Genomic DNA, 461,373 nt, shown 5'->3' on the forward strand with positions numbered 1-461,373 from the left:
TTCTCTGTTTAAAGATACATAAGAATAATTTTCGAGAGCTTCTTCAGCTACTTCAAACGAGGATTCAGCTTTACGTTTTTTCAAGTTGATTAATTCATTAGGAGGTAACGGTGTATATAGAGCGGGATTTTCATGACTGATCATGACTTCTCCTCGATCCACTAGTCCTCCTAATACTTCATAAATTTTAGATCTTGGCACTCCGGAATTTAACGAAATAGCATACCCTGAAAGAGGAGATTTTTCTAGTAAAGCTAAATATGCTTTTGCCTCATATTCAGTAAAATTTACATCTTTCAAAATTTTTATTATATCTAGTGTCATGATTGGTCCTCCTTGATAATACCCGGATAAAGTCAATAATTTTAAACTAAGTATACCATTAGTACCCTTGACAGTTTGGGTTAAAAATTATAATTTAATTCTAGTTGCTACAAAAGTAGCTACTATATAGTTTTTAATCCTACTTGGAGGTGTAATAATGGATACAATGATAGCGAAACAACAAGAAAGCTTAAAAATAAGAAAGGTTAGAGGCGGAAATGGTTTATACATAAGTGCTTCCGTAATAGCCGTCCTTTTATGGAGTACATCGTTTGTTGGAACAAAAATAGCCTATACCTCTTTTCCACCCCTTACATTAGGAGCGGCTCGTTTTGTTATAGCTGCTGTTATTTTAGGACTTATTCTCTTAATCAGGAAAGATAAAACAAAGCCTTCATTCAAAGATATGGGGTTAATGTCTATGAGTGGTGTACTAGGCACTACCCTTTATTTTTCTCTGGAGAACATAGGAGTTGAACTAACAACAGCATCTAATGCCGCTATTATTGTAGCGTCGTATCCTGCTATAACGGTTTTGATGGAATTTCTTTTTTTTAGAAAAAAGACATCATGGGTAAAGGCCCTAGGAATTGGAGTAGCGATGATAGGTGTATATCAAATATCCTATAGTCCTGAAACTCAGACAGATGATAAGCAATTAATTGGTAATATTATATTAATTGTAGCAGGTTTTATTTTTGCTCTCTATAACTTCACAACTCGTAAAGTTGTCAAAAAATATTCCATGATTACTATCTCTTTTTATCAAACTTTGGCGGGAGCTATTACGTTTATTCCATTAGCCTTTATAGAGAAGTCAAGCTGGCAAACACCAGATATACGATCATTTCTAACCTTATTGTACCTAGGCGTTTTCTGCTCGGTTATCGCTTTTTTATTATATAATTTTGGATTACGCAAATTATCTTCTAGTTCTGCGATGACGCTGATGAATCTTGTTCCTATTTTTGGTGTGTTATTTTCTGTTCTACTCCTTCATGAAGTGGTAGGCATAAACCAATTTATTGGTGGAATCATTGTACTTTTGGGTGTAGTTTTGAGCATGAGGGAAACGAGGAAAAAGTATGTTTTAGAAAAGAAGTAAAAAGTATAAACCTAAAAAAAGTCCTCAGTCAAAGTAGGGCTTTTTATTTTCAATAAAAAAGTACACAAAAACTGGTATTACGTATCTTCTGATTAAAAATAAATAGATACTATTTATAAACTGGCCCCCAATCGTTAGACACAGCCTGATGATTGGGGGCCAGTATTTAATCTTTATCTTTTAATTTAAGTTCTCTACTTCAGAATCCCAATTTTGATCTATACGGTTAAAGTAAGCTTGTTCAAGAATTTGCATGTAATCGCCCTCGGTAATTAAACGGACGTTACTTGATGTTGAGTTATTTTGCATGGCCAACCTTACAATGCTGGGAAAATCTTCTTTCTTTATACCCTCTAAATCTTTCAATTTAGGAATATTTAATGATTCTGTTAATTCTATAATTCCTTGAATTAATTTTTCAACAGCTATTTCATCTGAATCTGAGTCCTTGGCAAAGCTCATATACCTTGCTAATGTCGCATGTAGTTGCTTGTTCTCCATAGAATTGAACCTTAATACATATGGTAAAAATACTGCATTGGCAACTCCATGCGGGGTATCATAAAGTCCTCCAAGCGCTTCTGCTAAGCAGTGTACCGAGGCAACATCTGCAGATCCAAAACAAAGGCCTGCTAAGAGACTTCCTTCCAGCATATCTTGACGAGCCGCTTCATTTTTGCCATCGCGGAAAACGATAGGCAATGCCGAAACAATGGTTCTCATTGCTTGAGCTCCGAGCGCTTGTGAAATAGGATTTGTTACTTTACACGTATAACCTTCAATCGCATGAACGAGTGCATCAATGCCCGTAGCGGCAGTAACAAAAGGGGGAAGACTGAATGTTAGTTCAGGATCAAGAATCGCCAAGACAGGTCTTAACAAACTATGTTTGAGTGTCATCTTTCGGTGTGTAGATGCTTCCGTAATAACAGCAGAACGAGTAACTTCTGATCCCGTGCCTGAAGTAGTTGGAATACAAATAACTGGTGCAATGTTTGAATACAGGAGTCGGCCGTCTGCATAGTCAGATGGTTCCCCGCCGTTTGGACCGCACAGTGCAATAGCTTTTCCAGTATCCATTGCACTTCCACCACCAATGGCAACAACTGCATCTGCACCAAAGTCACGAAATAATTTAGCACCTTCCAAGCAATTCTTATCTCGAGGATTTTGTTCAATGGAGTCGAATAACAATACTCGATATCCAGAAGCCTCCAGGGCCGTTATAATTGGTGAAACTAGTCCTGTACGGACCACACCTGGATCACTCACAATTAAAATGGATGAACCAATATTTAGGGATTTTAGCATTTCTGGCAATTCTTTAGCTTTTCCCATCCCTACCTCAATTTGAGTAGAACACAAATAGTTATAGGATTTCATTTATACCCCTCCCATTATCTAAAATCAAATACATATCTTAATTAAATTTTAACCTTCTCTACCTCTACAATTAGTAGATTCAACTGTTAGGCTGCGGGTAACTTATATTTATGGTAGTTTAGACAATACACATACAGAATAGTAATGTAGTAGAGAACATAAATAAACTATATGTATATCCAACAAACTTCTTATCATATATAATACAAGCCCCGCCTCAATCATTACAGATGAATATTTAGATTGTTACTATCTAAAAAACCGATTAGTAACCTCTATAATATGTAATAATATATCGAAAGGGATTAGTAGCCTATTTATGCAAACTAATCTTGGTGTTTAATAACAATAAATTCAAAGGAAATTTTCTTTAATTGTACCTTTACATTCCTTTTGAATTGGTTATTATATTTTTTGAAACATATATAAGCGCAGGTGGAAAGTAAAAAGAGAAAGTTCGGCTACGTAGATACAAATTAAAAATTAATTATCCAGTATTACTTCTCTAGTTATATCTAAAAAGGCGCTCAACGCTGGAGATACCCATTTGTCTTTATGCCAGACCAGCTGAGTTACGATTGGAAACTCTGGACCTTTCCATCTTAATACACTCATACTCCCTTCCTCTATTTCCTTCTCCACTGCTAGCTTAGGTAGTGCTGCTATTCCAATTCCAGCCATTACACATTTTTTGATGGCTTCTATATCACCAAGTTCAAGATCATATAACGGTTGAACGGCTGCATCAACAAGTGACGCTTCAAATATATTTCGATAATCGCATTTCTCAGTAAAAAGCAGCGACTGACTATTCAGGTCCGCGGGTCTTACTTCAGATTTATCGGCTAAAGGATGATTCGGCGGACTTACTATAACAATAGGTTCCGCGACAAGCTGCTCGGCAATCAGCTTATCCGAGTTAATGCGAGTCATAGATATTAAAACAGCATCTATGAGACCTTGAGCAAGTAAATCCTCAAAATCATTTTCAGAAATTCCAGGTCGAAAAATCAGTTTCACTTTAGGAAAACGAGCTTGAAATAGTTTCAGCAAAGCTGGTAAGCGATAGGTGCATTGGGTTTCTGAAGCACATATTGTTAACGTCCCGCTGGGCTCTTCACTCCCACCTACAGTCTCCTTTGCCTCTTCGGTTAAATCAAGCACCTTGTCCGTATATAGCTTAAAGCGCTTTCCAGCGTCAGTTAAGATAACTCGCTTCCCTAACCGGTCAAAAAGTTGGACAGCAAGTTCTTCCTCAAGAGATTTGATCTGAGCTGTTACACTTGATTGAGCATAGTGAAGGATTTCAGCTGTTCTAGTAAAGTTTAGTTCTCGAGCAGCAACTTGAAAAATTTTTAACTGTTTGAGTTCCATAGTTTTCTCTCCTAAATCATTTTCACCAATAATAATATTATTCTAAATATATCATTTCACTCGTGCTGCTTGTAAGCGTAATGTCTCTCACTACTCGCTTCTCAGAGGAACGTTTGCATATCAAGAATGTATGATGCAAAGCTGCTTATTCCGGAAAAAGAGCCCTGGACAGTGAACAGAACTGATTCAAGGGTTATTCTGCTTGATTGGTTCCTTTAAAAATGATTATAGTAACTAAGATTGAACGCGATATACAGAGTGAAAACAGAAAAGACCTACCTCTTTTCAGTAAAAAGGTAGGTTTTTCTGTTTCACGACTTTATCCAATGATATCTTATGGCAGCTTGAGTAGGTTGCTCAAATTATAAAAACATATTCAATTCTGAAAAGCAAAAAACAGGATCTATTTTTCTCTAATCTAAGATGATTCCTTCTGATAAACCCTATTACGTTATTCCGATGTAATAGAAGAAGGATTTTTACTTTTTAAGATAGAATAGTTCCTTAAAGAATCATAAAGGAGTTGATTTCATGTCTAAACAAATAAAGGATAGAAAAGAAATAAAACTTTTGGATTCTCAAATTTATTTATGTGATGAAATTAAAAAGTTGTTGAAGAAAAAAGAAAAAAGAAGTCTAGCCTTTGAACAAGAGTATACAGAACATGATATATTACACATTGCTTTAAACAGATTAATGAGTGAGTTAATCTCTAGACATTAAAAATGTCACCTATCATGTTTGATATTATTCGAAATAGATAAGTTTAATATAAAAATAGACAGAATATTTCATCAATACCTTTACTTTGTAAACGCTTTCTCTTATACTAAGTATAGGTTGGATGGCATGAGTGGCTGTCATAGTATTTAGCGTAGGCGGGGCTGATACGAGGGTACAGGACATAGAAGAGATGTCCTTTTTTGTTTGGGCAATATTTCTTAGAAACTAGGAAATATTATAAAATGCTTTCAAACGTTTTTTTACTTAGTATGCCCTATCCAGTCTGGAAATTGAAAAAGACCACCTCTTCCCAGTCAAAAGAGGTAGCTTTTTTAAAATTGAATTAACAGTAGTCGTTAGATAATGCTTTATTAAGTTGCTTAATTTAATAAACTGTATTCGTAGACAACATATTCACCGCTTTTTCTAACAGTAAAATATCTTCTTCAACCATTCTTTTCACATCGTCGAGATCAAGTTGAATATATTCTTCTTTTAAACGTTCTAATTCCCTGACAAACAGGGTTCCCGTATAGTACCTATAATTTGTCACTAATATTTATCCCCTTTGTGTGCTCTTAATATATGTAATTCCCCTTTACTTAGATTAACAACCAATTAAAGCAGGATTTATAAAAAAATAATCCTTCCCTGATGTAGGCAAAGGATTTTTAACTTTATTAGAATAGGGAGAATACGTTATTAGTGTGGCCAGATTTATAATTTCATATATACAAAGTTTAAAAATGTTATAATCACTCTAATTCTCTCTTACCTGAGATTCATAGTTTATTTAGTGAATACTAAAGTACTTCGTATATTATTACAGTTTTATCATTTGCACTTACGGGCGGCAAATAAATGATATATGAAATCGTGATTTTTGTACAATACAAGCACTAGCTTTTTTAATTTCATGATAGTCGGTAAGCTTAGCTTTTTATGGTGAAGAAGTAAGCTTATTTGTTCCATTCCGAAGCTACTATACCCATAAAATATGTATCTACGTACTTCCCATCCACATAGGCATGATTTCTTAATTTCCCTTCGGTAACAAAACCGATTTTTTCATACAATGCAATTGCCTGTTCGTTTATTCCTCTTGTAGTTAAATAGATTTTGTTTAAGCGGAGCTGTTTAAACCCTAGATCAATCATTTGCTCCATGGCTATTCGGCCGTACCCGTGACCTCTAGATTCTGAAGATAAAAGAATTCCTATACTAGCTCTTCCATGTGCGTAATCTATATCCTTCAGAAAAACCCATCCAACTAATTCTTTTTCATCGCTTTTAATTCCTAAAATTAAATCGTTGTTCATTCTTTTCTTTTCTACTTCTTGTACTACCTCTTCATAAGTTAAAGGTGTCCTGCCTATCATTCGTATTGCTCGTTCATCGTTTAACCATTTATGTAAGTATTGAATGTGAGTTGTTTCAAATGGCGTAAGGTGTATTTTTTTTGTACTCATTTATTTATCTACTCCTTTTTACGTATATTCAATTTTTATCCTTAATTAGAGTTAATTCATTAGTTTGAGATATTAAATCAATTATCTTATTTCCTTTTTCATAGTAAGTGGAGGCCCCTTCTTGGCTCCTCTCCTTCCACCCTTTTGATTTAATTACTAATTTATATCCTGACGGGATGCCGTTTTCTTCAGAAGCTTTAGACCAATCATAGATATCTACACGTTCTTTTTCTTTTACTAACTTTGCATTTTTAGGGACAGGAAATCCAGAAAATTTAGCGGATGGGATATAGGCAAAGAATGTAACAAAATAGAAAATTACTGCTCCCATTAGTAGAATTCCAGCAATGGTGACCGTCACGATTTTTTTCAACATATTGCCTTTCTTTCAATGACATTTTTAAAACGCGGTAAGTATTATAACCTGTAACAGCATTAAACTTTCTGTTCGAAATAATTATTAGTTTGGCGCCTGTTATTTTAAATTTAAGCACCTTTTTGTACATTCGTCTTATATAGCTGTTTCAACCAGAAATAAAGAATACATTCGCTGATTACAAAGATAAGAAAACTTATAAGCGTAGTTGCTAAAAACTCAAAGATGTTAAGAATAGACATAGCGTGTCCCCACCACCAATATCTAAAATCCGTTCCGAATAAAACGAAATAAATAAAAAGAGAAATTGCCTGAACTTCCCCTACTGATCTATCGGATTTTATAATGAGTATCCTTCCGATAAAGAAACTAATTATAAAAGATAGAATAATAAATACGAAATAAAGAGAACTAGCCAATAAGGCTTCCTGTGGTGAATACATTGTAATCTTCTTTTATATTGATTATTTTACCATTAATTATAATTAAAGGAAGTTATTTTATAAGGGTTTGTATTTTAGGAAATGTGGACATAAAAAAATCCTTTCCTATGTAGGCAAAGGATTCTTTTTTTATTGGAAATACTAAGGTATTTTAGTTATTATTGAAGCTTCAACACTTGCACTTAGTGACGATAAATAGAATGTTTTGGACAAGTTATGTAAATGATGAAAGCAATTATAAAGTGCGTTTGTTGTGTTAATCGTATGGTGAAAAGCAAAGCTAACATAACAAACATTCTAGACACTTATTAGTTTATCGTTCTACTTTGCTTTTAAATCAAATTTATCTTCTTTACCATTCCATTTTATTGTTACATGAAAAGGAGCGCTGCTGCTTTGAGTCGCACATCCGCTGCAGCTCCCATTTAAATTAATTTTTCCTCCTGTCTCGTCATCCGTACCTGATAATTTGCTTGTTTCCCCTTCCACGACATAAGAAACTTTTCCTAATTTCTCTTTGTCTTTTCCTTTATATATAATACTGCCTTGTCCGTTTTCAGTGTTCTCTCCTTTATTTAAAAGATACAAAGCTTTCCACTGATCCCCTTCCCCTTCAAAACGCACGCTTTCTTCCTTACTCCCACAGCTACTCAATACTAATAAAAGAATAGACATGAATCCTAAAAACAACAAATTTCTTTTCAATTTTGAATCCTCCTACACGGTAAAAAAGCAGCCATATATCCTATTGGGTAAATTTTTATTACTATCTGGCCTTTTTTTAAGTAATTTAAAGTGAGTTATTTTTCAATATGTTCTCCTGTTATCGGAATAAAACCATTTTTAAATAAAGCGTACCATTCTTCTAGTTCTTTACTCTTTAAAACATTTAATTTATTTAAAATGTCCTTCGAAAATTCTAATGCACCGCTTCCATTAGCTGTAATTAGACAGCCATCACTAACAGATTGTTTTTCTATATAATTTTCATCCCCTCGATAATTAGGTGCTCCTTCTTTCAAATAAGGTAATGAATTACCTGTATGTTTATTCTGATCAAGAAACCCATAGTTCCCTAAAAAGGTCGTTGCATCACAAATCGCTGCAACCGGAATGTTATGTTCAAAACAAAAGCTCACCAGTTTCTTTACCTGATGATTTTTCTCTTCTCTCCATCCCGTTCCCCCAGGCATAATTAACATCGCAAAGTCCAGTTTAAAAGGAAAGTCTTTTAGGCTGTAATCTGGAAGAACGGTCAATCCTCCCATTGAAGTTTTAGGGTGTTTGTCGATTGCCATTGTCTGAACCTGAAATCCTGTTCCCTGTTTATTTAACTCAGCTGTCACATAACTAGCTTCCCAATCAGCAAAACCATCTGTAATAAAGACCATCACTTTTTTCATACATACACCACCCCTAATTCTTGATTAGAAATATAACTAAGCACATGATCAATCACCTATTTTAATTTACCACTTTATATATATAGTGTAAAATAAAACCAATATCAAACTATTACGTTTAAAAACATCTATCTATAATTGAACAATGTTTCCATCTAAATCATGGTTTCTCTTCTTCTATTAAAGGGAATTAAACCCTAAAAGTGAACCTTAAAAGGAGACCATCATGGTTACAATTGAATCAATCATAATAGGTATTGTTTTTATCCTCATTCAACTATACGCATTAACGATTGTCGAACGTTCTCCAATCGGAGAGCAAAAGCTGCTCTCATTATCAGGCGGTGTAGCTATTGCCTACGTATTTATTTATATCTTACCGACGCTTCATAAGAAACAAGAAGAGTTTGGAGGATCGCTAGCCCTTGATACTGAACTATATTTTCTTGGTCTTCTCGGCTTACTCGTCTATTTTTCGGTGTATTCATTTGCTCAGACAAAAGCAGCCACACACCTAACGGAACTGACCGTGTACATGGTACAGGCTAGTTTTTTTATGGTTTATTCTTTTATCATTTCTTATGTCGTATTTTCAACCGATGTTAAGCGAGTTGAATCAGTATTCTACGGACTGGCTATCAGCCTTCATTTTATCGGGTGGTCCTATCATTTAGGAAAAAAACATAATCGCTTACACAAAAGCAGAGGCCGCTATATGCTTGCCGGGGCAACTTTTCTTGGGTGCATCATGGGCGTCTTCGGACCCTCATCCGGCTTGCTTATCGAGTCGATGATTGCTTTTAGTTCAGGTGCAATGTTATTTAACGTGATCAGTAAAGAACTCCCTTTTGAAAAACACGCGCACTTGCCAACCTTTTTAATCTCATCTCTTGTCTACGCCGCTACAATGATTTCGTTAAAAGCTTTTTTCAAGTGGTAGTTGCGAGGTGTTGGGACAAAATAAAAAGAGCAGCCATAAAGGCTGCTCTTTTAAAGTATGGTTTTTATTACTAGATACACTGCAGCAATCGATGCAAGAACGATAAGTACATTCAAAATGCGATGTTGAGTAGCTAAGTGGCCTCGCTTCATTTCTGCACGAGTCAATGGTTTATTTTCATCGTGATTTCCACTCACTCTGTTACATCTCCTATCCTGTTTAGTTATTGGTTCTGCCAATTTAAGCAATAAGCTGATCTTTGTCAGCTGCTTCTTCCTTTTTTATCTTCCCTCTACATAAGATATAGAAAACACTAAACATAACAATCGACCAAATAAGATTAGCTCCTGGCTCAGTGTTAGCTACCTTAAACAAACTCGGTATAGATCCGAAAACAGAATCGTCCGTTGTAAGGAATAGAGCGAGAAACATGTTGTTGGCTGCGTGTGCGCCAATGGTAATTTCTAAGCTTTTTGTTTTAATCGCGATATATGTAAGAGCAAAACCAGCTACAATATAATCTAGTCCCACCAATATAATGGATTTATTCATTTCAGGATTAGCAAAATGACCTATTGAAAACATTAGTCCAACAATAATAGCAAGTAAAATTGGACGCTTCACTTTCTTACTCACCCATTGAAGAAGAAGCCCTCTAAAAAACAGCTCCTCTGTTGTTGTTTGAATAGGTACTAACAAAAATGTAATAAGTATTAATAGTACATACTCTTTCAGACTTACATGGTTCCATGAATAATCCGAATGGTTAAACACGACATCAATTAATTGTGAAACGATTAGCAACAGGCTAAAAGCTCCAAAAGACCATATTACTTTCTTCCAATTCACACGTTTGTTAGCAGTGATTAATGATTTCATTTTTCGTTTGTGAATAAAACGAATCCCGATCCATAAACCAAAAATCCAGCATATGTACATAATATGAGACAACAGAAAATCAAGATTAGCATTGATTCCTACAGCTACCCCACTATCAAAATCAAAATATGATTTTCCACTTTCATCATCTGCAACCATTATCATTTCAGCAATAATATAAATAATTGATCCTAACAGCATAAACACAGAAGCAAGGATTGTTGTACTTACATAACGCTTCCAGCTATTTTTTCCTTCTTCCACATTTAAATAGTTTTTCATTTTCTTCTTACTCCCTCAGCCTTCTCTTCTCAATTACATAGTTCTTCTCTACTTAGTTGTTGTCTAGGCAATGTAAAAATCTATTAGGACCCGAAGTCCTGCAATCATTTTAACTACCGCCTGCTTTTTACCTTTGAAGATAAGGAAAGAGACTGACAATATGAAGAAATCACAACTCTACCCATTACCTCTTTATATAAAATTTAGCGTCTTAAAAGCCGTTAAAAAACAGCTTCTTCTAAAAGAAGACTCGACACCAAGTTATCGTTAACCTTTATATCTTGCTCATACGTGCCCGCATACACATAATTTTGAAGAAAATACTTGCTACTCAAGAATATATATCCTAGAACAACTAAAATAAATATTTTTTTCAACATCGTCCTCACCTTTTTATCCAAAGTTTTCCCCTCACGGATGCTCCCACAACCGCTAAGGGCTTATCTATAAACAGCTTTTCATTTTTTAAAATTAGCTACCATTCTATCTAACTAACATCGCAAAACGTATATAAGTTACAAATATATTACATTATTATTACAAATGTAACAATTACATTATAACTAAGAAAAAGAGGATAATCAATATGAAGTGTTTAGTAACGCAAATAAAATTGCTAGATTAATATAATGCATCTAAATAAATCAAAACATTGTGCAAAAGTGCACACGTTTTCTGGCAGAAATATTTAAATATTAAATAAGAGTGTTTTTAACTCTTTTCATCTCATTATGGAATGATCTTATAGTATAATTTTGGATTTTAATTGAATTTTTAGTTTTATATTCTATAATAGTGAAGGTAAACTAAAGAGGCTGGTGAAAAAGGTAGGTTTAATATGGTTGAACAAGTTAGTGGTGTAAAGTACTACTGCCATAGTCAAGAAGTTTAGACCGTAACAAAAAAGCATAGAAAACAACTATGCTATAGCACTTTAGAACAAGGTGGAAATAAAATGATTTTTATACCTATATTATCTTTAATAATTGGTTTGTATCTGTTAGTTTCAGGAATTTTTATAATTATAAGGGATAAAAATATAAAAGGAAAAACTAAAAAAGCTTTAGTTTTTTTAGCAGTAGCATCAGATATAGCAACCGATCCAGTGTCAACTTCAGGATTCCGGATTATGCTTGGTGCTGTTTTATTAATAGCTGGATTCATTTTATTATAAGAAATAAACATTAATAATTCATTGTATTTAAAAAGGTTCCATCCATTTAGAGATAGGAACCCTTTTTATGATCAAATATACAGCCTTGATACTGATTTAGCTTAATCATTATTTACGGCTATAACCATTTTTTAATTATTTTGGATCTAATGGTGGCACACGAAATAGCTGCTTTAAAAAATCATCGAACGTATCTGCTATTTTAATATACTCCCATTCTGTAGTGTCGTACGTTGAAGTTGAGAAGTTTTCTGCGATATACATAACAGCAGGATTTTGTGATCTATTGCGATAATCCAACACGACCCAATAGTGAAAATCTGTCCATAATACCACAAATTCACCGGTGAGGCTTACTTCTTTTAATAGTTCTTTAGAAGACAAGATGCTTATATCTTCCTTTTCAAAATGTATAGGATCAATATCGCTAATCCTTGCTCTTCCTCCATAAGGAATACTTTCGGTATCTCCATCAGGTAACATAAAGTATGGATAGTTAAGTCCTCCACCATTTCTTATTTTCATTAAATCCAATAATGAACTAGGTAACTTAACACCTAAAATAGCTTCAGCTTGCTTTATGATTTCATCATTTATCGGATAATCTATACGCTTATATTCACTATCGTCGCTCCAAAAACTATCTCCTCGATAAAATTCTTTTTTCAAAACTTCACCTTCTTCCAATTTAAGTATTAAGTAATTGTTTTAATTCCTTTTTTAAGCTTTTATAATGCCAATGAATATGATCAAGTTCTATCTCTATTTCAATTAATTGTTTGATTAGCTTTTCTTGATTTAGTGAAGAACGAAGGGTTTCTCTAATTAATCGATCAATTTTATTACTGCTTTCGTAAATGTCGTTTAAATCAACTGCTAATTCCACATACTCTTTTTTTTGAATCAAATAAGGAAAACTTCTTTATTAGTTCATCTACAATGGTCGGCTTCACTTTAACCGCTCCCTTTTAACCCTTATGTATTTTAGATATTTCCATCCTCTATAAAAAATTATTAAAACTGGTTAGAGCAGTTTATTAGAATAGTTCAGTTCCATAAATTTCTTCATTTGTGATATTATTGACTCATTTTACCATACAGCGTGTACCTTTTCTTCTAATTTATTTGTTTGGAGAAAGATATTTCAAATACAGATCTTAATAAAATAGCACCTTGGATATTTTAAATTCAAATTACCCATAATATCGTTACATGTCTTTTGCGTAAAAGGAGCGAAGTAACGATGGAACTGAAAAGAATAGTAGGCCTCACCTTTTTATCAAGCGTTATCTTATTCTCGGGACCTTTATCATTGGTCAATGCATCGGTAAATGATTCTAAAATGACTGTAAAACATTCAGTGAAAGAAGAGCTGCCCAATATAAAAATTTTGGCCACTGGAGGTACGATTGCAGGTTCTTCTGAAAGCAGCACAGACACAACTGGATATGAATCAGGAGCTCTTAACATTAAAACAATTATCAAAGCTGTTCCTCAGTTGAAAAAAATAGCGAATGTAAGCGGAGAACAGGTCGTAAATATCGGAAGTCAAAATATAGATAACAGCATTTTGTTAAAGTTAGCGAAGCGAATTAATACACTATTAGCTTCTAAGGATGTTGATGGAATTGTCGTGACACACGGATCTGATACGATGGAGGAAACGGCTTATTTTCTAAATTTAGTAGTAAAGAGTGACAAACCTGTGGTTGTGGTTGGTTCAATGAGACCAGCTACCGCTATAAGTGCAGATGGACCGCTAAACTTGTATAATGCAGTGAAAATTGCTTCTACAAAAGACGCACGAAATACCGGTGTTTTAGTAGCGCTCAACGATCGAATTAGTGCAGCTCGTTATATAACAAAAACACATACAACGGCAGTAGATACGTTTAAATCCCCTGAACAAGGATATGTAGGAGAAATAGCTGGAGATAAGGTAATATTTTATAACAAACCAACTCGCAAGCATACAACACAATCAGTATTCGATGTATCAAAATTAGATAAGCTTCCTCAAGTAGACATCATATATGGGTATCAAAACGATTCTAGGGACTTTTATGACACAGCCGTAAAAGCTGGGGCAAAAGGAATAGTCGTTGCAGGAGCAGGAAATGGGTTGCTATCGGATGCTGCCCTAACAGGTGCTAGAGATGCGGTAAAAAAAGGCGTAGTTATTGTGAGGTCTAGCCGGGTAGGAAGCGGAATTGTGACACATGAAGAATCAGATGCTAAAGATACGTTTGTTACATCCGATTCGCTAAATCCACAAAAAGCCCGTATTCTTTTAATGCTTGCCTTAACGAGAACGAAGGATCCTCAAAAGATTCAAGAATATTTTAATGAGTATTAAATCAAAAATATCTTTCATCCTCTGTTTTGACTAATTTTTTAAAAACAATCGTTAACGACAGCTTATAAGAAGGACATAAAGAGGTTGAGACATCACTAACATACTTTTGCCTCACCCTCTTTTAAAAATGAAAGAAACTATCAGCAGGTTCCTTATTCATTTCCCCAGTTCTTGCTTTCCATAATTAAATGATTTGAGGTGCCGTCTAGTACACGCCACACCAAAGTCTTGCCTTCTATATCCTTTAACTCGATAATGCCCTCTAGCTTATTGGTATTCACATGGACACGTCTCTCATCTATTCTTTGCGCACTTTTTAATCTTGTTCCAAATGTTGCAGGACTTTCTTCCGTTAGCTTTACAATGACATTTATCATACGTTTGTCAGAGACATAGTTTTTGCTGTTCTCGTAGTTCTTATCAGCAGGCTTAATAGCCTGTTCTAACCCAGTTTCGTATTGGCGCCAATCAACAATTAAAAAAATCGCAAATACTAAAGACACTGTGAGTAACAAGCCGTACGCAACATATCGTTTCATTTATTTTTGCTCCTTTCTGATAGTGGCTGATAGGTAAAGCGAAGAACATCCCTGTTAAGGAGATAGGTTGTATCAGAAAATAGTATCGTACCACTTTAAGAAATATTCCTTTTTCAAGAAAAAATAAAAGAAGTTATATTTTTTATAGGTCTTCCCTGCTCAAATTGCGTGAACCAAGAGAGATTTGTATACGGCTCGTTTTTAGCTGCCACTATTACTTCGCCATAAACTAAATTAAAAAAGGTTCCACTCATCAACGTTCAATGAGTGAAACCTTTTTGGATTATCTCAGGCTAGCTGTTCCATTGCTTTTTTGTAGGGGAGCTTATGATAACAAACAGTTACTTTATTACTGAAATACTGCCGTTATGAGTGGCTAGTTTAATGATATTCTTTCCTTTTCCAATAACAGCATTACTATCATATTTATTTAGAATATCGACTTTTCCATTGTCCACGGAAACATTAAATTGAACGTTACTTGGTTCTTTTTTCGTCGTAATCTTAATCTTTCCATTGTTCGTTTTAAAGTCAATATCTCGATCAAGTTCTTTTGTTTCTAAAGCGATACTTCCGTTATGGGTTTCCCCTTTTAAACTACCTTGCACGTTACTCAGCGTTATTTTTCCATTATTCCCTTTTGCTTGAACCGTTTTTGCTGCAGCATTTTTTATGCTTGTAAGTCCATTGTGTACGCTGGTGTTCAGGTTTTGTGAATCAATGTCCTCTAATTCTACACGTCCATTGTTTGCGCCAATGGAAACATCCGCTGCGCGTAATTTTTTAACAGACACATACCCATTGTTGCTGGAAATCCCCAATGAATTATACTGTTTTTCAGGTAAATAAACGTTGATGGATAGCGGTTTTAATACACTAACAATATCAAAATTTACCCAGCTGCGCTGCTGTTCATTATAGGAGATGAAAAGCGTTGAATTTTTAACGTCAGCAGTGAAGTCTCTTTTTATATTAGGAGATGTTTCGCCTTTTAATGTTACTTTGACATTATCGCCTTTGATAGGGTACACGTGAACACGAGTATTATCCGTATCAATGTTTACTTTTGATACTTGATTGCTGTTAATAACTTTTTCTTTTGAAATAGGTTCAGGATCAATCGCACGATAAGTAAGGAGACTTCCTATAATCCCAACAAGGATGAGAATACCTGCAAGAATGGAGAGTTTCTTTTTATTCAGCACGTTTTAAACCGCCTTTCACCAGTGATACATTGTATTTTAGATAACGTACAAAGCCTTTTATAGCTAGCTTCGTTACAACTAACATACCTAACATAATAAAATATCCAATTCCGCAAAATGCTAAAGACATGAATAAATTAAAGAGAAAAAAGCCGCTCGAATGTACAATAGCCTCACCGAGAACTAGAATAGGAGATAGCAAGAAACATAGACCTATGGCCCAAGCTGACAAAATGAAGCCAGCTAATGCGACGGCGGGCCCAAGCACAATCACTACATTAAAAAAAGCTAAACCAATTACGGCCCAAGTGGCTCTCAAAATATTTTGAGTTGTTGCCTTAGCTGTTGCTTGCTCAACGTGATAATCTGCCAGCAATTCTTTGGCTATTTGATTCGGAGAACCTAGCGACGTTACAATTTCTTCTTCTGTTTTTCCTTCTTCTAAGCCAATGGAAAAATGTTCTTCATAATCTTGTAGAATATCTGCACGTTCTTTTGAAGACAATGGTTTTAAGGATTCATTTAATTGCTGTAAAAATTTACTCTTCGACATTGTTCACACCTTCTTTAATTAATTGATTAACACCTCTTGAAAACTCGTTCCATTCATCGATAAGTTCGTATAAATAATCCCTTCCTTTAGCTGTAAGCTGATAATACTTCCTTGAGGGACCTTCTGTAGATTCCTTTAAGTACGTTGTAAAATATTCTTCTTTTGTTAATCGGCGCAGAAGAGGATATACCGACCCTTCTGATATTTCAATTTGATCGGAGATTTTTTGAACTAATTCATATCCATAGCGGTCTTTCTTATCAAGTAACACAAGGACACAAAGTTCTAAAACTCCTTTTTTAAATTGCACGTTCACTGTTCTTCACCCTTTTCTTTTCACAGCCCACTACTGTTTATTGTATAGTACTGATTCATAATGATTTCCTAATAATTACAATATATCACCAGCTATTGTTTATTGCAAGGTACTGTTTAATAATTTTTAACCATTTTTACAATCGTAAGGTATTTTTTATAAAGCAAGGTTCAACCTTCTTTTTCTAATTAGCTTATATACGGAATTATTTTTAACGCGGCCAAAAGAAAAAGCAGCCTATGACTATAGACTACACAGCAGCGATCAAGCCAGGCTATTTTTCTTTTGCTTGTTTGATAAATAAAAAGAAAACCGTTATTAAGATAAAATAGTTTAGCGGGTTTTTGAAAACGTCTCCGCCTAAAGCCAATTGTAATAAGATCCATAAAGCGAATATCACTAGTATGGCTGGTATTATAAGTTTGTTCATACATCACTCATCCTTCGTCTAAGAGTAATAAAGCAATCGTGGCTCTCAATATTTTTTTATACTGTAAAATCAAATCCATAAATAGCTTTGAAAGTATACTGATTGAATATTTATAAGAATATCACCTTTAAGATAAAATTTAACAATTGTTACTATAATTGATAGAAATGCCTTAAATACATTTGATTTTTTTGTAATAAATTAAAGAAAAAAGAAACCGTTATTTTACATTTTCAAACAATAAAAAACAGCCAATTTTATGGCTGTTTTAAAGTAGAGTGCTATCAAAAATTTCATTTTCTAGGTGGTGCAAATCTTTCATTATTCATGAATTTTCCATCCATTTAAGGCTTTAGCCGTATCGGCGGTAAAATGATCAATGATTTCACTTTTCCCGCTGTCCATAGCAGTAATGGCTGCCATATCTTCATCACTTAACGTGAAATCCCAGACGTTAAAGTTTTCAGCGATACGTTCTTTACGAACAGATTTTGGAATGGTAACGACACCACGTTGAATATGCCAGCGCAAAATAACGTGTGCCACTGTTTTTCCATATTTCGCTCCAATACCGGAAAGTAATTCATTTTGGAAGATATTATTTTGACCTTCTGCAAATGGTCCCCATGATTGTATTTGCACACCGTATTCTTCCATCACTTTCTTTGCAGCTTTCTGTTGAAAAAAAGGATGATTCTCCACTTGATTTACAGCTGGCACAACTTCATTATTTAAGATTAAATCAACTAAACGATCCTGATAAAAGTTGGATACACCGATAGCACGAATTTTCCCTTCTTTATAAAGCTCTTCCATTGCACGCCAAGAACCATAATAATCATTAAACGGCTGGTGAATTAAGTACAAATCAAGATAGTCAAGCCCTAGTTTGTCCAAAGAAACATGAAAGGCTTTTTTAGCACTTTCATAACCTTGATCCTGAACCCAAAGCTTTGTTGTGATAAAAAGCTCTTCTCTTGGAATACCACTTTTTTTGATAGCTGCACCAACCGCCTCTTCATTCATATAGGCCGCCGCTGTATCAATTAGACGATACCCTGCTTCAAGCGCGTTGGATACTGCTTGTTCACATTGAGCTGCATCAGGAACTTGAAATACACCGAAGCCTAAGATTGGCATTTCGACACCATTGTTTAAAGTAACTTTTTGCATATAAAACTCCTCCTGTTTTACATCGTAAGTTTCGTTAATCTTGCACAAATATTATCCTAATACCTTCGTGTAACACGAGGTCAAGAACTTTACATAAATTAAGTTAAATCTTTCAATGATGAATTAAAGCGTATACGGTGAAAGAAGTGGATAAACTATACCTTCAGCTTTATGTTCAGCTGGGTATTTGTTTAGATTACTTTGATGGTACTAACAAATTTATTGACTTGAACCATAATCATCTTCTTGCCTTCGTGTTACACGAATGTGATAGATTTTAAACAGTAATAAAGAAAAAATGTTTATGGGAGTGGCCAAAATGTATACGGTGAAAGATGTGGCTAAGCTGCTTGACATAACGGAACATACCGTTCGTTTCTACACGGATAAAGGATTAGTTCCGAGCGTACAGCGTGATAAAAACAATATTCGTCTTTTTGATCAAGAGTCCATTAATTGGCTGACAGGTGTTAAATATTTAAAACAATGTGGGATGACAGTGGAAGACATTAAAACCTACGTAGATTTGTGTTTAGAAGGTGGAAGTACCATTCATGAGCGCTATCAAATCATTTTAAAACAAAAAGAGATCGCTAAAGCTCAATTAGAGGAAGCTAAAAGAACTGTAAAATATATGGACGAAAAAGCAAATCATTATCTTGATATTATTAACGGTTTATCGCCAGATGACACTAACCCTGGCGAATGGGAGTTAATACATGCTAATAAAACATTCAAAGGATCTTAACATCACCTCTATATCAGCAGTAAAAAGACTTATCTAGCATACCGTATAGACAAGTCTTTTTACTGTCCTCGGTTTTCAACTTTAACTCTCTTTAAAATATCCTGGGCGATTACAGCCGCTTTACTCCATTTGTTTGAGCTAGACCGATGCCCTGTCAGTTTAGAGTGTGTGCAAATTCTTCCTGCAGTTCTTTTAAAAACGCATCAGCCGCAGCTGAAAGAACATGATGCTTTTTCCACACAATATTTAAACCTGATTCAAGTCTTGGCTGTAAGGGTCTGAAACAAAGATTACTAGCAGTAGACGTATTGACTATTTTATCAAGTGTTATTGCATATCCGACGCCTTCTTCAACCATAATGGCCGCATTATATGCAAGATTGTATGTAGTGACGATGTTTAATTTATGAAAGTCTTCGCCAAACCAATCCGCAAATTCATTTTTGGAAAACGTCTGTTTCATGGCCTGTCGTGAACAAATCAGTGGAACGTTTAATAAATCCCCAGCTTGAATGCTTTCTTTGAGGGCAAGAGGACTGTCTTTTCTCATCACAGCGCCCCAAACATCTTTGGCAGGCATATTAAGATAATTGTATTTTGAAATATCGGCTGGCTGAATTAAAATACCGAAATCAAGCAATCCCTTGTCAAGCCGTTCCGTTATATCTTCTTCGTTTCCGCTGTAGAGGTGATATCGTATATTAGGATAACGTACCTGTACATCTTTTGCTACTCGTGCAATGTGTTTCATTGCTTCAGTTTCCCCGCCGCCTATATAGACATCACCACCTATTGTTTCTTCCATCGAACTAAATTCTGCCTCTAATTTATCCACCATATTAACGATTTCCTCTGCCCTGTTTCGCAGAAGCATTCCTTCATCTGTCAGAAAGACACTGTGACTGCTGCGAATAAATATTTTTTTACCTAACTCTTGTTCAAGGTCTTTTAATTGTCTAGACAAAGTTGGCTGTGTCACATGCAAAACATCAGCAGCTCTCGTGATGTTTCCTTCTCTTGCAACCGCAAGAAAATAGCGCAAAACTCGAATTTCCATATCCCCCTCCTCCTTTCATAAGCTTTAGTATATACACTCCAGAAATGCTTATCAAACATATCATGATATAAGATATAAGTATTTTTTATATTCAAAAGAAGCCGGTAGAATAAATACCAACGAAGTTCATGTCACACAAGCAACACCTTAAATGATTCAAAGTGGAAAGGAGCTTAAAATGAAAAAATTCTTATGTCTGTCTTCTATCTTAGTAACAAGTCTTGGCCTCGCTGCTTGTAGCAACAATAATTCATCTGCAGCGGAAAGAGATCATAATACAAGTAATCCTTTAAACCAAGCACCAGAACAGCCAAAAGAAGATCGCATTTCAGATACAAGAATCAAATTAACGTTTAACGATAAAGAAGTCTTGATTAGGATGTACGATAACCCAGCAAGTATGGCTTTTCTAGCCCAACTGCCTTTAACCATAGCTTTTGAAGATTATATAGGTAAAGAAAAAATTAGTATTTTGCAAAAAAGATTATCAGCAGATGATGTACAAGCTGGAGATCTATCAAAAAAAGGCGACTTTGCTTATTACGCTCCTTGGGGCAATGTAGCTATTTTTTATAAAGGTTTTGAGGATGCCACAAATGACCTTATCATACTAGGTCAGATTGAGTCTGGAAAAGAAAACGTTGAAAATATTCATGGTGATTTTACAGTTACCATTAAAAAAGTGACTAAGTAAAAACATGACAATTGCTCTTTAAAATGCCCGCTTTGAAGCAGCTAGAACATAACGCTTTTTAGAAAGAAGGAAATTGATTTTATGTCTAAACAAAATAAGCTACTTATATTTGTCTTAACCTTAGGAGCTTTCGGGATTATAAATACCGAAATGGGGGTTATAGGGATACTGCCCTACATTGCGGATCACTTTCATATCAGTGTATCAAAGGCCGGATGGCTGGTGAGTCTCTTTGCGCTTACTGTATCAATATCTGGTCCAACGATGCCGTTATTCTTTTCAGGAGTCAACCGTAAGAAAGCAATGTTACTTGTACTTGGTATTTTCGTTTTAGGTAACATTATCTCTATATTCACCACTAACTTTGCTATTGCCATAATTGCGCGTGTGATTCCAGCTATCTTTCATCCAATTTATTTTTCAGCAGCTTTTACAATGGCAGCGAACTCCGTTAGCAAGGAAGACGCTCCAAAAGCTGTTTCCAAAGTCTTTATTGGCGTATCTGCAGGCATGGTACTTGGTGTACCAATCGCAAGTTTTCTTGCAAGCACAGTTTCGTTTCAACTATCAATGACGTTTTTTGCTGTTATTAATGCTATTGTATTTATTGCTACGTGGGCATTCTTCCCTTCTATGCCTGTTACAGAAAGACTTTCATACGGAGCGCAGCTAAGCGTATTAAAAAAACCTATTACTTGGCTTTCTATTATTGCCGTCCTTTTACTGAATTCAGCAGTATTTGGGGTTTACAGTTATCTTGCTGAGTATCTTAAAAGCGTTACGAACATCTCTGGACAATTAATTAGTTTCATGTTGATTCTATTCGGTGGGGCAAATATTCTCGGAAATATTATCGCAGGGAAGTTACTTACGAAAAATGCCATTAAAACTGTAGTCGTTTTCCCTTTCGCATTGGGAGTCGTTTACATCATTTTATTTTTCACCGGACAGTTTACTTGGCCTATGGCTATCCTGACTTTAGTTTGGGGAATATTTGCTGGTATAGGAACGAATATTAATCAATATTGGATTTCCTCCGCAGCTCCAGAAGCACCTGATTTTGCGAATGGATTATTTTTATCATCCGTTAACTTAGGAACAACAATTGGTACAGCTGTGGGTGGACTATTTATATCAGGAATGGGTACACAATATGTTGTACTAGTGGGGATCTTGTCATTAGTATTGAGTGTACTATTTATTTTACCAAGAAGCTACATGCAGCGTCCGGTAAGTCAACTTTCAAAATAAGACATCAATGCAACTTTTCTTGGGGGTCCCTATGTAGGGTCCCTTTGTTTTCTTTTATTACATGATGAGAGTGCTTACTAATCTGCCTATAAATTAACGTGATTAATTGCACCGTAAAAATTATTGGTCATTATAAAGTTATAAATACGATTAATGACTTCTTGATAGGCATCTGGTTCCTAATTGGCAGTATTTTATTCTTCTATGATTCCTTAAAAAATATAGGGGTTTGGTTATTTATTCTTTGGAGCGTGCAATTGCTCATTTGTTCAACGATTAAATTAGCGCATGATTTTTACTTACGAAAATATTTAAAGGCAGGTTATCGTAATAAATAATCTTCTTTGTGAAAAATTTTTCTTGTGAATTCTATATATCAAAAGGGGGTGTAGGCTAACGCCTACACCCCCTTTTGATTTCACTTTTAAATCAAATATATCACTCTAGGTCTAACCCTTTTTCATTCAATTTATGAGAAGTCACAGCAATTACAAACTTTCCATCATCCAAATCTTTTTTATGAGAAGTTAGCTCCTCTGTGGGAATACCTAAATTTGTTGCACGGTCTTCTTCATTTGAGTAGTTTTGGACCACAAAAAATTTCTTTAATTTATCTAAAAAAGAATCCGGCTGGGCCCCTCCAGTCATATCTTCATGAGTGACTTCATCTTGGTCAACAGCAGATAGCTTATCCACGTTTACATTCGTTCTATAAGCTAGATTGCCCGCTGCGGTCTCTTGATTAGTTAGAACTGTAATTTCATTATCCTCATACCCTATCATTCTTAATTTCTCAATTCTAGTTAATGTTTCTTCCGGCGACTCATATACACCTATAATACTTTTACTCATAAAGCCTTCCTCCTTTATTAAGATCTTTTCTCCTTACTTTTTATGTACCCGCTATTCTACCCTTCTTAACAATAGACCTGTAGTTAAAAGAGTGAATAAAATGATTTTCCCTTTTTAAGGAATTCGATTAAATAAATGCTAGCTTGCTTAAGGCAAAACGTTTATCTAAAAAAGATTACCTCCCCTCATACTGGGTATATATTCATTAAAAGATAATAAAAGGGAGATGAAAAAAGATGAAACATGTAAAGGCTCTTATTATAAAGTTTGTAATGAGCGCTGTGGTCTTAGGTACAGTATTTACAGGCATTTATAATTACGATTTTAGTGACAGCATACTAGTCGGTTTAGTCCTCACAGTTGTCGCTTATACCCTTGGTGATTTGTTAGTATACCGCAATGCTGCTGATGACTCAGACTACAAAAAAAGAAACATTGTTGCTACAATTTCTGATCTTATTTTATCTTTTTTAGTCATCTGGATAATGGGAGCATCCTTTTTTGGAAATATCATAACTGTTATTCAGGCTTCTATAGTGTCAGCTATTGTTATAGCCGTCGGTGAATGGTTCTTCCATAAGTATCTAGATAAACACGTTCTTAACACTGATAACTATAAACATACCGATGCGACATATAATAAATAACTTATTAACAAGAAGAGCAAACCTCAAAAATAGACAGATTAGTAAAGAGAGCCGTATATATAAATAAACGGCTCTTTTGTAATTCTGAGAGATGCAATTATGGTAGAGAATTCATATATTATATTAAGAAAAAGCCCACTCCCTTTCAGTTGAAAGAGATGGGCTCTTCTTAACGTTGGATGTATATGTTTACATCAACTCAAGAAAGGAATAACCTTAAAAAAATTTACTAGGAGATCAATTCGCTTCTGCCTTACTTATTGGTCGGATAATCTTATATTCTGGTTTCCACATAGCTTTTTCTATTAATTTTTCTACATCCTGTTCTTGAAATTTAGATACACCATCTTTAATAGCAGCTTTTGCTACAGCTAAAGCCACTGTTTTGGATACATTTTGGAGATCTTTAATATGGGGAAGTAACATATCACCTTTGGTTTGGGTTTCGGCCATATGGGCGACTGCATTTGCAGCTTCAGCGAACATCGTCTCTGTAAATTTTTCAGCTTTTACAGCAATTGCACCTAGACCAAGACCAGGAAATACAAATGCGTTATTGGCTTGACCAATTTCATATGTTGTTCCTTTATACTCCACTGAATCAAATGGACTTCCTGTTGCAATTAGTGCTTTGCCATCTGTCCAATTTATAATGTCTTTTGGAATAGCTTCAGCTAACTTAGTAGGATTAGATAGAGGCATAATCACAGGTCTTTCTACATGGCGAGCCATTTCTCTAATAATTTCTTCCTTAAATGCCCCTGTTACCCCCGATGTTCCAATTAGGATAGTAGGTTTTACTTGTTTGATTACTTCTAACAAAGGTACTTTATTTTCCTTATCTTTTTTCCAATTCTTTATTTCTTCTAACTTACGAGCATAGGGTTGCTGAAATGAAGCTAAATCATTTATCTCCTCCGTTAACAGTCCTCTATAATCATAGGCCCAAAACCTATCATATGCTTCCTCTTCCGAAAGACCTTCAAGAACCATGGCACTGTGGATTCGATCAGCGTTTCCAATACCTGCAGAACCTGGTCCAAAGACAACAATACGATGATCTTTTAGGGAGGTCTTTGTAATTTTTAAAGCAGTCAATACAGCACCTAATGTAATCACACCCGTACCTTGGATATCATCGTTAAATGTTAAAAGATAATCCCCATACTCTTCTATAATGCGTCTGGCATTTTTATTCCCTAAGTCCTCCCAATGTAACAATGCTTTTGGGAACTTATTTATTATTTTATTTACAAATTGATCGATAAATTGATTGTAAGCTTCGCCTGTCACACGCTCATGGCGATTACCTAAATAAAGCGGATCTTTAAGTAACTCTTTATTATTGGTTCCTACGTCTAACACAATGGGAAGAACACGGCTCGGATCAATACCAGCAGCAGCTGTATATACTGCTAATTTACCCACTGCAATGTTAATGCCGCCTACTCCCCAGTCACCTATCCCAAGAATACTTTCAGAGTCTGTAACCACGATTAAATCAATATCCTCTGAGCTTAATTCTACATTTCCTATCGCTATGTCCATTTTATCCGCTTCATCAATAGACAAATACAGACCATCAGGACGGTGATATTGATGGCTATATTCTTGAATAGCTTCTCCGACGGTTGGTGTGTAAATAATCGGTAGCATTTCACTTAAATGATCTTTTAATAATCGATAAAACAATACCACATTTCGATTATGCAGATCGTTTAATAAATTATTTTTTTGCAGATCATTTGATGCATTCTTAAACTGTTGATAAGCACGTTGTACCTGTTCTTCTAATGTCAGTACGGTGGGCGGTAATAATCCATCTAAATTGAGTTCTTCTCTTTCTATTTTTGTAAATGCAGACCCTTTGTTTAGATAAGGTCTCGATAAAATATTTTTCCCTTTTAATGGTGTTTGAACGAAACTCTTTTGTACTTCAGCAGAAGATCTCATATATTATCCCCTTTCCGTTCTTAAAAGAATGTAAAAAAAACAATATTTTTCTTATACCATAGATATCATTATGGTTAACCAAGATGTTTTCTTGTTACATACAATACTTTTAAACGAAGAAGCTCTTCCTTAAACATATAATTAAGGCGGCACTTTAGTTGGTGTTCAGATAGATCAAGTGGAAAGAAGCTTTATATGTTATGTCCTCGGGAGGCTAACATAGTTAACTAAAGAAAAATTAGTTTTACGTACGATAGTGCTCTCCAGCAATCTAAAGCTTCAGTGGTTAAAAATCTTTCTCTCGTATCATAATAATTTCGAGGTGAAAGATATGTATAAACTGTTATCGCATACGGATTTAGATGGAGTTGGATGCGGAGTTTTAGCAAAGTTAGCTTTTGGAGACAGAATAAAAATTCGTTATAACTCTATTGCATCGCTTAACCGTGAAGTAGAATGGTTTTTAGAAAATGAAGAAAGAAATACACATTTATTTATTACGGATTTATCAGTAAACGAAGAGAATGAAAAAAGACTTGAAGAGTTTTATCAAACAGGAGGAAAAGTCCAGCTGCTTGATCATCATAAAACAGCTCTTCATTTCAACGAATATGAATGGGGACACGTTGTCGTGGAAGATAACGAAGGAAACTTAGCCTCAGGAACGTCCTTATTTTATGAATACCTTATAGAAAATGAACTTATACAGACTTCCAATGCGGTTGATGAATTTGTAGAACTAGTAAGGCAGTATGATACTTGGGAATGGGAAAAGAACAACAACCAAGAGGCACACAGGCTAAATGCTCTCTTCTTTTTAATATCTATTGACGAGTTTGAAGAAAAAATGGTTAATAGACTTCAAAACAGTGACCACTTCTTTTTTGACGAGTTTGAACAGAAGATATTAGATATGGAAGAAGATAAAGTAGAGCGTTATATTCGTCGAAAAAGACGAGAATTGGTGCAAACCTCTATAGGTGACTATTTAGCAGGAATCGTGTACGCTGAATCGTATCATTCAGAACTTGGAAACGAATTAGGAAAAGAATATCCTCACCTTGATTACATTGCCATGTTAAATATGGGAGGAAAAAGAATTAGTCTTCGGACCATTCATGATCATGTGGATGTATCAGAAGTTGCTGGTCACTATGGAGGCGGAGGTCACGCAAAAGCTGCTGGATGTTCGTTAACTAATGAGGCTTATAACCAGTTTGTAACAGATACATTTCATCTGGATCCTGTGCGAGAGGATGCAAGAAGAAACCGATATAATTTGAAAGAATCTTCATCTGGTTCTCTCTACGAAACTCAAAATGATGATATGTTCCTTGTTTCTCTTCAGAATGAAGATGAATGGATAATTGAAAATAGCAAAGGGCTATCGATTCATACATTTAAAAGCTTTAAGGAAGCAGAAATCTTTTTAAAAAGGAATTATGCCGCTTGGTTAGTAAGAGATGATATCTTTGTAAAGTACTTAATAAGGTATATAAAAAAACTAAAGCACGGAGAATAAGCGCCGAAACATATTTTGATTCATCTAATGAATGAAAGACGCAGAAAAGCTATTAAACGAAAATGAAGTAGCTTTCCCCCCTAGCTCCGCCTGAACGTTTAGAAGCAGGTTTGGATGATATTCTATGCAGAGCACGTTTTCAAGATCCAGAAGTCGCAGCCGCTATCTCCATGGAGATAGCCGCTGGTATAGTTTTATAGCTAATTAATTGGCTCGTCTATTCGGAAAGATATTACAGCGATGTTTGGTCAAATTGACATGCAAAAAGCACAGATTACAAACAATGAGCTTTCTATAAATACAAAAAATATTTCTTAGCAAATAGGGACATTACGATAACTAACTTTATCTATGATATACATATTATTTAATTGATTTAATCCCATATTCTAGGTCGATCAACCTCCATGATTCTCAAATACTGTAAGAGTTGTCCAGCGTGTACGGATTCATGATAGCCTATCCGCATCAACATATCCCCTAAAGAACGAATATAACCAACATCTGAACGGTCTATTTGAATGTTAGTTAAATCTTCTTCAGAAAAAGTAGTAATCATGTCTAAAAATTGTTGGTGGTATGATGCTGCAAACTCCAATTCATCCTTTATAGATTGTAATGGTCTTTTTTCAAAAGGAGAATCAAATTCCTTTAAGCTGCCCAAATTTTTGATAGCTAGATGATAATAGTATTCTGACTCCAAGACATGACGAACCATTTCTACGCATGTCATAGCTTCTTTATCTGGCTTCCAATCGAGTTTATCATCAGGAATTGCTTGCCAAACTTTTATACTTCTTCTTCTAATCTCTTTTATATTTAATACTATTGTGTCTGTTCCATTCATTTCCATCCCTCCTCTTATCATTATTTTACATGATTTCTCCAAAACAAAGAGGTGAATTTTCAACTAAACTTATTTCAAATATTCATTGTTCTTATGCTGAGTATAATAACTTTCATACTTTAGGAATCGTATATTCAATTCTTTTTATGTAAAAAACTCCATAAACGCTCAGTAACAAGCTGTAAACCATTGGTCAACGCAGCAGATGTGAGTACTAATCACTATACATGTCCCCATTTAACAAATAAAAAAAGCTAGCATAAAGCTAACTTTTTTAAGTTAGAGATAAAGGCAGGCTAATAATTAGCAACCGCCAAATCCTCCCCAACAAGCACAGCCAATAATGATTAATAAGATAAACAGCACGATAATTAAAGCAAAACCACTGCCACCGCCGTAACCGCAGCCGCCGCCATAACCATAGCCACAACCTCCGCCATAACCGCCAAAGAACATAAACTTCACCTCCTTCTCGTTCATATATTTAGCATATGATGAAAAACGAAATTTGCTCCACGAAGTGGATAGACTACGTTTTATACCACTATAAATAAAAAATAATAACCTTTTAGTTTCTTTTACATACAATGAAGCATCCTCAGATCCCATATATGAGTTTTACTCCCTCTGCAATAGATTGTTTGAATTCCGCCCAATCAGTTCTATTGCATATAAAAGCAACCCCGCACAACCTAGAATAAAAAAGTCTTTCTCAAATTAGAGAAAGACTTTTTTATTGTTATTAATAGCCAAATCCGCCGCCGTAACAGCTGCATCCAATAATGACAAGAAGAATAAACAGGACAACTAATAAAGCAAAACCAGAACCAGCTCCACCATAACTAGACATACAAACACCTCTTTTCGTTGTATTTAACTAAAGGAAAAAGCTTTAAATATACATGGGTTAAGGTATTATATGTAGACATAGCTCATATCGGTTGGATTTTGGTCTAAAATAGGCTACTTTGTTTAGCGACAGCTAAATAACATCATAAATTTCACATAGTAAAAACCCTTCATTGTTAAAATGAAGGGGCTTTTTTGGCTATTAGCACCAAGGCCGAGTTCTAGGAGGACAGCTTGGAGCACAAAAATGTTGATGCGTTTCCTGATATACAACGGATTCTGTATGCGGGAATGAGTGCATATATTTATAATTTTTTGATAAACATTTGTGGTATGGCTAGGATGCACCACTGGCACAAACACACCTTGACCAGTAAAAGATGTGTTTTGTTTAACTGGGTCATACTGAGCAGGCATGGTTTGAGGAGGCAATTGACCACAAGGTTTAGATTGCGGATAACCGCAGTTACCTTGCTGAGGATACATAGCCCCTTGATAATCACCGTAATTAGAGTGCTGATAAGGATAGTTGTTTCTCATATTAAAAATCTTCTCCTTGCTGTTAGTAGACTCCTATTACTGTATCTGAAACAACCATAGAAGGTTTTGGGAAATACCTAAAAAAGACCCTAACTATTTAAGGTCTTCTTTACTAAGAGAAAAAGAAATGTGTATCCTTAGTTAGCTATGATATTAAGAAATAGAAGGTTTTTTATGTCCATTATTCCTCAAGATTCACATCCATCGCTGCGTTATCAATATTATTTAAAATGGTTTTGTTTTTATCGTCTAATTCATTGCGTAAAAGTGAATTACGCGTCGCTTCGTATAAATCGTAACTTCTTTCATCAACTGGAGAATTATGATCTTCACATATCATTTTTTCTGATTCTTTGGATTGATCTGCCATATCAGTCACCTCCTTTGTATATTATGTGAGTTGATTAAGAAAAAATAAGAACTTTATCTGCTTATTGTTGAGTAAAGTTTAGATTTATATCAACGGTTAGCTGCTTCTGTGCATTGTGTTTACATATGACCTAGTATTAGGTGGATACAACCGTTTCTTGAGCATGCTTTTGGATGATTTCTGGAACTTCCAGCAATGAATTAACGGTTATCAATTTACCTTTTGGCGCAATATCAATTTTAACTTGGTTGTAGCTCCATTCCAGTTCAGAAGGTACGTGAATCGCATGTATTCCAACTTCTACTGCCGGTCTTATATCGGTTTTTAATGAATTGCCAATCATCCAAGTCTTTTTTGGATCGTACTTAATTTGGTTTAGTATTTCTTTTAATGCAGGTGTATCTTTTTGTTCAGAAATGAACACTTTTTTTTCAAAGTATTTAGCTAGCTCTAGCTGAACAATTTTTCTACTTTGATTTTCCTCGTCTCCACCTGTGTGTAAATAGAGATTATGTCCTTGTTCTTTAAGCTTATCTAATACTTCATACATATTTGGCAAAGGCTCTATCGGTACTTCAAATACACTTTGACCAATTTTCTTGACTCTTTCGACTCTATCTTCATGGATATCTTGATGATTTTGTTCACTAAAAAATAAATAAGTAGCTACTAATGATTCTGGAAAACGAGAAGAGTGAAGGCCATACTTTTCTATACTTTTTAAATCTATCTCTAACTGCTTTTGTTTTATTTCTTCCTTAGTCAGATTCTCAAACCATTCCTGCAATTGAGCCACAAAAGCATTTATGGTGTCTCTAAAATATTTATTACAGTGAACAAGCGTATCGTCTAAATTAAAAATTAAGGTTTGCTTCTGCATTTCGTTAAATCCTTTCTACAATCGATGTACAGACAGTATATATGAAAAAACACTAACCACTTTTATTACCTATCCACACCTAAAACCAAGGTGAATTTCCCAATAGGTTAGGGACAAGCAATTGATTACTATACTGAAATGAGTATATTTAGTGGAAAGATCCTTCTAGCATATAAAATAGAAGGATCTTTTTATAAGATAAAAAGCTGCAGGATATTCCTGCTAATAAATATAACGTTCAAAATGTTTTCTATTCATGTTTGTTTTGAACGTAGAGGTACTCAGTCCTGAACGATTTATTAGCGGTTGGCTGCCTTCGCCTTCTTTAGGTATATTCATTTCAAGACCTTGTATAGTGAAAGGATCATACATATACGTTGTTCGTTCAGTTTCTGTGTGCGACATTAACTTCACCTCTATTAATAGTCCTCATTTTTTAAACCAGGTTAACTCGTTTACAGCAGGTTCTCTAATGAAAATATCTACGTTTCGTAGGTCTTTTCGCTAAAAAAGATCCGCCGTTTTCTACTTTTTTTATTAAGTTGTAATTTCTTGTGGCTCTTCACCTTCAAGGTCAGTAAAAAAATTTTCTAAGGTTTCACTCGGGTCAAGAGCACGCCCATCTTCTTCGACAATACGGTTAAGCGTAGGATCATTGTTGCTATCTTTATTTTTATAGTTGTTATAATCAACTCTTTCTGCAATTCCTGAATTATCAACGCCTTTAAAGTCTTTCTTTGGCATAAAAACACCTCCTAGCCCTATTGTTTGAAAATTTGAAGATAAAATAAGTGGAAGGTTAAGTTATATTTTTATTTCCCGAGAATTAATCAGATACTTGTTGCAAAGAGACATGTACAACATGCTTAATTGTTTTACGAACTGGGGAAACTAAAACGTCAAAACTTAATTTACTGAGGAGGAATATAAGTGGAAGGAAATCCAAGCACAAGACATTTTCAGGATGATTTAAAGCAGTATCAAATGCCAGATTCAGTACAGCAACAAAAATCTGGAACTTATCGAGTCGGATTTGAATCAAACACTGGAATTGAAAAAGTACAGAATCAGCAAGAAGGAAGAGAAAATAAATAAGCTTGATCACTTTATACTTTTACATGACGAGGAGGGCATCCCATGGATCAACAAAAAATGTTAGCAAATGAATTAAGTAACATGCTTACAGAAAATAAGCTGCCGATTACAATTGAAGAAGATATCCATGAAATCTGCAGAGGTTTACAATCAGGTGAAATCAGCGTGAATGAGTTGAAAGAAAAAGACCCTTTTGTTGTAAATGCAGTTCAAGAAGCAATGGATAGAATAACTAAACACAATTCTTAAAATAGCTATAAAAAGTAATCATTTTTATTAAGCCAAAGACTAACTCTTTACAGAGTTAGTCCTTTGTCATTCAAATATTATACCCATGAACGTGAAAAAAGAATGACAAACGAGTTGTCATTCTCTCTCCTACACATGGCAAGCGTTTAGTTTTTAGTCACAAGGAAATGAAACATCTAATCCCACTTTTTACAGTGTCGGTTGTTTCTAAAAATTAGTATGTCATCCTAACAAGGAAATATACATCCATTATTTACCACGAATACATTTCTTCCACAATAGGAAACTTAAGAAAAACAAGGAGGTGACACAACATGGCAAACAACAACAGCAGCAACAACAATGAATTATTAGTATACGGTGCTGAACAAGCAATCGATCAAATGAAATATGAAATCGCTAGCGAATTTGGTGTAAACCTTGGTGCTGATACAACTGCACGTGCAAACGGATCAGTAGGTGGCGAAATCACAAAACGTCTTGTACAAATGGCTGAGCAACAACTTGGCGGCGGACGTTTCTAAGACAACTTTATAATTGATGGCTGAAGGAAGAATGGGTCCCCATTCTTCCTTTTTGTACGAATAAAAAAGGAAGGAGAGAGTATATGCAGCAACATCAATTAGCTAAAGAAAAGGCGGGTTTTACTGAGAAACCAGCAGCTTCTGCAACAAATGCACAAAAGGTAAAACAAGAAATCCAAAGAGACGTAAGTGAAGGACAAGGTGCAATGACTTCTCGAGAAGCAGGCGCAATGCGCGATTGAAAATCAATTTGAGCGGTTTTTAATCCTCGATTCTTTGTACACAAACTTAAAAAAGCACCTCGATTAACTAAGGTACTTTTTTAAGTTTGCTCTATTTCGACGTGGGAGCTGCTTTGACTTCGGTTGTGTTTCATCGGGTACATGCTGTTGAAAAACAAAGGCAAACAGTGTGATCCCCAATATATAAAAGTCGAGCCTGTCTTGTCCAACTGAAAAATAATTAGTTTGTATTTTGTCCCCCGCCATTCAGCCCTTCTTTTATGTACGCGTTAACCTGACTATTTGAAAGCAATCCAATATGTCCAATGCCATAAAGTTGAATATTTCTTGCTCCTTGCAGCCTAGAGAGACTATTAACAACAATTTGATCATTTATGCTGTAGATCGACGTATAAAGAATTTTTTGATTGAGATCTGTACCTGGGAGTGCTGTCGAAGAAACTAAACCATTCGCCCCTCCTAACGTCACGACATTTTCAATCTTATTCCCTCCCCCTAGATATTTAATATAGTACAGCGTGTTTGCTCCCCCCATACTATGAGCAACAATATCTACCTTCTTAGCACCCGTCTCTTTCAACACTTGATCAATGTATCGAGCAAGCTGAGGTCCATTATTCAAATTGTTGCCTGTCTTATCTATAAAATCAATAGCATAAAGATCATTGCGATCCCACCCTTGAGCGATTAGATAGTTTTTGATAGCAATAAAGTTATAGGACGCACCGCTGATTCCATGAACAAGAACAACCGGATTGTGGTTTGCTTGGGCCTTAGCATTCGAAGGCTGAATTCCTAATGCAGATACAACCAGGGATAAAGCAAAAATTAATGCGACAAACGTTTTCTTCATTTCTTTTCTCCTCCTCAAAATGTGTAAGTAACAACCTCTATAGATTATATATAAAAATCCTAATATGGTAAACTTATACTTATAAGGTATTTAAAGTTATATTCATTTGTTATCTGTGGTATTTTTTTATAGTAGCTTATATGATAATGAGCATCACCTACTTCTATTACGTTAGATCCTTTTTATAATTAAAAAAATCCCCCCGGAAATAATTTTGATAGACCGTACGAAAAACAGGCTTATAGTTTGTTTTCTTTTCTTGATTACTGTCCGTTTTATGTTAACTAAAATACTACATACAACCTAAACACAAAAGAACTACTGCTCCTGAACAGTAGCTCCTTCTCTTTATACGTAATATTTTAAAACACCTTCAGTAGCATGCTCGGAGGATGAAACATTATTTATTAAGAACGTTTTTCTAATCATCTAACCTTTTACGGTCATCTGCTTGAGGAGGCTGTTCCATCCAGTGATTATCAATCATATCTTTCCCAATACGGCTATAAATCCACAAGCTATCCAAGGCCGCCTTTTCATAGTGTGCTGAAATATCAGCTCTCATACTTGCAATGAGAGCTGCGTTATAATAAGTAACTGCTACACCAAAAAGGAAACCTGTTTGAAGAAGCATAAGCCGATCTGAAAAAGGAGAAATATTGGAATTTGTAACCTCTGTTTCGCATGATTGAGGTAGATGAAGGTTGTCTTTGGTTAATAAGGATGAAAACACATCAATGTGTTTGTTTTTTACTTGCAGGCTTTTTTCTAATAATGCTCGTACGTTTTGATTTTTTGAAACCCGTGAAAAGCCAAGGATCATCGCTTTCGCAATAAATGTTTTGTGTAAATTAAAATAAGCATGTCCACTTTCTATTGTATTTATCGGTCTCTGTTTACCGAACACATCTGTTACATAGTGGTAGTGTTTAATCATTTCCACCTTGTTCGGTGTTATGTAAGTAGGTGGTTGCTGATAAAGTTGTTTTGAAATAAGAAGATCCTTAGTTTTTTTATAAATCTCCATCGCATTAAGGTTGCACTGATAATAAAAATCAACAATGTCTGGACGTAAGGAAGTCGTAAAAGATAAACTCATTTCATTATGTCCGTGTGTGCTCATCATATAAAGGGATTTAAGACACAAAACGTCCGTAAATAGAGGAGGAGCTTCTAAGTTTACGTCTTCTTCTGTAAATCCTTTAGGAATAGGAAACTTCTCTTTCTTAAATAATGCTTTTAAAGTATCTATGTGTTTAAGTGAATAGTGAAGAGCTGTTTGAAAAAGGCTATGTATCTCAGGATCTTGGATCGTGTGAAGCATATATTTATTTACACATATAGATAATGTTTCACGGATATAGTGTGTCCATAAATTTGCCATTTCAGCAGATGTTAATCGATTCTTTTTTTGCAATTTTCTGTTCCTCCGTATCAAAGCCATTTTTTCTTAGCTTCCCCTCCTTTTAAGCTTTCATACAAGTTAGCTTTCATACTAATATTTCCTCTAAAAAAGAAAAAGCTGCTCAAATGAGCAACTTTTTAAAAACACATACTTAAGGAAAAATATTGAATAAATCAAGATTAATTAATTATTTTTTTGTTTATATTCTGCATCAAAAGAGTTTTCACCGGCATGAACAGACAGCAAGGTATCAGCATAGCCAACTAGCCTGTTGACCAGCTCATCTGCAATTGCATAAACAAGAGGGTGGATTTCTGTTCTAAATAGTGCTGGATCATCTAAGATGACTGTAGTGTTAATAAGCACATCTCTATTTCCATAAAGGTTATAATGAATCATTGCTTTTCCTGCAGCTCCACCTGTTCTTGGATCTTCATAACCTGGAAGAAATACGTACCATTCTTCTGCTGTAGCAGACCGGAAATTTTTCGTAAAGGTCATTCCGTTGATCACTTTTTCAATCTGCGTTTTTTGCTCCAAATGAGCTGCATCTACAATTTTCTTCTTCATAACGCACTCCTCATCACATTAGCGAAATTCTTCGTCAGCAGGCGTAGCCTCTACAGCGATTTGATAAGCATCTAAAATGGAGTCACGTTCCTCAGGATCAGTCAATCCAACAAGATATTGTTCACCCTTTTCATCTTCAACGCGCATCAACAGCGCTTCCCCGTTCGATTGCAGCAAAGCATAAGTCTGATTTCTCATATCAAATAAAGCCTCAACTGCGTATTGTTTTTCAATACCTTTTTCATCTTCAATGGTTATAAGATCTCTTTCCCTACTGCTCACTTTTCGTTCACCTCCACTAAAAATCTTCCCGGTTACTTTACCCGTTCTTCTCTGCTTCTATAATCGTACAAAATGAAATTCAATAGCGAAGGCGAATAGGGAGTTTAGTTATGGATATATCTAAAAAAATAGTTATTTATTCGTCTATTGGAGAATGAAACTTTAAGAAATGATTAAAAAAATGTTTTTACAATATCGTGTTGTGAATGACATTCATGGCAGTACCAATTAATTTCTAAAGCATCTTCTGTGAGGGTATGTATAGTTTCTTTTCTGCACTTTTTACAGTATTCTTTTTTCTGACGTGTCTTTGACAATATAACCCCTTCCTCTCTTGCATTTTTAATTTTATGCTTCGTATAAAAATAACCATTGATACGGTACCTAAAGAGGATTGCAATAGCAATTGCAATCCTCTTCTCACATGGCAACTTTTAGATAACAAGGAAATGAAACATCTAATCCCACTTTTTACAGTGTCGGTTGTTTCTAAAAATTAGTATGTCACCCTGATCAAGAAATAAACATCCATAATTTACCATGTATATACTTCTTGGCCCCTAGGAAACTTAAGAAAAACAAGGAGGTGACACAACATGGCAAACAACAAAAGCAGCAACAACAATGAATTATTAGTATACGGTGCTGAACAAGCAATCGATCAAATGAAATATGAAATCGCTAGCGAATTTGGTGTAAACCTTGGTGCTGATACAACTGCACGTGCAAACGGATCAGTAGGTGGCGAAATCACAAAGCGTCTTGTGCAATTAGCTGAGCAACAACTTGGCGGCGGACGCTTCTAAGACAACTTTATAATTGATGGCTGAAGGAAGAGTGGGTATCCACTCTTCCTTTTATTATGGACATTTTCTATTTATCGTCATAAGCAGAAAGCCACATAAAGCATGACAAAACAAAAAACTGCCAAAGAAGGCAGCTCTCTGTATAACAAGGGTATTGTGACTATGCCCTTATAGGCAGCTTGAATAGTATACGTAAAATAGTGGATTGTATTCACTGATAAAATTCTTTTTTTATATCTAGAAGAATAATGAAACATGATATGGAGACGTTAAGTGTGTGCATAGTAAGAAAGGTGGCACATTATTATGAATATGTTAAGGAGGATAACAATGGGTATTTTAAGTGGAAATCCTACAGATGAACCGATGCATTATGGTGAAGTATTTGGAACATGGTCGTTTCTTTCTGCTTCAAAAGGATTAGTAGCTGGTTATCAAACGTTTCTAAATCATGTAGGAGACAAGGATCTATATAAGTTGGTACAAGAAACGATTGAACAATGTCAGCAGGAAATGAAAGGTGTAGAAAAGCTATTAAAAGAAAATGGAGTGGCTTTACCTCCAACTCCGCCTGAACGTCCAGAAGCTTGTTTAGATGATATTCCAGTAGGTGCACGTGTTCAAGATCCCGAAGTTGCTGCGGCTATTTCACTGGATATAGCTGCTGGTCTAGTTGCTTGTAGTCAACTGATTGGCCAATCTATTCGTGAAGATATCGCAGCAATGTTTGGTCAAATTCACATGCAAAAAGTAGCTCTTGGTGGAAAGTTTTTGCGACTTAACAAAGAAAAAGGCTGGTTAGTTCCACCACCTCTTCACAAGTCAAAAAACACGGATTGTTGATAATGAAATTACTATAAAACGTGAAGATTTCACTTTAAGTGAACCATACCACATGCTACGAAACATTGCTTGGAAATCCTCATTTAAGGTGTATTTTTCTTTTTAGTACATGAGTTATTGATAACTTGAGCAAACTACTCAAGATGCAATAGAGAATTATCAACACAACATCTATATTTCAACGACTAGGAAAACTACTGCACAGGAGCAGTAGTTTTTTCCGTTTTTATGTTGTATAGAATATAAAAACATAGTGAACATAATGCTAGATCATGAACAAACGAGTCAAGACGCTATGAAGCATCTAACTACTTCTTTATTAACATAATACCAATTTTCAAAAATAACATGTAAAGAAGCTCTCTATGGAAAAATAAAGAGCTTTTTCTCGTCAACGAATTCTCCATTTTGATAAAGATTAAGTGTATATCAATGGATTGCATAAAATAAGTAAACAAGACCATATTAAATATGAATGATAGGTATAAAAGTTTATTTTCTTCCAATCATAGGAGATTGTATATGAATAATTATAAAAATGATAATACTGCAAGACGCTATATTGCTCATGTTAGTATATTTGGAACGACTCAAATTCATTTAAGAAACCCTTATATTGTTGCTTGGTGGTCAGCAGCTTTTCCTGGGTTTGGACACTTGCTACTGTCTAAATACCTTCGCGGCTTTGTGTTATTTATATGGGAGGTCGTCATAAACCTTAAATCTCATGTAAATTTAGCAATGATTTATTCTTTTCAAGGAAACATTGATATGGCCAAAGACGTGCTTAATACAAGATGGCTTCTCATTTATATTCCCGTTTATATTTTTGCTATATGGGATAGTTACCGAACAACCGTTGATTTAAATAAAATATACGTGTTAGCTGAAAGAGAAAATCATCGGTTCAACTCCTTTAGTATAGGAGCCATGGAAATAAACTATTTAGATAAAAGGAATCCCATTTTGTCGGTTGCCTGGTCCTTTTTGATGCCAGGTCTAGGACAACTCTATATTCATCGGATCATTGGTGCTTTCTTTGTTATCATTTGGGCAGTCATTTTCTTTTATTATTCTCACCTGCTTGAAGGGATTTCTCTGCTATTTTTAGGAGAAATAAAACAGGCTACTTCCGTTTTAAATAAAGAATGGTTGTTATTTTTCCCTTCTCTATATGGTTTTGCTACTTTTGATTCCTATATGAATACTGTTGAGAATAATAAACTTGTGGAAAGAGAGCAAAAAAATTTCTTCGAGAAAACGTATCAACATCCAAGCTTTTGTATTGCGAAAGGAAAAAAGGTGGAGTGAAAACATGCAGGTCTTTTCTACATTTGAATACTCCAGTTACATAGAATTAGCTGTTTCAGAGCTAGAAAAAAAAGGGATAAAGAAAGAAGATATATTTATTGTCCCCCTTAATAATCGAACGGAAGATCGCCGGTTTTTTGATAGCCTTCATCGAGCAGATGGAGTTTCTCTTATTGATTTAGGAATGGCTCTAGCCACAGCCTTTTCAGTCATTGGTGCAAGCATTGGGTTTAAACTAAGCTGGGGCCCCATCTACTGGGGAATAATTAGTGCTTTTATCGGATTTATCTTAGGACTAGGAATTAAACTATTTATGTTTAAAGTAATCAGGAAAAATCAACGACTTTTACGCGGCAAACATTCGGAAGTCATACTCATTGTTGATTGTCATACGGTGGACGCCGGAGTGGTTGAACAAACTTTGTGGAAAAACCTTGCCTTAGGTGTTTCAAAAGTCAGATCTGATGGCTTATAAAAATAAGGGATCACCGTCCACTATAATATGGAGATACAGAATGAATGATATCACTATTTAGGGTTAGAGATAACTTCCTTAACGCATTGAGGGAGTTTTTCTGTTTTTAAGCTGTATACTCTTTAATTAGCATAATGTCATTTATTAGAACCAAAAAAGCTTTTAAAAAGAGCTTTTTTGGTTCTAATAAATGTTAAATGCCTTTCTACCATCCTTTTTGATTTTTTAATGTGGTAATATGAGCAATATGATGCTTTCCATGCCAAGCGTAAGTGGCTATTAATTGCTCAATCGTCACTTCCCCGTTTTCAGGATGGTGGATCATTTTCTTCAAATCTTTTTCATTAAGTGAGTTTAACACTTTATGAAGCCGCTTATGTAAAGCTGAAAAAAGTTGGAGCGAAATTTCTATGGGCAACTCATTATCAGGAAGATCCGACCAAGCCACTTCATCATATGCTTTAATAGTAGGCTCATACTCTGTTAAACCTAATTTAAAACGAGTATAAGCATTCATATGGGAGTCAGCTAAATGATGGACAACTTGACTTAATTTCCAGCCGCCTTCTCGGTAAGGCGTGGCTAATTGTTCTTTTGTCAGACCTTCTACAGCATCAGCTAATTGCTTTGGTGCATCTCCAATGTCATGAATCCACCCTTGAATATCTTCTTTCTGAATATTTTCTTTCACGGTAAATTTCCCAATAGGATATTGATTAAACATATTTTTTCCTCTCTTTCTATTTTTATTAATATCTATTATAGCAATTTTAAGTGTATATAAATTAAAAAATTCAGAATTATCTCTAAGTAAGCAACTACAATTTTAAATATAGTGTGTACTTTCAGTTACCATGATGGACCTTCTCTGCAGTACAATGATCTGCCTTTGCTATAATTCATGATAATTATCTCCCTAAATTAGGCCGCTTTTAATTAAAACAATAAACATATGGATAAACTTGCCGTAAAATTAAGTTGAGGTGAGTAAATTGAGCAGTGATTATAAAAGCTATTTCTACAAAAAGTTCTTTTTAATATATTTTATTACCGTTTCCTTATTTATTATCGTTGATATTATAGAATCAAGAAGAATTACACTTTTTTCTTTTGGAGACAGCTGGAATTTCATTTTGTATCAAATTGGTTTTTGGTTAATTTCTATTGGCTTTTTTAGTGCATTCATTGCAAACTTATTATGGAAAATGAAAAAAGATAAGTAATCAATAGGAATCAAAAACCGAAAATATATGGTAATATTAAACATATAATCGCTATAAAGGATGAAGAATTATGATTAGAAAATATTCGAGCATAGGCTCTATACTATTTTTAATATTAGCCTGTTGTTTCTGGTTCTTTAGTGGTAACCTATTTTCCATGAATGGTTTCTGGGGAGGAAATATCTTATTAGGACTGTTTGGACTTTCCCTTATATTAGCTATTATTGGAAAAGGGATATTGAGAGTCTTAAGTTTAGTTGGGTTATTAGGAATAGCTATTGTTGTTTTTCTATTTGCTATTGGTTTGAATGGTGGATAATTCTAAAAAATATTATGCATATGTTATTCGCTTCTAGTTAAAACCATACCAGTTATTGGTACTAAAAAGGAATCTTCAATTGAATACCCCTTTTTTGCTGTTTATTCATTAACTCAGGATATAGTCCAGACAAATCGAGTTATTATCATACTGCTTATAGAAACTAAAAAGCTTGGAACCACCGTGGTTCTAAGCTTTTTAATCATTGTCTATATCGTCTTGCTTAAAAGAATTGGACAATCGAAAAAATAATGAAAGAAAGACATATCGCCAAAATCATTTTTTCTGACGAAAGATTTTTAAAAATAACGCCCAAGCACATTATTAATCACACTGCATCTGTCATTATATATAAATTGGATGGAGTAATTTTATTTTCTAAAATTAAGTATGGATGGCACTTCATTAAAGCCAGTTTAAGAACTTCTGGCACTCTCTCTTCATCATACGCGCATACTAAATATAATCCGCCTTTGTTTACTAATTTGTCTGCTTCATTTTCAAACTCTTCTAAAATAGGTATAATTCCTTCTTGCTGTCCCCACTCTACATGAGCCCATATTTGAAAAGACGTATTGTTTTTATAGAAAGGCTCTAAATGTTTAGAAAGATGTTCAAAAATTATGGCAGGCTGAAAACTTCCACTTGAACAGTAATAATCAAAATTATTAATGGTATGTATATATGTTAATTGGTCTTTAGTTAAAATTCCCTCTAATCTTTTAAAAATCAGCGGAATTAGTCTTTCACTTTCTATAACTAAAGTATGTCTCTCCTGTTCAATCCCTGACACAATATAAGACACAAGGTTATCTAAGTAACTTCTCATATCGTCAATATTATAGTAAATATGAACGCTTTCATTATTCTGTATCAATTGAGCAAACTGATTTTTCAAGTGTGTACGCTCCCTTATATAAAATCAACCTAAATGTTAAGACTCTTAAACTAGTAAATTGTCTATTCGTTAGAACAATTCTACGCTTTGCATTCTTGTCTGTCAAAACTAGATGTTTTCCCCTTTGTTTTAGGGTGTACGGCTGTTTTTTAGAATAGTGTACCTATGTTGTAAGTGAGATAACGTTTGCGCAGTTATTCTGGCGATTTGACTAAAGAATACTATACCCTTCTCAAATACGATTAAAACTTAATAAGAAAGAATGAAAGAATTAAGTTCATTTATCCTTTTATTCGATAAATTCTCATGTAACATTACTTTCTATTTGTAAATAAAGGCAGCAGTCATCTATTTTTTAGTTTGATAGCCTATGGACAACTAGTTAACCTAAAGTCTCTTTCCGGTACACACCAAAAAAAGAACCCTTGGCGCACAAGGGGTTTGCGATAGGAGATTATTCTTGTGATGCAGTTCTTTATACATCATTGACTTAACAATATTTCGTTCCGATAGGAATGAAGAACTCCTATATAAAAAGCAAACCTTTTATACACCCTTTAAAGCACATCAAAAGTAGTATTTACATTTGAAACCATGTTAAGATCTAGTAGTCATTTATACTGAGATACGTATAAATGAACCCTTACAAAAAAGCAGCCTCGCTTGCCAATGCCGAGGCAGCTTTTTCTTATTTTTCAAGGACTTTTGTCTTAAAAATGGACGTCTGTCCTGCGAACAAATACTTAGAAATCACATATTATAATATATCTTCTAAGTGAAGGAGGTATGCTATTATGGAAAACTTAGTTAGCTATATTAAAGATTTAGGCTTTCCAATTGCCCTATCTTTTTACTTACTTGTTCGCATTGAAAGCAAATTAGATCGAATTACAGAGCTGCTTCAAGTTCTTATTGAAAAAAAGACAAGCAATAAGCAGACTGCTATTTATACCCAAAGCGAACTCGTGCCTTCGTTTTCAAGATGCAGCACGTTCACTTCTGTTCCTTTATCATACCCATGCTCTCCACCTAGAAGAACAACCAGCGCATTTGCTGCAGCTAATGACGAAATAGCGCCTGACTTGTCCATTCCAACTGGCGTTACAACAAGCCTTCCGCCTTCGTCTGTAATTTCTCCTCGCACCATTCTCGTAAATGCATTAGGCTCTTTAAAACGTCCGTTTAACACCGCTTTTGTTTTATGTAAATGGGGCGCCGTTGAATGCAAAAAGCTGCGAACAATCGGACGAACAAACAGTTCGAACCCGACATAGCAAGCAGAAGGATTTCCCGATAGTCCAAACAGCAGCTGCCCGTTTCGTTCTGCGACTGTTGTGACGCTTCCCGGCCGCATCGCAATTTTGTTAAACAGCATATTGGCGCCAAGCTTTTCATAAATAGCCGGCAAATAATCATAGTCCCCAACGGATACCCCACCGGTTGTCAGCAAAATATCCACTTCTTCGAGCGCTTTTTCTACTGCTTCATAGCAGCGGTCAAAATCATCTTCAAGCTTCCCTAAATATTTCGGAATTCCCCCGCTTCTTACGATTTGCGCGAGTGCCATATAGGAGTTGCTGTTGCGGATTTTTCCTGGTTCTAACGGCTCGTTCACATCAAGCAGTTCGCTTCCTGTTGTTAAAACCCCAACAACCGGCTGCTTCACAACAGCGACATCCGCATAGCCAAACGTAGCTAAAAAAGCGGTGACGCCTGGATTAATGCGCGTCCCTTTTGAAACAAGCACGTCTCCTTTTTTCGTTTCTTCTCCTTTTAATGCAATGTGTTCCCACTTTGAAGCAGGTCGGCTTAACGCCATATACGTTTTACCTTCTTTTTCATACGACTTCGTTACTTCAAGCATCACAACCGCATCACACGAATGAGGCACCTGCGCTCCTGTCATAATGCGCACCGCTTGAAACGGCTTTACTTCTTCTTCATAAACAGAGCCGGCGCCGATTTCACCTACTACTTCGAACTCGACAGGATGTTCACTTGAGACTTCTACGCAGTCTTGCGCTCGAACCGCAAAGCCGTCATAAAGCGATTTATTAAAATGAGGAACGTTTTGGTCGGCGATAATATCTTCTCCTAAATATCGTCCATAGCTTTCGGTGATCGATACGCGTTCGATGCTGCCTTTTCTTTTATATGTCATAACTTTTTCAATTGCTTCAGGAATTGAAATAGGTGTTCTGCTTTCTAACATACATTCTTCACTTCCTTTATGTCTGTTCACTTTTTGCGCTATGGTGTAAAATCATAGCATATCTCACTATTTCTATCATACAACAAAATTTACTGAAAAAGGATGAAAACACCGATGTCTTCTTTTACACATTTTAATGACCAAGGCCGTGCCAATATGGTCGATATTAGCGAAAAATCTATCACTCGCCGCGTCGCAACGGCTCGTTCAAGCATACTCGTTAACAAAGAAATTCACGAAGCCATTGTAGAACATAAGATCGGAAAAGGCGACGTCCTTGCTGTTGCACAAGTAGCGGGAATCATGGCAGCAAAACGCACGTCTGACATTATTCCGATGTGTCACCCTCTTCTATTAAAAGGCGTAAACCTTTCATTTGACTGGGATACAAGCAATGATCAATATCGTTTATTAATAGAAGCAACGGTAAAAACGGAAGGCTCAACGGGTGTTGAAATGGAAGCTTTAACCGCTGCTTCTGCCTGCGCATTAACTGTCTATGATATGTGCAAAGCCATTGATAAAGGCATGATTATCGGCGAAACGTATCTGCTTGAAAAATCAGGCGGCAAAAACGGTGACTACAAGCGCACAGAATCGTAAAGGAGGTACATAATGAGCGTACATGAACATAAATCTAAAGCAACGCACCCCGTTCGCTGCAAAATCATTACGGTATCCGATACACGTACAAAAGAAACCGATAAAAGCGGCGCGCTGATGATCCAACTTCTGAAAGAACACGACATGCAGGTCGCTTCCTATGAAATTGTAAAAGACGACCAAACGTCGATTCAACAAGCGATACTTGCCGGATGCAGTGATGAGGACATTGACGTTGTTCTCACAAACGGCGGGACTGGCATTACAAAACGAGACGTCACGATTGAAGCCGTTCAAGCGCTGATTCATAAAGAAATCGTTGGGTTTGGCGAGCTGTTTCGCATGCTGAGCTACACCGAAGACATTGGCAGCGCGGCGATTATGAGCCGGGCAATTGCCGGGACGATTAACGAAAAAGCCGTTTTTTCTACACCAGGATCAAGCGGTGCTGTTCGTCTAGCTATGACCAAGCTGATTTTGCCCGAACTTCGCCACGTTGTGTGGGAATTAAACCGCCAGCGCTGACAAAATGCCTATGCACACGCATAGGCATTTTCATTAATCATAGTCTTTATGTACCCACTCATCTTCTGGAATACCTAAATCTTCTCCAGAAAAACGCTCTTCTTTAAACGGATCTCCTCTAAGATGAAAGCCGTTTTGCTCCCAAAAGCCAGGATGATTTTCATCAATGACTTCAAAGCCTCGAAGCCATTTAACACTTTTCCAAAAGTACAAATGCGGAACAACCAATCGCAGCGGATATCCGTGCTTAGCTGTAAGCGGCTCTCCGTTAAAGGAATGAGCGAGAAGAATATCGTCTCTCAGTAAATCTTTTACTTCAATGTTTGACGTATAGTCATTATCTCCGTGCAGCATGATGTATTTACTTTTCAACTCCACGCCAACTGCTTTTAAAAAGTCTGTAAACAGCACGCCCGTAAATTCATTATCAAGCCTTGTCCATCTCGTTACGCAGTGAATATCACATTTCACTGTCGTTTGCGGCATGTCCAATATATCTTGATACGAAAGCGTCACTTCTTTGTCTACCAATCCAAATACCCGAAGCGTCCACTCCTCTAAGTTATACTCCGGCACGTCGCCTTCATGTAAAATGGGAAAGCGCTCCGTTACTACCTGACCCGGAGGCACTCGTCCTTCATACTTTGGATCAATTTCTGGTGTTTTCATTCGTTTAATACGGTCTGCTTTGTTCAAATTATCACCTCGTTGTTTTTTGTACATAAAAAGCCCTTCCTTAAACTCGGTTATGATCAATATCTTTTTCTTTTAGCACATAACCTTTTTTATTCATCAGTTGAATATATTCATCTAAATGTCCTTTTTTCACCATATAGTGAAGTGCATCATCTGAATCCGTAGTCTCTGCTACATCTTGACTTCCCACTTCTAATTTGAATAAGGCTTTTGCTGTTTGAATCGGACGGTAGTCTCCAAACACTCTTTCCCAATTTAATAGCAGCAGCGCGCCGAAGATTATTATACATCCTCCAGTCGTTACGGTTAGTACAAATCGTTTTGACACACCTTTCTCTCCTTTACTTTCTTTTTCTTCTATTTAATACAACAGATTGCCTTAAACTTGTTTTACGCCAAGTACTAGATACACAGCAGCACCTAAAGCAATTGAAATACAAGATGTGCTAATCGCAAGTGAAGATGGGGACAGCTTGTTTTCTAAAAAATAGTGTGAAGCATAATTGCCGATAATCACAGCGGCTGACATCACACTTACTAATAAAACAGGCGTCAATGCAGCTTGTCCCAGTGATTGAAATCGGTAAGAAATGGATTTTTCAATTAAATAAAAGTTATAGATAACCGATACACCATACCCTCCGTACGTCGCGACAACCGGTCCAATTTCTTTAAAGCTTGAAACCAATAGTACGTTTAATACTATCTTCATAACAATTCCTAAGCCCAAGCCTAAAATTAACTTCTTTTGCTGATTAATTCCTTGAAGAATTGCGGCTGTTACTGTAAAAAGAGCAAATAAAATGGCAGCAGGCGCGTACCATTGTAAAACAACTCCACCGATTTCAGGACTGTTTTTTGCTCCAAAAATCATCATATATACCGGCTTGCCTAATAAACAAAGCCCCACGGTAGCAGGAAGAGTAAAAAATAACAGCAGCTGCAGCGTTTTTGTAATTTTCCCTTTTACTTCCCGTAAATTTCCTTGCACAAAAGAAGACGTAATGCCCGGAATCAGCGACATGCTGAAGGCAGTCGCTAAAGATACTGGCACCATCACCAAAATCTGGGCTAATCCAATAACGGAGTTGATCGTTTCGGCTTTAGCTTGTCCATATCCTATTGATTGAAAAAGCATGTTAATCGTAAACGTATCAATATTTTGATAGATAGGAATAGCTAAACCAACTAATACAAACGGAACGGCATACGTTACAAGCTCTTTGAACATTGAAGAGAACGAAACGGATTTATTATTCTTTCCGCTGTTCACTTCTTTCATAATCAACCGCTTGCGTTTCAAATAAACCGCTCCAAGAATCCCAATTCCCCCTACGCCTCCAATAAACGCTCCAAACGTACCGATTCCAACAGCTTTTGTCATTGTGCTATGAAAAAGGTGAATAACAGCGTATGCTCCTACTAAAATGAACAACACTCGCACTATTTGTTCAATAATCGTACTTAGCGCGGACGGTCCCATAGACTGGTTACCTTGAAAGTAGCCTCGTAATAGACTCATAGGCGGGATAATAATTAAAGCAAAGCTTACCATTCGGATGACGTACACTACGTCTTTTTGACTATTTCCTGAGGAATCTTTTCCGTTAATGACTAGTTCAGCGAGCCACGGTGCCATCGTATAGAGGACTAAGAAACCTATTATGCCCGTTATCGTTATTAATAGAAGTCCTGCTTTTAACAGATCTTGTCCCGCACGGTAGTTTCCAAGACCGTTATATTTCGATACATACTTCGAAACAGCAAGCGGAAGACCCATTGTCGACAAGCTTAGCATCAAGGTATATGGACCGTATGCATACTTATAAAGCGCGTAACCTGACGTTCCCACTAAGGCTGTGAAAGGAATAATATAAATAAAGCCTAAAATTTTTGTTAACAAAGAAGACGCCGTTAATAAAAGCGTACCTCTCATCAAATTTTTTTCCATACATCAAAACTCCAGAAATAAATATTGTATTTTTAACAAATACTTGATTTATTGTATCATACTTACAATTTTTATCTAGTTTTTTATAAAACATTAGAACCCTCTCTATATTACGTTTTTTACCTAATAAAGGAACAGAAACCAACCTTTTCACCTATGATAAATGAATCGTTTTTTGCTTTTTACTTTAACTGACGTTTACATTCTAAAAGACGTGTTAAATTATATATATCAGTTACCAACTAAACTAAGACTCCTTGACTATTCTGGCCTACCTGTTCTTTTAGGTAGACTGAGGTTGCTAAATCGTTATATATAGGAGGAAAAAATCATGAAAATGAAACAACGACTATCAAAAGCGGCGGCGGCTGCAACGATTACAGGAATTGCTGCGTTTGGATTTGCCCCTGTCGCTCAGCTTGATACACCAGCACACGCAGCTACATCTCAAGAAACAAGCAGTCAAAGTCAAACAGCTGTAAAAAACATTAATGAAATTTACAATGCCGCAGTAAAAGGTGAAGTGCCACGCTTAACGGCAGACTTCAAAATTGGCAAAACACTGCGTCAAGACGTTCGCGATCAGTTCGGCCCACCGCCTGAAGGTTCATCAAACAACTTTGACTACTATCATGCGGAAATGGGTCACCCTGGATATGCATTTGGCTATGACCAAAATAATGTCATTAACGAAATCCGCTATTTTGGTACAAATGTAGAGCGTCAAACAAATTTAGGGTCCATCACGCAAGCTAACTTAAAGAAAGAATTAGGTCAGCCAAACTTTACAAGCAAAGTAAAAGGTGATGGTACTACTCAAACGAGATACACGTATCACGCCGGCGCCTATGATCTTGAATTTATTTTTGATGATGCAAAAACATTAAATCACGTAAATTTAGTTGCAAAACCTTAAGAAATAGAAAAAGTAGCAGACAGCCTGCTACTTTTTTTCGTGAAATAAAACCAGTGCTGAATCGGCTACGTGTTCATACCCAATATCCATGTAAATTTTGTTAGACGTAGGGTTTGTCATATCTGTGTATAGACTTGTTGTTTGAAACCCTTCATCTAGCATAAGCTGAGAAAGCGCGGATACACAGCTTGAGGCATAGCCTTTTTTACGTTCTTTTTGAGGTGTGTACACAAAGTTAATTGTAATGTTATGAGTCGTTGGACGCGTAGCATTGGCAATCGACACATACTTCCCGTTCACTTCCCATAAAAATAACCATCCTGCTTTAATAAAAGCTTCTCCTGTTTTGACAGCTTGTTCTTTTGATACAGGCTCTCCAATGACGCCCATAAACTCCCAAATCCATTCTGTCACGAGCGAAAGATGCTCCAACCTTGCTTTTACCAGCATTCCTTCAGCATCCGCAGCTTTTTTTACTTTGTCTAACCGGTAAATGCGCTGATCCATTTTCAAAGAAGCTTCTTGATTTTTTAAATCTGCTAGTTTTTGAGAAAGATATAAAACCGTTTGTCTTTCTCCAACTAAGCCCGGTATGTCGATTTCTTGTAACAGCTCTGCCGCTTCGCTTAGTTCACCTTCCGTTAGCTTCTGTATTTGAGACAGTATGATTTGCTTAGGATGCGTTTGCAGTAACACAAGCACAGCACGGCTATCTTTAAAAATAACGCCCATAAAATTTGGTTTGCTGTTTTCATTTAAGCCGTGTAAAATGCCAAGCGCTAAGTTATGAAGAACTTCATTTTTTGATAAAAGCAGCTCTACTTGGTTTTTAAATTCCTGTACTTCTCTATATCTATGTAACTGGATCATTTTCTTTCTACCTCCGCAAATGCTCTTACCGGAAACGTTCCGGCTCCTTTTATTTTAGGAGGCACAGCGTAAAATAAAAAGGACTCGGTTAGTTGATCTAAGTGACATAAGTGTTCAGCAATCACAATATCCGCCCCTAACAGCAGCGTATGAGCTGGTCTTGCTTTTCCTTTTGTGTCGTCAATATTCATCGAATCAATTCCGACAAGAGCGGGCTGTTGAGACACTAAATAAGCTGCTGCGCTTTCCGTTAAGTATGGATGGTTTTCTAAATAATCGTCTGTATTCCAGTAGCGATCCCATCCCGTATGAATTAATACCGCTTTGCCTTTTACGTCTATATGTTGAAAATGAGATTCATCAATAGCCGTTAAAGTCGGGTCAACCGAAATGACTATTCCTTCCAGTCCGGCTGTTTTATCAATAGCCGTTTGAGCTAAATCATTTCCGTCTTTGTATCTATGAAACGGCACGTCAATATACGTACCGGTATTCGTGATCATTTCAATTTTACCGATTTGAAATTCAGTCCCTGGTTCATAAAGCTTCTTAGACGCTTCTCGGCTCAAATAATCGCAAATGATTGGTGCCGGCAAGCCTTTATGTGTGATAACTCCGTCTTCAATGATGTGGCTTAGATCAATATACGTTCTTTTTTTCATACTCCCACCCACTTTTTCAATATTCAGTAAAAATATTCTAACACAAAAAACCTCTTCCTAGTTTCCTAGAAAGAGCTTTTTTTAGAGAACATTATTAACTTGATAAACATACATCGTACGTATGCTTTGTATAAACAAATCCTTCAAAAATAAGACGGGCTGTACGCACTACTTTGATTCCATTAACCTGTCTATCTTTTAGATCCACACTGGTTTCCATAATTCCCATTGGGTGAGCAAGCCGAACGGTATCGCCTTTTAATTGAACCATTTCTGACAGAAGCGTGCCTTTTGTATAAATCGCCGCCGTTGTACAAATTGCTCCTGTAATCGCAAGCGTTTGATGCGGTTTTTGCATCGACATCATGCGAATTAATACGTCCATTTGAGAAGCAGCTTTTTCTCTGCCAGTCCCGTCGCGATGGTCCATAGGAGGAGCAATAATCGTCATTTTTGGAACCGCTGGTGATAGTTTAGTTGCTTTGTTTTGAGGTGCAAGCCCCGCTTTTTCCGCTGCAATGGAACGAATTTCTTCAAATAGCTTCAGCTGTTTGTCCGTGTATTCATGCGGAAGTTCTGTTCCCTTTAGGCCAATATCCGCTGCTTTAACAAATACAAGCGGATTTCCTACATCAACAATTGATGCTTTTATTGTCCCGATGGATGTTTGCAGAAGATCAATAGCGTTCCCGGTCGGAAGCAGTTTTCCAGTAACGGCTCCTTCTCCGTTTTCAAACGAAAGATAAATGGGTGAACCCGTACCTGGCACTCCAGGAATCATACACGATCCTTCTGTTTTCACTTTTCCGTTTTCTACTTCTACTTCCGCTACGATTACTTTTTTCGTATTCGTATTATAAATCCGCACTTTGGTCACCGGTTCCACAGGTTGTACAATTCCTTGTTCGATGGCATAAGGTCCGACCGCTGAAGAGATATTGCCGCAGTTTCCCTTAAAATCAACGAGGGATTCGCTGATGCTGACCTGTGCAAACGTGTAATCTACGTCAGCTTTCTCTAAATCTGATTTTTTTATAATCGCAATTTTACTCGTCAGCGAATTGGCTCCGCCTAACCCGTCAATTTGACGTTGATCCGGACTTCCCATTATATCTAGCAAAAACGGTTCCCAATCAGATTTGTTCACAGGCATTTCTTCATGATTGATAAAAACCCCTTTACTCGTTCCACCTCTCATAACCGTTACAGGAATGCGCGTCATATTAATCACCTTTCTCCCCTACTAACAAACGCCGAGGCGTTCATCAAACCATTTTATTTTTTTACTATGTAGAACCGGTTCATTTGCCATTTATCGTATAATAGAGGTCGTCATAAGTAAAATACATAAAATTTATTGTCTTTTTAAAAATTTTTTTATAATCTAAATACAAGGGGGAATTGGGATGGATCAAAAAGATTGGATATTAATTAAAACGCTTCACGAAGAAAAGAACATTACGCGAACGGCTGAAAGGCTCTACGTATCGCAGCCTTCTTTAAGCTACCGCCTTAAAAATCTTGAAGAAGAATTTGGCGTGTCGCTTTTCTTCAAAACGAAAAAAGGAATTGAGTTTACATCTGAAGGTGAGCATCTTGTTCGCTATGCGGAAAATATGTGGAAGCAGCTGCAGGAAACAAAAGACAGCATGCGTAATATGAGCGAAACCGTTACGGGAACGCTTCGCTTAGGTGTATCGAGTAACTTTGCACAGCATAAGCTTCCTAAAATTTTAAAACAGTTCTCTCTTCACTACCCAAATGTACAGTTCAGCGTCAATACCGGCTGGAGTACGCAAGTTATGAATCTATTAGACTCTTCGCGTGTGCACGTTGGTATTTTACGAGGCAATTATCCGTGGAACGGAGAAAAATCACTGCTGACGAAAGAACGGCTCTGCTTAATTTCGAAAAAAGAGATTGCGATCGATGACTTGCCGAACCTGCCTTATATTAATTATAAAACCGATACGTCGCTAAAAGATCTCATTCAAGACTGGTGGCATGACAAGTTTTCAGAGCCTCCGTTTGTGGCAATGGAAGTTGACCGGCAAGAAACGGCCAAAGAAATGGTCAAAAATGATTTAGGCTTTGCAATTTTACCTGAAATTTGCCTTCACTCCAGCGACAACTTATATACATACGGACTTTCATACCGAGATGAATCACCTTTGCTTCGAAACACGTGGCTCATGTATGATCCTTCTTACTTGAATCTATCGGTCGTGAAAGCATTTATTGACTTTTTAAAGCTAAGTGAAAAATAAAGCAAAAGCTAAAAAGTTTGCGTCTTGGAAGAATCTCTCTTTTAGGCCAAGCTTTTTTCTAGACTACCATTATAAAAATTTTTTATGAACTTTCTAAAAAAACCTATATTTCCTTTATTTTTAAAAATGTACTAACATGAAAACAAGAAACATCAGCGGGAGTAAAGAGCGGCTTTAAAAATTCTTAATAATCAAACTACGACTCATACATGGGGATGAGAGATGTTAGTCACGTTTTTTTACTCTAAAAGAAAACGCTTTCAGAGAAAAGAGGGAAAATAAAGGAGGTTGTTTGAATGCTAGCACTACTAGGTTTTACAATGATTATTGTCTTTACGTATCTCATTATGTCAAAAAGGATGTCTCCTATCGTAGCTTTAATGGTCATTCCACTTCTTTTTGCGGTGATTGGAGGGTTTGGTAAAGGCGTCGGAGACATGATGCTAGAAGGGTTAAAACAAGTAGCTCCGTCAGCTGCGATGCTGCTGTTCGCCATCTTATATTTCGGGGTTATGATTGATGCCGGACTGTTTGATCCACTAATTAAGCAGCTGTTAAAAATCGTAAAAGGCGATCCGCTTAAAATCGTCATCGGAACGGCTCTTTTATCGCTTTTAGTTGCACTAGACGGAGACGGTACAACCACTTATATGATTACGGTTTCTGCTCTTCTTCCCCTTTATAAACGCCTGAATATGAGTCCGTTAGTGTTAACGACAGTTGCGATGCTTTCTCTTAGTATCATGAGCAGCATGACGCCTTGGGGAGGCCCGGCTACTCGTGCGATTGTCGCCCTTCACCTCGATGCATCAGAGTTCTTTATTCCACTTCTTCCAACGTTAATTGGCGGAGCTTTGTGGGTAATCTTTACAGGCTATATCCTTGGGAAAAAAGAGCGAAGACGACTTGGTGCTATTGACATCGAGCAGTTTGAATTAAAAAGCTCGCTTGCTTTTGCTGAAGACGCGTCCTTAACTTCTCAAGAAGATATTACACAGCCTAAAAAAATCTGGATTAACTTAGCTTTAACCATTGCACTCATGGTCGTGTTAGTTTCTGGCATTTGGTCTGTTTCCGTTTTATTTATGATTGGTTTTGCGCTTGCTCTTATGATTAACTATCCAAAACTCGAGGATCAAAAAGAACGTTTAATGGCTCATGCAGGCAACGCGTTAACCGTTGCAGCGCTTGTTTTTGCAGCTGGTATTTTTACAGGAATACTATCCGGCACTAAAATGGTTGACGAAATGGCCAGCCTGTTAATTCATTTAGTCCCTGATTCACTCGGTTCGTTTTTACCGACAATCGTCGCTTTAACAAGCATGCCGTTTACATTTGTGATGAGTAACGATGCCTATTACTTTGGTGTTTTACCTATCTTCGCTGAAACTGCAGCTTCTTACGGAATTGATCCAATGGAAATTGCGCGAGCTTCAGTACTCGGACAACCTGTTCATCTGTTAAGTCCGCTCGTTGCGTCTACTTTCTTACTTGTAGGTATGGTAGGTGTTGATCTTGGTGAACATCAGCGCTTTGCATTTAAATGGGCCGTTTTAACGTCTCTTGTTCTGATTGTCCTTGCTATTATCACAGGCGCACTTACACTATTTTAATAGGAATAAAAGCTGTTATGGCTTTTTATTAATAAATTGATAAATGATAGGTGGAGGTACTTCTAAAATGTATGTAATCACGTGTTATGTAGGAAAAGGTGAAATGAGAATGTACGAGTTTGACAGTAAAGAAGAAGCGCTCTCTCAGCTAAAAAAGCTGAAAGGCTGCAGTATTCTTTCAGAAGTTGTTTACTTTAATGATTCGTCGGTTATTCCGATAGCTATTTAATTACGCAGCACTCAGCCCTATAGGTACAAACTTGATAAGCTTCCTTTCGCTCAAAAGGAAGCTTCTTTTTTTATGTTTTTTGCAAACTCCTACCAAGAAGGTTATAAAGCAGCTGCCAACCCCCTTTCCTCTCATGGACGTCTTGTTACGTTTGGCTCGTTTTGTTTTCTTGCTTCAATCATATCAATAATTCGATTGGTATGTGGAGTTAACACTGCGCATTTCTGATAGAAGGCTCCGTCTACAACAAGCAGCTCTTCATCCATTCCGCAAAACTTACAGCGCAGCTCTTGTGGTCCTGCGTAAGAGGTGTGATAAACACTATCGTTAAAGATGGTATAAAAAGTATTTCGTTGCTGCGCATCGTAAAAGCCATATTCTTTATTACTGTCATCACGATAATTAACTCCATAGTTCCGTTCAAATTCTTCTTGAGTAAATCCATCCTGCAAAAGTTCATTTTGTACTAGTTCCCTTAAACAATCCTCTATTTCCTCACCGTTAAATGAACAATCATGCACGTAAACTTCTGTTTCTTCGCTACTGTTCTCTTTTACCATCATTTCGCTGCCGCAAATCTTACAGGGGTGTTTAAGACGCTGTTGATCAAAATAAGAGAGAGTTTGGACCTTTTCAACTACTATTTCATCGCTCACCTTTTTAAACTTGATCATCACATTTTCTGTTTGACTGACGTTTTCGTTATATAACATCACTTCGTATTCATCTATATTCTTTCCGTTTTCTGTTCGACTCCAATATTCAACTACTTCATATGAAGAAATAGTAAAAAACTCTTTAAAATTCACCACTAGCATGCATCCTTCCAAAAAAGTTTACGTTCTCTGTGTACTAAGCACGCTCTATACTACCATTTTTTCAAAGACTCGCACCACTAAACGAACTTGTTTTAGATTCGCATATCCTTTCTTTATCCGGCATACATAACACTAACCCTTTTATAAGGAGGATTTCATGAATACGTATATAATCATCAGCATTGGCATTGTTGCCAGCGCATTTTTATTTCGGAAATATCGAAAGCAAGTCGTTGAAATATATACAATCAGTGAATTTATTCACGCTAAAAACGGCGCGGTCGCTACAAGCTCCACGTGGTTTGACAAGTTTTTTAAAGAACCTTACGCTACCGGACCAAACTATGAAAAAACAGAGGATGACGTTAGCGAGGATGGAGATGGCGGAGAATAACTAAAACAAAAAAAGATTGAGACATGACTACATCACTTTAATTTAAAGACGAACAAATTGGGCAAATGATCTATTATGGCTTGCTTATTAGACCGCTGTTTATTTCCGTGCAAGACTTTCGACTTTCGCTTTCCGCGGGCGGCCGCTGAGCCTCCTCGTCGCATAGGCTCCTGCGGGGTCTCACCTGTTCCGCTTCTCCCCCAGGAGTCTCCGTCTTGTCCTCCAATCAACAGCTAGAAGCAACTAAGTAGATTAAATCTACGCTCATCCTACCAATAAAAAAATCCGAACGTTGAAGATTCTCCATCAAGAATCTTCAACGTTCGGATCTTCCTTCAGCTAAAACACTTTTGTCCCAGTCTCTTTCTTATTAATCGTCGCTTCCTAAAATACCGAAAAAGCGCAGCAAGTTGATGAATAGATTAATAAAATCTAAATACAAAGACAATGCCAAAATCGGAACAAGCTCTTCAGTGATTTCACCGTGCTTCATTTTATTAAAATCATACAGCACATATAGTGAGAAAACAATGGTACCAATCACTGAAAATGCCATCAGTCCAGGCGTTGTTAATGGACTAAACAGCGAGAAAATGCTGATGCACACTAATGCTAACAGCGCCACTAATAAAAAGCTGCCTAAAAACCCTAGATCTTTTTTTGTTTTTGCGCCAATTACACCCATCACCGTAAAAATAACGAACGTACTTCCAAACGCATAAAGAACGACTTGCGCTCCCGCTACTGAGGCATAGTGGCTAACAATCGGAAACAGCGTGATGCCTGATATAAACGAAAACGCATATGTAAAACCGTATCCTACGCTTTTTTTCTTTCGTAACATAAATGCCGCAACCAGCATCACAAGTTCAGCAATCGCTAACGGAATAAAATAAGCCGGCGGCACATATTGACCTGCGTATAAGCCAACTGTTGAAATAAATAACGAAAAAATAAATGTTACTAATACTTTTTGAAACAGAGACCGCTGCTCTACTCCAATCACTTCTTGCATGTGTAAAACCTTCTTTCTAAAATCTGCTATATTTTATATAATACCTACCTTTTTAAGAAAAATAAAGATAATACTAAGGTCTTTTTTCTTATTTCTATAGAAAGCAAGCATAGACGCTGCCGTCTATGCTTCCTTGTCACCTCTTTATTTCGGCAACAGAATACCGTCAATAACTCCGTACTCCTTTGCCTCTTCAGCACTCATAAAATAATCTCGTTCCGTATCGTTTGCCACTTTTTCAACCGGCTGTCCCGTTCGTGTTGATATGATTTCATTAATATGCTGCTTCAATTTTAAAATCCGCCGGGCGCTAATTTCAATTTCAGTTGCCTGCCCTCTGGCTCCTCCTAGCGGCTGATGAATCATAATTTCGCTATTCGGCAGTGCATAGCGCTTTCCTTTGGCTCCTGCTAGGAGAAGCAGTGCGCCAAAAGAAGCAGCCATGCCCGTGCAAATCGTTTGAACATCCGGTTCGATATACTGCATCGTATCATAAATCGCAAACCCTGCTGAAGTTGAACCTCCAGGGCTGTTAATGTAAAGCGAAATATCTTTTTTAGGATCATCTGCCGCAAGAAATAAGAGCTGTGCGACCACGCTGTTGGCAATATGATCATTGATTTCATCACCAATTAAAATAATTCGGTCTTTTAACAGCCTCGAATAAATATCATACGAACGTTCACCGCGGTTACTTTGTTCAATTACATATGGAATCGTGCTCATATATATCCTCCTTATCACACGTAATACGGCTATGCAGCCATGCAGAGAGTGCACGTCGGAGTATACGTTGGTTTTTGAATGACACTTTTTAAGGAAGGCAAAGCCTGAATCAAAGGTGCTGGATCCTGCGCTTCTAGCGTCTTATAAAAAAGCTCTGACAGCTCTTTTCGTTCTTTTTCATTCCAAAAAGAATCTGTGGAAAATGGCTCCCCGTCTTTTTCTAACCGCTGCTTGGCACGATGCAAATTGCTTTTTACCGCTGTTTCTGACGTTTGTAAAATCGAAGCGATTTCTTTCAGCTGATAGCGGAATCCTTCTTTTAAGAAAAAGATTACCGCTTGCTTCGGCGTAAATTGGCTAATCAGCAGCTCGACCGAGTGTCCCTTACTATCAAACGTATGCTTTTCAGCTTGTTGTTCCAAAGCTTTTTCTTCGACTATTCCTTCACGCTTTCTTTTTCGCAGCAGGTCAATCCAGTGATGATACGCAATTTTTTTCAGCAGCGCAGAAGACAGATTATGCTCTTCACTTTTATATCGCTGAGCCTTTAAAAACGTTTCTTGGGCAATATCGTCTCCATCCCACACATTCTGCGCTAAAAAGCGACAGTACTGCTGCAATTTTGGGTAATGCTCGTTCCAGCAGGCATCGTCAAAGCTTTCTGTTTGTGTTTCGATTTTTTTTGAATGTGACATGATTTTCACTCCTTTTGCACTCTCTATTTACTAAACGATTAAAGGAAGTTCAAAAGATACGGGGGATCAAACTTTTTTACACATTATACGCTTAAGCAGCCATTTTTTTGTATTATAATGAAGATACTTTTATCTGAGGAGTCTAAAATAATATGCGAAGAAGACGATTATATGGCAAGAAGAAAACGAACAAACTTCACTATAAAGACTTAACCTGTGAACACCCTCAGCCTGTTTTGCCTATGAGCTATACAAGTGAAGCTCCTTTTTACTATTATGACGCGTCAGACGACGAAAGACAAAACGACTTTGAAATATATTCAGAGATTTGTATCATGAATCAAGAACATTTTTTCATTAGAGGCTGTGTTGAAATTCCTGTTCTTAATGAAGAAGAATTTTTCACTTGGAACATATGGGTTTCTTTAAGTGAAGAAAATTTCCGCCGAATGATAGATTTATGGGAAAGTGACAAAAGAGAAAATGAACCGCCTTATTTCGGCTGGTTTTCAGTTTCAATTCCAGGCTATCCGGAAACGTTAAATTTAAAAACAAAAGTGCATACAAGATCTGTTGGAACACGGCCGCTCATTGAATTAGAGCCGACCGATCACCCTTTAACCGTCGAGCAGCGGGAAGGGATAACGCTAGAGCGAATCAAAGACATACAAAAACAATTGACTTCGTATTAAAAAACCGAGACAGCCCCAGACTGTCTTGGTTTTTTACCTTTATGGCATGCGCTTTGCTCCGTGGTATTTAGGCGCCCAGTAGCTGTCTACTTTATAGTTTGTAATTTTCACGCCCTCAGATGTAGATACGTGAACGACGTAATCATTTCCAATATAGATAGATGGAATAAGCGAGCTTCCTTCAAAAAAGACGAGATCTCCTGGCTTCAAGTCAGATTTTGAAATGGTTTCTCCTGTTTCCCACTGCTGACTCGCATAGCGCGGAATGTCTTTTCCAGCTGCTTCTTTGTAAATGTATTGAACAAAACCAGCCGTATCAAAGCCTGTAGAAGGACTTGTCCCACCTTGTGCGTAAGGTACTTCTCCTACATATTTAAGAGATTCCGTCACAAATGGATTGTCTTTTGACAGTGATAAGTCATCGTAGCGTCTTGCTCCTGCGTACTTAGACGTCCAGTAGCTGCTTGTCAGGTAATCCACCGTCACATTTTCGCTGCGCTTGGCATGAATAAACTGATTGCCGCCTGCGTAGATGCCGACGTGTGAAATCCCTTCACGATACGTATCTTTAAAAAAGATAACGTCTCCTGGCTTTAAATCTGCGCGAGCAACTTCTTCTCCAACTTGCCACTGCTGATCGGTTGATCTCGGAAGGTACACGTCCGATGCGTGTTGAAATACATATGCAACAAATGCAGAACAGTCAAAGCCGTCCGTTGGCGACTCGCCTCCGAATACATATGGTGTACCGAGATGTTTTAATGCTTCTGCAATGACTTCATTATCTTTTGCAATTTCCGGTGCTCCTGTAATGCGCTTTGCTTTGGCGAAATGTGATGACCAATACGCGCTACTTGAAATGTTTTTCACCACAACTTTTCCATCTGAAGAAGATGCATAAATCATTTCATCGTCTCCGATATAAATAGCGGCTACGTTCACTTCACCGTTTTCATCCGTGTCAAAAAACAATACATCGCCTGCCTGCAGCTCGTTTTTATCGATATCTGTTCCAAGCTCTGACTGTTCTTTCACGGAACGAGGAAGCGTTGTATCAAGCGCTTGCTTAAACACATATTGAACGAAGCCAGAGCTGTCAAACCCTTCGCTTAGCGTCTCTCCTCCAGACGTGTAATCCGCTCCTTCATACGTTTTTGCTTTGTCAGCAATCACGTTTTCATCTGTTGCAGCCTGTACTTGCACAGCTTTTTCTGCAGGAAAAGCGCCTTCATAAAAAGTGGCAAGACTAAGTCCTAACGCTGTGACCATAAGAGGTTTCATTACTTTCATGTTTGTTCTCCTTTGTTTTTTATTTCATCCAAGAAGTTTTATATGTAAATGGTTCTCCTGTTAAAGTATGGTGCAGATGGATAGGAATTGGCTAGTACCTTTTGACTTAAATATGCTTCCCTTCCAAAGTCCTGTAAAAAATCCAGAAAAAAACTCGGCGCATATTACGCCGAGTTTTTTTATTTCATGCCCACCTGGATATTTGCTGCTTTTTGTTTTTGACGTAAATTTGCAATCCACTTGTAATAAAGTGTAATCAAAAGAACAAAAATCCCAAGCGCAAAGTACAGTTTTGAATACCCTAAAGCACCTGCTGCAATTCCTAATACAAATGAACCAACCGCAATACCGCTATCATAAAACGTAAAGAATGTAGCAGTTGCATATGCGCTTCGGTGAGCAGGCGCCGCTTGAATCGCAAGCGTTTGGAAGCTAGGAAGCAGCGTTCCGTAGCCTAGTCCTACTAACGCACCTGAAAACAGCAGCATCCAAGAAGAATGTGTAAAGCTTAAGCTAAATAGACCAATCGCAAAGACAATACATGATGGAATAATCACAATGTTTGGGCCAGATTTATCAAATAATCTTCCTGTAAACGGTCGTGAAATCAGCATCGCAGCTGCGAACACGACAAAGAAAAAGCTTGCTGTTTTAATCAATCCAAGCGACTGTGCGTACACAGAAATAAAAGAAATAATACTTGCATACGAAAAAGAAACGAGTATACCTACAGATGAAATCGGCATGGATTTCTTTTCAAACAAATCGCTCAGTGAAAATGATTTCTTTACTGACGGAGCAGCGTTTTCTTGAAGATTTTTGACCATCATTCCGCACAGCCAGCCAACGAGCATAATCACGCCAAATACAAGGAAAATAATGTTGTATGCCATGTACTGATGAAGCGTTAGTGCTAAAAACGGCCCTGCAACAACGGCTAAGTTCATTGACATTCCGAAGTAGCCAAGTCCTTCTCCTCGTCGCTTAGCGGGAACTAAATCCGCTGCAATCGCTCCGGTGACGGTTGTCGCTAAGCTGAATGAAATTCCTTGGAAGAAACGCAGTAATAAAAGCACGTTAAAATGGTGGATAAGCATATACAAGAAGGAAGAAAGCGCAAAAATGAGGGTACTAAATACAAGCGTTTTTTTCTTTCCAATGTTTTCAATGACTTTCCCTGAAAATGGTCTAACAATAATCGCAGATAATAAAAAGATGGTAATAACAAGCCCTGCCTGCGTACTCGTGCCGTCTAAGGCGTCTAATACATAAATCGGCAGCAGCGTCAGCAATGCATAAAACACGACAAAAATAAAAAAGTTGGTAATCGCAATGCTGATAAAGCTTTTAGTCCAGATTGGCTCCTGCTGGTTCGTCATTCATTTCACCCTTTTCTGTAGATTTACAAATTTTCTTTAATAACGAGATAAGCTGATCTTGTTCGCTGTCGGATAAAGCAATCAGCAAATTTTCCTCTAAACGTTCAATTTCTTGCTGAATTTCCGGAAGCTTTTTCTTCGCTTGAGGAGATAAATAAACGATGCGCTCTCGTTTATCACTGCCTGCTTTTCGAACGATCCATCCGCTTTTTTCAAGCCTTGTTAACGTGCGGGTAACCGTTGGCGCTTCGACATTTAAATACTGCCAAATCTCTGTTTGCGTCATTGAGCCGAATCGCTTTAAACAAAATAAAATTGAATACTGTGAACTGTATAGCCCGTACGCCTTTAACACTTCATTTACTTCTTTAATAGACAATCTCGACTTTTGATGAAGTTCATGAAACACCAAGTTATTCACTTTTCCCACCTCACCTTTCTATTTTATTTACCTAGGTAACTAATTGTTCTTTTATTAGTATATGTGCTGCTACTTGATGTGTAAAGGCGTCTAAAAAGAGCGAAAACCAGCTTTTTTCTCTCATTTTCTACTAATGATTTACGCTTTCACTTCTGTTTTCTTATTCTTTCGTATCACGAAACTTTTTGTATATATTTACATGCACCTGCAAACTCTGTTAAAGAAGACGAAACAATATGCGGGAGGCTGGTATATGTTTTCACTGCGCGGCGATGCTCATAAAGTCTACCTTAAACTGAAAAAAGCGGCTCATCAAAACCAAAACGCAGAAGAAATTGATGAATTAGCGGAAATGGAAGAAATTCGGCAGCTTTACCTTACTCTCGGCAGCGCTACTTTGCGAAAAGTGTATTACCGAATGATCAAAGAAAAAAATGGCTCCGGCGTCATCCCTATCCTTGTTTCTGCCTTGCCTTGGCTCTTTTTTTTATTTTCCCAGCGGCTGCAGCAATTTTTATTTAAAGACGGCAGCTGGTTTTGGATTTTTTTTGTGGTGCTGTATGTTTTTATTCTCATTCCAAGCGTGTTCCTTCATTTCCGTGAACAATCGTGGGCTTCTGTTCATATTGAAATTATTCAAGACATTTTAAAAGACCGTGAAAAAGAGCCGAACCCCCTTTAAGGTCCGGCTGTTTTTTACCTATTATGAAATAGCTTGTCTGCTTTCTACGTCTCGACCTAACTTTCTTTTGATACGCTGCAGCGCGTTGTCAATTGACTTGACGTGCGTATTTAATTCTTTCGAAATTTCAGCGTATGAATGGCCGTCCATGTACAGCGTCAATGCTTTTCTTTCCAATTCACTTAGTGTTTCCGCAATTTTTAACTCGCGGTCTTCCACTTTTTCTTGATGAATCAGCACCGCTTCCGGGTTAGCAATTTGATCGCCAGGAATCATATCCATCAGCGTATAGTTTGATTCTTCATCATACAGAGGCTTGTCCAATGAAATGTACGAATTTAACGGACCGTGTTTTTGACGAGTAGCCGTTTTAATTGCCGTAATGATTTGTCTTGTGATACATAACTCCGCAAACCCTTTAAAAGATGTTAGCTTGTCTTCGTTAAAGTCGCGAATTGCTTTGTACAGTCCAATCATTCCTTCTTGGACGATATCTTCTTTTTCAGCACCAATCAAAAAGTATTTTCTTGCTTTACCCCTCACAAGATTTTGATACTTGTTGATTAAATACTCTAATGATTTTTCGTCTCCACTATGAACCATTTCAACCAAAACATGATCTTCTAACATAGCATAATTTTGAACTTTTTCAATTACGATGCCTACGCTCACTCATATCCCCCCGTTACACTTAGTTGAGTTTTGATGTGTTCTAAACTGATGCATGATCTACTTGTTACGACGCTACTGCAATACGGTCCAGAAACGTAAAAAGCGTACAGAGTAAACTGTCGCTTTCCTCTCTCACTTTATGCTCCCCTGCATCTTTCTATAATCTATTATAAAGAAGTATAACCGATAAAAATCAAAAAGGTTGTCGAAATATGAAAGTGTTTGCAAAAAAAATCAATTTTTATAGAAAATTCACACAAATCACTTTATTATTTCATATAGTGACGGCAATCTGTAAAAAAAGCAATAAAAAAATACTTCCATATGAAATAAACTTACTCAAGCAGAGTAAGTCGAAGTTGCAGATGATACTGCGCATATAGGATTAGTTGCCTTCCGGCTTATCAGCATTTTTTGTTCCCTTGCTTTTATAAGGCTTTGCATTTTTCTTCTTTTTTGCACTCGCCTGCCAGCGGTTCCACCCTTTTTTGCCGGTGCCTCGCCCCGTGCCGCCTTTACCTTTTGCTTTACTCATACGTATTCCTCCGTTACCTGCGTGTTTGCTACAATAAAAAAAGACCCCGTCCAAAGTCGGAGTCTTTTTTGGATTGCATAAAATTATGCTTTTACAACGTTAGCAGCTTGTGCACCGCGTTGACCTTGCTCGATGTCGAAAGTCACTTTTTGACCTTCATCTAAAGATTTGAATCCGTCGCCTTGAATTGCGCTGAAATGTACGAATACATCTTCTCCGCCTTCAATTTCGATGAAACCGAAACCTTTTTCTGCATTAAACCATTTTACTGTACCTTCAGTCATACTATTTCCTCCAGTGGTGGAATTACTCCACGCATATATTACTACCCTTGCTCAATCGTACTATTTCCAGATAAAAATTTCTATTGAAGAATATTTCTCTTCTTTCAATTTCATACCGAACAAAAATAATTAACCTTAGTGTAACATATCAATTTAGAAATAGCAAGTTTCTGTTCTAAGACAGACTTTATACTAATTACGTATCTGCTAAAAGCCTACGGGCAGCTTTGAGGATACCAACATATCTGGATTGTGATGCGGCATAAGGTTTTTTCATTCAGCAATATGTATCATCTCCACAAAAATAAATATTTTATATCCTGCTTTCTAAGAACTATGCCACTTATAAATGGACATGCACATTTTTTATCAATTTACTTTCTACTCTCTTTCCACCCACGCAATAAAATAACCATTAATTACAAAAAAAAGATAATAATAGTATATAATGATACGTGATTTATAGCTAAGGAGGAACAACATGATTCGTGAACGATCACTTTTGATAAAAGGACTCACCTTTTTACTAGCTGTTTTTATTTTAAACATCCCTTTTCCTAACTCAACGCCGCTCAGTCATTCTGTCTTTTCTTTTTTAGGTCTTCCCATCTATGGAGATGAAGAAACAATGACGGGAATTCAATACGCTAGCAATGCATGGGGAATTATACTTTTACTTGGTCTTTTTGCCCTTTACAAAAGTTTAAATCGTCATCGTTTAAAACTAACGATTTTAGCTGCGTTTATTGTCATATCGGGTCCTGGTCATATGGTTGAAGCGATGCAAAAAACCGTATTACCAGGTATGTATGTCGTTTCTTACGATGCAGAAAACAGCATTTGTACATTTGAGAGAAATAAAGAAGAAACCGTATTAACGGGCACCTGTGACCTTTCATTTGAAAATCACAGCTCAAAACCCGTTACGTTTGAAGTAGCACTGGATGAGCGCTCCTATTTTAAAGAAGATACCCCTTTTTTACTTATGATGAATAAGCCTAGGCTTCATACTGTTACGTTGGAACCAAAGACGTACCAAACTGTCGAAATCACTTCCTCTGTCAAAGCAGCAGACTTTCCTTCTAAAATCTCTATGAGTGAAGTAAACGGTTTTCATGTAAACATTTATCAAAACGGGAAAAAGCGTTATTTATAAGCATAGAAAAAGCCCTTATAGGGCTTTTGAAATGAGTGAATTACCAGCCAAAGCCTCCGCCATAGCAGCTGCAGCCGATGATCACTAATAAAATAAATAATACAACTAATAAAGCAAAACCAGATCCATGACCATATCCAGCGTTTCCAGACATACGAACACTTCCTTTTCTTTAGTTACTCTTTCCTCAAGAAAAACGCCGTTTGCATTTCGCTTGAGTTGGATTATCTTATGCCTGAACACGCCGTTTTGACTCTGGTTTTTTCTTTTTTCTTTTTCCTTCTTGCCATGCACCTCATTATTAAAAGAAGAAAACAGCCTAAGAAAAGCGCTGACTTCGGTTCTTCTCCTCTGTCCAAAAGAGATTAAGGCATAACGAAATGAATCCAATCTAAAGACGAACAAATGAGATACATGAGCTGAAACTTACGTTCACCATACCAATAAAAAAATCCGAACGCGTTACATTCATCGTTCGGATCTTCTCCTTAAACTAAAATGCTTTATAGCCTCTCTTACAAAATCATTTATTTCACTAGCTTACGTCTTTCAGAAGACCGTACTTCCGCACGCTTTCCGATACCTAGTACATAGTAGCTCAGTACGACAATAGCTAAAAAGATAATGCCGACAATCAGCGATATGCGCGTTTCATCATTAAACCACATGCCTACAAGCACCATAAGTAAAAACGCAATGGTTACGTAGTTCGTCACAGGAGCAAAAGGCATTTTAAATGGATGTTGATCCATCGCCGCTCCTTTTGCTTTTCGAAAACGAATTTGACTGATGAGAATCACAAACCACGGAATCATACCTGGAAGCACGCTCGCACTGTACACGTACACAAAAACGTTTGGCGGTGCAATATAATTTAAGACAACGCCCGCCGCTAAGCCAATCATCACCGCAACGGTACTATAAATAGGCACACCGTTTCGAGAAACCTTTGTAAAAAAGGCTGGAGCCTGACCGTTTATACCTAGCGTGTAAAGCATACGTCCTGCACTGAAAATCCCGCTGTTGCATCCAGACATTGCTGCTGTGATGACAACAAAGTTAATAATGCCCGCCGCTGCTGTAATTCCTACTTTAGCAAACGTAGAAACAAACGGACTGCCGAGTGAATCCAGCTCGTTCCACGGATACACCGTTACAATCACAAAGATGGCGCCGATATAAAAAATTAAAATACGCCAAATTAAGCTTTGAATTGCACTTGTTAACGTTTTTTTAGGATCTTTTGCTTCTCCTGCTGTAATTCCAATAAGCTCTACTCCTTGATAGGCAGCAATAACAAGCGACAGGGCAAAGAAAAAGCCTGACCATCCGCCTGTAAAGAAACCGCCGTTTGCCCACAAATTCGACAGCCCAAGCGCTTCGCCGCCGTTTCCAAGACCGAAGAAAATAAGGCCAAGACCAGCAATAATCATGAGAACAATCGTAACAATTTTAATCATTGCAAACCAAAACTCAAACTCTCCAAATGATTTCACTGAAATTAAATTGGCCCCACCGAGAATGAGCATGGCGACAATTCCGGGAACCCACGCCGGTAAATGAGGGAACCAGTACTGCATATAAGCTCCGACTGCAATAATTTCTGCCATGCCGACAATCACCCATTGAAACCAGTTGCTCCAAGCCGTGATATAGCCAGCTAACGGGTGAATATATTTATGACCAAATGTCGCAAACGAACCCGTACTTGGCTCTAAATAGAGCATCTCACCCATTGCACGCATAATAAAGAAAATAAAAACGCCGCAAATAGCATACGCAAGCAGGACGGATGGCCCCGTCCATTTAATGGTGCTTGCTGAACCCATGAATAACCCTACCCCAATGGTTCCTCCAAGAGCAATCATTTGGATATGACGAGATTCAAGCCCTCTTTTTAACTCTTTGTTTGCCAATTTACTTCCTCCTAGCCCTCGTGATGATTTTCTCTTCTATTAAGAAATTCTTTTATTTCCCTGTCCTGATAGGGAACTATCATCTTTTTTCTTTTTCATAAAGAAGTACGAACATACCACAAATACAGCAATCAGCAGCGTGAGATAAAACTGAGTGCGAAGTGAATCAATAAATGCCATCGCAATAAAGATGCTTGTGATCGCCGCAATCGTTCCATACGTTAAATAAGGAAACAGCCACATTCTGATTTTTAATGCTTCCGGCTTTTCTTTTTCGTATTGCTTTCTCATGCGAAGCTGTGAAAAAGCAATAACAAGGTACACAAGAAGCGCTACGCCTCCCGATGCGTTTACTAAAAATAAAAAGATTTTATCAGGTGAAAGATAGTTAAAACCAACGCTGATGTAAGAAATCACGGTACATCCTACAATGGCATTAAACGGAATGCCTTTTTTATTCACTTTTAAAAACATGCGCGGCGCGTCTCCTTTTTGCGCCATTGAGTACAGCATACGAGAACTCGTGTATAGACCTGAATTTAAGCAAGAAAGAACGGCAGTCAGTACGATAAAGTTCATAATTTGAGCCGCTGCCGGAACGTTTACCAGCTCTAATATCGAAACGAACGGACTTTTCATCAAGCTTGAAGAATCCCACGGAAGAATGGTCACTAAAATTAAAATCGACCCAAGATAAAAAATTAAAATACGATAAATAACGGTATTTGTTGCGATGGTGATCGCTCGCTCAGGCTGAGCCGATTCTCCAGCGGCTGTTGCAACAATTTCTGTCCCCATAAAAGAAAACATGACAATCGCCACTCCTAAAAAGACGGAGCTGATTCCATTTGGAAGAAATCCTCCTCTATGAAGAAGGTTCGACGCTCCCGGAGACTCTACTCCCGGTATTAAACCGAGGATGATCGCTCCTCCTAAAAGTAAAAACAGTACTAAACTAACTACTTTAATAAGCGAAAACCAGTATTCAAATTCACCAAATGATTTAACAGAGTATAAGTTCGTTAAAGTTAGTAAAAACGTCAGGATCAGACTCACGCCCCAAGACGGTAAAGACGGAAACCAATATTGAATAATCGTTGAACCCGCAATCGCTTCAACTGCAATAACAATTACCCAGAAAAACCAGTACAGCCAGCCGATTGTGTAGCCAGCCCACGGTCCAAGCGCTTCTCTAGCATATGTAGCGAACGAGCCGCTTGAAGGATTAGCCGTAGACATTTCCCCCAGCATTCGCATAACTAAAATCACCAGCAAACCGGCAAACGCGTACGAAAAAATGGAACCAGGACCCGCTGCGTTAATGAGCGATCCGCTTCCAATGAACAAACCGGCACCAATGATTCCCCCTAAAGAAATCATGGTTATGTGTCGAATTTTTAATTCTTTTTTTAACTCAGGCGGTTGATGACTCATGTTAAAATCCTCCTTATAGGAACCGTCATTTAAAGAATTACACGTTCTTCGCATCGCGCGTTAAATATGTAAGCCCTTACAATAATGTGAACAAATAACTGCCGTTTTCCTACCCTCCTTTTATCTGTACATTCAAATGAAGCCTTCACTTAACGAAAAAGATAGCTTCATTCGACAAAAATTACTTTTCGAATTATATGATAATTTATATTGAACAGCTTTGTCTATTGTTTTTTTGAAAGGAAGATCATTTTAATTTACTAACGATAAACTCTTTCCCCTATCGTAATTCTTTACTTCAAAACATCTTTTCTTATATTTTACCAACACTCCTTTCTTTTCGTTTTGTTCAAAATTACTATAAAAGCCATAGATTCATTGGTTCTTTAAACAAAAGTGTTTATTTTTAATTTTTTTGAACATTTTTGTTAAAAAACTATGTACAAAACGAGAATAAGATGATTATAATACAGGTATAGGGTGTTGGAATATTAATTATGTTGCAAATTTTCTAAAAAAGGGGTAATGAAAATGAACACAATGAATATCAACGAAATCAAACAATACAAACACGAGCCTTTCACAGACTTTACGATTGCAGAAAACAAAGATGCATTTGAATCTGCATTAGAACTTGTACAATCAGAACTTGGCAAGGACTATCCTCTTGTAATTGGCGGAGAATTAATTACAACAGAAGATCAAATTCAGTCCATTAACCCAGCAAATAAAGCAGAAATTATCGGCCGCGTGTCAAAAGCAGATCAAGACTTGGCTGAAAAAGCAATGCAAGCAGCACTTTCTACCTTTAATACGTGGAAAAAAGAAGCGCCGGAAGCACGAGCAGATATTCTTTTCCGCGCAGCAGACATCATTCGCCGCCGCAAGCATGAATTTTCAGCTTACCTTGTGAAAGAAGCAGGAAAACCATGGAAAGAAGCAGATGCTGATACAGCAGAAGCAATTGACTTCCTTGAATACTACGCTCGCCAAATGGTGCAGCTAAAAGACGGTGCGCCTGTTGAGAGCCGCGAAGGTGAAGAAAATAAATTTAACTACATTCCGCTTGGTGTCGGGGTTATTATTTCACCGTTTAACTTCCCGTTAGCGATCATGGCAGGAACAGCTGCAGCAGCAATCGTAGCAGGAAATACAGTTCTATTAAAACCAGCTAACAACACACCGGTTATCGCAGCAAAATTTGTAGAAGTAATGAAAGAAGCTGGCCTTCCAGACGGCGTACTGAACTACGTGCCGGGAAGCGGAAGCGAAATTGGCGACTATTTAGTAGATCATCCAAAAACACGCTTCGTTTCATTTACAGGTTCGCGTGAAGTAGGCTGCCGCATCTATGAACGCGCAGCAAAAGTACAGCCTGGTCAAATCTGGCTAAAACGCGTTATTGCTGAAATGGGCGGTAAAGACACGGTCGTTGTAGATAAAGATGCTGATTTAGATTTAGCTGCTTCTTCTATTGTGTATTCAGCATTTGGCTTCTCTGGACAAAAGTGTTCAGCAGGCTCTCGTGCAGTTGTTCACCAAGACGTATACGATATCGTTCTTGAAAAAGCAGTTGCGCTGACAAAAACATTAACAATGGGCAGTCCTGAAGATGTGAACACGTATATGGGACCTGTTATTGATCAGGCTTCTTTCAACAAAATTACAAAGTACATTGAAATCGGTAAAGAAGAAGGCCGTTTAATGACGGGCGGAGAAGCAGATGATTCAAAAGGCTACTTCATTCAGCCTACGATCATTGCAGATGTAGATGAAAAAGCACGCTTAATGCAAGAAGAAATCTTCGGCCCAGTCGTAGCATTCTGCAAAGCGCGCGACTTCGATCATATGATGGAAATTGCGAACAACACAGACTACGGCTTAACAGGTGCCCTTCTTTCAAATACGCCTGAGCACATCGAACGTGCAAAAGAAGAGTTCCACGTCGGAAACCTTTACTTCAACCGCGGTTGTACAGGTGCCATCGTTGGGTACCAGCCGTTTGGCGGATTTAATATGTCAGGAACAGATTCAAAAGCTGGCGGTCCTGATTACTTGATTCTGCACTTGCAAGCAAAAACAACAAGCACAACGCTTTAATACTCAGTAGAGCAGCCCTAGGCTGCTCTATCTTAAAACAACAAGGTATTTTTTCTATAGGGGGAGATATTTATGTTAGCAGAGGTATCTAAAAATGTGTTTCTTCACGCTTCCCAAAATAAAGCGCTAAACAAAGCGGCGAAAAAATGGGGTCTTCGCTTTGGTGCAGCTCAAGTGGTAGCTGGCGACACAATTGAACATGCGATTAAAAAAGTACGGGAATTGAATGAAAAAGGACTTGTTTGTACGCTTGATCATTTAGGGGAATTTGTTTCAAGCAGAGAAGAAGCTATCGAAGCAACTCAATATAATGTCAGAACGCTGGAAGCTATGGGGCAAGCCGGTGTAACGTGCAACTTATCTGTCAAAATGACGCAGCTTGGTTTGGATATTGACCGCAGTTTTTGCGTTGAGAACATGCGCCGCATTCTTGAAACGGCGAAAAAATACGATAACTTCGTCCGAATCGACATGGAAGACTACGCCCACTGTCAAATGACGCTAGATATTTTACGAGAGCTTCGCGAGACGTTTGATAATGTTGGAACGGTTATTCAAGCTTACCTGTTCCGCGCTGAACAAGACGTAAAAGAGCTAAAAGGCATTCCTCTTCGATTGGTAAAAGGCGCGTATCAAGAATCACCAACCGTGGCGTTTCAAGATAAAGCCCAAATTGACGAGAACTATATGCGAATTATTGAAGAGCACTTGCTGAGCGGAACATACACGGCTATTGCATCTCACGACCACCATATTATTGCAAAAGTAAAAGAGTTCGCTCACAAAAACAACATCCCGCGCACGCAGTTTGAATTTCAAATGCTGTACGGATTCCGCACAGACATGCAGCTTAGCCTTGCAAAAGAAGGCTATACAATGCGCGTATACGTTCCGTTTGGCAACGACTGGTTTGGCTACTTTATGCGCCGCTTAGCCGAAAGACCGCAAAACGTCGCATTTGCTTTAAAAGGATTCTTTTCTAAATAAGCAATCTATTCAGTAAGTATCATAATGAAAACGCTATCATTTCTTTGTACCCTTTGTAGATGCTTCTGCAAAGGGATTTTTTTATCCTATTTCTCTTCCCTTTCAGCATGTATTAAGTTAAAATATAAATACGAACAAATGTTCTTTTTATTACAAACGAAAAGGAGAGTACATATGAATCCTCTATCAAAATTAGCACTGCCTCCTAAGCTAGAACCTTATCGAAAAGAAATCGAAAAAACATGTAAGCCTTATGTCCACATCAATACGGTCATAAACAGTCCAAAATTATATGAAAGCAAGTTTGGCGGCAGCCCCTACCTTCCTCTAGAAGCGAATCATCCTCTTGATTCTCAGGGCAAGCCGATGCTGCTGATGGCACAAATCAATTTTTCTGAAGTTCCTTCCTATAAAAATATGCCCATTCAAGGCATGCTTCAATTTTTCATTTGCGGAGCTGATAATGAAAACGCCGGCGATATGTACGGACTTGACTTTGATCACCCTACGTCTCAAAAAGACTTTCGCGTCGTTTTTTACGAAGATGTAACAACCGACGAAAACAAGTTAACAACCGATTTTACGTATCTTGAAGACATTGACCGGGGTATGTTCCCTATTCCTCAAGAAGTAGGCTTACAGTTTGAAATAAAAAGCGAACCTGTGTCTCCTACTGACTATCAATATAACGATATAGAATCAGATTTATTTGACGATGAAGAAATTGAAGAAATCTACTGGGATGAGCTTACGGGCGAGTATCATAAAATGGGCGGATACGCTTTTTTCACTCAAAGCGATCCTCGAGACTACGATGAAGCGCTGCGTGCATACAACGTTCTGCTTCTTCAATTCGCCATGGACGACGAAGCGGATATTATGTTTGGTGATGCGGGAGTGGCCAATTTCTTCATTAAAGAAGAAGATCTTCGCAACCATAACTTTAGAGATGTTTTGTACAACTGGGACTGCTGTTAAAAAAAACGCCCTCTTAGAAAAGTATCTAGGAGGGCGTTTTTTCACATTATTATTACTACTCAGCCTGTTTTTCCGGTTCTTGCAGCATTCAGCGTTTCTTTAAACTGCTGTAGCGCTTTTACATCTGCAAATGCGCTTATAGGAATAACATATCCGCTCATTGCACTAACAAGGATAAAGATATGTTCATCTGTTTCTTTAATTTGAGTGATGCTTGACCAAGGAGTCTTCACTTCTCCTTTTGAGCTTTTCTCTACCAAGCCATCTTCCGTAACCATCATAGTATGCTTACCCGTCAGAGTGCTGTTACCTTCTTCATTCATCACCTTTATAATGTTCTTTTTAATACTGCCGTAAAAATACTTCGGATAAAATAAAAACCAAAGCACCGCAAGCAGCGCAAACGCTACGAACATGCCAAGTAAAAATTCTCCTTCAACCCACGAAACAAGCAAAGGAATAAGAAGAAAAATAAGCGACATCCATCGCTGAACTCTCAGCACTTTTTGTACTCTTTCCGAATGTTGAGCGTGATACATGTTAAAAGCTACGTAATCATCTTTTGTTAACGTATAATGATATTCCATATTAATCTCCAATTCTCCTAAATAACAACAAAAAAAATATACCTCATTTGGTGTTATATGTATATAACACAATAAGTTTTTCTTATAAAAAGCATCATCTTTTTGTCATTTATTTACACGTACACATCACGTAAACTTAACTAGTACTCTACTATTTAAGGAGGAATGTTTATGACTTTTACACTGACGCATATTGATCATATTCAGCTAGCTGCACCCCCGAATTCAGAAAGCGAAGCACGACACTTTTTCGGAACCGTTCTTGGCTTAACAGAAGTCAAAAAGCCGGAAAGTCTAAAAAAGCGCGGCGGCGTGTGGTTTGAATTTGGTTCTTATCAGCTGCATATTGGTGTTGAACCTACCTTTTCACCCGCAAAAAAAGCGCATCCAGGCTTTCACGTTAAAAATCTACCTGCGTTCAAAGATCATCTGACTAGCTTCGGTATTTCTTTTATAGAAGACAAAAACATTACCGGTGTCGAAAGAATTTATGTGACTGATCCTTTTGGCAACCGAATGGAGTTCTTAGAGAAAGTGAATCTCCCTTTTTCCAACTGAATGTTCGGCAAAACAAGAGCTCTTATTTAAGAGCTCTTGTTTTCTTTTGGTCCTTCTTTTTGCTTTTCTTTCCACAGCATGTACAGCAACACCCCTAGCACACAAAATGCCACGCCAAACATTGTTAAAGGAAATAAAAATGTATTAATAAAATGATGATAAACCCATGAGTCGTTCATCTAACCAGCTCCAACACGCACCGTTTTTTTACAGTATGCCCTAATATAAACTTTTTTATGTGGCGTTAAATATCATGGTTTCTATCATATTTCTATTTCTTTTTAATAGAGTAAATAGTAGATACATAACATTCTCCTCTTAGAGTTCTCATCCGCTGATTTCAAAATTTTATTAGAGGAGGTTTACTCTATGAAAAACAAGTTCACTGAAAAGCCTAAAAAGCTTTTTTGGATCCTTTCTTATAAATCATTAATTATCGCTATACTATTTGTTCTCTTAACATCTGCCGCTATTTTTACCGTCACGTATTCAACTCTTCAGCATACGCTGCGCTCAAACGTTGTCTATCAAGCACTATCAAATTATAAAGCCCAAAGCTTGTTCTACTTCATGCGTACGGAAAACCATCATTTCTCTCATGCCTTTGAAGAAGACTTCTCCCCGCCTCCTCTCTCTTCTGTCGCCCTGCAGCTTGCGACGAATATTCGCGTGGCAGATACAAGAAGTCTATTTGGATCAGAACTGCCCGGATTTTCTATTTTTGATTCTCATATTCTATTAGCCGGTGAAGGAACGGATTATACCACGATTCCTCATGAATCGGCTCCTCCGCTCGAAAGCATTTCAGGCGAGCGTGATTTGGATCCTGCTGAAAGCAAAACGTACGAAGAAAGCAAAAAACAGTCTCAAACACAGGCCAAGCAAAGTACGGGAGACAAAAAAGTTGTGTACATCTACCACACGCACAGCTGGGAATCTTATTTCCCTTTACTTGGTATGCAAGGTGAAGCGAACGAAAATAAAGCCGTTGATAACAAAACCAACATCACGCTCGTTGGTCAAATGCTAGGAATGGAATTAAAAGCAGACGGAATCGGTTCGGAAGTAGATACAACTAATATGACGCAAAAGCTGAATGAAAAAGGCTGGGGTACAGGACGAGCCTATGCGATGTCTCGCAGCGTGGTGGAAACGGCTCTTCAGCAAAACAAAGACGTCGATTATTTAATTGATATTCATCGGGATTCACTGCGCCAAGAAAAAACAACGGCCGCTATCAACGGAAAATCGTACGCTAAAATGATGATTGTATTAGGTGAAGCAAACCCGAAATTTGATGAAAACGTTAAAATGGCCAAAGCGATTCATGAAAAGCTAGAGGAAAAATATCCAGGCCTTAGCCGCGGAGTATTAAGCAAAAAGAAAACAAGCGGCAATAACGGGTTATATAATCAAGACTTATCCGACCGCTCCATTTTAATTGAAGTAGGCGGCGTCGATAACAATATGGAAGAACTTACAAACACTGTCAAAGCCTTTTCAGATGTGTTCAGCGAGTATTACTGGCAAGCTGAAAAAGTGAATGCGCAGTAAATAAAAACTAGCTACCCCAGGTAGCTAGTTTTTGTTTTTATGAGAGTCACGCTTCTCCTCTTCTTCACACGCCAAGCACACAAGCTTCCCTTCAACAACCACACCGTTTAAAAAGCCCTCTAAACAGTACACATTTTTTTGACATACTGTGCAGATTCCAACGTACTCTTTCACGAATTTCTCACTCCTTCCATCCGATTAAAAACCAAAAAAAAAAAAGCTCTATTAAAGAGCTTCTTTCCGTACATATGATTTTCCTTCAATTCAACAAATGGCTCATTTCCTCAGGAGAAAGCGGCTTATCGAATAGATACCCTTGACCGATATGACAGCCTTGTTCCGTCACAAACTGCAGCTGTTCTTCGTTTTCGATTCCTTCTGCAGTTAGATCAAAGTTAAGTTGCTTTCCCATTTGAATAATCGTTTCCACCAGCACTTTTCCGACTTCGTCTAATTCGTCAATAAATGATTTATCAATTTTTAACGTATTAATCGGCAAGTGTTTCAGATAGCTAAGAGAAGAATAGCACGTTCCGAAATCATCCATCGCCACTTTTATCCCTAGACTCCGCAGGCGGTTTAACACTTTTTTTGATTCTTGACTGTTTTGAATAATGCTTTCAGTGATTTCAAGTTCCAGAAAGTGCGGCTCAAGGCCCGTTTTTTTCAAAATTTGTTCCATCTCCGCTACGAATCGTGAGGACTTCAGCTGAATAGGTGATACGTTCACTCCTATTTTACTCGCTTTTGAATTCAGCTCCGTCCATGCTTTCATCTGCTTACACGCTTCTTCTAACACCCACTTGCCAACTGGCACAATTAGACCCACTTCTTCTAAAATAGGCAAAAATTCATTTGGATAGACGGTACCAAATTTTGCACTATCCCAGCGGATAAGCGCTTCCGCCCCTATCACACCAGACGTCTTTAAATCGATTAACGGCTGATAAACGAACTGAAACTCATGTCTTTCTAGCGCATACTTTAACTCATTTTCCATGCTGATTGTTTTAATTATTCGTTCATTAGATGAAGACGAACTCATTTCATATGTGTTTCGTCCATTCCGTTTTGCTACATACATCGCAATATCTGCTTGCTTGATCAGCCGGTCGATTAGTTCATCTGCGTCTTTTGGAATAATATGCTGCTGACATTCCTTTGAAAATAGGCTGATGCCAACGCTTGTAGAGGTTAGCACTTTATCTCCGTCTATATAAAAAGGAAGCGACATTTCTTTTACAATCTGCTCGGTCATTTCTTCAATTTCCTCAACATTTTTTAGTGAATGCAGCACTAAAATGAACTCATCTCCCCCGTGCCGCGAGATAAAATCAGAGGAAGGAATACATTTTCTTAATCTTTCTGCTACGCGTCTCAGCAGCACGTCGCCGTGATGATGGCCAAGCGTATCATTTATTGATTTAAAGCGGTCTAAATCCAAAAATAAAATGGCCAGCAGTTCAGGAGATTCTCGATCTAAAAGTAATTTTTTCAGCTGCTTGTTTAGCCAGTAGCGATTAGGCAAATTGGTTAAAGGATCATAATAAGCCATTTGCTTAATTTTTTCTTCATATGCTTTTCGTTTTGTAATATCATTGCGAATCGATACGTACTGATACGGTTTGCCTCGTTCATCTAAAAAAGGAACAATGGTTGTATCCACCCAGTAGTACGAACCGTCTTTTGCCTTATTTTTTATTTCTCCGTGCCATACCTTACCGGATCTAATCGTGCTCCATAACTCTTTAAAAAACAAGCTTGAATGATGTTTCGAATTAATAATACGATGATCCTGACCGAGAAGCTCATGTCTTTCGTACTTAGAAATTTCACAGAATTTATCGTTCACGTGATTGATGAATCCGCGACTATCCGTAATCGCTACAATCGATGATTCATTTAACGCAAGTTGAATATCATTTAGTTTTTTCAGCGCTTCTTTAAATTTATATTCAAAATGCCTGTTTTCCATAGCCTATACACCTTTATCAAAATTTTAACGATAAAACAAAACCCATGACGAAATGATAGAGAGGAATCGTGAATAATGAATACAATTTAATCAGCAACGGACAACGAATTAATCTGTCCGATTACCTTACATTATTAAAATAGCAAGCGTAGGATCGCTGTTTTTCCTCTTTTCACCTTCACAAACTTCTTACGCGTAGTTTGTAAAAGAATTGATAGCTCGTTTCGTTTATCCATGTCTGTTATCACAACTTTTATATGGTAACATTAAAATGATTTTTATAGAAATGAAAGTGTACTTTCTTCACTTAATTGACATACCTTTTCGTGAATAGATTGGATAAATGAGTTAGTATGGATTGCTTGAGACACCGCTGTTGATTTCCGTGCAAGACTTCGCTTTCCGCGGGCGGCCGGTGAGCCTCCTCGTCGCTTCCGCTCCTGCGGGGTCTCACCTGTTCCGCTTTTCCCGCAGGAGTCGTTGCCTTTTCCTCCAATCAACAGCTAGAAGCAATTACATACAGTAAACCTACGTTCACCCTAACAATAAAAAAATCCGAACGATTCATCGTTCGGATCTTCCTTCGATTTAAATACTTTTGTCTCAGCTTCTTTTTCCACTTTCTTCTCATGAGCTCGTACGTGTCAGCCACGGAAGAATAAGATGTTGAAAGGTTTTGTTGTATACAACAATTCGGTTAAGATAATAAGGATCGTTGTCTTTTGTAATAAGATGCGGCGCTAGGATAGCTGCCTGGTGAAATCCAGCATCTTTCACAATCTTAGCTACGTCATCATTTGTGTTGCCGTATGGATACGCAAAGTAAACCGGGTCTATTCCTAAATGGTTCTTAATCGTTTCTTTGCTTTGTCGTAAATCACGGGCAAACGCGCTGTATTTAGCAGGCGTCAGAAATAAAGGCTTGTCTTCTTCCAAGCGGTGCATGTCATATGTATGAGAACCGATTGTCGCAAGGCCGCTGTCTTTCATTTCTTTTAGCTGACTCCACGAAGCCATGTTTAAATTTTGAAAATCCGTTGCCCCCACTTGTCCTGCGATTACATATAGCGTAAACGGAATGTTTTCCTTTTTTAAAATGGGAAACGCGTTTTGATAAACAGTACGGTCAATATCATCAAATGAAATCCATACGCAGCGTTTTGGAAACGTGCCTTTTTGCTGATACGTTTCAATATCTTTTGGCGTAATAAACGTAGCGTCAAGTTCCTTCAGCTTTTTCAACTGATGTTCGAAATCATTGCTGTAAACGCTGTACTCTGTCAGTTCATCAGATTTTGTAACTGAGCTGACAATTCGGTTAAACCAATTATGCTTGCGCACGCGATGATAATTTAAGCCTAAGCATCCGTTCGTCTCAAGCGCTGGCTCCACGGTCGTTGTGGCTTTCGCCTTGTCTTCCCAGTTCACTACTTTAAAGAAAACAAAGCCAACTACCGCTGCCGCTATCAAAAGAAAGAATATATATTTCTTCATGCGTGCTTCCTCTCCTCAGTATGCTTTAAAGGATTAACATCAAACTCAATGTAATGCGCACGCTGAAGTTCTTGAATTTGATCCTTGGTTAAAAGCTCAAGGCTCTCTAAATCCTTGATGCTCGTATACGCCGGCTCTTTTCGTCGGTTTAAGCTTCCAAATCTCTTTTTGTTGTAGAATCTCCATAAAAACAGAGCCAGGAAAAAGAAGCAAAAAATAGCGAGTCCAATCACTAAAAACGTTCGAATTTCGCCGTTCGTCGTTTTGAACGCAATTTTTAATACCCCGCTGTAACGGTCATTTACGCCGATAACAGCTGAAAGGAAAAACCAAAGAACAATGGCACAATACAGCCAAAAAACAGATGAAATAATGATACTTATCACTAATCGAGCAAGAGGCTGTTTGGCTTGAATCATGATTTGCTCTTCGTTAAGCCGCGGTCTGGACTGCTCCATGTAGCATAGCCTCCTTTCACTCTAGATCTGATAGCGCGAGGAAATGCACTTATTACCACAACCGTATTCACAATCCAGTAAAGCGCTGGGTACCATGCAGCCCATACGTAATACTGCTTCACGTTGTCGTATTTCGAATCAATTTTCAGCGCAATAAATAGCTGAATTAAGCTCATAAACACAAGGGAAAATGACGTAAACGTAAACCAAAACAGCATGTCTTGAGGACTGCTCGCGGTAACAAGCAGCATTAGAGTCACAAACAGCCATGCGAATGACCAAAAAGTACTGATCCACTGCTCTAGGTATACAATCCAAATTCTGCGCTGCTTCCATTTTAATAACACTTTCCAGTGACGAAGCATTACCTCTTGTCCGCCTTGAGCCCAGCGTACTCGCTGCTTCCAAATTCCTTTTAAGGTTTCGGGCACAAGCATCCAGCACAATGCCCGGGGTTCATAGCGGATATCCCAAAAGCGCTGCTGCAGCTTCCAGCTCACGGCGATATCTTCCGTAATCATGTCGCGATCCCACAGCCCGACGTCCACAAGTGCTTTCTTTCGAAAAGCCACCACTACGCCTGAGACCGTCATTACTTTTCCTAAAATTCGCTGTGTTCGTTTAATAGAACCGATAATAGAAGAATACTCAACTAGCTGAATGCGACTCAGCAGTGTATTACGGTTTCGAATGCGCGGATTTCCGGTAACGGCTCCCAGCCGTTCCCCTTTATGAAGAAAATGATGGATTAGATAATACGGAGCGTCTTGATCTAAAATAGCGTCGGAATCTAAGCAGATTAAAAACTCAGCTTTAGATGCGTGTGCACCTAAATGTAACGCGTTGGCTTTTCCTTTATTCTCATAAAGCTGAATCACACGAACTTCAGGGTGATTTCTGCTGATTTCCTTTAAAATATCAGCTGTTCCATCCGTGCTTCCATCGTTAATAAGGATGATTTCTTTAGACGGATAATCTAACGCCAAAAGGTGCTTAAGCGTTTCTTCAATCGTCTCTTCTTCATTATAGCAAGGCACTAAAAAGCTCACTAACGGCCAATCAACTGCTGAAAAATCAACTTTAGGATCTCGGTCACGATAGCGTATGTAAATAAGCGTGCCTGCAATCCAAAATAAAGACATAATAAATGGATACCAGAAAACAAAGCTCGCAAGCTTTTCAAATCCAGGTATTAATACGTGTTGCATATTCATTTTTCTGACTCCTTCACACCAATTAAAATTGCATAGAGTGACAATTTTATCACTAAATTGGTTAAATAGAACATAGTAATTTTAACCATCTAAAAAAAAGACTTTTAAACTACTTTTATTCCTATATTATACAACCCTTATATGTAAGTAAGAAGCATCAATAAAGGATGGGCAAGTTACCTACTTAAAGAAGTGACATATAGTATCACTGTAGATTTCTTTCATCACGAAAAAGTGTGATGGTTGCAGCAAGTATAGTAAAGAAATCCTTTCCCTGAGGAGGAATAACAAAGAGGAATAACAAATATGAACGAACAAATTCAAAAACTGCTCAATAACTTAATTCAACTTGAACACGTCTCTTCGACTTTATACCTAGCTATGTCTAACTATATGAATCGATTAAACTATAAAGGAATGGGCAGCTGGCTGCGTCTGCAGTCTGAAGAAGAACGCACCCATATGCTAAAACTCATCGACTACTTAGTTGACCGCGGCGGAACGGTGGAATTAAACTCTTTGCCTGCTCAGCCAAGTGAGTTTGGGACACCGTTAGAAACGTTTTAAAAAGTACTGGAGCATGAGAAATTCGTCACGAATTCTTATCGTCAAGCGTTTCAGTTTATCAGCCAAGCAAACGACCCTCAAACTTTAGTCATCGTGCAGGACTTTTTACGAGAACAAGTCGACGAAGAAGCTCAAGCCCAAACGATTGTAGACCGCTTAAAAATCGCCCAAAATAACCCTGCAGCTATTTTTATACTCGATCAAGAACTAGGACAGCGAAAAGCTGCGCCGGCGGGCGGAGCACCAGCGGGTGGAGCAGCTGCGCAAGGTTAAAAGCGTAAAAGAGTGTAGAACAATGTGCAGAACCAATAACACGACGCCCGTTTCCTTGTTTCGAGTTGGTATTCATCACGGCTATTATGGCTATCCGCCCAATGTGTATAACGCCATTCAAAGACTTATGAATCAATATATGCATCAGTTTCACTATCATCGTCCTCAATACGTTCACGTCTACTACGTGCACCCTTCTCTTATTCATTACTACCTTCACTAAGTTAAGGAGAATAGGAATTTTGCTTCTTGAAGAAATTCACCGTTTCTCCACCCTAATTAAGGAATTCCAATCAAAAATATGGATATTTATGCTAATATAGATTTTTTTAATCAAATAAAGAAACAATTATTAGCGGGGTGTCATATGGATAATCAATACGTTGCAGAATGGGGAACACTGGCTTTAACTAATGCCGGATTAGCGCAAGGTAAAAATCGGACGGGTCTGAACTGGTTCTTATTATCTCTTGCTTTAGGACCGCTGGCTACCTTCATCTTACTGCTGGTTGAAAAACGATAAAAATTGGTTCAAAGCTCATTGCTTTGAGCTTTTTTCTTTATTGTTCAACTATAACTGCTCTCCCAAAAAAGTGAAAAAGCACCGCTTGAAATTTTTTTCTAGACTTAATATGCATAAATCTATTCATCATTCAGCATAAATCCGGCTGCATTTTGTTAATAAAAAACCTACTCTTTAGAAAAGGGAGGAAGCTTCTTTTTAAACCTTTGTTTCCGATAATAAAATCAAAAGAAAGAAAAACGCTTTTATTCTATGCTTTTCTAATTAACAGATTAACTATTTTCTTCAGATGATGATTATTTACACGGGACAGCTGTGCATCTACTGAATGAGGTCAAACTTCCTGTATTTCTCAATCTGTAGGATGAATAAATACTCATTTGCTTCATTTGACAAAGAAATAAATGCTGTGTAATTTAAGTAACATACCCCATCTAAAATGTTTTTAGAAAGGATTAAGTAGCAAGATGCGTACAAAAAAAGAAGAGTGTATAATTGACGAAATGGGAAGAGTATCCCTTCCTTCTTTATTTATGCAACTAACAGAACTCGAGACGAACGACAAAGTTTTTTTACGGAGCTGTGATGATTGGATTATTATCGATCATCATGATGAAAATGTCCCCGTTCCTTCTCATATCTTCATTCGAACAATTGACCATATAGGTAGAATAGTCATTCCAAGATCCCTGCGAGATGACTATGAACTTAAGCCCTTTGATTATGTAGAACTATACGTGGTAGAACAGCAAATTGTTATGAAAAAAAGAGACGAAAAATCGATAGCGCTTTCACGAAAACCTGCGGCGTCTCCTCCTTATTATGCAACATTAACTGGACGGCAGATTCAGCTCACCTCTGAACTTTTAGCGTCAGTCGAATTGGATGCAAATATGGAGGTCCAATTTTTTATTAACAAAGAAAATAACATTGTGATTCAAAAATATGAAATGAGTTTTGGTAAGAAAACGACTTTAACATTTACGGCTCAATCTCGAAAAATTGATGACCGTTTTCGACTTACTATTCCTAAAAAGCTGCGAGATGATTTCTCCATCCACTCAGGTACGATGTTAAAAATAAAGACAGGTAATAAGCAGCTAATTTTAGAAAAAGTGGAGAACGAAAAAGAGATTAACAGCGTATTATCTCAGCAAATAGACGCAGCAATTGTTGAAAAATTATCGAAATAAGAACGACGCCAAAACAAATGGTTCCCTTCGACTTCAAAGCAAAAGCTAAGAGTTACGCATAGAGTGACCCTTTCTATACCCAACTCTTAGCTTTTAGACTTATCTTCCATAAACGCGTACAAGCCGGTTACTCCACATGATAGCACTATCTCCAAAATAAAACATCATTTCCACATCTATCAAAATCATTGTAAATAATTTGAATATATGATTATAATGAGGTACTTTGCATAGAGGAGGCTGATTTAGTTGAAAATCTCAACAGGAGCTGAATTTTACGATAATGACGAGGCGTTTTTGGCCTATACAAAACGCCGGCAGCAAAAAAAAAATGCCAACGATACGATTGAAAAACCCGCTATTTTACAGCTTCTAGGTGATGTTACAGATGCAAACGTTTTAGATTTAGGGTGCGGAAACGCTGGATTTGGCGCGGAGCTTCTGGAACAAGGATGTTTCTCTTATACCGGAGTAGACGGCTCGATCAATATGATAAACGCGGCTCAGCAACAGCTTTTAAACTATCCAAATGCAAGAGTGCTCCATGAATCGATGGAGCATTATACTCCACCACGCACCGAATACGATTTGGTTACTGCAAGATTGTCTCTCCACTACATGGAAGACTTAGCCTCCATTTTCACTAAAGTGAATCAAGCACTCAAACCTGAAGGAAGATTTATTTTTTCCGTTGAACACCCAGTCATTACTTCCACTTTGCAGCCTTCCGCTCTGCGCACAAACTGGACGGTGGATAACTACTTCTCAATGGGATTCCGTCAGCAGCACTGGATGGGCGGATACGTTCAAAAGTATCATCGCACGCTTGAAGAGTACTTTTCTTTGATGCAGCAAAGCGGCTTTACGGTCACAAACTTAAAGGAAGCGTGCCCTCAACAAGAACACTTTGACAATGTTGAAACTTACGAGCGTCGAATGCGTATTCCTTTGTTTTTACTAATGAGCGGCGTGAAAAACAGATAATCGAAAGAAATTGAGACATGACGAAACCAACAGCTAGATGCTGCTACATACATGAAACCTACCCATTACAAAAAAATCCGAACGAGTTGGATTCTCCACCAAGAATCTTCATCGTTCGGATTTTCCTTTAACTAAAATACTCCTTGTCCCAGCCGCTTTCGTAACTTTTTTGTATAAAACCACTTTTGCTCGTTCTTACATTATGTTATTTATTCACGCTCACGTTATAAAATACAGGTCCTAAGTTAAAGTCATAGCCTTTTACATTTGTAGATACCGCGTTAATGTTGACTTTATGACCAATTAACGTAAACGGAAGCTCCTCCCATACGTATTTCTGCGTAGCATCAATAGCTGGTCGTGCATCTTTTACAGAAGCAGCCGCTTTGATTTTATCTAAGTATTTTGTTGATTTTTCAACCGGTGCTCCTCCTGACGTCCAAAATCCTTGAAAAATGGTTGAACGCGCCGCCCAGTCTACGGGGTAAATATCCCATGCTTTAGGGTCATTTACTTTATCTGTAAACGTTGCCCAGTCATACACTTCTAGCTTTACTTTCACACCGATTTTTTCAAGCTCTTGCTGCACGATAACAGCCGTATTGTACTGATCTTGATAATCGCGTGAAGTTAAAAGACGCAGTTCCTGCCCGCTGTGTATCCAACTTTTTTTAAATAGCTTCTTGCTTTCTTTTCATCATGCTGATTGTACTCTTCTTTTCCTGCTTCACTGTAATAGTTCGGAAACTTTTTATTGACAATCGATGAAGTCAGTTCATAATAATCGGAATCGCCGTATGAACTTGATAAAATATCTTTTGCATTAATCGCAGCATTTACGGCTTTTCTAGCATTTAAATCGCTAAAGAACCCTTCTTGTGTATTATAAAATAAACCAATGAATCCGCCTGGAGCCAGCTTGTTCTTAACGTTTTGCGTACTTTCAATTTGAGCCGCATTGTCGCTTGAAACACCTAAGGCAATGTCAAACTGTCCAGCTGTAATGCCTGAAATTCTAGTAGATTCATCGCTTAAAAAGCTAATTTTAATTTCATCTACGTGAGGTGTCTTTTTAATTTTTCGTCCTTTTGAAGAATAATCTTTAAACCTCTCTAGCGTGATATATTGATTCTTTTTCCATTCCTTCACTTTAAATGGTCCTGTACCAACGAACTCAGTAGCTCCTTCAGCAGGTGCTTTTTCGATGATTTCTTTTGGAAAAATAGCGGCTGCTGGAATTGGATCTGCTAGTAGTGCCAGTGTATTCACATTTGGTGTTTTCAAATGAAGCTCAACCGTATAGTCTCCTGTTTTCTTAACCTGGGCACCAACAAAGTTTGTTTTACCAAGTGAAGATAGCTTGATCCAACGGTTAATCGAAGCTTCTACATCGTCCGCCGTCATTTCTTTGCCGTTATGAAACTTTACCCCTTTTCGCAGCTGAAACGTGTAGACTTTTTTATCTTCGCTTATGTCAATCTTTTCTGCTAAATCAGGCTCTACATTACCTTTGCTATCAAAAATAACGAGTCCTTCGTAAATATTTCGCGCCGCATCTTTAACCGAAGAATTCCCTGTAATTTGAGGATCTAAAGTCGTTGGCTCGCTTTGAAACGCAATGTTTAGCGTACCTCCGTCTTTTTGAGCGGCACTGGTGCTTTTATTCCCTGAGGTCGCTTGATTATTGCTGCAACCTGCGACAAATAAAGTAATCACAATAAATAATAACCATTTTACCTTAACCTGTTTCAACGTCATTTCCCCAATGTTTAAAATTGCTTTTTAAAACCCACTATTTTTGTAAGGTTAGTATGAATATTAACCATCCTACCACCTTTCCATTTGTTTGTGAAATTAGAAAAATTAAACTATTTCTTTGCAATTACTGATTTAATTTATCTTGTTTCAAACCCTAATTCCTAGTATGTTTATAGGTAAAGTTAATTTCTTTAAAGGAGGATATGATGAATTCTACCGGCCGTCTTCATACCAAAAAACATATTTCGAGGATTGAACACTATAAGCAAGCTTTATCTCTTCTATCGTGGGACGCAAAAACATCCGCTCCTCTTAATAGCCAAAAACAGCATGCAACCATTCAAGGTACGCTTTCAAAAGAGCTTTACCTACTGCAAACAGATCCAACCTTTGCAAAAGAATTGCGGCATCTTCAAGAACAAAATCTAAATCAACTACAGCAAAAACAAGTACAGCACTATTGGAACATCTATCAAAAACTTTCCGCTGTACCACTAGAGGATTATTATCAATTTTCCGTTTTAAAAGCTTCTACTCATGCTCTTTGGTCACAGGCTAGAGAGCAAAATGAATTTAAGCTCGTCGAAGACAACCTGCAGCAGCTGATTCATATGCATAAAAGATTTGCGGAGTACCGTAATCCTCACCTCGCTCCTTACGAACAGCTTTTAGAAGAATATGAGCCCGACGTTTCTAGTGAAACCATCGATTCGCTTTTTCAACAAATTAAAGATGCTATTCTTCCTTTGCTGACAAAAATTAAACGCTCTTCGGTTACACATAATACATCATTTCTCAACAAGCCTTTTTCAATAGAAAATCAGCAGAAGCTCGGAAAACACCTTCTCACTGCTATTGGCTATAACTTTAAGTCTGGCCAAATCGGCACCACATCCCACCCGTTCAGTGCAGGCATTCACCCTCAAGACGCACGGCTTGCAGTAAGATACGACGAACACAATGTAAAACTGGCAGCTTTTATGTTTTTACATGAAGGCGGACATTCTATCTATAACCAGCAAATTAGCTCCGACTTGCTTGACACAGGGTTAGGCGCATACACTTCTATGGGACTGCATGAATCTCAATCTCTTTTTTGGGAACGTATCATTGGAAAACACGAAGGCTTCTGGAGAAATCACGCTCACTTATTCAAAGAGTTAGAACCTGCGATCTACGGTGATATTTCGTTTGAAACTCTTTACTTTGCCTTAAATGAAGTCACACCTTCTCTCATTCGTTTGCAAGCAGATGACCTTACCTATCTGCTGCATATTATCATTCGCTACGAGCTAGAAAGAGATTTATTCGCTGACAAGCTTCGCGTTTCGGATCTTCCTTCCGCATGGAATGCAAAATATGAAGCGTACTTAGGAATCAAACCGGAAACAGACCGTGACGGGGTGTTACAGGACGGCCACTGGTACGGAGGAGCGTTTGGCTACTTCCCTTCCTACAATCTAGGCTTCATTTATGCAGCTCAGCTAAGAGAAGCCGTAATCAAAGACAATCCTGACTTTGATGAAATCATTTCGAGTCAAAACCTATCACTTATAGCAGACTGGCAAAAACAGCATATCCACCAGTATGGAAAACTAAAAACGCCAAGAGAGATCTTAACTAACCTTTCTATAGGTAGAATTGATGCTCAGCCGTTAATTAATTATTTTAAAAAAAGTATGAAGGGTTATATAAACTTTAACTCTTTCTAGATAAATGTTTAAAAGAAGCTATCGCTGCTAAGCCAAAAGCTTGACTTAGCGACAGCTTCTTTTATGGTTAATAAACCGTATTCCTTTTAAGGTCATACTAATCTTTCCATCCAAACCACAACAGCAAATATCTGCTATGTTTTTGGTGTTTTTGCAGTTCGATTGCTTCGTACGCCAAGGAGTTTATCTTAGTTAATTATCTAACTTTCTATCAAAAACAAAAGTAGTCATCGCAACATCTTCTTCAATATTAATGTCTGAAAAAACTCTTACAATTTTTGCATGAACAAGTTTTTCAAACTTATCTCGTATCTCGGAGCAATCATAAATTTTTTTCACTAGTTCTGTACGTGCCTCATGAACCATCCTTTTGCCTTCAGGAGAAGTTATCATAAATTTTTCTACATTCGTAAGATTGCCTTTCATTTCACTGACAGCCCATGTATCTATAAAACGAGTAGTGATTTCTCTAGGTCCGTTCCCAACCTGCTCTTTACGGATTTCGCGCACCAAATTACTAAATTCATGCTCTCTATTTCTACTCATGCTCAAATTCTCCTTTCATTATCTTCTAATCTTTTTTTTGTTAACATTAAATAACTAATTGTTAAAGCGATAATTCCTAACGATAAAAATAAACTTCCAATTTGATAATTGTTATTCACAATGATAAATCGTATTGTGGTGGTAATTCCAATATATAAAAGATAGCTTAACGGGAAATGGCAGCTTTCCTTAAAGTAAGTCATAATCATTGAAACAAAAGCAAAGTATAAAAAGAAAACCAGTACTTTCCCAAGAATTTTATGAACGTTATTATTTCCCGTTAAGGCATCATTCATAATATAAAAAAGCTCTCTTAATAAAAAATAAACAAGTATAAACCCAAGAACAATCAGCGAGATATTTAAAATAAATTGATATGTCGTAATTAGATACTTCCTTTTTTTACATAAAAATAGTTTGAACATCTTTGTATCCCTTCCTTTTATCTAACTTCCTTACATTGATTCTATTTATGTTCGTAAAGCGTCCAAAACTTGGTAGCCTGTCTGAGAATCTGCTGCTTTTTTAGTTGTCGCCAGTACCTCCACTCCTCCACAAAAAAACCCATCATAAAGAAATTTGTGCATAGTTGTACAAATTTCCTTATGATGGGTTAACGACTCAGCATTTTTCAATACTTGTTATCCAGCCCGCCATATATTTACATATCATCAAGTCACCAAAGATAAAAAAACATATGTAATGAATTTCTATCAATAAGCTTCTTTTCACTTAATTATAACGCAACACATCAAAACTTCAAATAAAGATTTACTTGGCGTTTGCGCTGATATAGCGTTTAATTACTTCATAAACGTAATCTTGACAAGCGGCTGCTGTGTTTGGATTATATTTTCCATTGTTTACTTTGTTATTAGATAGCACTCTGATACCTAAGAATGGAACGTCATAGCTTCCTGCAATTTGTGCTGCCGCTGCGCCTTCTATTTCTTCTACAGACGTCCCATACTTAGTGTGGAACCACTTAATTCGATCCACTTCGTTATTCCACGTGTCCGCTGATCCTATCGTTCCTTCAACTACTTTACCTTTTTTGTATGTATCTTTTACTGCATTTGCAGCCGCAAGTAACTTCTTATCTCCTTCATAATAGCGAGCTTTTTCAGCATCAGGATCTTCTCCAGCGCTTCCTTCAGAAGCCATTAAATCCATCGGCTTCCAAGCAGTAGGATCCATTCCTTCGCCTTCTTTTTTATCTTCTGTTTTTAAAGAGCCTATGTTTGTTGTTCTCTTCCCTAATACAATATCAAATACGTTCAGGTTTTCATCATGTCCGCCCGATGTTCCTTGGTTGATAACCGCTTTAGGATGGTATTTTTCTATAGCTATCGCTGTAGCGGCTGCCGTGTTTTCCATTCCTTTTCCCGTTTTAACAACAATGACCGGATAATTATCGACAGTTCCCTTGTAAAAAACAAAATTCCCTGACTTTTCTTCTTTTACATTTTCTAATTTTTCAGCGAATTTCTGCGCTTCTATCGGCATCGGCCCTTGAACAATGATAGGCTTCTGGTTTTGTTTATCTCCGGCTTCTTTTTTTGAAGCTGAGTTACACCCGGCAAGTACAGATAGCAGTAAAACCATACCAATAGTAAGTAAAGTCCCTGTTTTTAACATCTTGTTTTTCATAAATCGTTATTTTCACTCCATTTCGTTTTGCTGTTTCATACACTCGATGATTGGACAAAAGAAAAAAACCTAGAACATTTTTGATAGTCTAAGGGTTTTAGAGTCAAAGTATAAGAAATTAAGCACGGCGTAACGCTTATGTATTGATAAACCGAACATTTTTATACTTTAACTCGTAGTCCAGTTCTTTGAATGGGAATCAGATAGAGACACTCAGACCATATTTCTAAGTATATACGAGTAATATTTTTCACCTTCTAAATGTATCAAATACAAAATGGTTATTCAGCATTAAAACGAATATTCAATCTAGAAAATCGTTAAAACGTTCGTTTTTATAGCCGGACATCACTAAATCTTTTATAAACCTCTGTCTCAAAACAAAAAAAGCGTCTCAAAATCGGAACTTTGAGACACTTTTTCTACTTACTAAACATTTATCCTCTAACTTCACTTAACGTTAATTGGCAGCGGTGCATGAGGAGCTACAAGCTTTTGTTCACGCATTTCTTCCCAGAAGGCTGCCGGAATTACTGTGTTTAATGCTGCTTTGTCTTCAGCAATACGCTCTGGACGACTAGCGCCGGGGATAACAGCAGCAACTGCTGGATTAGCGAGTGAAAATTGGACAGCAGCAGCCTTAATGCTGATCTGATGACGATCTGCAATAGCTTTGATTTTTTCTACTTTTGCCATAATGTCTGAAGATGCTTTTTGATATTCAAAGTGCGTACCTCCAGCAAGAACGCCTGAGCTGTATGGTCCGCCGACAACAATGTCCATATTATGCTTTACGGCTTCGGGCATCACTCGCTGCAGCGCACGTTCATGATCTAATAACGTGTAACGGCCAGCTAGCAACGAGACCTCCGGCTTTGCTTCGTCCAGCTCCAGCATGATTTCGATTGGTTCTACTCGGTTTACTCCAAGTCCCCATCCTTTAATAACTCCTTCTTCACGCAAGCGTGTAAGCACACGAAATGCGCCCGTTCGAGCAGACTCAAATTGTCCTACCCACTCATCTCCATAAAAATCTTGCGCGACATCATGAATATACACAAAGTCCAAGCGATCTGTTTTCAAACGGTTTAAACTTTGCTCGATCGAACGAAGAGTTGCATCTGCGCTGTAGTCATTGATAATTTTATTTTTACGGCCAAATTCAAAAAGCCCGCCTTTTTCTCCCATATCACGTAAAGATGTGTCTTCTAGTTCATCTGAAATAACGCGACCTACTTTCGTACTTAGCACATACTCATCGCGATTTCTTTTTGACAGGGCTTCACCAAGGCGCATCTCGGCTAAGCCAGCTCCGTAAAGAGGAGCTGCGTCAAAGTAACGGATGCCGCTTTCCCAAGCAGCATCGACTGTCGCGATGGCCTCTTCTTCTGGAATATTACGATACATATTGCCCAGTGGTGCCGTTCCAAAACCTAGTTTTCCTTGCAGTATCTCTCTCATATTCATAAAACCTCCTGAAATTTTTATAACTCTATTTTAGAAATTGATCAGTATGAAGGTAAACTCAACGACTGATCTATTCATTAAATGTCATATTATCTCCTGACAAAATTTATTATGAAGCATATACACAATAAAAAAAAGTACGCACTTCAAAGTAATATGGGAACTAAAAAGTAACCTACTAAGGAGTAAATGAGCTCTTCAGACTCTCCTTTTATTTATGTACTTTCTACTTCTTACTCATGCATACAAACATTTTGCATACAATAAGCAGAAGGCTACTTTATAAATGAGGTGAGACTCTTGAGAGATGAATACTTCAAAAAAATTGAAGATAAGCTCGATAAGCTTGATGAAATGGACGATTCCACAATGAAAGAAGAACAAAAAGATGAGTATTTTCAAAGTTTGCTAGATGATATGGATGATTTGTTAAAAGACATGCGCCAGCGAGAAAAAGACTCGAATCATCTTGTCAGCGAACATATGAAAACGGTTAATGACATATTTGATAACGCAATCAAAAATTTAAAAAAAGACCGAAGCTAGCGTTATAACACTTCTACTTCATTTAAATATACTGATTTTTCTGTTTTTCAAATATAAAAATATAGTATTTCATATATAAAAATGGTATTTTCAGTATACGCATACAGTAGGAGTGAAAAGAGGAATGAAAAACAGTCACTTTAAAGAACGAGTAAAAACGAAAGAAGAGCTTCGCCGTATAGTCGGCGCGCCTAACAAATTGGCGCATCAAAAAATAATTCCTTATTTAGATCGACACTGCCGGGAATTTATTAAACATTCCCCTTTTGTCATCATCGCTACAGCTGATTATAAAGGAATTTGCGACAGTTCTCCGCGGGGTGATCACCCTGGTTTTGTACAAGTCGTCGATGAGAAAAAGCTGTTGATTCCAGAGAGGCGCGGCAATCAGAAAGTAGATTCATTGGAAAATATTTTATCTAATCCTCAAATAGGGCTGCTTTTTTTGATTCCAGGCATAGAAGAAACGCTGCGGATTAACGGCAAAGCTTGCATTGTAAAAGAAAAAGCGCTGCTTGAAACAATGGCGGTTCACAATAAAGCTCCGCTGCTCGCTATTGGCGTCGAAGTACAAGAATGCTTTCTCCACTGCAGCAAAGCATTCAAGCGATCAAAGCTGTGGAATCCAGAATCTTGGGAAAGAGTCGAAACGCTTCCTTCCGCAGCTAAAATAGTCGCAGAACACGCAGGCTTTTCCACTCTAGAAAGCCGCAACAATCCCAAAGAAAGCAAAACCCAGCACCTCTATGAAAAAAAGCCGCTATAATGCGGCTTTTGTCATTTTACCATCAGAAACAGTATACCTCCGGCAATGATCAGAACTGGTAACAAGCAAGAAGCGCGCCTTTTTTTGAACTTTCTATGTATTCATGATCACCATAGGCGCGGCCTGCTCTAAAATCGACTTTCACCTGAGATTCTTCTTTTTTATGTTCTTTTTTCATTCACTTTGCCTCCTAGCGGCAGTTGAGCGTCAATTTGCTTAATATGATGCTCTAAATGAGCAATATAATCTTTAGCCAACCACTCAAGCGAAACGAACTTTCCACCTTCTAATTCAAATTGATACATATACTTTTCTGTCGGTATATGGGAAAGAACGGAAGCAATTTGCTTATTTAAACTGCGCCATAGGGCAACTATTTCTGCCATGGACGTAGCTTGATAGTGCTGCAGTTCTACCCATTCATCTTGTTTGTAAGGCGTCAGAGCTAAAGGTGTTTTTTCATGCTGCACGTTGATAAACCGCTGCAAATTGTGAATAGCTGAATCGCATAAGTGACCCGCAATTTCTTTTGGTGACCAATTCTTAGGAGCAGGACGGTTTGACGCCGCTGCTTCAGAGAGTACTTCAAGCTTTTTAGGAAGCTTTACCACCCATTCATTTAACTGAACAATCGTCGTTTCCATGTTCATTTCTCCTTTAAGCACGTTTTTTCAAAAACCTTCCCCATATAATATTCATCGACTGATTTTCCATCTACAACGAGCGAACATATTTTTTTCCCTTCTGTTTTAAAACCCATCTTTTTATACAGCGAAATGGCCGGTTCATTGTGTGTCATAACCGTTAGCTCCACTCGTTTGATGCCGCTCTGCGCTGCCCATTTCTCCATTTCTTCAAACAACGCAGTGCCGATGCCTCGGTTTCCATAAGATTGAAGCACGCCAACAGCTAAGTATACGCTGTGTTTTTTTCGGTTAACGCTTCCGCCAATCACAGATAAATGTCCGACAAGCTGTCCGTCTTGTTCCGCCACTAAAATGGTCGAGTTCGGCATCTTTAAAAAAGTTATAATCATTTTTTTCTGCTGTTCAAGCGTAGTCGCACGCTCATTTTCCTCGTACAGCATATATGCTGTTTCTCGATCAAGCTCTTTATTTAACGCTAAAAAAGCGGCTGCATCGGAAGCTAAAATTTCTCGAATCACGTTTACCCCTGCTTTCGTCAATAGTAGTTAACTAGAAAAGAACGTTAATAAACGGATGATATCCTTACACACGTGCTGAACGTTTTCCAAGAAACGCAGTGATGATAAAACATATACTAAAAGCGACGGCTGAAACGAAAAAGCCAAGCATCCATCCTAAAGCTCGCATAAACGTATCTTCATTGGGATACAGAGGCTTAACGCTTAGCCACTGGATCACCATGATCAATGCCAATATTAAATAAAAGCTGCTTCCTGTTAAAGACATTTTAAGACGGTTTTTAAATGACCCTGTCCATGCTGTACTAAGAGCGCGCCACGTGAGAATACTTACAATCGTCGCTAAAAACATAAGAACAAGATGTAAATAAGGGATATCTGTAAACATAAGAAGATAGAGTAAAAATATCGTAGTACCAAAATATAAAGCATTAATGCCAAACAAATAGCCTCCACTCAGCCAGTGATTTTGAAACCACTTTTTCTTGCTGAGACGTTCTGCCATTCCCCTGGGCACCCACAACGTACGCGAAAAAATAATCATCACCAGCACAAGTACAGTGCCGGCTAAAAAGAATATTAACACCTTTTCATCAGCCTTTCTATTCAAAATAAATATGGTTAATTATACTATTACTAACAAAATTAAACTATTGTTTTCTTTACTAATAAAGAGGCTGAGACAAAAGTATTTTAGGGTAGGAAAATCTGAACGATGCATTGAGATTCTTGGTAGAGAATTAAATTCGTTCGGATTTGTTATGGATAGGCTGAATGTAAGTTTCATGTATGTAGCTGCTTCTAGCTGTTGATTGGAGGGCAAAGCGAAGACTCCTGCGAGAAAAGTGGAACAGGTGAGACCCCGCAGAAGCGTAAGCGACGAGGAGGCTCACCTGCCGCCCGCGGAAAGCGAAGTCTTGCACGGAAATCAACAGCGGTGTCACAAGTAATTCATACGAGCTCATTTATCCTATTTGTTCGTCTTTCAATGGAATTAATTTAGATATGTCTTAATCTCTATTTACATTCTTCCTCCGGTAAACGGATTGATTTCCCCTGTTAAATCACGTCCTGCTTTCTTTTCTTCGTGTGCGATGCGCTTGCCAATCGCAATTTTATTCCAAATTATTGGCACCCAAATACAGGCTCCGAACAAAGTCATCCAAAAAAGTTCTCCCATTTCTTCCACCCTTTCATTTTCTGTTTTTATTTTGAAAACAATAAGAAAAGCGTATACGCTTTTTACTCTTGATTTGAATCCTTAATACCGTATGAAAAGAAATAAACCAGGATTGATAAAGCCATTCCGTAAGCAGTCCAAGCCGCTAGTAAAATGGCGTACTGATGATTGATAAAAAAGACTCCGCTTGAAATCAGCAGCAGTATAAAACTAATCCATTTTATTTTTTTCATTACTCTATCTCCTTTACTTAACCTTTTACAGTAAGTTTATTATTGTCTACTTGTTATTACGGACAAACTGTATAAAAGTTCCATATTTTTTTAACAACCGAAAAAGAATTTGATAAAACACTCAACTATCGATTATCATATACCTTAAAGTAAGCTTTACGATTCACAAGTGGGAGTGAACAATCTTGTCTTATAGCATGAAAGAAATGAATAAAAAAACCGGGCTTTCCGCACCAACTTTACGCTACTATGAAAAAGAAGGAATCCTTCCTTTTATAGAACGTGATGAAAACGGAAAGCGCCTCTATAATGATACAAATGTTGAATGGATCCGTTTTATCTTAGCTCTTCGCTCAACGGGCATGCCGCTTGCAGAAATCAAGCGCTATGTAGAGCTCTATAAACAAGGCGAAAGCACAATTAAAGAACGAAAAAACATGATGCTTCATCATAAAGAAGCGGTAGAAGAAGAAATGGCCAAAACGTTTAAATACCTTGAACAAATTAACTATAAGCTCGCTTTGTACGACTCGCTAGAAGCAAAAATAATGCAAAAAGAAATTAAAATTTAAACGCAAAAGTCCGCAGGAGCACCTGCGGACTTTTTATCAATATAGTGAATTCACAGTATTTAATAGCTCTTCTGACCATATCCAATCGCTGATTTCAACTGCATCTGTTACGTGATGCAATTTGCTAGCTCCGATAATGCTTGATGTTACAGCGGGCTGATTTAGCACCCACGCAAGAGCAAACTGAGACAAACTGACTTTATTTTTTTCTGCTAACTTGCGATACTGCTCCACCAGCTGAAAGTTTCGGTCTGTAAAGTAGTTTCGCAGCAGCTTTTCACCATGCGCAGCACGGCTTTCTGGCGGCACGTCATTTGATGTTTTATATTTTCCTGAAAGCATGCCGCGCGCTAACGGACTGTATACCATGACGCCTACACCTTCAGATTGACTAAACGGCAGCAGCTCTTGTTCAATTTCACGAGAGAGAAGATTGTACTGAGGCTGAACTGAAATGAATTTTTCAAGATTCATTTTGTCACTAATATGATAAGACTTTGCGATTTGCCACGCCGCGTAATTGGAACAGCCAATATAACGAACTTTGCCTTGGCGAACTAAATCATCTAGCGCGCGAAGCGTTTCTTCCATAGGTGTATTCGAATCAAAAAGATGAACTTGATAAAGATCAATGTAGTCCGTCTGCAGTCGTCGCAGCTGGTTGTCCACTTCTCTCATAATATGTGTGCGTGAAAGGCCTTTATCATTTTTGCCTTTTCCTACGGCAATTCCGACTTTTGTCGCAAGCACCACATCATCTCTTTTTCCTTTTAACGCACGTCCAATTATTTCTTCAGATTCCCCTGTGCCGTATCTAAACTCTTCATCCTGCCCTTTTCCGTAATAATTGGCTGTATCAATGAAGTTAATGCCATTTTCAATGGCGCTATGTAGAATAGCTGCCGACGCTTTTTCGTCAATCCATCGTCCGAACGCCATGGTACCTAGACATAAATTTGACACTTCCAGACCTGTTTCTCCAAGCTTTCGATATTGCATCGATACCCTCTCCTTTTTATTGCTGTCTTTAACCTCTCTTATCATACACCTTAACGTCCACTTTAAGACAAGCCTTAAGCGTGCGTGCATATATAAAAAACTGCTAGAAACAGCAGTGCTTCTAGCAGTTTTCCGGTTCATTTTTCGCTTGTTTTTTTGCAATTCGCTTCTTCAGTAGACATAATATGGTAAGATAAATCATAGCTTACTCGTTATCGAAACTACATTAAGCTGCCGCTGTTAAAATAACGGCGATTCCATTAAAACAAGCATGAATGATCATACTTGGAAGCAACGACTTTGTTTTTTCGTACACCCAGGCAAACACGAGACCTGATAAAAAGTTAACGGGCAAGGTATTGTACATTGGAATATGCACCAGCATAAAGATAAACGAACTTCCCATTAATCCAAACATAATTCCTCCTTTACGTTTCAGCCATGTATAAAAAAATCCTCGGTAGATTATCTCTTCATAAAAAGGTGAGATTACAGCGGCTGAAACAAAAGCAAGTATAAATGAAAACAGCGACAGGTCCTGCTGTAAACTGTTTGTTTTTTTATTTTCATATGTCATACCAAACCATTCCATGAGCACAACAATTGCTACACTTCCTAAGATCAGCACCAAAAGCCAAAAAAGAATGAGCGGCCAGTAACGCTTTGAAAACGATTGAAAACCAATTTTTCTATCATCAGCCTGAACCATCAGCCAATACAGAGCTGATAAAAACACAGCTGCCATGACAAATCCAGTAGCTGTTCCAGCATAGAGCTCACTTTTAAATAGCGACTGTAATGCTTGCTGTAATGCTCCTTCAATGAAAACAGGCACAGCAATAAACGTGACCACCAGCATTATTACGAATGATTTTATTGTCCATAATCCTTGATTTTTTTGTTTCAATTTACTTCGCCTCCCTTTTACCTATATTCAGTGTAAAAGGTGACGTAGCGTTACCTGCAAGCATTTTTTTGGAGGGGTTAAAAATGATTAATTTTTCTACGGGGCAAGCCGCTAAAAAATTAGGCCTCACGGTGCGTACGCTGCGTTACTACGATCAAATCGGCTTGATTCATCCCTCGTCAAAAGATGAAAATGGAAAGCGGCTTTACTCAGAAACAGACTTAGTCACACTAGAAAAAATTACTCTTTTAAAAAACTTAGCCGTTCCTTTGCGAGATATTGAACTTATTCTTCATCAAGTGAGTATTGATAAACTTCTAGCGATTCATCAACAAAAACTTCAGCAAAAAGCTTCAGAAATTCAACGAGCTTTAGAACATACTCACACTCTCCGCAACAGTATAAAAATAGAAGGTAAATTAAACTGGAAGCAGCTCCTTCCTTTAGTTCACAATCAGTCTACTACTAAAAGCAGCTGGACTGATCTGCTTTCGCTTTCAATAGAAGAAAGTGAGATTCTGCAGCATAATTTGCCTAAAATGGAGAATGCGAGTGCCGATAAATGGATTAACATCATAAAACGAGTTCAGCTTTGCTTAAAGCACCAGCGTGCACCTCAATCTGAAGATGGACAGCTGGTTGCAGCTGATATACTTCTTTTATCCAGTGAACTGTTTGGTCATCATACGGCTTTAGAAAAAGCCTTTTGGGATGTTCGCAAATCTCCTGAGGCATCAAGTTCACTTAATCTCTACCCTATTGACAGCGAAGTCCTTCAATTTATTGAAGATGCGATTATTTTTTACGAACAACATATAAAGGAATGAAAGTATTGAAAAAAGAAAAGCTGTTTGCTAATTCTTCTTATAAAAAATTATTTATTTCAAGCACTGCGGCAAGCTTCGGAGATTTATTTGATATGTTTGCGGTGATGACGCTTTTTACATACGTGTGGCACGCAAATTCCTTATGGATTACGCTTATTCCTGTCGCGTACGCTTTGCCTAGCATCCTGCTAAGTCAAGCAGCAGGAAATTTAGCGGACCGCTACGATAAAGTACAGCTGATGTTTCTGTCTGAACTAGTCCGTCTTCTGTTCACATGTCTGTTATTTTTCACAAAGGAACCGCTTTTGGCACTAGGGGTACTGACCCTGCGCTCTATGAGTTCTGTTATGAAAGTGCCCGCACAGCTGGCTTACGTTCGAGAAGTGGTCAAAGAAGACCAGCTGCTGCAGGCCTCTACCTTACAAAACATTATGTTTCAAATTGCCAAAGTTGTAGGGCCGTTTCTCGGAGCCGCCGCACTGAAGTTCACAACGCCCAAAGCATGTATTTTAGCTAACGCCGCAGCTTGTATAATTTCTATTGGGGTGCTGTTTTCACTTAAAAAGTCAGGTAACAAAACACAAAGGCAAGCTGCTCGTGCTCATCAGTCAAAAGAATCGCTTTCAAACGGCTGGAAAATCGTTTTTCAGCACTCAATCCTTTTACGCGTCGTTATTTTGTTTCACCTTTCGTATTTTGTAGTCATGCTTGTTGACGCTCAAATTAGCATCTTCCTTCGAGATGTGCTGCCTCACCATCCGGAAATGCTCGGCTGGCTGCTTTCTGGAATCGGGCTGGGAGCGCTAGCAACAGGAGTGTATCTTAATAGAAAAAAACAGGTTCACCATCCATTTAGACTTTTATCACTGGGACTGCTTCTATTTGGAGGGGCTTTATTTTTCATTAGCTGCTTTAATCCAGCCGTTATGTCACGCTATTTCATTTTGATTGCTGCACCTATTGGAGGGGCCGGAGTCGGGCTTAATTTACTGCTGTTTAACTATATCGTTCAAACGTACAGCGACAAGAAACACCTCGGAAAGGTGTACGGATTCATTAACACCTTAACGAGTGCCGTTTTACTTACTGCTCCTCTTCTTGGAGGCATGGTCGTAAAGCTTGCAGGTGCTCAGACGACTTTTTTAACGGCGGCAATCATCATCGTAAGCGTTGGATTTGTGAGTATGCTGATGCCGCTGCGTGATAAACGGGAAAGAAACGTTCAGATTGACGCATAAAAACAGCTTGAGGTTATACCTCAAGCTGTTTTTTATAGACTCCTGTTCATCAACCAGCGGCTACATAAATCAAAGCAGCTAATACGTTCGGTACTGCAATACCTCCAAATCGTTTTGCATCTTCAACTCGGCTCACCTTGCGCGTCTTTTTGGCTGAAAAGAATGTGCCTGTACTTCCTAGCACGATACTGTCAATAAGGTATGCCGAAGCTAAAACCAGTGATACTGCTCCCATCGTGCCTGACACAAAATAGAGATAGCTCCACTTCCCTGTAAAAGCAGCAAGAGCAAGAACAATCCCGACCATCACGATACCTGCTATAAATCCTTTCTTAATCATTGCATCCCTCTCCCCTTCCTACTTCTTAATTTTTACCATATACTTCTTTTTTTGTATAACACCTTACATTTCATTCTACTACACTCACATTCTATGGTAAAATTAGTAAGAGAGGTGGTACATATGAAAAAACGTCAAGGAATCACGCTGCTTTTATTTATACTCGGAGCAGCCTCTATTTCTTTTGGGATGGCTTTAAAAAATATCTTTCCTTATTCCCCTGCAGCTGGCTGGATTCTAGGGACACTGCTTTTGCTAGGAAACTCATTTTATACGAGAAGATACTTACATAGAAGGTCAATTAAGAAGTAAATATCCGCCCCGAGCCGTATATACAAACCTTCATTCGGTTATGGTAAAATAGATAAGCAAAAACTGGATGTAAGGAGATTTTGAGTTTGAAAACAGGATTAATATCTGGCATTATATCTTTAATTATTGTGATTATCATTTCTATTACAGCAGGCAACTGGCAGTATATTTACTATATTTCAGGCCCTCTTGGCATATTACTTACGGCAATTGCACTCGTAACCTTACTGGACGCATTTCGTTTTGAAACGAGAGGGCCTTACTTTACCCCTGTCCGGCAGCGAGAGGATACAGAATGGATGAAACGCTTTATTATTGCAGCTGTTCCTCATTTAGTTGCTTCATGTATTTGTATCTTATTTTTATAGAAACCAAAAAGCCAATGAATGATCTTCATTGGCTTTTCTTATTTATTATATTAAATACCGCGCGACATACCGTAATAATCAATACGGTAATCCACAGCTCCTTCTGCAAATACATTTACAGCTGATTTGGAATCTTTTTTCGGGAATACCCGGGAAGTGAAGACAATTTTGCCGCCGTTTATATAAATTTCGACGATGCTTTTGTCGACAAATACGCGAACATCGACTTCGTTTGACGCTGTCCATTTTTCAGAGCGAACCACACCATATTCCGTTGCATATTGATGGTGGAACGAAGAGCGGTCGAGTCGCACTTCTTGCTTTTCTGTATCAAACACGAGGCGAAGCTCTTCTTCTTTACTATTAAACAGCTCTAAACCAAACTGTTTGGCCGCTATCTCGCGGAACGTCATATTGATTTCATATGCATTGTTTGTTGCTTCATCAATGATCACTTCTTCATTTTTTAGCGTTCCTCTAAAATGAACCGCTTGATCTCGAAGCTTATTTAACTCTTCTACAGGCTTTTGAACAAGTTCATTTCCTTCAAGCGCAAGCTCACGAGGAAGCGTTAAGGCATGGGCCCATCCGTATTCGTCTGACGGGTAGTCAACGTCCGGGTTTCCAATCCATGCAAACAGCAAGCGACGTCCGCTTTCATCTTGGAACGTTTGCGGTGCATAAAAGTCAAACCCTTTATCAATTTCACGGTAATACTCCATTTCAAACGTTAAACTTTCCACATCGAATGTTCCCACCGCGTAAATCACATTATAAATATTATGAAAATCGTGGCCATCCGCTTTGATTCCTTGCGGTGAAAAGACAAACACATCTTTTCCGTCCAGTTTAAAGTAATCCGGGCACTCCCACATATAGCCAAAGTCAGGAAGCGATGTTTTAACTTCGCCTTTAAATGACCACTGAAGCGCATCGCTTGATTCATACACAATTAACGCGCCCGTTTCGTTTTCACGCTGAGCGCCTAGCAGCATATAATATGTATCATTTTCTTTCCATACTTTCGGATCACGCACATGTCCTGTATACCCATCAGGAACGCCTCGTACCGCTGGATTATGCGTGTATTTTTCCACACTTCCATCCCTGTTTAGCATCGCGATACATTGATTAGCTGAACGTGAGCCGTCTTCGTATTTTACATTCCCCGTATAAAACAGCAGCCCTTGACCATCTTTTTCAATCGCGCCGCCTGAGTATGCGCCGTGCGATTCATATTCTTCCGTTGGCGTTAACGCAACCGGAAGGCGTTCCCACGTTACTAAATCCGTAGATTTCACATGAGCCCAGTGCTTCATTCCATGCATCGCACCGTACGGATACCACTGATAAAACACGTGATATTCACCGTTTAATTGAATCAATCCGTTCGGATCATTCATCAGCCCGTACTGTGGATGAATATGATAAATCGGCTGCCAGCTGTCTTTGATTGCTTTCTCTTTTAATTCTTCTAACTCTCCAGAGTTTGCTTCTAAAATTGTTCTGTACTTTGATTCAGCCATCTCTTCAATCCCTCCAGCATCTAAAAAAAAGAGAACGTATTCTCCTTGCACTCTATGATATAAAATTTCAAGTGAAAATGCTACCAAAGAACGAATGTTGTCGTTTTCTTGTGTCGGATTTTATAGATAAGTTTTTTTCTGTTTTTATAGCAGAAAAGAAGGTTTTTCTGTCAGGTGGTTGAATACTATATACAATCAAATTTCACCAGCCTGTACGAGCGTCCGACGGCACTTGCAGATTTTTTTAGCGAATCATTTGCGTTTTGCAGGAAGTATTCAACAAAATGGTAAACCCTTCATATTACATATTATAAAAGGAGGAAATGTCATGACAAAAGAAAACGTAAAAGAAACAGTAGGTAAAGAAACAAAAGTTGGAAGCAAAGAGTTATTAGTCGGCACGTTAGTAGGCAGCGTAGTGGGTGTAACAACAGCTTTACTAGTAGCGCCAAAGTCAGGAAAAGAGCTGCGTGCTTCTATTCAAGACGGAGCGAATCAAGCACTTGCTAAAACAGGTCAAGTGAAAGAAACGGTATATGCAAAAGGCCAAGACCTCAAACAGCGCACGGCTCGTCTTTCACAAAAAGTCTCCGAACAGTCTTCGCAAGTTGTCAACAAAGTGAAATCTCTGCGCACTGCTAAAGAACAGCCGCTTGCAGAAACGGCTGCAGCAGAAGAGCTTGAAACGACAGAAATCGTTCAAGATCCTGTTCTTGAAGCTGAAGCGGTGCAAGAAGAATTAAATACAATTACGCAAGAAGTAAGTGACTTAGAACAATCTGTCGATGAAACAAGACGTTAATAACAAGCTGTAGAGATATCTCTACAGCTTTTATGCATATTCGCTATCCTTCCTTCCACCCTTCAAAAAAGTAGCCTTCGTACGGACACGGCTCTGATTCCGGCAGTTCTTCATAACGCTGTCCGCTGTAATACTTCGCCAGCACAATCTTAGGCTTAAAAGCTGCTACCCCTTCACTGTCTTCTTTTTCCGCTCCGCTTTCTCTCATCAAACAAAAAATATCCCTTCCCGCAAACTCTCCGTACCCTTGATAGCACGACTCATAATAAACTTTACCAGGTGTTACCAAATAACACTCCCGCTGCCACGACGGCTGCTTACTGTAGACACTCGCAATACTTATTCCACTCACTGCACACTTCCAGCTGCAAATTCCAACCATACAACGCCTCCAACGACTTGATAGTCTATTCATCTACAACTTTTGATGAAATCAAACATCCTTTGAAATGTACAGAATTTTATCCTCGACCAAAAACCTATACTACCAGATATCCTGTCCCCTTGACTTCACCCCAAAAGGTTCACCCATGCGGAAGTTGGCAGCCCGCAAGGGAGGGCAACTTCCGCATAGGTCTAGCACTTTATACTTGGCTTCCCTTTAGCCAAGTATAAAGTGCTACATCGATAAAAATATAAAAAAGGTCTGATAAATCGACCATTTCTGGTGATTATCAGACCTCAAGTTTTTCTGCATTTGAGCGGCTTATTTGCTGTTCAAGCGATTTAGCCAGCTGTACGATTTCGTGATCTACATATTTTGTTTTGATTTCTTCGATTTCCATTAATGTTTTAGAAAAGCTTTCTGCGTTATTTCCCTGTCTGTGCTGCACATCTTTAAAGAAATCAAGCAGTGCCTCGTTAGACTGCGTTGGACGGCTAAAATCAATCGTGTACATTTTGTACCCCAGTGTTAAATTTGTTGTAGTTGTCATAATTATTTCCCCCATTCTTCCTATAGTGATATATCTTCTACTCTTTACCCTTTAATTCCTTCTTTTTAACCTAAATTAATTATTTTTTTCAAAAAAACTTCCCATTATAAGAAAAAACACCCTTATAACAAGGATGTTAGAGTATTCTTCCCTTCGGTACAATTCCAGATGCAAAGTCATCTTTGAACTTAAAGCTAGCAGAATTGTTTTCCGTTAGAAAATGTATTTCCCATTTAAAGACCGGATATTCGGGCTTGTACATTTCTACTTTCTGATCGGGATTTTCTTCTAATCTTGCAATTACTCGTTTGAACCCTTCATATGCAATCCACCAATCGCTTCCGGTTTCATCGGTAATAAAACAAATAGAGCCGTCAATTAAATGAAGATTTTGCTTGATATCATCAGCATTTGTAAAATACGCATTTCCAAACGCGTTCAGACAATGATCGCAATAACCTGCTTTGCCTCCGTCTTTATAAATCCAGTGCGCGATTGGCTCACTGCAGTCTTTACACGTATTCGTCACTTCTTGAAGAAATGTTTTTCCGCTCCACTGTTCTTTTTCATTTTCAAAAACGGTCCATACTAAATAGCTTTCCGTTTGTTCTGAAATAAAAAGGCGAAACGGCTCGTCTCGATGCCAAAAATGAATATTTTGTTCATCTGATTCTTCAAAGTCAATGACAAAATTATCTCGTTCCAATATATGTCGAATAACATTGGTTAAAAAGGTAACATCCATATAAGGACCTCCCGTACTAGGCGTGACTTCTAGTAAAAATAGCATTTATGAGTTAAAACATATCACGCGTGCTGAAATAACGTCAACGATTACCTCTTGCTTTCTCCGAAAACTGGAAAAGAAATGGTCAAACGCGTTATAATGGTAGTCATGTTGAAACGGAAAGGAGATTTTATGAAGTTTACCGTTCAATCAACTGCACTTTTTCTTCTCTTTTTTATTTGTTTAAGCGGCTGTTCTGATAATGCCGAGCAGTCAAAAAAGCCGGCCGGCTATTTAGTTCAAGGGCGCATTTTAGAAGTGAAACAAGATGAAATTCTTATTGCAAACGTCATTCCGCGAGATACCGCGCTTGACTATACAACAAAAGAAATACTTGGTTCTAGCGATGTACAGCCTATTTATGTAAAAATTCCGGATAATCAAACATACAAAAAAGGACAGCTCGTTAAAGCTTGGCTTAAAAAAGACAAAAGCGTTCAGTATTCCGTTCCGGCAAAAGGCGAAGCTGTTGAAGTCCACATTTTAAAACAGCCTTAGAAAAGCTCCTGTTACGGGAGCTTTCTTCGTGTCAGCTGACGTCCGGTCCGATTCATTTTATGCTGTTCAAAATCCCATTTTTCTAAAAAGCGCTTTGCTGATATATAACCAGATTCATATAAAAATTCGATTTCTTCTTCCTTTAAGGCAAAATCCGTTGCCGTAATCACCCCGGTTGGAATTTGCACCGTTCGTTCTTTTGTCTCCGCGTTCAAATACCGCAAATCGTGAGCTTGAAGCATCGTTGTAAACATACTTTTAAATAAATGGACCGGCGTCGGAATAACAGCGGCTGTATCAATTTCTTCTTTTACAAATCGAAAACCAAATGTCGGGAAACGCGGATGCTCCGTATCAAACAGCCAAATCGGAAAATTGCTTAAAAGCGCTCCATCGACAATGTATGACCTCTTGAACCCTTTGGATTTCCAGATGACGGGACGAAAGAAAAAAGGAATGGACGCACTCATCATCACGGCTTGTGAAATCTTCATATCGCTTGGCTGCATTCCGTAGCGAGGCAAGTCGTCAGGCAGCACAAGCATCTGTCCGTTCGAAATGTCTGAGGCAATAATTTTCAGCTTATCTGCCGGCAAATCCGCAAACGTTTCAATTCCTTTTTCACGCAGCAAACCGTACACCCATTTTTCCAAATAATCATTTTTATAAAAACCTAAATGAATCATTAATTCAATTAAGTTCCCAATCAGAGGAATTCGGTTAATGATCGTTTTCCCGCGAAACTTGACATAGTCCATGTTTTGAAGCTCCTTGCGAATTTCACCACTTTTATAGCCGCTCGCCAAAAGAGCCGCAATTAACGAGCCTGCTGACGTACCTGCTAGACGCTGCCATTCTACGTTGCTTTCTTCCATCGCTTCAATCGCACCCGTGAATGCAATTCCTCGAACGCCTCCCCCTTCAAATACAGCATCTGCTTTCACATCTTTCCCCTCCCCTGCAACTTTCTAGTTTTTATATACCCTTTTTTATATTCAGGTTTTCGCTACTCCATACCTTTTATTTTCCCAACAAAAAAAGACTGTTTCATTTATCGAAACAGTCTTTTCTTTACAGTCGCTTTATTACCATTCGATAGTAATTCATTGTCAGCCAGTAGAAAAGAAAATAAATAATCCCGTATACTGCATCCGCTATTAAAACAGGAACTATCAGACTTTCACCGATTAAGTTTGTAATGACCTTCAGCGCAAATAGACTGTGCAAGATGGCAATTACTAAAGGCAAACCAAACGTAAACAGCTGCTGCTTTCGCACGGCGCTCCTCATTTGAGACACTGAAAACCCAAGCTTACGCAGTACTTCAAATCTTTTGCGCTCTTGTTCAGCTTCTGAGATTTGCTTAAAATAAATAATACTGCCCGTTGCCATCAAAAAGACGAGCCCTAAAAATCCTCCAATAAAAATAAACAATCCTTTACTCATTAAGCCTGCCTGAAACACATCATAGTATGAAGTACGGCTTTCTCCAGCCACTTTTGCGATTTGATGATAGTTCTTAGTAAGTTCATTTTGTTTGTTTTCATCATCCGTATTAAACACGTACACCGCTTGCTTTTGTCCAGCCTTTGAAAGTTTGATAAACGTGTCGTGATTGACTACAAACTGATAGCCGGCACTTTCAGAGTCAAGAATAAGTGAAGGTTCTGATTTAACGACTTTTAAAGCAAGCTGTTCTGATTTGTTCAGCTGCACAACTGCCGTTTTACCTGTACTAGGCTTAAACACTTTTCCTTTTGCCATCGAATCAAAAACAACGGTTTCGTTTGCACTTAACGAAGGAACCGAAACGCCGTTTTTCCGCACTTCTTCTTCATCTAAAAAACTGATTCGCTCACCATCCCCGTAATAACCAGATGTAATAAATCGAAAATCCGATAAATCAGCAGAGTGCTTCACGATATGATAGACATACTGATTTGATTGGATATCTAGCGCATCCAGTACATCCATAAATTCTTGCGCTGCTTTTTTGCTGTGCAGCGTATAGTCATAAGGCTGCATGCTTCTGGCGTCGGCTTTTGTGTTATAGTACGAGGAATACGTCACACCAACTGCTACAAGTGTAGTAGCCGACAAGATCGTAATTAGGGTTAACACTCGTGCATTTGCTTTAATTCGATACATCATAGTAGAAACACTTAGCATATTTGCAAACGAATAATATCCGCTTGCATGCTCTCGGTAAAGTCCCATCAGCCACTCAATTGTGGCTTTAAAAAGTAAAAATGTACCGAAAATGACCGAGAACAGTACAACGGCTACAATTAGAAAAAACTTAGGCGTCACAATGTTTCCTGATGAAAGGTAGTACCCGTAGCCAACGAGTAAGATACCAAGTCCTCCCACTACAATTGATCGCTTTGAATTCATTTTATTTACGCGTTCACTTTTGCTTTCTGCTTGAAACAGATCTAATAGCGTATAGCGGTACATAATAAAATAGCCTTGAAACGATATAAAAATGGTAACAATTAAAAACACTACGGCTGTTTGTAAAACCGCTTGAAGAGAAAATGTGAGCGTAATAGAAAGCGACAGTCCCATAAGCTTTAGTAAAAACAGCACAAACAGCCTTGAAAACACGGTACCTAGTAAAATACCGACCACCAGAGAAGAAATCCCCAGCAGCATATTCTCATAGAAAATCATTTTTCCAATCGTACGTTTTTCAATGCCGACTAAATGATACAGCCCGAGTTCTCTCTTCCGCTGCCTGATAAAAAATGAATTTGTGTACCAAATAAATACGACAATAAAGGTAAGCAGAACGTAATTTGAAGCATTAAAAATGCCCTGCAGCCTCAGCTCTTCTCCAATAACCTTTGAAATCGATTGGTCGTACTGAAGCGTAGCAAACACATAGTACACAATAATGCTAAAAATCATTGAAAAGAAATAAAGGCTGTACCGGCTAATATTTTTGCGCATATTCTTTTTAACAAGATCAAATACGGTCATAGCCTTCACCGCCTAATGCGCCTTGAATGTTCATAATTCGTTTAAAAAATGCTTGTCTCGTTTGTTCGCCTTTAAACAGCTCCGTATAAATTTGTCCGTCTTTAATAAACAGCACGCGGCTGCAGTAGCTTGAAGCCAGCGGATCATGCGTCACCATAATAATCGTGGCACGGTCTTCTTGATTTAGTTGCGACAGCTTTTCAAGCAGGCTTGAAGCAGCTTTGGAATCAAGAGCTCCGGTAGGTTCATCGGCGAAAATAACGGCTGGATTCGTAATCATTGCTCTCGCTGCTGCAACGCGCTGTTTTTGTCCGCCAGAAATCTCATACGGGTACTTATCCGCCAGCTCATAGATGCCTAGTCGCATTGCGGTGTCTTTAAGCTTCGCTTCCATCTCTTTCTTAGACATTTTTGTAACCGTAAGCGGCAGAAGAATATTTTCTTTTACCGTTAACGTATCCAATAAATTATAATCTTGAAAAATAAACCCTAAATGATTGCGTCTGAAAGCAGACAGCTTCTTATCTTTCATGAGCGCCACGTTTTCCCCTTGAATCCATACCTCGCCATCGGTTGGACGGTCAATCGTTGAAAGAATGTTCATCAGCGTCGTTTTTCCCGCTCCAGATGGTCCCATAATACCGAGAAACTCTCCTTCTTCGATTGTAAAATCAATTCCTTTTAGCGCTTCGTATACATTTCCTCTTGATCCAAACGTTTTGGTTACATTTTTTCCTTCAAGAACAATGCTCACTTTTCCTCCTCCTTTCGTTCTTTTGTAGGCCACACGCTTTTCACTCGCTGCGGCAGCTCATTTTTTGTTATAATGTCATATTTCCGAACTTCATTACCTCGAATGAAAAGGTCAATAACCGTTCCTTCTTTTAACTGTTTAATCGTTGTAAATGTTTGAAACATTGTTTGTCCTTTTTCGTTTATCACTGAAATTGTATATTGAACTCGTCCATACTCATCCACTTTTTTTGCTTCTTTTGGGATAATCCCGTATTGATGCTCCGTTGCGGCTTTTTGATAAATCTTTATTCCTCCTATAGCTGCTCCTACAACAAAAAGCAGAGCTAAGAGGCTAACCCACTTTCTCTTCATGTACGTTCCCTCCTTGTGTATAGCTCTATCTTACTTTGAAACAAGGAAAGATTCGTTTGAAGCAGATGACAATCTCAGCGTGCAATCTTACATTTTTGAAAGGTTATCAAAAGAATTCGGTTTGTAGAAGGTCAGAATCACCGTGGTTCCTTCGTGTAAAAGTGAATTCACCTCTATTTGATGGCCAAGAGCATCTGTAATTTTTTTTGAAAAATACAGTCCTAGCCCTGTAGCTCCCTTCGTTTTTCTTCCCGCATTTCCTGTGAATCCTTTTTCAAAAACCCGGGGAAGATCTTGAGTTGGAATCCCTTTCCCTTGATCAGCGATAAATAACTTTACGTACTTTGGCGTTTCTTCACTAAAAAAAGAAAGCTTTCCTTCTAGAGGGCTATATTTAATGGAGTTAGACAGCACTTGCCTCACAACAAACTGCATCCACTTTGGATCAGTGTGCACCAGTATGTCTAGATTTTTTTCATCAATATGCAGTTTCTTTTCAATACACCACTTTGAGAAGTACGCAACGTTTGGAAAAACAAGTTCACTTAGCGACACTGCCTGCACCTGATAATCTTTTTCTAAGTACTGCAGGCGTGCAGAATATAAATTCTGATCTACTAATCCGTCAATTTTCATCCACTCATCTTCAATATCCTTTAGCCAAGGCCATTTATAAAGCTCTGTACGATGAGCATTAATAAGCAGCTTCATCGCAGTAAGCGGCGTCTTGATCTCATGAACCCAAGTCGTTACATATTCCTGCTGCTCTCGCTGCTGTACGTGAAGAGCATGAGTTTGTCTGCGATACACACGATCTATATGCTGCAGCAGACTCAGCATATCTTCATCTGCTTTCGTTCTAACGTATGAATGCATTTCTTGTAAATCGTACGCATCATGATCATGCCGCAGCATTAAGCTTAACTTTTTTAGAAATCTTCTTTCTTTTATTCCTCTCCATAAAAGAAACAGAATCAGCAGACACAGCGTTAAAAGATTCAAATACCAAAACGAAGTGGACGATACCTTAATATCATACTCAAGCAGCAGCAGAGCATCGATTACACTCAGCCATATAAGAACAAATAAAATCCAGCTTAGCCTTTCTCTTAAAAAACTTTTCCACATCTTAATTCACCAAATATCCTTGGCCTTTTTTGGTCACAATTTTATCATTCAGCCCGATGTCTTCCAGCTTGGTGCGAATGCGTGTGATGTTGACAGAAAGCGTATTGTCACTTACAAATTTCTCATCTTCCCATAACCTTCGCATAAGCTCTTCTCGCGATACAATCTTGCCTCGTTCTTCCAAAAGAAGCCGTAAAATAAAAAATTCATTTTTCGTTAAATGAATTTCTTGATCGTTGTAATGCAAACTTCCTTTTTTTAAGTCTAGCACCGCGCCGTTCCAATCGATAACGTCTGAAATCGTGTCTCCATATGAATACGTTCTGCGCAGAAGCGCCTGCACTTTAGCAACAAGAACATCCAAGTTAAACGGCTTTTGAATATAGTCATCTGCCCCAACATTCATTGCCATAACAATATCCATTGGATGTTCACGAGAGGAAAGAAAGACGATAGGAGTTTTTGAAACTGTACGTATTTGCTGACACCAGTAAAACCCGTCATATACAGGCAAATTCACGTCTAAAATAACAAGCTCTGGGCTTTCTGCAATAAATACTTCCATTACCTTTTGAAAGTCTTCTACTCCAGCCACTTCAAATGACCACTGTTCAAATTTCTCTTTTACTAATTCATATATTTTATCATCGTCTTCTACAATTAAAATTTTCATACATTCACCTCTGTATTGTCCTATATATTATGTATAACCCACTGTTGAATACTCTCTTAAAAGCTCACCTAATTCATTAGCATGACAGCAATTTTCTTAAAAATAAACCATTTATTTCTGTAAAACGAAGAGTGAACGAGTATTATCGTAGTGTAAACTTGTATATGTTACAAGTTTCTCTGTTCAAATACTACAAAATAATGACAATATCGTTAATAAGTAATCTTTAAACTCCATTAAATGCTCATTTTTTGTTACTATAGTATATAAGATGAAAACTTAAACTAATTTGACATGTGGATATGTAAAAAGGAGCTAGTTATCGATGAGTGTACCCAACAAATTACGCGACAACGCAATGGTGATGTTAAAAGAGACAAGCCGAACATTTTTTATTCCAATTAGCCACTTGCCGGCAGAATTGCAGGATGCAGTAGGATCTGCTTACTTATGTATGAGGGCAATTGATGAAATTGAAGATCACCCTGAGCTAGAAGCCGGTGTAAAAAGCCGCTTGCTTTACGCCATTAGTGACCTGTTAAAAAAGTCTTTTAACGAAGACGAGTACATGGCATTAGTAGGTCCTTATCAAGCTGATTTACCTGACGTAACGCTTCAGCTCGGCAACTGGATTGCGCTTTGTCCGACTGGAGTTGCAGATCAAGTATTAGATGCAACTTCTATTATGGCCAAAGGAATGGCCGATTGGGTAGAAAAAGACTGGCATATTGAAAATGAAGCGGATTTAGATGACTATACGTTCTACGTAGCTGGTCTAGTAGGCGTGATGCTTAATGACATTTGGAAATGGTATGACGGCACGGAAACAGACAAAGAATTAGCCATTGCGTTTGGACGCGGCTTGCAGTCTGTTAATATCCTGCGTAATACCTCGGAAGATTCAGAGCGCGGAGTCAGCTTCTTTCCTAACAATTGGAGCAGAGAAGATATGTTTGCCTACGCTCGCCGCAATCTTTCACTAGGAAAGAAATATTTAGAAGATGTCAAATCGCTTCCGATCCTTCATTTCTGTAAAATTCCGTTAGCGCTTGCTGATGGAACATTAAACGCCTTGATGAAAGGAAAAGAAAAAATGACGCGTGACGATGTAAATAAAACGGTAAATGAAGTTGTGGATATGTAAAAACAAAAACACGGAGCCCCTGGGTTCCGTGCTTTTTATATTTCTACCTGAAGACTTTCATATAAAGCGACGAGTTCTCCTTGAATAATAGGGTAGTGTTTCAGGGTCGGAACACTTGAAAGCTTTGGCGCTCGTTTTTGCTCAGCTGCTGCAGCTAGCTGAGCAAATGTTTCTTGAAGCTCTCGTTTTTCCGTTTCTGAAAGCTCATATCCTTCAAACGACGCAAGAAGCATATAACCTAACTGCTGTGTAGCGACAACTGCAGGCCACAACCCTTCCAGCTTGACGGCCGTTTTAGAATATTCTCCAATCACATTATCGTACAGCGCCCGAAGATTAACGAGTTCTCCTTGAAGCTTATTTCTTTCTCGTTTAATTCTTTCTTCATCTTGTTCGGTGCTTAGCATTTCTAAAAACTGTCCTTCTTTTCGTATCACATCTCCGAGCAAATATGGCAAACGAAGTGAAGAAGCTCGTTTGAAAATTAATACCGTGCCGACCACTCCAATAATAGAACCAATGACAATATCAATCACTCGAGCAGACGTAAAGTAGCTAATCGCTTTATCAGGATGACCGCTTTCAGCAATTAAAAGAGCATTCGGTGTGATAAAGAGCGTGCCGAGCGCGTAGTTTTTGACAATTACAATTTCAATCGTCGACTGAAGCACAAAGACAATGAGCGCAATGACGATTCCCGTTGGTTCAAGCATTAGAATCCCGGTTCCAATTAAAATACCTAAAATGGTTCCGACAGAGCGCTGAATACCTCGCTGAACCGTTGCACGAACGGTTGCTCCAAGCATCACTCCTGCGCACGTAAGCGGAATCCAGTAAGACCTTGGAATATTTGTCGTGTAGGCAACCGCTGCGGCAACAATCATAATAATTCCGTAGCGCAAAGCGTTTTTAAGCACATACGAACGTTTGTGAAAAGCAGCTTTTAACCGTGTTTTTACGCTGCCTTGTGAAAACTGAATATACTCCGTTTCTTTTAATTCTTTCATTTGAAGAACGTCATTTACATCCAATAGCAATGTACGCAGCTCTTCTTTGATGGACAGCTCTTCAATTTCTTCTCGAACGTCTCGAATTTTTTTATGTTTTTTTAACGTGGCCATTTCGGATGCGAACGTTTCAATCACTGCCTGTGCTTTTTTAGAAACAGCTGGATTAAAATCGTTCGCAGCGGCCATCACAAAGATAAACAGCCCTTCGGCTTTTTGATTTAATAAAAACAGACGATGCGCAAACGATGATTTTTTTCGATTAATTTTCGCTTGTTTCATCGCTGTTTCCGCTGCCCGAAGCTCGACAACCGTTTTATGCTGCTCGGCGTGAAACGATTCCGTACCAAGAGACCCGACAAACGAAGCTAGCTGCCTGTACGCTTTCGCCACAGCGGCAGTTTCAGGTCCGCGCGGGTTAATAAGCCAGCCGCTCATGCTAATGCACCAAGATAGTGTCCCTCCTAAAAAAACGAGTCCTGCGTGCAAAAAAACAGCCTGCAAATTCGGCGCTGGAATGCTCGTACTCACAGCAAATGAAAGGACAAAAAACATGGCAGAAGGTCCTGGAATTTTTAAGGCTCCGAAAACATAAACCGATACAGCTCCAATAACACCAAATAAAATAGTTTTCATCCAAGCTACGTCAGCAAATAATGAGCCGAGTGTAAAACAGAGCGTAACGCCAAGCAAAGCTAAAAATAACTTAACGGCACGCTGCGCGTAAGGCTCATCTTTTGTATATAGATATGTAAAGCCGCCAATGCTTGCAATGAGTCCGTACTGCAAATGATCAAACAAAATTCCTATCAAAATCGGCAGGCTTGAAGACAAACCTGAGCTGATTCCTCTTACCCACGGAGAAGAAGCGTGGTTAAAGCGAAAAGCAGCTTTGATTCCCGGCGCTTTTGGAGAAGCCTCAATTTTATGATGAATTTCCGTATGATTATATGTTGGTGACTTTTTGTCATCACTCACCTTGACCTCCTCCTTTCTCTCCATATATCTTTCCTGTTCTTAAAGCGTGATAAACCTAAAAAACGGCTGTTCCTATCCGTATTGTGTTTAGGAACAGCCGTTTTTATCCTTATAAGCAGCCTATACTAAAACAAAAAGCAGATGAAACGAATGTCTCATCTGCTTTTTACTAACAGCTCTACTGCTTCTTTTACTAAGTTTTCGGTATTCTCGCCTTTTTCAATGCTTTCTCTTACGCATTGTTCAAGATTGGTGCTGACAATAACACCCATTGTGCGATCAATTGCGCTTCTAGCTGCTGAGAGCTGTGTCACAATGTCACGGCAGTCTTTTCCTTGTTCCATCATATTTAAGACGCCTTTTAACTGACCTTCAATTCGTTTTAAACGATTTTTAACTTGCTTATCATATTCCATCATACTACTACCTCCGCTCGTGCATGATTGCGTTTCTTGCTTTTAAGCTGTACGCATGAAGTAAATGTATACACAACTTTATACCTGTTAGGGTATGATGTCAAGTAAAGGAAGTTTAACATAAATGTTAATACTTGTTTACACTGTATTTATTGTCCTGTAATCTAAACTTAGCAATCTGAGAGTATAGTTAAGCTGTAAAAACGACTTATACTGGAGGTTTGAAATGGCTACATACGGGAAAAAATTAATGGCAAGTCTATTCATTATCATGGCATGTGTTTTAGGGTTTATGGGACATGCAGCTTTTTTAGCTCCTGAAAAAACGGCAGCTGAAGTAAACTACGATGCAACGCTTTATTTTCCGTTAGACCGATATCCTGAAACGGGTGATCATATTCGTGACGCGATTGCCGCTGGGCACTCTTCCGTTTGCACAGTTGATCGCGACGGTGCTGAAGCTAACCGGGAAGAATCGCTGAAAGGATATCCGACAAAAACAGGCTATGACCGTGATGAATGGCCAATGGCTATGTGCGAAGAAGGCGGAGCAGGAGCTGACATTCGCTATATTTCACCTTCTGATAACCGCGGAGCCGGCTCATGGGTTGGAAATCAGTTAGAACAGTATCCAGATGGTACACGCGTACAATTTATCGTTCAATAATAGCAGAACAAGCTTTACTTTGAAGAGGTGAAATCATGAAAACAAAATGGAAAGAACAAGAGCTAACCATGTCTTATCATCAGTTTACGCTGTTTCAAAAAGGACAGCCAAAGCCCCATCACGACTGGAGTGATGAAGATATTCAAAAAGGATATGTCGCAGATGATAAAGCTATTTCATTTGAAGCCGTATCGAACACAAAAGCCATTATTGAAGTGTGGGTAAACGAAACTCCAGACGTATCACAGGCTGAAAAGACCACTCGCCTTCCTTTTCACGTCGAAAGCGATGGGATTGAAATCAAAAGCGTCCTATCTGAAACCTTAAGCTATGATATTCCAAACGGGTATTATTACGTCACATGCCTGACCATTCCTCTTCAAGAAAAAACAAACTCAGGCCTTTATTTGGTGAAGTATTTGCTGCATTTTGAAAGTCAATAAAAGAAGGCAGCCTACTGGCTGCCTTCTTTTATTGACTTTGGTATTCATAAGTTTCTTTATTTGATATAAACGGGCTGATTTCACCAAGCGAGAACAGGTGCAGCTCATGCATCGCTCTTGTACATGCTGTATAAAATAAATTTCGCTCGTATTCATCTTGGTAACATTCACTCGATGCATTGTAAATGATGACGGCATCAAATTCAATTCCTTTTGCTAAGTAAGCTGGCAGAACAAGCATGCCTTTTTCAAATGAACTTGTTTCTTTTGTCAGCAGCCTTGCAGACATCGCTTCAGGCAGTGCTTGGAATGCCTGACGACTTTCCTCAGCTGTTTTGGCAATAACAGCAATCGTTTTATAGTTTTGCTGCTTCAATTCATTAATTTTGTGTATAATTGCCTCATGCAGCTTTTGCACGTCGCCTGTAGCCGATACGGTCGGTTTCGCTCCGTCTCGATTAAACGGCTCGATTAAATGACCGTTTGCTACCATATCCCTTGAAAATTCGACAATTTGACGTGTTGATCGGTAGCTTCTCGTAAGAGTCAGCGTTTCTGCTTCTTTCTCTTCGTACAGTTCGCTTGAAAGAATGGTCGGTGCGTTCAAGGCGTGCGCATAGATCGCTTGATTCAAGTCTCCAAGCAGCGTCATTCTGGCATGCGGAAACAGCTCTTTTAAAAACGCCAGCTGAAACGGTGAATAGTCCTGTGCTTCATCAATAAACAAATAGCGAATGACAGGGTTGGTTTTACGCCCTTCAATTTGATCTTTTATATATAAGTAAGGCGTTACGTCTTCATAAGACAGCTTCATGTTCATGACTCTTTGCACCGTGTTTTTAGCAGTGTCTTCCCATCCCTCTACGTGGGAAAAAAGGTGATTTCTTTCAAACAGCTGCATATAGATACGGCGAATGTCGATAAATTTAAGCTGTTTGATGGCTTGCTTAATAAATTTCATTTTTTTAGCTACAACCGCTTTGGCTAAATACGCTTGTTCCCGGTCAAAGTCGTCAAATGAACTTTCCGTGTAGCCTTCCTTTTTCTGCAGGTGCTGATAGGCCTCTACATAATCTTCTTTTTCTAAAAGCTGAATTTCTTCTTGAACCCAATCTTTTTTGCGCTCAAGCTTTTCAAGCTGATTAATGAGTTTAAGCGCCCATTCCGCAACGAGCTGCATCCTGTTAGGAATGGAAATTCCCTTATCAAGCGAATAGAAATAAGACAGCAGACGCCGAGCAGATAACACGATTTCGCCGCGAAACTTAATGTTTTTAAAAATGATGTCTTTAGTAGACAGTTCTTCAATATACGCATCTACCTGCTTTTTAAATTCACAGCTTGCCTTGTAGCGAATTTCCTGCATTTTTTGCTTTTTTGCCGCAGCATCTTTTTCCGTTAGCAAATATTCGATTTGCACGAACAAGTCCTCCACTTCAAACTCGTTTCCTAACCGGCCATCGGCATATTGCTGAAACGTTGTTTGTTTCATATTGTCTTCTCCAAGCTCCGGAAGAACGGTTGAGACGTAGCTGTTAAAAAGCGGATTTGGTGAAAACAGCATCATGTTTTCTGCAGTCAGCTGCTTTCGGTGATGATAGAGAAGATAAGCCACGCGCTGAAGAGCTGCAGACGTTTTACCGCTCCCTGCTACCCCTTGAACGATCAGCACTTTATTTTTTTCATTTCGAATAATTTGGTTTTGTTCTTTTTGAATAGTCGCTACAATACTTTTCATTTGACTGCTTGCATTGTGTCCGAGCACTTCTTGAAGCAGCTCGTCTCGAATGGTAATTCCTGTATCAAACATGCTTTTAATTACGCTATTTTCGATAATAAACTGACGCTTTAGCTTCATCTCGCCTTTAATCGCTTCACCTGGCGTTTCGTATTGCGCTTTTCCCGGTGAATAATCATAATAAAGACTCGAAATAGGTGCACGCCAATCATAAATTAAAAACTCTTCATCTTTTTGATCCATTAAAGAGCCCACGCCCACATAAATAGCTTCCGCTTCTTTTTCGCCATTTTCTATAAAATCAAAACGTCCAAAATAAGGGGATTGCGTTAGTTTTTTTAATGTTTTTAATTGATCATACGCTTGTCTATGGGTAATTTCACGTTCAGCTAAAAGTTCTGCCTGCTGCTTAATACTCGTAAATGTCTCAATCACATCATCCGGCTCATCCATATTAACCGTGACATCGTCCCAAAACGTGCTTCGCAAATCGACAATTTCGCCTTTTACGTTTCCTACGCTTTTGCCTATTTTTTCAGCTTTTTGGCTGATTTCTTCTACTACCCAATCAACTCGCTGCTGTTCTTCTGTTAAATTTTTGTCTTTCACTTATCCACACCCCTTACACACGTTACCCGATAACAGAACTTGTTACCGGGTAAAAGCGATCGTTGTTTATTTTTTTCAGAGTCTACATACTTCCCTACTGAATTCGTAAATCCCTGCTATGTAACCATATTATGTCTTAATTTCCACCGTTAGTATACTGAAAAATAATGAACTCCACAACAAAAAGGGCTGAGAAAATCTCAAGCCCCTTATCTTTATAAGTCGTTCCTCTACTTATTAGCTATTACTGTTTCCAAAAAGTTAGCAGATGAATGATGGCTGACACCACTTCTACCCCTTGAAACGCCAGTAAACCTGCTGCTGCCGCTGTAAACAATCCGACTACCGCTTCTTTAAAAATGAATGGCATTGATACCAGCTCCTTTGCTTATTTAAAATAAGTAGATTTGTTATCATTCTACTCCTTTTTTCAGAATTTTCAATACCTTTTTATCAACAAAGCAAAATAAAAACGCTTTCACTTTATAAAAATAAAGTGAAAGCGTTTTTTAAGCTTCCTTTTCTAATGCGTTCAGCGCAAGTGAATATTCTAATCCTTTTCCTTTTTGCACAACGTGCTGCACTTTGCCCATGTTGCACGCATCTTGCGCACTAACAGTCATGCCGTTTGTTAACTTTAGCTGCACAGGTTCTTCCGCAATTCGTACATCGCATGCTAAAGCTAACTCATATCCTCCGCCAAACGTAAAGTTTGTAAGAAGCGCAATCGTTTGTTTGGAGCTGCATGAAATACGCTGAAAAATCGCTCGAGCTGCTACTGCATGAATCGGCTGATAAAGCCTTCCTGTTTCTTCACGTAGGAAAGAAGTTGTTCTATGATCTCCGTTCATCTTATAGTACTCTCCCATAAATACAATAGATCCAACCGACGCATCGTGCTGCAGCTCATTCATCGTTTCTTGCACCTCATACATGACTTCACTGTTCAAACGATTAAGCATTGACTGATTCATTCGTACAACCGCCACATGATTTCTTTTTTCTACTTTGATAAATCTTTTCATCATTCCTCCGCCCTTTCCCCTGTCGTCCTTTATAAATAAAGCGCTTTCAAAATATTTCGCTTTTTAATAGAAAAGTTATTTTCATAGTTTCATCATACAACAAACTCATAATTATTTCCATTACTTTTTTAATTTTCCGTCAATAATTCCATGAATCATTTCCATGTTTTTATCAAATAAGACGTGCTATAGTATAAACAGCACAAATGCAGCTGAACTCACTGATAAAAGGAGTAATCACTATGAAATACGACTTAACAAAATGGGAGCCTCACGGCTATTCTTGCCCTGTGGAAGCAGCCGTTGATGTAGTCGGCGGCAAATGGAAAAGCGTCATTTTGTATCAATTATCGAAGGAACGCCGCCGCTTTAATGAACTGCGCAGACTCATTCCTGGTGTGACGCAGCGAATGCTCACACTGCAGCTTCGCGAACTCGAGCGCGACGGAATTATCCACCGCGAAGTCTATAAACAAGTTCCGCCTAAAGTAGAATATTATTTGACATCCTTTGGAGAAACGCTCATCCCTATTATCGAGCTGATGTTTAAATGGGGATATGATCATACCGATAAAATTGCTGAAGCGAGAATTCAAGCAGAAAAAGAGTAAGGAATGAGAAACGATATGAATAAAAGAAAAAAATTCCCTTTAATCTCCCCTTTTCTTTCGCTCAATTTAGTAAATACTGAAGTCGTCAGTCATGGCCGTCGTCACGAGTTACTAAGTGAAGACCAAGATTTGTTAGACTGGCTTCATATAATGTGTGAAGAGATCCCTTCTCTTGATAAAACAATATTGACTATGTCCCAAAGTGAATTAACGGAAGTGTTACATCTTATATATGATTTTCGATTGTGTTTAAGAAACAACTTTGAATCAATAGCAGATGGAAATGCCATTGATTCAAAGTGGATATTATCTTTAGAAAGAAATATTGAAAAAGCTCCTTATGTTTTTAAAGTTCATGCACAGCAATTAGTACAAATCCCAATCGGGAGCATCGTAAATAAACTCTTTTCCTTACTATCATTAGATGCTTTGCAGTTAATCAGTGAAGGCCAACTAAACAAAATAAGAAGATGTAGCAACCCTGACTGTGTATTGTTATTTATTGATACAACTGGAAGACGTAAATGGTGCTCGATGAAAATCTGCGGGAACAGGCAAAAAGCGGCGCGTTTTCAAGATAAAAAGGATAGGGGTGAAATAAAGCTTGAATTCTAATCATGAATTCAAGCTTTTTTTACCTCACAAAAACTAACCATTAAAATCATTATTGACAGGTTAATTTACAAAGAGGTAAAATGATTGAAAAATAAAGGAGGTTTTATATAAAGATGAATAGTTCACCTAAAGCGTCGGCAAAGGAAGACATTTCATACACGCAATCATATTTTTCTAAAATGATAACAACCGCGAGAAGCCCTTTAAAAATTGACGTAAAAGATGCAGTTACAGGCTTAGTCGGTGGAACGGTTAGTATTTTACTTCTAGCTATACTGACTCAGCTTACATCAAGCCCTTGGCTTATGGCCCCTTTTGGAGCCAGCTGTGTATTAGCATTTGGCCTTTGGAACGCTCCTCTATCGCAGCCCAGAAATATTATTGGAGGGCATTTAGTAGCGACTTTGGTGGGGTTAACCATCTATCATTTATTCGGTAATAACCCTTACACTTTAGGAACAGGAGTCGGCCTAGCCATTTTCTTTATGATGCTTACAAAAACAACTCACCCACCCGCAGGAGCAGACCCCATTGTTGTGATCTTAGGCGCTTCTTCTTGGAATTATATTATCAATCCCGTTTTAATAGGATCGATTGTAATTGTAATCGTTGCCCTTCTTATAAATAACGTACGAAGTAACAGGTCGTATCCTACCTACTGGATATAAGAAATTTGCTGATAAGAATTTAAAAGTTTATAAGAATAGTCTCTAGAGTGAATCTACATAAAAAAAGACTTCCCACAGGTCAGTGAAATTGACTTGTGGGAAGTCTTTTTTATACGTTTTTCCGAATTAATAATTCTTTTAATCCGTATACAAATGTACTTTCAATCGGCTTTAACTCAAATGCCGGGCTCCAGTCCATCTGCGGATAGCGGTCAATCAGCTCGGCCAGCATAATTTTTGCTTCTATTCGAGCAAGCGGTGCTCCTAAGCAAAAATGAATGCCTCTTCCAAATGCCATATGCACATTTGGCTTTCGATCGATTTTAAATACATCCGGGTCTTCAAAATACTCCGCGTCTCGGTGCGCAGATCCCATCCATGGAACGACGTGTTCCCCTGCTTTTAGTTTCTGACCTGCAAGAATCACATCTTCTTTTACGATTCGGTGAAGAGCCTGAACGGGTGAACGATAGCGAAGAACTTCTTCAATCGCAGAAGGCAAAAGTTCTTTCTCACGTTTGAGTCGTTCAAAAGAAGCTTTATCTTCCATTAAACAATAAATCGTATTTGAAATTAAATTTGTGGTTGTTTCGTTTCCTGCAATCAGCAGCAAAATAGAAAAACCGACGATCTCTTCATCCGTTAGCTGTTTCCCTTCTTCTTTTGCCTGAAGAAGCACGGAGATAATATCATCTCCTGGACGCGTGCGTTTTTCTTCAATGATTCGATAAAAGTAAGTTTCTAGCTCATCATTTGCTTTCATTTTCTCTTGCTGCAATTTTTCGAGCGTTTCACGTTCGTTATTAGAAGGACCGGCTACGATAATATCCGACCAATCTTTAAACTGACGCTGATCTTCTATGGGCACGCCTAAGATATCGGCAATTACCATAACCGGAAGCGGATAGGACAGATGCTCGACTATATCAATATCTTCAAGATGCTCCACTTCTTGTAATAATTCATTTGTAATACGCGCAATTTTAGGCTCCCATGCTTTCATTGCTTTAGGCGTAAAAGCTTTATTAACAAGCGATCTCATTTCAGCATGCTTAGGCGGATCAATATTAATTAGGCTCGTTCCTAGAGCAGTTTGTCTTTGGTTTTGTGGAGGTCTTCGATCAGAAGAAAAAATATTCTTTTGTTCTAGCACTTCTTTGACTCCGTCATAGTGAAAAACATCCCATACCTGCCTTTCTTCATCCCATTGCACAGGCGCGCTGTTTCTCATCTCTTCATACCACGAAAAAGGATTAAAGCGCTCTTCTTTTGTTTGAATCGTATTCACTTGACGGACAATTCCGTTTTCTCTTTCGGTTTTCATGTTAAAACCTCCCCGTATCGTTCAAATAGAATGACTGTGTAGTCATCTATGACCAAATAGTACCATATATAAGAATTTTCTTAAAAATGATAGCTGTATATTTTAGTAAAAATGAATCGATAGAAGGATATTTTTTACAAAAAAGGGTAGGCGCATAGCGCCTACCTTTTTAAGAATAATGTTCTTCTGGTTTTTGTAATCGGTTGTCTAACGCGTACGCGCCGCTTCCTGCTAGAATCATATGAAGCGAAACGACAAAAAGGGCAACCTCAAGCTCATAGCCGCCTGTAAAACCAGCACCGCTTTTCGCTGTAAAAATAGCGCCAATCATCACAATCGCAAACAAGACACCGATTAAACGCGTTTGAAATCCAAGAATCATAGCGGCTCCCCCTACGAATTCAATAACCGCAACCGCATAAGCGAAAAACGCAGGAATGCCCATGCTGTGGAAAAAACCGACCGTATTATCAATACCGCTTTGGAATTTGCCAAGGCCATGAATAAAAAACGTTAGCCCTAACATAAGACGAAGTAAAAACGTTCCAAGCTGATAGCTTTTCATTTCTTTTCCTCCTTTTTTACTTTTGTCTGCACATGTAACAATTTTAGTTACAACTGTGAACAAATTCAAGGGGTTAGAACAGAAAAACAAGATATCAGCAAATTTCTTTATCTCATTTTAAACGTTTCTTTTGGAAGTAAGGCAATACTCCCTGCTCAGTCGCGCTGAAGATACGATAGAAATGCAAAAATATGATCCTGAATAATGAGTTCTGCCGTAGGAGAATGGCTCTTTAATGATAGGTGTTCAGAATATCGAAATCGGTTAAATTTATTTACATCAACATGGTGAACGGCCTGCACATGAAAACCTTCTATGATGGCTTTTATTTGGGCAAAAGGCGGTACAGCAAGAGATTCGGGCTTAATTTTCTCCAGACACTCTCTGCTTATGGCATGAGGAACAGCCGTCATGGAGCTCATTAATAAATCTTTTCTTCCTATTGTCTCGTTCAATACGTACTTCCACCCCTGCACCACATGCGTGAGCTTTTCTTCATCTTCACATACGTTTAAAGCTACATCAACGCCGCTCGCTACCGCTGAAGCAAACGGATACAACTCTTGAGCTGAAAGAACAAAATCCCCGTCTATAAAGAGAAGTATATCTCCCGTTGCTGCAAGGGCCCCCGCAGCTCTTCCGCAATCATGCCCTAACCGCTCATCGTAGACGAGGGTTTTGACACCCTGTTCTTTGGCATACGCCTCCGACTGATCAGTGGAACCGTTAATCACGACAATGATTTCTAACGGCTCAAGTTTTCTTGCTTCTGCAATCACTTGTTTGATTGTTTGTTCTTCGTTGCAAACCGGAACAATAACAGACAGCTGTTTGCCTCCATAAAAAGATGATAGTTTCCCCCAGCCGTGCTCAACAACTGGAATGGGCTGCGCAAGCATATCCACTCTCCTTTTACGATTTGACGCAAGCGTATAGTATGTTTGAAGAAGCTGCTGGTAGGATTGAATTCGTTCTCTGCTGCGCAGCGGGCGATCGAAAGGACGAAAGCTTCCCTTTCCCTGGGTTTCAATCGTAATATGCGAGCTTACACGATACTGCGTTAACAATGTCACAAATAAAGAAAGAGGCGGCATCTCCCAGTAGTTCTTCAATACACTTAACAGCACCCCGTAAGGCGCTTTTAAATAAGCGTTGGCACGATGAGGCTTTCCAAGCGCATGATGCAAGACCGCACTCCACGTCATTTCGCTGCGGTTAAAAGCATTTATCTTTGTTTTTTCCCACTTGTTTAGCACCACATCGCTATGTCCAAATAACAACGGCTGCACAAAACGTTCAATCTCAGAAGCAGAAAGAATAATATCTCCGTCTACAAATAAGACGGCATCTCCTTTGGCGGCTTTGGCTCCTTCCATTCTTGCTTCATGGGGAGAAAGGCGTTTTTCCACTACTTTTACCATGCACCCTTCTTCTTTTGCTATTTTTACTGAAGCATCGGTACAGCCATTTGCGATTACAATAATCTCAAGCACATTCACTTTCTTAATTTGTTTAAGCACGGTCTTTAGCGTGTCTTCTTCATTGTAAACAGGCAGCACGACAGAAAGAGTTTTCATTAATATCACCCCTAAAAAAAGAACCACTGAATAACTCAGCGGCTTCATTCATTTAAAACACCTCTTGTATCTACAACTTTTTTTGCATTTTTTACGATTGACCAATCCACCTGACTATGGTCAGTTAATACCAGTACAACGTCGCTTTTTTCGATTTCCTCTTTTGTAAGCGGGACAGAAAAGTACGTTTGCTTATTAAACACGGCAGAGTCAATATACGGGTCATGATATGTTAATTCATACCCTTTTTCTAAAAGACCTTCACACACGGTCAGCGCCGGCGATTCACGTATGTCATTTACGTCTTTTTTATACGCAACGCCTACCACGAACACGCGCTTTTCGTTTGCGTCAAGCTGCTTTTCAACTCGCCTAATCACTTTATTTGGCATTTCTTCATTAATATGATGAGCCGCTTCAATAAGTTCGCTCGTTAGCCCATTTTGCTTTAGTTTCCATAAGAAATAAAGCGGATCAACAGGTATGCAGTGCCCCCCTATTCCGGGACCTGGATAATAAGGAGTAAACCCAAACGGCTTGGTAGATGCCGCTTGTAAGACCTCATAAAAATCTATTCCTAATTCCCCACACAGTTCGTTTGTTTCATTCACCAACGAAATATTGACCAGGCGCTGAATGTTTTCAAACAGCTTGCACATTTCCGCTACTTTCGGAGAAGAAACAGGTACAACCTGCTGGAAAATGCTTTCGTAAAATATCTGTATATGATGAAGGCATTCTTTGCTGTAGCCGCTAATCACTTTTGGAATATACTCAATGTCGTACGACTTGTTTGCTGGATCGACTCGCTCTGGAGAATATGCTAAATAAAAATCAACTCCTGCTTGCAAATCAGACTCCTTTAAAATAGGTAAAACGACTTCTTCAAGCGTGCCTGGATAGGTAGAGCTTTCATAAATAATTGTTTGTCCTTTTACCATATGTTCTTTCAAAAACGTAGATGCGCTAATAACGGGTCCTAAGTCCGGATTATGATTCTCTGTAATAGGTGTTGGCACGGTCACCACTACATAATCGCATGCTTGAAATGCGGAAATACCTTTTTTTAATTCATATGCTTGAAAGTTTTTCTCACTTTGAATCACATCATTACGTACATCTGGAATATAGCTTTTCCCTTGTTTTAGCGCTTCAATTTTCCGAACGTCAATATCAAGCCCAATCACGGTGTAGTTTTTTTCAGCAAACAAAAGAGCAAGCGGGAGTCCCACATACCCTAGACCAATAACGGCAACTTTTTTATTCATTGTTTAACACCTCAAACAAAAGATCATGTCTTCGTATGTCCGGAAGAAATTCGCCTCTTTCACTAGTTTGGCTAATATAGTACGCCATGGCCTCTACATAATCTCCTAGAATTCTCTGAGTGGATGCTGCTAGACCTTTGACTTTCATATGCTCTTTTCGAATCCGGTTCGTTCGCGCCACATCCACAAAATGAACAGGCTGAATCATAAAGCCGTACATGATACTTTTTAATTGAAATAAAGGTGGAATAATAAGAGATTCGTAGCCTACTTTCTCCATTACATCCCGTTTAATTGCATGCGGAATCGCCGTCGTTGTATTAATGGTTAAATCCGGACGTTTGCAAACAATATTAAGAAAATATTTCGCCGCACTTACAGAGTGGATGGGATGCACTTCGTCAAGCAGACACTCTAAATTATTAAGCGCTACATCAACTCCTTGGTCAGCCGCTTCTAAATATGGACGTAAATGTTCCGCGGAAATAACAATATCTCCATCTACGAACAAGCAAACTTCACCGCTGCTGTACATCGCACCAATTGCTCGAGGTACATTGTGTCCAAGGCGCTGCTTGTAATGAAGAACAGTAGCTCCGGCTTCGATCGCTCGTTTGACCGTTACTTCATCGGCTCCGTTGGCAACCACGATGATCTCTTCCACTCCGGCTTTTTTTACTTCTTTAATCACGTTTGCAATCGTCTCTTTTTCTTCACCTGCCGGAATAACAGCACTGTACTTCACTCCTGTTTTCCGTTTTACATTCGGTGTATAAGCGGAAACAACTTCTCGGTTTCGATCACCATCTGTGAGCCCGCCTCTTATTCCTTTTTCTTCGATAAGATGAGCTAACGCTTTAATATGATCTCCAATAATATAGTTAGTGGAAATAGGGAAAGGAGAATTGGTAGGAATGGTTTTGTGGGTGGTTCTAATCTTATTGGTATAAATAACGTCTGAAGAACACGGTGCAACGATTGACATTCCTTTTAAAAGAGCAATCGTATGAGCAAGAGGCGGGTGAGCTAAGTTCTCGTATCCAATTTTAGCTGCTGATGTTTTCTTGATAGCATGGGGAATAGCTGTTAATGCTTGAATGGATAAATCTTCACGCTGCAAGCATAAGTTCAGCATGTATTTCGCAACGGAAACCGGATGCGGACGCACCTTCCGCTTCATAATCCACGAAAGGTTGTTCAACGCTATATCATGACCGGTTTCTATAGCCTTCGTATATTTCATCAGCTCCTCATGAGGAACCGCTATATCTCCGTCCAAAAAAAGCAAAATATCTCCTTTTGCTTTTTTAGCCCCAATGGCCCTTCCAATATTAATACCAAGAGCTTCTTCATAATAAACAACGCGGCAGCCTGCACCCTCGGCAATTTCCTTTGTTGTATCACTGGATCCATTTACGACGACAATAATCTCAAACGGCTTCATTTTTTGAACTTCTTTAATGACAGGTAACAAAGAATCAGCTTCGTTACAGGCTGGAATAATCACTGATACTTTCAATCTCACTCAACTCCGCTGAAAATTCGAACATACGTAATCGATACTAGTGGAATGGTTACATCTGCAGGCTCGCCATATGAGCTTGATGTACGTACAACAGCCGCTGCTTCCGTAACAGCAAGCAGTGTTCCATTAATAACGTCAATAGCTGTGATGATTTGCACAAATGAACCTACATTTTCTCGTAATGCATCTTGAAACATATTTTTTCCTCCTTTCGTTTAAGCGCTTTGAATAGTCACAATGCTTGTAAATGGCAGCAATACCATTGACGTTGGAGACTCTACTAATTCCAAATAATCATCTCCTACAAATGTCACAACACCTTCTAGTGGACCAGCGGTTGTTTCAATCACAACTTCTTTCCCGATATACTGCTCGGCAATTTCTTTAAAAGGTGATTCTTGAGATTCTTTAATAATACTGATCACATATTCTCTAAACGTGTCAGAATAAACAACGTCTTCTACTGCTTTTTTTGTGTTTTCCTGAATAAATTCAGCAAATCGATTTGAAAACAAAAGGTGTTTTATCTTTTCTACATAGCGACGGTAACAACAAAAAAACATAAATTTTGTTCCTCCTTTTTATACTGTTATCCCTTCAAATTACCTACAACAATTGACGTAACCTGAGAGATTACTTTATCAATATATACAAGCTGTATCATAAAGGTGACAGAACTTTTGTCATATTTCCATACAAATACGCACTTGACTAGTCCATTTTGTATAGGGTAATCCCCTACCTACCTCCTACCTACTGAAACCAATACAAAAAAGGCAAAGCCCTTAGGCTTTGCCTTTTTGTATCTATTAAATGATAAATCAGTTAGCTGCAATACGCTTTGCTCCTATATAGCGATCTTTCCAATAGCTTGAATTTTTATCGCTAATCGTAACGCCTTTAGAAGACGATGCGTTAATAAATTTTCCGTCTCCAAGATAAATGCCTGCATGAGAAGGGCCTTCTTTGTACGTTTCAAAGAACACAAGATCTCCTACCTGCGGTTCACTTACATTTTCACCTGCTTTATAGATATCTTCAACCGTTCTGGGAATATCAACGCCTACACTTTCTTTATATACATACTGAAGATATCCGCTGCAGTCAAATCCTGAAGGTGTAGTGCCGCCCCATTTGTACGGCGTGCCCATTAAAGATTTTGCTTTGCTGATTACTTTATCCGTATTCACTTCTGATTCGCCTTCTACAACGCCGCCTTTACCTAATGCATTGTATGTATTCTCTCCAACAACTCCATCTGCTTCTAGGTTATGTTTCTCTTGAAAAGCCATAACCGCTTTTTTTGTTTCATAATTAAAATAACGCGATACTTCGCCTTTTAAAAATCCTTTATCTTTTAACACCGTTTTAACTTGTTCAACATCATCATTTGTCATCCCTTGTTTTAAAACCGTGTCGCCAAACGCAGCATGTCCCATTGCCGGACTTGCAAATAAAGCTCCTCCTACAAGAAGCGCCGATAGCATTTTTTTCATTTCGTTTCCTCCCCGAATCATGTTTTAAGCACCGTACAACCATACCATCTGCGGATAACAATTCAATTAATAGAAGATAACAATTTGATAACAATCTTCTTAAACAGCCTCAACTCTTGGATGTAAAACGCCGAAATATAAGAAGAAGAGAAAAACAACTATTCTAGCAAATAAAGGTGATAAACATGAATTGGTTTAAACGAAACAAAGCGCACGCCGAAGCAGCGGCTGTCGAATCCATCACTGTAAAGCTTCATGTATCGGACCCGATGATAAAAAAGCAGATTAACATGATTTCCTTAACAGCAGAGGATCTCAAAAGGATTTCTAGATTTCAAGTTCACGTGCTGAACGCCATCGAGGAGATCGTGAATGATTTTTACAAAGCTATTGGAGAACAGGCCCATTTGGTTGAGATTATCGAAAAGCATAGCAGCGTCCATGCATTAAAACAAACGTTAAAACAGCATATCTTAGAAATGTTTGATGGACAAATAGATGATGCTTTTGTGGTAAAACGTCAAAAAATTTCCAAGATGCACGTTAAAATTGGACTTGAGCCAAACTGGTATTTGTGCGCATTTCAAAATTTATTTACGTCGCTTCTTTCAATATGTGAACGTACGATGGAATCAAAAGAAGAATGTCTGGCTTTTATTGCAAGTATGACAAAGCTTATTAGTCTAGAGCAGCAAATTGTGTTAAAAGCCTATGAGCTTGAATATGACGAGCAGCGCGCTGGACTTCAGACTCAAAAAGAGAAGATTCAGCTAGAAATCTCTCGTACATCATCTATCCTTTCTTCGTTATCTGAAGAAACGAAGACGTTTATGAATCAAATGCACAGTCAATCCTCTGACGTCGTTTCTTATGCAAACAAAAGCTCTGAACTAGCAGAAGTCATTGAGAAGGAATCCGTTACGAGTCAAGCAAAATTAAAAGAAGAACAAAACATGCTTGGAAGCATACAAAAAAATACGTCGCTCATTCAAAACAAAATGAAAACGCTCGAACATACATCACAGCAAATTCATCAAATTGTTTCGATTGTTACTTCTATTGCTGAGCAAACAAATTTATTAGCATTAAACGCTTCAATTGAGTCTGCTCGGACAGGCGAGCATGGAAAAGGGTTTGCAGTGGTGGCACAGGAAGTACGGAAGCTTGCAGAAGAAACGAAGAAATCTATTTCCAATATTTCAACTTTTATCGGAGACATTCAAAAACAAATCGAAAGCGTCTCGGCGTTAGGTGGAGAAGTCGCTACATTAACAAAAGATACGGCTGACAATATGAACAACATTACTTCTTTTTTCACAAATGTTCTTAGCATAACAACCGAGAACAAACAGCAAACCGTTCTAACAAAAAAAGAGCTTGAAAAAATAGCCGGCGTAATGAAGCAGCTGTCTCTCCGAATTGAGAAGATGGCCCATTCCTCAGAAGAACTTGAACGGTTAACTGAAAAAAGTTGATATGCAAAAAAGCCTTCTCAGCTTGCACAAGAAGGCTTTTTTATTTTTTCAAGCTAGAGGGCTCTTGAGAAGAACGTTCGATAAACTGGACAAAATCCTCTCCGTATATGCTTCGAATCAGAGCCGTCAGCTCAACAAAGTCAGGCAGCTCTCCGTAAACATCTCGCAGCGGCATCGCTCCTTGAAACAAAGGATTTTCAAGAGGATTATAATCCTCTAGCGTTTTTAAAAACATCTTTTTTCCTTCTTCTGTGAGCTGTACGTATGTATTCCGCTTATCTTTCTCATTTTTAGAAAGGGTAAGGTAGCCCCGCAGGTGCAATTTTTTTGCAAAGTTAAAAGCTGTGGATAAATGCATGACGCCTAGTTTTGAAATGTCGGTCATCGACGCAATTTCCAGCTGATATGCAATCCCCAAAATGTGATGCTCATTAATGCTCAAATCGTACGGCTTAACCCACTGCTCCCAATCCTTTTCAGTAGACTTCCAAAGAGCTTTGCTTACCTGCATCACAAGCTGATTAAACAGCATAGCATCTTTAATCGTATCTTGATTTAACGTGCGTTTCACCTCTTCACTTCCTCTCTAGAAATGCAACCGTTCACATCATTTTCCCCTAAGACTTTATAAACAAAAAGAATGAAAATATATACAAAATATTATACATGATTGCTTATATATTTCAACTTATTTTGCATAAAAATAAATTTTAACGTTTCTTTATGTAAAAAAACAGGCGTGAACGTTCAGCGTTCACGCCTGTTTTTTAATGAATATACCGTTTACCAACCAGAAGGTTTGAAATAACGTCTGTCGGAATTTCAAACTCAATGTTTCCCATATATCCTGGGGCGACTTTATATTTATCAAATACAATTCTAAGCTTGTGATCTTTTGTAATATAGAAGCTTTGATTCTCAGCAATCTCTTTAAAAGGATCCATATCTTCTTCAGTCAGCCAGTAGATTTTGCCCTCTTCATGCTTCATTTGATCTTTCATTTGCTGTTTAATATTTTCACTAATGACCTTTATATAGCTTTTATCTTTGAACAAACTTGGAAGCGTAACGAGCACTTCGTGTTTTTTATCAATCGTGTCGTACTGATTGACGCTCGACGTTGAAGCTCTCGATTCTTCCACATATCGATGAACCACAAGCAAATCATCGGTATCCGTCATAATATCATAGCCGCTGCTGACAGCCACGTTTCCTTTCTCTCCTTTTTGTAATGTTTTCATCTCTTTTTTAAACTGTTCATACAGCTGCTCATTTTCTTTTATATACTTTTCATTCAAGCTTGTTTGAAGACCTTTGTTTTCCAAGCCTGAAATCGATGGTGTTTTCACGTCAATACGAGAATGCTTTTCTTCTTGCTTTAGTTCATCAAATGTGATCACTTCTACTACTTTTCCAAGCACAGGAATTTTTGCCATTGCATTTGCCGCATCTGGACTCACATTCACCGTTGTGATAAAAATCACCGCTGCTGCCGCAATCGCGCTCGGCCAAATATAGGATTTCTTTTTACGGTGATGTGAAGAAAGTGCCTGTGCCACAACATCATCTAATTCGTCTGGAATAGGAATGTCATGATACTGCTTCTTTAACTTTTCTATTTTTTCGTTCATTGTTCTAAGTCCTCCTCCGTCATCGTAATCCGCAACAGGTTCAACCCTCTGTATAGCCTTGTCTTTACCGTGTTTACATTTTCCTCAATAATTTCCGCAATTTCGTCCATTTTTAAATCTTCGAAAAACCTCAGAATAATAATGGTTTTATATTTAACCGGCAGTTGATCCATTGCTTGCTTTAAATCGATATCTTTATACTGATCTTCACGTCCGCTGCTCAAGTACTCAAGTGCTTCATCATCCATAAACGTTAGACGTTTATGCTTACGCAGGAAATCGATTGCTGTTCGTACAACAATTTTATAAAGCCAGCTTTTAATCGATTGAATATCCTTGATACTGTCCATTGAAATGAGTGCTTTTTTAATCGATTCTTGCACAATATCAAGCGCATCTTCTTGATTTTTTACATAGCTAAAAGCAAGCCGGTAAAAATCCGCTTTATGCTCGGTTACGCACGCTACGAGCACCTGATGTGCATCATGTTTTTTCATCGTCTTTCATACCCTTCTATTTTCTCTTGCTGAAGTACATCTATAAGGTAGACGGAATGAGTAGAAAAATAGTTTGGTTTTTTTAAAAAAAAGTAAAACTAAATAATGGTCTCATGCGTCTATTAGGTAGATATATACAAAAAGGGGAATATTACTACATGAAAACCATGGGCTACAAACGTATTTTGACACTGCTTGGATGCTGTATTTTGTTTCTTGGTACAGCAGGGTATATCGTCAAAGCAAACAGTACAGAGAAAAAAACGGCAAGTACTCAAACAGATCAAACCTATCCAAACGTTGAAATTCAAACGCTAGTTAAGGACCTTACCGACGGAGGCTATGCCATTAGCTACCCTTCCTTTGGTAAAAAAGAAATCGATCAATCCATTCAAGCTTACGTAACAGATCAAGTGGCACACTATGAAAAAAAGCTGAAGAAGCAGTCAAAAAAGAAAAAATCTGAATTAACGATTACATATAAAATCGTCCATTACAGCAAGCAAACGCTAAGCGTTGTCTTTGATGAATATGAATCTGTAAATGGAGAGAAAGGAACGTCTTCTCTCAAAACCTTTACCTTTGACCTGCCTGCTCAAAAACAAATGACGTTAAAGAATTTATTTAAAGAAAATGCAAACTATTTAGATCGCCTTTCGGCTATTTCATATGCTGAATTAAAAAAACAAATGAAAACAGCTGATTTTGACCCGGACCTTCAAAAAGGAACTCGGGCAGCTAATCAAAATTTCAGTCAGTTTGCGCTGCTTGAAAACAGTATTGTGATCTATTTTAAGCCTTATCAGCTAGGTGCTGAACAAACGAAAACCAAAACAATCGCTATCCAAAAAGATTTATTTAAAGACATGCTGAGCGATGCTTACAAAGACGAAGCAGCAAATAAAAATAAAGTCAAAGAAACGCCTCCAAAACATATCGTTAACGAAATGCCGCAGCAAGGAGCGCCTATTGATCCAACTAAAAAAGTCGTTGCGATGACCTTTGATGATGGACCTAACCCTTCATCTACCAATGTGATTTTAGATGGATTAAAAGAAGTGAACGGGCACGCTACCTTTTTTGTGTTAGGAAGCCGCGTTCAATATTATCCTGAAACAATCGAACGTATGGTCAAGGAAGGAAACGAAGTGGGAAATCACTCTTGGGATCATCCTCAGCTCACACGTTTGAACGAAGCGCAGGTCAAACACCAAATAGGCGATACCCAAGCGCTCATTAAACAAGTGAGCGGCTATGAACCACTGCATGTACGCCCTCCTTATGGAGCCGTCAACGCAAATGTAAGACGTTATATCGGAAATGTTGGCGTGACTCTATGGGATATCGATCCCGAAGACTGGAAATATAGAAACGTTCCTCACTCCGTTCAAGCAGTTATGAGCCAAGTCGGAGACGGAAAAGTTATTTTAATGCATGATATTTACCAAACAAGTGCCGAAGCAGCGGTTGAAATTATGAAGCAGCTTCATGCACAAGGGTATCAGCTTGTTACGATTTCACAGCTAGAACAAGTAAAAAAAGAGCGAGAGCAGCTGCATTTGCAGTAGCGGATAGCGGACGAACGCGCTGCAGCCATTAGGATGGCTGCAGCGCGTTTGTTTTTTTATGCGATGTTTAATAAATGCTATACAGAGCAGCGTAAACGGAATCACTACGTGAAAAGGGATAAAAAGCAACACCGGCATAATCGTTAGCCCTTCTTTTAAATGCTCTTGAAAATTACTTGCAATTGTCAAAGAAAAAAATAAAATCACCGTGCCCACAGGATATGTCAGCGCAGAAGGTCGTTTCACCTTAAACAGTGTGGAAAGTCCAACAATCACAGCGTAAAAAAAGACGCTGATTTTAACAAATCCTACGATTACTAATGCAATCATAAAAAACACGTCTAGCCGTTCTAGCTATTACTTCAAGTCCTTTGTGCACCGTATAAATAATTAACAGCAGCAGCATCACATTCATTACAAATAAAGGACTGTCGCTTGTTCCTCTGACGACGAACCTTCTGTTTCCTTTTTATTGTCTTTGCTTTTTTTATTTTTAAATAAAGAAGGCACGATTAAAAACACCTTTCTTTTCTTTTTTTTAGCTTTTTCCAAATAAATGCTTTGTATGTAATTTTTAATAGAGCAATCAAAGCGTAAGACAAAAAAAATAACAAAAACTAGCGGTAGAATGTTTTTAAGAAAAAAACAAAAATGGAGAGTGAGACGTATGAAAATCGTTTGGATATCAGCTTTGCTGTTAGGATGCTTAATGGGATTTTCTATCGGAGTGGATATGATGCAAGGATTTAGTTTTTCCATGGCCTTGCAAAATGCCTACAGTCCGTTTCGTGTTATGGAGTTCGCTGAACTATTTGTCCTTTTTTTCCTTTTGTTCTGTTTTGTAGCTGAAGTGTTTTATCGTTCATTTAAAGTGAAAAAAGCAAAACAGCGACAAAAATAAAACTCCGTAAAAAACACATATTTCTCCTTTTTACCACCTATTCTCCTTCTCATTTAAATGTTATAATTTTCATAATTGGAAAAACTTTTACACGCCTTTCTACATAGAAAGCTGTACGCTTAAACTACAAAATAAACATTGACTTTGAACTAAAAGGTGAAGAAATGATGAAAAAAAAATTAGCCGTTATTAGTACAGCTTGCTTACTTATTCTTGCAAGTGATCCCATCCCTTCTAATGCTACTCCTGATTCCCCGGATTCCTCTTCCGACGTTTTGGACCAGTCAACAGACGTGGATACAACTGAAGATGTAAAAGCTATTTTTGACTCTCTCTATCAAGAAGGCTATTCGCTTGGAGAAGAAGATGGATACGCAGAGAAAAAATTTGAACAGTTTGATCAAACAACAGGACTGGACAAATCTTCTGAAGAATTCACGTGGTTTATGATGGGGTATACGGTAGGATATAAAAAAGGACAGCAGCAAAAAGAGGAAGAACTTAAGACTGGACAAGAAAATGAAATGGCTGCCGGTGAAGAGGAAGGCTATCAGCAAGGCGTCCTTGATTACAAACATGCTACTATTCAATCAGAAATCGACCCTTTCCCTTCTAAGTCATCCGACTGGAATAAAGGGTATGTTCAAGGCTACAAAAAAGCTATTTCTTTAATGGACTTATCTGTTAAAGCAAAAAAAGAAGGCTATGACCAAGGTCTTGAAAATGATTCAATGAGTGTTCCGAGCATGTATGATGATGAGGATGTCACACGTCAGGCTTTTACAGAAGGCTTTGAAACCGCTCAAGCCGAAGTGCTGAAGCAGCAAAAAAAGCAGTTTGAAAAGCAGGGCTACGTACAAGGCTATCACGGCCTTTCACTTGAAGTGCCTGCAGAAGCAGAAGGAGAATTGCAAACAGCTTTTGAACAAGGATACGAAAAAGGACAGAAACAAAAACAAAAAGACGTAAAAGCACAGGGGTACGACTCAGCTTTCACTTATCAGACCTATAGAGCGCCTAAAAATCTTCAGGACAAGCCCGAACTAGAAAAATGGTACAAAGCAGGCTTTTATTCGAATAAAGACGTGAAACCTTTGCAGCAAAAAGCTTATAAAGACGGCTGGAAGTTTGGAAAAGAAATGAGCGTTCCAAAAAAATACCAGCAAAATAAAGCTGCCGTGGCGATGTATAAAAAATATTTTGAACAAGGCCAAAAAAAGCAGGATAAAACAGTAAGTCATATCCTGCTCGGCAGCGGTATTGTTCTTACACTGGTTGCCCTTATCACGCTATGGAGACTTCGCCGTCGTAAAAATGAAGAGACAACACTGGATAGCTAAAAACGAGTACATAAAAACCCGGAAAATCGTGATTTTCCGGGTTTTTATGTTAAATAATCATTCGTTTATTTTCCGCAAGCTGAACTTCTTGCTCTTGTTTTGACTGATTTTGTTTTCGAATTTTCAAATAATAATAAACATAGCAGCCTATAAAGAAAATACCTCCGCAGTATAACGCCATTCGCTGCTCGGGATCAAACGCAAGACTGATCATAACGATACAGTTCGTAATAAGCGCTACGATAGGAAGAACCGGATAAAGAGGTGTTCTAAATTTGAGATCTTCCACTTTTCCACCTTTAGCCACGTAAGCACGACGAAACGCAAGCAGTGAAGCTGTAATCGCAATCCAGCCAATTTGAGCGCCGAGTCCAGCGAGTGAAATCAGCCACACAAAAACGGTTTTAGCTGCCACTACGCTTGAAAGCAGAGAAAAACATGAAATCACAAGCGTAATTAATAGTGCATTAAATGGAACTCCTCTTTTGTTAACTTTTCCAAGCGCAGGACTTGCCATTCCTTCTCTTGAAAGAGAATAAAGCATACGTGTAGCCGCGTAAAATCCAGAGTTTGCGACTGAAAGAAGAGCTGTTAAAATGATAAAATTCATAATATCCGCCGCGTAAGGTACACCTACACTGTCTAACACAACAACAAACGGGCTTTCTACGACGCCTGCTTTTTCACGAGGAATCATGCTTGCTAGGACAAACACGGATAAGACGAAAAAGAAAAGCGTACGCCAAACCGTTTGCTTGATCGCTTTTGGAATTGTTTTTTCCGGATTTTCACTTTCTCCTGCCGCAATTCCAATCAATTCTGTTCCTTGAAACGAAAAGTTCACCGTAATCATTGTAATCAGCAAAGCCGTTACGCCATTTGGAAACAGCCCTTCGGCAAAGAAGTTTGATAGAAGCGGTGCTTCCTGTCCGCTTTTCATATCAATGAGTCCAAACATTGCCGCTCCACCTACAACAATAAACATAATGATGGCGAAAATTTTAACGCTTGAAAACCAAAATTCTGTTTCACCAAATGCTTTAGCTGAAAGTGCATTTAGTGAAAAAATTAACGCTCCAAAAATGGCGCACCATAACCAAACGGGCGAGTCTGGGAACCATCTTTGCATTAATTGTCCGGCAGCTAAGAACTCAAGTGCCACCGTTACTGCCCATCCTAGCCAGTACAGCCATCCAATCGCAAAACCGGTTGCAGGGCCGATAAATTTAGTGGAGTATGTTTGAAACGATCCTGCAACTGGCATAGCAACGGATAATTCTCCAAGACACAGCATCGTTAGATACATAATGATCCCTCCTACTAAGTAGGAAATCATTGCTCCCATCGGACCTGCTTCATTGATGGTATAACCTGAACCAAGGAAAAAACCGGTACCAATACATCCTCCTAGTGATATCATAAAAAGATGCCTTGTTTTCATCGTTCTTTTTAATTCTCCTGGCTGTCCCTGTGGAATATTCATCCCATTTCCTCCCTTTGCTGCATAAAAATGAAATCGCTTTCATTTTTTTAGGTTTATTTTGTTTTTATAGCCGCTTACTGGGTAGCTCTTCATGGCTGAAGTCCATTAGTGCCGGATGTTTTTCAAATGGCGCCAGCCCCGTAGCGAGGATGGCAGCCGATTAACCCTGCATGACCGTTTATTGGATCATAATAGATTTTCTTCTACACGATACCTGTAAGTAGCTCTTTCTTATAAAAGCTTATCGCCAAACAATGAACTCATTAACGCAACCGCTACTTCTGCAGTTTTGTTATGCTGATCTAAAATGGGGTTCACTTCTACAAATTCAGCAGATGTCACCATGTCTGCTTCCGCTAGCATTTCCATTGCTAAATGACTTTCTCGGTAGCTGATGCCGCCTTTTACAGGTGTACCTACGCCTGGTGCATCATCCGGATCTAAGCCGTCTAAGTCCAGCGACAGGTGCACGCCGTCTGTACCGCTTAAATAATCAATCGTTTCTTTCATCACTTGCGTCATACCTAAACGATCAATTTCATGCATGGTATACACTTTAATTCCTTTTTCTTTAATTAACTCTTTTTCACCATCATCCAATGAGCGTGCACCGATAATAACTAGATTTTCAGGTTTAATTTTTGGGGTATACCCTCCAATATTTAAAAGTACAGGATGTCCAATACCCAAGCTCACCGCTAACGGCATGCCGTGAATGTTGCCTGATGGAGATGTTTCAGCTGTGTTTAAATCACCATGAGCATCATACCAAATAACGCCTAAATTTTCTGAACCTTTCGCGACTCCTGCAAGCGTTCCAATCGCAATGCTGTGGTCTCCGCCTAATATTAACGGAAAGCGGTCTTGCTCTCTCACTTCTTCAACTCTTGCAGCAAGCTGTTCATTTCCGCTGGCTACAGCCGCTAAGTTTTTCAAATTCGTATTTTTATCTACGTCTGCCCGCTCTTTAATTTCTACTTTAATATCCCCTTCATCGTGTACGGTATAGCCAAGAGCTTCTAAGCGTGTATTCATACCTGCATAGCGAATCGCGCTCGGCCCCATGTCTACACCCCTTCTTGTTTGTCCGTAATCCATGGGTACACCGATAATTGAAATGTCTTTTTTCATTTTCTATACCTCCGTTGCATTTTATTTTGTGTGAAGTAAACATAGGTGTTTATTTAACTATGTATTTTTTTCATTGATACAGCCCCTCATCTATTTCTTATGCAAAAATGATGCCAACTTTGTTTGTAGCATTCTATCAGTCTTTTTATCACGGGTTTTCTTACATGCGCCAAAAAAACTGTCGATTTCTACATTTTTTTGACAAAACGTGCAAACTTTTTTGTCGTTTCGTTTAAAATCGCCAATTTTATTTGCTTTCATAAAAAAGAGATTGCGACATAACAAAATCCATTCAATCTAAAGATGAACAACTGTTGATTTCAGTGCAAGGCTTCGCTTTCCGCGGGAGTCTTCGCCTTGCTCTCTAATCAACAGCTAGAAGCAACTACATAGACGAAAACTATGGTCACCATAGCAATAAAAAAATCCAAACGAGTTGGATTCTCCATCAAGAATCTCAATTCATCGTTCGGATTTTCTTTCACCTAAAATACTTTTGTCCCAGTCTCTTTTTTAATTTGTAATAACGTCTCCGTCTTCATCATCGCCGGCATCGTCTTCACCAGGATCTTTTTCTAATGAGACCACTTTCTTTTCTTCGTCCCATTTCACTTTGTAGCCAAGGGATTTTGCTACTTTGATAACTGATAAATAAGAGTGATGGTTTGGTTTATATAGCTTTAAATCACTCGAATCAATGACGCCTAAGCCTAACAGTAGGCGATCGGACTGAACGTAAGGCTTTCCATCAATCAGCTTCACTTGCTTATCAGTAAATGGATAAACGGCACCGTTGACTTCAACTGTAAACTCTCCTTTTTTCTCTTCTTTAATTGGTTTTGGCTGTTTGGATACATATTTAATTGCGTCTACTCCTAATACCGTGCCTTGGCGCGTATTATCAGCGCCTCCGTACATTTTCCCTGTTTCATAGTCATAGATAACCGCTTGAACGTTTCCAATATGCTCAGGCTTTTCTTCAAGCGCATGTCCTTTAGCCATCATTTCAAGAATTGTATCTTGGCTAAAGCCAGGTTCCCATCTTACGGTTGGATAGCCGCCTGAATAAATACGAGGTGTTAAGATCGCTTTTTGAATCGGCATCTTATGGTCAATAACATTCATAATCGTTTCTGCTACAGACGCAATAATGGTTGGGCCTCCCGGTGAACCAATTGCCATGAACGGCTTTCCGTCTTTTAACAGCATCGTTGGAGACATACTGCTTCGAGGACGTTTTTTAGGCTCAACCTGATTCACGCCTCCCGGAGTGGCATCAAAATCCGTCATTTCATTGTTGAGCATAAATCCGTAGTCAGGAACCATAATTCCTGAACCAAAAACTTGTTCAATGGTAGTCGTGTAAGAAACCATGTTTCCCCATTTGTCTACAACAGAGAAATGAGTCGTTTGGCCGATTGGATTTTCTTCCTTTACTGTTGCTTTATTTGGATTTTCTTTTCCTTCATATTTCCAAGGGTCTCCTTCTTTGACATTAGGCGTTGCTTTGTTTGGATTAATTAATTTACGACGTTCTTTAATATAATCTTCATCTAACAGTCCTTTTTTCGGCACTTCGTAAAAGTCTTCATCTGCCATATACGCCGCGCGGTCCGCGAAAGCTAAGTGCATAGCTTCCGTTAAATGCTGCAAATACTGAGGCGTATTGGAACCCATTTTTTCCACATCATAACCTTCCATTAGCTTTAAAATCTGCTGCACGGTTAATCCGCCGGAGCTAGGAGGAGCCGCACTAACCACATCGTAGCCTCGGTAAGTTGTTTTGACCGGCTCACGTTCTTTTACAACGTAATTTTTCAAATCATCCATAGTCATGCTTCCATCGCGTTTTTGAACTTCTTTAACAAGCGCTTTTCCAATTTCTCCTTTATAAAGAGCGTCTGATCCTTCTTTTTGAATAAGCTTTAATGTTTTAGCAAGATCCGGCTGAACAAGCTTATCTCCTTCTTTTAACGGCTTGCCATTCGGCACGAATACACTACCGGCCGTTTGGTATCTTTCAAGCTTGTCCACATTTTCATCAATGTACTGAGCCATCGACCAATTTACTTTGATTCCTTGTTCTGCTTGAGTAATAGCTGGTTTAATAACATCTGATAAGTCCATTGTTCCATAACCTTTAAGGGCTGTTTCTACTCCTTTTAGCGTACCAGGAACTCCAACTGCTTTTCCTGTTATGTGACGCTTACTGAAAGGGATGACTTTTCCTTTTGAATCTAAAAACAGCTTAGGCGTGACATCAGCTGGTGCCATTTCACGGCTGTCTAGCATCGTAATTTTATCTTTCTTTTTTTCATAAATCATCATAAAGCCGCCGCCGCCGATACCTGACATCATCGGTTCCACAACGTTTAGAGATAATTGAATGGCAGCTGCCGCATCCACAGCGTTTCCGCCTTCAGCTAAAACTTTCCTTCCCGCTTCAGCAGCCAGCGGGTGAGATGCCGCTACAATTCCTTGTGTAGCACCTCGTTTCATTGAATGGTCGACACCCGGAACTTCAGCAGCAGCTGGTGTGACAACTAAACTTAAACTAAATAATGCAATAACCAACATCTTCATAACCTTCATCTGGGTCTCCTCCTTCAAATACATTATTTTACATCGTCTAAAACGATGGATTTCACAAAGAATAAATTGGTTTATTATGATATTTTTTACATATGTGTATAAATAAAAAGCAAAGTAAATCAGACCTTTGCTTTTTTAGTTAGTCGCATATTTAACTTTTCTCTCTATCCATCTACAATTATCTATATTTTCTAACAATTTATCCATAGGCTGATAGTTTCTTACTATTTTTGGAATTATGTAGACTGAACGCTCTAATAATGTAGAAAATCTAGCAGTTAAGAAGTCGTTGGACTTACATGCACTTCTTAAAATTTCTATAAATATTCTTATTGTTATATAAAAAGCAATTCTTTATGAAAATCAGCATATGTTTCCTGAAAACCAAAAATAAAACAGGACTTTTGATTCACCGTCCTGTTTGCAGCATGTTTTCGACTTTTTTAATATCCGCGTGAGTAGGATTGATTTCCCGGGCATAGGCGATTTGTTCTTTCGCTTTTTCCATTTCTTTTAATTGAATATAGGTTTTGGCGAGTTCGAGCGGCAGCATAATCCCTTCAAAACCAAGATCTTGCGCCCGCTGCAAATAAGACAGCGATTTTTCGTAATTCCCTCCAAACATAAGCGGAGTTTCCCGGTATTTTATTCCTCGAACGAAGTGCGCCAAGCTTGAAGATGGATTTAATGTTAATGCCTGATGAAGAGCTCGGTCCATTTCTAAATTCAATACCATTTTTTCAAAAATAATTGATTCTTCGATTTGCTTTGCTAAACAAACTGCTAAGTAACAGTACAAATCAGATGCTTGAGGTTTTTTCTTCATTTCTTGTTGAATTTCGCGTTTGATCTCTTTCCACTTACCCTCTTCTAGCTGATTCATGACGTATTCTACATGTATTCCCACCACTTTGCCCTCCTTTTCCTCTTTATCATAAAGGATTTCTGCACAAATGAAAAAAGTAAGTGTTCTTCATTTTTCTCAAAAGATCGTTACCGTTAAAAAATAGGCAAATTTCTTAATCACTTAACCCAATTAGTACATAGGATATAGAGAATTTTATTAAAGGAGGTTACACATATGGGCGCAAAAGGCGGTTTTGGTTTTTCATTTATCGTTGTTTTATTTATTTTATTAGTAATCGTAGGGTGTTCTTGCTACTATTAATTTCTAAAGAGGATGAACATCATTCATCCTCTTACGACAAAAAAACCATGCTTTCGCATGGCTACATACCGATTAGATAAATGAGTAGAGGAACTCATTGTTCGGCAATATTGAAGAAATTTTTGGTTTTCACTTCCGCCTAGTATGCCCTTCTTGAAAGGGGCTATGCGCAAATAAAGAACTAACATTTAAAAGCGAAAGCCAGACGCACCTACAATAACAAGTAAAACAAATAACACAACGATTAACGCAAAACTTTGTTTTCCCACGTATCATCCCTCACTTCCTGTTATCTGCTTTTAATGTATGCAACAGCTTGGCAAAATGTTTAGGACAGGGGTGCGGATTTTTATGAGAAAAACCTTCAAATTTCGCTAAAAAAGTGAATCATATTTTTGTTTCTTTCGTTATATATAGTAAGAGATTTTTCACTATAAAAAAGGGGGACCTTTAATGCGCCGACATTCCAAATTGCCCATTGTTCTTGTCTTTGCCTTCTTTTTATTCATCGCAACTGTTTTGTGCGTAACCTCTTATATGTCTTGAATATATAAATAACATAAAAAACCGCCTCCTTGGAGGCGATTTTTCTTACCCTAGCATAATATCTTCGTTTGGATATCGTACAGCTTCTCTCTTCTGTTTTGATAATGAAAATGCAAGCGTTAATGGCCCCACTTTTCCTAAAAACATGATAAAGATAATAATCACGCGTCCAAAGTACGAAAGTTCAGGAGTGGCTCCCATCGATAAACCTACTGTTCCAAACGCAGAAACAACTTCAAACATAATTTTTACAAACGGCAGGTTTTCCGAAATATTTAACAGGAAAATGGCCCCAAACACAAACATAATTGAAATCATCGTGATGGCTAGTGCCTTAAACACGTGAAGGGGAAGGAGCCTTCTCTTTAGGAGCACAATATCTTCCCTGCTTCGTAAAAATGCCCATACTGAAAAAATAATTACCACAAACGTTGTTAGTTTGATACCGCCTCCCGTTGACGCACTTCCTGCACCAATAAACATTAATAAAACCATTAAAAACACCGTTGCGTCATGCAGGTGAGCTAAATCAATCGTATTAAATCCAGCGGTTCTTGTCGTTACTGCTTGAAAATAAGACGCCCATGCTTTGTCCCCTAATGATAAATTTCCAAGCGTATGTGAATTGCCGTACTCTAAGAAAAAAATAAAAAGCATTGCAGTCACGTTAATCGCAAACGTGCTGATAATCATAATTTTTGAATGCAGCGTTAGTTTTTTGTACGATTTTTTCACCCACATATCAGCAAGGACGGTAAACCCTAACCCGCCAATAATGAACAGAAAAGAAATTGTTATGTTAATAATAGGGTCTCCTACATACTGAACTAAGTTATCAGACAGCAGTCCAAACCCTGCGTTATTAAAAGCAGAAATCGAATGAAACAAGCTAAAGAACAATCCCTTAGACCATCCGAATTCCGGAACCCAGCGTATTGCTAAGAAGATAAGTGCAACAAACTCAATTAAAAATGAAAAGATAAACAGCCTTTTAACTAGCAGGACAACTCCGCCGGCGCTCGTCTGATTTAAGGCCTGCTGAACGAGCATACGCTCTTTAAATCCAATTTTTTTACCTAGCATCATAAAAATCAATACGGCAAATGACATAATGCCAAGACCGCCTATTTGAATTAACAGCATAATGATCGTTTGACCGATGACGGTAAAACGTGTACCTGTATCTACGACGGCTAAGCCGGTCACTGTCATAGCGGAAGTAGATGTAAAAAGGGCATCTACCCACCGGATTGGCTCAGTAGTAGAAAAAGGCATCATCAATAGAAAAGCACCAATAATAATTCCTCCTCCAAAAATAGAGACAAGCAGCTGCGGAGGGGTGAGTTTAATGATTTGTTTTTTCATGAGTTAAACTCCTTCTTCTTCAAAACGGTTCAAATCGCGATTATGTCCGATAACAATCAGCATATCTCCTTGTTCAATTATTTCATGTGCGGTAGGCGAAATAACCATTTCCCCGTCTTTTCGCTGAAAGCCGATAATATTGCAGCCGTACTTGGCACGAATGTTTAAATCAAACAGCGTTTTATTATGAAGTTTCTTAGAGGCGACAATCTCGACAATACTATAATCCTTTGACAGTTCAATGTAATCAATGATTTTTTCTGACACCACGTGATGAGCAATACGCTTAGCGATATCGCGCTCTGGATGAATAACTTTGTCCGCTCCTATTTTTTCGAGCACTTTTTGATGATACATATTCACTGCTTTTACCCATACTTGCTTAACGCCCATATCTTTTAAAAGCATGGTTGCGAGTACGCTTGCTTCGATATCATCTCCAAACGAAATAAGCGCATGATCAACATTGCGGATACCTAGCCCCTTTAAGCTAGCTTCATCAATCGCGTTTGCTTGCACAACATATGTAGCTGAGTTGCTAAATTTATTTACTACCTCCTGATTGCGGTCAATAGCGAGCACATCCACATCCAGATTAGCAAACTCTTCAACCAAACTGCCTCCAAAACGACCTAATCCCAATACAGCAAACTGTTTTTTCATAATGTATTTATTCCTTTCTTCAACTGCTGTGTGTTCTCTTAGCTTATACTTTTTCTAAAAAATTACATCCTTTTCTTAAAAAAAGCGCAAAAAAACACAGGAAGGCTCCTGTGTTTTTCCACACTCTTCCCCCTCAAAACGCTTGCGAAGTTAGCTGTCGGGTTCGGGTTTTAAGAGTAACCCTACCTTTTTAAGGATTCACCCCGGAGCACAATATGTGCGTAAATAATGGGTCCTCCGCTCCGTAATGGATTAAGCGATTTTTATTCAAATGTCTATGATCTATTTTTTAGAATAATCGATTCGATTCATGATGCGTTTCACTTCACGAAAGCTATCTTACTCCTGTGGATTTTGTCTGTCAAGATATTTTCAGGGAAGATCTCACTTGCCCTGCAAGCTGCAAAAATCATATAAATCTAGACTGACAATCATTTTGTGAAATTGATCAAATAAATTAATAACAGCCAAAAGCTCTAACAGCTGCGTATCACTGTAAAATTTCTTTAATTGATTCATATCAGCATCCGTCAACTCCCTTGGACGCACCCGGTATACATCAATAAATCGAAACAGTAAGCGATCTTTTTCTTCCAGCTCTTTTTCTCTTAACACTTTTTGATTAAGCGTCTCATCGCCTACATATGACATGCTCATACACGTCTCACAGCCGTTAACACCTGCTAGATAAAGCCTAATTTTTTCCTTAGTCTCTTTTTCTACTATATCGCTGTTCCAAAGCGTGTCGTAAAGCTCATCATACAATCTTTTTACATGCGGAATTAAATTCAATGCTTTTTCAAAATTTGTTCCCTCTTCGTTTGCTAACAAAACTCTTGCCATTTTTTACTCACTCCTTTTTAATTATTATAGTAAGAAAAATGGAAATTTTAGATTACATATAAAACATCTTATCTACTATTACTAATCAAATGAAACGTTAATGAGAAAGAAGGTTTTCAATTGAAAATTGACGAAATTGATTTATCGATTTTGCAGGCGCTGCAGCAAAACAGCCGCCTTTCCTTACGAGAGCTAGGAAAACAAATTAACCTGTCTCCTCCTTCGGTGGCAGAGCGAGTAAGGCAGCTAGAGAGCTTTGGCGTTATAAAAGGATATACGATCGATATTGATTATGAAAAGCTGCATTTGCCCGTGTCGTGTTTTATTGAAGTAACCATGAAAAACGGAGAGCACGAGCGTTTTAAACGATTTATTTCTCAGTATCCCTACGCTTTATTCTGTGAACGCATCGCCGGGCAAGCCTGCTTTATTACAAAGCTTCAGCTTCCTCACCTGCACGTACTCGAACAATTTATTAACGAAATTACACCTTATGCCAAAACGATTTCACACATCGCCCTTTCTCACGTGGAGATGGCTCCTGCATTATTGAGTCATTTAAAAGATGAAAAGTGATTGAAACCTAACGAAAGCGGTCCAATCTAAAAGCGAACAATGGGATCAATAAGCTCGTATGAATCACTTTTGACACCGCTGTTGATTTCCGTGCCAGGCTTCGCTTTCCGCAGGAGTCTTCGCCTTGCCCTCCAATCAACAGCTAGAACCAAATAAATAGATTAAACATACGTTCACCATACTAACGAAAAAATCCGAACGATTCATCGTTCGGATCTTCTTTCCATTAAACTACTTTTGTCCCAGCCTCTTTTATTCGTCCAACAGCATAAAAAATAACCCTCCAAAGCTGGAGGGTATAAATTTTCCGAATAATGAAAGTTTTACTACTTCATTTTATCAGGTGCCGACATTTCTGTCTACTTAAAAAGGTAAAAGAGCTCTCTATTAATAGAAAGCTCTTTTACCTGCTTGTTTTTTGAAAACAATCAATCTATATAAAAGGGAACTACCTAAGGTTGAAAGTCACGTGAAACCTTGGCAGTTGATCCTGGATATACCGGTTGATATGATTCAAAACAAGTTCTTTCATCATTTCTTCTTTGACTTCTGATTCCGTTTTTTTATCTTTTTGTTTTAAAATAAGAATATAATAGACTTTACCCATTTTAATGGGCTCACTACTCTCTCCGATGTGCTGTTTTTTTAAAACATCTATAAAAGAGGGAGATAAACTTGAAAGCTTTAGATTATCAGCATTCTCTATTTTGCTCACTGTCTGGACATCAGCATATTTTTTTTGAACGTCCTGAAGCGATGTTCCCTTTTGCAGTTCAGCCGCAGCGGCAGCGGCATCATGTAAAGTGGAAAAAGCCAGCTGCGTAAAAGATACGCGCGTTAGATCGTTTTCAATACGTTTATAGTAAGCAGTTAGTTCATCAGACGTAATTTGTTTACGAAAATATTCTTCTAATTTAAACTGATTCGTTAGCTGGTTGGTTACATCACTGGAACGAATATTTAACACTTCATAACCTTGTTTTCTTGTATCCTCGTCATATGAGCGTTTAATTTGCTTCCACATATCCTCGACTTGTTTTTGTACTTTATCGCTTGTCTTTAGATGCGAAATTAAGATTTTTCGCATAACAAACTGCCGCAATAACTCTTTGCGGTAGCTCGTATCATTTAGCGGAGCATCTGGATTTAAGAACCCTTCAACGGCTAAAAAACGGTTGAATTCAGCTCCTGTCACCTTGCCTCCCTCATACGCTGCCAGTTCTTTGGTAGAAGATAGCTGACTAATTTCTACAGAAGGAAACATCGTGTTTGAATGCTTCCCTTCGCAGCCGGTTAAAAATCCTAACGCTGTTAATACTGCTAGCAGCAGCTTTAACGGTGTTGAACTCATCCATTGTTATCCTGCTGCTCTGAAAGCTTCAGAGAAATAGTTTGTTTTTTTCCATTTCGATACACTTCTAATTTTACCATGTCTCCTACTTTACGTTTTGTGTATAGATATTGACGTAAATCACTGGATGTTTTGACTTCATTTCCATCGATGGCAACAATCACGTCTTTTGATTGTAAACCTGCATCAGAAGCAGAAGAGAATGGTTCAACCGTCGTTACGACAACTCCTTCAGACGTATCGCTGGTTAGGCCTAGCTGGTTTTGTTTTGTTGCAGCTGAAAGCTGACCTACATCTTGAAGACCTACCCCCATATATGGACGCGTTATTTTTCCGTTTTTCATCAGCTGTTCAATCGTCGGCTGCACTTCATCACTTGGAAGAGCAAAGCCTATGCCTTCTACATTGTCTTCTGAAATTTTCATACTGTTGATACCGACTACTTCACCGGAAGAATTGATCAAGGCACCGCCGCTGTTTCCTGGATTAATCGCCGCATCCGTTTGAATTGCATCTACGTTCCAATTTTCTGAAATAGGGACAGAGCGTTTTGCTGCGCTCACGATACCTTGTGTGACCGTACGAGAAAATTGTTCACCAAGAGGATTTCCGATTGCAAGCACCGTTTCACCCGCTACTAAATCCGATGATTTCCCGAACTTCGCCACTTGTTCAACATTTTTGTCAGACATCTCAAGCACCGCTAAATCCGTTAGCGCATCAGCTCCGACAATCTTAGCTTTTTCTTTTTGTCCGTTTGAAAGTGATACTTCTACTTCGCTTGCGCCGTCAATAACGTGGTTATTGGTCACAACATATGCTTTTCCATTTTCTTTTTTGAAAATAACACCGGAACCCGTTCCTGCTTCTTGCGTTTGGGTATCTCCAGAAAATGGATTTGTTTGCTGTTGAATATTGTTCACGCCTACAACAGCAGCTGATACTTTATTTACAACTGAAACAAGATCTGACTGATTCACGGTTGTGCTTACTGTTCGAGGCGTGGTGCTCGTTGTTGTTGCGGTTTGAGTCTGCGTTGTTTGATTCGCTGTTTGCGTATCAGCTGAATCTATTAACCCCAGCTGCGGAGCACCGTATAGCACAATTCCTCCCCCTAGCACTGCTCCGGCGATAGAAGATGCAATCACTGGAAATAAGCGTCTTCTTGGAGGCTGTGATGATGACGCAGGCTGATACTGATCATAGCGCTGCTGGCGGTTTTCATATTCTTCTTTTCGTTCTTGCTCTCTTTCATAATCACGTGGATCCATGAAAAACACTCCTTTTAACGTAGCAAATTTTATGTTATCTATACTATAAAATAAAAGTTTGGGATAAGTATCAAAACAATGTGTGAAATTGTGAAAAATTTCTTTATAACAGTAAACACGTAGTATAATAGCGGGTACATAGACCTTTAAAGAAACGCGCATATATGGCGTAATATGCTTTATTTACCTTAATTTTCATATATTCAGAGGAAGGTGTCAAATTTGAGCTTTACACTATATTTAGTAGAGGATGAACAAAATTTAAACGAAGTTTTAACCCTTTACCTTCAAAAAGAAGGCTGGGACGTTCGCTCATTTTTTAACGGCACGGACGCCAAAGAAATGATTGCAACTCCTCCGCATCTGTGGATTTTAGATATTATGCTGCCTGACATTGACGGGTATCAGCTCATTCGCGAAATCAAGCAGCAAACGCCACATGTGCCTGTTATTTTCATCTCAGCCCGCGATGCCGATATTGACCGGGTTCTTGGGCTTGAAATGGGCAGCGACGACTATTTATCAAAGCCTTTTTTGCCTCGTGAACTAGTTATTCGAGCAAACAAACTGCTAAACCGCGTATATGGTTCCAATCAAAAGAAAACCGATACCATTACGCTGACTCCTTATGAAATCGATTTACATACCCGTACGGTCAGTGAAAATGGAAAGCACATTGATTTAACGTCTAAAGAATTTGATTTTCTTGTCACTATCTCAAAAGACCTTGGACAGGCTTTTTCACGGGAGCAGCTGCTGAATCTCATTTGGGGAGAAGATTATTTCGGCACAGACCGAGTGGTGGATGATTTAGTAAGGCGCGTGCGTAAAAAAATGCCGCAAGCACGAATTGAAACGATTTACGGATACGGATACCGGATGATGAAAGCATGAAAAACAAGTCGCTTGCATTTCAAATTTGGCTCGTCATCTCCGGTATTTTACTGCTTATTTCAATTTTGCTCGCTATTTTATTCCCAACGACGCTCAGGCAGTTCTTCACGAATGAAATTTATACCACTATTGAAAATGAACAGCATATTTTAAAAGAATACGGCTTGCCAAGCCGCTCAGGTGAATACTACTTTAGCAATGAAGACAGTGAACCAACACTTGGCAATCGAACCGTGGATCATATTTTATTGCCTGAACATGCGGATATCTCTTATTTTTCATCACGGGTGTTGCCTCAAGACTTTTTGAGAAAAGCACAGGAAGATGCAATCAGTCAGCGAAAAATCGTCGCTCGCTATGAAAAAGATCTCGGCAACCGGACGCTTTTTTATGTAATTCGAAAAGTAAGCGTAAACGGACAGCCTGCTTTTTTGCTTTCATTTTCGTGGGATACGTATCGCAACGCGCTCACTTCTACTCTGTTTAAACAGCTGCTTTTTGTAATTTCCATTGTATTTCTATTCAGCTGGCTTCCATCTATTTGGCTATCAAGATATTTAAGCAAGCCGCTTGTATCGCTTGAAAAAGATGTAAAAAAAATTGCTGAACAAAATTGGCATGAGCCCGTTACAGTCAACCGTTCCGATGAAATTGGCAAGCTAGGCGCCTCGATCGAGCAAATGCGCAAAAGGCTCGTATCTAAAGATGAAGCACAGCAAACGCTGCTTCAAAATATTTCACATGATTTAAAAACACCGGTTATGGTTATTCAAAGCTACGCTCAGTCGATTCAAGACGGCATTTATCCAAAAGGTGATTTATCTCAAACGGTAAAAGTTATTGAAGATGAATCTAAAAATCTTGAGAAAAAAATCCGCGATTTGCTTTACTTAACCAAGCTTGACTATATGTCCACTCATCAGCTTGCACAAGATGACTTTGATTTTACTGCACTTCTTCATGAAGTAGTGGATCGCTTGCGGTGGAGGCGCCCTGAAATACAGTGGGAATTTGACGACGCAAACGCAACAATTAAAGGAGACAAAGAGCTATGGACAAAAGTTCTTGAAAATGTACTCGACAATCAGCTGCGCTATGCCGAGACGAAGGTTTCACTTTCACTTGCTAAACACCAAACGAACGTTCAATGTACAATCAGCAACGATGGTCCGCCGATTGATCAAAGCGTGCTTCAACACTTGTTTGAACCGTTTAAAAAAGGAGCAAACGGTGAATTCGGTATTGGCTTAAGCATTGTAAAGCGTATTGTTACGATGCACGATGGAGCAATTACGGCTGAAAATACAGACACCGGAGTAACGTTTTCACTTACTATTCCTATATAAACTAAAAAAGCAAGGGAGTCGAATCCCTTGCTTTTTTATGAAAAAAATGATGTATAGGCATAAAGAGCCGGTGAACCGCCTGAGTGGACGAACACCACATTTTCATCCTTATTAAAATAACCTTTTCGAATTAAATCAATTAGACCAGCCATTGCTTTTCCTGTATACACAGGATCCAATAAAATCCCTTCCGTACTGGCCACAAGTTTGACTGCTTCCACCATCTCTTCTGTCGGAACAGCATACCCTGGACCTACGTATTCATCCATACACACAATCTCTTCTTTTTTAAAAGGCGTTTTACTATGTAAATGATCATAAAGTTCACTCGTCAGCTTAGCAACTTTTACTTCTTGCTCTTCTTTAGCACGACTGACATTCATTCCAATAACAGATACGTCACTTTGAAGACCTTGAAAGCCTGCCACTAATCCTGCGTGCATGCCTCCGCTGCCGCTTGTGCAAACCACATGGCTAAGCTTTATTTGCTGCTCATAGCTTTGCATAAGCAGCTCTTGTGCACAGGCAGCGTATCCGGTTGCACCGATAACATTCGAACCTCCTACTGGAATTAAATAAGGCTTATGACCTTTTTCAATTAGCTCTCGCTCTACTGTTTTCATTTCCGCTGTTAAATCAGAACCTTCAGCGACAAACCGCATGTCATGAGCGCCTAATAAATGATAAAGAAAATAGTTTCCTGTCGGCTGATCGCTTGCTTTATTTTCCCCTTCTTCCAGTACGAGCACGCATTTCATTTGCTCTTTTACAGCCGCAGCGAGCGTCAAACGACAGTGATTGGATTGTATCGCACCGCACGTTACAAGCACGTCTGCTCCTTGCGCCTTTGCATCAGCTACTAAATATTCAAGCTTGCGCGTCTTATTTCCGCCCCCTGTCAGTCCAAGCATATCATCGCGCTTCATATAAATTGAAGGTCCATTTAACTGCTGAGATAAAACCGATAGCTTTTCTAAAGGTGTAGGGGAATCCGTATATTTTCTTCTAGAAAATTGAGTTAAGTTCATGCTCTCATCCTCTCTTTCATATTTGTTCTATTTTACCATATAGAAGCTTTTGAAGAGCTTTTTACGAAAAGGCTTTCTATAACTTGTATACATAAGAACAAGTAGTCAACATACATTAAACCATATAAACAGTTTGAAGGAGTGTTTTCAATGAGTGAAAAAGCAGTACTTTGCAGCGTCTCACGAGTAGTCAAATCACAGCACATTTTTCCAAATGACCTAAACAATCACCACACCCTTTTTGGGGGGAAAATTGTCGCTGACATGGACATGACGGCTTCTCTTTCAGCAGCTAAACATTCCCGAAAGTCGTGTGTTACGGCTTCCATTGATCACGTTGACTTTATCGAACCCGTCACCGAAGAAGATTTTATTTCATATGAAGCATTCGTTGTTGTTACAGGAAAAAGCTCTATGATTATTTTTGTTAAAGTGATTGCCGAAAATTTGTTAACGGGCATTAAGCGTATTGCAGCTACTTCTTTTCTTACCTTTGTTGCATTAGAAAACGGGAAACCTGCCCCCGTTCCTCAAGTTATTGCTCAAACTGAAGAAGAAAAAAGTCTTCAAAAAGTAGCTCTTGAACGAAAAGAGTCCAAAAAAACGCAGGTTGAGCACAGCAAAGCGATTGCGAGCATTTTATCTAAATCTTTGCGCAGCAGTAATTAAGCTCTTCATCTAAAAAGCAGCTGTCTGCTTTTTAGACGAAGTTTTTTTAGTTTTCACATTGTTATTTAATGTAATATGCGATATATTGGTTTTATGAAAAATAACATTCAACCTCTCAAACGACTTTCTTTAAGAGAAGAAGTCTATCAAACACTTAAACATAATATTGTCATGCTTGAATTTCAGCCGGAACAAAAGCTTCAGGATAAAGAACTGGCTGAGCAATTTGGAGTTAGCCGCACTCCTGTTCGAGAAGCATTAAAAAGACTTGAAGATGAAGGCCTTGTCCAAACGACACCTGGCTCTTCTACAAAAGTGGCTCCATTAAACCTTGAGGAGGCAAAACAATCTTTTATTGTCGTCGCAGCTCTTCATGCACTTGCTGCTAAGCTGGCTTGTACTTCGTTACAAGAAGAAGATACGGGCGAACTAATCAAACACAATCAATATCTAGAACATGCAATCAAAACAAGAAATGTCCTTAAAGCGATTGAAGCGGATGAAGCATTTCATTCCGTCTTTTTAAAACGGGCGAACAATATAGAGCTAGAGCGTGTTGTAAAACAAACAAGCGCCAAAATTCAGCGTTTAGAAATAGCTCGCTTTTCTTCTCTTTCTAGTCTTGCTTCCGTTGATCAGCACAAAGAAATCATAAACGCTTGTCGTCAAAAAGATGCCGCACTGACAACGCAGCTTGTCGAAACGAACTGGCTGACGCTAGGTGAAGCGCTGACAAGTGAGGAGGAATCCAAGTGAAGCCTCTTTTATTAGGCATTGCTGCATCATTCTTTTTTGCTTTTACATTCGTTTTAAATCGAGCGATGGATTTATCCGGAGGCAGCTGGGCGTGGAGCGCGTCGCTGCGCTATTTTTTTATGGTACCTCTTTTGCTTGTGCTCGTTTATTTTTGGGGTGGTATTAAACCTGTGGTGGCAGAAATAAAAGCCCAGCCGCAAAAATGGCTGCTTTGGAGCACGGTTGGATTTGGCTTATTTTACGCTCCTCTTTGTTTTGCTTCAGCCTACGGTCCCGGCTGGCTTATTGCAGGAACTTGGCAAATCACAATTTTATCGGGGTCTCTCCTAGCTCCTTTGTTTTACAAAGAAGGAAAGAAGCGAGGAGGCATTCCTTTCAAGCAGCTAGGTTTTTCGTTTATTATTTTAATAGGAGTTGTGCTCATGCAGCTTGAGCATGCGACTGAACTGTCGGCCGCTACTGCCTTGCTTTGTACCATTCCCATTTTGATTGCCTCTTTTGCGTACCCGCTTGGCAACCGTAAAATGATGGAGGTGTCGTCACTTAATACGTTTCAGCGCGTGCTTGGAATGACGCTTTCAAGCCTGCCGTTTTGGATTATTCTTTCTGTCTATGCCTACGTGACCGATGGACTACCAAAAACAACCCAGATTTATCAAAGCAGTTTAGTTGCTTTACTTTCAGGAGTATGTGCAACAGTTTTATTTTTTGCAGCAACCGACCTTGTAAAAAAAGATTCTCAAAAGTTAGGTGCAGTTGAAGCTACACAATCGATGGAAGTTTTATTTGCACTGCTAGGAGAGGTCTTCCTTCTATCAAGTCCTTTGCCATCGATTCTTTCTTGGGTTGGAATGGGAGTTATCATAGCAGGCATGGTGCTTCACAGCTACCAAACGAGTCATAAAAAAGCTATACCGCAAAAAGAATTGACCTACTAATCAATAACAAAAAAGAGCGTCTCAGTCGGCGCTCTTTTTGTTTATACAACAGATCTTCTTTCTAAATTGAAGACATTCACCTGCTCAGCATCAAAGCGGCTTAGCAACGAATCTACCCCGTACTCAAGTGCAAAAGCACGTTCATTTTCTGAAATCGGAACGGCCTGCAGGAACGCTACTTTTTTATCAGATAGTTCAATCGTTGAAAAATTATCCCATAAAAACGGCGGAATCAGCAAAATGTGCTGCATATGAAAGCTGTCATCAAGGACTGCAATAACGTCTTTATAAATAGCTCCTGGGAAGATGGACACATGAGATTTCATCATATGGAAAATACAGTTTGCTAAAATAGCAGAATAAATACCGAATTCCTCATGACAAGCCCCAACGATTTCAATTCGAAGCGGGATCCCTCCAACTGTATAGCCTGTCGGACATTGATGTCCACCGAGCGTTGCATACGCGGTTACGTCTTGACGCGGATGGTTTTCACACGCCACAACGTGAATACCATGCTTTTTTCTTTCATCTGAATAATCTTCAATTCGATCCTTTTGACCAAATACATCTATTGCTTTATGTATAATTAATTCTTCATCTTTTGTAAAATTACTCATAAAAAACCTCCTTGCTTGCGACCTTAAAAAGCTCCCTACTGTACAGCATATACTACTGTACTCGCTTACGATATAGTTTTTAGAAAATGTGATAGAAATGTTATCGTTTCGTAACATACTATGAAATTGTACCAAGAAGCAAACAAGAAACCTTAACCAATTTTTTTCTTTTCCCATAAAAAATAGAGCCTGCACCATGGCAGCCTCTATTTTTTATGACATTATTATGAAATAATTTGTAATTCTTTTGGGTACTTCGTTAACGTTTCGTATCCATCTTTTGTAATGATTACATCATCTTCGATACGCACGCCTCCGAGTCCTGGAATATAGATACCCGGTTCAATTGTATATACCATGCCTTCTTGAAGCACATCATCATTGTTGCGGCTCATTGAAGGAAACTCATGCACGCTGATGCCAAGACCATGACCAAGACGATGCAAGAAATACTCTCCATACCCTGCTTCTGTAATAATATTGCGTGCTACCATGTCCAAGTCGCCAATGCGAGTGCCGGGCTTGGAAGCTTCAAGAGCTGCCTGCTCGGCGCGCTGTACCGTTTCATAGATTTCTTTTTGCTTATCATTAATGGACTTGTAAGCGACTGTACGCGTAATATCTGAACAGTATCCGTCTAGCACTACACCTAAATCGAACAGAACCATATCTCCTGGCTTTAACGTGCGAAGACCTGGGTTCCCGTGCGCTTCTCCCGTTTTTTCACCAAATAAAACCATCGTTGAAAACGACATCTCACGAATTCCTTTTCGCTTTAGCTCGTATTCAATTTTAGCCAGAACATCCATTTCCGTAACGCCTTCTTTTAAAGCAGCTACGCCTACTTCTACACCAAAATCAGCTAAGGCAGCTGCCTTTTGCAGAATCTCAACTTCACGCTCATCTTTAATTAAACGCAGCTGATTTAACTTCTCTTCTGCTCCGACTAGCTCAGCGTTTGGATATAGGCTAAGCAGTTCTTCGGCTCTCGCATACAGCAGCTGCTCTTTCTCTACAGCAACCTTTTTCACATCTATTACGTTTCGTTTATGTAAAGCTTCTTTAATAAGTTCCCAAGGGTTTTGATGGTCTTCATATCCAATCACATCAAACTTCCAGCCGGCTTCTTTTGCTTGTCCCACTTCCATTGATGGACAAACAAGCATCGGCTCCGCTTCGGTAAACACAAATAAGCCAAGCAAACGCTCATGCGGATCCGTGTGAAATCCAGTTAAATAAAATACATTTTCGGTTGACGAAATAAAGGCCGTTTCTACATTCTTTTCTTCTAGCCACGATACGACTTTTTGTAAACGTGCTTCCATTTAAAAAACCCCTTTCATTGTACAATATTACTATTATAACATAGTTATTTAGCAATATTGTACAATGAATAGAGGTTAAGACAAAGCCGCGTGAAGAGTAGTAAGCTGCTCTTTAATCGCTTTTCGCTGAATACTTACTTTCATCAGCCAGCCATTTTCTCCGTATCTATAAATAAATTCGTACGTACCTTTAGGAAAATATTCTTTTACCAGCATGTCTCGGTTTTCAACAAATCCGGGATCGCCAATAAAATAGGTACCTTCTTCAAGCGGAAGCTCATGAACTTTTTTTTCTAGCTGCTTCTCTTCGTCTTCGTCATCATCTATCACAATGTGCAGACCGCCTTCATCACGCACAACATCAAATTCACCGTTTTGTTCAAGCTCAAGCACCGGCACCACCTGTCCATTTACCGTTAACAGCTGCTTCGTTCCTTCAAGGACCTGGGACCAGTGATCATCGTATAAAGTAGAAGAATAAAAAATATAGCCCTGAGATTTATATAATAAAAGCAGTTGTTCAAAATGATTTTTTACTTGTTCTTTATCAAACAGAATAACAAAATGCTTTCGATAGAAAAAACTTGTAAAAGGCAGAATAGACGATTGATTAAGCTCTTTAATTATTTCAGCACTATCTTTACCTGAAATAATAGCTCCGGTCAATTCCCCCGCGCCATAAGGTTTCCAATGACTTAACGCCGCTTCTGGAATCAGCACAAGGTTCGAAGATGACACATATATACTCATTCGCTTCACTCCTTTTTTCTACATTTAGACCTATATTTGATTCTCCACAAACAGAGACTTTCCTCTTATTCCATTCTTAAAAGACAGAACTTTTTCCCTAACTATGATAGATTATAACAAATATCCTCGAAAAAAATAACCTTTATTTCCTCTTTCTTCTATTTGTACACTTCTCTTATTTTAGCTGTCTTCACAGATTTACTAGTGAACGTACTTGCTAATCTAATTCCTTAGTGTTAATTTTATTATGTCGTTTTATAATTTTTTGCATAATTGATTTCAAACAAAAAAGTATTAATATTTTTGAATGCGATGGTGAGACATTTGGAAGAACGTACAGAACGTAAACAACATAAAAGAAAAAAGCAAAGAAAAAAGAAACGCTTTAGAAAGCTACTTCTTTTCTTTCTCATTCTTGTAATCGCCGCTGGTGCGTATGTGTATTATCAATACCAACAAGGGTTAGCAGAAGCAGACGGAGCTTTTGGGAAAGATGGACAATTTGATTTTAATGGTGCAAGTGCCAATTTAGATAGCATGAATGTGCTGCTTCTTGGAATTGACTCTCGAGGTGAAGAACATTCGCGTGCCGATACAATCATGATTGCTCATTATGACAAAGACAGCAATCAGCCTAAAATTGTTTCTTTGATGCGTGATTCATATGTGGATATTCCCGGACATGGCAAAAACAAATTAAATTCAGCCTATGCATTTGGCGGTCCCGAATTAATGCGTAAGACAATTAAAGAAAATTTCGGCATAGATGTAAACTATTATGCCGTTGTTGATTTTAAAGGTTTTTCTAAAGTTGCCGATACGATTGCCCCTGAGGGAATTACGGTTACCGTGCCGCACGAAATGTCATCAGGAATTGGCATGACGCTAAAACCTGGAAAACAAACTCTTCACGGAGATAAATTACTAGGATACGTGCGATTCCGACATGATAGCCAAAGTGATTTCGGGCGCGTGAAGCGTCAACAAGAAGTGATCGGTAAATTAATGGATGAAGCTCTTCAAGTAAAGACGCTGGCGAAAGCTCCTAAGCTATGGGGAGTCATTGATCCATATGTGGATACAAATATTCCGCCAAAAACATTTATTGTGATAGGAAAAGATTTTTTAGTTGGAAATCAGCCAGATTTAAAATCTCTTCGTTTACCGGTTGAAGGTTCCTATTCAAACGAACGAATATCCGGTATTGGTGCTGTTTTAAGCATCGACCTTGAAGAAAACAAACAAGCGTTACAATCATTTTTAAATTAGGAAAAGGTGTCCATTAGCGGACACCTTTTTTATACTATTCAAAAAAACTTCTGTTTTTCCTCCCTATCCTTCAAAAAATTTTCAGCTTCGACAAAAAATGAAGCCATTTTCCTAGAAACAGCCGTTTCTTTGGAGTTCTATTTTTGCTGTTACATGCGTATATGAAAGGAGAAGGACTTCTTTTTATATTTTTTAGCCAAGGAGATGAAATGATGAAATTATATGGTTTTCAAGCTGAAGAAGAGCGTTCCTTTCTTCATTCTACCTATAAAGTAAACCCATTACTTTCTCATACTGGAGATGTCAAAATCAGCTTTTTATCTTTTCAAGAAAATGATTATACCCCTCGTCAAGAAGCTACGATTCCACAGCTTCTTTTAGTCGTTCACGGGGAAGGCTGGGTAGCTGGCGATAACGAACTGAAAATTTATATCAAACAAGGTGAATCAGCATTTTGGAGAGCCGGGGAATCTTTTGAAGTCGGGAGTCTAACGGCTATGACAGGACTACTAATTGAAGGATTAGATATCGCTCCTCAAAAGCTGCTTACTTCTTTCTCACGAACAAACGCAAATTAAAAAGCCGCTGTGACGCGGCTTTTTTTATTATCTTAGTAATCGAGCGTAGCTTTCTGCACTATCTTGAATAACTTTGTCACTCAGATCACCGCCTGCTCCTTGAAATAAAAATGGAGTTTGAAACTTCATACCTGTTAAATTTGCCATAGCTTGAAAAGGAAGAAGCAGATGATTCATTGGGTAACGGTTGTATCCCCCTTCTTGATAAGCTTCTGCAGGGCCCCCTGTCGAAGTAGCTACGACAAACTCTTTTCCCTGAAGTTTAGTACCTTTGCTTCCATAAGCCCAGCCGTATGTTAAGACAACATCTTGCCACTCTTTTAAGAGTGCTGGTGAGCTGTACCAGTAAAATGGAAATTGAAAAACAATACGATCGAATTGAACAGCTAACTCCTGCTCTTTTTCTACATCAATTTTGAAATCGGGATAGTTTGCGTATAAATCATGAACGTACACATTCTCTTCTTTTTTTACTCGCTCTGCCCACGCTTTATTAATACGAGAAGATGCTAAGCTTGGATGCGCTAAAATAACCAGTGTTTTCATTTTGATACTCTCCTTCTGATATTTGTGCTTGCTTTATTCTTTTCTATTTTTATGCTTGCCTCTAACGGCTTGTTCTTTCATTCTTTCCTTTTCCTTCAGAAAATCTGAGTTAGTTTACACTTATAAACTACCAGTATTATCATTCTGCTTCAATAAAATTGACTTTGTTTTTATCACCTTTAATTTTTTTATGTACCCAAAACGGCAGATAAAGGACAAGAAAGCTAAGAATCATGATTCCTTCAATCCATACTAAATACCAAGGATGAGGTCCAAGAACATCCAGTAAGGAAGCGTGCTCTGGCTTTTTCATCATATATAAATAATTCGCCCCGAGTAAACGATTCATAGCATAGATAAAACCTCCGTACAGATTAACAGATACTACGCTTACCCATAAAGAACGAAACGTCGGCTCATATCTGCAGACAGCAATTAGCATACAGCAAGCAAGTACCACACCGCCATGCGATACATAAAACTGCACATAGCGAAACTGGGCATACGCATAGCCGCCAAGGTCCGGGGTAATCATCGCTTGAACAGAGCTGCTGATTCCTGCGAAGTACACAAAATAAAAAAGAAGCCTGCTTTTGGTTATCAGTATAACAGCAGCCAGCAGCACGACTATATCGCTGAGCTGAAGAGGCAAGGAAGTTTCAGCGGACCACTGATGGCAGCTGATTTCCAAAGCCTGGTAGGCTGTTTCTGAAGCAATTAGAATCAGTGAAAGCAAAATGAACACAAACATCTTTTTTCGCAGCTGCTTTCGACACAAAAAAATAAATGCTCCTATGATCACGATAATAGCTAAAGTTACAAGATGTTCAACTGAAAAAAGCTGAAAGGAATGTTGTACAGGATGACACGTAAAAAATGAATTCATAAAAGCGCCTCCCTTCCATCAGAAAACAAATTCGGTACCTTTAGCTTGTTCATAAGGCCTCATTTTCATTAATGCTTCTCCCGCATTAAAAAGAGATTGAGACATAACGAAATCACGCCAATCTAAAGACGGACGAATGGAGTAAATAATCAAGTATGGATCACTTCTTGCACCGCAGTTGATTTCCATGCAAGGCTTCGCTTTCCGCGGGAGTCTTCGCGTTGCCCTCCAATCAACTGCTAGAAGCAACTAAAATAAAAAGATCCGAACGATTCATCGTTCGGATCTTCTTTCAACTAACATACTGTTGTCCTAGCTTTTTTCTTCGTTTTTACTCCTTAATTAATCCTTTTTTCACTAAGAATTGATGAGCAACTTCTTCAGCCGTTTTTCCTTTCGCATTTACTTGATAGTTCATTTCACGCATTTCGTCATCACTGATTTTACCGCCCAGTTGATTTAAGATTTTTTTCAGTTCAGGGTGCTCTTTTAGCGTATCTTCACGAAGCACAGGCGCTCCTTGATACGGAGGGAAGAGCTGCTGATCGTCTTTTAAGACTTTCAAACCAAACTGTTTGATTTCAGGGTCCGTTGCGTAAGCATCAAGCATGTTAATATCGCCTTTTTCTACAGCGCGATAGCGAAGCTTCGGCTCCATCGTTTTAATATTCGGGAAGGTAAGGCCATATTCTTTTTGAATGCCTACATAGCCGTCTTCACGATCTTTAAACTCAAGCGTAAATCCTGCTTTTACTTTATTTGTTGCATTTGCCAAATCTGAAATAGTGGTTAGATTATTTTCTTTGGCAAATTCCTTTGCTACGGTCAATGTGTACGTATTATTAAACTTCATTGGATCTAAATAGACAAGGCCGAATTTCTTCTGAAATCCTTCTTTTGCCTGCTTGTACACCTCTGTTTCATCTTTGCTGTCCGGCTGTTCCTTTAAATGCGTCACAATAGCTGTACCCGTATATTCAGGGTACAAATCAATTTCCTTGTTACGCAGAGCCTCAAATACAAATACCGTTTTCCCAAGCGACGAACGAAGATTTACTTTCATATCAGTTTGATCTTCAATTAATTCTTTGTACATATTAATTAAAATATCTTGTTCTGCACCAATTTTCCCTCCGATAACAAGGTCTGGTTTTGTTGCGCTCATCGCTGCAAACGGAGAAACAAGAATGAGTATTAATACGATGATCATAATAAACGAGCGTTTTTTGGACCCTTTTTTAGCTGAGTGTTCAATCGTTCGCAGAATTCCATCAAAAATAAGCGCTAATAATGCTGCTGGAATGGCTCCTAATAAAATCAAACTATTATCACTTCGGTCAATACCAAGCAAAATTAAGCTTCCGAGTCCGCCCGCTCCGATAAGAGCCACGATTGTCGCTGTACCAATAATGAGTACCATTGCTGTACGAATTCCGGCCATAATGACAGGAAGTGCTAGAGGAAGTTCTACTTTGATTAATCGTCTCCACGAGTTCATCCCCATGGCTTTGGATGCTTCAATTAAAGATGGGTCCACTTCTTTAATTCCGGTATATGTATTTCGTACAATAGGAAGAAGCGAATATAAAAACAGTGCAATAACCGCGGGAAAGGTTCCAATTCCGACAAGAGGAATCAGTAATCCTAATAAAGCGAGTGAAGGAATGGTTTGCAGTACGGCTGTTAAGCCAATGATCGGTTCAGCAATGCGGTCATGCCTCGTTAAGTACAGTCCGAGCGGCACTGAAATTAATACGGCGATAACAAGAGCCAGTACGGAAATTTGAATGTGTTCAAGAAGAGCTTGAAACAGTGCATCTCCTCGTTGATCTAATAATGTGCTTAATGCATTCATTACAGCGTTCCTCCTTCTTTCGTTTTATCAGAAAGAAACGCTAATAGGTTTTTGCGCGTTACAACGCCAATGCGTTTGCTCCCTTTTTTCACGGCTATTGCTTCATGGTCGTAAAGGGCGTCCATTGCCTGCTGAACAGTGGCGGTTGAAGCTAGCTCTTCAGTAGGTTCTACGTCTGGCTGTTCACTTTCTTTGACAAACATATCCAATGTCTCAAATAAAGCATTGCCTTGATTTCCAATAAATGTTTTTACAAATTCATTTTTAGGCTTTTGAATGAATTCCTCCGGGGTTCCAACTTGAACAATTTCCCCATCTTTCATCAGGCAGATACGATCTCCAAGCGTCATCGCTTCGCTCATATCATGCGTAACAAACACAAATGTTTTTTTGATTTTTTCTTTTAAGCTAATAATATCTTGCTGAAGCTGTTCGCGGCTTAACGGATCGAGGGCACTAAAGGGTTCGTCCATTAAAATAACGGGGGGATCGGCTGCGAGGGCACGTGCTACACCTACACGTTGCTGCTGGCCACCTGAGAGCTCAGACGGCTTTCGATTTCTATATTGCTTTGGGTCTAGTCCTACCAAGGTAAGCAGTTCATCAATGCGCGTTTTGATTTTGTTTTTCTTCCAATGCTTCATCTCGGGTACAATGGCTATATTTTCAGCAATGGTCATATGAGGAAAAAGAGCAATCTGCTGCAGGACATAGCCAATGTTCCAGCGTAACTTATGTATGTTGTGGGCCGATACGAGCTTATCTTTTATGTATAGTTCTCCTTCGGTAATATCATGAAGACGGTTAATCATTTTTAAGGTGGTTGTCTTCCCACACCCACTCGGACCAATTAAAACGAAAAACTCCCCTTCTTTAATTTCTAGATTAATATTTTTCACGGCGGTCGTACCGTCTGGATATTGCTTTGACACATTCTTAAACGTAATCAAATTATCGTTCACACTCCCTGTTGAAATTTAACCCCTAGTTTCGTGTACCCAATACTTAGAGGCAATAAACATTCTTTTAAGAATATTTCTAAATATGATTCATAAGACATAGTGGAAAAGATACACATGTTTTCTCACAGCCTCCTGATAAGGCTATCAAATTGTCAAAGTTTTCACAAGGCGGGGAAGAATAATTCGGAAAAGAATTTTAAAGTCAACACAAATAAAAAAACCTTCTTTCAACAAGAAAGAAGGTTTTTTTAGTATGCTAGCGACAGGGATCGAACCTGCGACCTCTTGCTTACCATGCAAGTGCTCTACCTACTGAGCTACACCAGCGTCTTGGAAAATTATATCACGTTTAAATTTATTTAGGAAGCGCTTTTTTAAATTTTTTTATTGGTATATTCTCTAATTTGCGTCTTCTGAAATTTGCACTTTCTACAAAGTTCCATATTTTATGTTAGAACTTCTTACATAAATTGTGTGAATTTTCTTTTTTTATATTACCCTTAGTAAAAGAGCTTACAAAAGAAGGGAAGAAAATAGATGGAACAACAACCAACCATGACCAAATCAAAAACGGCAACTCCCTACCCAAGAGACTGCACGTTCAGCCTGGAAGATTGGACGACGCTCGCCAAGTATTGGTACCCGGTCGCACGCTGCAGTGATGTAACAGAGAAACCAACGTCCGTAAAACTACTAGATGTAAATCTAGTTCTATACCGCACGACAAACAAAGTAGTAGCGGCTCGTGATTTATGCGTTCACCGAGGCACCCCGCTTAGCATGGGCTGGGTCGAAGATGATGAAATTGTCTGTCCTTACCACGGCTTCCGCTATGCAACGGACGGCGCATGCACGTCGATTCCAGCTCACCCTGATGCCAACATTTCTCCCCGCCTGTGTATGGCCGTCTATCCAGTTATTGAACGATTTGGATTAGTATGGACTTCCCTGACAGGAGAACAAGATAACCTGCCTTACTTCGATGCTTGGGAGGACCCTGATTTTCAGCAAATTGTTTGTCCGAGCTTTGATATCATGGGTTCGGCCGGTCGTCAAATGGAAGGCTTTTTAGACGTAGCTCATTTTGCTTGGGTGCACACGGACACATTTGGTGATCGAAACAACGCCTTTGTGCCTAAATATAAAGTAAGCGATACAGACTATGGGCTTCATGTAGAATATACCAGCACCGTGAGCAATTATTCCAAAGAACAGCAGCATTTAAATCCACCTGATTTTAAATGGCTTCGCGTCTTTGATGTTTATCCGCCGTTTACAGCTACGCTAAAAGTATACTTCCCAGAAGGCGCAGAGCTGTGGATTATGAATGCAGTCTCTCCTATTTCAGCCCGCGAAACACGTTTATTCGCACCAATCGCTCGAAACTTTGACAAAGATTCGAGCGTTGAAGGTGTGTATGACTTTAACCTTCGCGTCTTTGACGAAGACCGTGAAATGGTTGAAAACCAAAAACCTGAAGACTTGCCTTTAGACCTGCAGATGGAAGCGCATATTATGGCTGATCAAACGTCCATCGGCTACCGGAAATTATTAAAGAAAATGGGCTTAAGCTTTAGATATACAAGCTAAAAGAAATCCCCGCTGTCTCAGCGGGGATTTCTTTTTTATTTAGCAAACTGCTCGCGTCCTGCTTTTTCCTTTATCACTTCATCTTCACTTGCCGGCGTGGCGCGTTTCATAAACAATGAAAGAATTAAGGCAACCACCACTAGTACTACTGAGACGGCAAACGCATCGTTAATTCCTTGTACCATTGCCTGCATCCCAATCTGTTCTTTCATTTGAGCTGCCCCGGCTGCCGTTGCATTCGCTGCTCCTGCTCCGCTCATTGCATCTTGAGCGAGCTCTTTTGCATGCGTAGCTGTACGGTTTGACATCACCGTTACTAAAAGAGCCGAACCAATAGCTCCCGATACTTGTTGAAGCGTGTTATTCATCGCAGTACCATGCGGATTAAAGCGCTGCGGCAGCTGATTTAACCCGTTTGTCATAACCGGCATCATCACCATAGACATTCCGAACATGCGAAGCGTGTAAAGCGTAATAAGCGTTGTATACGTCGTATCAAGCTCTAAGTTACTGAAGAAATACGTCGTAACGGCTGTAATCGTTAGACCCGTTACAGCCAGTGCACGCGCTCCGAATTTATCAAATAATTTTCCGGTAATCGGTGACATCACACCCATTAGCAGCGCACCCGGAAGCATTAGTAATCCTGAATGAAGCGGAGAAATGCCTCGTACCGTTTGAACATAAATTGGCATTAGCAGCATGGCTGAGAATAATGCCATTGTGATCACCATTGAAATCGTTGATGATAAAGCAAACATTGGATATTTAAAAATGCGGAATTCAAGCATAGGTGTTTTCAGCTTGAACTGACGCGTAATAAATAAAATCAGTGCCACAGCTCCTACGATAATGGTGCCGTATACTTCCACAGAATCCCAGCCTTTATCCCCTGCTGAGCTAAACCCGTATAGAAGTCCTCCAAATCCAATCGTAGATAACACAAGTGATAGGAAATCCAAATTGATTTCCACTTTTTCTTTTTTGTCTTTTAATAGGAAGAAAGAGCCTATTAATACAATTGCCGCGATTGGCGTAACAAGGTGGAACAGCATTCTCCACTCATAGTGTTCAATTAGCCACCCTGATAATGTAGGACCAATTGCCGGAGCAAAAATCATAACTAAACCGAAAATCCCCATCGCAGCTCCGCGTTTTTCTAATGGAAAACTTGTGAGCAATACGTTCATTAAAAGCGGCATCATAATGGCTGCGCCTGATGCTTGAATAATACGAGCGGTTAACAAGACCGAAAATACGGGCGAAGCGCCGGCAAGTATTGTTCCTGCTGTAAATAAAGTCATAGCCGTTAAAAATAAGCCTCTGACAGAATAGCGCTGAATTAAAAAAGCGGTAGTTGGAATCATAATACCATTCACTAACATATAACCAGTAGAAAGCCACTGGACAGTTGACGTTGTCACATCTAAGTCTTTCATAATAGATGGCAGCGCCACGTTTAATAACGTTTCATTCAACAATGAGATAAAAGCGCCTATTAACAAAATAGCAATTATGCCATAAGGCGGCTTTTCCATTTGATTTATCGATTGACTCATTATTGTACCTCCTTATACTTCAAGTTCATTTTTTTAGACACATGTTCTACATAGAGTATATTATACTGTGAGTTCAATTTATGCAAGCGAAAAATCTTGCGTTCATGTCCTTTATTTTACCGACTTTTTTACTCCTATAACCCTTTTATATCAATATATTGTCGTGATATCGTCCATTTTTTTAAAAAAGAACATTTGTGTAAACGCTTTAAATCATGTATCATAAAGTTGGACCATGAGTCTAATTTTATATTTAGGTGATAATAATGAATAACCGAAAACAGCAAGTTGTAAAAAATGCACACCATCTCTTCGTTGAAAAAGGATTTCAAGCTACGTCTATTCAAGACATCATTGATTATAGCGGCATTTCAAAAGGAACATTCTACAACTATTTTTCTTCAAAAAATGAATTATTAATCGCTGTTTTTACCTGGCTTCATACAACAATTGAACAAGAGCGAAACCAGCTGCTGGTTGGTAAAAGCCTGACCGATGTAGATGTATTTGTTAAACAGATTGATGCACAGATGAAAAACCATCATAAACATAAATTTTTTACATTACTTGAAGAAGTATTTGTTTCCAATGATCCTGATTTAAAAGCATGCATAAAAAAAACCCAGTTTATTGAAGTGAACTGGGTTTACAAGCGGTTCATTGATTTATTTGGACAAGAAAAGAAACCGTACCTGCTAGATTGTGCAATTATGTTTCTTGGCATGCTTCATCGCAACTTTCACTATAATTTTATGGTTAACGGCACAAATACTGACCCGCATGAGATCATAAGCTACAGTGTCAAGCGTCTGCTTCCTCTTGTAGACGAAGTAGCAAATGCAGGAGACATTTTGCTCGATCCGCAAACGATTAAAGAATGGCTTCCATCTTGCCCGAATACTAAAAATCAAATAGAACAGGACATTTCTGCAGCACTTATCGATTTAAAAAAACAAGTTCACAAACAATTTACTGATGAATTCGAACATCAAAAATGCACAGAGCTTATTAGTTTTATTGAAGAAGAGCTGTTTAAACAATCAAATCCCCGCAAGTTTGTTGTGGATAGTGCCCTTCAATCATTAAAGCAGCTGTCTGTTAACAACAGTAAAACGCCCCTAGAGGAACTGCAAACGATGATTGATCAGTATGTGAGTGAACTTCATTAAAAAGCGTTTAAGACGTAACTAAATCATTTCAATCTAAAGTCGAACAAATTGAATAAAGGAGTTAGTATAGGTTACTTGTTACACCGCTGTTGATTTCCGTGCAAGGCTTCGCTTTCCGCGGCCGGCCGGTGAGCCTCTTTTCCCGCAGGAGCCTTCGCCTTGCCCTTCGATATAACAAAAAAATGAACGATTAATATTTTTTAATTAATCGTTCGTTTATAATTCTAACTAAAATATTTTTATCCCAGCCTCTTTTTTATTTTCCTCCAGTAAACGAGATTCCTTTAATAAAATATTTATTAAAAAACGCATAAATGAGTAAAATGGGAAGTGTAAAAACCATGGAAGCTGCCATAATATAGTTCCAATAACTGATATACTGACCTTTAAATGTGTTAAGCCCTAAAGTTAATGTAAACATATTTTCATCAGACATCACAATTAAAGGCTTCATAAAATCATTCCAAAATCCCATAAATACAAAAATCGTTTGTGCTGCTAGGGCAGGTTTTGCAAGTGGAAGGACTATTTTAAAGAATGTTCCAAACTTTGATAACCCATCCAACTCCGCTGCTTCTTCAAGCTCTTTTGGGAAATTAATAAAAAATTGACGCATCATAAATATAAATGTCGCATTCACCATTCCGGGTACAATCATTCCCTGATAGGTATTTAACCAGCCTAATTCTTTCAAAATTAAAAAATTAGGGATCATGGTTACTTGTCCAGGAATCATAAGCACAGCTAAAATAATAATAAACAAACTTTTCTTTCCCGGGAAACTGAGGCGTGCAAGGGCATAACCAGCCATTGAGTTAAATAGCAAATTCAGAGCTGTTCCTACTACAGCAATAAATAAGCTATTAAACATCCAGCGAGGGAACAGCTTTTGTTCCACAAAGATTTGTTTATAGTTGTCTAGCGTAAAATGTTTCGGAATAAAGTTCACCGTACCTGACACAATTTCTTCAAGCGTTTTAAAAGAAGCTGACAGCGCCCAAATAAATGGAATTAGCGTAATCAGTGCGTATATGCTTAAGATAGCATATAAAATAAGGACTCCCGTTTTTTTCTTCATCTTTTTCTTCCCCCCTTAGTACATACTTTCTTCTTTTGAAAACTTTCGCTGAAGAACCGTTGCCACCAAAATCACGAGCGCCAGCATAAAGGCTAGTGCTGCAGCATATCCCATGGTTCCTAAATTTTTAAATGCATATTGATAAATAAGAAGAACAACAGTCAGAGTCGAGTTATTAGGTCCCCCTGAACCTCCTGAAAAAATAAACGATTGATCAAACAGCTGAAACGTACCAATTAGTCCCATGATTACCACGAACGATGTAACCGGACGCAGATTCGGAACTGTAATATGCCAAAATCGTTGAAACACATTAGCACCATCCAACTGAGCTGCTTCATACAGCGAATCTGGTACATCCTGCAAAGCTGCCAAATAAATAACCATAAAAAATGGAGCTGTTGCCCAGATGTTCATAATCATAATGGCAATCAAAGCGACCTGCGGATCTCCAAGCCAATTATAAGTCGGAAGGCCAACAAACTTTAAAAACTCGTTCACAATTCCATTTTGATTGTACATCCACATAAAAATAAGCGTTAATACAGCCGATGATGTAAGCGTAGGTAAAAAATAAATAATACGAAATACTTTTTCTGCTTTCAGCCCTGCATTTAATGTGGCAGCCAGTATAAGTGCCAATGCGGTTTGTACCGGTACAACAATTACTACATACTTCACCGTATTCCACAGAGCAATTTTAGCTTTGTCATCTTCAAGAACCTTCATATAGTTCTCAAGCCCTCGAAAATGGAACTCAGTCCCTCCCAACAATTGAACTTTATGTAAAGATAAAAAGATGGCATAAAAAATAGGTGCAATCACAAACAGCAACAGTACAAACAGTGTAGGTGTCATAAAAGCATACCCTTGCCCTACATCACGAGGTTTGTACGTTCGTATTTTTCCGTTTTTCATTTCCTCCACTCCCCCGCCAAGCCTTATTCATAAATACTAATCTCTTGATTTGCCTGCTTTTGTGCTTTTTTCAAAGCTGTTTCTAAATCACTTTGTCCTAAAAAGGCGCTTAAAAACTGGTTATTAAAGTTATTCATAATAATAGGCAAATACGGACCATCTTGCCAGACAGTAGCATAAGCAGCTCCTTTTACCAACGGACCGCGTTTTTCATCTTCAGCAAAACCAAGCTTATCCGCTACGGATTTTCTTGTTGGCAATGCGTACCCCTTACTTGTCCAAGTTTCCATTCCTTCTTTACCAGTTAAGTACTGAATGAGCTCCCAAGACGCTTTTTTCTTTTTCGAGTCAGCATTCATTACATACGCGACCGTAAATGCCATCGTATTTTTATGACCGTTTATTGTCGGAACCTCCGCTGTACCGTAATCAAGTTTTGGAAAGGACTCTTGTAGAAACGGAATCATCCAATTCCCTTCAATTACCATAGCCACTTTTTGTTGTGCAAACATGTCCGTACCTGAGTTTGCGCCTACATCAGAGGGTTGTACAGACGTTTTATCTTTTAAATGCTGATCGATGAGCGGCTGAAGAGCGTCAACGACTTCTTTCGTAGCAAAATTTGCCTTATTGTTCTTTAACACGTCTCCTCCGTTTGCCTGCGCCATATAAAAGATACGTGCTAATTCCGGCGTGACACCAAACGCTTGAATCCCTTTCTTTTTAAATACTTTTGAAACTTCTTCAAACTCACCCCATGTTTTTGGTACTTCTACTCCCGCTTCTTTAAATAGCTTTTTGTTGTAAAATAAGCCTAACGTGGAGTAATCCTTTGGAAAACCATATGTCTCTCCATTTTTTTGAAACGCTTTCAATAATGGTTTCTCAAAATCTTGAACATCAAAATCAGACTTTACATAAGAATTCAAAGGTTCTAAAACTCCTGTATTAATAAGACCAGGCGCTTCAAGTGCATCAAGATAAAAAACATCTGGACCGTTTCCACCTATTAAACGCGTTTTTAGAATATCCATGTATTGATCAGTGATTACTTCATGCTTCACATGAATCGATGGATGGAGCTTTTCAAAATCTTGAATAGTTTGATTAAGCAGCTTCGTCTCTGTTGGGTTGCCTCCCCAGCCGGCTAATACAATTTCGACTTGACCATCTTTCCCGGAAACTTCTTGTACATTTGAACATCCAGTTAAAGCTGCTCCGGCTACTGCCAGAAGCAAACTTAAAGCGAGTACCCACTTCTTCATTAGCTGTCTCCTTTCATTTCATTGACCTGCAGCTTATTAATAGACGCTTAATAAGCCCCAGTCGAATTAACATTAACCTACATAATTTCTTACTTTACATTGAGATAGAAGCTCGTATTTTGTCGTATTTTCTTTCACGTAAATGATAGTTTCGCTTTCTTCTTTTTTAACCGTTAATGACAGTTTTCCACTGCCAATCACAAGGTTTTCTACAGAGAGTTCATTCATATCGTCTATGAGCACAGGATTTATCTGTATCGTCCCTGCTGTGCTATCAGGAAACAGTCTCAGCATCGCCTGTACGAAAGCTAAAGGCGTACCGGCTGCCCAAGCTTGAGGTGAGCAGGCAACAGGATATTTAACAGGTTTGTCAAGTTTACTTGAATAGCCGCAGAATAATTCAGGAAGACGGTCGTACTCAAAATGTTCTGCTGCATCAACAAGCCCTTTTATAACTTTATTGGCTTCTGTTTGCTTGTTCGCTTTACTCAAACCGAGAACAATTAAACTATTATCGTGCGGCCAAATGCTCCCGTCATGGTAACTCATCGGATTATAGCCTGCTTCTCCTTCTGCCATTGTGCGGATACCGTATCCCGAAAACATAGAGTCCGATATTAGCCTTTCGCTTACTTTGTGCAATTTCTCCTCATCCATTATCTCTGCTAAAAGCGCATGACCTGGATTTGACGTAATCGTTCCTACTTGGCTCTTATGTTCATCCAGTGCAATTGCGTAGAATGATACGTCATCCATCCAAAAGGCTTCATTAAACTTTTTATGCAGCTGCCTTGCTTCTTTACGTAAATTATTTGCTTCATCTGTTTTGTTTAGCTGATCATATAAAGAAGCAATACCCATTTTTGCTTGATATACATATCCTTGTACTTCCACTAAAGCAATGGGAGTTTTTGCATATTCACCGGTGCGATGGACAACAGAATCTCCTGAGTCTTTCCAGCCTTGGTTAGCAATTCCTTTACTTGACTCTTGATGATATTCAAGAAATAAATCGCCGTCTCGATCCCCATAATCGTTGATCCATGTCAAAGCTCTATCAATAGTCATGTGCATTTCTTGTACAAACTCCAAGTCTCCCGTCCATTTTACATATTCCGTTAATAAAATTAAAAACAATGGCGTCGCGTCAACCGTTCCATAGTACGGCGTAAAAGGAATTTGATTTGTGTTGGCAAGTTCTCCGTAACGTATTTCGTGCATAATTTTACCCGGCTGCTCATCACGCCATGGATCATTTGCTGTTCCTTGATACGCCGCCATCGTACGCAGCGTTCCTTTTGCCACTTCCGGATTAAAAGCAAGCATTTGAAGCGCTGCAATTAGACTATCCCTTCCAAATGGCACACCAAACCAAGGCAATCCTGCTACAGGAAAAGCACCGAATCCTACATCCGTTAACAGTACGCGCAGGTCGTTAAGCCCTCTTGTAATAAGACGCTGCATTGTCGGATGATCAGTTGTCACTTTTGTAGAAGATTTTTCCCACTTTTTATATGACTGCGTTAGTAAACTAAGCGCTTCATCAGCTGATAAAATATTTTCATTAATGTTTTCACCCATTTGCGGCTGAACCACTAATGTAATTTCTTCTTCTTCTTGATGATTGAGTTCAAAAGAAAATGTAACCTCTCCTTGCTCATCCATATATGAAGCTTCTTTATCCCAGAGAATCCGTGTCGCCCGCTTGATATCATCTGCTCCTTTGTATGTATATGTTAGGCTGCTTTCTCCTTTTATTTCCCCCGTTCTTTTTCCGACATTTCCAGTTTGAAAACCTCTTACGATGAACATATCGTTAAAATCGACATCTGCTTGGATACTTAATGTAAAAGCAATTTTTTTAGGAAAATAGCTTTTTAACTTTATTTTTTCATAGAAAACTCCTCCATATATAAAGCGCTTTCTCTCTATTTCTATAGACTCTCGCCATAGTACAAGCTCTCCTTCTTTTTCCATATGCGGATTAGTAAGAAGAATTGTAGCTAATAGGTTCTCCTCTGCACTTGAGGACAATAACACAGGATCTGCATCATTAATCTTCAAACGAAATTTGCTCAAAAAACGCGTATCTTTCATATATAGCCCTAAACCATACTGATGGTTTTCATTGATATTTCCTGCTGGATCAGTCAGTAAAAATAGGTCATTTTCTTTAATAACACGGTAATCCATTTCCATCCCCCTAAGTTTTACCGAAACGTTTTGGAAAAAGCGCACAATATCCGAAACGTTTCGGTTTTGCATTATATAAAAACCACTAATTGTGGTTTTTATCTGTTGATTCTCGAATAATTAGCTTTGTATCAAGATATCGCTTCATATTTGTTTCTTTTCCTTCTAACATTTCAATTAATAAATCTGCAGCTTCATAGCCAATCTGATATACTTCCTGTCCTACTGTCGTCAAATTTGGAGACGAATAAGAGGCAAGGACAATGTTATCGTATCCGACAATCGACATCTCTTTAGGTACATGAAGGCCAAGTTCTTTGCATGCTTTTAGTGCTCCAAGTGCCATTAAATCACTTGCACAAAAAATAGCCGTGACCTCTTTATGTCGATTTATAAGCTCCCGAACAGCTTTCTCTGCTTTCTTTTCTTCAAAATTCCCGCTTACAACCCACTCAGAACGAAACGACAAACCGCATTCTTTGAGCGCTTCTCTGTATCCGTTGAGACGTTCCTGGCTGACAAATGCGTCTTCATGTCCGTTAATCATCCCAATATGCTTATGGCCAAGACTCGCTAAGTGTTCAACTGCTTTTTTAGCTCCCAAGGCATTATCAGTGGTGACATAGCCCACTGAATTAGAATGAACTGGAATATCAACTAAAACACAGGGAATATCACTTTCTACTACTTCTTTTAAATAGGGATCTTCTTTTTTAATACCTTGAATAATTGCCCCATCCACCCTTCGCTCTCGACAAAGCTGGGTATACGTTTTTTCTCGTTGCATCATCGTGTTTGTATTAAATAAAATCAAATCATACCCTAAAGTAGATGCTCGCTCATTTACACCGCACAGCACTTCAAATGTAAAATTATCTTTTACGCTCTCTCTGCTGATGCCTGAAACTAGTAGTCCAATAGTCTTTGACTTTTGCATAACCAGTCCTCGAGCTAACGTATTAGGGCTGTAGTTCAGCTCTCTTGCTACGGCTGCAATCTTTTGCCTTGTTTTTTCATTTACATCTGAATAACCATTTAAAGCCCGAGACACCGTTGTTACAGATACGCCAGCAACTCGCGCTATATCTTTAATCGTTGTCACTCAAAATTCCTCCAAAACGTTTCGGATAGCTTTAAATAGATTGTAACGCTTTCATTCATTAAATTCAATACTTTTTTAATAATCAGTTTACTTTTATCTATCTCTAAAACTTTTGCGTATAAAAAAAGCAGCCCTAAGGCTGCTCTTTATTCACAAAGTGGAAATTCAAGTGAAAAACACGTTTCTTTTCCTTTTACGCTAGACACACTCACTTTTCCCTTCATATAATGAATAATGCTGAAAGATACCATCGTTCCAAGCCCCGTACCTTTTTCTTTTGTTGTAAAATACGGTTCGCCTAGCCGGTTGATTTGTTCTTGCGTCATGCCGCAGCCTGTATCGATAATATCCACAATAACAGCTCCGCCTTCTTTTGTTACTTTAACGGTTAACGTGCCTCCATTTTGCATGGCTTCAATACTATTTTTAAATAAATTGATTAGGCACTGCTGAAGCTTTCTTCTTTCTCCCATTACGAAGAACTTCACTTCTTCATCAAATGTAAAATCAATAGCGACTCCATTCATATTGGCAAGAGGCGTCATAATATGGGTGACATGATGAATCTCTTCTGAAATATTCATTTTTTCATTTCGTTCCGGAGCAGAATTGGCAAACAGCAAGTAATCATCAATGATTTCTTTTGCACGATCTAGTTCATTAATCGCAATGGAAATGTAGCGTTTTTTAGCAGGTTCTTTTTCATCTTCTTGCAGCATTTGCATAAATCCTCTGCTTGCCGTTAGAGGATTTCGCACCTCATGAGAGATGCTGGCAGCTAAATGACTGACAATTTCTAGTTTCTCTGCTTTCATCAGGCGCTGCAGCACTAGTAAATTTGCCCGTATCGCTTCCCACAGTATGGTAATGACAAACATGCCTGCTACATCTAAAATCGCGAATTGAACCCACACGCTAATAGGAATGCTTGTTACGTGCAAGACAAAAATAGATACAAGCATAGCTAATAAAGAACCGATTACACTAAGACAGGTGCTCACGATAATTCTATTTTTTAATGAGAAATGTAAAAAGTATTTTGTTATGAAAAATAAAGGAATGGATAAAATCGGAAGAGCAATTAGTGTTGATAAAAACCCTACATCGTACCCGCCAATTAGCAAGCGCAGCAGTAAAATAAAGACAAAAAGCAAGCTTCCTAGCGGCCAGCCTCCATATAGCGTTCCTAAAATATAAGGAATTCTTCGTAAATCCATTCGATAATCATCGGGGACATAAGCTCCGTTAACCGGAAACAAAAGGCAAAAGATAATAGCTAAAATCGGAAATACCGCGATATAACGATCTTTCCACCAATGAATTTTTTTAGCATACTTGATTAAATAAAACATCTGCACTAAAAACAGCGCCAATAAAATAAATAAAAAATTAATTAACAAATCTTTCGTGACAAAACTCATGTATTCACCGGTCTTTCAAATGAGATAAAAATAAACTCTTTTATTGCATTTACATTTGTAACACAAATTAGAGCGTAATCATAGACAAATAAACGTATTCTATTTACTTTTTTATAACTTCCTATGACTGTATCGTCCGTTCCCCAAAATAGTGAAGGCAAAGAAAACCTTTTCAACTCCACTAAAAATATTCAGAATTTTATTTACATATGAGCTACAATGCTCTATAATCAGATCAATGTACTTGGTTTTGAGAGTAGGAGGAAGAAACATGGAACTATCAATTACCTTAATGGGATTATTCGTCGGAACCCTAGTAGGCTTAACGGGAGTTGGAGGCGCCGCTTTATTAACACCTTTACTGATTGTACTCGGCATTAACCCTTCCATTGCCGTAGGAACAGATCTTGTCTACAATTCTATCACAAAATTATTCGGAGTCGCTCAGCACTATAAACAGCGAACCATTAACTTTAAATTAGCAAAATATTTAGCCTTCGGAAGTATTCCGAGCGCTGTTTTTGCCATTGTCACACTTCATGCATTTCCATCTTTTCACGAGCATCAAGAAACGATTATTAAGCACGCTCTTGGATATGTCATGACACTGGTTGCCATTTCAATTATCTTTCGCGTCTTTTTTGATAAATTCATTCGCCCAAATCGTTTTCAAGAAATGGACTTAAATCAGAAAAAAGGATTAACAATCGGAATTGGTGTAGTCTTTGGATTCATTGTCGGACTAACATCGATTGGTTCGGGCTCATTATTTGCGATTGCGATGCTGTACTTATTTAAGCTAAAAACATCTGAGCTAGTTGGAACTGATATTGCACATGCGTTTCTTCTCGTTACGGTGGCTGGTATTTTAAATGCAAGCTTCGGAAGCGTGGATTACATGTTGACTGCTAACCTATTAACTGGATCTATTCCAGGTGTGTTAATCGGAAGCCGTTTATCAACGAAAGTGCCTTCAAGACCGCTTCAAGCCATTATGGCAACCATCATTCTAATTAGCGGAATTAAATTAATTTAACAAATAAAAGCACATGCCTTTGCATGTGCTTTTTATTAGTTTTTTTAAAGATCTATATTAAAAATAATAATGTTTTAAACTACTCCCTTCCCTTCTTATACACTTCAACTAATATTTTTATTGAATTTTAGTCAAAGAGACCAATGACACCTCAAACAACCTTACGTTAAAATGTTAAAAAACATAACATCTATTGTGCTATCTAAAAAATTGTACGACGAAGGGAGAACACATGACACAAACAGCGGCAAAAAGTAAGCAAAAACCTTTTTATAAAGGTCTTTTCTTTCAAATTATGATGGCGATTGTACTTGGCATAGCCGTAGGATATCTGTGGCCAAGCTTCGGGAATGCTGTGAAACCGATTGGAGACGGTTTTATTAAGCTTATCAAAATGCTGATTGCTCCTCTTATTTTTGGAGTAGTCGTTGTTGGAATTGCCAAGGTTGGAAACATTAAAACAGTTGGGCGTATCGGCGGAAAAACCATTCTTTATTTCGAAATTGTCACAACATTCGCCCTATTAATCGGTCTCTTAGTAGCAAACGTAATGAATCCCGGCACCGGTATGAATGTTGATCCTTCAAGCTTAAGCACAAGCGAAGTGGACGCGAAAACTAACGGCTCCGAACTTCCGAGTGAAGGTGATTTTTTTCTTAATATGATTCCAGACAGTGCAGTTGGTGCTTTTTCAAGCAACTCCATGCTTCAAGTGCTTTTAATTTCTTGTTTGTTTGGCATCGCGCTTGTCCATATAAGTGGAAAAACAGCAGAGACACTTTTAAATGTATTGGAGAAAGTAAATGATGTATTGTTTAAAATTATGGGATACATTATGAAACTAACGGCTCTTGCCACGTTTAGTGCCATGGCATTTGCAGTTAGTCAGTACGGTCTTGGAACACTTGCTGCATTCGGAAAGCTGTTTATCGCTATGACAATTGCTTGTCTAGCATTTGTTCTTGTTTTAGCTGTTATTTTACGAATCTATTTAAAATTAAGTTTGTGGAAAGTCATTCTATATATACGAGAAGAAATTATGCTGGCATTTGCTACGGGTTCCACTGAAGCCGTTATGCCGCAGCTCATGGATAAATTCGAACAAGCAGGATGCAACAAAGCAGTCGTCGGCCTTGTTGTACCTACGGGCTATTCGTTTAATCTAGACGGTGCTTCTATTTACTTGTCTCTTGCCCTCGTCTTTTTAGCACAAGCAACGGGCGTGGATTTGAGCCTCACTGATCAGCTTTTAATGCTTGGTGTTCTTCTTCTTACGTCTAAAGGAATGGCTGGTATTCCAGGATCAGCTTTTGTTGCTCTCTCTGCTACCGCAGCAGCAACCGGATCCATTCCGGTAGCAGCCGTTGCTCTGATGCTCGCTCCTGATCGCTTTATGGGTAATTACCGGACTACAGTTAATATTATTGGTTATGCGGTAGCTGCTTTTATTATCGCACGATGGGAAAATTTATTAGATCTACAAAAAGCAAATGATGTGCTGGACGGAAAAATTGCGTATCAGCCCAAAAATGCTGAGATTTCTCTCCCAGAGAGTATTCCAGCAGCCAATGAAAAAGCATTTTAACAAAAAAATTTCCTGGCCGAGACAAGTCTATTTTGCTTGTTTTTCGGGCAGGAATTTAATTGTTACATGAAAGGCCTTTTGCTGAAACTTATTTTCTTCGAGTATTTTATATACCATTTGTTTAATCGTTTCTTGCGTTTTGGCATCAGCTGAAACGGAAGGCTCCATATACACATCCAGCTCTACTCTGTCTTTTGAGTAAAGGGAAGAATTCACGCCCCTTGATTCATAGCCCGCTTCAGTTAAACCGCTGCTGATTTTATGCCAAATATCCAGTTTGTCCATTTGTTTAATAACAGGCTTTGCTTCTTCGTACACTTGTGCTTGCTGAGTCTTGAAAACTTCTTCTTTTTTAGTAAAAACTGCATACCCTGAACCTACTACTAAAAACGTCATAATAGCAAATGCTCGCATCCTTTTCATTCTCTCACCTCATTTAGAGATATAGATTATAAATATGCGAATAATTGCTGCGGTATGACGGCTTGTATCTCTACTTCTTTTCCAATATACTCAGCAGTCGTTTAGAACCAGCTTCTACTTCTTCTATCATACTGGCAAAAAGCTCTTGCACCGTTGGAATATTATCAATCAGTCCAACGACTTGGCCTGCCCATCCATAGCCTTCATCGATTTTATTTTCATAAATATACCGGCAGTTTGCCCCTCCGCTAATGACGTCTTTTAACTCTTCGTATCTCTCTCCTTGCTGCTCACGCTCGATAATGTCAAGAGTGTAGTGGGACTTCAATACGCGTCCAGGTGCCCCGAACGAACGTTTAATGACCACAGTATCGGTTTCTTTCGCTTCTACAATAGCTTGTTTATACGCATCATGGGCATCTACACATTCTTTTGTCGCGATAAAACGTGTTCCCATTTCTATCCCTTCAGCGCCTAATGATAACGCTGCCAATAATCCTTGTCCGTTTCCAATCCCTCCGCTTGCCAAAACCGGAATTGACACAGCCGCAGCTACTCGAGGAATTAATACCATTGTGCCCAGATCCTCACGTCCGATATGTCCTCCTGCTTCTTGCCCCACTGCCATGACAGCATCTGCTCCTAGCTTCTCGGCTTTTTGAGCTTGACGCACGTTGGCTACCAGTATGAGCGTTTTAATTCCCGTTCCTTTTAATCTCTCAAAAATAGGTGCGGGATTTGCTCCTGTTATGGAAACAACCGGCACGCCTTCTTCTACTGCTACGTCGAGAAGTTCTTTATAAGAACCTTCTGTTTGACCTCCCACAGCAAAATTAACGCCAAAAGGACGCTCAGTTAAAGAACGTACTTTCTTAATTTCAGCTCGTAGTTTCTCAGGTGTTCGGAGCGTCATAGCTGTGATTTGTCCAAGCCCGCCTGCATTTGAGACAGCAGCGGCAAGTTCTGCGTACGCTAAATACGCAAGACCTCCTTGTACAATTGGATATTGAATCCCTAATAAATCTGTTACCCGTGTTTTCATCTATGTATCCCTCTCCTTTTATTTTTGTATTTATGAATACTTATTCATAATCATAACAAGAAAATAACGGATTTCCTACGAAAAAATTCCAAAATTTCTGTTTGCTTCAACTTTTGATAGGGTACACATTTTGTAATGATTATTAACTGAAGATTAAGGAGGAAGACAGGTATGACAAAAAAGCACCCTGTAAATGAAAAAAGCAAGCAAGAACAGCTCGAGCAGTTTAAAACAGATGATCGAAACCAAGCGCTCACAACCAATCAAGGGTTAAAGCTTTCCGAAGATGAATTTTCTTTAAAAGCGGGTGAACGTGGTCCAACCCTTATGGAAGACTTTCATTTCCGTGAAAAAATGACGCATTTTGACCACGAACGCATTCCTGAACGCATCGTTCATGCACGAGGCTTCGCTGCTCACGGAGAATTTGAACTGTATGACTCTCTCAGTGAATATACAAAAGCTAAATTTTTACAGAATCCGTCTGTAAAAACACCTGTATTTGTCCGTTTTTCTACTGTAGCAGGTTCTAAAGGTTCAGCTGAAACGGTGCGCGACGCCCGTGGTTTTGCAACAAAATTCTATACAGAAGAAGGAAACTATGACTTAGTTGGAAATAACATTCCCGTGTTCTTTATCCAAGATGCGATTAAATTTCCGGATTTAATTCACGCTGTTAAGCCTGAGCCACACAACGAAATGCCGCAGGCGGCTTCAGCACATGATACGTTTTGGGATTTTGTCGCCAATAACCAAGAGTCTGCTCACATGGTCATGTGGTCAATGTCAGACCGTGCAATTCCACGCAGTTTGCGTATGATGGAGGGCTTCGGCGTACATACTTTTCGCTTAGTTAATGCAGAAGGAAAAGCTCATTTTGTCAAATTCCACTGGAAGCCTGTGCTCGGAACGCATTCCCTCGTTTGGGACGAGGCTCAAACCATTTCTGGGAAAGACCCGGATTTTCATCGTCGCGATTTATGGGAATCGATTGAAAACGGAGACTATCCTGAATATGAGCTAGGCATTCAAATCATAGATGAGGAAGATGAATTTAAATTCGACTTTGACATTCTCGATCCAACTAAGCTTTGGCCTGAAGAAGACATTCCCGTCAAACTAGTTGGAAAAATGACCTTAAATCGAAATGTGGACAACGTATTTGCCGAAACGGAACAAGTCGCATTCCATCCGGGGCATGTGGTACCGGGAATTGATTTTTCTAACGATCCTCTCTTACAAGGAAGATTGTTTTCATACACAGATACCCAGCTTATTCGTCTTGGCGGTCCGAATTTTCACGAACTTCCAATCAACCGTCCAGTATGCCCGTTTCATAACAACCAACGAGACGGTTACGGACGTCAAACGATTAACAAAGGACCTGTCAGCTATCACAGAAACTCTCTTGCAGCCAACACGCCGGCTCCTGTACCTGAATCAGAAGGCGGTTATGCTCACTATCAAGAAAAAGTGGAAGGAAGAAAAGTTCGAAGCCGCAGCGAAAGTTTTAAAGACCACTTTTCACAGGCAACGCTATTTTGGAATAGCATGAGCGCCCCTGAAAAAGAGCATATTATCAGTGCTTTTAGCTTTGAACTTGGAAAAGTAAAAAGCAAGTCTGTTCAACAGCAGGTCGTTGATATGTTTGCCAACGTCAGTACAGTGCTAGCTAAACAAGTAGCACAAGCGATTGGTGCAACGCCTCCATCTGGAGAAGACGCGCCAGTGACCAAGTCATCTCCGGCTCTTAGTCAGGAGCAAACGATTAAAAAGCCGAATACGCGTAAAGTAGCTGTCATTGTAGCTAATGACTTTAGCAGTGACCTATCACAAGTGTTAAACAGTTTAAAACAACAGGGCATTCAGCCTGAAATTGTAAGCACAACCCTCCAAAACGTAAAAGGAACAGACGGGTCAGAGCTTGAAGTACAGCACACCTTCTTAACAAGTGACTCTGTCTTATTCGATGCGGTTTATGTTGTCGGAAGTTCGTCAGCTGATGAGAAGTTTCGTAAAGAAGCACTGACGTTTGCTCAAGAAGCATTCAAGCATTTTAAACCAATTGGCGCGACGGATGAAGGTGTTAAGTGGCTGCAAGCTGCTGGATTAGATAGTAGTCCCGGCGTCGTAACTGGAGAAACTACACGCTTTACAGATGAATTTATTGAAGCTATTTCAGCTCACCGCCACTGGAATCGTCACGTTATATAAATTACAAAAAAGATAGGGACCTACCCTATCTTTTTTATATGAAACCGCAGTAATTGAAGAAAAGCTTCTCTTTTGCTTATACTAGATAATGCATCTTAGATTTTCAGGAGGCAGAAGGAAGACATGCTCACAAACAAATCATCTTACTTTTTACAATTAACGAAACGATTCAAAAAAGCTGCAACGGCAAATTCAGTTATTCTTGGAATTTTGTTAGCTATTGTGGGAGGTTTTCTTGATGCTTATACGTATATAAGCAGAAACGGAGTATTCGCAAATGCACAAAGTGGAAATATCGTCTTATTAGGTGTAAAGGCAGCGCAAGGTCAATGGACAGAAGCTTTTCTTCATATTCCCCCTATTGTAGCCTTTATCCTAGGCGTTGCTGTAACCGAAACATTTAAGCAACCGCGATTTGTATCTGTACTCCCTGATACTTCTCGTATCGTATTGCTTTTAGAAATTGTCGTACTCATTATCGTTGGTTTTTTACCGTCTAGTGTTCCTAATATGTTGGTTACAGTAACAATTTCATTTGTTGCTGCTCTTCAAGTTTCTTCATTTAGAACTTTGATAAAATGGTCATATAATACAACCATGACAACCGGAAACCTTCGTACTGCTTCTCAAGCAGCATACTATGCTATATTCAAACGCGATGAAAACGCTGCTTATCAGTGCCTTCGTTTTACCGCCATTATCCTCTCTTTTTTGAGCGGCGCATTGTTAGGTTCTATTTCTACTTTCACCCTAGGGACAAAAGCAGTTTGGCTAGCTTCTGCTATTCTTTTTCTCGCTTTTGTCATTTTAAATTCAGAATCTCAAAAAAGCCTTTGAAATCATTGATTTCAAAGGCTTTTTTTATTAAACTGATTTTCTAAATGCCATAACGTGCAAATCTTTTACCGGATAAAAGTCGTTATCAGGAAAGCGAACGTAACCTCTTTTAGTGTACAGCTTAATGGCATGTTCCATTGAATGATCTGTATGTAAACCTAAATAAGAACACCCTAGCTCCCGAGATTTTTTTTCACACGCTTCAAGAAGCGCATTGGCGACTCCTTTTCGGCGATGAGACGGAGCAACTGCCAGCAGACGAATTTCAGCCCATGGAAATGGTTTTAACAATCCTCCATATACATCCGTATTTGGGGGATAAAACAAAACGCTTCCTGCCATTTCTCCATCGATTTCAGCTACAATGCACTCAAATTTCTTTTCTTCACTCAGGGTATGTAAAATTCCCTTTCGATATCTTTTCCAGTGTGCTTCTGATTTTACAGCTGCATATTGCTCATAAGCAGCAAGCGTCACTGTTTCAATAGATGATGTTTCTTCTTCTCTAGCTTTTCGAACGATCAATTTTTTCTCCTCCATTTACCTTCTTCGTTAATTCTTATTGTCTATGGTGAACCATGTTTATGCAACACATTTGCATCTTAAAACAGCTTCCTTTGCATATATTTAATCCGTTCATTATGGTTTCTAAAGCGGTCTTTGTGCTGAAACTCTGCTTGTCTTCATATACATATAAAGAGATTCATAGACAAGGATGAGACAGCATGTATAAAAAATGGATTGCAATTGGAATTGGCAGTGTGTTTGTTAGTATCGGAATTAACGTTTTTATTCTTCCGCTTCAGCTTGTAACAGGAGGCATTACGGGAATTAGCTTAATCATTAATTATTTACTTGGCTATAAAGTAGGTGGGATGATTTTTTGCTTAAACTTGCCGATTTACCTTCTCGCCTTGGGTTTTAACCGCTCTTATTTTTTAAATGCTATCTATGGCATGGTTCTCTCAGCCGTTATGATTGATTTGCTGTTTCCGCTTCACGGGATTTTTCACCTTCCCATTATCTTAAGCGCTTGCCTTGGAGGTGTTTTTAACGGAATCGGAACCGGCATCATGCTCCGGCAGCACGCAAGTCAAGGCGGGGTCGACTTATTTTCTCTGATACTTGCGAAATGGTTATCTTTAAACCCCGGCATCATCATTTTAGTGATTGACGCATCTATTATTATTTCAGGTATTTTACTGCTTCAAAACGATACAGCTATTTATTCATTATTCATTGTTGTATGCTCTGGTATAGTGACCAGTTTAATTACGTCATTCAAACGCATCATCGTCTATGTATAAGGAAAAAGCCTCGAGACATGCGTCTCGAGGCTTTTCTTTATTTGTCATTTAAGAATTCTTGCAGCGCTTCTTTATTTTTATCTAAATCAATATCAAGCACCATCCCAACACCGCTATACGTTTTGTTTTCAAATGATCCGTCTAACGGCAGTCGCAGGCTTTGAACATCTTTCATGTTTCCTGTTACCACATCTTTAGCCAGGAGCATCATGCTTTTTGTATCTAAATTTGTATCGATGTAAGGATCCATTACGCCGAGAAGCTTCGGTATTTTAAACACGCTGTTTAGGCTTGCTGCTTCATCTTTAAGCTTTAAAACGACTTCTTGCTGGCGCTGAACGCGTCCAAAATCACTCATGTTATCATGGCGAAAACGTACGTAGCCAAGCAGTTGTTCACCGTGTAAAACTTGGGTACCTTTGTGAAGCGTCATACCAATTCCCGAAGACATATCGTGAGGCACGGTTACTTTAATGCCATCAGGTGCAATCGTATCTACAATTTTTGAAAACCCTTCGAAGTCCACAACTGCATAATAGTTAATATCGATATCAAAATTTTGTTTGATCGTTTGACGCAGCAGCTCAGGACCTCCGAACGCGTAAGCAGCATTCAGCTTTTGCTTGCCGTGTCCTGGAATATCCACGTACATATCCCTCATAAGGGAAACAATTTTCGGATGTTTGCTTTTAGAATCGTAGTGAGCAATTAAAATAGAGTCTGTACGAGAATGCTTTTCCCCGCGCGAGTCACTTCCTAACAGCAGCATATTTACTTCTCCGTTATTTGGGAGACTGCCTTGAAACTGTTCAAATGTCGTGCCGTCATCCGCAAATTTACCATCGCTTGCCATCGATAGCCCTTGCTTATATTGGAAATAGCTGTATATGCCTCCAACGATAATAAAAAGAAACAACAAAGCAAAGAACACTCTGCCCCATCGAACTCTTCTTCTTCTTTTGCGTCTTGTTCGCTCCACGTTTCTGTCACCAGCTTTCTTTTTCAATGAAGTTCTCATAAAACAAGCAAGTAGCTAAGCTTTTAAAAAGCTCCTCTACTTGCTTGTTTGGATTGTATGGTGTGAAAGCTTACATTACTTTTCTGTTTCTTGGTCTTTTCCATACATGTATTTTGATGGATCGACCGCTTTAAAGTCATCTAATTTATTAAATCGTAATAAATCACCGTATAACACTTTATCAGAAAGTTCTAGCTCTCTTCCAACTTTCTTTTTATAAGCTTTCGCTTCGTCTGTTGCTGTGATTCTTTCTCCTGTGTTTGTATCGTAATACTTGCCGTCAATTGACGTGTATTTCGGAGAAACATAATCACCGTTTCTAAATGCTACTACCTGATCGTGGTCTTTTGATAATAAATCTGTACCGAATTGAACATACTCTTTACTATCAATTCCCACTAAGTGAAGAAGCGTAGGCACTACGTCAATTTCACCGCCGTACGTGTGGTTCACTCCACCTTTTACACCTGGTACGTGAAGGAAGAACGGTACGCGTTGAAGCTGAGCGTTTTTATATGGCGTAATTTTCTCGCCAAGAACTTTTTCCATTGCTTTGTTATGATTTTCAGAAATACCGTAGTGGTCGCCGTAAATCATAATAACTGAGTTGTCATATAAGCCTGAAGCTTTTAGCTCTGTAAAGAATTCTTGCAATGATTCATCCAAATAACGAGCCGTTTGGAAATAACGGTCTACCGTTCCATCTCCTGTGTTTGCCGGCTCAATGCTAGCATCGCCTTTATCAAGGACAAATGGGAAATGGTTTGTTAATGTAATCATATGCGCATAGAACGGCTGCTTCAATGACTGTAGCATTGGCATAGATTCTTTGAAGAATGGCTTATCTTTTAATCCATAGTTTACTTTGTTATCACCAGTCATATTGTAATAACTTGCGTCAAAGAATTTATCCACACCGAACTGCTTATAAATTTCATTACGGTTCCAGAACGTTTTATAGTCTCCGTGTAAAACGGCACTTGTATAGCCGCCCTCTTGATCTAAGATCGCTGGTGCTGCTTGGTACGTGTTGCGGCCTTTTAAGCTAAATGCTGATCCTTGAGGCAAGCCGTATAATGACGTATCCATCATAAGCTCTGCATCAGCTGTTTTACCTTGTCCTGTTTGATGGAAGAAGTTATCAAAATACATAAATTCATTTCCATTTGCTAATGAATTTAAAAACGGCGTTACTTCTTGCCCGTTTAACTTATAGTTAATCAGGAATGACTGAAATGATTCTAGATGAATTTTAATAATATTTTTCCCTTTTGCTTTACCGGCATACTCAATATTTGGAGCTGCATAGTGACTTGTACTGAAGTTTTTCACTGTTGTTAAGTCATCACTGCTTGCAAATGCTCGCTGCTTTGAGTTTTTAAACGTTTGAACTGCATCATACACCGTGTAGTTGTATGCTCCTAAATATTTCACTAGGTAGTTGCGATCAAATGTTCTTGTTAATAATTCAGGGCGATCTTTTTCAGCATAGTGCAAGTTAATTGCAAAAGCGATAGCTCCTGCCGCTAGTACCATGAACGTATAGCGGAATTTAAGACGTGCTTTTGGCCATTCGATTTTTCTAACAAACAATAGCGCAATCAGTAAAATGATATCTACAAAGTAAAAAATATCGTGAGCTTTTACTAAATCAGCGATACTGCCTCCCATATGACCCACATTGCTTGTTTGCGTTAAAGTAGGCAATGTCACAAAGTCATTGAAGAATCGATAATATAAAATATTGCTGTACAAAATGACCGTCATGATTGTACTAAGAATAAGCGTCCAAACGATGGATCTTTTTCCTTTTGCAAACAATGCTAACCCTAAGAAGATCAGGGTTGAACTAATTGGATTAATAAACAATAACGTTTTTTGCATTGAGTCACTTATATCTAAGTTGAACTCCACTTTGTAAGACATGTAAGACTTGATCCACATGAATAAAACCGCTATAAAAAAGTAAAACAACGGCTTTGAAAATAGTTTTTTCATTTTCAAATTCCTTTCACTAAAAAGTAGAGATTTCATGTTCAGCTAATCTCAGGAAAGTCCCCTACATCAAATCGTAACGGTTACGTCCTGCAAAAGATTACCTGAAAATGATTCAATTTGTCAAACAATATCATCTTCATCTCTTTTTTTAGTCATCTACAAAATTTACAAATTAACTTGTAATCTCTTATTTTTTATCGTGATGTTAATATTACACAATTGTTAATTTGTAAATTTTGTTCTCCCTATATTGCATACATATTAATTTACCACATTTCTGCTCTGCAATAAAAGTATTTTTATATTTATTACGCATAATATTTCACTTACTTAATGAAAAGGTACTATTGTACTGGACGGTATTCTTCGCTTACTGTTAGGACTAGTAAAAATAGACTTATCTATGCTTAGTCTTTCTCTTTATAAACAGCTACGCGGTCTCCTTGTGCAAAAGGCTGTGAAATAACAAGAAACTCAATCTCCTCGCTCGAACGATTCATCATTTGATGAAGAATGAATGGAAGTACTTCTACTCCTTCATGTGCTTTTACATCATAAATGATTCCGTCTACTTCTAGAGCAGCTGTTCCTTTTAATACAAAGAAAAATTGCTGTGCTCTCGTGTGATAATGCCTTACCTCTTTCGTATGAGGGGGCATGCGCTCATGAATAATACTTACGTCTTTATTTTTCACTAGGTGCCACCCATCGCATTTTCCTCCCCACACATAGTGTTCTGCGTTTTGCTTACTGACTTTCATGACTAGCTCCCCTTTTTCTAATAAATGAGCACCTGCAGATTAAATAGAAATTCTATGTGATCTTTTTAATCTTGCTATTGGAAATACTTTTTTGAGATGAAGGTTTTGGCTTCAAAGTAAAAAGCATTCCTAAAAAGATCAAAACAATGCCTGCAAGCTGAAAAAACGTCGGGCGAAATCCCGTGAATGCTGTATCTAATAAAATAGCAACGGCTGGATCTAAAAATACCAGAACTGAAATTACCTGAGTTTTTAAGTAGCGCAGGCTGTCGAAAAACAAATAATACACTAAACCAGTATGTACAAAGCCTGTTACTAAAATCGCTGTCCAATTGGCCGTTGTGAGGAGATGAAAATCATTAAAGTGAACAAACGGCAATAATAAAAAAATTCCTAAAAAAGTCTGAAGAAATGTAACAGCGTAAGCACTCGTATGAATAATTCCTTTGCCAAGCAGCGTCGTGCATGCATAAAACAAAGCGGCTAAAAGCGCCCACAGTATTCCTGACGACATGAAGCCATCAATCGTAAGTTCCTTCACCCCAATAATCAGAATTGTTCCCACAAAACAAATAAAAATAGACATAACGCCAAGAACCGTTAATTTCTCCTTAAAGATAAAGCTTCCCAGAAGCAATACTAAGACGGGCGCAAGATGATAAACAGAAATAGCTACCGTAACGGACATCATTTCAAATGCTTTAAATAGAAATACCCAGTTAAACACAAGAAATATTCCGCACAGTAAAATCTGCTTTATTTCTTTGGCATTCCATTTTTCTCTTTTATATTCACCCGTTACAAACCAGCACATTCCGAGAAAAAGCGTTGCACAAATACAGCGAACAAATACTAAATCAAAAGAAGGCAGTCCAGTTTGTGTGGAGAAAAAGCCAATTGAACCAAAAATACTCATTGAAACCATCATTTTTACCATTGGGCCTGCTTTCATTTTTCCACCTCATTTTCAGAAAACTATTATTATTCAAACATAAAGAAGCCCATTTGTAAATTAATGGTTCAAAAGCGCTATTCCACGAAGAAGCAAAAAGCGCAAAGACACGGGGGCAGCCCCATCGTCTTTGCGCTTTTCTGTCTTTCTTTTAATCTTCAACCGGGAACCAGCCTGGCGTGTTGATAACGGCTTGCCACAGTGGATCAGGAATGACAAGCTTTTCCTGATCTTTTTTGCTTAATGTTGTCACAATTTCATTTTCGCGGCCTTCTTTGACTTTTTGAACCCAGTCTGGATCCATAATTAATTCACGGCCAATCGCAAGCAGTGGAATACCCGTTTCAAGAGCTGCTGCTGCTTCGTCTGCTGTATGAATAGAACCTACGCCCATCACAGGCACGCGGCTTCCTACGCGCTCTTGAATAATCTCAATACGTGAACGAGTATCTTCCACGCCTCGGCGAGGTTTTGACCAGAATTCCATTAGCGATACGTGAAGGTAATCAAGGTCTTTTTCTGCTAGTGCATCAACTAACTTCAACGTATCAGCCATTGTGATTCCAGGCGTTTCAGGCTCTTCTGGAGAGAAGCGATAGCCTACTAAAAATGGCTCTTTTGCATGTTTAGAAACGGCTTGCTTTACTTCGTCTACGATTGCCAGTGGGAATGTTAAACGTTTTTCTACGCTGCCACCCCATTTATCTTCGCGGCGATTAGAATGCGGAGAAAAGAACTGCTGAATTAAATAGTTATTTGCTCCGTGGATTTCAACTCCGTCAAATCCTGCTTCAATAGCACGGCGCGTCATCTCACCAAAATCATGAATAATGTCTTCGATTTCTTCATTTGTTAACTCTCGCGGCACCGGTGCTCCTTCTTGTTCTGCAGCAACAGCACTTGCGCTAACAACCTCTCCATTTGGAACAAGCTCAGGCGGACACATGCGGCCTCCGTGGAAAATTTGAAGAACTGCTTTTGCTCCTTGATCTTTAATTGCTGTTGCTAAACGGCGCAGGCTAGGAATCATTTCATCGCTGTCTGCAGCAAACTCTCCGTGAAATCCTTTGCCGTTCGGCGTTCCGTATGTACATGCTGTAATGACCATGCTAACACCGTTTGAACGTCGTACATAATAGTCTACTTCTGCATTTGATACTGTTCCATCTTCATTTGATGAAAAATTTGTCATAGGTGCAAGAATAACGCGGTTATCTAATTTGATGCCATTTGAAAAAGTAAATGGCTGTAAAAGCGGCTCATACTTTTTATTTGTCATTTTATTTCCCTCCAAAAATGATACGGTCAAAAATATTGGCATATTATAGGTAGAAACTGTTTTCTTTCCTACTAATATGTGTCATTTAAAACTGTAACTTTAAAATATACTGTTATTTTAAGCTGTACAGTTTTGCCTGTCAAAGAATAAGACTTTCTCATATAAAAAAGCACTCATACACTGAGTGCCTTTTTATCATTGCGAAAGAGGTTCTTGATTATACATAAATGCTTTTACTTTTACATATTGAGCTTCTAACTCTTGAAGTGTCAGTTCGTATAGATGCCGATTTCCTTTTTTGTAAATACCAAAATTCAATAGCGCATTAATAAACCAATTTTTCTTATGTTCCGTTTCAGGCTGTGTGTGTTGTTTCACCATTTCCACCACCTAAGTTTATCTCATATTAATTTTGCAAAGCATTCGCTTTTACATAAATAATTTTACTTCCGTACGATGAAAAAACAGTGAAATAGAAAGCTTTTTTATTTTAAATTCCCGCAGCCGGACCCGCCATTTTTTTGCGTCTTTTTACTCCTGCTAATATTTTTCCAATATAATAAATAACAATAATAAAAACCGACATAATAGCAAAATAAGTACCGATTACAACAAAAGGATTCGGACTTTCAAAACCGCCTTCTTTTCCTTTCATCCCTCTTTCCAAACCTCCGCCATCGTGATCAAAGTTCGGACGTTCGTGACCAGCAGATGCCATCGCAGAAGATTTGTTCTCGCTAAATGAATGGCGATCAAAATCCGGCTTCCCACCGCCTTTTTGCGGCATATCTGAGGAACTTAAATTCAGCACTCTCGTTACTCCTCCAAGCTTTCCAAGAAAACCCGTCTCATTTATTTCGTATATGCCAACGACTAACAGTGCAACGGTTGCGAGCTTAGCTGCTATGTTCAAGCTTTTCTTTGACTTTTGGAATTTCGCCATATTTTTACATACATTTATAACCCATTGCCAATGAAGACCTATGTGAGCGGCTACTAAAATTAACACTAAAAATGATCCTGAAATATGCGAAACCTTAAACCACTGTTCATTACCAATATTAATATTCGGAAATACTACTCTTGAAATAAAAATACCGCTGATCATAATAAATGACATCGTAATCAACAGCATGATATTTAAAAAATAACCGAACTTTGTTCTGCGCGGAAGCTTGCGGTCAAATAATTTAACCGTAACTCTCTTTACCCACTGCCAGTTTAGCAGCACGTGGGTAAAAAACGCGAGGGCAATCGCTAGCCCCGCAATTTCATGAAACGTTAACCCTCCCAATACTTGTTTGTTAAAAAATAAAACAAACGTAACGGCCATTAAAAGATCCAGTCCAAACCGGACATACATCATCTTTTTCACTCTATTCATTCTCCTCACCTATGTATTTGTCAAAACAACCTCTTTTTCATATTTCTTAATGTAAGCAGAGTTGGTGAAAATTAGGTGAAACGACTGATTTTTTTACCAAAATAACCAGTCCTGAGTTCTAAAAAAACCAAAGTTCCATCATTTTATTTTTAAAGAAATAGCTGTTGACAAAGAAAAAAGAAGCACGTATAGTAATGGTTATTCATCAAGAACTTTCAGATTTTAATCAAAAACACAGCGATTGGGAGTAGTAGAAGCTTATTATTCGGTCAAGAGAGCTACGGGTTGGTGCAACGTAGTCCAATAATACTTTGAACTCGCCCAGGAGTGGTAATTCAGAAAGAATGCAGAAGTATTCTCTAAGTTTTAACGTCTAACCTTCGTTATCAGGTTTTAAGCAGGGTTCTTTAAGAGCCAACAAGAGTGGTACCGCGGTCAGCTAAAGCTTATCGTCTCTTCTCTCATTTGATAATGAGGTAGGAGACGATAAGCTTTTTTTATTTTATAAAAAAGTGGAGGGAAAAGTCATGAAGAAGGACAACCAAGGTTTGCAGCGAACAATGACTTCACGTCACATTATGATGATGGCGCTAGGTGGAGCAATTGGCGCTGGTTTATTTAAAGGAAGCAGCTCAGCTATTGATATGGCAGGACCATCAGTTATCATTGCTTATTTAATTGGCGGAATTATTTTACTATTCATTATGCAAGGTCTTGCTGAAATGGCGGTTCGAAACAGTGACGCACGAACGTTTCGTGATTTAGTTCAGTCGATTTTAGGAAGCTATCCCGCTTATTTTTTAGACTGGATTTACTGGAAAATGTGGGTGTTAAACATTGCAGCTGAAGCCGTTGTAGCAGCTATTTTTATTCAGTACTGGCTTCCTGATTATCCAATTTGGATGCTTGCTTTAGGCGTATCCGTTATTGTCACAGTTATTAACTTGCTTTCGGTTAAAGCATTTGCTGAAACGGAATACTGGTTAGCCTTAATTAAAATTACGGTCATTGTGATCTTTATCATCGCTGGACTTCTGTTACTATTTGTATCATTTGGTCACCATACCGCAGCGGGTTTTTCGAAATTAAGTGATCACGGCGGTTTCTTCCCTAAAGGACCAACTGGGTTAATTACAGCGATGCTAGTTGTCATCTACTCTTACGGTGGAACTGAAATCATCGGGGTGACGCTAGCTGAAACAAAAAACCCTGAAAAAGTAGTACCAAAAGCCGTGCGCAGCACATTAACGCGCATCATTGCTTTTTATCTGTTCCCGTTTTTTATCATCGTGAGCTTGATCCCTTGGAATGAAGTGAACGGCGTTTCTCAAAGTCCTTTTGTGATGGTATTTAACATGATTGGAATTCCCGGAGCAGATCATATTATGAATGCCGTGATCTTGTTAGCCGTTATTTCTTCAATGAACTCAGGACTTTACGGTTCATCACGTATTTTATATACGCAAGCAGTAGACGGTCGAGTGCCGAAGATATTTTCGAAACTTTCTGTTAACAAAGTTCCTGTCTATGCGATCTTAATGTGTACATCATCCCTTTATGTGGGCGTGTTGATTTCCTTATTTGCAGGAAGTAAAACATTTGATTATTTGATGGGATCCTTAGGATATACCGTGTTGTTTATTTGGTTGATTATTGCGATCGCACACTTAAAGTCCCGCAAAGTTCAGCCAGAAGCATCGAGCAGCTACTCTGTTAAATGGTTTCCTTATACGACGTGGGCTGCCCTAATTGCACTAAGCGCTATTTTAATTGGTGTTATCTGCACAACCTCCGTTGTTATTACGACTATTACACTGGCTATCTATTTATTTATTACAGCTACGTATATCTTTAAAGGCCGCTTTTATCGATCATCAGCAGTCAAGCACGCTAAATAAAAAAACGCCTCCTTTGAGTCATCAGAGGCGGCGTTTTTTTATTTAAAATGTTAAGTACCAATAGCCAAGTGCAAAGCCGATATAGTTACCAATAATATACCCAAGCGTTCCTACTACCAGGATAGGACCAACCAAACTTCCCCATCCTTTAGCAATCGCCATTGCACTTGCTGTCGTAGGTCCCCCTACCGTTGCATTGCTCGCCAGTAAAATATGTTCTAAATCAATTTTAAATACTTTTCCTAAAAGCAGCCCCACAATTAAATTACTCATTCCCACAATGAGCACAAATAGAATCAAAAGCGGTGCTTTTCCAACAATTAATGGAATGGACGCCGGCACTCCAATGACAACAAAGAAAATATAAATGAAGTACGTGCCGATTTCTTGGCTTCCGCTAATGTTTTTAAAATAAGAAGGAAACAGATAAATGACAAGAAACGTAAGTGTGGAAAGCAATAAATATTTTTCGCTCAAAATAGTATGTAATAACGTTTGAACTACCGAAACATTTGGACCAGTTGGAATGATTGTTCCAAACCATTCGGCTAATTTAAACGATGCAACCACTAGAAAAAATGATGTACCAATTGAAGCCGCCACGTCTTTTAACGAAATTTCTTTTTTCGCCCAATATTTTTCTGCAAGCGTATGACGATCATTTTCTCCATATTGCCTAGCCTCTACTTCTTGAATATGAGGCGTCTTAAAATGTTTCCTAAAAAACTTCATAGAAGGAACAAACATATACACGGCAAACAGCAAAGCCATGACCATATTATCAGCAACCACCGTCGCCGAAACCATTTGACTTGATGGTTCAAATTTGGCCGTAACGGTAGCAAAGTTAACCCCTCCACCTACATAAGAAGCGCCGATAGCAGCTGCAATTTTTGCTAGTTCAGGAATATAATCTTTTAATAACAAGAAGCCTACCGTGCTCCCTATGACCGTTCCTACTGCACAGATTAAGAAAATAAAAAGCAGTTTCCGGCTTTCTTGAAATAATTCTTTCATATTGACTTGAAATAACAATAATGGAATGGCAAGCGGTACTAGATACGCCCAAACCGCATCATAAACCGGCGACTCTGTTGGAATGATTTTTAAATTTGATAGGATAAGCGCTCCTGCTAGCGCAATAATAGCTCCTGACAGAAAAGAGGCCCACTTATACTTTTGTTCGAGAAAAATACTAACAGAAGCCCAAATTGCTAAAATTCCCCATAGTGCCCACGTATCATCAGCTTGAATAATAGTAAAAATCACAAGCTACTCCTTTCTTTCCCTTTGTAAGAAATAGAATTTTCAGAAAATATACCTTTAAATTTTATCAATATATGCCAAATTCCGTCAATCTATAAAAAAGAATCGAGGACATAATAGTTTAGTTAAAGTGAAACACGAACTATCTATCAAAAAGGATGAATAGTTCGTGTTTTTTTATGATTATAGTGAACGTAGGTTTCATGTAGGTAGCTACTTCTAGCTGTTGATTATAGGACAAGGCGAAGACTCCTGCGGGGAAAGCGAAGCCTTGCACGGAAATCAACAGCGATGTCACAAGCAGTTCAGCTCATGTATCCCGATTGTTAGTCTTTAGATTAGATTCATTTTGTGATGTCCCAGCCTCACTTTTTATTTACGAACAAGTACTGGAATCTGCTGCTGAATCTGTTGCAAAGGAGCGCTTGTTTTCTCTGTTAACGAACGCAAGATTCCTCCTTCGATCATACAGTTAATCACAATTGCAAGCTCTCCTGCCTGCTTCTCTTGAAATCCGCTCTCTATCATTTTTTCTCTAAAAAGTTTTTCCCAATCTTGAAACGCTGCGTAGCAGACTTCGCGCAGCGGTTCATTAATAAGAGCCGTTTCTCCAGCCAGCAGTCCAACAGGCATACCAGCAATACTTTCTTCGTGTTCAAATTGCTTGGACAATTCTTCAATAAAATACTGAATAGCCTGCGCTGCATCAGAAGATTTATTTAGACTTTCTTTAATTTGAACTTGTACGTATTTATTCGTATATTGAACAGCGTGAATCGCCAGTTCTTCTTTCCCTTTTGGAAAATAATAATAAAGAGACCCTTTTGGCGACCCACTCTCTTTAATAATTTGATTTAATCCTGTTGCATGATAGCCTTGCAGCTGAAAAAGCCGCGATGCTGTTTCTAAAATCTTATCGCGTGCATTTGCTTTCTTCACAAAACGATGCCTCCCCTATATAATAAGTGGTTTCTATAACACTACTTATCATATAAGGAAATGAAATTTTTGTCAAAATAAAGTGAATATTTTACCATTTATTTTTTCTTCCTTTCATTTCTTATGACCTAATAATTGTTTTTCTTACTTCTTCCGCTAACGGTTGAAGAGGCGTAATAATACGGTCGCTTACCTCCTCCGCTGCTTCTACCATTGAGAGCTGTGCCACTGAAACAACAGTGTTATGCTCTTTTATTAGCTCATGTAAGACATGTTTTACCTTCTGTTTATACTTCTTTAGGTTTCCAGTCATTACTAGTTCAAAAGCACCTTCTATCACAACAGGGCGAACCTTTATCTTTACATTTTGATAAAATGCAAATTCGTCTAGGCGCTTCATTGTTCCTTCTACGGTCTCCGGATTTGTAAACACGATAAGCTGCGGTTCTTCTATTTCACATATTCGGCGAAAATAAGGCTCATCGATTTTAATAATTGGAACATCGCTTGTAAATGCTTCTGGTAAAAGAGCAATGTAATTCGTACACGTAAGTAAAATGGCATCCGCTGAAAATTCTTCCATCCACTTTAACTGCTTTTCTACTTTTGCAGCTGCTGACTCCGCTGCAAACTTAGGGTCGGTTGTTACCCGATGTACAAGTCCAGGGTCTACGAAATGCATACAGTTCGCAAACGGCAGCGCTTTTTCTATATAAGAGATGTTCGAATGATGAGCGTGCAGGCAAGCAATTTTCTTCATCTTTTTCCTCCTGTATGATGGTCTTTGAAATACTGAATTAAAAATTCCTGGAACTTTTTCGCAACAGGAGTTAAATATTTATCCTTGTTCCACGCAATCCCAATTACCCTTGAAGCTGTGTCTTCTTTGAGCTTTATTTTTTTAATGCCTCGCAAGTCCACTCCCTTTATTTCAGGAAGCAAGGCAATCCCTAAATGAGCCGCTACAAAACCAATCACCGTCAAAAATTCTTCTCCTTCAAACGTAATATTTGGGACAATCTCGGCTTCGTCAAACAGCTGATCAAAAATTGTTCGGCTTCCGTATCCTTTTTTTAACGCGATAAACGATTCATGAGCCAACTCTGAAATCGAAAGCACTTGTTTTGAGGCAAAAGAATGCGTATCAGGGACATACGCGTACAGCTCGTCTTTCCATAAATATTCCCACTGAATTCCTGCCCTAGATTCCGTTACGGAAGACATACAAAAATCAATTTCCCCCGTTTGAAGCTGATCGAGCATGATGTTCGTGGCGTTCTCAAAAATTTGAAATTGAACGTTCGGATACTCTTGTAAAAAAGCATGAACTAGTTTTGGGACCGACGAAGCGCCTAATGATTTTAAAAAAGCAAACGAAATACTGCCGCGGTGAGGGTGGATTAAATCTGAAAGCTCACGTTTAGCTTCTTCCATTTCGTTTAATACTTTAGCCGTTCGTTCATAAAAAAGCCGGCCGTATCGATTTAAAATGACTTGTCTTCCTTTTCGTTCAAATAGCGGCACGCCAAGCTCTGATTCTAATTTAGAAATTGAGCGGCTGAGCGTAGGCTGCGCGATTGATAATTTTTCTGCGGCCTTTGTGAAATGTTCCGTTTGAGCTACAACATTAAAATATTCGAGCTGCTGCCATTCCATTTTTTCACATCCTTTACTCATTACATAATACTATCAATTTCATATAAATTATACATTGGACGTCATAAAAAATTCATGTTTAAATGAAGAACGTAGCACTTGCTAAAAATGTTATGTGTCTGCATAGAATAAGTGTTGAAAGAAGGAATTAGTTTATGGATGTTTCAATTGTTTTAACAATGTTAGCCGTCGGACTGATCTTAGGATTTGTCGGAGCAGGCGGATCAGGTTTTATTATTTCAATTTTAACGCTGCTGTACGGCGTATCTGTTCACGTTGCACTTGCAACGGCTCTTACCGCAATGATTTTCTCTTCTTTATCTGGCGCAGTCAGTCATTACCGCGAAGGTAACGTATCTTTAAAATCCGGTATCTCTGTTGGTATCCTCGGTGCATTAGGCGCTTGGATTGGGTCTAACCTTTCATCCTTTATCCCAGAAGGCGAGCTAAAATGGCTAACAGCCGGTATGCTTTTATTATCTGGCGTTTTACTTTGGCTGCGAATGTTTTTATTTTCCCGTCAGCAAAAAGAACGTACGATTCCAACAGGAGCTAAATTTGTCGTCTACTCTTTACTGATCGGCTTAATCACAGGCGCTCTGTCAGGAATGTTTGGAATTGGATCAACTCCATTTATCCAGCTTGGCCTTATGATGGTGTTAGGCTTGTCTATTCGTCAGTCGGCCGGAACGACAATGCTCGTTATTATTCCGATTGCCATCGGCGGAGGAATGGGCTATTATCAGCAGGGCTTTTTAGATATTCCGCTGTTGATCCAAGTAGTAGTCGGCACAATGGTCGGTTCATATATTGGAGCAAAGTTTACAAATCGCGTACCTGCTCCCGTATTAAAAACGTCCCTTGTAGCGCTGCCTATTTTCTCTAGCTTCCTCCTTGTTATATAAGAAAAAAGCTTGAACTCTTGTTCAAGCTTTTTTTATGTCCATCTGATAAACAAACTGCTTTCCTTGGCTTCCAAAAATATGCCGGCCTGTATCGACAAAGCCGCTTCTTTTGTACAGATGCTGCGCGGCTGTGTTTTTATAGTTCACGCCTAGCACCACTTCATTTTTAGTCGGAAAGTGATGGTTGATAAAAGAAGGAAGAAGTTTCAATGACTTTTTGCCAACTCCCTTTCCTTGATAATCAGGATGAATGGAATACGACCGTATTAAAAGCGCGCCGGAGCTCTCGGTATATTCTTTAACGGCTTCCCCTGCGTCGAGCACGAAAAAGCCGGCTACTTTGTTTTCTGCCAAAATCAAAACGGGCGTTCTGTCCTTTTCCTGCTCACAATTAGCTAAGGCTTCAGCGGGAAGTGCCGTATAAATAAGCTGCTCTTCAGGCAGCGTATAGCTATGTATAGACGAGTCGTACGCTTCACTATAACACGCTAGCGTTACGTTTTTTGTATTCTTCATTTTCTGCTGTACTCCTTTTCTTTTTTCATAGTATATCACTCACAAAAAAAAGCCGCATAAAGCGGCTTTTCCTTTATCTAGCGTCGGATACAACGGTAAAGCGTTCGTTTACATGCTCTCCTCGCTCAATTTCATCAATGACAGCAATAGCATAATCAGCATAGCTGACATGGCTGTTTCCTTCTGAGTTTAAAATAACATGATCTTTTCCTGTTTTATAAGCATCCGTTCGTTTTCCTGAAGGATTAAAAAATGCTGCTGGGCTAATAAACGTCCAATTAATATCGCTTGTACTTTCTAAGTCTTTTAAATTTTGAGCTTGGTTGTCAGCTGTCGCTTTATACTCTTTTGGAAAATCAGGCGTATCTGCTAAACGCGTCGTCTTCTCTTCATCGACAAACAAACTGCCTGCTCCTCCTACAACAAGAAGACGAACGTCCGGAGCTTGTTTAAATACATGAATTAACGACTGCCCCGCTTCTACATGCAGATGTTCTTTTCCTTCAGGAGCTCCAAACGCATTCACTACTGCGTCGAAACTTTCAATATCGTTTGCCGTAATATCAAAGATATCTTTTTCCAATGTACGAACATCCTTTTCTTCTACTTTGCCCGCATCACGTACAATTGCTGTTACGTCATGCCCGCGATTTAAAGCCTCTTTCACGATAAAACTTCCTGCTTTTCCTGTAGCGCCTACCACTCCAATTTTCATTTTATAACCTCCAGTAAAATTCTCTATATTTAGGTAATAGCCTTTTTTTGCTTTGCTAAAACACGGCGAAACAGTTTAAGCAAGATAGAGAACAAATAAAGAGACTGGAGCAAAAGTATTCTAGTTGAAGGAAGATCCGAACGTAGGTTTTATATATGTAGGTACTTCTAGCGGTTGATTGGAGGGCAAGGCAAAGACTCCTGCGGGAAAAGCGGAACAGGTGAGACCCCGCAGGAGCGCAAGCGGCGAGGAGGCTCACCGGCCGCCCGCGGAAAGCTAAGCCTTGCATGGAAATCAACTGCGGTGTACTAAACGATCCATACTGGCCCCTTTATCCATTTGTTCGACTTTAGATTAATTTAGTTATGTCTTAATCTCTTTGACAAAAAATAAATAAGTACTTATTCAATTTCAATAAATAACACATGAGCCATAGAATGAATCGATTTAATCAATTCTACTTTATTCCCTTTCTTTTTTGCTTTTCCTTTTATTTCAACAAAATAGAGCAGTTCACCTTGATGATGATCTCGGTGAATTTCATAGGATGAAATCATAATATTTTCCCTTTCAATCTTATCAAGAAGCTCATAAATATCCTCTTGATTCGCTGCACGAAACTTAATTAAAATGGAATGCGTAGAAAGAGATGTAAACATTACGTTCAATATTTCTAAGCCAATCAGCACCAGTATAGTTGCACTAATGCCGACTGTATACATACCCGCCCCAATGGTTAAACCAATTCCCGACGTTGCCCATACGCCTGCGGCTGTTGTGAGCCCTCTAATATGCTGCTTTTGAATAATAATCATACCTGCTCCTAAAAAACCAATACCGCTTACTACTTGTGCGGCAACCCGGCTCGGATCAAGGGCCATATGATCTTGATGAAGCACATCCGAAAAGCCGTATTTCGAAATTAGCATAATTAGCGTGCTACCGACAGCAACTAAAAAATGAGTGCGAAAGCCCGCCTCTTTTGCTCTAAATTCTCTTTCTAATCCAACCAAAGCTCCTAACAGACCCGATAGAGCTAGACGACTAATAAAAGCTGCGGTCATTTTTCCCCCTCCTTTCTCTTCATCTTCATTTTTTCACAAACGCACCTATTAACTATTTCTATTTTTGTTATAATTTACTATAACTAATTTTTGAAGTGGAGGCTAATCAAATTGGATAAAATCATCAATTATTACAGCAGATTCGATGAGTGGGGAAGATTAGAACGCGAGCCTATTGAGTTTCAAGTAAACTGGCATTTTATCAAAAAGCACCTTCCTCCCAGCGGACATATTTTAGATAACGGTGCCGGACCGGGAAGATATGCTTTGAAACTAGCGGAAAGCGGCTACGAATTAACTTTAACTGACTTGACGCCGCAATTAGTTGAGAAAGCCAAAGAAAAAGCTTTAGAACGGCAGGTATATGATGCATTTCATGATTTTCACGTGGCGGATGCCAGGAATCTTCAATGTTGTTTCGATGAACAATTTCATGCGGCATTAATGCTTGGACCAATGTATCATTTGCAGAAGAAACAAGATCGTATTCAAGCAGTTCGAGAGCTGTATCGAGTCACAAAACCAGGCGGAACTGTCTTTATTTCGTTTATGCCGCGCGTCCAGCACGTCATTTCTTCTTTAACATCCCCGGAGCGTTTAAAACCAAACAACACGGCAAAAGCGCTGCATGATTTTTATGAATCAGGCTGCTTTGATCATGCCGAAGAAGGCCGGTTTACTCATGCTTATTACGCTAATATTGAGGATATTATTCCTTTTTTAAAAAAGCATGGATTTCAATACATCGAGCTGATTGCCTCTAACGTTGCTTCGTCCGTTAATTCTGAGGAATGGACTTATTGGAAAGAAAAGTCCCCTGAAGAAATGGACAGCATCGTTCAACTGCTTATTCAACAAGCATCAAGTTCTTATCACCTTGGACTTTCTTCTCATTTACTCTATATCGGACGGAAATACTAATAATTACCTCTATTTATCATAGGATAAATAGAGGTGATTATTGATGAATCGTTTATTCAAATGGAGTACAAGAATTTTGTTGCCTTTCATGTGCTGCTTTTTGATTCTCCCTCCCTCTTATGCAAGCGGTGACTATTACTCCTCTTATGCCGAACTGCAGCAGCACGAAATTCTTCACCAAGACTACGATATTCGCTACGAGCAGCGCTTTAGCTACCTATCCATTATGGCCATTCACGGCGGAGGAATTGAACCGGGTACATCAGAAGTCGCCAAAGAACTCGCCGATCATTTTTCCGCTTCTTACTATTTATTCGAAGGCATCAAATCAACTAACAACGGAGTTCTGCACATAACCTCAGAAAACTTTGACGAACCCACTGCTAGAGGAATGACTCAGCAAAGCATGTCCGTTTTGACGATTCACGGCTACAGCGGCAGTCAGCCTATCGTATATGTAGGCGGAAAAAATCAGCTTTATAAAGAGCTGGTAAAGCAATCGCTGCGCAAACACGGCTTTACAGTCCGTGACGCCCCTTCTGATATAGCCGGAACAAGCGAGCAAAATATTGTAAACGATAATCTGCTAAAAGCCGGAGTACAGCTTGAACTCACAGCCGAACTAAGAAAATCATTTTTCGTAAACCACGACTGGTCGAGAAATAACCGCATGAATGTAACGCCGCTTTTTCATGCATTTGTATCTTCCTTACAAGAAGCATCTTCTTCCTATCAAACTTTCCTTTACCTACAGATTCACTAATTTTCACAAACTCTCGATTTTTAGACAAAAAACCGGCGCAGTCTTTGTAATCAAACGCGCTGGTTCTTATCTATTTCTCTCGCTAAAATAGACCGTTTAAAGTCTTTTTGTTTAAAGAACTCTTTAATTTCACTTCTTATTGGACGAACCAAGCTTTAAACAGCGAATCTATGCCCGTTTTTATCTCTTCGTCAGACAGTCCAGCAAATCCAAGCAATACATAGGGCGTGTTGTTGTCACCGGCACTATGATAATAAATAGACGTTGGATAAATCGTTACCCCTTGCTTGGCAGCTGCTTCTATTAGTTTCTGCTCACTCATTCCATTTTTCACCTCAAGAAGAATATGCAAGCCTGAATGTTCTCCAATAACATCTACACGATCTCCCATAATAGTAGTCAAGCAATCTAGCAGCAGCGCTTGTTTTTTACGGTACGTTGTTCTCATTTTATTCAAGTGACGTTCCCAGTGCCCTTCTTTCATAAACAGCAAAAGCGTATGCTGATGAAGCCTTGAAACAGGCTGTTTAAAAAGTCCACAGTGCTTCACATAGCTTGTACGAAGCCGGTGTGGCAGCACGGCATAACTTATTCGAAGAGAAGGCATTAACGATTTTGAAAACGTACCCGTATAAATAACGCGATCGTCTTGATCTAATCCTTGAAGGGCCGGAATCGGTTTTCCTTTATAGCGAAATTCTCCGTCATAGTCATCTTCTATAATATAGCTGTTCGTTTCTGCCGCCCACTCTAGTAGTTCAAGTCTTCTTGCTATCGGCATGACCATCCCAATAGGAAATTGATGAGACGGCGTAATGTACACCGCATCCGCTCCGCTTTCTTTCAGTTCCTTCACTTTCAAGCCAGAATTATCGAGAGAAATAGGGATAACTGACATGCCTTGTTCTTGAAAAACGTGCCTCGTTCGGTGAAAACCCGGATTTTCAAACCCAATTATTTTTTCTTTCCCCAACGTGGCAGAAAGCAGCCACATAAGATACTGCGTACCTGCACCTATCACAATTTGCTCCGCCGTGCAGCGCACTCCTCTTGAATGATAAAGATACGCTGCAATTTCTTGGCGAAGAAGCAGTTCGCCCTGTGGATGTCCGCTGTAAAAAAGCTGGCTTTCATCATGATAAATAGTTTGGACCGTTAGCTTTTTCCACGTATTATACGGAAATTTTTCTACGTCTACCTTTCCATGGCTAAAGTCAATGACAGTTGATTTCCGTTCTTCTTGCGGTAAAGAGACATAGGCGGGAGGCAGTTCTTGAAGCACAACTTCATTTTTTATCTCTTTTACAAATGCCCCTTTCCTGGCTATTATCTCGATATAGCCCTCTGCTTCTAACTGTACATAAGCTGCTTCAACCGTATTTTGGCTAATGCTTAAATGAAGAGCTAGCTTTCGTTTAGAAGGCAGTTTTTCAAGAGGCGGAATGGTACCTTTTTGAATTTGTTTCTTTATGTAGATATAAAGCTGCATGTATAAGGGATCTGCTTTTCTTTTATCAAGCAAAGGCATTAACTCTAACATAGTGTTCTTTCCTTTCTAACTGATACTATTAAATTCGCTGTTTCTGACACTTACTCTCAGTTCAGGTTCTTCATATACTGGACTATATCTTATAAATCAAGGAGATGACGCAATGACTATCACTTATAAAACCAACGTCTCAATCCGTGCGGAACAAGCTGCTGAAGTATTTGTACATTCCGGTATTAAACGTCCTGCACAAGACCTTGATCGAATTCAAAGAATGCTTGATCATGCTTCTCTTACTATCACCGCTTGGAACGACAGCGAACTCATTGGCATAGCCAGAGCGTTAACAGATTTTAGCTATTGCTGCTATTTATCGGATTTAGCTGTTGTAAAAGATTATCAAAATCAAGGAATCGGTACACAGCTAATCAAACACGTTCAATCAGAAATCGGCGAAGAAATCGCGCTGATTTTACTTTCCGCTCCTTCTGCTATGAACTACTATCCAAAAGTCGGCTTTCATCAAATTGATAACGGATTTAAAATTGATAGAATTCGGTAGACGCGAAGAAAGGAGCTTCTCCTTTCTTTTTATCCAAACGCCTGAGTTGCTATAGCAAAAAGATTGCCCTGTCTAGCAGGTAGGGGATTGACACCATACGCCATAACAGGAGGCTCATTTTGAAGCTGAAATCCGTGATTTTCCATAAGTTTCTTTAACGTTTCCTCATGAGAAGACAGGTCAATTCTCAGCTTTTCTTTGTAATTCTTCGCTAGTTCATCAATGACTAGCATTGCTGCTTCAGCGTTTGGAGCAACTACAGGACCAATCACGATATTGCTTGGGGTACGAACCGCTAAACCATAACCCGTCATTTTATTTTGTTCGTTTTGTAAGACAACTGCTTTTTCAGCTTGCTGAATTCTATTTTTTAAAAATAGCTTTCTATTATCTCCAAATGCTGCTTCATCAAGCTTTACAACCTCTTTGAAGTCCCTTCTCGTTAAGGATCGTGTATAAACCCCTGAAGCTTTAAATGCTCTTGGTATGTATTCACTGCTTATATATTTACTTACATAGTCCACGGTTTTAAACCCTGCTTTTTTATATAAGTGCTCACCTTCTTTTGTCGCAATTAAGTAGGCATTCACCTCAGGGGAAAGAGTTTGCAAACAGTGCTTCATGAGCTGCCCGGCTAACCCTTGTTTTCGGTAATCTTTTCTCACAATTACCATTCCTATAAAAGCTGACTGATTTTTATACAAAATTACTGCTACGCTTGATACAATGTTACCTTTCTCATTTCTATGACCAAATACGTCTCCAGATGAAAAAATCGTATGTAAATCCGCTTCGCTATAATCCCATTTTTCCAACTTAGATAGCACTAGCAAATCCTTTATGTCTTTTTCACTAAATCTTTCTATCATTTCTGCCTATTTCCTCCCAACTTTTCGATGCACTGTACGGCGTTAAAAAGCGTAAAACTAACATACTTATCCACTTTCAATTACCACTTAATCATTAACGAATTCTCTAACTAAATAGTACAGAATAAATAGAATATTTTCTACATTATTCATACGTACCAATGATCCCTTAAAACAAACTAATCATTCGCACATAAACTAATGAAAAAAGACCTCTTTCCAAGAAAGAGGTCTTTTCTTTTATTTCACTAGCTTTTGCTCAGCTGCAGCTGAACCTTGACTTCGTTTGTGGAATCCTTTTGCATAGTACGCGATAATAAGACCGATAAACCATAATGGTCCGATGACAACTGCAATTCTAGTATCCGGATTATATGCCATGAGAACCACCACCAGCGCTAGGAACGCAAGTGACACATAAGATGTTAACGGAAATAAAGGCATTTTATATTTCAGCTTTGCCTCTTCACCTGTTTTTAACGTTTTGCGATACTTAATTTGAGAAAGCAAAATAATTCCCCATGTCCAAATCGCACCGAATGTTGCAATGCTTGTTACCCACGTAAATACTTTGGCAGGCACAATGTAGTTTAACGCTACTCCCACTAATAAAGCACCCGCTGATGCTAAAACAGCTTTTCCCGGTACGCCGCCTTTTGTAAGCTGGCCGTATCCTTTTGGTGCTTCTCCGTGCTCTGCTAAGTTAAACAGCATACGGCCTGTACTAAAAATACCGCTGTTACAAGAAGAAAGAGCTGCTGTTAGCACGACAAAGTTAATAATACCAGCCGCCGCTGGAATGCCGATTTTTTCAAATGTTAATACAAAAGGGCTTCCCTGTGAACCGATTTCTTGCCACGGATAAATCGACATAATGACAAATAATGCACCAACGTAGAAAATAAGAATACGCCAAAAGACAGAATCAATCGCTCTTGCTAGAGATTTTTCCGGATTTTTCACTTCTCCCGCGGTAACGCCGATCATTTCAATTCCTAAATATGCAAACATGACCATTTGCAGCGACAGCAAAATGCCTTTAAATCCGTTCGGGAACAGTCCGCCGTTGTCCCACAAGTTTTTGACACCAGTCGCAACGCCGCCGTTGCCGATTCCAAACACAATCATTAATAATCCAACGGCAATCATTAATACAATCGCTAAAATTTTAATAAGTGCAAACCAAAATTCCAGTTCACCATATGCCTTAACAGCTAAGAAGTTAACCGTTGTCATGATAACAAGCGCCGATAACGCCCAAATCCAGTTTGGTACATCCGGATACCAATACCCCATATAAATACCAACGGCTGTAATTTCAGCCATACATGTTACAACCCATAAAAACCAGTAGTTCCAACCTGTTAAATAACCGGCAAGCGGCCCTAAGTAGTCGCGTGCGTACTTACTGAATGAACCTGCAACAGGTTTTTGAATCGCCATTTCTCCAAGTGCTCTCATAATAAAAAACATAATCATTCCGCTAAATCCGTACGCCAATAATATTCCCGGTCCTGCTAATTTAATAGCAGATGCAGATCCAAGAAACAGTCCTACCCCTATGGCTGCTCCTAAGGACATCAGCGTCACATGTCTTTCTTCTAACCCGCGTTTCAATTCTTTCCCCTGAGTTTTCCCCTGCATAAACGTCTCCCCTTTTTCCAATCTGTCAAAACGAGATGAACACAGCCTTTTTTGTTAGCGCTTTCATATAAGTTTGTGCTAAAAGACAGCTAGGCTGTATATTTGTATTCTATCACCTTTCTCTCACTTTTCTTTTGTCGAAAAATAAAAAAATTATCTTATCATTTTGTTTAAACGCACAATTAGACATAGGCCCTGCTATTTTAATATGTATTTATTATTGCACTTAAGCAATAGTATTTTAAAAAAATAGAAAAACGCCGACTCAACTCCGTCAGCGCATCGTTCATTTTATGCTTTTTTATAAAAACTAGCATTTATCTCGCGGGTTCAAAAGTTTTACAGCCAGGTTCTTCCGTTTCAGAAACATGGTGACTACTTTCAGGACTCACAACGTAAATGGACTCTGCACTGCATTTATTTCCGGATTTCCAATACATGCACTCATTCACTTCACATAATACACCTTGGGCCACTGTTATCCCTCCTTTGCTTGTCTTATCTATTTACTACCCGAAATATAACGATTCTAACATTTTCACGCAAAAAAACCGCTTGTTTATCAAGCGGATCTTTTTATTGCGTGTGTTCAACATACTGTTTTTTAGCTAAATATAACTCACGGCTCAGCGTGATCCGCCGTTCTCTCAAGTGCCTTAATTTAGTCTGAAATTGTTCGTTAGTTGGCTCTTTTTGAATCAAGCGATACGTAAAAGAAATATCTTCATTTAACTGTTTAAAATCTTCCCATATCTCTTGAACTAGGGCGGATTGTTTTTCTTCAAATGAACGATTTTGCTGCGTTTTTAGCGCAGCTAAAGTTTCCTGCTGCCACGTTTCGTCTTTTATTTCTTTGGCTAATAAGTATAGATCTAAATAATCATCAGTGCTTAACGCTGTTTGTCTACTGTTCAATGTCCTCACCTTTTCTATACGAAATGTTTCTTCCTAAGAAGAGGATTTCATCATAGAAAAAGATTCCTCTTCTTATCTGTCAGAGCTAGGCTATGCTGGAATTAGCACCATTCAATAATTGTGGTTGCTGAGGCTTCAAAGGGCCAGTCCCTCCACCTCTCTAGATAAGAATATTTCGTTTTTAAATTATTTCTGGCTATTCTAATATGTTTTATAGGTTACGTCAATAGCTTTTCAATAAAAAGAAAAAAGAAGTAAAATATGGTATGATTTCATAAAGGATGGTGAGCACATGAAACGATATATGTTATCTGCTTTTTTGGGAAGCTTGCTGCTGCTTCTTACTATTGCTTTTTCATCTACTTTCCATATTGCAATTGTCAAAACAACGGGAAGCATCGGAGGAATTATTTTAGCTGCGGCAGCTTTAGTTATGAACGCGCTTGAAGATCCCCCTTCCTCAGATAATACAGGTGGAGGAGCCGTTGAAGTACTAGATAAAGGAGCCGTTTGGGCTACTTATTTACTTTTACTTTCACTGCCAAACCTCATCGCGTGTATAACATCTTATGTTTTATGGACTCGCTGATATTCACCAACGTTACGGACGTTTTACCACCTGTAAGGTCATTGATATTTGTTTATCTACAAATCCAAGGTCACGATACACATGCTGTGCAAAATTCCCAGCATGAACGCTGAGTCTGATTTCAGGGTATCCTTTGATAGACAATTCATCAATTGCTTTTTGTATTAACGGCTTGGCTAAACCTTGCCCGCGGTATTCCGGTACAACATATAATTCGTAGATAAAGCCAATTTCTTCTTTTGAAAAGAAGTCGGTAGATGGGCCGATAAGAACCCAGCCTGCGAGTTTATTTTCTTGTCTTGAAACTAAATAATAACAGCCTTTTTCAAAGGCACTACCAACTAGTTCATTTACGCGTTCAGCTGACGGATGAAACTGCTTCATTGTTCCTTCAAACAGCGCATCAGCAGATTTCGTCCGAATTTCCTGTAATTCTTCTTCAGTAGCTTTTGCAATCATTATCGATCTCTCCTTTCGTGTTCGTTTTCTACATGCGAGGATAAATTCCTGCAAAATAAAAGTCTTCGCCTAGGCGAAGACTTTTATTTAAATTCAAAATGCTCTTGATGATTACCTTGTTCGTCCGTCCAGTTGATCATGATGTCTAAGCTTGCCGCTTTTCCAGGAACAGCAAAATTCGCATAGCGAAAACGCTGACCGCTTTTGCTTAAGTTAGACCTTTCAATAGGAGAAAACAAGCTGTATTTCGCCTTATTTTTTCCTTCGTGCCGAAAAGCTTGGACCTGCACGCGCTCTACGTCTTTCCCAATGTTTTCAACGGTTAATCCATATGTATGATAGACGTTATTTTTCCACTTTAGCTGATTATCTCCCGTCATGCTCGCTTTTGTCAGTTCAACGGACCATTGTTCAGATGATTTCTTCATTGGAAGCTTCTCAATCGAAAGAGCGCTGACATGAATGGCTGCAAAAGCAAGCCAGACAAAACAAAAAGTGCTGACTGTATAAAATAGTCTTTTCATAGATTTTGATCTCCTTAGAAATTTTAGTAGTAGCATTTCCTGTTCACTTAAAAATTATGATAAACGCTTTAACAAAAAAAAGCCTCTCCATTTAGGAGAAGCTTCTTAAATTAATGCATAAGCAAATCTTTTTGTTTGTCTAATGAGTGTTTTGTATATAAATCTCTTTCAATCGCATATTTAGGACGCTGTTTCACTTCGTTAAAAATCTTGCCAATGTATTCTCCGACAAGACCCATTCCCATTAGCTGCAGGCCGCCTACAAGCCAAATGGATAAAATAAGAGACGTCCAGCCGATTTGCGTATGATCTAAATATTTTTGAATCAGCGCATAAATACCAAACGCAATACTAAAGAGAAAAGAAGCTCCTCCAAGCAGCGTCAATAAGCGTATCGGCGCTACGCTAAAAGATGTAATCCCATCGAATGCAAAAGCAAGCATTTTCTTTAACGGATATTTTGATTCGCCCGCCGTCCGTTCTTTTCGGTCATATGTGACTTCCGTGGAGCGAAATCCTACTAATGGTACAAGGCCTCGTAAAAAGACGTTTCCTTCTTTATATTTCATGAGTTCGCCTAGAGCACGTTTGCTCATGAGACGAAAATCAGCGTGATTTTGAACGAGCTGAATTCCTAGCTTATTCATAAAACGGTAAAACCCTACTGCCGTGGTTCGTTTAAAAAATGTATCGGTTTCTCTGCTGTCTCGAACACCATATACAACTTCATACCCGAGCCAATATTTCTCCACAAAGGTACGAATGACGCTGATATCATCTTGCAAATCTGCGTCAATGGAAATGACGCAATCAGATTGCTTATGGGCTGCTTCTAGTCCTGCGAGCAAAGCATTTTGATGTCCTACATTTCGCGCTAGCTTTAACCCTTTTACAAATAAATTGCTGCAGCTTTCTTTTTCAATAAGCGACCACGTGCTGTCTTTGCTTCCATCGTCGACAAATAAAATGGTGCTTTCACTCGATACAAGACGTTCATTTATCAGTTCTTTTATTACAGTAGTTAATTGAAAAGATGTCTCTGTGAATACTTCTTCTTCGTTGTAACATGGAACAACAATCGTTAAAATAGGTCTGTTCATGTTATTGCCCCCTTACTTTGCTTCATATACATACACTTTCCAAGCGGACTGTTTATCGTTAAATGCTTTTAAAAAGTGCAAACCGTCACTTTCAGCATTTTCGATTGGAACAGCTGAAAAGATATAGCGACCGCCCATTTTCTTAAATTGGCTGATATTAAGCTGCAAATGACGGATTTTTTTCGTTGAGTCTTTTCGGTAATCATATTTTTTCCCTAGCTCGCTAACAAACACATAGCAGCGGTTGCCCCAGTGATCATAGTAGCTTTCTAACTTTTTATTTTTATCAAGCTCTTTGGCAATGATTTTGCGAAACTCATGTTTATAAGTTAACGGATAGAAGTTGTTATACGTATCTAGCGTATAAAAGCCGTTATACTGAGCAATTGATGGATGAAGCCCAATGCTTGCTACCCGATAAGATGATTTAGGTTTCCCTATATATCTGCTGATTTCATCGAATTGATGGACAGCATAAAATTCTTTGACTGACGGCTCGTGATTGTAGCGATAATAAAGCTCAGGGTTCGCTATAAATAACACAAGCAGCTGTAAAACCAAACACACCCACACAAACTTTTTCCACGCTTTGCCCCGCTTCCATAAAACATAGCCGCCAACGGCAAACATCAAATAAATAATGAGCGGGCGTAAAAAATGAAATCTAGCAAAGTTAAACGTATTTAAAAGCTGAAATTTTTCTTTTAGCGGCTCCCATCCTTTATAAAACCAAAACGCATACCAAATCGACAGTAGTAGATTAAGAACAAATAACTGCAAAAACGTTTTTTCAAGCTTTCCTTTCTGACTGCGAGCGACAATCCACAGTACAATAAAAGAAAGCGGTAAAATGACAAAGGTATGAAGCGTCATTACATGTGTATGCCCAAGCGTATAGTTCTTCAAAGTAAGGCGAATGGAATGTCCGAAACTTAGAGTAGAGCTTAAAAATTCATTTCGACTCGTCGGGGCCTCCGGAAACAAAAGAGAATCAACAAGCCGGTATTCAATGAGCAGAAAGACAGCGGTCATCGCTGCAATACTGCTTAAAAAAGGCATATTCCACGCTCGTTTTTTCACTGCATCTCTTAGCCATAGCAGCCCCATCGCTGCTAAAAAGAAGAAAAACCCTAGCACAAAGCTCGCGTAAAACGGAAGCAATAAAAGAGTAAGCCATTCCTTCCACGTTCCTTCGCGGTTTCGAATGGTTAAAAACGCCCACAGCGCCAGCGGCTGTCCTAATGTACTCAGCATCCCCGAAGGCCAAAAAGGAGTAAGTGCAAAAGCAAGTGATACAAGCACTCGAATCGCATAAGCATCCTTGCTTTTGATAAAATGCTTTTTTAATAATAAGTACATTCCAATTAAAGCAAATACGCGCGTGATCGTTTGACTCAGGCTGTATGCAAGCATGGTCGGGAATAAACCATACAGCCACTGAATACCGCTAAATTCTGTTCCAAACGTATTCCTCGGCAATCCGTTAATAATTTGAGGTAATACGGCATGACTGGAGCCAAACAGCTCTCCGCTTCGATGCAGAACTTTATACCACGTAATATTTGAGTCTAAATTATCGTGCACGCGTATATGTGAATTTTCCCCAAGCAAAAACATAGGGGATACATACGCAAGCAGCAAAAGGAAAGCGATAATAAGCAATGTTTTTTCTTTATTCATAGCTGTTTCTTTCTTCATCTGTTAACACCTATTTCCATTTCATAATTACTAGAAGCTACTCGTGTATGACGGCTGCTTCTTTTTTTGCATTAAATACAAAGTATTTTTGACCCGTATAATTTAAAAGCGTATACAGACCTGTTCCAATCAATATACCGACGTCTTTTTTGAACGGACGCACAGCAGCAGGAAGTTGGTGCAATAACCAGCTGGAAAACTGCAGTCCAATATAGTAAGATAAACCGTAGCAAACGCCAATAACCAAAATAAAACGCAGTATGCTTTTAGATAAATGAACTCCGCTTTTAAACGTAAATATTCGATTTAATACGTAGCTAACGACTGCCCCCGTTGCGTTGCCCACAAACGTTGCTGCCCAGTAATGATGAAAGATATGAAGCAGCACATACATAATGGAGAGACCTACTCCTGTATTGACCAGCCCTACTACTAAAAAACGTACAAAAGATCCTTTCATACAAACTCCTTTTGATTTTGATACTTTCATGAAAATTACATATTATTACTTTAAATACAGTTTCAGTGTAGCAACTCCACTTAAAAATCTAATGAAAATAACATTAAAAACAGATGAAAAAAAGTTAAAAGAATCAATAAAAATCAGGATTCTTTTAGCTATTTAGTAGAGCCTTCAATGATTAATTTTTGGTCGCTTTGATTGTCAAACGCATCCACTGCCGCTACTTCTATTTGATACGCAGTATGAGGCTGCAAACCTGATAACGGGAGACTTAGAACATCCGGAACAGGATCGCTGTAATATTGAGAAAATGCATTATATGTTTTGACCACTTCTCCAGTTTCTTTATTTTTGACGGTAATGCGATAAGAATGAACCATCAGATTATCCACCGCTTGCGTAAACTGGATATAAAGCTGATTCGATGAAGCTTTTTCTTGTATAACAGAAATAGTAGAGCTTGGAAGAAAAATCGGTTTTACTAAATCTCGTTCATTCGTGTAGTGAAATTTTTTTGAATCTGCAGGTATGTCAATTTTCCACGCTTCTCCTGTCCACTTATTTGCGTGAAAATCTCGCCTTTTAACTACTACTTTTCGATTATAAACCTCTACAAGAAGACCTTGACTCACATCTCGGTATCCAGGAGGAAGTTCACCTTGTAAATATCCAGCACCAGGCCATATATACCGAACAGAAGACGTTGCAAGAGATGTAAAATCTCTTTGAAAAATAGTACGAGGATCGTCCAACGGATGGTGGGTATGACCAGAAAATGTAATGACTTGCGGATAAGCTTTTAACGTATTGTAAAGAAGCTGTTCATTCACTTCTATCCCCCATCTGTTTTTCCCGTACAGTGTATTGTTAATAGGCTGATGAATAAAGACAAAAATCGGTTTTTTAGGATCGTCTCGCTTTGCTATCTTCAGCTGTTCTCCAAGCCAGTTAATTTGTTTGATTGAATAATCACCGGCGGTCAGACGGCTTTCTGTTCCAAGCATGATAAAATGATACCCTTTTATCACTTGATGAAAATAAAGAGCTTTCATTTTGGTTCTAGATAAAAAACGCTGCTGCGCTTGCTGATTAGTTACGCTGTCCCGGTATTCATGATTACCAATTGTAAAAAGAGATACGGCCTGCGGCTGTTTATTTTGATTATAAATAGAAAAAAAGCGGTCGTATTCTTTTAACGCGCCGGTATCAGCCAAATCTCCTACTACTACAAATGCATCTTGTTTCGGTGCCTGCTCATTTAATTGCGTTAATGCATGTTGAAAAGTACGCAAATCAAGCGTTCCTGTTTCCTTAATATGAACATCACTGATCACAGGAAAAACTAGCTTTGGTTCGATGTATCCGCTTCGTCCGCTCTTCTCTTCGGCTCGTACGTTTAAGGTAATACCACATATAAGAACACTTATTAATACTAAAGCGAGCCAGTCTTTTTTCAGCGTTTCCATAAAACCGCCGAGCATGATGCTTCCTCCTTTCTTCACTGCTGCGTCTCAGTCATTTTCTCTACGTGTATGAGCTTTTATTTTATGTAATTTCAAAATATCTAATCGTATAGTTTCAATATTTCTTTTCGTGTTTGCACACACTATGTTCACAATCAATTCATTACACTTTTCCTAGTCATAGTGGTATGATTTTCGTATATTACAGACTAATTGCTGAAAATGTAGGAGTGAATATTTTGAAAACGGTCGCTGTTATTGGAGGAGGAATTACGGGCTTAACCACTCTGTACTATTTGCAGAAACTAAAACGAGAACGTAATCTCCCGCTTAAATTATTATTACTAGAGAAACATGCCCATTTAGGAGGGAAAATCAATACGCGTGAAGCTGGGGAATTTATCATGGAAACAGGGGCGGATTCTATTGTAGCTCGAAAAGAAAATGTTATGCCCCTGCTAGAAGAGCTGTACTTAACAAACGATTTAGTCTATAACGAAACGGGCAAATCGTTTATTTACTCTGCTAATGAGCTGCTTCCAATTCCTGAAGATACCATGTTCGGTATTCCAACAAGCGTAGAATCTCTTTTTAAAAGCGAGCTGATTTCTTCAAAAGCTAAAATTACAGCTTTAAAAGACTTAATTACTAAAAATACAACGTTTACGAAAGACAGCTCAATTGGACTCTTTTTAAAACATTTTTTAGGAGAAGAGCTAGTAGAAAAGCAAATTGCACCTATTTTATCGGGCGTCTACTCTGGCGATTTAGACAAACTCACGATTTCTTCGACTCTCCCGTATCTGCTCGACTATAAAAACACGTACGGCAGCATCATCAAAGGAATGGGAACCAATGAAAAAAAATTTAAAACGGCAGGAAATAAAAAATTCATTTCGTTTAAACAAGGTTTATCAACGATTATTCACCGCTTAGAAGAAGAGCTTTCTGATGTAACGATCTTAAAAGATACGCCAACCACCAGCATAAAACGGAACGGTGAACGTTACCAAATCAGTACGCCGGGGCAAGCCCATTCAGCGGATTACGTGGTGTTAGCTACACCGCACACGGCTGCTCAGCACCTGTTGAACGATCCCGAATTAAACGAAGACTTTGAGCAGTTAAAAGATTCTTCTCTGATTAGCGTGTACATCGGCTATGACGTTCCAGACGAATACCTTCCCGCTGAAGGCACCGGGTTTATTGCCTCTCAATCAAGCAACTTAATCACCAATGCCTGCACATGGACGAGCAAAAAATGGGCTCACACCTCTAAGCGAGGGAATTTGTTAGTTCGCTTATTTTATAAAAGCACGAGTCACTACTTTGACAGCCTGCGGCCGATGTCAAAAACAGAGCTGCTAGCAGTGGCACAAAAGGACATTGAAAACAGCTTAGGGATCAAAGAGAAGCCCATTGAAAGCGACGTAACCAATTGGGATAAATTGATGCCTACCTATCACCTTAAACACGGTGAACTCGTACGCAGCTTGACTCAAAAATTGCATGACAAGCACCCCGCTATTACATTAGCCGGCTGTTCTTACTATGGAGTAGGCATTGCAGCGTGTATAACAAACGGTAAACAAACGGCTGAAGCTATCTCTCAACAGTTGACTTAAAAAAGGTTTAAAAACAATAAAAGGCCTGAAAATAATATATTATTTTCAGGCCTTTTATTACCTTTTCGTTAGCATATAAAGCTACTTTCCTTACTATTAACAACTCTTTTATCGCTTTTCTTTTTGCAAAGCAGCAGTAGCAAACAATACAAGATAGCGCTCGTCTGAAGTTAATCTAAGCCAATGTTTCACTTTATATCTCACAGGTTTCCGCTCCCTTCCTTCAAGGTTTTATATGAAAAGACTTTATATAAAGGTTCAATAACGATAAGAAATGATGCTTGATATGTATTTTATTCCCACGCCCGCTTATTTACAAACTTTTTTAAACGTAAGACTCTTCGTTTATTTCCCTGAAAATAACACCGTTTTCGCCATTATCATCTTACTATTTGAGAAAAACGTGTACATTTCTTTCCTATTTTGACGAACATTGCGATAAATAAAAGCTGCCAATTACGGCAGCTTTTATTTTAAAGGACTAATCTAATTATATTGCCTGATGGATCTTTTGTGATGAAATCTTGGTTTTCTTTAGACACAGCTGCTCCAATTTCACGAAGCTGATTTATTGCCTGCTCCCTTGCTTCTTCAACTGGAAAAACAAGTGTAAATGACTCTAAACCAACGCTGCTTTCAAGAGGACTAGGCGCTCCAATTCCATTCCAAACGTTTAGTCCGATGTGATGATGATAGCGCCCAGTTGAAATAAATAATGCTTGATTATGGTAATTGCTCACAACCTCAAAACCTAATCCATTTCGATAAAAGTTTTCCGTTTGTCCTAATTCAGAAACGTGAAGATGAATATGTCCCATTAAGGTAGCTGAAGGTAATCCTGTCCATGGTTTACCGTTTCCTTCAGCTAATATCGCTTCTGCATCTAAAGGTTTTGTAGCCATTACTACTTCACTGTCATTCCATTCCCATGTACTTGACGGACGATCTCGATAAATCTCTATGCCGTTTCCATCTGGATCTGCCAAGTACAGCGCTTCGCTCACTAGATGATCAGACGCCCCTTGAAGCGGATAACCGCTATTTAACAAATGCTGCAGTATACTTCCTAAATCAGAACGAGTCGGCAACAATAGAGCAAAATGATATAAGCCTGTTGTACGAGGCTGTTTTGCTGTAACGTTTTCCGGCTGTTCAATCGATAACAGCGCGGTGCGTCCATCAGCTGTTAACAGAGCTTTGTTCTCTTTTCTCCCTAAAAGTTTAAACCCGATTATTTGCTGATAAAAAGCAAGTGAGCGCTCTAAATTTTCTACTTTTAAATTTACTTTCCCAACAAATACATGAGGTGCACGGTGAAAATTCATGATTATTTCTCCTTTTGAATATATCATTTTTTAATCAACTTACTTTATGTAACTTATTATATTTTTATAACTTTATTTCGTCAAGTTATTTATTTTACTATCATAACTTAAAGCTTATATCACTGCACAACCAATTGAATAAGCCCGGCTCCTCATAACATAGTATGAACAGTCGGGCTTATTTATAATTATGTATAAACTATCAAAACAGTTCTCTGCTTTTGCGTTTGATATTTCCATTAACAAAATACTGTATTCTCTCTTTCTGCTCATTTGTCGGCTTTTTATACGTTTCACATTCAAACTGAAAACATGCTTTTTCTAAATCGACTTCATTTCCTACAATTTCTCCAATCGCACTCAATTGGTTTAAATCTCGCCAAAGTTCCTCAGGAGTTTCAGGGTCAAAATGAGATGAGAGATAATACTGCGCATCATATTTTTTAAGCTCTCTCTGAATCCGCTCAAAGTCTTCTTTATCATAACTCCAGTCACCGCTATAAAAATCTGGACATAGACAATCACCTAAAAACAGGACTTTTTCTTGGGGTATGTAGACAATAGACGAGTCCTGCGCGTGTACTCCTCCAATATGCTGAATACAACAAGTGATTCCACCTAGGTCAACTTCCATATGATGATGAAACGTTACGTCTGGCTCCTGTAAAATTAACGCCTCTCGACTCGGCATTTCTTTCTTGATCATATCCCGGCAAAATTCAATTTCCTCCCCCTCCTGGACGCGTTTATCCAAGGAATCATCGTCCCATCGCAGTGTCTTTAAATAGGCCAGCTTTTTCTTTGTTAAATGATGGCTGATTGTATACTTATTCATTGCTTGAATGCCAAATGTATGATCCCAGTGCCAATGCGTAATAGCTACTCCTTTGATTGGAGGGACGCCCATTTTTTCCACTTCTTCTAAAAATGATGATGCATGCGCAGGAGAATTCCCGGCATCTACGATGAAACTATACTTCTCCCCGCAGATAAGCCCGAGCACCGGCCGATCCGTTTCTTCAGAATGAGGAAAGTAATAAACGTAATCCGTTAGTTTTTTCAGCATATTTACACCCGCTTTATATAGTTTAATAAAAGTCTCTTCACCAAATGGTAAATATGGTAAATAATGATAAATAAACTGTATCATACTCGGTGCTGCTTGCCTATCCAATTAGCTGATATTGGACTTTTCTTGAAGAGCCGTGACTTTTTCTAGCTCTGCTGCTTTGTACTTTAAGAAGATCATCACACTAATCATCACAATCATTCCTCCCACTAACTGAGAAACAGTTGTCATTTCTCCAAGCAAGAAATAAGCGAGAATGATGGCACCAATTGGCTCGCCCAAAATAGCCATTGAAATCGTTGTAGCATCTACGTACTTTAACAGCCAGTTAAATAAGGCATGACCAAAAATGTTAGGAATAAGTGCTAAAAGCAAAAAGATCCACCAATCTTTTATGTCATATTGAATCAGCGATACGTTTGTACAAATACAAATATTGTAGACAAATAGAACCAGGCCACCGATTAAAAAAACGGCGAAGCTATAGATGATTGAAGGCATTTTCCTGCATAATTCTTGCCCCGCCAGCATATGAACAGAAACAGCTACTGTACCTAAGACAGAAAGTAAGTCTCCGTAAAGAGCGGTTTTGGATACTCCGATATCTCCCGATGCGATAATCACTGAGCCGCTAACAGCAATTAAAATGCTGATGATTCCTACTTTGCTTGTTTTTTCTTTAAATAAAAAATAAGCTCCTATCACTACGAAAACCGGCTCAAGCGCAGTCAAAATCATAGCGCTAGCAACTGTTGTATGTGAAAAAGACTCCATCCAAAACAGAAAGTGAAGCCCTAAAAACACGCCTGATACAGCTAGCATTAGCCATTCTTTTAACGTGCTGTTTTTAAAAAGAATTTTCATTTCCCTCCATGGTAAAAACGGTAAAAATAAAAGGACCGTAAACAGCAGTCTATACATTCCTAAAATAGAAGCAGGCGCCTCCGACCATTTAATTAAAATAGAAGAAAAAGAAACGGCTACTACACCGATTAAAAGAAAGACAGGAGGCGGTAAAGGAAGAGTTGATTTATTCATGCCATTACTCCTTTTAGAATCTCTTTTTTCATATTTACTACGGGAATATCCACTCCGTCTCTATGTACGATTTCTTTTTCCTCTATGTAAAAGCCGATTGATTCATACAAAGCTATATTACGAGAAACACTCATTCGCACCTTGCATGATAAACTTTCCTTGCCACACTCTTTGGCGTATGTTTCTAACCATTGAATAAGCTGTTTAGCCATTCCTTTTCCTTGAAAAGTAGGAATAACAGACAGGCGGTAAAAATATAAGCTCGTTTCTTCTAGCGTAAAACGCGCCATCGCTACCGGCTTATTTTCGACGTATAAAATGACAGCTTCTTTTCCGTGCTTTAACGATTGCATAATAGATTCTATCGTTTCATCAAGAGCACTGGACGGTGGGACAGAATCGCGATAGACGGAGAAGGCTTGCAGCATAAGATCGTGAACTATAGCAGCGTCCTCTGGCTGTGCTAAACAGTACTTCATAAATTTTACCCTCTTTCTATAAAAATTAAGTATATCGAATTATTATACAACACCACCTATTTTTTTCCTACATCTTTTATTGATTTTTATTAGGAGAAATAACCTCTTTTTATGCTTTTATGCCTTCTTAACTTTACTCCATTAATCTATTAATTCATTAGCACACACTCTTGAGAACTTTTTGTCGAAATGGTTAAAATTCTGTTGGGAGGGAATCATCATGACATTTTCTTGGCTTATACCTTACATAGCCGTGTCACTTATCATTGTCTTAATACCAGGACAAGACATGATTTTTGTAATGACACAAAGTATTGCTTCAGGCGTCAAAGCAGGCATCAAAACCGTATTGGGATCTATTACGGGAACCTTTGTACATACTCTTTTAGCCGCAGTGGGGCTATCTATTATCTTTCAAAAATCAGTTATAGCCTTTACGATTCTAAAGGTTGTAGGGGTTCTGTACCTGCTGTTTTTAGCATACCAATCGTTTCGCGAAAAAAGCGGTCCATTGGAATTAACAGAAAACGTTCAGCAGCACCATCACTTTAGAAAAGGATTTGTTAGCAACTTAACCAATCCAAAAGTAGCTATTTTCTTCATCACGTTCTTACCGCAGTTTGTTAATTCGTCTCTTGGACATGTAAGTTTGCAGATGATTTTGTTTGGTATCATCTTTATCGCCGAAACGCTCATCATCTTTTCACTTATTGCGCTATTTGCTTCTGGCCTTGGGAAAAAAGTCAAAAAAAGCCGTATCTTTCAGCACACATTAAAATATGTAAAAGGAACGGTTTTTGGCGTACTTGGCCTAAAACTTTTATTTTCTAGCAACAATTAAGTAAAACAAAATAAAATTTCTTTCATCCCTGCTGTTATCGCCTTTTCATACCCGCTTCATTTGTCATATCACCCTATTTTTCCATGTGAGGTTAGTTGACAAAAGACCAAAATTATTATTTTATATATATATAAGGTTCAGATTTAGCAACAAGATTCGACAAGGATAATGAAGAAAAACAGCGGGGAAATAGGGAGATCTATCTAAATAGAGGGAAAATTCTATAAATTCACGTTTTTTATTATTATTCTACTATAATTCATGAAGAGGTGAAACTATGCAAGAAGTAGTTCAAGGTTTTGTTAGTTCAATCAACGAATTTCTTTGGTCCTACTTACTGATTGCGATGCTGATTGCATTTGGTTTGTTTTTTACATTCAGGTCAAAGTTTTTACAAATTCGGTTATTAAGAGAAATGATTCGTGTATTAAAAGAAGGTGCGGATAGCTCTTCTAAAGACGGAATTTCGCCATTCCAAGCATTTTGTATTAGTATGGCAGCCCGCGTTGGTACTGGGAACATTACAGGTATTGCGATTGCGATCGCTTTAGGGGGACCTGGTGCTGTATTTTGGATGTGGGTGCTTGCCGTTATCGGTTCAGCTTCAGCATTTATCGAAAGTACATTAGCACAAATATACAAAGTAAAAGACAAAGACGGCGGCTTCCGAGGCGGACCGGCTTACTATATGGAAAAAGGTTTAAAGAAGCGCTGGATGGGCGGACTGTTTGCTGTCTTAATCACTTTATCATTCGGCTTAATTTTTAATGCTGTACAATCGAACACGATTACTCTTGCTTTTGAAAATGCGTTCGGAACAAATCGTTTAGTGTTAGGAATTATTATGACAGTGGCTTTCGCTGCCATTATTTTTGGTGGAGTTAAGCGTATTGCAAAAATGTCAGAATATATTGTGGTAGTACTGGCTGTTGCCTACATTGGCGTAGCACTCTTTATTATTATTATGAACATTCAAGAGATGCCTTCTCTTATTGCGTTAATCGTAAAAAATGCATTTGGTTTCGAGCAAATTGCCGGAGGTTCTCTTGGAGCAGCTCTTATGCAAGGAATTAAACGCGGATTATTCTCAAACGAAGCGGGTATGGGTAGCGCGCCAAACGCTGCAGCTGCTGCAACAACAAGCCACCCGGTAAAACAGGGATTGATTCAAGCCTTTGGTGTATTAACGGATACGCTTATTATTTGTAGCAGTACTGCCTTTATCATTTTACTTTCAGGTGCTTACACAAATAAAAATTTAAGCGGTATTGAGTTAACACAGGCTGCTTTAAGCACTCACATTGGTTCTTGGGCAGCAGGTGCTCTTGCGATTATGATTTTCCTATTTGCTTTTAGTACATTAATTGGTAACTACTACTATGGAGAAACAAATATTGAGTTCTTGAACACAAATAAAGCTTGGCTGATGACTTATCGTGTTGCTGTACTTGCAATGATTGTGTTCGGTTCTATTTCTCAAATTCAGCTTGTATGGGATTTAGCAGATCTGTTTATGGGCTTTATGGTAGTAGTCAACTTAATCGCAATTCTCCTGCTGTCAAAAGTTTCCTTTGCCGCACTCAAAGATTATCTTGCCCAAAAGAAAGCTGGAAAAGACCCTGTCTTCTATCAAGACAGCATTTCTGGACTTGATAATATTGATGCGTGGGATCATTCAAAAGATAAATCCAGCTCGAAAAAAGCGATCTAACAAAAAAAGCCGTGAATATTCACGGCTTTTTTTATTGTGCATATTTACTTCTTTTTCTTTCTTCTAGTGAAGCAGTCTAAGACTAACCAAATACCTATAGTATAAATAAATCACGCTGTACGGAATCCAGTAGGAAAAAAATGTCCAGCCGAGATTCCACCCGTTTCCGTATATAACTCTTTCCATATGCACATACGTTCCTTCTAAAAATGTTGTAAACAGCGCAATAAGAAAAATAAAAAAATAAGGTTTTCCGATTCGCTGGATTAAAAAAATCATATAGCTGGCCAATACAGGATAGACGCCTAAATTAAAAGGCAGCGCCTCTAATGCTTCATTTTCTAAAGAAGTGCGGAGTTCCCAAAAGCCATAATAACTCCCTAATTCATTGACAATGATTGCTAAAATGCAAAAAGCAGTTCCTACTAAAGGCATTAAACGACGATTTTTAGGATGTAAATAAAGTGTGCCAAAAATCCAAGGTAAAACAAACGCCAGCGCTATATTGATAAGCAAGAATATCCGACCTTTTTCTTTCTAGTATGCCACACCGTTTCTTTTTCTAATCATCTCTTTATCTTGAACGCAGCAAGCGTAAAAGCACCTTATCTCTCATCATTAAAACAGAGTGCTTACTTTATGATTACTGTGGTTCGTCCCTTGCTTCTTCCATTTATTTTAATGAAACAAATTCAGCGTCTTTTTTCTGGTAATAGTTTTGAACTAAACGCCCTGATAAAGCGGCTAATACCTGCTGGAATAACATCCCTAGTACGACGGGTACAGCAACGGGAGCTGGAAAATAAGATACCGCTAATACGGCTCCGGCGCTAATATTTCTCATGCCCCCGCAAAACGTAAGCGTCACAACTTTTGCTCGGTCCCACCTTAGCCATTTACCAATCATCCAGCTAAAGAAATAACCAGCTGAACTCATTAAAAAGACGATCACGATGATAAACAGCAGTTTTTTATCGATATGTTTTAAATAAGGGGCAATCACTCCCCCGTTTACCATGACCATCACACTTAACCCTATTTTTGAAACAGGTGCCAGCTTTGGTCCTAATGTCTGCTTAATTGTTCCTTTTGTATATTGATTTAAGCACATGCCTAACAGAGATGGAAGGACAATCATAAAACATAAATCTTTGACTAGCTTTAGCGCTTCCAAATGCACGGTGTCTCCAACCACCAATAAAAGCGTATAAGGAACGATAAGCGGCGCTAAAAGAGTATCAATTAAAATAATGGACAGCGCAAGAGGAATGCTTCCTTTGTAAATAGAGACCCATATAAAACTAGTCACTCCGGTTGGAATAATCGCTGCTAGTAAAAGGCCCGTGCTTGTAAATACATCATGCGGAAAAATCACCTGGCCAACGCTCCAAGCCCACGCTGGCATAAAAATATGTAAAACAAACAGGGCCATAACGATTGGAAATGGACGGTGTATGGTGGCGTTTAACTGCTGAAAATTTGAGTTTAAACTTCCAGCAAACGTCATTAATGCAAAAAGCCATGGAATTAAAAAGGTATACTGACTCAGTGACGAACCGATAAGCACTCCTATGAGTAAGCTGACCGGCGTAATAAAGGGCATCAATTTTTCTAGCATTCTATTTAATTGACTTAACAAAGCTTCTCCCTCCAACGAACGTTTTAAATAAATAATAAGATAAATTAATGTTTATAATATCACCTATTTATTATACAACTTATTTTCAGACTATTGTCTGTCTCTTTTACTAAAAAGAGATATATTCATAATTATCACTTAAATAGATTTACGGGTATTTTTATGCTATTTTAATAGGGAAGAAGCTTTTAAAAAGCATGAATTTAGGGTACAGTACACTCTACATAGAAATGCTTTAATTGACGGATATAAATGAACTGTAGCACAGTTTTGGTAACTAGGAGGATTGTATGGATTTTTTGAAGTCTCTGTCATCTTTAGATGATTGGAAAAAAATCGTGATTGCGATTGGGATCTTTCTGATCTTTTTAATTCTTCGCAAGCTGTTCACGACTTATTTGTTTAAGTTTATTATTGGTTTTGTCAAAAATAAAAAAATCAATTTAATTACGAGCGTTTTAGAAGCTTTTGAAAAGCCGCTGCGCTGGATTTTTGTGATTATTGGTTTCAAGCTTGCTCTTCCCTATCTTCCCTTTGATGTTTTAACAGCCGACACGGAAAGACATTTAGTTCGTTCAGCTTCTGTTGGCCTTGCAGGATGGGGCTTGTATAATTTAGCTGCTTCTACCAATTTATTTTTTGCAACGTTTGCCAAAAGCTTTGATATCCAAGTGGATCGAATCATTATTCCTTTTATTGAAAAGTTCATCCGCATCGTTGTTGTTATGCTTTCTATATCCATCATCGCAGAAGAATGGGGTTTTAACGTAAACGGCTTTGTAGCGGGTCTTGGGTTAGGTGGTCTTGCTTTTGCCCTAGCCGCAAAAGACACCGTTAGTAATTTATTCGGCGGAATTGTGATTATTACCGAAAAGCCTTTTACTATTGGAGATTGGATTAAAACACCGAGTGTTGAAGGCGTTGTAGAAGATATTACGTTTCGAAGCACCAAAGTTCGAACGTTCGCTCAAGCAGTCGTAACGGTTCCAAATGCTACTCTTTCTAATGAGCCTATTATCAACTGGGCTAAGATGGGAAAACGTCAAATTGCCTTTCATTTAAACTTGAATTATAATACACCAAAAGAAAAGTTAGAAACCGTAGTGACAAGAATTAAAAAGATGCTGACGGAGCACGAAGAAATTCACAATGAAACGATTCTTGTAAATTTTGACGGTTTCTATGAATCTAGTCTAAATATCTATCTGTATTTCTTTACAAATACAACCGTTTTTGCTGATTATTTAGATGTAAAAGAAAATATAAACTTCGAAATTATGGACATTCTTGAAGAAGAAGGCGTAGAATTTGCTTTCCCTACGCGCACACTCATCGTTGAGCAGGACGGAAAGCTTTCTGGCAATCCAAAAGAATTTCTAGAAAGTGCTCGAAGCTAAAAAAGCTGACTACTAAGTCAGCTTTTTTTCCTTTCTTTTTTAGTTTGAAATGAACATTTGAGTCCAGTAATGGCCGTAGCTTCCACCTTTAGCGTAACCTACTCCGATTTCGGTAAATTGACTCGATAGTATGTTTTTACGGTGACCTTCGCTATTCATCCATGCGTTAACCACTTCTTTTGGAGTTGCTTGTCCAGCAGCGATATTTTCACCTGCTGTACTGTATGTAATACCAAAGTTTTTCATCATGTCGAACGGACTTCCATATGTAGGCGATGTATGACTAAAATAATTTTTATCAATCATATCCTGCGATTTATAGCGAGCAACGCGAGCTACTTCCCAATTAGACTTTAAAGGCTTAAGTCCTACTTTAGCACGTTCTTGATTCACTAGCTGAACCACTTGCTCTTCGTATGAACTTCCTGCTTTATCGGTTGGAATAGTAATTTTCTGTCCCGGATAGATCGAATTAGGATTTTTAATAGCAGCATTCGCTTCAATCAGCTCGGAAACGCCAACCTGATATTTTACTGCTATTTTCCACATCGTATCTCCCGATTGAACGGTATGTACGGTTGCTGCTTGCGCAGTGTTATTAAGACCAAAAGCTAGAGTGACAGACAACAGTGTTACTAATAAAAGTTTTGATAGAGTTTTCATACTTTTATTAAAGCAAATTGATTTCAAGATTCATAGCGGTAATATTATCCCTTAGTTCCATCATATGACTTTATCATCTTCTCAGCACGCTTTTTTCATAAGAAAGGCGCACTGCTCTTTTGCAATGCGCCTTTTTGTTACGAAGATAAAGCCTGTGACTGGTTCATGTCCGACACATTAACCGCTTCATCCGTGCTTTGATGCACCTGACGTTTTTTGATCACATCAATATATTGAATGTGATGGCCTTCCATTTTCGTAACGGTAAAGTCATACTGATCAAAGCTAAGGCTTTCTCCTTGCTTGACGTCATATTTTTCCGTCAAGACCCAGCCTCCAATTGTATCAACATCCGTATCATCAATTGTTGTGCCAAGCAGCTCGTTAAGCTCACTTACTAATAACTTTCCATCTACAATATAATGATCGGGTTTGACTTTCTGAATTAATGGAAGTTCATCCGCATCAAATTCATCACGAATTTCACCGACAATTTCCTCTAAAATATCCTCTACTGTTACAATCCCTGCTGTTCCACCGTATTCATCAATTAAAATAGCCATATGGATGCGTTCACGCTGCATCTTAAGCAATAAATCATGAATAGGAATCGATTCAATTACTTCAATAACAGGACGGATATACTGTTTTAAATCTATTTTTTCCTTGCTGTTGTTCATGACAATCTCGGTTAAAATCTCTTTCATATTGACCATTCCAATAATATGATCTTTATCTCCATCGATGACCGGATAGCGGGTAAACCGCTCTTCTTGGACCATCTCAAGGATGTATTCGACTGTATCTTCCTGGTCAATCGAAACGACTTCCGTACGCGGCACCATAATCTCCTTGGCAACGCGATCATCAAAGTCAAAAATTTTACTTACATATTTAAACTCCGATTGATTGATTTCACCGCTTTTATAGCTTTCTGATAACAAGATGCGAAGCTCTTCTTCACTGTGTGCAAGCTCATTTTCTGAAGCAGGCTTTAGACCAAATAACCCTGTTATTAAACGAGAAGAACTGTTTAATAGCCAAATGAAAGGATAGGTTACTTTATAAAAGAGTATAAGCGGACGAACAAATAATAAAGTGACTTTCTCTGCTTTTTGAATTGCAAATGTTTTCGGAGCAAGCTCTCCGACCACAACGTTTATAAATGTAACAACCGCAAAAGAAATCGCAACAGATAGTACTTTTGTTAAAGCTCCGCTTATCCCTAGTTGATCAAGTAATGGTGAGAGGAGATGCGAAAGTGTAGGCTCTCCTAACCAACCAATTCCCAGCGCAGTAATCGTAATACCAAGCTGACACGCAGATAAGTATTCATCTAAATTTGAAATAACTTGCTTCGCAGCTTTTGCATTGCTGCTCCCTTCTGCTATAAGCTGATCCACTTTGGAACTCCTCACGCGAATAATCGCAAACTCGGTAGCAACGAAAAAAGCAGTTAATGCAATCAGTACCGCTAGTAAAATCAAGTTAAATATGTCCAATCAAGTTCCTTAGCTCGTTTAAAAACGAGTAAGGACTCACCTCCTAAAAAATAAAAAATTTGGATAAAGAACTCTATCCCTGTACTGATCACTTGGAAAAGTGCATATAAGGAGGAATCACATGATAAATGTATAAACATTTTTATATGGAGCAAAACTGCCAGTCTTTCTTCCTTATCTCACGTTTCACTCGTTAGTGTAGCAGGTCATTCTTTATTCAGCTGTTCTAGATGTGAAGCAATGGCTCACATCGCTTCATTTCATGATGTTGCTTCAGCGCTGATTCTCTCTTCCATTCATTTATAAAAAATTTAGTAGTTTACAATCTTTATAAAGTTAAAGTCTGTTAACGTCTTAAAAGAGCGATTATGTGATAAAGAGCGATATGCGTGAAGCAAATGTAGGTTTATATAATACTGTATTGTACGCTTTGACACTGGTGCATATAATGCTACTTCGCCAACGTGGTACACTGCCCCATCCAATCACCTCTATTTCCGTATATCTAAAAAGAATAAGGAATAATTATCCTATTTCTTTTTAAACTTATTGACTTTATTTTAAATGTTAAAAACTTTGCAGTCAAACGTTTTAGTTAGTCTCCTGCCCTTGCTATTTACTGGTGCGGCGATTTTTAGCAGGTAAATAAAAGCTTGCTGCTACACAAAAAAAACCAAGGACAAAACAGATAATGGGGAGTTTCACATCTATCGCTTCAGCATAATAAGTGAGACTCCTTCCGTGAATAGGGACAAGATTCATTTCAAAAATCAAAGTCAAAACAGCTGTCACTTTGAGTGCAATACCCACAATGAAGAGACAAACTCTCAAGCCTACACTCATATGCGAAAACATCCCTTCTATCCATTAGCGAATGGATGATGTACTACACCATATGATACATCCCTACACTTTATCACTAAATGCTAAAAAAGCGCTATGTCCATGCATAGACGCTTATAAATTTGCGACCACTTGTCCAATGGAATCATAGATAACCAAATCAAACAAATAATCGTAATGCGTAGGTTCTTTATTAATCATCACCATGTTTGTACGATTGTACCGGCTCACAAGCAGCGGAATCTGATTAATCGGTGCTACTTCAAGCGATGAACCAAGCACGATGAATAAATCAGATGACAGCGCTGCTGTAACTGCTTCATCGAACTGATGAATGGCATCTCCAAAGAGAACAACATTTGGCTTTAAAAGGCGCTCACACGCTGTACATTGTGGGAGAGCCGACTGATTTAAATACGCTAAGCCATACTCTTCTTTACAGCTTGGACAATGAGCTCTCTTAATGGATCCATGAATCTCAAAAACGTTCGTGCTTCCTGCATCTTGGTGCAAGCCATCAATATTTTGCGTAATCACATGCACGGTTTTGGCTTCTTGTAGTTCAGCAATAAAGCGATGGCCCGTATTTGCTTTATACTGATGCAGCATTTTAATATGAAAAATCTCTTTAAACAGCGGCCAAAACTCATGAGGATACTGTTCATAGAAGTCAGCAGCTACTATGTCCACAAAGCTTTTGTTTTGGCGATATAAGCCATTTTGAGAGCGAAAGTCCGGTATGCCTGACTCTGTGCTCATTCCTGCTCCCGTAAAAAAACAAATGTGTTTAGCATCATCAATGAGCTGTTTTAATTCTTTGTACTGTTTTGACATTGCATTTCTCTCCTATTTAACAATTAGCACAGGAATCGTTACTTGCTGTGCAATTTTAGAACTCACGCTTCCAAGCAGCATGCCTTTTACAGGATTTAACCCTCTGCTTCCTATTACTACAAGGTCAAATGAATTTTGATTAGCAAATTGAATCACTGTTTTAGCCGCGTCTCCATGCATAAACGTAATCTCATACTCCACGTTTCCTTGCTTTAAAATTTCATCTGTTGTATGTATCCGACTTTCCCGTTCCTCGTCGCGGCTAAGTGATTTTAATCTTGAATCACCCTCTACTGCATAAATAACTTGAATAAAACTGTTTTCCGTCAGCTGAGCCAGCTGAACGGCTTTTTCTGTTGCTTTAGCTGCATGCTCTGAGCCATCTGAGGCAAGTAAAATTCGTTTAAACATCACGCTTCCTCTCCTCTTTTGTAAAATGGTCTTCTCTCTTTACTATATCACTCGCTGTTCAAATGTAATCATTTTTTTAATTATTTCTATAATTTTTAAAATTATTTGTCTACTTTTATGATAAACTGAAAGAAAACGTATACAGAGGGGATGGAACAATGTTTGGTTTTGAATTAATTTGCACTTTTTGCAAAGGGCTCGGAAAGCTAGCCGTTATTCCTGGTATCGGTTACATGAAAACATGCAAACACTGCGAAGGGACAGGGATGCAATCAAAAAAAGACGAAACTCCTTCAATATAAGAAGTTTCGCCTCAGCAACACTGTGATTAGATTGAAAGCTCTTTAGACAAACGGTACATATCAGCATTGATATGGTGAGGTTCACCTAAAATTTCCATAATATCATAATCTACAATTTCATTTTTACGGATACCGATTGCACGGCCGCCTTTACCTTCTAGCAGAAGCTCGACTGCACGACCGCCGAAACGGCTTCCTAGCACCCGATCTTGAGCAGTTGGGGAACCACCGCGCTGAATGTGTCCTAATACTGTTACACGCGTTTCAATACCTGCAGCTTCATGAAGCTGCTTCGCCACTTCATTACCATTGGCTACACCTTCAGCTACTACAATAATGCTGTGCTTTTTACCGCGCTCTTGGCCTTTTCTCAAACGATCTACCATTTCTTGGAACTCATCTTTTGCTTCTGGGATAAGGATTGTTTCCGCACCGCCAGCAAGACCTGACCAAAGAGCAATGTCTCCTGCATTACGACCCATAACCTCAATAATAAACGTACGTTCATGAGAAGTCGCCGTGTCACGGATTTTATCAATTGCATCGATAACCGTATGAAGAGCCGTATCAAATCCTAATGTAAAATCTGTTCCTGGAATGTCGTTATCAATTGTTCCTGGGATACCGATACAAGGGAAACCAAGCTCTGTTAGTTTTACAGCTCCCATATATGATCCGTCTCCACCAATAACTACTAAGCCTTCAATACCGTGCTTCTTAAGGTTTTCAATACCTTTTAAACGCCCTTCTTCTGTTTTGAATTCTGGACATCTTGCAGAATAAAGCATAGTTCCACCGCGTTGAATGATGTCACCAACATCTCCAACTTCTAGCTTTTTAATATTTCCTTCTATTAACCCTTGATATCCTTGATAGATACCGTAAACTTCCATACCTTCATGAATTGCTTTACGCACAACAGCACGAACCGCAGGATTCATACCTGGAGAATCTCCGCCGCTTGTTAATACACCTATTCTTTTCATTACTTTCACCTCATCAAAGTCACATACATGACTACTATATTATAGTTCTACATTTTACCCGAGTTCGAACTTTTTGTGTAGTAATTCACAACATATTTCTTTGTTAAATTTTAAATGTACATACTTTTTCATATCTTTTAGTTATTTACCGTCAAATATTCAAAGTTTTTCTAGCAATATTGCACATCTAAAGAACCCTTTTAGTTACAGCTTTTATAAGACTATATTCACCTTTATATTTCATTTTTTTCATATATGTAATGAAATTGTAACGTAGAACACTGTCGAAAGATGATATGATGAATTTACTCAAATCAGGAAAAATTTTCAGGGGGTACTAGTTTTATGAAAAAAGTAATAGCAGCTCTTACGCTTGCTGGCGTTATTGTTTCTACTAGCCCGATTGTCAGCCAAGCGGCTCTAGGCGACCAAACGCTTCGCCAAGGCATGAATCATCAAGATGTTAAACAACTACAACAAACGTTGAAAAATAAAGGTTATTTTAAAGGGAATACGACTACATACTTTGGGACTGTTACAACTTCTGCTGTAAAATCATTTCAGCGCAAAAATGGACTAGCAGCAGATGGTATTGTTGGAAAAGGAACGTATGCTAAACTAGGCGTTTCAGCAAAGGGTAAATCTTCTTCTAGCTCAGCGCGCTATAACCCTAACGCAGTGATTAACAAAGGAAAACAGTATATGGGCGTTCGATATCGCTGGGGTGGAACAACGCCAAGCGGCTTTGACTGCAGCGGTTTTATTGGCTATGCGTTCAAACATGGCGGCGGGGTTCAACTTCCTCGAACAGTAGCTCAAATTTATCAAAAAGGAACGCGCGTCTCAAGTCCAAAAGCTGGAGATATTGTGTTCTTTCAAACCTATACAAAAGGGCCTTCTCATGCAGGAATTTATTTAGGAAATAACCAGTTTCTTCACTGCTCTTCATCTAAAGGTGTGAGCATCTCTTCTCTGAAAGAGAGCTATTGGAGCAAACGCTATTTAGGTGCTAAAAGAATGTAGTTTCTATAAAAGGGCAAGCTGTGCGATTTTGATGCGGCTTGCTCTTTTTCTGCATGTAAAAGATTTGGTATAGTAGAAGCAGCACATTACATTGCAAAACCAAGCTTGTAGATGAATACTGTAAAGGAAGTTGAATAAATGCACACCCTTTTAATTGACATGGATTCTGTCATTTGTGATCTTATGACGGATTGGCATAACCAATATAACAAAGATTATTGCGACAGCTTATCGGTTGAAAAGTTAAAATGCTGGGAATCAGAAAAGTATGTAAAGCCGGAATGCGGCACAAAAATTTATGACTACCTCGATCAGCCGGGGCTTTTTTTACATTTAAAACCTCTGCCTCATGCTGTTGAGGTTCTTAAACGACTTTATGAAAGGTTTGCCATTTTAATTGTCACAAGCAGCCGTACCTATGCTTATACAGAAAAAGAGCAGTGGGTTGAAAAACACCTTCCGTTTATCGGAAAATACAATATCGTGTTTACACACCAAAAAGATAAAATATACGGAGACTTGCTATTTGATGATGCACCGCATAATTTGAAGGCTTTTCAAGCTACAGGTCGCCATGCTGTTGCCATGAGCTACCCGTATAACGAAGAAGTAAAGGTCCCTCGCGTGGACGATTGGCTTCAGTTTGAACAGTACGTAAATACTTATTTCAACGAATGTTGAGCTTAAAAAAACACGTGGACTTTGTCATCAGAGAATGAATGCAGTGCGTTTGTTAGCACAGCTATAAGCATAAAAAAACCGCCCAAAAGGCGGTTTTTGACGGATAGCCCCCTAAGGGCTATCCTCTTTTTATTTAAAAAAGATATAGTTTTTTAGTACTTATCAGCTGATGAGAAAAAGTCCATAATGGCATGGATAATTTCAACGGACTGAAAAGAGAACAATGATATGGCTGTTAATGAAAAGAAACCAATCATGGCCATACGTACAAGTAACATAGACTAATCGCCTCCCTGTTTTGAACTAAATGAACGCACCCAAAACAATTCGCTATCTGTCTTTGTTTGTACGACGTTTTCGCCAAGCAAAGGCAGCTCATTCACTGCGTGTAACAATAACAATGAATCTTCATCTTTATCTTAAAGACTAAGCGTATAGTTAGTATATCAAATGAAACTTTTTCTTCAAGGCTGTACTAGCGGTAAAAAAGGAAATAGTATGAAACGATGCGTTTTATCTTTATTTCATACAATTCAGTACCCTAATATTTATTATATTAAACATTTTAAGAAAATTACTACTATTATATCTTTTTTATAAAAAAATATTGAGACATAGCTACATGCAGTAAACCTGCGTTCACCATCACAATGAAAAAATCCGAACGATTCATCGTTCGGATCCTCTTTCAACTGAAATACTTTTGTTCCGGCCTTCCCCATTTTATCGACACGTACTGTAATACTCATTGACAATGTCTAAAATGGTTGGGTATTCTTCCACCCATGTAAAATTTGTTTTTTCATTTTCTTTTTTTACTGTTTCTTGTTCTGCACCTATCTTTTCCATTGTTCAATCTCTCCCTTTAACTGTTATATAACATTTATATTAAATTAACTTTGTTTTATAACAATTTTCAAAAAAAAGTTGGACAATGACGTATGAAAAAAAGTTATTGTGCCGATAAAATTTTTACATAATACGTACGAGTCCTCGGTCCATCAAACTCACAAAAATAAATTCCTTGCCACGTTCCTAGCAGCAGCTGCCCATCGTGAACGATTATATGCTGAGAGGAGCCGACCGTGCTCGCTTTGAGGTGCGCCGCCGTATTTCCTTCCATATGAAGATCTAACTTATGTTCCCAAGGATATACTTCATCGAAGCGTCGGATCATATCGGTTTTTACATCCGGATCCGCATTTTCATTAATTGTTATACCAGCGGTTGTATGAGGACAGTAAACAACTACAGCCCCTTCTTTTAACCCTTCTGTTCTTAGTACTGCCTGCATCTGACTCGTAACGTCAATCATTTCGTCACGCTTATTCGTTTTTAACGTAAATGAATGTAGCATATCATCACCTCTTTTCTTTACCATAACATATCTTTTCTATTCTTCCACATTTTTCGCATAACTCGTTTTTACATCGTAAACACTAAACTCATTAATACAACAGGCGGTGAGTTTATTTATGCTCGATTCAAAATTTCAGCCCAATGCAGACTACACCGTTCAAACGTTTCTAGATTTGGTGGGTCAAAATACAGATGTTGGTTCCAAAAAATTATGGCTGTCTCCCACAAAATATATATGTATTATTTATCTCCAAGGATTAGTCGACGGAGAAAAACTTGATAATCTTACTCAGCATGTTGTTGAGACAAAAGCAAAAAGTGAAACGCAAACACTCGATGACATCGATTCGTTTATTTCTGTCATTAAAGACAAAGAAGTTTATACATACAAGCAAGCGATCTCGTGTTTTTTTAAAGGTCAGCCCCTGCTGTTTATTAGCGAAAGCACCACGGCATACTCATTAAATATGTCTATGACCAAACAGCGCTCTTTAAGTGAACCTACAACAGAAAAAGTAGTGCGTGGCCCTAAAATTGCTCTTATTGAAAACTTAGATGAAAACCTTGGTCTTTTAAGGCAGCGTTCTACCGAAGAAGAAATGGTTATTGAAGACATTTATATTGGAAATACAAAGGAACATCGAACAAGTATCGTTTTTCATAATAAACACTGTCAAACTCACATCGTGAATCAAGTCCGAGAGAAATTATTAGACATTCCTTTAGATAACATTCAAGACTCAGGAATGATTGAAGAATTTTTAGAAGAAGCACCTTACTCACCGTTCCCTCAAGTACAAAATACAGAAAGACCGGATCGTGTTCTCGCTGCGGTGAATGAAGGGCGAGTAGCCATTTTAGTAGATGGCTCTCCTTTTGCTCTTTTAGTGCCTACAACTTTCGATATGATTATGAAATCACCCGATGATTATTACGAAAGATGGATAGCCGGTTCATTGCTAAGATTACTAAGGTACTTGTCTATTTTTATTACCCTATTCTTTTCAGCTATTTATATTTCACTCGTTTCGTTTAACCAAGGCCTGCTTCCGACTGAGCTAGCTATTACGATTGCGGCCACACGAGAAAACGTTCCTTTTTCTCCTTTTATCGAAGCAGTGGTCATGGAAGTGACGCTTGAATTATTGCGCGAAGCCGGGCTGCGTCTCCCTACTCCTGTTGGACAAACAGTTGGACTTGTAGGCGGGGTTGTGATTGGTCAAGCAGCGGTGGAAGCCCATATCGTTAGCTCCGTTATGATTATTGTTGTATCTGTATCGGCAATTGCGTCCTTTACCGTTCCTCAGTACGGAATTGGCCTTTCGTTTCGAATTTTGCGTTTCGTATCTATGATGATTGCAGCAATCTTTGGGTTATATGGCGTTACCATGTTTTTTCTTGTTCTCGTCATTCATCTAACCAAGCTCGAAAGTTTTGGTATGGCTTACTTCAAACCGTTTTTTGCGTTAAATAAAAAAGCCTGGAAAGACTCTTATATTCGTCTGCCAAACAAAAGTCTAAAACAGTCTAAAAATAAATCGGAATAAAACTGACACAAGGAGGACCATATGGAACAATCACAGTCACAATCAAGCAAGCTTCTTTCAGACTTTTATGCCATTTCAATTATTTCTTCAACCATGCTGGGCGTCGGTTTATTAACACTGCCAAGCAGCATTACAAACCAGACAAATAATGCAGATGGATGGATTGTACTTATTATGGACGGCCTTTTGTTTATTGGAATTGTTCTTTTTTTAGTCTGGATGGTTAAGTATTTTACGATTAGCTGTATGTTTGATTTCTCGCAAGAAGTAACCGGCAAGCTGATTGGAAATATATTCAACTTTGCTATAGTCGTTTATTTCACATCTGTAGCAAGTTTTGAAGTAAGAGCTATGGCAGAAATGATTCATTTTTATTTACTGGAAACGATGCCCATTGAGTTAATTATCCTTTCGTTTATTTTGACAGGCGTCTATTTAATCACTGGCGGCATTGATTCTATCGGAAAAGTAATGGCGCTATGTTTCCCTGTAACGGTCATTATTCTTCTTATCTTATATCTTCTTAGTATTGGAATGGTCGATTTAAAAAACTTGCAGCCTGTGTTAGCTGATGGCTTCAGTCCGCTTCTTTCTGCTTTTACAACCGTCTCTGTCTCCTTTTTAGGGATTGAAACGATTGTATTTCTTCCAAAGCATATGAAAAACAAAAATCATTTACGAAAAGTTTCTATCATCGGATTTTCCATTCCTTTACTTTTATATATTATCACTTACGTATTAGTTGTCGGCGCGTTATCCGTCCCGGAAGTAAAAACAACCGTGTGGCCTACCATTGAATTTGTTCAGACGCATGAAGTAAAAGGAATTTTCTTTGAGAGGCTTGAATTATTTTTACTTATTGTCTGGCTTCTTCAGTTTTTTTTAACCTTTGTAATGTATTTCTTTTTAGCTGTTTCAGGATTTAAAAAGATTTTCAAAAACCGATCAACTACTAATATTATCTTTCTTGTGCCCGTTCTATTTATGAGCTCTTTAGCGCCCAAAACAGCAAGCGACGTGTCGAATTATTCAACTGTTCTAGGCTGGGCATTTTTAGTGACATTTTTAGTTATCCCTCTTTTTTTCAGCATGTTAATGAAAATAAAAAAGGTTGTGTTCAAATGACGAAAAAATGTCTTCCTGTCATAATGGCCATTTTTTTATTGTGCGGCTGCACAAATCATCGAAACATTGAACAACTTGCTCTTGTTATAGGAGTGGCAATGGATATTACATCGAAAATCGAACCAAAAACAGGAAAAAACCAGCTTGTGCTGACTCATCAAACGTTAACCGAAACGGAATCCGGAAATATGTCTTCTTCCATTCCATACAAAAACATTACAACAGCTGGTCCTACAATTCATGAAATTACGCGAAATATTTCGCTGAAATCTGATCCTATATACAGCCAGCATCAGCGAGCACTTTTAATAGGAGAAAAAGCGAGCAAGACCATCCCTCTTGATGCGCTTATCAATCAGTTTGTCCGTGACAATGAAATACGGCGCAGCAGCCTTGCGTTTGTTACAAAAGGCGATGCTAAAAACGTTTTAACGATTCAAGGAATGTCTGTACCGCCTGTAAACTTAATTTACGAGCTTGTTTACAATAAATTCAAAACGAATAAAATTCTAAATCCCCTAACAATGGGAGAGCTATCGGCTAAGTTAAAAACCGATCAAAGCTTTTTAATACAGCGGCTTTCTAAAATAAAAAATAGCGTTGAAATAGACGGCGCGGCAATCATAAAAGATAAAAAAGCAAAATTCACCTTAACTCAGCACCAAGTGGAGGGTTTAACGTGGTTAACGGGGAATATTAAAGGCGGAATTATTTATGGCAAACACAGATCATACCCATTTTCCTATGAAATTGGAGATGTTCAGCAAGATGTGAAGGCCCGCATTGATTCAAATCACTCCGTTCATTTTGACATCAACGTTCAAACAAGCGGCAGGCTATCAGAAGATTGGGAGACTTCAAAACAGGCTCTTGCCGCCTCTAATGTAAAGAACACCGAAAAAAAAATAGAAAAAATCATTCGAAAAGACGCAGAAAAAACACTCCGCTTATTGCAAAACAACTACAAAGCTGATGTGATTGACCTGCATGATTACGTGCGAATTCATCATCCTCATTTTTGGAAAAAACATCAGCATGAATGGGATGAAATTTTTAGCCAGTCGACCATCGACTATCATGTTCAGGTTCAAATTAAAGATTTTGGGACACAGGGCAGAGATTAGCTCTTATTACTCAACGCCAGCTTCAGTGAGCTCTTTTTTCTTTAGTTCCATAATCGTGAACTTATCGGTATAGTTTTTGCTGACGAACAGCTGGCGTTCATTGTCGTTATTAAAATAAAATTTTTTATTATCTTGATATTGAAAATTCACTTTCTTCTTTTTCATCTGTTTAATAAACGTTAAGTAGTCATTTGAATGAATGAGATACCTTTTAGGCTTATCGGATATTTGAACAACATCTTCACCCGAAGATTTTAATTTTACAATACTCCATGCAATGGGGAGAGGATTACCTTCTTGAAAGATCGTTTTGTGAAAAATGAGCACAAAGAAAGCAGCTGTAATAATTGAAATAAGAAAAAGCTGTTTTTTCACCGTATATCATCCTTTCTTCACGTCTTTACTACGTTAAGTAATACGACAGGCGTATGAAAAAACCTGTTCATCCGCAAAGGTTGTGTAAAGAAATAATGCAAAATCAACAAAATATAACAGTTTGGTTACCTTTTGATTAAATAACATTACTTCTTTACAAATTTAGCTAATCACGTGATAGACTAAACTCAACATATTAAGTCAGGACTAAACTAAATGAGGTGTTGCGTATGACTACAATGCGGCTTCAATCATACTTAACAACAATGTTTCCAAATGTTCAAATGAAAAGACCTCTTTTTTATAACGCGCCCGCAGGTATTCGCTTTACCCTTACCAATCAAAAAGGCGTATGGGAACGAGAATACATGAAAAATGTGTACGCACGCGCTTATGAAATTTTTGAGACACTCCATGAAAAAAATGATGAGCTGTTACTTGTTTTCAAAGCGAATGCTGCACAGGATGATTTACTTTTAAAAAAGAAAAAAGAAACAGCTATTAAAAAATTCATTCGCTCTCGCCTGAAGAAACAAGAAGTTCAATCCGTAGCATTATTAAATAACGCTGAGTATATTATTGCCTGTAAAACAAATGATGTGAAAGAAAAGCTTCTTTTGCAATCAATTGCCAACCGCGATCTTCATATTCATCCGGCTATTGAAGAAGAGTGTTATATTGTGAATTTGAATAAAGAAACCATCTTCCACCTATACGACGAGCGCGGACTGGACATTGTATCGAACAATCAGTCTTCTCTTCAACTTCTTCAGCAAAAGTTTCACGACTGGATTCTAGATATTGATGCAGCTTGCTCTAAAAAAGTACAATAAAAAAAGCAATCATTCAGTAAAGGAATGATTGCTTTTTTATTAGGCTTGATGGACAGGAGACGCTTTTTTTAAAAACAGCCAGTTGATAAGAAAGAATAAGAAGCTTACGATAACCATTGTTCCGAATGTAAGTAACAGCGACCCGTTCGAAAGGCTTTTTATAAAATGAATAACCGGTTCTTTTGTCACTGGAATCGTAAACAGTAAAATTAAAACAGCACCGGTGATCATCCCTCCTGTTTGCCCGAATTTGTAAACGATACTGCCGAGCAAACACGATGCTGCTGTAATAAAAAAGATAAATACAGCGTCCGTTAAAAAGTGAACAGCGACAGTAGGGTCATGAAAGATAAAATCGCTCGCATAATAAAGCTGAACATTCATTAAATTGAAACTATTAATCACCTTTATTGAAATGCTCATGATGACAACATTGATAAGGGACATTACAATTGCAAATAAAGCAAAAACACAGGTCATCGTTAAAAGATATGCTTTACGAGTAGCTCCTAACTTTAAGCAAAAGGAGAAACTTTTTCGAATGATAATAAAACTTACAATACCTGAAAAGATGTACTGCGGCATACTTGTTACTAATAGAAGATGCTCATTCACCTGACTGAACACTAAAATATCTACTACAATAAAAGCTAACAGAATCGTCCAAAAGCGAATCATTAAATACTTTAGTTCAACGTAGAGCGAATAACTAATGGCGGCAAACTGTCCTTTCATTATGCTACACCTCCACGATTTGCTGTAAGATAAATCATAATATCCTGTATGTGAACAGCTTCTACATGAAATGAACTGTCGACAAGCTCTTCAGCATAAATATCTTCATTAAAGAGCACTATTTTTTTCTCTCCTCCGAATACTTGTTCATGGATTACTTGCTTTCCTTTTTCATATTCTTCAATTTGACTTTTAGGTCCTTTCACACTTACGCAGCGCTGCTGCAAATTTTCTGCCGTATCCTGAAGAATCAGCTTTCCTTTTTGCATAATGAGTACTTCTTCAAATAAATTACTTACCTCATCAATTAAATGCGTTGAAATAATGAACGTGCGTGGATACTCTTCATATTCATCCAATAAAAGCTCATAAAAACGCGCTCGCATCGCAGCATCAAGTCCAATATAAGGTTCATCAAAGATTGTGATGCTCGTTCGAGAAGATAGCCCAACAATAATTCCTAATGCTGATTCCATACCTTTAGATAATGCTTTCACTTTCATATTACAATCTAAATCGAACTCTTCCATAAGCCTCTCAGCAGCTTCTTCACTCCAGTAAGGATAAAAAAGTGACGCAATTTTTAGCACGTCTTTGACTTTTAATGTTTTTTTGAAATTTCCGCTTTCGTTAATTAAGCAGATGTTTTGCAAAACAGAGCGGTTTTCAAATGGAGATTGATTTCCCACTTTTACCTCTCCTGTCGTAACTGGAATATGTCCTGCTACAATTTGCATCAGAGTCGTTTTGCCGGCTCCGTTTCTACCTAGCAACCCGTATATTTTATTTTGTGCTAGCGTAAGTGAAATGTCTTTTAACACTTGTTTAGACCCATAGCATTTATTTAACAACTGCGCTTCTATATTCATTTTATTTCCCCCTTGTCTAACAGCTCTTTTAGCTCGTTTACCGTAATCCCCAAATGCTGTGCTTCTTTTTTCAGGGGAACGATAAAACGGTTATAAAATTCTTCTTTTCTTTGTGTAAGCAATACTTCTTTGGCGCCCGCACATACAAACATCCCTATCCCTCTCTTTTTATACAATATTCCGTGGTCAACTAGCTGATTAATTCCTTTAGCTGCCGTTGCAGGGTTAATGCGATACATTTTGGCAAATTCATTCGTAGACGGTACTCTTTCTTCTTCTGGAAAAGCATCATTCAAAATATTCTCTTCGATGGTTTCTTTGATTTGTTGGAAAATTGGTCGCTGATGATCTAGTGATTGTTTCATTTTGACTACCTCACTTAAGTGGTTCATTACTTATGTAACTAACTATATAACTGACTGGTTATTTTTTCAAGCGTTATTTCCAAAAAAAAGAAAAAGAGTCCGTCAGTTAGTTACTGACGGACTTTTTCATTTGACTGTTTAACCACTTGACCGTTCTTTTTACTAGCTCATCCTGCTGCTCTTTAGTGGAAATACTGGCTTTGTTGTCGCCTTTTTGTTTCCCGTACATTCCAAACTGTGCGTGATTAGCTCCTTTTACTTGGACCAGCTCCGTATTTTTTGAAAGTAAATGCTTGGTTTCTTTAATTTTTCCAGGTGCCGATAAACCATCTTTCTCACCGGTTAAAGACAAAATAGGATAAGTGGAAGTTGAAAAATTATTTTTATTCATCGGATACGATGCTAAAAGAACTAAGCCTTTTATTGAATCTTGATGATCATACGCATAAGAGGCTGCACTCACTCCTCCAAGGGAATGCCCTCCGATAAACCATGCGGAAATCTTCGGGTAGCTCTTCACAATATCCGTTGCTTTGTTTTGACTAAAAAAACTCATATTAAACGGAGAATCTACAACAGCAACAAGATATCCTTCATTTGCAATTTGCTGAGCATAATAGCCATATGCTAACGGCTCTACTTTAGCACCTTGATAAATAATATAGCCGGCTTTTATCTCTTTGTTCGTTTGAGGTTTGAATACGTAATAATCGTCTTTCTTCACTACTTTTTTCTCATCTACTAGTGAGTGAAGCTGCTTTGAAGGTTCATAATCAAAACCTGACCATATGACAAAAAAAGCCACGGTTACTGCAACAAGAACAGCAAGACCGACTCCTAATGTTTTTAACGTTTTTTTCATGTCACTCCCTCTTTCTGTTTTTTTACTATGTACTCTTTTTATATCTTTTAGACATTTTACATGTTTGTTTTAAAGATATACAAGAAAAAAGAGAGGTTCGATATGCCCAAAGCAGGACGCAGCAGAAGTGACATAAACCATTCCATATACTCGAAACAAAGAGAGAAAATTTAAAAGGCTGCTGCATGTAATAACGGGACAGCCTCATTAGCAGACAACCTTCACTAATGAATATCTCGTTTTTTAAACCTCCCTCCTCTAACTTCAGCAATAGCTGCTACAGCAAAAAAAGCAGATGGATCTATCTCATCGATAATCGCTTTTAGCTTTGCTTCTTCAAGCCTGGTAATAACACAAAAAATTACTTTTTTATCATCTCCCGTATACGCCCCTTCCCCATTTAAATACGTGACGCCTCTCCCTAAACGAGCAAGAATTGCTTCGCCAATTTGTTCATATTGTTCACTGATAATCCAAGCTGACTTAGACTCATCTAACCCTTGAATCACAATATCAATCGTTTTAAAAGCAATGAAGTAAGCCATTAAAGAATACATAGCGCGATCCCAGCCAAATACAAAACCGGCACTTCCCAAAATAAATAAATTAAAAAACATAATCGTCTCACCTACAGAGAAAGGCGTACGCTTATTAAATAAAATAGCTAATATCTCGGTGCCGTCTAGCGAACCTCCGTACCGAATAACAATTCCTACTCCCACACCGAGAACAATTCCGCCAAACACAGTGGCTAAAAGAGGATCACCTGTTAAGACCGGTAAGTCGTGAAAAATAGAGGTAGCAATGGATAGAATGATAACACCTAAAAGCGTAGATAGCGCAAATGTTTTTCCAATTTGCTTGTAGCCAATAAAAAAGAATGGAAGATTTAATACGAAGATATAAAAGCCGATTTGAACATCGGTTAAGTGGGATAAAATAATAGATATACCTACAATTCCACCGTCAATAACCTCATTAGGGACAAGAAAAAATTCTAGCCCGACGGCCATTAAAAGGGCTCCCACTAAAATAAACAGCATGCGCTTTACAATCATTTTAGCTGATAGCGAACGATGAACAACCTTTTTTATTTCATGATCCGTTTGCAGCACATAACTTCCCCTCCTTTTATGATAGAGACATCAACTACTAACCAAACCCTCTCTTTTAATATTATCACAAAATTCAAACTATTTACCTGCTCTTTTACAAAATTTCATCTAATGAAATAAATTATGCATATATTGGATAAAATTGTAGATGATAACAAGTGAATAAATACCCGATCATGTTCAAAAGTGAATGCATGCCCACCACTTTTCATACGGGACTAACAGGACAAACTTAGATTAAAAGGAGAGTAAAACGTTATGAACCGTGTAAAGATTATTGCTGCTTCTTTACTCGCAGTTTTATTGCTAGCTTTTTCAGATAATTTCACTTCTGCAGCTGTGCAGGAGGCGATGATACGAGTTGTGCATGCGTCACCTGATGCACCTGAAGTAGATATATATGTGGACAATCAAAGCATCGTAGTCGGCGCATCGTTTAAAGATGTGACAGATTACCTTAAAGTACCTGCTGGGTCTCATAAAATAGAGGTATACGCCATAGGTACAAAAGGAAAAGAAAAACCTGTCATTTCCACTAATGTAACCGTCGAAGCAAACAAGGCCTATACTCTTGCTGCTATTAACCAAGTTGCACACTTAGAATTAAAAGTAGCTCAAGATGATATGAACGTAGCTAAAGGAAAGAGTAAAATTCGAATTGCTCACTTTTCTCCAGATGCTCCCGCTGTTAATGTAGGTATTAATCACGGCCCTACTTTGTTTAAAGACACTGCCTTTAAACAAATGACAAATTATTCTGAAGTAGATGCCGGAACCTATGATTTAACCATCGCAACTAGTCAAGACAATAAAAAAGTACTGGACATTCCAAACCTTAATTTAGAAGCTAACACGGTCTACACAGTGCTCGCTATTAACAAAGCCGACAGTCTTGAAACGCTTTTATTAAAAGATAATACGGCTATGCCTTTCGAAATGCCAAAAACAGGTATGGGCGGTGCTTCACAGGATAATTATAATTCAATTGTGCCAGTTCTTACTTTATTAGGAATTGGAGCGGTCGCTATATTTGTTGTTCGTCGTCACAGAGGATACGAAAGCGAATGAAATGGATAGGAGGGGTTTTCACCTTTTCTTTTATACTATTCATGAGCAGCTGGTTTGCCCAACCAGCAATTGCAAACGGCTCGACGGATTTTGTTGTGAAGATGGCTGAAACAAAATCGGCTCAATCCTTGAAATCTTCAGGAAACGCTTCTACGCCTCTTCCATCTCAGCTTATTATTCCGAAGCTTCATATTAAGGCTTTCATAAAAGGAATGGGCCTTACTAACCAAGGTGAAATGAGCGTTCCTGATAATGGTCATGATGTAGCTTGGTTTAAGCTTGGCGCAAGACCCGGAGAGGAAGGAAATGCGGTCATTGCAGGACATGTTGATGATCAAAAAGGACCCGCTATCTTCTATCATCTCGACAAGCTCACAAAAGGAGATGAAATTTTTGTAACCGATCAGCAAGGGGATCAGCTGACCTTTGTTGTTACCAATAAAGCTTCTTATCCCCGAGATTCTGCTCCTATCAGAGAGATTTTCGGTCCAACTTTTCAACACCAGCTTAATTTAATCACCTGTACGGGAACGTTTAATCATAAACAGAAAACTCATGAGCGAAGGCTCGTTATTTATACAAGCCTTCGCCCGGAAAAAACAGCCGATGTTTCTCACTAAACATCGGCGTTTATTACTTTTAATTACATACTGGTTCGTTTTATTTAAATATTTACACAGCCTTAATATGAACACAACATCTCACTAGTAAACTAATGCATGACCCCTCAATAAAAAGGAGTTTTGATATGAGACGAAAATGGTGGTTTGTAAGCTCACTCACTCTTTGTTTATGCGGCATTTTTATGTTTATACATACGCAGGCAGCTTCTATTCAAGCAGAAAAAGTAGCCATTATTGCTCATCGAGGCGCATCAGGGTATGAGCCAGAGCATACGATGCAATCTTATCTCGCGGCCGTCCAGCAAAAAGCGGATTACATTGAACTTGATCTTCACATGTCTAAAGATCAGCAGCTTGTAGCAATTCATGACTACAAAGTTGACCGAACGACAAATGGAACAGGATATGTAAAACAATATACAGTGAAGCAGCTTCAGCGTTTGAACGCAGGAAAAGGTAATAAAAAAGCCGTCATTCCAACTTTAGAAGAAATATTCCGTACGTTTGGCAATCGAACAAACTATTATATTGAAACAAAATCTCCTCATGAATATCCAGGTATGGAAAAGGAATTGTTGACGTTGATGGCTAAGTACAACATTCATACCAATCACGTCATTGTACAATCATTTAGTCCTGAAAGCTTAAAAACCGTCCATCGATACCGACCTACTATGAAACTAATTCAACTGATTCGTTCTAAGCAAACCAATATGTTAACAGATCAGCAGTTCAGACAAATCAAAACGTACGCGAACGGCATCGGTCCGAACGCAAACACGCTGACAAAACCATATGTACAAAAAGCTCGCTCGTACGATTTAGACGTTCATCCTTATACAGTAAATGACGAAAAACAAATGAGAACGCTTATCGAGTGGGGCGTAACCGGTATGTTTACTAATTACCCGGATCGTCTTTATAACGTGCTTCATAATAAATAAACACTTGCCGCGGCAAGTGTTTATTCTTTATACATCTCTTCTATTCGCTCTCCACAAGTACAGGCTAATTAATGCTATGGCATAAAGCAAAGCCCAGCCAAACACCAAAAATTTGTTTAATCCTTCGTTAATAAATTGAATGATTGCAGATACGGGTGGCAATACATACAGCAGCAGTCCGCCTCCTTGATACGGAAATGAGACGCCTGCCGCGGCAAGCGTAACGATTAAAATAAATAGAGGTCCAAACCATGATAAGCTGCCTTCTCTTACAACATCTCTTGTAAAAACAAGACCTATGCTCATACCAAGCAAACTAAACGTCCAGTGAATAATAAACCCAAACACCATTTGCTTAGTGGATATATCCACTTCAAACATATCAAGCAGCACGGGATAAGCAATAGAAACCGCTGATAAAAACGTAAACAGCAGCATACAGGTAATAAGCTTGCTCATAAAGTACTTGTTCTTTTTCCCTACATGAAGTTTTGTAATAACTTCTTGACTGGAATCTTCTGCGTGAAACAGCGACATCGTAAACCAAGTGGTTAGAAAGAAGAGGAAAAGTGCCGTATTAAAAAAGCTATCAAGCACCGGGTTCGGTCTATATGTATAGTTCATACACAGCGAAATAATATAAAGTGCAAGCGGCGGAATATATCGATACGATTTAATGTATGTAATAAAATGATAGCGAATCAATGCACCCATCTTAAATTTCTTCCCTTTCCATATGATATAGCTTTACAACTTCAGCTTGAACAGCAAGCAATTCTGCAAGAAACTCATTTACATATTTTTTATCTATATAAAAAGTCCAGTAGTTTCCGTGCTGTTCAATTTTTGTGCACTTTTCTTTTAATAAACGAAGCGGCTTATTGAGAATGACATTTGCCTCAATAACCGTTAAATGCTCAATGAGTTGAACGCGCTCATTTTTTAAAATGCGCTGTGAGCCAATGGTGATAACACGATCGGCTACAGCATGAATGAGCCTTTCTTCATGACACGTAAATACAATGGTCATCCCTCGTTCTTTGAGCTTTGTAAAAATCCGTTCTACTTCTAGCTGAGCACGAGCATCTAATCCTGATAGAGGTTCATCAAGCAATAGCAGCTTAGAAGAACTCAGCAGTGCTTGCATCATGTTGACTTTTTGCTTCATTCCTTTTGAAAAAGAAATGATTTCTTCATGTCTAAACTCTACCATTTCGAAAGTTTCGAGCAGTTCTTCAATTCTAGAGCTGCGCTTTTTCTTAGATAATCCTTGAATTCGCCCCATGTGCTGCAGATAACCTGCTAGCGTAAAACGCAGCTCCTGAGGAAATTGTTCCACCACAAATCCAGGCGTACCGGTTTCTTTATGAAGGTGAATTGTCCCTTTAGTCGGTTTAGATAATCCGCCAATTAGCTTTAAAAACGTACTTTTTCCCGCACCGTTTTTTCCAACAATCGCGACAGTCTCTCCTTTATAAAGGGTCGTGTGAATGTTTTCTAATACGGTATGTTTTTTGTATACTTTTGCAACATTTTTTAATTCAATCAGTTTTTCCATCTGCTGCCTCGCCTCTCCATAATCCTATATGTTAAATCATAGCATATTTATGGGAAATGTGCTTCCATCTCTATACGTTTCAGCTAAATTTTTCCCGCACAAAAAAGCCTTTGATATGATCAAAGGCTTTTCATACACAATACCATATGCTCTTCATCGATAAATTCACCATCTACTTGAAGAGCTCTTTTTTCATACGCATAAGAAGTAAAACCGAGGCTTTTGTATAGGACTTTTGCTCCTTCATTTTTAGCAGCGACGGCCAGGTAGATTTGCAAAACATTTGTTTTTGAAAAAGCTTGTTCAACAGCGGTTTTTAACAGCTTCTTTCCAAGACCTTTCCCCCTTGCTTCAGGGGCTACGTACATCCCCCAAATATCTCCTTTATGCTGAACTTTTAAAGGCTTTTGCTGCTGAAACCCTACGATCCCCACAAGCTGTTTTTCTATAAAAGCTCCTACTACAAATTCTGATTGACTGCTTGGAAAATAATTTCGGATGTCAGCAATTTCTTTTTCATATTCTTCTTCATAACTTAAAATAAAACTTTCGGGATGATCTTTTAAAGCACGAAGACGGAGTTCAAAGTACGCGTCAGCGTCTTCTTTTACCAACAATCGTATATTCATTTTTTCACCTTAGTTTCTTATGTTTTAATTAGCTATTAAGGGTTGTACACGCTAAATACTTCATTCCACCGATACAGCTCATAATAATTTTCCGGCAGGTCTAAGCCTGAAATAAGTACCTTATGATTTTTCGTGTCTTTTACGCATGTTAAAAGATTTGCTTGTTTTCGATTTGTACGAATCCACATCGTTTGATTCGTTGCTTTATGATAAACAGGCGCATAATCTCCTAAGCCTTTTTGTGGAAATGTGAACTGACTTTGCTTATTGGTCTTTACGTTCATGCTATACAAAAAAGGCAGTGGCCTCTTTTTTTCATCATTCGACCACCCTGCTTCGGGCACACGTGAAATGATGATGTTATCTTTTTCTGTCCAAGTAAAATCCCAATCTGCGAAGCCTTTTGGAGTAAACACATGTTCTTTAAAAACCGGCATCTCTTTTAAAGTGAACTTTTTATTTTCAGTGGCAAACCTTCCTTCCCCATTAATAAATGCCAGTACTGACTCTTCATTACTCCACTTAAACCAATTGGGTACATTAAGCATATCTCCCACTACTTGAAAAGCTTTCCCTTCTTTTGTAATGATGCACAGCTTATTTGCATCTGCAGACATCGAAGCCGTTGGAATAGCAATAAAACTAATCCATTGACCGTTAGGAGACCATTTGAAGCTGCTTGTTGTATAGGCAAAAAATGAATCATTTTCTGCTGGCAGCGTCGTAAAAGCCTCCACTTTTTTTACGTCTAACCCTGCATATTTGCTCACTGTATATAGCTTTACCGGTCCCCATCCGGTCGGCGCCAGCGCAGCAGCTGACGTAATTAAAAATCGATCTCCTTCTGGAAACCATGAAAACTGATCAACTCCTACGGCTACACGCTTCTTTTCATGCGTTTTAACGTTGTAATATACTAAGATTCCATTCGAAATATACGCAAGTTCCTCAGCAACCGGTGACCATTGATAATGAGTCACATCATGTTCAACAAGTAACGGCTTTCCTTTTAACGGTGCAATCATTAAAGAATCATTTTCTGCATAAGCAACTATGTCTCCATGTGATGACCATTGAGGCATAGAGGCATGACGGGCATAGGATAACTGCCTTTCGGTACCGTTATCATATACCCATAGGTTTCCTTGCCGTATAAAACTGACTTTCACTGTATTGGCAGCATTTATTTGCATAGGGAACAACATAAGAAAAAGCAGACATAACGCTATTTTTTTCACCATGTTCACTCCTGTCTTTTTTTATAGCGTTACACAAATCTCCTCATCTCATCACATTTTTGAAAAAATAAAAGAGGTTAAGACATAACGAAATGAATTTAATCGAAAGACGAACAAATGGGATACATGAGCTGAACCTCTTGTGACACCGCAGTTGATTTCCGTGCAAGACTTCGTCTAGCCCTCCAATCAACTGCTAGAAGCAACGAAATAGATGAAATCTCCGTTCACCATAACAAAAAAAACAAACCACTAATCAAATATTTTGATTAATGGTTTGTTTTTCACTTCGGCTAAACTACTTTTGTCCCAGCCTCTTTTAAAAAAATAAAAAAGCGCAGCGAATAGCTGCGCTTTTTGTATATTATGATTTTGACTTAGATTTTGGTGATGGCTTTGTTTTAGCTTGTGCTGTATTATTAGCCGCATCTTTTTCTTTTAATAAACTCATACGTTTTTTCAAGTAGTAACCTTGTCCAATTCCGAATAAGTTACCAATTACCCAATATAATGCAAGAGCAGATGGAAGTGAAATTCCCGCTACTAAGATGAAGATTGGCATAATGTTCATCATCATTTTCATTGGAGGTTGAATTTCATCCGTCATACTTACACGAATTTGTAAGAATGTCGTAATCGCTGCAACTACCGGTAAAATGAAGTAAGGATCTGGCTTTCCTAAACTTACCCATAAGAATGAATGCTGCGCAATTTCATGCGTTCGTGCAATGGCATTATAAAATGCGATAATAATAGGCATTTGAATAAAGATTGGCAAACATCCGCCAACCGGATTAATTTTATGCGTTTGGTAAAGCTGCATCATTTCTTTTTGCTGCTTTTGCTGTGTTTCAGGATCTTTTTTACCAGCATATTTCTTTTGAATCTTTTCCATCTCTGGACGAAGTGCTTGCATAGCCATCGTGCTCTTTTGCTGTTTTAAAATAAGTGGCAATAGAACTAAACGAATGATAACCGTCGCAATAATAATAGACAGACCATAGCTTCCGCCTGCCCACTCAGCAATTTTCGTTAATGCCATAGATAAAGGGTAAACAAAATAATGATCCCAGAATCCGCCGCTTGTAGCCGTGACCGGTGTTTTTGTACTGCTACAGCCGGCTAGAGCTAAAAGAAGCGCTCCCATTAAACCAAGCAATAATAATTTTTTATTTCTTTTCATATTCTTTCCTCCTAATAATGACTAAATGTATGAAGTGTTTTTCAGAAGGAAAGGATCTTCTTCATCATTATTCTTCTCTTTAACTGGTGTTTTTCTATACACATGTATAAATACATTTCGTCTTTTCCATATTGTTAATACTGAAGGGTCAATCCCTGCATTCACATGGTCGGTGACAGGTTCCGCATGAAAAGCCGTAAACCTAGCTTCACGAAGCATATAATAACAAAGGATGTATAAAACGAAAGCAGATAAATACGGCGCATATAGAAAAAGATCGTGATAAAATTCCATGTGCCAGCTCTCTTTCTGACTATAATAGTACAATCCAATATATGTAGTGTAGCATTTACGTTCCTGTTACACAACATCAACTTATCTCTTTGACTGTTCTACGTATTACTTTTTAAAAAGTTTCATATTTACGACACAAAATTTGCTCACCATAAAATATGATGAGCAAATCTAATACCATTCTTTATTCTCGTATGCTTACCGCTGCTTCTCAGTCTTCTTTTAGTTTCATGAACCACGTAACGCCGAATGCTACACCTACAGAAATAATCATGCCGATTATATAGTGAATTAAATTGCTCATACCAAGCGGTGCAGCAATGGCCATCATTGGAATACCTGTGAGTCCGTAGGCATTGGCTACTACGTGCATAAGTACAACATAGCCTCCTCCGGCTGCTCCGCCTATAGCCGCCGCAATAAATGGCTTGCGAAGTCTTAAGTTGACGCCGAAAATAATCGGTTCTGTAATTCCTAAGAAGGAAGAAATAGCCGCTGGAATCGCAATTTTTTTCGTTTTGGCATTTTTCGTCTTAAAGTAAACAGCCAGCCCTGCTCCTCCTTGCGCCACATTCGCGCAGGCCCAAATAGGAAGTAAGAAGTTAACGCCAATCTTCGGATTAGCAAGCAGTCCTGCTTCAATAGCATGAAAACTGTGCTGCAAGCCTGTTAATACAATGGTGGAATATAAGCCACCAAACAAAATTCCTGCAAACACTCCGGCTACATCGTATAGAGACTGAAGGCTGATCGAAATTAAATCTCCAATATAGCGACCGAAAGGACCAATAAACACAAGTGACACAAATCCTGTAATAATAACAGTTAAAAAAGGCGTAACAAGTAAATCAACCGAATTCGGCACAATTTTCCGGAGTCCCTTTTCAATTTTGCTCATGACGTAGATAGCCAATAAAATCGGAACGACCGTACCTTGATAGCCAATCAGCGGAATACTTAAGCCAAACAAATCCATATATTCTGGCTTAGCATCTGCTAATGTCCACGGATTTAATAACATCGGATGCGTTAAGATCCCGCCGATAACCGCTCCCAGATAAGGATTTGAACCAAATTCTTTTGCAGCTGAAAACCCGATTAAAATCGGTAAAATGATAAATGCTGCGCCTGAGAACATATCCAACAACACAAACAACGCGCTATCTTTTGAGACCCAGTGGAACGCTTTCATCATCCCGAGCAGTCCCATTAGCAAACCACTGGCTACAATGGCTGGAATAATCGGAACAAAAATATTGGAAAGCATGCGGGCAAAACGGGCAAATGGGTTCATTTTCTTTTTCATTTCTTCTTGATGATCCGCTGGGGCAGCAGCCTCGTCAGCACCTAATTCTTTCACAAAAGCAGCGTGGATTTTATTAACGAGACCGGTTCCAAAAATGATTTGAAACTGTCCTGAATTTGAAAAAGCCCCTTTTACATCTTCTATTTCATCTAAACCTTTTTGATCGATTTTGCTTTCATCTCGAATAACTAGGCGCAAACGCGTAGCACAGTGCTGCGCACTAGCAATATTTTCTTTTCCTCCTAAAAGCGGAACAAGTTTTTTAGCAATTTCTTTTACGTCCATCTTACTTCCTCCTTTTTGTATGTCATAAAAAAAGCAAGACCTAAAACACGCTTATAAAAGACACACTTGTCCTTCATGCGCATTCTAGGTCTTGCCTGCTTTACCAGTCACAATCCCGATTATTCAATTAATACGCTTTCATTGTACTCAAAGCAACAATATTCGTCAATGTTTTTTTTTCTATATTCTTTGCTCTATTCGGCAAATGTGAAGCGTAATGTATCCTAGCTCCGCTTCTGGAAAATTAATTTCGTACTCATCTTTGACAAATTGCTTTATCGTTTCAGCACACTGATACGATTTTTTATATTTGACTTTTAATACGTCGAGCATCTCTTCATCCATTTCATGAAAAGGTTCATTTTGCGCTAAACGGTTTAACGCAAAGCGCAAGTGAGTCAGCAGCCGCTGATAGGACATGCTGTTTTCATCAATCTCCGTATTCAGCTCTTTTTTTATAATCGTAACCATTTCATTAATAATCGTTGTATTCATCATGAGCTGCTGCATTCCCGGTGAATTCAGTTTCGCCGTATGAATATGAAGCGCAATATATCCCGCTTCGTCAACCGGCATCGTGATATCTAATCTCTTTTTGATATGCTGAAGAGCCCATACTCCTATTGCATACTCAGGCTGATAGAGAGATTTAATTTCATTAAGCAATTTATTTTGGATGGAAATACCGCGGGCTATCCTTTCAACAGCAAAAGATAAATGATCGCTCAAAGCAATATGCACATGATGACTTAACGTAGCAGAAAGCTGCTGCTCAGCATAAGAAATGATTTCTTCCGCCACTTGAATATGCTCTTCAGGAAGGTTTTTTAATAGTTCCTGAAACTTTTCCTGTTCTTCTTTCATGACAAAGACTTTCTCCACTTTTGCAGCATTAATAAGATCATTTTTACCTTTTTGAAAAGCAATACCGGGACCCATCGCAATTTTTTCAACTCCGCCTTCCTTAAAGACAACGGCGTTGTTATTTAACACTTTTAAAATCTTCAAATGCGCTCTCCTTTCTTAAAGGAAAAGGCCTTGCTTATTACTTCATCGTTACTTTTGCACAAGCCGTTTCGCCTTTTTGAACCGTCCCTTGAGCCAAAATTTCGAAACTTTCACTTGCATCACTGTTTGTAATAACGATTGGTGTGATAATGCTTTTCGCTTTTTCTTGAATAAGCGCTAAATCAAATGTGATAAGAGGTGTTCCTACACTTACTTTGTCACCTTGTGCCACGTGAGCTTCGAATCCTTCGCCTTCCATTGCCACTGTTTCAAGGCCGATATGTATTAATACTTCCGTACCGGCTTCTGTTTTTAAGCCTACCGCGTGTTTTGTATGGAAAAGCTGAACGACTTCCCCAGCAACAGGTGAAACAACTTGTCCTTCTGAAGGTTCGATTGCAAAACCGTCTCCCATCATCTTCTGTGAGAACACTGGATCTGGCACTTCGCTTATTGGCAGGATATTACCTGAAAGCGGAGCTAGAACGGTTGTTTCTTTTGATTTTGTCTTATTACCAAATAATTTTTTAAACATCTCAATCACCCTTTTTTAGATTGTACTTGTAGCATACCCCAATGATTCTGCAGAAAAACTTCCCCTATCCCGATGTTACGTTAACATGGTCATTATTTAACCATGCTTTTTTTGTCTTGTAAATAAAAATGTATAATCGTTTTTATAAGAAGTACGTTCTCTACGCTGCATTTTATGTAACCCTTTACATATTTTCCGAAGGCGGGATATTGAATTTTAAACCTAAAAAAAGCCCTTTTAAAGGGCTTTTGACATTAGAACGTTGATGCAACTTCTTTTGCTTTTTCAGATGCTTTTGCTAGAATATTGTCTGCTTCTGCTGGTGTGTAAGCCATGCCTTCTGCAACAACCAGTTGGAAATCTTGAACACCAATAAAGCTCATCACTGTACGTAAATAGCTTTGAGTAAATTCTAGCTCTGCCGCAGGGCCTTCTGAATACACTCCTCCACGAGCTTCTAGTAATACTACTTTTTTATCTGAAGCTAATCCTACTGGACCATTTTCAGTATATTTAAACGTTTTTCCTGCAATTAAAATGTTATCAATATATGCTTTCATTAGTGGAGGGAAGCTTAAGTTCCACATTGGAGCTGAGAAAATAACTTTGTCAGCTTGTAAAAACTGCTCTACTAATTCACCCATACGCGTTACTTTTTCTAATTCAACGGTTGATAATTCTTCACCAGCTCCAGCTTTTCCCCATGCCGCTAAAACATCTCCATCAATGAATGGAACTGTTTCTTTATACAGATCAAGCGTTGTCACTGTATCAGTCGGGTTTGCTGTTTTATACTCATCTAAGAAAACCTGTGCTAAACGAGTTGAAAATGATGCTTCATCAACCTGCGGATTTACTTTTACATATAATACATTTGCCATAAATGTCATCTCCTAAAAAGTGTCTATTATCATTAGTTCGAGATATTTCTAAACAAATTATCTTTAATTCGAGATTTATTATATAACGCCATTTTTTATGCGTCAACCTTTTCGCACAAAAAAACTCCGCAAGCGGAGTTTTATACACATTGAAATTCTCGAATTTGATTTACATCTACCCCAGCATACACCCAGAAAGATCCTGTCCAGCGATATCCTGCAACTGAGCGTCTGCCTACAAAGGTTGGGTAAAACCAGTAAGGTCGACCATTTCTCGGCCATATATAGGTATATCGGTATAAGCATCCTGAAATAGCGCCTGGATCAACAGCATAAAGCGATGGACCTCCTGAACCTAGCTTTGGTGTAGGTGTAAAAGCTGGCGGTGGACTTGAAGGCGGCTGCGCTCCTCCCTGCGGGGGAAACCCTTGGCCCCCTCCTCCAGGTGGTGGCGGTGGAAATCCTTGGCCTCCTCCTCCAGGTGGCGGTGGCGGAAATCCTTGGCCTCCTCCAGGTGGAAACGATGGAAACCCTTGACCTCCTCCAGGTGGAAAAAATTTTGAAAACGTGGATCGTATTGATATGGATACATACGCACTCCCCCTTTATAATGCTTGCTACGTTACAATATGCATCATAATGAAGATAGGTGAATGTCTACTTTTACCTTCTATAGACTAATTGTACGTGTCAAACTTGATGAGCTCAAAGGGGAGCCTTACCGGAGGAAATAATAAATCCAACACGGAAACTACTTGCGTGTTGGATCTGCTTGCGGGAAATATTTTTCAATAAAATTATACAGCCAAAATACGGTAATCAAAATAGGAGCTATTAGAAAAGGATGTTGAACCCACATTTTTACCAGTACCTTTTCAAATGACGGAATCGATTTTAACACTTGAAATAACGAGCTTCCGCTAAAAATAACGCTCGTTCCTATCAATAAAAAAGATAGCCAGTTAAATTGATCCATCCACATGCTCATAGAGATATAAAAACTAACACCTGTTCCTATGCCCCCCATTATTCCGCTTAAAATACTTTTTACCGAAAAAGGAATCCCTACAAACCATCCGGCTCCTAGTCCTGCACACCCTGCTAAAATGCTAGAAAAAAGCAGCGGCTGCTCAAGCCAGAGACATGCATTCACTCCAACCACTAAGGTGACATGTATTCCTACGTGAAGGGAAATTCTTTTGCCAACAGGCTCTGAAACATAATGATAGTAGCGCCCGCTATAAAAAATTGTCCACCATAATAATAAAAATGCTATCACACTTGCCCCTATAATCATAAACACACCTCTCTACGTTATGATTCTATTAATCTCTATCTATTATTTTCCTAATATCCTGTGTCTCTTATTCGTTAATCTATCCGTATACCTTCTATACATTCGTTCATCAGCAAGAAAGTAGAATATAACTGTATTCTTGTCTCAATTGTTTACTCGTGGGAGTGCTAAGAAGTTGAATGTCTGCATGTAGAAAAAGATAGTGTAGAACACTTTCTCTTATCTTTACTATTATTCATATGTATAGCTTGCTAGATTTAGTCCTCGCAGTTTAGAATTTTTCAGTCGTTCATATGAAACTATTTGCCCTTTCTTTCGTTATATATATACACGTTTCTTTATCTTTTCACGTGCAAAAAAAGATAAATTCCTATAATATGTTTTCATATTAACCTTTAAGGAGATAAAGAAGATGAATTGAATAAATCCCTGCAAATAGAGTTTTTAGAAAAAAAGAAATTGTTATCATTTCTCCTATTTATGTTATAGAATAATTCATGTATAATAAAAGGCTGTATGGTAACGCAGCTTGCGACATATCTTTTCTTACTTTTAGCAAGTCTATATTCAAAGCAAAAACTGCAAAGTGGGGTTAGTGCGACTCTTCATTAATCGACTTTGCATTAAAAACCAGCATTTTTCTTTTATCATAAAGAAAGAATGAGATTTAATAGTGACAGGTGAATAATATGGGTGAAAATCAAAGAAATGTTAGTAGATTTGACTGGAACTTGGCTTTCCTAATCTTCCTATTGTTTTGCGTAAGCGTTGTGGCAATCCATAGTGCTGAAAAAATTGGGCAGTATGATAAGAACTTCGTAGCGCAACAAGTTGTGTTTTATATAATCGGAATGGTGATTATAGGGTTTATCATGCGTTTTGACTCCGATCAGCTTCAAAAGCTAACGTGGGTTTTTTATGGATTTGGGAACTTTTTATTACTTCTTTTACTAGTGGCTCCGTCAAGCATTGCCAGAGAAATTAACGGGGCAAAAAGTTGGTTCACACTTCCCGGCTTTTCGTTACAGCCATCAGAGTTTATGAAAGTGTTTTTGATTATCACACTGAGTACGGTCATTGTTAAACACAATGAAAAATATCGTATCCGGACAGTAAGAGAAGACTTTTTACTGCTTGGTAAACTGGGTGCTGTACTTGCTTTACCTTTATTATTAATTATGCAGCAGCCTGACTTAGGTACCGCTCTTGTGTTCTTAGCAATCACGGTCGGACTTGTATTTGTTTCAGGCGTAAGCTGGAAAATCATCGCGCCTGCATTTTTAGCTATTACGGCGGTTGGTTCTGTCATTTTGGGACTTGTTGTTTATGCACCTAACCTATTAGAAAAGTATCTAGGGGTTAAGCAATACCAATTTGGACGTATTTATTCTTGGCTTGATCCTGAGTCATATAGTTCGGGAGAGGGCTATCATTTAAAGAAATCGTTAGATGCAATTGGATCAGGAATGGTAAACGGTAAAGGAATCGGAAATGGAGTTGTCTATTTGCCAGAGGGACAGACCGACTTTATTTTTGCGGTTATTGGAGAAGAGTTTGGCTTTATAGGCGCCAGCATTGTTATTAGTCTTTTCTTCGTACTCGTTTATTACTTGATCAAGCTAGGCCTTGAAACAAAAAATGAATTCAATTCTTACTTATGTGTAGGCGTTATTTCAATGCTTACGTTCCACGTATTTCAAAATATCGGTATGACCATTCAAGTCTTGCCTATTACCGGAATTCCACTTCCTTTTATTTCATATGGAGGTAGTTCACTGATGGGGAACATGTTTGCAATGGGTCTGATGTTTGGAATCTCATGGCATCATAAACGCTATATGTTTGGAAATGATTAAAGAGAGACGATGGTCTCTCTTTTTTCTTTTATCTCCCTATTAAGCATGCTACAATGAAGAAAACGTTTCCAAATCCTGTTTTAAAAGGAGCGGATATGCATGCTTGATTACCAATATCGGCGCAAAGCCTATGCTATTTTGTTAAAACAGACATCCGTACCTTCATCTACAACTTCTTTTTCCACCTGGCTCATACAGCTACTAAAACGAAACAAGTAAAAAAGGTGTGCTACTGCACACCTTTTATTTGTTCGACAGCGACGTTATGCCAATTTGCCTTACGATTTTTTTACTGTCTTCATTTAATCCTTTTACAATAACCTTTTTATTCAATCGCTCATATTTATCGATAATTTTTGAGATGCCGATCACGGCCGATTGATCCCATATATGAGAAGAACTAAAATCAATAATGATGGTATCCGGGTCTGTTTCATACTGAAATTCATCCATGAAGAAGCTGATGGTGGCAAAAAATAATTGCCCTGAAACCCTGTATTGCTTCATATTGCCTTGTGTTTGTGAAGTTGTTTTGATTTTAGCCATCTTCCAGCCAAATACAATCGTACTTAAAACAATACCTACCATTACTCCTAATGCTAAGTTATGTGTAAACAATACGATAACCACCGTAACAACCATTACAATGGCATCCGATAGTGGGTACTTCGTTAAGTCTTTAAGGGACTGCCAATCAAATGTACCGGCAGCTACCATAAACATAACGCCTACAAGAGCAGCCATTGGAATCTGTTTAACAACATCGCCAAGCACCATAATTAAGAACAATAAAAAGACTCCGGCCACTAAGGTAGATAGCCTTCCACGTCCCCCTGATTTTACATTAATCATAGATTGTCCAATCATGGCACAGCCAGCCATTCCTCCAAAGAAACCTGTTACAATATTAGCGATGCCTTGACCGCGCGCTTCTTTATTTTTATTCGAAGGCGTATCTGTAATTTCGTCCAGCACCGTTGCCGTTAGCATAGATTCAAGTAGGCCTACAATCGCTAAAGGAAGCGAATAAGGTAAAATGATAAGCAGTGTCTCCACTGATAAATCAACCTTTGGAAAGTGAAGAACCGGAAGCGAACGCGTAATATTCCCCATATCTCCTACCGTTTTTAAATCTAAATGAAAGACAATCGCTACAATCGTCATCAAGACAATGGCAACAAGCGGAGATGGTATTGCTTTGGTCATGAGCGGAAACAAATAGACGATGAGCAGCGTTCCGGCTACCATTGCGTACATCATCCAATTTGCTCCTTGAAAATGGGGAAGCTGTGCTGTAAAAATTAAAATACCTAGCGCATTTACAAATCCAATCATAACTGTTTGAGGAAGAAATGATAAAAACCTTCCTACTTTCAAAACACCAAGTAAAATTTGAATAATTCCGGTTAAAACAGTAGCTGCAAATAAATACTCAATGCCGTGATCTTTGACTAAGTCAATCATCAATAAAGACATTGCTCCTGTTGCAGCTGAAATCATAGCTGGTCTTCCGCCTGTAAAAGCAATCACAATTGCCATACAAAAAGATGCATACAGGCCAACCATGGGATCGACACCGGCGATAATGGAAAAAGCAAGGGCTTCTGGAATAAGCGCAAGAGCAACTGTCATCCCAGACAAAATATCTGCTCGAACGTTTGAAAACCACTGCTGTTTAATACTTGCCATCATGATGGTTGATCACCTCTTATGAATTTTTTATACGATTTTCGACTTTCACGAAAATCAAAGCCGTTTTTAACGTATCAAATCGTACCATACAATTTCCCGTTTGGAAACAATTAATTTTCACAAATAAAAAGGCGAGAAGCAATCAAGCTTCTCGCCTTTTTATTTGTTACGCCGCAGCATTTCGCTGCCATTCAGCAAATAAACGAAATGAAATTATGTTCATTCATTAATTGCTGCTTCAAGCGCAACAACAATCATATCGTTAAACGTCGTTTGACGCTCTTCTGACGTTGTTTCTTCACCAGTGAAAATGTGATCACTTACTGTTAAAACCGATAAAGCATTACGGCCGTATTTAGCGGCTAGGGTATACAAAGCCGTTGTTTCCATTTCAACTGCCAATACGCCGTGAGCTGCCAATTTTTCTAGCTGGCCGTCTTCATTGTAAAATTGATCAGATGTAAATACACTTCCTACTTTTAACTGAAGGCCTTTTTCAACACCTGCATCGTAAGCGCGCTTTAATAAATCAAAGTTAGCTGTCGGTGCATAGTCAATAGGACCAAATTTAACGCGGTTCATTTGTGAATCACTTGACGAAGACATGGCTAAAATAACGTCACGTACTTTTACATCTTTTTGAATTGCTCCGCATGTACCAACGCGAATTAGGTTTTGAACACCATATTCATTCATTAGTTCATTTACATAAATAGCAATTGATGGTACACCCATTCCTGTTCCTTGAACAGAAACGCGCTTTCCTTTATATGTTCCTGTGAATCCAAGCATACCGCGCACTTCGTTATAGCAAGTTACATCTTCTAAAAACGTTTCTGCAATGTATTTTGCACGAAGTGGATCACCTGGAAGTAAAATCGTTTCTGCAATATCACCTTGTTTTGCCCCAATATGTACGCTCATTTCGTACCTCCTATATGTAAAAAATCTTACGCTTTCACTATACCATATTGTATCCCTTGCTTGTCTATTTACTTCTAACATTATGCGTCAAAAATAAAAAGGCATACAGCCCAAAAAATGGCGTAGTATGTCTTTTTATATAAGGGTACGCTAATAGCGCAAGGGATTTACTAACGTTAGCTGAGGTGATATGTATGGGAAAAAAACATCGCAATCGAATTAATTCGCCTAAAAAGAATAATCATATTCCAAAAGAAGCAATTATAGCAGAACATGAAGCCCATGGGGATGAATATTCAGCAACAAACCGAAAAAATGGCCCTGGCCATCATACTCGTGATTACTAAGGGTCAACATATAAATAAAAAGCGGCCAGATAGGTCGCTTTATCTTATGTTTAGCGTACGTGCAGGCGGTTCACTTTTTGCCAGCCGTCTGTCCATAGCTTGTAGTAATACTTTCCTCGAGTACCTTCGTCAATTAACAAAATATCGCCTGTGCTGATAAACCTCGCATCACAATCTTTTGGCAAATTATCAGCAATATTAAACATTTGAAATACTTGTGTTGCTGCGTCTTGATGATCGAATGCTGTAATCGTTAGACGATGGACAGGCTTATATCCGCGCTTTTCGCCTTTTTCTTCTGTTTGCATAATGGTTACATCATATTCTGTGCTAATATTAAATTGTTTTTTTATTGTGGTCCACACACTCAACATTCTTCCCTCCACCCAAAAGCAAGTATTTACTCTTTTACGTCATGTATTCTTATATAATTAGTGATAAAATCCGAAAATCCTTTATCGAATTAAAACGTTTTTTGTCGAAATTACTAGTTTTTTCTTATTAAATATGTACATAAAATATTTGTTTCCCATTTTATCATTAGTTGTTTTTGAATGGATGAATCAATAGGCCTACTTAAACAAAATGAAATATTAACGAAAAAAATGTAACCATTGCTCCTATTTTTGGTTATATAGGCGTTTAGAAAGGAGATAGACTCCTAAGGACCAAGCAAGTCCTAAACAATATCCTGCTAGTATATCCGTTAAAAAGTGGACACCTAAATACAAACGGCTAAATCCAATTAATAAAATAACAATAGCTATTACGCATGCAGCTGCCGTTTTAACAGCCCTGCTTCTTGTATACATCCATATTAACAAAAGTACTCCGCTGTAAAACGCCATTGAGTTCATGGCATGTCCGCTCGGAAAACTATAGTGAGAGGCGGGAACGACTTGACTCCAATCAGGTCTTGGTCTTGCAAAAATCTCCTTCAATCCCCAATTTAAAGCGCGAACTCCCCAAAAAACGAGCGTGATATATAAAGCGAGCAACCCTTTTCGTTTATAAAGAAGAAATACTATAATTGCAAACCATATTGGCGCAGTGACATACCAAGATCCTACGGTTGTTATAAATATGATGATGGGTGTTAACGTGTCCGTCCTCCATCCTTCAATGGTATGAAGTACATTAAAGTCAAGCTGTTTCACCCAAGGTGTATTAAACGTAAATAAAATGAGTAAAAAGAAAGCTAAAAGCGATACAATAAATAGAGAATATTTTGTAGTGCGATTTACCATTTTTTTTTCCTCCAACCTATTAAAAGAAAAAGCATGTAGCGTTCTACATGCTTTACTTATTCACACGTTTTGGCTGAATATAGTCTTCCGGCTTAGGAGCTTGATGAACGACAAATTCAGCCGAAAATTCCTCTTTTGCATTTATTTTTTTCGTTTGCTTTGATTGCGGCATATACCTCTCTCCTTTCTTTTTACTGTCTTTAATATACGAAAAATAAAGGAGAGCTATGCACGTTAGCTATAGCGTGAAATAATATTGGTTAATATATTTTTTAACTGAGGAATTTCTTTTTCAGAAACATGAACATGAACGAGCGACTCATCTGCATCCAGCATTTCAGATAGAAAGCCGCCAAACCCTCTGGCACGTCGATCTACTTCTATAAATAAATCGTAGTCATGTAAGCCGCTCGGCTGTACGATGATTTCAATTTCATCTACTTTCCCAGCGTACAATCCACCGCTTGGAACAAATTCAAATTCTTGAACAAAAGGAAGTCTTTTTCTCATCCGGCGAGGGGCTTCTTCGCACTCGACTTGGCGCAAGCGAAAGCCAAGCTGTTCCATAGCTTCAATTGCGCTTGTTACCATAAGGTTAGGAAGCACTTTTACATGATCAATATCTGACGGATCAACGGCATCTTTAATATCGAGGCTCGTCGCCACCCAAACCCGGGTTCTCCCTAATGTAACAGGCGTATCATCAGGCAGCTGAAAGGTAAAAGGAATAGATTTCGTTTCAGATGGTTGAATCGTGAACGGGTCGTTAATCTTAAACGTATTGAGCTCAATATCCTGCTTGTATTTTTTATCGTCTCTTTCTTTTACATAAGTTGTGAATAGACGCAGATAGATGCTGTCAATTTTCTGCTCAACATTGCCTCCGTACACTTCAACAATCCCTTCAATCTTTTCACCAGCACGAAATTCATCATTGACAAGCTTAGCGTCCACTCGCGCTGCACCAATTCCAATGCGGGCTAACGCTTTATTAAATAGCGCCATACTTTCCCCTCCCTAAGTTCTTACTATTTATATAGTCATAAATATCTTTTTGTAAACTTTTAATGCTTTCATACGATTCATCTGCTCTCAGCATTTTTTGAATGATGATCTTAATAGGTGTCGACAAATTTAGCTCTTGTTCCCAGCTTCTTTCTTGTTTTTCCGTCGGCTCATAACCAGAGTATAATAAAAATAAAAGAAAATGACCAAGTGCATAGATATCGCTTGCAGCGGATGTTTGTCTCATAAACTGCTGTTCTTCTATAAGGGTGCTTGTTTCTTCATGGTCCCCTAAAAATCTAGCAAGACCAAAGTCAATAACATAGATGGTTCCGTTAACATCAATAATATTTGGAATACGAAGATCACGGTGAATGATTCCTTGCTCATGAATAGCAGAAACTACGTCTAGAATATTAAGTAAAATGTCAAGCGCTTGTTCTTCCGTATACACGCACTTCTCTTCAAAAATTAAACCTTCAAACGTTTTCCCTTGAATCAATTCCATCACTAAGAAACAACCTTCATCTGTTTCGATAGCTTCATACAGTGAAGGAATTTGAGGATGATTTAATTGAGACAGCAGTTTCGCTTCATAATGATAAGACTTCAGCCCCTGAGACGTGCGCTGCTTTGTTTTACGGAGCTGTTTTACTACTACCTCTTTTTGTTGCACAATATCGTTAGCAACATATGTTATACCATAGCTTCCCATTCCCAGTACATCTATGATTTCATAGCGCCCGCAAATGACTTTTCCTTTTTTAAAAGGGCGGTCAACTAACCAGCGATGAAGGTGTTTGAACATTCGATTTTTCATCATAAATCAACTTGAGAAAAAGCTTGAGAAGAAGCTTCCACTTTTACGTTTGCGCTTGTAGTGGTGGTGGCCATATTTTGAATGACTGTGGCTGTCATAATATTTGCTTCGTTTATAATCGCTACTGCTGCTATGGTGACGAGGACGTCTGTAATGCTGATCACTGCTGCTGTAGTGACGAGGACGTCGATAGTGTCGATCGCTGCTGCTGTAGCGTCGATGTTTAGATCCAGTTAATGATTCAAAAATTTTTCTGAACATAAAGAAAACCTCTTTTCTTAACATTTGTTACCCTTTATACGTACGAAATGTTATAAAGGTTTCAAAAAGTCCCTTACCCTTTTTTTATATAGTTAAACGTTTCAAAGGAGGCTTAACATGACTTCTACTGACACAAATTCTCTCATTAAATTGGAGGATGTTCTTCGCCTGCAGCAGATGATGCAGCTCAAACCTCCTGCTACCCTCCCGCTGTCTTTTATCGGAGAAGACGTAAAATTGATTCAAGAGATTCGAAAAAAAGTAAAAAAAGCTAATCAAAACAATGTTACACGTACCCAAGCTTATTTAGACTATTATCAAAAACACCCCGAAATTCACTGGGCTTTTTTAGCACACTTGGTTTCACGGAACGGCGGCTATTACATGACAGATCTCTCCACTACCTTAATAAAATCCCTGCTTTCTCCAGAAAAACAGCACGCGTACTTCTTGTTTTTAGAACATTCCAATTCCGCCATTTTTCATGATGCTTACGCTCAGCTGTTACTCTATGAAAAAAGCAAAGAGCAAAACAGCAATCTGTTTCATTTACTACCCGCTTTTCACATATCTTTTTTTATGAAAACTGTTTGGAATGACTTTTGGCAGCATAGAAACAAAACGCTCTTATCAATAGCCCTGATTGTGAACGAACAGTATCATATCGAAAAAAATGTTCTCTTTAAAAAAGAGTTTCAGCGGGATGTTCTTCACTCTTGGCAGTTTCACACTCAAAACTTTCTCGGTATGACTCAAATCGTCTTTCCCTATTATTCAGGTAATAACATTGATTTATGTGGAACAAAAGTGTATCATTTCGAGTCTGTCTTAAAACGGATTGAAGTGGGAAAAACTTTATACGTTCTTCTTTTTTATTCAAACTTGCATGATTCTATCTATACATTTAGCCTTAAACACCCCCACACAGGGTCTCGAAGCGATTATAATACGGATATATTTACAAAGAATCGAACTCATTCCAAAAAGCTGTATAGCCCGACTTTAAATATGAGCTGGGGAGACCGCGTACACCTTTTTTTAAGAAAAGATGAGTGGTTTGAAGACGAAAGCATATTTTCTCTCCTTGAGTCTATTCCCGCTTCTTCAGTTAAAAAAATTCCCATTCAGCATCATATAAAAGTGCAATCCGCTATTAAAGCTGCTAACCCTTTTTCATAGCCGCTGTCTCATAAACAAAACGACGAGTTTCCCCGTCGTTACAGATGTATCTATCTTTTTATTCTTCATCTTGCTCATCAATAATACATTTATCAATGAGATAATCAAAAGTTATATCCGCTAATTCGCCTAGCTCTTCTTCAGCGGGAACATAGCCTCGCTTGACTAGTTCATTGTAAAAGAACTCCGCAATTTCTTCCGTATCAATGACCACTTCGATTTCTTTCACAATATCACTCCTTATCCCGTTTGAACGGATTAGCGTACCTTATTTTTCTTAAAAATAGGTTCACTCCATCTTCTGCTTGAAGTTTTACCTTATACACATTTATGAACAATTCAGCAATAGTATGTCTAAAATTTCAGCAGTTTAAATAGAAAGGTAATTATCCCCATTCTTTTTTCATTACCATCGCCGTATACACAATAAAAGATAGCTAAGAGAGATGTGATGATCTATCTCGGCTATCTTTTATTTATTAGGCATCTACCTGCTATTTTCCTTGTTCGGATTTTGCTATCTTTTTTAAATGTTTCAGCACTAAGTTCATGACTTCAGCGTATTCTTCATCTTCAAAAAGCTCATACAAAAATTTATAATCATTGTACACATCTAAAAGACCGTTTATAATCTCATGCTTTTCTTTAGTTAACCTCACTTCTTCTTTTTCAGAACCGTTTTGTTTTTTCATCTTTGGTAGCAACTCCGTCTTTTTAATTTCTTTACCTAAATACAACATATCAACACTTTGAGCATAATTTTCTGTTTCCTCATGAGGAGTTACGAGAATGAGTTCTTCTTCACTAGCCTCAAGCCATTCTCCATCTGTTACACGTGACAATTCATAGACAATATCTTCCCATGAATCCTCTTTATAACGCCATATTTCTGTTCGAATACCAATGATTTTAAATAACTCTTTTCCATAATTAAAAACCTGGACGATATCGCCGAAGAAAAATTTATATTCAAGCTCTACTCTTTCCTGTACTAATATTTGACCTTCATATTCTTCTAGAAGCTCAATTGTATCTTCTAAAAAAAGACCTTCACTATGGTTGATTTCGTATACAAAAATCCCATCCATTACTTTTATATCGGTAATAGTGCCAACGGTCCCGTATATTGTTACAACGACTGTTTCACCAATTCCGTATTTAGGTTTTTTCTTCCCTGCCATCGTCGCACCTCCTTAGTAAACATACACCTACTGAAAAGTTACAATATTATATGCAGTAACTAAAAAAGGGGAAGTATAACATCTTTAGAACCAAGCCTTTATTATCTATTGCCCTCTATCATTTTTACCCCTGCTTATTGCATGAGCTAAAGAAAATAAAAAAGCAGGCTGATGGATATCCATCAGCCTGCTTTTTTATTTCTCACGCATTATTTTGATAAAGCTCCCATGCTTCATCAAATACGGTCATACTTGATAAATAATGTCCGTTGAGCTCTAAATAAGAACTCAGTTCGTCATAATCTGTTGAAGATTTCGGGAAGCTGTGATCATCATAAGCACTTCGCGCAAACTCTCCCATTCGATCATGTTTTTTATTTGATCGGAATTTCATTATATAGTGATAAAAGGATTTCATCGTACTCCCCCTCCAGCGGTATGTGTATCTTTTCTATCATTTTTTCAAGAAATCTACAACTTTCTTCTGTGATATGTAGATGTCGAACACTGCAATATAAGTGGTTTACCGGACAAAAAATATTAAATTCATGTTACAGTTGCAAAACAAATTTCACTATTAGCGTAACGAATAAATATTGTTATATCAATATTTTTCTTTTTTCAAAAAGATATTTGTAACAAAAACACATCGTTTTTATAACAAAAGCGTTGATTCGACAGGTTTCTCAAGCCTTTATGTAATTGCAAAAAAGAAGAATTCATGTTTTAATTCCGTAGTGAAAGGTTATTCTAACAATAATCGCCATTTAAATAAATCTTGTTGGTGGGAGGTTTACATCAGCATATGTTGAGGAAAAATAATACTATGAATACTCGAAATGCTTACTTTGATAATGCTAAATTTGTATTAATTTTTTTAGTTGTATTTGGACACATGATTTCTCCGTACCGAACAGATAGCAGCGGAATGCTGTCCATTTATCACTTTATCTTTATTTTCCATATGCCTGTCTTTATTTTACTAGCAGGTTATTTCTCAAAAAATTTTCATAAAAAAGGCTATTACAAAAAAATATTTACAAAGGTGGCTCTTCCTTACTTAGCTTTCCAAACTATCTATACCCTTTATTATAGTGTGCTTTATACAGATGAAACGTACACGCTTCAATATTTGGTTCCTAGATGGGCAATGTGGTTTCTACTGAGCTTAATTTTTTGGAAATTAATGCTTCCTTTCTTTGCGAAATTCCCGATGTGGATTAGCTTAACTGTCTCTATTTCGCTTGGACTTGCAATGGGCTTCATTGATATTGACGGATTTGATAAAATTCTAAGCATTAGCCGAATGTTTGTCTTCTTCCCGTTTTTCCTTTTAGGCTACTATTTGTCACAGCGACAAGAGCCTTTTACAAATCTTTTGACAGCGCGAAATCGAATCATTGCATCCATCGTATTACTAGTGACATTAATCGGAAGCTATTCTTTCTTAGACGACACGGCTTACACAGATATGCTGTATGGAACGAACACGTACGACAATGTGGCCGAATTTTTAATGCGCGTTTCTCACTATGGAATTGCTTTTCTTGTATCTTTTGCCTTTATGGCTTTAATTCCAACGCGCGGTTTTGCTTTAACAAGCATTGGACAGCGATCCCTATACGTGTATTTATTGCACGGCTTCATTCTAAAATGGTTCTTTACAACTGACTTCTCAAAAAGTCTAGAGCCAACATCATGGGGTATTATCGTCTTAATCGCCCTGTCCATTTTAGTAACGATGCTTCTCGGCAGCCGTATTGTCGATTGGTTCATCACCGGTACCAAGCTCATTGTTCAGTTTGTTACACCTAAAAAAGCCATTCAGAAATTTTCACTAGCATTCAAACGTACGTTTTCATAAAAGTCATACTCCTAAAGGAGTATGACTTTTTTCATTTTCTTCGAAAGAAACCAAGTAAATAATTTCATTTTGCTGAATTTTATGTTAACGTTTTAATATCTAAAGGAAGGGAGTTTTTCAAGATGGAATTAGCATATTATGCTGGAGAGTTTAGAGATATTAATGAGGCTGTTATTCCAATTGATGAACGCGGTCACCAGTTCGGAGACGGCGTTTATGAATTTATTCGCGTATACAAAGGAGTTCCGTTTTCGATTGAACGTCACTTAGACCGCTTAGAAAGAAGTGCAAAGGCAATCTTTATCGAACTGCCGGTTTCAAGACAAGAGCTAAAGGACATCATTCACCAAGCAATGGAAAAATCAACGTTAAAAGACGCTGATATTTATATTCAAGTTACGCGCGGGATTGCTCCTCGAAATCATTTATTTCCCGATGTACCTGCACAATTAGCACTCACAATACGCCACCCTCGCCAAACACCTGAAGAAGCCTATGAAAAAGGCATTTCTACGCTTCTTTTGGAAGACGAGCGATGGGCTAATTGCTATATCAAATCATTGAACTTACTTCCTAACCTTCTGGCCAAACAAGCTGCGGCTTCTAAAGGATGTAAAGAAGCTATTTTAGTAAAAGACGGATACATAACCGAAGGGTCGAGCAGCAATGTATTTGCGATAAAAGACAACGTCTTGTTTACGACTCCTGCCACAAGAAAAATTCTATCCGGTATTACGCGCGCTAACGTACTCGAATGTGCGCAGGAACAAGCCATTCAAATTCGAGAACAAAATATGACTCCTTCCTTTTTAAAAGACGCTGATGAAGTTTTTATTACGAGCACATCTGTTGGTCTCTTGCCCGTTTCAAAAATAGACGAAGTCGAACTTCCAACTTTCCGTCCTGTTACAGTGGCTTTAAAACACGCCTACAGCCTGCGCACTGCTGGAACAAAGGCTTATCAATAAGCAAAGCCGCCCCTTACAAAATAAGGGGCGGCTTTTTAGAATTTAAAGTAGTTGCGCTTTAATAATCTTGGCACTTTCAATAGCTCATCATACCGAATGGATTCATCAAGTTTTTTTGTATCGACAAGAAGCAGCTGTGTTTCCACTTCTTCTATGATCTCTTCTTCTTGATATGACATCCCGCAACCTGAACAGCTGATACATGGCATATGAGTAATTTCAATACTTCTCGTTCCGTCTGGCAATTCCCAGTATGCGGTATTGGTTGTTTCTACCGCTTTTTCTTCTTCGCACCATGCGCATTGAACAGTCATATTACAGGACCTCCTTAAGATGATGGGGCATCGTCGCTTTTACCGTCTTTTTTCAATTGAGCTTTAAACTTTTTATCTTTTAATTCATCTCTTTTTTCACGTTTGTCTTTTAGGCTTTCGTGAGCACTGTCACTTTCATATGTTTTACGTCTTTTTACTCTCCCTAACCCTTCCGGTACAAGGTTGAATTGAGCATCATTCATAAGACCCGAGATGCCGATGGAAGAATCTTTAGTATCCGATGCTGGATAAACAGCTCGAAAATAATCATCTGCACGCCCAGGCACATAGCTTTCTGGCTCCGGATACGTCGTAATCACTCCTTCAAAGTTTCGCAGAACAACTTTACTTGCGCTTTGACTAATAATATAGTTTGGCTGAACCGCAATCTTTCCTCCTCCTCCTGGCGCATCAATAACAAACGTTGGAACAGCATAGCCAGACGTATGACCTCGCAGCCCTTCCATAATTTCAAGCCCTTTGGAAACAGGTGCACGGAAATGCCCAATTCCTTCTGATAAATCACATTGATAAATATAGTAAGGACGAACGCGTATTTTCACTAAGTCGTGCATAAGCTTTTTCATGATAGCTACGCTGTCATTAATCCCAGCTAAAATAACGGCTTGATTGCCAACTGGAACGCCTGCATCGACAAGCATTTCACATGCCTTTTTTGTCTCTTCCGTAATTTCAATGGATGTATTAAAGTGAGTATTTAACCATACTGGATGATATTTTCTTAAAATGGCACATAAATTTTCCGTTATTCGCTGCGGAAACACAACGGGTGCTCTTGTTCCAATTCGAATAATTTCCACATGGGGAATAGCTCGTAAATTCTTCAAAATATATTCTAAAATGTTGTCATTAATCAGCAAGCCATCACCGCCTGAAATGAGTACATCTCGTACTTCGGGTGTTTTGGCGATATAAGCAATCGCAGCATCTAACTGCTTTTTTGGAACGCCCATTCCGATTTGTCCTGAAAACCTTCTTCGAGTACAGTATCTGCAGTACATGGAGCATTGATTGGTAACTAAGAACAAAACGCGATCAGGATAGCGATGAGTCAACCCTGGCACGGGAGAATCTTCGTCTTCATCTAGGGGATCTTCTAGATCGTATTTTGTTTTATGAAGTTCTTCGCCAACCGGAACAGACTGCATACGGACGGGGCAGCGAGGATCATCTGGATTCATTAAAGATGCATAGTAAGGCGTAATATTGAGCGGAATTGTTTTGGTTGAAATGCGTACTCCTTCTTCTTCTTCAGGAGTTAAGTTAATAACCTTTTTTAAATCATCTAACGTTCGAATTGTGTTTGTTAATTGCCAAATCCAGTCATTCCATTTTTCTTCAGGAACATCTTTCCATAACTCAATATCTTTCCAATGTCGGGACGGCTTATATAAATCATATAACATACAATCGCTCCTTTATGAAGATTTACTATTGTTATATGTTACAGCCCATAAATTGGTTAATTTTTTCTCACCCTTTACTTTTTGACAGATCCTTCACCCATACGTTCATATCTTCTAACGATTTATAAATGTAGCAATTATTCGTTAATCGTCCCGTATAGATATACCCAAGCTGATGAAAAGCGGCATTCATTCCAAATGAAAGCGCTCTCGCTATTGTGTATGCACAAAAAATATGCCGCTGTTTTAGCTCCGCCTCTAGTGCGCTTAATAAATGCTTCATGAATCCATACTTTCGGTAAGCAGGGAGAGTCGCACAATCCGTTAGTTCAGCATTATGATAAACATAGTCAATTTCAGCAGAAGCAGCGCTAACGATATCGTTCTTGTCAACTATGATATAAAACAAACTATCTTCTTGAAGCAAACTAGAGAGATACTCTTCTTCGTAAAGGGGAGTAGGATACACTGTGAAGATTTGACGATAGAGCTGAGAAAGTTGTTTAGCGTCAGATGAAATGGCTCGGCGCATGATCAGTTGATTTGATAAAGGAGAATAATCAGATGTCGGCAAATTCAAAACATCTTGAAGCAGCTCTGTTTCTTTTAACGTCTCCCCGCTGTCTCGGCGGGATTGAGACGTATAGTAGCATAAAAGATACGCGTCGCTTCCGTTAAAATAGTAGGGAACAGTTGCTTCTAAAGAAAATCCCAAGCTCATCCAGTCCAACAGATGTTCAGCACGTGCTTTTATAATCCACTTTTCGTACGTTGCCTTATCAACTTCTTTATATATATAGCTGTAAATATCGTTCATATTTCCCCGGTAATCATCTATTCTCAGACGCTTGTTACATTCATCTAAAAAAAGAGTCATAGCAAAGGTTGGTTGACAAATATTTTCTTGTTTCGCCATTTGTTTGTATCCTCTCCCTTTTTAGCTTAGTCCGCAATACTGCACCAGTCTGCTACCGTGAGAGCAATAATTTCTGCTGCGTCAAGCATCGTTTGAATACAAATATACTCATTCGGAAAGTGGGCCACTTCTGTTACTCCCGGTCCAAAAACAACTGTTGGAATATCCCCTACTTGTGACAGTATCCCTCCGTCCGTCCCCCAAGGAGATGCTTCAATGATCGGCTGTTTCTGTTTCACTTGATAAAAAGAGGACGAAAGAGAGGTCATAAGCGGATGCTCCAATTCAATTTCACCGGGAAGCCAGTGGGCCCCAAACCATTCCAGGTCGACAGGATGCTCAGCAAACCACTCATCACACTGAGGCAAAAGTTCAAGCCAGGCTTTCATTTCTGCTCTGACATTTTTCATTTTTTCATGCGGAGCAACTCCTATCCTGCCTTCTAATATTACTTGATCAGCGACTGAAGAAGGCCACGTTCCTCCTTGTATATTTCCGATATTAATCGGCACGGGAATGGGAATTTTATTATAGAGCGGATCTGTAATTCGACTGTTTCTCTCTTTTTCAAGACCCTCAATATGTTTAAGCACAACAGCCGCTTTTTCAATCGCACTCACGCCTTCATACCGAGTCCCTCCATGTGCTGCTACTCCATGCACGGTCACTCGAAACCACATGGAGCCTTGCTGCTTAGGAAAGATCTTCATGTTGGTTGGTTCCGGAATAATGGCACCATCTGCTTTATACCCTCTAAGTACGCAGGAAAGTGTTCCTGCACCTCCGCTTTCCTCTTCTACTACGCTTTGAAAAATAACATCTCCTTTTAGTGAAATATCTAGCTCTTTCAACGCTTGAATAGCTAAAAGTAACGACACATTTCCTCCTTTCATATCCGTTGCTCCGCGCCCATATAAGTTTCCATCTTTTACAACAGCCGTATAAGGGTCTTCCGTCCACTGTGAAAGATCTCCGGGTGGCACTACATCAATGTGCCCATTCAAAATGATGGATTTCCCTCCGCCTTTCCCTTTTAACACGCCTACCACATTCGGACTGTCTCGAAAAGTAGAACGGTTGGAGGCAAAAGCTTCATGGCTACGAAGTATTTTTTCGTCCGGTTCCCATATATCAATATCTAACTGCAACTGTCGAAGGCGTTCAATGACAATTGCCTGCGCATGCTTTTCAGAACCTTGTACGCTTGCTTCTTCTACGAAACGCTTGAGTAAACGCACTGCACTTTGACGATGCTCTGTCATCCAGTTATGAATAGATTGCTGTATGTTCATGTAATGGTCCTCCTTATGGTATCGTAATCAATTGATCACTCAGGCGAACTGTCGCTTCTGTTGAACTCAAAATATCCTCTACGGTATAAGGAGACATTAACTCTGTTAGAAGAAGCGCATCTTTTTCCACTTTAAAAACCGCCCGATCTGTAATAACTAATCCCACGCAGCCCGAAGCAGTCAGAGGTAAAGAGCACGTCTTAACCAGCTTCGGTTCTCCTGTCTTGCTCGTATGATTCATTAGCACAATGACTTTTTTCGCTTTTTGAGCTAATTCCATCGCTCCTCCCATCCCAGGAACTCGCTTACCTGGCACAATCCAATTAGCTAAATCCCCTTTTTCACTCACTTCTAACGCACCAAGAATGGTCATATCGACGTACCCTTTTCGAATCATCGCGAAGGCTGTAGCACTGTCACAGTATGAAGCCCCTTGAACGGTAGTTGTTGGATAGCCTGCTGCATTGCAGACATTCTCATCTTCTTCACCTAAAGGAGGCGAAGATCCTAACCCTAAAATTCCGTTTTCAGCATGAAACATCACATGAACAGTACTTGGTACATAATTAGGAATAAGAGAAGGAATGCCAATCCCTAAATTAACAATCATGCCGTTTTTGATTTCAGCCGCAGCACGTTTTGCAATACGATGACGCATATCTATTCCCAAACCCATTTCCAATTCACTCCTTTTGAAGGAACAATATAATCCACAAATACACCTGACGTCATCACGTTCTCTGGGTCAATGTCGCCAAGAGGAACAATTTCATCCACTTCAGCGATAGTTATACGACCTGCCATTGCCATTAACGGATTAGTGTTTCGAGCGCTTTTATCATAAAGCAAGTTGCCGAATGGATCGGCTTTTTTTGCATACACAAAAGCAACGTCGGCTGTGAGCGGCTTTTCCACTAAAAATGTCTTGCCGTCTACTTCTACTTTTTCTTTTCCAAATTGAATAATGTCATTTTCTATTCCTACATCAACCAGTATTCCTCCAAGTCCAACTCCTCCCGCTCGAATACGTTCAGCAAGCGTTCCTTGAGGAGAAAACTCAACTTTTAGCTTTTCTTCTGTCATGAGCGTCCCAGCCACTGGGTTCGACCCAATATGAGAAGCGATCAGCTTTTGAATTTTTCCTTGGCTTACCAATTTTCCGGCGCCAATATGAGGAAAGCCTGAATCATTACATATCAATGTAAAATTTGATTTTCCGCTTTCAATCAGACCGTCAATGAGAGAAGGCGGGCTGCCTACTCCTCCAAACCCTCCTATCATTAGCGTAGCAGCATGATCGACATATCCAATCGCTTGTTCCACAGTTGTAATCTTTTGAAATGAGTTTTCGACCTTTGTCACTTATTTCACCTCATTTCTCTGTTTTTCATTTTGTACTTCATGCAATGTTTTTGAAAGCAGATCGACCGTTTCATCAAGCTGACGATGAGTAATTGTAAATGGTGGGGCAATAATAATGCCGTCTCCTTCGACTCCGTCTGTTCCTGCTTGTGAAGGGTAAAGAAGAAGACCATTTTTTTGGGCTTTACTTATTAGGCGTGCCGTCATATTTTCCGAGGATGAAAAAGGCTCCTTCGTTTTTGGATTTTGCACAAGCTCAAGACCAATTAGTAAGCCTTTGCCACGTATATCACCAATGATAGGATAAAGAAGCTGAAGCTTCTTCAATTTTTCTATTAAGTAGTCTCCTTTCAGCGCTGCTTCTTGAACAAGATCATGCTTTTCAATATAGGTTAAAACAGCTAGCCCTACAGCCGATGACAGCGGATTAGCGCTTAGCGTATGTCCGCTCATAATTAATTTGGATCCGTTCATAATAGGTTCAATCGTTTTGCTGCTAGCCAACGTAACGGCTATTGGTGTATATCCTGCTCCCACTCCTTTTCCAAGCGTCATGATGTCTGGTTTAACTCCCCAGTGCTCATACGCAAACATCACGCCTGTACGCCCAACCCCAGTCATGACTTCATCCGCAATCCATAACACATCATATTTATCACAAATTTCTCTTATCACTTCATAATAACCGGGAGGAGGTGTAAGCGCTGCTCCGGCTGCTCCTACAATGGGCTCTGTAATAAAACCAGCAATATGTTCAGGGCCAGTTCGTTTGATAACTGTTTCCAATTCGTGTGCACAAGCAAGATTACAGGATGGATAGGTTTGATGAAACGGACATCGATAGCAATAAGGAGGTGAAACCGAAGGATAATCTTCAAGCAAAGATGAGAAGCGTTTTCGTCTTCCAACGTGCCCTGACATAGACAGAGCTCCTATTGTAATACCGTGATAGCTCATCCACCGTGACAAAACCTTTGTTTTGGTTAGCTTTCCTTGCTCTTGAAAATGCTGAATTGCCGTTTTCATAGCCGTTTCAGTCGCTTCTGTCCCGCTGTTAACAAAAAAACTCCACTGGAAATGATTGCTGCTTAATTCACATAGTTTCTTAGCTAAGGCTTCTGTTGGGTCACTTGTAAACTGCGACCGATATACAAACGCAACTTTCTGTGCCTGATCGGTCATCGCATCAATAATTTCTTTTACGCCGTGTCCGATACTTGCTGTAACTGCCCCCGACGAAGCATCTATGTACCTTTTTCCATCTTGGTCGTACAAATAAATTCCTTTTCCATATGAAATAACTGGGTAGTCATCGTCGAGCAGCGGCTTTATTACATGAGTTTTATTCATTTCCGCACTCTCCTTTCAAACATACACTCTTATTAAACTGTATGCTGAAACGAAGAGTTTCTTGCCAATAAAAAAAGCCCTAGCATATAGCTAGAGCTTTTGCGCTTATTAAGCTGATTGCGTTACAGATTTATCGATACGCTTTGCTTCTGACTCAGCCACAATAACGGCACACGCAGCGTCTCCTGTAATATTTACAGATGTACGAAGCATATCAAGCAAGCGATCAATTCCAATAATCAATCCGATACCTGCTACAGGCAGTCCAACCGAACTCAGTACCATTGCTAGCATAATGAGACCAACTCCCGGCACACCTGCTGTACCAATACTAGCAAGCACCGCTGTCAATACAACCGTCACAAGAGCACCTAGCGACAGGTCAACGCCGTATACTTGTGCAATAAAAATAGTCGCTACACCTTGCATAATTGCCGTTCCATCCATGTTAATGGTAGCACCTAACGGCTGAACAAAACTGCTGATGGACTCCGGGACACGAAGATTTTTTTGAGCCACATTCATTGAAATCGGAAGCGTTGCATTACTGCTTGATGTACTGAATCCAACTGTCATCGCAGGAGCAAAACCTTTAAAAAATTCAATAGGGTTACGTCTGGCCATAAGCGCGACTGATCCCCCATATGTTACGATCGAATGGATAAACAGCGCGAGCACGACTACAATCATGTACAGCCCCATCGCTTTAATTGCCTCCCAGCCTTGACTTCCAACCGCGGTTGCAAGAAGCCCAAATGTTCCGTAAGGAGCAAACTTCATCACTAGATTTACAAGATACATCATCAACTCATTGCCTTGCTCGAGTAAATTGTAAAGCCCTTTTGTTTTACTTCCAAGCATCGTAATACCAAAACCGATAAAGATAGAGAAAACGATAAGTTGAAGCATATTCCCTTCAGCCATCGCTTGAATTGGGTTGACTGGAATCATATTTAAGAATGTCTCTCCAACCGGCGGTGCTTTTTCGGCTTCAAAAGAAGCGTTTTTTGTATCAAAAGATCCAAACGTACCCGGTTTAATTGCATACGCTAAAATTAAACCAATAATAATAGCAATGGTTGTTGTAACTAGGAAGTAGGAAACTGTTTTAGCCCCGATTCTTCCTAGTTTTTTAGGATCTCCTAAACCTGCTACGCCTAACGTGATAGAGAAAAACACAATTGGTACAACAAGCATTTTAATTAAGCTTAAGAAGATTTGGCCAAGCGGTGTAAACAAGTACTTGTCCAGCGGATCAAAAGCACTTGGAGCAAAAGCATTAATCAACACTCCTACAACAGCACCAGCAATTAGCGCGATAATGATCTTTGTCGATAGCTTCATAGATTTACCTCCCGTAAATAAATTATATTAGAATGATTCTAACTACCATACTTATTTTACCATGCATTGAGAACGGTAACACTCGAAATATACAATATATTAAAAATTTTCAGATTAATAGTTTAGGAATATTTTTATCTATACAAAAAACCATGAGAATATCATGGTTTCATAGACCTGTTATTCCCTCACTGAATGCTTACGGAGTTAGCTGCCGGATTCGGGTACGTGAGTTACCCTACTTGATTCATTCAAGATTCACCCCAAGTACATTACGCACAAATATGGGTCCCCCGTTCTCTTATAAAACAAAAGAGATTAAGCAAATAATTTTCTTTAATGTTTTTTCATGATAATAATTGTTACTTTAATTAAAATTCATTTTATATGTTTCTGTCAATTTTTTATTCAAAAATAATGCATAATTTTATCATAAAAAGTTGAGAATTGTTATATTTTAAAATATTTACATCATATTTCAATAAACCACAAATACTTATTTAACAAGACTTAAAATCTAATGGATAAAAAATTAATTCAAAAAAATAGTTTGTAAAGTGAACTTTCTTCTCATTAATCCCCATTCATAAATTCGCATAATTATTCTAACATCCGTGTACTTTACTTCTTTCATAAATATTTTACTCATCAAAAAGTAACTCTTTTCAACTGTTGATTTTATCCTTGTATTGCTTGATATAACCCCCTTAAAATTTCACTGAATTTATTGATGGAAAGAAATGGACATTATCAATTCGCCTTATTCTATTTAATTCTGCTCACGATAGAAGTATGGATTCCGTAATATCTTTTAAAAAAGGAGCGGGTAATTATCATATAAAACTATCGGAGTTGGAGCGGTACAAGTTCTTTACTTTTTACGTATTCGCCCTCGTTATTTAACACATAAAAAAAAAGAGGCCGTGACGGCCTCTTTTTTTTTATACAGTAACAGGTTCAGAACTTGCTTTGCGATTCTTTAATTTTTCAACAATGTCACGCGCTACCCACACACCGCACGCACTTGCCTGCGCGAGCCCTCGCGTAATACCAGCTCCGTCTCCTCCCACGTATAAACCGGAAATTTCAGTTTCAAACTTATCGTTTAGCTTCGGACGGGCGGAGTAAAATTTCGCTTCCACACCGTAAAATAGCGTATGTTCAGATGCTAACCCAGGCGTTACATGATCCAGTGCTTCTGTCATTTCAATTAAGCTTTTCATCGTATTGTAAGGAAGCACTAAGCCCAAGTCACCAGGTACAGCTTCTTTTAACGTTGGTTCTAAAAAGCCTTCTTTAATTCGAGTCGCTGTTGAACGACGGCCCTTTAAAATATCTCCATACTTTTGAACAACTAAGCCCCCGTTTGACAGCATATTAGCTAATCTTGATACTTCGTGCGCATATTCGTTCGGCTGATCAAATGGATCCGAAAATTTATGAGAAACAAGCAGCGCAAAGTTCGTATTTTGACTTCCAAGCTTCGGATCTTTGTATGCGTGTCCATTTGCTAACATAATACCTGAATGATTCTCTACTACCACATGTCCTGAAGGATTGCTGCAGAACGTTCTGACTCTTGTACCTACAGACGTATTGTAAATGAATTTCCCTTCGTACAAGTGCTTGTTGATTTCTTCCATAACAACGTTGGATGTTTCTACTCGAACGCCGATGTCCACTTGATTGTTAATCATTTTTAAACGACGTTTTTTTAGTAAGTCACTCATCCACTTCGAGCCGTCTCGACCTGGTGAAACAACCACTTTATCAGCCGTAATTCTTTCACCATTCTTCAATTCGATACCGCGCACGATATGCTGACCATCTTCTTTTTCTGTTATTAAATCGGCTACTTCCATTTTATACTGCATATCAATTTTTTCTTTTAAGTATTCATAAATGCTTTTTAAAATTTCTAAATTTTGCTCTGTTCCTAAATGACGCACCTGGGCACGCAATAGCTTTAATCCTGCTGCGTATCCGCGTTTTTCAATTTCACGAACTTTATCAGTTAACGGATCCGTAATCGTATCGGTTGCTCCGTGTTTTAAATTAATTTCATCCACATATTTAATTAAATCTACCACCTGTGATTCAGACAGATAATCCGTCATCCAGCCTCCAAATTCACTTGTGATATTAAATTTCCCGTCTGAATATGCGCCGGCTCCACCGAAACCATTTGTGATAGAACAAGCAGGCAAACAGCCAGCAAACTCTTTTTTGCCAACCGCAGGCGGACATTTTTCAATTTTTTTCTGAAGAATCGGACAATTACGTCGATAGATATCGTGTCCTTTATCGATTAATAAAATAGTTGCTTCCGGTAATTTTAACGTTAACTCATAGCAAGTAAAAATCCCAGCGGGTCCTGCCCCTACCACAATAACATCATAATTTGAGTTCATTGTACATTCTCCCATCATCTTTTTTCTTTGGGTAAAAGATAAAAGTTATTGACCGAATTTTCTTTTTTTATTATCATTCGGTTATTTTCTAGCCATTTGATAATATATCAAAAACAAATCCTTTAGTCAACAATATACACGAACATTAAAATAAAAAAAATAAAAAACATTCGTTTTTATTCCAAGTAAATAAAAACCAGTGAACGAATAGCAAGCGCTATGAAATGTTCACTGGTTCTTTAATGTACGGAAGAGCAATTTCTACTTTTGTTCCTACTCCTACTTTACTCGCAAATGAAATATGCCCTTGATGCTGTTCGATTATTCGGTAGCTAATCATTAACCCTAGCCCCGTTCCTGTTTGTTTAGTGGAATAAAACGGTTCACCTAGCCGGGCTAAAGATTGCTCATCAATTCCACAGCCTTCATCCTCGATAATGACCATGCCGTATTCATTTCTTTTCTCAACGGTGACTTTAACTGTCCCTTTGCTCATTGACTCAAGCGCATTTTGAATTAAATTAATAAAAACTTGTTTAAGCGCATTTTCTTCACAAAAGATTGTAATCTCATCACTAATCTCATTAATAATACGACAGTTTTTATAATTGGCGTGTGTATCTAATAGTAATGTCACATGACGTATGATTTGATTGAGACTTTTGGGGTGGTATGAATTTTCAATTTTAGGCTTGGCCAGCGTTAAAAATTCTTGAATAATGGATTCGACGCGATTCAATTCTTCAAGCATAATATCATTGTATTCTTCGTTGTACTGTTTCGATGCTTTTAACAGCTGAATAAACCCTTTAATCGCCGTCATTGGATTACGAATTTCATGTGCTACTCCTGCCGCTAACTTGCTCACCATTGTAAGCTTTTCAGATTTGCTTGCCATTTCATCATATTTTTTTCGATCCGTTACGTCGCGAATAATATACTGAATGGCATCCTGTCCTTCAAACTTAATCTTGGTTGCCGAAGATTCAATAATGACGACTCCTTTTTTAGTCAATAGTTTCACATCAACACGCGGCCTCACAGACATTCCATTCATCAGCTGAACCATTCGTTCTTTTACGATTTCTAAATGTTCGGGGTGAATAAAATGAAGCCAAGGACGCCCGATATACTCTTCTTTTTTCTCCCCGCCAAGAAGTTTAACACCAGCGGGATTCAAATATTGAATTCTGCCTTCTCTTGTTACAATAAATGCATCTTGGCTTTGCTGGACAAACTGTTTATATTGCTTCATTTTTCGAATGACTTCCTCTTGCTTTTCAATACTTGAGGAAAACTCTTTCCATTGAACAACTAAGAGCGGAATATCCCCTTCCGTGCGCTGAATATGGATGTGCATCGGAAACTGCTGATCTACTTTTTTCTTAAGTAAAACAACTTCTTCCTCTTGCTTTCTTAACGGTTCCACTTCATGCTTTTCAATAAAAAAGCGATTTGGCTCTTCAAATACATTACAGGAAAGAAGTCGTTCCTCCGTCGTTTTAAAAAGGTGGCAGCACGCTTCATTTAAAATTTGAATATCTCCATCCATATTCATTACGAGCATTGGTGTAAATGACATTGAAAATAGCTGTTGAAATACTTTTTCCTTTTCCATATATTCACCTTCGCTTATTGAGTTACTAGCTATAGTATAATATGGTAAATGTTGATTTGGCAAAATTTTTTTATTATTTAAACAATTTATATATAAGTTTGTCCTTTTCCATCTGTTATAAAAAGCTCGCACGCGCGAGCAAATGAGATCTAATCAGCAAAAACAGGTGCAGCCAATGATGATTAATAAAATAAATAGCACAACAATTAATGCAAATGACTGGCCCGTTCCGCAATGATGATAACCGCCAATTGGATAGCTAATTGGATAGTGGCAAGTATCATATAGGTGGTGATAGCCTCCGTGATGGCATGGATCGTAACAATCGTAGTTATACATAGCAATCTCTCCTCTTGTTTTTTTATTCATTTCGTACACTGTACTTTATATGCGTTAGTTGATTGTCCTGTATGTGCATTCGCCCATTTTTTACTTTCTCTTACGCCATATTCGCCTTTTGGGCTGCAGCGTATACGAAAACAACAAAAGTAAAATACTTCCCATCACCAGTAACGTAGTAAAATCTTTCATAAACTCAATAATGAACCCTATATACGGGAGGTGGTATGCGTAGCTTCCAATCACTTTATAAGAAGCAGGCAAAGAATCTCTTTGAGCTGTAACCAGTACATCAAGCTCTTGATTATGGGCCAGTACAAGTTCATTCTTTGAAGAAGATAATTCGTCTCTAAAGACAACTATATCTCCGCGATGCAGATGGTGATAATCCGTTTCTTGAACGGTTACGGTGAAACCAAATAGGCTTGGAACTGTACTAACAAATAAAAATGTAAAGCATATAGCATAAAGAACAAGTACATATCGAAACGCAGAAAACATACATTTATTGATCATAGGTAATCAGCTCAATTCGCTCGGTTACTTTATTTAGCGAGGGGGTAATGTGAATAAATGAAGTAGAGCGCTCTGTAAATTGAATTAAAAGTAGCAGCAGTAAAAAACTTAACATAATTAACCGTAGCATCCGAGCATAAAAATCGCGCATGCTCTCACTCCTTTTTTCTATACTAATTTCGGTCGTACAATAAGCCTTCAGTCAATAATTTGATTCAGTATATGCACATAGAGGGCGTTTGGCTCATTGTTTCTTCTTGGAGGCCTTGGGAGTGATCAGTGATCGGCATAAATTATGAGTTTTAGCATATGTTTGGTTACGTATGGAAATGTTTTTATACTCCGACAATAAGGGAGCTGAACATATGGATAATTATTCCTTTGATCAATATATTAAAAAAGCAATGAAATACGATTTTCTAGCTACCTACTATAAGTATAGTGATCCATCTAAGCATATTCATTATTATCAAAAGCATTTGTACTATATCCAGCAGGCCATCTTAACTTCTTCTGAAAATACGAATTTGCGCGTAAATCCGCCGCAAATTCGTATACTTCACGCTTCTCCAGATTCTCCATCTGTAGATATTTATATTAACAACAAACGAGTGATTCGCAATTTAACTTATAAACAAGAAACAGATTATATTGAATTACAAGAACCTGGAAGATATACAATTTCTATTTATCCCGCTGGAGAAACGGGAAGACCTGTTTTAACGGAATCATTTACATTTGAAGGAAACCAAAATTACACGGTAGCGGCGGTAGATGAGCTAAATAAGCTTGATTTATTATTTATCTATGACAATACGGATGTACCAAGTGGAGAAACAAAGCTTCGTTTTGTGCATCTTTCTCCTGATGCTCCTGCTGTGGATATTGCAGCTAGAGGCGGAGACGTCATTTTTTCTGGAGTGCAGTTTAAAGAAGTCACAAAATATTTGCCTTTATCCCCCATGCATGTTCAACTTAGTGTGCGCATAGCGGGAACCAAAAATGTAGTACTCGAAATCCCGGCACTGAACCTTCGTCCGAATCGAACATATACGGTATATGCCGTCGGATTTGCTAAGAACCGTCCTGTATTAGAAGCGCTGATTTCCCAAGATCGTTAACAAAAAAAACCTTCCAAATTGGAAGGTTTTTTTTATTCACTGCGCGAAATTAAACGTACGCGAATATCATCATTTTTTAAATCAAACTTTTGTACTTTTACAGCAAAATCACTCTCTAACTTCATCTGCTGTAACGCTACGTATACTGATTCATTCTTTGGATCAATCGTTACCCATTCTGGTAGCGCAAAGTTATTATTCACGTATCGAAGCACTGTGCGGACAGGAAGCTGCAGCTTTCCAACAGAAAGTGACTGCTGTTCAAGCACAATATCTCCATTTTTTTGTACGATTGGATCAAATGTCATTCGAATATTAATATCATCGCCGAATACTTGAATCGTACCATCTACTCTTACTACATCGGTAAGAGTAATTTTGTAGTTAAGCGGCTGATTCTTAAACTCTTTTTTTAAATATTTATCAATCAGTACATTTAAGTCCGCTTTTTTAGCCAAAATAGTTAGTTCTGCGTCTCCTTCTACTTTTTCAGAGGGAGTTGGATTGGCCTTGTCAACCGGTTGAAAAATAAACGCAATAATAAGGATAGCCCCTAGAACATTAATCCCTAATAACGCGATAAATAGGGTTTTCCACTTCTTCATATAACAATCTCCTTACTCGTTCCCACTCTCTTTCGTGTTTTTCTCTTTTTCATCAGATGTAACTTCTTCTGCTGTTTCCTTTTTCTGGTCTCCAACGAGAGGATCTTCTTCCTCCATTGATTTACTAATGCGCTCAGCCATTAGTTTGTACCCTTTTTTATTAGGGTGAAACTCGTCTTTCCCTAATAAATTTACGTCAGAATCATAAAAAATATCATCAATTTTTACATAACTTACATTATCATATTGAGAAGAAATTTTCTCGCTTGCCGCATTCCATTCATTAATAACGACATTAATTTCTTTCACATCACTTAACGATTTAAAGAATGGATTATAAAAACCAATTAAATAAATATGAGCATTAGGATTAAGCTTACGTATACGTGAAAACACGTCATTTAGACGTTTTTCATATTTTGACTGCTGTGATTCAAACGTCTTAATTGAGATATTGTAAAAATAATCTCTTACCACTTTCATCACGTCATTGCCGCCAATCGTCAAGAAAACGATGTCTGCTCTTGATACTTCAGCTGCTACTCCCGGCTGATTTAACCTCGCTAATAGCTGATCCGTCCGGTTTCCTCTTTTACCTAAATTCTCTGTTCGTACATTTTGCACTTCATTTTGTTTAGAAAGGTATTTAGTTAAGTATGGTACATAACCGCCTTTTTTAGACTCATCTCCTACTCCTTCTGTTAATGAGTCGCCAATGGCTACAATATCTAAATCTACAGGAAAAAAGCCTTTCGGAATATGCTTTTTAGGTGTTAAATCCACTTCTTTCTGAACGGCTTCTTCTTTATTGTCCGTTGGCAAAAAAGTCGTCGTCGAACAGCTCGCTAACACCACCGCACTCATACTGCTTATCACTATACTTTTCCATTTTCTCATCATAACACCTACTAACTATGCTGTATTCTCGCTGTCACAAGCAATACTGCTTACCGCTCTGAATAACTATATCTTTATATCTTATCATACTATGTCAAGTTGATATTTTACTACGTTTCTTATATATAGTATATGTAAAAAAAAGGATAAGCATGTTTCTTTCATAAAAATATCCGCTAACACATCACTATAAAGATAGCTGTGTTTTGCGGATAGATTTGACGGATTTATAGCTCTTACTGAAGAGTTTTGATATCTTTTAACATATCTTCATAAGGAGGATCAGTCACTCCTTGATAAGATTTTTGAACGACTCCATCTTTGTCAATTAGAAAAAAATCCGTACCGTGAATAACCTGCGGATTTTCTTGCGGCTTTTTCACAATCGTTTTAAATTGGTCCAGCGCAAACTTTTCAATTTCCGCTTGTTTATAACCCGTTAAGAAATCCCAATTCGAAAAATCAGCGCCAAATTTAGTCGCATAGTCCTTCATTTTCAGGGGAGTATCCACTTCAGGGTCTACGCTAAATGAAACAAAGCGAACGTCCAGCCCTTCATCCTTGGCCATTTTTTGTAATTTAGCCATATGAGCCGTCATTGGGGGACATACGGTTTCGCAGCTTGTGAAGATAAAGTTAGCTACCCAAACGTTCCCTTTCAGCTGACTTAGCCCTACTTTCTTTTGATCTTGGTTAACATAAGAAAAAGAGTCCATCTTCCAATTAAGCGGATTTTCTATTTTGGAACCACAGGCTGTTAACATCATACAACTAATGAGCAGTAAAAAAAACAATTTATAAGACCAGCTTTTCATATGTTCCTCCTGCACGGTTAAAGTTTAGTCATAGCTAGGTAAAATCAAGGTAAACGTTGAACCTTTTCCTGGTATGCTTTCCACTTCAATTCTTCCATTCATTTGTTCGACCAGTTGATAAGACACCATCAGACCAATCCCTGTTCCTTTTTCTTTTAAAGAATAAAACGCTGTTCCCAGCCGGTTCACTTGTTCACTGGTCATGCCTATACCAGTATCTTCAATTTGAATATGTACATGCCCTTCTCGCTTGTAAAGCCCTACTCGAAGCGTTCCTCCATTTCTCATGGCTTCAATTCCATTTTTCATAATATTAAGCAGAACTTGATTCAATTCGTTTCGGCTGCCGCGAACATACATCTCTTCTTTTGCGTCTAATTCTATGAGTATATTGTTTGTTAACAAAGCATAAGAAGATAATAAGTCTACTAAGCTTGTAACACACTCTAAGCAGTTAATAAAACGATGCTGATGAACATCCGGCTTGGCTAAAGATAAATAGTCATGAATAATCGCTTCCGCTCTGTCCATTTCGTTAATCATAAGATGAATGTAACTTAATTCAGTGTTTGAAAGCTTTGTGTTATCTTGAAACAGCTGTAAAAACCCTTTTACCACCGTCATAGGATTTCGAATTTCATGGGCTACAGAAGCAGCTAATTGACCAATTGCATTCATTTTCTCTGCTCGCTGCAATTCCTTTTGCATCCTCGTTTTTTCCATAATAACTTCTAATTCATCAATCGCTTTAGCAATTCCATCTTTTGAATGACTGAAATTCGTTTCTACGTTCAGCTGTTCTTTTGTTGCTGACACTTGTTGAAAAAGCTGCTGAAGCCGCTCGGTCATTTCATTAAATCTTGTGTGTACATTCCCTAACTCAGAATCATTTTCATGTGTCAGCTTCACATCAAACTTCCCTTGACTTACTGCTTGAATTCCTTCTATTAATTCCCCTAGGGGCGACATTAATCGCCTTAGTCCCCAGTCTTGAATAACAATAATGAAGGTAAACAAAATCGTAAACGCAACGATCAAAGCCACAATTAAACGTTTTTGGTAGATATAGATAGCGCTCGCATCTATATCTACACCAAGCATAGCCACGACTTTTCCAGAGCTGTTTGTAATAGGCGATAAAACGGTGATCCACGTCCCGAATTCGTCTTTGTATGTAGATGTTATGATATTCTTCTTTTCTTGTTCTGCTTGCTTAAATGATTTGTAAAATTCTTCTCCTCCATAATAAATCATGGACGGCTCTAGTGATTGCTTAATTTTCTTATTCGCTGTTACGATAATCTTATTTCCATGCGACTTGAATTTTTCGGTCGTCATAATATATCCCTGCAAGTACGACGGATGCAATTCATAAATCTTTCTAAACTGCTTTTCTAGCTCGTCTTTTTCAGGAATCGTCCCGTTCCTTGAATCCACTGCTGCTATTACGTCTTGTTTAGATAAAGACTCCCTCCATAAATCAGCCATAATTAACGCGTGCTGCGTTAGTGTCTCTTTTGCCATCTTTTTTTGAACTTGATAGCTAATGGCTAAAGAAATGACTCCAAGGGCAACTACAATTAAAGTAGAAAATAAAACCGTTTTGTTAAACACACTCAAATTTCGAATATATTTTTTCATCGGTATACTCCGGATTCAAAAGAATAGTAACCAGCACAGCATTCGCTGGTAGAAAGTTGATTCTATTATATCACACGTTCGTCCACTTCTCTTTCCCCTTTTTCCAAAAAAGAGAAAGCCAAAAAAGTGACTTGCAAAAAGCAACCCACTTTATTCAGCAAAATACATAAAACCAATTGCACCAATACCTGTATGCGTCGAGATAATAGGCGTCGTATCTTCAATCGAAAATTGCGTATAGCCCCTTGCCTTCACAATTGATTCTTTTAACTTAGAGGCGAGTCCAAATCCATCTGCATGTACAAGCCCTACTCCTTTAATACTTTTTCCTTCTGTATGCTCTTCGAACTGTTTCGTTAAAAACTTAACAATTTGAGAATGGCTGCGCACTTTAGCAACAGGAGTATATACTCCGTCAGCTAGAGAAGCAATCGGCTTAATATTTAAAAGAGAACCGATCAATCCTTTTCCTCGTCCAATACGTCCACCTTTAACCAAATTTTCAAGCGTATCAACTACGACAAAAAGATTCGTATTTTGACGCACCTCTTCCAAGCGTGTGATAATTTCTTCTACTGTATGCCCATCTTCAATCATTTTCACCGCTTCAAAGACTTGAAACGAAAGAGCTTTTGTAATGTACATAGAATCAACAACGGTGATGTTTCCTTCTACCATTTGAGCCGCGCTTTCAGCTGCTCGAACAGTTCCGCTCATTCCCCCAGTCATATGAATCGAAATGACGTCATACCCTTCACTAACTAATCGTTCATATACTTCAACAAAAGAACCAATAGCTGGCTGAGAGCTTTTTGGTAATTCTTTTGAATTTTTCATTTTTTCAATAAAATCTGTCGGCGTTAATTCCACGCGATCTAAATACGTTTCATTATCAATGTTAATACATAAAGGTATCATCTCAATACCGTACTTTTCAGCTTCTTCCAACGTTAAATCAATTGTTGAATCCGTTACCACTTTAATTTTCGCCATGTGTTCACCCCTATAAGATGCATTGCAGACTAGTATAACATGAACACTTACAACAATATAGTTATAATAGAATGCAAGTTTTGCTAATTCGTAAAACGCATGTTCAACCTTTTATATCAACAAAAAAAAGTTGACTCTGCTGAAATATTCAGAAAAGTCAACTTTTACGTTTATGCATTATGTTTTAATACATGAGACTTAAAGAGCTGTTCGTAATCTTTCCATTTCAACACGCGTTTTAAATATTCTTGAAACGAGTAGGTTTGCTTCGGAACTGATTCGTTCGTGATTTGTCTAATAAATAAATCAAGTTTTGCAGATAACATGAACCGAAACGTGCTATTTTCCTCTAAAACTGGAATTTCAGTAATTTTTACTTTTTGACCACTGACATGTTTAAATTCAAGGCTTTTTAATAGCAAGGCGATCAACCCTCTTTTTACCCGTTTATTTTATTATAATGCTTAAGGCACTTTCTGTCTTGATAAAATAAAAAGAAAACACAAATATTCTTTAAAATAAAAATGCTTCATCAACTTATTCGACAGTTGATGAAGCATTCCTTTTTAAAATGACCTTCTATTTAAATAAATAAGTGAAACAAGTTGCTTTCTTTATTAATTTCTGTGTAAGGGAATCCTTTTTTATCCATACGATTAATCAGTGGATAATAATCTTCTTTATGCTTGAGCTCGATTCCAACAAGTGCTGGTCCGCTGTCTTTGTTATTCTTTTTCGTATACTCAAAGCGCGAAATATCGTCTGTCGGTCCAAGCACTTCGTCTAGAAATTCACGAAGAGCTCCTGCGCGCTGAGGGAAATTAACGATAAAATAATGCTGTAATCCTTCATAAATCATCGAACGTTCTTTGATTTCTTGCATACGTCCAATGTCATTGTTTCCTCCGCTGATGACGCAAACAACCGTTTTTCCTTTAATTTGCTCACGGTATGAGTCAAGAGCAGCAATCGAAAGAGCTCCTGCTGGTTCTGCTACAATCGCATTTTCATTGTATAGAGATAAAATGGTTGTGCAAACCTTGCCTTCAGGAACAACTACAATATCGTCCACAAGCTCTTTACTGATGTCATACGGAAGCGTTCCGACTGTTTTAACAGCTGCTCCGTCTACAAATGGATCGATTGCCGGTAGCGTCACTACATTTCCATTTGCTAAAGATGTCTGCATGCCAGGCGCGCCTGCTGGTTCTACCCCAATTACAGCTGTTTGAGGCGAGATGCTTTTTACGTATGTGCCGACACCGGAAATTAATCCGCCCCCGCCGATACCCGCAAATACGTAGTCAATTTCATCTTCACAGTCATTGAACATTTCAACGGCTACTGTACCCTGCCCTGCAATAACGTCTACATCATTAAATGGGTGAATAAATGTACGATGTTCCTCTTCACTGCATGCAATAGCTTGTTCATAAGAATCATCAAACGTATCTCCGATTAGTACGACCTTTACGTTATCTTTGCCTAAAAATTTCACTTGATTAATTTTTTGGCGCGGCGTTGTGCTCGGCATAAAGATTTTACCATCGATATTTAAATGACGGCACGCATATGCTACACCTTGTGCGTGGTTTCCTGCACTTGCACAGGCAATTCCATTTTGTAATTCTTCTGGGGATAACTTTTTGATTCGATTGTACGCACCGCGAATTTTAAATGAGCGCACCACCTGTAAATCCTCACGTTTTAAATAGATATTACATTCATATCGTTCAGACAAAACGTCATTACGCTGTAGTGGTGTATGCACAACAACATCTTTAATCAATTGATTTGCAATCATGATGTCCTCTAAATGTACGTGTTTTGTTCGATTATCTACTTGTTGTTTCATAACCAACTTCCTTCCTCTTCTACCATTATTAATTTGTACATTATATCACAAAAAATTTAGAAAAATCATTATTTTTCATTAATAATAACTAAAAAAACTTTTCCAACTATTTTACTGTCCACATACTTTACATATGTTTAGCAAAAGCTAAATAGACTTACAAAATTGCCCATATTTTCTACATGCAGCTGATGCGATAACAGGTATAAATTAAGAAAGGTTGTGGAATAAATGGAGTTTTCGCTTCAAAGTCATGAAAGTGCCGTTCCGTGCGAAATAGTTGCAGATGAAGAAAACGGTAGATACATGCTTCGCAAAGCAGATACGAGCGGAGAAGTTTTTAATACACCAAGCGAGCTGATTCAATGGATTGAAGCTAACTGGAGCACTGAACAGTTTGTGAGCCCAGCGGCTTTTCACGAAATGATGAAGCAATTAAAATCAATATAAAAAGAGATTGAAACATAACGAAATCAATCTAAAGACGAACAAATGGAATACATGAAACCTAGGTTCATCATCACAAAGAAAAGATCCGAACGATTCATAGTTCGGATCTTTCATCAACTAAAATACTTTTATCCCAGACTCGCATTTTTTTATTAAGTAAGAGAAATTAGCTTCGCTCGTATACCGTAAAATAATACGTGTAGGGATTTTTTTCATCTTTAATTCCTTGCTGCTTCGAAATAACTTTCCATTCGCTCAAATCAATCGCAGGAAAATGTGTATCTCCTTCAAAGGATTCTTTAATATGCGTAATATAAAGTCTGTTTGCAACGTCTAATGTTTGCTCATACAGAGTAGCTCCGCCAATCACGAAGAGCTCGTCTTCTTTTTCAGCATCTAATGCTTCTAATTCCTCAACTGAATGAATAACGGTTGCTCCTTCTTGTTGATAATCTTTTTGACGCGTAAGAACCACATTTTCGCGATTAGGGAGCGGTCGTCCAATTGATTCAAATGTTTTTCTTCCCATTACAATGGTATGACTCGTTGTGATGCGCTTGAAATACTTTAAATCTTCCGGAAGGCGCCATGGCAAATCATTTTCTTTACCGATCAGCCTGTTTTGATCCATTGCGACAATGAGGGAAATCATACGCTCACAGCTCCTTTGATGTGAGGATGCGCATTATAGTCTACTAGCTCAAAGTCTTCAAATTTAAAGTCAAAAATTGATTTTACGTCTGGATTGATTTTCATTTTTGGCAAAGCATGAGGCTCACGCGTTAACTGCAGGTTTACTTGTTCAATGTGATTGCTGTAAATATGCGCATCGCCAAACGTATGAACAAAATCACCTGGCTCTAAATCACACACTTGTGCCACCATCATTGTAAGCAGCGCATATGAAGCAATATTAAACGGTACGCCTAGGAAAATATCAGCTGAGCGCTGATACAATTGACAAGACAATTTGCCGTCCGCTACATAAAACTGAAATAAGCAGTGACACGGCGGTAAAGCCATATTGTCTACATCAGACACATTCCAGGCGCTTACCATTAAGCGGCGAGAATCAGGGTTGTTTTTAATCTGATTGATAACATTTGTAATTTGATCAATTTTTTCTCCGTCCGGCGTTGGCCATGAACGCCACTGATGGCCATACACAGGGCCAAGCTCCCCGTTTTCATCCGCCCATTCATTCCAAATGCGCACGCCGTTATCTTGTAAATACTTAACGTTCGTATCTCCTTGTAAAAACCAAAGCAGTTCATGAATAATTGATTTCAAATGAAGTTTTTTTGTCGTTAATACCGGGAAACCTTCTTGTAAATTAAAACGCATTTGATAGCCAAATGTGCTAATTGTACCTGTTCCTGTCCGATCTTCTTTTTTTGTTCCATTTGCTAACACATGCTCGCAAAGTTCAAGATATTGTTTCACTTCCGACACTTCCTTTATTAAAAAGTCCTTTTCTATTGTATAAGTGTTCACGAGCTAAGTAAACAACTAAATCTCAGCTCATGTAGAAAAGTTTTTTATCATTTAGATACACGATTTCCCCGAAAAAAACGAGGATGAGACCTAACAAAATCAATTAAATGATCGCGTATGAATCGCTTATGACACCGCGGTTGATCTCCGTGCAAGGCTGGCGGCCGATGAGCCTCCTCGTCGCTTGCGCTCCTGCGGAGTCTCACCGATTCCGCTTTTCCCGCAGGAGTCTTCGCCTTGCCCTCCAATCAACCGCTAGAAGCAACTAAATAGATGAAATCTACGTTTACTATCACCATAAAAAAATCCGAACGAATTTCATTCTCTCTCAAGAATTTCGATTCATCGTTCGGATCTTCCTTCGGCTAAACTACTTTTTTAATAGCTTAGTCTTTGTTAATTAAATACAATTGTGCGGTTTTCATGCACTAAAATGCGGTCTTCTAAATGCCATTTTACAGCACGTGCGAGCACCGTACGTTCAATTAAGCGGCCTTTTTTCTTTAAGTCATCCGCATCATCACGGTGGTTCACGCGTTCAATATCCTGTTCAATAATTGGTCCTTCATCCAAGTCGTCCGTTACATAGTGAGACGTAGCACCAATTAATTTTACACCTCGCTGATATGCGCGTTCATAGGGGCGTGCTCCGATGAATGCCGGTAAGAATGAATGGTGAATATTAATGATACGATATGGATTTTCAGCCACAAAAGTCGGCGTTAAAATTTGCATATAACGCGCCAAGATAATTACGTCAATATTATAATCTTTTAATACCTGCAGCTGTTTGGCTTCTGCTTCTTGGCGAATGTCTTTTGTCGCCGGTATATGCTTAAACGGTATACCGAATGATTCAACCACTTCGCGCGCATCTTCGTGATTGCTCACAACGACAGCGATGTCTGTCATCAAATCTCCGCTTTCCCATGCCCACAGCAGCTCTAGTAGACAATGAGGCTCCTTTGACACAAAAATAGCTGTTTTTTTCAAATTATGAGCATATGTAAACTGCCAGTTCATTGAAAACGTATCGGCAATTTTTTTGAAGCTTTCTTCTAGCTTTACTTCTTTAGCTAATAAATCCTCACATTCAAATTCGAAACGGATAAAAAACATACCCCCTTCATGGTTCGTTGAATGTTGACTTGATTCTACAATATTTGCACCGTGCTCATGTAAAAACGTAGACACAGCGGCTACAATACCCGGTTTGTCCGGACAGCTAATTAGCAGCCGACCGCGATTTTTATATTTCTCTTTATATGAAGTTAAATGTTTTTGAATATGCGATTTCATGTAATTCCCTCTCTTTTTTTAAATATACAGACAATTGTACCATTATCCTTGCAGCGATGCGACATTGAAATAAGGCTTTGACAAAAGAAAGCCGAAACGTTTGCTTCAGCTTGTGTACTTGTTGTTCTAACATCTACTCCCATCAAATCGTTCATTCACTCACCTTTACGTTCTACACATACCTAAAATGAGTGTTTCCTAAAGTGCTGTAGCTCATCCAATTCTCTTGCTGCTTTTGAATTAAACATAAAAAAGCCGCTAGCACAACACCAGCGGCTTTTCCTTATTATTGCACAGCTTTTTCACTAACTTCATGCAAGGCATTTCGTACCTTTCCATATTCGCTTGCGTGAGGACGATCTCCGTCATCTTCGTATCCGTAATCAAACATTCGATTTCGATTTAACGTTAATTTCGTAATGGTTGGACGTAATAAATCAAACAATTCAAATCGTTTTTTCAAATGTGGAAATGATGCTTGATAATGTAAAATTTCTGCTCGTACACTTTTCCAAAATTCCGCTTCTTCTACGCCTTCATGCTCTTCTAAAATAGTCGCTAAATAGCGGAAGTGACAAACAAATAACCCTGTTAAAATAAACTGCGTCAGTCCTTCCGGCTCTTCGCTGCGCAACACTTCTTTCAGTTCAAAAGATAGCTGCTGCAGTTCTTCAAACGGCTGATCGCTAATATTCACGTCGTCTACAAAATCTTTCATAATAATTCGAACGGGCTTGTTGTTTTTAAGCACCAGTACCGTGTTTTGACCGTGCGGGGAAAATACAGTACCGTATTGATATAAGTAATGAAGAAGCGGCGGCAATACAGCGCTGGTTAACGCATCAATCCACTCGACAGGAGTTAAACCCGACTTTTCTATATAAGATGAAACTAAAGCTTTCCCTTTACTGTCAACATGTAAAAGCGCAGCTAGCGTAATCGCATGCTCTCCTTCTTCTAACTCTTGATAGATGCTTTCACGCCAAACGACTCCCAGCATTTCTAAATACTGATAAGGCGCGTTTTTAATAGAAGCAAACGTGGGCTGAGTTACGTTTAACGTAGCCACTTCACCTAAAAGTCCTACTCTGCACGTATCTTTTAAAAACGCATCGCGATCTCGTATGCCTTTAATATGCTGAGTTACTTGAGGAGCAATTACCGTCCGCTCACTTGGAAGGCCTCTGTACACAAGCGTATTCAATATACTCATGGGAAGCTTCACATGATATTTATCTCGATTTGTTGTATTCACAAATGTACGAATCGACTGCTGAGGAAAATATTGATCTTCACCTTCTCCTAACGGAACAATTAAATCATTTGCAATGTATTCAGCGAATAAAGGAACAATCACGTTCATCCACTGCCATTCATGGACGGGAATATAGTAATAGTCCGCTGCTAAAAGGTCTTGGCTTGTTAATTCTTTTTCAAATTCAGCTAGCGTCTTACCGCTTAACTCCTGCTCCATGACATCATCGAAGCCGAGGGTATCTAATGAATGAAACGAAGCAATTTGCTTCGCAACAGCAATCCATGAAAGCTTAATTTTTTGTTTTTGCTCAGGTGCAAACCGCAGATAATCATCATAGCCAAATCCGATGCGCCCTTTGTTGTATGTAATCCAAGGATGTCCCGTCATTTCACCTTCTAGCTCCGCATAATCCATACCTGCTAATTCATCAGCTGATTTTCGATTTTGCAAATGCACGTCTGCTATTAATGTATGAAAATATTCTTTTGCTAAGTGACCTGCGGTTGAGCTAGACATTCCTTTGTCTTCAGATAAGCTAATTAACAGCTGCAAGGCCTCCGAAAATGTAGGGGTTGACGCTTTAGATGTCAGCTTAATACTTTCTGGCAGTACAGAAAAACTGTCAAACAATCGCTGTTTCGCTTGATATGTATACGTAACGCCCCCGTGGTCTTCCCATCGATACGTGGCAAGCGCACCCTGCTTTTGCAGCTGTTTTGGCTCAATAATATTTTCATACATGAATTCCTGCAGCATTTTAGCTAAAAGCTGGCGATTTGCTTTTTCCCATGATTGCTTATTAAATACGGAAAGATTCGTTTCTTTGATTTTCATCCTTCATTCTCCTTTACTTGTCTTAGAATAGGGATTGTTTTATTACGCAGCGGCATTACAGCGCTAGCAGCTAGCAAAGCAGCACCACCAGCTGCTAACGGAAGCGCTAAATTTACTTTGCTGATTTCTAGTGCTAAAAGCGGGGCAATCAGCAGGGCAATATTTTGAACAGCAATAAGCCAGCTGTAATAGTAAGCAGCTCCTTCTTTGCTTTTTTGAAATAAATAGATATCAAGTATAACCATGCTGAGATAAAACCCGGCTCCATATAAAATTCGACTTATAATAAATATGCTGAGATGATCGGCATATGCTTGCAAACATAGCAGTAAAGCACTAGCACCCGTTACGCCATAAAAAAGCGGTATAACTTTGCCATTAAATAGCTTTGTAGGTACCGTAAGCTTTAAGACGATCGCCATAATGCTCGGCATTACATATAACAAAGCGCTGCCTTGACTGTTCATGTCATATGTGTCACTTGTAAACAATGTAAAATAAGGGCGAATGACATTGTGTCCAAGGTGAAAAAAGAAAATAGCCAGCAAATAGAAAAAAATAGGCTCGTTTATACTTTGAATGTATGCTGGTGTTTTTTCTTTTTTTAAAGATGAAGCTTTTCTTGTTATGAGCCATACGGCCAGTACCATATCAGCTAAAGCAAAGTACTGATATACTTTAAGCGGCATTTCCCATGCAATAATCGTACTTCCAAACAAGCTAGCGACAATAATAGCCGTATGAACAATAAATACATAGGTTGTTGCAGCACTTGCCTTTTTCTGTCCATTTTTCATGCCGCCTACTAAATATGGGTACAAAAGATATAAACTGCTTTGAAACACAAGTAATACTAACGAAATGGCTAAAAATCCATAAAAAGTAGAAACTTCGCTCAGAATGACTTTAATTAAGGCTGTCATTAGAAGTGACGCTACGATTATATGTTGTACTTTCCACTTCTTAAGCAGCATTCCCCATAAAGGAGTCATAACAATGACCACAATTCGGCAGCAAATAATAAAAAAAGACGTCATTGCGACTCCATCTACATGGAAAGCATTTGTAAAATACTGCGGATAAAATGGTGATAATAACACTTCCGACGTCATGGTCATAAACAAACAGATAAAAACAAAGCGCGGAGAAATCATTTCTTAAAATCCAAACTTTTGGAAAACAGTATTTTTATATATTTTGTACACGTTTTCACCTGCAATTTGATTAATCAAAACAGCATTGCGATAAGCGCCTAAACCTAAGTCTGGTGCTCCAACCCCGTGTGTATGAAGCTCTCCGTTTTGAACAAATAGCGGGGCGCCTTTTTTCTTCATCTCAACTTGATAGAGTTCGTTGATTTTCAGCTGTCCTTTTTCATCAAACAGCAAATGTTCTTTTAAACCTTCCATAAAAGCAGGCTCTTTTGCATGATAGCCCGTGGCCATAATGACAATTTCACTTTCTTCTTTTTCAAACGAGTCCTGCTCGTATTGGTGAAGAGTAAGAAGATGTGTATCGTTTGTCTTTTCAACGCCTGCAAGTTCCGTAAGCGCTCGCATCGTTAGCGGCACTTCTTTTCCTCCAATTGTTCGTTCGTAAATCAAATCATAAATATCACCGATCGTTTCAAAGCTTATTCCTTTGTATAAAAGAGCTTGATTTCGTAAAACGCTCTCTTTTTTCTCTTGGGGCAATCTGTAAAAATAGTGAGTATAATCCGGCGAAAAATGTTCAAGGCCAAGCTTTGAATATTCCATCGGATAAAACCCTTTTGAGCGCGTATACCAATTCAGCTTATAGTCAAACTGAGGCTGCTGTTGAAGTAAATCATAGACAATTTCAGCTGCGCTTTGACCTGAGCCAATTACGGTAATACTTTTAGCCTTCAGCGTTTGTTCACGATTCATTTTGTACTGAGCGGAGTGATAGAACGTATCGCTGGCTACTGATTGAAAGTCTCTTGGCACTACGGGCTGTGTACCTACTCCGGTTACAAGATGATAGCTGTAATAGGTATGAAGCTTTCCTTCTTTTTCAATCGTTACTTCATAAAAAGGTTTAGCGTCTTCATGCATTTTTACTTCTTTTACTGTGCTGTTAAATTCAAGCCCACTCAGCTGGCTCGCTACCCAGCGGCAATAATGATTGTATTCATTTCTCGGAATGTGAAACTTCTCAAAGAAATAAAACTGATACAAGCGCTCATGCTCATGCAGATAATTTAAGAACGTGTACGGACTCTTCGGATCCACCATCGTGACCACGTCTGCCATAAACGGAACTTGAAGAGTTGTCCCTTCTAAAAGCATTCCTGGATGCCAATTAAACTCCTTTTTTTGTTCAAAACATTTATATGTACAATCTGTTTTATCAATTAAAGCTGCTAATCCTAAATTAAATGGACCAACTCCTACTCCAATTACGTCTAAAATGTCCCGTTGTTCCATTCACTCCACCTTCTTTCAAATACTGTTCTTTCACATTTCAGCAGTACGCCTGTTTTATCAGGCAGCGACACTACTTTCATAAATTGAAACCCGCATTTTTTAAATACTGCAATCATCTTTTTATTTCGTATATCTGGTTCCGCTATTACTTTAGCAGTATCTGCTACCTGGAACTTGTGCTTTAGTAAACTAAGAAGGAGCGGATAAATATGGCCTTTTCCTAAAAAAGCAGGTTCTCCAATTAATAAATGAATCCCTTGATCTCCTTTTTCATAAGGGTAATAGTTACTGATAATATCGCCGTCAACCGTATAAGATTCCCAATAGCTCATAGGTACACCGTCAATTTCTCCAATTAGCAGTTTTTGATGGGAATCAGCTAGAAATGTTTTTAAATGCTGTTCATACGCCTGTTTTGAAATATTTAAATTCCAATACGGAATAACATGCGGTTCATGCATCCACTTGTACAGCCGTTCGAAATCTTTTGCAAAAGAAACAGAGCGAAAGGTGATGCTCTGCTCCTTTTGCTGAATCATAAATGGATACTGCTTTTGTAATGCCGATTTCATAACCGTACACCTGAAGATTCGTACAGAGGATTTTCAACATTTACATAAACAGACTGCGTTTCAAGAGAGCCTACCAGCTCATCCATATCATGAACGCGCGTTAAAAAATTAGCTTTGCAAGGAAGCACTTTCTCTTCTAACATCGATGAAACAAGCCCCGTATGATCTTTTTCTTTGTACATCTCTATCTCTTGTCGCAGGATCAATAGCAGATCTGACTCTTGAACAAGGCCAGCTGCACCAAAAGCGTTAACTAATCCTAAAATATGATTAAAAAATACGTAATAACGAAATCTTTCTTCTGCTACAGCGTCATCACATACCGTATCGCTTTCTCCGTTTAAGGAAGGAAGCAGCTTGCGAAGCTCTTGTTCCTTTGATTTCATAAAGTAATAGCCTTGGTTGTCACGGTAGTAAAACACCGATGGATATCCGTTTTCATCAAGTTTAATAACGGAATTTTGCTGATGAGCTTCCAGCGCAATTCCTTTTTGAGTGTAAAGCCACATCATAGGATGAAATGAGACATCTAAATAGCGTTTAAACCAGTGCTTGCTTATGTCTTCATTTGTGCTATTTTCACTTGCAGCAATGTAATTAATAATATTTTCAATTTGAGAAGCTTTCCCAAACACATGATCTTGACACAAACTTGCTAAGAGTGTTGTACGGTCCCCATGCTCACCTTGAAAAGGATTGCTTCGAATCATGACTTCAAACCCAAGCTCTTTTTTTCCAAGCGTGATGTAAGCAGGGTCTTCAATCACTTGAAAAGCCGGATAGTTTTCTTGAAGCTCCGCCTGCAATCCTTCTTGCAATAAACGGCTAACTTCTACCCCTCTGCTTAATTCTTTGCGTTTATTCACTCTCAGTGAATTCGTAATCTTCACCGGAATAGAAAATTTGTACATCACATCTGCATCTTCACTGTATACGGTTCTAACAGACGAAGTCGGATAAAACGGGTGACCGTGTGGCCCTAGATAAGCAAGCCTGCCTTTTTGAATCCATTCACACACTTCTTCTTTTCCTAAAAGATAACGAGCTTGCAGCGGATGCATAGGTATAAGTGAATAATCGTCCGCTTGGCAATGCGACTGTATGAATTCTTCAGAAACCTTGTTATCTTTTTTCAGCTGCTCTTTAATAAGCTGTGAAGCGGTTTGACTCCCGGCAGACTGTTCTGCAACAAGAGATTTATGTGCTTTAAAATAATGAAGCTGAAATTTGCCGTTAACTTCAGGCCCAAACACCTCTTCTTCTTCAGGTAATATCCCTTGACGGCTTTTAGGTGTAGGATGCAGCTGGTGGCCAATAAGCAATGACTGCTCAGATTCTAAGAACGTTTTGTCCCATTTATAGCACGTTTCTAACTCTTTCTGTCTTTTTTCAATGAACAATTTCATATTTTCATAGCTTAATAGCACACGTACAATTAGCTCATTTACCTGTAGTAAATGATCTGTTACTTCTTTTAAAAGAAAGGCCAAAAGAGTGACGACATCTAACTCCTTGAGCTCCTCTTTCTGAATGCGATAATAAAAGACCGGAAAGAACAAGTGACGTCCGGTAGCTGAACGGTACTTTACTGGAAAGTAAAGAGTTACCGGCTGTTTTTCTAGCCTAAGAACGAGCGTTTCTTCGCTTTTTATTTCTGTAATGGACTGCCATACTCCCTTACCTGTTTCTCGAATATAGCAATTAATAATATTTTGCATCGTAATAAAATTAGCCGATAACTGAGCGTTCACGTAATCGCTCCTCCTTTTTCTCCAACTCTTTTCCTAAAGCCACGACTTCCTCCAACTGAGTGGCAACAGTATCAACTGTAATCATGGGATTTAACATCGTTAGCTTTAAATAAGCTTGCTCTTTATGCTTTGTTTTTGCCATGATAAACGTGCCTTTTTCATATAAGTGCTGCTGAATAAGCTGATTCAATTCATTTTCATAATGCTGCTGTTTTTGACAATCAACATATAAAGTATCTGGCACATAGCGAAATACAACCGCGTTCATATAAGGATCATTTAACACCGTAATATTCCTTTGCTTTCGCAAATGTTCAGCTGTCTGCTTAGCCGTTTCAATCGTTTGGTCAACCATCTTTCCATACTCATTTGTACCTACTGCACGGAAAGTCAGCCATAGCTTCAAGGCGTCAAATCGTTTGGTCGTTTGAATGCTGCGATCTACCAAATGTACGTGCTCATCTTCTTCAGGATTTAAATAATCTGCATGAAGCTGAATGTGTTTAAACATAGCTGAATTCTTCAGTAAAAATGCCCCGCAGCTCACCGGCTGGTAAAACCACTTATGAAAATCCATCGTAATAGAATCTGCTCGTTCAAGAGCTTTTAAGCGTTCACGATATTTATGTGAAAATAGCAGCGCTCCTCCATAAGCGGCATCGGCATGAAGCCAAAGCCCTTCTTTTTTAGCTAGCTCACTTATTTCAAAAAGAGGGTCTACGCTTCCAAAATCTGTCGTGCCTGCCGTTGCTACAACAGCAAAAGGAAGGTTTCCCTGGGCTTTGACTTCCCGTATCGCTTCTTCTAAATTTTCTATATCCATCTCGTGCCTTTCATTGCACTTTACACTCACCACTGCATTCATGCCCAATCCAAGCTGAGCTGCAGATTGCCGCACCGTAAAGTGGGCTTTTTCGGAGCAGAAAATCCGCAGTTTTTTAGCTTGGAGCGGTAAACCTTCTTCACTAACATCAATTGAAAATGCAGCATGACAATATTCATTACGAGCAAGCAGAAGTCCCATATAATTCGACTGAGTCCCTCCGCTTGTAAAAACGCCCGAAGAAGAGCTTGGATAACCAATTTGTTTTGTTAACTCATCAATCACTTGATCTTCTATATACGTGGCAGCCGGACTTTGATCCCACGAGTCCATAGATTGATTCAAAGCAGAAATCATCACTTCCGCAGCAAGGGCCGGTATAATCGGAGGACAATGCAAGTGTGCCATTGCCCCGGGATGCGAAATATGAAGCGAATGATCCAGCACTACGGCTTGTACGTCATCAAACAGATCTTCTAGCGGCTGTTCGTGTTCGCTAAAATAGACCGAACGATTGACTAAGTTCGATAGTTCGTCAACGTCTATATGAGTATAAGGGGATTTTAGTTCATGGTAGTGACGTTTAATCATCTCTGTCATTCCGCCTATCATCGCTTCATAATTCTCGAGGCTTTCTTTGGATGATGATAAAAACCACTTTTCAAACGGCGCCATTTTATTTATTCACCCACTTCTCTTCTGCTGCTTTTATCGCTTCTTCAAATCTTGTTAACACTTCATCGGTTTGTTGTTTCGTTAAAATTAATGGAGGAAGCAGACGAATAACAGCACCATGTCTTCCACCCACTTCTAAAATGACGCCTCTGTCGAAACATTCTTTTTGAATCAGCTTAGCTAACTCACCGTTTGCAGGATGACTGCCGATTTTATTAGCCGGCTTTGTTGCGTCTATGATTTCAACGCCTAGCATCAAACCTCTTCCGCGTACATCACCAATTGAGAATACTTGCTTTTGAATATGTTTTAGCTGATTCTGAATATAAGCTCCTAATTCATGAGCATGTGCAGGTAAGTTTTCTTGTTTTATAAATTGCAAAGTAGCTCGTCCTGTAGCCATCGCAAGCTGATTTCCTCTAAATGTACCGATGTGTGCACCTGCTTCCCATTGATCAAGCTTTTTATCATATAGAACAACGGATAAAGGAAGGCTTCCTCCAATTGCTTTAGATAGTACTAATACATCCGGTTCGATATCAGCGTGTTCGAATGCATACAGCTTTCCTGTTCGTCCAATTCCAGTTTGAACTTCATCTACAATAAGCGGAATGTTTCGTTCTTTTGTGATTCTGCGAAGCTCTTTTAACCATGGAATCGGCGCCGGAACAGAGCCTCCTTCTCCTTGTACAATTTCTACTACAACACCCGCCGGAGTAACAATTCCGCTTTCAGGATCATCCAGCATATTTTCAATGTATGTACTAATGTAAGTGTGACCTTCAGCACCTACGCCAAACGGGCAGCGGTATTCATATGGATAAGGTAGAAAATGTGTATCGGGCACTAGCGCATGAATGTGCTTTTTGGGACTCGTTGTACCGCTAATGCTTAACGTTCCGTGCGTGGAGCCGTGATATCCCCCTTGAAAAGATAAAATCGTGCGGTTGCCTGTTGCTGTTTTTACAAGCTTCAAAGCCGCTTCAATTGCGTCTCCTCCAGTTGGACCGCAAAACTGTATTTTCGCTTTGTTTGCAAATCCTTCTGGTAAACTAGCAAATACTTCATCGATAAAAGCTTCTTTCACAGGCGTTGTTAAATCTAATGTATGTAAAGGAATAGATTTTGCTAAAACGTCTTGTATTGCTTCATGGACTACGTAATGGTTATGACCAAGAGCAAGTGTGCCGGCTCCTGCTAAACAATCAATATACTCTTTTCCATCCATATCCGTGATCACGGCGCCTTTTGCTTGTTTAATTGCAATAGGAAGGCGTCTAGGATAAGACCTTGCATTGGATTCACGTTCATTTTGCATAGCAAGCAGCATTTCGTTTGATGTAAGTTGTTTCGTTGACGTTGACATATCATATCCTCCTGTTTGTTCAATTGATAATGATTTTCATTAACAATTACAACAATAAATGATAATGATTATCACTGTCAATGATTATTCTGAAAATATGAAATTATTCCTATTTCACTCTAAAGTCGGGAAAACGCAGCCTTTCTCTTATGTATCAAGGATTCAAAGGGTTTTATGATGTTTTCCATTTAGGGAAAACTATGTAATAAGTCCCTTTCTATTTCCAAATAAAAAAGTGCTACAATTCCTTGTAGCACTTCTGTTACTTTTGCTTATTCATCGTTTCTTTTGCAGCTTTTACACTCCTTGGGTCAAGCGGTTTCGTATATTGACAATTCACTCGAACCCCTGAACCAATACGAATTTCTTTCACGGGAGTAACGGATAAGAACGCTTGAAGATTTTCAGGTTTCAGCCCTTTTGTCCCGATTAAAATAATATCTTTATCTTTTATTCTTCTTAACAGTTTTTTAATATGAGGAATACCGTTTAGCGCACTTTTATCCGCTCCTGAAGTCATGACACGCTGAATTTGCTTATAGCTTACAAGCGTTTCAAGTGCCTTTTCTTGATCACTGATTTCATCAAATGCTAAGTGGAACGTTACATTCATTTCTCCTGCCGCATCCAGCAGTCGCTTTAAAGCTTGCTCATTAATAATTTTGTCTTCTGTTAAACAGCCTATTTCAATTCCGTCAATGCCAATTTCTCTTGCATAGTGAATATCTTCAATCATTGTTTGCAAATCATCTTCATCATACTGAAAAGATTGATTATGTGGACGAATCATCACAAATATTGGGATATGTATCGTTTCTTTCACTTTTTTCATCAAACCGTAGCTTGGGGTTAAGCCGCCTTCACCGATTCCAGTTACAAGGCTTATACGATCGGCACCATGTTCCTGGGCAACTTTAGCATCATGTAAGGTTGCAGCTGTGACTTCTAATATCATTCTAAAAACACCCTTTCCCCTTTAATATAGAGCTTTTGCCTTCTTTTCCCTGTATTTATACTTAAAAAACTCTACCAAACTCTCTTATGTAAGAAAACACCCAAAAGATGTGATTAATATTTTCAAAAAATTGAATGTCATGGAAAAAGAGTAAGAACTATTCTTTTTCTCATGACGTTTCAATTAATAAAATTCTATATTTATACTAAAGATTCAAAAATACATCCCTTTTATCTAGGGTAAAGGGTTTATTAAAAAGAGCGTGGATTTGTTTGTTGCATGAACATCCAATCATTTAAAGAATGAGGCTGCTGATGACCAACGGGTGCTGAGAAATCGCGGCATCCGCAATCATGCATCGGCATTTGACCCATTCCTCCGTGCATTGGCGGCATTCCTCCTTGCATCGGCATTTGGCCCATTCCTCCTTGCATCGGCATTTGGCCCATTCCTCCGTGCATTGGCGGCATTCCTCCTTGCATCGGCATTTGGCCCATTCCTCCGTGCATTGGCGGCATTCCTCCTTGCATCGGCATTTGGCCCATTCCTCCGTGCATTGACGGCATTCCTCCTTGCATCGGCATTTGGCCCATTCCTCCGTGCATTGGCGGCATTCCTCCTTGCATCGGCATTTGACCCATTCCTCCATGCATCGGCATTCCGTCTTGCATCGGCATTTGACCCATTCCTCCATGCATCGGCATTCCATCTTTCATCGGCATTTGACCCATTCCTCCATGCATTGGCGGCATTCCTCCGTGCATCGGCATTTGACCCATTTCTTCATGCGCTGGCGGTAGCTCTCCGTACATTGGCATTTGATTCATTCCTCCATGCATCGACGGCATTGCATCTTTCATCGGCGGCATTTCTCCGTGTATTGGCATTTGATTTGCGCCTTCTTGCATCGGCATTGCCTGCATTTCTTTTGCAGAAGGCATCGGCGGCATTTTAGCAGGTTTAGGTGCTGCTTGCATATATGGATTGGATATCGGTTGTCCGGTTTGTTTCATTCCATACGAATTTCTCATTTTTAAGGGCTCCTTCCCATTCTCTTACTCTGTTTACGTTATTCTTTTTACCATCAATCTGAAATTCGTCCATAAGAAAATAGGCCTTCTACACATTCAAAATTGTAGAACGTATAAGAAAAAAGCTATAATCGAGGCAAATTGCAGATAGAAAGGTGGCACATGATGAATAAAACGATTATCGTATGGATTCGAAAAGATTTCCGGCTAGTTGATAACCCAGCTCTATTTCACGCAGCTAAAGAAGGAATGGTTGTACCTGTTTATATCCATGACGACTATGAAGAAAGCTCAATGGGAAGTGCAAGTAAATGGTGGCTTCACCATGCGCTGAATGACTTTAAAACCTCGATCAAAAAAATAGAAGGAACGCTGATTGTACAAAAAGGAAACCATAAAGATGTGTTACAAAAATTACTCCATGAAACGAATGCACAAGATATTTATTGGAATAGCCGCTATGAACCACATGCGCTAAAAAGAGATAAAGAGCTTCAAGCTTTTTTTTCAGAGCAACAAATAAATATTCGCACATTTGAGGGGTTTCTCCTTCATGAACCTTGGAAAATCACAAAAGAAAATGGGGATCCTTATAAAGTGTTTACAGCTTACTATAAAGCTTCTCAAAAACATTCAGTATCTTCTGCTGTAAAAAAAGTTACTTCCATACAGGCCTCCTCTAAACCGGTTGAATCTCTTTCAGTCTCAGATCTCGATTTGCTTCCAAGCATACCGTGGGATGAAACGATTAAGTCGACGTGGGAAGCTACGGAAAAAGGCGCTATTGATGTCTTCAAAACGTTTTTAAAGAATAAGCTGCTTCATTATGAAAAAGGACGAGATTTTCCTGCTGAAGCATTAAATTCATTTCTATCTCCTTATTTGGCTACAGGACAGCTTTCAGCTCGAGTCCTTTATCATTATTTGAGAACTAAAGCTGAAAAAGTAGGTTCTGATGCTTTTGAACAGCAAGCTGAAATGTTTATTCGTCAACTTATATGGAGAGATTTTGCTTATCAGCTGCTTTATCATTTCCCGCACACTACAACTGAACCGCTTAATGAAAAATTCAAGCAATTTCAGTGGGCTGACGGCAATGAAGAGCTTCAAGCTTGGAAAAATGGAAAAACCGGCTATCCCCTTGTCGATGCCGGAATGCGGGAGCTGTGGGAAACAGGTTTTATGCACAATCGAGTTCGAATGGTAGCTGCTTCCTTTTTAGTAAAGCACCTTTTAATTCATTGGAAACACGGAGCAAATTGGTTTTTTGATACCTTAGTAGACGCAGATTTAGCTAATAATACAATGGGGTGGCAGTGGGTTGCAGGCTCGGGAGCAGACGCCGCGCCATATTTTCGTATTTTTAATCCAATTACTCAATCAGAAAAATTTGATAAAGAAGGAGAATATATTAAAAAGTGGCTTCCAGAGCTTAAAGATATTCCTTCTTCTTATATTCATAAACCTTGGGAGGCCCCAGCAGACGTATTAGAAAAAGCAAACGTTACACTTAATAAAACATATCCGGCTCCAATTGTCGATCATAAAGCAGCTAGAGAGCGAGCGCTGGAGCATTATCAGCACATCAAATAAGAGGTAAATCAAGCCTCTTATTTGATGTGCTGAATTTTTTAAATGTGTAAAAAATTCCATTTCTTATCTATTTACAACTAAAAACATGTATTTGAAATCTCTTTATAGGGTTTTCAAGCCCAATTCCCCTCTCTATAGCACATTTGATTTTTCATATTTTTTCCTATAATTTGAATATATAATAATGATTATATATGCTTGGGAACTCTCTCATTGCATAGATCTGATTGGAGTGATTCGATGCCCGTTTGTCCTTCTTGTAACTATAAGGAAGATTATAATTTTTGCAGAATGTGCGGCACTCAAGTTCGGCACACCTTCGCCAACCAAGAAGATCAGCCTTTTTATCCATTAAAAGATCGAATCATTACGGATGACAATGAACCAAAGCATCAGGCTATTTTATCTCATACCCATGATTTAGTATGTGCTATTACTGAAGATGGCATTTATGAATACGCTTCTCCTTCTTACGCTAAAACGTTAGGCGTTTATCCTGATGAGCTTATTGGACAACATGTGCTTATCAATGCGTATCCCGAAGACAAACACATAATCTCGACTACTTTAGCTAACATGAGCAAAACAAAAGATGCCTCCACATTTGAATACCGAAAGTTTCACGTGAACGGCACCATCGTTTTATTAGAATGTAAAGGCGCTCCAATTATTACATCCACTGGAGAAATCGAAGGGTTTGTATTTGTCTCACGAGACGTAACAGAAAAAAGACAAGCAGAGAAAAAGATCCGAAATTCAGAAAAACTTTCTGTCATTGGTCACCTTGCTGCAAGTATCGCACACGAGGTTAGAAATCCTTTGACAACCATTAAAGGGTTTGTACAACTGTTCAGTGAGACACAGCAGCCGAAAAAAACAATGATTTATCGAGATCTCATTCAGCATGAACTTTCACAAATTGAACATATCATCACAGAGTTTATGAGTTTAGCTAAACAAGAGTACGTATATACAGACAACCTTGTTATTACCGACTTGTTAGATGAGGTATTAAAGCAATTTGAACCGGTTACTGGAGTCAAAAACATCCGCATCTTTCGTCACTATCCAAAAGAACATCCTCTGCTCGTTAGTGGGCAAAAAACACAGCTAACCCAAGTATTTATTCATATTATACAAAACGCTATTGATTCGATGGAAAGCGGCGGCAAGCTGGCGGTATCGATTGAAAAATCAGCTAGAGAAACGCTGTGCATTGTGATAAAAGACAATGGATGTGGAATTGATTCAAAGCGTATCCCTCATATAGGAGAGCCTTTTTATACAACAAAAGAACGAGGAATAGGCCTGGGACTAACAATTTGCAACAAAATTATTAATGAACATAATGGTTTTTTTCATGTATCCAGTGAAAAAAATGACGGCACAAGTATTACCATTACCCTTCCTATGAAAACGACTGAACTTTACGTAGTGGAAGCCTAAAAGAGAGGTTGAGACATAACTAAATCACTTCCATTTAAAGACGAGCAAATTAGATAAATGCTCTAGTATAAATGGCCTTTTACACCGCTGTTGATATCCTTACAAGGCTTCGCTTTCCGCGGGCGGCCGATAAGCCTCCTCGTCGCTAGGCTCCTGCCGGGTCTCTTCTAGGCCGCTTTTCCCGCAGGAGTCTTCGCCTTGCCCTCCAATCAACCGCTAGAAGCAACTAAACAGATGAGACCTACGTTCACCATTCCAATAAAAAACGAACCACCAATCAAACATTTTGATCAATAGTTCGTCATTCACCTTGGCTAACATACTTTTGTCCCAGCCTCTTCTTCCTTTAAAACAGCTGGGTGTACAGCTGATACTTATAAAGCATATAAAAACTTCCTATCACTGCCAGGTAAAAGATGAGAGTCTCTGCTCCGCTACCTGTTTCATATGTTAAAGGAGGCTTAAACTTCTTCTTGCTAAGAGGAGAGAAAAAAGGTACCCCTCGTTTAGAAAAGAAATCTCCAAGAATATGAAAAGCGTATCCATAGGCTATTCCTAATGTAAAATCGTTGTTATACATCGTATGTAAATAAAAAATAAGTCCGCTTGCAAGAATAGAATGCGTAATACCTCGGTGACCAAAAATAGATTTAATGACTTTTGCGAGACCAAGAGATCTTCTACCAATATATGAATTTGGTTCATCAATATCAGGAAGCAGCGCTCCAATCGCAATGCCTACAACATAAGGAAATGTAAACGAAGCGTCTCCTGTTATAGCCACACCGGCACCGGCAGCAATCGATGTTGCAATATGTGTGTGATATCTCAAATATGCCACCTTCTTTCTTTTTCAACTTAAGGCAAGCACCGTGACCAAAATCATACATATGTTCGCCCAAAGTTAACTATAAGTGAAGGTGGTAAAAATGTCAAAATAATCTATGGTTACGTAAACTGCAGACCGACTAACCCGATAAGCATCACAAGAAAACTAATAAGAGTACCCTTTCCATTTTTCTTTGCTCTTCCATCTTTTTTGACAATTGAATAAATCCACGTACTCGAATACACAGCGAATCCAAGAAAACCAAATAACGTGATATATGTAAACATGCCGAAACTCCTTTGCTTGTCATTACTATTAACTATACGAGATTTTATAAAAAAAACAAAGTAGTATGACAGCTTGTTTAATATCTCTTTCTTTTTCTTATACTAGGAAGAGGAGGGATGGCTATGCAACAGAAGCAGCTGGAAGATATATTCGACTTTTATGGGTTAAGTGAGGTTTATCGCGGCAATTTTGAGGATGTTGAACACCACTGGTTATTTAAAGACGTGGAGGCAACTATACTTGAAGATTTTTTTAACTCTCACGATTGCGAAGATCTCGAATGCTGTACTCTAGAAGAATTTTGTTTTTTATTCATGAATTTCCAATCCGTACATGCACAAATTCCCCACGTGTACTATTACTAAAAAAGTGATTTCGCAGGAAAGCGAAATCACTTTTTGTTAAAAGCCTAAAGAAATATATTTCACTTCTAAATATTCTTCAATTCCGTAATGTCCGCCTTCACGTCCAAGTCCACTTTCTTTAAAGCCGCCAAACGGCGCTTGGGGTGTAGAAGGTAGTCCATCATTTAGCCCTACAATACCATATTCTAAAGCTTCAGCAATACGAATAGCTTCTGAAATATTTTCAGTGAACACATAGGCTGCTAATCCGTAAGGCGAGTTATTTGCACGGCGAATAACTTCTTCTTCTGTTTGATACGTCGCAATTGGAGCAATTGGCCCGAATGTTTCCTCGTACATACAAAGCATATCATCCGTTGCACCATCTACAACCGTAGGTTCAACAAACAGTCCGCTTCCCTCTTCGCGTACAGCCCCTCCAGTTAAGACGTTTCCACCTTTTGCTACAACATCATCTAAGTGGCGCTTTACTTTTTCTAACGCTTTTTCATCGATTAGAGGTCCGATATCCGTACCTTCTTCTAAGCCGTTTCCGACTTTCAGCTGACTAACAGCCGCTGCAAACTGCTCTGCGAACGGTTTAGCAATAGACTCGTGCACGTAGATGCGGTTTGTACATACGCATGTTTGACCAGCGTTGCGGAATTTAGAAGCAATTGCATTTGTTACTGCTTTATCTAAATCAGCATTTGCTGTTACGATAAACGGAGCGTGTCCGCCTAATTCTAAAGACACTTTTTTAACCGTATCAGCTGCTCCGCGCATTAACAGTTTACCTACTTCTGTAGAACCCGTAAACGATAGTTTACGTACACGTCCATCTTGAAGCCACGCTTCTCCAATCGCTTTTGCATCTCCCGTAACTACATTAATTACGCCTTTTGGAATACCTGCTTCTTCTGCCAGTTCTGCTAGACGAAGAGCCGTCAATGGCGTCTGTTCTGCCGGCTTAATAACCGCTGTACATCCAGCTGCTAAAGCTGGCGCTACTTTACGTGTAATCATTGCTGCCGGGAAGTTCCACGGCGTAATAGCTGCCATAACTCCCACTGGCTGCTTGTGAGCAAATAGACGTTTATTAGGAGAAGAAGCTGGAATTGTTTCTCCGTAAATTCGTTTTCCTTCTTCTGCGTACCATGACACGAATCCGTTGGCGTAGCCAATTTCACCTTTTGCTTCTTTAAGAGGCTTACCTTGCTCGACTGTCATTATTTCAGCCAGTTCATCCGTGTGTTCTTCAATCAGCTGATGCCATTTAAATAATAGTTTGCCGCGCTCTTCTGCTGTTTTTTTAGACCATGTTTGAAACGCTTCATAGGCAGCATCTGCTGCTAGCTTCGCTTCTTTTTCTCCGCCTTTTGCAACGGCAGCTACTACTTCATTTGTCGCTGGATTTACCACTTCGTATGTATCATTTGTTGAAACAAATTCTCCGTTAATATATAAGTTTGCTTGCTTCATATTTCTTCACTCCCTGCTTAAATTTATCTACTCACTGTTCGGTGCTGTCCGACACGTATTTTCGGATTTTACGACTCGCTTGTGATTGGCTAATACCAAGCTGTTCGGCTACTTTGTAAGATGACCTATGCTGTTCAAACGCCTTGATGACCATTTCTTTTTCCACATGTTCAATCATTTCAGGAAGCGTATGAACAGGTGGATCGATAGCAAACTCTTTTGCAAACGGCAAGTCTTTAAGCGTAATCATTTCTTCTCCTGTAACAACCAGGCGCTCAATGATATTTTCCACTTCGCGAACGTTTCCTTTCCATTCCTGACCTAAAAATGCATCTAACGCCTTTGGTGATAAGCGTACATTACGTTCGTATACCGTATTAAAATGATGAAGAAATTGATAGACAAGAGGCAGAATATCTTCTTTTCGCTCTCGTAAAGGTGGAATCGTAATTGGCACTACGTTCAGTCGATAGTACAAATCACGTCTAAACTTTCCTTCTTCCACCATTTGCTCCAGATTTTGATTCGTAGCAGCAATAATTCGTACATCTATTGATACTGCTTTTGTTGAACCCACGGGACGAATTGTACGGTCTTGCAGTACATGGAGCAACTTACTTTGTGCTGAAAGAGAAAGTTCACCAATCTCATCTAGAAAAAGCGTGCCTTCGTTCGAAAGCTCAATGATACCTTTTTTCCCTTCTCGAAATGCTCCAGTGAACGTACCGCCTTCATAGCCAAATAGCTCTGATTCAATAAGCTGTTCAGGAAGCGCTGCACAATTAAGCTCATGATACGGCTGCTGTTTTCTTGTACTAAGCTGGTGAAGCAGTTTTGCTACTCTGCTTTTTCCTACCCCTGTTTCTCCAAGTAAAAGAACGGTTGTATTTACAGAAGCAACTCGTTGAATGGTTGAAAAAACCTTTTTCATCGCTTCGCTTTTTGTCACAATGCCTTCTAAGTCTACGGATTCATTTAACTCTTTTTTATAGTTTTCAAGCTGTTCTTCCATCTCTTCTACTTTTCGTTTTAATTCCATTAAGTCTGTGAGATCTCGAGAATAGCTAATAACACTTTTCAATTGCCCCTCATTGGTAAATACCGGCCTTGTCCGCACATGAAGATATCGGCCTGAGTTTGTTTTTTGAACCAATTCAATTGCTTGATTAGATTCAATCACCTTTAACGTGGCCGAAGGATAAAAGATCCCCATTTCCTGAAGTTCTTTTACGTGCTTTCCAATAAAATCTTCCACTTTCAAAGCATAATTTTTTTCACACTCTGAATTTACAACTAATACATACCCATTTGCATCAGTTACAAAGATTTCATCAAATGATGACTCAAATATATCGTAAAGTTCGTCGTTAATTTGCTGAATATGCTTTTTATGAATGGTCATTTGAATCACCTTTTCGTCAAAAAATAATTATTATTTTATTTTATCAGAAAATGAAACATCTATAAATAGAGTGTCCAAACATACCCATTCTTTGTAATTCATGAAGAATGAGTGAAGAGCTCTCTCTTCACTCATATCTCAATTTCTCTTACACTTCAACAGTCTGCTGTACGCTTGCTTCTAGTGCTGCTTCAAAAATAGCTAAGCCTTCTTCTAGCTGCTCATCCGTAATAACAATCGGCATTAAGATACGAAGAACGTTTCCAAATACTCCTGCGCTAAGCAGTAATAATCCACGTTTGTTTGCTTCTTTTACGATACGCTGTGTAAGCTCTTTGTCCGCTTCTTTTGTTTCACGGTCTTTCACAAGCTCAATCGCAGACATCGCTCCTAATCCGCGAATATCACCGATACAGTCATATTTTTCTGCTAGTTTTTCAAATCGTGATGTTACCACTTTTCCAAGGTACTCACCGCGTTCGTTTAGCTTTTCTTCTTCAATGATATCAAGTACAGCTAAGGCTGCTTCACATCCAAGAGGACTTCCACAATACGTTCCGCCAAGCTCACCAGGATTAGATTCATCCATGATTTCAGCACGGCCAATGACACCGCTGATTGGTACGCCAGCTCCTAGTGATTTTGATACCGTAATTAAATCAGGCTCAACGTCAAAATGTTCAATACCGAAGTAGCGGCCTGTACGTGCAAATCCTGCTTGAATTTCATCTGATACAAATAAAATTCCGTGCTCTTTACATAATTGATACACTTCTTGCACAAAACGTTTACCTGGAACAATGAAACCACCTTCACCTTGAATCGGCTCCATTACAACAGCTGCAATCGTTTCCGGTGCTACTTCTGTATTTAAGAAGTTTTTGAATTCTGTAATCATGAAATCTTCGTATGCTTCAACTGATAACCCTTGTGGACGACGATACTCATAAGGATATGGAGCTTTGTAAACTTCAGGAGCAAACGGTCCAAATTCATATTTATATGGTTTTACTTTACTTGTCATTGTCATTGTCATTAATGTACGACCATGGAAACCGCGGTTAAAGGAAATAATTCCTTGACGCTTTGTATATTTACGAGCAATTTTCACTGCGTTTTCTACAGCTTCTGCTCCGCTATTTAAAAGTAATACTTTCTTGTCAAATTCACCAGGTGCAATTGCTGCCAATCTTTCTGCAAGCTCTACATATGACTCATACATCATTACATTAAATCCTGTGTGAATAAAACGGTCTACTTGTTTGTGAAGCGCTTCTTTTACTTTTGGATGACTGTGTCCTACATTGATTGTGCCAATTGCGCCTACGAAATCTATAAACGTATTGCCATCGACATCTTTAACGATCGCCCCTTCAGCCGTATCAGCAAATGTCGGAATGCCATAACTTACACCTTTCGGAATGGCACGGTGTCTTCTATCTAATAATTGCTTTGCATTTTCTCCCGGTAAATTTGTTTCTACTTTGCTAAAAGTTTGACTCATTTTTTATCTTCCTCTCATATTAAATAATTCTTCAATTAGTTTATATGCAAAAAACGTGCCAACTTTTAAAAAGCTGAAAAATAAGCATTTTTAGATAATTCTAACGATAATTTACCCGTCAGTGAGTCTATATAAACTTATCGATGAGTCAAAAAAGACTTTTTTCTCCTACAAAGTACAGGAATTTTATATTGCCATAAAAGGAACAAAGCTTTTATAATAAATGTATAAATATAGTAATGTTGTGTTTAACCTCTTTATAAGGGAGTGAAAAATATGCTAGAGGGCTGGTTTTTATGGGTTATTTTATTTTGGGTTGTCTTTTTAATGAGCATGTTTGCTATCGGCGGATTTTTTATGTTCAGGAAATTTTTAAAGCGCTTACCAAAAGAAGACGGCATGTCTGAGCTTGATTGGCAAGATCACTATCTTTCCAAAACCGTCCACCTTTGGTCAGCGGATCAAAAGCAGCTATTAAACGTTCTTGTTGAACCAGTACCTGAACTATTTCGCGATGTAGCCAAACAAAAAATCGCGGGAAAAATTGGGGAACTCGCAATTGAGGAACAAGCAGCCTCTATAACGGAAGACTTAATCGTACGTGGATACATTTTAGCTACGCCTAAACGTGATCATAAATTTTTATTAAAAACATTAAAAAAGCAAAAAATAGATGCCGTCCCCTATCAGCATTTATTTTAAATCAAAAAAGGTGGCTGCGTAGCCACCTTTTTTAGTTTAATATCGTTGTATTAGCAAGACGATCATTATGCAGCTTTCGTTCGAGCTTTTTGTACGATGTGTACATAGCAATGCGCCAAGGTACAATCATACCAAATGCTAAGATCCAGAACATACCGCCAAGCTGGCCAACATCAATTGAAGAACTTAAATATATTTTCATTGCAATTCGAATAATAAGCAAACCAATAATAATGAATGCAAAAGCTTTTGAACGCTTCAAGTAAATATGATCGTCACGAATTTCAAATTTAGACGTTTTAATTAACAGGATTGAGAAAATCATGCCTGCTATTAACGCCTCAAGCAGTTCTGCACCCGTTACTCGAAACATTGGAAAGATAAACATTAACGCTCCCGTACTCATAAAAAAAGGCGGAAGTATAATTTTTTTTGCATTCGTTGGTTTATCAGCAGCTTTCATTCGAACAACTAATATGAAAGAAGCCATAAAAATTGCGACAAGTGTTGAAGCAATAACCAATGAAATCCTTCCTTTACTATAGTTTAGTGTTTACTTATATTATAATCCAAAAAACATCAGAAGTAAAAGTGCAACAAAAAAACAGAAGAGGATCTCTTCTGTTTTTATTTAGTAGAGGTGATATTTGCTTTTGCTTTTTGCTTTTGTTTTTGCTTTTTCATTGCTTTTAGTAAGAACCCGCCTTTAAATTTACGCGGCTCGTATGAAATAATGAAAGCACGAGGCTCATATTCTTCAATGAATGCTAATAGCTCTTCTTCTCTACTTCTTTTTGTTAAAATGTCTAATCTATAGCGTGCACTGTCTCTTCCTTCTCCTTGGTAAACAGTAACACCAAAACCTTCCTGTCGAAGGCGGTTAATCAACTCTTCATTTTTGGTCATAAGGTTAACTAAGAATGTTGTATATCCGATAGCAAGTCTAGATTCGATATAACTTCCAAGGATAATTCCCACTCCAAACCCAACTGCATATACAACCATAGCAAGCGTGCTTTGATCTCCTGAAAATACCAGGGATAAGCCGAATACATAAATTAACGCTTCAACAAATCCAAAAACCGAGGCATACATACTCATACCTTTGACTAAAAAAATTGTGCGCAGCGTCAAGATCGGTACATAGATCAGTTGCAAAAGCAAGATTAACAAAATATCTTTCAATTTATACACCTCTTTTTAACAATTAAAAATATGACGATTTTATTGTATCACTCCGTATTTATAGAAGATATAGTAAAAATAAATTTTTTCTATATATTTTTTCACATCATATTTGTGCTTATTTCCTAAGAGCGAAAGTAACTATTTTGTCTTTTAAAAAATAAAAAGAATCTGCCAATTCCCAGATTCTTTTTGTATCACTTTCCCTTTTCAGAAGCCCGTAAACCCTCCGAATACGCTCGTTGTATAAATAATAATTTTTGTCATCCAGTCAAAATACAAAATAAATCCCATTCCAATCATTGCGTATCCGCCAACTTTCATCATGGAATTCATATGTTTTTTTAACCAGTTCATTTTCCCAATAAAAAACGTCATAATAAAAAATGGAATAGAAAATCCAAGTGAATAAGTTATCATGTACAAAAGACCGGAGCCTGGGTTTGTCGCTGCAAGCGCCATAACCGATACTAAAATAGGGCCCGTACACGGAGTCCAGCCGGCAGCAAAAGCCATACCAATAAAAGAAGAACCTAAGAGTCCAGCCGGCTTATTTGCGAATTTAAGCTTGTGTTCCTGCATAAGAATTCGAGGCTTAAAAATCCCTAGTACAACTAGACCAAAGAAAATAATAAGAATAGCGCCAATCTGCCGAATTAAATCCTTATAGTTAAAAAACCACTGACCAATAAAAGAAGTGGCAAAGCCAATCATAATGAAAATAACAGAAAACCCCAATAGAAAAAAAGCTGTGTGAATAAAAGCTTTGCGCTGATGTGACTTAGCGCCTTCCTTTAGCTCGCTAACTGACACTCCCGTTATGTACGATAAAAAAGCTGGGTACAAAGGCAAACAGCAGGGTGAAATAAACGATAAAAACCCCGCGCCAAATGCCAAAAACAAATTTAAATCTCCCACATTTTCCACTTCCCTTTTTTTGTTCTTTTTGTTCTTTTTCGTTACCATTTTGTAACCAAATTGTCTTATCTCACTTCTTTCAAATAGTACCATTATCTTGTATAATTAGGTAAACGACTTGTTAGAAGGGATACATAGCATTGGCCAAAAAAGATATTCTATTAGCGATTGAAAAGAAACGAGAAGAACTCATCCGCATAGTCCGAGTAAGTGGATTAAACTCTCCACCTGCTATTAAACATAGTCAAGAATTAGATCATTTATTAAACGTTTACAATGAATTCCCTACTCAAACAACAGAAACAACCTCTTCATGAAGGTTGTTTCTTTTTTCACCTTCACTCTATCAATTCTGTATAAATCTCTTTTACTCCTGTTTCTTTGCTGAAATTCTCTTCTTTTTCACTGTGCTGAAGCTGATACATATTATAGTACAAACCGCATTTGTTTAGCAGTTCAGCGTGCGTTCCTTTTTCGACGATTTTTCCTTTATGCAATACTAAAATACAGTCGGCGTGTTGAATGGTCGATAAGCGATGAGCAATCGCAATCGTTGTGCGGCCTTTTCCCATATCTCTTAACACCTCTTGAATCGCTTCTTCCGTTTCTGTATCAATGTGCGCTGTTGCTTCATCAAGAATAAGGATTTTAGGGTTTCGAATCACCGTTCTTGCAAATGCTAAGAGCTGGCGCTGACCGCTTGATAAAGTCGAACCTCTTTCCACTAGCACTTCATTATACTTATTAGGAAGTGCTTCGATAAATGCGTGAGCTTGCACAAATTTCGCCGCTGCTTTTACTTGCTCATCAGAAAAATGGTCTTCATGCAGCGTAATATTTCGCTTTACAGTATCGGCAAATAAAAAGGCATCTTGCAGCACCAGCCCTACCTCATCTCGAAGCTGTTTATTTGAAAAAGACGATAGCGGTTTATTATCGATCAAAATGTCTCCTTTTTGCTGCTCATAAAAACGCATTAATAAATTAATGATGGAGCTTTTCCCGCTTCCAGTATGGCCTACTAAAGCCACTGTTTCTCCTTCGTTTACCGTAAATGATATATCAGAAAGCACATCTCGAACACCATCATAGGAAAACGTTACGTTTCTGAATTCTACCGTTCCTTTTTGTACCCCCTGCTTTTGTTCTCCTGTCATGACTGGATTTTTTTCTTTTTCATCCATCAAGTCAAATACCCGAGAGGCTGATACCATCGCTTGCTGATACATAGAAAGACGCTGCATCATTTCATTAACAGGTTCAAAAAAACGATCCAAGTAGTTGATAAACGCGTAAAGAACACCAATTTTAACAGGGCTGTCAGCTACGGAAATACCAAAATAACTGAGTACAAGAACAACGGCTAAAATGTAAAGTATTTCGACTGCCGGCCTCAGCAGCAAACCATCTAACTTAATATTGCGCATACCCGCTTTATAATGCTCATCATTAATTTCTTCAAATTCCGAGCGCAGCCGCTTTTCTTGACGAAATAACTGAATAATAGACATGCCTTGCAAAGACTCATGAAGCTTGGCATTTAATTGACTTAGCTTTTCTCGGAGCTGTCCATAGTAAATAGCGCTGTAATGCTGATAAAGCTTCATAATTCCCCAAATGAACGGGAGAAGAACTAAACAATAAAAAGCCAGCTTCACATCTAGCATAAACATGGCTATAAAAATACCGATCAAAAATACCCCATTTTGAATAAAAACCGCGATGACTTCCACAAACATTTCTTTCATGGCTTCCGTGTCATTTGTAATTCGAGATACCAGGCTTCCCGTTGGCGTGTTGTCAAAAAAGCGAAGAGCCAGGCGATGAACATGAGAAAAAACGTCAATTCGAATCTGCTGAATAATTTGAAGCGCAATTTTTTGAAACTGCAGAAGCTGAAAGTATTGAACAACAATTTTTAAAAGCTGTAAAAGCAAATAACTGCTCGCAAGCCACACAAGAGGCTGAAGAGGCAAGTACTTAGGAGTTAAATAATCGTCAATAAAAATTTTAATCAAAATGGGCCCTAATAAATCCGCAGCCGTAGCAATTAATAATAGTGTGAACGCTAAAAAAAATGATTTTTTATGCGGAATTGTATAGCGAAACAGACGTTTATGTACCGAAGAATGCTCAATTTTCATTTTTCGTCTCTCCTTCTTCTACCGCACGTTCAAGCTGCTGTCTATCGTACATATCCTGGTACCATCCGCTCACGCTAAGCAGTTCCTCATGAGTTCCTCGCTGAATAATTTTCCCTTTATCAAGTACAAGAATCAGGTCTGCATGAGTAACCGAGCTCAGTCGATGCGCTGTAATAATCGTTGTTCGATTTTGACGTTTCTGCTTCAGCGCTTGTAAAATACCCGCTTCCGTTTTTCCATCTACCGCTGATAGCGAGTCGTCTAAAATTAAAAGCTCAGGATCTAATAGAAGAGCTCTTGCAATCGAGATACGCTGTTTTTGTCCACCCGATAACGAAACGCCTTTTTCACCTACTATTGTTTGATAGCCATCTGTAAAATCGAGGATGTCTCTATGTACATTGGCAACTTTAGCCGATTCTTTAATTTCTTGATTGCTTGCTTCTCTTTTTCCAAACGCGATATTATCAGCAACTGTTGTTGAAAACAAAAAGTGATCTTGAGGAACATATCCAATGCTTTTGTACAATGAATCAAAAGCATAGTCTTTAATGTCTTTTCCTCCCCATAAAACAGCTCCGTCGCTTACATCAAATTCACGAAGCAGCAGCTTTAAAAGCGTGGTTTTCCCAGCACCCGTCTTTCCGACAATACCTAACGTTTGACCGCGAGAAAGTGTAAAATAAATTTCGTTTAACGTATATTCGTCTTCTTTAACATACGAAAACCTATGAATAACAGCTTCAATATTTCCTGTTGGCATTTCAACACTAGGATGCGCTGCTTCTTCAATCGAATTTTCTTCTTTTAATAAAGAAAATACCCTGTCATATGATGCTCTTCCTCGTTCCACAATGTTAAATAGCCAGCCAAACGCGAGCATCGGCCAAATAAGAAGGCCCAAATAAGTTGTAAAGGTAACAAGCTGCCCCAGTGTTAACTCTTCATTAATAACCATCTTGCTGCCAAAAATAAGAGCAAGTAAAAAAGAAAGTGCTACAATAATCGAAATGGTCGGATCAAACAATGCATCTACTCGGGCTACTTTCATGTTCTTTTGGACAACATCTGCAGACTTAATGCGAAATTCTTCGACATCAGCTGCTTCTTCCCCAAACGTCTTAATGACTTTAATTCCGCTAATGCTTTCTTGAACCTTATCATTTAAAGTAGAAAATGCTGCTTGTGCGTGATGAAACCGCGCATGAAGCAATGTACCATAGTAACTTGTTAAAACGGCCATAAGCGGCATAGGAATAAGGCAAATAAGCGTTAATTTCCAGCTGATTGTAAGGGCCATTGTGCATAGAACAAGCCCTCCTGTGACAATCGAATCCACAAGCGTCAGAACGCCCGAACCCGCAGTTTGTTGAATAGCTTGAATATCGTTTGTTGCATGGGCCATCAAATCCCCAATTCGCCGCCGCTGATAAAAGGCCTGATTCATCTTGGTAAAATGAGTGTAGAGGGTATTTCTCAGCTGCTTGGCTAGTTTAACAGATGAACCAAATATCATAATACGCCATATGTACCTTGTGAAATAGGCCACAACAGCAGCTCCTAGCAAAATGCTAACCATCTGCATTAAGCGCTTTCCATTCAGCGTCCCTTCTTTAATGCCATCTACCGTTAAACCAATAATTTTAGGCGGGAGAAGTTCTAATGCTGCCACAATAATGAGCAGCGCTATCCCCGTTATGTAAGACTTTTTTTCCTATTTGAAAAACCACCATAGCTCTCGAAAAATTTTCATCGTATCCTCCTAGCCCCACAACCATTTTCTTATATCTATCATAAAACAAAAGACACCCTTCTGAATAGAGAGTGTCTGTCCAATTAACCATTATTTAATTTGGCCGTTCATTGCTTTCATCATTTGGTTAATTTTTTTCTGCGATGGTTTCATGCCCATTTGCATCATCATCATTTTTAACATTTGTTCATTAATTGGTGGATTTTTCTTCAGATAGCTCATCATATATTTACGAGCAATGAAAAATCCTAGCGCTATCCCAACAATTAATGCTAGAACACCAACTAGAATATACATTCCCATGGTATTACTTCCTCCTTCGTGTTGTCTAACTTACAGTGTACTAGACCATACGCTATTATACAATATTTCCGTTCCAATTTCCTTAAATAATTACACAAATTTTCTTGTTTTCACAGGCCTCAGCCAGCCGTATTCATCCGTTCCATAATTCACTGCTAAAAAACAAGGATCTAGCTTGCGTAATACTTCAAAAAAAGCTGTCTCAGCATCAACATTGCCATCTCCTTCAATTGTTATACAGCGATTCGTTAATTTTATAGATGCTCGACTTTTTTTATGAGGATATTCCAGCACAAACGTCTCTTGATGAGTAAAAAAATGAGGATAATGAGAAAACGCCTGAAGTAATTCTCGTTGAATAAATGAAATGGGCAGTTGCCGAGTAATGTAATGAACTTGTTTTTGTAAGTGCGTTTCCTTCAAGTGACGTTTCATTCTATATTCAATCAGCAGCTGATAAATGAGCTTTTCTCTTCGAAAATAGGATGATGCAACTTCTTCCTCCATTAAATATACTTCATACGTTCTCACGATTCATCCTCCCTTTCGGCTCGTTCTTTTTTGTACCATTATACCGAATGGTGTACGCAATGCTTGTCTATCGATGAAAAAATTCCTTTGTTTTTTTGTCGAAAAAAAGAGCAGACCACAGGAGTCTGCTCTTTCTTATGAAAAAGAATTATGCATTAAGCAAGCTTTTCACTTTTGCTACTACATTTTCAACTGTAAAACCAAATTCTTTCATGATTGTTTCACCAGGAGCAGATGCACCGAAGTGATTAATACCAAGAACTTGTCCTTCGTCTCCAACATAGCGTTCCCAGCCAAGTGTAGAAGCCATTTCAATACCTAAACGTTTTTTCACTGATTTAGGGATAACACTTTCTTTGTACTCAGCAGATTGCTCTTCGAAACGATCCCATGCAGGCATACTTACTACAGATACGTCAATGCCTTCTGCAGCTAATGCTTTTTGTGCTTCTACTGCTAGGCTTACTTCAGAGCCTGTTGCAAGTATTAATGCATCCGCTTGGTCTTTACCAGCTTTAGATACAACGTACGCACCTTTAGACACGCCTTCGTATGCATTTTCTTTTGTACCTTCAAGCGTTGGCAAGTTTTGACGAGTCAATACAAGCGCCGTTGGGCGGTCAGTTGACTCTAATGCTAGGCGCCATGCAGCAGCTGTTTCATTTGCATCTGCAGGACGAACCACTGAAAGACCTGGCATTGCACGAAGTGATGGCAATTGTTCAATTGGCTCATGTGTTGGGCCGTCTTCTCCAACTGCGATACTGTCATGTGTGAATACATATGTTACAGGAAGCTTCATTAAAGCTGCTAAGCGAATTGCTGGGCGAAGATAATCAGAGAATACAAAGAATGTTCCTCCGAATACTTTTACACCGCCGTGTAGAGCCATACCGTTTAATGCAGCTCCCATTGCAAATTCACGTACACCGAACCAGATATTACGTCCGCTGTAATCAGCTGCAGTGAAGTCTTCTGAACCTTTAATCATTGTTTTATTTGAGCCAGCTAAGTCAGCTGAACCGCCGAAGAATTGAGGTACAGCTTGTGCTACTGCGTTTAATACTTCTCCCGAAGAAGCACGGCTAGCTAGGCTTGAACCCGTTTCGTATGCTGGAAGCGTTTCTTCCCAGCCTTCCGGTAACTTTCCTTCTACTGCTAGTTCAAATTGACGACCTAGTTCAGGATATTTTTCTTTATACTGTGCAAATACATCGTTCCATTCGTTTTCTTTCTTTTGGCCATCTTCAGCAATTGTAGCTTTGAAGTGAGCATACACTTCTTCTGGCACATAGAAATCTTCTTCAAATGTCCATGCATAAGCTTCTTTTGTTAATTTTGTTTCATCGGAACCTAATGGAGAACCGTGCACGCCAGAAGTACCCGCGTGGTTTGGAGAACCAAATCCGATTGTTGTTTTTACTTCAATTAGCGTTGGGCGTGTTAAATCGCCTTTTGCTTCTTCAATTGCGTTTGCAATCGCTGTCAAGTCATTGCCGTCTTCAACGCGGATTACTTGCCATCCGTAAGCTTTGAAACGATCTTCTACGTTCTCAGAGAACGAGCGATCTAAATCTCCGTCTAAAGAAATATCATTTGAATCGTATAAAACAACTAAACGTCCTAATTTTAAGTGTGCCGCTAATGAAGCTGCTTCAGCAGATACACCTTCCATTAAGTCTCCGTCACCACAAATACCATACGTAAAGTGGTCTACAATTTCTAAACCTTCTTTGTTGTATGTTTCAGCTAAATGACGTTCTGCCATTGCTTTACCAACAGCCATTGCAATACCTTGTCCTAGTGGGCCAGTTGTTGCATCAACACCTGCTGTATGACCGAACTCTGGATGACCTGGTGTTTTACTTCCCCATTGACGGAAGTTTTTAAGGTCTTCAATTGATAAGTCATATCCAGCTAAATGAAGCAAGCTGTATAATAGTGCCGATCCGTGTCCTGCTGATAATACAAAGCGGTCACGGTTGAACCAGTTTGGATTCTTTGGATTGATGTTCATAAATTTTGTCCACAATGTATATGCCATTGGAGCAGCTCCCATTGGCATACCTGGGTGACCTGAATTTGCTTTTTCAATCGCATCGATTGATAAAGTACGAATTGTTGCAATCGAAAGATCTTCAATACGTTGTGTCATACTCTTCATTCCTTTCAAAACTATGTACATATGTTATCATACTAATGATTTGCTTATTTGTACAATACTTGAACCAAAAAAATTTCCACTTTTACAGTTTTTGTGTGCCTTATTAAAAATATACAAAAAACTAGAGGGAACTCTCCCTCTAGTTTTACTAGAACGTCTTAGTGAAGACGCTTCTTTTTACTCTCTTTTAACTTCTTAGGCGTAACATCTTTACCTTCTTCGTCCACAACTTTAATCGTATGAAGGTGATTTGTCATAGATTGTCGGAAAACTTTTAAATATTCCTGACGTAGCTCTTGCTGTTCTTTCGCTTCAGATTCTGTCAGCCCTTCAGCCTTTGCCTTTTTTGAAAGAGCATTAATACGAGCAAGTTTATCTTTTGATAGCATATAAAACCTATCTCCTTATAATCAATAATTAAAATTACCGAACCGTTCCGGCAACATGTAGTCATCTTACTAAATCTCTTTCGTTTTATCAAGAGATTGAGTACTGTCTTGGTACTCTTGATAGCGACGATGTACCGTCGCTTTTGAAATATTATAACCAAAACCTTTTAGCGTAACTGAAATTTCAGCAAAGGTTAAGCCGTTATGACGAAGGCGGACAATTTCTTCAATCGGCGCTTCTTTTTTTTCTCTTCCCGAGTTAACTCCTTGATTTTTTAAATTTTGCTGCGGACGATAACCGTTTTCTACGGCTCTTTTCATTCCTCTTTTAATTTTAGCATTATGTAATTTCCGCTGATGCTCTTCCACTAAGCTAATAATATCTAACACCATTGAGTCAGATTCTGAAAGCTGAAGCTGGCCTTGATGACTAATCGTATAGATTGTAGCATTTTCTTTATGAAAAGCATGAAGCAGCGCAATTCGGGCGTTTCCTCTGCCTAATCGTGTTTCGTCTTGAATGAGCAGCACAGATATTTTCTCTTCTTTCATTGTATGAAGAACATCCAAAATACCCTCTCTGTCTACATCATATCCGCTTGCTTTTTCCATCACGACTTTTTTCACCTTTAGATGGTGAAGATCAGCAAGCTTTTTTAATTCTTCTTGCTGGCGCTGTAAAGATGTTTCTTGGGTTTTTTTATCCGTACTGACACGGCAATAAATAATGGCATCCACTTTTATCACGACCTTTTCGGCTTCTAACAATATTCAGGAACGGCCGTTACACACTACTGTTCAATTGCCACTTGATTATGTAACTCTTTTTTTAAAACAGGAATATATAATTTATCTCCAGGAGATAAAGACTGGGCAGTGTCTGAGTTTAAATCATTGACGTCTTCAACCCATTTGACAAATTCATTGGTGGTCAAATGATGGTGATTATGATACTTGTTGGACAAGTCCCAAAGCGTATCTCCTTTTGTAATAGTAACCGTTGAATATTTGTCTAAATCTACTTTATCCGTTCCTAAAACCAGCGTCAATACATATGTAAGTGCAGCGATAACTGCAAAAAAAATAGCGTAATGTTTCATAGAATGTAAGAATTGTTGCATATTATGATCCCCCTATCAGAATATATGTTCTTATTTTAGTGAGAACATTTGTTTCTGTCAATGGAATTCTTCGAACTTATGTTTGTATATTGACACATCACGTGGTATAATTCACCTAAAGAATAGCTAAAATCGAGGTGAAAAATATGAAGCTATCAAAACGTCAACAAGACATACTAGATTTTATTAAGCACGAGGTAAAATTAAAAGGTTATCCGCCTTCTGTTCGCGAGATTGGGGAAGCGGTAGGATTAGCCTCTAGCTCCACTGTACACGGGCATTTAGCTCGTTTAGAAAGCAAAGGGTTAATTCGCAGAGATCCAACAAAACCGAGAGCAATCGAAGTTCTTCAACTAGACGAAGTAAACATCCCTAAAAGCAATGTCATTAATGTTCCTGTTATTGGTAAAGTAACAGCGGGTCTTCCTATAACAGCCGTTGAAAATGTGGAAGAATATTTCCCTCTTCCAGATAAATTCGTTTCTCCAGATGATCATGTATTTATGCTTGAAATTATGGGAGAAAGTATGATTGAAGCAGGTATTCTAGATGGCGATATGGTAATCGTACGTCAGCAGCAAACAGCTAATAATGGAGATATTGTGGTCGCTATGACCGAAGACAACGAAGCAACGGTAAAACGCTTCTTTAAAGAAGAAAATTTCGTTCGTTTACAGCCTGAAAATTCAACGATGGCGCCTATTATTCTTCGCCACGTAACGATTTTAGGAAAAGTAACTGGTGTATATCGCACGATTCACTAATCAGACACTGTATGTAAAACCAACTAATCATGATGTTAGTTGGTTTTTTTACGTTTGTTTTCTAAAAAAATTGGCATATTATAAATGATACGTTGAATCATCGCAGGCAGGTAGAACGGTTTTTATAAAGCTTGTTTTATCCTTTACTTTCTATCTGCATTTCCTCGACTCTTACAAGGAAATACAACCAACTATAAAAGGATGTAGTTTATGACCAATACACCAAGGAAAACAGAACCATTTCAAACCATTGTACCTACCAAAGCAATGAACATGTTTCTTTTTCCTTTTTCCTTTGACCGAAAAAATAAAGAGCAGCTTGTTCATGTACTGGAAGCAAATTTGTTCGAGTTTTTTTCCATTCAAAACAAACATTTAGAAAAAGAATACTACGGAGAACAATATTACGTATCTCATGATAGCCTGGATCAATATTTTCTTCCTTACATTGAATGCATTCTATTCCCTGACTCGCGCGAAAAAGAAGGGTTGCTTAGATTTTCAAAAAAAATAGACCATACCATTACTTTACACACTTCCTCCACCACCGTGTCTAGCAACGTGCTGTCTGTGGATGTTTTTTTATGTCCTTTTGAAATTGGCGTCATGACCATTCGCACTGAGATGAGCCATAATCATTACACCTATGATGATATTTTAGAGTTCATGAATCATTTTCGTGTATTAGAACCGAAGCTTGCTGAAGAGCATGGATCCACCATTACCTATGAACATCATCGCTATAGCAAAGTGCAAGATTATATTTTTTCACAGCTCGCGCCATTTTTGAACGAACACATCAAGAAAGAAGCCACACGTGAACAGCACGTTGGGAGCCTTCCTTATTTTATCGATGAACGGATGTTTGTGTTAAGTTATGTAACGGTAAATCAAGAGCAAGAGATTAATTCCACAACTTTATTTCGTACTGGACAGCTAAATAGCTATACGCCTGGCGGGAAAGCGTTTATTTCTGCACACAATCATGAGTATATTAAAACGTATAATACTAAACACGTGTACTCCAGATGGGCTCCTGAAACCTATTACGTCATAACAGACCATGTGTTTTCGTGTATTTCTAAATCGACAGACTCTAAAACGGATCAGCTTTTGATGAATCATCTATTTGGCCAGCATTACTATAATTTATTTTTACATTTTTTCTATAAAATCGTGTTGCTAAAACTATCTTATGAATATTCTCAGCTCACGTTTCATAAAAATTCAGAGGGCATTGAACGACTAATCCGCTCTATTACCGTGTTTTCAGGTAAATATTTGTTTTTAGAAATTAGCTCTCGCACAGAAGGTCAAGAGTTTTCTGAGCTCTTTAAAAAAATCTTTCATATCAATTCTCTTTATCAAGAAGTCAAAGAAACCCTTGGTACTTTGTACCAAAATCAAGAGAAAATCGCAGCCAAGCGTCACAATTACTTATTATTAATTTTAACGATTTACACGGTTCTTTCCGGTATTTACGGAATGAATTTAGTTATTAGCAAACTAAAGGGAAACATCCATTGGGATAGTATGAAGCAGTTTTCTATCTTTGAATATATCGCTTTAATAGTAGCTCTATCAGGAATTCTGATCAGCATTAGTCTCGGAGTGAGTTCCCTATGGAATTTATTAAAAGATCGGTTTAAAACATAAAAGCTGTTCGCATACGTATGGATGCAAACAGCTTTTTAAATTATATGTCCGATATCGAAATCCCTAAAGACACGGGAGATTTTCGTATTATCGACCGAAAAGTAGCGGATGTATTCAAAAAAATGACTGAACGCAATCGTTTTGTACGAGGAATGATGTCTTGGATTGGCTTCAGGCAAACATATGTAGAATATGAGCGCGATGAACGCTTTGCTGGTGAAACAAAATATCCTTTAAAAAAGATGATCAAGTTTGCTTCAGATGGAATTATTGGGTTTTCAACGAAGTTTTTGCGTTTAGTAATGATTATTGGCTGGTTATCGGTTTTTGTATCACTTTTAGTTTTAAGTTATTCGATTGTTGTTTGGCTGATAGGTAAAAACATTCAGCCTGGCTGGACTTCTATTATGGTAGCTATCACCTTCTTTAGCGGTATTCAGCTACTTGGCTTAGGACTAGTCGGACAATACATCGCAAGAATTTACGATGAAAGTAAAAATAGACCTATTTACGTTGTACGTGAAACCATTAACTTCTCGAAAGCTTCAACAGATTCTCCAAACGCACGTGAAAAAGTATATAGCTAAAAAAACAAGGAAGAAAACAGCTGTTTTCTTCCTTGTTTTTATTCTTTTTGAAGCTGTAAATCACTTGGCACCCAGTCCGGAATTCCATCATCTTCATCAAATTCAATAATGACATCCGTTACTCCTTTTTCCTGTAAAATACGATTTTCCAGACGATCTTTAATATCATCAGCTTCTGCCACTGTTAAAGCAGGATCAATTTCTACTTTTAATTCAACGTGAAGCTCTTCTCCTTCTTTCATCACCATTAACGTTTGAATATCACGCACTTGTACATCTTGCATGACAATCGCGCCAATTTTCATTTCCATTTCTTTATCCGCTTCGCCAAGCGCTCCAGCAGCATTATCTAAAAAGACTCGTCCTACTACAAAAAACATCATAAGACCAATTAAAATAGAAGCAATTCCTTCAGCTTGATGAAAAGGCGTAAATCGCGAAATAAAAACGGCGATTAAAGCCAATACGCCTCCTCCAGTAGCTACCAGATCTTCCATAAAAACAAGTTTAGTTGCTGGCTTGGCTTTCTTTAAATGAACAAAGCTTTGCGCAAAAACATTTGTTTCTGCAGGGTTTATCCCCACATCGTGCAAAATTTCTTTCATTGCCTTAAATAGAACAAACATTTCAAGTAACACCGAGATGCCAAGTACTGCAATATTTAAAATAAAGCCTGAAGACTTCGTCGGATGAAGAATGTGGTGATATCCTTCTTTAATCGTTTCAAACGCCATAATTCCTACTACAAGAACCGCTCCTAATAGAACAAGATTAACCAATCGGCCAAATCCGTTTGGAAATCGTTTGGTCGGGGCTTTTTTACTTAATGCCGAACCTATAAAAACAAAAAACTGATTTGCTGCATCCCCTAAGCTGTGCATCGTTTCAGCAAACATCGCTACATTCCCTGTTAAAGCGAAAGCAATCCCTTTAATAATGGAAATAATAGTATTCACTATAGCGGCCATCATGGCCGATTTATTTCCTTTTCGCAATAACTTAATTAATTCACTCATACAATCCCTCCGTTTGCGCCTTTATGAGATTCGATTACGGTTAGTGTATGTGAATTTAAAAATTAAAAACCTCCAACATACAAGTTGGAGGTTTTTAGTCATGTTTCATTATTTTTTAAAACGGTACGGTACAGTTGTAACGATTACGTTTTTACGGTAAAGCAAATGTGCTTTTAACAGCAGACTGGACTGATTGTGAAGGATATTTTGCCAGCTTTTTTTCGTAATGAATTGTGGAATAACGACCGTAATAGCCATATTGTTTTCCCGTGCTTTTTCCTCGGCCATATCAATGAATCGAAACAGCGGCCGCACTAAGCTGCGGTATTGAGAATGAAACGTAACAATACGAATATCAGGCTGCCACTTCTCCCACTTCTCTTCCATTCTCTTTTCGCTTTCTCGATCAAAGGCCACATGCACTGCAATAACGGTATCGCCAATCGTTCTTGCATAATTTAATGAATTTTCTACTACCTTTGTCATTCCTGCTACAGGAACAATGACCACACTTCCTTCAAGCTTTCCAATCTTTTCTCCTTGCTTAATGCGAAGCTGCTCTCCTACCGCTTCATAATGCGTATGAATGCGATGAAAAATATAGACAATAACCGGTAAGAAAATGAGCACGGACCATACTTGTGAAAACTTCGTTGTAAACAAAATGATTAGCACAGTTAAGGTAATAAGCGCACCAATTAAGTTAATGGTTAGCTTTCCTTGCCAGCCGGCCGGCTTTTCTCTAAGCCATTTGACAATCATGCCTGTTTGAGAAAGCGTGAATGGAATGAACACTCCAACTGCATAAAGAGGGATTAATTGTTCAGTCGCTCCTTTAAAAGCTACAATTAAGACAATAGAAGCAATTCCAAGGGTCACAATTCCATTTGAATAGCCTAGTCGATCGCCACGAATTTGAAACATTCTTGGCATGTATTTATCAGACGATAAGTTGACAGCCAGCAAAGGGAAAGCTGAAAAGCCCGTATTCGCTGCTAGCACTAGAATTAGAGCTGTTGTGCCTTGAATAAAATAATAAAATCCATTTCGTCCAAACACACTCGATGCAATTTGTGATACAACCGTTTCATCTGCTTTTGGAGAAATGCCAAGCCAATAAGCTAAAAACGTGATGCCCGAAAATAAAACGGCTAAAATACCGCCCATCAGCATTAATGTATGAACAGCATTTTTTGCACCTGGCTCTTTAAAGTTAGGCACTGCATTTGAAATAGCTTCTACACCTGTCAATGCCGAACAGCCAGACGAAAAAGCTTTTAATAATAAAAACAAACTAATACCTGGCACTACTGTACCGAGAGATGGATGAAGCTCAGGTGAAACTTGGCCTGTCGCTATTTTAAACAAGCCTACCGCTATTAACAAAATAAGAGCAATAACAAATAAATAAACCGGATAAGCTAATACAGAAGCGGATTCTGTTACACCACGTAAATTTAAAACGGTAATAAAAATCACCAGCAAACACGCAATTACTACATTGTAATGATGCAGCGTTGGAAAAGCCGAAGTTAAAGCATCGGTTCCTGCTGAAACACTCACGGCAACTGTTAAAATATAATCTACTAACAGTGACCCCCCAGCGATAAGCCCAGGATTTTCTCCTAAATTGGTTTTCGAAACAATATAAGCTCCTCCGCCTTGCGGATACGCATAAATAATTTGACGATATGAAAGAATTAAAGCCGTCAGGAGTACCAATACCCCAATCGCAATTGGAATCGAATACCAATAGGCAAGGACGCCGACTGTTGCAAGTACAATCAAAATTTGTTCTGTTCCATAAGCCACTGAAGATAAGGCATCTGAAGATAATATAGCCAGTGCTTTAAGCTTACTAAGCTTTTGATCGCCTAACTCTTTTGTTTTAAGCGGCTTTCCAATCAATAATCTTTTGAGAACTGAATAGTTCACGCAATTTCCCTCCGATGATTGCCTAGCTACTATTTACTATTCATTGCTAAGCTCCGTTACAAGTTCACGAACAAGTGATATCATTCCTAAAAAATACCTTTTTATGTTAAAAAAGCGCACAAAAAAAACACTAAGGGTTCTCAGCGTTTTTACACAGCTTAAACCTCCTCTCCAAAACGCTTATGGGGTTAGCTGTCGGATTCGGGCTATGAGAGTAGCCCTACCTTTAAAAAAAGGATTCACCCCAAGTGACAATGCACAAATTTGGGTCCCCCACTTCTGACGAATTAAGCGATAACAGGTCAATATAATTTTCGGTTAAAGGGTATGATCGATAACATGTTTCTTTCATAACTATCCTTTGTTCTTAGATAATATACTCCCGTACAAATGGTTTGTAAAGCATTATTTTACGTAAACCATAAAATAGTACTTAAGGCGCTTTTAACAGAAAAACAAAAGGCCTTCTGCTCGCTTACAGAAGACCTTTTTGCTTTAACTTTTTGCTTTTAAAACGGCTGCTAGCTTGTTTTTCGTTTGAGGACCATAAATGCCATCTACATCATAAGGAAGATACACAAGCTGAAAACGTCTTACTGCATCTTTCGTTTGAACTCCATATATTCCGTCTACTGACCCTACTTTAAAATTAACTGCGTTTAATGCTCTTTGAAGCTGTTTCACGGCTTCTCCAGAATCACCTTGCTTTAAAATTCCATTGGGAAGTGGATATTGTTCAGCAGGTGGTGTTGGAGATGGGTTTGGTGAAGTCCCTGAAGGAATAACAATTGTTTTTCCAACCTGTAGTGTTAAAGGATCAGAAAGCCCTGTATTCGCTTCTTGAAGCGCTTGTACTGTTATATTGTACTTCTGTGCAATACTGTACAGCGTATCTCCTTGCTTGATCGTATACGTTTTTGTACCTGGTTCAGAAGGTGATGGATTTGGTGTTGGATTTGGGTTTGGAACTGCACGACGGGGTAAATTCAAATAGACGGCAATTCCTTTTGCATACGATTCACCCATGCTTTTTAAAAAAGCTTCGTTTTGGAGAAGTGCTGCATCGGTGCGGTTATCAATAAAAGCTATTTCAGTTAGTACTGCGGGCATATTTGTTAAGCGAAGCACCGCATAATTGGCTGACTTTCGACCGCGATTCGGATGATTATACGATAGCAGCGTTGGCTGTACTTGGCCGTGGACAATTGATTGAAACGTTTTACTGGCATTGCTAGCGCTTCTGTAAACATAATCTTCGTACCCTGTTCCTCCACCGGCATTTACGTGAATAGACATAAATGCATCTGCTCCCCACGAATTAGCTTGAGAAGCGCGCTGAGATAACGATAAAAAAGTATCTGTGGTACGAGTGGTTTTAATCGTAAAGTCACTGTAGGTGCTATTTAAATAGCTTATTAAATATTGTTGAATTTTTAAAACTAAGTTTTTTTCATACAGTCCATTCGCTCCAACTGCTCCTGCATCTGCCCCACCATGTCCTGCATCAAGATAGATTTTTTTCATATTACTTGTCCCTCCTTATTGTTAACATATGCACGGGGGCAAAAAGTGCTACGTATACTAGCCTAGCAGGTGAAAAATCACTAAAAAAAAGACCCGTTGCCTAATGGCAACGGGTTATTCTGCTTTATAGACAGAATACTGAATAAGGATAGCTCTCAAGGAGTGAAAGCTATATGCAGAGTGTTGATTCGTTGATTCGTTGATTAAATGATAATAATTATCATTTTCATTTAAAGTATACACTACAAGGAAAGTTTTGTCTATTCTATTATCGTCATAAGCCTATTTAAAAAGCAGAACACCTACAACAATGAGAATAATCCAAATTGGAATGCTTATTAAAATTCCTATGACCAAACCTTTAAAGAAATTTCCTTCTTTCATTTTCCTTACATTCCTCTCCAACAGTATTTTCTATCGATACTGTGCCTGGCTGAAAATTCTCTGAAGTTATACTGAAATACAGTGCAGAGTGAACACATAAACAATCTCTCTATCTGTTATACACTACTTTTACATATAGATTCAATGAGACAAAAAGATTATCCTTTTTAATTCATATAACCAAATTCTTTCCTGTATATAACAAAACAATAAAAAGCCTCCCGTAAATTATACGACAGGCACCTATACTTGTTTTATGAACAGCTTAGTTCGATATTTAATATACGCATGCAGAATATTATTCATTTTGAAAAACAAAAAAGTCCGAGAGAACGTATAAACGATCTCTCGGACTTTTAGGAATTAATATTGGCTCATGTATTGGTCACGTTCCCAAGGATGAACTTGTGTACGGAACATATCCCATTCGATTTCTTTCGCTTCAACGAAGTGCTCTGCTAAGTGTTCACCTAATGCAGAAACCATAACTTCGTTTGATTGGAAGCTATCTAAAGCTTGAGCTAATGTTGCAGGTAAATCTACGATACCTTCTTCAATACGCTCTTCTTTTGTCATTACATAGATATTACGATCGATAGGTTTTGGAGCTTCAAGGTTGTTCTTGATTCCATCTAAACCAGCTTTTAATAGAACAGCCATTGCTAAATATGGGTTAGCAGCTGGGTCTACGCTACGTACCTCAACACGAGTTCCTACGCCGCGAGAAGCTGGAATACGGATTAATGGGCTACGGTTGCGAGCAGACCATGCAACATAACAAGGAGCCTCATATCCAGGCACTAGGCGCTTATAAGAGTTTACAGTAGGATTTGTTACTGCTGTAAAGCTATGTGCGTGCTTGATGATACCTGCGATAAATTGACGAGCAGTATCACTTAGCTCTAGATTACCGTTTTCATCATAAAATGCGTTTTGACCATCTTTAAATAATGAAACGTTACAGTGCATACCTGAACCATTCACACCAAATAATGGTTTTGGCATAAATGTAGCATGTAAGCCATGTTTACGTGCAATTGTTTTTACAACAAGTTTGAACGTTTGGATATCATCACAAGCTTTTAATGCAGCAGCATATTTGAAGTCAATCTCGTGTTGTCCAGGAGCTACCTCATGGTGAGATGCTTCAATTTCAAAGCCCATTTCTTCAAGCTCTAATACGATGTCACGACGGCAGTTTTCACCAAGGTCAGTTGGCGCTAAGTCGAAGTAGCCACCTTTATCATTTAATTCTAATGTAGGTTCGCCTTTTTCGTCTAATTTGAATAAGAAGAACTCTGGCTCAGGTCCAAGGTTAAAATCAGTAAATCCTAACTCTTCCATCTCTTTTAACACACGTTTTAAGTTATTACGTGGATCGCCATCAAACGGAGTTCTATCTGCATTGTAGATGTCACAAATAAAACGTGCTACTTTACCTTTTTCAGATGTCCAAGGGAAAATAACAAATGTATCAATATCCGGGAATAGGTACATATCTGATTCTTCAATACGCACAAACCCTTCAATAGAAGAACCGTCAAACATCATTTTGTTGTCTAACGCTTTTTCTAATTGACTTACTGGAATTTCAACGTTTTTAATTGTTCCTAAAATGTCAGTGAACTGAAGACGAATATACTTTACATTCTCTTCTTGAACTTTGCGGAAAATATCTTCTTTTGTGTACTTTGCCATCGTGTGATCCTCCCCTAAATCTCTATATAATATTTATAATCTATACCCCTCATATACGAACGGCATAAATATTGATAACTTTATTAATGAAAGAACCTGGACATATCTCCTTGATTTAAAGTTGCTCGATTAAAACGGCCTGCTTGCATAAGTTCTGCACGAAGCATTTTTCGCAATTCATCGTCCGTTAATTCTGGCTTTGCTGTTGCTGCCACAACTTTTTCTTCTTGCTTATGCCCTTTTTGCTCCTTTTGAAGATGAAACAGCTGTTTTACACCTGCTAAGTTTACACCTTGTTCAATAAGATCACGGATTTCAAGCAGCTTATCAACATCGTTAAATGAGAATAATCGTCGATTTCCCTCTGTTCTTACTGGTGCAACTAATTCATGTTCTTCATAGTAGCGAATTTGGCGAGCCGACAACTCAGTTAACTGCATCACAATTCCAATTGGGAAAAGTGGCGTATTTCTTCGAATGTTGTCACTCATTTCAGTTCCTCCTTTGGATTAACTATTTACATTGTATGCTATGTTAGTTCACCTGTCAACCGAATGTTAGTAATTCTAACATAAATTTTTCTGAACATTTCTTCTATACAAATAAATAGCACTTCGTTTATTTTTATAAGCCTATCTTTTCTTTCTTAGCGGGGAGAAAAATAGTCTTTCTATCTTATATTTTATAAAAGTTCTTTCGTCAGCATTTGATCTACTGCCATACATATTGCTACTTTTACGTGAGCATACGTTAACCCACCCTGCACGTAAGCGACATATGGAGGCCTGATAGGCCCATCTGCCGTCAGCTCGAGGCTTGCTCCTTGTATAAACGTTCCTGCTGCCATAATCACATCATCTTCGTACCCTGGCATATAAGCAGGATAGGCTGTTACGTGTGAATTAATTGGCGAAGCGAATTGAATAGCCTGACAAAAAGAAACCATTTTATCGCGGTCATCGAACTGCACGGATTGAATTAAATCCGTTCGTTCACTGTTCCACTTCGGTTCACTTTGCATCCCTAGTTCTTCAAACATAGCGGATGAGAAAACCGCTCCTTTTAATGCTTGACCGACTACGTGCGGCGCCAAGAAGAATCCTTGATACATTTCTTGTAAGCTATAAAGCGTCGCTCCAGCTTCTGCACCGATTCCAGGAGTTGTCATTCGGTATGAACAAGCCTCCACTAAATCTTTGCGTCCTGCAATATAACCGCCGATTTTAGCAAGGCCTCCACCGGGGTTCTTAATAAGCGACCCTGCCATCAAATCTGCTCCTACATGCGTTGGCTCGATTGTTTCTACAAATTCACCGTAGCAGTTATCAACAAATACTGTAACGTCAGGCTTAATACTCTTTACAAAAGAAATCATTTCTTTTATTTGCGCGACTGTAAAAGAAGGACGAATGCCGTAACCTTTTGAGCGCTGAATGCCTATCATCTTTGTGTGCTCATGAATAGACGCTTTCACTTCCTCAAAATCCACTTGACCTTGCGCTGTTAAATCTACTGATTTATAGCTAATATTATATTCTTTTAAAGAGCCTACGCCGCTTCCTCGTATACCAACAATTTCTTCAAGGGTGTCATAAGGCTTTCCGGTTATATATAATAGTTCATCTCCAGGACGCAGTACACCAAACAGCGATATGCCGATTGCGTGCGTACCTGAAATAATTTGCGGACGCACCAGGCAAGCTTCTGTTCCAAAAACGTCCGCGTATACGTTCTCCAACGTATCGCGGCCTAGATCGTCATATCCATACCCCGTTGTCGGATTAAAATGTGAATCACTCACTCGATTTTGCTGAAAGCTTTGCAGCACCCGAAATTGATTTGCTTCAATGCGCTCGTCAATTTTCTCATGCACGGGCTTAATTTGTTTTTCTACTTTTGCAGCAAGTTCTCGAATGCGTGCCCCGTTTTTTAACTGATCAAACATCATTTCTTTGTTCCTCAACTTTCTTCAAGCGTTTGTAGCTTTTTGTAAAGGGGATGCTCTTTTGCAATATACCCTTTGCACTGATACTTCTCAGTTTCTTCATTGAATTTTAACGACTCAACAATAGAGACCGTTTTGAGTTCAGCGAGCATTTTCCCTTCATAAGCCGGCAGCAGCACATGAAAAAACGCCATTTCTTTTTTCATTTCTTCTTGAATTCTTTCCCCAAGCTTCACTAAATCAGCGGCTTTAAAAGCGCTCATTGATAACGATGTCGAAGCGGATGGGACAAATAGTTCATGCTGCATATCTTCTTTATTGTAAACTGTCAGCATCGGAATGTCCGTTACGTTCAGCTCTTCTAGTAAGCGATGCACTGTTTTTTCGTGGTTGTTGTAATCTGGATTAGATGAATCTACCACGTGCAGAACAAGGTCAGCTTCGGTTACTTCTTCAAGTGTTGAACGGAACGCGGCTACTAACGTTGTTGGAAGATCTTGAATAAATCCAACCGTATCCGTTAACAGAGCCGTTAATCCTGACGGAAGCGTATACTGTCTAGTCGTTGGATCAAGAGTTGCAAACAGCTGATTTTCTTCAAAAATACCAGCTTCTGTTAAACGGTTAAAGATCGTCGATTTACCAGCGTTCGTATAGCCCACAATTGCAATTTGATAGACATGATTACGCTTACGTCTTTCTCGATAACGTTCGCGGTGACTTACCACTGTCTTTAACTGACGCTTAATTTCATCAATTTTACGGCGAATATGTCTACGGTCGCTTTCAAGTTTCGTTTCACCAGGACCTCTTGTTCCAATTCCGCCTCCAAGACGCGACAAAGCGGTACCTTGTCCTACTAACCTAGGTAGCAGATAATTTAATTGAGCAAGTTCCACCTGCATTTTTCCTTCTCGCGTTTGAGCACGCTGTGCGAAGATATCCAAAATCAGCTGCGTGCGGTCAATAATACGCGCAGATAACCCTGCTGACAAATTGCGGATTTGACTCGGTGACAATTCATCATTAAATACAATTAAATCAGGCTCTAACTCTTCTTCAAGAGCTACAAGTTCTTCTACTTTCCCTTTTCCAATATAAGTAGCTGGATGAATGCGATCGCGCTTTTGCGTTAACCTTACCAGCACTTCGCCTTTTGCAGTCTCAGTTAAAGAAGCTAGCTCATCCATTGAATATTCAAAACGTTCGTCATCGTCATGAAGCTGACATCCGACTAAAATTACGCGTTCAAGTTCAGTATTCATTTCTGCTGTCAAAGATTTTTCCTTCCCTTACTATTAAATTGACAAATCATTCATATCATATCAAAAAAATGTCCATTTCTCCATCTTTGCAAAAGAGACAGAATACATTGTCTTTTACTAGTTTAACACCCTTTTTAAAATCTATAAAACGATGATTAAAAAAACATTGAAATATCACGAAATTCTGTATACAATTTGAGTTGGTTTACTTATCGAAATTTGAATCAGGCTGCCTGATTTTAAAATAATAGTCGCTACTTGGTGAAAACAGAATAAAGGGGATAGCATCATGACTTGGGACGTACTTAGCATTATTGGAACGATTGCATTTGCAATCAGCGGAGCTTTCATTGCCATGGAAGAGGAATATGATATTTTAGGCGTTTACATACTCGGAATCGTAACGGCTTTTGGCGGAGGAGCCATTCGAAACCTGCTTATCGGTGTACCGGTGTCTGCCCTTTGGGAACAAGGACTCTTTTTTCAGATTGCTTTATTATCTATCACTGCCACTTTTTTATTTCCAAACAATATCTTAAAACATTGGAAGCGATGGGGAAACTTTTCGGATGCCATTGGCCTTGCAGCATTCGCGATTCAAGGAGCACTTTATGCCACTCATATGAACCATCCGCTTAGCGCGGTTATTGTAGCTGCGGTCTTAACAGGAAGCGGTGGGGGGATTATCCGAGATTTATTAGCACGCCGAAAGCCTACTGTTCTTAAAGATGAAATTTATGCGGTATGGGCGATTATCGCAGGATTTAGCGTGGGGCTGCATATTACAAATACGCCTGTAGAACTTTATACGTTATTTATCTTACTTGTAGGTCTTCGGATGTGTTCATATATTTACAAATGGCGCCTGCCGATCAAAACGATTCGACAGCCAAATATGTAGAAAAAAGCCTTTCATGACGAAAGGCTTTTTTTTACAGCTGAATATCGCTTGACGTTAAAGTTAGAAGCTCGTTGCGCTCATAGCTTTCTTCTTCTAAAAGCCTCATGGATTGAGTGCGTATGGAACGTTCGATAATGTTTCGCACATATCTACCGTTACTAAAATCCCTAGGCGTCTGATTGTACTTCACGTCCATGAAATGATCTTTTAGCTTTTTATAGGCCTCTGTACTAAACTGATACTGTCTGTCATTCATCATGTGACCGGCAATGTCCATCAGTTCATTGACATCATAATCCGGAAAATCAAAAATAAACGGAAACCTAGAGCGCAGTCCTGGATTAAGACTTAAGAAATTTTCCATTTCTCTTGGATAACCAGCTAAAATCAATACAAACTTATCATTTGAATCTTCCATATGTTTGACCAATGTATCAATCGCTTCTTTTCCAAAATCTTTTTCTCCCCCTCTTGCAAGAGAATAAGCCTCATCAATAAATAAAATACCTCCAAGCGCTTTTTTTACAAGATCTCTCGTTTTCTGAGCCGTATGACCAATGTATTCTCCAACTAAATCTGCCCGCTCTGCTTCAATTAAATGTCCTTTGGACAAGATGTTCATATTCAAAAATAATTTACCTAGGAGGCGGGCTACCGTCGTTTTCCCTGTTCCTGGATTTCCTTTAAACATCATATGCAGCGCCTGCTTTCCCGCTTTTAAGCCCTGTTCCTCTCTTTTTTTGTTAATATATAACCACGCATATATTTCTTTTATCATTTTTTTCAATTCTTCCATTCCAACCAGTCCGCTCATTTCTCGTTCAATTTCCCGAAGCGGCTCATGATTTATCACAGCTTTTTTGGCAGGACGCGGAATTGATGTCGTATACGATTTTTCCTTTTTTGTTTCATTATTTAAAATGATATTAATTTGCCCATTATTTTTAAGAGTTATCGGCTGCTCCACCATGTTCACCTCTCGTTTCATCCCACTTCTCTGTATCGCATAGCTGCATGCGATGAACGATACGAAGACAATGATCTCTTATTACCGAAGAAATAATCGTCTATTATAAGGTTTATGTTCGATGAGTAAAAACAATGTTAAGAAACTTTTTTAAGCCTTTATTTGCATAAAAAAAGCATCCGAATATGCGGATGCTTCTCATTAATCTCTATTCAAGTTCTACTGTAATATTTTTATTTGGTACAAATGTCGAAATAGCATGTTTATAAATCAGCTGCTGTTTTCCTTCAGATTCAATTAACACAGTAAAGTTATCAAATCCTTTAATTAGTCCTCTTAATTGAAAACCATTTAAAAGAAATACCGTCACATAAATATTTTCTTTACGTAATTGATTTAAAAATTGGTCTTGAATATTAACTGATTGTTTCATTATTCGGCCTCCTCGTTTCTCTATCTGTTTACTTAATTCGCTTCTTTCTTCAGCTTTCCTGCAATATATGTAAAAATTTCAGCAAACTTTTCGGGAAAATTGTCAACTTCCATCTCTATCCATTTTACAGGCATTTTATTTCGAAACCACGTTAACTGACGCTTTGCATATCTGCGTGAATTTTGTTTCAACTGTTCAACGGCTTCTTCGAGCGTACAGCGTCCTTCAAAATAAGCATACAGCTCTTTATAGCCGATAGCTTGAATTGATTGTACATCATGCAGACCACTTTCGTACAATGATTTGACTTCATCAAGCAGTCCAGCCTGCATCATCATATCGACTCGGTGATTAATTCTCTCATATAATACGTCTCTATCCATTGTAAGTCCAATAATGCTTACGTCATATAATAACTCTTGCGACTGTTCTTTTGTATAGTCACTGAATTTTTTGCCGGTTACTTCATAAACTTCAAGCGCTCTGATTACACGGCGATGGTTATTTTTATGGATAGCAGCTGCACTGTCTGGGTCAATTTCTTTTAGCTTTTCATACAGGGGATCAATGCCATGAGCTTTAATAAATACTTCCATTCGTTCACGAACTTTTTCATCACTAGGAGTTTCTGTGAACTGATAATCATAAATAACGGATTGAATATAAAGACCCGTCCCTCCAACAATCATCGGCATTTTTCCTCTAGCATGAATATCATCGATTTGTTTTCTTACAATCTCTTGAAATTCTGCCACAGAAAACGATTCATCTGGCTCCTTAATATCGATCAGGTAATGGGGAATACCCTGCATCTCTTCTTCTGACACCTTTGCTGTTCCGATATCCATCCCTTTATAAATTTGCATGGAATCACCTGAAATAATTTCTCCGTCTAACTGTTTGGCAAGTTCAATGCTCAATTTTGTTTTACCAACCGCAGTTGGTCCAATAATGACAATAAGTTTGGGTTTCTCTCCCGTCATAACAACACTACTTTCATCTATAGGCATTCACATCATTCCATTTTATCCAAATGGCCATGATTTATTCAACAAAACGGCTAGCTGCAGCTAGCCGCATTTGCCTACATCACTCGCTTAAACATTTTTTCCATTTCATACGTCGAATGATGAATAATAATTGGTCGTCCGTGCGGACACGTAAATGGATCTGTTGTTTTTCTCAACGTTTCAAGTAAAGCAAAAATCTCATCGTTTCGCAAATGATGATTCGCTTTAATCGATCCTTTACAGCTCATCATAATAGCCGCTTCTTCTCGTAACTTTTCGATATTGACTCGTTTCATCGTAAAGATTTGCTGAATCATTTCTTCAATGGTTTCCTGTTCCTCTCCTTTTGGAAACCACTGCGGATGCGAACGAACTATATAGGAGTTTTGTCCAAACGGTTCTAAAAAGACTCCTACTTCAGCAAGCATGTCTTTGTATTCTTCTAAAATCAAGGCTTCATTTCCCGAGAACTCTAGCGTAAGCGGCATAAGCAGTTCTTGAACTTCTGAATCTACTTCTCCAAGCTTTCGCTTAAAATATTCGTACTTAATTCTCTCCTGCGCCGCGTGCTGATCAATAATAAATAATCCTTTTTCATTTTGTGCCAAAATATACGTTCCGTGCATTTGGCCAATTGGGTACATCGCAGGAACACGCGGTTCTGGCCGCTCTTTGGCTGAATGGCTCGGTTCTGGAATAGGAGCGTTTTCTTCCACCGATTCTTCATAGTGTTCTATTTCTCGAAACGTTGGTTCGAGTTCTTCATCTTGACGTATGACCTCTTTTTTAACAGGCGGCATGATCTCGTCTACACGAGCGGGAGCCTCCTTAAGGCTAGGCTCGCGAACCATGTCAGACGGCTGATAGCCAGACGGTTTAGACCGATGATCAAATGTAAAGGTCTGCTGCTCAGTTGGCTGAACAGCTGATTTTGACTTAGTTGGTACTACAGCATCCGGAATTAACTGCTGCTTTTTAAAAGCAGCTTTCACTCCTTGTTCAATAAGTTCAAACAGCTCCGCTTCCTTACTTAAGCGCACTTCTAGTTTCGCTGGATGAACATTCACGTCCACTAACAAAGGGTCCATTGTAATGGTTAAAAACACGATTGGAAAACGGCCGATAGGTAAAAGGGTATGATAGCCCTGCTGTACCGCTTTTAACAGCCCGTAGTTTTTAACAAACCGACCGTTAATAATGGTCGACATGTAGTTACGAGAAGCTCTTGTAATTTCAGGAAGAGCGACGTAACCACTCACTTCATAATCAAGAGACTGAACGTTAATCGGAATCATTTTTCTGGCCACTGCCATTCCATAAATAGCTGCAAGCACTTGACGCACATCTCCGCTTCCGTTCGTATACAGAAGCTGTCTTCCTTGATGCATCAGCCGAATTGAAACTTCAGGATGAGACATCGCAAGGCGATTGACTACGTCCGTTACGTTACCAAGCTCCGTGTTTACCGTCTTCATATATTTTAAACGTGCAGGTGTGTTGAAAAATAAGTTTTCAATAACAAGTTCGGTACCTTTTCGACTTGACGTTAATTCGTGATGAACGATTTCTCCGCCTCTAAGTTTAAGATGAGTGCCGGCTTCTTCTCCCGTACTCGTTTTGAGTTCAAGCATTGAAACCGAAGCAATACTTGGCAAAGCTTCACCGCGAAATCCTAACGTTCGAATTCGAAATAAATCTTGCTCTGTTTTGATTTTACTTGTCGCATGTCTTTTAAAAGCGGTCAAGCAGTCTTCAGAAGCAATGCCGTCTCCATTATCCAATATACGAATTTTTGAAAGCCCAGCTTCTTCTAGCTCAATTTCAATAACTGTACTGTTTGCATCAATAGCATTTTCGACTAGTTCTTTCACCACCGAAGCAGGTCGTTCAACAACCTCTCCGGCAGCAATTTTATTTGAAAGTTCGTCTGAAAGCTGCACAATTTTACCCACAGACTCACTCCTCTCAATCTATTTTTTCTTTAATGATTTTTGCAGTTCATACATCGCATTCATTGCGTCTAAAGGCGTCATTTCTAAAATATCCAGCTCTTTTAAACGATCTATAATTGCTTTTTCCCGTTTCGAAAGCGCAGGCTTTTCTTTTTTCTCTTCTATTTCAAAGAACGAAAGCTGATTGGCTTCATCTGCTTTTTTATTATCTGCACGTTCTTCTTGAACCAAAGAAGCACCTTCTTGTGGAACTTGTTGTGTCATCTCTTCTCTTTTTGGAGCCTGATGTACAGGTTCACGCTCAGAAGATTGTTCTAAATCGTGTAAGATGACGCGAGCTCGCTCTAGAAGCGGATCTGGAAGTTCCGCTAGTTCCGCTACGTGAATACCATAACTTTTATCTGCGGCACCATCTTTGATTTTGTGTAAAAAGACGACTTTCCCATTTTTTTCAACCGCGCTTACATGAACATTTTTAAGCGCAGGAAGCGACTCATCGAGTACGGTTAATTCATGATAATGAGTAGAAAATAGTGTCTTACAGCCAATATGTTCATGAACGTATTCAATAATTGCTTGAGCAAGAGCCATTCCGTCATACGTAGACGTGCCGCGTCCAATTTCATCTAACAGAATTAAACTCGACTGAGTGGCATTTGTCACTGCATTTTTCGTTTCTAGCATCTCGACCATAAACGTACTTTGACCTGAAATTAAGTCATCGGCTGCTCCGATACGTGTAAACACTTGATCAAAAATCGGCAGAACCGCTTCGTCTGCTGGCACAAAACAGCCAATTTGAGCTAATATCGCCGTTAAAGCGACCTGACGCATGTACGTACTTTTACCAGACATATTGGGTCCTGTAATCAGTAAAATTGAACTATCATCCGTCATTTGACAGTCGTTTGGCACATATTCCTGCGAGTTCATTACTTTTTCTACCACTGGATGGCGTCCATTTTGAATCGAAATATCTTCACTTGAAAAAATAGGCTTCGTGTAATGACGTTCTTCACTGATTTTTGCAAAGCACTGCAGTACGTCAAGCTCACTTACTTTTTTAGCGAGTTCTTGCAGCCTTGGAATATATGCTTTTACTTCTTCACGAATTTGTAAAAACAATTCATATTCCAGCTCTACAATTTTCTCTTCCGCTTCTAAAATCAGCGCTTCTTTTTCTTTCAGCTCAGGGGTAATAAAACGTTCTGCATTGGTTAACGTCTGTTTTCGTTCATACATTCCTTCAGGCAAAAGATGGAGATTTGCCCGCGTTACTTCTATATAATAGCCGAACACGCGATTATAACCAATTTTCAGTGAGCGAATCCCTGTTTTCTCACGCTCTTGCTGTTCAAGTGACGCAATCCACGTTTTTCCGTTTCGGCTTGCATCTCGGTATTGATCAAGCTGTTCATGATAGCCGTCATTAATAATGTCTCCTTCTTTAATTGACAAAGGAGGGTGCTCTTTTAATCCTCTTTCAAGAAGATTAGCTAATCGCTCACAAGGATCAATGTCTTCAACAAGCTTGGTGGCATAAGGGTGATTCAAACGATTCACAACCTCTTGGATATGAGGCACATTTTGCAATGATTTTTTTAATTGAATTAAATCACGAGCATTTACATTACCAAAAGCTACTCGACCAGCTAAGCGTTCTAAATCATATACGTCTTTTAGCAACTCCCGCAGTTCTTCTCGTTCAAAAAACTGTTTCATTAAGACATCTACCATATTCAAACGATTATCAATATCCGCTTGTTTTAAAAGCGGACGGTCAATCCAATTTTTTAATAAACGGCCGCCCATTGCCGTAACAGTCTGGTCTAATAACCATAGAAGCGAGCCTTTCTTTCCTTTTGAACGAATCGTTTCGGTTAACTCTAAGTTTCGCTTAGAGAACAAATCAATTTTCATATATTCATTGATTTGATAAAACTGCACGGGCTGTAAGTGTTCAAGCGAACGCTTCTGCGTGCGAGTTAAATACTGAAGAATACGCGCAAACGTTGTAATAAGCTTTTGCTGCTGAAGCGACTCTACTAAATAATCTAGTCCTTCTACTTGCTCTGTACTATTCTCATAAGAAATGGTAATCGTCATGCGCTCTTTTAGTGTTTGTAATAAGTCAGCAGGAAACTCAGAGCTTACAACGACTTCTTTTGCTTCTTTTGCATAAATCTCTGAGACTATATCGTGAAACGAACTAACAAGCGTTACGCTGTTTTCTCCTGTAGACAAATCAGAAAGAGCAAGACCAAACGTTTGATCCTCGAACCCAGTAACAGAACAAATATAGTTATTTTCCTTTTCATGCAGTCCGCGTTCGTTCATCAGTGTTCCGGGTGAAATCACCTGTACCACTTCTCGCTTTACAACACCTTTTGCATGCTTAGGGTCTTCTACTTGCTCACAAATAGCTACTTTAAATCCCTTTTCAATTAAACGCTCGATATACGTAGGAGCAGAGTGATACGGAACCCCGCACATCGGAATTCTCTCTTGTCCTCCTCCGTCTCGACTTGTTAATGTTATTTCAAGTTCTTGAGAAGCTGTCGTAGCATCTTCAAAGAACATTTCATAAAAATCACCTAATCTAAAAAATAAAAAGGCATCTTGATACTCTGCCTTAATTCTCAAATATTGCTGTATCATTGGCGTATACGCTGCCATACTATTCCTCCATACCACATCTAGTTGTGCGTTTTTGCTACACGTATTATAACATAAGTCTTTCTTAAACTTAATTTATTCAAATAGAACAATTTTCAATTTCTTTTCATAAAACAAATAAAAAAGCTTCGGACGAAGGAAGAAGCTTGTCCGAAGCTTTTCATTATTTACTGCTGTTCAAATGACTATGCTTACGTCCGTATAAGAAGTAAACCACTAGCCCTAGTACAAGCCAAATTACGAAACTAATCCATGTTAACTTTGGAAGCTGAAGTGCTAAGTATAAACAGAACACAAAAGCTAAAATTGGAATCACCGGCACGAACGGTACGCGGAAACCAGTCGATTCTGAAGTTTGTTTTGATTTACGTAAATATAAAATTCCAATTGATACGGTCATGAAAGCAAAAAGAGTACCGATGTTTGTTAACTCTGCTAATCTTCCTAATGGTACTAAACCAGAGAAGATGGATACTAGTAAACATGTAATCCACGTATTTACTACTGGCGTTTGTTTTTTCTCACTAATTTTTGAAAAAGGCTTTGGCAATAGACCATCTCGACTGATCGCATAAAATAAACGAGTTTGTCCATACATCATAACGAGTAATACCGTTGTAATACCAACAATTGCGCCTAATGAAATAAATCCTGCTACCCAGTCTTGGTTAATGTAGCTTAAAGCAAATGCTACAGGGTTTTTAACATTTAATTCTGTATAAGGTACGATTCCTGTTAAGATAAGCGATACGACGATATAAAGGACTGTACAAATCGCGAGAGATGCGATAATTCCGATTGGCATATCCCGCTGAGGCTTGCGTACTTCCTCGGCCGCTGTTGCTACAGCATCAAACCCAATGTAGGCGAAGAATACAGTTGCTGCTCCTGTCGCTACTCCCGAGAAACCAAACGGCATAAACGGCGTCCAGTTTTCTGGTTTAACATAGCTAACTCCTACCCCGATAAACAGAAGTACAACAGCAAGTTTAATAATAACCATGATAGCATTAAAACGTGAAGATTTTTTTACTCCTTGCGTTAAAAGTAATGTGATTAAAAACACGATCATAATTGCTGGAATATCAATATACGTGCCGTTTGCAGGATTGTATGCACTTGTTAAAGCTTTGGGAAAATGTATGCCAAACCCTGCTAATAATCCTTGGAAATACCCGGACCATCCGCTGGCTACAGCAGAAGAAGCAAGACCGTATTCCAAGATAAGATCCCACCCTAAAATCCAAGCGATTAATTCACCAAATGTTGCATAACTGTAAGTGTATGCACTTCCTGAAACTGGAACTGTTGAGGCAAACTCTGCATAACAAAGAGCTGCAAACACACACGCAAGTCCTGACATAATGAAAGATATAACTAAAGCTGGACCGGCATGTTCAGCGGCGGCTACACCCGTTAATACAAAAATTCCGGTTCCGATAATGGCTCCAATTCCTAACATTGTTAAATCGAAAGCGCCTAAATCCTTTTTTAATTTAACACCTTTAGAATTGGTTTCACTAATTAACGTTTGAATTGATTTTTTTCGAAATAAGCTCATAGTAAACCCCCAAAAAATACTTATCTGATATAACTAAATTTTCTGAAAATTAATGCATTATTTTCTTTAGATTTACTATACACTGCGCATTCGACAAAAAGCAATATATTTTTTTGTTTTTATAAGAATTTTCTTAAAATAGTAAAAATAAAAAAACTAGGAAGAACTTCTTCCTAGTTACTCATCGTCCCCTAATATAAAATCAGGATCCAAATCTTCAAATTCATCATCATCTACGTCTAAATCAAACTCATCTTCATCATCGCAGCCTTTCGGATTTACTGCAACACAAACCTTGGTTTCGCCAATCACTTCTGCCAATAATTCTCTCTCTACTTGAACAATCGTTTTATTGCCATTTGGTGAAATTGTGCACTCTAGGCAATTTGGCTGCTGCAGCACGCGAACAATTACTTCATAATCGTCTCCAATCGAATCTTCATCTTTATAGCGCAGCTTAATATTATCTTTGTATGATACGGTTTCCGTCCAAACTTCGGTTTTTGTATTATTATTGTACGAATACCAGATGTTAATATCATATCTGCCGTCAACTTCTACATTGCTGCCGCTTTTTTTTGCTTTGTACTCATGGTTAATCACCCAGCACCCCAAGATGCTTGTTGGTCGATTTTTCGGTGCAAGCGTATGAGACGATTGTGTAAACTTGCGACCTTTACCTACGACTGCTTTTGTAATAATTTCTCTATAGTGTTGTGACATGTGAGCATACCCTCCTCAAACTATCTTCATTTCATCCTATGCAGGCTCATTCACTTGTTTGCACATTATTTTTAAGAAACTAGGTTTAAGGCATAAAAAACCTATGTTCCATTGTATGCAAGGATATAGAAAAACGTGACAATTATTAGAGAGAAAATCTGCCCAATTTTATGCCACGGGATGCACAAAAAAATGCCTCAGCAAATTGCTGAGGCATTTTTTCTTTATGAGCAGCTAGATCCAGGGCTGTTTCGCACCTGTGAACCTGTTTCACCGCGCAGTAAATCACCATCTGTTGACACAATAATTTCATCCGTTACTGTGTTTGAAATAGTGTTAGCAACAAGTTGAAGCAAATCATTCACGTTTATTTGAGACTCTTGAAACTGCTGAATAATCGGCAGTTCATCGAGCTCTTCCTGTAAGCGATCGATTTTTGCCTCCACTTGTTTTAACGCTTCTGTTTTACCATAATGTTGGAAATTAACAGCTTGTTTTTGCAAACTTTTAATGCTTGCAATGGTTTCACGCACTTTTTGATTTTCGTTAAGCTGAGCTTCGGCACGCTTGAAGAAATCTACTTCTTCCGTTTCAGCAATCATTTTTGCCAGCTCTTGAGCACGTTTAATTACGTCACTCTTGTTATACTGCGCCATATTACTTCACCTCTGCTGTTTCTTCTACCATTTCCCCGTTTAATGTCCATGTTTTGGCTTTTGTAACTTTTACTTTTACAAGTTGACCAATCACTGACTTAGGTGCTTTGAAGTTTACAAGCTTACTTTTTTCAGTGTAGCCTGCCAGTACTTCAGGGTTATTTTTACTTTCACCTTCTACTAATACTTCGACAACTTTACCTTCATATTCCTTCAATTTCTTTGCAGAAATTTCATTTACAAGAGCATTTAAGCGCTGAAGACGCTCTTTTTTCACTTCCATTGGTACATTGTCTTGCATCTTAGCAGCCGGAGTACCTTCACGAGGTGAGTAAATAAACGTGTACGCACTATCAAATTCAACCTCACGATATAGTGACATTGTTTCTTCAAACTGCTCATCCGTTTCATTTGGGAAACCAACAATAATATCAGTTGTTAATGATGCCGTTGGAATGGCTTCTTTAATTTTACGAACAAGCTCTAAATAATGTTCACGAGAATATTTTCGTGCCATAATTTTTAAGATGTCGCTGCTTCCTGATTGCACAGGTAAGTGAATGTGGTCGACAAGATTTCCGCCTTTAGCTAGAACTTCAATTAAACGGTCATCAAAGTCTCGAGGGTGACTTGTTGTAAAACGAATACGGGCAACATCAATTTTACGGATTTCATCCATTAAATCCCCTAAGCCGTACGTCATGTCTTCAAAATCTTTTCCGTATGCATTAACGTTTTGGCCTAAAAGCGTAATTTCTTTATAGCCTTGAGCAGCTAAATGACGTACTTCTTGGATAATGTCTTCTGGACGGCGGCTTCGTTCTTTTCCTCGCGTATACGGAACGATACAGTACGTACAGAACTTGTCACAGCCGTACATGATGTTAACCCATGCTTTAACGCTGCCTTTACGTGCTCTTGGAAGGTTTTCAATAACATCCCCTTCTTTAGACCATACTTCAATTACCATTTCTTTTGCTAAGTATGCTTCATTTAGAATGTGAGGCAAACGGTGAATGTTGTGTGTACCAAAAATCATATCCACGTGCTGATGTTTTTGTAAAATTTTATTTACAACTGACTCTTCTTGAGACATACATCCGCAGACGCCGATTAATAGCTCAGGGCGCTCGCGCTTCAAGGCCTTCAAGTGTCCTAATTCACCAAACACTTTATTTTCTGCATTTTCACGGATTGCACACGTATTCAATAAAATAACATGAGCATCTTCAACAGAGTCAGTTGGCTCGTAGCCAAGGCCTAGAAAAATACCAGCCATTACTTCTGTATCGTGCTCATTCATTTGACAGCCGTACGTACGGATATAAAACTTGCGTCCCTGTCCCATTCCATGAAACTGTTCATCGATTGCAAAATCATTGTGATAGGAAACTTCTTCTTTTCCTCGTTTTTTCGCATCTTTTAAAGAAGGTGGCATGTATACTGTTTGAAAATATTTACTGTAATCCTTTTCGGATTTTTTGTCCGCTGGATTAACTTGGTTGCTTTCTAAACGTTGTTTTTCATTCATAAAAAAATCTCCTTTCGCCATGACAATTGTCACGTTGCACCTGTAAATCGCAAAAAAATGTGAGAGCCTTATGCTTATGCATAAAACTCATCACATTAACATAGTATATAACTTTCAAGTAGCGAACACAATCATATACCTATTTTCTATATCTGTTTCGTTAAAATTTCGTTCGACTTTCGAAATATTTATTAAATCACAAAAAGAGATTGATACATAACTAAATTAACCTATTTTAGAGACGAACAAATGGGATAAAAGAGCTCATAGAAATTCGCTTATTACACCGCTGTTGATTTCTGTGCAAAACTTCGCTTTCGGCGAGCGGCCGATGAGCCTCCTCGTCGCTTCCGCTCCCGCGGGTTCTCACCTATTTCGCTTTTCCCGTAGGAGCCTTCTCCTAGCTCCCCAATTAACAGCTAGAAGCCACTCCCTACATGAAACCTACGTTCGCTATCACTATGAAAAAATCCGAACGAGTTGGATTCTCCATCAAGAATCTCAGTTCAACGTTCGGATTTTCCCTCTACTAAACTGCTTTTATTGCAGCCTCTTTTACATAAATTCAGCTACTAGCTCATCAAATTTTTCCTCAGTCATGCCTAAGTCTGCTTTTGACAGCGGCTCTTCACTATAACCGTGAACAAGCTGCTGATACGACGGCTGATGCGCATTTTGATAAATAAGCCCTGTTACTAAGCCGTTATGCTCCATTAACGTCTGCATAGCTTGCATACGATTGTTTGCATCATAACCTTCAATTGTGCTAAGACTAGTTAGGTTTTCTTTAAACCAATCATACGTGTTCACTTTGTTATACGTTACGCACGGGCTAAATACGTTAATTAAAGAAAAACCTTTATGCTGGATGCCTTGTTCAATTAAGCTTGTTAACTCTTTTAAATTCGTTGAAAAGCTTTGAGCCACAAACGTTGCTCCAGAAGTTAACGCAAGCTCCATAACAGATAAAGACGACTCGATTGATCCTTCAGGCGTACTTTTTGTCTTGAATCCTACTTCACTACGAGGAGATGTTTGTCCTTTTGTTAAACCATAGATTTGGTTATCCATTACGATATACGTCACATCGATGTTTCTGCGAATCGCATGTACCGTGTGTCCCATACCGATAGCAAACCCATCTCCATCGCCGCCAGATGCGATAACGGTTAAGTCACGATTAGCCATTTTCACACCTTGAGCGATTGGAAGCGCACGTCCGTGAATACCGTGAAAACCATATGAATTAATATAACCAGAGATACGTCCAGAACATCCAATACCTGAAATAACAGCAAGCTCATGAGGTTCTAAACCTACGTTAGCAGATGCGCGTTGAATGGCTGCTTGTACGGAGAAATCTCCACACCCCGGACACCAGTTAGGTTTTACACTGTTACGAAAATCTTTAAACGTTGCCATTTAACACAAACATCTCCTTACTTTTTGCGTATACTTCTTGCGGAAGAAATGGATTTCCATCATACTTCAATACGCTTTGAATTTTATCATGACTTGCAATATTCATTTTTAAAATATTAGCAAGCTGTCCAGTAGCATTGTTTTCAACGACGACTACTTTTTTAGCTCCTTGCACGTAAGGAAGCAGTTCGTCAGCTGGGAAAGGATGAATTAAACGAATGTGAGCGTGATTTACTTTTATACCGTCCTGTTCCAAACGTTCCATTGCCTCTTCAATGACTCCACGCGTCGAATTAAATCCAACAAATAAAATATCAGACTCTTTTTCATGAGAGTGAACATGAATTGGCGTATTAAAACGAATTCCTTTTGTTTTACGAAGACGCTTATTCATTTGATCATCGCGGTTCACCGGAGATTCAGATGGCTTTCCTGTCTCATCATGTTCTACTCCCGTCACGTGATGAATGCCATGCTTCATTCCAGGAATGACGCGTGGTGATACGCCGTCTTCTGTTACGCGGTAGCGCTTGTAGTATTGTTTTTCTTCTAGCTCTTCTAGCTCTCCTTGCTGAAGCTTACCGCGGCGGATTTCAACGCGGTTATAGTCAAGCGGTTCTACTGATTGCTTCCCAAGTGAAAGCTGTAAATCCGTTAGCATAATAACTGGACACTGATATTCTTCTGCTAAGTTAAACGCTTCAATCGTATCGTAGAATGCTTCTTCAACCGTACTTGGCGCCATGACGATCTTCGGAATTTCACCGTGCGTACCGTAAATCATGGCCATTAAATCCGACTGTTCTTGCTTAGTTGGAAGCCCTGTACTTGGACCGCCGCGCTGCGTATCTATAATAACAACAGGCTGCTCAGTGATTCCCGCTAATCCAATCGACTCCATCATTAATGATAGACCAGGTCCAGCTGATGCTGTCAGCGCACGTACGCCTGCATAGTTAGCTCCGATAGCCATCGTACATGCTGCGATTTCATCTTCTGTTTGAATAACGGTTCCACCAAATTGAGGAAGCTTTTTAATTAAGTATTCCATGATTTCTGAAGCAGGGGTAATTGGATATGCTGGCATAAAACGAGCCCCACCGGCTAAAGCACCTAGCGCAATCGCATCGTTTCCAATCATAAACATACGTTTTTTACCATCCGCTGGATCTAGTTTCATTGTTTCTAATTGTTCGCCTAGCTGTTCACGAATGTAATCTGCACCTTTTTTAATAGCTTCCATGTTTTTTTGTACAACTTTCTGGCCCTTTTTACCGAAGATTTCAAGCACTACTTCTTCAAATACTTCTGTGTCAATATGAAGCACAGCACTTGAAGCGCCAACAGCAACCATGTTCTTCATTAGCGACGTTCCTAATTCCGTTGCAATTTCCGTAAACGGAACAGCATATAGCGTAGCAGTTGTACATGTTTCGGGCAGACTTGGGTTGAATTTCGCATCTGCAATTACAACGCCACCTATGCGCAGCTCATGGACGTTTACATCGATTGTTTCCTGATCGAACGCAACTAAAATATCCAAATCATCTGACACAGATCGAACCTGAGTTGTACTCACTCGAATCTTATTATTTGTATGTCCACCTTTGATACGAGAAGAAAAATGACGATAGCCGTATAAGTAATAACCTAATCGATTTAAAGCGGTTGAAAAGATTTCTCCCGTACTTTCGATTCCCTCACCCTGCTGTCCGCCAACTTTCCATGAAAGTTGCTGTACCATAAATCAACGCCACTCCTTTAATTGCTCATAATATAGAAATCTATTTTATTGATAAAAACTGAAAAAAGTAAATTAGCAAACGATTTCATTTGCTTCTGCATTTCACCAACCAAAATCATCTGCAAAACTCCCACAGCACCTTGCCGCTGTGCAGGATACATTTCTGCTTGAGCAGCTCCGTAATCCGTTTTCAATTTTATTCCGATTGCCAGAAAAATGCAACCCTTTCCATTGAATTCTCAATCGTTTTAATTATATTTATATTTAATGAATAAGATGAAGTTTTTTAATGATCTTTCCTGCCTTCACATGAGGCATTAGTATATAAATAACTTGTATAAAAAAGAGCTTTTCCAAGAAGAAAAAGCTCTTTTTTTATTAGCTGCATACACGATCAGCAAAGTTTTGAAACAGAAAACGTTTTACCTGATCCTCAGTGTAATGCTTAAGGAGTTCTTCGATTAAATTTGTATACTGTTCATATCTTCCGAGACGATGAACCGTTTTGTCAATGCCGTCAAAGTCAGAGCCAAAACCAACGGAGTATTCGCCTCCTCTTTCACACATGTAATCAAGATGGCGGATCACATCCGCTATTTGCGCTTTGGCAGAACTCGTTAAAAATTCAGGCACAAACGTAATGCCAATCACGCCGTTTCGCTTTATTAAAGCATGAATTTGATCGTCTCTTAAATTCCGGGGATGAGAACACAATACGTGTGAATTGGAATGAGTAGCCACTACATATTGCGCTAGCTCAATCACATCCCAAAAACCTCTTACCGATAAATGAGAGACATCCGTCCACACTTTATATTCATTGTTCAATTCAACAACTTCTCTTCCAAAAGAAGATAATCCCGCGCCGCGAGGTTCTAAAATACCGTCACACACAGCATTGCTGTAATTCCATGTCAAACCTACTGAACGTACACCCAGTGAAAAAAGTGTCTTTAAGCGAACTAAACTTGTATCAATGGCATCGCAGCCTTCAAGCGTCAGCATTGCTCCTATTTCACCTTTTTTCAAGCTATCTATATCGCGTTTTGAACGAACCCATTTCACACCGGGAAGCGATAAAATATGACTCTGAAACAGCTGGATCATTTCTAACGCAACATCAAAGCGCTGAGCTGCCGGAACCGCTTCTGGAATATAAATAGCGAATAGCTGAACTTTCCCTTTTGCTTTTTTTATTCCTTCTAACGTCACATGCAGCGCTGAATCATATGTAAAAGATAAACGTTTATTTAGCCAGAGTTTCATCAATACATCACAATGAGCATCAAATATCACAACCCACACCCCTTTAACTCTATACAAAAAGGACCTGTTTGGCTTCTATGCTTTACAGGTCCGTGGTTTTTATAATTATCGCGGCTCTACAATTAATTTAATGGCTGTTCGCTCTTCTCCATCAATTTGAATATCTGTAAAAGCTGGGATGCAGATTAAATCAACCCCACTTGGTGCAACGAACCCTCTTGCGATTGCTACAGCTTTTACTGCTTGATTAAGCGCCCCGGCCCCAATGGCTTGAATTTCTGCTGCGCCGCGTTCGCGCAGTACACCTGCTAAGGCACCAGCAACTGAATTTGGATTAGACTTTGCTGAAACTTTTAATATTTCCATATCTAGCTCCTCCTTATTCTTTACAATGTATGATGAGAGATCATTAGACCAATGACTTAATTGATTTCAATGTTACTATATTCACGATATGTCAAACGTATTCCTGCTTGTTTTTCCTAAATATTCAAAAACTTATATTTCTACACCTTTCTTTTTTCTTTTTACGTTTTTGACAAAATAAAAAAGCCAACGTATCGTCTTTCGACACATTGACTTTTTCCCTTTATTCAAAAAATGGATGGTCTTCGTTAATTAAAATTCGCTCTGTTTTTGTTGCTTTCCCCGTCTTTTGATCAATATCAATAACGATTCCACTAAGCTGCGTTCTTCCTTCTTTTGGCACTTCAAATCGAACAGGAAGAGACGTTAAAAAACGCTTAATAACAGCTTCGCGCTCCATCCCTAAAATGCCGTCATAAGGTCCCGTCATTCCTACGTCAGAGATGTAGGCTGTTCCTTTTGGCAATATACGATTGTCAGCTGTTTGAACATGCGTATGAGTGCCGACAACAGCGCTGACACGACCGTCCACATACCAGCTAATCGCTTGCTTTTCACTTGTTGTTTCAGCATGAAAATCAATAAAAATAAGCGGAGTGCGCTGACGTGCTTCTTCAATCAGTTCATCTGCTTTATGAAATGGACAATCAAGCGGAGCCATAAACGTGCGCCCTTGTAAATTAATCACGGCTACCTCAAGCTGATTGTACGTAAAATACGTAATTCCCTTGCCCGGTGTACCTTCAGGAAAATTAGCTGGACGAACAAGATTTTTTGCATCGTCAATAAAATCAAAAATTTCGCGTTTGTCCCACGCGTGGTTACCAAGGGTAATAATGTTAGCCCCTGCTTGTAAGAACTGACGATAAATCTTTTCAGTAATGCCTTTGCCCGAAGCTGCATTTTCTCCATTCACAATTGTAAGTCCCGGAGAGTATTTTCTTTTTAATCTTGGTAAATATTCTTCAACCATTTCACGGCCTGGAGAACCAACTACGTCTCCAATAAATAAAATTCTCATGTAAAAGCTCCTATACTTCATTCTTAATCTGCATCTTCATCTCTACGAAAAAAAATAAAGTGGCGAAACGCCACTTCATTTTTATTTTGCATACTCTACTGCTCTTGTTTCACGAATAACGGTTACTTTGATGTGGCCAGGATAATCCAGCTCATCTTCAATTCGTTTTCGGATATCTCGAGCAAGTCGATGCGCTTCTAAATCACCAATCGTATCTGGTTTCACCATAATACGAACTTCACGCCCTGCTTGAATCGCAAATGATTTTTCAACGCCTTCATAAGACTCTGAAATTTCTTCTAACTTTTCAAGACGACGAATGTAGTTTTCTAACGTCTCACTACGAGCACCTGGTCTTGCAGCAGATAATGCATCCGCTGCTGCAACTAGTACAGCAATGATTGATGTTGGTTCTGTATCTCCATGGTGAGAAGCAATCGCGTTAATAACAACCGGATGTTCTTTATACTTTGTAGCTAATTCAACACCGATTTCTACGTGACTTCCTTCTACCTCATGATCAATTGCTTTACCAATATCATGTAACAATCCTGCTCGTTTGGCTAACGTTTCATCTTCACCTAATTCAGCAGCCATAAGTCCTGATAAATGCGCTACTTCCATTGAATGTTTCAGCACATTTTGACCATAGCTTGTTCTGAATTTTAAGCGACCAAGAATTTTCATCAAGTCTGGGTGCAACCCGTGAACACCGACTTCAAACGTCGTTTGTTCACCAACTTCACGAATATATTCGTCCACTTCACGGCGAGATTTTTCAACCATTTCTTCAATACGCGCGGGATGGATACGACCATCTTGAACGAGTTTATCAAGTGCAATTCTTGCTGTCTCACGACGAATTGGGTCAAATCCTGATAAAATAACTGCTTCTGGCGTATCATCAATAATAAGATCAATTCCTGTCAAAGTTTCAAGCGTACGGATGTTTCGACCTTCTCGACCAATAATTCGGCCTTTCATTTCGTCATTTGGCAAGTTAACAACTGAGACAGTCGTTTCAGCAACATGATCTGCTGCGCAACGTTGAATAGCAAGTGAAAGAATTTCTTTCGCCTTTTTATCGGCGTCTTCTTTTGCACGGTTTTCTGTTTCTTTTACCATTATTGCAATGTCGTGGGAAAGTTCATTCTCAACACGATCTAAAATAATCGCTCTTGCATCTTCTCTTGTTAAGCTTGAAATGCGCTCTAGCTCTGTTTGCTGTGCACGTACTACTTCTTCAACTTTGCTTTCCATCTCTTCAATATGCTGTTGTTTAACAGTAAGAGAATCATCTTTCTTTTCAAGTAACGCTTCACGTTTATCAAGTGATTCGTCTTTACGATCAAGATTTTCCTCTTTTTGCATTAATCGATTTTCTTGTTTTTGAAGTTCTGCTCGACGATCACGAATATCTTGTTCTGCCTCTGTACGAAGCTGATGGATTTCATCCTTCGCTTCTAGTAAAGCTTCTTTTTTCAAAGCTTCCGCCTCGCGGGTTCCTTCATCGATAATTTGTTCTGCACTAGACTTTGCTCCCGCAATTTTAGCTTCAGCAATCGATTTACAAACAAAAAAGCCAACAACTGCACCGACGATTAGGCCAAGCAAAGCGAAGATGATTGTATTAGTATCCATCATTTCACCTCCCCTTGCTATAAACTTGTAAGTTTTAAATTTCATGTCGGCATGTACATCGTATTCACCTTTCAATATACACACAAAGGCTTTTAAACGCTAAAATGTTTTAAAAAGGGAAAATATACATCTTAATTGTAAATCTGTGCATTTTTATTGTCAAGCCTGCCTCTACAGTATATATTGAAATTTCGTATGTTACTTTTCTAGCATTAACAATTTTTACAAAAAAAAGACCCCTTCTTTGAAATAGAGGAGTCTTTTTTTATCTCGCAGCAAATTAAATATTTAAATCGCCTTGATCGTCATCCTCAGGAGCTGGCTCTCCATCTTGGTCTAAACCATGATGTTCACGCACTTGTCCCGCAATTTCCTGACGAATATCAGTATTTTCTTTTAAGAATTGTTTTGCATTTTCACGACCTTGACCTAGACGCTCGTCATTATATGAATACCATGATCCACTTTTTTGAACAATATCTAGTTCAGAAGCGATATCCAAAATTTCACCCTCTTTTGAAATACCTTCTCCGTACATAATATCTACTTCAGCAGCACGGAAAGGCGGAGCTACTTTGTTTTTCACAACTTTAATTCTTGTTTTGTTACCTACAATATCGTTTCCTTGCTTTAACTGCTCTGCACGACGTACTTCTAGACGCACTGAAGAATAGAATTTAAGCGCACGTCCACCAGGAGTTGTTTCAGGGTTACCAAACATAACGCCGACTTTTTCACGAATTTGGTTAATAAAGATAGCGATTGTTTTAGACTTGTTGATAGCTCCAGATAGTTTACGCAATGCTTGAGACATTAAACGAGCTTGTAGACCCACGTGAGAGTCTCCCATTTCTCCTTCAATTTCCGCTTTTGGCACTAATGCTGCTACTGAGTCAACAACGATAATATCTACGGCACCGCTTCGAACTAAAGCTTCAGCGATTTCTAACGCTTGTTCTCCCGTATCAGGCTGAGATAATAATAGCTCATCAATATTCACACCTAATTTTTGAGCATATACAGGATCTAACGCGTGCTCCGCATCGATAAATGCAGCCTGTCCGCCCTGCTGTTGAACTTCTGCAATCGCATGAAGAGCAACTGTTGTTTTACCTGAGCTTTCTGGACCGTATACTTCAACTACACGTCCACGTGGATATCCACCTACACCTAAAGCTATATCTAACGCTAATGAACCACTTGGAATTGTAGAAATTCTTTTTTCCGTTTGTTCACCTAATTTCATAATTGAACCTTTACCAAATTGCTTTTCAATTTGTTTTAAAGCCATATCAAGGGCTGCTTGACGATCGTTCACTCAATTTCCTCCTCTATCTCTTTGAAATCATCTATAAACTGCAAACTTACTACGATGTAGTAGCAATGTCGAATTAACAACTTTCTATAACTTACTATACTAGTTTTCGAGTCGTTTGACAAGCAAAAAGCGAATAAATGTTCGTTTATTATTTTATAAAAAAAAGGCTGTTTTGGAAAAACCAAACAGCCTTTTTTCTTTATTTCTTTATCATCTTTAATACGTAATGACAGCCATAATTAACCGTTCGTGAACGAATCCCCTGGCGGCTTCCAGATAGCTGCAGGCTGTAAACTTGAGGAGCTTGATCTTTATAGGCTACCCCTATATATACTGTTCCTACAGGATGTCCTTCTTGTTTGGAGGGCCCAGCTACACCTGTAAACCCGATGCCAATATCCGTTTTGTATAACTGTTGAATACGCTGAGCCATTTCAGCCGCGCACTGCTCGCTAACGGCTCCGTACTGATTCAGCGTGTGTTCGCTCACTCCGAGAATATTTTGCTTGATTTCATAATGATAGGCGACCAGGCTGCCTTTTACAGCTTCTCCAGAACCTGAAACAGTTGTTAAACGTTCGCTGAATAAACCGCCGGTTAAACTTTCGGCTGAAGCAATCGTTAATCCTTGTGCCGTTAATTCTTTTACCAATTCATTATGTAAAGAAGTTGCTTCGTATCCATATAAATACTCGCCTACGCGCTCTGAAATGGTTTTTTCCACTTCGTCTAACATGCGCTGTGCTTCAGCAGCATTAGCGTGCTTAGCAGTTAAGCGAAGCGTCACTTCTCCATCTCCTGCTAGCGGCGCAATCGTCGGGTTGGTTTGCGCATCAAGCAAATCTTCAATTTCCGTCTCAAGCTGTGATTCTCCTATTCCGAAAAAGCGAAGAACGCGTGATTCAATACTTTCTTTTAATTCAAGCTTTTGAGCTAAAAATTCTTGGCCATACGATTCATACATTGGATAAAGCTCTTTTGGTGGCCCGGGAAATAGCATATAGTGTTTTCCCTCTACCGTAAGCCCCATACCTGGAGCCATTCCGTAATCGTTAGGGAGCACTGCCGAACCTTCTAGCACAATTGCCTGTTTTTTATTGTTAGGTGTCATGACACGATTTGACTGTTTGAAATAGGCTTCAATGCTTTCAAGTGCTTCTGCATTTGTTGTCAGCTCTACTCCTAACACACTCGCAATTGTTTCTTTTGTTAAATCATCTTTTGTAGGACCAAGCCCGCCTGTGAAAATAATTAACTCTGCACGCGTTTGAGCTGTAGCAATCACTTCTTTTAAGCGCTGTGCATTATCTCCTACTACCGTATGATAGTAAACATTAATTCCAAGTTCGGCTAATTTTTTCGATAAATACTGAGCGTTTGTATTGGCAATTTGTCCAAGCAGCAGCTCAGAGCCGACTCCAATAATTTCAGCGTTCATCATATCATCTCCATCTTACTTATTTTGAGTTAACAAAAGCCTGTTTGTTTTTAGCAAAGTAGTCCCAGCCTGAAATAACCGTAAAAATCACTGAGATCCAAAGCATTACGCTAGCAAATGGAATGGAAACCCATTCAAAAGGCAAGTTATACAACAGAATAGCTGAAATAGCTAAAATTTGAGTCCATGTTTTAATTTTACCTAACATATTTGCTGCTACAACTTCCCCTTCCCCTGCTAGTACAAGTCTTAAACCAGTGATAGCAAATTCACGGCTAATAATGATGATACCAGCCCATCCTGCACCTGCAATTAAATCTAAGTCAACAATAGCTACAAGCGCAGCTGAAACCAATAGCTTGTCTGCTAGTGGATCTAAAAATTTGCCCAAGTTCGTGACTAAGTCGTACTTTCGGGCATAGTATCCGTCTATCCAGTCTGTTGTAGATGCAATAATAAATAATGCTGCCCCTAATAGGTGAGCGATCGGAATCTCTTTTCCTGCTGCCTCCACTGTGCCAAATGGTAGCGGCACCATCATAAAAATGAGGAATACGGGAATTAGGAAAATCCGCGAAATGGTAATCTTGTTTGGTAAATTCACTTCTTCTGCCTCCAATTACTGTTACAAACTGAAAGCGTGCAAACGAAATTGTTTGCACGGCTTTGGTTTTATTATAGCGTGAATGAGTGATTAATTCACATATTATCTTTATTTACACCCTGATCACTTTTTAAAACAGGGTGTTTACTGTGCTTCTGCCGGCTGATATTGAATCGTTACAACTTGTCGAACTTGCTTGGATGAATCAAACGGCAAGTCAACCGCTTTTCCATTTACTTTTAACTCTACTCCAGGTGAATAACCGATGTTGACACGAGCTTCAGTTTCTTTCGTCAAATCAAATTCTTTTGTTTCACCTTTTTTTAGAATGGAGCTAAAGAAAGCATTTCCTTTTCCATTTTTCACATCTAACCAAGTATCTGCTTGAGTGGATGTTACTTCTAGATTAAATGCATCTGTACCGGAAAGAGCATACGTAGCACTTCTGCCTGTTTTTTGAACTTCCTTGTATTCTTGTTTACCGCTGTCTTTCTTTTCTTTTTCAGCTTTTTCTTTCTCAGCTTTTTCTTTTGCGGCTTTTTCTTTTTCAGCTTTTTCTTTTTCTTGTTCTTTCTTATCAGCAGCACTTTGTTCATCTTCTGACTTGCTATTGTCATTTTTTGCAGTAGTTTCATTCGTTTCTTCCTGCGTGTTAGACTGCTGAACTTCGCTGTTTGGAGCTTCTTGGTTAGCCTGCTCCTTGTTTTTATCCGAGACGATATTTTGAGCGATTACCCAAATAATAATCCCAACAACTACAACTCCCGCCACCACTAGAACAGTTGGAAGGTAGTCATATGCTTTTGAAACTCCTTTTGTATGCTGAGGAATTTCTTTGCGGCTGCGAACGCGCGAAAGCTGCTGCGGCATGTCTTCTGTTTGAGTTGAAGGAATGTCTGATTTGTATTCTTCAAAAATAGCATCTGTGTCCAACCCAATTGCTTCGCAGTATTGCTTAATAAACGCTCGTACGTAAAATTTCCCCGGCATAACCTCATAATTGCCTTCTTCAATGCCAAGTAAATAGCGTTTTTGAATTTTCGTTAGTTTTTGTAAATCCTCTAACGACAATCCTTTGTTTTCTCGTTCTTGTCTTAACCTTTGTCCTAACTCTGTCAATGCTAACACCTACCAATTATGCTAAAAATCAAACATCGATAATCCACCGTCTTGAAACATTTGAGGACCTTCCATTATTTCATATGTAATTTTCTCATTGGGGTCGTTTCTTATTTCAATAATGTAGGCAAAATCATCTAACGAATACTCGGTATTTTGTACAAATACATCCGGATGCTCCACAATTTTTGTCGCGGGTACATTCATTACTTCTCGAACAAGCTGCCAGTGCTTTTCATTCGCTCGTTTTGTCGATACAATCCCGTCAATAATAAAAATATTATCAGCGTTGTATTCGTCAGCAATAAGCTGACTGCGAATCGTTTGTTTTAAGAGTGTAGAAGACACAAAAAGCCACCTTTTGTTCGCACATACGCTAGCTGCTACAATGGATTCGGTTTTGCCTACTCGCGGCATACCTCGAATGCCGATAAGCTTATGACCGTCTTGTTTAAACAGTTCCGCCATAAAATCTACGAGCAAACCTAATTCATCTCTTACGAAACGGAACGTCTTTTTATCATCTGCGTCCCGCTGAATATAGCGACCGTGACGCACTGCTAACTTATCACGCAATTTAGGCGGTCTCATTTTTGTCACAATGATATTATCCATTGTTTTCAAAATAGATTCAAGCCTGTCTATTTGCTCATGTGAATCACAGCGCAGCAATAATCCACGGCGAATATCATCCACTCCGTTAATTGTGACAATATTAATTGACAACATTCCAAGAAGCGATGAAATATCACCTAAAAGACCCGGACGATTTTTTTGTATTTGATATTCTAAATACCACTCAATTTTCTCCATCAAACCCCTCCCATTTCTTGGCTGGCCTTCGAGAGGTGCCCCCTTTTTTTCACCTAGTTTAACTATAAATGATTTCCATTATATTATAAACCCTAAAGACAAGTAGTTCTACATTTGTTATGTATGTAAGCGCTTATTTATTTGTACTATTTATTTCTAAGAAAAAAGGAGCTTTCACATGCGGTGAATTAGCTCCTTTTTAAAAACGATAACTTATTTTACTGATCCGTTATTTTGAACTAATTTCACCATGCTGCTCGCAATTGCATGCTGCTCTTCTTTAGAAGCAACGCTCCAAAGGTCTGCTAAAATTCGCTCTTGATCATTTTTTGCATCAACTTGGTTTGCTAAATATCCACCAATTTGATAAGCAAGATCATGAATAACTTCTTCTTGCATTCCTTCGTTTTGCGCATGATGTAAACGGTCGCCTAAAAAATCTTTCCAGCTATCCCAGTTTTCTAATACTGACATGAGTAGCCCTCCTTAAGGTTTATTCATATCATAGTTTGTACCGTGTTTTTGATTTTATGCACACTTTATATGTACCAACCGCCATTAACCGATAATATTTGTCCCGTTATGTAGGAAGCTCGTGAAGATATTAAGTATGAAACCGCATCTGCCACTTCTTTTGGATATCCTATTCTTCCTAAAGGGATCTCTTCAGCCAGCTCTTTGACCTCTTCTTTTGAATAGCTGGCCATCATATCCGTTTCAATCGCTCCGGGCGCAACTCCATTTACTCGAATCCCACTTAGTGCAACCTCTTTTGCCAAAGCTTTTACAAACGTATTTTGTGCACCTTTTACCATTGAATAAAGGACTTCAAATGAAGCTCCTGTAAGTCCCCAAATGGAAGAAATCATGATGATTTGTCCGCTTTTAGCACTAATCATTTTAGGTAATAAAGCTTTGGTAATAACAAAGGGAGCCGTGATGTGAAGATAGATCATTTCTTCGGTTTCTTTTGCCGGAGTATCTGTCATTAACCCGCTAACGCTTCGTCCGCTGTTATGAATAATAACTTCTACCGGAACAATAATTTCCTCTAAAAACTTCTCCACTCCCTCTTTACATGATAAATCCGCTTGTACCGTAAACACGGTTTTTACCTTTTCAGCAAGCTCATGTGCAAGCGCCTCTATTCTGTCTCTTCGTTGATGGTAATGCAAAATAAGCGAATATCCATCCTCAGCCAATTGCTTAGCAATCGCTGTGCCAATTCCTCCGCTTGCACCTGTCACAAGGGCAAATTTCTCCATAACCTTCTCTCCTTTACATGCAAAAAAGCTGATGAACATCAGCTTTTTTGGCAACAATCATCTTTATTTAGGTACTACTTCACAAACCGTAAAGTTCTTTTCATCAATAATCTCGTTTAGCACATCTTTTATTTCGTTCACCTTCAGTTTTTCCAGCGTTTCAACAATATCAAATAAATTCATATCATTAAATGCATAGCGTGTAAACTGATTAGCGATAAACTCAGGTGAGTTTAATGAACGTAAAAATCCGCCGATTTTCTTTTTACGGATACGTTCAAGTTCTTCTTCTGTTAGTGATTTTGTTTTCATTTCAAGTAAAATTTGTTTAACTCGATCATACAGCTGCTCGGGTTGGTCCGTATCTCCCCCAATAAGAGCAAAACCAAATCCTCTTTCCTCCGTATAATCATAAGCAAATGTTTCATCAATGAGCCCGTCTGCATATAACTCCTCATAGTACGAAGAGCTTTTGCCAAATGCGTAATCTAAGATAATATTCATTGCTAACTCATATTTAAGCATTTCTCCACCTGAACGCTGCGGATTTTTCGCTTTTAGACCCACCATACATTTAGAAGATTGCACCGGCATTTTTAGTACTTGTTTTTCTTGATCCACCGTTTCAGGCTCTTCGTCAAAGTGACGCTGTATGTCAGATATTTCTTTATAATCTTTTTTCTGCTGATTGTCTCGAACTTGCTTCATGACCTTTTCCGCATTAACAGGGCCTACAATGAACAACAGCATGTTGCTTGGATGGTAGAACGTTTCATAGCATGTATACAGCAAATCTTTATTAATATGTGAAATCGATTCGATCGTGCCGGCAATATCAATTTTAACAGGGTGGTTTTTGTACATATTTTGAATGGTACCAAAATACAAGCGCCAGTCCGGATTGTCGTCATACATTGTAATTTCTTGACCGATAATGCCTTTTTCTTTTTCGACCGTTTTTTCTGAGAAGTACGGCTCTTGTACAAAGTCCACTAATGTTTCAAGGTTTTCCTCAAAATTTGACGTACAGCTGAATAAGTAAGCTGTGCGGGTAAAAGAAGTAAATGCATTGGCCGAAGCACCTTGTTTACTAAACTGCTGAAAGACATCCCCGTCTTCTTTTTCAAATAATTTATGCTCTAAAAAGTGTGCAATTCCGTCCGGAACTTTTGTCATTTCATTTTCATTTAGTGGTACGAATTGATTGTCAATCGATCCGTAGTTCGTTGTAAAGGTAGCAAACGTTTTGTTAAACTCCGGCTTTGGCAAAATATATACCTGCAGCCCGTTATCCATTTTTTCATGATACAGCTGTTCCTGAAGCTGCGAAAATTCAATTTTCTCCATTTTCTTCACCGCCCGTTCCTGTTAAGAAATAAATTGTATCCATTTCAATTTTCTCAGCCACTTTAATAATTTCCTGCTTAGATACCGCATCAATATGCTTTAAGTATTCGTCAATTGAAATGTCTTTGCCTGTTAATTCATTATGATACATAACCTCTACTAGTCCTCGTGGAGTATCCACCGTTTCAAGCAGCTGATTGTGAATGACGGCTTTTGTTTGAGCGATTTCGCCGTCTGTGAACGACCCTTGCTTCATCTCCTGCATTTGTTCTTTAATAATGGTCACGGCTTGGTCGTAATTTTTAGCATCAATACCCGACATGACCATCAGTAATCCCTTATGACTTTCTACCCTTGAAGCGGCATAATAGGCTAAGCTTGCTTTTTCACGCACATTGATAAATAGCTTAGAATGTGAGAAACCTCCGAATATACCGTTAAATACTTGCAGAGCAAAATACTGTCTATCTCCATACACAACATTTGTGCGGTAGCCAATATTTAATTTCCCTTGTTTTACTTCTTGTTTTTCCACTACTTCATTTACTTTTGAGATATCTTTAGACGTAATAGAATCTTCAATGTCTTTTTGCTCGCGCTTTGGTAACGTAAATGTTTCTTTTACTGTTTGTAAAACCTCTTCGACTTGCAAATCTCCAATAGCATAAAGGTGAATGGCATCTTCTTTTAACACCTGCTGATAATAGGCGTACAAACTTTCACCTGTAATTTCTTCCACGTCGTCAATTTGACCGTTTACATGTAAAGAGTAAGGTTCTTCCTTACACATTTCTTCGACTAATCTTAAATTAGCATAGCGCATTTTATCATCAAATACGGCTTGAATTCTCTGACGAAGCGAACGCTTTTCTTTTGTCATAATATCCTTTAAAAAAGAGTCCCCTTCAACTGCTGGCTTTAATAAAATATCGCCAAGAAGCGCTAACGCTTTTTGCAAAAGCGGAGTTGAATCTTTCAAATATTTTTCATTCGCTATATCAATGCGAATCGTAATATCGTGGTTATCACCTTTTTTTGTTAAGTCTACTTGTAAAGTAGCACCATAAAGCTCATCTAAATATGTACGAAGCTTTGTCGTAGACGGCAGCGACTCGGTAGCGCTTTGAAGCACATAAGGTAAAAGGGCACGCATTGTCACCGTTTTCTTATCTAAAGGGGCATTTAGTTTTAAAATGAACGTGTTTGTTTTGTACTTAGCTGTTTGAATGGTGTGAACAGTCAATCCTTCTAGTTCATGTTTTTGTTCAGTCAATAATTTCATGTATAAACCTCCTTTTAAATTTTGATGTATTAACTAGACAATACTTCTATTTTGAATCTTTAACGCTAATTTTAGTCTTATAACCACTATATCGAATTCAAGGAAACATTTTCAAGTAACTTGCCGCGCGCTTCCTCATTTCTTTTCATATTCTTTCTCCCAATGAAAAAAAGGCGGAGAAAAGAATATGATTCCTTTGTCTCCACCTTCTATATTTATCCAACTTTAGTCATTGTTAGACCTCGTATAGAGGATTTATTAGCGGCGGCCTTTTTCATAAGGAACGCCTAGCGCTTTAGGAGCCTCAGCACGTCCTACAAAACCAGTAAGTGCTAAGATTGTTAATACGTACGGTGCAATGGTTAAAAGGACGGATGGGATATCTTGAATAACCGGAATCTGAGCTCCCGTGATACTCAAAGACTGGGCTAACCCGAAAAACACGGCTGCGCCTAAAGCACCAATAGGATGCCATTTTCCAAAAATCATAGCTGCAATAGCAAGGAACCCTTGTCCAGCAATCGTTCCCGCTGCAAAGTTTGTAGCGATAGATGTAGCATACACCGCGCCGCCGATTCCAGCTAACATTCCGGAAATCATAACTCCAACGTAACGCATTCTCACAACCTTGATCCCCATCGTGTCTGCTGCCATTGGGTGTTCACCAACTGAACGAAGACGAAGACCAAACGGCGTTTTATAAATGATGTACCATACAGCAAAAGCTAACGCAATTGCAATATAGGACGTAATAGGAACATTCGAAAACAGAATTTTACCGATTACTGGAATGTCTGATAGACCTGGAATACTTACTTTATCGATACGGAATTGGATAAAATCTGTTTGTCCTTTCCCAAAAATCTTTTTGATTAAAAAGATTGAAAGACCCGCAGCTAGAAAATTCAGCGCTACACCACTTACAGTTTGATCTGCTTTTAATGTAATACTTGCAACAGCATGAATCAGCGAAAACACAGCGCAAACAACAGCCGCAATTACTATCGCTACCCACGGGGCCCAAGCACCTAATGAATCCTGAAGTAAAAGGGTTGAAACAATACCTGTAAACGCGCCAAACATCATCAGCCCTTCTAATCCGATGTTCACGACCCCGGAACGTTCACTAAATATCCCTCCGAGCGCGGTAAAGATAAGCGGTGCAGCTGAATAAAGCGCCGCTGGAATAATAATGGCTAACACCTCTAAGAAGTTCATTTTGCTCCCCCCTTGCCTGCACGGCCAAGCACCCAGCGAATTAAATAACTAGATGCAACAAAAAAGATAATAAGCGCAATGACAATTTGAATTAATTCAGACGGTACGCCTGTCATAAAGTTCATTTGAGGAGCCGCAGTTTGCAATCCTCCGAAAAAGAATGAAGCTAATAAAATTCCAATTGCGCTGTTAGCCCCTAAAAGAGCTACGGCGATACCGTCAAATCCCGTACCCGTAAACGCAGTGAATGTGCCCATATACTGAAATGTTCCAAGCCCTTCCATTGCCCCGGCAAGCCCGGCAAAAGCGCCTGAAATCGCCATGGATAACACAATGTTTCGGCCTACATTCATTCCTGCATACTGTGAAGCATGTTGATTAAAACCAACAGCTCTTAGCTCGAAGCCCTTAGCTGTTTTATTCAAAATAAACCACATTACGATGGCTGCAGCGATGGTAATAAGAATGCCGTAATGAAGGCGGGAGTTATCGGTTAACTGTGCTAAAAAGCTTGATGCTAAAGATGCCGATTCCTTAATATCATACGATTTTTCATTACCCGCATATAAATACGTACGGATTAAGCTGCTCGTTGTATAAAGGGCAATATAGTTCATCATAATGGAAACAATTACTTCATGAACATGAAATTTTGCTTTTAAAAATCCTGGAATAAACGCCCAAACTGCTCCAGCTGCAGCTGCTGCTAATACAGCTAAAGGAATATGAATGACTGCTGGTAAATCAAACGCATACCCAACCCATACTGAAGCCAACCAGCCAACTAAAAGCTGTCCTTCTACTCCAATGTTAAAGAGACCGGTTTTATAAGCAAACGCAACCGCGATACCAGCCAGAGCAAGAGGAGTCATGGCACGAATCGTTTCTCCAATGGCTTTTGGCGTTCCAAACATCCCGTCAAAAAGAGATTGATAGCCAAGCATTGGATCATAGCCGCCTAGTAACATAATAACCGCTCCGGCAATGAGTCCTAATATGGCCGATACAACAGGGATCAAAATCATCATTACACGTTCATTTTTCACAAGTTTATTCATGCTGTTCCACCCGCTTTCTCACGCGTACCGCCTGCCATTAATAAGCCTAACTCTTGTTCATTCGTTTCTTTTGGATCTACAATGTCGACTATTTTCCCTTCATAAATAACCGCAATGCGATCGCTTAAATTTATTACTTCATCCAGTTCTAGCGAAACAAGCAGCACTGCTCGTCCTTTATCTCGTTCTTCGATCAGTTTCTTATGAATAAATTCAATGGCCCCTACGTCCAGCCCCCTCGTTGGCTGAGCTGCAATTAATAGCTCCGGACTGCGGTCTACTTCACGGGCAATAATGGCTTTTTGCTGATTCCCCCCCGATAGCGATCGCGCTTGTGTATATTCACTAGGCGTTCGCACATCATATTCTGCAATTAGTTCTTTTGCCTTTTTATACATCTCTTTATAATTTAAAATACCTGATTTAGACATCGGCTTTTGATAATACGTTTGAAGGCCAATATTTTCACCTATTGTATAATCTAATACCAGTCCGTGCTTATGACGATCCTGCGGAATATGTCCTATTCCTGACTCCGTAATTTTACGAGTGGATAACGTAGACAATTCTTGATTTTTTAATGTGATCGAGCCCGACTTTATTTTTCTCAGACCCGTAATTGCTTCAATCAGCTCTGTTTGACCATTCCCATCTACACCCGCGATGCCTACAATTTCGCCTGCCCGAACGCTTAGATCAAGTGAACTTACAGCCTCTACTCCTCGGCTGTCTTCTACTACTAATTCTTTTATTGTTAACACAGCTTCTTTTGGAGTCGCTGTTTTCTTTTCAGTTTTAAAATGCACTTCTCTTCCTACCATTAAAGCAGCAAGTTCATCAGGGTTGGTCTCTTGCACATTTACCGTGCCAACCCCGACACCTTTTCGAATAATTGTACAGCGGTCACATACTGACATAATTTCTTTTAATTTATGCGTAATTAAAATAATCGACTTTCCTTCTTGAATTAATTTTTTCATAATTTGAATTAATTCCGTAATTTCCTGAGGTGTTAAGGCGGCAGTAGGTTCATCAAAAATAAGAATGTCGGCTCCTCTGTAAAGCGTCTTTAAAATTTCCACTCGCTGCTGCATGCCAACTGAGATATCTTGAATCTTCGCATATGGATCTACCGATAATCCATATTGATTTGAAAGCTCTTGAATATCTTGAGCTGCTTTTTTAATATTGATTTTCCCCGTGCGCGTCGGTTCGTTTCCAAGAATAATATTTTCTGTTACTGTAAAGTTTTGAACGAGCATAAAATGCTGATGAACCATCCCAATCCCTAAGTCATTCGCTACGTTAGGGTCCGTGATTTTGACTTCTTGGCCGTTTACACGAATCTGCCCTTTTTCAGGCTGATAAAGTCCAAATAAAACGTTCATCAGCGTTGACTTACCTGCACCATTTTCTCCTAACAAAGCATGAATTTCTCCCTTTTTCACTTGGAGTGTAATATTGTCATTAGCGACAATACCGGGAAACTCTTTGCGAATATCTAGCATTTCAATAACATATTCCACTGCTTTCACTCCCTATTCCTGCCTGCTACAGGATTCTGTCTTCCGTTTTTTGGCTATGAAAAAGGCTAGTTTTCACTAGCCTTTTATACTCATATAATCATTGCTTAACAGACGTCAACTTATTTTTTAAGCGTTTTTTCAAACTCTTTAAATTCTTTATCCGTTTGAGGCACCGTAATGTCACCGTCTAGAATTTTTTGCTTATACTCATCAACTGCTTTTAACGCATCTTTGCTTACATTATCTTGTGATGGAGCAATTCCTACTCCGTCTTCTTTTAAGCCAAACACAACTTCTTTACCACCTGGGAATTTGTCGTCCATTGCTTTTTTGGCAACATCTTCTACAGCCAAGTCAACGCGTTTAACCATCGAAGTTAACGTTACGTTTTCAGGCATACCTTCTTCATGCTGATCGCGGTCAACTCCAATTACCCAAACCTTTTTGTCTTTCCCGCCTTTTGAACGGTTTTTAGCTTCTGTAAATACGCCGTTTCCAGTACCGCCAGCCGCTTGATAAATAATATCAGCGCCTTTGCTGTAAATGGTAGAAGCAATAGCTGAACCTTTTTCTGGAGAGTTAAAACTTTCTGCGTATTGAGAGATAACTTCAGCATCTGGGTTTACAGATTTAACACCTGCTTTAAATCCGTTTTCAAACTTCTTGATTAATGGAGATTCAACGCCTCCGATAAAGCCGATTTTGTTCGTTTTCGTTTGTTTAGCTGCCACTACACCTACTAAGAAAGAGCCTTGCTCTTCTTTAAATAGAATGCTTGCCACGTTATCTAAGTTCTCTGACTTTAGCGTATCGTCTACTAATGCAAAGTTAGCATCTGGATACTGCTTTGCTGCTTTTTTAATATCTTCCTTTAATAAAAAGCCAATTCCATACGTCAAGTTGTAGCCACTCTCAGCAAATTTAGAAAGATTGCTCTCGTATTCAGATGCTTTTGTAGACTGCAAATACTTATATCCAGTCCCTTCATCAAGTCCGTTATCTTTCCCAAACTTTGTCAGACCTTCCCAAGCAGATTGGTTAAACGATTTATCATCTACCCCGCCCGTATCTGTTACCATTCCCACTTTAAAATCCGCCGCTTTTTTATCTCCGCCGCTCTTACCTGCGTCGTCTGAGCCACACGCGCTTAAAAGTGTTCCTGCCGCTAATACTAGTGATAATGCAAGTCCCGTTTTACGTTTTAACATGTTTTAACCCCCTGAATAGTTTTAAAAGTATAAAGCCAATTTTCTATTTCGTCCTTGTGACCTACATTTGACACCTCCTTAAAAGGACAATGTTAAACAGTTATAAATTTTCTGACATTTAACCACAAAAAAACTAGACGCGTTTACGCAATACTTGGAAACTAAATTGATCTGCTTTAAAATAATTGATGGAATATAAAATGGGTTCATCATGCTGGTCATAATGCATTTGTTTCAGCACAAGCAAAGCGGTTTCTGGTTCGCATTGTAAAATAGGAGAAACTTTTTCATGATAGCCTAGAGGCTCAATGTTTGCCACTGCGTATGAAATATGTTTTCCTGCTTGTTTTTCAAGAATTTCTAGCAAAGACTCTTGTTTATATTCAAAATTTTCAGGCAATATTTTTTGAGGAACCTTGTCCATGCAATATACAACCGGCTCTCCGTTTGCCGTTCTCACCCGTTCAACAAATAAAATCTGTTCGTCTTCCCCGCAAGCAAAACGTGTTAAATCATTTTCAGACAACTCTTGTATTTGAGAAGATAAGAAGATTGTTCCAGCCTTCATACCGGCTTGTTCAATCATATGTGTTATACTATTTAATTGCTCAATCCCTGACAAAAAAGTAGGCTTCGTGTTGACAAATGTTCCCACGCCGTGTCTGCGAACAATAATATTCTCTTCTTCTAATATGCGAAGTGCCTCACGTAACGTTGCGCGGCTAACCCCTAGCTGCTTTGATAAATCAAACTCTGAAGGGAGTCTTTCCTTTTCTTTAAAAATTCCTTTTTCTATATTTTGTTTAATTTTATCAATCACTTGTAAATACAAGTGCCGATTATCCGCACGTATAGACATCATTCTTCCCCCATATTAAAAAGTCATCAGACCTCTGATGTTCGACTACTTAATCGAAAATAATATATCATTTTTCGACAGATAAATAAATAGGTTATATTAATTTTTTATTAAAATTATTATTATTTTTTTAAAAAAATGAATTTTTGTTATTTTTCAATGTCAGCATACCTAACAACCTGCTTTTCTTCTAATATTAGATAAAAACCAAACATTTTAGTCATTAAATTTTTTAATATTCGTTTTTATTTCATTTATTTAGCATGACATATTTTTGTATGATACTATTCTTACCGTCTCTTATTCCATAAAAAAAGAGGTTGAGACATAACGAAATGAATTCAAACTAAAGACGAACAAATGGGATAATGAGCTGAACAGCTTTTGACACTGCAGTTGATTTCCGTGTAAAACTCCGGTTTCCGCCGGCGGGTGATGAGCCTCCTCGTCGCTTGCGCTTTTCCCGCAGGAGTCTTCGCCCTGCCCTTCAATCAACTGCTAGAAGGAACGAAACAGATGAAACCTACGTTTATCATAACAAAAAAAACGAACCACTAATCAAACATATTGATTAATGGTTCGTTTTTCACTTCAGCTAAAATACTTTTGTCCCAGCCTCATCTTTTCTAGTAACATTATTAAGATCCAACATCCTCATTTTGCTGAGAAATCAGCACGGAACGCGGCTTACTTCCTTCATAAGGCCCCACCACTCCACGCTCTTCCATTGCATCGATCAAGCGTGCAGCCCGGTTATAGCCAATTCGAAAGCGTCGCTGCAGCATAGAAACAGAAGCTGTTTGCATTTCTGCTACAAGCTGTACCGCTTCGTCATATAGCTCATCTGCAAAATCATCAACTTGTTCAGGAGCATCGGTTGGAATCATTTCTTCTTGATACTGCGCTTTTTGCTGTGCAATTACAAAATCAACAATTTCTTCTACTTCTTCATCTGATAAAAAGGCACCTTGCACACGCACAGGTTTTGAAGCTCCAACAGGCATGAACAGCATATCTCCTCTTCCTAGAAGCTTCTCAGCTCCTCCCATATCTAAGATCGTACGAGAGTCAGTTTGTGAAGATACACTAAAAGCGATTCGGGAAGGAATGTTTGCTTTAATAACCCCAGTAATAACATCTACTGATGGTCGCTGTGTAGCAATAATCAAATGAATGCCGGCAGCACGAGCCATTTGAGCAAGACGTGTGATCGAATCTTCGACGTCAGATGAAGCAACCATCATCAAGTCAGCCAACTCATCGACAATCACCACAATATAAGGAAGAGTCGGCTGTTTTGCATCGGCGTCTCCATCATCATTCATACGTTTTACTAAATCGTTATATCCTTCAATGTTTCTCGTTCCGCTGTGTGAAAACAACTCATAACGTCGCTCCATCTCACTTACAACTTTCTTTAAGGCTTGAGAAGCTTTTTTCGGATCCGTTACAACAGGAGCCAATAAATGCGGAATACCATTGTACATATTGAGCTCAACCATTTTAGGGTCAATCATCATTAATTTTACTTCATGAGGCTTTGTCCTCATTAAAATACTAATAATAATACCGTTGATACACACACTTTTTCCGCTTCCTGTTGCGCCTGCTACAAGCATATGAGGCATTTTATTAAGCTCTGCTAGCACAGCTTCGCCTGAAATATCTCTTCCTAAACCAACTAATAGCTTTTTATCCGGTCGGTTATTTTCAGTTGCTTCAAGTACTTCTCTAAGTGAAACCATCGCTACTTCTTCGTTCGGCACTTCAATTCCTACCGCTGATTTCCCGGGAATTGGAGCTTCAATCCGAATATCTTTGGCAGCTAATGCAAGTGCTAGATCATCACTTAAATTGACAATCTTACTTACTTTTACTCCTACATCAGGATATACTTCATATTTTGTAACAGCTGGTCCAAGGTGAACTTTTGCCACTTTTGCTTTTACGCCGAAACTTTGAAACGTTTTTTCAAGTTTTTCGGCATTTTTATAAATGTTTTTATGCTCTTTTGCCTGGTTGCTTTTCTTTGGCATCGTTAATAGCTTGATAGGAGGAAGCTCATACTCTTTATTTTCCGTTTCAGTAAATGTAATCATAGGAGCTTTTTTTTCTTCCTGTTCCTTTTGCGGCTTTGGCTGTTGCGGTGCAGCAGCTACAGGTTTCGATTCCATAACCGGCGGCGCTGGAGCTATAGGAGCAGCAGGAGATTGACTAGACTCTTCCTCTCCGTAGTCAAAGTGTTCAATAATTGGAGGCGAAGGTGCTTCTACTTCTATGTCCATGCTTTCTTCAGGTTCTTGCACAGCTTTTTCTTGTCGTCTCTTTTTTGTTGTTTTAGGAGCTTTTTTCTTCTTATGTTTCCACGTCTGAATATCTTGCCAGCCTTCTTTTAACTCCGTTGTTAAAAAATTCACTAGAGGTGACAAAAGTTTTAATACCGTTTCGTGAAGCGAACGTCCGGTAATAAGCAGTACCCCAATCACAATAAGCAAGGCAGCGATAAGTTCTGTTCCTAAGCTATCAAATAGATAGTAGAACATGGCAAACATAATAGCTCCTATCATCCCTCCGCCTAAATCACTGTGATTCGACTGGCCCGTTGCTTCGAGCATATACAAATCCCACGTGTTCATAATGACAGACGGATCTGTAAACGTTCCGTTTTTTGATAAATTTTCAAATAACGTAACATGACTAAACAGTAAAATAGATAAAATAATGAGATATGTACCGATAAGCTGCCGCGTCACTAAAGGAGGCATTTCTCTTTTCCAAATAATATAAACAGATAGAATAGCCATTCCGATTAAACACAGCATATACCATTCGCCCATAAATAAGCGGACCACTAGTACAAGGGCCTGTCCTACAGCACCCAGTCCTGCCATGGCAATTAACGTTAATGCTAATAAAAATAAGCCAATAAGCTCAAAGCGCAATATGCGTTTCCATTCATCCTTTTTTATTTGACCTCTTCGTTTTTTCTTTGCCATTTTTCCACTCCAATCAACGTCCAACACTCTATGTTGATTTTGTTTCTTTTATCAGTTGAATAAAAAAGCAGCCAATACAGCGGCTGCCTTCTTCGTCATATTCATTATACCATATTCACCATAATTATACTGAAATCCTTACGACAAAATTTGACCAGGATAATAATTTTCATTCAAATAATCTTGAGGATTCGTGCTTAAAATCCTCACAATTTGCTGTTGCTTTTGTTCATTTTCTTCAACAATAACCGGGATTCCATTATGGTTAATAAGCTTTGGCTGAGATTGTTCTTGATGATAAGACTGCTGAAAGATCAGTTCTTGCGGCATCATTGTATACAAAATCATTGCAGCAGCTGCTCCTCATTCTGACGTCCTTGCTCAATCAGTTCATTCAATTTTTTGATCGCTTGAGCAACTCCGCCTACTTCATTAATTAACCCGTATGAAACAGCATCTCCGCCAACTACATTTGTCCCGATATCACGCGTTAAGTTCCCTTTTGAAAACATAAGTTCTTTAAACTTTTCTTCTGAAATATGAGAGTGTTCTCTCACAAAGTTAATCACGCGCTCTTGCATTTTATCTAAGTATTCAAATGTTTGCGGTACACCAATAACAAGACCCGTTAAGCGAATAGGATGAATGGTCATGGTCGCTGTACCGGCAATATACGAATAATCAGTTGAAACCGCAATTGGAACACCGATTGAATGTCCGCCTCCTAACACAATAGACACAGAAGGCTTGGATAACGAAGCGATCATTTCAGCAATTGCAAGACCCGCTTCTACATCTCCACCTACTGTATTTAAGATAATAAGCAATCCTTCAATTTTTGGATTTTGTTCGATCGCCACAATTTGCGGGATGACATGCTCATATTTTGTCGTTTTGTTTTGAGGAGGCAGCTGCATGTGCCCTTCGATTTGTCCTACAATCGTTAAACAGTGAATATTAGAATCCTGAGGAAGCTGAGCCACGTTGGTCTGTCCTAGTTGTTGAATTTTATCTAATATTCCGCCCTTGCTTTCTTCATTTTTATTAGGCTGCTGAGGCGCTTCATCAGAATGTAATCTTTCGTTATTTTCAAACATATTCTAGCTCCTTTCAATTATTGATAGTAGTAGTATGAACTTCTCATAGTTATTACATCCGCATCAGCTGCAAATAAAAAGCCTTCCCAGCGGGAAGGCTTCACATTAGATTTCCATGATAATCGGTAAAATCATCGGTTTACGACGGGTTTTTTCATATAAAAATTGATTTAAACTTTCTCTCATTTTTAATTTTAATGAAGACCACTCGATCACTTTGTCTTCCATACACTTTTCTAAAATTTGCTGAACAATCTTCGTTGCTTCTTCTAAAAGCTTTTCTGATTCTCTTACATAGACGAATCCGCGGGAGATGATTTCTGGCCCCGCTACTACCGTTTTTTGGCGTTTATTAATCGTAACTACCACCGTTAAGATTCCGTCCTGTGACAGCAGCCTGCGATCTCTCAGAACGATATTTCCAATATCACCGACGCCTAGTCCATCAATGAGCGTATTTCCCGCTTGAATAGAACCGCTAGGGTACATGCGAGCATCTTTAAATTCAACTCGCTCACCTTTTTCAAGCAAACAAATATGATCTTCTGATATTCCTAATTGACCGGCCAGCTTTGCATAAGCTTTTTGTTTTCGATACTCTCCATTCACAGGCATGACATATTTCGGCTTTGTTAAGTTAATCATAAATTTTAATTCTTCTTGACTGCCGTGTCCAGAAGCCTGCACTTTCCTCTGAGCAAACACTACGCTTGCTCCTAAACGAAAGATGACGTCAATTGTTTTTGAAAAGGTCGTTTCGTGCCCCGCCACAGGTGTAGCAGCCAGCAGGACCGTATCATCTTGTTTGATTTGAATAAATTTATGGGACTGTTTAGCCATTCGAGTAAGACCTAAAATCGGCTCTCCGTGATGACCTGTTGTTAAAATAACCGTTTCATGTTCTGGAAGATCTTTTAGCTTTTGTACAGGAACAATTAAATCCTCAGGCAGCTGCAAATGTCCAAGTTCTGCTGCAATATCAATGATTTTCAGCATACTTTTTTCCATAACGATCAGGTTACGGCCGTGCTGATATGCGGCATGAATGATTTGCTGAATACGGTGCAGATTGGAACTGTATGCAGCAACAATGATTCGACCTTTGCTTTTATAAAAAGCGTCGGTAATATTTTGTCCAATGACGGCTTCAGAAACTGTATAGCCTGGCTTATCCGCATTTGTACTGTCTGAAAGCAAACACAGGACGCCTTGTTCCCCAATGGCAGCCATTTTTCCAATATCAGCGCTTTGAATGCTGACTGAATTTTGATCAAATTTAAAATCACCTGTATATACAATCGCCCCTTGATTTGTTTGTAAACAAATACCGACTGAATCTTGGATGCTGTGCTGCGTTCTAAAAAATGAAATATCCACTCCTTCAAACGATAAAACCGTTGACGAAGTGATAGGATGTAAAGCTTCATATTTTTTAATTCCATATTCTTTTAACTTTTCTTTGATAAGTGCTAGCGTTAATTCTGTACCATATACAGGCACATCCAATTTTTGAAGTATAAAGGGAATAGCGCCAATTTGTTCTTCGTGTCCATGAGTAACAAATATGCCTTTTACGTTCTGCTGATTTTCTACTAAATATGTAATGTCCGGAATGACAATATCAATTCCTAACATTTCCCCTCCCGGAAACTTTGATCCTGCATCTAACACATATATGTTTTCATTGATTTCCACCACATACATGTTTTTTCCAAGTTCTCCGACTCCACCCAAGGCTGAAATTTTAATATTTTCTGTCTTTTCTAGTACCATAAGCTCCTCCTACTTACTTTCACCCGTACAATTTCATTTGCTTACATTATAACTGAAGTAAGAATTGGAATACAAGAAATTTCATTCGTCTATTTCCGTCATCTGCTCTTCTATTATCTTATAAGAAAAAAACGTCCCTTCATCGACTCGTATATACGGTCAATGAAGAGACGTTTAAAAAACATACTTATAGCTTATAGCGTATTTAATGTGCTGACTAACGTTTGGCGTTCTTCTTCTGTTAACGGAACTAAAGGTAATCGTACCGATCCTACGTCTAATCCTTTTAGCTGTAAAGCCGTTTTAACAGGCGTTGGACTTGGAGCTGCAAAAAGAGATTTCATAACAGGTACAATACGCTGATGAATTTTTGCTGCTTCCTTCGGATTTCCTGACTCATAAAGCTTAACCATCTCTTGCATTTCATTCCCAATAATGTGAGAGGCAACAGAAATAATACCAGTTCCTCCAATTGCTAATACCGGTAGTGTTAAGCCATCATCACCGCTGTATAAAGCAAAATCATCGCTTGTTTGTGCGATAATAGCTGTCATTGCGTCAAGATCTCCACTTGCATCTTTTAACGCTACAACATTTGGCAGTTCAGCTAGGCGTACAATTGTATCAACAGACATATTGATCACGGATCGCCCTGGAATATTGTATAACATGACAGGCAGCTCTGTACTTTCAGCAATTGTTTTAAAGTGCTGATATAAGCCTTCCTGATTCGGCTTGTTGTAATAAGGTGCTACAATCATAATCGCATCTACGCCGATTTCTTCTGCCTTTTTCGTTAATTCAATTGATGCATACGTATTGTTGCTTCCTGTACCAGCCACAACAGGTACACGGCCATCTACTACCTTTACTGAGTGGCGGAACAGCGCCAGCTTTTCTTCTGTTGAAAGCGTAGGAGATTCACCCGTTGTTCCTGCAATAACCAACGCATCCGAACCGTTGCTGATTAAATAGTTAATAAGCTGCGTTGTTTTTTCAAAATCAATATTTCCTTTATGATCAAAAGGCGTTACCATCGCTGTTGCGACTTTCCCAAAATCAATCATGTTTTCACTCCTTGAAATTGCATTATCCCTATTCATGTAATGAACCGTTAGCTTATAGCTAACGGAACATGTAGTTTATCTCTTTTGCGGTGCTTTTGACAAGTCAAAGGCACCATGAAGAGCATTAACGGCTTTCTTTAAATCCTCTTCTTTTACAAGCACCCAAATCGTCGTATGGCTGTCAGCAGATTGTAAAATCTGAATACCTTCGCTAGAAAGGGCTGTAACAATTTTAGATGTAACACCAGGCACCCCTGCAATTCCTGCTCCAACCGTTGACACTTTGGCACAGTTGCGAATAACAGCCGGCTCATACCCCAGCGCATGAAGCACATCAATCGCTTTGTCAGTTGCTTCATCTGTTACCGTATATACAACACCCTTCGGTGAAATATTGATAAAATCTACGCTGATTTTTTCTTGTGCCATTGCTTTGAATACTTCTGCTTGCGTATCATAATGGCCTTCTTTACTAAAAACTTTAATTTGAGTGACGTTGGATACGTGCGCGATGCCTGTTACAAGGCGTTCTTGCACATCGCTTCCACGCTGCTGTGCTTCACCTTGAGATGTAACGAGCGTACCTGCTGAATCAGCATAAGTGGAACGGACGCGCATCGGTACTTTTGCCTGCATGGCAATCTCTACGGCACGTGGGTGAACTACTTTTGCACCTTGATAAGCCATATTGCATATTTCGTTATATGTGACAACGGATAGCGGCCTTGCATCTTCTACAATACGCGGGTCCGCTGTCATCACACCTTCTACATCTGTGAAAATGTCAATGTAATCAGCCATAAGGGCTGCACCTAAAGCTGAAGCAGATGTATCGCTGCCTCCGCGTCCAAGCGTTGTTGTATCACCTTCAGTAGTTGCCCCTTGAAAGCCTGTTACAACAACGACATCATATTCTTCTAATTCTTTTAACAAACGGTCGCATTTCATTTCCAGTATCTTGGCATTGGTAAAATCATCATTCGTCACAAACCCGGCCTGTGCACCGTTTAATGCTGTAGCTTTAATACCATTTTCGTTTAATAAATTCGTAAATACAACCGATGAAATTAACTCTCCGCATGCCATAAGCATATCAAGCTCACGTTTGTTAAGTGACGCTTTATTTCCATCAACAAGTGAAAGCAAAGTATCTGTTGCATACGGCTCACCTTTTCGTCCCATTGCCGATACGACAACGACTACTTTGTAACCCTCACTTAATACATTATTTAAATGATAGATTGCTCTCGCTCTTCCTTCTTCGTTACGAACGGAAGTTCCTCCAAATTTTTGGACGATTATTTTCATACTTACACCTCATCATGTTCCGAGACACTCTGGTTGCGCTTATTTTACTAAGCTAAGCTTAATAAGTGATTCTGCAATTTGTACAGAATTCCAAGCTGCACCTTTTAACAAGTTATCAGAAACGATCCACATATGGAAACCGTTATCGCGATCTAAATCTTTACGAATACGGCCGACAAACACATCTCGTTTACCTACACAATCTGCTGGCATTGGATATACTTGATTTTCTGGATCATCTTGCAATACGATACCAGGTGCATCAGCCAATAAATTTTTCACATCAGCTACCGTTACACCGTCTTTTTCAATTTCAATGTACACTGACTCTGAATGACCTGTTACAACCGGTAGACGAACACAAGTAGCAGCTACTGGCAATTCAGGCATGCTCATAATTTTCTTCGTTTCATTAATCATTTTCATTTCTTCAAATGTAAAACCGTTATCTTGAAATTTATCAATTTGCGGAATGGCATTAAAAGCAATTTGATAATGTTTTTTATCTCCACCAACCGGTAAAATTTCCGGTGTAAACTCTTTTTCTTCTAAAATAGCTTTAGCTTGTTCTTTTAATTCATTAATTGCAGCAGCTCCTGCTCCAGAAACGGCTTGATACGTTGATACTAGCACTTTAGATAAGCCGTATGTTTCGCGCAATGGCTGTAATGCTGCAACCATTTGAATTGTAGAGCAGTTTGGATTAGCAATAATTCCGTTATGTGCGTGTAATGCGTCTTCATTCACTTCCGGCACAACTAACGGGACATTTTCATCCATTCGATAAGCGCTTGTGTTGTCTACAACGATTGCTCCGCGTTTTACTGCCTCTGGTGCAAGTGCTTTTGAAATGCTCCCGCCTGCACTGAATAAAGCAATGTCTACGCCTTCAAAGCTATCCGGAGTTGCTTCTTGCACAACAACTTCTTCTCCGTTAAACAACACTTTTTTACCAGCTGAACGAGCTGAAGATAATAACGTTAATTTACCAACTGGAAAATTACGCTCCTGTAGGGTTTTAATCATTTGTTGTCCTACTGCACCTGTTGCTCCTACTACTGCTACATGTAATTCTCTTGTCATTTTAATACCGCCTCCAACAATTTTCAACTACTCAACATTTATCTGCATATACTGACTATTTTAACATATTATTATGCTTCATTGCGTCAAAGAAGAGAAGATTTTTAAAATCTTCTCTTCTTTGAGATTGAGAGTTCTCTTACAGCCGCAGTATTGAATAGATTCATGCAACAGCAAGAGGCATATATGTCCTATGACTCTTGACCGTCGCGGAACCTTTCGACAATAACAGGCTGAATCTGTTTATCTTCAAGCGCTGCGTACACCGTGTCTGATAACATCGTCATACGCGCTACCATTGAATTTGGCTTAAGCACCGGGTCATCTTGACCAAATGGAATAAAATAAATATTTTTAGTCGCCATTAGCCTCATTAAGTTTACACCATTTAGCCCTAGTGCGTCATTAGTCGAAATTCCCAGTACCACCGGCTTATTATTACGAAGCGTTGCTTTAGCTGCCATGAGTACCGGAGATTCAGTCATTGCATTTGCAAACTTACTCATCGTATTCCCAGTGATCGGGGCAACCACCATACAATCAAGCGGAATTTTTGGTCCTAAAGGCTCTGCTTTTACAATTGTATTGATGACGGCGTGACCTGTTAATTCCTCAATTTTCTTCACCCAGTCTTCTCCATCTCCAAAACGAGTATTTGTGGATTGTACAGTGTAAGAAACAACCGGTAACACTTCTGCTCCCAAATTAACAAGCTTTTCAATTTCCGGCATAACCGCATCATACGTACAGTGAGATCCGGTTAAGCCAAACCCTATTCTTTTACCTTTTAATGACATTATTTTTTCTCCTCTCTCGCATCCGCAGCGTCTTTTAATAAATTCACTAATACATTAGCGACAATCTGACCTGCTGTTTTTGGAGCCACAATTCCTGGAAGACCAGGTGCTAAAATAGCTTTAATTCCCCGTTTTTCTGCATAGCGGAAATCGGTTCCTCCAGGCTTTGAAGCTAAATCAATAATGAGCGCATGGGTCGGGACATTAGATAATGTCTTAGCCGTTAAGATGGGGTATGGAATGGTGTTAATACATATATCACTATCAGCAATTTCTTTATCGAGTTCAGAAAGATAGAAAGGTTGCAAACCCATTTCAGCAATACGTGCTAAATGTTCAGATTTTCTAGCTCCTACTTTTACATTGGCACCCAGTGCAGCAAAGGACCTCGCCACGCTCATTCCTACTCTTCCTAAACCTAGGACAGAAATATTTGAACCGTGAATAGTAAAATCTGTATGTTGAATAACAAGCATGATGGTACCTTCAACAGTAGGAATAGAGTTATAAATTGCTACATCATCACGCTCAAATAGCTGAACGAGTTTACGGTTTGTCGTTTTGACTAATTCGTTTAAATACCCATTGCTAATACCAGAATAAATAATGCAGTGCTCAGGCGTTTTTTTAAGTATTTCTTCAGTCAACACTACTTTTTCATTTGAAAAAATAGTATCTACTTGCCCTTCGTGATTTGTTCCAGGCACTGGAAGGATGATGGCGTCAACATCTGAAAAATCCAGCTCCTCTATCTGATATTTCGTCGCACCTGTAAAACCATGATCTAGCTGATCAAAACCAATAAGAGAGGTTTTTGCATCTAATTGAATTAATTTTCGAATGACTTCAAGCTGCCTAGCATCACCGCCAATTACAGCTATGTGCAAATCCGTTAACATGTTTCATTTTCACCTTCTTTAACATTAAATAGATGTATCTTTCGCTTAAACCATCGAGATGTAAAGTGCTATCATTACGCCCTAGAATGCCTATTGCTTTTCTCCAACATACTATGTAAACACACAGGAATCGGTGAATCTTTATCGCTGAAAATAAAAGAAACGAGATGCAGTAAGCATCTCGTTTCTTATTTTGTTGACTCATTGTTTATGTCTTCTAGCTGATGGACATTTACAATCACCATATCTGTACCAATTTTCTCGATATTCCCCCACGGCACTCGCACTTCATCTCCTTGCTTTCGAAACCCAAACCACTTCACAGATGGAATAATAAGCGCATTAATTTGTCCCGTATGTTCATTAATTTCAAGATCTGTTTGCCCTAAAATACCCAAACGCTCTGCTCGCTTAACATCTACAATTTCTTTTCCACTCAGTTCGCTTAATCTCATAAAATCCCTCCTTTCATCTAATTTATTGAACAACCATACAAAAAATTACAAAAAAATAAGGCTGGCTCAATTATTTTAGCCAGCCTTACTGTTACTGTTTAATTTCCTTTAAAACCTTTAGGTAAATCTCCACTCGGGCTTATTAATGAAAGAGCAAATTCATCTTTGAAAATATCTCGCGCAAGACCATTTACACTATCTTTAGTCACGGCATTAACAAGGTCTAAAATCTCATCTAATGAGCGGTGATAGCCTAGCATTAACTCATTTTTTCCGTTTCTGCTCATACGGCTATTTGTACTTTCGAGACTCAGCATTAAGTTTCCTTTCAGCTGCTCTTTGCTGTTAGAAAGTTCTTTATCCGTAATACCTTTGTCTTTCAGATCATAAAGCGTTTCTTGAACCGTATCATATAATACGTCAAGCTGATGGCTTCCCGTCCCCCCATAAATCGTGACAAGACCGCTGTCTCGATAAGAAGAATGATAAGAGAAAACAGAATAAGCCAAGCCGCGCTGTTCGCGGACTTCTTGGAACAAACGACTGCTCATACTTCCGCCAAGCACGTTATTTAATACAATTAAGCTATATACATCTTCTCCGCCGATTGGCAAACCTTTAAAGCCAAGGCAAAGATGAGCTTGCTCTGTTTCCTTTTTGCGCGCAATATGATTTGTATGGAACTCTGGCTGAACATATTGATGAGCGGAATGACTTGACGTATATGTACCAAAATAGTTTTCCACCTGTTGAATAAAACTTTCATCAATGTTTCCAGCTACTGAAATAACAATGTTTTCGGGAATATACATTTGCTCCATATACTGACGAAGCGAATCACCGTTAAATGTTTTTAACGTATCTTCCGTTCCTAAAATTGGATAGCCTAATGGATGATTGCCATATACGGCTTTTCCTAATAAATCATGTACAATATCATCAGGTGTATCTTCATACATTTTAATTTCTTCATATACAACATTTTTTTCACGAGCTAATTCCTCTTCATCAAATGAAGAATTAAAGAACATATCCGCCAGCACATCTAGCGCTTGATCTGCGTGTTCGTCTAATACTTTTGCATAGTAGCACGTGTATTCTTTAGAAGTGAATGCATTTACTTGTCCCCCAATGCGGTCGAAGCTTTCTGCAATTTCACGAGCAGATCTTGTTTTTGTTCCTTTAAAAAACATATGTTCAAGAAAATGTGATACACCATTAATTTCAGGGTGTTCACTTCGAGAACCCGTTCCGATCCACACCCCAATGGCCACAGATCGAACAGTTGGGATATTTTCCAATACAATTCTTACACCATTTTTGCACGTATATCGTTTTATCAAGCTAGTGCCTCCCTTTTGCTTATCTCACTTACTTCTTAGTAGAAGAAGGTATTTTCATCATTCGTTCTTCATCTAGCATTGTTGACACATCGCTAACTTTCAGGCCTTTGCGTTCAATATCGGTTAACAATTGGTCAAGTGATTCGGCCGTTGATTCAGTCGGGTGCATCAGTACAATAGCCCCTGGGTGAATCTTTTTCATTACTCGATTAATTAACACTTCTGAACTTGGCTTTTGCCAATCGATTGTATCAACCGTCCACATGATGGTACTCATTTTTAACTGAGAAGCAAGCGTTACTACTTCGGGGCGAAAACTGCCGCTCGGCGGAGCAAACCATTTTACTTTTTGTCCCGTAGTAGATGTAATAATATCATTCGTTTTTTTAAGCTGCTGATTGATTTGACTAGCCGATAAAGTGGCCATATCAGGATGAGAATAAGAGTGGTTTCCTACTTCATGACCTGCGTCTACAATCATTTTTGCCATATCTGGATTATTTTTAACCCATTTTCCTTCTAAAAAGAAAGTTGCTTTAGCATGGTGCTTTTTTAGCACTTCTAACATTTTAGGCAAATACTCGTTCCCCCATGCTACGTTCACTGTAAACGATACCATAGGCTTTTCATCGTGTCCACGGTAGATAGGTTCCTGCGGTAAATCACTCAAGTGAACCTTTGGTCTAACCTGTTTGTACACTAGTTTTTTTTCATCAAATTTACCCGCAGGTTTCATATTTTTATAAGAAGCAGCAAGATCAACTTTTATGCCGTTATAGCCAGGAACCCGTTTCCAAACGGGATCGATTCGTGCATCCGCTGCTGGCTTTTCATAATCTTTTGCTTTTTCTTCAATCTTTTGATATAACGCATCATGCTGAGCTGATACAAGTTGTACATCGGATTTAAGTGCTTCTATATATGCTTCAGCAAAAGGATTATAAATAGATTTATATGTAATTGCCAGTAAAAATAGAAATGCTGTAAATTGCACAATGGTTCTCTTCACTTATCCTTCCCCCTTTACCATTTAAAATATGTATAAAGAGGACAAGGTAGAACAAACATCTACAAACGATAAAATCGCCCTAAACATGGATTTTCTTCATGTATGGACGATTTCACAATATCTATATAGTAGTAAAAGAAGATTATTTTGTTTCTTTTGCTTTTTCTTCTTTTTCTTTTTGTTCTTTTAAAATTGCTTTACGAGATAAGTTAACGCGGCCTTGTTTATCAATTTCCATAACCTTAACTAAAATCTCGTCGCCAATCGATACAACGTCTTCCACTTTTCCAATACGCTCTTCTGCAAGCTCTGAAATGTGAACAAGCCCATCTTTTCCGCTGAAGATTTCTACAAATGCACCGAATTTTTCAATTCGTTTTACTTTTCCTAAGTACATTTGGCCGACTTCAACTTCGCGTACAAGATCTTCAATAATTTTCTTCGCTTTTTCATTCATCGGCTGATCAATAGAAGAAATGAAGATTGTACCATCTTGTTCGATATCAATTTTAACGCCTGTTTCTTCGATGATTTTATTGATTTGCTTGCCGCTTGGTCCAATAACATCACGAATTTTATCAGGGTTAATAGCCATTGTAAGGATCTTAGGCGCATATTGAGAAAGCTCTTGACGAGGCGTAGCAATCGTTGACATCATATGATTTAAGATCTGCATACGGCCTTTTTTTGCTTGTTGAAGGGCTTCATCCAATATTTCACGAGATAACCCGTCAATTTTAATATCCATTTGAAGCGCAGTTACGCCATTTTCCGTACCTGCTACTTTAAAGTCCATATCTCCTAGGTGATCTTCCATTCCTTGAATGTCCGTTAGAATCGAGTAGTGTTCACCTGATTTGATCAGACCCATGGCAATCCCTGCTACAGGTGCTTTAATTGGAACCCCAGCATCCATCATTGCAAGCGTACTTGCACAAATACTTGCTTGTGAAGTAGAACCGTTTGACTCTAATACTTCAGATACAAGACGAATTGTATAAGGGAAATCTTTTTCATTTGGAATAACCGGCTCAAGTGCACGTTCACCTAGCGCACCATGTCCAATTTCACGACGACCCGGTCCGCGCATCGGTCTAGTTTCACCAACACTAAATGAAGGGAAGTTATAGTGATGCATGAAGCGTTTAGATTCTTCTACACTTAAACCATCTAAAATTTGCACATCGCCAAGTGCACCTAATGTACAGATGCTAAGCGCTTGAGTTTGTCCACGCGTAAATAATCCAGATCCGTGTGTACGAGGAAGCAAGTTTGTTTCAGAAGAAAGTGGACGAATTTCATCAATACTACGGCCATCAGGACGCACTTTTTCTTCTGTGATCAAGCGACGCACTTCACTTTTAACAAGCTTCGATAAAATTTCATTCACTTGATTTAGTACTTCTTCTTCTACATCTTGCTCTTCAAATTTTGCAGCTACTGCGCTTTTCACTTCTTTAATCGCATTTTCGCGCGCGTGCTTTTCTTGAACTTGAACGGCACGGTTCATGTCACCTTCTGCAATTTCACGAACTTGACGCTCAAGGTCAGCATCAACAGTATAAAGCTCAACTTCTACTTTTTCTTTGCCTACTGCTGCTACAATTTCTTCTTGGAACGCAATTAATTTTTTAATTTGCTCATGTCCAAACATAATTGCTTCTAACATTACTTCTTCCGGTACTTCATCAGCGCCTGCTTCAACCATGTTGATCGCGTCTTTTGTACCAGCAACCGTCAGATGAATATCGCTTTTTTCAAGCTCATCTACCGTTGGGTTTACAACAAATTCATTGTCTACACGGCCTACGATTACGCCTGCAATAGGACCTTCAAATGGAATATCAGATACTGATAATGCTAATGAAGAACCGAACATTGCCGCGATTTCTGAAGAACAGTTTTGATCTACGCTCATTACAACGCTGACAACTTGAACTTCATTTCGGAAACCATCTGCGAATAAAGGACGAATCGGACGGTCGATTAAACGGCTAGCCAAGATTGCTTTTTCACTTGGTCTGCCTTCACGCTTAATGAATCCACCTGGGATTTTACCGACTGCATATAAACGCTCTTCATAGTTTACTGTTAACGGGAAGAAATCTACATTTTTAGGCTCTTTTGAAGCCGTTGCTGTACTTAATACAACTGTGTCTCCATAGCGGATTAATGCTGCGCCATTTGCTTGTTTTGCCAACTGGCCAACTTCAACTTCTAGCTTTCGTCCAGCTAGATCTACGGAGAACACTCGTTTTTCTTGTTCCATATCGACGAGTACCCCTCTCTACATATAAAATATGTATGTAATCAAATGTGATAGTTTTATTATAAACGAAATATCCAAAAACAATAGCTTTTTTCACATTATGTAGCATCTTTAATGTTTCTTAAATGTACATACTAAAAAAGCGGGAATGCTCCCGCTTTCTTCTTATTATCGACGTAAACCAAGTTTGTTGATTAACTCACGATAACGAGTAACGTCTTTGTTACGTAGGTAGTTAAGTAAGTTACGACGTCGACCTACCATTTTTAAAAGACCACGACGTGAATGGTGATCCTTTTTATGAGTACGTAAGTGACCGTTTAGATTGTTAATTTGCTCTGTTAGGACAGCGATTTGAACTTCTGGAGAACCAGTGTCGTTCGCATGAGTTTTGTACTCACTAATGATTTCATTTTTACGCTCTTGTGTGATAGCCATCCTATTCACCTCCTTATTATTAAACCCCAGTTACCGAGCAAAACGTTGGTGAATCGTAATGCCAAGCAATGGTTGTTTTACATACAAGTGTTATGTTACTACTTATTAGAACAAAAAGCAAGTCGTAGCCACTATTTATATATATTTTTTTATTTCTTATGCTTTTGAATTCCTTCAAAATAAGCAAGGGCTTCTTCCTTGTCCTTTGAGATCTGACCGACAAGCTCTTCGATGCCGCTAAACTTTTTTTCTGAACGAATCATTCGGTGCCATTTCACCGTTACGTGCTGACCGTAGATTTGCTCGTCAAATGATAATAAGTGGACTTCGATTGTTGGCTTTTCTAAATTATCGTGAAAAGTCGGCTTGTAGCCCACGTTGCATACTCCTGCATACCACTTGCCGTGGAGCTGAAGCTCAACAGCATACACGCCGATGCGCGGAAGTAAATACTCATCGTCTAAAGCGATGTTAGCAGTCGGAAAACCTATTTGTCTGCCTCGCTTTTCTCCATGAGTTACTGTACCTGACACTTCATAATAGCGCCCAAGCAGCTCTTTTACTCGATGCATGTCTCCATTTGCTAAATTTTCGCGAATAAGCGTTGAACTAATTTTTTCTTCGCCATTTGTTAACTTATCAATTGTTGTTTGAGTGAATTTTGATCGAGAATGAAATGGTAGTATTTCCATTGTTCCTTTACCTAACTTTCCATACGTATAGTCAAATCCAGCTACCACATGCTGCACATTCAGGCCAATAATATACTGATCAACAAACTCTTGAGGCAATAGTGCTGCAAACTGTTTATCAAAATGAACGATATATAAAAAGTCAATTCCCATTTCCTCAATGAGTTTCTTTTTTTCTTGAAGTGGTGTGATCATATCAATGTGCTGCACATTACGCCCAAGCACCACAGAAGGGTGAGGAGTAAACGTCATAACAGCACTAGCTATGCCTTTTTCATCCGCTAACTGTTTTGCTGAATTTATCACTTGCTGATGCCCTAAATGCACACCATCAAAATAACCAAGCGCTAACACTGATTGTTGAACAGCTTCTCGTTGAAAGTGGTGTGGATGTCGAATTTCAATCGTTTCCAAAACACAGTTCACCTTTTCTCTAACCGGTCTAGTCGATTGCCAACACTTTAACCGGCTTCATTAAATGTTTTTTTGTTGGGTGCTGAGCATAAATTGCTAAGCACTTGCCTGCAGAATTTATCATTAAAAAGAATGGTTCTTTTTTTAACTCTTCATCTTCCGTACACGGCAATACCGCGCCATTTTTCACTTTCTCTGCTAATGTATCACTAATTTGAAGTTTCGGCAAATGATTAAGAGCTTCTTCGATCGAATGCAGTTTCTCAGTGATCGTTTCTTCTTCTACCGCCCGTTCAATATCTTCGAATGTCACACAATCTTCCAGTGAAAACTGCCCGGAACCTGTTCGCTGCAAATAAGACATATGAGATGGATAGCCAAGAGCTTCTCCAATCATCACAGCAAGCGTTCGCACATATGTACCTTTGCTGCACGTTACGCGGAATTTGAAGGAAATCTGTTCTCCCTCAAATGTAGAGCGATCATCCAGCAGTTCAAAGCTATAGATATGAATAGTTCTAACAGGGCGCTCTACCTCGATTCCTTGCCTTGCATATTCATATAGTTTTTTACCTTTGACCTTTACCGCTGAATACATTGGAGGGACTTGCTGAAGTTCTCCTGTCATCGAAGACAGCACTTCTTCGATTTGAGCACGTGAAAAAGAATCCTCTACTTTCTTTTCTTCTACAACCTCTCCGGAAGAATCTTCTGTTGTTGTAGAAAATCCGAGTGTAACTTCTCCTTCATAGGTTTTAGTAGCTCCTGTTAGATATTCTACAATCTTGGTAGCTCTACCGATACAAATAGGCAATACCCCTGTAACGTCTGGGTCTAATGTGCCTGTATGCCCTACTTTTTTAGTGCGAAGCAGCTTTCGGACTTTAAACACACAGTCGTGCGAAGTCAGCCCAGCTGGTTTATGTAAAACTAAAACACCGTCCACTCATTCTTCATCTCCTTTTCATTTAAAAAAGGGTGTCTCAGAAGCAAAAACCACTTTTGAGACACCCTTTTTTGTTTCTACATTCACTGATCTTATTCGTTCTCTTGATGGTCATCGCTTTCTTTTTTAATTTCATGAAGCAATGATTCAATTCGATTACCATAATCAATTGATTCATCAAACTCAAACGTAATTTCAGGTGTTTTACGTAAGCGAATGCGCTGACCGATTTCTGAGCGGATAAATCCTTTTGCTTTCGCAAGGCCTTTTAACGTATTCTCACGCTGTTCAGCATCTCCTAAAACAGAGATATACACTTTCGCTTGCTGTAAATCGCCTGATACTTGAACATCTGTTACAGTCACAAAACCGATGCGCGGATCCTTGATTTTACGATTTAAAATCTCGCCCATCTCTTTTTTCATTTGTTCTCCGACTCTAGTTGCTCTTATGTTCATCTGTGTCACCCCTTTTATAACCAATCAAAAGTTGTAATGGTACGTTCAATCTCTGGAAAAGAATCAATCAAGCTTAGCGCTTTTTGCAGTTCTTGTTCCGTTGTGACACGGCTAGATGAGACTGCGACAATGCTAATTTTTGTTCGTTGCCACACATCTTGAAAATCAGTTTCTGAAACTGATACGTTAAACCGCTGCTTCAAGCGCATCAAGATGCGCTGAAGCACGGCACGTTTTTCTTTAAGAGAAGCAGCATCGTAAATTAAGCATTCACACTCCACTAGTCCAATCATTTAGGATCAATTTGCTCCATTACATATGCTTCAATAATATCTCCTTCTTTAATATCATTGAAGTTTTTAATTGTAATACCACACTCATATCCTTGAGCGACTTCTTTTGCATCGTCTTTAAAGCGTTTTAGCACATCTACTTCACCTTCAAAGATAACAATTCCGTCACGGATTAAACGAATTCCACTGTTACGTGTAATTTTACCGTCTGTTACGTAACTTCCTGCGATTGTACCAACTTTTGATACTTTGAATGTTTGACGTACTTCCACTTGACCGATGATTTTTTCAGCAAACTCAGGATCAAGCATTCCTTTCATCGCAGATTCAATTTCTTCAATTACTTTATAAATAATGCGGTGAAGACGAATATCTACGTTTTCTACGTCAGCTGTACGTTTTGCTCCAGCATCCGGACGCACGTTAAAGCCGATAACGATTGCGTTAGAAGCAGTTGCAAGAATGATATCAGATTCTGTAATCGCACCTACACCCGTATGGATAATACGAACATTTACACCCTCTACATCAATCTTTTGAAGAGCAGCAGCCAATGCTTCTACAGAACCTTGTACGTCTGCTTTTACGATAAGATTTAAGTCTTTCATTTCACCTTGTTTAATTTTTTCAAATAAATCATCTAAGCTTACGCGAGATTTTTCACCACGCTGTTGTTCAAGCTGCTTTTGAGCACGAGCTTCTCCGATTTGACGAGCTGTTTTCTCATCTTCAAACACTAAGAAACGATCTCCAGCTAACGGAACTTCGTTTAAGCCAGTAATCTCAACCGGAGTAGATGGTCCTACTTCCTTCACTCGGCGGCCGATATCATTTACCATTGCGCGAACGCGGCCAAACGTATTTCCGACTACGATTGGATCACCTACGCGTAGTGTACCAGTTTGAACAAGAAGCGTTGCTACAGACCCACGGCCTTTATCTAGCTGTGCTTCTACAACTGTACCTGCTGCACGACGGTTAGGATTTGCTTTTAACTCTTCTACTTCACTTACAAGTAAAATCATTTCAAGCAATTGATCGATCCCTTCACCTGAAATGGCTGAAAGCTTACAGAAGATTGTTTCTCCGCCCCACTCTTCAGCTACAAGGCCGTGCTCCATTAGTTCTTGCATAACGCGATCTGGATTTGCTGCTTCTTTATCCATTTTGTTAACCGCAACAATAATTGGCACTTCTGCCGCTTTTGCATGGTTAATCGCTTCAATTGTTTGAGGCATTACACCATCGTCTGCTGCAACAACAAGGATTGTAATATCCGTTACTTGCGCACCGCGAGCACGCATCGTTGTAAATGCAGCATGTCCTGGTGTATCAAGGAATGTAATTTTCTTTTCGTCAACCACAACTTGATAAGCACCGATATGCTGCGTGATACCGCCTGCTTCTGCAGCCGTTACTTTTGTGTTACGGATAGAGTCAAGAAGCGTCGTTTTACCGTGGTCAACGTGACCCATGATTGTAACAACTGGAGGACGCACTTGAAGGTCTTTTTCGTCATCAATGATTTCTAATGATTCAAAAGCAGTGTCATCTACTACTACTTCTTCTTCAACTTCTACACCGTATTCTCCGGCAATTAGTTCGATAGAATCTTTATCTAACTCTTGGTTAATTGTTGCCATTACACCAAGCATAAATAGTTTTTTAATAATTTCAGAAGGCTCTTTGCCTAATTCTTTTGCTAACTCAGAAACCGTTAAGCTTCCGACAAACGTTACTTTTTCCGGTAACTCTTTTGCAGCTGCTGGAGCTGGTCTACCTTTTGGTGCCTGTGACTTTTGTGCCTGTGGCTTTTTGTTACCTTTATTGTTTCCTTTGTTAGCTGTTGATTTTGTATTTTTATTCAATACTTTCACCCCCATAAAATTAACCGAGCATCGTTGCTAGCTTTTTAGCAAATCCCTCGTCCATCACGGCTACTACAACTCGAGCATCTTTACCAATCGCTTGACCTAGCGTATAGCGATCGGGAACGATTTTAACCGAAACGTTGTAGTAAGAACATTTATCCGTTACTTTTTTCTTTGTGTTTTCAGACGCATCGCTTGCTAAAAGTACTAACTTTGCTTTTTGTTTCCGAACTTCTCTAACCACAAGTTCTTCTCCAGAAATCAATTTGCGTGCACGGTTTGCAAGCCCTAAAAAGGAGATCCATTGTTCATTCATTAGCGTGACTGTTTCTCCTTTTCTACAAGCGCTAGCAACTCTTCATAAACCGCTTCATCTATTGACGCGCCTAAATGTGTCGAAAGCACATTTTTCTTTTTTGCCAATAAAATTGCTTCTTTATCCTTGCTTACATAAGCTCCGCGCCCGGACTTTTTACCCGTTACATCAACTGAAACGTCGCCTTCTTTTGAGCGTACAACGCGTACTAGCTCTTTTTTAGGCTTCATTTCTCCAGTGGCCACACATTTTCGCATCGGGACTTTTTTACGATTGTTCACCTTGGCTCACCTCTTATTCCATATCTTCATCTGAATCAAATGCATGTTGACTTACTAGCATATCGTCGCTGTTTTTTACAACCATACCTTCTTGTTCAGCTTCTGATTGACTTTTAATATCAATTTTCCAGCCTGTCAGCTTAGCAGCTAGACGTGCATTTTGTCCACGTTTACCAATTGCAAGTGACAGCTGATAGTCAGGAACGATAACAGTTGTTGCTTTTTCATTTTCATCTACAATCACATCTACTACCTTAGATGGACTTAAAGCATTGGCAACAAATTCAACTGGGTCATTTGACCAGCGAACGATATCAATTTTTTCACCTTTTAGTTCATTTACAACAGCCTGTACGCGCTGACCTTTTGGCCCAACACAAGAACCGACCGGATCTACTTCAGCATACTCAGAATGAACAGAGATTTTTGAACGGTCTCCAGCTTCGCGAGCTACTGATTTTAATTCAACTGTACCGTCATAGATTTCCGGTACTTCTTTTTCGAAAAGACGTTTTAAAAGACCTGGGTGCGTACGTGAAACATAGATTTGTGGGCCTTTTGTTGTTTTTTCTACTTTCGTAATATACACTTTAATACGATCATGAGGTTTATACTGTTCATTTGGCATTTGCTCGCTTTGAGGAAGCAATGCTTCAATTTTGCCAAGGCTCACATAAATGAAGCGAGAATCTTGACGCTGAACAATACCTGTCATAATATCTTCTTCGCGATCGCTGAACTCTGAATAGATAACGCCTCGTTCCGCCTCACGAACACGCTGTGTAACAACTTGTTTTGCTGTTTGAGCCGCGATGCGCCCAAAGTCTTTTGGCGTTACTTCGATTTCAACCACATCGTCTAGCTGGAAGTTAGGGTTGATTGTTTGTGCTTCTTCAACCGAAATTTCCAGGCGTGGATCATATACTTCATCAACCACATCTTTGCGAGCAAACACGCGCATTGAACCTCTTTCTAAATTTAAATCAACGCGTACGTTTTGCGCTTGGTTAAAGTTGCGTTTGTAAGCAGAAATTAGCGCTGCTTCAATTGCTTCAATAATTACATCTTTGCTAATGCCTTTCTCTTTTTCAAGAATGACTAAGGCATCAAATAACTCACTGCTCATCGTTGGATAATCCCCCTTTAATATTGGCCCCTACACATTAAAATACAATCGCTAATCGAGCAAAAGCGACTTTGTCATATGGTAAAACCACTGTTTTTGTGCGTGTTTTGATACGAATAGATAATGTGACAGTTTCTCCGTCAAATGATTGTAATTCGCCTTCAAATTCTTTTGCACCTTCAATTGGTTCATATGTTTTTATGTATACATGCTTACCAATTGCACGTTCAAAATCTTTATCTTTTTTTAATGGGCGTTCCGCACCAGGCGATGATACTTCTAAAAAATAGTTATGAGGGATTGGATCTACTGCATCCATTTTCTCACTCAATTTTTCACTTACTGCTCCGCAGTCTTCGATATCCACGCCGTTATCAGAGTCGATAAACACACGTAAAAACCAATCTTTTCCTTCTTTTACGTATTCAATTTCAACAAGCTCTAAATTCATTTCCTCTAAGATAGGGGAAACCATTTCTTCCACTGTTTGTTTTACATTTTTACTCATTCTAATCCTCCCTTCGAGACATTGCATGGTATGTTTAGGTTACGCGTTTTTTATGTCTCTTATATCAAAAAAGAGTGGTTTATTTGCTATTTTTATTTTGCACTCTATAAGAGGTCTAACCTACTAGAGTGGAAATGTTGTCATTTGTGTTGCAGGATTTTAAACGTCACATAATAAATCAATCATGGTGATTGAAAATCTACAGAAAAAACGAATCATGCTAGAAGCCGATTCGTTCTCCATACTACTTACTATGTCAGTAAGTTCATATCAATAAGAAAGAGCGGGTTTCCCCACTCTTTCTCGTCCGTATCCTTAGCATTTCCACAATTACTATATCATAACCGCTTATTTTATGCAAATGTTAGAAAAGAGAAAGCTGGTTCTGATCAGGTAATGATTCAAGGCATCCATGGTTGTCTAGATACTCTAAAATCGTCTTCGATACTTTGCCTCGCTGCTGCAAGTCTTCTTTCGATAAAAACTCTCCTGTTTCACGAGCTTTTACAATATTCAGCGCTGCATTTGTACCCAGACCGGGAATGGCATTAAACGGTGGCACTAAAGACGTGCCGTCAATTAAAAATTCATCTGCGCTTGATTTATATAAATCTACTTTTTTAAACGAATAGCCTCGTTCGCACATTTCTAAAGAAAGCTCAAGCACCGTTAATAAGTTTTTCTCTTTAGGAGATGCATCTAAACCTTTAGCGTTGATTTCTTCCATCTTCGCTCGAATGGCAGTTGAGCCTTTAATCATCGTATCAATATCAAAGTCATCTGCACGAACCGTAAAGTACGCTGCGTAATAAAGAAGCGCGTGATGCACTTTAAAGTAAGCAATACGCACGGCCATCAATACATAAGCAGCGGCATGGGCTTTAGGGAACATGTACTTGATCTTTTTACAGGAATCAATATACCAGTCCGGTACACCATTTTTGATCATTTCTTCTTCAAATTCAGGTGTTAGCCCTTTCCCTTTACGCACAGACTCCATAATTTTAAAGGCAAGTGACGGTTCAAGACCTTGATAAATTAAATAAACCATAATATCATCACGACAGCCGATTACTTCACTTAAGTTGCAAATATCATTGCGAATTAGCTCCTGCGCATTACCAAGCCATACGTCCGTCCCGTGAGACAGTCCCGAGATTTGAACAAGCTCTGAAAACGTCGTTGGCTTCGTATCTTCTAACATTTGACGCACAAAGCGCGTTCCAAATTCAGGTATGCCAAGCGTTCCTGTTTTACACATAATTTGCTCTTCTGTTACGCCAAGTGATTCCGTTCCGCTAAAAATTTTCATCACTTCAGGATCATCCGTCGGAATCGTTTTTGGATCAATTCCACTTAAATCTTGAAGCATGCGAATCACGGTCGGATCATCGTGTCCGAGTATATCAAGTTTTAATAAATTATCATGAATCGAATGGAAGTCAAAATGAGTTGTTCTCCATTCGGAATTACGGTCGTCAGCTGGAAACTGGATCGGTGAAAAATCGAAAATATCCATATAGTCCGGTACAACGATAATCCCCCCTGGGTGCTGACCCGTTGTACGTTTTACGCCCGTACATCCTGCTACTAAACGATCCACTTCTGCGTTTCGTAAATGTAAATCACGGTCACCGGCATAGCCTTTGACATAGCCATAAGCTGTTTTTTCGGCTACTGTACCGATTGTTCCCGCGCGGTATACATTATCTTGTCCAAACAGTACTTTTGTATAGTTATGAGCTCGCGGCTGATACTCTCCGGAGAAGTTCAAATCGATATCAGGAACTTTATCTCCTTTGAATCCTAAGAACGTTTCAAACGGAATATCGTGTCCGTCTTTAATAAATGGTACGCCACAATCTTCACAGCTTTTATCCGGCAAGTCGAATCCAGAACCAACGGAACCGTCATTAAAAAACTCAGATTTCTTACATTTTGGACAAACATAATGCGGCGGCAGTGGGTTTACTTCTGTAATTTCCGTCATCGTCGCAACGAATGAAGACCCTACGGAACCACGTGAACCAACTAAGTAACCATCATTCAAGGATTTTTTAACGAGTTTATGCGAGATCAAGTAAATAACGGCAAACCCGTGGCCGATAATACTTTTCAACTCTTTCTCTAGGCGAGCTTCTACTACTTCAGGCAGCTCTTCACCGTAGATGCTGCGTGCCATCGCATAGCTCATTTCACGCATTTCTTCGTCTGCACCTTCAATTTTTGGTGTATATAAATCATCTTTAATTGGTTTAATATCGTCAATCATATCCGCTATTTTTTGCGTATTATGAACAACAATTTCTTTCGCTTTGTCCCCGTCTAAAAATGAAAAACAATTCAGCATCTCATCCGTTGATCTAAAATGAACATCCGGCAGCTGATGACGATTTAGCGGGTTAGCTCCGCCTTGTGATCCAATTAAAATTTTTCGGTAAATTTTGTCTTCCGGATTGAGATAGTGAACATTTCCTGTTGCTACAACCGGCTTTCCAATCTTTTCACCAAGCTTCACAATATTACTGATAATGTCTTTTAAGGCTTTCTCGTCTCGCACTAAATCTAGTTCAATTAAGTGCTTGTAGTTGTCAGGAGGCTGCACTTCGATGTAATCATAAAATTCAGCTGCTCCTTCTACTTCATCAATTCCTTTTTGCATCATGCCTTCGAATACTTCGCCTCGGTCACATGCGGTTCCAATCAAGATGCCTTCTCGATATTTGTCGAGCAGAGATCTTGGAATTCGCGGAACTCGATAAAAGTAATTTAAATGAGAAATCGAAACGAGTTTAAATAGATTTTTTAAACCTACGTCGTTTTGTGCTAAAAGCGTCGCATGATAAGGACGGGCCCGCTGATATGCATTCCCTTCTCCCATATAATCATTTAAGCGATCGTGCATCGTAATTTCGCGTTCAAATGCATCTTTCAGCATTTTATTTAACAAATAGCCGGTTGTTTCCGCATCATAAATCGCGCGGTGATGCTGCACAAGTTCAATATCAAACTTTTTCGCAAGAGTATTTAAACGATGGTTTTTCATATGCGGATACAAAAATCTTCCGAGTTCAAGCGTATCAATAACGCCGTTAGCTGCTTTTTCTAATCCGATTTTTTGCAGTCCCATATTTAAAAATCCCATATCAAAGCTTGCATTATGAGCGACTAAAATGCTGTCGCCCATCCACTCGTGAAAATCCCGAAGTACTTCTGAGATTTCAGGCGCATTTTGGACCATATCATCTGTAATACCCGTCAGCTCAATTGTTGTTGCAGACAGAGGATGATGAGGATTTGCAAACCGTTCAAATCGATCGATGATTTCGCCTTCTTTCATCTTCACGGCAGCAAGTTCAATAATGGTATCGTACACGGCTGACAAACCGGTTGTTTCGACGTCAAATACGACGTAAGTTGCTTCTGTCAAATCCACATGCTGCGGATTATAGGCAATCGGCACGCCGTCGTCTACTAAATTGACTTCCACTCCGTACAGTATTTTAATGCCGTTCTTTTTCCCGGCTCCATACGCTTCAGGAAACGACTGTGCAACCGCGTGATCAGTTATCGCTACAGCCGGATGTCCCCATTTTTTGGCTTGTCCGACTAAAGCTCCAACAGATGAAACGGCATCCATTTGACTCATCGGCGTATGCAAGTGAAGTTCCACACGCTTTTCATCTTCAGGCGCTGTATCCTGTCTAGCGGGACCGGCAATCTCGTTAACATCATTTCCAATCATAACTAGATCACGGACAAATGTATCATTTTGTACACTTCCGCGAACCTTTACCCACATTCCTTTTTTAATAGCTTGAAGTAAAGGAATATCTTCTTTGTCACGCGAAAACATTTTAACCATAATAGAGTTTGTATAATCTGTCACTTTAAAAATAAGAAGCGTACGTCCGCTTCGTAATTCTCTAGTTTCTGCATCAAATACGTATCCTTCAACGGCAATTCGCTTTTCTTCATCCACAATGGAATCCAGGCGAACCGTCTCGTCTTTAATCGTATATCCAATTGTAAGCGGACCTTTTGGTAGGTCTGGTCCATCACTTTTTTCATTTTCTTTATTTTGCATTTCTGTGATGGCTTGTAATACTTTTTCTGTATCTTCTTGTTTTCGTTGCTCTACAAACTGCTGAAATGCTTCTTCTGAATGTACAACTTCCGTCATTAGCTGAAGGTTCGGAAACCCATAGGACGCATACTGATCAGCAATTAACTGACTATACTTTTTACGTAAAGCCGTTCCTTCTGCATCATGGCGTGCGTTCACAATCAATTTGGCACCGTTCAATCTCGGCATTTGATCTTGTAAAAGCGACTGTAAAAGGGGAGATATGCCCTGCATTTCTCCAATACAATGCTTCCAATATGACTGTACATGCTCTTCCGTACATTCTTTATTAACGGTTTGAATAGAAAAAGAAACACTCGCAATATGAGAAAAAGCTGAAGACATGCGAGCATGGAATAACTCATAAATCTCAAAAGGTAATAACCCTTCTAAAGAAAAATGGAAATGCCATCTTTTTTGTTCTTTCTGAATGACGAGCTTTTCAATCGCTGCGTTTTCAAAGTAAGGAACAATTTGATCACTCGTCAGCTCTAACTGCTGCAGCAGCAACTTAAAACGCTCTTTTTTTCCTAGCGTTTGTGCTTCCAAGTTTTCTGCCTCCTTTTATAAATGAGTGCAATCTATTTTAACATAAATGACTTCTATTCTGTCATATGTTCTGTTTATAAACATAAAAACAGCAGGGATACAAATCCCCGCTGCTTCATTACTTCGCTAGCAGTTCTTTCACTGTTGAAACTAGATTGTCAACTGACACTTCTAATGACTCCCCAGTTTTGCGTACTTTTACTTCTACAATCCCTTCAGATGCACGTTTACCAACTGTTACTCGAACAGGAAGACCAATTAAATCTGAATCTGCAAATTTTACTCCTGCACGCTCTTGGCGGTCATCTAACAGCACTTCAAAGCGATTATCTAATAACTCATTATATAATTTCTCACCTAGTTCACGCTGTTCATCATTTTTCACGTTAACTGGAATAACGTGCACTTGATAAGGCGTAACAGCTTCTGGCCATAGAAGACCGTTCTCATCATTAAATTGTTCTGCAATCGCAGCTACCGTACGAGAAACACCAATACCATAACAGCCCATAATCATTGGCTGGTTGCGTCCGTTCTCATCTAGATACGTTGCTCCCATCGCTTCACTGTAGCGAGTTCCTAGCTTAAAGACGTGTCCGACTTCAATACCTTTAGCGAACTTAATAACGCCTTGTCCATCCGGTGACTGATCCCCTTCTTGGATGAAGCGGAAATCTTCGTAAGTTGCATTAAAGTTACGTTCATTCACATTTGTGTAGTGATAACCTTCTTCATTTGCTCCGCATACACCGTTAGCAATTGCTTTTACAGCATGATCAGCTACCACTTCTACTGAATCACTTACTCCAATCGGTCCTACTGAACCAACTGCGCATTTTAATACTTCTTTTGTTTCTTCTGGAGTTGCCAGTTCAACAACGGAAGCTTCAAAATAGTTTTTCACTTTAATATCGTTTACTTCGTGATCCCCGCGAACAAGTACAAGCACAAAACGATCATCTACTTTAAATAAAAGGGACTTGATACAAGAAGTCGCTTCAACATTTAAGAAAGCAGCTACGTCTTCAATGCTATGCTGATTTGGTGTTTCTACCTTTGTTAATTCTTTTTCAGCTTCACCTGATTTTTCATACGTATTTACAACCGGTGCCATTTCAACATTTGCTGCATAAGAAGATGTATCTGAATAAGCAATTGTATCTTCCCCGATTTCAGAAAGAACCATAAATTCATGCGTATCTTTTCCGCCCATTGCACCTGAATCAGCGATAACCGCACGGAAATTTAATCCGCAGCGCTCAAAGATGCGGCTATAGGCAGCAAACATTTTATCATATACTTCATCTAAACTTTCTTGAGAAGCATGAAACGAATATGCATCTTTCATAATAAATTCACGACCGCGTAATAAGCCAAAGCGTGGACGTTTTTCATCGCGGAACTTCGTTTGAATTTGATATAAATTTAGCGGTAAACGTTTGTATGACTTCACTTCGTCACGAAGCAAGCTTGTAATAACTTCCTCGTGTGTTGCTCCCAAAGCAAATTCACGGCCGTGACGATCTTTCATACGCATTAACTCAGGTCCGTATGAATACCAGCGGCCAGACTCTTGCCACAATTCAGCTTGTTGTAAAGCAGGCATTAATAATTCGACAGAACCTGCACGGTCCATCTCTTCACGAACAATTTGTTCAACTTTTTGCAATACGCGCTTACCAAGCGGTAAAAAGCTGTACACGCCGCTTGCATTTTGGCGCATATAACCTGCGCGCAATAGAAGCTGATGGCTTTTTATATCCGCATCAGCTGGCACTTCTCTTAATGTAGGAATCAATGTAGAACTTTGTCTCATAACCTCGCACCTCTTTGCTTACTTCTCTATCTTATTTTTTTAAGGCGGACCATGCCGCAATTTTCATATAATCAGCGAGGGAATATCCCTCGCTGAGCGTATGTCTTATAAAAAGAACTTTTGAATATCGTTCCACGTTACAACGAGCATCAGCAGCATTAATAAAGCAAAACCGATAAAATGCACAATGCCTTCTTTTTGACGATCAATTGGCTTACCGCGAATTCCTTCTACAGCGAAGAACAATAGTCGTCCTCCATCTAAAGCAGGAAGTGGAAGCAAATTGACAATCCCTAAGTTAATACTTAAAACGGCGGCCCATTTCATTAGATAATAAATGCCTGACTGTGCTACTTGATCGGTTGCTGCGTAAATACCTACAGGACCAGAAAGCATATCCAGTTTGAACTGCCCTGTCACAAGCTTCCCTAGACCCGTTAAGATTTCTTTCATCCACGTATATGTTTCAGTAGCTCCGTGCGTGATCGAACCAATGAATGACTTTTCAACCGGTGCATATACGCCAATTAATCCAATTGTCTGTTCCCCAACTTTGCGACTTTCAGGTGTAATCGGAATATCTAGCGTTTTGCCGCCGCGCTGAACCGTGAATGTAATTTGCTGTTCAGGATGCTTTTGAATTACTTTTACGACATCATCCCACGTTGAAACACTTTGTCCATCAATTGCTTGAACTTTATCTCCTTGTTTGAGTCCCGCATCAACGGCTACTCCATCTGATGTTAATTTGCCCATCACGGGTTTGTCAACAACATATCCTTGAGAAATCCCAAGAACGATAAAAATAACAAAGGCTAATATAAAGTTCATTAGCGGACCAGCGAAAATGGCTAGCGCACGCTGACCAAGAGTTTTGGAAGCAAACTGACGGCTGTAAGGTGCAATTTGAATTTCTTCTCCATCCATAACGAAGTAAGATTCTTCTGCTACCTCGAATTTTTGCAGACGTTCATCTTCACCTTCTTCATAACCTGAAATAAATAGATTATGCTCTAAGTCTGCTTGCTCTACCTCAATAACTTTTGCATTTGGATGCTGTTCCTTGTTATTAATAATGACTTTATTTACTTTGCCTTCCTTATCAAACATGAGGCCCACCATTTGACCAGGCTTTACTTCGATCATTTCTGGGTCTTCTCCAGCCATTCGAACAAATCCACCTAGAGGCAGCAAGCGAATGGTATAAACTGTTTCATCTCGTTTAAATGAAAAGATTTTGGGACCAAACCCAATGGCAAACTCACGGCATAAGATGCCTGCACGCTTTGCAAAAACTAAATGACCAAGCTCATGAAAGAATACAAGAGCTCCAAAAATGACGACAAACGCAATGACTGTGTTCAATGGGTATTACCCCCTTCATGTAATAGAGTCAAACCTCCACCCACCAGAAATAAGCGAGTGGCTTCTCTCGCACGCACATTATCGAGAGATGGCGGATCTAACAAACTCTCTTGCTTCTAAATCTACTTCTTTAATAGTAGATAAACAAGGTTTCTGTATTACAGTATGTTCATTCATTGCTTTTTCAATCACATCTTCAATTTGTAAAAATGTAATGTGACCATCTAAAAAGGCTTGAACAGCTTCTTCATTAGCTGCATTTAAAACAGTCGGAAGTGTTCCACCCGCTTTGCCAGCCTCAAATGCAAAAGCTAAACAGCGAAAACGCTCTTCATCCATTTTAGCGAAGTGAAGCTGGCCAATATCCGCCAAACTTAAACGCTTGGTGTTAGGCAAAGACATGCGCTTTGGATACGTTAACGCGTATTGAATTGGCACGCGCATATCAGGCGTTCCAAGCTGAGCAATAACGCTTGTATCCGAATACTCTACCATAGAATGAATGATGCTTTCCTTATGTAACAATACATCAATTTTCTCATAGGGAAGATCAAAAAGCCAATGTGCTTCAATCACTTCTAATCCCTTATTCATCATCGTTGCCGAATCAATTGTAATTTTAGCTCCCATCGACCAGTTTGGATGATTTAACGCATCTTCAACCGTTACTCCCTGTAGTTCTGCTCTCGTCTTATCTCGAAAGCTCCCTCCAGAAGCCGTTAAAATTAAACGGTCTATTGCTTTTTGATCTTGCCCTTGCAAACTTTGAAAAATAGCTGAGTGCTCACTGTCTACCGGTAAAATATCAGCGCCATATTCTTTGGCTGCTTCCATAACAAGGTGACCAGCGGTAACAAGTGTCTCCTTATTTGCAATAGCAATCGTTTTTCTCATTTTGATTGCTTCTAGCGTAGGAGTCAACCCTACACTTCCAAGAACAGCATTTACTAAAACTTCTGTGGATGGATGAGTTGCCACTTCCACAAGCCCTTCTTCTCCATAAACAAATCGAATAGAAGGGAATTCTGCTTGCAGTGACAGACAATCTTCTTTCTTCATCACAGAAACAAGGGCTGGCTTACACCGCTGAATAATCTTTCTTGCTTCATTAATATTTCGACCTACAGAGATTGCTGAGAGCTCAAAATGCTCCGGATGCGCTCGAACAATATCAACGGTTTGAGTACCAATTGAACCTGTAGCTCCTAACAAGGAAATTTTCTTCAAGTATATTCACTCCTATTAAAACAAAGACATCTTTTTTATAGAGATAATAAAAAAGCTAAAATTGGCATGATGAACATTAAACTGTCAAAACGGTCTAAAATCCCACCATGACCCGGTAAAATCTTTCCTGAATCTTTTACGCCATAGTGACGTTTGAACGCTGATTGTACAAGATCACCCATCTGTCCAAATAACGATACGATAATACCAATTACAAGTAGTTCGATCATAGTTTGATCAATATTTGCTAACAGCTTAAATACAATAGCTACTATAATAGCGCATACGACGCCACCAACAAAACCTTCAATTGTTTTATTGGGACTGATTTCCGGCCATAGCTTTCGTTTCCCCATTGCTCGTCCAATAAAATAAGCTCCGGAATCCGTCGCCCAAATAATAAGAAAAGCAAAGAACAAATAAGCTAACCCGAACTCTTGACGAACCTCGATAAAATAATGAAAGCCAAAGCCAACATATACTGTCGTTAACAAAATAAACCCAACGTCATCGAAGGTAAATTTATTTTTAACTATAACCGTGTACATTAATAAAAGAAGGACAGCAGCAAGCGCTACTTCTATCTTATGTTCACTTAAGAATTGAAATGCAACATCTCTTCCATTTGGTAGTAAAAACACCCAGGTTAGCAATAAACTAATGATACTTGGAAAAGACATTGCTTTCAAATGTTTCATTTTTAAAAGCTCAATTACACCAACTGTTCCGATTACATACATGATAAGGGTAAAAGGTAACCCTCCAATTAAAACAATCGGCACAAATACCGCAAGTGCTACAATCGCGGTGATAATGCGCTGTTTCATCTTGTTTTCCACACCTTCTTATACACCACCAAAGCGACGACCGCGCTTTTGAAACGCCTCGACTGCTTCGATTAAATGATTTTCTTTAAAATCTGGCCATAATACTTCTGTAAACCAAAACTCTGTGTAAGCTAGCTGCCAAAGCATAAAATTACTTAAGCGAAGCTCACCGCTTGTACGAATAAGCAAATCCGGATCTGGAAGGCTTTTGCTCATTAAATAGGAAGAAAATAAATTTTCTGAAATAGAAGAGGAAGCTACTTTTCCCTGTTCTACATCTTCTACCAATGACTGAATAGCGCCCATGATTTCGTGACGGCTACCGTAATTGAGCGCGAAGTTTAAAATCAGCCCTGTGTTATGCTTTGTTTTTTCAATTGCGTTATCCACGGCTCGAATCGTATGGGCAGGGAGCTCACTTTTATCCCCCATAATACGAACTTGCACATTTTTTTCAATTAGCTCAGGCAGAAAGGTTGTTAAAAATTCCTCTGGCAGTTTCATTAAAAACTCGACTTCAGTTTTGGGGCGCTTCCAATTTTCAGTGGAAAATGCATATAAAGTTAATACTTTAACACCTAATTCATTGGCCAATCTGGTCACATGACGCACTACCTTCATTCCTTCATGATGGCCCATCATGCGAGGAAGAGCTCGTTTTTGCGCCCAACGACCGTTCCCATCCATAATAATTGCAATATGTTCAGGAACAGGGTGCTGTTTCACTTGATCTTTTCGTTCTGACAAAGACAGTGTATTTAAATCTTGACTTTTCTTCCATGCTTGAAATTTTCTTAACATGCAAAGGTCCCCCGTTGTACGCTCTCACATAAACGTGTGGCTTATGTGAGTTTTTTCTTACTACACATTATTAACAAAAAAACCCCCTGTAAACAATAGAGGGTCTTTTACAATATATTTTACCTTGAAATGACTTAAACTGCCATAATTTCTTCTTCTTTATCTTTCGCCACTTTATCCACTTTTACGATATGGTCATCTGTTAGTTTTTGAATGTCATCACTGTAGCCGCGTAAATCGTCTTCAGTAATTTCACCTTTTTTCTCTAACTTTTTGAAATCATCGTTTGCATCACGGCGTACGTTACGAACCGCAACTTTTGCTTCTTCAGCGTATTTTTTCACCATTTTCACTAACTCACGACGACGTTCTTCCGTTAAAGCAGGAATCGATAAACGGATAATAGTTCCATCGCTTGTAGGTGTTAACCCTAAGTCAGATTTTAAAATAGCTTTTTCAACTTCACCAATTTGTGATTTGTCATAAGGCTGAATAACAAGCATACGAGCTTCAGGCACGCTTACTTGCGCCAATTGGTTAATTGGTGTTGGTGCACCGTAGTATTCTACCGTTACGCGGTCAAGAAGTGACGCGCTTGCACGTCCAGCACGAATTGATGCTAGTTCGCGGCTAAATGATTGAATTGCTTTTTCCATTCTTTCTTTTGCGTTTTGCAACACTTGTTTTGGCATGTTTATTTCCCCTTTACAATTGTTCCAATGTTTTCGCCTGTAACGGCACGTTTAATATTGCCTTCTTCCGTAATTGAAAAAACAATTAGCGGAATATCATTGTCCATACATAATGAAGAAGCTGTAGAATCCATAACAGCTAGTCCATCTTTTAAAACATCAATATACGTTAATGTTTCGTATTTTACAGCATCAGGTACAAGCTTAGGATCTGCATTATAAACGCCATCTACGTTGTTTTTAGCCATTAAGATCACGTCAGCTTCGATTTCAGCTGCACGCAAAGCTGCTGTTGTATCTGTAGAGAAATAAGGGTTTCCTGTACCCGCGGCGAAAATAACAACGCGTTTTTTCTCAAGATGACGAACAGCTTTTCTTCTAATATAAGGCTCTGCTACTTGTCTCATCTCGATAGAAGTCTGAACTCGTGTTTGCACACCAATGTTCTCTAAGCTATCTTGAAGAGCCAAAGAGTTCATTACTGTTGCTAGCATTCCCATATAATCAGCAGCGGCACGATCCATACCCATTTCACTGCCAATTTTACCACGCCAAATGTTTCCACCACCAACGACTACAGCAATTTCCACACCTAATTCATAAACGGCTTTTACTTGTTCAGCAACAGATTTGATGATGGATGGGTTAATACCAAAACCCTCTTCACCAGCTAATGCTTCTCCACTTAACTTTAATACGATACGATTATATTTTGCTTGACTCATGCTTACCTCCATCGTTAACGGTGAGATCTCTTTTGTAAAAAAGGGAACACACAGTGTTCCCTATACGGTCAAACCCTTACTTTTTAACTTGGTTCATTACTTCTTCAGCGAAGTTGTCTTGACGCTTCTCAATACCTTCTCCTACTTCAAAACGAACGAAGCTTTCAACAGTAGCGCCTTTGCTCTCAACGAACTGACGTACTTTTTGATCAGGATTTTTAACAAATGTTTGATCTAGTAAGCAAATATCTTCGAAGAATTTGCCAAGGCGACCTTCAACCATTTTTGCAACGATTTTTTCTGGTTTGCCTTCGTTTAATGCTTGTTGAGTTAATACTTCGCGCTCACGCTCAGTTTCTTCAGCAGAAACTTGGTCACGAGAGATGTATTTAGGGTTGATTGCAGCGATGTGCATAGCAACGTCTTTTGCAACAGCTTCTTCAGTTGTACCAGATAATACTGTTAACACACCGATACGTCCGCCAGCATGTAGGTAAGCACCGAATGCATCAGCATCAGTTTTTGTTGCTACAGCGAAACGACGTAGAGATAATTTTTCTCCGATTGTAGCGATTGCAGAGTTGATGTGTTCTTCAACAGTTGCACCGTTTTCCATTTTTTGAGTAGCAGCTTCAGCAGCGTCAGCTGGTTTGTTAGCTAAGATGTGAGCAGCTAATTCTTTTGTTAATTTTTGGAAACCTTCGTTTTTCGCAACGAAATCAGTTTCAGAGTTAACTTCTAGGATAACAGCTTCGTTACCTTGAGTTTCGATGTAAGTTAGACCTTCAGCAGCAATACGGTCTGATTTTTTAGCAGCTTTTGCAATACCTTTTTCACGTAAGAAATCGATTGCTTGCTCCATATCACCGTTAGTTTCAGTTAACGCTTTTTTACAATCCATCATACCAGCGCCAGTTTTTTCACGTAGTTCTTTTACCATTTGAGCAGTAATTGCCATAATGTGTAGCCTCCTTGTTTGGGTATGTAATTAATGTATATAAATGGGTTAAATCTTTTCAAAAAAAGGTGATAAAAGGCTATTCCCTCTTATCACCTTTCACGGAATTAAGCAGTAGTTGTTTCAGTTTCAACTGCTGTTTCTTCACCTTGTTTAGCTTCTAGAATAGCATCAGCAACTTTAGAAGTTAAAAGTTTAACAGCACGAATTGCATCATCGTTTGCAGGGATTACATAATCAATTTCGTCTGGATCACAGTTAGTGTCTACGATACCAACGATTGGAATGTGTAATTTTTTAGCTTCCGCTACTGCAATACGCTCTTTACGAGGGTCAATGATGAATAATGCATCTGGAAGTTGTTTCATATCTTTAATGCCGCCTAAGAATTTTTCAAGACGCTCTAACTCTTTTTTAAGTTGAACTACTTCTTTCTTAGGTAGTACTTCGAAAGTACCGTCTTCTTGCATTTTTTCGATATCTTTTAAACGTTTGATACGTTTTTGGATAGTTGAGAAGTTAGTTAATGTACCACCTAACCAACGTTGGTTAACAAAGTACATACCAGCGCGAGCTGCTTCTTCTTTAACAGAATCTTGAGCTTGTTTTTTCGTACCTACGAATAAAACAGTACCGCCGTCTGCAGCTAATTCTTTAACGAATTTGTACGCTTCTTCTACTTTCTTAACTGTTTTTTGAAGATCGATAATGTAGATGCCGTTACGCTCAGTGAAGATATATTTCTTCATCTTTGGGTTCCAACGGCGAGTTTGGTGACCGAAATGTACACCAGCTTCTAGTAATTGTTTCATTGAAATTACTGACATGTGTTTTTCCTCCTAATGGTTTTAAGTCTCCTCCGCTCATTTCATCTTCAGCCGAAACTACAAAAAGTAGCACCATCAACCGAATCAACAAGCGTGTGTAATAACACCAAAAACAAATATAGCACACTCCTTTTTCACAAGCAAGCGTTTCATTAAGTTTATTGATGAAATTTCAATAATAATTCAATTTCAGTTTTCCCTCTGTGTAAATGTTTTGCAATTTCTTCGATTGTTAAACCTTTTCTTTTTAAATAAACGGAAAATTCTTTTATCTCTTCACTTGACAAATCTTGAATTTGGTCTGTAGTTAATTCGTCAAAAGATGTGTGTATATGCTTCTGATTTTCTTCTATAGAAAAAAGTTCATGTAGCGACTGGGAAGGCTCACTTTTTAGATCCACCCTTTGAACAGGCACGTCTTCTTCATCTACCAAAGGTGATTTTACGCTGCTTTTTTCCACTTCCGAAGAAAGTGAAGTGGAACGCTCTCGAAGCTGCCTTAAAAACTGCTCGTTTTGTTCCTGAAATTCAGCTAGATATGAACTCATCGCAGCTTCCATTTTATTTATATTTTGCTGGTGCAAGCGTTCAATCCTTTTCACTTTGGTCACTTGCATATATAAAAGAATAATGCAAAACAGTGATAGACCATGAATTAAAAAACTAACTGCGAGTAAAAACCCCATCTTTTTACCTCTTTGTTAAATTATTTTGCTTAAACTCGTACGCATTTTAAACAGCGCTTTCGAATGAATTTGAGAAATACGTGAAGCAGATAGCCCTAACAGCTGTGCGATTTCTGTGAAAGTCAACTCTTCTTTATAGAATAATGAAACAACGAGCTGCTCTTTTTCATTTAGCTGCTCGATAACTTCAGCAAGCTCTTGATATCGTTCGTCGTTAATTAGCTCCTCTTCAGGAGAGAGCGTTTTTTCATCTTTAATCGTATATTTTTGCTCTCCATCTTCATACTCTTTCGGCTGTTCTTCCATTGACAACACGTTAGCTAAGAAGCCTTCGTTCATCGTATGAACGACATCTGCTTCTGTCATGCCTACTTCTTTTGCAACCTCACTTGGTGCAACTCTGCGCAAGTATCTTTGTTCAAGTGCTTCTGTTGCTTGCTCAATCCTTTTCGTCTTTTCCCTTGCGCTTCTTGATAACCAATCTTCTTTACGAAGCCCGTCTATTATCGCCCCTCGAATTCGAAAAGACGCATATGTATCAAACTTTAAGTCTCTACCGTAATCAAACTTTTCCAAAGCATCGTAAAGGCCGATTAACCCTAAACTACGAAGCTCTTCTTTATGAATATTCTTTGGCAGCCCCACGCTGATCCGCTGAACGTGATAGTTAACAAGCGGCATGTACTTTTTAACAAGCATGTTTCCTGCATGTGAGTCTCTCGTCTCTATCCATTCCTGCCAAATTTTATGTTCTTCAACTTCTTGTATACTTTTCAAGGGTCTTTCAACTCCTTTTTATAGCGCTATTAAACGGTCAGAGCGCGCTTTATATCGTTTTTATCCCTTCGTTAATCGTACGAACCTTTAAAATAGCCGTTTGAGGATCAAATTCAATTGTGCGTCCGTTGTGTCCTCCTGTAGCTTTTGCTGCAATTTCTACATTGTTTCTATGCAGCTCTCTCTCTACTGCTTGAACATTTCGAAGGCCAATTCGCATGACATCATTTCTTGGTTCAAATTGAAACATCTGCGCGCCTCCTGCTATTTTTGCTTTTAACAATTTTCTATGTGCGCCTTGTTTAATCAACATATTTATCAAATCAAAAATGGCTGTATCTGCATATTTAGCTCTATTAAAAGGACATTTAGCCCCGCTTGAATCCGGAAGCATCACATGAGCGAGCCCAGCTACTGAGTGAATAGAGTCATAAACGACAACTCCTACACATGATCCTAATCCCGCTGTTCGAAGCACTGCGGGTGCATGTGTAACATTCATCTCGGCAATTCCTACCTTAATCACTTGTTTATCATCTCTCATGATTCTTCAACTCCTAGAACCTTCAGCGTGATATCCATTATTCGTTTGGCTCACTGGAGGTGGTCTTCTAAAGAGAGCACTTTAGGTAAATTTAGAAGAACAATTAAACGGCTATCTATTTTAACGACTCCGTTTAAGTATTCTACAGCTGTTCCTTCAACTGTTTCAGGCACTGAAGCAATCGTTTTTTCATCAATATCCACTACATCATTTGCTGCATCGACAATCAAACCTGCTTCTACATCATTAAGACGAACCATAATAATACGTGTCAGCTCATGGTTAAGCTGTTCTTGCAAGTTAAAGCGAGTGCGCAAATCAATAATCGGTGTAATAACACCGCGAAGATTAATAACACCTTTTACATATTTTTTTACTCCAGGAACACGTGTTATGTGCTGAATCTTTTCAATCGACTGCACTTCTTCTACTGAGATTCCGTACTCCTCGTCTCCCAATTGAAACACAATAATTTTCATGCCTTTCTCCCTTTCTTTTTACAGCATTTGTTATTTAATCAAAGCGTTGCAATCAATGATAAGTGCTACTTGTCCATCGCCTAAAATCGTGGCTCCTGAAATAGCAAACACATCCGGCAGATAATGACCTAAAGATTTTAAAACAATTTCCTGCTGACCGATAAAAGAATCAACAATTAACCCGGCGGTCTTTTCTCCTTTTTTCACGATGACTACTGAATAATGATCGCCTAGTACTGAGTTAGGCACAGTGAATAGTTCTTTTAAATCAATAAGAGGAATAATAGCTCCTCGAAAGTCAATAACCTTTTGACCGTGTACATGCATGACCTCTTTCGGCTGAACAATAGCTGTTTCAATAATCGAAGAAAGCGGCAAGGCATAGCGCTCTTCACTCATTTGCACGAGTAAAGCAGAAATGATAGACAGAGTGAGCGGCAGTTGAATAGAAAAACGCGAACCGTATCCTTCGTTAGAATCGATCGTTACAGAACCCCCTAGCGATTCAATCGTGTTTTTCACGACATCTAAACCTACTCCTCGTCCGGAAACATCTGAAATTTGCTCAGCCGTCGAAAAGCCCGAAGCGAAAATGAGCTCGTACACTTGTTTATCCGTCAGCGTTTCAGCTGTTTTCCCATCAATAATTTCTCGATCTAACGCTTTTTGCAGTATCTTTTCACGATTGATGCCCGCCCCGTCATCTTCTAAATCAATAAAGACATGATTTCCGCTATGATAAGCTTTAAGGCGAATCGTTCCCTTTTCATTCTTTCCGTTCTCTAAGCGTGCTTGAGGCATTTCAATTCCGTGGTCAACGGCATTTCTTAATAAGTGAACAAGCGGATCTCCAATTTCATCAATGACGGTCCGGTCCAGCTCTGTATCAGCTCCGACAATTTGAAGTTCAATTTGTTTCCCTAAATCTTTTGAAAGCTGTCTCACCATACGGGGAAAACGATTAAAAACGGTTTCTACAGGCACCATACGCATATTTAAAATAATCGTTTGCAAATCTCCAGAAATACGAGACATCCGCTCTACCGTTTCGTCTAATTCGCTATTATTCAATTCTTTTGATATTTGTTCTAACCTGCCTCTATCAATAACTAGTTCTTCAAACAAGTTCATGAGACTGTCCAAACGGTCAATATTAACTCGAATCGTCTTGTTATTTGAGGGCTGTCTTTTCTCTTCAACAGGCGATTTAGAAGGTGCTGACACAGTAACTTCCTGTATCGCTGCTGCTACTTCTGGTGAAACAAGCTCCTCCATTTCTGTCTCCTTTTTTACGGGGACCGCAGCAATTTTCACACTTTCTACTTCAGAGACTTCCATGAGGCTCGCCTGCAGCTTTTCTTGTGATTCGTTTGTTACTAATATAACGATAAAAGACGATTCAAATTTTTCTTGTTCGATATCTTGAACAGTTGGCGCTGACTTAATAACGTCTCCTGCTTGCTCTAACACATCAAATACCATATAAGCGCGTGCAGCTTTTAATAAGCAGGTGCGTTCAAGCTGTACGGTTATTTCAAACGCGTTAAACCCTTGGTCTCCTGTTTGGCTGAGCAGCGTTTGTACTAATTCATCGTACTCAATCGAAGAAGCTGCATGCTGTGCTACGGGTTCCTCTGCTACAATACGCTGCAGCTTTTGAACAAGCAATTTGACATCAAGCTGACCATCGCCGCCTTCAGAAATAGATTGAACCATTATTTCTAGCGCATCGACTGATTCAAACAAAGCATCAAGCACTTCCGTATGAACGTCGAGTTGGTGATTTCGAACAGCATCTAACACGTTTTCCATTTTGTGAGTTAATTGTGCTAAATCATCAAATCCCATTGTTGCAGACATACCTTTTAACGTATGAGCAGACCGGAAAATTTCGTTTACATAGCCAAGATCATCGGTATTTTTTTCAAAACGTATTAGCTGGTCATTAACGTTTTGAAGATGTTCCCTGCTTTCTTCAATAAACACTTCTAGATATTGATTCATATCCATCGTAACTTTCCCTCCTATTTCTGTGCGTAGCGAGAAATAAAGCTTCCAACGTTTCGCAGCGGTTCAATATAATCAACAAGTTTTGTAGAAACGGCTGATTTGGGCATCCCATAAATGACAGCTGTTTCTTCCGATTCAGCCAATATAAGCGCGTCTTTATTTTTCTTTAAATCAATAACCCCTTCCGTTCCATCCGCCCCCATTCCTGTCAACACAATGGCAAGCGTTTGATAACCTGAAATTTTACTAATCGACTGAAACAAACGATCCACTGAGGGGCGATGTCCCTTTACAGGTGAAGAAGTATCTAAACAAATGCTGAGCTGTCCTTTTTTCTCTACAACCGTCATATGAAAACCTCCAGGCGCAATATACGCACATCCTGAGCGAACGATTTCATTGTCTTTTGCTTCTTTTACTTCAATATCAGACAGCTGATTTAATCTAGCTGCTAATGATTTTGTGAAATTTGGCGGCATATGCTGCACAATAAAAATAGGTGCGTTTATGTCTTTTGAAACAGTTGATAATACTTCTTGCAGTGCACGCGGTCCTCCAGTAGAAGTGCCAATACAAATCATTTTGTTCACTTTCGTCCCCATCGGGAGGTTATATACACTGCTGTTTTGCGCGTGCTGATGACTGCTTGAAGATATGTTGGCTTTACTAGCAAGCAATAGTTTAGAGATAAGCTCATCTTTCACTTTATGTAATTCCAGCGAAATAGCTCCCGAAGGTTTAGCAACAAAATCAACTGCGCCGTACTGCATAGCGGTCAGCGTATTTTCAGCACCTTCTATTGTTGTACTCGATAACATGACAACAGGAAGGGGCTTCACGCGCATGAGCTGTTTTAACATATCTAAGCCATTCATTTTGGGCATTTCAATATCAAGTGTCACAATGTCTGGCGACAGCTCGAGCGCTTTTTTTAACCCTTCTTCACCATTACGTGCGGTACCCACAACGTGAAAACGACTGTCACATGCTAAAAAATCGCCGATTAGCTTTCGCATAAATGCAGAATCATCTACAATAAGCACCTTTATTTCATTCACTCTAATTTCCTACCTTTCAAGAAAAAATCGTTTGAGGCGCCGAATAAACATTCCTTGTGTGTTAGTGGCTGTCCTATCGTCTTGTGGAACAAGAATATTTACCATATCCACCAGTGATGTACTAGCTTTAGATTTTGGGTCTTGAAGCAAAAAAGGGATTTGACGATTAACTGCCTTTTGGACAGCTTGATCATCTGGGACAATACCTAATAGAGAAATAGATACGTTCAAAAACTGCTGAACAGCTCTATTAAATCGTTCATACGTCTGATTTCCATCTTTTTCGGAAAGCGTTTTATTGATAATAAGACGAACCGGTGCTGATACAGAATAGGAAGCTGCTAGCTTAATAGCAGCGTAGGCATCTGTTATAGATGTAGGTTCTGGTGTTGTGACCACGATCATTTCATCTACAGCTTTTAAAAACTTAAGCACACTCTCTGACATGCCCGCTCCCATATCAAAAATCATATAATCATATTGATTTGTTAACGAATTCAATTCTTGTATTAAATGAGCAAGATCTGATGGAGACCATTCAAATACAGAGGAAATTCCTGTTCCACCAGCCACATAAGCTAAATCTTGAGGACCTTTTTTAATAATTTGCTGGATGGAAAGCTTTTTTTCTAGCAAATCAACCATCGTATATGAAGCAGTTTGACCAATCAAAATATCAATATTTCCCATCCCTATATCCATGTCAAAAAGAAGAACTCTTTGCTTTTGCTTCGTTAGTGCAAGAGATAAGTTTAATGATAGGTTCGACTTTCCAACTCCTCCTTTTCCGCTTAAGACGGCTAGTGTTTTACAATTCCTTAAAGAGTTTTGATGCTTCTTTAACACTTTTTCTCTTAAAACTGCTGCTTGATCATTCATCTTTCCAATCTCCAAACACATCGTCAATAAACTCTTTTATTTTAAATGCCGAAACATCTTCTGGTACATCCTGCCCGTTTGTTGTAAAAGCAGCTCGCTTGCCGTAATGATATAACATATTTAAAAGCGAGCCTTTGTGGGTTGTTTCATCTTGCTTCGTAAAAATCAAGTGATCAACAGGCAGACTAGCAAAACGTTCATATACAGCTTTCATATCTGATACTTTTGACGTTAGTGCTAAAACAAGAAACGTTTGCAAATCTTCTTGAAACGTAATAATTTTCTTTAAATCATTTACATATTGCTGTTCCAAAAAGTTACGGCCTGCTGTGTCAATAAAAATCACATCGTATGCTTCCGTTTCTAGCAAAGCTTTTTTAAAATCTGCTCCGTTATAACAAATCGTTAAAGGAGCATTCAAGATCGAAGCGTACGTCTTGAGCTGCTCAATCGCTGAAATTCTATACGTGTCAGTTGTAATAAATGCTATTTTTTGATTGTGTTCCAGGACACACTTTGCGGCCAATTTAGCAAGAGTTGTTGTTTTACCGACACCTGTTGGTCCTACTACACTTACATATTTTTTGAAAGGGCCGCTCCATTCACTTGCTTTAAACTGATTGACAAACCAGCTCTTCGTCCACTCCATAAGTTGGTTTGAGTGAGGGCGATGTAAGTAGTAGTACTCTAGCACAGGAGCCTCTATGCTTTTTAAAATAGCTTCGTCTATTTCTTGCAAACGCAAATAGGCAAGCATATCCTCCACTGCTTTTGGATATGAACCTGAAGAAACCTTTGGCATTTGATTCATTTGTGAGAGAAGAGTATTTAACTCACTGAGCTGCTGCTTCATAAAAGATTGATTATCTTCCATACTGGGTTCTGGCGGCGATGAGTTCTTCTTTACGCTCAGCCTTTCTACAGAATCGACAGCTGCCAATACTTCTATTTTTGCCTTAGTAAATAAGCCAAGAAACCCTCCTGTTCGAATTTGTTTTGAATGTAAAATAACCGCTTCCTTACCTAAATCTGAACGAATGGCTTTCATAGCTTGCGGCATAGATGCTACTACGTATTTTTTTACTTTCATCAGATATCCACCACTCCAACACTTTGAACTTCAACATTTGCTTCTAGCTCGTTATATGATAAAACCGCCATATGAGGAAAATACCGCTCAGTGATTTGACGCACGTACATCCTCACCGCAGGAGAACATAACACAATTGGAGACTGTTCTTGAAAAGAAAGTGTTTCTGTTTGCTTGGCTATACTTTCTACGATAGCTTGTGAAACGCTAGGGTCTAGTGATAAATAATTCCCATGCTCCGTTTGTTGAACAGCTTCAGCCATCGTTTTTTCAACTTTTCCTGAAAGGGTAAGAACTCGAAGCAGACCTTCTTGGACCGTGTATTGACTGGTAATTTGTCTTGCGAGTCCTTGCCGGACATATTCAGTTAACAAATCGGTGTCTGACGTCATTTTGCCGTAGTCGGCCAGCACCTCAAAAATAATGGGTAAATTTCGAATTGAGACGCTTTCTTTTAAAAGCTTTGCCAGTACCCTTTGGATGTCTCCAACAGAAAGCGGATTAGGCGTTACTTCCTCAATTAATATAGGATACGTTTCTTTTGTGTGATCGATTAGTTGCTTTGTCTCCTGCCTTCCAATCAGCTCATGCGCATACGATTTTATAACTTCTGTTATGTGCGTAGACACAACCGACGGTGGGTCAACAACGGTATACCCGAACATCTCAGCCTGCTCCTTCACCGACTCACTAATCCATTTTGCAGGCATTTTAAAAGCTGGCTCTAACGTATCAATTCCTTCAATCAAATCATCATCCATTCCCGGACTGATTGCTAAGTAGTGATCGAGCAGCAGCTCCCCTTTTGCCACTTCATTGCCCTTTATTTTAAGACAGTATTCGTTGGGCTGAAGCTGAATGTTGTCTCTGATGCGAACAACCGGAATGACCAATCCTAGCTCAAGTGCCAGCTGTCGCCTAATCATCACAATTCGATCAAGCAGATCGCCTCCTTGATTCGTATCAGCAAGCGGAATTAATGCATACCCAAATTCAAATTCAATTGGATCAACGCTTAATAGATTGACAACACTCTCCGGACTTTTCATTTCATTGTCTTCAAGCTCTTCTTCAGTAGGCGCCATTTCTTCACGAACCGCCTGATGCTTAGCCCGAGACAAATAATAGCCTCCCACTCCTAACAAAATAGCAATAGGCATTGTAATAACATCATTAATTGGCGTAATTAAACCAAGAGCCGCAATCGTTCCTCCAGTGACATAAAGCATAACGGGAAAAGCAAACAGCTGCTGGGTAATATCTTGGCTCAAATTGCCTGTTGAAGCAGCTCTAGTGACGATAATACCTGTCGCTGTTGAAATCATAAGAGCTGGAATTTGACTCACTAACCCATCGCCTACTGTTAACAAAGTAAAGGTTTGGGATGCTTCAGTGATGGACATTCCCATTTGCAGCATGCCGATAATAATTCCAAACAAGATATTAATAAGAGTAATGACAATCCCTGCAATGGCATCACCTTTAACGAATTTACTAGCTCCATCCATTGCTCCATAAAAATCTGCTTCACGCTGAATTTTTTCACGGCGGTCAATTGCTTGCTTTTCTGAAATCATACCTGCATTTAAATCTGCATCAATACTCATTTGTTTACCCGGCATCGCATCTAAAGTAAAGCGTGCGGCTACTTCAGAAACACGCTCCGCTCCTTTTGTAATAACGAGAAACTGAATGATAATTAAAATAATGAAGACAACAAAGCCCACTAACGGATTGCCTCCAATAACGAAGTGGCCAAATGTTTCCACCACTCCGCCTGCTTCTCCTGTTCCTAAGATTGAACGTGTTGTCGATACATTCAAACCTAATCGAAACAGCGTAAGAACCAGCAGCAAAGACGGAAATACCGATAGCTCTAAAGGTTCTTTCATATTCATGGAAACGAGCAGTACAAGCAGCGCAAGAGAAATGTTAATCATGATTAAAATACTTAATAACCATGAAGGCAACGGAATAACAAGCATGACGATAATGAGTACAACACCTATAACAACTGGCAGTTCTCTTGCAGACATTAATTTTTCTCTCCTTACAATAGCGTAACGTTACATTTTATTTTGAATGCGGTATACGTAAGCTAATATTTCAGCTACCGCTTTAAAAAATTCTTCGGGTACTGCATCTCCTACTTTGGTTTGGTCAAAAAGTGCTCTTGCCAGCGGGCGGTTCTCTACCATGATGATTTCATGGCTTTTGGCAATCCCTTTAATCTTTTGAGCAATAAAATCCACGCCGCTGGCTACAACATAGGGAGCATCCATTTTTTCTTCATCATATTTTAAAGCAATGGCATAATGAGTGGGGTTTGTAATGATGACATCTGCTTTTGGAACTTCTTGCATCATGCGAGACATTGCCATTTCCCGCTGCTTTTGCTTTATTTTTGATTTGATTAGAGGATCCCCTTCAATGTTTTTATGCTCATCTTTGATATCTTGCTTTGACATTCGAATATTTTTCTCGAAATCAAACTTTTGGTACAAATAATCAAGCAGCGATAAAAATAAAAGCATAAGCGAGGCTGCAAGTCCCATTTGAAAAACAAGCTTAGACAGAACAACCAGCGAGTCCCCTATACTTTTTTGAGATAAATTTAATACATCTTCTATGTGAATCCATAAGATAAAAAACGTGACGGCTCCGATACACATAATTTTCAGCGTTGACTTGATTAGTTCTACCAGCGCTCTCATGGCAAAAATCCGTTTGGCTCCGCTAATAGGGTTAATCTTTTCTAACTTAGGCTGAAGAGCCTCCGTGGAAAAAAGAATGCCAACCTGCATATAATTCGCTCCGAGCGCAGCAATAAAAGCTGCGAGCATAACAGGACCTGCTGCAAGGGCTATTGAAGGAAGAAGGTGCTTAAACATTGCAAATACGCGCTCTGCCGTCACTTCCTCAAGCATATACGTTTGAAAAGCTTCTCTTAACAACTTCATCATTTGCTGTAAAAACTGTTTAGCTCCAAACAAAAAATAAAGAAAAACCATTAAAAGGATGAGCGCAGTTGTAACGTCTTGACTTTTAGCTACCTGTCCTTTTTTTCTAGAGTCTTGCTTTTTTTTAGGTGTAGCTTTTTCCGTTTTTTCTCCCGCGAAAAATTGCAAATCAACTTTTACTAAAAACAAAGCTACACCCCTCCTAATATGCGGATCATCGCGTGCATCGCTTCTATCATTTGTTCAAATATGATTTGCATCATATAAAACATGCTCCCCATCACGACAATCAGCAAAATAAAGGCAACAATAATTTTTACCGGAAATCCCACTACAAAAATATTTAACTGCGGAACGGTTCTTGCGACAATTCCAAGCGCGATATCTACTAAAAATAATGAACCTACCAAAGGTAAAGACATTTGAACAGCTACTAAAAACATCGATGAAAAAACAGTTATGATGTGTGTAGCAAATGCTTGGCTTCCCACAGGGAAGGCTGTTTTGTCTAACGGAATAATTAAATAACTATTATAGATGCCGTCTATTAATAAATGATGTCCATTGGTCGATAATAAAAATAGGAGAGCAAATACATATAAATATTGACCTAGTATCGGACTTTGCGCCCCTGTCTGCGGATCTATTACGTTGGCAATCGCAAACCCAATTTGAAAATCGATGAGACCTCCGGCAATTTGAATAGCCATAATAAATACATACGCAGTCAAACCAATAAACAACCCAACAGCACATTCTTTTACTACTAAAAGTACAAACTGTGCATCTAACGAAACGACGGGTAAATCAATCGTTGTCGCAATAATGACGGATAGCGAGGCAGACAAACCTACCTTATGAACTGCGGGAATCGTTTTGTATGAAAATAGCGGAACCGTGATAAAAAAAGACGTTACCCGCACTAGCACTAGTAAAAACGCGGGATAGGATAAGATCAACTGACTCATAGCTATCCTACGTACCGATACAGATTTGAAAAAATTTCATATGTAAATGAAATCATTTTTGATAACATCCACGGACCAAAAAATACAATCCCTACTAAGACCGCTACAATCTTAGGAACAAAAGCAAGAGTTTGCTCTTGAATTTGGGTAGTTGCTTGAAAAATACTAATAATGAGCCCAACTGCAAGGGCCAGCAGCAATAAAGGGCCAGATACAATTAAGATCGTATACACGCCTTTTTCTGCTAACGAAATGACAAATTCTCCATTCATTGTCTATCACCTATTGAAAACTTATTAATAATGATTTAACAACTAAATTCCAGCCGTCAACCAGTACAAATAGTAAAATTTTAAAAGGGAGCGAAATCATAACGGGAGGAAGCATCATCATTCCCATAGACATCAGCACGCTTGCTATAATCATATCGATAATGAGAAAAGGAATAAAAATCATAAATCCAATTTGAAATGCTGTCTTTAGCTCACTGATCGCATAGGCTGGGACGAGCGCCGTTAAGGGAATATCCTGAACAGAGGATGGTCTATCTATATCCGCATATTCTAAAAAAAGAGCTAAATCTTTTTGTCTTGTATGAGCACTCATAAATTCTTTCATCGGTTCAGCTGCTTTTTCATAAGCTTGATTCAGCGTGATTTTTTCTTTTAAAAGCGGCTGAAGCGCCTGTTCATTTACCTGAGAAAAAGTGGGTGCCATAATAAAAAACGTTAAAAACAGCGATAAACCAACTAATATTTGATTAGGAGGCATTTGCTGTGTCCCGAGCGATGTACGTACAAATGACAGCACAATGACAATGCGTGTAAAGCAGGTCATCATAATTAAAATTCCAGGAGCAACCGAAAACACCGTCAGCAGCAACAAGAGCTGAACAGACGTGGAAATATTTGTAGGACTGCTCGAGTTAAAGAGGTTCATCACTTCATTCATCGTTCTTTTTGTTCCTTTCTAACTCTTTTAGTACGTTTTGCCTTTTTATTTTCATTTCATTCATTTCTCTCTGAAAAAGCTGTTGAAAAGAATGACTAGATTTCTCTTCTTTTTTAGAAGTCAATTTTTCTAAAAAAGACGGTAGTACGACTTTATATTCGCTCTCGTTTTTCTGTTGTTCCTCATACTGCGTAAGCAGCTGCTGTTTCTCTTGCCCTGTAATTTCTGAAAGAAGCTGCACATTTTCACCGACTCCAATGATAAAAAGCTGATTTCCAACTTTAACTACTTGTACAGATTTGCTGCTTCCAACATTTGTACCACCCAAGTTTTGTACTACTTTATTTTTTTGCAGCAGCCTTCCTTTTTTATTGACAAATTTTAAGAGCACAAAAAGCAGCCCAATTACAAGTAAAAACGCGAATATCATCTTCACGATATCTCCAGCTGAAAGCGTAGGTGTCCCCTCGAGTTCAGTTTTTTCTTTTGAATCAGTACTCCCACTCTCTGAACACTTCTCCGTTTTTTCCAAACATTCTTTTACCGATGCAGATCCACTTTCTGCATAGACGATTTGATTTGATCCTGCTAATACGCTTATTAACAGCGCAGCAATTACGAACTTTCGCAGCATTGTCTGCCACCTCTTACTTCAACATAGTGTAAGATTAGCGGGAAAGCCCCGCCAATCTGTTGTTTATCCAATTGCTTTTGAAATTGCCTCTAATACACGATCTGCTTGAAAAGGCTTAACGATAAAATCTTTTGCCCCTGCTTGAATGGCATCAATCACCATTGCCTGCTGGCCCATGGCTGAACACATAATCACCTTAGCATCACTTTTTATGGTTTTAATTTCTTTTAAAGCCGTAATTCCATCCATTTCAGGCATTGTAATATCCATTGTGACAAGATCTGGTGCATGCTCTTTAAATAACTCCACAGCCTGCTGGCCATCTGCCGCTTCTGCTACTACTTCATATCCATTTTTCGTTAAAATATCTTTGATCATCATGCGCATGAATGCAGCATCATCTACAATTAAAATTCGGTTTCCCATCTCTACTCCTCCTAAAAATCATTACTTTAGTTTGTTAATACGGTCTTTTTGACTAATAATATCGGTTACGCGAACGCCAAAATTCTCGTCAATGACGACCACTTCACCTTTTGCAATTAATTTGCTATTAATCAAGATATCTACTGGTTCGCCTGCTAGTTTATCAAGTTCAATGATTGCACCAGAAGATAATGCTAAAATCTCTTGAACCGTTCGCTTAGTCCTTCCAAGCTCCACGGTAACTTGAAGCGGTATATCAAGCAGCATGTCTAAATTTCGTGAATCCCCTTGAGGAGAAGACACGTGCTCGAACTCTGAAAACGATGCGGGCTGAACATCAACTGATACATGACCAGGTTCTGCCTGCTGCGTTTCTTCATGCTGTATGTATTCAGCTGCCGGCGGTTCTATTTGCTTTTCGTTAAGATCTGATTCTTTTTCAATAGAAGCTGCCGTATCTTCTGCGCTTGGAACTAAGAGCTCTTCCACCAAGCTTTTGGCAAAAGATATCGATAAAAGCTGCATAATATTCGAATCGATTAATGTGCCTACCTTCAAATTAAAAGAGACCTTTACAAAGACGTCATCTTGGGGAATCAGCTCTGTGCCTTCCCCTTTTTGAATATTTAAAATATCTAAGCTCGGCGGAGAGATATCAATTTTCTTTTGAAATACCGTAGACATAGACGTCGCTGCAGAACCCATCATTTGATTCATCGCTTCCTGCACTGCACTCAGCTTAATTTCATCCATGATTTCCGTCGGACTCTCTCCCGTTCCACCAAGCATCAAATCTGAAATAACAGCTGCATCTTCATGTTTAATAACTAACAAATTCGTACCAGAAAAGCCTTCTGTATACTGAACTTGCACAGCGACATGAGGATTTGGAAATTCATCCGTCAGCTCTTCTTTATATACGAGCGATACAAACGGTGTGGTAATATCGACTTTTTGATTCAATAAAGCCGATAGCGCTGTTGCTGAACTGCCAAACGAAATATTTCCAATTTCGCCAAGCGCGTCTTTTTCCATTTCTGTAAAGTAATCGTCTACTTGACTTGACTTATTCGGCTCTGAAAACTCGTCAAGTGAAGAAGTTCCTTTTAACAACGCATCAATTTCATCTTGCGAAAGCATGTCATCGTTCATTCCTTTAGTTCCTCCTTTTAACATCATCTAGAATTTGCACAGCTACTTTTCGACTGACTTTTCCAGGCTGTGCAATAAATTTAGGTTGTTCTCCGACGTAAATAGTTAACGGATTATGAACGCTTGTTTGCAGTCGAATAACATCTCCTGCATCTAATGCTAGGAAGTCTTCAATTGAAATATCGGCTTTTCCTAGCTCGGCTACAACCTGCAATTCCGCATCATTAATTTGTTCCTTTAGCTGCTCAACCTCTTCTACATTAGGTTCTTTTTTCGAAGATTGCATCCAGTAATGAACAGACAGTTTGGACACGATAGGCTCAAGCGTCACGTGCGGAATACATAGATTGATCATGCCCGTTTCATCTCCAATTTGTACGTTTAATGAAATGACGATGACAATTTCATTTGGTGAAATTACCTGCAAAAACTGAGGATTCACTTCAAACTCTGATGTTTCAGGCTCAATTTCCGCAATAGAACTCCAAGCTTCTCTCATACTATCTAACGTTTTCTCTAACAAGTTTCGAACCAAGCTCGTTTCAATTTCCGTTAAGTTACTAATTTTCCCACCGCTCTCGCCTTGTCCCCCGAGCAAGCGGTCAAGCATCGCATAGGCAATGTTCGGATTGACTTCCATAATGATATGCCCTTCTAAAGGAGGGACAGCTATCACATTTAAGATGGTTACTTTCGGAACAGAGCGAATGAACTCCTCATACGGAATTTGATCCACGGATACAACGGACACTTGTACAACGTTACGAAGCTGCGCCGAAAAGACGTTGATGAGCATGCGCGCATAATTTTCATGAATTCGCGTCAAACTGCGAATCTGATCTTTTGAAAAACGCAGGGCGCGTTTAAAATCATATGTACGAATACGCTGTTTTTTATTTTCCTTTTTTAGCTCATCCGCATCCATCTCTCCGGTTGATAACGCGGATAATAGGGCATCAATTTCATTTTGTGATAATACATCCCCTGCCACTAGCTTCCCTCCCTTTTTCTTTACTGCAACACTTTAGACGTTGTATAAATTTTAACAACATGTCCGTTTTCCATTAATTGATCAATTTGTTTTGCAATATCTGTTTCTAACGTGCTGAGTCCTTGCGTTCCTTCAAAATCTTGGGCGCTCATATCTGAGAGCCTTTTGATAATAATGTCTCTTACTTGAAAATCTCTTTTTTGAAGCTCTGCCGCTGCTTTTTTACTATCCATTTGAATTTTAAAAGAAATGCTGATGTAGTTATTGCTTTTTAAATTTGTTTTAATATCCGTTACATCTACAGAAGCTTTAATCACATCGTTGATAGATGGACCTTTTTCAGTACTTGCCTGCCCTGTATACTTTAGCGTCACGATAACAGCAATGCTTCCTATTAAAGTAAGAGAAAGCATGATAATAATCATCTTACTAATTAGCTTATTTTTAAACACACTTTATTCCTCCGTCGTTTGCTGCAGCCCTAATACGTTAATTCGCTGATAATAGGTCGTCACTTTCTCATTCACTTCTTCAACTGAATCCTTTACCACTAGCTTTTTGTTATTCGTTAGCGTAATGGTCGTATCGGGAAATGCCTCAACCTGCTCGATGTAGAGAGCATTTAACGTAAACGTTTTGCCGTTTAGCCTTGTTAAAGTGATCATAATCAATCGGAGTAATACTTACTCCTTCCTCCCGCCTATCGTTTCAGATTCACTAGCTCTTGCAGTATTTCATCGGATGTTGTAATAATTCTTGTGTTCGCTTGAAATCCGCGCTGTGCAACAATCATGTCCGTGAATTCCTCTGATAAATCAACGTTGGACATTTCAAGGGCGCTTGATACCAGAGTTCCTGTACCGCTAGCTCCTGGGTTTCCTACTAAAGGATTTCCTGAGTTTACGCTTTTAGCAAATAGATTTCCTCCTGCTTTTTCGAGGCCTTCGTTATTTGCAAATTTAGCAAGTTCAATTGTTGGTGTATTTGGAGTTATATTTCCATTAGCATCTATGATATTAACCTTTCCATCTGCTCCTATACTGTAGCTCTTACTTGTTGAAGGAATGTTAATATTTCCTCCTCCAGTTTTTTGTACGTACAGTCCATCACCCGTCACCAAATTACCGCTGCTATCTAAATAAAAATTCCCAGCTCTTGTGTAGTAGTCCGATTTCCCATCATTTACAACAAAATAGCCGTCTCCAGAAATAGCCAAATCAAGCGGACGCCCCGTTGACTGAATGCTTCCTGCCGTTTGAACTGTATCAATCGTGCCAATCTTTGAACCTAACCCGACTTGTTTAGCATTAACACCTCCACGGTTAGCTCCCGGTGCCGTTGCCCCTGCTACCTGCTGACTCACTAAATCTTGAAACGTTGTACGTCCTTTTTTATAGCCGTATGTATTAACGTTGGCAATGTTATTTCCTAGGACATCTAATTTGGTTTGAAAATTTTTCATGCCGCTGATTCCTGAATACATCGAACGTAACATAAAATCACTCCTTAAATTTGGTTGGTTAACTGCTTACTTCTAAGATATCGTTTAGCGAAAGTACCGTATGATTTTCATCATTGATCCTAAACGATACCTCATTGTTTTTGACGGATGCTGTCGAAATGACTCCTTGCTTTTTATTTCCTTCTTCATCTAACCATGCAGCGGTTTTACCAATTAATTCGCTTCCTTTTAAAATAGGGGAAGCCTGAGACTGCGTTAAAAACGTATTGAGCGATGTGCTCATATTTGTCATTTGTTCAAGAGATGAAAACTGGGCCATTTGAGCAATAAAGTCTTTGTCTTGCATTGGATTCATTGGATCTTGATTTTGAAGCTGAGCAATCAAAAGCTTTAAAAAGTCATCTTTGCCAAGCGAGCTGTTTCCCGTTTGCTTCACTTGTGTCTCCCTATTGCTTAAATACAAGTCAGACGTAATTTCATTTGTCATTGTTATCACCTATACGTTGTAGTTAATGAGCGCTGCTTCAAAAGAAGATAGAAAGGAAGCCGATTCTTCCAATTGTTGTGACTCTTGATCTTCTTCTTTTTTAAACGCTTCTTTTTCCTGTCTTTCTTTTTGCTGATCATTTTCATTGTTATACGACATCGCTTGTTCTGACAGTAGCACATCGATTTTATCAATTGATACATGCTGAGACGCGAGACCGTGCCGCAAAGTTGAAAGGTTGGAGTCCAATAACTCTTTTGTTTTTGCTGACGATACGACAATTCGTGCAACCGTTTCACTGTCTTTCTGAAGCATTTCAATTGAAATCGCACCTAGCTGTTTTGGAAATAACTTAATGAAAAGCTTGGATGTTCCCTCTTCAATACTGAACGAAGCTTTACTCCATATTTTTTCCAGCTCGTTTACCAAATTGCTAGACTGTTGATAGTCAGATTTTGCTTGCCCTAGATAAATAGAGAACTGCTGAAGCTTAGGCATTTCTCCAGTTCCAAAGGATGATGACTGATTCTCTACTGTCGCTCCGGTTGTGTTTGTACCTGCAGAACTTTCGCTATTTTTTAAAGAGCTATTTGTATCTATACTTTCGCTGTGTAATACCACATCTTTTTTCCATGGAAGCTGATTGAAAAACGGTACTTTTTCTTCTTTACGAAAAGCGTTCGTATTTCTCACAGAACTTTCTGAAGCGGTATGAACAGCGTCCACACCAACTTTATCAACATCAACGGATACATGCTGAGATGTGAGAGCTTGCCGTAATCTGAAAAGGTTGGCGTCTAACAGCTCTTTTGTTTTCGCTGACGATACAACTACTTGCGCAATCGTTTTATGATCTTGTTGAAGCACTTCAATTGAAATCGTACCTAGCTGCTTTGGAACTAACTTAATGGAAAGCTTGGATGCTCCCTCTTCAGTACTGATTGAAGCTTTACTCCATATATTTTCCAACTCGTTTACCAGATCTCTAGACTGTTGATACTCAGATGTTGCTTGCCTTAAATCAATAGAAAACTGCGGCACTTTTTCTTGTTTACCAAAAGCGTTCATATCTTTTACAGAAGTTTCTGGAGCTGCTTGAACAGCGGCCACATCGACTTCATCAACGGATACATGCTGAGAAGTCAGAACTTGCCGTAAAGTCGAAAGGTTAGCGTCTAACAGCTCTTTTGTTTTCACTGACGATACGACCACTTGCGCAATCGTTTCATTTTCTTGCTGAAGCACTTCAATTGAAATCGTACCTAGCTGTTTTGGAAATAACGCAATGAAAAGCTTGGATCTTCCCTTTTCAGCACTGAGCGAAGCTTTACTCCATATTTTTTGCAGCTCATTTAAAAGATTGTCAGACTGTTGATGATCAGATTTCACTTGCCCTAGATCAATAGAAAACTCTTGGACCTTAGGTACTTCTTTAGATTTAAAAGATAATGGAGTATTTTCTAACGTCGCCCCGGCCGTGTTAGCAGTGAAAGAAATTTCACTATCCTTTTTTGAACTATCCCTATCCATACTTTCGTTACGTAAAATCACATCTTTTTTCCATGGAAGCTGATTCAAAAGCGGCACTTTTTCCTCTTTATGAAAAGCGGTCATATCTCTTACAGAACTTTTTTGGGTTGCTTGAACAACGGCGAAGAAATCAGCTGAGCGCTTTTCATGTAAGGTATCGGTTAATACACGTGGTTGTTTATGAAATTTCTCTATTTTTTCAGCAGCAGTTTTCTGCAAGCCTTGAAGCTGCGAATCCGAAAGCTTCACTGACTGCAGCTGCGGTTTTTGTAGTTCTTCCATCAGCTGAGCAAACTCTGTTCGAAAAACAGCTGACGTATTTTTACATAGTTCCAGCAAGGTAGAAATAGAAGTTAAATACTGTTCTTGACTGTCTGTTTCAGGTGAAACAGGTGCCCGCTGCATGTCTGTTAGCACGTGCTGCAGCTTTAGAAGCGGCTGTTCCAAATCTAGACTACTTGGAATACTACTGATCATCTCGGCTAGATGTTCGTACAAGACAGATGGTTCATCTTCTTGATCTTCTGCTTCGCTTAACTGAATCGCAATTAACCCGACCGCTTTGAAGACGTCTTGATCTACCGCTTGTTTATCGGATGATTTCTCCCCGCGCGTTAAAGGCTGCGCATCTAGCTGCTTAAGCTGCTGAACAATTTCTTCAAAAAAACCCTGAGTCTGAATAACAGCTGCTTTTTCATCGCAGTTTACCTTTGATGCAGCTGCTGGACGTAGTGAAATTTCCACTGTTTTCACCTCTGCTTTTATTCCTCAATCTGATCTGTTAACAATGTCGTATAGCGTGCAGCTACTTTTGGATCCATTTTTTCTAAGATTGCCGTTCTTGTACTCGCTTTGAACTGCTTAAGCATCGCGACCGCTTTGTCTTCTTTTAATTCGGCAAAGATAAGTGCTGCATTTTTAGGAGACATGTTTTCATAGGTAGCAATGACATCTTTTTTTGCCAGCTGATTGTTCTTTTGTTTTTTCGCTTCATCATCGGCTTTTTCTTCCATATCGCGCATTTCAATTTTTAGTTCATCCATTTGACGATCTTTTGTAGTGATCGTTTTCTCATAAGCTGCGATTTGCTTTTCTTTCGTGCTCAGCTTCTTTTGAAGGCTATAAACCTGCTTTTGTATTTCTTCATTGCTTTCTTGAATATTTTCATTTTTTTGCGACTGTTCACTTGATACAAACGGAATGGCGTGTGTAATACCTGAAACTTTATCATTTACATTAACGCCTAAAAGCGTCAGAACAATATAAGCCGCCAAGATGAGGAACACCGCTGGAATAAAGATTAAAAATAAAAACACTTGGCTTTTACTGTAAGACTTTTCTTCTTCGTACTCTTCTCTTAGCTCTTTTTGATTAGCCATGTTGTCCACCTAATTCCTATGCAGCATATACTGCTGTAGCGACAGCTCATCCATTTGCTTCGCTTCTAACTGTTTTTCCGCGGTTATATAAGAATCGTAGTCTCTCTTTTTTAACTTTTCATACTTCTTTACTTCTATGTTCTTTTCTTCTAGCTTCAGTTTTTTTAAGTTCATTTGCTGTCTTGCAAACATGACCTCTTGTTGCAGCCTCTCAATCACTCGTTCGGCACTTGTTAAAAACTGCTGAAATGACGTAATTTCTAAAATAGAAAGCCCTTGCTTCATTTTGCCCGTATGCTGTTCAATCAGCGTTTCTTTTTCTTTTAACTTTTTATAAAGCTTTTCACCCGCTGTTTCAAACTGCTGTAAGGATTGATTATATTGAGATAGCAGTTCATCTTTTTCATTTGACTTGATTGCCATTATTTTAGATAACCTAAATTCATATGCCATATTTACTCACCTTTCACAAACAGTTCACAGAGCTTTATTACACTTGTTTCAAATGATGGATGTTCGTTCGTTTTTTGCTTTAAAAATGCATCAATGACAGGGTGATAGTGGATGGCCTCATCAATGTAAGCAGAAGATCCTCTTTTGTAGGCACCTATGTTAATTAAGTCTTCAGAATTAGCATAGGTAGCCATTAATGAACGCAGTTTTTCAGCTGCTTCTTTATGCCGTTCACTTACGATATGGTTCATCACCCGACTAACGCTTTTTAAGACATTGATGGCCGGATATTGACCTTTATTGGCCAGCTCCCGGTCTAGTACAATATGTCCGTCTATAATGCCTCGCACCGTATCCGAAATAGGTTCGTTCATATCATCACCGTCTACTAATACAGTGTAAAAAGCAGTAATAGATCCATGTTGATTAGTTCCTGTACGTTCAAGCAGCCTTGGCAAGCTAGCAAAAACAGATGGTGTATAACCTTTGGTAGTTGGAGGTTCACCTACGGCTAATCCAATTTCTCTCTGAGCCATTGCTACACGAGTAACAGAATCCATCATCATCATGACGCTCAGCCCCTCATCTCGAAAGTATTCAGCAATAGAAGTAGCTGTATATGCTGCTTTCATTCGAAGTAGAGCAGGCTGATCCGAGGTAGCAACTACTACAACGGAGCGCTTTAACCCTTCCTCTCCAAGATCTCGCTCAATAAACTCTCTAACTTCTCTTCCTCGCTCGCCTACAAGGGCAATGACATTGATATCTGCTTTTGCATTCCGTGCAATCATCCCGAGCAGCGTACTTTTTCCAACACCGCTTCCTGCAAAAATACCTATGCGCTGCCCTTGACCTACTGTTAGCAAACTATCAATCGTTCGTACCCCTACTTCAATCGGCTGTTCAATAGGCGGACGCTCTAAGGGATTAGGGGGGTCTTGATCAGTTAAAACAAACGGCAAATAATGAGAAAGTTCAGACCCGTCTAAAGGGTTCCCTAACGAATCAAGCACTTGACCTATTAACTCTTTTCCCACGCTTACCTGCAGAGGTTTTTCTGTCGTTTCCACTAGGCAGCCAGGTCCGATATATCGAACAGACGTATAAGGCATTAAAATGACGTGCTCACCGTTAAAACCAACAACTTCCGCACGAATTTTATCTCCTCGTTCACTAAGATGAATAAAGCAAACATCTCCTATTGACGTTCTAGGTCCTCTAGATTCAATCATCATTCCTACTACTCGGCTAACTTTCCCGTACCGTTTAAAAGAAGATGTGCGCGGGATTTCATGAATGAGTTGTGCGACTTTCATGTTTACTCTCCTCTAACAAACGTTCTTTTAATTTTTTCTTCATTTCTGTTAACTGACTATCAAAAGAAGCAACAAGACGGCCATAAGAGGAATCAATGACACAATCCATTTCCTGAAGATTTTCATCTGCATAAATAAATAGCCCGGTTTCTCCGTTTAATAAATCGAACAGTTCTCGTTTATGTTCACATACATATGCATATTTTTTCGGAGAAACAAAAAGCTGGATTTCTTTATGTTCTCTAACTTCTTTTAAAGACCTTGCAACAAGTGATAAAAATGATTCATCTCTTTGAAGCTGCTCATTTAAAATCGTTTCAGCGAGGGCGAAACCTAATTCAAAGATGACTTCTTCAGATTGATTTATATATTCGTAGTACTGATTCTTTGTTTCGTCAACAATGTTTCGCGACATGGCTAATACATGCTCATACTCTTGTTTTCCTTGAAGCAGCCCTTCTTCGTATCCTTCTTCATAGCCTCGCTTTTGTTCTTGTTGAAACAGCAGCACCTTCTCTTCTTCCCACTGCTTTTTCAAACGTTCAACTTCGTTTTGAGCTTGTTTGCGGTAAGCGTCTGCCTCGGCCTTTACTATTTCAGCTTCACTGTGCGCTTGTTCAATAACGTGCTGTGCATTTTCTTGCTGAAGATGTTCTTCTGCGGGCTCATCTTGTATCGGAAAACCAAATGGAATGACTTGAATGCGCTTAGCATTTTCGTCTGAAAGTTTGTTCGTATAAGTTGATTTAATGATATTAGACAATAATATCGTCTCCTCCACCTCGAGCTAGTACAATTTCACCAGCATCTTCTAAACGTCTAATTGCAGCAACGATACGTGACTGAGCTTCCTCTACATCTTTCAAACGCACAGGACCCATAAATTCCATTTCTTCTTTAAACGTTTCCACCATACGGCTAGACATATTTTTAAAAATAATAGATTTCACTTCTTCACTTGCTACTTTTAAGCTCAACAATAAATCATCATTTTCTACATCTCGTATCACACGCTGAATAGAACGGTTATCGAGCGTTACGATATCCTCAAATACAAACATTCGCTGTTTGATTTCTTCTGCTAATGCCGGATCTTGAATTTCAAGCGTATCAATAATAATTTTTTCAGTCGCTCGGTCTACTCCATTTAATACTTCAACTACCGCTTCTAAACCACCTGTTTGGGTGTAGTCTTGGGTAACAGTAGCAGAAAGCTTTCTCTCTAAAATTTGCTCCACTTCATTAATAACTTCCGGAGACGTACTTCCCATCGTTGCAATCCGTCTTGCAATATCCGCTTGCCTTTCCTGAGGCAGTGATGATAAGATTTGTCCTGCCTGTGGCGGCTCTAAGTAAGATAAAATAAGGGCAATCGTCTGAGGGTGCTCATGCTGAATAAAATTTAACAGCTGCATAGGATCAGCTTTTCTGGCAAAGTCAAACGGACGAACTTGCAAAGAAGAAGTTAATCGATTGATAATCATCATCGCCTGCTCTGGTCCAAGTGCTTTTTCTAACACCTGTTTCGCATAACTGACTCCTCCTTTTTCAAGGTAGTTTTGAGCAAGCGTTATTTGTTCAAACTCATGAAGCACAGCTTCTTTTAGAGACGGCTCTACTTTTCTCACTGAAGAAATTTCAAGCGTTAGTTGCTCAATTTCATCTTCACTGAGATGTTTATAGATAGAAGCTGATACATCCGGACCGAGAGAAATCAACAAAATTGCTGCTTTTTGCTTTCCAGTTAACTCATTTTTTTGCATAGCCTTTACCATTAGCCTTCCTCCTAATCCTCACTAATCCATGTTCGCAGCAGTTTTGCAAACTCTTCCGGGTCTTGCTTCGCTAACGTTTCAAGATTGCTTTTTGTTTGCTGTTCAGCACTTAAAACAGGGGCTTTTTGTGCTGCTTCATATGCTTCAAAAGTTTCATCATACTCTTCATCATATTCCTCTTCATCTAAGTCTTGACGCCTTTTCCTAATCAACAGCACAATAAGAACAACAATAATAAGCAGCAGTGCTCCTCCGATTATATACATCCACAATGGAATCGAACTTGCTGTGTTGTCAGCTGTTTCTTGTCCATTAAACGGCTGAACGGAAACGGTAATCTTATCGCTGACCGCGTTATCCGAGAGAGCTTTCGTATTTGCATCTTTTGAAATAGAAGTACGGACAATTGTACCTAACATTTTTTGAACGTCTGACTCAAGCGTATCGGAAACTTGCGATTTCCCTTTTGCATTGGACGGATCTATCATTACTTGAATGCCAAGGTCTTGAATTTTGTATGGACTTTCGACGATTTCTTTATGAATTCGATTCACTTCATAATTAATTCGTTCTTCATTTTTTTCGTAGTCTCCGTCTCCACTTGTTGTACTGGATGAGTAATTTGTTGTATCTTCTTCTCCTGTTCCAGCAACGCCTCCATCTTGAGCATTTTTACCAGAAAATGTTTCATTAATTTTTTCAGCGCTAACGGCAATTCCTTGCATATTATCTTTATCAACAGGCTCTACTAGCTTTTCTTCGCGATTTTCCTGTGTAAAATCAAGATCTGCTGTAACAGAGACCATTACTTTATCTTGACCGACCAGTCTTCCTAGCATTTGCTGTACTTGACGCTGAATATCTCGCTCAACTTCTTTTTTCGCTTCGTTCTGCGAAGCAAATGAGCTAGAAGCTGAATTCGTTTCGTTACCTTTTAAATCAAAGTACTCAAAATATTGGTTCATGATGACGATATTATCTGTAGGAAGGTTTGGCACACTTTTGGATACTAAATGATAAAGAGATTTAATTTGCTGATCATCAAATTTATAACCAGCCTTTGTATTAAGCACAATCGATGCTGATGCTTCTCCCTGCTTTTCATTCGCCCAGACGCTTTCATTGGGAAGGGTAATCATCACTTTTGCATCGTTGACTCCTTGAATGTTTTTCATTAAGTTAGCCAATTCAGTTTGCATCGCATCGAGTTTTAACACATCAAATTCATTATCTGTCATACCAAAGCTCGCATTTTTCCCAAAAAACGAATAGTCGATACTTCCGCTATCAGGAATTCCTTGTGCAGCTAAATCAACTTTTAGCGAGTCAACGCTTTGTTCAGGCACCGAAATGGTTGTTCCGTTATCAGAGATTTCTGAAGGAACGCTTCTAGCATCAAGCTCCGCTTTGATTTGTCCTGTTTCTTGAGCCGATAGATTGCTATAAAGAGGGACAAATTTATCCTGGTTTAAAAAAACAGATGCTAAACTAATGGCTAGAATAGCCGCAAGAGGAGCAGTGATAAGGGCTATTTTCTGTCCTTTTTTGCGGTTATTCCAAAAGACTTTCATCTTATCTCGATAAAGAGCTATTCTTTCATTCATGGTATTCCTCCGGTTATTACTATTTTCATTTTCTTTAATAACCGCTCAATTACATTTGCATTCTCATCATTTCCTGATAGGCTTCAACAGCTTTATTGCGTATTTCAAGAGCCGTTTGCATCGTAATACTTGCTTTTTGAGCAGTAATCATTACATCTTGGATTTCGACGTTTTCTCCTTTAGCAAGCTTTTCAGTCTCTATATCCGAAGCGCGTTGAGTATTGTTTAACTCATTGATTGAGTCTTTTAAAAACGTTGAAAACTGTTGAGTTGTTTGTCCAGTGCTAGTAGAAGCTGCTGTTTTTGCTATTGCTATTTGATTGCTGATACCATTAATCATTTTATCACTCCTTTATTTCCCAATTTCTAACGCCTTTGTTAATATACTTTTGTTTGTATTAAAGACCGTCACGTTTGCTTCATAAGATCGAGTAGCACTAATCAAATCCGTCATTTCCTTTAAAGGATCTACATTCGGCATCTTTACGTACCCTTGGTCATTCGCATCTGGATGCGTCGGGTTATATACTAAATTAAAAGGAGTATTATCTTCTACGATATCTGTGACTTTTACACCATTGTTTTGATTTTTATTAATTTCGGAGTGTAAGAGGGACGAAAAAGAAGGCGAACGATCAGACTGTATGACAACCATTTTTCTTTTGTAAGGCTGCCACTCACCATTAACGTACGTCCCTCTTGTCGTTTCAGCATTCGCCATATTAGATGAAACAACGTCCATCCTTAAACGATTGGCAGTTAAAGCTGAAGATGTAATATTCATATTTTGAAAAATAGTCAAGCTTATTTACCTCCTCTAATGACTGTTTGAAGAGAATTAAATTTTCCATTTAAACGATCTACTAGCGCCTCATAGTAAATTTGATTTTCAGCCATATCCGCCATCTCTTTATCCATATCCACATTGTTTCCATTTGCTTGATAGGAAGTGTTTCCTTGCTGGGTAATCACTCGCTGGGATGAATCGGAAAATGGGATATGTTTTGAATCAGTCTGATATGCTTCTAACTCGTTATGTAATAAATCTCGGAATTCACTCGTACGCGATACTGTTTTCGATTTATAATTTGGAGTATCAACGTTTGCGATATTTTGTGCAATCGTCTGCTGCTTTTGTGACGCGTAGCTAATTCCATTTTCAATTGTTTGAAAAGTAGTTGAAAACAAACTCAATTCTTACACCTGCTTATCTATTCTATTTTCCTCAAAAATGAGACAAATTTCGACTTTAGTACCATAGAACTTATTGTAAGAAAAACTTTATGCAATGTCTATCCTTTTTTAAGAACTTTTGGACTATAAACCAAAATTTTCATTCGTTTTCCAAGCATATTTTAACATCAATGCTATACTTTAGCTCTATTTTTTAAATTTAAAATCAAAATATATACCATAAGTCCTGAACAATATGTAATAAAAGTAACGATTTGTAATCAACTAGTATCTTTTTACTATTTAAAGATTCTATAATATAATTTTTAGATTTTTATATGAAGTTTGTTATAGATTTGTAAAAATAGTGAACGAATCGTCTTAACTCACAGCGAACCTTTTTGTACTGAGAGCACACAAAAAAAAGCACACGGGCTTTGCCCGTGTGCTTTTTAGTTCATAAACTTAGTTAGATTTTAATTTTTCAAGCTCTACTAAGAATTTGTTGTTAAGAACTTTAATGTAAGTTCCTTTCATTCCTAAAGAACGTGATTCGATAACGCCAGCACTTTCTAATTTACGTAGCGCATTTACGATTACTGAACGTGTAATTCCAACGCGGTCAGCAATTTTACTTGCTACTAATAGTCCTTCATTTCCATTTAACTCTTCAAAGATGTGCTCAATAGCTTCTAACTCACTGTATGATAATGAGCTAATTGCCATTTGTACAACAGCTTTGCTACGTGCTTCTTCTTCAATTTCTTCTGCTTTTTCACGAAGAATTTCCATACCTACTACCGTTGCACCGTATTCAGCAAGGATTAAGTCATCGTCTTCGAACTGACGGTCTAAACGAGATAGTACAAGCGTACCTAGACGCTCTCCGCCTCCGATAATTGGAACGATTGTTGTTAGCCCTGCATCAAATAAGTCTTTATTTTCAACTGGAAAAGCTGTATATTGACTTTCAATGTTTAAGTTAGAAGATGTTTCTTGAATGTTAAATAAGCTTTGAGTATATTCTTCTGGGAACTGGCGTGCTTCTAACATATCTTTCATGCGCGCATTCTCAATTTGCTGTTTAACAGCGATTCCTAATAATTTACCACGACGGCTTACTACGAATACGTTTGATTCGATAACTTCGCAAAGTGTTTCAGCCATTTCTTTAAAGTTTACTGGTTTACCAGCTGCTTTTTGTAGCATTGCATTAATCTTTCTAGTTTTCCCTAATAAATCCATTAGTACTCTTCCTCCTGCGATTTCAGTTCTATAAAATAAATTGACTCAAATCTTTGTTTTTAGCGATTTTTTCTAATTTTTCTTCCACGTACTGCGGAGTAATCACAATTTTCTCTAATGTTACTTCTGGTGCTTCAAACGATAAATCCTCTAGCAAACGTTCTAAAATCGTATGAAGCCTTCTTGCACCAATATTGTCTGTATCTTGATTCACCTGATATGCAATTTCTGCAATCTTACGTATAGCATCGTCAGAAAATTCAATTTGTATACCTTCAGTTTCCAATAATGCCGCATATTGCTTTAATAACGCATTATCTGGCTCTACTAAAATGTTTATAAAATCTTCAACGGTTAGCTTCGTTAATTCAACGCGAATTGGGAATCGACCCTGCAATTCTGGAATTAAATCCGACGGTTTTGATACATGGAAAGCACCGGCTGCTACAAATAAAACATGATCAGTTTTGACTGCGCCATATTTTGTAACAATCGTTGACCCTTCTACAATTGGTAAAATATCTCGCTGCACGCCTTCACGTGAAACGTCAGCGGAAGATGAATTAGCACTTTTTTGAGCAATTTTATCAATTTCGTCAATGAAAATAATTCCGTATTGTTCTGCACGGTTCACAGCTTCTTGCGTCACTTCATCCATATCAATCAATTTTTGCGCTTCTTCATTTGTTAATACTTTTCGTGCATCTTTAACAGTAAGTTTGCGCTTTTTTTGTTTTTTAGGCATAAAATTACTTAAGGCATCCTGCATGTTCATGCCCATTTGTTCCATACCCGAACCTTGTAACATATCAAACATAGAAGGCTGTTGCTCTTCTACTTCAATTGTGACATAATGATTTTCAAGCTCTCCTAAAGCAAGCTGATGAGCAATCTGCTTGCGCTTCGTTGCAATATTCGTTTCCTCATCTTGATCAGGATCCGCATCGCTTGACTGTGTACCGTTTGAAAAAATCATTTCAAACGGATTTTTAAACGATTGCTGCTTCTTTTTGCTTGGAACAAGAAGCTCTACTATCCGCTTGTTTGCATTTTCTTCAGCACGATCACGCACGCCGTTCATTTTTTCTTCTTTCACAAGTCGAACTGACGTTTCCACTAAATCACGAACCATTGATTCTACATCGCGTCCTACATATCCAACTTCCGTAAATTTTGTTGCCTCAACCTTAATAAAAGGTGCACCGACAAGCTTAGCTAAGCGGCGTGCAATCTCGGTTTTACCCACACCTGTAGGACCAATCATTAAAATGTTTTTCGGCACAACTTCATCACGTAAAGATTCGTCTAGCAGACCGCGTCGATAGCGATTTCGCAGCGCAACAGCGACCGCTTTCTTTGCCTTCGTTTGACCAATAATATACTGATCGAGCTTTTCTACAATTTGTCGAGGTGTTAAATGAGAATTCATAAAAAAATCCCCTTTCCTACAGTTCTTCTACAATAATATGATCATTTGTGTAAACACATATCTCACTTGCTACATCTAAAGCTGCTTTTGCAATTTCTTTAGCTGTTAAATGTTCGCCTGCATGTTGTTTTAATGCACGTCCCGCTGATAAAGCATAATTTCCGCCTGATCCAATTGCTAAAATGCCGTCGTCCGGTTCAATAACTTCACCCGTTCCTGATACTAGCAGTAAGTTATCTTTGTTCATAACAATAAGCATTGCTTCTAACTTTCGCAATACTTTGTCACTTCTCCATTGTTTAGCAAGCTCAACGGCTGCACGCTGAAGATTTCCGTTATACTCTTCAAGCTTCGTTTCAAATAATTCAAAAAGAGTGAATGCATCAGCTACTGAACCTGCAAAGCCGGCAAGAACTTGCCCTTGAAATAGACGTCTTACTTTTCGAGCAGTATGTTTCATAACAACAGCATTTCCGAACGTTACTTGTCCGTCCCCAGACATGGCACATTGACCGTTATGCTGAACCGCAAAAATCGTAGTAGCATGGAAAGTAGACAAATTAACTCCTCCTTTTATGCGCGAGGATGGTGATTCATATAAACTGCCTTTAAACGATCCTTCGTCACATGTGTGTATATTTGAGTGGTTGATAAATGTTCATGACCTAGCATTTCTTGAACTGTACGTAAATCTGCCCCTTCATTTAACATATGAGTCGCAAAAGTATGCCGCAAAACGTGTGGACTAATATGTATATTCTCAGCGGTCTTCTTTACTAACTGATCAATGACTAAGCGTATGCCTCGGTCTGTCAACGGTGTCCCCTTATAATTTAAAAAGAGCGAATGAGTATCAGAAGGAGCCTTTTTTAAAAGAAGCTTTCTTCCATTATCTATATATACTCTAAGAGCGCCCTTGGCATAACAGCCAAATGGCACGTACCGTTGTTTTTTCCCTTTGCCATATACGAGCAAAGTTTGAAGTGAAAAATCTATATCGCTAAGCTTAATAGATGCACATTCACTCACTCGTATTCCGGTGGCATACAGCAATTCTAATAGAGACTGATTACGCTGCCCTAACGGAGTTGTTAAGTCATTCATTTGAAATAATTTCACAATCTCCTCTTCATACAGAAAGCGAGGATTTCGCTCTTCCTTTTTAGGAAGGGTAACGAGCGCAAATGGATTATCTTCTACTAATTCTTCTCTATTTAAGTAACGATAAAACGTTCTCAAACAAGAAATTTTGCGTGACATCGATCTTTTTGAATACTGCTTTTCATATAGGCGTGTTAAAAACAGCCTTGCATCAGCATATGTAACACTTTGTAGGTTTTGTATTTGCTCTTCCTGCATAAAAGACATGAAGATACCTATGTCTTTTTCATAGCAGTCAACTGTATATTTTGAATAGTTTTTCTCAATTTGTAAATATTCTAGAAAGGAATTTAATACATCTTTAACAAATTCCAATGTTATCACCTCACAAGGGCTACTAAATATTATCACAATTAAGTAGCCCTTGCAAACAATTTTGATTATTTTGTTGTAAAATTCTGAATAGTTTCCAATGCTCTTTTAGCAAGCGTTTCATTTCGTTCTTGTTTGTTTTTGATTCGCACTTCCAATTCTTTGAATAAGCCAAAGTTGGCATTCATCGGCTGGAAGTTTTTAGCGCTTGTATGTGTGATATAGTGAGCCATACTGCCAATCGCCGTTTCCTGCGGCAATACAACCAATTCTTCACCAAGTACAAGTCGAGCTGCGTTCATTCCGGCCATTAGTCCGCTCGCCGCTGATTCTACATATCCTTCTACTCCCGTCATTTGTCCAGCAAAGAATAAGTCATCACGCTCACGATATTGATACGTCGGCTTTAACAATTTAGGAGAATTAATAAACGTATTTCTATGCATAACTCCGTAGCGTACTACTTCTGCATTTTCCAAACCTGGAATTAAGCTTAATACTTCTTTTTGTGCTCCCCATTTTAAATGTGTTTGAAAACCTACGATATTATATAGTGTACCTGCTGCATCATCTTGACGAAGCTGAACAACTGCATAAGGTCGCTTTCCTGTTTTCGGATCTTCTAACCCAACTGGTTTCATTGGTCCAAAGAGCATTGTTTTTTCTCCGCGTGAAGCCATTACTTCAATTGGCATACATCCCTCAAAATAAATTTCTTTCTCAAATTCTTTTAAAGGAACCGTCTCTGCATTGATTAATGCTTCATGAAAACGTTGGAATTCTTCTTTTGTCATCGGACAGTTTAAATAGGCAGCTTCCCCTTTGTCATAGCGAGATTTAAGATATACCTTATCCATATCAATGCTGTCTTTTTCAATAATAGGTGCAGCCGCATCGTAAAAATATAAATAATCTTCACTTGTTAACGCACGCAGCTTTTCTGATAAATCTTTTGACGTTAACGGACCTGTTGCAATAACAGTTGGTCCTTGTGGAATTTCCGTAATCTCTTCATTAACAACCGTTACGTTTGGATGGTTTTTAACGCTTTCCGTCACACGAGCGGCAAATTCGTGACGGTCAACAGCCAGTGCTCCACCTGCTGGAACCGCACACTCGTCTGCTGAACGAATAATTACAGAGTCTAATAATCGCATTTCTTCTTTTAACACACCCACTGCATTTGTTAATGTATTCGCACGCAGTGAATTACTACATACTAATTCAGCAAATTTGTCCGTATGATGAGCAGGTGTTTGCTTTACTGGTCTCATCTCATAAAGACGGACTTTCAAACCGCGCTTTGCGATTTGCCAAGCCGCTTCACTTCCAGCAAGACCTGCTCCGATAACATTAATTACTTGTTCATTCATTGTAAATCCTCCAACTTCATTTCTATCTTTTCTATCATTTTACTTATTCATTCACTTGTCTTTTCCTTTTTTAACGGGACAAAGAAAATGCGACATTACTCAATGTCGCTAATAACGTTTCCATTTTAGCACATGAAGCAATGTCGCCGCATCTTATATAACTGCTATTTTTAAATTTAAAGTGTGGGAATTCATCCCATTCTCTTTTACTGCTGAGCTTCCTCTTTATAATCACAACTTGTACAGACGACTTGAGTTCCTTTTTTCTGTTTCTTCTCCACAAGCAGATTTTCACATTTCGGACATTTTCTTGCAATCGGCTTATCCCAAGATACGAAGTCACAGCCCGGGAATCGATCACAGCCATAAAATGTACGCTTTTTCTTCGATTTTCGCTCAACGATATTTCCTTCTTCACATTTCGGACACTTTACACCAATCTCTTTTACAATTGGCTTTGTGTTGCGGCAGTCAGGAAAATTAGAGCATGCCATAAATTTTCCGTAGCGTCCCATTTTGTATACCATAGGTGAACCGCATTCTTCACAATCTTCTCCGGCAGGTTCATCTTTAATCTCCACTTCGCGCATTTCTTTTTCAGCATGTTCTAAGCGTTTTTCAAAATCACTGTAAAATTCGTCAATAACACGCACCCATTGAACATTACCATCTTCCACTTCATCCAAATCGTTTTCCATTTTAGCTGTAAACTCTACATCTAAAATTTCCGGAAAAAACTCCAATACAAGCTCTAGTACAATTTCTCCAAGTTCTGTTGGAACAAAACGCTTGTTATCGAGCGCTACGTACCCGCGCTTTTGAATCGTGTCAAGTGTTGGGGCATATGTAGACGGTCGGCCAATGCCTAGCTCTTCTAATGTCTTGACTAAACGAGCTTCAGTATATCTTGGCGGCGGCTGTGTGAAGTGCTGCTTTTCATCAATGTCCTTAGAATAAGCTACTTCTCCTTCTTCTAAGTCTGGAAGAAGATTTTCTTTTTCCTCCACTTGATCATCATTGCCTTCAACATACACTTTCATAAAGCCTGGAAATTTAACTTTCGAGCCGTTTGCTCTAAATGTTACGTCTCGATTTTTCAAATCTACAGCCATTGTATCCATAATTGCAGGTGCCATTTGACTAGCAACGAAGCGCTCCCATACTAGCTTATACAGTCGATACTGATCACGCGATAAGAACTCTTTTACCTCTCCTGGTTTACGAAGAGCTGAAGTTGGACGAATCGCTTCGTGGGCATCTTGCGCGTTCGAATTTTTCTTTTCTTTACGCTTTTCCGTTGCCACAAACTGATTTCCGTATGCGTTCGTAATGTAATCTCTAGCTTCTGTTTGAGCTGTTTCTGAAATACGAGTAGAATCGGTACGCATATACGTGATAAGACCTACTGTACCTTCTTTTCCTAAATCAATTCCTTCATATAATTGCTGCGCAATCATCATTGTTTTTTTCGCTCGGAAGTTCAGTTTCCGCGCTGCCTCTTGCTGTAATGAAGACGTGGTAAAAGAAGGAGCCGCATTACGCTTTCGCTCACGTTTTGTTACTTTAGAAATTGAAAATTCATTTCCATCTAATTGTTTAACAATGTTGGTTACATCATTTTCATTCGATAGCTCTACTTTTTTCCCTTGATATTCGATTAACTGGCCTTCAAATTGGTCGTTCCCTTTTTGAAAAGTTGCTTTTACCGTCCAGTATTCTTCTGGGATAAACTTTGCAATTTCTTTTTCACGATCAATAATTAACCGCACTGCAATTGATTGAACCCTTCCGGCACTTAATCCTTTTTTCACTTTTTTCCACAGCAATGGACTGATGTTGTAGCCAACCAGCCTGTCAAGGATACGGCGTGCTTGTTGAGCATCTACTAAATCCATATTAATTGCTCGTGGATGTTTAAAAGATTCTTTAATCGCTTCTTTTGTAATCTCGTTAAATACTACGCGACAGTCCGATGCAATGTCTACATCCAAACTGTGCGCCAAGTGCCATGCAATCGCTTCTCCTTCACGGTCTGGATCGGCTGCTAGGTAAATCTTTTTTGCTTTTTTAGCCGCTGTTTTTAGTTCTTTTAAAACCGGGCCTTTCCCGCGAATTGTAATATATTTCGGATTGTAATCCTGTTCAATATCAATTCCCATTTGACTTTTAGGTAAATCGCGAACATGTCCCATCGATGCTTTTACTTTATATTTCTTTCCTAAATAACGTTCAATTGTTTTAGCCTTTGCAGGCGATTCTACAATTACTAGGTAGTCAGACATCTATTTGTTCCTCCTCAAGAGGTAGAATAAAATCTTCATTATTATTAAATATTTGGTTCTTGTTTGTCAAATGTCCAAAAGATAAGTCATACGATTTTACTACGTATCTCAGTAGTATTTCATACCATGCAAGAATATGACTACTTTGAAACATTCATCTTATATACATCATTTCATCTGTAATATCAGCAGCGCTTTGCACAAGTTTTGCCCCTAATTGGATTAACTTATTCGTTCCACATGATGTTTCTTCAAAAATAGACCCGGGTACGGCAAATACTTCTCTTCCTTGCTGAAGCGCCTGGTCGGCGGTAATAAAAGATCCACTTCTTTCTTTTGCTTGCACCACCAACGTGCCTCCTGTTAATCCGCTAATGATTCTGTTTCTGCGAGGGAAAAACCATTTCGTCGGCTTCATAAACGGGGCATATTCAGAAAGCAGCAAATGATGCTGCGCAATTTCTCTTGCTAAATTTTGGTTTCCTCTTGGGTAAATATTATAAAACCCTCCGCCTAAAACTGCAATCGTTTTAGCTTTTTCAGCGATAGCCATTTCATGAGCAGCCTGGTCAATCCCTAGAGCTAGTCCACTTACAACGACAAATTCTTCATGCAGCATCGGCTTAACAATATGAGTCAGAGCTGCAGTTCCATATGAAGTGGGATTCCTTGTTCCTACAACGCTTAAGCTTTCTGGAGCGTGTAGAAGAGAAACCTTTCCTCTTGCAAATAATACCCAAGGCGGATCATAAATATGGCGCAAAAGTTCAGGATATTCATTATCTAGGATGGTGACACATTGAATATTCTCAGCGTCATATTTATCTAGAATATCTCGTATTGGAATAGTTTGCAAATCTTTTTTTATTTGATTAGCACGTTCAATCGAGAGAGTCAATAGTTTTTGAAGCTGTGATGGAGAGTACTCGTAGAGATTTTGTAATGAAGAATTCTGTTGAAGTAGCGTAAAAATTTGTTTCCAATTAACAGATGGACAATGTGCTAAATGAATTAATTTTTCCCGTAAATCAGACATTCTACAATCTCCTTTTTAAATGGACAAAATAGCCCCCGGTCAAAGGAGGCTATATGTCTTCTATTAATGAGTCTTACACTGCTCGTAAATGCCTTGTTCTTTTAACACTTTAATAAGTGTTTCTCCCATAACAGATGGTGTTTCAGCTACTTGGATACCGCACTCATTCATTGTTTTAATTTTTTCAGACGCTGTCCCTTTACCACCTGAAATAATAGCACCAGCATGGCCCATACGTTTTCCCGGAGGTGCTGTTTGACCGCCAATGAAGCCGACCACAGGTTTTGTCATATTTGCTTTTACCCATTCTGCCGCTTCTTCTTCTGCCGTACCGCCGATTTCACCAATCATAATTACTGCATACGTATCTTCATCTTCATTAAACGCTTTTAATACATCGATAAAGTTCGTGCCGTTCACTGGGTCACCGCCGATACCAACAGCTGTTGATTGGCCAATGCCAGCTTCAGAAAGTTGATGAACAGCTTCATATGTTAATGTACCAGAACGTGAAACTACACCTACATGACCTTTTTTGTGAATGTACCCTGGCATAATTCCAATTTTACATTCTTCCGGTGTAATAACACCTGGGCAGTTAGGTCCCACAAGGCGCGTACGTTTTCCTTCCATATAACGCTTTACTTTTACCATATCTAATACTGGAATACCTTCCGTAATACAAATAACTAAATCTAAATCTGCGTCAACTGCTTCAATAATGGAGTCAGCTGCGAATGCTGGCGGAACATATACAACAGAAGCCGTTGCGCCTGTTTTTTCTTTTGCCTCGGCAACCGTATTAAATACCGGAACACCTTCTACTTCTAAGCCGCCTTTACCTGGCGTTACGCCACCAACAATTTTCGTTCCATATTCTAACATTTGCTGTGTATGAAAAAGGCCAACTCCGCCTGTAATTCCTTGTACAATTACTTTTGTATCTTGATTAATAAATACGCTCATTCCTATCCCCCAGCCTTTCTATTTCACTAGTGAAACGATTTTTTGTGCGCCGTCTGCCATAGATTCAGCAGCTGTGATATTTAAGCCTGATTTTTGTAAAATTTCTTTTCCAAGTTCAACGTTTGTTCCTTCTAAGCGAACAACTAATGGAAGGCTTAATCCAACTTGTTTCGTTGCTTCAACAACACCTGTTGCAATAACATCACATTTCATAATCCCGCCGAAAATATTAACGAAAATACCTTTTACATTTTGGTCAGATAAAATAATTTTGAATGCTTCTGTTACTTTTTCAGCAGTTGCGCCGCCCCCAACATCCAGGAAGTTAGCAGGGTCGCCTCCGTAATGCTTAATAATATCCATCGTTGCCATTGCTAAACCTGCACCGTTTACCATACAACCGATATTACCGTCTAGTGAAATGTAGCTTAAGTCATATTTAGATGCTTCAATTTCTTTAGCATCTTCCTCTTCAAGGTCACGATATTCAAGAATATCTTTTTGACGATACAGCGCATTTGAATCAAAGTTTAACTTCGCATCCAATGCCATAACGTCTCCGTCACCTGTTACAACTAGAGGATTAATCTCTGCAATTGAGCAGTCTTTTTCAACAAATACTGTATATAAACCTGTCATGAACTTAACTGCTTTTCCAACTAATTCTTTTGGAATATTAATATTAAATGCAAGTCTGCGAGCTTGGAATGCTTGTAAACCAATCGCAGGATCTACATATTCTTTAAAGATTTTTTCAGGCGTTTTTTCCGCCACTTCTTCAATTTCAGTTCCACCTTCTTCAGAACCCATCAATACAACTTGAGACGTTGCACGATCAAGAACTAAACCGATGTAGTATTCTTTCTTAATATCGCATCCCTCTTCAACTAACAAGCGCTTAACTTCTTTTCCTTCAGGGCCTGTTTGGTGTGTTACGAGGGTCTTTCCTAAAATATCTTGTGCATATGTACGAACTTCATCTAAGTTTTTTGCTACTTTGACACCGCCCGCTTTACCGCGTCCACCAGCATGGATTTGTGCTTTCACCACTGATACTTGTGAACCTAATTCCTTTGCTGCTTCAACTGCTTCTTCAACAGTAAAAGCTACTCGACCGTTTGGTACTGCAACCCCATATTTTCTGAGTAGTTCTTTTCCTTGATACTCATGGATATTCATTTCCCATCCTCCTAACATAATCAACCACAAAACTATACTGCACAAAATAGACTGCGCTTTCATTGTATAAAAATAATTGTCTAATTGTCTACTATTCTAGTAAAAAATATTGAAATAATAAGAAAATTGATATTTTTATGGAGATAGTACTTAACTATACCTTATGAAGTCGAAGAGGCTTTGCGGACGTTAAACGTATAGTTGGTCATGTAAATCAACCTTCATAACTAAAGCGAACTGAGAGGAAAATAATTTACGAACTTCACCCTCTACAATATCTCCACTTAAATAGGCTATATTCTTTTTGAACCTAAAATCCCGCATGTGAAACATGCGCTAAAAAGCAGAGATATGCTCGGGTATCATGTTCTAGTTTACTTGGTTTTTTATCGGTGCAAAAGATCGGCGATGTTCTGTCAAAATTCCATATTTTTCAATTACTTCTAAATGTTGTTTTGTTCCATATCCCATATGTTTTTCGAATCCATATGCAGGATATCGTTCACCAAGTTCTTTCATCATTCGATCTCGCGTCACTTTTGCAATAACAGAACTTGCAGCAATCGAAATGCTTGTAGCATCGCCTTTGATGATTGACTGCTGCGAAATAGGCACCGGCAGCTTCATCGCATCAATAAGCAGTTCATCAGGCTGAACAGCTAGAAGTTCAATTGCTTCAGTCATTGCCTTTTTTGTTGCTTCATAAATATTAATAGAATCAATAACCTCTGCCCCTATAATGCCTATACCGATAGCAACAGCGCTTTTACAAATTTCTTCATAAAACGCTTCTCGCTTTGCCTCTGATAACTTCTTGGAATCTGTCAGACCAGGAAGAAAAAAATCAGGAGGCAAAATAACGGCAGCCGCTACTACCGGTCCCGCTAACGGCCCTCTTCCTACTTCGTCTACTCCGGCAATATAGGTTGCTCCTTGGCTATATAATTCATTTTCATATGCCATCATTTCATCAAACTGTTTCTTCAAGCGCTCAGCGGCTTCAAATTGCCTTTGTTTTTGAATAATAACCTGCTGCACACCTTTACGCTCATCTTGCGCATATACCTTAAATAAAGCATCTTCCGGGCTTCTCACTTGCTTTAGTTCTTCTTTTATTTCCTTAATACTCTTTTTCATTAGCTCCACCTTCTTTATATCAACATTTTCACAAGGCACCTTTACATAAAAAACGCCTCATGCTGAAAAGGCAGAGGCGTTTTTTGTTTCAGTTCGCAATGTATTGCTTACAGCTGCTGTTCAGCTTCACTTGGATCATCAAATGTAAAGGTGCCAATTTTATCCGCTCGAATTTCTCGAAGAACAAGCTCAGCTGTTTTATCGTAATCCACCATGCCGCCACCCATTAAACAGCCGCGGCGCGACCCAATTGCATCAAAAAGCTCTACAATATCTTCAGGGATTTCATTTAAATCATAACGCTGCTTTAATTGTTCTGGGTAATGGCTAGATAAGAAGCGCAGTGCATAAACAGCGACATCTTGCATATTTAAAATGGTATCTTTGATAGCACCCGTTGTCGCAAGCTTATATCCAACTGTTTCATCTTCAAATTTAGGCCACAAAATACCTGGCGTATCAAGTAGCTCCAGCTCATTCCCTACCTTAATCCACTGCTGTGCTTGCGTCACACCTGGACGGTCTCCGGTCTTGGCGATTTTTTTGCTGGCAAGGCGATTAATCAGCGTTGATTTACCGACGTTAGGAATCCCTACAATCATCGCTCGGATAGCGCGGGGTTTTTTAACTCCTTTTGCGCGCATGCGGTCAAACTTCTCTTGAAGAAGTTCTTTGGAAGACGAAACAATTTGTTTCATTCCTTTACCTGCTTGTGCGTCAATAGCTAAGGCATAAATACCTTGTTCTTTGTAATAATCTAGCCACTGCTGAGTAACGCGCGGATCAGCTTTGTCCACTTTATTCAGCAATACGATTCTCGGCTTGTTCACAATAATCTCATCAATCATTGGATTTCGCGATGATTGCGGAATGCGTGCATCAACCAATTCGTATACAATATCAATCAATTTTAGCTTTTCAGTTACTTGTCTTCTGGCCTTGGCCATATGGCCAGGAAACCATTGAATTGTCATATTTTACTCACCTTTTATATTTTACTTTGCAAAACGTGCTTCTTTAATCGGCCAGTATACGGCACTCGTTTTACCAAGCACCTTGTCCATGCTCACAAAGCCAATCTGACGGCTGTCTTTACTGTAGCGTCGATTGTCTCCCATCACGAACAAATAGCCTTCTGGCACAGTCTTTTTACCCGTTACGTCTTCTAGTTTAAAGTCTTCGGTTAAATTACCGTCAATCACTTCTTTTTTATACTGATCTAAATAGGGCTCTTTATAAGCTTTTCCATTTACATATAGCGTATCATTTCGATACTCAATATGATCACCCGGCAGTCCGATAATACGTTTTATGTAATCTTTTTCCGCTGTAGCATGAAAAACAATAATATCAAAGCGATCAGGATCACCAATCTTATAGGAGAACTTATTTACAATCATTCGATTTTGGTCATGCAGCGTAGGCATCATAGAAAGTCCATCTACTACAATCGGTGCAAACAAAAAATAGCGAATTACAACAGCTAACAGTACGGCAATGGCGATTGCTTTTATCCATTCCCACAGTTCATTTTTCTTTCGAGCCATCTTCAGTCCTCCAACTCTTATGTCATACCTTTATTTTAAACGATAATGTTTGAAACGCCTAATAAATAAATAGAATAAAAAAATGATGACTTGTACGTCTATTTTTTACTGTCAGAGAACGAATCGTTCTAAAAAAACATTTGAAAAAAGGAGCTTGTATAAACAAGCTCCCCTTTACTATTATCGAATTTCTTTAATACGCGCAGCTTTACCACGTAATTCACGTAGGTAATAAAGTTTCGCACGGCGTACTTTACCGCGGCGCATTACTTCGATTTTTGCAATTTTTGGCGTATGAAGTGGGAATGTACGCTCTACACCTACACCGTAAGAAATCTTACGTACTGTAAATGTTTCGCTGATACCACCGCCACGACGCTTAATAACAACACCTTCAAATACCTGAACACGTTCACGAGTACCCTCAACGATATTTACGTGTACACGTACAGTATCACCAGGACGGAACGTAGGAAGATCTGTTTTTAATTGTTCTTTTGTAATCTCTTCGATTAATTTTTGCATCGCGTGTTTCAACTCCTTCCAACAGACGCTCATACCAATGCTTTTCAATCATTGCAGCGGAACATCGTTATAGGTGACCAGACATCTGCCCAAGCCACAAAATCTATCTTAGCACACTCTTATACCGTATGCAACAGAGTTTATGCATAAATTTTATGGATTTATGAAAGCTGGTTTTCTTCTTTTAATTGAGCTACTAGTTTCTTTTGCTCTTCCGTTAGCTCCATCTTTTCAAGCATATCCGGTCTTCGAAGCAGCGTGCGCTTTAAAGACTCTTTTTGGCGCCACTGTTCAATTTTTTTATGATTTCCTGACATAAGTACTTCAGGAACCGTTAAGCCTCTAAAATCAGCAGGACGCGTATAGTGGGGGTGCTCTAGTAAACCTGTACTGTGTGAGTCCTGTACAGCTGAATGATTATTGCCAAGCACATCGGGAAGCAAGCGAACAACGCTATCGATCACAACCATTGCACCAAGCTCTCCTCCAGTTAATACATAGTCACCAATTGAAATTTCATCAGTTACCAACTGCTCACGAATTCGTTCATCATATCCTTCGTAATGACCGCAAATAAAAATTAAATGCTCTTCTGCTGCTAGCTCTTCTGCTTTTGCCTGTGTATAACGTTCGCCCTGCGGACAAAGCAAAACTACCCGGGGCTTCTTAGCTGTTTCAGTCAGCTTTTCTACAGCGTCAAAAATAGGCTGAGGCGTCAATACCATTCCAGCACCTCCGCCGTAAGGATAATCGTCCACATTTTGATGTTTGTTCGTAGAATATTCTCGGAAATTAACTACATTCAGTTCAACCGCATTTTTTTCCTGTGCTTTTTTCAAAATTGATTCACCAAAAACACCGTCAAACATAGAAGGAAATAGCGACAGTACATCAATTTTCATTAGTCCAATAACCCTTCCATTACTGTAATAACAATCTCTTTTTCATCTATATCAATAGATTGTACAACGTCGTCGATGTAAGGAATAAGAACTTCTTTTCCGCCTTTTTTAACAACCCACACATCATTAGCTCCCGGCGTTAAAATTTCTTTGACCGTTCCTACCTCTACTCCGTCTTCTGTTTTTACTGTACAGCCAATAATTTCGTGGAAATAGAATTCACCGTCTTCTAAATCCGTTAGCTGCTCCTCAGGGATTTTCACTTCGCAGTTTTTATACTGCTCAACATCATTTACGTTTTGATAGCCTTCGAATGTAAGCAGATCAAAATTTTTATGCCTGCGGTGGCTTGCTACCGTTACTTCTACCGGCTCGCTTTGCTTTTCTTTGAAGATATAAAGTTTATTTCCTTTTTCATAGCGCTCATCAGCAAAATCCGTAGTTGATACAATACGAACTTCTCCTTTTACACCATGGGTATTCACAATTTTTCCAACCTTAAACCATTTCATGCTTCTTCACCTCTATCTAATCTCAACAACTTTGCTATCTTTTATAATAATTGTTTTACTTTCTTTTATCTTTTCCCAATCATCACCGATTTTTACCTCTACTAAGGCATCCAGTTCCGTTTCAACGAGTTCGCTCCCTAAAGGAAGCTTTTCTAATTGCGTCAGCTGAAAGTTCAACACTTCAATTTTTTCAAGGCGAGCGGATTTTTCTTTTTCAAACTGACTATGTAATAAAGAAGAACCTTTATTGGCTTTTTCCATGTGCTTTAACTGAAATTTCAGCTGTTCCATTTCTTTTTCAAGCGCCTGCTTGCGGTTTATAAAACGATTTTCAAGATCTTGTTTGCTTGCTTCAGTTAACACTTGTTTCACAACCACTTTTTGAATAATGTTCAAAACGTTCCCTCCGCCCTCAAGATAGTGACCTTGTGCTTTTTACATGCATATTGAAATAGCTACCTTTTGCTCGCAAAAGACTTACTGTGATCAAAACGTTCATCTTATCATAACATAAAAAAAGGGCGAGGTTATCCCTCTCCCTTTTTGATTACTCTTGAATTTTCACATACACTTTTTTACCTTGCTGTGATGCTGCTGCATTCACAACAGTTCGAATCGCTTTTGCAACGCGGCCCTGTTTGCCGATTACTTTGCCGACATCTTCTTGGTGAACAGTAAGGATGTAAGTCACTTGACGTTCATCTTCTTGTTCCTCCACTTTAACATCAGCTGGATAATCAACAAGCGGCTTTACAATTGTTTCGATTAGTGATGTCATCTCGAGTGAAATTATTTTCCTAATTTAGCATTATGGAATTTTTCCATGATGCCTTCGTTAGAGAAAAGGTTACGAACTGTATCAGATGGTTTAGCACCATTTTGTAACCATTTAAGAGCTAGCTCTTCATCGATTTTAACTTCAGCTGGTTGAACTACAGGATTGTAAGTTCCAACTACTTCGATGTAACGTCCATCACGTGGTGAACGAGAGTCTGCTGCTACGATACGATAGAAAGGAGATTTTTTAGCTCCCATACGTTTTAAACGAATTTTTACTGCCATTTTATAAAGCACCTCCGAATATGTTTCAACAAGATAATATAATATCAAATAGGTAAAATGTTTGTAAAGGTTTTTTTCTTAACACTAGAAAAATATTTTATTTTCTTTGGTTTTTCAGTCCAAATCAAGCATTTTATCATGAAAAGAATGGAAGTTTCATACCCTTTTTCTTGCCTTTTGACATATTTGTCATTTGTTTCATCATTTTTTTCATGTCTTCAAATTGTTTAAGTAAACGGTTGACTTCTTGTACAGATCGTCCGCTTCCTTTTGCAATACGCTTTCTTCGACTTGCATTAATGATTTCAGGGTTTGTTTTTTCCGCTTTCGTCATAGAACGAATGATTGCTTCTACATGATTAATTTGCTTTTCATCAACCTGCAGGTTTTTGAGCCCCTTTACTTTATTGGCGCCCGGAAGCATACCAATTAGCTCATCAAGCGGTCCCATTTGACGCACCTGAGCAAGTTGATCCAAAAAGTCATCAAATGTAAATGACTGCGTGCGCAACTTAGCTTCAAGCTCTTTTGCTTTTTCAGCATCTACATTTGCCTGAGCCTTTTCGATAAGCGTCAGCACATCACCCATACCTAAGATACGGGAAGCCATACGCTCTGGATGGAATGCTTCAATAGCATCCATTTTTTCTCCAAGACCGACAAACTTAATTGGTGTATCGGTTACTGCACGAATAGAAAGCGCTGCACCACCGCGCGTATCGCCGTCTAGTTTCGTTAATACAACTCCAGTTAATCCTAATTGCTTATTAAAGCTATCCGCAACGTTTACCGCATCTTGACCCGTCATCGCATCGACAACAAGGAAAATTTCGTCTGGGTTAGAAAGCTCTTTGATCTGTTCTAACTCCTCCATTAGATTTTCATCAACATGCAAACGTCCCGCTGTATCAATTAATACATAATCGTGATGCTCTTCTTTCGCATGAGCAATAGCTTGTTTCGCAATCTCCACAGGACTTACTTGATCACCTAATGAAAAAACAGACATGCTAAGCTGTTTCCCTAGTGTTTCAAGCTGTTTAATAGCTGCCGGACGATAAATATCTGCTGCTACAAGCAATGGATTACGGTTATATTTTTTACGTAATAAATTGGCAAGTTTACCGGTTGTTGTTGTTTTACCTGCACCTTGAAGTCCAACCATCATAATTACAGTTGGAGCTTTTGGAGCTACTGCAATCTTGCTTTGCTCTCCGCCCATAAGTGCAGTTAATTCTTCTTGTACAACCTTAATAACTTGTTGTCCAGGCGTTAAGCTCTTAAGAACGTCTTGACCTACAGCACGTTCGCTTACGCGCTTAACAAAGTCTTTTACTACTTTAAAGTTTACATCGGCTTCTAAAAGGGCAAGTCTAACTTCACGCATCATTTCTTTAACATCAGCTTCGTTAACTTTTCCTTTTCCTTTTAACTTTTGCAGTGTGCTTTGCAAACGGTCGGCTAATCCTTCAAATGCCATATACGCCGCCCCCTAATCTAATTTCTCGAGCGAATCAAGAAGAGAAGAAAGCTTACTGTTCTTGTTTAAGTCAGCTGCAAGTTCGTCTTTCAGTTGTTGAACAATTGATTGACGCTCTTGAAACCGTTGAAATAACAATAGCTTTTCCTCATATTGTTCAAGCATTTGCTCTGTACGTTTTATATTATCATAAACTGCTTGACGACTCACATCAAATTCTTCCGCTATTTCACCGAGGGAATAATCATCCAAGTAATAAAGTGACATATAACTTCTTTGTTTGGGCGTCAACAGCGCCTGATAGAAGTCAAATAAGTAATTCATTCTTGTTGTTTTTTCGAGCATATGCACGCTCTTTTCAACCATCTGACCGCCCCCTTGTTAAGTGAAAAGCCTTTACATGTTATTAGTTTAACTAGGCTAGGTTTGAATGTCAAGTTTTTTCCTTAACACCTCACATTTTCCCACTTGAAAGAGATGGAGATATGATTAAATTACTTCGATTTAAAGACGAACAAACGGGTTAAGGGAGCTCGTATGCAACCTGCGTCCACCCTACTAATAAAAAAATCCGAACGATTAATCGTTCGGATCTTTCTTCAACTAAGATACTTATATCCCAGCCTCTTTTTAGATTACGCCTCTTTTTCTGTTTCTTCTTCTACAGCATTGGCAAATAACCCATAGATATATTGCTCCGTGTCAAACGGCTGAAGGTCGTCTACCTTTTCTCCAAGTCCAACGAATTTAACAGGAAGCTTCAGTTCGTTTCGAATGGCAAGAACAATTCCGCCTTTAGCCGTACCATCTAGTTTTGTTAACACAATTCCCGTCACGTTCGTTGCTTCTGAGAATGTTTTAGCCTGACTTAAAGCGTTTTGACCCGTCGTCGCATCAAGTACAAGAAGTACTTCATGAGGAGCACCAGGAATTTCTCGCTCAATAACACGCTTTACTTTCTCTAATTCTTTCATTAAATTCACTTTGTTTTGAAGGCGCCCTGCTGTATCACATAGTAAAACATCTGCTTTTCGAGCCTTGGCTGACTGAACAGCGTCATACATGACAGCGGCAGGGTCAGAGCCTGCAGATTGCTTAATAACATCAACACCAACGCGTTCTCCCCATACTTCTAACTGCTCAATCGCACCGGCACGGAACGTATCTCCTGCTGCCATTACGACTTTTTTGCCTTCTTGTTTGAATTTATGCGCAATTTTCCCAATTGTTGTTGTTTTCCCAACGCCGTTTACCCCTACAAACAAAATCACCGTTAAATCATTTTGCTGCATATTCAGTTCACCAATCTGCTCTTCACCAGATTCATAAATATCAATTAATTTCTCAGAGATGACAGCCTGCACATCTTGAGGGTCCTTAATATTACGGCGTTTCACTTCCGATTTTAAGTCATCAATTAAATCTAACACGGTAGCCACACCGACATCAGCACTAATTAAAATTTCTTCTAATTCCTCAAAAAATTCTTCGTCTACTTGACGATAGCGAGACACTAGATCATTCACGCGTTCTGAAAAAGAATTGCGCGTTTTTGATAGTCCATCTTTAAATTTTTGTGTAACAGAATCCGTTTGCATTGTAATTTTTTCTTTTAGTTTCTTAAAAAAGCTCATTCGTACCACCCTTTCATTCTATGAGTTAAACATATTGCTTTGATTCTTCTAAACGAACAGAGACTAATTTCGATACGCCAGATTCTTGCATCGTCACACCGTACAGTACATCAGCTTCTTCCATTGTACCTTTTCGGTGAGTAATAACAATGAACTGTGTTTGATTACTAAATTTGCGTAAATACGTAGCAAAGCGATGAACGTTTGCTTCATCAAGCGCCGCTTCCACTTCATCTAGCACACAAAACGGCACTGGACGTACTTTCAAAATAGAAAACAGGAGAGCAATGGCTGTTAACGAACGCTCTCCGCCTGACAGCAACCCTAGATTCTGCAGTTTTTTCCCAGGAGGCTGGGCAACAATTTCCACCCCTGTATTTAATAAATCTTTCGGATCTGTTAATTTCAAATCCGCTTTTCCTCCCCCAAATAGTGAAGAGAACACTGTACCAAATTCATTGCGGATACGAGAGAAAGTATCAGAAAAACGTTTCTTCATTTCCTCGTCCATTTCTTCAATCACTTGATACAGCGTATTTTTCGCTTCGTCAAGGTCCGCTCGCTGCGTATTTAAAAATTCATAGCGCTCTGAAACGCGTTCGTATTGTTCAATAGAACCTAAGTTTACGGTTCCTAATTCATCAATTGCCAACTTAATGAGCTTGATTTTTTTCCTCGCTTCTTGAATATCTAATGTTAAAGGATACTTTTCTTTTGCTGCTTCAAAGCTAATTTCGTACTCTTCTGTCAGCTGCTGCAGACGGCTGTCTAGCTCTACGTCAATTCGATTAATTTTGACTTCTTCATCTTTTAAAGCATCCGCAATTTGTTTGTACTGACGCTGCAGCTCTTTTACAATCCTCTCTTCGTCTTCAAGTTTATTCTGGGCTTTTAACCGCTCTGATCTGCAGTCATCCATTAATTTCAACGTTTCTGTCTTTTCTTTTATTCGTTCATGCGCCGCTTCTTCGAGCTGAAGTTCACCCGAGTCGTTGCTCGTGATTTCACTCGTTAAAAGAGAAAGATCATCTGTAGTTTCAGATAAACGCTGAATGGTTTGATCAAGCTCAAAACACACTCTTTCATATTTTTCTTGCTGATTTGCGAGGAACTGTTCTTTTTTCGCAAGAAGGACTTTTACTTCTGTAAGCTCATGTTGAACCGTTTCTTTAGACGTTTGCTGTGTATGCTTGCGTGCAGCTAACTCTTCAATGTTTTTCTCTAACACATTTGCCTGCTGCTGATTTCCTTGCAAACTCGTATGCAGCTCATCAATTCGAGCGGACAAGCTCGTTTGATCTTGCCTAAAGCTAGCAATATCATGATCGTACATGGTCAAGCGGTCATTCACTGCTTTTTCTTCGATGTCAATTTGCTTTACTTCTCGGTCAGACTCCTGCTCTTTGTCTTTCAAGCGTTCCACAAATGCCTGCTGTTTATTAATTTCCTGCTGAAGTTCTTCAATCTGTGACTTTTTATCTTTCACATCTTGCTCGAGCACAAGCGTCTTTTGTTCCATCTCTTCTATTTTTGCTGTAATGGCTTCCACTTCACGCTGACGGCCTAACAAAGAGTTGGACTTTTGCTTCATTGAACCGCCTGTCATCGAACCACCGGGGTTGACGACATCTCCTTTAACGGTCACAAAACGATAGCGATGCTGTACAAGACGGGCAAGTTCATTTGCACCTTTTAAATCATTGACAACAATAACGGTTCCAAGCAAATTTTTAATAACTCGTTCGTAGGTAGCTTCGTATTTAACAAGAGATGAAGCAATTCCTACATACGCTTCGTGACTCTCTAGCATAGAAATAGTTTGAACCGGAACATAGCGGTCTTTTACAGACGTCAGTGGTAAAAATGTAGCTCTCCCGTAACCGTTTTGTTTCAAAAAGCCAATTGCCTGACGTGCACTTTGTTCGTCTTGAACGACAATATGCTGAGCTGCTCCTCCAAGCGCAATTTCAAGCGCTGTTTCATACTCTTTTGGAACATTGATTAGCTCAGCAATGGCACCTTTAATACCTGCAAGCTTCTCATCACGCGCTTTTAATACTTCTTTTACACCGTGAAAATAACCTTCATAGTCTTCTTGCATCTCTTCAAGCATTTCTTTTCGTGATTTTGTCTGCTGCACGTACTGATAAGCTTGATAAAGCGTAGACTCTTGTTTACGATAGGCTTGCCTTAATGACTCAAGCTTCTCTCCTTGCTGCTTATACACTTGTACAGCTTGCTGAAGCTCTTGACGAAACTGAGCAAGCCTTTTGATCGCCGCTTCTTTTCGCTGCGTTAATTCACGGCGCTGTTCTACGTATTGCTCGTTGGATTTTGTTAAACGCTGCTCTTTTTCAAACGTTTGCAATTTTTGCTGCTCTAAAAATGAAATTTCATTTCGGGCGGATGTCTGAGCGTTCGCTAATTCAAAATACTCGCTTTTCATCTGTTCAAGTTTTTCTTCTAGATTCTCGCTGTACTGCCTGAACAGTTGTTCCTGCTCACTAAGCTTCAGACGTATCTCTTGTACTTCTTTTTGAGATTGCTCAAGATCTTTTCCTTCGCTGTCTTTTGCTTTACTTAGCTCTTGATGCTTATGAGTATACTCTTTTACTAAACGTTCCAGCTGCTCTTTATTTTGAAAGGCATTTTTCTTACGCTCTTTTAATACTTCTTTTTTGCCTTCTAGCTTTTCTACTTCTTCACTTACATATAGTAGTTTTTTATGTAAAGAGTCTAGTTGTTCATCTATTTGCTGAATGTGCAAACGAAGGGTCTGGATTTCTCCTTCACGCGTGCGAATATTGGTCGCGAGAGATTCTTCAAGCTGCTCGTGCTGAGCCATTTCAGCTTTTAATTTTTCCCATTTCTGATGAAGATCTTCAACTTCAAATACCGTAACAGCCACATCAATGTGCTCTAATTCTTCTTTTTTCTGCAAATAATCTTTTGCAATAGACGATTGAATCTGTAAAGGCTCTAACTGACCTTCAATTTCATGAAGAATATCTACCACTCGATTTAAATTTTCTTGCGTTTCAAGAAGTCGAAGCTCCGCTTTTCGTTTACGCGTTTTGTATTTTAATACACCTGCTGCTTCTTCAAAAATTTTACGGCGCTCGTCAGATTTACTGCTTAGTACTTCTTCTACTTTTCCTTGACTGATAATCGAAAAAGCTTCTCTTCCAAGTCCTGAATCCATAAATAAATCGACAATATCTTTCAAGCGGCACGGCTGGTTGTTAATAAAAAATTCACTGTCTCCTGAGCGGTACACGCGCCTTGTAATACTAACTTCATGATAGTCAAGCGGGAGAAACTGGTCATCATTTTCCAACGTAAGCGTTACGTCAGCAACATTTACAGCACGGCGCGATTCGCTTCCTGCAAAAATAATGTCCTCCATTTTCCCTCCACGAAGCGATTTGGCTGATTGTTCTCCAAGCACCCAGCGTATGGCATCCGTAATGTTGCTTTTTCCGCTTCCATTCGGTCCTACTACCGCCGTTACACCTGGCACAAAATCTATCGATACTTTTTCTGCAAACGATTTGAATCCTGCAATATCTAATCGTTTGAGGAACATAGAAATCCCCCCTCACACTTGTAATCTTTTCATAGCAAATCCCCCTTTATAACGAATACGTTAAGAGGGGGATCATTTTATTTCGTTTGACTTGCTCTAATTTTCGTAATAGCTACTTGAGCTGCTTTTTGCTCTGCTTCTTTTTTCGAACGGCCTACACCAACGCCGAGCTCTTCACCATTTAACGATACGCGAGATAAGAATTCGCGATTATGCGCTGGACCTTTTTCTTGCAAAACTTTGTATTCTAATTGTCCAACTCCATCACGTTGAATCACTTCTTGAAGCTGGCTTTTGAAATCCATCACATGAGAAAAAGCACCTTCATTAATTTTTGGAAAGACAACTTTTTTTAGAATCGTTACTACCGTATCAAGCCCTTGGTCTAAGTAAAGAGCTCCGATAAATGCTTCAAACACATCGGCCAGTAAAGCCGGTCTAGATCGGCCGCCGGTCATCTCTTCACCTTTTCCAAGTAACACTAGTTTACCAAAATCCATTTCATTTGCAAAAGTAACAAGCGACGGTTCGCACACAACTGCTGCACGAAGCTTCGTTAACTCACCTTCACTCATCGTTGGATACTTTTTAAATAAAAATTGTGATACGGTTAGCTCTAATACGGCATCTCCTAAAAACTCAAGACGCTCATTGTCTTCATACGGTCTTCTGCGATGCTCATTCACATAGGATGAATGTGTAAATGCTTGAAAAAGAAGCGCTTCATTTGTAAACTGAATACCAATTTCCTTTTGAAACTCTGCAAAATTTTGCTTGAATTTCACGTTCATCTTTCGATCTCGATTTGAATATTGTTTAGGCATAAAATACCTCCGCTTACCTGCTTCAATTGTTTCGTAGTTTTTCCTAACATCTCTCATTATAAAACGAGGTATCCTAAAAGATACACTACCTTTTCAAAAAAAGAGGTCTTTTTTTGAAATTCTTAAAAAGAAGAGAAAGCCCCGCTGTTTAACGGGGCTTTTCATACATATACTACAGATTAAATTTGGCTCTGTATGTAATTAACTGCATCTCCTACAGTTGAAATTTTTTCAGCTTCTTCGTCAGAAATTTCGATATCAAATTCCTCTTCAAGCTCCATTACAAATTCAACTACGTCTAGAGAGTCAGCACCTAAGTCTTCTTTGAAACTAGATTCTAGTTTCACTTCACTTTTGTCTACACCAAGACGATCAACAATGATTGTTGTTACGCGTTCTAGTACCTCTGCCATTGTTCTTCACCTCCCCTCAAGTCATTATAGATGATTTCCATCTAAAATACTATGGTTGAATAATAAAGTTTATCGGTCGCCTAGTAAACGTCCCTTTGTACTTTATCACCAAATTACACTTTTCGTAAAGTGCATTTTTTACATCACCATTCCGCCGTCAACGTGAATCGTTTGACCCGTAATATAACGGCTTGCATCTGATGCTAAAAACGCAACTGCGTTCGCAACATCCTCAGGCTGGCCGAAGCTTGCAAGAGGAATTTGCTTTAAC

At 38.7% G+C, this 461,373-nt stretch carries 486 protein-coding genes, 1 tRNA gene, 10 pseudogenes, 5 riboswitches and 1 other annotated feature (2 of these 503 running past the window's edge); of the genes and pseudogenes, 117 read left to right on the top strand and 380 right to left on the bottom strand.

Annotated features, from left to right (window positions below; translation table 11 throughout):
• Nucleotides 1-324 carry the 5' portion of a TrmB family transcriptional regulator gene (locus tag LAV82_RS00330; RefSeq protein WP_013084386.1) on the bottom strand. The gene continues 519 nt to the left of window position 1, outside the view, so the window shows 324 of its 843 coding nt (coding positions 1-324); the start codon lies at nt 322-324; the stop codon falls past the left edge of the window.
• A gap of 157 nt (nt 325-481) precedes the next feature.
• On the opposite strand from LAV82_RS00330, the gene LAV82_RS00335 reads away from it, so the two are divergent.
• Nucleotides 482-1,429, top strand: coding sequence for a DMT family transporter (locus tag LAV82_RS00335; protein WP_499715380.1), 948 nt, complete (start codon nt 482-484; stop codon nt 1,427-1,429).
• Nucleotides 1,430-1,609: 180 nt separating this feature from the next.
• Here the strand turns inward: LAV82_RS00335 and LAV82_RS00340 are convergent, their stop codons facing one another.
• Nucleotides 1,610-2,812 carry an iron-containing alcohol dehydrogenase gene (locus tag LAV82_RS00340; protein WP_499715382.1) on the bottom strand — a complete coding sequence of 401 codons (1,203 nt, stop codon included), beginning with the start codon at nt 2,810-2,812 and terminating at the stop codon, nt 1,610-1,612.
• Nucleotides 2,813-3,295: 483 nt separating this feature from the next.
• Entirely contained in the window at nt 3,296-4,186 is an 891-nt protein-coding gene (locus LAV82_RS00345; protein WP_499715384.1) for a LysR family transcriptional regulator, read from the bottom strand.
• A 531-nt stretch (nt 4,187-4,717) separates the two neighbouring features.
• On the opposite strand from LAV82_RS00345, the gene LAV82_RS00350 reads away from it, so the two are divergent.
• A complete protein-coding gene (locus LAV82_RS00350) occupies nt 4,718-4,909 on the top strand; it encodes a hypothetical protein (RefSeq protein WP_013058411.1) in 192 nt (63 codons plus the stop codon).
• 385 nt (nt 4,910-5,294) lie between these two features.
• Here LAV82_RS00350 and LAV82_RS00355 read toward each other — a convergent pair whose 3' ends face one another.
• The 5 genes from LAV82_RS00355 to LAV82_RS00375 form a co-directional block, all read right to left on the bottom strand.
• A complete protein-coding gene (locus LAV82_RS00355; RefSeq protein WP_013058412.1) occupies nt 5,295-5,462 on the bottom strand; it encodes a hypothetical protein in 168 nt (55 codons plus the stop codon).
• Between the two features lie 406 nt (nt 5,463-5,868).
• Complete coding sequence (locus LAV82_RS00360; RefSeq protein WP_499715386.1) at nt 5,869-6,378, bottom strand: GNAT family N-acetyltransferase; 510 nt, start codon at nt 6,376-6,378, stop codon at nt 5,869-5,871.
• Between the two features lie 28 nt (nt 6,379-6,406).
• Entirely contained in the window at nt 6,407-6,709 is a 303-nt protein-coding gene (locus tag LAV82_RS00365) for a hypothetical protein (protein ID WP_499715387.1), read from the bottom strand.
• Between the two features lie 809 nt (nt 6,710-7,518).
• The gene (locus LAV82_RS00370) at nt 7,519-7,902 is read right to left on the bottom strand and encodes a hypothetical protein (protein ID WP_057273771.1); all 384 of its coding nucleotides are present in this window, start codon (nt 7,900-7,902) and stop codon (nt 7,519-7,521) included.
• A 95-nt stretch (nt 7,903-7,997) separates the two neighbouring features.
• Nucleotides 7,998-8,600: a type 1 glutamine amidotransferase family protein gene (locus LAV82_RS00375; RefSeq protein WP_057273772.1), complete on the bottom strand. Its 603-nt coding sequence runs from the start codon at nt 8,598-8,600 to the stop codon at nt 7,998-8,000.
• A 226-nt stretch (nt 8,601-8,826) separates the two neighbouring features.
• Here LAV82_RS00375 and LAV82_RS00380 point away from each other — a divergent pair, with 226 nt between their 5' ends.
• Nucleotides 8,827-9,540, top strand: a complete 714-nt coding sequence (locus LAV82_RS00380) for a hypothetical protein (protein ID WP_499715388.1) — start codon at nt 8,827-8,829, stop codon at nt 9,538-9,540.
• Between the two features lie 50 nt (nt 9,541-9,590).
• Here the strand turns inward: LAV82_RS00380 and LAV82_RS00385 are convergent, their stop codons facing one another.
• Together LAV82_RS00385 and LAV82_RS00390 are read right to left on the bottom strand one after the other, a co-directional pair.
• A complete protein-coding gene (locus LAV82_RS00385) occupies nt 9,591-9,737 on the bottom strand; it encodes a hypothetical protein (RefSeq protein ID WP_014458831.1) in 147 nt (48 codons plus the stop codon).
• A 43-nt stretch (nt 9,738-9,780) separates the two neighbouring features.
• Nucleotides 9,781-10,701 (bottom strand): CPBP family intramembrane glutamic endopeptidase, encoded by a 921-nt coding sequence (locus LAV82_RS00390; RefSeq protein ID WP_057273774.1) that lies wholly within the window; start codon nt 10,699-10,701, stop codon nt 9,781-9,783.
• Nucleotides 10,702-11,656: 955 nt separating this feature from the next.
• Here LAV82_RS00390 and LAV82_RS00395 point away from each other — a divergent pair.
• Complete coding sequence (locus LAV82_RS00395; protein ID WP_211077569.1) at nt 11,657-11,875, top strand: hypothetical protein; 219 nt, start codon at nt 11,657-11,659, stop codon at nt 11,873-11,875.
• A gap of 135 nt (nt 11,876-12,010) precedes the next feature.
• Here the strand turns inward: LAV82_RS00395 and LAV82_RS00400 are convergent, their stop codons facing one another.
• Together LAV82_RS00400 and LAV82_RS00405 are read right to left on the bottom strand one after the other, a co-directional pair.
• Nucleotides 12,011-12,544: an SMI1/KNR4 family protein gene (locus tag LAV82_RS00400; RefSeq protein WP_013058421.1), complete on the bottom strand. Its 534-nt coding sequence runs from the start codon at nt 12,542-12,544 to the stop codon at nt 12,011-12,013.
• Between the two features lie 19 nt (nt 12,545-12,563).
• Nucleotides 12,564-12,828, bottom strand: a pseudogene (locus LAV82_RS00405) (hypothetical protein).
• 290 nt (nt 12,829-13,118) lie between these two features.
• Here LAV82_RS00405 and LAV82_RS00410 point away from each other — a divergent pair.
• Nucleotides 13,119-14,231 (top strand): type II asparaginase, encoded by a 1,113-nt coding sequence (locus LAV82_RS00410; protein WP_499715390.1) that lies wholly within the window; start codon nt 13,119-13,121, stop codon nt 14,229-14,231.
• Nucleotides 14,232-14,383: 152 nt separating this feature from the next.
• Here the strand turns inward: LAV82_RS00410 and LAV82_RS00415 are convergent, their stop codons facing one another.
• The 6 genes from LAV82_RS00415 to LAV82_RS00440 form a co-directional block, all read right to left on the bottom strand.
• Nucleotides 14,384-14,770: a hypothetical protein gene (locus LAV82_RS00415; RefSeq protein WP_057273776.1), complete on the bottom strand. Its 387-nt coding sequence runs from the start codon at nt 14,768-14,770 to the stop codon at nt 14,384-14,386.
• A 341-nt stretch (nt 14,771-15,111) separates the two neighbouring features.
• Nucleotides 15,112-15,975: a DUF4097 family beta strand repeat-containing protein gene (locus LAV82_RS00420; RefSeq protein ID WP_499715392.1), complete on the bottom strand. Its 864-nt coding sequence runs from the start codon at nt 15,973-15,975 to the stop codon at nt 15,112-15,114.
• The gene (locus LAV82_RS00425) at nt 15,965-16,528 is read right to left on the bottom strand and encodes an HAAS signaling domain-containing protein (RefSeq protein ID WP_013058427.1); all 564 of its coding nucleotides are present in this window, start codon (nt 16,526-16,528) and stop codon (nt 15,965-15,967) included. The genes LAV82_RS00420 and LAV82_RS00425 overlap by 11 nt, the downstream gene beginning before the upstream one ends.
• Complete coding sequence (locus LAV82_RS00430) at nt 16,515-16,844, bottom strand: PadR family transcriptional regulator (protein WP_013058428.1); 330 nt, start codon at nt 16,842-16,844, stop codon at nt 16,515-16,517. The genes LAV82_RS00425 and LAV82_RS00430 overlap by 14 nt, the downstream gene beginning before the upstream one ends.
• Before the next feature lie 274 nt (nt 16,845-17,118).
• Nucleotides 17,119-17,274 (bottom strand): hypothetical protein, encoded by a 156-nt coding sequence (locus LAV82_RS00435; RefSeq protein WP_013058429.1) that lies wholly within the window; start codon nt 17,272-17,274, stop codon nt 17,119-17,121.
• 321 nt (nt 17,275-17,595) lie between these two features.
• Nucleotides 17,596-18,447 carry an aldo/keto reductase gene (locus tag LAV82_RS00440; RefSeq protein ID WP_499715395.1) on the bottom strand — a complete coding sequence of 284 codons (852 nt, stop codon included), beginning with the start codon at nt 18,445-18,447 and terminating at the stop codon, nt 17,596-17,598.
• Between the two features lie 319 nt (nt 18,448-18,766).
• Between LAV82_RS00440 and LAV82_RS00445 the strand changes: the two genes are divergently transcribed.
• The gene (locus tag LAV82_RS00445; protein WP_029323545.1) at nt 18,767-19,195 is read left to right on the top strand and encodes a MerR family transcriptional regulator; all 429 of its coding nucleotides are present in this window, start codon (nt 18,767-18,769) and stop codon (nt 19,193-19,195) included.
• 154 nt (nt 19,196-19,349) lie between these two features.
• On the opposite strand, the gene LAV82_RS00450 is transcribed toward LAV82_RS00445, so the two are convergent.
• A complete protein-coding gene (locus LAV82_RS00450) occupies nt 19,350-20,252 on the bottom strand; it encodes a LysR family transcriptional regulator (protein ID WP_499715397.1) in 903 nt (300 codons plus the stop codon).
• A gap of 178 nt (nt 20,253-20,430) precedes the next feature.
• Between LAV82_RS00450 and LAV82_RS00455 the strand changes: the two genes are divergently transcribed.
• From LAV82_RS00455 to LAV82_RS00465, 3 genes are all read left to right on the top strand, one after another.
• Entirely contained in the window at nt 20,431-20,946 is a 516-nt protein-coding gene (locus tag LAV82_RS00455) for a cyclophilin-like fold protein (protein ID WP_211077563.1), read from the top strand.
• 81 nt (nt 20,947-21,027) lie between these two features.
• Entirely contained in the window at nt 21,028-22,197 is a 1,170-nt protein-coding gene (locus LAV82_RS00460) for an MFS transporter (RefSeq protein WP_211077562.1), read from the top strand.
• Between the two features lie 98 nt (nt 22,198-22,295).
• Complete coding sequence (locus tag LAV82_RS00465; protein ID WP_307871978.1) at nt 22,296-22,535, top strand: YrhK family protein; 240 nt, start codon at nt 22,296-22,298, stop codon at nt 22,533-22,535.
• Nucleotides 22,536-22,635: 100 nt separating this feature from the next.
• Here LAV82_RS00465 and LAV82_RS00470 read toward each other — a convergent pair whose 3' ends face one another.
• A complete protein-coding gene (locus tag LAV82_RS00470) occupies nt 22,636-23,049 on the bottom strand; it encodes a general stress protein (protein WP_041816603.1) in 414 nt (137 codons plus the stop codon).
• A gap of 236 nt (nt 23,050-23,285) precedes the next feature.
• On the opposite strand from LAV82_RS00470, the gene LAV82_RS00475 reads away from it, so the two are divergent.
• Nucleotides 23,286-23,696 (top strand): YndM family protein, encoded by a 411-nt coding sequence (locus tag LAV82_RS00475; RefSeq protein ID WP_499715400.1) that lies wholly within the window; start codon nt 23,286-23,288, stop codon nt 23,694-23,696.
• A 237-nt stretch (nt 23,697-23,933) separates the two neighbouring features.
• Here LAV82_RS00475 and LAV82_RS00480 read toward each other — a convergent pair whose 3' ends face one another.
• Nucleotides 23,934-25,649 carry an NAD-dependent malic enzyme gene (locus LAV82_RS00480; RefSeq protein WP_499715402.1) on the bottom strand — a complete coding sequence of 572 codons (1,716 nt, stop codon included), beginning with the start codon at nt 25,647-25,649 and terminating at the stop codon, nt 23,934-23,936.
• Nucleotides 25,650-25,980: 331 nt separating this feature from the next.
• Between LAV82_RS00480 and LAV82_RS00485 the strand changes: the two genes are divergently transcribed.
• The gene (locus tag LAV82_RS00485) at nt 25,981-27,171 is read left to right on the top strand and encodes a DHH family phosphoesterase (RefSeq protein WP_098672853.1); all 1,191 of its coding nucleotides are present in this window, start codon (nt 25,981-25,983) and stop codon (nt 27,169-27,171) included.
• A gap of 376 nt (nt 27,172-27,547) precedes the next feature.
• On the opposite strand, the gene LAV82_RS00490 is transcribed toward LAV82_RS00485, so the two are convergent.
• The 8 genes from LAV82_RS00490 to LAV82_RS00525 all read right to left on the bottom strand — a co-directional run bounded on the left by LAV82_RS00490 (nt 27,548) and on the right by LAV82_RS00525 (nt 31,401).
• Complete coding sequence (locus tag LAV82_RS00490) at nt 27,548-28,018, bottom strand: DinB family protein (protein ID WP_057273788.1); 471 nt, start codon at nt 28,016-28,018, stop codon at nt 27,548-27,550.
• Between the two features lie 303 nt (nt 28,019-28,321).
• Nucleotides 28,322-28,474: a YjcZ family sporulation protein gene (locus LAV82_RS00495; RefSeq protein WP_013058439.1), complete on the bottom strand. Its 153-nt coding sequence runs from the start codon at nt 28,472-28,474 to the stop codon at nt 28,322-28,324.
• A 286-nt stretch (nt 28,475-28,760) separates the two neighbouring features.
• Entirely contained in the window at nt 28,761-28,868 is a 108-nt protein-coding gene (locus LAV82_RS00500) for a YjcZ family sporulation protein (protein WP_075419247.1), read from the bottom strand.
• 122 nt (nt 28,869-28,990) lie between these two features.
• Nucleotides 28,991-29,407 (bottom strand): hypothetical protein, encoded by a 417-nt coding sequence (locus tag LAV82_RS00505; protein WP_499715404.1) that lies wholly within the window; start codon nt 29,405-29,407, stop codon nt 28,991-28,993.
• Between the two features lie 181 nt (nt 29,408-29,588).
• A complete protein-coding gene (locus LAV82_RS00510) occupies nt 29,589-29,777 on the bottom strand; it encodes a hypothetical protein (protein WP_013058440.1) in 189 nt (62 codons plus the stop codon).
• A 136-nt stretch (nt 29,778-29,913) separates the two neighbouring features.
• Nucleotides 29,914-30,657, bottom strand: coding sequence for an HAD family hydrolase (locus LAV82_RS00515; protein ID WP_499715406.1), 744 nt, complete (start codon nt 30,655-30,657; stop codon nt 29,914-29,916).
• 222 nt (nt 30,658-30,879) lie between these two features.
• Complete coding sequence (locus tag LAV82_RS00520) at nt 30,880-31,062, bottom strand: hypothetical protein (protein ID WP_025749972.1); 183 nt, start codon at nt 31,060-31,062, stop codon at nt 30,880-30,882.
• Nucleotides 31,063-31,194: 132 nt separating this feature from the next.
• Nucleotides 31,195-31,401: a hypothetical protein gene (locus LAV82_RS00525; RefSeq protein ID WP_192995123.1), complete on the bottom strand. Its 207-nt coding sequence runs from the start codon at nt 31,399-31,401 to the stop codon at nt 31,195-31,197.
• Nucleotides 31,402-31,587: 186 nt separating this feature from the next.
• On the opposite strand from LAV82_RS00525, the gene LAV82_RS00530 reads away from it, so the two are divergent.
• The 4 genes from LAV82_RS00530 (at nt 31,588) to LAV82_RS00545 (ending at nt 32,767) form a co-directional block, all read left to right on the top strand.
• Nucleotides 31,588-31,752 (top strand): hypothetical protein, encoded by a 165-nt coding sequence (locus LAV82_RS00530; protein WP_178390238.1) that lies wholly within the window; start codon nt 31,588-31,590, stop codon nt 31,750-31,752.
• 42 nt (nt 31,753-31,794) lie between these two features.
• Complete coding sequence (locus tag LAV82_RS00535; protein ID WP_499715409.1) at nt 31,795-32,001, top strand: hypothetical protein; 207 nt, start codon at nt 31,795-31,797, stop codon at nt 31,999-32,001.
• Between the two features lie 314 nt (nt 32,002-32,315).
• Nucleotides 32,316-32,525, top strand: a complete 210-nt coding sequence (locus tag LAV82_RS00540) for an alpha/beta-type small acid-soluble spore protein (RefSeq protein ID WP_013084442.1) — start codon at nt 32,316-32,318, stop codon at nt 32,523-32,525.
• 83 nt (nt 32,526-32,608) lie between these two features.
• A complete protein-coding gene (locus tag LAV82_RS00545) occupies nt 32,609-32,767 on the top strand; it encodes a hypothetical protein (RefSeq protein ID WP_013058447.1) in 159 nt (52 codons plus the stop codon).
• A 220-nt stretch (nt 32,768-32,987) separates the two neighbouring features.
• On the opposite strand, the gene LAV82_RS00550 is transcribed toward LAV82_RS00545, so the two are convergent.
• The 4 genes from LAV82_RS00550 to LAV82_RS00565 all read right to left on the bottom strand — a co-directional run bounded on the left by LAV82_RS00550 (nt 32,988) and on the right by LAV82_RS00565 (nt 35,877).
• Complete coding sequence (locus tag LAV82_RS00550; protein WP_499715411.1) at nt 32,988-33,620, bottom strand: esterase/lipase family protein; 633 nt, start codon at nt 33,618-33,620, stop codon at nt 32,988-32,990.
• Nucleotides 33,621-34,041: 421 nt separating this feature from the next.
• Nucleotides 34,042-35,037: a DUF3231 family protein gene (locus tag LAV82_RS00555; protein ID WP_244856534.1), complete on the bottom strand. Its 996-nt coding sequence runs from the start codon at nt 35,035-35,037 to the stop codon at nt 34,042-34,044.
• Between the two features lie 171 nt (nt 35,038-35,208).
• Entirely contained in the window at nt 35,209-35,595 is a 387-nt protein-coding gene (locus LAV82_RS00560) for a hypothetical protein (RefSeq protein ID WP_499715412.1), read from the bottom strand.
• Between the two features lie 18 nt (nt 35,596-35,613).
• Entirely contained in the window at nt 35,614-35,877 is a 264-nt protein-coding gene (locus LAV82_RS00565; RefSeq protein ID WP_013058451.1) for a DUF1292 domain-containing protein, read from the bottom strand.
• 596 nt (nt 35,878-36,473) lie between these two features.
• Here LAV82_RS00565 and LAV82_RS00570 point away from each other — a divergent pair.
• The 4 genes from LAV82_RS00570 to LAV82_RS00585 all read left to right on the top strand — a co-directional run bounded on the left by LAV82_RS00570 (nt 36,474) and on the right by LAV82_RS00585 (nt 39,312).
• Nucleotides 36,474-36,683: an alpha/beta-type small acid-soluble spore protein gene (locus tag LAV82_RS00570; protein ID WP_013058452.1), complete on the top strand. Its 210-nt coding sequence runs from the start codon at nt 36,474-36,476 to the stop codon at nt 36,681-36,683.
• Between the two features lie 330 nt (nt 36,684-37,013).
• A complete protein-coding gene (locus LAV82_RS00575) occupies nt 37,014-37,526 on the top strand; it encodes a DUF3231 family protein (protein ID WP_211077554.1) in 513 nt (170 codons plus the stop codon).
• 522 nt (nt 37,527-38,048) lie between these two features.
• The gene (locus LAV82_RS00580) at nt 38,049-38,837 is read left to right on the top strand and encodes a hypothetical protein (protein WP_230933325.1); all 789 of its coding nucleotides are present in this window, start codon (nt 38,049-38,051) and stop codon (nt 38,835-38,837) included.
• 4 nt (nt 38,838-38,841) lie between these two features.
• On the top strand, nt 38,842-39,312 hold the full coding sequence (locus LAV82_RS00585) for a hypothetical protein (RefSeq protein ID WP_274155037.1): 471 nt from the start codon (nt 38,842-38,844) through the stop codon (nt 39,310-39,312).
• 205 nt (nt 39,313-39,517) lie between these two features.
• Here LAV82_RS00585 and LAV82_RS00590 read toward each other — a convergent pair whose 3' ends face one another.
• A complete protein-coding gene (locus LAV82_RS00590) occupies nt 39,518-40,036 on the bottom strand; it encodes a YfiT family bacillithiol transferase (protein ID WP_192995188.1) in 519 nt (172 codons plus the stop codon).
• A 259-nt stretch (nt 40,037-40,295) separates the two neighbouring features.
• On the opposite strand from LAV82_RS00590, the gene LAV82_RS00595 reads away from it, so the two are divergent.
• Together LAV82_RS00595 and LAV82_RS00600 are read left to right on the top strand one after the other, a co-directional pair.
• A complete protein-coding gene (locus tag LAV82_RS00595; RefSeq protein ID WP_427125998.1) occupies nt 40,296-40,535 on the top strand; it encodes a hypothetical protein in 240 nt (79 codons plus the stop codon).
• A gap of 70 nt (nt 40,536-40,605) precedes the next feature.
• Nucleotides 40,606-40,854 carry a hypothetical protein gene (locus LAV82_RS00600; RefSeq protein WP_156405027.1) on the top strand — a complete coding sequence of 83 codons (249 nt, stop codon included), beginning with the start codon at nt 40,606-40,608 and terminating at the stop codon, nt 40,852-40,854.
• Between the two features lie 328 nt (nt 40,855-41,182).
• On the opposite strand, the gene LAV82_RS00605 is transcribed toward LAV82_RS00600, so the two are convergent.
• On the bottom strand, nt 41,183-41,752 hold the full coding sequence (locus LAV82_RS00605) for an MEDS domain-containing protein (protein ID WP_192995193.1): 570 nt from the start codon (nt 41,750-41,752) through the stop codon (nt 41,183-41,185).
• Nucleotides 41,753-42,546: 794 nt separating this feature from the next.
• On the opposite strand from LAV82_RS00605, the pseudogene LAV82_RS00610 reads away from it, so the two are divergent.
• Nucleotides 42,547-42,645, top strand: a pseudogene (locus LAV82_RS00610) (YvrJ family protein); the annotation flags it as partial.
• Between the two features lie 53 nt (nt 42,646-42,698).
• Here the strand turns inward: LAV82_RS00610 and LAV82_RS00615 are convergent.
• Complete coding sequence (locus tag LAV82_RS00615) at nt 42,699-43,964, bottom strand: molybdopterin molybdotransferase MoeA (protein WP_499715418.1); 1,266 nt, start codon at nt 43,962-43,964, stop codon at nt 42,699-42,701.
• Between the two features lie 114 nt (nt 43,965-44,078).
• On the opposite strand from LAV82_RS00615, the gene moaC reads away from it, so the two are divergent.
• A complete protein-coding gene (gene moaC / locus LAV82_RS00620) occupies nt 44,079-44,567 on the top strand; it encodes a cyclic pyranopterin monophosphate synthase MoaC (RefSeq protein ID WP_192995208.1) in 489 nt (162 codons plus the stop codon).
• Between the two features lie 12 nt (nt 44,568-44,579).
• Nucleotides 44,580-45,092 carry a MogA/MoaB family molybdenum cofactor biosynthesis protein gene (locus LAV82_RS00625; RefSeq protein WP_192995210.1) on the top strand — a complete coding sequence of 171 codons (513 nt, stop codon included), beginning with the start codon at nt 44,580-44,582 and terminating at the stop codon, nt 45,090-45,092.
• Between the two features lie 33 nt (nt 45,093-45,125).
• Here LAV82_RS00625 and LAV82_RS00630 read toward each other — a convergent pair whose 3' ends face one another.
• Genes LAV82_RS00630 through LAV82_RS00640 form a run of 3 tightly spaced genes read right to left on the bottom strand, consistent with a single transcriptional unit; the run spans nt 45,126 to nt 47,739 of the window.
• On the bottom strand, nt 45,126-45,788 hold the full coding sequence (locus LAV82_RS00630; protein WP_328147317.1) for a sulfite oxidase-like oxidoreductase: 663 nt from the start codon (nt 45,786-45,788) through the stop codon (nt 45,126-45,128).
• Between the two features lie 40 nt (nt 45,789-45,828).
• Complete coding sequence (locus LAV82_RS00635; protein WP_499715419.1) at nt 45,829-46,116, bottom strand: hypothetical protein; 288 nt, start codon at nt 46,114-46,116, stop codon at nt 45,829-45,831.
• A gap of 51 nt (nt 46,117-46,167) precedes the next feature.
• A complete protein-coding gene (locus LAV82_RS00640; protein ID WP_499715421.1) occupies nt 46,168-47,739 on the bottom strand; it encodes a putative polysaccharide biosynthesis protein in 1,572 nt (523 codons plus the stop codon).
• A 331-nt stretch (nt 47,740-48,070) separates the two neighbouring features.
• On the opposite strand from LAV82_RS00640, the gene LAV82_RS00645 reads away from it, so the two are divergent.
• Nucleotides 48,071-48,655, top strand: a complete 585-nt coding sequence (locus LAV82_RS00645) for a YjgB family protein (RefSeq protein WP_211077547.1) — start codon at nt 48,071-48,073, stop codon at nt 48,653-48,655.
• 27 nt (nt 48,656-48,682) lie between these two features.
• Here LAV82_RS00645 and LAV82_RS00650 read toward each other — a convergent pair whose 3' ends face one another.
• The 3 genes from LAV82_RS00650 to LAV82_RS00660 form a co-directional block, all read right to left on the bottom strand.
• Nucleotides 48,683-49,525: a GNAT family N-acetyltransferase gene (locus LAV82_RS00650; RefSeq protein ID WP_499715423.1), complete on the bottom strand. Its 843-nt coding sequence runs from the start codon at nt 49,523-49,525 to the stop codon at nt 48,683-48,685.
• Nucleotides 49,522-50,187, bottom strand: a complete 666-nt coding sequence (locus LAV82_RS00655; protein ID WP_499715425.1) for a cyclase family protein — start codon at nt 50,185-50,187, stop codon at nt 49,522-49,524. Before LAV82_RS00655 ends, LAV82_RS00650 begins: the two co-directional genes overlap by 4 nt.
• 94 nt (nt 50,188-50,281) lie before the next feature.
• Complete coding sequence (locus tag LAV82_RS00660) at nt 50,282-51,409, bottom strand: 2-methylaconitate cis-trans isomerase PrpF family protein (RefSeq protein WP_499715736.1); 1,128 nt, start codon at nt 51,407-51,409, stop codon at nt 50,282-50,284.
• A gap of 184 nt (nt 51,410-51,593) precedes the next feature.
• Here LAV82_RS00660 and LAV82_RS00665 point away from each other — a divergent pair, with 184 nt between their 5' ends.
• The 3 genes from LAV82_RS00665 (at nt 51,594) to LAV82_RS00675 (ending at nt 54,296) form a co-directional block, all read left to right on the top strand.
• Complete coding sequence (locus LAV82_RS00665) at nt 51,594-52,454, top strand: LysR family transcriptional regulator (protein WP_025750019.1); 861 nt, start codon at nt 51,594-51,596, stop codon at nt 52,452-52,454.
• A 296-nt stretch (nt 52,455-52,750) separates the two neighbouring features.
• A complete protein-coding gene (locus tag LAV82_RS00670; RefSeq protein ID WP_057273811.1) occupies nt 52,751-54,067 on the top strand; it encodes a CitMHS family transporter in 1,317 nt (438 codons plus the stop codon).
• Between the two features lie 67 nt (nt 54,068-54,134).
• The gene (locus LAV82_RS00675; RefSeq protein ID WP_013058488.1) at nt 54,135-54,296 is read left to right on the top strand and encodes a hypothetical protein; all 162 of its coding nucleotides are present in this window, start codon (nt 54,135-54,137) and stop codon (nt 54,294-54,296) included.
• Nucleotides 54,297-54,427: 131 nt separating this feature from the next.
• On the opposite strand, the gene LAV82_RS00680 is transcribed toward LAV82_RS00675, so the two are convergent.
• Nucleotides 54,428-55,108 (bottom strand): hypothetical protein, encoded by a 681-nt coding sequence (locus LAV82_RS00680; protein ID WP_499715428.1) that lies wholly within the window; start codon nt 55,106-55,108, stop codon nt 54,428-54,430.
• A 163-nt stretch (nt 55,109-55,271) separates the two neighbouring features.
• Between LAV82_RS00680 and LAV82_RS00685 the strand changes: the two genes are divergently transcribed.
• Entirely contained in the window at nt 55,272-55,508 is a 237-nt protein-coding gene (locus LAV82_RS00685) for a hypothetical protein (protein WP_499715430.1), read from the top strand.
• Nucleotides 55,509-55,540: 32 nt separating this feature from the next.
• On the opposite strand, the gene LAV82_RS00690 is transcribed toward LAV82_RS00685, so the two are convergent.
• The 4 genes from LAV82_RS00690 to LAV82_RS00705 form a co-directional block, all read right to left on the bottom strand.
• A complete protein-coding gene (locus LAV82_RS00690) occupies nt 55,541-55,738 on the bottom strand; it encodes a hypothetical protein (RefSeq protein WP_499715431.1) in 198 nt (65 codons plus the stop codon).
• 140 nt (nt 55,739-55,878) lie between these two features.
• On the bottom strand, nt 55,879-56,523 hold the full coding sequence (locus tag LAV82_RS00695; RefSeq protein ID WP_097823128.1) for a Bax inhibitor-1/YccA family protein: 645 nt from the start codon (nt 56,521-56,523) through the stop codon (nt 55,879-55,881).
• Nucleotides 56,524-56,667: 144 nt separating this feature from the next.
• Nucleotides 56,668-57,249 carry an ATP-dependent Clp endopeptidase proteolytic subunit ClpP gene (gene clpP / locus LAV82_RS00700; RefSeq protein ID WP_013058493.1) on the bottom strand — a complete coding sequence of 194 codons (582 nt, stop codon included), beginning with the start codon at nt 57,247-57,249 and terminating at the stop codon, nt 56,668-56,670.
• 29 nt (nt 57,250-57,278) lie between these two features.
• Nucleotides 57,279-57,944 (bottom strand): sigma-70 family RNA polymerase sigma factor, encoded by a 666-nt coding sequence (locus LAV82_RS00705; RefSeq protein WP_499715432.1) that lies wholly within the window; start codon nt 57,942-57,944, stop codon nt 57,279-57,281.
• A 152-nt stretch (nt 57,945-58,096) separates the two neighbouring features.
• On the opposite strand from LAV82_RS00705, the gene LAV82_RS00710 reads away from it, so the two are divergent.
• Nucleotides 58,097-58,636, top strand: coding sequence for a DUF2199 domain-containing protein (locus LAV82_RS00710; RefSeq protein WP_499715433.1), 540 nt, complete (start codon nt 58,097-58,099; stop codon nt 58,634-58,636).
• Between the two features lie 39 nt (nt 58,637-58,675).
• Here LAV82_RS00710 and LAV82_RS00715 read toward each other — a convergent pair whose 3' ends face one another.
• The 3 genes from LAV82_RS00715 to LAV82_RS00725 form a co-directional block, all read right to left on the bottom strand.
• Nucleotides 58,676-59,926 carry a C40 family peptidase gene (locus LAV82_RS00715; protein ID WP_053487639.1) on the bottom strand — a complete coding sequence of 417 codons (1,251 nt, stop codon included), beginning with the start codon at nt 59,924-59,926 and terminating at the stop codon, nt 58,676-58,678.
• Between the two features lie 179 nt (nt 59,927-60,105).
• Complete coding sequence (locus tag LAV82_RS00720; RefSeq protein WP_029323662.1) at nt 60,106-61,305, bottom strand: MFS transporter; 1,200 nt, start codon at nt 61,303-61,305, stop codon at nt 60,106-60,108.
• Nucleotides 61,274-61,726, bottom strand: a complete 453-nt coding sequence (locus LAV82_RS00725; RefSeq protein ID WP_013058498.1) for a MarR family winged helix-turn-helix transcriptional regulator — start codon at nt 61,724-61,726, stop codon at nt 61,274-61,276. Before LAV82_RS00725 ends, LAV82_RS00720 begins: the two co-directional genes overlap by 32 nt.
• A 253-nt stretch (nt 61,727-61,979) precedes the next feature.
• On the opposite strand from LAV82_RS00725, the gene LAV82_RS00730 reads away from it, so the two are divergent.
• The gene (locus LAV82_RS00730) at nt 61,980-62,408 is read left to right on the top strand and encodes a hypothetical protein (RefSeq protein ID WP_499715435.1); all 429 of its coding nucleotides are present in this window, start codon (nt 61,980-61,982) and stop codon (nt 62,406-62,408) included.
• 21 nt (nt 62,409-62,429) lie between these two features.
• Here the strand turns inward: LAV82_RS00730 and sigH are convergent, their stop codons facing one another.
• From sigH to LAV82_RS00745, 3 genes are all read right to left on the bottom strand, one after another.
• On the bottom strand, nt 62,430-63,080 hold the full coding sequence (sigH, locus tag LAV82_RS00735) for an RNA polymerase sporulation sigma factor SigH (protein ID WP_013058500.1): 651 nt from the start codon (nt 63,078-63,080) through the stop codon (nt 62,430-62,432).
• Nucleotides 63,081-63,465: 385 nt separating this feature from the next.
• On the bottom strand, nt 63,466-63,621 hold the full coding sequence (locus LAV82_RS00740; protein WP_162837669.1) for a DUF3934 family protein: 156 nt from the start codon (nt 63,619-63,621) through the stop codon (nt 63,466-63,468).
• Nucleotides 63,622-63,698: 77 nt separating this feature from the next.
• Nucleotides 63,699-63,899, bottom strand: a complete 201-nt coding sequence (locus LAV82_RS00745) for a cold-shock protein (protein ID WP_013058502.1) — start codon at nt 63,897-63,899, stop codon at nt 63,699-63,701.
• Between the two features lie 481 nt (nt 63,900-64,380).
• On the opposite strand from LAV82_RS00745, the gene LAV82_RS00750 reads away from it, so the two are divergent.
• Entirely contained in the window at nt 64,381-65,055 is a 675-nt protein-coding gene (locus tag LAV82_RS00750; RefSeq protein ID WP_013058503.1) for a hypothetical protein, read from the top strand.
• 40 nt (nt 65,056-65,095) lie between these two features.
• On the opposite strand, the gene LAV82_RS00755 is transcribed toward LAV82_RS00750, so the two are convergent.
• The 3 genes from LAV82_RS00755 to LAV82_RS00765 all read right to left on the bottom strand — a co-directional run bounded on the left by LAV82_RS00755 (nt 65,096) and on the right by LAV82_RS00765 (nt 68,405).
• Entirely contained in the window at nt 65,096-65,209 is a 114-nt protein-coding gene (locus LAV82_RS00755; RefSeq protein WP_013058504.1) for a YjcZ family sporulation protein, read from the bottom strand.
• 373 nt (nt 65,210-65,582) lie between these two features.
• Nucleotides 65,583-66,971, bottom strand: a complete 1,389-nt coding sequence (locus tag LAV82_RS00760) for an amino acid permease (RefSeq protein ID WP_499715437.1) — start codon at nt 66,969-66,971, stop codon at nt 65,583-65,585.
• A 39-nt stretch (nt 66,972-67,010) separates the two neighbouring features.
• Complete coding sequence (locus LAV82_RS00765; protein WP_211077536.1) at nt 67,011-68,405, bottom strand: amino acid permease; 1,395 nt, start codon at nt 68,403-68,405, stop codon at nt 67,011-67,013.
• 531 nt (nt 68,406-68,936) lie between these two features.
• Here LAV82_RS00765 and pruA point away from each other — a divergent pair.
• The 3 genes from pruA to LAV82_RS00780 all read left to right on the top strand — a co-directional run bounded on the left by pruA (nt 68,937) and on the right by LAV82_RS00780 (nt 72,470).
• Nucleotides 68,937-70,505: an L-glutamate gamma-semialdehyde dehydrogenase gene (gene pruA, locus LAV82_RS00770; protein ID WP_013058508.1), complete on the top strand. Its 1,569-nt coding sequence runs from the start codon at nt 68,937-68,939 to the stop codon at nt 70,503-70,505.
• Between the two features lie 72 nt (nt 70,506-70,577).
• Nucleotides 70,578-71,492, top strand: a complete 915-nt coding sequence (locus LAV82_RS00775) for a proline dehydrogenase family protein (protein ID WP_013058509.1) — start codon at nt 70,578-70,580, stop codon at nt 71,490-71,492.
• A gap of 174 nt (nt 71,493-71,666) precedes the next feature.
• Nucleotides 71,667-72,470: a YwqG family protein gene (locus LAV82_RS00780; protein ID WP_499715439.1), complete on the top strand. Its 804-nt coding sequence runs from the start codon at nt 71,667-71,669 to the stop codon at nt 72,468-72,470.
• Between the two features lie 59 nt (nt 72,471-72,529).
• Here the strand turns inward: LAV82_RS00780 and LAV82_RS00785 are convergent, their stop codons facing one another.
• On the bottom strand, nt 72,530-73,057 hold the full coding sequence (locus tag LAV82_RS00785; protein ID WP_499715441.1) for a YcxB family protein: 528 nt from the start codon (nt 73,055-73,057) through the stop codon (nt 72,530-72,532).
• Nucleotides 73,058-73,228: 171 nt separating this feature from the next.
• Here LAV82_RS00785 and LAV82_RS00790 point away from each other — a divergent pair, with 171 nt between their 5' ends.
• Entirely contained in the window at nt 73,229-73,615 is a 387-nt protein-coding gene (locus LAV82_RS00790; protein ID WP_013058512.1) for a VOC family protein, read from the top strand.
• A gap of 26 nt (nt 73,616-73,641) precedes the next feature.
• Here the strand turns inward: LAV82_RS00790 and LAV82_RS00795 are convergent, their stop codons facing one another.
• On the bottom strand, nt 73,642-73,794 hold the full coding sequence (locus LAV82_RS00795; protein ID WP_013058513.1) for a hypothetical protein: 153 nt from the start codon (nt 73,792-73,794) through the stop codon (nt 73,642-73,644).
• 190 nt (nt 73,795-73,984) lie between these two features.
• Here LAV82_RS00795 and spoIIP point away from each other — a divergent pair, with 190 nt between their 5' ends.
• Entirely contained in the window at nt 73,985-75,169 is a 1,185-nt protein-coding gene (gene spoIIP / locus LAV82_RS00800) for a stage II sporulation protein P (RefSeq protein WP_499715443.1), read from the top strand.
• A 24-nt stretch (nt 75,170-75,193) separates the two neighbouring features.
• Here the strand turns inward: spoIIP and LAV82_RS00805 are convergent, their stop codons facing one another.
• From LAV82_RS00805 to pgaC, 6 genes are all read right to left on the bottom strand, one after another.
• The gene (locus LAV82_RS00805) at nt 75,194-75,343 is read right to left on the bottom strand and encodes a hypothetical protein (RefSeq protein WP_013058515.1); all 150 of its coding nucleotides are present in this window, start codon (nt 75,341-75,343) and stop codon (nt 75,194-75,196) included.
• Between the two features lie 85 nt (nt 75,344-75,428).
• Nucleotides 75,429-77,144: a putative bifunctional diguanylate cyclase/phosphodiesterase gene (locus LAV82_RS00810; protein WP_499715445.1), complete on the bottom strand. Its 1,716-nt coding sequence runs from the start codon at nt 77,142-77,144 to the stop codon at nt 75,429-75,431.
• Nucleotides 77,145-77,422: 278 nt separating this feature from the next.
• Nucleotides 77,423-77,644, bottom strand: a complete 222-nt coding sequence (locus tag LAV82_RS00815) for a hypothetical protein (protein ID WP_499715447.1) — start codon at nt 77,642-77,644, stop codon at nt 77,423-77,425.
• A gap of 127 nt (nt 77,645-77,771) precedes the next feature.
• Complete coding sequence (locus tag LAV82_RS00820; RefSeq protein WP_211077529.1) at nt 77,772-78,638, bottom strand: polysaccharide deacetylase family protein; 867 nt, start codon at nt 78,636-78,638, stop codon at nt 77,772-77,774.
• A complete protein-coding gene (gene pgaD, locus LAV82_RS00825; protein WP_211077528.1) occupies nt 78,635-79,096 on the bottom strand; it encodes a poly-beta-1,6-N-acetyl-D-glucosamine biosynthesis protein PgaD in 462 nt (153 codons plus the stop codon). Before pgaD ends, LAV82_RS00820 begins: the two co-directional genes overlap by 4 nt.
• On the bottom strand, nt 79,054-80,310 hold the full coding sequence (gene pgaC / locus LAV82_RS00830; protein WP_211077527.1) for a poly-beta-1,6-N-acetyl-D-glucosamine synthase: 1,257 nt from the start codon (nt 80,308-80,310) through the stop codon (nt 79,054-79,056). The genes pgaD and pgaC overlap by 43 nt, the downstream gene beginning before the upstream one ends.
• A gap of 306 nt (nt 80,311-80,616) precedes the next feature.
• On the opposite strand from pgaC, the pseudogene LAV82_RS00835 reads away from it, so the two are divergent.
• From LAV82_RS00835 to LAV82_RS00855, 5 genes and pseudogenes are all read left to right on the top strand, one after another.
• A pseudogene (locus LAV82_RS00835) lies at nt 80,617-81,150 on the top strand (ferritin).
• Nucleotides 81,151-81,172: 22 nt separating this feature from the next.
• On the top strand, nt 81,173-81,373 hold the full coding sequence (locus LAV82_RS00840) for a hypothetical protein (RefSeq protein ID WP_137738906.1): 201 nt from the start codon (nt 81,173-81,175) through the stop codon (nt 81,371-81,373).
• 144 nt (nt 81,374-81,517) lie between these two features.
• Nucleotides 81,518-81,673, top strand: coding sequence for a hypothetical protein (locus LAV82_RS00845; protein ID WP_013058522.1), 156 nt, complete (start codon nt 81,518-81,520; stop codon nt 81,671-81,673).
• 467 nt (nt 81,674-82,140) lie between these two features.
• Nucleotides 82,141-82,866: an AbrB/MazE/SpoVT family DNA-binding domain-containing protein gene (locus tag LAV82_RS00850; protein WP_078082101.1), complete on the top strand. Its 726-nt coding sequence runs from the start codon at nt 82,141-82,143 to the stop codon at nt 82,864-82,866.
• A 249-nt stretch (nt 82,867-83,115) separates the two neighbouring features.
• Nucleotides 83,116-83,850: a class I SAM-dependent DNA methyltransferase gene (locus tag LAV82_RS00855; RefSeq protein ID WP_499715451.1), complete on the top strand. Its 735-nt coding sequence runs from the start codon at nt 83,116-83,118 to the stop codon at nt 83,848-83,850.
• A 205-nt stretch (nt 83,851-84,055) separates the two neighbouring features.
• Here LAV82_RS00855 and LAV82_RS00860 read toward each other — a convergent pair.
• Nucleotides 84,056-85,608, bottom strand: a pseudogene (locus LAV82_RS00860) (ABC transporter substrate-binding protein).
• Between the two features lie 206 nt (nt 85,609-85,814).
• On the opposite strand from LAV82_RS00860, the gene LAV82_RS00865 reads away from it, so the two are divergent.
• A complete protein-coding gene (locus tag LAV82_RS00865) occupies nt 85,815-87,320 on the top strand; it encodes a carboxypeptidase M32 (RefSeq protein ID WP_499715453.1) in 1,506 nt (501 codons plus the stop codon).
• Nucleotides 87,321-87,512: 192 nt separating this feature from the next.
• Here LAV82_RS00865 and LAV82_RS00870 read toward each other — a convergent pair whose 3' ends face one another.
• From LAV82_RS00870 to LAV82_RS00885, 4 genes are all read right to left on the bottom strand, one after another.
• Nucleotides 87,513-87,866, bottom strand: coding sequence for a Na-translocating system protein MpsC family protein (locus LAV82_RS00870; RefSeq protein ID WP_013058527.1), 354 nt, complete (start codon nt 87,864-87,866; stop codon nt 87,513-87,515).
• A gap of 2 nt (nt 87,867-87,868) precedes the next feature.
• Nucleotides 87,869-88,291 (bottom strand): phosphate-starvation-inducible protein PsiE, encoded by a 423-nt coding sequence (locus LAV82_RS00875; protein ID WP_499715455.1) that lies wholly within the window; start codon nt 88,289-88,291, stop codon nt 87,869-87,871.
• 346 nt (nt 88,292-88,637) lie between these two features.
• Nucleotides 88,638-89,516, bottom strand: coding sequence for a 5'-methylthioadenosine/S-adenosylhomocysteine nucleosidase (locus tag LAV82_RS00880; RefSeq protein ID WP_499715457.1), 879 nt, complete (start codon nt 89,514-89,516; stop codon nt 88,638-88,640).
• A 156-nt stretch (nt 89,517-89,672) separates the two neighbouring features.
• A riboswitch (purine riboswitch) is annotated at nt 89,673-89,776 on the bottom strand.
• A gap of 190 nt (nt 89,777-89,966) precedes the next feature.
• Nucleotides 89,967-90,977 (bottom strand): aldo/keto reductase, encoded by a 1,011-nt coding sequence (locus LAV82_RS00885; RefSeq protein ID WP_211077522.1) that lies wholly within the window; start codon nt 90,975-90,977, stop codon nt 89,967-89,969.
• A 297-nt stretch (nt 90,978-91,274) separates the two neighbouring features.
• Between LAV82_RS00885 and LAV82_RS00890 the strand changes: the two genes are divergently transcribed.
• Complete coding sequence (locus LAV82_RS00890) at nt 91,275-91,529, top strand: hypothetical protein (protein WP_223272390.1); 255 nt, start codon at nt 91,275-91,277, stop codon at nt 91,527-91,529.
• A 124-nt stretch (nt 91,530-91,653) separates the two neighbouring features.
• Nucleotides 91,654-92,295, top strand: a complete 642-nt coding sequence (locus tag LAV82_RS00895; protein WP_097812695.1) for a pyridoxamine 5'-phosphate oxidase family protein — start codon at nt 91,654-91,656, stop codon at nt 92,293-92,295.
• Between the two features lie 49 nt (nt 92,296-92,344).
• On the opposite strand, the gene LAV82_RS00900 is transcribed toward LAV82_RS00895, so the two are convergent.
• From LAV82_RS00900 to LAV82_RS00915, 4 genes are all read right to left on the bottom strand, one after another.
• Nucleotides 92,345-92,473 carry a hypothetical protein gene (locus LAV82_RS00900; RefSeq protein WP_499715458.1) on the bottom strand — a complete coding sequence of 43 codons (129 nt, stop codon included), beginning with the start codon at nt 92,471-92,473 and terminating at the stop codon, nt 92,345-92,347.
• Entirely contained in the window at nt 92,457-92,939 is a 483-nt protein-coding gene (locus LAV82_RS00905; protein WP_013058534.1) for a DinB family protein, read from the bottom strand. Before LAV82_RS00905 ends, LAV82_RS00900 begins: the two co-directional genes overlap by 17 nt.
• Before the next feature lie 2 nt (nt 92,940-92,941).
• Nucleotides 92,942-93,460 (bottom strand): GNAT family N-acetyltransferase, encoded by a 519-nt coding sequence (locus tag LAV82_RS00910; protein ID WP_499715460.1) that lies wholly within the window; start codon nt 93,458-93,460, stop codon nt 92,942-92,944.
• A gap of 64 nt (nt 93,461-93,524) precedes the next feature.
• Nucleotides 93,525-93,965, bottom strand: coding sequence for a hypothetical protein (locus tag LAV82_RS00915; protein ID WP_277737041.1), 441 nt, complete (start codon nt 93,963-93,965; stop codon nt 93,525-93,527).
• A gap of 303 nt (nt 93,966-94,268) precedes the next feature.
• On the opposite strand from LAV82_RS00915, the gene LAV82_RS00920 reads away from it, so the two are divergent.
• On the top strand, nt 94,269-94,463 hold the full coding sequence (locus LAV82_RS00920) for a hypothetical protein (protein WP_223268982.1): 195 nt from the start codon (nt 94,269-94,271) through the stop codon (nt 94,461-94,463).
• Nucleotides 94,464-94,481: 18 nt separating this feature from the next.
• Here the strand turns inward: LAV82_RS00920 and LAV82_RS00925 are convergent, their stop codons facing one another.
• Both LAV82_RS00925 and LAV82_RS00930 read right to left on the bottom strand, forming a co-directional pair.
• Nucleotides 94,482-94,640 (bottom strand): hypothetical protein, encoded by a 159-nt coding sequence (locus LAV82_RS00925; RefSeq protein ID WP_013058537.1) that lies wholly within the window; start codon nt 94,638-94,640, stop codon nt 94,482-94,484.
• 62 nt (nt 94,641-94,702) lie between these two features.
• Nucleotides 94,703-94,873 (bottom strand): hypothetical protein, encoded by a 171-nt coding sequence (locus LAV82_RS00930; protein WP_013058538.1) that lies wholly within the window; start codon nt 94,871-94,873, stop codon nt 94,703-94,705.
• Between the two features lie 185 nt (nt 94,874-95,058).
• Between LAV82_RS00930 and LAV82_RS00935 the strand changes: the two genes are divergently transcribed.
• Complete coding sequence (locus LAV82_RS00935) at nt 95,059-95,445, top strand: MerR family transcriptional regulator (protein ID WP_013058539.1); 387 nt, start codon at nt 95,059-95,061, stop codon at nt 95,443-95,445.
• Nucleotides 95,446-95,481: 36 nt separating this feature from the next.
• Here the strand turns inward: LAV82_RS00935 and LAV82_RS00940 are convergent, their stop codons facing one another.
• Both LAV82_RS00940 and LAV82_RS00945 read right to left on the bottom strand, forming a co-directional pair.
• A complete protein-coding gene (locus LAV82_RS00940) occupies nt 95,482-96,444 on the bottom strand; it encodes an aldo/keto reductase (RefSeq protein ID WP_057234169.1) in 963 nt (320 codons plus the stop codon).
• Nucleotides 96,445-96,670: 226 nt separating this feature from the next.
• Nucleotides 96,671-97,351 (bottom strand): CPBP family intramembrane glutamic endopeptidase, encoded by a 681-nt coding sequence (locus LAV82_RS00945; RefSeq protein ID WP_499715463.1) that lies wholly within the window; start codon nt 97,349-97,351, stop codon nt 96,671-96,673.
• A gap of 83 nt (nt 97,352-97,434) precedes the next feature.
• Between LAV82_RS00945 and LAV82_RS00950 the strand changes: the two genes are divergently transcribed.
• The gene (locus LAV82_RS00950; RefSeq protein ID WP_211077517.1) at nt 97,435-98,178 is read left to right on the top strand and encodes a MerR family transcriptional regulator; all 744 of its coding nucleotides are present in this window, start codon (nt 97,435-97,437) and stop codon (nt 98,176-98,178) included.
• The gene (locus LAV82_RS00955; protein WP_499715464.1) at nt 98,175-99,416 is read left to right on the top strand and encodes an MFS transporter; all 1,242 of its coding nucleotides are present in this window, start codon (nt 98,175-98,177) and stop codon (nt 99,414-99,416) included. The genes LAV82_RS00950 and LAV82_RS00955 overlap by 4 nt, the downstream gene beginning before the upstream one ends.
• 49 nt (nt 99,417-99,465) lie before the next feature.
• On the opposite strand, the gene LAV82_RS00960 is transcribed toward LAV82_RS00955, so the two are convergent.
• Nucleotides 99,466-99,756 (bottom strand): hypothetical protein, encoded by a 291-nt coding sequence (locus LAV82_RS00960; protein WP_211077516.1) that lies wholly within the window; start codon nt 99,754-99,756, stop codon nt 99,466-99,468.
• Between the two features lie 123 nt (nt 99,757-99,879).
• Between LAV82_RS00960 and LAV82_RS00965 the strand changes: the two genes are divergently transcribed.
• Complete coding sequence (locus LAV82_RS00965) at nt 99,880-100,068, top strand: hypothetical protein (protein WP_013058545.1); 189 nt, start codon at nt 99,880-99,882, stop codon at nt 100,066-100,068.
• A gap of 86 nt (nt 100,069-100,154) precedes the next feature.
• On the top strand, nt 100,155-100,436 hold the full coding sequence (locus LAV82_RS00970) for a hypothetical protein (protein WP_013058546.1): 282 nt from the start codon (nt 100,155-100,157) through the stop codon (nt 100,434-100,436).
• Between the two features lie 50 nt (nt 100,437-100,486).
• Here the strand turns inward: LAV82_RS00970 and LAV82_RS00975 are convergent, their stop codons facing one another.
• Nucleotides 100,487-101,962 (bottom strand): glycoside hydrolase family 32 protein, encoded by a 1,476-nt coding sequence (locus LAV82_RS00975; protein WP_499715467.1) that lies wholly within the window; start codon nt 101,960-101,962, stop codon nt 100,487-100,489.
• 328 nt (nt 101,963-102,290) lie between these two features.
• Between LAV82_RS00975 and LAV82_RS00980 the strand changes: the two genes are divergently transcribed.
• Nucleotides 102,291-102,764, top strand: a complete 474-nt coding sequence (locus tag LAV82_RS00980; protein WP_211077514.1) for a YtxH domain-containing protein — start codon at nt 102,291-102,293, stop codon at nt 102,762-102,764.
• A 43-nt stretch (nt 102,765-102,807) separates the two neighbouring features.
• On the opposite strand, the gene LAV82_RS00985 is transcribed toward LAV82_RS00980, so the two are convergent.
• The 3 genes from LAV82_RS00985 to LAV82_RS00995 all read right to left on the bottom strand — a co-directional run bounded on the left by LAV82_RS00985 (nt 102,808) and on the right by LAV82_RS00995 (nt 104,444).
• On the bottom strand, nt 102,808-103,146 hold the full coding sequence (locus LAV82_RS00985) for a hypothetical protein (RefSeq protein ID WP_211077513.1): 339 nt from the start codon (nt 103,144-103,146) through the stop codon (nt 102,808-102,810).
• 292 nt (nt 103,147-103,438) lie between these two features.
• Nucleotides 103,439-103,699, bottom strand: coding sequence for a hypothetical protein (locus LAV82_RS00990; protein WP_013058550.1), 261 nt, complete (start codon nt 103,697-103,699; stop codon nt 103,439-103,441).
• Between the two features lie 136 nt (nt 103,700-103,835).
• On the bottom strand, nt 103,836-104,444 hold the full coding sequence (locus LAV82_RS00995) for a hypothetical protein (protein ID WP_499715469.1): 609 nt from the start codon (nt 104,442-104,444) through the stop codon (nt 103,836-103,838).
• Nucleotides 104,445-104,618: 174 nt separating this feature from the next.
• Between LAV82_RS00995 and LAV82_RS01000 the strand changes: the two genes are divergently transcribed.
• The gene (locus tag LAV82_RS01000) at nt 104,619-104,984 is read left to right on the top strand and encodes a DUF3221 domain-containing protein (RefSeq protein WP_013058552.1); all 366 of its coding nucleotides are present in this window, start codon (nt 104,619-104,621) and stop codon (nt 104,982-104,984) included.
• Nucleotides 104,985-104,995: 11 nt separating this feature from the next.
• Here the strand turns inward: LAV82_RS01000 and LAV82_RS01005 are convergent, their stop codons facing one another.
• From LAV82_RS01005 to LAV82_RS01030, 6 genes are all read right to left on the bottom strand, one after another.
• On the bottom strand, nt 104,996-105,928 hold the full coding sequence (locus LAV82_RS01005) for a patatin-like phospholipase family protein (protein WP_499715470.1): 933 nt from the start codon (nt 105,926-105,928) through the stop codon (nt 104,996-104,998).
• A 127-nt stretch (nt 105,929-106,055) separates the two neighbouring features.
• Nucleotides 106,056-107,966, bottom strand: coding sequence for an ABC transporter permease (locus LAV82_RS01010; RefSeq protein ID WP_499715471.1), 1,911 nt, complete (start codon nt 107,964-107,966; stop codon nt 106,056-106,058).
• Nucleotides 107,953-108,720, bottom strand: a complete 768-nt coding sequence (locus LAV82_RS01015; RefSeq protein WP_211077509.1) for an ABC transporter ATP-binding protein — start codon at nt 108,718-108,720, stop codon at nt 107,953-107,955. Before LAV82_RS01015 ends, LAV82_RS01010 begins: the two co-directional genes overlap by 14 nt.
• The gene (locus tag LAV82_RS01020) at nt 108,717-109,073 is read right to left on the bottom strand and encodes a DUF1093 domain-containing protein (protein ID WP_499715472.1); all 357 of its coding nucleotides are present in this window, start codon (nt 109,071-109,073) and stop codon (nt 108,717-108,719) included. The genes LAV82_RS01015 and LAV82_RS01020 overlap by 4 nt, the downstream gene beginning before the upstream one ends.
• 87 nt (nt 109,074-109,160) lie before the next feature.
• Complete coding sequence (locus LAV82_RS01025; RefSeq protein WP_499715474.1) at nt 109,161-110,201, bottom strand: sensor histidine kinase; 1,041 nt, start codon at nt 110,199-110,201, stop codon at nt 109,161-109,163.
• A gap of 1 nt (nt 110,202) precedes the next feature.
• Complete coding sequence (locus LAV82_RS01030; protein WP_013058558.1) at nt 110,203-110,874, bottom strand: response regulator transcription factor; 672 nt, start codon at nt 110,872-110,874, stop codon at nt 110,203-110,205.
• A 325-nt stretch (nt 110,875-111,199) separates the two neighbouring features.
• On the opposite strand from LAV82_RS01030, the gene LAV82_RS01035 reads away from it, so the two are divergent.
• Nucleotides 111,200-112,018: a squalene/phytoene synthase family protein gene (locus tag LAV82_RS01035; protein WP_029323747.1), complete on the top strand. Its 819-nt coding sequence runs from the start codon at nt 111,200-111,202 to the stop codon at nt 112,016-112,018.
• Between the two features lie 35 nt (nt 112,019-112,053).
• Here the strand turns inward: LAV82_RS01035 and LAV82_RS01040 are convergent, their stop codons facing one another.
• Together LAV82_RS01040 and LAV82_RS01045 are read right to left on the bottom strand one after the other, a co-directional pair.
• Nucleotides 112,054-114,003: an FUSC family protein gene (locus tag LAV82_RS01040; protein WP_064472035.1), complete on the bottom strand. Its 1,950-nt coding sequence runs from the start codon at nt 114,001-114,003 to the stop codon at nt 112,054-112,056.
• Nucleotides 114,004-114,158: 155 nt separating this feature from the next.
• Nucleotides 114,159-114,419 carry a metal-sensitive transcriptional regulator gene (locus LAV82_RS01045; RefSeq protein WP_013058561.1) on the bottom strand — a complete coding sequence of 87 codons (261 nt, stop codon included), beginning with the start codon at nt 114,417-114,419 and terminating at the stop codon, nt 114,159-114,161.
• Nucleotides 114,420-114,711: 292 nt separating this feature from the next.
• Here LAV82_RS01045 and LAV82_RS01050 point away from each other — a divergent pair, with 292 nt between their 5' ends.
• Nucleotides 114,712-115,086 (top strand): NucA/NucB deoxyribonuclease domain-containing protein, encoded by a 375-nt coding sequence (locus LAV82_RS01050; protein WP_228540951.1) that lies wholly within the window; start codon nt 114,712-114,714, stop codon nt 115,084-115,086.
• Nucleotides 115,087-115,121: 35 nt separating this feature from the next.
• Nucleotides 115,122-115,529, top strand: a complete 408-nt coding sequence (gene comJ, locus LAV82_RS01055; RefSeq protein ID WP_029323752.1) for a competence protein ComJ — start codon at nt 115,122-115,124, stop codon at nt 115,527-115,529.
• Nucleotides 115,530-115,557: 28 nt separating this feature from the next.
• On the opposite strand, the gene helD is transcribed toward comJ, so the two are convergent.
• The 3 genes from helD to LAV82_RS01070 all read right to left on the bottom strand — a co-directional run bounded on the left by helD (nt 115,558) and on the right by LAV82_RS01070 (nt 118,904).
• Entirely contained in the window at nt 115,558-117,876 is a 2,319-nt protein-coding gene (helD, locus tag LAV82_RS01060; protein WP_499715475.1) for an RNA polymerase recycling motor HelD, read from the bottom strand.
• A gap of 244 nt (nt 117,877-118,120) precedes the next feature.
• Nucleotides 118,121-118,246, bottom strand: coding sequence for a hypothetical protein (locus tag LAV82_RS01065; protein ID WP_016765178.1), 126 nt, complete (start codon nt 118,244-118,246; stop codon nt 118,121-118,123).
• 139 nt (nt 118,247-118,385) lie between these two features.
• Nucleotides 118,386-118,904, bottom strand: coding sequence for an enoyl-CoA hydratase/isomerase family protein (locus LAV82_RS01070; RefSeq protein ID WP_499715476.1), 519 nt, complete (start codon nt 118,902-118,904; stop codon nt 118,386-118,388).
• A gap of 239 nt (nt 118,905-119,143) precedes the next feature.
• Between LAV82_RS01070 and LAV82_RS01075 the strand changes: the two genes are divergently transcribed.
• From LAV82_RS01075 to LAV82_RS01085, 3 genes are all read left to right on the top strand, one after another.
• On the top strand, nt 119,144-119,512 hold the full coding sequence (locus LAV82_RS01075) for a winged helix-turn-helix transcriptional regulator (protein ID WP_029323759.1): 369 nt from the start codon (nt 119,144-119,146) through the stop codon (nt 119,510-119,512).
• 15 nt (nt 119,513-119,527) lie between these two features.
• The gene (locus LAV82_RS01080; RefSeq protein WP_499715477.1) at nt 119,528-120,127 is read left to right on the top strand and encodes a CGNR zinc finger domain-containing protein; all 600 of its coding nucleotides are present in this window, start codon (nt 119,528-119,530) and stop codon (nt 120,125-120,127) included.
• 113 nt (nt 120,128-120,240) lie between these two features.
• Nucleotides 120,241-120,795, top strand: a complete 555-nt coding sequence (locus LAV82_RS01085) for an HPP family protein (RefSeq protein ID WP_013058568.1) — start codon at nt 120,241-120,243, stop codon at nt 120,793-120,795.
• 109 nt (nt 120,796-120,904) lie between these two features.
• Here LAV82_RS01085 and LAV82_RS01090 read toward each other — a convergent pair whose 3' ends face one another.
• From LAV82_RS01090 to LAV82_RS01125, 8 genes are all read right to left on the bottom strand, one after another.
• Entirely contained in the window at nt 120,905-122,119 is a 1,215-nt protein-coding gene (locus LAV82_RS01090) for a cytochrome P450 (protein ID WP_013058569.1), read from the bottom strand.
• Nucleotides 122,120-122,288: 169 nt separating this feature from the next.
• A complete protein-coding gene (locus LAV82_RS01095) occupies nt 122,289-122,684 on the bottom strand; it encodes a DoxX family protein (protein ID WP_013058570.1) in 396 nt (131 codons plus the stop codon).
• Between the two features lie 155 nt (nt 122,685-122,839).
• Nucleotides 122,840-124,261, bottom strand: a complete 1,422-nt coding sequence (locus LAV82_RS01100) for a glycosyltransferase family 2 protein (protein ID WP_211077501.1) — start codon at nt 124,259-124,261, stop codon at nt 122,840-122,842.
• A 44-nt stretch (nt 124,262-124,305) separates the two neighbouring features.
• Nucleotides 124,306-125,529: a nucleotide sugar dehydrogenase gene (locus LAV82_RS01105; protein ID WP_499715479.1), complete on the bottom strand. Its 1,224-nt coding sequence runs from the start codon at nt 125,527-125,529 to the stop codon at nt 124,306-124,308.
• Nucleotides 125,522-127,048, bottom strand: a complete 1,527-nt coding sequence (locus LAV82_RS01110; RefSeq protein ID WP_499715480.1) for a glycosyltransferase family 2 protein — start codon at nt 127,046-127,048, stop codon at nt 125,522-125,524. The genes LAV82_RS01105 and LAV82_RS01110 overlap by 8 nt, the downstream gene beginning before the upstream one ends.
• 2 nt (nt 127,049-127,050) lie before the next feature.
• A complete protein-coding gene (locus tag LAV82_RS01115) occupies nt 127,051-127,251 on the bottom strand; it encodes a hypothetical protein (protein WP_013058574.1) in 201 nt (66 codons plus the stop codon).
• Nucleotides 127,252-127,269: 18 nt separating this feature from the next.
• Nucleotides 127,270-127,617: a DUF2642 domain-containing protein gene (locus tag LAV82_RS01120; RefSeq protein WP_499715482.1), complete on the bottom strand. Its 348-nt coding sequence runs from the start codon at nt 127,615-127,617 to the stop codon at nt 127,270-127,272.
• Between the two features lie 258 nt (nt 127,618-127,875).
• Nucleotides 127,876-128,550: a C40 family peptidase gene (locus tag LAV82_RS01125; RefSeq protein ID WP_013058576.1), complete on the bottom strand. Its 675-nt coding sequence runs from the start codon at nt 128,548-128,550 to the stop codon at nt 127,876-127,878.
• 269 nt (nt 128,551-128,819) lie between these two features.
• On the opposite strand from LAV82_RS01125, the pseudogene LAV82_RS01130 reads away from it, so the two are divergent.
• Together LAV82_RS01130 and LAV82_RS01135 are read left to right on the top strand one after the other, a co-directional pair.
• A pseudogene (locus LAV82_RS01130) lies at nt 128,820-129,266 on the top strand (protoglobin domain-containing protein); the annotation flags it as partial.
• Nucleotides 129,267-129,566: 300 nt separating this feature from the next.
• A pseudogene (locus LAV82_RS01135) lies at nt 129,567-130,025 on the top strand (methyl-accepting chemotaxis protein); the annotation flags it as partial.
• Between the two features lie 40 nt (nt 130,026-130,065).
• Here LAV82_RS01135 and LAV82_RS01140 read toward each other — a convergent pair.
• The 3 genes from LAV82_RS01140 to sigV form a co-directional block, all read right to left on the bottom strand.
• Complete coding sequence (locus tag LAV82_RS01140; protein WP_211077498.1) at nt 130,066-130,596, bottom strand: HTH-type transcriptional regulator Hpr; 531 nt, start codon at nt 130,594-130,596, stop codon at nt 130,066-130,068.
• Nucleotides 130,597-130,792: 196 nt separating this feature from the next.
• Nucleotides 130,793-131,656 (bottom strand): anti-sigma-V factor RsiV, encoded by an 864-nt coding sequence (gene rsiV, locus LAV82_RS01145; RefSeq protein ID WP_211077497.1) that lies wholly within the window; start codon nt 131,654-131,656, stop codon nt 130,793-130,795.
• Nucleotides 131,653-132,153, bottom strand: a complete 501-nt coding sequence (gene sigV, locus LAV82_RS01150) for an RNA polymerase sigma factor SigV (RefSeq protein ID WP_063672511.1) — start codon at nt 132,151-132,153, stop codon at nt 131,653-131,655. Before sigV ends, rsiV begins: the two co-directional genes overlap by 4 nt.
• Before the next feature lie 158 nt (nt 132,154-132,311).
• Between sigV and LAV82_RS01155 the strand changes: the two genes are divergently transcribed.
• On the top strand, nt 132,312-133,721 hold the full coding sequence (locus tag LAV82_RS01155; RefSeq protein ID WP_499715484.1) for a polysaccharide deacetylase family protein: 1,410 nt from the start codon (nt 132,312-132,314) through the stop codon (nt 133,719-133,721).
• Here the strand turns inward: LAV82_RS01155 and LAV82_RS01160 are convergent.
• Complete coding sequence (locus LAV82_RS01160; RefSeq protein ID WP_082611808.1) at nt 133,677-134,051, bottom strand: GerAB/ArcD/ProY family transporter; 375 nt, start codon at nt 134,049-134,051, stop codon at nt 133,677-133,679. The two genes, LAV82_RS01155 and LAV82_RS01160, sit on opposite strands and share 45 nt — an antisense overlap.
• A gap of 337 nt (nt 134,052-134,388) precedes the next feature.
• On the opposite strand from LAV82_RS01160, the gene LAV82_RS01165 reads away from it, so the two are divergent.
• Together LAV82_RS01165 and LAV82_RS01170 are read left to right on the top strand one after the other, a co-directional pair.
• A complete protein-coding gene (locus LAV82_RS01165; RefSeq protein WP_013058583.1) occupies nt 134,389-134,622 on the top strand; it encodes a YczF family membrane protein in 234 nt (77 codons plus the stop codon).
• Nucleotides 134,623-134,789: 167 nt separating this feature from the next.
• The gene (locus LAV82_RS01170) at nt 134,790-135,962 is read left to right on the top strand and encodes a hypothetical protein (protein WP_499715485.1); all 1,173 of its coding nucleotides are present in this window, start codon (nt 134,790-134,792) and stop codon (nt 135,960-135,962) included.
• Between the two features lie 49 nt (nt 135,963-136,011).
• Here LAV82_RS01170 and LAV82_RS01175 read toward each other — a convergent pair whose 3' ends face one another.
• From LAV82_RS01175 to LAV82_RS01190, 4 genes are all read right to left on the bottom strand, one after another.
• Complete coding sequence (locus LAV82_RS01175; RefSeq protein ID WP_043978423.1) at nt 136,012-137,445, bottom strand: amino acid permease; 1,434 nt, start codon at nt 137,443-137,445, stop codon at nt 136,012-136,014.
• Nucleotides 137,446-137,676: 231 nt separating this feature from the next.
• Nucleotides 137,677-138,576, bottom strand: coding sequence for an arginase (rocF, locus tag LAV82_RS01180; RefSeq protein WP_013058586.1), 900 nt, complete (start codon nt 138,574-138,576; stop codon nt 137,677-137,679).
• Nucleotides 138,577-139,089: 513 nt separating this feature from the next.
• Nucleotides 139,090-141,168 (bottom strand): gamma-glutamyltransferase, encoded by a 2,079-nt coding sequence (gene ggt / locus LAV82_RS01185; RefSeq protein WP_499715487.1) that lies wholly within the window; start codon nt 141,166-141,168, stop codon nt 139,090-139,092.
• A gap of 409 nt (nt 141,169-141,577) precedes the next feature.
• On the bottom strand, nt 141,578-142,075 hold the full coding sequence (locus LAV82_RS01190) for a tetratricopeptide repeat protein (protein WP_231101771.1): 498 nt from the start codon (nt 142,073-142,075) through the stop codon (nt 141,578-141,580).
• A 174-nt stretch (nt 142,076-142,249) separates the two neighbouring features.
• Between LAV82_RS01190 and LAV82_RS01195 the strand changes: the two genes are divergently transcribed.
• The gene (locus LAV82_RS01195) at nt 142,250-142,336 is read left to right on the top strand and encodes a YjcZ family sporulation protein (RefSeq protein WP_016765201.1); all 87 of its coding nucleotides are present in this window, start codon (nt 142,250-142,252) and stop codon (nt 142,334-142,336) included.
• A 188-nt stretch (nt 142,337-142,524) separates the two neighbouring features.
• On the opposite strand, the gene LAV82_RS01200 is transcribed toward LAV82_RS01195, so the two are convergent.
• The 4 genes from LAV82_RS01200 to LAV82_RS01215 all read right to left on the bottom strand — a co-directional run bounded on the left by LAV82_RS01200 (nt 142,525) and on the right by LAV82_RS01215 (nt 145,753).
• Entirely contained in the window at nt 142,525-142,605 is an 81-nt protein-coding gene (locus tag LAV82_RS01200; RefSeq protein WP_082611769.1) for a YjcZ family sporulation protein, read from the bottom strand.
• Between the two features lie 322 nt (nt 142,606-142,927).
• Entirely contained in the window at nt 142,928-144,247 is a 1,320-nt protein-coding gene (locus LAV82_RS01205) for a TrkH family potassium uptake protein (protein WP_013058590.1), read from the bottom strand.
• Nucleotides 144,248-144,250: 3 nt separating this feature from the next.
• On the bottom strand, nt 144,251-144,910 hold the full coding sequence (locus LAV82_RS01210) for a potassium channel family protein (RefSeq protein ID WP_013058591.1): 660 nt from the start codon (nt 144,908-144,910) through the stop codon (nt 144,251-144,253).
• A gap of 124 nt (nt 144,911-145,034) precedes the next feature.
• Nucleotides 145,035-145,179, bottom strand: a riboswitch (cyclic di-AMP (ydaO/yuaA leader).
• Nucleotides 145,180-145,294: 115 nt separating this feature from the next.
• Nucleotides 145,295-145,753 (bottom strand): carboxymuconolactone decarboxylase family protein, encoded by a 459-nt coding sequence (locus LAV82_RS01215; protein WP_013084575.1) that lies wholly within the window; start codon nt 145,751-145,753, stop codon nt 145,295-145,297.
• A 120-nt stretch (nt 145,754-145,873) separates the two neighbouring features.
• Between LAV82_RS01215 and LAV82_RS01220 the strand changes: the two genes are divergently transcribed.
• Complete coding sequence (locus tag LAV82_RS01220) at nt 145,874-146,329, top strand: Lrp/AsnC family transcriptional regulator (protein WP_013058593.1); 456 nt, start codon at nt 145,874-145,876, stop codon at nt 146,327-146,329.
• A 7-nt stretch (nt 146,330-146,336) separates the two neighbouring features.
• On the opposite strand, the gene LAV82_RS01225 is transcribed toward LAV82_RS01220, so the two are convergent.
• The 3 genes from LAV82_RS01225 to LAV82_RS01235 form a co-directional block, all read right to left on the bottom strand.
• Nucleotides 146,337-146,468, bottom strand: coding sequence for a hypothetical protein (locus tag LAV82_RS01225; RefSeq protein ID WP_255255980.1), 132 nt, complete (start codon nt 146,466-146,468; stop codon nt 146,337-146,339).
• 309 nt (nt 146,469-146,777) lie between these two features.
• Nucleotides 146,778-147,680, bottom strand: a complete 903-nt coding sequence (locus LAV82_RS01230) for a peptidyl-prolyl cis-trans isomerase (RefSeq protein ID WP_499715489.1) — start codon at nt 147,678-147,680, stop codon at nt 146,778-146,780.
• The gene (locus LAV82_RS01235) at nt 147,677-148,951 is read right to left on the bottom strand and encodes a S1C family serine protease (protein WP_499715490.1); all 1,275 of its coding nucleotides are present in this window, start codon (nt 148,949-148,951) and stop codon (nt 147,677-147,679) included. The genes LAV82_RS01230 and LAV82_RS01235 overlap by 4 nt, the downstream gene beginning before the upstream one ends.
• A 222-nt stretch (nt 148,952-149,173) precedes the next feature.
• Here LAV82_RS01235 and LAV82_RS01240 point away from each other — a divergent pair, with 222 nt between their 5' ends.
• Both LAV82_RS01240 and LAV82_RS01245 read left to right on the top strand, forming a co-directional pair.
• A complete protein-coding gene (locus LAV82_RS01240; RefSeq protein WP_211077490.1) occupies nt 149,174-149,845 on the top strand; it encodes a response regulator transcription factor in 672 nt (223 codons plus the stop codon).
• Nucleotides 149,842-151,191, top strand: a complete 1,350-nt coding sequence (locus tag LAV82_RS01245) for a sensor histidine kinase (protein ID WP_013058598.1) — start codon at nt 149,842-149,844, stop codon at nt 151,189-151,191. Before LAV82_RS01240 ends, LAV82_RS01245 begins: the two co-directional genes overlap by 4 nt.
• 35 nt (nt 151,192-151,226) lie before the next feature.
• On the opposite strand, the gene cuyA is transcribed toward LAV82_RS01245, so the two are convergent.
• Complete coding sequence (cuyA, locus tag LAV82_RS01250) at nt 151,227-152,219, bottom strand: D-cysteate sulfo-lyase (protein WP_098547233.1); 993 nt, start codon at nt 152,217-152,219, stop codon at nt 151,227-151,229.
• A 150-nt stretch (nt 152,220-152,369) separates the two neighbouring features.
• On the opposite strand from cuyA, the gene LAV82_RS01255 reads away from it, so the two are divergent.
• From LAV82_RS01255 to LAV82_RS01265, 3 genes are all read left to right on the top strand, one after another.
• A complete protein-coding gene (locus LAV82_RS01255) occupies nt 152,370-152,888 on the top strand; it encodes an acyl-CoA thioesterase (protein ID WP_013058600.1) in 519 nt (172 codons plus the stop codon).
• 75 nt (nt 152,889-152,963) lie between these two features.
• The gene (locus LAV82_RS01260; protein WP_499715493.1) at nt 152,964-153,644 is read left to right on the top strand and encodes a GntR family transcriptional regulator; all 681 of its coding nucleotides are present in this window, start codon (nt 152,964-152,966) and stop codon (nt 153,642-153,644) included.
• The gene (locus LAV82_RS01265) at nt 153,641-154,582 is read left to right on the top strand and encodes a DMT family transporter (RefSeq protein WP_029323811.1); all 942 of its coding nucleotides are present in this window, start codon (nt 153,641-153,643) and stop codon (nt 154,580-154,582) included. The genes LAV82_RS01260 and LAV82_RS01265 overlap by 4 nt, the downstream gene beginning before the upstream one ends.
• A gap of 41 nt (nt 154,583-154,623) precedes the next feature.
• Here LAV82_RS01265 and LAV82_RS01270 read toward each other — a convergent pair whose 3' ends face one another.
• The 3 genes from LAV82_RS01270 to LAV82_RS01280 form a co-directional block, all read right to left on the bottom strand.
• Entirely contained in the window at nt 154,624-155,202 is a 579-nt protein-coding gene (locus LAV82_RS01270; protein WP_013058603.1) for a suppressor of fused domain protein, read from the bottom strand.
• A gap of 224 nt (nt 155,203-155,426) precedes the next feature.
• On the bottom strand, nt 155,427-156,527 hold the full coding sequence (locus tag LAV82_RS01275; protein WP_013058604.1) for a M24 family metallopeptidase: 1,101 nt from the start codon (nt 156,525-156,527) through the stop codon (nt 155,427-155,429).
• A 75-nt stretch (nt 156,528-156,602) separates the two neighbouring features.
• Complete coding sequence (locus tag LAV82_RS01280; RefSeq protein ID WP_053487663.1) at nt 156,603-157,277, bottom strand: hypothetical protein; 675 nt, start codon at nt 157,275-157,277, stop codon at nt 156,603-156,605.
• Nucleotides 157,278-157,589: 312 nt separating this feature from the next.
• Between LAV82_RS01280 and LAV82_RS01285 the strand changes: the two genes are divergently transcribed.
• The gene (locus LAV82_RS01285) at nt 157,590-158,546 is read left to right on the top strand and encodes an LCP family protein (protein ID WP_371388465.1); all 957 of its coding nucleotides are present in this window, start codon (nt 157,590-157,592) and stop codon (nt 158,544-158,546) included.
• Between the two features lie 212 nt (nt 158,547-158,758).
• Entirely contained in the window at nt 158,759-159,124 is a 366-nt protein-coding gene (locus tag LAV82_RS01290; RefSeq protein ID WP_499715495.1) for a cupin, read from the top strand.
• Between the two features lie 27 nt (nt 159,125-159,151).
• Here the strand turns inward: LAV82_RS01290 and LAV82_RS01295 are convergent, their stop codons facing one another.
• The 6 genes from LAV82_RS01295 to LAV82_RS01320 form a co-directional block, all read right to left on the bottom strand.
• Entirely contained in the window at nt 159,152-159,670 is a 519-nt protein-coding gene (locus LAV82_RS01295; protein ID WP_013058609.1) for an NAD(P)H-dependent oxidoreductase, read from the bottom strand.
• A 139-nt stretch (nt 159,671-159,809) separates the two neighbouring features.
• A complete protein-coding gene (locus tag LAV82_RS01300; RefSeq protein ID WP_499715497.1) occupies nt 159,810-160,556 on the bottom strand; it encodes a YwaF family protein in 747 nt (248 codons plus the stop codon).
• 18 nt (nt 160,557-160,574) lie between these two features.
• Nucleotides 160,575-160,745: a hypothetical protein gene (locus LAV82_RS01305; RefSeq protein ID WP_013058611.1), complete on the bottom strand. Its 171-nt coding sequence runs from the start codon at nt 160,743-160,745 to the stop codon at nt 160,575-160,577.
• Nucleotides 160,746-160,887: 142 nt separating this feature from the next.
• Nucleotides 160,888-162,411, bottom strand: a complete 1,524-nt coding sequence (locus tag LAV82_RS01310; protein ID WP_499715499.1) for an ABC transporter permease/substrate-binding protein — start codon at nt 162,409-162,411, stop codon at nt 160,888-160,890.
• The gene (locus LAV82_RS01315; protein ID WP_013058613.1) at nt 162,411-163,361 is read right to left on the bottom strand and encodes an ABC transporter ATP-binding protein; all 951 of its coding nucleotides are present in this window, start codon (nt 163,359-163,361) and stop codon (nt 162,411-162,413) included. The genes LAV82_RS01310 and LAV82_RS01315 overlap by 1 nt, the downstream gene beginning before the upstream one ends.
• A gap of 266 nt (nt 163,362-163,627) precedes the next feature.
• Nucleotides 163,628-163,700, bottom strand: a tRNA-Thr gene (locus tag LAV82_RS01320).
• A 210-nt stretch (nt 163,701-163,910) separates the two neighbouring features.
• On the opposite strand from LAV82_RS01320, the gene LAV82_RS01325 reads away from it, so the two are divergent.
• Complete coding sequence (locus LAV82_RS01325) at nt 163,911-164,963, top strand: Rieske 2Fe-2S domain-containing protein (RefSeq protein WP_211077482.1); 1,053 nt, start codon at nt 163,911-163,913, stop codon at nt 164,961-164,963.
• Between the two features lie 35 nt (nt 164,964-164,998).
• Here the strand turns inward: LAV82_RS01325 and LAV82_RS01330 are convergent, their stop codons facing one another.
• Nucleotides 164,999-166,522, bottom strand: coding sequence for a DHA2 family efflux MFS transporter permease subunit (locus LAV82_RS01330; protein ID WP_013058615.1), 1,524 nt, complete (start codon nt 166,520-166,522; stop codon nt 164,999-165,001).
• A gap of 266 nt (nt 166,523-166,788) precedes the next feature.
• On the opposite strand from LAV82_RS01330, the gene LAV82_RS01335 reads away from it, so the two are divergent.
• A complete protein-coding gene (locus LAV82_RS01335) occupies nt 166,789-167,691 on the top strand; it encodes a TetR/AcrR family transcriptional regulator (protein ID WP_211077481.1) in 903 nt (300 codons plus the stop codon).
• Between the two features lie 256 nt (nt 167,692-167,947).
• Here LAV82_RS01335 and LAV82_RS01340 read toward each other — a convergent pair whose 3' ends face one another.
• The 6 genes from LAV82_RS01340 to LAV82_RS01365 all read right to left on the bottom strand — a co-directional run bounded on the left by LAV82_RS01340 (nt 167,948) and on the right by LAV82_RS01365 (nt 175,668).
• On the bottom strand, nt 167,948-168,769 hold the full coding sequence (locus LAV82_RS01340; RefSeq protein WP_013058617.1) for a carbohydrate ABC transporter permease: 822 nt from the start codon (nt 168,767-168,769) through the stop codon (nt 167,948-167,950).
• A gap of 15 nt (nt 168,770-168,784) precedes the next feature.
• Entirely contained in the window at nt 168,785-169,687 is a 903-nt protein-coding gene (locus LAV82_RS01345; RefSeq protein WP_013058618.1) for a carbohydrate ABC transporter permease, read from the bottom strand.
• A gap of 23 nt (nt 169,688-169,710) precedes the next feature.
• Nucleotides 169,711-170,952, bottom strand: coding sequence for an ABC transporter substrate-binding protein (locus tag LAV82_RS01350; protein WP_499715502.1), 1,242 nt, complete (start codon nt 170,950-170,952; stop codon nt 169,711-169,713).
• Between the two features lie 72 nt (nt 170,953-171,024).
• Nucleotides 171,025-173,145, bottom strand: coding sequence for an amylo-alpha-1,6-glucosidase (locus LAV82_RS01355; protein ID WP_499715503.1), 2,121 nt, complete (start codon nt 173,143-173,145; stop codon nt 171,025-171,027).
• Between the two features lie 85 nt (nt 173,146-173,230).
• Nucleotides 173,231-174,247, bottom strand: coding sequence for a LacI family DNA-binding transcriptional regulator (locus LAV82_RS01360; RefSeq protein WP_013058621.1), 1,017 nt, complete (start codon nt 174,245-174,247; stop codon nt 173,231-173,233).
• 146 nt (nt 174,248-174,393) lie between these two features.
• Nucleotides 174,394-175,668 (bottom strand): ATP-binding protein, encoded by a 1,275-nt coding sequence (locus LAV82_RS01365; RefSeq protein WP_013058622.1) that lies wholly within the window; start codon nt 175,666-175,668, stop codon nt 174,394-174,396.
• A gap of 271 nt (nt 175,669-175,939) precedes the next feature.
• On the opposite strand from LAV82_RS01365, the gene LAV82_RS01370 reads away from it, so the two are divergent.
• Nucleotides 175,940-176,704, top strand: coding sequence for a sulfite exporter TauE/SafE family protein (locus tag LAV82_RS01370; RefSeq protein WP_098786976.1), 765 nt, complete (start codon nt 175,940-175,942; stop codon nt 176,702-176,704).
• 232 nt (nt 176,705-176,936) lie between these two features.
• On the top strand, nt 176,937-178,289 hold the full coding sequence (locus LAV82_RS01375) for a cation:dicarboxylate symporter family transporter (protein WP_029323833.1): 1,353 nt from the start codon (nt 176,937-176,939) through the stop codon (nt 178,287-178,289).
• A gap of 27 nt (nt 178,290-178,316) precedes the next feature.
• Here LAV82_RS01375 and LAV82_RS01380 read toward each other — a convergent pair whose 3' ends face one another.
• Together LAV82_RS01380 and LAV82_RS01385 are read right to left on the bottom strand one after the other, a co-directional pair.
• Nucleotides 178,317-178,712 carry a hypothetical protein gene (locus LAV82_RS01380; RefSeq protein ID WP_013058625.1) on the bottom strand — a complete coding sequence of 132 codons (396 nt, stop codon included), beginning with the start codon at nt 178,710-178,712 and terminating at the stop codon, nt 178,317-178,319.
• Nucleotides 178,713-178,782: 70 nt separating this feature from the next.
• Nucleotides 178,783-179,754, bottom strand: coding sequence for an NAD(P)H-dependent flavin oxidoreductase (locus LAV82_RS01385; RefSeq protein ID WP_499715505.1), 972 nt, complete (start codon nt 179,752-179,754; stop codon nt 178,783-178,785).
• Nucleotides 179,755-179,925: 171 nt separating this feature from the next.
• On the opposite strand from LAV82_RS01385, the gene LAV82_RS01390 reads away from it, so the two are divergent.
• Both LAV82_RS01390 and LAV82_RS01395 read left to right on the top strand, forming a co-directional pair.
• Nucleotides 179,926-181,968, top strand: a complete 2,043-nt coding sequence (locus LAV82_RS01390; RefSeq protein WP_499715506.1) for a catalase — start codon at nt 179,926-179,928, stop codon at nt 181,966-181,968.
• Nucleotides 181,969-182,091: 123 nt separating this feature from the next.
• On the top strand, nt 182,092-182,805 hold the full coding sequence (locus tag LAV82_RS01395) for a YoaK family protein (RefSeq protein ID WP_013058628.1): 714 nt from the start codon (nt 182,092-182,094) through the stop codon (nt 182,803-182,805).
• A 27-nt stretch (nt 182,806-182,832) separates the two neighbouring features.
• On the opposite strand, the gene LAV82_RS01400 is transcribed toward LAV82_RS01395, so the two are convergent.
• Nucleotides 182,833-183,330, bottom strand: coding sequence for a GNAT family N-acetyltransferase (locus LAV82_RS01400; RefSeq protein WP_013058629.1), 498 nt, complete (start codon nt 183,328-183,330; stop codon nt 182,833-182,835).
• Nucleotides 183,331-183,530: 200 nt separating this feature from the next.
• On the opposite strand from LAV82_RS01400, the gene LAV82_RS01405 reads away from it, so the two are divergent.
• The gene (locus LAV82_RS01405) at nt 183,531-184,112 is read left to right on the top strand and encodes a YitT family protein (RefSeq protein ID WP_499715507.1); all 582 of its coding nucleotides are present in this window, start codon (nt 183,531-183,533) and stop codon (nt 184,110-184,112) included.
• Nucleotides 184,113-184,149: 37 nt separating this feature from the next.
• Here the strand turns inward: LAV82_RS01405 and LAV82_RS01410 are convergent, their stop codons facing one another.
• The 7 genes from LAV82_RS01410 to LAV82_RS01440 form a co-directional block, all read right to left on the bottom strand.
• The gene (locus tag LAV82_RS01410) at nt 184,150-185,118 is read right to left on the bottom strand and encodes an LCP family protein (protein WP_499715508.1); all 969 of its coding nucleotides are present in this window, start codon (nt 185,116-185,118) and stop codon (nt 184,150-184,152) included.
• Nucleotides 185,119-185,205: 87 nt separating this feature from the next.
• Nucleotides 185,206-187,128: a lipoteichoic acid synthase gene (gene ltaS / locus LAV82_RS01415; RefSeq protein WP_013058632.1), complete on the bottom strand. Its 1,923-nt coding sequence runs from the start codon at nt 187,126-187,128 to the stop codon at nt 185,206-185,208.
• Nucleotides 187,129-187,535: 407 nt separating this feature from the next.
• Nucleotides 187,536-187,889: a cupin domain-containing protein gene (locus tag LAV82_RS01420; RefSeq protein ID WP_211077475.1), complete on the bottom strand. Its 354-nt coding sequence runs from the start codon at nt 187,887-187,889 to the stop codon at nt 187,536-187,538.
• Nucleotides 187,890-187,941: 52 nt separating this feature from the next.
• The gene (locus LAV82_RS01425; protein WP_499715509.1) at nt 187,942-188,841 is read right to left on the bottom strand and encodes a DMT family transporter; all 900 of its coding nucleotides are present in this window, start codon (nt 188,839-188,841) and stop codon (nt 187,942-187,944) included.
• 151 nt (nt 188,842-188,992) lie between these two features.
• On the bottom strand, nt 188,993-190,120 hold the full coding sequence (locus LAV82_RS01430; protein WP_211077473.1) for an NADH-dependent flavin oxidoreductase: 1,128 nt from the start codon (nt 190,118-190,120) through the stop codon (nt 188,993-188,995).
• Between the two features lie 195 nt (nt 190,121-190,315).
• Nucleotides 190,316-190,501, bottom strand: coding sequence for a Fur-regulated basic protein FbpA (locus LAV82_RS01435; RefSeq protein ID WP_013058636.1), 186 nt, complete (start codon nt 190,499-190,501; stop codon nt 190,316-190,318).
• A gap of 109 nt (nt 190,502-190,610) precedes the next feature.
• Complete coding sequence (locus LAV82_RS01440; protein WP_499715510.1) at nt 190,611-191,495, bottom strand: DUF4405 domain-containing protein; 885 nt, start codon at nt 191,493-191,495, stop codon at nt 190,611-190,613.
• Between the two features lie 237 nt (nt 191,496-191,732).
• Nucleotides 191,733-191,964: a binding site (T-box leader), on the top strand.
• Nucleotides 191,965-192,031: 67 nt separating this feature from the next.
• Between LAV82_RS01440 and LAV82_RS01445 the strand changes: the two genes are divergently transcribed.
• Nucleotides 192,032-193,402: an amino acid permease gene (locus tag LAV82_RS01445; RefSeq protein WP_499715511.1), complete on the top strand. Its 1,371-nt coding sequence runs from the start codon at nt 192,032-192,034 to the stop codon at nt 193,400-193,402.
• 42 nt (nt 193,403-193,444) lie between these two features.
• On the opposite strand, the gene LAV82_RS01450 is transcribed toward LAV82_RS01445, so the two are convergent.
• From LAV82_RS01450 to LAV82_RS01465, 4 genes are all read right to left on the bottom strand, one after another.
• Entirely contained in the window at nt 193,445-194,671 is a 1,227-nt protein-coding gene (locus LAV82_RS01450; RefSeq protein ID WP_499715513.1) for a DUF819 family protein, read from the bottom strand.
• Nucleotides 194,672-195,040: 369 nt separating this feature from the next.
• Nucleotides 195,041-195,607 (bottom strand): TetR/AcrR family transcriptional regulator, encoded by a 567-nt coding sequence (locus tag LAV82_RS01455; protein ID WP_013058640.1) that lies wholly within the window; start codon nt 195,605-195,607, stop codon nt 195,041-195,043.
• Between the two features lie 121 nt (nt 195,608-195,728).
• Entirely contained in the window at nt 195,729-196,367 is a 639-nt protein-coding gene (locus tag LAV82_RS01460) for a hypothetical protein (protein ID WP_499715515.1), read from the bottom strand.
• The gene (locus LAV82_RS01465; RefSeq protein ID WP_013058642.1) at nt 196,364-197,263 is read right to left on the bottom strand and encodes a LysR family transcriptional regulator; all 900 of its coding nucleotides are present in this window, start codon (nt 197,261-197,263) and stop codon (nt 196,364-196,366) included. Before LAV82_RS01465 ends, LAV82_RS01460 begins: the two co-directional genes overlap by 4 nt.
• 155 nt (nt 197,264-197,418) lie before the next feature.
• Between LAV82_RS01465 and LAV82_RS01470 the strand changes: the two genes are divergently transcribed.
• A complete protein-coding gene (locus tag LAV82_RS01470; protein WP_013058643.1) occupies nt 197,419-198,168 on the top strand; it encodes a sulfite exporter TauE/SafE family protein in 750 nt (249 codons plus the stop codon).
• A gap of 21 nt (nt 198,169-198,189) precedes the next feature.
• Here LAV82_RS01470 and LAV82_RS01475 read toward each other — a convergent pair whose 3' ends face one another.
• Both LAV82_RS01475 and LAV82_RS01480 read right to left on the bottom strand, forming a co-directional pair.
• Nucleotides 198,190-198,684, bottom strand: coding sequence for a GNAT family N-acetyltransferase (locus tag LAV82_RS01475; protein ID WP_013058644.1), 495 nt, complete (start codon nt 198,682-198,684; stop codon nt 198,190-198,192).
• A 73-nt stretch (nt 198,685-198,757) separates the two neighbouring features.
• Nucleotides 198,758-199,399 carry an NAD(P)-dependent oxidoreductase gene (locus tag LAV82_RS01480; protein ID WP_098196885.1) on the bottom strand — a complete coding sequence of 214 codons (642 nt, stop codon included), beginning with the start codon at nt 199,397-199,399 and terminating at the stop codon, nt 198,758-198,760.
• Between the two features lie 174 nt (nt 199,400-199,573).
• Here LAV82_RS01480 and LAV82_RS01485 point away from each other — a divergent pair, with 174 nt between their 5' ends.
• A complete protein-coding gene (locus LAV82_RS01485; RefSeq protein ID WP_170960223.1) occupies nt 199,574-199,711 on the top strand; it encodes a hypothetical protein in 138 nt (45 codons plus the stop codon).
• An 89-nt stretch (nt 199,712-199,800) separates the two neighbouring features.
• On the opposite strand, the gene LAV82_RS01490 is transcribed toward LAV82_RS01485, so the two are convergent.
• Complete coding sequence (locus LAV82_RS01490; protein WP_013058646.1) at nt 199,801-200,463, bottom strand: MgtC/SapB family protein; 663 nt, start codon at nt 200,461-200,463, stop codon at nt 199,801-199,803.
• 111 nt (nt 200,464-200,574) lie between these two features.
• Between LAV82_RS01490 and LAV82_RS01495 the strand changes: the two genes are divergently transcribed.
• Together LAV82_RS01495 and LAV82_RS01500 are read left to right on the top strand one after the other, a co-directional pair.
• Nucleotides 200,575-201,384: a class I SAM-dependent methyltransferase gene (locus LAV82_RS01495; RefSeq protein ID WP_063672532.1), complete on the top strand. Its 810-nt coding sequence runs from the start codon at nt 200,575-200,577 to the stop codon at nt 201,382-201,384.
• 43 nt (nt 201,385-201,427) lie between these two features.
• Complete coding sequence (locus LAV82_RS01500; RefSeq protein WP_499715516.1) at nt 201,428-202,147, top strand: poly-gamma-glutamate hydrolase family protein; 720 nt, start codon at nt 201,428-201,430, stop codon at nt 202,145-202,147.
• 136 nt (nt 202,148-202,283) lie between these two features.
• Here the strand turns inward: LAV82_RS01500 and pdxR are convergent, their stop codons facing one another.
• Nucleotides 202,284-203,687, bottom strand: a complete 1,404-nt coding sequence (gene pdxR / locus LAV82_RS01505; RefSeq protein WP_499715518.1) for a MocR-like pyridoxine biosynthesis transcription factor PdxR — start codon at nt 203,685-203,687, stop codon at nt 202,284-202,286.
• Between the two features lie 112 nt (nt 203,688-203,799).
• Here pdxR and LAV82_RS01510 point away from each other — a divergent pair, with 112 nt between their 5' ends.
• Nucleotides 203,800-204,198, top strand: a complete 399-nt coding sequence (locus tag LAV82_RS01510; RefSeq protein ID WP_013058650.1) for a GNAT family N-acetyltransferase — start codon at nt 203,800-203,802, stop codon at nt 204,196-204,198.
• A gap of 29 nt (nt 204,199-204,227) precedes the next feature.
• Here LAV82_RS01510 and LAV82_RS01515 read toward each other — a convergent pair whose 3' ends face one another.
• The 4 genes from LAV82_RS01515 to LAV82_RS01530 all read right to left on the bottom strand — a co-directional run bounded on the left by LAV82_RS01515 (nt 204,228) and on the right by LAV82_RS01530 (nt 207,626).
• Complete coding sequence (locus LAV82_RS01515; RefSeq protein WP_499715520.1) at nt 204,228-205,067, bottom strand: GNAT family N-acetyltransferase; 840 nt, start codon at nt 205,065-205,067, stop codon at nt 204,228-204,230.
• 240 nt (nt 205,068-205,307) lie between these two features.
• A complete protein-coding gene (gene alaP / locus LAV82_RS01520) occupies nt 205,308-206,711 on the bottom strand; it encodes an alanine permease AlaP (protein ID WP_211077465.1) in 1,404 nt (467 codons plus the stop codon).
• A 317-nt stretch (nt 206,712-207,028) separates the two neighbouring features.
• Nucleotides 207,029-207,187, bottom strand: a complete 159-nt coding sequence (locus tag LAV82_RS01525; protein WP_016765258.1) for a DUF1540 domain-containing protein — start codon at nt 207,185-207,187, stop codon at nt 207,029-207,031.
• Nucleotides 207,188-207,287: 100 nt separating this feature from the next.
• Nucleotides 207,288-207,626 carry a hypothetical protein gene (locus LAV82_RS01530; protein ID WP_013058653.1) on the bottom strand — a complete coding sequence of 113 codons (339 nt, stop codon included), beginning with the start codon at nt 207,624-207,626 and terminating at the stop codon, nt 207,288-207,290.
• 69 nt (nt 207,627-207,695) lie between these two features.
• Nucleotides 207,696-207,797, bottom strand: a riboswitch (SAM riboswitch).
• A 121-nt stretch (nt 207,798-207,918) separates the two neighbouring features.
• On the opposite strand from LAV82_RS01530, the gene LAV82_RS01535 reads away from it, so the two are divergent.
• The gene (locus LAV82_RS01535; protein WP_013058654.1) at nt 207,919-208,215 is read left to right on the top strand and encodes a hypothetical protein; all 297 of its coding nucleotides are present in this window, start codon (nt 207,919-207,921) and stop codon (nt 208,213-208,215) included.
• 12 nt (nt 208,216-208,227) lie between these two features.
• Here LAV82_RS01535 and LAV82_RS01540 read toward each other — a convergent pair whose 3' ends face one another.
• The 6 genes from LAV82_RS01540 to LAV82_RS01565 form a co-directional block, all read right to left on the bottom strand.
• The gene (locus LAV82_RS01540; RefSeq protein ID WP_013058655.1) at nt 208,228-208,674 is read right to left on the bottom strand and encodes a GNAT family N-acetyltransferase; all 447 of its coding nucleotides are present in this window, start codon (nt 208,672-208,674) and stop codon (nt 208,228-208,230) included.
• A gap of 83 nt (nt 208,675-208,757) precedes the next feature.
• The gene (locus tag LAV82_RS01545) at nt 208,758-209,198 is read right to left on the bottom strand and encodes a YozF family protein (RefSeq protein ID WP_013058656.1); all 441 of its coding nucleotides are present in this window, start codon (nt 209,196-209,198) and stop codon (nt 208,758-208,760) included.
• Between the two features lie 110 nt (nt 209,199-209,308).
• On the bottom strand, nt 209,309-210,298 hold the full coding sequence (locus LAV82_RS01550; RefSeq protein ID WP_057273881.1) for a glycosyltransferase family 2 protein: 990 nt from the start codon (nt 210,296-210,298) through the stop codon (nt 209,309-209,311).
• Between the two features lie 12 nt (nt 210,299-210,310).
• Nucleotides 210,311-211,996: a DUF6044 family protein gene (locus LAV82_RS01555; protein WP_211077462.1), complete on the bottom strand. Its 1,686-nt coding sequence runs from the start codon at nt 211,994-211,996 to the stop codon at nt 210,311-210,313.
• A 37-nt stretch (nt 211,997-212,033) separates the two neighbouring features.
• Nucleotides 212,034-212,456, bottom strand: coding sequence for a GtrA family protein (locus tag LAV82_RS01560; RefSeq protein ID WP_211077461.1), 423 nt, complete (start codon nt 212,454-212,456; stop codon nt 212,034-212,036).
• A gap of 158 nt (nt 212,457-212,614) precedes the next feature.
• Nucleotides 212,615-213,940 carry a metallophosphoesterase gene (locus LAV82_RS01565; protein WP_499715523.1) on the bottom strand — a complete coding sequence of 442 codons (1,326 nt, stop codon included), beginning with the start codon at nt 213,938-213,940 and terminating at the stop codon, nt 212,615-212,617.
• 221 nt (nt 213,941-214,161) lie between these two features.
• Between LAV82_RS01565 and LAV82_RS01570 the strand changes: the two genes are divergently transcribed.
• Complete coding sequence (locus LAV82_RS01570; protein ID WP_211077459.1) at nt 214,162-215,547, top strand: protoporphyrinogen oxidase; 1,386 nt, start codon at nt 214,162-214,164, stop codon at nt 215,545-215,547.
• Nucleotides 215,548-216,020: 473 nt separating this feature from the next.
• Here the strand turns inward: LAV82_RS01570 and LAV82_RS01575 are convergent, their stop codons facing one another.
• The 4 genes from LAV82_RS01575 to LAV82_RS01590 form a co-directional block, all read right to left on the bottom strand.
• Nucleotides 216,021-216,872: a VOC family protein gene (locus tag LAV82_RS01575; protein WP_063672540.1), complete on the bottom strand. Its 852-nt coding sequence runs from the start codon at nt 216,870-216,872 to the stop codon at nt 216,021-216,023.
• Nucleotides 216,873-217,074: 202 nt separating this feature from the next.
• Nucleotides 217,075-218,022: an MBL fold metallo-hydrolase gene (locus tag LAV82_RS01580; RefSeq protein ID WP_499715525.1), complete on the bottom strand. Its 948-nt coding sequence runs from the start codon at nt 218,020-218,022 to the stop codon at nt 217,075-217,077.
• Between the two features lie 24 nt (nt 218,023-218,046).
• Nucleotides 218,047-218,979, bottom strand: coding sequence for a DMT family transporter (locus tag LAV82_RS01585; RefSeq protein ID WP_211077458.1), 933 nt, complete (start codon nt 218,977-218,979; stop codon nt 218,047-218,049).
• On the bottom strand, nt 218,976-219,458 hold the full coding sequence (locus tag LAV82_RS01590; RefSeq protein WP_029323892.1) for a GNAT family N-acetyltransferase: 483 nt from the start codon (nt 219,456-219,458) through the stop codon (nt 218,976-218,978). The genes LAV82_RS01585 and LAV82_RS01590 overlap by 4 nt, the downstream gene beginning before the upstream one ends.
• A gap of 220 nt (nt 219,459-219,678) precedes the next feature.
• On the opposite strand from LAV82_RS01590, the gene LAV82_RS01595 reads away from it, so the two are divergent.
• Both LAV82_RS01595 and LAV82_RS01600 read left to right on the top strand, forming a co-directional pair.
• Nucleotides 219,679-220,299 (top strand): LysE family translocator, encoded by a 621-nt coding sequence (locus LAV82_RS01595; protein WP_211077457.1) that lies wholly within the window; start codon nt 219,679-219,681, stop codon nt 220,297-220,299.
• Nucleotides 220,300-220,576: 277 nt separating this feature from the next.
• A complete protein-coding gene (locus LAV82_RS01600) occupies nt 220,577-222,010 on the top strand; it encodes an alanine/glycine:cation symporter family protein (RefSeq protein ID WP_499715527.1) in 1,434 nt (477 codons plus the stop codon).
• A 63-nt stretch (nt 222,011-222,073) separates the two neighbouring features.
• Here LAV82_RS01600 and LAV82_RS01605 read toward each other — a convergent pair whose 3' ends face one another.
• Complete coding sequence (locus LAV82_RS01605; RefSeq protein ID WP_499715528.1) at nt 222,074-222,526, bottom strand: CBO0543 family protein; 453 nt, start codon at nt 222,524-222,526, stop codon at nt 222,074-222,076.
• Nucleotides 222,527-222,683: 157 nt separating this feature from the next.
• A complete protein-coding gene (locus LAV82_RS01610; protein WP_013058670.1) occupies nt 222,684-223,649 on the bottom strand; it encodes a bile acid:sodium symporter family protein in 966 nt (321 codons plus the stop codon).
• A gap of 290 nt (nt 223,650-223,939) precedes the next feature.
• Between LAV82_RS01610 and LAV82_RS01615 the strand changes: the two genes are divergently transcribed.
• Nucleotides 223,940-225,046: a mechanosensitive ion channel family protein gene (locus tag LAV82_RS01615; RefSeq protein ID WP_013058671.1), complete on the top strand. Its 1,107-nt coding sequence runs from the start codon at nt 223,940-223,942 to the stop codon at nt 225,044-225,046.
• Nucleotides 225,047-225,085: 39 nt separating this feature from the next.
• On the opposite strand, the gene safA is transcribed toward LAV82_RS01615, so the two are convergent.
• From safA to LAV82_RS01640, 5 genes are all read right to left on the bottom strand, one after another.
• Nucleotides 225,086-225,709: a SafA/ExsA family spore coat assembly protein gene (gene safA / locus LAV82_RS01620; protein ID WP_088567421.1), complete on the bottom strand. Its 624-nt coding sequence runs from the start codon at nt 225,707-225,709 to the stop codon at nt 225,086-225,088.
• A 137-nt stretch (nt 225,710-225,846) separates the two neighbouring features.
• The gene (locus LAV82_RS01625; RefSeq protein WP_028415084.1) at nt 225,847-227,211 is read right to left on the bottom strand and encodes a hemolysin family protein; all 1,365 of its coding nucleotides are present in this window, start codon (nt 227,209-227,211) and stop codon (nt 225,847-225,849) included.
• Nucleotides 227,212-227,823: 612 nt separating this feature from the next.
• Nucleotides 227,824-228,054: a YuzI family membrane protein gene (locus tag LAV82_RS01630; RefSeq protein WP_499715531.1), complete on the bottom strand. Its 231-nt coding sequence runs from the start codon at nt 228,052-228,054 to the stop codon at nt 227,824-227,826.
• A 114-nt stretch (nt 228,055-228,168) separates the two neighbouring features.
• Complete coding sequence (locus LAV82_RS01635) at nt 228,169-228,888, bottom strand: NAD-dependent protein deacylase (protein ID WP_499715533.1); 720 nt, start codon at nt 228,886-228,888, stop codon at nt 228,169-228,171.
• A 12-nt stretch (nt 228,889-228,900) separates the two neighbouring features.
• A complete protein-coding gene (locus LAV82_RS01640) occupies nt 228,901-229,299 on the bottom strand; it encodes a universal stress protein (RefSeq protein WP_013058676.1) in 399 nt (132 codons plus the stop codon).
• A gap of 158 nt (nt 229,300-229,457) precedes the next feature.
• Here LAV82_RS01640 and LAV82_RS01645 point away from each other — a divergent pair, with 158 nt between their 5' ends.
• The gene (locus tag LAV82_RS01645) at nt 229,458-229,601 is read left to right on the top strand and encodes a hypothetical protein (RefSeq protein WP_013058677.1); all 144 of its coding nucleotides are present in this window, start codon (nt 229,458-229,460) and stop codon (nt 229,599-229,601) included.
• Nucleotides 229,602-229,627: 26 nt separating this feature from the next.
• On the opposite strand, the gene pfkA is transcribed toward LAV82_RS01645, so the two are convergent.
• Nucleotides 229,628-230,587 (bottom strand): 6-phosphofructokinase, encoded by a 960-nt coding sequence (gene pfkA / locus LAV82_RS01650; RefSeq protein ID WP_013058678.1) that lies wholly within the window; start codon nt 230,585-230,587, stop codon nt 229,628-229,630.
• 435 nt (nt 230,588-231,022) lie between these two features.
• On the opposite strand from pfkA, the pseudogene LAV82_RS01655 reads away from it, so the two are divergent.
• Together LAV82_RS01655 and LAV82_RS01660 are read left to right on the top strand one after the other, a co-directional pair.
• Nucleotides 231,023-231,610, top strand: a pseudogene (locus LAV82_RS01655) (C40 family peptidase); the annotation flags it as partial.
• A gap of 138 nt (nt 231,611-231,748) precedes the next feature.
• Nucleotides 231,749-232,291, top strand: a complete 543-nt coding sequence (locus LAV82_RS01660; RefSeq protein WP_013058680.1) for a 5' nucleotidase, NT5C type — start codon at nt 231,749-231,751, stop codon at nt 232,289-232,291.
• A gap of 152 nt (nt 232,292-232,443) precedes the next feature.
• On the opposite strand, the gene LAV82_RS01665 is transcribed toward LAV82_RS01660, so the two are convergent.
• From LAV82_RS01665 to LAV82_RS01675, 3 genes are all read right to left on the bottom strand, one after another.
• On the bottom strand, nt 232,444-232,569 hold the full coding sequence (locus tag LAV82_RS01665; RefSeq protein WP_013058681.1) for a hypothetical protein: 126 nt from the start codon (nt 232,567-232,569) through the stop codon (nt 232,444-232,446).
• 445 nt (nt 232,570-233,014) lie between these two features.
• A complete protein-coding gene (locus LAV82_RS01670; RefSeq protein WP_016765283.1) occupies nt 233,015-233,140 on the bottom strand; it encodes a hypothetical protein in 126 nt (41 codons plus the stop codon).
• A gap of 103 nt (nt 233,141-233,243) precedes the next feature.
• Nucleotides 233,244-233,648 (bottom strand): secondary thiamine-phosphate synthase enzyme YjbQ, encoded by a 405-nt coding sequence (locus LAV82_RS01675; protein ID WP_499715536.1) that lies wholly within the window; start codon nt 233,646-233,648, stop codon nt 233,244-233,246.
• 118 nt (nt 233,649-233,766) lie between these two features.
• Between LAV82_RS01675 and LAV82_RS01680 the strand changes: the two genes are divergently transcribed.
• Genes LAV82_RS01680 through LAV82_RS01690 form a run of 3 tightly spaced genes read left to right on the top strand, consistent with a single transcriptional unit; the run spans nt 233,767 to nt 237,446 of the window.
• On the top strand, nt 233,767-235,197 hold the full coding sequence (locus LAV82_RS01680; protein WP_029323899.1) for a spore germination protein: 1,431 nt from the start codon (nt 233,767-233,769) through the stop codon (nt 235,195-235,197).
• A 21-nt stretch (nt 235,198-235,218) separates the two neighbouring features.
• Nucleotides 235,219-236,322 (top strand): GerAB/ArcD/ProY family transporter, encoded by a 1,104-nt coding sequence (locus LAV82_RS01685; protein WP_098547263.1) that lies wholly within the window; start codon nt 235,219-235,221, stop codon nt 236,320-236,322.
• Nucleotides 236,319-237,446 (top strand): Ger(x)C family spore germination protein, encoded by a 1,128-nt coding sequence (locus LAV82_RS01690; protein ID WP_013058686.1) that lies wholly within the window; start codon nt 236,319-236,321, stop codon nt 237,444-237,446. Before LAV82_RS01685 ends, LAV82_RS01690 begins: the two co-directional genes overlap by 4 nt.
• Nucleotides 237,447-237,452: 6 nt before the next feature.
• Here LAV82_RS01690 and LAV82_RS01695 read toward each other — a convergent pair whose 3' ends face one another.
• Entirely contained in the window at nt 237,453-237,821 is a 369-nt protein-coding gene (locus LAV82_RS01695; protein WP_211077451.1) for a hypothetical protein, read from the bottom strand.
• Between the two features lie 230 nt (nt 237,822-238,051).
• Here LAV82_RS01695 and LAV82_RS01700 point away from each other — a divergent pair, with 230 nt between their 5' ends.
• Nucleotides 238,052-238,654 (top strand): DUF3885 domain-containing protein, encoded by a 603-nt coding sequence (locus LAV82_RS01700; RefSeq protein WP_013058688.1) that lies wholly within the window; start codon nt 238,052-238,054, stop codon nt 238,652-238,654.
• Between the two features lie 39 nt (nt 238,655-238,693).
• Here the strand turns inward: LAV82_RS01700 and LAV82_RS01705 are convergent, their stop codons facing one another.
• The 5 genes from LAV82_RS01705 to LAV82_RS01725 form a co-directional block, all read right to left on the bottom strand.
• Nucleotides 238,694-239,389, bottom strand: a complete 696-nt coding sequence (locus tag LAV82_RS01705) for a hypothetical protein (RefSeq protein WP_499715539.1) — start codon at nt 239,387-239,389, stop codon at nt 238,694-238,696.
• Entirely contained in the window at nt 239,389-240,258 is an 870-nt protein-coding gene (locus LAV82_RS01710) for an ABC transporter ATP-binding protein (RefSeq protein ID WP_029323912.1), read from the bottom strand. Before LAV82_RS01710 ends, LAV82_RS01705 begins: the two co-directional genes overlap by 1 nt.
• A complete protein-coding gene (locus LAV82_RS01715) occupies nt 240,255-240,623 on the bottom strand; it encodes a GntR family transcriptional regulator (protein ID WP_013058691.1) in 369 nt (122 codons plus the stop codon). Before LAV82_RS01715 ends, LAV82_RS01710 begins: the two co-directional genes overlap by 4 nt.
• Before the next feature lie 106 nt (nt 240,624-240,729).
• Nucleotides 240,730-241,485, bottom strand: a complete 756-nt coding sequence (locus tag LAV82_RS01720; protein ID WP_499715541.1) for an alpha/beta family hydrolase — start codon at nt 241,483-241,485, stop codon at nt 240,730-240,732.
• A 224-nt stretch (nt 241,486-241,709) separates the two neighbouring features.
• Nucleotides 241,710-242,600, bottom strand: a complete 891-nt coding sequence (locus LAV82_RS01725; RefSeq protein WP_029323915.1) for a YitT family protein — start codon at nt 242,598-242,600, stop codon at nt 241,710-241,712.
• A gap of 258 nt (nt 242,601-242,858) precedes the next feature.
• On the opposite strand from LAV82_RS01725, the gene LAV82_RS01730 reads away from it, so the two are divergent.
• From LAV82_RS01730 to LAV82_RS01740, 3 genes are all read left to right on the top strand, one after another.
• Complete coding sequence (locus LAV82_RS01730) at nt 242,859-243,668, top strand: DUF4397 domain-containing protein (protein ID WP_211077448.1); 810 nt, start codon at nt 242,859-242,861, stop codon at nt 243,666-243,668.
• On the top strand, nt 243,665-244,288 hold the full coding sequence (locus tag LAV82_RS01735) for a class F sortase (protein ID WP_211077447.1): 624 nt from the start codon (nt 243,665-243,667) through the stop codon (nt 244,286-244,288). The genes LAV82_RS01730 and LAV82_RS01735 overlap by 4 nt, the downstream gene beginning before the upstream one ends.
• Before the next feature lie 128 nt (nt 244,289-244,416).
• Nucleotides 244,417-245,235 carry a glycerophosphodiester phosphodiesterase family protein gene (locus LAV82_RS01740; RefSeq protein WP_013058696.1) on the top strand — a complete coding sequence of 273 codons (819 nt, stop codon included), beginning with the start codon at nt 244,417-244,419 and terminating at the stop codon, nt 245,233-245,235.
• Nucleotides 245,236-245,262: 27 nt separating this feature from the next.
• Here the strand turns inward: LAV82_RS01740 and LAV82_RS01745 are convergent, their stop codons facing one another.
• The 12 genes and pseudogenes from LAV82_RS01745 to LAV82_RS01800 form a co-directional block, all read right to left on the bottom strand.
• Complete coding sequence (locus LAV82_RS01745) at nt 245,263-245,949, bottom strand: hypothetical protein (RefSeq protein WP_057273894.1); 687 nt, start codon at nt 245,947-245,949, stop codon at nt 245,263-245,265.
• Nucleotide 245,950: 1 nt separating this feature from the next.
• Entirely contained in the window at nt 245,951-246,793 is an 843-nt protein-coding gene (locus LAV82_RS01750; RefSeq protein ID WP_211077446.1) for an ATP-binding cassette domain-containing protein, read from the bottom strand.
• Between the two features lie 119 nt (nt 246,794-246,912).
• Entirely contained in the window at nt 246,913-247,422 is a 510-nt protein-coding gene (locus tag LAV82_RS01755) for a GNAT family N-acetyltransferase (protein ID WP_013058699.1), read from the bottom strand.
• Between the two features lie 35 nt (nt 247,423-247,457).
• Nucleotides 247,458-248,663: a TolB family protein gene (locus LAV82_RS01760; protein WP_499715545.1), complete on the bottom strand. Its 1,206-nt coding sequence runs from the start codon at nt 248,661-248,663 to the stop codon at nt 247,458-247,460.
• A gap of 361 nt (nt 248,664-249,024) precedes the next feature.
• Nucleotides 249,025-249,843, bottom strand: coding sequence for a membrane protein insertase YidC (yidC, locus tag LAV82_RS01765; protein WP_013058701.1), 819 nt, complete (start codon nt 249,841-249,843; stop codon nt 249,025-249,027).
• A 21-nt stretch (nt 249,844-249,864) separates the two neighbouring features.
• The gene (locus LAV82_RS01770; RefSeq protein ID WP_013058702.1) at nt 249,865-250,137 is read right to left on the bottom strand and encodes a hypothetical protein; all 273 of its coding nucleotides are present in this window, start codon (nt 250,135-250,137) and stop codon (nt 249,865-249,867) included.
• Nucleotides 250,138-250,348: 211 nt separating this feature from the next.
• Entirely contained in the window at nt 250,349-251,728 is a 1,380-nt protein-coding gene (locus LAV82_RS01775; RefSeq protein WP_211077442.1) for a sucrose-specific PTS transporter subunit IIBC, read from the bottom strand.
• Nucleotides 251,729-251,908: 180 nt separating this feature from the next.
• Nucleotides 251,909-252,736: a PRD domain-containing protein gene (locus LAV82_RS01780; RefSeq protein WP_013058704.1), complete on the bottom strand. Its 828-nt coding sequence runs from the start codon at nt 252,734-252,736 to the stop codon at nt 251,909-251,911.
• 37 nt (nt 252,737-252,773) lie between these two features.
• The gene (locus LAV82_RS01785) at nt 252,774-253,271 is read right to left on the bottom strand and encodes a PTS sugar transporter subunit IIA (RefSeq protein ID WP_013058705.1); all 498 of its coding nucleotides are present in this window, start codon (nt 253,269-253,271) and stop codon (nt 252,774-252,776) included.
• A gap of 254 nt (nt 253,272-253,525) precedes the next feature.
• On the bottom strand, nt 253,526-254,152 hold the full coding sequence (locus tag LAV82_RS01790) for an FMN-dependent NADH-azoreductase (RefSeq protein ID WP_013058706.1): 627 nt from the start codon (nt 254,150-254,152) through the stop codon (nt 253,526-253,528).
• Between the two features lie 140 nt (nt 254,153-254,292).
• Nucleotides 254,293-254,744: pseudogene (locus LAV82_RS01795) on the bottom strand (transporter).
• Nucleotides 254,745-254,903: 159 nt separating this feature from the next.
• Nucleotides 254,904-255,449 (bottom strand): hypothetical protein, encoded by a 546-nt coding sequence (locus tag LAV82_RS01800; protein WP_013058708.1) that lies wholly within the window; start codon nt 255,447-255,449, stop codon nt 254,904-254,906.
• A 689-nt stretch (nt 255,450-256,138) separates the two neighbouring features.
• Here LAV82_RS01800 and LAV82_RS01805 point away from each other — a divergent pair.
• Nucleotides 256,139-257,305, top strand: a complete 1,167-nt coding sequence (locus tag LAV82_RS01805) for an FtsW/RodA/SpoVE family cell cycle protein (RefSeq protein WP_499715547.1) — start codon at nt 256,139-256,141, stop codon at nt 257,303-257,305.
• 243 nt (nt 257,306-257,548) lie between these two features.
• Here the strand turns inward: LAV82_RS01805 and LAV82_RS01810 are convergent, their stop codons facing one another.
• Together LAV82_RS01810 and deoD are read right to left on the bottom strand one after the other, a co-directional pair.
• The gene (locus LAV82_RS01810; RefSeq protein ID WP_499715549.1) at nt 257,549-258,997 is read right to left on the bottom strand and encodes a SulP family inorganic anion transporter; all 1,449 of its coding nucleotides are present in this window, start codon (nt 258,995-258,997) and stop codon (nt 257,549-257,551) included.
• A 219-nt stretch (nt 258,998-259,216) separates the two neighbouring features.
• On the bottom strand, nt 259,217-259,921 hold the full coding sequence (gene deoD / locus LAV82_RS01815; protein ID WP_013058711.1) for a purine-nucleoside phosphorylase: 705 nt from the start codon (nt 259,919-259,921) through the stop codon (nt 259,217-259,219).
• Between the two features lie 194 nt (nt 259,922-260,115).
• Between deoD and yoyE the strand changes: the two genes are divergently transcribed.
• Nucleotides 260,116-260,268, top strand: coding sequence for a protein YoyE (gene yoyE, locus LAV82_RS01820; RefSeq protein WP_013058712.1), 153 nt, complete (start codon nt 260,116-260,118; stop codon nt 260,266-260,268).
• 50 nt (nt 260,269-260,318) lie between these two features.
• Here the strand turns inward: yoyE and LAV82_RS01825 are convergent, their stop codons facing one another.
• From LAV82_RS01825 to LAV82_RS01845, 5 genes are all read right to left on the bottom strand, one after another.
• The gene (locus LAV82_RS01825) at nt 260,319-260,642 is read right to left on the bottom strand and encodes a hypothetical protein (RefSeq protein WP_013058713.1); all 324 of its coding nucleotides are present in this window, start codon (nt 260,640-260,642) and stop codon (nt 260,319-260,321) included.
• A gap of 246 nt (nt 260,643-260,888) precedes the next feature.
• Nucleotides 260,889-261,515, bottom strand: coding sequence for a phosphatase PAP2 family protein (locus LAV82_RS01830; protein WP_013058714.1), 627 nt, complete (start codon nt 261,513-261,515; stop codon nt 260,889-260,891).
• 234 nt (nt 261,516-261,749) lie between these two features.
• Nucleotides 261,750-262,520, bottom strand: coding sequence for a sporulation protein (locus tag LAV82_RS01835; RefSeq protein WP_013058716.1), 771 nt, complete (start codon nt 262,518-262,520; stop codon nt 261,750-261,752).
• Nucleotides 262,507-263,340 (bottom strand): serine/threonine protein kinase, encoded by an 834-nt coding sequence (locus LAV82_RS01840; protein WP_499715553.1) that lies wholly within the window; start codon nt 263,338-263,340, stop codon nt 262,507-262,509. The genes LAV82_RS01835 and LAV82_RS01840 overlap by 14 nt, the downstream gene beginning before the upstream one ends.
• Nucleotides 263,341-263,346: 6 nt before the next feature.
• A complete protein-coding gene (locus tag LAV82_RS01845; RefSeq protein ID WP_078082119.1) occupies nt 263,347-263,601 on the bottom strand; it encodes a hypothetical protein in 255 nt (84 codons plus the stop codon).
• Between the two features lie 117 nt (nt 263,602-263,718).
• Between LAV82_RS01845 and LAV82_RS01850 the strand changes: the two genes are divergently transcribed.
• Nucleotides 263,719-264,780 (top strand): DUF2515 family protein, encoded by a 1,062-nt coding sequence (locus LAV82_RS01850; protein ID WP_013058719.1) that lies wholly within the window; start codon nt 263,719-263,721, stop codon nt 264,778-264,780.
• Between the two features lie 58 nt (nt 264,781-264,838).
• Here LAV82_RS01850 and LAV82_RS01855 read toward each other — a convergent pair whose 3' ends face one another.
• The 3 genes from LAV82_RS01855 to LAV82_RS01865 all read right to left on the bottom strand — a co-directional run bounded on the left by LAV82_RS01855 (nt 264,839) and on the right by LAV82_RS01865 (nt 266,379).
• Nucleotides 264,839-265,009 (bottom strand): YozD family protein, encoded by a 171-nt coding sequence (locus tag LAV82_RS01855; protein ID WP_013058720.1) that lies wholly within the window; start codon nt 265,007-265,009, stop codon nt 264,839-264,841.
• A 265-nt stretch (nt 265,010-265,274) separates the two neighbouring features.
• Nucleotides 265,275-265,961, bottom strand: a complete 687-nt coding sequence (gene yodN / locus LAV82_RS01860; protein WP_013058721.1) for a germination protein YodN — start codon at nt 265,959-265,961, stop codon at nt 265,275-265,277.
• A gap of 202 nt (nt 265,962-266,163) precedes the next feature.
• Nucleotides 266,164-266,379, bottom strand: a complete 216-nt coding sequence (locus LAV82_RS01865; RefSeq protein WP_013058722.1) for a YozE family protein — start codon at nt 266,377-266,379, stop codon at nt 266,164-266,166.
• Nucleotides 266,380-266,787: 408 nt separating this feature from the next.
• Between LAV82_RS01865 and LAV82_RS01870 the strand changes: the two genes are divergently transcribed.
• Nucleotides 266,788-267,825, top strand: coding sequence for an acyltransferase family protein (locus LAV82_RS01870; RefSeq protein WP_013058723.1), 1,038 nt, complete (start codon nt 266,788-266,790; stop codon nt 267,823-267,825).
• Between the two features lie 122 nt (nt 267,826-267,947).
• Nucleotides 267,948-268,793 (top strand): D-amino-acid transaminase, encoded by an 846-nt coding sequence (dat, locus tag LAV82_RS01875; protein ID WP_013084681.1) that lies wholly within the window; start codon nt 267,948-267,950, stop codon nt 268,791-268,793.
• A gap of 35 nt (nt 268,794-268,828) precedes the next feature.
• Here dat and LAV82_RS01880 read toward each other — a convergent pair whose 3' ends face one another.
• The 13 genes from LAV82_RS01880 to LAV82_RS01940 form a co-directional block, all read right to left on the bottom strand.
• Complete coding sequence (locus tag LAV82_RS01880; protein WP_013058725.1) at nt 268,829-269,107, bottom strand: YokU family protein; 279 nt, start codon at nt 269,105-269,107, stop codon at nt 268,829-268,831.
• A 14-nt stretch (nt 269,108-269,121) separates the two neighbouring features.
• Nucleotides 269,122-270,534 carry a lysine 2,3-aminomutase gene (gene kamA, locus LAV82_RS01885; protein ID WP_499715556.1) on the bottom strand — a complete coding sequence of 471 codons (1,413 nt, stop codon included), beginning with the start codon at nt 270,532-270,534 and terminating at the stop codon, nt 269,122-269,124.
• Nucleotides 270,535-270,601: 67 nt separating this feature from the next.
• Nucleotides 270,602-271,450, bottom strand: a complete 849-nt coding sequence (gene ablB / locus LAV82_RS01890; RefSeq protein ID WP_029323939.1) for a putative beta-lysine N-acetyltransferase — start codon at nt 271,448-271,450, stop codon at nt 270,602-270,604.
• Nucleotides 271,451-271,476: 26 nt separating this feature from the next.
• Entirely contained in the window at nt 271,477-272,742 is a 1,266-nt protein-coding gene (locus LAV82_RS01895; protein ID WP_013058728.1) for a peptidase, read from the bottom strand.
• Nucleotides 272,743-272,755: 13 nt separating this feature from the next.
• The gene (locus LAV82_RS01900; RefSeq protein WP_013058729.1) at nt 272,756-273,418 is read right to left on the bottom strand and encodes a 3-oxoacid CoA-transferase subunit B; all 663 of its coding nucleotides are present in this window, start codon (nt 273,416-273,418) and stop codon (nt 272,756-272,758) included.
• Nucleotides 273,403-274,104: a CoA transferase subunit A gene (locus tag LAV82_RS01905; RefSeq protein ID WP_013058730.1), complete on the bottom strand. Its 702-nt coding sequence runs from the start codon at nt 274,102-274,104 to the stop codon at nt 273,403-273,405. Before LAV82_RS01905 ends, LAV82_RS01900 begins: the two co-directional genes overlap by 16 nt.
• On the bottom strand, nt 274,105-275,454 hold the full coding sequence (locus tag LAV82_RS01910) for an aspartate aminotransferase family protein (protein WP_499715559.1): 1,350 nt from the start codon (nt 275,452-275,454) through the stop codon (nt 274,105-274,107).
• Between the two features lie 108 nt (nt 275,455-275,562).
• A complete protein-coding gene (locus LAV82_RS01915; protein ID WP_499715560.1) occupies nt 275,563-276,798 on the bottom strand; it encodes a dicarboxylate/amino acid:cation symporter in 1,236 nt (411 codons plus the stop codon).
• Nucleotides 276,799-276,978: 180 nt separating this feature from the next.
• Nucleotides 276,979-277,133: riboswitch (cyclic di-AMP (ydaO/yuaA leader) on the bottom strand.
• 606 nt (nt 277,134-277,739) lie between these two features.
• Nucleotides 277,740-279,209, bottom strand: coding sequence for an NAD(P)/FAD-dependent oxidoreductase (locus LAV82_RS01920; RefSeq protein ID WP_097824466.1), 1,470 nt, complete (start codon nt 279,207-279,209; stop codon nt 277,740-277,742).
• 217 nt (nt 279,210-279,426) lie between these two features.
• A complete protein-coding gene (locus LAV82_RS01925; RefSeq protein WP_013058734.1) occupies nt 279,427-280,827 on the bottom strand; it encodes an ATP-binding protein in 1,401 nt (466 codons plus the stop codon).
• A 153-nt stretch (nt 280,828-280,980) separates the two neighbouring features.
• The gene (locus LAV82_RS01930) at nt 280,981-281,166 is read right to left on the bottom strand and encodes a YjcZ family sporulation protein (RefSeq protein WP_075419415.1); all 186 of its coding nucleotides are present in this window, start codon (nt 281,164-281,166) and stop codon (nt 280,981-280,983) included.
• 90 nt (nt 281,167-281,256) lie between these two features.
• A complete protein-coding gene (locus LAV82_RS01935; protein WP_244856527.1) occupies nt 281,257-281,682 on the bottom strand; it encodes a hypothetical protein in 426 nt (141 codons plus the stop codon).
• Complete coding sequence (locus LAV82_RS01940; RefSeq protein WP_499715563.1) at nt 281,672-281,833, bottom strand: hypothetical protein; 162 nt, start codon at nt 281,831-281,833, stop codon at nt 281,672-281,674. The genes LAV82_RS01935 and LAV82_RS01940 overlap by 11 nt, the downstream gene beginning before the upstream one ends.
• Nucleotides 281,834-282,047: 214 nt before the next feature.
• Between LAV82_RS01940 and LAV82_RS01945 the strand changes: the two genes are divergently transcribed.
• Nucleotides 282,048-282,803, top strand: a complete 756-nt coding sequence (locus LAV82_RS01945) for a DUF4397 domain-containing protein (protein WP_211077435.1) — start codon at nt 282,048-282,050, stop codon at nt 282,801-282,803.
• 32 nt (nt 282,804-282,835) lie between these two features.
• Here LAV82_RS01945 and LAV82_RS01950 read toward each other — a convergent pair whose 3' ends face one another.
• The 7 genes from LAV82_RS01950 to ilvA all read right to left on the bottom strand — a co-directional run bounded on the left by LAV82_RS01950 (nt 282,836) and on the right by ilvA (nt 289,609).
• The gene (locus LAV82_RS01950) at nt 282,836-283,408 is read right to left on the bottom strand and encodes a YpmS family protein (RefSeq protein WP_013058738.1); all 573 of its coding nucleotides are present in this window, start codon (nt 283,406-283,408) and stop codon (nt 282,836-282,838) included.
• A gap of 12 nt (nt 283,409-283,420) precedes the next feature.
• Nucleotides 283,421-284,305, bottom strand: a complete 885-nt coding sequence (locus LAV82_RS01955) for an SGNH/GDSL hydrolase family protein (RefSeq protein ID WP_211077434.1) — start codon at nt 284,303-284,305, stop codon at nt 283,421-283,423.
• Between the two features lie 236 nt (nt 284,306-284,541).
• Nucleotides 284,542-285,120: an SCO family protein gene (locus LAV82_RS01960; RefSeq protein ID WP_029323951.1), complete on the bottom strand. Its 579-nt coding sequence runs from the start codon at nt 285,118-285,120 to the stop codon at nt 284,542-284,544.
• A gap of 24 nt (nt 285,121-285,144) precedes the next feature.
• A complete protein-coding gene (locus tag LAV82_RS01965) occupies nt 285,145-286,761 on the bottom strand; it encodes an ATP-binding protein (RefSeq protein ID WP_499715564.1) in 1,617 nt (538 codons plus the stop codon).
• Nucleotides 286,762-286,911: 150 nt separating this feature from the next.
• On the bottom strand, nt 286,912-287,754 hold the full coding sequence (locus LAV82_RS01970) for a DegV family protein (RefSeq protein WP_013058742.1): 843 nt from the start codon (nt 287,752-287,754) through the stop codon (nt 286,912-286,914).
• A 170-nt stretch (nt 287,755-287,924) separates the two neighbouring features.
• On the bottom strand, nt 287,925-288,176 hold the full coding sequence (locus tag LAV82_RS01975) for a YpmP family protein (RefSeq protein ID WP_013058743.1): 252 nt from the start codon (nt 288,174-288,176) through the stop codon (nt 287,925-287,927).
• A gap of 161 nt (nt 288,177-288,337) precedes the next feature.
• Nucleotides 288,338-289,609, bottom strand: a complete 1,272-nt coding sequence (gene ilvA / locus LAV82_RS01980) for a threonine ammonia-lyase IlvA (protein WP_211077432.1) — start codon at nt 289,607-289,609, stop codon at nt 288,338-288,340.
• A 231-nt stretch (nt 289,610-289,840) separates the two neighbouring features.
• Between ilvA and LAV82_RS01985 the strand changes: the two genes are divergently transcribed.
• A complete protein-coding gene (locus LAV82_RS01985; RefSeq protein ID WP_029323955.1) occupies nt 289,841-290,059 on the top strand; it encodes a hypothetical protein in 219 nt (72 codons plus the stop codon).
• A 166-nt stretch (nt 290,060-290,225) separates the two neighbouring features.
• On the opposite strand, the gene LAV82_RS01990 is transcribed toward LAV82_RS01985, so the two are convergent.
• The 14 genes from LAV82_RS01990 to LAV82_RS02055 all read right to left on the bottom strand — a co-directional run bounded on the left by LAV82_RS01990 (nt 290,226) and on the right by LAV82_RS02055 (nt 304,564).
• Nucleotides 290,226-290,711, bottom strand: coding sequence for a dihydrofolate reductase (locus LAV82_RS01990; protein WP_211077431.1), 486 nt, complete (start codon nt 290,709-290,711; stop codon nt 290,226-290,228).
• Entirely contained in the window at nt 290,708-291,502 is a 795-nt protein-coding gene (locus LAV82_RS01995) for a thymidylate synthase (protein WP_013058746.1), read from the bottom strand. Before LAV82_RS01995 ends, LAV82_RS01990 begins: the two co-directional genes overlap by 4 nt.
• A gap of 177 nt (nt 291,503-291,679) precedes the next feature.
• On the bottom strand, nt 291,680-291,805 hold the full coding sequence (locus tag LAV82_RS02000) for a hypothetical protein (protein WP_255255982.1): 126 nt from the start codon (nt 291,803-291,805) through the stop codon (nt 291,680-291,682).
• A 144-nt stretch (nt 291,806-291,949) separates the two neighbouring features.
• Entirely contained in the window at nt 291,950-292,852 is a 903-nt protein-coding gene (purU, locus tag LAV82_RS02005; protein WP_025750221.1) for a formyltetrahydrofolate deformylase, read from the bottom strand.
• Nucleotides 292,849-293,007, bottom strand: a complete 159-nt coding sequence (locus tag LAV82_RS02010; RefSeq protein WP_013058748.1) for a hypothetical protein — start codon at nt 293,005-293,007, stop codon at nt 292,849-292,851. Before LAV82_RS02010 ends, purU begins: the two co-directional genes overlap by 4 nt.
• 131 nt (nt 293,008-293,138) lie before the next feature.
• On the bottom strand, nt 293,139-294,944 hold the full coding sequence (locus tag LAV82_RS02015) for an IucA/IucC family protein (protein ID WP_499715569.1): 1,806 nt from the start codon (nt 294,942-294,944) through the stop codon (nt 293,139-293,141).
• Nucleotides 294,941-296,098, bottom strand: a complete 1,158-nt coding sequence (locus LAV82_RS02020) for an MFS transporter (RefSeq protein WP_499715571.1) — start codon at nt 296,096-296,098, stop codon at nt 294,941-294,943. Before LAV82_RS02020 ends, LAV82_RS02015 begins: the two co-directional genes overlap by 4 nt.
• A gap of 3 nt (nt 296,099-296,101) precedes the next feature.
• Nucleotides 296,102-297,391, bottom strand: a complete 1,290-nt coding sequence (locus tag LAV82_RS02025; protein WP_013058751.1) for a lysine N(6)-hydroxylase/L-ornithine N(5)-oxygenase family protein — start codon at nt 297,389-297,391, stop codon at nt 296,102-296,104.
• Nucleotides 297,370-297,963: a GNAT family N-acetyltransferase gene (locus LAV82_RS02030; protein ID WP_499715572.1), complete on the bottom strand. Its 594-nt coding sequence runs from the start codon at nt 297,961-297,963 to the stop codon at nt 297,370-297,372. The genes LAV82_RS02025 and LAV82_RS02030 overlap by 22 nt, the downstream gene beginning before the upstream one ends.
• On the bottom strand, nt 297,960-299,714 hold the full coding sequence (locus tag LAV82_RS02035) for an IucA/IucC family protein (RefSeq protein ID WP_499715573.1): 1,755 nt from the start codon (nt 299,712-299,714) through the stop codon (nt 297,960-297,962). The genes LAV82_RS02030 and LAV82_RS02035 overlap by 4 nt, the downstream gene beginning before the upstream one ends.
• Nucleotides 299,692-301,212, bottom strand: a complete 1,521-nt coding sequence (locus tag LAV82_RS02040) for a pyridoxal phosphate-dependent decarboxylase family protein (RefSeq protein ID WP_499715574.1) — start codon at nt 301,210-301,212, stop codon at nt 299,692-299,694. Before LAV82_RS02040 ends, LAV82_RS02035 begins: the two co-directional genes overlap by 23 nt.
• Before the next feature lies 1 nt (nt 301,213).
• The gene (locus LAV82_RS02045; protein WP_499715576.1) at nt 301,214-302,578 is read right to left on the bottom strand and encodes an aspartate aminotransferase family protein; all 1,365 of its coding nucleotides are present in this window, start codon (nt 302,576-302,578) and stop codon (nt 301,214-301,216) included.
• A gap of 262 nt (nt 302,579-302,840) precedes the next feature.
• Nucleotides 302,841-303,533, bottom strand: a complete 693-nt coding sequence (locus LAV82_RS02050; protein ID WP_499715578.1) for a copper homeostasis protein CutC — start codon at nt 303,531-303,533, stop codon at nt 302,841-302,843.
• Nucleotides 303,534-303,784: 251 nt separating this feature from the next.
• A complete protein-coding gene (locus LAV82_RS02055; RefSeq protein WP_499715580.1) occupies nt 303,785-304,564 on the bottom strand; it encodes a hypothetical protein in 780 nt (259 codons plus the stop codon).
• A 165-nt stretch (nt 304,565-304,729) separates the two neighbouring features.
• Here LAV82_RS02055 and LAV82_RS02060 point away from each other — a divergent pair, with 165 nt between their 5' ends.
• Together LAV82_RS02060 and LAV82_RS02065 are read left to right on the top strand one after the other, a co-directional pair.
• Nucleotides 304,730-306,157: a cryptochrome/photolyase family protein gene (locus LAV82_RS02060; RefSeq protein WP_499715581.1), complete on the top strand. Its 1,428-nt coding sequence runs from the start codon at nt 304,730-304,732 to the stop codon at nt 306,155-306,157.
• Nucleotides 306,158-306,370: 213 nt separating this feature from the next.
• Nucleotides 306,371-307,603, top strand: a complete 1,233-nt coding sequence (locus LAV82_RS02065; protein ID WP_223268972.1) for an ATP-binding protein — start codon at nt 306,371-306,373, stop codon at nt 307,601-307,603.
• A 346-nt stretch (nt 307,604-307,949) separates the two neighbouring features.
• Here LAV82_RS02065 and LAV82_RS02070 read toward each other — a convergent pair whose 3' ends face one another.
• Both LAV82_RS02070 and LAV82_RS02075 read right to left on the bottom strand, forming a co-directional pair.
• Complete coding sequence (locus LAV82_RS02070) at nt 307,950-308,435, bottom strand: metal-dependent hydrolase (protein ID WP_013058760.1); 486 nt, start codon at nt 308,433-308,435, stop codon at nt 307,950-307,952.
• 116 nt (nt 308,436-308,551) lie between these two features.
• On the bottom strand, nt 308,552-308,719 hold the full coding sequence (locus tag LAV82_RS02075) for a hypothetical protein (protein ID WP_013058761.1): 168 nt from the start codon (nt 308,717-308,719) through the stop codon (nt 308,552-308,554).
• 123 nt (nt 308,720-308,842) lie between these two features.
• Here LAV82_RS02075 and LAV82_RS02080 point away from each other — a divergent pair, with 123 nt between their 5' ends.
• Nucleotides 308,843-309,085 carry a hypothetical protein gene (locus LAV82_RS02080; protein WP_029320678.1) on the top strand — a complete coding sequence of 81 codons (243 nt, stop codon included), beginning with the start codon at nt 308,843-308,845 and terminating at the stop codon, nt 309,083-309,085.
• A gap of 36 nt (nt 309,086-309,121) precedes the next feature.
• Here LAV82_RS02080 and LAV82_RS02085 read toward each other — a convergent pair whose 3' ends face one another.
• The 3 genes from LAV82_RS02085 to gabT form a co-directional block, all read right to left on the bottom strand.
• Nucleotides 309,122-310,546 carry an NAD-dependent succinate-semialdehyde dehydrogenase gene (locus LAV82_RS02085; RefSeq protein WP_029320676.1) on the bottom strand — a complete coding sequence of 475 codons (1,425 nt, stop codon included), beginning with the start codon at nt 310,544-310,546 and terminating at the stop codon, nt 309,122-309,124.
• Between the two features lie 31 nt (nt 310,547-310,577).
• Nucleotides 310,578-311,948 carry a sigma-54 interaction domain-containing protein gene (locus LAV82_RS02090; RefSeq protein ID WP_098288261.1) on the bottom strand — a complete coding sequence of 457 codons (1,371 nt, stop codon included), beginning with the start codon at nt 311,946-311,948 and terminating at the stop codon, nt 310,578-310,580.
• Between the two features lie 148 nt (nt 311,949-312,096).
• Nucleotides 312,097-313,452 (bottom strand): 4-aminobutyrate--2-oxoglutarate transaminase, encoded by a 1,356-nt coding sequence (gene gabT / locus LAV82_RS02095; RefSeq protein ID WP_328127042.1) that lies wholly within the window; start codon nt 313,450-313,452, stop codon nt 312,097-312,099.
• Nucleotides 313,453-313,728: 276 nt separating this feature from the next.
• Here gabT and LAV82_RS02100 point away from each other — a divergent pair, with 276 nt between their 5' ends.
• Nucleotides 313,729-314,154, top strand: a complete 426-nt coding sequence (locus LAV82_RS02100) for a DUF2621 domain-containing protein (RefSeq protein ID WP_013058765.1) — start codon at nt 313,729-313,731, stop codon at nt 314,152-314,154.
• A 31-nt stretch (nt 314,155-314,185) separates the two neighbouring features.
• Here the strand turns inward: LAV82_RS02100 and LAV82_RS02105 are convergent, their stop codons facing one another.
• The 3 genes from LAV82_RS02105 to LAV82_RS02115 all read right to left on the bottom strand — a co-directional run bounded on the left by LAV82_RS02105 (nt 314,186) and on the right by LAV82_RS02115 (nt 316,257).
• Nucleotides 314,186-314,677 carry a CcdC family protein gene (locus LAV82_RS02105; RefSeq protein ID WP_013058766.1) on the bottom strand — a complete coding sequence of 164 codons (492 nt, stop codon included), beginning with the start codon at nt 314,675-314,677 and terminating at the stop codon, nt 314,186-314,188.
• 104 nt (nt 314,678-314,781) lie between these two features.
• Nucleotides 314,782-315,339 (bottom strand): DUF2179 domain-containing protein, encoded by a 558-nt coding sequence (locus LAV82_RS02110; RefSeq protein ID WP_211077421.1) that lies wholly within the window; start codon nt 315,337-315,339, stop codon nt 314,782-314,784.
• Nucleotides 315,340-315,549: 210 nt separating this feature from the next.
• Complete coding sequence (locus tag LAV82_RS02115; protein WP_013058768.1) at nt 315,550-316,257, bottom strand: cytochrome c biogenesis CcdA family protein; 708 nt, start codon at nt 316,255-316,257, stop codon at nt 315,550-315,552.
• Between the two features lie 140 nt (nt 316,258-316,397).
• Here LAV82_RS02115 and LAV82_RS02120 point away from each other — a divergent pair, with 140 nt between their 5' ends.
• A complete protein-coding gene (locus LAV82_RS02120; protein ID WP_013058769.1) occupies nt 316,398-316,574 on the top strand; it encodes an aspartyl-phosphate phosphatase Spo0E family protein in 177 nt (58 codons plus the stop codon).
• Nucleotides 316,575-316,595: 21 nt separating this feature from the next.
• Here the strand turns inward: LAV82_RS02120 and LAV82_RS02125 are convergent, their stop codons facing one another.
• The 8 genes from LAV82_RS02125 to yneA all read right to left on the bottom strand — a co-directional run bounded on the left by LAV82_RS02125 (nt 316,596) and on the right by yneA (nt 324,662).
• Nucleotides 316,596-318,401, bottom strand: coding sequence for an ABC transporter ATP-binding protein (locus tag LAV82_RS02125; RefSeq protein ID WP_211077420.1), 1,806 nt, complete (start codon nt 318,399-318,401; stop codon nt 316,596-316,598).
• A complete protein-coding gene (locus LAV82_RS02130) occupies nt 318,391-320,100 on the bottom strand; it encodes an ABC transporter transmembrane domain-containing protein (protein WP_499715737.1) in 1,710 nt (569 codons plus the stop codon). The genes LAV82_RS02125 and LAV82_RS02130 overlap by 11 nt, the downstream gene beginning before the upstream one ends.
• Nucleotides 320,101-320,244: 144 nt before the next feature.
• Nucleotides 320,245-320,457 carry a YneF family protein gene (locus LAV82_RS02135; RefSeq protein ID WP_013058772.1) on the bottom strand — a complete coding sequence of 71 codons (213 nt, stop codon included), beginning with the start codon at nt 320,455-320,457 and terminating at the stop codon, nt 320,245-320,247.
• Nucleotides 320,458-320,547: 90 nt separating this feature from the next.
• On the bottom strand, nt 320,548-320,988 hold the full coding sequence (gene sirA / locus LAV82_RS02140; protein ID WP_029320661.1) for a sporulation inhibitor of replication protein SirA: 441 nt from the start codon (nt 320,986-320,988) through the stop codon (nt 320,548-320,550).
• A gap of 148 nt (nt 320,989-321,136) precedes the next feature.
• A complete protein-coding gene (tkt, locus tag LAV82_RS02145) occupies nt 321,137-323,143 on the bottom strand; it encodes a transketolase (protein ID WP_013058774.1) in 2,007 nt (668 codons plus the stop codon).
• Between the two features lie 167 nt (nt 323,144-323,310).
• Nucleotides 323,311-323,541 carry a DUF896 domain-containing protein gene (locus LAV82_RS02150; RefSeq protein ID WP_013058775.1) on the bottom strand — a complete coding sequence of 77 codons (231 nt, stop codon included), beginning with the start codon at nt 323,539-323,541 and terminating at the stop codon, nt 323,311-323,313.
• Nucleotides 323,542-323,610: 69 nt separating this feature from the next.
• Nucleotides 323,611-324,279, bottom strand: coding sequence for a YneB family resolvase-like protein (locus LAV82_RS02155; protein ID WP_057273926.1), 669 nt, complete (start codon nt 324,277-324,279; stop codon nt 323,611-323,613).
• A gap of 53 nt (nt 324,280-324,332) precedes the next feature.
• Nucleotides 324,333-324,662: a cell division suppressor protein YneA gene (gene yneA, locus LAV82_RS02160; RefSeq protein WP_499715586.1), complete on the bottom strand. Its 330-nt coding sequence runs from the start codon at nt 324,660-324,662 to the stop codon at nt 324,333-324,335.
• 146 nt (nt 324,663-324,808) lie between these two features.
• On the opposite strand from yneA, the gene lexA reads away from it, so the two are divergent.
• The 3 genes and pseudogenes from lexA to LAV82_RS02175 form a co-directional block, all read left to right on the top strand.
• Nucleotides 324,809-325,426, top strand: a complete 618-nt coding sequence (lexA, locus tag LAV82_RS02165) for a transcriptional repressor LexA (RefSeq protein ID WP_013058778.1) — start codon at nt 324,809-324,811, stop codon at nt 325,424-325,426.
• 210 nt (nt 325,427-325,636) lie between these two features.
• Nucleotides 325,637-327,082: a hypothetical protein gene (locus LAV82_RS02170; protein ID WP_499715589.1), complete on the top strand. Its 1,446-nt coding sequence runs from the start codon at nt 325,637-325,639 to the stop codon at nt 327,080-327,082.
• 32 nt (nt 327,083-327,114) lie between these two features.
• Nucleotides 327,115-327,669, top strand: a pseudogene (locus LAV82_RS02175) (glycosyltransferase); the annotation flags it as partial.
• 38 nt (nt 327,670-327,707) lie between these two features.
• Here the strand turns inward: LAV82_RS02175 and LAV82_RS02180 are convergent.
• The 7 genes from LAV82_RS02180 to hflX all read right to left on the bottom strand — a co-directional run bounded on the left by LAV82_RS02180 (nt 327,708) and on the right by hflX (nt 337,436).
• Complete coding sequence (locus tag LAV82_RS02180; RefSeq protein WP_029320650.1) at nt 327,708-328,685, bottom strand: cation diffusion facilitator family transporter; 978 nt, start codon at nt 328,683-328,685, stop codon at nt 327,708-327,710.
• Nucleotides 328,686-328,793: 108 nt separating this feature from the next.
• Complete coding sequence (gene kimA / locus LAV82_RS02185; RefSeq protein ID WP_013058782.1) at nt 328,794-330,620, bottom strand: potassium transporter KimA; 1,827 nt, start codon at nt 330,618-330,620, stop codon at nt 328,794-328,796.
• A 162-nt stretch (nt 330,621-330,782) separates the two neighbouring features.
• Nucleotides 330,783-330,924: riboswitch (cyclic di-AMP (ydaO/yuaA leader) on the bottom strand.
• A 191-nt stretch (nt 330,925-331,115) separates the two neighbouring features.
• Nucleotides 331,116-332,144: an N-acetylmuramoyl-L-alanine amidase gene (locus LAV82_RS02190; protein WP_499715591.1), complete on the bottom strand. Its 1,029-nt coding sequence runs from the start codon at nt 332,142-332,144 to the stop codon at nt 331,116-331,118.
• A gap of 747 nt (nt 332,145-332,891) precedes the next feature.
• Nucleotides 332,892-334,226 (bottom strand): type I glutamate--ammonia ligase, encoded by a 1,335-nt coding sequence (gene glnA, locus LAV82_RS02195; RefSeq protein WP_013058785.1) that lies wholly within the window; start codon nt 334,224-334,226, stop codon nt 332,892-332,894.
• Between the two features lie 83 nt (nt 334,227-334,309).
• Entirely contained in the window at nt 334,310-334,717 is a 408-nt protein-coding gene (locus tag LAV82_RS02200; RefSeq protein WP_013058786.1) for a MerR family transcriptional regulator, read from the bottom strand.
• 191 nt (nt 334,718-334,908) lie between these two features.
• Complete coding sequence (locus LAV82_RS02205) at nt 334,909-336,171, bottom strand: methionine gamma-lyase family protein (RefSeq protein ID WP_499715593.1); 1,263 nt, start codon at nt 336,169-336,171, stop codon at nt 334,909-334,911.
• Nucleotides 336,172-336,185: 14 nt separating this feature from the next.
• The gene (gene hflX, locus LAV82_RS02210) at nt 336,186-337,436 is read right to left on the bottom strand and encodes a GTPase HflX (protein ID WP_013058788.1); all 1,251 of its coding nucleotides are present in this window, start codon (nt 337,434-337,436) and stop codon (nt 336,186-336,188) included.
• Between the two features lie 289 nt (nt 337,437-337,725).
• Here hflX and LAV82_RS02215 point away from each other — a divergent pair, with 289 nt between their 5' ends.
• A complete protein-coding gene (locus tag LAV82_RS02215) occupies nt 337,726-338,337 on the top strand; it encodes a trimeric intracellular cation channel family protein (RefSeq protein WP_013058789.1) in 612 nt (203 codons plus the stop codon).
• A 31-nt stretch (nt 338,338-338,368) separates the two neighbouring features.
• On the opposite strand, the gene spoVK is transcribed toward LAV82_RS02215, so the two are convergent.
• From spoVK to fabG, 119 genes and pseudogenes are all read right to left on the bottom strand, one after another.
• Complete coding sequence (gene spoVK, locus LAV82_RS02220; protein WP_013058790.1) at nt 338,369-339,325, bottom strand: stage V sporulation protein K; 957 nt, start codon at nt 339,323-339,325, stop codon at nt 338,369-338,371.
• Nucleotides 339,326-339,512: 187 nt separating this feature from the next.
• Complete coding sequence (hfq, locus tag LAV82_RS02225) at nt 339,513-339,737, bottom strand: RNA chaperone Hfq (protein ID WP_013058791.1); 225 nt, start codon at nt 339,735-339,737, stop codon at nt 339,513-339,515.
• 32 nt (nt 339,738-339,769) lie between these two features.
• Complete coding sequence (miaA, locus tag LAV82_RS02230) at nt 339,770-340,720, bottom strand: tRNA (adenosine(37)-N6)-dimethylallyltransferase MiaA (RefSeq protein ID WP_053488000.1); 951 nt, start codon at nt 340,718-340,720, stop codon at nt 339,770-339,772.
• 101 nt (nt 340,721-340,821) lie between these two features.
• Nucleotides 340,822-342,699 carry a DNA mismatch repair endonuclease MutL gene (mutL, locus tag LAV82_RS02235; protein ID WP_013058793.1) on the bottom strand — a complete coding sequence of 626 codons (1,878 nt, stop codon included), beginning with the start codon at nt 342,697-342,699 and terminating at the stop codon, nt 340,822-340,824.
• Nucleotides 342,700-342,717: 18 nt separating this feature from the next.
• Nucleotides 342,718-345,375 carry a DNA mismatch repair protein MutS gene (gene mutS / locus LAV82_RS02240; protein WP_025601389.1) on the bottom strand — a complete coding sequence of 886 codons (2,658 nt, stop codon included), beginning with the start codon at nt 345,373-345,375 and terminating at the stop codon, nt 342,718-342,720.
• 163 nt (nt 345,376-345,538) lie between these two features.
• Entirely contained in the window at nt 345,539-346,936 is a 1,398-nt protein-coding gene (bcaP, locus tag LAV82_RS02245) for a branched-chain amino acid transporter BcaP (RefSeq protein ID WP_013084740.1), read from the bottom strand.
• A 177-nt stretch (nt 346,937-347,113) separates the two neighbouring features.
• Nucleotides 347,114-347,659, bottom strand: a complete 546-nt coding sequence (locus LAV82_RS02250; RefSeq protein WP_013058796.1) for an outer spore coat protein CotE — start codon at nt 347,657-347,659, stop codon at nt 347,114-347,116.
• Between the two features lie 224 nt (nt 347,660-347,883).
• Complete coding sequence (locus tag LAV82_RS02255) at nt 347,884-348,315, bottom strand: YlbF/YmcA family competence regulator (protein ID WP_013058797.1); 432 nt, start codon at nt 348,313-348,315, stop codon at nt 347,884-347,886.
• A gap of 1 nt (nt 348,316) precedes the next feature.
• On the bottom strand, nt 348,317-349,846 hold the full coding sequence (gene miaB / locus LAV82_RS02260) for a tRNA (N6-isopentenyl adenosine(37)-C2)-methylthiotransferase MiaB (protein WP_025601388.1): 1,530 nt from the start codon (nt 349,844-349,846) through the stop codon (nt 348,317-348,319).
• A 555-nt stretch (nt 349,847-350,401) separates the two neighbouring features.
• Entirely contained in the window at nt 350,402-351,268 is an 867-nt protein-coding gene (locus LAV82_RS02265) for a 2-oxoacid:ferredoxin oxidoreductase subunit beta (protein ID WP_013058799.1), read from the bottom strand.
• A complete protein-coding gene (locus LAV82_RS02270; RefSeq protein WP_211077414.1) occupies nt 351,255-353,012 on the bottom strand; it encodes a 2-oxoacid:acceptor oxidoreductase subunit alpha in 1,758 nt (585 codons plus the stop codon). Before LAV82_RS02270 ends, LAV82_RS02265 begins: the two co-directional genes overlap by 14 nt.
• A 17-nt stretch (nt 353,013-353,029) precedes the next feature.
• Complete coding sequence (locus tag LAV82_RS02275) at nt 353,030-353,206, bottom strand: hypothetical protein (protein ID WP_499715595.1); 177 nt, start codon at nt 353,204-353,206, stop codon at nt 353,030-353,032.
• A gap of 184 nt (nt 353,207-353,390) precedes the next feature.
• Nucleotides 353,391-354,308, bottom strand: coding sequence for a dipeptidase (locus LAV82_RS02280; RefSeq protein ID WP_013058801.1), 918 nt, complete (start codon nt 354,306-354,308; stop codon nt 353,391-353,393).
• A gap of 75 nt (nt 354,309-354,383) precedes the next feature.
• The gene (spoVS, locus tag LAV82_RS02285) at nt 354,384-354,644 is read right to left on the bottom strand and encodes a stage V sporulation protein SpoVS (RefSeq protein ID WP_003181955.1); all 261 of its coding nucleotides are present in this window, start codon (nt 354,642-354,644) and stop codon (nt 354,384-354,386) included.
• A 223-nt stretch (nt 354,645-354,867) separates the two neighbouring features.
• Entirely contained in the window at nt 354,868-355,665 is a 798-nt protein-coding gene (ymdB, locus tag LAV82_RS02290; RefSeq protein ID WP_029320635.1) for a 2',3'-cyclic-nucleotide 2'-phosphodiesterase, read from the bottom strand.
• 81 nt (nt 355,666-355,746) lie between these two features.
• Nucleotides 355,747-357,306 carry a ribonuclease Y gene (gene rny, locus LAV82_RS02295; protein ID WP_013058803.1) on the bottom strand — a complete coding sequence of 520 codons (1,560 nt, stop codon included), beginning with the start codon at nt 357,304-357,306 and terminating at the stop codon, nt 355,747-355,749.
• Between the two features lie 280 nt (nt 357,307-357,586).
• Nucleotides 357,587-358,624, bottom strand: coding sequence for a recombinase RecA (gene recA, locus LAV82_RS02300; RefSeq protein WP_013058804.1), 1,038 nt, complete (start codon nt 358,622-358,624; stop codon nt 357,587-357,589).
• 199 nt (nt 358,625-358,823) lie between these two features.
• Nucleotides 358,824-360,065 (bottom strand): competence/damage-inducible protein A, encoded by a 1,242-nt coding sequence (locus tag LAV82_RS02305; protein ID WP_029320633.1) that lies wholly within the window; start codon nt 360,063-360,065, stop codon nt 358,824-358,826.
• A 16-nt stretch (nt 360,066-360,081) separates the two neighbouring features.
• Entirely contained in the window at nt 360,082-360,666 is a 585-nt protein-coding gene (gene pgsA, locus LAV82_RS02310; protein WP_499715598.1) for a CDP-diacylglycerol--glycerol-3-phosphate 3-phosphatidyltransferase, read from the bottom strand.
• Between the two features lie 144 nt (nt 360,667-360,810).
• On the bottom strand, nt 360,811-361,794 hold the full coding sequence (locus tag LAV82_RS02315; RefSeq protein ID WP_255285006.1) for a helix-turn-helix domain-containing protein: 984 nt from the start codon (nt 361,792-361,794) through the stop codon (nt 360,811-360,813).
• A gap of 12 nt (nt 361,795-361,806) precedes the next feature.
• Nucleotides 361,807-362,598, bottom strand: coding sequence for a DUF3388 domain-containing protein (locus LAV82_RS02320; protein WP_013058808.1), 792 nt, complete (start codon nt 362,596-362,598; stop codon nt 361,807-361,809).
• 213 nt (nt 362,599-362,811) lie between these two features.
• Nucleotides 362,812-363,072 carry a DUF3243 domain-containing protein gene (locus LAV82_RS02325; protein ID WP_013058809.1) on the bottom strand — a complete coding sequence of 87 codons (261 nt, stop codon included), beginning with the start codon at nt 363,070-363,072 and terminating at the stop codon, nt 362,812-362,814.
• Nucleotides 363,073-363,137: 65 nt separating this feature from the next.
• Nucleotides 363,138-363,863, bottom strand: a complete 726-nt coding sequence (ymfI, locus tag LAV82_RS02330) for an elongation factor P 5-aminopentanone reductase (RefSeq protein ID WP_013058810.1) — start codon at nt 363,861-363,863, stop codon at nt 363,138-363,140.
• Nucleotides 363,864-363,926: 63 nt separating this feature from the next.
• Nucleotides 363,927-365,210, bottom strand: a complete 1,284-nt coding sequence (gene yfmH / locus LAV82_RS02335; protein ID WP_211077411.1) for an EF-P 5-aminopentanol modification-associated protein YfmH — start codon at nt 365,208-365,210, stop codon at nt 363,927-363,929.
• Nucleotides 365,197-366,492: an EF-P 5-aminopentanol modification-associated protein YfmF gene (gene yfmF / locus LAV82_RS02340; RefSeq protein ID WP_013058812.1), complete on the bottom strand. Its 1,296-nt coding sequence runs from the start codon at nt 366,490-366,492 to the stop codon at nt 365,197-365,199. Before yfmF ends, yfmH begins: the two co-directional genes overlap by 14 nt.
• Nucleotides 366,493-366,750: 258 nt before the next feature.
• Complete coding sequence (locus tag LAV82_RS02345; RefSeq protein WP_211077410.1) at nt 366,751-367,710, bottom strand: ABC transporter permease; 960 nt, start codon at nt 367,708-367,710, stop codon at nt 366,751-366,753.
• Complete coding sequence (locus tag LAV82_RS02350) at nt 367,707-368,768, bottom strand: ABC transporter permease (RefSeq protein ID WP_013058814.1); 1,062 nt, start codon at nt 368,766-368,768, stop codon at nt 367,707-367,709. Before LAV82_RS02350 ends, LAV82_RS02345 begins: the two co-directional genes overlap by 4 nt.
• Nucleotides 368,765-370,294 carry an ABC transporter ATP-binding protein gene (locus tag LAV82_RS02355; RefSeq protein WP_013058815.1) on the bottom strand — a complete coding sequence of 510 codons (1,530 nt, stop codon included), beginning with the start codon at nt 370,292-370,294 and terminating at the stop codon, nt 368,765-368,767. The genes LAV82_RS02350 and LAV82_RS02355 overlap by 4 nt, the downstream gene beginning before the upstream one ends.
• Nucleotides 370,295-370,413: 119 nt before the next feature.
• Nucleotides 370,414-371,502, bottom strand: a complete 1,089-nt coding sequence (locus tag LAV82_RS02360; RefSeq protein WP_013058816.1) for a BMP family lipoprotein — start codon at nt 371,500-371,502, stop codon at nt 370,414-370,416.
• Nucleotides 371,503-371,635: 133 nt separating this feature from the next.
• Entirely contained in the window at nt 371,636-372,361 is a 726-nt protein-coding gene (locus LAV82_RS02365; RefSeq protein ID WP_013058817.1) for a GntR family transcriptional regulator, read from the bottom strand.
• 638 nt (nt 372,362-372,999) lie between these two features.
• Nucleotides 373,000-375,357: an FtsK/SpoIIIE family DNA translocase gene (locus LAV82_RS02370; protein WP_499715603.1), complete on the bottom strand. Its 2,358-nt coding sequence runs from the start codon at nt 375,355-375,357 to the stop codon at nt 373,000-373,002.
• Between the two features lie 138 nt (nt 375,358-375,495).
• Complete coding sequence (locus tag LAV82_RS02375; protein ID WP_013058819.1) at nt 375,496-375,705, bottom strand: YlzJ-like family protein; 210 nt, start codon at nt 375,703-375,705, stop codon at nt 375,496-375,498.
• Nucleotides 375,702-376,454 carry a ClpP family protease gene (locus LAV82_RS02380; protein WP_013058820.1) on the bottom strand — a complete coding sequence of 251 codons (753 nt, stop codon included), beginning with the start codon at nt 376,452-376,454 and terminating at the stop codon, nt 375,702-375,704. Before LAV82_RS02380 ends, LAV82_RS02375 begins: the two co-directional genes overlap by 4 nt.
• A 105-nt stretch (nt 376,455-376,559) precedes the next feature.
• Nucleotides 376,560-378,227 (bottom strand): ribonuclease J, encoded by a 1,668-nt coding sequence (locus tag LAV82_RS02385; RefSeq protein ID WP_499715604.1) that lies wholly within the window; start codon nt 378,225-378,227, stop codon nt 376,560-376,562.
• 194 nt (nt 378,228-378,421) lie between these two features.
• A complete protein-coding gene (gene dapA / locus LAV82_RS02390) occupies nt 378,422-379,294 on the bottom strand; it encodes a 4-hydroxy-tetrahydrodipicolinate synthase (protein ID WP_013084756.1) in 873 nt (290 codons plus the stop codon).
• 75 nt (nt 379,295-379,369) lie between these two features.
• Nucleotides 379,370-380,602, bottom strand: a complete 1,233-nt coding sequence (gene dapG / locus LAV82_RS02395; RefSeq protein ID WP_211077405.1) for an aspartate kinase — start codon at nt 380,600-380,602, stop codon at nt 379,370-379,372.
• A gap of 39 nt (nt 380,603-380,641) precedes the next feature.
• Nucleotides 380,642-381,685 carry an aspartate-semialdehyde dehydrogenase gene (asd, locus tag LAV82_RS02400; RefSeq protein WP_013058824.1) on the bottom strand — a complete coding sequence of 348 codons (1,044 nt, stop codon included), beginning with the start codon at nt 381,683-381,685 and terminating at the stop codon, nt 380,642-380,644.
• 191 nt (nt 381,686-381,876) lie between these two features.
• Entirely contained in the window at nt 381,877-382,482 is a 606-nt protein-coding gene (locus tag LAV82_RS02405; protein WP_013058825.1) for a dipicolinate synthase subunit B, read from the bottom strand.
• Entirely contained in the window at nt 382,482-383,381 is a 900-nt protein-coding gene (gene dpaA / locus LAV82_RS02410) for a dipicolinic acid synthetase subunit A (protein WP_013058826.1), read from the bottom strand. Before dpaA ends, LAV82_RS02405 begins: the two co-directional genes overlap by 1 nt.
• 188 nt (nt 383,382-383,569) lie before the next feature.
• Nucleotides 383,570-383,836, bottom strand: coding sequence for a YlmC/YmxH family sporulation protein (locus tag LAV82_RS02415; protein ID WP_013058827.1), 267 nt, complete (start codon nt 383,834-383,836; stop codon nt 383,570-383,572).
• A 98-nt stretch (nt 383,837-383,934) separates the two neighbouring features.
• Nucleotides 383,935-385,179, bottom strand: a complete 1,245-nt coding sequence (locus tag LAV82_RS02420) for a M16 family metallopeptidase (RefSeq protein ID WP_013058828.1) — start codon at nt 385,177-385,179, stop codon at nt 383,935-383,937.
• Nucleotides 385,180-385,207: 28 nt separating this feature from the next.
• Nucleotides 385,208-386,188: a polysaccharide deacetylase family protein gene (locus LAV82_RS02425; protein ID WP_499715607.1), complete on the bottom strand. Its 981-nt coding sequence runs from the start codon at nt 386,186-386,188 to the stop codon at nt 385,208-385,210.
• Between the two features lie 142 nt (nt 386,189-386,330).
• Entirely contained in the window at nt 386,331-388,457 is a 2,127-nt protein-coding gene (gene pnp / locus LAV82_RS02430) for a polyribonucleotide nucleotidyltransferase (protein ID WP_013058830.1), read from the bottom strand.
• Nucleotides 388,458-388,625: 168 nt separating this feature from the next.
• Entirely contained in the window at nt 388,626-388,895 is a 270-nt protein-coding gene (gene rpsO / locus LAV82_RS02435) for a 30S ribosomal protein S15 (protein WP_013058831.1), read from the bottom strand.
• 149 nt (nt 388,896-389,044) lie between these two features.
• Nucleotides 389,045-390,001 (bottom strand): bifunctional riboflavin kinase/FAD synthetase, encoded by a 957-nt coding sequence (gene ribF, locus LAV82_RS02440; RefSeq protein ID WP_499715610.1) that lies wholly within the window; start codon nt 389,999-390,001, stop codon nt 389,045-389,047.
• 28 nt (nt 390,002-390,029) lie between these two features.
• Nucleotides 390,030-390,947, bottom strand: a complete 918-nt coding sequence (gene truB, locus LAV82_RS02445; protein ID WP_013058833.1) for a tRNA pseudouridine(55) synthase TruB — start codon at nt 390,945-390,947, stop codon at nt 390,030-390,032.
• A gap of 92 nt (nt 390,948-391,039) precedes the next feature.
• Entirely contained in the window at nt 391,040-391,405 is a 366-nt protein-coding gene (gene rbfA / locus LAV82_RS02450) for a 30S ribosome-binding factor RbfA (RefSeq protein WP_013058834.1), read from the bottom strand.
• A 14-nt stretch (nt 391,406-391,419) separates the two neighbouring features.
• Nucleotides 391,420-391,698, bottom strand: coding sequence for a DUF503 domain-containing protein (locus tag LAV82_RS02455; RefSeq protein WP_013058835.1), 279 nt, complete (start codon nt 391,696-391,698; stop codon nt 391,420-391,422).
• Nucleotides 391,695-393,539 (bottom strand): annotated as a pseudogene (infB, locus tag LAV82_RS02460) (translation initiation factor IF-2); the annotation flags it as partial. The pseudogene infB and the gene LAV82_RS02455, both read right to left, overlap by 4 nt.
• A 46-nt stretch (nt 393,540-393,585) precedes the next feature.
• The gene (locus LAV82_RS02465) at nt 393,586-393,885 is read right to left on the bottom strand and encodes a YlxQ family RNA-binding protein (protein ID WP_013058837.1); all 300 of its coding nucleotides are present in this window, start codon (nt 393,883-393,885) and stop codon (nt 393,586-393,588) included.
• On the bottom strand, nt 393,885-394,166 hold the full coding sequence (rnpM, locus tag LAV82_RS02470) for an RNase P modulator RnpM (RefSeq protein WP_013058838.1): 282 nt from the start codon (nt 394,164-394,166) through the stop codon (nt 393,885-393,887). The genes LAV82_RS02465 and rnpM overlap by 1 nt, the downstream gene beginning before the upstream one ends.
• 13 nt (nt 394,167-394,179) lie before the next feature.
• On the bottom strand, nt 394,180-395,292 hold the full coding sequence (gene nusA / locus LAV82_RS02475; protein ID WP_013058839.1) for a transcription termination factor NusA: 1,113 nt from the start codon (nt 395,290-395,292) through the stop codon (nt 394,180-394,182).
• 37 nt (nt 395,293-395,329) lie between these two features.
• Entirely contained in the window at nt 395,330-395,800 is a 471-nt protein-coding gene (rimP, locus tag LAV82_RS02480; protein WP_013058840.1) for a ribosome maturation factor RimP, read from the bottom strand.
• Nucleotides 395,801-396,164: 364 nt separating this feature from the next.
• Complete coding sequence (locus tag LAV82_RS02485) at nt 396,165-400,475, bottom strand: PolC-type DNA polymerase III (RefSeq protein ID WP_499715613.1); 4,311 nt, start codon at nt 400,473-400,475, stop codon at nt 396,165-396,167.
• Nucleotides 400,476-400,593: 118 nt separating this feature from the next.
• A complete protein-coding gene (locus LAV82_RS02490) occupies nt 400,594-402,291 on the bottom strand; it encodes a proline--tRNA ligase (protein WP_013058842.1) in 1,698 nt (565 codons plus the stop codon).
• Nucleotides 402,292-402,396: 105 nt separating this feature from the next.
• Nucleotides 402,397-403,656 (bottom strand): RIP metalloprotease RseP, encoded by a 1,260-nt coding sequence (rseP, locus tag LAV82_RS02495; protein WP_025750292.1) that lies wholly within the window; start codon nt 403,654-403,656, stop codon nt 402,397-402,399.
• A 78-nt stretch (nt 403,657-403,734) separates the two neighbouring features.
• Nucleotides 403,735-404,883: a 1-deoxy-D-xylulose-5-phosphate reductoisomerase gene (dxr, locus tag LAV82_RS02500; RefSeq protein WP_499715614.1), complete on the bottom strand. Its 1,149-nt coding sequence runs from the start codon at nt 404,881-404,883 to the stop codon at nt 403,735-403,737.
• Between the two features lie 35 nt (nt 404,884-404,918).
• On the bottom strand, nt 404,919-405,710 hold the full coding sequence (locus LAV82_RS02505; RefSeq protein WP_029320614.1) for a phosphatidate cytidylyltransferase: 792 nt from the start codon (nt 405,708-405,710) through the stop codon (nt 404,919-404,921).
• An 18-nt stretch (nt 405,711-405,728) separates the two neighbouring features.
• Nucleotides 405,729-406,511, bottom strand: coding sequence for an undecaprenyl pyrophosphate synthase (uppS, locus tag LAV82_RS02510; RefSeq protein ID WP_028410833.1), 783 nt, complete (start codon nt 406,509-406,511; stop codon nt 405,729-405,731).
• A 134-nt stretch (nt 406,512-406,645) separates the two neighbouring features.
• Nucleotides 406,646-407,203 carry a ribosome recycling factor gene (frr, locus tag LAV82_RS02515; RefSeq protein ID WP_013058847.1) on the bottom strand — a complete coding sequence of 186 codons (558 nt, stop codon included), beginning with the start codon at nt 407,201-407,203 and terminating at the stop codon, nt 406,646-406,648.
• Between the two features lie 2 nt (nt 407,204-407,205).
• A complete protein-coding gene (pyrH, locus tag LAV82_RS02520; RefSeq protein ID WP_013058848.1) occupies nt 407,206-407,928 on the bottom strand; it encodes a UMP kinase in 723 nt (240 codons plus the stop codon).
• 76 nt (nt 407,929-408,004) lie between these two features.
• Nucleotides 408,005-408,886, bottom strand: a complete 882-nt coding sequence (gene tsf, locus LAV82_RS02525) for a translation elongation factor Ts (protein WP_013058849.1) — start codon at nt 408,884-408,886, stop codon at nt 408,005-408,007.
• A 107-nt stretch (nt 408,887-408,993) separates the two neighbouring features.
• Nucleotides 408,994-409,713 (bottom strand): 30S ribosomal protein S2, encoded by a 720-nt coding sequence (gene rpsB / locus LAV82_RS02530; protein ID WP_013058850.1) that lies wholly within the window; start codon nt 409,711-409,713, stop codon nt 408,994-408,996.
• A 158-nt stretch (nt 409,714-409,871) separates the two neighbouring features.
• Entirely contained in the window at nt 409,872-410,399 is a 528-nt protein-coding gene (locus tag LAV82_RS02535) for a hypothetical protein (RefSeq protein WP_211077399.1), read from the bottom strand.
• A 15-nt stretch (nt 410,400-410,414) separates the two neighbouring features.
• Nucleotides 410,415-411,176, bottom strand: a complete 762-nt coding sequence (locus tag LAV82_RS02540) for a FliA/WhiG family RNA polymerase sigma factor (protein WP_211077398.1) — start codon at nt 411,174-411,176, stop codon at nt 410,415-410,417.
• A gap of 49 nt (nt 411,177-411,225) precedes the next feature.
• Nucleotides 411,226-411,720, bottom strand: coding sequence for a chemotaxis protein CheD (locus LAV82_RS02545; protein WP_013058853.1), 495 nt, complete (start codon nt 411,718-411,720; stop codon nt 411,226-411,228).
• A 50-nt stretch (nt 411,721-411,770) separates the two neighbouring features.
• A complete protein-coding gene (locus tag LAV82_RS02550) occupies nt 411,771-412,199 on the bottom strand; it encodes a chemotaxis protein CheW (protein ID WP_211077396.1) in 429 nt (142 codons plus the stop codon).
• Between the two features lie 30 nt (nt 412,200-412,229).
• Complete coding sequence (locus LAV82_RS02555) at nt 412,230-414,209, bottom strand: chemotaxis protein CheW (protein WP_499715617.1); 1,980 nt, start codon at nt 414,207-414,209, stop codon at nt 412,230-412,232.
• A gap of 14 nt (nt 414,210-414,223) precedes the next feature.
• Complete coding sequence (locus LAV82_RS02560; RefSeq protein WP_499715619.1) at nt 414,224-415,267, bottom strand: protein-glutamate methylesterase/protein-glutamine glutaminase; 1,044 nt, start codon at nt 415,265-415,267, stop codon at nt 414,224-414,226.
• A 9-nt stretch (nt 415,268-415,276) separates the two neighbouring features.
• On the bottom strand, nt 415,277-416,146 hold the full coding sequence (locus tag LAV82_RS02565) for a MinD/ParA family protein (RefSeq protein WP_211077393.1): 870 nt from the start codon (nt 416,144-416,146) through the stop codon (nt 415,277-415,279).
• Nucleotides 416,139-417,236, bottom strand: coding sequence for a flagellar biosynthesis GTPase FlhF (flhF, locus tag LAV82_RS02570; RefSeq protein ID WP_211077392.1), 1,098 nt, complete (start codon nt 417,234-417,236; stop codon nt 416,139-416,141). Before flhF ends, LAV82_RS02565 begins: the two co-directional genes overlap by 8 nt.
• Nucleotides 417,236-419,272 carry a flagellar biosynthesis protein FlhA gene (flhA, locus tag LAV82_RS02575; protein WP_499715621.1) on the bottom strand — a complete coding sequence of 679 codons (2,037 nt, stop codon included), beginning with the start codon at nt 419,270-419,272 and terminating at the stop codon, nt 417,236-417,238. Before flhA ends, flhF begins: the two co-directional genes overlap by 1 nt.
• A 30-nt stretch (nt 419,273-419,302) precedes the next feature.
• Nucleotides 419,303-420,385 carry a flagellar biosynthesis protein FlhB gene (gene flhB, locus LAV82_RS02580; RefSeq protein WP_013084780.1) on the bottom strand — a complete coding sequence of 361 codons (1,083 nt, stop codon included), beginning with the start codon at nt 420,383-420,385 and terminating at the stop codon, nt 419,303-419,305.
• Between the two features lie 2 nt (nt 420,386-420,387).
• Complete coding sequence (gene fliR / locus LAV82_RS02585; RefSeq protein ID WP_013058861.1) at nt 420,388-421,164, bottom strand: flagellar biosynthetic protein FliR; 777 nt, start codon at nt 421,162-421,164, stop codon at nt 420,388-420,390.
• Nucleotides 421,165-421,166: 2 nt separating this feature from the next.
• Nucleotides 421,167-421,436 carry a flagellar biosynthesis protein FliQ gene (gene fliQ / locus LAV82_RS02590; protein ID WP_211077390.1) on the bottom strand — a complete coding sequence of 90 codons (270 nt, stop codon included), beginning with the start codon at nt 421,434-421,436 and terminating at the stop codon, nt 421,167-421,169.
• A gap of 10 nt (nt 421,437-421,446) precedes the next feature.
• A complete protein-coding gene (fliP, locus tag LAV82_RS02595; RefSeq protein WP_013058863.1) occupies nt 421,447-422,115 on the bottom strand; it encodes a flagellar type III secretion system pore protein FliP in 669 nt (222 codons plus the stop codon).
• Nucleotides 422,108-422,749 carry a flagellar biosynthetic protein FliO gene (locus LAV82_RS02600; RefSeq protein ID WP_499715623.1) on the bottom strand — a complete coding sequence of 214 codons (642 nt, stop codon included), beginning with the start codon at nt 422,747-422,749 and terminating at the stop codon, nt 422,108-422,110. The genes fliP and LAV82_RS02600 overlap by 8 nt, the downstream gene beginning before the upstream one ends.
• Nucleotides 422,750-422,812: 63 nt before the next feature.
• Entirely contained in the window at nt 422,813-423,175 is a 363-nt protein-coding gene (locus LAV82_RS02605) for a response regulator (RefSeq protein WP_013058865.1), read from the bottom strand.
• A 21-nt stretch (nt 423,176-423,196) separates the two neighbouring features.
• The gene (gene fliY, locus LAV82_RS02610) at nt 423,197-424,327 is read right to left on the bottom strand and encodes a flagellar motor switch phosphatase FliY (protein WP_499715624.1); all 1,131 of its coding nucleotides are present in this window, start codon (nt 424,325-424,327) and stop codon (nt 423,197-423,199) included.
• A 4-nt stretch (nt 424,328-424,331) separates the two neighbouring features.
• Entirely contained in the window at nt 424,332-425,318 is a 987-nt protein-coding gene (gene fliM / locus LAV82_RS02615; RefSeq protein WP_116742345.1) for a flagellar motor switch protein FliM, read from the bottom strand.
• 20 nt (nt 425,319-425,338) lie between these two features.
• Nucleotides 425,339-425,770 carry a flagellar basal body-associated protein FliL gene (fliL, locus tag LAV82_RS02620; RefSeq protein ID WP_499715625.1) on the bottom strand — a complete coding sequence of 144 codons (432 nt, stop codon included), beginning with the start codon at nt 425,768-425,770 and terminating at the stop codon, nt 425,339-425,341.
• 3 nt (nt 425,771-425,773) lie between these two features.
• Nucleotides 425,774-425,983, bottom strand: a complete 210-nt coding sequence (locus tag LAV82_RS02625; RefSeq protein ID WP_025601682.1) for a flagellar FlbD family protein — start codon at nt 425,981-425,983, stop codon at nt 425,774-425,776.
• A 35-nt stretch (nt 425,984-426,018) separates the two neighbouring features.
• The gene (gene flgG / locus LAV82_RS02630; RefSeq protein ID WP_013058870.1) at nt 426,019-426,813 is read right to left on the bottom strand and encodes a flagellar basal body rod protein FlgG; all 795 of its coding nucleotides are present in this window, start codon (nt 426,811-426,813) and stop codon (nt 426,019-426,021) included.
• Between the two features lie 25 nt (nt 426,814-426,838).
• Entirely contained in the window at nt 426,839-427,267 is a 429-nt protein-coding gene (flgD, locus tag LAV82_RS02635) for a flagellar hook assembly protein FlgD (RefSeq protein WP_098563263.1), read from the bottom strand.
• Between the two features lie 9 nt (nt 427,268-427,276).
• Nucleotides 427,277-429,541 carry a flagellar hook-length control protein FliK gene (locus LAV82_RS02640; protein WP_499715627.1) on the bottom strand — a complete coding sequence of 755 codons (2,265 nt, stop codon included), beginning with the start codon at nt 429,539-429,541 and terminating at the stop codon, nt 427,277-427,279.
• A 17-nt stretch (nt 429,542-429,558) separates the two neighbouring features.
• Nucleotides 429,559-430,176 carry a MotE family protein gene (locus LAV82_RS02645; RefSeq protein ID WP_211077386.1) on the bottom strand — a complete coding sequence of 206 codons (618 nt, stop codon included), beginning with the start codon at nt 430,174-430,176 and terminating at the stop codon, nt 429,559-429,561.
• Between the two features lie 9 nt (nt 430,177-430,185).
• On the bottom strand, nt 430,186-430,629 hold the full coding sequence (gene fliJ, locus LAV82_RS02650) for a flagellar export protein FliJ (protein WP_013058874.1): 444 nt from the start codon (nt 430,627-430,629) through the stop codon (nt 430,186-430,188).
• Between the two features lie 2 nt (nt 430,630-430,631).
• Entirely contained in the window at nt 430,632-431,945 is a 1,314-nt protein-coding gene (gene fliI, locus LAV82_RS02655; protein WP_499715628.1) for a flagellar protein export ATPase FliI, read from the bottom strand.
• Nucleotides 431,920-432,708, bottom strand: coding sequence for a flagellar assembly protein FliH (fliH, locus tag LAV82_RS02660; protein ID WP_211077383.1), 789 nt, complete (start codon nt 432,706-432,708; stop codon nt 431,920-431,922). Before fliH ends, fliI begins: the two co-directional genes overlap by 26 nt.
• The gene (gene fliG / locus LAV82_RS02665) at nt 432,701-433,720 is read right to left on the bottom strand and encodes a flagellar motor switch protein FliG (RefSeq protein ID WP_025750326.1); all 1,020 of its coding nucleotides are present in this window, start codon (nt 433,718-433,720) and stop codon (nt 432,701-432,703) included. Before fliG ends, fliH begins: the two co-directional genes overlap by 8 nt.
• A gap of 11 nt (nt 433,721-433,731) precedes the next feature.
• Nucleotides 433,732-435,324 (bottom strand): flagellar basal-body MS-ring/collar protein FliF, encoded by a 1,593-nt coding sequence (gene fliF, locus LAV82_RS02670; RefSeq protein ID WP_499715629.1) that lies wholly within the window; start codon nt 435,322-435,324, stop codon nt 433,732-433,734.
• 49 nt (nt 435,325-435,373) lie between these two features.
• Entirely contained in the window at nt 435,374-435,664 is a 291-nt protein-coding gene (fliE, locus tag LAV82_RS02675) for a flagellar hook-basal body complex protein FliE (protein ID WP_211077381.1), read from the bottom strand.
• A gap of 12 nt (nt 435,665-435,676) precedes the next feature.
• Entirely contained in the window at nt 435,677-436,126 is a 450-nt protein-coding gene (flgC, locus tag LAV82_RS02680; protein ID WP_064472089.1) for a flagellar basal body rod protein FlgC, read from the bottom strand.
• Between the two features lie 2 nt (nt 436,127-436,128).
• Nucleotides 436,129-436,518, bottom strand: coding sequence for a flagellar basal body rod protein FlgB (flgB, locus tag LAV82_RS02685; RefSeq protein WP_028411435.1), 390 nt, complete (start codon nt 436,516-436,518; stop codon nt 436,129-436,131).
• A gap of 444 nt (nt 436,519-436,962) precedes the next feature.
• Nucleotides 436,963-437,742, bottom strand: a complete 780-nt coding sequence (gene codY, locus LAV82_RS02690) for a GTP-sensing pleiotropic transcriptional regulator CodY (protein WP_013058882.1) — start codon at nt 437,740-437,742, stop codon at nt 436,963-436,965.
• A gap of 28 nt (nt 437,743-437,770) precedes the next feature.
• The gene (gene hslU, locus LAV82_RS02695; protein WP_013058883.1) at nt 437,771-439,171 is read right to left on the bottom strand and encodes an ATP-dependent protease ATPase subunit HslU; all 1,401 of its coding nucleotides are present in this window, start codon (nt 439,169-439,171) and stop codon (nt 437,771-437,773) included.
• 16 nt (nt 439,172-439,187) lie between these two features.
• A complete protein-coding gene (gene hslV / locus LAV82_RS02700) occupies nt 439,188-439,730 on the bottom strand; it encodes an ATP-dependent protease subunit HslV (RefSeq protein WP_013058884.1) in 543 nt (180 codons plus the stop codon).
• Between the two features lie 14 nt (nt 439,731-439,744).
• Nucleotides 439,745-440,647 (bottom strand): tyrosine recombinase XerC, encoded by a 903-nt coding sequence (xerC, locus tag LAV82_RS02705; RefSeq protein ID WP_013058885.1) that lies wholly within the window; start codon nt 440,645-440,647, stop codon nt 439,745-439,747.
• Between the two features lie 65 nt (nt 440,648-440,712).
• Complete coding sequence (gene trmFO, locus LAV82_RS02710; protein WP_013058886.1) at nt 440,713-442,017, bottom strand: FADH(2)-oxidizing methylenetetrahydrofolate--tRNA-(uracil(54)-C(5))-methyltransferase TrmFO; 1,305 nt, start codon at nt 442,015-442,017, stop codon at nt 440,713-440,715.
• A gap of 206 nt (nt 442,018-442,223) precedes the next feature.
• Nucleotides 442,224-444,299, bottom strand: a complete 2,076-nt coding sequence (gene topA / locus LAV82_RS02715) for a type I DNA topoisomerase (protein WP_499715632.1) — start codon at nt 444,297-444,299, stop codon at nt 442,224-442,226.
• Between the two features lie 154 nt (nt 444,300-444,453).
• Nucleotides 444,454-445,335, bottom strand: a complete 882-nt coding sequence (dprA, locus tag LAV82_RS02720; protein ID WP_211077379.1) for a DNA-processing protein DprA — start codon at nt 445,333-445,335, stop codon at nt 444,454-444,456.
• Nucleotides 445,336-445,398: 63 nt separating this feature from the next.
• Complete coding sequence (gene sucD / locus LAV82_RS02725) at nt 445,399-446,301, bottom strand: succinate--CoA ligase subunit alpha (RefSeq protein WP_013058889.1); 903 nt, start codon at nt 446,299-446,301, stop codon at nt 445,399-445,401.
• 18 nt (nt 446,302-446,319) lie between these two features.
• The gene (sucC, locus tag LAV82_RS02730; protein WP_013058890.1) at nt 446,320-447,480 is read right to left on the bottom strand and encodes an ADP-forming succinate--CoA ligase subunit beta; all 1,161 of its coding nucleotides are present in this window, start codon (nt 447,478-447,480) and stop codon (nt 446,320-446,322) included.
• Between the two features lie 369 nt (nt 447,481-447,849).
• Entirely contained in the window at nt 447,850-448,617 is a 768-nt protein-coding gene (gene rnhB / locus LAV82_RS02735; RefSeq protein WP_499715633.1) for a ribonuclease HII, read from the bottom strand.
• A gap of 107 nt (nt 448,618-448,724) precedes the next feature.
• On the bottom strand, nt 448,725-449,591 hold the full coding sequence (ylqF, locus tag LAV82_RS02740; protein WP_211077377.1) for a ribosome biogenesis GTPase YlqF: 867 nt from the start codon (nt 449,589-449,591) through the stop codon (nt 448,725-448,727).
• A gap of 21 nt (nt 449,592-449,612) precedes the next feature.
• Entirely contained in the window at nt 449,613-450,164 is a 552-nt protein-coding gene (gene lepB / locus LAV82_RS02745; RefSeq protein ID WP_013058893.1) for a signal peptidase I, read from the bottom strand.
• Nucleotides 450,165-450,344: 180 nt separating this feature from the next.
• Nucleotides 450,345-450,689: a 50S ribosomal protein L19 gene (rplS, locus tag LAV82_RS02750; RefSeq protein WP_013084808.1), complete on the bottom strand. Its 345-nt coding sequence runs from the start codon at nt 450,687-450,689 to the stop codon at nt 450,345-450,347.
• 161 nt (nt 450,690-450,850) lie between these two features.
• A complete protein-coding gene (gene trmD / locus LAV82_RS02755; RefSeq protein ID WP_013058895.1) occupies nt 450,851-451,591 on the bottom strand; it encodes a tRNA (guanosine(37)-N1)-methyltransferase TrmD in 741 nt (246 codons plus the stop codon).
• Nucleotides 451,591-452,103, bottom strand: coding sequence for a ribosome maturation factor RimM (gene rimM, locus LAV82_RS02760; protein ID WP_013058896.1), 513 nt, complete (start codon nt 452,101-452,103; stop codon nt 451,591-451,593). Before rimM ends, trmD begins: the two co-directional genes overlap by 1 nt.
• A 12-nt stretch (nt 452,104-452,115) precedes the next feature.
• Nucleotides 452,116-452,499: a YlqD family protein gene (locus LAV82_RS02765; RefSeq protein ID WP_013058897.1), complete on the bottom strand. Its 384-nt coding sequence runs from the start codon at nt 452,497-452,499 to the stop codon at nt 452,116-452,118.
• A gap of 151 nt (nt 452,500-452,650) precedes the next feature.
• Entirely contained in the window at nt 452,651-452,881 is a 231-nt protein-coding gene (locus LAV82_RS02770; protein WP_013058898.1) for a KH domain-containing protein, read from the bottom strand.
• Nucleotides 452,882-452,892: 11 nt separating this feature from the next.
• Nucleotides 452,893-453,165 (bottom strand): 30S ribosomal protein S16, encoded by a 273-nt coding sequence (gene rpsP / locus LAV82_RS02775; protein WP_013058899.1) that lies wholly within the window; start codon nt 453,163-453,165, stop codon nt 452,893-452,895.
• A gap of 136 nt (nt 453,166-453,301) precedes the next feature.
• Entirely contained in the window at nt 453,302-454,645 is a 1,344-nt protein-coding gene (ffh, locus tag LAV82_RS02780) for a signal recognition particle protein (RefSeq protein WP_013058900.1), read from the bottom strand.
• A 12-nt stretch (nt 454,646-454,657) separates the two neighbouring features.
• Nucleotides 454,658-454,990 carry a putative DNA-binding protein gene (locus LAV82_RS02785; protein ID WP_013058901.1) on the bottom strand — a complete coding sequence of 111 codons (333 nt, stop codon included), beginning with the start codon at nt 454,988-454,990 and terminating at the stop codon, nt 454,658-454,660.
• Between the two features lie 290 nt (nt 454,991-455,280).
• On the bottom strand, nt 455,281-456,279 hold the full coding sequence (ftsY, locus tag LAV82_RS02790; protein WP_013058902.1) for a signal recognition particle-docking protein FtsY: 999 nt from the start codon (nt 456,277-456,279) through the stop codon (nt 455,281-455,283).
• Between the two features lie 25 nt (nt 456,280-456,304).
• Complete coding sequence (smc, locus tag LAV82_RS02795; protein WP_499715636.1) at nt 456,305-459,865, bottom strand: chromosome segregation protein SMC; 3,561 nt, start codon at nt 459,863-459,865, stop codon at nt 456,305-456,307.
• Between the two features lie 77 nt (nt 459,866-459,942).
• The gene (gene rnc / locus LAV82_RS02800; RefSeq protein WP_013058904.1) at nt 459,943-460,689 is read right to left on the bottom strand and encodes a ribonuclease III; all 747 of its coding nucleotides are present in this window, start codon (nt 460,687-460,689) and stop codon (nt 459,943-459,945) included.
• A 179-nt stretch (nt 460,690-460,868) separates the two neighbouring features.
• Nucleotides 460,869-461,102 carry an acyl carrier protein gene (acpP, locus tag LAV82_RS02805; protein ID WP_013058905.1) on the bottom strand — a complete coding sequence of 78 codons (234 nt, stop codon included), beginning with the start codon at nt 461,100-461,102 and terminating at the stop codon, nt 460,869-460,871.
• A gap of 138 nt (nt 461,103-461,240) precedes the next feature.
• Nucleotides 461,241-461,373: the 3' end of a 3-oxoacyl-[acyl-carrier-protein] reductase gene (gene fabG, locus LAV82_RS02810; RefSeq protein WP_013058906.1), read on the bottom strand. 608 nt of this gene lie beyond the right edge of the window; 133 of the gene's 741 nt are visible here — the last part of the coding sequence; the start codon falls outside the window, past its right edge; it ends in the stop codon at nt 461,241-461,243.

Origin of the sequence: Bacillus sp. ILBB4 (assembly GCF_035064545.1) — a bacterium.
Lineage (GTDB): Bacteria > Bacillota > Bacilli > Bacillales > Bacillaceae_H > Priestia.

What these genes read in the sequence shown, in the direction of transcription:
- LAV82_RS01930 (WP_075419415.1), bottom strand. Translation starts at nt 281,166, where the DNA reads ATGTATAACTACGATTGTTACGATCCATGCCATCACGGAGGCTATCAC.
- LAV82_RS02600 (WP_499715623.1), bottom strand. Translation starts at nt 422,749, where the DNA reads ATGCTGCGAAAGTTCGTAATTGCTGCGCTGTTAATAAGCGTATTAGCA.
- LAV82_RS01970 (WP_013058742.1), bottom strand. Translation starts at nt 287,754, where the DNA reads ATGGCGAAAATTAAAGTGGTAACGGATTCAACAATTGATTTAACGTTG.
- LAV82_RS01515 (WP_499715520.1), bottom strand. Translation starts at nt 205,067, where the DNA reads ATGATAGAAAGATTTAGTGAAAAAGACATAAAGGATTTGCTAGTGCTA.
- LAV82_RS01895 (WP_013058728.1), bottom strand. Translation starts at nt 272,742, where the DNA reads ATGAACATACAGCAATCTATTCATAACTGGATGACAGAGCATCGTCAA.
- LAV82_RS00905 (WP_013058534.1), bottom strand. Translation starts at nt 92,939, where the DNA reads ATGGAAACGACGATTGTTCAGTTAAATGAATGGGTGGTAAAGCTTCCT.
- LAV82_RS01580 (WP_499715525.1), bottom strand. Translation starts at nt 218,022, where the DNA reads ATGATACAGTTTATTTATCATTATTTACCATATTTACCATTTGGTGAA.
- hfq (WP_013058791.1), bottom strand. Translation starts at nt 339,737, where the DNA reads ATGAAACAATCAGTTAATATTCAAGACCAATTTTTAAATCAATTACGT.
- LAV82_RS01750 (WP_211077446.1), bottom strand. Translation starts at nt 246,793, where the DNA reads ATGGAAAAACTGATTGAATTAAAAAATGTTGCAAAAGTATACAAAAAA.
- LAV82_RS01910 (WP_499715559.1), bottom strand. Translation starts at nt 275,454, where the DNA reads ATGAATAAAACTCATGTAATAAAGCCGCTGCTCGACGATGACTACCCA.
- fliJ (WP_013058874.1), bottom strand. Translation starts at nt 430,629, where the DNA reads ATGGCATATGAATTTAGGTTATCTAAAATAATGGCAATCAAGTCAAAT.
- LAV82_RS00665 (WP_025750019.1), top strand. Translation starts at nt 51,594, where the DNA reads ATGGATCAAAAAGATTGGATATTAATTAAAACGCTTCACGAAGAAAAG.
- LAV82_RS01115 (WP_013058574.1), bottom strand. Translation starts at nt 127,251, where the DNA reads ATGTTTCAAGATGCATTACGAGAAAATGTAGGTTCATTTGTGCAAATC.
- cuyA (WP_098547233.1), bottom strand. Translation starts at nt 152,219, where the DNA reads ATGAACTTAACTCAATTTTCTAGAAGAAAATATACGGATTCCCCTACA.
- LAV82_RS00365 (WP_499715387.1), bottom strand. Translation starts at nt 6,709, where the DNA reads ATGGGAGCAGTAATTTTCTATTTTGTTACATTCTTTGCCTATATCCCA.
- LAV82_RS02350 (WP_013058814.1), bottom strand. Translation starts at nt 368,768, where the DNA reads ATGAATAAACTTGTGAAAAATGAACGTGTAATGATGATTTTGATCCCT.
- dprA (WP_211077379.1), bottom strand. Translation starts at nt 445,335, where the DNA reads ATGTCTGATTTACGGGAAAAATTAATTCATTTAGCACATTGTCCATCT.
- LAV82_RS01345 (WP_013058618.1), bottom strand. Translation starts at nt 169,687, where the DNA reads ATGAAAAACGGAAAAATACGAACGTACAAACCTCGTGATGTAGGGCAA.
- LAV82_RS01165 (WP_013058583.1), top strand. Translation starts at nt 134,389, where the DNA reads ATGAAAATCGTTTGGATATCAGCTTTGCTGTTAGGATGCTTAATGGGA.
- LAV82_RS01945 (WP_211077435.1), top strand. Translation starts at nt 282,048, where the DNA reads ATGGATAATTATTCCTTTGATCAATATATTAAAAAAGCAATGAAATAC.
- LAV82_RS02770 (WP_013058898.1), bottom strand. Translation starts at nt 452,881, where the DNA reads ATGACATCACTAATCGAAACAATTGTAAAGCCGCTTGTTGATTATCCA.
- LAV82_RS00685 (WP_499715430.1), top strand. Translation starts at nt 55,272, where the DNA reads ATGAATACGTATATAATCATCAGCATTGGCATTGTTGCCAGCGCATTT.
- LAV82_RS01100 (WP_211077501.1), bottom strand. Translation starts at nt 124,261, where the DNA reads ATGAAAACTCTTTCTGTCGTGCTGCCTGTTTACAATGAAGAAGACACG.
- LAV82_RS00615 (WP_499715418.1), bottom strand. Translation starts at nt 43,964, where the DNA reads ATGTTAGAAAGCAGAACACCTATTTCAATTCCTGAAGCAATTGAAAAA.
- LAV82_RS00765 (WP_211077536.1), bottom strand. Translation starts at nt 68,405, where the DNA reads ATGAGTCATCAACCGCCTGAGTTAAAAAAAGAATTAAAAATTCGACAC.
- LAV82_RS02645 (WP_211077386.1), bottom strand. Translation starts at nt 430,176, where the DNA reads ATGGCTAATCAAAAAGAGCTAAGAGAAGAGTACGAAGAAGAAAAGTCT.
- LAV82_RS02190 (WP_499715591.1), bottom strand. Translation starts at nt 332,144, where the DNA reads ATGAAAAAAATCTATCTTGATGCAGGACATGGTGGGGCAGATGCAGGA.
- LAV82_RS01800 (WP_013058708.1), bottom strand. Translation starts at nt 255,449, where the DNA reads ATGATTATAGGGGCAAGTGTGATAGCATTTTTATTATTATGGTGGACA.
- LAV82_RS01480 (WP_098196885.1), bottom strand. Translation starts at nt 199,399, where the DNA reads ATGAAAATTGGAGTGGTAGGCGCTACAGGAAAAGCAGGAAGTTTTATC.
- yneA (WP_499715586.1), bottom strand. Translation starts at nt 324,662, where the DNA reads ATGCAACAATTCTTACATTCTATGAAACATTACGCTATTTTTTTTGCA.
- LAV82_RS00730 (WP_499715435.1), top strand. Translation starts at nt 61,980, where the DNA reads ATGTTTTCACTGCGCGGCGATGCTCATAAAGTCTACCTTAAACTGAAA.
- rimP (WP_013058840.1), bottom strand. Translation starts at nt 395,800, where the DNA reads ATGAGTAAAAATGTAAAACAAACAGTGGAAGAAATGGTTTCCCCTATC.
- LAV82_RS01590 (WP_029323892.1), bottom strand. Translation starts at nt 219,458, where the DNA reads ATGAAGTACTGTTTAGCACAGCCAGAGGACGCTGCTATAGTTCACGAT.
- LAV82_RS01395 (WP_013058628.1), top strand. Translation starts at nt 182,092, where the DNA reads ATGCTCACAAACAAATCATCTTACTTTTTACAATTAACGAAACGATTC.
- LAV82_RS01500 (WP_499715516.1), top strand. Translation starts at nt 201,428, where the DNA reads ATGAATCGTTTATTCAAATGGAGTACAAGAATTTTGTTGCCTTTCATG.
- LAV82_RS00880 (WP_499715457.1), bottom strand. Translation starts at nt 89,516, where the DNA reads ATGAAAAACAAGATGTTAAAAACAGGGACTTTACTTACTATTGGTATG.
- LAV82_RS00930 (WP_013058538.1), bottom strand. Translation starts at nt 94,873, where the DNA reads ATGAAAAAAATAAAATGGATTAGTTTTATACTGCTGCTGATTTCAAGC.
- LAV82_RS00885 (WP_211077522.1), bottom strand. Translation starts at nt 90,977, where the DNA reads ATGAGAGAGATACTGCAAGGAAAACTAGGTTTTGGAACGGCACCACTG.
- ffh (WP_013058900.1), bottom strand. Translation starts at nt 454,645, where the DNA reads ATGGCATTTGAAGGATTAGCCGACCGTTTGCAAAGCACACTGCAAAAG.
- LAV82_RS01735 (WP_211077447.1), top strand. Translation starts at nt 243,665, where the DNA reads ATGAAATGGATAGGAGGGGTTTTCACCTTTTCTTTTATACTATTCATG.
- LAV82_RS01540 (WP_013058655.1), bottom strand. Translation starts at nt 208,674, where the DNA reads ATGATTGCAAAAGCTACTGAAGAAGAATTACAGGAAATTCGGACGAAA.
- LAV82_RS00435 (WP_013058429.1), bottom strand. Translation starts at nt 17,274, where the DNA reads ATGAACAAACTTATAATACCAGCCATACTAGTGATATTCGCTTTATGG.
- fliY (WP_499715624.1), bottom strand. Translation starts at nt 424,327, where the DNA reads ATGAACGATGACATGCTTTCGCAAGATGAAATTGATGCGTTGTTAAAA.
- LAV82_RS01720 (WP_499715541.1), bottom strand. Translation starts at nt 241,485, where the DNA reads ATGAAAAAAACGTTAAAAACATTAGGAGTCGGTCTTGCTGTTCTTGTT.
- LAV82_RS01210 (WP_013058591.1), bottom strand. Translation starts at nt 144,910, where the DNA reads ATGAAAAAACAGTTTGCTGTATTGGGATTAGGTCGTTTTGGAGGCAGT.
- LAV82_RS01390 (WP_499715506.1), top strand. Translation starts at nt 179,926, where the DNA reads ATGACAAAAAAGCACCCTGTAAATGAAAAAAGCAAGCAAGAACAGCTC.
- spoVS (WP_003181955.1), bottom strand. Translation starts at nt 354,644, where the DNA reads ATGGAAATATTAAAAGTTTCAGCAAAGTCTAATCCAAATTCAGTTGCT.
- LAV82_RS01275 (WP_013058604.1), bottom strand. Translation starts at nt 156,527, where the DNA reads ATGGAAGCACGTTTACAAAAAGTCGTATCGTGGCTAGAAGAAAAGAAT.
- spoVK (WP_013058790.1), bottom strand. Translation starts at nt 339,325, where the DNA reads ATGAAACGAGAGGTGAACATGGTGGAGCAGCCGATAACTCTTAAAAAT.
- LAV82_RS02055 (WP_499715580.1), bottom strand. Translation starts at nt 304,564, where the DNA reads ATGAGAAATTCGTATGGAATGAAACAAACCGGACAACCGATATCCAAT.
- LAV82_RS02255 (WP_013058797.1), bottom strand. Translation starts at nt 348,315, where the DNA reads ATGGCGCAGTATAACAAGAGTGACGTAATTAAACGTGCTCAAGAGCTG.
- LAV82_RS00720 (WP_029323662.1), bottom strand. Translation starts at nt 61,305, where the DNA reads ATGACGAACCAGCAGGAGCCAATCTGGACTAAAAGCTTTATCAGCATT.
- LAV82_RS01195 (WP_016765201.1), top strand. Translation starts at nt 142,250, where the DNA reads ATGGGCGCAAAAGGCGGTTTTGGTTTTTCATTTATCGTTGTTTTATTT.
- LAV82_RS01760 (WP_499715545.1), bottom strand. Translation starts at nt 248,663, where the DNA reads ATGGTGAAAAAAATAGCGTTATGTCTGCTTTTTCTTATGTTGTTCCCT.
- LAV82_RS01020 (WP_499715472.1), bottom strand. Translation starts at nt 109,073, where the DNA reads ATGAAGAGAAAGTGGGTTAGCCTCTTAGCTCTGCTTTTTGTTGTAGGA.
- LAV82_RS01670 (WP_016765283.1), bottom strand. Translation starts at nt 233,140, where the DNA reads ATGGAAAAGATAGGTGCAGAACAAGAAACAGTAAAAAAAGAAAATGAA.
- LAV82_RS00705 (WP_499715432.1), bottom strand. Translation starts at nt 57,944, where the DNA reads ATGTCACATTCAAAAAAAATCGAAACACAAACAGAAAGCTTTGACGAT.
- LAV82_RS00475 (WP_499715400.1), top strand. Translation starts at nt 23,286, where the DNA reads ATGAAACATGTAAAGGCTCTTATTATAAAGTTTGTAATGAGCGCTGTG.
- LAV82_RS00950 (WP_211077517.1), top strand. Translation starts at nt 97,435, where the DNA reads ATGATTAATTTTTCTACGGGGCAAGCCGCTAAAAAATTAGGCCTCACG.
- LAV82_RS01840 (WP_499715553.1), bottom strand. Translation starts at nt 263,340, where the DNA reads ATGAAAAATCGAATGTTCAAACACCTTCATCGCTGGTTAGTTGACCGC.
- LAV82_RS00450 (WP_499715397.1), bottom strand. Translation starts at nt 20,252, where the DNA reads ATGGAAATTCGAGTTTTGCGCTATTTTCTTGCGGTTGCAAGAGAAGGA.
- LAV82_RS02385 (WP_499715604.1), bottom strand. Translation starts at nt 378,227, where the DNA reads ATGGTACTAGAAAAGACAGAAAATATTAAAATTTCAGCCTTGGGTGGA.
- deoD (WP_013058711.1), bottom strand. Translation starts at nt 259,921, where the DNA reads ATGAGCGTACATATTGGGGCAAAACAAGGTGATATTGCAGAAACGATT.
- clpP (WP_013058493.1), bottom strand. Translation starts at nt 57,249, where the DNA reads ATGAGCACGATTCCATATGTAATTGAACAAAGTAACCGCGGTGAACGT.
- rimM (WP_013058896.1), bottom strand. Translation starts at nt 452,103, where the DNA reads ATGAAATGGTTTAAGGTTGGAAAAATTGTGAATACCCATGGTGTAAAA.
- LAV82_RS01105 (WP_499715479.1), bottom strand. Translation starts at nt 125,529, where the DNA reads ATGAATAAAAAAGTTGCCGTTATTGGTCTAGGGTATGTGGGACTCCCG.
- LAV82_RS01925 (WP_013058734.1), bottom strand. Translation starts at nt 280,827, where the DNA reads ATGGAAAAGGAAAAAGTATTTCAACAGCTATTTTCAATGTCATTTACA.
- nusA (WP_013058839.1), bottom strand. Translation starts at nt 395,292, where the DNA reads ATGAGCAGTGAGTTATTTGATGCCTTAGTCATTCTTGAAAAAGAGAAA.
- LAV82_RS00980 (WP_211077514.1), top strand. Translation starts at nt 102,291, where the DNA reads ATGACAAAAGAAAACGTAAAAGAAACAGTAGGTAAAGAAACAAAAGTT.
- fliR (WP_013058861.1), bottom strand. Translation starts at nt 421,164, where the DNA reads ATGAGTCAGTTGATCTTATCCTATCCCGCGTTTTTACTAGTGCTAGTG.
- LAV82_RS01645 (WP_013058677.1), top strand. Translation starts at nt 229,458, where the DNA reads ATGTTTGGTTTTGAATTAATTTGCACTTTTTGCAAAGGGCTCGGAAAG.
- LAV82_RS00985 (WP_211077513.1), bottom strand. Translation starts at nt 103,146, where the DNA reads ATGGTTGGAATTTGCAGCTGGAAGTGTGCAGTGAGTGGAATAAGTATT.
- LAV82_RS01710 (WP_029323912.1), bottom strand. Translation starts at nt 240,258, where the DNA reads ATGAATATAGAAGCGCAGTTGTTAAATAAATGCTATGGGTCTAAACAA.
- LAV82_RS01045 (WP_013058561.1), bottom strand. Translation starts at nt 114,419, where the DNA reads ATGGAATATGATAAGCAAGTTAAAAATCGTTTAAAACGAATTGAAGGT.
- LAV82_RS01810 (WP_499715549.1), bottom strand. Translation starts at nt 258,997, where the DNA reads ATGATGGCAAGTATTAAACAGCAGTGGTTTTCAAACGTTCGAGCAGAT.
- LAV82_RS00490 (WP_057273788.1), bottom strand. Translation starts at nt 28,018, where the DNA reads ATGAATGGAACAGACACAATAGTATTAAATATAAAAGAGATTAGAAGA.
- LAV82_RS02555 (WP_499715617.1), bottom strand. Translation starts at nt 414,209, where the DNA reads ATGGATATGAATCAATATCTAGAAGTGTTTATTGAAGAAAGCAGGGAA.
- LAV82_RS00350 (WP_013058411.1), top strand. Translation starts at nt 4,718, where the DNA reads ATGTCTAAACAAATAAAGGATAGAAAAGAAATAAAACTTTTGGATTCT.
- LAV82_RS02625 (WP_025601682.1), bottom strand. Translation starts at nt 425,983, where the DNA reads ATGATCACTTTAACAAGGCTAAACGGCAAAACGTTTACGTTAAATGCT.
- LAV82_RS02015 (WP_499715569.1), bottom strand. Translation starts at nt 294,944, where the DNA reads ATGAAAATCAAAGAAACGAATCTTTCCGTATTTAATAAGCAATCATGG.
- rpsO (WP_013058831.1), bottom strand. Translation starts at nt 388,895, where the DNA reads ATGGCTATCACACAAGAGCGTAAAAATGAAATCATTAGTGAGTACAAA.
- LAV82_RS01830 (WP_013058714.1), bottom strand. Translation starts at nt 261,515, where the DNA reads ATGGTAAATCGCACTACAAAATATTCTCTATTTATTGTATCGCTTTTA.
- LAV82_RS01310 (WP_499715499.1), bottom strand. Translation starts at nt 162,411, where the DNA reads ATGAATGCATTAAGCACATTATTAGATCAACGAGGAGATGCACTGTTT.
- LAV82_RS00510 (WP_013058440.1), bottom strand. Translation starts at nt 29,777, where the DNA reads ATGGCAGATCAATCCAAAGAATCAGAAAAAATGATATGTGAAGATCAT.
- dpaA (WP_013058826.1), bottom strand. Translation starts at nt 383,381, where the DNA reads ATGTTAACGGATTTGCACATAGCTGTAATTGGCGGTGATGCTAGGCAG.
- topA (WP_499715632.1), bottom strand. Translation starts at nt 444,299, where the DNA reads ATGTCTGACTACCTAGTAATTGTAGAATCGCCTGCAAAGGCTAAAACA.
- ablB (WP_029323939.1), bottom strand. Translation starts at nt 271,450, where the DNA reads ATGGCGAAACAAGAAAATATTTGTCAACCAACCTTTGCTATGACTCTT.
- miaB (WP_025601388.1), bottom strand. Translation starts at nt 349,846, where the DNA reads ATGAATGAAAAACAACGTTTAGAAAGCAACCAAGTTAATCCAGCGGAC.
- LAV82_RS00515 (WP_499715406.1), bottom strand. Translation starts at nt 30,657, where the DNA reads ATGCAGAAGCAAACCTTAATTTTTAATTTAGACGATACGCTTGTTCAC.
- LAV82_RS00335 (WP_499715380.1), top strand. Translation starts at nt 482, where the DNA reads ATGGATACAATGATAGCGAAACAACAAGAAAGCTTAAAAATAAGAAAG.
- LAV82_RS00645 (WP_211077547.1), top strand. Translation starts at nt 48,071, where the DNA reads ATGAAAATGAAACAACGACTATCAAAAGCGGCGGCGGCTGCAACGATT.
- LAV82_RS00390 (WP_057273774.1), bottom strand. Translation starts at nt 10,701, where the DNA reads ATGAAAAACTATTTAAATGTGGAAGAAGGAAAAAATAGCTGGAAGCGT.
- LAV82_RS01755 (WP_013058699.1), bottom strand. Translation starts at nt 247,422, where the DNA reads ATGAATATACGATTGTTGGTAAAAGAAGACGCTGACGCGTACTTTGAA.
- LAV82_RS02020 (WP_499715571.1), bottom strand. Translation starts at nt 296,098, where the DNA reads ATGATTTCTCCGCGCTTTGTTTTTATCTGTTTGTTTATGACCATGACG.
- ltaS (WP_013058632.1), bottom strand. Translation starts at nt 187,128, where the DNA reads ATGAAAAAACTATTTTCAAAGCCGTTGTTTTACTTTTTTATAGCGGTT.
- LAV82_RS00480 (WP_499715402.1), bottom strand. Translation starts at nt 25,649, where the DNA reads ATGAGATCTTCTGCTGAAGTACAAAAGAGTTTCGTTCAAACACCATTA.
- LAV82_RS02215 (WP_013058789.1), top strand. Translation starts at nt 337,726, where the DNA reads ATGACTTGGGACGTACTTAGCATTATTGGAACGATTGCATTTGCAATC.
- pnp (WP_013058830.1), bottom strand. Translation starts at nt 388,457, where the DNA reads ATGGAACAAGAAAAACGAGTGTTCTCCGTAGATCTAGCTGGACGAAAG.
- LAV82_RS01660 (WP_013058680.1), top strand. Translation starts at nt 231,749, where the DNA reads ATGCACACCCTTTTAATTGACATGGATTCTGTCATTTGTGATCTTATG.
- ymfI (WP_013058810.1), bottom strand. Translation starts at nt 363,863, where the DNA reads ATGGAGAAATTTGCCCTTGTGACAGGTGCAAGCGGAGGAATTGGCACA.
- safA (WP_088567421.1), bottom strand. Translation starts at nt 225,709, where the DNA reads ATGAAAACTCTATCAAAACTTTTATTAGTAACACTGTTGTCTGTCACT.
- flhF (WP_211077392.1), bottom strand. Translation starts at nt 417,236, where the DNA reads ATGAAAGTAAAAAAATACGTAGTAGCATCTATGCCGCAAGCTATGAAA.
- LAV82_RS02455 (WP_013058835.1), bottom strand. Translation starts at nt 391,698, where the DNA reads ATGATTGGACTAGTGGAGTGTGAATGCTTAATTTACGATGCTGCTTCT.
- LAV82_RS01385 (WP_499715505.1), bottom strand. Translation starts at nt 179,754, where the DNA reads ATGAAAACACGGGTAACAGATTTATTAGGGATTCAATATCCAATTGTA.
- LAV82_RS00900 (WP_499715458.1), bottom strand. Translation starts at nt 92,473, where the DNA reads ATGAAAAAAGAACATAAAAAAGAAGAATCTCAGGTGAAAGTCGATTTT.
- LAV82_RS00580 (WP_230933325.1), top strand. Translation starts at nt 38,049, where the DNA reads ATGAATAATTATAAAAATGATAATACTGCAAGACGCTATATTGCTCAT.
- LAV82_RS01785 (WP_013058705.1), bottom strand. Translation starts at nt 253,271, where the DNA reads ATGTTTAAAAAATTATTTGGTAATAAGACAAAATCAAAAGAAACAACC.
- yodN (WP_013058721.1), bottom strand. Translation starts at nt 265,961, where the DNA reads ATGGCAGGGAAGAAAAAACCTAAATACGGAATTGGTGAAACAGTCGTT.
- LAV82_RS01770 (WP_013058702.1), bottom strand. Translation starts at nt 250,137, where the DNA reads ATGGAATTTTATCACGATCTTTTTCTATATGCGCCGTATTTATCTGCT.
- LAV82_RS01445 (WP_499715511.1), top strand. Translation starts at nt 192,032, where the DNA reads ATGAAGAAGGACAACCAAGGTTTGCAGCGAACAATGACTTCACGTCAC.
- dapA (WP_013084756.1), bottom strand. Translation starts at nt 379,294, where the DNA reads ATGATTGATTTTGGGAAAGTCGCAACAGCGATGGTAACGCCTTTTGAT.
- LAV82_RS00585 (WP_274155037.1), top strand. Translation starts at nt 38,842, where the DNA reads ATGCAGGTCTTTTCTACATTTGAATACTCCAGTTACATAGAATTAGCT.
- LAV82_RS00505 (WP_499715404.1), bottom strand. Translation starts at nt 29,407, where the DNA reads ATGAGAAACAACTATCCTTATCAGCACTCTAATTACGGTGATTATCAA.
- dat (WP_013084681.1), top strand. Translation starts at nt 267,948, where the DNA reads ATGGAATTAGCATATTATGCTGGAGAGTTTAGAGATATTAATGAGGCT.
- LAV82_RS01095 (WP_013058570.1), bottom strand. Translation starts at nt 122,684, where the DNA reads ATGAAAAGCTATCAGCTTGGAACGTTTTTACTTCGTCTTATGTTAGGG.
- LAV82_RS02030 (WP_499715572.1), bottom strand. Translation starts at nt 297,963, where the DNA reads ATGAAATCGGCATTACAAAAGCAGTATCCATTTATGATTCAGCAAAAG.
- fliF (WP_499715629.1), bottom strand. Translation starts at nt 435,324, where the DNA reads ATGAATGAAAGAATAGCTCTTTATCGAGATAAGATGAAAGTCTTTTGG.
- LAV82_RS01025 (WP_499715474.1), bottom strand. Translation starts at nt 110,201, where the DNA reads ATGTGGAAAAGTTTTTTAAGAGAAAGGCTAAGCTGGATTTTATTTGTT.
- LAV82_RS00995 (WP_499715469.1), bottom strand. Translation starts at nt 104,444, where the DNA reads ATGGATGTTACCTTTTTAACCAATGTTATTCGACATATATTGGAACGA.
- LAV82_RS01255 (WP_013058600.1), top strand. Translation starts at nt 152,370, where the DNA reads ATGAGTGAAAAAGCAGTACTTTGCAGCGTCTCACGAGTAGTCAAATCA.
- LAV82_RS01950 (WP_013058738.1), bottom strand. Translation starts at nt 283,408, where the DNA reads ATGAAGAAGTGGAAAACCCTATTTATCGCGTTATTAGGGATTAATGTT.
- kamA (WP_499715556.1), bottom strand. Translation starts at nt 270,534, where the DNA reads ATGTTATATGATTTATATAAGCCGTCCCGACATTGGAAAGATATTGAG.
- LAV82_RS02325 (WP_013058809.1), bottom strand. Translation starts at nt 363,072, where the DNA reads ATGTCAGTATTAGAAAACTGGGATAGCTGGAAAGATTTTTTAGGCGAC.
- rplS (WP_013084808.1), bottom strand. Translation starts at nt 450,689, where the DNA reads ATGCAAAAATTAATCGAAGAGATTACAAAAGAACAATTAAAAACAGAT.
- LAV82_RS01545 (WP_013058656.1), bottom strand. Translation starts at nt 209,198, where the DNA reads ATGAAAAGACTATTTTATACAGTCAGCACTTTTTGTTTTGTCTGGCTT.
- dapG (WP_211077405.1), bottom strand. Translation starts at nt 380,602, where the DNA reads ATGAAAATAATCGTCCAAAAATTTGGAGGAACTTCCGTTCGTAACGAA.
- LAV82_RS01425 (WP_499715509.1), bottom strand. Translation starts at nt 188,841, where the DNA reads ATGAAAGCAGGCCCAATGGTAAAAATGATGGTTTCAATGAGTATTTTT.
- LAV82_RS01915 (WP_499715560.1), bottom strand. Translation starts at nt 276,798, where the DNA reads ATGAAGCTATCGACAAAGATCATTATCGCGCTAATTGCTGGTGCTGTT.
- fliG (WP_025750326.1), bottom strand. Translation starts at nt 433,720, where the DNA reads ATGGTAAAGGCTATGCAAAAAAATGAGTTAACTGGAAAGCAAAAAGCA.
- LAV82_RS01330 (WP_013058615.1), bottom strand. Translation starts at nt 166,522, where the DNA reads ATGAGTCAATCGATAAATCAAATGGAAAAGCCGCCTTATGGCATAATT.
- tsf (WP_013058849.1), bottom strand. Translation starts at nt 408,886, where the DNA reads ATGGCAATTACTGCTCAAATGGTAAAAGAACTACGTGAAAAAACTGGC.
- alaP (WP_211077465.1), bottom strand. Translation starts at nt 206,711, where the DNA reads ATGCAGGGGAAAACTCAGGGGAAAGAATTGAAACGCGGGTTAGAAGAA.
- LAV82_RS00540 (WP_013084442.1), top strand. Translation starts at nt 32,316, where the DNA reads ATGGCAAACAACAACAGCAGCAACAACAATGAATTATTAGTATACGGT.
- trmD (WP_013058895.1), bottom strand. Translation starts at nt 451,591, where the DNA reads ATGAAAATTGATGTACTGTCGCTATTTCCTTCTATGTTTGACGGTGTT.
- LAV82_RS01900 (WP_013058729.1), bottom strand. Translation starts at nt 273,418, where the DNA reads ATGGGTTTGGGAATAGATATGCGTCATCGTATTGCAAAACGTGCTGCG.
- LAV82_RS01090 (WP_013058569.1), bottom strand. Translation starts at nt 122,119, where the DNA reads ATGAAAACCGAAAGAGAAAACGGAATTGTCCGTCAAGTGAATACGATT.
- LAV82_RS02075 (WP_013058761.1), bottom strand. Translation starts at nt 308,719, where the DNA reads ATGTTTACATATATCACGTTATTTGGTTTTCTTGGATTCGCTGTGTAT.
- LAV82_RS01285 (WP_371388465.1), top strand. Translation starts at nt 157,590, where the DNA reads ATGGTGAGACATTTGGAAGAACGTACAGAACGTAAACAACATAAAAGA.
- uppS (WP_028410833.1), bottom strand. Translation starts at nt 406,511, where the DNA reads ATGTTAAGAAAATTTCAAGCATGGAAGAAAAGTCAAGATTTAAATACA.
- LAV82_RS01990 (WP_211077431.1), bottom strand. Translation starts at nt 290,711, where the DNA reads ATGATTTCCCTCATTGTCGCAATGGATCAAAACAGGCTGATCGGTAAA.
- LAV82_RS02305 (WP_029320633.1), bottom strand. Translation starts at nt 360,065, where the DNA reads ATGATGAACGCTGAAATTATTGGAGTCGGCTCTGAGCTGCTGCTTGGA.
- LAV82_RS02125 (WP_211077420.1), bottom strand. Translation starts at nt 318,401, where the DNA reads ATGAAAATTGAGCATTCTTCGGTACATAAACGTCTGTTTCGCTATACA.
- LAV82_RS01380 (WP_013058625.1), bottom strand. Translation starts at nt 178,712, where the DNA reads ATGAAAAGGATGCGAGCATTTGCTATTATGACGTTTTTAGTAGTAGGT.
- LAV82_RS00445 (WP_029323545.1), top strand. Translation starts at nt 18,767, where the DNA reads ATGTATACGGTGAAAGATGTGGCTAAGCTGCTTGACATAACGGAACAT.
- LAV82_RS01565 (WP_499715523.1), bottom strand. Translation starts at nt 213,940, where the DNA reads ATGCTCGGCGGTTTTATGGAAACGCTGAAAAAAGACTGGCTCGCTTTA.
- LAV82_RS00870 (WP_013058527.1), bottom strand. Translation starts at nt 87,866, where the DNA reads ATGAGTAGAAATAGAGAGCATGAATTTAGTAATTTGGTGCGCGAAATC.
- LAV82_RS01960 (WP_029323951.1), bottom strand. Translation starts at nt 285,120, where the DNA reads ATGAAAAGCTGGTCTTATAAATTGTTTTTTTTACTGCTCATTAGTTGT.
- LAV82_RS01300 (WP_499715497.1), bottom strand. Translation starts at nt 160,556, where the DNA reads ATGAATTCATTTTTTACGTGTCATCCTGTACAACATTCCTTTCAGCTT.
- glnA (WP_013058785.1), bottom strand. Translation starts at nt 334,226, where the DNA reads ATGGCAAAGTACACAAAAGAAGATATTTTCCGCAAAGTTCAAGAAGAG.
- smc (WP_499715636.1), bottom strand. Translation starts at nt 459,865, where the DNA reads ATGTTCCTCAAACGATTAGATATTGCAGGATTCAAATCGTTTGCAGAA.
- LAV82_RS02090 (WP_098288261.1), bottom strand. Translation starts at nt 311,948, where the DNA reads ATGACCATTCATAAAAAGCATATTCAGCAAATTAACGACGAACTTTAC.
- LAV82_RS01635 (WP_499715533.1), bottom strand. Translation starts at nt 228,888, where the DNA reads ATGTCAAAACAGTACAAAGAATTAAAACAGCTCATTGATGATGCTAAA.
- LAV82_RS02415 (WP_013058827.1), bottom strand. Translation starts at nt 383,836, where the DNA reads ATGAGATTAAGCGAACTGAGTGGAAAAGAAATTGTAGATGTTAAGCGA.
- pyrH (WP_013058848.1), bottom strand. Translation starts at nt 407,928, where the DNA reads ATGAGTCAAGCAAAATATAATCGTATCGTATTAAAGTTAAGTGGAGAA.
- LAV82_RS00440 (WP_499715395.1), bottom strand. Translation starts at nt 18,447, where the DNA reads ATGCAAAAAGTTACTTTAAACAATGGTGTCGAAATGCCAATCTTAGGC.
- LAV82_RS01085 (WP_013058568.1), top strand. Translation starts at nt 120,241, where the DNA reads ATGAATAGTTCACCTAAAGCGTCGGCAAAGGAAGACATTTCATACACG.
- LAV82_RS02265 (WP_013058799.1), bottom strand. Translation starts at nt 351,268, where the DNA reads ATGGCAACGTTTAAAGATTTTCGTAACAGTGTAAAACCTAACTGGTGT.
- LAV82_RS00795 (WP_013058513.1), bottom strand. Translation starts at nt 73,794, where the DNA reads ATGAACGACTCATGGGTTTATCATCATTTTATTAATACATTTTTATTT.
- pgaC (WP_211077527.1), bottom strand. Translation starts at nt 80,310, where the DNA reads ATGAATATGCAACACGTATTAATACCTGGATTTGAAAAGCTTGCGAGC.
- LAV82_RS02135 (WP_013058772.1), bottom strand. Translation starts at nt 320,457, where the DNA reads ATGGGAATGTATATTCTAGTTGGTGTTCTAGCATTAATTGTTGGGATA.
- LAV82_RS00955 (WP_499715464.1), top strand. Translation starts at nt 98,175, where the DNA reads ATGAAAGTATTGAAAAAAGAAAAGCTGTTTGCTAATTCTTCTTATAAA.
- LAV82_RS01740 (WP_013058696.1), top strand. Translation starts at nt 244,417, where the DNA reads ATGAGACGAAAATGGTGGTTTGTAAGCTCACTCACTCTTTGTTTATGC.
- LAV82_RS00560 (WP_499715412.1), bottom strand. Translation starts at nt 35,595, where the DNA reads ATGAAGAAGAAAATTGTAGATGCAGCTCATTTGGAGCAAAAAACGCAG.
- rnc (WP_013058904.1), bottom strand. Translation starts at nt 460,689, where the DNA reads ATGCCTAAACAATATTCAAATCGAGATCGAAAGATGAACGTGAAATTC.
- rpsB (WP_013058850.1), bottom strand. Translation starts at nt 409,713, where the DNA reads ATGTCAGTAATTTCAATGAAACAATTACTAGAAGCTGGTGTACATTTC.
- rbfA (WP_013058834.1), bottom strand. Translation starts at nt 391,405, where the DNA reads ATGAACATAAGAGCAACTAGAGTCGGAGAACAAATGAAAAAAGAGATG.
- LAV82_RS00425 (WP_013058427.1), bottom strand. Translation starts at nt 16,528, where the DNA reads ATGTCGAAGAGTAAATTTTTACAGCAATTAAATGAATCCTTAAAACCA.
- LAV82_RS00965 (WP_013058545.1), top strand. Translation starts at nt 99,880, where the DNA reads ATGAAAAAACGTCAAGGAATCACGCTGCTTTTATTTATACTCGGAGCA.
- LAV82_RS01070 (WP_499715476.1), bottom strand. Translation starts at nt 118,904, where the DNA reads ATGATGAAAAGATTTATCAAAGTAGAAAAAAGAAATCATGTGGCGGTT.
- LAV82_RS02320 (WP_013058808.1), bottom strand. Translation starts at nt 362,598, where the DNA reads ATGGAGAAAATTGAGTGGTATTTAGAATATCAAATACAAAAAAATCGT.
- LAV82_RS02170 (WP_499715589.1), top strand. Translation starts at nt 325,637, where the DNA reads ATGACCAATACACCAAGGAAAACAGAACCATTTCAAACCATTGTACCT.
- LAV82_RS02360 (WP_013058816.1), bottom strand. Translation starts at nt 371,502, where the DNA reads ATGTTAAAACGTAAAACGGGACTTGCATTATCACTAGTATTAGCGGCA.
- LAV82_RS01535 (WP_013058654.1), top strand. Translation starts at nt 207,919, where the DNA reads ATGAAACGATATATGTTATCTGCTTTTTTGGGAAGCTTGCTGCTGCTT.
- yfmH (WP_211077411.1), bottom strand. Translation starts at nt 365,210, where the DNA reads ATGGAGAAAATTGAATTTTCGCAGCTTCAGGAACAGCTGTATCATGAA.
- rpsP (WP_013058899.1), bottom strand. Translation starts at nt 453,165, where the DNA reads ATGGCAGTAAAAATTCGTTTAAAACGTATGGGAGCTAAAAAATCTCCT.
- lexA (WP_013058778.1), top strand. Translation starts at nt 324,809, where the DNA reads ATGAAGCTATCAAAACGTCAACAAGACATACTAGATTTTATTAAGCAC.
- miaA (WP_053488000.1), bottom strand. Translation starts at nt 340,720, where the DNA reads ATGACGGGAGAGAAACCCAAACTTATTGTCATTATTGGACCAACTGCG.
- LAV82_RS01435 (WP_013058636.1), bottom strand. Translation starts at nt 190,501, where the DNA reads ATGGTGAAACAACACACACAGCCTGAAACGGAACATAAGAAAAATTGG.
- ggt (WP_499715487.1), bottom strand. Translation starts at nt 141,168, where the DNA reads ATGAAGGTTATGAAGATGTTGGTTATTGCATTATTTAGTTTAAGTTTA.
- LAV82_RS02345 (WP_211077410.1), bottom strand. Translation starts at nt 367,710, where the DNA reads ATGAACTTCTTAGAGGTGTTAGCCATTATTATTCCAGCGGCGCTTTAT.
- LAV82_RS00395 (WP_211077569.1), top strand. Translation starts at nt 11,657, where the DNA reads ATGATTTTTATACCTATATTATCTTTAATAATTGGTTTGTATCTGTTA.
- hslU (WP_013058883.1), bottom strand. Translation starts at nt 439,171, where the DNA reads ATGAATTCTCATTTAACACCTCGACAAATTGTAGAAAAGCTCGATCAG.
- LAV82_RS01825 (WP_013058713.1), bottom strand. Translation starts at nt 260,642, where the DNA reads ATGTTGAGTGTGTGGACCACAATAAAAAAACAATTTAATATTAGCACA.
- LAV82_RS00410 (WP_499715390.1), top strand. Translation starts at nt 13,119, where the DNA reads ATGGAACTGAAAAGAATAGTAGGCCTCACCTTTTTATCAAGCGTTATC.
- LAV82_RS02045 (WP_499715576.1), bottom strand. Translation starts at nt 302,578, where the DNA reads ATGTCAACGTCAACGAAACAACTTACATCAAACGAAATGCTGCTTGCT.
- LAV82_RS01560 (WP_211077461.1), bottom strand. Translation starts at nt 212,456, where the DNA reads ATGAAAGGATCTTTTGTACGTTTTTTAGTAGTAGGGCTGGTCAATACA.
- LAV82_RS00820 (WP_211077529.1), bottom strand. Translation starts at nt 78,638, where the DNA reads ATGAAGAAATATATATTCTTTCTTTTGATAGCGGCAGCGGTAGTTGGC.
- LAV82_RS01640 (WP_013058676.1), bottom strand. Translation starts at nt 229,299, where the DNA reads ATGTTTAAACGAATTTTACTTGCCTCAGATGGCTCAGAGCATGCAGCT.
- LAV82_RS02370 (WP_499715603.1), bottom strand. Translation starts at nt 375,357, where the DNA reads ATGGCAAAGAAAAAACGAAGAGGTCAAATAAAAAAGGATGAATGGAAA.
- LAV82_RS00655 (WP_499715425.1), bottom strand. Translation starts at nt 50,187, where the DNA reads ATGAAAAAAAGAACGTATATTGATCTAAGCCACATCATTGAAGACGGA.
- yoyE (WP_013058712.1), top strand. Translation starts at nt 260,116, where the DNA reads ATGGGAAAAAAACATCGCAATCGAATTAATTCGCCTAAAAAGAATAAT.
- LAV82_RS02180 (WP_029320650.1), bottom strand. Translation starts at nt 328,685, where the DNA reads ATGAGTGAATTAATTAAGTTATTGCGAAAAGGAAATAAATCGGCCATG.
- LAV82_RS02250 (WP_013058796.1), bottom strand. Translation starts at nt 347,659, where the DNA reads ATGTCACAACACTATAGAGAAATTATTACAAAAGCAGTCGTAGGTAAA.
- LAV82_RS01260 (WP_499715493.1), top strand. Translation starts at nt 152,964, where the DNA reads ATGCGATATATTGGTTTTATGAAAAATAACATTCAACCTCTCAAACGA.
- LAV82_RS00600 (WP_156405027.1), top strand. Translation starts at nt 40,606, where the DNA reads ATGATTAGAAAATATTCGAGCATAGGCTCTATACTATTTTTAATATTA.
- tkt (WP_013058774.1), bottom strand. Translation starts at nt 323,143, where the DNA reads ATGACACAACGTATTGAAGATCTTTCGATTGCAACAATTCGTACTTTA.
- LAV82_RS01550 (WP_057273881.1), bottom strand. Translation starts at nt 210,298, where the DNA reads ATGAACAGACCTATTTTAACGATTGTTGTTCCATGTTACAACGAAGAA.
- LAV82_RS02010 (WP_013058748.1), bottom strand. Translation starts at nt 293,007, where the DNA reads ATGAACGATTTGATGGGAGTAGATGTTAGAACAACAAGTACACAAGCT.
- LAV82_RS00345 (WP_499715384.1), bottom strand. Translation starts at nt 4,186, where the DNA reads ATGGAACTCAAACAGTTAAAAATTTTTCAAGTTGCTGCTCGAGAACTA.
- LAV82_RS02375 (WP_013058819.1), bottom strand. Translation starts at nt 375,705, where the DNA reads ATGATTTTGTATACAATGATGCCGCAAGAACTGATCTTTCAGCAGTCT.
- rny (WP_013058803.1), bottom strand. Translation starts at nt 357,306, where the DNA reads ATGGATACTAATACAATCATCTTCGCTTTGCTTGGCCTAATCGTCGGT.
- flgD (WP_098563263.1), bottom strand. Translation starts at nt 427,267, where the DNA reads ATGACAAATGAAATTACGTCTGACTTGTATTTAAGCAATAGGGAGACA.
- LAV82_RS00360 (WP_499715386.1), bottom strand. Translation starts at nt 6,378, where the DNA reads ATGAGTACAAAAAAAATACACCTTACGCCATTTGAAACAACTCACATT.
- LAV82_RS01175 (WP_043978423.1), bottom strand. Translation starts at nt 137,445, where the DNA reads ATGAATATTCCACAGGGACAGCCAGGAGAATTAAAAAGAACGATGAAA.
- LAV82_RS01775 (WP_211077442.1), bottom strand. Translation starts at nt 251,728, where the DNA reads ATGGACGTAAAAGAAATTGCTAAAAAACTTGTTCCGCTTTTAGGAGGA.
- LAV82_RS02505 (WP_029320614.1), bottom strand. Translation starts at nt 405,710, where the DNA reads ATGAAACAGCGCATTATCACCGCGATTGTAGCACTTGCGGTATTTGTG.
- pdxR (WP_499715518.1), bottom strand. Translation starts at nt 203,687, where the DNA reads ATGTTAGAGTTAATGCCTTTGCTTGATAAAAGAAAAGCAGATCCCTTA.
- LAV82_RS01880 (WP_013058725.1), bottom strand. Translation starts at nt 269,107, where the DNA reads ATGACTGTTCAATGCGCATGGTGCGAAGAAGAAAAAGCGGTAGAAACA.
- LAV82_RS02465 (WP_013058837.1), bottom strand. Translation starts at nt 393,885, where the DNA reads ATGAATGAACAATGGATCTCCTTTTTAGGGCTTGCAAACCGTGCACGC.
- LAV82_RS00840 (WP_137738906.1), top strand. Translation starts at nt 81,173, where the DNA reads ATGTGCAGAACCAATAACACGACGCCCGTTTCCTTGTTTCGAGTTGGT.
- LAV82_RS01370 (WP_098786976.1), top strand. Translation starts at nt 175,940, where the DNA reads ATGGAACTATCAATTACCTTAATGGGATTATTCGTCGGAACCCTAGTA.
- rsiV (WP_211077497.1), bottom strand. Translation starts at nt 131,656, where the DNA reads ATGAACGAAAAAATAGAAAAGTTAAAGAAGCAGTATCATGACATTCCT.
- LAV82_RS00745 (WP_013058502.1), bottom strand. Translation starts at nt 63,899, where the DNA reads ATGACTGAAGGTACAGTAAAATGGTTTAATGCAGAAAAAGGTTTCGGT.
- LAV82_RS01305 (WP_013058611.1), bottom strand. Translation starts at nt 160,745, where the DNA reads ATGGAAATCAACTGCGGTGCAAGAAGTGATCCATACTTGATTATTTAC.
- LAV82_RS00640 (WP_499715421.1), bottom strand. Translation starts at nt 47,739, where the DNA reads ATGGAAAAAAATTTGATGAGAGGTACGCTTTTATTAACGGCGTCTTCT.
- LAV82_RS00520 (WP_025749972.1), bottom strand. Translation starts at nt 31,062, where the DNA reads ATGTCGCACACAGAAACTGAACGAACAACGTATATGTATGATCCTTTC.
- LAV82_RS01935 (WP_244856527.1), bottom strand. Translation starts at nt 281,682, where the DNA reads ATGATCAATAAATGTATGTTTTCTGCGTTTCGATATGTACTTGTTCTT.
- purU (WP_025750221.1), bottom strand. Translation starts at nt 292,852, where the DNA reads ATGAAATCGCATATTCAAAAACATTTAACTTCATATAAAGAGAAATAT.
- LAV82_RS00850 (WP_078082101.1), top strand. Translation starts at nt 82,141, where the DNA reads ATGCGTACAAAAAAAGAAGAGTGTATAATTGACGAAATGGGAAGAGTA.
- asd (WP_013058824.1), bottom strand. Translation starts at nt 381,685, where the DNA reads ATGACAAGAGAATTACATGTAGCAGTAGTAGGAGCAACAGGTGCAGTA.
- LAV82_RS01295 (WP_013058609.1), bottom strand. Translation starts at nt 159,670, where the DNA reads ATGAAAACACTGGTTATTTTAGCGCATCCAAGCTTAGCATCTTCTCGT.
- LAV82_RS01235 (WP_499715490.1), bottom strand. Translation starts at nt 148,951, where the DNA reads ATGGATCCACGTGATTATGAAAGAGAGCAAGAACGAAAAGAAGAATAT.
- LAV82_RS01845 (WP_078082119.1), bottom strand. Translation starts at nt 263,601, where the DNA reads ATGTTCAGAAAAATTTTTGAATCATTAACTGGATCTAAACATCGACGC.
- LAV82_RS01940 (WP_499715563.1), bottom strand. Translation starts at nt 281,833, where the DNA reads ATGCGCGATTTTTATGCTCGGATGCTACGGTTAATTATGTTAAGTTTT.
- LAV82_RS01230 (WP_499715489.1), bottom strand. Translation starts at nt 147,680, where the DNA reads ATGAGTTCAACACCGTTAAAGCTGCTGCTAGCAGTATTAACAGCGTTA.
- pfkA (WP_013058678.1), bottom strand. Translation starts at nt 230,587, where the DNA reads ATGAAAAGAATAGGTGTATTAACAAGCGGCGGAGATTCTCCAGGTATG.
- LAV82_RS00625 (WP_192995210.1), top strand. Translation starts at nt 44,580, where the DNA reads ATGAGCGTACATGAACATAAATCTAAAGCAACGCACCCCGTTCGCTGC.
- LAV82_RS02085 (WP_029320676.1), bottom strand. Translation starts at nt 310,546, where the DNA reads ATGAAGCAAGCAAACTTATATATTAACGGAGAATTTGTTTCAACAAAT.
- LAV82_RS01280 (WP_053487663.1), bottom strand. Translation starts at nt 157,277, where the DNA reads ATGAGTATATATGTGTCATCTTCGAACCTTGTGCTGATTCCAGAAGCG.
- LAV82_RS02080 (WP_029320678.1), top strand. Translation starts at nt 308,843, where the DNA reads ATGCAACAGAAGCAGCTGGAAGATATATTCGACTTTTATGGGTTAAGT.
- LAV82_RS01615 (WP_013058671.1), top strand. Translation starts at nt 223,940, where the DNA reads ATGGATTTTTTGAAGTCTCTGTCATCTTTAGATGATTGGAAAAAAATC.
- LAV82_RS00975 (WP_499715467.1), bottom strand. Translation starts at nt 101,962, where the DNA reads ATGGCTGAATCAAAGTACAGAACAATTTTAGAAGCAAACTCTGGAGAG.
- LAV82_RS00545 (WP_013058447.1), top strand. Translation starts at nt 32,609, where the DNA reads ATGCAGCAACATCAATTAGCTAAAGAAAAGGCGGGTTTTACTGAGAAA.
- LAV82_RS01805 (WP_499715547.1), top strand. Translation starts at nt 256,139, where the DNA reads ATGGGTGAAAATCAAAGAAATGTTAGTAGATTTGACTGGAACTTGGCT.
- LAV82_RS01680 (WP_029323899.1), top strand. Translation starts at nt 233,767, where the DNA reads ATGCTCGATTCAAAATTTCAGCCCAATGCAGACTACACCGTTCAAACG.
- LAV82_RS02040 (WP_499715574.1), bottom strand. Translation starts at nt 301,212, where the DNA reads ATGGCGCCGTTTGAAAAGTGGTTTTTATCATCATCCAAAGAAAGCCTC.
- LAV82_RS00550 (WP_499715411.1), bottom strand. Translation starts at nt 33,620, where the DNA reads ATGAAGAAAACGTTTGTCGCATTAATTTTTGCTTTATCCCTGGTTGTA.
- LAV82_RS01685 (WP_098547263.1), top strand. Translation starts at nt 235,219, where the DNA reads ATGGAACAATCACAGTCACAATCAAGCAAGCTTCTTTCAGACTTTTAT.
- LAV82_RS00460 (WP_211077562.1), top strand. Translation starts at nt 21,028, where the DNA reads ATGTCTAAACAAAATAAGCTACTTATATTTGTCTTAACCTTAGGAGCT.
- sucD (WP_013058889.1), bottom strand. Translation starts at nt 446,301, where the DNA reads ATGAGCGTATTTATTAATCAAGATACAAAAGTAATTGTACAAGGAATT.
- LAV82_RS01460 (WP_499715515.1), bottom strand. Translation starts at nt 196,367, where the DNA reads ATGAAGAAAATTGCTTGCCTGCACGCTCATCATTCGAACATCTCTTAT.
- LAV82_RS01050 (WP_228540951.1), top strand. Translation starts at nt 114,712, where the DNA reads ATGGGACATGCAGCTTTTTTAGCTCCTGAAAAAACGGCAGCTGAAGTA.
- LAV82_RS00865 (WP_499715453.1), top strand. Translation starts at nt 85,815, where the DNA reads ATGAATTCTACCGGCCGTCTTCATACCAAAAAACATATTTCGAGGATT.
- LAV82_RS00470 (WP_041816603.1), bottom strand. Translation starts at nt 23,049, where the DNA reads ATGAGTAAAAGTATTATAGGTGTATATGAGTCGCCGGAAGAAACATTA.
- ymdB (WP_029320635.1), bottom strand. Translation starts at nt 355,665, where the DNA reads ATGAGAATTTTATTTATTGGAGACGTAGTTGGTTCTCCAGGCCGTGAA.
- LAV82_RS01595 (WP_211077457.1), top strand. Translation starts at nt 219,679, where the DNA reads ATGACATTTTCTTGGCTTATACCTTACATAGCCGTGTCACTTATCATT.
- LAV82_RS00875 (WP_499715455.1), bottom strand. Translation starts at nt 88,291, where the DNA reads ATGTTCAAACTATTTTTATGTAAAAAAAGGAAGTATCTAATTACGACA.
- LAV82_RS00660 (WP_499715736.1), bottom strand. Translation starts at nt 51,409, where the DNA reads ATGACGCGCATTCCTGTAACGGTTATGAGAGGTGGAACGAGTAAAGGG.
- LAV82_RS01375 (WP_029323833.1), top strand. Translation starts at nt 176,937, where the DNA reads ATGACACAAACAGCGGCAAAAAGTAAGCAAAAACCTTTTTATAAAGGT.
- LAV82_RS01075 (WP_029323759.1), top strand. Translation starts at nt 119,144, where the DNA reads ATGAAATACGACTTAACAAAATGGGAGCCTCACGGCTATTCTTGCCCT.
- LAV82_RS02785 (WP_013058901.1), bottom strand. Translation starts at nt 454,990, where the DNA reads ATGCTCGAAAAAACAACAAGAATGAATTACTTATTTGACTTCTATCAG.
- LAV82_RS02490 (WP_013058842.1), bottom strand. Translation starts at nt 402,291, where the DNA reads ATGAGACAAAGTTCTACATTGATTCCTACATTAAGAGAAGTGCCAGCT.
- LAV82_RS00775 (WP_013058509.1), top strand. Translation starts at nt 70,578, where the DNA reads ATGTTAGCAGAGGTATCTAAAAATGTGTTTCTTCACGCTTCCCAAAAT.
- LAV82_RS01205 (WP_013058590.1), bottom strand. Translation starts at nt 144,247, where the DNA reads ATGAAAAAACAAATCATTAAACTCACCCCTCCGCAGCTGCTTGTCTCT.
- LAV82_RS02060 (WP_499715581.1), top strand. Translation starts at nt 304,730, where the DNA reads ATGAATAAAACGATTATCGTATGGATTCGAAAAGATTTCCGGCTAGTT.
- LAV82_RS01405 (WP_499715507.1), top strand. Translation starts at nt 183,531, where the DNA reads ATGTATAAAAAATGGATTGCAATTGGAATTGGCAGTGTGTTTGTTAGT.
- codY (WP_013058882.1), bottom strand. Translation starts at nt 437,742, where the DNA reads ATGGATTTATTAGGGAAAACTAGAAAGATTAATGCAATGCTACAAAAA.
- LAV82_RS01270 (WP_013058603.1), bottom strand. Translation starts at nt 155,202, where the DNA reads ATGAGTAATTTTACAAAAGATGAAGAATTAATTATACATAAAGCAATA.
- LAV82_RS01290 (WP_499715495.1), top strand. Translation starts at nt 158,759, where the DNA reads ATGAAATTATATGGTTTTCAAGCTGAAGAAGAGCGTTCCTTTCTTCAT.
- LAV82_RS01065 (WP_016765178.1), bottom strand. Translation starts at nt 118,246, where the DNA reads ATGCCATTCATTTTTAAAGAAGCGGTAGTCGGATTGTTTACAGCGGCA.
- fliP (WP_013058863.1), bottom strand. Translation starts at nt 422,115, where the DNA reads ATGAATGAAGTGATGAACCTCTTTAACTCGAGCAGTCCTACAAATATT.
- LAV82_RS00575 (WP_211077554.1), top strand. Translation starts at nt 37,014, where the DNA reads ATGGGTATTTTAAGTGGAAATCCTACAGATGAACCGATGCATTATGGT.
- LAV82_RS02050 (WP_499715578.1), bottom strand. Translation starts at nt 303,533, where the DNA reads ATGATATTAGAAGTCACAGCTGCAACCTTACATGATGCTAAAGTTGCC.
- LAV82_RS01955 (WP_211077434.1), bottom strand. Translation starts at nt 284,305, where the DNA reads ATGAGAAAATGGAAAAGTATAGTGATAAGCAGTATGAGTGCGGTGGTG.
- LAV82_RS01665 (WP_013058681.1), bottom strand. Translation starts at nt 232,569, where the DNA reads ATGTTACTTGTACGTATGGCCATGATTGGTTTCTTTTCATTAACAGCC.
- LAV82_RS00340 (WP_499715382.1), bottom strand. Translation starts at nt 2,812, where the DNA reads ATGAAATCCTATAACTATTTGTGTTCTACTCAAATTGAGGTAGGGATG.
- trmFO (WP_013058886.1), bottom strand. Translation starts at nt 442,017, where the DNA reads ATGAATGAACAAGTAATTAATGTTATCGGAGCAGGTCTTGCTGGAAGT.
- fliQ (WP_211077390.1), bottom strand. Translation starts at nt 421,436, where the DNA reads ATGAATGGAGAATTTGTCATTTCGTTAGCAGAAAAAGGCGTGTATACG.
- LAV82_RS00375 (WP_057273772.1), bottom strand. Translation starts at nt 8,600, where the DNA reads ATGAAAAAAGTGATGGTCTTTATTACAGATGGTTTTGCTGATTGGGAA.
- LAV82_RS02605 (WP_013058865.1), bottom strand. Translation starts at nt 423,175, where the DNA reads ATGGGAAACCGAATTTTAATTGTAGATGATGCTGCATTCATGCGCATG.
- LAV82_RS02535 (WP_211077399.1), bottom strand. Translation starts at nt 410,399, where the DNA reads ATGGGGTTTTTACTCGCAGTTAGTTTTTTAATTCATGGTCTATCACTG.
- LAV82_RS01600 (WP_499715527.1), top strand. Translation starts at nt 220,577, where the DNA reads ATGCAAGAAGTAGTTCAAGGTTTTGTTAGTTCAATCAACGAATTTCTT.
- LAV82_RS01215 (WP_013084575.1), bottom strand. Translation starts at nt 145,753, where the DNA reads ATGGCAAGAGTTTTGTTAGCAAACGAAGAGGGAACAAATTTTGAAAAA.
- LAV82_RS01715 (WP_013058691.1), bottom strand. Translation starts at nt 240,623, where the DNA reads ATGAAACAATCACTAGATCATCAGCGACCAATTTTCCAACAAATCAAA.
- LAV82_RS00925 (WP_013058537.1), bottom strand. Translation starts at nt 94,640, where the DNA reads ATGGGAGAACTTTTTTGGATGACTTTGTTCGGAGCCTGTATTTGGGTG.
- LAV82_RS02270 (WP_211077414.1), bottom strand. Translation starts at nt 353,012, where the DNA reads ATGGTACAGCAACTTTCATGGAAAGTTGGCGGACAGCAGGGTGAGGGA.
- LAV82_RS00750 (WP_013058503.1), top strand. Translation starts at nt 64,381, where the DNA reads ATGATTCGTGAACGATCACTTTTGATAAAAGGACTCACCTTTTTACTA.
- LAV82_RS00500 (WP_075419247.1), bottom strand. Translation starts at nt 28,868, where the DNA reads ATGTCTAGTTATGGTGGAGCTGGTTCTGGTTTTGCTTTATTAGTTGTC.
- LAV82_RS01985 (WP_029323955.1), top strand. Translation starts at nt 289,841, where the DNA reads ATGGAGTTTTCGCTTCAAAGTCATGAAAGTGCCGTTCCGTGCGAAATA.
- LAV82_RS01630 (WP_499715531.1), bottom strand. Translation starts at nt 228,054, where the DNA reads ATGAGTGTAGGCTTGAGAGTTTGTCTCTTCATTGTGGGTATTGCACTC.
- LAV82_RS00525 (WP_192995123.1), bottom strand. Translation starts at nt 31,401, where the DNA reads ATGCCAAAGAAAGACTTTAAAGGCGTTGATAATTCAGGAATTGCAGAA.
- rocF (WP_013058586.1), bottom strand. Translation starts at nt 138,576, where the DNA reads ATGAAAAAAGACATTTCAATTATCGGTGTACCCATGGATTACGGACAA.
- LAV82_RS00845 (WP_013058522.1), top strand. Translation starts at nt 81,518, where the DNA reads ATGGATAATCAATACGTTGCAGAATGGGGAACACTGGCTTTAACTAAT.
- ilvA (WP_211077432.1), bottom strand. Translation starts at nt 289,609, where the DNA reads ATGAAACAACAAGTAGATAATCGAACAAAACACGTACATTTAGAGGAC.
- LAV82_RS01745 (WP_057273894.1), bottom strand. Translation starts at nt 245,949, where the DNA reads ATGGGTGCATTGATTCGCTATCATTTTATTACATACATTAAATCGTAT.
- bcaP (WP_013084740.1), bottom strand. Translation starts at nt 346,936, where the DNA reads ATGAGCTTATTTCGAAAAAAATCAATTCAAACGTTAATTAGTGAAACC.
- LAV82_RS01555 (WP_211077462.1), bottom strand. Translation starts at nt 211,996, where the DNA reads ATGAAGAAAGAAACAGCTATGAATAAAGAAAAAACATTGCTTATTATC.
- LAV82_RS00755 (WP_013058504.1), bottom strand. Translation starts at nt 65,209, where the DNA reads ATGTCTGGAAACGCTGGATATGGTCATGGATCTGGTTTTGCTTTATTA.
- LAV82_RS00990 (WP_013058550.1), bottom strand. Translation starts at nt 103,699, where the DNA reads ATGACAACTACAACAAATTTAACACTGGGGTACAAAATGTACACGATT.
- sigV (WP_063672511.1), bottom strand. Translation starts at nt 132,153, where the DNA reads ATGAAAAAACATGATGCACATCAGGTGCTCGTAGCGTGCGTAACCGAG.
- yfmF (WP_013058812.1), bottom strand. Translation starts at nt 366,492, where the DNA reads ATGAAATTATTGACTGAACAAAAACATGAACTAGAAGGATTGACTGTT.
- LAV82_RS00895 (WP_097812695.1), top strand. Translation starts at nt 91,654, where the DNA reads ATGAAAAACAGTCACTTTAAAGAACGAGTAAAAACGAAAGAAGAGCTT.
- LAV82_RS01865 (WP_013058722.1), bottom strand. Translation starts at nt 266,379, where the DNA reads ATGAAATCCTTTTATCACTATATAATGAAATTCCGATCAAATAAAAAA.
- LAV82_RS01575 (WP_063672540.1), bottom strand. Translation starts at nt 216,872, where the DNA reads ATGAATTTTCACCGTGCACCTCATGTATTTGTTGGGAAAGTAAATTTA.
- LAV82_RS01120 (WP_499715482.1), bottom strand. Translation starts at nt 127,617, where the DNA reads ATGTTTTTTTGTTGTTACCGTCGCTATGTAGAAAAGATAAAACACCTT.
- LAV82_RS00455 (WP_211077563.1), top strand. Translation starts at nt 20,431, where the DNA reads ATGAAAAAATTCTTATGTCTGTCTTCTATCTTAGTAACAAGTCTTGGC.
- LAV82_RS01675 (WP_499715536.1), bottom strand. Translation starts at nt 233,648, where the DNA reads ATGCTACATTCATTTACGTTAAAAACGAATAAGCGTGACGAAATGATT.
- acpP (WP_013058905.1), bottom strand. Translation starts at nt 461,102, where the DNA reads ATGGCAGAGGTACTAGAACGCGTAACAACAATCATTGTTGATCGTCTT.
- LAV82_RS00695 (WP_097823128.1), bottom strand. Translation starts at nt 56,523, where the DNA reads ATGCAAGAAGTGATTGGAGTAGAGCAGCGGTCTCTGTTTCAAAAAGTA.
- LAV82_RS01355 (WP_499715503.1), bottom strand. Translation starts at nt 173,145, where the DNA reads ATGGATTACCGTGTTATTAAAGAAAATGACCTATTTTTACTGACTGAT.
- fliE (WP_211077381.1), bottom strand. Translation starts at nt 435,664, where the DNA reads ATGATTAATGGTATCAGCAATCAAATAGCAATAGCAAAAACAGCAGCT.
- LAV82_RS02405 (WP_013058825.1), bottom strand. Translation starts at nt 382,482, where the DNA reads ATGTCATTAAAAGGTAAAAGAATAGGGTTTGGCTTAACCGGATCTCAC.
- moaC (WP_192995208.1), top strand. Translation starts at nt 44,079, where the DNA reads ATGTCTTCTTTTACACATTTTAATGACCAAGGCCGTGCCAATATGGTC.
- LAV82_RS01365 (WP_013058622.1), bottom strand. Translation starts at nt 175,668, where the DNA reads ATGAGTTTTGTCACGAAAGATTTGTTAATTAATTTTTTATTTATTTTA.
- LAV82_RS01465 (WP_013058642.1), bottom strand. Translation starts at nt 197,263, where the DNA reads ATGGAATGGCAGCAGCTCGAATATTTTAATGTTGTAGCTCAAACGGAA.
- LAV82_RS01510 (WP_013058650.1), top strand. Translation starts at nt 203,800, where the DNA reads ATGACTATCACTTATAAAACCAACGTCTCAATCCGTGCGGAACAAGCT.
- LAV82_RS01125 (WP_013058576.1), bottom strand. Translation starts at nt 128,550, where the DNA reads ATGAAAAAAATGCTATCGGCGCTTCTTGTAGGAGGAGCTTTATTTGCA.
- LAV82_RS01585 (WP_211077458.1), bottom strand. Translation starts at nt 218,979, where the DNA reads ATGAATAAATCAACTCTTCCTTTACCGCCTCCTGTCTTTCTTTTAATC.
- LAV82_RS01340 (WP_013058617.1), bottom strand. Translation starts at nt 168,769, where the DNA reads ATGAAGAAAAAAACGGGAGTCCTTATTTTATATGCTATCTTAAGCATA.
- LAV82_RS01870 (WP_013058723.1), top strand. Translation starts at nt 266,788, where the DNA reads ATGAATACTCGAAATGCTTACTTTGATAATGCTAAATTTGTATTAATT.
- LAV82_RS00570 (WP_013058452.1), top strand. Translation starts at nt 36,474, where the DNA reads ATGGCAAACAACAAAAGCAGCAACAACAATGAATTATTAGTATACGGT.
- LAV82_RS00380 (WP_499715388.1), top strand. Translation starts at nt 8,827, where the DNA reads ATGGTTACAATTGAATCAATCATAATAGGTATTGTTTTTATCCTCATT.
- LAV82_RS01475 (WP_013058644.1), bottom strand. Translation starts at nt 198,684, where the DNA reads ATGAAGAATACAAAAAACGTAACGCTAGCGTGTTATAGTGAAGCGTAC.
- LAV82_RS01325 (WP_211077482.1), top strand. Translation starts at nt 163,911, where the DNA reads ATGGAACAACAACCAACCATGACCAAATCAAAAACGGCAACTCCCTAC.
- LAV82_RS01835 (WP_013058716.1), bottom strand. Translation starts at nt 262,520, where the DNA reads ATGGCGCTATTTAATAAAGCGTTAGCCCGCATTGGAATTGGTGCAGCG.
- LAV82_RS01700 (WP_013058688.1), top strand. Translation starts at nt 238,052, where the DNA reads ATGACTACAATGCGGCTTCAATCATACTTAACAACAATGTTTCCAAAT.
- LAV82_RS00960 (WP_211077516.1), bottom strand. Translation starts at nt 99,756, where the DNA reads ATGATTAAGAAAGGATTTATAGCAGGTATCGTGATGGTCGGGATTGTT.
- LAV82_RS01010 (WP_499715471.1), bottom strand. Translation starts at nt 107,966, where the DNA reads ATGACCGTATTTGATCTTGTTAAAAAGAATATGCGCAAAAATATTAGC.
- yidC (WP_013058701.1), bottom strand. Translation starts at nt 249,843, where the DNA reads ATGAAAAGAAATAAAAAATTATTATTGCTTGGTTTAATGGGAGCGCTT.
- LAV82_RS00915 (WP_277737041.1), bottom strand. Translation starts at nt 93,965, where the DNA reads ATGGCAGAACGTCTCAGCAAGAAAAAGTGGTTTCAAAATCACTGGCTG.
- LAV82_RS02025 (WP_013058751.1), bottom strand. Translation starts at nt 297,391, where the DNA reads ATGGAACAACGGGACATTTTAGACGTAATTGGAGTAGGAGTTGGTCCA.
- ylqF (WP_211077377.1), bottom strand. Translation starts at nt 449,591, where the DNA reads ATGACAATTCAATGGTTTCCTGGCCATATGGCCAAGGCCAGAAGACAA.
- LAV82_RS02150 (WP_013058775.1), bottom strand. Translation starts at nt 323,541, where the DNA reads ATGCTATCAAAAGATAAACTTGCTCGTATTAATGCTCTTTCAAAAAAG.
- pruA (WP_013058508.1), top strand. Translation starts at nt 68,937, where the DNA reads ATGAACACAATGAATATCAACGAAATCAAACAATACAAACACGAGCCT.
- sucC (WP_013058890.1), bottom strand. Translation starts at nt 447,480, where the DNA reads ATGAATATCCATGAGTATCAAGGAAAAGAACTACTCAGAAAATATGGG.
- LAV82_RS00810 (WP_499715445.1), bottom strand. Translation starts at nt 77,144, where the DNA reads ATGGAAAACAGGCATTTTGAATATAAATTTAAAGAAGCGCTGAAAAAA.
- LAV82_RS01730 (WP_211077448.1), top strand. Translation starts at nt 242,859, where the DNA reads ATGAACCGTGTAAAGATTATTGCTGCTTCTTTACTCGCAGTTTTATTG.
- LAV82_RS01000 (WP_013058552.1), top strand. Translation starts at nt 104,619, where the DNA reads ATGAAGTTTACCGTTCAATCAACTGCACTTTTTCTTCTCTTTTTTATT.
- LAV82_RS00780 (WP_499715439.1), top strand. Translation starts at nt 71,667, where the DNA reads ATGAATCCTCTATCAAAATTAGCACTGCCTCCTAAGCTAGAACCTTAT.
- flgG (WP_013058870.1), bottom strand. Translation starts at nt 426,813, where the DNA reads ATGTTACGTTCGATGTATTCAGGAATCAGCGGCATGAAAAATTTTCAA.
- frr (WP_013058847.1), bottom strand. Translation starts at nt 407,203, where the DNA reads ATGCCAAAACAAGTGTTGCAAAACGCAAAAGAAAGAATGGAAAAAGCA.
- LAV82_RS02545 (WP_013058853.1), bottom strand. Translation starts at nt 411,720, where the DNA reads ATGAGAGATGATAAACAAGTGATTAAGGTAGGAATTGCCGAGATGAAT.
- LAV82_RS02380 (WP_013058820.1), bottom strand. Translation starts at nt 376,454, where the DNA reads ATGTTTGAAAATAACGAAAGATTACATTCTGATGAAGCGCCTCAGCAG.
- LAV82_RS02365 (WP_013058817.1), bottom strand. Translation starts at nt 372,361, where the DNA reads ATGTCTATACGTGCGGATAATCGGCACTTGTATTTACAAGTGATTGAT.
- LAV82_RS01245 (WP_013058598.1), top strand. Translation starts at nt 149,842, where the DNA reads ATGAAAAACAAGTCGCTTGCATTTCAAATTTGGCTCGTCATCTCCGGT.
- LAV82_RS00715 (WP_053487639.1), bottom strand. Translation starts at nt 59,926, where the DNA reads ATGAAAGTAATGAAACCTCTTATGGTCACAGCGTTAGGACTTAGTCTT.
- LAV82_RS01790 (WP_013058706.1), bottom strand. Translation starts at nt 254,152, where the DNA reads ATGGCAAATGTATTATATGTAAAAGTAAATCCGCAGGTTGATGAAGCA.
- LAV82_RS00535 (WP_499715409.1), top strand. Translation starts at nt 31,795, where the DNA reads ATGGATCAACAAAAAATGTTAGCAAATGAATTAAGTAACATGCTTACA.
- flhA (WP_499715621.1), bottom strand. Translation starts at nt 419,272, where the DNA reads ATGTCTGCAAGAGAACTGCCAGTTGTTATAGGTGTTGTACTCATTATC.
- LAV82_RS02100 (WP_013058765.1), top strand. Translation starts at nt 313,729, where the DNA reads ATGCTAGAGGGCTGGTTTTTATGGGTTATTTTATTTTGGGTTGTCTTT.
- spoIIP (WP_499715443.1), top strand. Translation starts at nt 73,985, where the DNA reads ATGAAAAACAAGTTCACTGAAAAGCCTAAAAAGCTTTTTTGGATCCTT.
- LAV82_RS00710 (WP_499715433.1), top strand. Translation starts at nt 58,097, where the DNA reads ATGCGAAGAAGACGATTATATGGCAAGAAGAAAACGAACAAACTTCAC.
- LAV82_RS01420 (WP_211077475.1), bottom strand. Translation starts at nt 187,889, where the DNA reads ATGAAAGTCAGTAAGCAAAACGCAGAACACTATGTGTGGGGAGGAAAA.
- LAV82_RS01690 (WP_013058686.1), top strand. Translation starts at nt 236,319, where the DNA reads ATGACGAAAAAATGTCTTCCTGTCATAATGGCCATTTTTTTATTGTGC.
- LAV82_RS00495 (WP_013058439.1), bottom strand. Translation starts at nt 28,474, where the DNA reads ATGTTCTTTGGCGGTTATGGCGGAGGTTGTGGCTATGGTTATGGCGGC.
- LAV82_RS02565 (WP_211077393.1), bottom strand. Translation starts at nt 416,146, where the DNA reads ATGAATGATCAAGCAGCAGTTTTAAGAGAAAAAGTGTTAAAGAAGCAT.
- mutS (WP_025601389.1), bottom strand. Translation starts at nt 345,375, where the DNA reads ATGGCAGCGTATACGCCAATGATACAGCAATATTTGAGAATTAAGGCA.
- LAV82_RS01335 (WP_211077481.1), top strand. Translation starts at nt 166,789, where the DNA reads ATGAATAACCGAAAACAGCAAGTTGTAAAAAATGCACACCATCTCTTC.
- rnhB (WP_499715633.1), bottom strand. Translation starts at nt 448,617, where the DNA reads ATGAAAAAGAGTATTAAGGAAATAAAAGAAGAACTAAAGCAAGTGAGA.
- LAV82_RS00415 (WP_057273776.1), bottom strand. Translation starts at nt 14,770, where the DNA reads ATGAAACGATATGTTGCGTACGGCTTGTTACTCACAGTGTCTTTAGTA.
- LAV82_RS01430 (WP_211077473.1), bottom strand. Translation starts at nt 190,120, where the DNA reads ATGACAAATAAAAAGTATGAGCCGCTTTTACAGCCATTTACTTTTTCA.
- LAV82_RS01035 (WP_029323747.1), top strand. Translation starts at nt 111,200, where the DNA reads ATGAGTGTACCCAACAAATTACGCGACAACGCAATGGTGATGTTAAAA.
- lepB (WP_013058893.1), bottom strand. Translation starts at nt 450,164, where the DNA reads ATGGCTCGAAAGAAAAATGAACTGTGGGAATGGATAAAAGCAATCGCC.
- hflX (WP_013058788.1), bottom strand. Translation starts at nt 337,436, where the DNA reads ATGAATACTGAACTTGAACGCGTAATTTTAGTCGGATGTCAGCTTCAT.
- LAV82_RS00675 (WP_013058488.1), top strand. Translation starts at nt 54,135, where the DNA reads ATGTATGTAATCACGTGTTATGTAGGAAAAGGTGAAATGAGAATGTAC.
- LAV82_RS01350 (WP_499715502.1), bottom strand. Translation starts at nt 170,952, where the DNA reads ATGAAGAAGTGGGTACTCGCTTTAAGTTTGCTTCTGGCAGTAGCCGGA.
- pgaD (WP_211077528.1), bottom strand. Translation starts at nt 79,096, where the DNA reads ATGGAGCAGTCCAGACCGCGGCTTAACGAAGAGCAAATCATGATTCAA.
- LAV82_RS00940 (WP_057234169.1), bottom strand. Translation starts at nt 96,444, where the DNA reads ATGCAATATCGAAAGCTTGGAGAAACAGGTCTGGAAGTGTCAAATTTA.
- LAV82_RS01490 (WP_013058646.1), bottom strand. Translation starts at nt 200,463, where the DNA reads ATGACCGCAGCTTTTATTAGTCGTCTAGCTCTATCGGGTCTGTTAGGA.
- LAV82_RS01705 (WP_499715539.1), bottom strand. Translation starts at nt 239,389, where the DNA reads ATGAAAGGACAGTTTGCCGCCATTAGTTATTCGCTCTACGTTGAACTA.
- LAV82_RS01965 (WP_499715564.1), bottom strand. Translation starts at nt 286,761, where the DNA reads ATGAAAAAATATATTCGAAATTTGAGTGTGTTTAACAAAACGGTTTTA.
- LAV82_RS00650 (WP_499715423.1), bottom strand. Translation starts at nt 49,525, where the DNA reads ATGATCCAGTTACATAGATATAGAGAAGTACAGGAATTTAAAAACCAA.
- LAV82_RS00670 (WP_057273811.1), top strand. Translation starts at nt 52,751, where the DNA reads ATGCTAGCACTACTAGGTTTTACAATGATTATTGTCTTTACGTATCTC.
- LAV82_RS00785 (WP_499715441.1), bottom strand. Translation starts at nt 73,057, where the DNA reads ATGGAATATCATTATACGTTAACAAAAGATGATTACGTAGCTTTTAAC.
- gabT (WP_328127042.1), bottom strand. Translation starts at nt 313,452, where the DNA reads ATGAGTCAAACTTTTAGCAAAGTAGAAACAAATTTACCGGGAGAAAAT.
- LAV82_RS01155 (WP_499715484.1), top strand. Translation starts at nt 132,312, where the DNA reads ATGAAAACCATGGGCTACAAACGTATTTTGACACTGCTTGGATGCTGT.
- LAV82_RS01470 (WP_013058643.1), top strand. Translation starts at nt 197,419, where the DNA reads ATGGATGTTTCAATTGTTTTAACAATGTTAGCCGTCGGACTGATCTTA.
- LAV82_RS02200 (WP_013058786.1), bottom strand. Translation starts at nt 334,717, where the DNA reads ATGAGTGACAACATTCGAAGAAATACGCCACTTTTCCCAATTGGAATT.
- LAV82_RS00590 (WP_192995188.1), bottom strand. Translation starts at nt 40,036, where the DNA reads ATGTTTAATCAATATCCTATTGGGAAATTTACCGTGAAAGAAAATATT.
- LAV82_RS01030 (WP_013058558.1), bottom strand. Translation starts at nt 110,874, where the DNA reads ATGAAAATTTTAATTGTAGAAGACGATGATAAAATATATGAATTAGTA.
- LAV82_RS02550 (WP_211077396.1), bottom strand. Translation starts at nt 412,199, where the DNA reads ATGAAAATTATTGTGTTTCAATTGGGAGACGAGGAGTACGGAATCTCA.
- ftsY (WP_013058902.1), bottom strand. Translation starts at nt 456,279, where the DNA reads ATGAGCTTTTTTAAGAAACTAAAAGAAAAAATTACAATGCAAACGGAT.
- comJ (WP_029323752.1), top strand. Translation starts at nt 115,122, where the DNA reads ATGAAAACAAAATGGAAAGAACAAGAGCTAACCATGTCTTATCATCAG.
- fliI (WP_499715628.1), bottom strand. Translation starts at nt 431,945, where the DNA reads ATGAAAGTCGCACAACTCATTCATGAAATCCCGCGCACATCTTCTTTT.
- LAV82_RS02205 (WP_499715593.1), bottom strand. Translation starts at nt 336,171, where the DNA reads ATGTTTGATCAGTTAAAAAACGGGGCACGCATTCGAGAACTTGCTGCA.
- LAV82_RS01920 (WP_097824466.1), bottom strand. Translation starts at nt 279,209, where the DNA reads ATGAACTCAAATTATGATGTTATTGTGGTAGGGGCAGGACCCGCTGGG.
- LAV82_RS01170 (WP_499715485.1), top strand. Translation starts at nt 134,790, where the DNA reads ATGAAAAAAAAATTAGCCGTTATTAGTACAGCTTGCTTACTTATTCTT.
- LAV82_RS01850 (WP_013058719.1), top strand. Translation starts at nt 263,719, where the DNA reads ATGACTTCTACTGACACAAATTCTCTCATTAAATTGGAGGATGTTCTT.
- LAV82_RS01160 (WP_082611808.1), bottom strand. Translation starts at nt 134,051, where the DNA reads ATGATTGCATTAGTAATCGTAGGATTTGTTAAAATCAGCGTCTTTTTT.
- LAV82_RS00790 (WP_013058512.1), top strand. Translation starts at nt 73,229, where the DNA reads ATGACTTTTACACTGACGCATATTGATCATATTCAGCTAGCTGCACCC.
- LAV82_RS00485 (WP_098672853.1), top strand. Translation starts at nt 25,981, where the DNA reads ATGTATAAACTGTTATCGCATACGGATTTAGATGGAGTTGGATGCGGA.
- LAV82_RS01080 (WP_499715477.1), top strand. Translation starts at nt 119,528, where the DNA reads ATGAATAAAAGAAAAAAATTCCCTTTAATCTCCCCTTTTCTTTCGCTC.